Here is a 430,221-nt window from a genome sequence, read left to right as displayed (position 1 = left end):
GAGATCGATCTTTTGTCTCGCAACACCACCCACACCCTCAGCCGCGATGCGGTGGGGGGCAATGGTTTGCGCTTTGGGCCTGTGGTGTTCCACGACGGACAGGGCTTGATGGTGAATGCCGCCAGCGGAGTGCGTTCGCTGGCTGACTTAAGCGGCAAGGCTATTTGCGTGGGATCAGGCACCACAACCGAGCAAAACCTCAACGACGCCTTCGCCTCCGAGGGGCTTCCCTACACACCGATCAAATATCAAGATCTCAATCAGGTGGTGGGCGGCTACCTCCAGGGGCGCTGCGCAGCCATGACGTCTGATCGCTCGCAACTGGCGGCGGCACGCTCAGGGTTCAGTGATCCCCAGGCGCATCAGATCCTCGACGACCGGATCAGCAAGGAGCCCCTGGCTCCAGCAGTGGTGGGGGGAGATCAGCCCATGGGTGATGCGATGACCTGGGTAATCAACGCTCTGATCGAAGCCGAGGAACGGGGCATCAGCCAAGCCAATGTGGATGCGGTGGTGAAACAAGCCGCAGCCGATCCCTCCCAGACCGCTCTGCGGCGTTTCCTGGGGGTGGACCCAGGCCTGGGTCGCAAACTCGGACTCGCCGATGACTTTGTCGTTCAGGTGATCCGTGCCACAGGTAATTACGGCGAGATCTACAACCGCCATCTCGGACCGGACAGTGCCGTGGCGATACCCCGGGGGGCGAACCGCCTGGCCGGTGAAGGTGGTTTGATGATTTCCCCACCGTTCACCTGATGCGGCAGCGTCGTCTCCTGGTTCAGGTTGGTGTCGCCGCCCTTCTGATCGGCCTTCTGGCTCTGCTGGTCAACAATCTGGCGGTCAACCTGATTCGGACGGGCTTGGGACTGGGTTTTGGCTGGCTGGGCCGACCCGCTGGTTTTGCTCTGGCGGAAACCGCTCTCCCCTATGCCCCATCCGATAGTTACCTCTGGGCTCTGACCATCGGTTGGCTGAACAGCCTCAAGGTGATCACGGCTGGCCTGGTCTTGGCCACCGGCCTGGGGGTGGCTGCCGGCGCAGCCCGCGGTAGCAACAACCGTCTGCTGCGCAGCCTGGCCGGAAGCTACGTGGCCTTGATTCGTCAGATTCCTCTGCTGCTGCAGTTGCTGTTCTGGTATTTCGTGGCCTTCCTTGGCCTTCCCTCGGTGCCGATCGGTGGGTTGATCCGGCTTTCGAATCAGGGCATTCAGCTGTTGGGCCTGAACCTCAGCGTTGAATTTTGTGCGGTTCTTGTGGGACTCACGGTGTTCACGGGTGCATCGATTGCCGAGATCGTGCGCGGTGGCATCAACGCGGTGCCGCGGGGCCAGTGGGAGGCCTTCCGCAGCCTTGGGCTTGGGGAAGGGCTTGGGCTGCGGCGGATTGTGTTGCCTCAGGCCCTGCCGGCGATTCTTCCTGCGCTCACCAGCCAGTACCTCAATCTCGCCAAGAACAGCACCCTGGCCATTGCCGTGGGCTACGCCGATCTCTATGCCGTCAGTGACACCACCATCACCCAGACCGGCCGCGCCATTGAGGGCTTCCTGCTGCTGTTGCTCAGCTTTCTGCTGCTGAATTTGTTGATCAGCGGCGGCATGGCTGCCTTCAACCGTGCCGTGCTGGGTCGTCTGAGCAGGAGCCGCTGATGAACCGTTGGTTGGATCGTGGGATCACCCTGCTGCTGCTGGCTCTGCTCGGATGGGCTGGCTGGTCCATGCTGCATTGGCTGCTGGTGGCAGCCGACTGGTCTGTGGTGACCACCAATCTCCCGCTGTATGCGGTGGGCAGTTTCCCTGCAGATCAACGCTGGCGTCCGTTGCTGTGGATGGCAGCACTGATCACGCTGACGCTGCTGACCCTCACTGGTCCGAAGCGTGGCTGGGTTCGCCGTTGGTTGCCGTTGGTCTGGATCGCGATGGCACCACTGGGGCTCTGGCTGTTGGCCGGAGGTTTGGGCCTGCTGCCGGTGGGGACACGCAGTTGGGGTGGTTTGACGCTCACGCTGCTGCTCACGGGAGGCAGTGGTGCTTTGGCACTTCCGTTGGGGATCCTCCTGGCTCTCGGCCGGCGCAGTGAGCTGCCGGTGCTGCGTTGGAGCAGCGCCGCTTACATCGAGTTGATGCGGGCTGTGCCGTTGATTGCGGTTCTGTTCTTTGGGCAACTGTTGATCCCGTTGTTCCTGCCGCCAGGCCTTGAGATCAATCGGGTTCTGCGGGCGGTTGTGGCCTTCGCCTTGTTTGCAGCGGCCTACATCGCAGAGGATGTTCGCGGTGGATTGCAGGCGATTCCGCCCACCCAGCGGGAGGCTGCAGCCGTGCTGGGGCTGTCGCCACGTCAATCGCTGCAATTGGTGGTGCTGCCGCAGGCGCTGCGGATTGCACTTCCATCGCTCACCAATCAGGCGGTGGGTCTGCTGCAAAACACAAGCCTGATGGCGATTCTCGGCTTGGTGGAATTGCTCGGCATCAGCCGCAGCCTCTTGGCGAATCCGGCTTTCATCGGCCGCTATCTGGAGGTCTACCTCTGGCTTGCTGCGGTTTACTGGCTGGCGTGTACCGCCATGGCACTGCTGGCCCGCCACCTGGAAGTTCAGCTTGACCCTGCCCGCTCCGCTTCATGACTGTCGCCATTCGTGCCACTGATCTGGTCAAGAGCTATTCCCAAGGGGTTCGAGCTCTCGATGGCGTCACCCTTGAGGTGAACAGCGGCGAAGTGCTGGTGGTGATGGGGCCTTCCGGCTCCGGCAAGAGCACGCTGATTCGTACGTTCAACGGTCTGGAGTCGCTGGATGGCGGAGCCTTGGATGTGCTCGGGGTTCCCTTGGACGCCACCCATGGGGAACGTCAGGTGCGGGAGATCCGCAAGCGCGTGGGGATGGTGTTTCAGCAGTTCAATCTTTTCCCTCACCTTTCCATCCTCGACAACATCACCCTTGCCCCGATCAAGGTGCAACAGCGTGCCAAGGCGGCTGCCGAGCAGCGGGCGATGGATCTCCTTGACCAGATGGGCATTCGCGAGCAGGCCTACAAGTACCCGTCGCAGCTCAGTGGTGGTCAGCAGCAGCGGGTGGCGATCGCCCGGGCTCTGGCCCTGGATCCTGAGGTGATGCTGTTCGACGAGCCCACCAGTGCCTTGGATCCCGAGCGGGTGAAGGAGGTGTTGGATGCGATGCGCCAGTTGGCCAAAGGCGGCATGACGATGGTGGTGGTCACCCACGAACTGGGTTTTGCCCGTGAGGTGGCGGATCGGGTGATGTTTATGGATCGGGGCCAGGTGGTGGAGACATCGGATCCAGAGACGTTTTTCAGCAATGCCAGGGAGGAACGCAGCCGCAGATTCCTCAATCAGATGCAGCACTGAATGGTTTGCACAACCTCGTGCAGGACCTCAGGCTGACTGTCGTTCTCTCCAAGCCTCAGTGGGCTTTCGGCTGTGCTTGCCCTGCCAACGGAAGTAGGCCGTCACGCAGATCAGCCAAAACGCCACAAAAGCAAGGGTCAGCGCAAGTCCGTGCATCCGAAAGAAGGTCAGCACGACATGGATGGACAGGGCGACTGAGCCCCCCAACAGAAACGTATTGCTCAGGAACGAAGCGACGGTTTCCTTGAAGGATTTCAACTCTGTCGCGCTACTGCGGCTCACATTACCGAGCAACAATTGTGATGCCAGCCCCAGTGTGGTTGCCTCAGGGCCTCGGTTGCTTCGTTGCGCAAAAAAAGCCCCTCCGGGTAGGGGAGGGGCTGTAAGGAATTCAGCTTGGGGTGATGGATCGGTTGATCACTCGTCAACCTGGTCGGCAGCTTCGCTGTGCTCCGCAGCTGCACCCGTAGGGATCAGACGGATGGCTTTCTTGCCGAGCTTGATTTCGAACTCGTCGCCGGGTTCGAGGTTCAGCATGGCGGTGTAAGCCTTGCCGATCAGCAGATTGCCATTGCCCTGAACTTTGGCGATGTAGCTCAGTTTGCGACCACCTTTGCCAATCGCAGCACCACCGCTGCTCAGATTCACGCCCTTGGCCTCGAGCAGAGCCTCGTAGAACGCTGTGAAATTCAGGCGATCGCCACCATCTTTCTTGTCAGAGACGTATCCGCAAGCTCTCACCAGATCGGATTTGGAAACATCTCCAAGTTCTTTGACCTTGGCAAGCAGCTCGGAACCGGTCAGCATTTTAAATGCGTCTCAATGGATACATAGTTCATAACTGGTTGGCTGGCTGGATGTCAATCAATCGAGCCGATATTGCCAAGGATCAGTGCTTTGAAAGGTTTGTATCTAGGGATGCGTCTCTGTGGTCTGGCTTTTGAGACTGCTCTGCTGCGATGAAGCCTGACGGGCTGATATGGAGGCCTTCTCAGTGGTTACAACCTAAGGACTCTCTGAGGCTTCACAAACGATCGTGTACTCGACACGATCATCATCAGAGCAGCAAAAATCGCCGTAGTAACGCTCAAGTTCATCGTAGGCAGCGTCGTAGCTGTCGAAGCGCTGCCGTGTCAGCCCATCCTCTGATTGATCACTGCGCACGATGCGATGGCGTGAAGCTGGTTGCATCAGCTTGATCCACGCGGCCGATTGGAATTCAGATTAAGCCTGGGGCTGAGGCATCAGTCATCTCAGGTTTCTAGGGTCGATTGATCTGATGGAGGTGCCAATTCTTCGGTTTTTGCTGGAGCTTGTGCCCTCTCTTCTGATTGGGTTCTGGGCTGGTCGACGCCATGAAACCCTGTCCACTCGCTTGGCTGCACCGCTGGTGCGGTTCGGTGTGCCGATCAGTGTGATGGGCCTGCTGTTGAAGGGTGGCCTCAGCGTCGACATGTTGCAGGCAGCAGGTCTTGCGGTGCTCGCCATGGGCCTTGTTCTGGTGGGGGGCTCGCGCCTGCCGGGATTGGCTGAGTTGGCGTCTCCCACGCTGCGGCTTGGCAGTTGCACCGGAAACACGGCCTATTTCGGGGTTCCTCTCGCCCTGGCTTTCCTGCCCGACGAGGCTCTGCCCATCAGCATTGGCTACGACCTCGGGGCGACACTGCTGGTCTGGAGCCTGGGACCGCTGTTAATCGGGGGGCAGGTCGATGGATCTCAGCGGTTGCGAGGGTTGCTCAGCAGCGTTGCTGGGAGTCCGGCAACCCGAGGACTCATCGGTGCGTTGCTGGTTCAGGCGACCCCATGGTCTGCTTCGGTGGCCGATGTGCTGTGGTGGCCTTCCCGCTGCGTGATTGTGCTGGCTCTGATGGTGGTGGGCATGCGCCTGGGCAGCATTCATCGCCAGGGCATTGCGCCGGAGGCACGTCCTCTGCAGCTGATGAAGCCACTGGTGGCCAAACTCCTCTTCTATCCGTTGTTGCTTGGGGTCCTGGCGTCTCTGCTGCAGTTCAAGCCTTTGATGGTTCAGGCGGTTGCTCTGCAAGGAGCCGCGCCGACGGCAATCTCTCTTTTGCTGATCGCAGAATCTGTGGGTGCTGATCAGGAGCGGGCCGCAGGGTTGGTGTTTTGGAGCACGTTGCTGGCCTTGATCACTGCGCCTGTATGGGGCGTGCTGCTGCGCTCTCAGTTCTGAAAACGGCGAAAGGTGAGATTGATACGGGGGCTCTGCACTTTGCGCCGCTGAGGAACACTGTGCATCCATCGGCTCTGACAGCCCGGGTGCATCACCAGAAGGTCACCATCGGCCAATGGCAGAGACATTTTCAGGTGAGCAGTTGTGCGGTGGCGGAGCTGAAAATCCCGCGTCGCCCCGAGTGAAAGGGAGGCAATCGGAGCCCGCTGATCAATTTCCGGTTCGTCATCGGCGTGCCAACCCATGCGGTCATCGCCATGGCGATACCAATTGAGCAGGCATCCGTTGAAGTTGGTTTCACAGGCTTGATTCACCTGCTGCAGCAATGGCTTGAACCATGCAGGCCAGCCATCACCGGTGTGAATGGCACCGCTGTAGCGGTAGTGAATTCCTTCATTGGCAAGAAACACCGTCAGTCGGGGCACCGGGTGGCGCTTGCCATAGACCTGAACGACGGGCTGCTCCCACTGGAGCTGGTGTTCAAGTTGTGTTTGCCAGTGCCTGGCAAGTTCTGGCTTCAGCCAACCCTCATGCAGGGACCAGTCCGTTTCAGCTTCAGCTGGATGGATCGTCATTCGTGACGTCGGATGACGAGGTCGGTTCGATCCCGAGACTGTCCCATACATTCGTTGGCATGGGAGCCCGAATCACCCAAGACGAATTCCTCAAGCGTGCTGTACAGCGCTTTGGTGATCAATTCGATTACAGCTTGATCCGCTGGCGCAGTTACAAGAGCCCCGTTCAAATCCGTTGCAACGCCCATCCGGTTCAACCGATCACGATCACACCGGAAAAGCATCTTCAAACCCTGGGTGGCTGCCGTCATTGCCTTCGCGAGAGACGCATCGCCTCGCTGGAGCGGGAACTCAATCGCAAATCCGCTGAGCGTCCAGAGGCCGTCGCTCAGGAGCCTTCGGCCAATCTGGAACCCACTCCGAAACGACACAGCTAAGGGGGTGTTGCTGCAACCAAGCCTGATCAGGCTTTGAGGCTGACCCGCTGATAGCAGAACCAGAGCCACTGCTGGAACAGAAGGTTCCGGTGGGAGCGCCAGAGGGTCTGGGGTTGGGCCGCATCGAAATTTTCGGGTGGCGGAACATCTCCGCGGGCTCGGTCGCGTTCCATTTCTCCGAGGATCCGCCCCACGTTGTACTCGGGGTGGCCGAGGTGCATCAGCTGCCGCTGATCCGGTGTCTCGAAAATGGTGTACCCCACCTGTTCGCCGTGGGCGAGCAAACGAAGACGTCCGTCCCGTTCGGCGGCTTCCATCGCGGCATCAGGCAGTCCGGCATGACGGCTTTGGGGGCAGACAAAATGGTCGTCCTGGGTTCCCATCAATGGATGCCCCGGAACAAGGCTGCGCATCGGGTAGATCCCGAACAGCTTCTGCTGGAAGGCCACCTTGTCGACGCCCGCAAGGTAAGCGAGGGCGAAACCGGCCCAGCACAGTCCGAGGGTGCTGGCACAGGTGCTGCGCGCTTCCTCAATCAACTGGACCAGTTCGTTCCAGTAACTCACCTGTTCAAAGGGCAGGTGTTCCACGGGGGCACCGGTGATGATCAAGCCATCCAGAGGACCCTGGGATAACGCTTCATCCCAGCTCACATAGAGCTGGTCGAGATGGTTCTGATCCCAACTCTTGTAGGCGTGGGAGTTGAGGCGAATCCAAATCGGTTCGATCTGCAGCACCGATAGGCCCAGCGGATGCAGCAGGTTGAACTCGTACTGCTTGCCCAGCGGCATGATGTTCAAGATGCCGATACGCAAGGGCCGGATGTCCTGACGTTCAGCCTGTTCGGGCTCAATCCAGGAAATCCGGTTGCGTTCAACCTCCGCGATTTTGTGGTAACTGCCAGGAAGGATCAGCGCCATGGAAGCTGGGACGTCATTCAGCTGAGAACGGCGAGGGCCTGTTCGAAGTCGGCCTTGATGTCGTCGATGTGCTCGAGTCCGACGGAGACCCGCACCATCGTGGGGGTCACGCCAGCCGAAGCTTGTTCCGCCTCACTGAGTTGTTGGTGTGTCGTGGACGCGGGGTGAATCACAAGCGTTTTCGCATCGCCCACGTTGGCGAGATGGCTGGCCAGCTTGAGGCTGTCGATGAAGCGAACCGCATCGTCGTAGCCACCGTTGAGGGAGAACATCAGCATGCATCCCATGCCACGGCCTGTCAGGTATTTCTTCGCGGCAGCGTTGTAAGGATCACTCGCCAGACCGGGATAGCTCACATGGGCGATGGCGGGATGGTCCTGCAGCCAGGTGGCCAGCGCCATGGCGTTTTCGGTGTGGCGCTCAACGCGCAGGCTCAGGGTTTCCAGACCCTGCAGCAGCAGGAAGCTGTTGAACGGACTGACGGCCGGCCCCCAATCCCGCAGCCCCTCCACCCGGGCCCGCAGGGCGAAGGCGATGTTGCGGTCATCCGGCAGGCCCAGCATTTTGCAAACGTCACTGCCGAAGCCAAAGGCATCCCAGTGCACCAAGCCGTGATAAGCCGCGCTGGGCTGGCTCATCAACGGGAACTTGCCGTTGCCCCAGTTGAAGGTGCCGGCGTCCACGATCACGCCCCCCAGGCTGGTGCCGTGGCCCCCGATCCACTTGGTCGCACTTTCAACGACCACATCAGCGCCGTGGTCAATTGGTCGCAGCAGAGCTCCACAGGCTCCCAGGGTGTTGTCGACGATTAAGGGGATCCCTTTCTCTTTGGCAAGCGCTGAAAGACCCTCAAAGTCGGGGATGTTGAAGCGGGGGTTTCCCATCGCTTCCACGTAGAGCGCCTTGGTGTTGTCGTCGATTTGCGCTGCAAAGCTCGCGACGTCGTCGCCTTCGGCAAAGCGCACGTCGATTCCCAAGCGAGGGAACTGCACTTTGAACTGGTTGTAGGTGCCGCCGTACAGGTAAGACGTTGAAACGAAGTTGTCTCCCGCTTGCATGCAGTTGGTGATCGCCAGGAACTGAGCCGACTGGCCTGAGGCTGTCGCCAGTGCGGCCACCCCGCCTTCAAGGGCGGCGACGCGTTTTTCAAACACGTCGGTGGTGGGGTTCATCAGGCGGGTGTAGATGTTCCCGAATTCCTTCAGACCGAAGAGGTTGGCTCCGTGTTCGGCGTCATTGAAGACGTAGGAGCTGGTCTGATAAATGGGAACCGCCCGCGCGTTGGTTGCACTATCCGGGGACTGCCCGGCGTGCAGCTGCAGGGTCTCGAAGCGGTGAGACATGGTCTTCGTCGGGGCCACTGCCCCAGTTCTAGTCGTCAGAGAGCTCGGGTTTGTCGGTTTCCGCCAAAGAAGGGAATGTGTTGCGGATCACCGCCTGAATGTCGCGGTGCGCTTCGCTGCGGAATCCAGCCACGCCATCGGCGCTGAGCAGGGGATAGGTGCGATCACTGGCATCCACCTCGCGTAGATGCTTCCAGCGGTTGCTGCTGTCTTCTGCTTTCAGCGCAATCAGGGGCGCCTGAAAGTCGTAGGCCTTGGTGTTGCCGAGAGCAGCCACTTGGGCCGTTAGCTTTTCACGCACAGGGCTGAGGGCTTTGGCCTTCAACGTGTCGGGCAAGCCGAGCACGGGCTCGTAATGGTCGAGCAAACGGAGTTCAGCTTCCAGCAGCACCGGCCATGCTCCGCGTTCACCGTCGCCAAGGCCCATCCCCGCCTCGGCTTCGGTCATCGCATCGAGATGGAAGCGCAGCCAGCGGTAGTAGGTCTTGTCTTTGATTGATTTCTTGGCGGCGGCCCGTCCGGTCACAATCGCCGGCAGAGCTTTTTCAGCTTTGCGCAGGAACAGGCGATCCTCCCGTTCCAAATTCATGGCCCCCCAGCGTTGCCGGTATTCCCACAGCTCGACGTAGCGAGCCACATCCGCCTCGGACCAGCCGAGACCCTTCAGTTCATCACCGCGATGGGAGGTTTCCTTGGACACCCGCTTCCTGGATCACGCCAGGTCTCAGAGTAGGTGTCGATGCTCACCCGTTTGGTGATCTGCTGGCTGGGTTGGCCTGCAGGTGCTGCTCAATTGTGATGCGCTGCGGTTGGTCGTAACCCACCGGCAGCCAAAGATCACCGGCCGCTGCATTGAAGTGGATCTCCCAGTGATACAAGCCGGTGTAGGCCGCAGGGTCCTCCTTCATCAGTGAGGCATAGAGCAGCACGGCGCGGCCGTAGTAATCACTGTTGTTGTAGCCCCAGAGGCCGCGGCGAATGTCCTGCAGTCCGCCCCGCCTCACCAGGTAACGCGCCGCTGCCTGGATGGCGTCGTGGGGATCGCGGATGTTCCCGGCGCCAATGCCGGGTTCGGCCCAGGTGGTGGGCAGGAACTGCATCGGGCCCTGGGCATTGGCCACGGAGATGCCATCGATGCGTCCCATTCCGGTTTCCACGAGGTTCACGGCCGCCAGAACCTCCCATTCGATCCCTGTCGCTGCCTCGGCCTTGCGGTAATAGCTGAGCAGATTCGCCGCTGGTTCGGGCTGAATGATCCGCCAGGCGGGGAGCATCGTCGGTCCACGGCCGCGGCTCATGCGAACGAATTCACGCCGTGCTGCCAGGTGGCGTTCCGCCACGCTGCGCCAGCGCGGGGGTAACGCGTTAACGACCTGCTGCGATCTGGGTTGGTCCGTCGACAAGACCCGGTAGATCACCTGTTGTTGATGGCCCAGATCGGGCAGGGCCTCGGCCGCTGTGGCGGGATCCCTCAGTGCCTGTTCAACGGCCGCGAGCAGTGTTGCCAGCTCGGTTGGATCAGCGGGCACAAGGGGGTACTGCCGGCCATCTTTGGTTTTCGGTTGGCTGGCCTGGGCAGGAAGCAGCACAGGTGATTTCACCCCTGGCTCAGTCACCCCTGGCTTGGTGACATCTTGCTGGGAAACAACCGCTTCGGCTGCGGCCTGCGGCTGTTTTGGTCTCAGCCACAGCCCGCTCAGCAGGCTTGCCGTGATGGCTGAGACAACAAGCACATTGCGGCTGCGCATGGTGGGGCAGGGGCGCTGTGTTGACCCTACCGGTGCGGTTCAGGCGGCAAGAAAGGTGCTGCGGTCGTGAAAGTCGGCCTTGGGGCCGTGGCGGAGGGCCCAATGGCTCAGCCCCTCCTGTCCACGGTCAATCACGGCTGTCAGTGCCAGGTCTGGGCAGACGTCTGGTGTCCACCAGGGCTCCAATGCAATACGGGCGTCGAGCCGCAGTTGGTGCAACCCACGTTGCAGCCGCACCGTTGGGGGTGTGCTCAGTTCCTGCTGCGTTTGTCCACTGCGATAGCCATTGAAGCGATAGAGCGCCCAATCGCCATTGGCAGCCAGATTCACTTCCCAGTAACGCTGCTCCCCGGGGGCAGCGATGAAGGCTTCGAAGCAGGTGGTGGTCCAGAGCTCATCTTTGCGCTGCCCCTGTTGGGGCCCATCGTTCAGCCCTGCCGGTAGCTTCAGGACGCCAATGCCCTTGGCCGCGCGGGCCAGAACCCCGTAGCTGAGTTCCAGCCAACCCTCGCGCCTCCACACCAGTTCAGCGCTGATCTGGACCCCCGCTGGAATGGACCGTTCAAAGGGAATCAGGCGGCAGGCCTGACGCAGCATCACGGCAGAACGCGCCATCTCAGAGGTTTGGACTTGGCTGCTGCTTCAGCCGCGCAACCAGTTGCTCCAGGGCGTTGAACTGCTGCTCCACCGCTTCGGTAAGTCGGAACTGCACCAGGGCCCGTTGCAGGTTGTGCCCAGGTCGATCGCAGCGGAAATACACATCGCCCTCCAGGTGATCCGTGAGAAAGCGCAGGCCAAGCTCCAGGGGGATCAGGCGGATGCAGTGGGGCAGATAGTGCAGGTCCCAGTTACTCAGGAACCCACCAGCAACGGAGAGATAGCCCGTGAGGATCGCCTCACAGAGCTCCATGTCGAAGTTCACATCGTCGAGGCAGAGGGTTTCCTCTCCGGCTGGATTGCAGCAGGAGCGCACACAATCGCCGATGTCGTAGTGAACAAGCCCCGGTTTGACGGTGTCCAGATCGATCAGACCGATTGCCTGGCCGCTGGCCTCGTCGATCATCACGTTGTTGATCTTGGGGTCCCCATGGATGGGGCGGTGATGGAGTTCACCGCGGCTGAGCGCTGCTTCCAGCACATCGACGCCCTGACGACGTGCCTCGATGAACGCGCAGGCGTCACGTTCGGCAGGCCCAAGGCGGTCTGTGGCTTTGGCGACCGCATCGAAGTGTTGGAGGTAGGCCGGCGTGACGTGGAAATTCTCGAGGGTGTCCGCCAGTTGATCGATGGGCAGATCGCTGATCAGGTGGTGGAACATTCCCAGCCCGTAGCCCACTTCCTGGGCATGGGCAGTGTCCCGGATGACATCGCTGGTGGTTGCTGCGCCGATGTACGTGATCGAGCGCCAGAACTCTCCGTTCTGTTCGATCCAGGGGGAGGCCTCTCGCCGACAGGGAACCACCCTGGGCACTTCCCAGCGCCGCCCCTTCAATTGTGGGGGTGGAGATGCGAGACGGCGTTCCATGTGGTCGCCCAGGGCCTGCAGGTTCTGCATCACCAGGTCAGGCCGATCGAACACGTTTGTGTTCAGGCGTTGCATGACGAAGGCGCCGTCCTGTCCCTCGTGGGTCACGAGGAACGTTTCGTTGACGTTGCCCGAACCAAGGGAACGGATGGCTTTGATCCCCTCACGAGGATGGAAGCGATCGGCGATGGCTTCCAGGGCCTCGGTCATGAACGGTCGCATGGGTCTCACATGGCACCTTGCCGTTCTTCCGGTGCCTTGCCCCGTTCAGGTGTGCAGAACCACAGCCGACTCAGGCATCGAGCTGGCTTTCGATCACATCCATGAGCTCCAGGTAGGCCGGTGCCCCGGTCTCACCGTTCTCGTCCAGAGCCATCTTGCTGCCCATGGCCTGATTGGCGTTGTCGGCAATCACGGCATTCACCACCAGCTCGAGGGCTTTGGGAACATCGAGGTTCTGAAGTGCCTCGGCGTAGCGACGGCTGTGGCTGGGCCGCACGGATTCCTGGCAGTAACTGGAGAGTTCACGGCTTTCCGTCATCACCCGGTAGGCGGTCTCCTTCACGCCTGCCCGCCCGTAAATCGCCATGTACAGCAGGTTCACCATCGAGGCGTCGTTGGCTGGGATGGCGTACTTGCGGACGATCTGAGGCCAGTACCGCAGGGATTTGAGCCCCTCCAGTCCGCCTTTGCGCAGGCCCGCGGCTTCACACCACTGCTCCAATTCCTCCATGGAATGGGGGCAGCGGCCTTGATCGCGCATCGCCTCGGCCATCACTTGTCCGGCTTGGAAGTTGCGGGTAGGGCTTCCGGAGATCGGCAGCATCATGCTGCCGCGCACATCGGCCACCATCGCCGTGAGTTGGCTGAAGGTGTGGTCCCGCACCCGCTCAAAGTCGCCATCGCGCACCAGGGTGGATTCAATCCTGGGGACGGCGTAGCCCAGTTCCGTGAGCGGAAAGGGCTGCCGGTGGTACAGCCGTTGACGGTCGGGTCGTGCCATCGACACGGTGGCCGCCTGGTCCAGGCACTGGTTCAGCAGCAGGGTCAGCAGCGTTGGCAACACCCCGGGGTTGTCCTGATGGAAGCCGTAGCCGAAACCGGCGAACACCGAGGCCATGTTTTTGGCGGCCTTGATGAACTGCCCCTCCACGTTGTGAACACCGGCGGAGACCTGGATGTTCGGGGACAGTTGATCCATCAGTTGAGCCCCCAACATGGCCGTCAGGGCATTGGGATGGCAGAAATTGGCGGTGAAACTGTCGAAGGGGTTGCGCAGAGCCCCATGGCGGTGGAAGCCGGAGAAGAAGGCGAGCTCGGGTTGTTGTTCGCACAGCACATAGGCGCTGTTGCTGATCGGGTCATGGCTGAAGGATCCCGCCAGGCAGGCCAGCACCACCTGCTCCCGATGGAGCTCCTTGCGCAGGCGGCACGCTTCCTGGAGGTCTTCTTCGATGTGGTTGCTGTTGGCGCTGAGCACCACAAGCTCGCAGCGCTGGATCAGATCGCTCAGGGTGTTGGCAACCAGCTCACCTCCGATGCGCTGGCCGCCCATGTTGAGCACGGTCTCCACGTGCTCATCGTCCATCGTTGCAATGGTCTTCTCGGGGAAGGCTCCCAGGAGGTCCCGGCCAGGGCGAGGGGCCAGCAGCAGACGCCCTTTGGCGTTCTGCATGGCGCAGTTGTAGGCCAGCGAGGCTGGATAAAGCCCGACGCTGTAGAACCCCACCTTGCCGGTCGAGAGCTCCTGCACGCGCCGGCGAATTGCACCGGCGTCGAGGCTCTGATCGAAGAAGGAATTGCGCATGCCGGCAAGACTAAGCAGCGTTCCCGATGGGACTGCTCATAGCAGACAGACGCCAGTCCTTTGGGTGATGCGGAGTTGGAAGCATCGAGTAAGGCGGGAAATTAAATGAAAGAAAGACGTGAAAATTCAACGGCAATTGAATGATTCAAAGGCCCATAATTGTTCTGTAATTCGGGTTGGAGCGTGTTCGCTCATTGAGAGCCTGGATTTCGGGATAAGAGGAGAGATCTTCGTTGGGATAGAAAATAGGGAGGTAGCCGAGGTATGCATTGACTGCGCAGTCTGCTGCGGTCCAGACATCCCCCACTAAAAACTGTTTCTTGGTGTAGATGTCATTCAGGGTTGCCATCAGCCTGGGGAACTCCCGCTCCTTATTGGAGGGAACGAACAAAGCAATTGCCAGTGTGGAGTTGGCGAAAAGAATCCACTGGCTGATCGAGGCGCGTGTTGCGGCGTCATGGACTTCGTTGGCGTAATTCTCAGACAAATACTGAAGAATGGCGCCCGACTCAAACAGCACCAAACCATTACTGTCGTCTTTAAGAGCAGGCAGTTTGCCGAAAGGATTGACCTCCAGATAGCTCGCTGAAAGGTTTTGACAAGCTGCCAGGTCAATGTTGACGTATTCGTAAGAAATTCCTTTTTCTGCTAAGTACCATTTCGGCATTGAAGCTCGGGTCTTGGGGCCGCCGTAGAGATAAAGCGTCATCGCTGACTATTAACTTTCTCCATGCTATCCATTGGGATGAACCAGTGACGTTGCGTGGTGCAAGCTCTGGTGGGGTTTGATGTCTATGTTGCCCGCAATTTGGATGCCTTGTTGGATGCATTGATGGGGATCCCGTTGTGTTGGACATGTGATAAGTCAATCGTTTGCTTCGGCGTGCACGTAAAAACATCTGGTCGATAGCGGCCTGATGGGGCTGGGCGGGCGTCATCACGGGCAGGACCGGGGCAAACACGCTGTAATGCGCTCAAACCATTGCCCAGAGGCCTGTGACCAGCCGTGATCTGCTGATGGCGTACCGCTGGCCTGCGGCGGTTGTGTTGTCCAGCCTGGTTCTGGCGGCCACGGCCGCCAAGCTGTTGAGTCGGCCCATCCCCATCGCGATCAAGGGCGGATTGCAGGTCGACAAGTTGGTGCTTCCGCCCAGTGTCACCATCCGCTCCGAGACCCCTTTGCCGGTCGTGGTGCAGGAGCAGGTGACGATCGGCGGCGATGGGCCCCTGGCGATTGAAGGCCCTGTTTCCGTGAAGTCGATTGCGGGAGCTGTGACAGTGAATGCCGATGCGCGGGTCAGCGGGGTTGAGGGGCAGGTGTCGGTCACCGCTGAAGACCCGCTTGCGGTACGGGCAGACGTGTCTGTCGACAACAAAGTCACCATCGGCGGCAAGGTCGACATCCAGGGCAAGGTGAAGCCGACCTTGCTTCCTGTTCCGGGGCTCTGATCAGCGGTTGCGGGGGGCCGCGCCGCTGCCAAGGGTCAGCCCCTGCTCCCAGCGGTGGAGTTGCCGCAGTGCCAGGGCCGACAGTGCGGCAGTGACCAAGCCGGTGCTGCTCCAGCCGCTGCCCTGCTGGATGCCCACAAGCACGGCGGATCCCCAGAGCAGGGCCCAGGCCCAGGGGCGTGCCGCACGAATCCGCCTCAGCGCCGACGAGCAGCTGCGGCAATGGATGGTGTGGCTGTCATACCGATCCATCAGCGCCGTGGTGCTTTGCCGCGGAGGTAGGGGTTGTCCTGCAAAGGGCTCGCCGCCGTTGGCGTTCAACCAGCGATGCAGAGCCGCCACGTAGACGTCTGCCGTTGTGGGCATGAAAAAACTGCGTTCCACGGCGGGGCTGCCGCCGGCTCGCTCCAGCACCCGCTCCTGCCAGTGCAGGAACACCTGATCGTCTTCCAGCACCTTGTGATTGCCGATGTGTTGCAACCAGCGGGGCCTTAATCCGATCAGCAGCCGGGGGACGGCGGATTGGAACTGGAAGGGAAAGCGGGCGAAGAGGCGGCACTCGCCGCGGCGAATCGGAACGGCGTAGACCACCGTGAGAATTCGCCCGAAGCCCTTGGCGGTGAGGTCATGCCACATCAGCTGCGGGGCATGAAAGGTGGTGGATTGGGCGCCGAGTTTGCCCCGACGCGGCCCCTCCTCCCAGTGGGCCGTGAAGCCGCTGGCGTCTTCCCCCGTGATGGAAGCTTCCACCGGCGCGGCGTTCTCCCGTTTGCCGACGGTCTTGTGGTGGGTGAAGGGAACGTGGCTCACATCCAGCACGTTCTCCAGCAGGGTTACGGCATCCATCGGCAGATCACGGAAGGTGTCCTGCACCGTCCAGCTGTCGGGGTTCTCCTCCAGGGCTGGCACCAGGGGGAGCTGACTGGGGTCTGCGGCATCGGGGGCCCCCATCCAGACGAACAGCAGCCCCTGCCCCGTGGCTGTGGGAAGGCTGGCGCAGCGGGATCGACGGTTGTTCGGCTGGGTGTTCTCGAGCGCCTGCGGCACGCGCTGGCACTGGCCGCCGCCGTCGAAACTCCAGCCGTGATAGGGGCATTCAAGTAGCCCTTCCTCGTTGATCCGCCCTTCGCTGAGGGGCACCAAACGATGGGGGCAGACATCCGGGAAGACCCGCCAGCTCGATGCGGCGCGATCCCACCAGATCACCAGATCCCGTTCCAGCAGTGTGAACCGGCTCGGCTGATTGGGGTCGAGGTCCTGCACATAACTGATCGGCCACCACTGTTCGGTCCAGGTGGGGTGCATGGCAGGAGCATCAAGGCCGTCATGTTCGCTGGCCGGATGGCTTGGCTGTGGTGTTTCGCTTGTCATCCGTGCTTCTGACTGCCTCCCCCCACTGGACTTCTTACGGGTTTGGCACTAATCAGTTGCGCGATGAAAGTGCACCGCTGTTCCGTCGGCTGCAGCGACCTCCCCTGAACCTCCATGCCCCGTTTGACGCCCGACCAGTTGCTGCAGGAACTCACTGGTGCTGAGGATCTGCTGATCGTGCAGGACCTGGACGGCGTCTGCATGCAACTGGTGAAGGATCCACTGACGCGGCGCATGGACCCGTCCTATGTGGATGCGGTCGCCGCTCTGGATGGTCAATTCGCTGTGTTGACCAACGGTGAGCATGAAGGGCGGCGCGGGGTGAACCGCCTCGTGGAGCAGGCCCTGGGGAATTCCGATCTCCCTAGACATGAGGGCCGTTATCTGCCAGGCCTGGCGGCTGGAGGGGTGCAGCTGCAGGATCGCTATGGCGACTTGAGCCACCCCGGGGTCTCGCCGGCGGAAATGGCTTTTCTCGCTGCAGCCCCCACCCGAATGGAAACTCTATTGATGGAGCGTTTGCCCGGCCTGCTGCCGCAGCTGGGTGTGGATGATCTGGCCGAGGTGGCCAGAGCCGCGGTGTTGGACACCCAGGTGTCACCCACCATCAATCTCAACGGGATTTTTGAACTCGTCCCTGCTGATGTCACCACTCAGCAAGCCCTGCAGACGATGCTCTCGGAGCTGATGCATCAGCTGCTTGCTGAGGCTGCCGACCAGGGCCTGAAGGAATCGTTCTTCCTGCATGTGGCTCCCAACCTGGGCCGTGATGCGCAAGGTCAGGAACGGATCAAGCCCGCTGCTGCAGGTGATGTGGGAACCACCGACATTCAATTCATGCTCACCGGGTCCATCAAGGAGGCCGGCCTCCTAGTGCTGCTCAATCAGCACATCCAGCGCCGTTGGGGTGAATCTCCTTTGGGTGAGACGTTCAATGTGCGAACGGCTCCCCACAATCCCGAAGCGCTGTTGGCGTTGGTGCAGCAGCGCATCCCCGCGGAACGGATGCCGTTGCTGGTGGGTGTGGGAGACACGGTCACATCCACGGCATCGGCTGATGGCACGGGCTGGTTGAGGGGTGGCAGTGATCGCGGTTTCCTCAACCTGCTGCAGGACCTCGGTGCCTGGTGCGGTCGATCCAATCGCGTTGTCCTTGTTGACAGCAGCCATGGAGAGGTGGATCGCCCCAGCCATGCCGATGGGACTTTGCGAGGCATCACCGATCCGGAGGATCCCCTGCGGATTGACACCCTCATGCCCGATGGCCCGGAGCAGTACATCGCCTGGTTCCGTCAGCTCGCTGAGCGTCGCCGGTTGGGTTGAGCAGCTGCGCAGCAGCGGGAGCATCTGTTTCTTTCGGCAGGACATGTTCTGTCTGGAAGAATCAGCCTCATCCGCGTGGAGCCGGTGGCTGTTGTTGAGACCGTTTTCCCGCCCCTGAAGCGCGGACAGCTCACAACGTTGCAGGTCAATCTCGGCTACCGCTGCAACCAGAGTTGTGCCCACTGCCATGTCAATGCAGGGCCCACCCGCACCGAGATGATGAGTGCGGATCTGCTGGCAATGATTCCGCAGATCCTTGAACGGCATTCCATTTCCTGCCTCGATCTCACGGGGGGAGCACCGGAGTTGCACCCGGGTTTTCGCGCGTTGGTGCGCCAGGCACGCTCACGCGGCACCACCGTGATTGACCGCTGCAATCTCACGATCCTCAGCGAACCCGGCCAGGACGATCTGGCTGAATTCCTGGCGGAGCAGGGGGTTTGTATCACCGCCTCCTTGCCCTGTTACAGCGCCGAGAATGTTGACCAACAGAGGGGCGATGGCGTGTTTGAGCGCAGCATCAGCGGACTGCGCCAGCTCAATGCCCTGGGCTACGGAAAGGGTGATCCAAACCGGCAGTTGGATCTCGTCTACAACCCGCTGGGTCCGGTGCTGCCTCCTCCCCAGCAAGCCTTGGAGGCGGATTACAAGAAGGCCTTGGGCGGGTTGGGAATCCGTTTCGATCGTCTGCTGACGTTGGCGAACATGCCCATCCAACGTTTCGCCAAGCAACTGGAACGCAGTGGCGATCTGCAGCGTTATCAGACCCTTCTGGAGAACGCGCACAACCCGGACAATCTGGGGGCTGTGATGTGCCGTCAGCTGATCAGTGTCGATTGGCAGGGTTATCTCTACGACTGTGATTTCAATCAGCAGCTCGGCCTGCCCTGCCCCGGTGAGGTGCGTCACCTTCGTGATCTGATCCAGCTTGAGGCCGTTCCGCTGGATCAGCCCATCCACACGGCCCCGCATTGTTTTGGCTGCACCGCTGGCGCCGGCTCAAGTTGTGGCGGGGCGCTCCAGGGCTGATCAGCGCGTTATGGGCATAGTGGGTGGATCTGTGAAGAGGCCATCAGTTGCAACGCATCTGTTTTGCTGTCGCCGCGTTGATGCTCACGGCAACAACGGCCATGGCCGGATCCCACGGCAAGCCCAAGCAGGCGATGTTCAAAACGCAGGCTGAAGCTGAGGCGGCGGCCCCAGGTTTTGGCTGCACGGGTGCTCACCAGATGGGTGAGATGTGGATGGTCTGCGACAAGCACGGTGATGCGGATGACCAGGGAGCCCACTGATCCATGACTGAAGGCGGGCATTGCGGCAGCAAGCCGAAGCGGATCGCGATCGGCGTTGCTCCCCTCGGCACCATCTCCATCGGCATCGTGCCGATGGGGGTGATCTGCATCGGTGTGGTGCCGATGGGTGTGGTTTCGATTGGTGTGGTGGCGATGGGCGTGATCAATGCCGCCATCGTCGGGATGGGATTGGTGGCGGTTGGTGTCAACACCATGGGGGTGATCACCGCCGGCCCGATGAGCATGGGCTTGATTCAGATCCGCTCCACCACCAATCCCCGCTATCTGGCTTATCCCAGTCGCGAAGAGGCGGAGGAACAGGCGCGCCAATTGGGTTGTGAGGGTGTGCATCGCATGGGCGATCGCTACTGGATGCCCTGCAACGAGCATCCTAAGTAAGCAGCCCGCGCGTCTGCTTCACAAAAGCTTCGGAAGACTTCTGTTGCTCACGCCTTTTCAGGGGCTGTGCTGCTGGCTTCAGTGTGCGAAACAGGGCGCATCTGATGTCACCATCGTCGCCACGCCAACGTCTTCAAACCCTGCTCAGTGCCCGATGGTTGGAGATGGGTGAAGTGTCATTGATGCATCACCGCCAGGTTCAGATCTTGCTGAACACCTTGAGACGGGAAAAGGAACTGGTGTCCGTTCAGCTGATCGAGCTTCTGGTGGCTGATCTCTACGACAAGGAATTTCGCGCCGAATGAATGATTCAGGGGTTGCGATCTATCCCTGACATTTGGGGCAAATCGCACGCACGTTCAGGCTCGACTCAATCAACTGAAAACCAACATGGGCAGCGGCGGCAGCTCCTGCTGCCAGCACGGGCTCACTTTCGAATTCCTCGGTGCGGCCGCAGCGGATGCACACCACATGGTGATGTTGGCGGTGATCGTCAACGGCAAGCTCGAAGCGTCGACCCCCTTCACTGAGCTCCAGTTCCTGGAGCAGCCCCATGTCGGCCAGCAGGCGCAGGGTGCGATATACCGTTGCCAGAGACACCTTCATCTCCAGTGCCGCCAGCTGCTGGTGCACCTCTTCGGCACTGAGGTGGCAGCCGGACCCACAGCGCTCGAACAGCTCAAGAACCCGTTTGCGCTGCGGGGTCAGACGGCGGCCGTCCTGATGCAGCCCCTGCTGCAGGGTGGTGTCCGTTGCGGCAGGCGCGGAGGACGATGTCACAGCTTCTCCTCGCTCATTCTCAAGAGTAGGCCTTAATGAGAGTGATGTCTCGCCCTGAGGATCAGGCCCCTCGTCGGATCCCATCGGTTGCCGATGAGGACGATGAACGTTGGTGATAGCGTCCGCCGACGCTGTTGTTCTGGTCGATGGAAACCCACGTCCTCACCTTCACCATCACCAAGTCGTTTGCCGAATGGGTCGCCACCTATGACGCATCCCTGCCGCTTCAGAAAATCGCTGGCATCACCTCGCTCTACCGGGGTGTCAGCAAGGACGACCCCAGCAAGGTCTGCGCGGTGATGCAAGCCGCTCCCGGGGTGATGGAGCAATTCATCGCCGACAACACCGACATGATCGCGGCTTCGGGGCATGTGATTGAGAGCACCGTGAGTCAGGTCTTCGTCGCCAGCTGATGGCCTGGCGTCCTGCCCGGGCCTGGACCAGCCAGCGCCCGGTGGCCGGTTACCGCCATTTCGAGCTGATCACGCAAGGCGGGCGTGGTCCGCTGCGATGGGTTGAGTTGGCGGCTGTGCTGGCTCCGTCGCATCGCGAGCGGGTGCTCTGGCGTGAGCTCAAGGATCCAACCCGCTGGAGCAGCGGCTGGCAGTCCATTCCGGAGAGCGATGAGGATTCTTCAACTCAGTGATCCACACCTGGTGGCCGCTGATCAGGGGCTGGTGCGCGGTCGGCCGGCCCTGGCTCACTTCGAGCGAGCTCTCCAGGTTGGTGGGGCCTTGAACCCCGATCTGGTGCTGGTGACGGGGGACCTTTGCCAGGACGAAAGCTGGGGTGGTTATGCCCGGCTGCGGCGAGTCCTGAGCCAACACGTGCGCTGCCCGGTGGCTCTGCTGCCTGGCAACCACGATCACCCGCTGCTGCTCGATGCGGTGCTGGGGAGACGCTGGACGACGGCTCCAGCTGATCTGTTGGTGCAAGGCGTGAGAGTGCTGCTGCTGAGCAGCCATCGGGTGGGTTCAGCTGCCGGTGCCCTTGGCTCGCTTCAGCTCCAGTGGCTGGCGCAGCGCCTGCAGTGCTCGGAGCGCCGTGATCTGCCCCTGGTGGTCGCCCTGCACCATCCACCGATTGCCATCGGTGATGCCGGCATGGATGCGATCAGGCTCCTCGATCAGTCCTGTTTTGAGGAGCTGTTGCGTCCCCATCGGGCCCTGCGGGCGGTGCTGTTTGGACACATCCATCAGCATTGGCAGGGGGCCTGGGCCACGCGGCCTGATGTGCTGCTGCTCGGATGCCCCTCCACGCTCTGCAGTTTCAAAGCGGTGCAGCCCTGCCCCCTGGGTCGCGCTGATGATCCGGGGGGGAGGCTGCTCGAGCTGAGGCCTGATGGAGCCGTTCAGCACCGGGTGCTGCGCTGGAGCAGCGTCTGAATTCAGCCCATTCCCTTCTGCGACTCGCGGAAGGCCTTGAGTTTGTCGATGTCCTTTTCTTCGTCGATGGAATAGTCCGTCAGGATCAAGGCCTTGCCGATGGTCCCGAGGGCATATTCGATCCGGTCGAGATCGCGGCGTCCGTCGTCATCCAGTCGTGCTGCACGAATCACCTCAGGGCGCAGTTGGTCGGCCAGCTGCTCCAGCGCCGCTGCAATCGCTTTGGCCTGCTGAAGCGGCGCGGAATCACCCATGAATCCTGAACAGATGCAATCGGACGACTCTGACAGTTCTCCTCAGAATCCTTTGGCCGTGGGTCGCTGACTCGAGAGCGAGACGTTCCCCAGGGGTTGTTGCTGGGGGGCGGGCTGCTGCATCGCTGTGGGTGGAACACCGGGGGCCGCCACCACATTGAACGCCAGCGACCAGCGTTCCCCGTCCCCGCGGAAGGGCATCACCGAATGGGGTTGCCAGGCCGGGAACACGTAGAACTCACCGGGCACAGGCAGCACGTAGTGGGCCATGCCGGTGCGGAACGACTGAATGTGCCAGTCTTCCGGGCCGTGGAAGCAGAGCTGGCCATCAAAACTGTTGGCGGTGATCTGCGGTGGCACCTTCAGAAAGATCACTCCGGAGAAGCTGCCGCCATGGGTGTGGGTGGGGTTGTAGTCACCGGCGGTCTGGCAATTGAGCCAGAGATCAATCATCTGCAGGCGGTAGCGACCGGGAACCCAGGGGCCGCGACCCTGGGGAGGCTGACGGTCCATCACATGGCGGATCCAGCGATCACAGGCCGGCAGCAGGTGGTTGTTGCTGAGCTCCTGCACCCCGGGTTGATCAGGCCTCAATTCGCGCTGCTGACGCAATTGACCCGCCAGCTTTGCTGATGCATCGGGGCTGGACTCGGGATGGGCGAGCACGCTTTCGCTCAGCGCAGTCAGCTGTTGGAGCAGAGGATCCGGAAGGGTGCCCCGAAGGATGGAGCGGGGAAACAGATCGAGAACGTCCACCAAGGCTTGGTCTGCTGCAGGCCATCGTGGCAGCCCCAAAGTGGGTGCACCGTTCATGACGATCCTGATGCTGCGCCACGCCCTGCTGGTGCCTGTGTTGCTGGGGAGCTGCTTCGCTGCAACGGCCGCTGATCTCCCTGGGCAACAGGGGCCTACAACAGCGCTGCTGCAGGGCGGCCCACCGCAGCTCAGCACCCGTCGTACGGCCAAGCTGTTCCCGGACGGCAACCGCATCTGGAAGGTTGAACTGCATCGCGGCCCGCGTCTGCTGGCCAGCTGGCCAGCAGCCAGTGGTGTGGCCCGGCGCCAGAGTGCTGATCGCCGCTGGAGCCCCGGCAATGCAGCCCCTTTGCCCGCAGGTGAGTACAGCCTGGGGCGTCCGGAACCATGGGGGAATGATCTGTGGTTTGACCTGACTCCTCGCTTCGACACCACCCGAAGTGCACTGGGCATCCACCGCTGTTATCCCGGCACGGGTTGCATCTGCATTCCCGAGCGGGCTGATATCGATGCGCTCGCCAGTTGGGTCAAGGCCACTGGGATTCGCACTCTGAAGGTGGTGAACTGATGCGACAGCCTTGACGTGCAGCTGTCCCAAATTCGGTCTCGAACGGAATTTGTGAATGTCGAAAAATCGTCGCCGATCGTCCTGCAATCCCGTTCTTTTCGGCTCATGATGCGTGGGCCAAGCCGCTAAGGGGCTTGGAAGCCGGGCCGAGCGATGCCCGACGGGAACTGCGATTTGGCTTCGGCTGGTGCCGAGGTCAAACCCGTTCGTTCTTAAGACATTTGGGTGTGTATCCCAAAACACCGATCCATCCGTCAACTTACGTTCGTGGTCGAATCGCTCCGGTGGTGCATCACCGTCGACCACACAACATTCCTTGATCACGACACGTTTGAGTGGCCTGGAGCAACGAGGTTCCTCCTAGAGCTCCTTACAAGGAAGGAAAACCATCGGCTTGATCGGATTCATGGACGTCAGCATCTGGATGCTCGTCGGATTCCTGCTGGCGGCCTATTCCGTGGTGGCGAACGATTCGCTCCAGACCCTCGGCACTTATCTCTCCTCCAACCGGAAACGCACGCCGAAGTTCGTGCAGATGCTGTTCATCTGCACGGTCACCTGTGGAGTGCTGCTGTTGGGCTGGTTCCTCAACAACGGTGATCCCACCTGGGGCCGCCTCAGTGTGCCTGGCAAGGAGTTTCCTTGGCCTGAGCCGTTCACCTGGGTGTACGTGCTTCCACCGCTCGCTGTTGTGGCCTTGACCCAGTGGGGAGCACCGGTGAGCACCTCGTTTCTGGTGTTGTCATCGTTCATGCCGGCCAACATCGGCACGCTGCTCAGCAGCTCGCTGACGGGGTATGGCCTCGCCTTCGGCGTGGGTCTGGCGGCCTATGGCCTGGGGTTGTGGTCGCTGGAGCGCTGGGTGTTCTGTCGTTCCCAGGACGGCCAAGACCCCAGCAAGGTTTGGTACGGCCTGCAGTGGTTCTCCACCGGCTTTCTCTGGTGCATGTGGCTGGTGCAGGACCTGGCCAACATTTTCGTGTTCCTGCCGCGCCAGTTGGACCTGGTTCCGATGCTCATCTGCACGCTGGTGCTCTGCATGGGCCTCTGTGTTCTGGTGGCCACCGGGGGAGGGCCGATCCAGGCCGTGCTCCGCACCAAGACAAACAGCTCCGATTTGCGTTCGGCCACGCTGATTGATCTGTTGTTCGGTCTTTGCCTGCTCTACAAGGCCTTCCTCTCCAGCTTCCCCCTCAGCACCACTTGGGTGTTTCTGGGGCTGATCGGCGGCCGTGAGTTGGCCCTGCGGATCAAGCAACAAACATCAGATCTCCCGTTCACCAACAGGGAGGGGGGCAGTCTGGCCAAGGTCATCGGTACGGATCTCTGGAAAGCCGCCGTTGGCGTTGTGGTGAGTGTGGTGATCGCCCTCAGCATTCAGCCCCTCGCTCAGCTCACCGCAGGCTGACCCCAGTGGTCAGCGCTCCGATCCATGGCTAGGTCAGAGAGGGATGAGCCTCTCCATGGCCCGTTGTGTTGTCTTGTCGCTGTTGCTGCCCTGGTTGGTGGGCGGGTCTGCCTTGGCCAGACCTGAGCCGCAGCTCAGCGCCAGGCAAACCATCCTTGAGGCGAATCGCCACCTGATTGCCGATGGCTGGCGTCCCGCGCCGGAAAAAAAGCCAACGCCGGAGGAGCGGCGCTGGGCCTCTGTTGCGCTCGAGAGCCTTTCGGCCTGTTCCGGCACGGGCGTTGGCTTCTGTCGCTTTGATTACCGCCGAGACCTGCAGCGGCTGTCGGTGGTGACGGTGCCCAGTGAACCGGGCCGGCCGTCGGTTGGTCGCGTTGAGCGCTGGTGGTGATCAGGGGTTCAGCGGTTGCTCCTGCCAGAGCGTGTCCGCGTTCCAAAGTGTGCGTTGATGAGGGTGGGGGCCGAGGTTGAGCCGCTCAACGCTGATCACCTGCAGCCTCAGCACCACGAAATGCTCTGGCAGTGGTGCAGTTTCAGCCAGTTGATCGGGAAAGGCCGCCGTGGGGTCCAGTGGATCTGCCGGGGTGGGCCACCCCCAGACGGCTCGTCCTGTGTTGGAGAGCTTTTGCCAGCGCTGCTGACAGAGCTCAGGTTGTTCGGTGGCTTTGATCAGCTTCACCTTTCCCCGCAGGCGGTACTGCTGGCGAGCTTTGGGGAACAACCAGCACAGTTCAGCGGCTCCATCGTTGGCAAGTTCCGTCACCTTCTCGCTGCGCTGATCGCTGAACAGTTCGAGTTGGGCTGCACCGGCCCAGCCGCGGAACACCAGGGTTCGCACCCGAGGTGTGCCATCGCGTCCTGTTGTGGCCAGTTGCACCCAGCGGGCGGCAACGGAGCGCCCCTCCCGCTGCATGGCCGCGCGCAGCAGAGGTCTCCAGGGGGGGATGGTTTCAGAGATTCCCTCAGTCATGGAAGGTCGAACAAGCGAGCCTGCTCGGCAGCAGCACGCACCACGATGGCGTGGCGCTGCACCAGGGGATCGAGGGCGTCATAGCCACCACCGATCACCGTTGCGGTTGGAATCCTGCGGCGCAGGCAGGCATCGAGCACAAGTCGATCGCGCATCTTCAACCCCGCATCGCTGAGGGCGAGTCGGCCGAGCCGATCATCGTGATGGGGATCGACGCCCGCGTTGTAGAGCACCAAATCCGGCGCGATGGTGTCCAAGGCATCGGGCAACCGGTCGGCAATGGCAGCGAGATAGTCGTCGTCGCTGGTGCCGTCGGCGAGGGGGATGTCGATATCCCCGTCCACTTTGCGCAAAGGGAAATTGCTGGCGGCGTGCACCGAAAGGGTGGTCACCCTGGGGTCGTGTTGAAAGCATGCTGCCGAACCATCCCCTTGGTGCACATCGAGATCCACGATCAGAATTCGCCGCACCTCCCCTGTTCCCAGCAACACCCGCGCGGCGACAGCACAGTCGTTGAAGATGCAGAAGCCACTGCCGAAGCCGGGGTGTGCGTGGTGGGTGCCACCCGCTAGATGGGAGGCCAAGCCCCGCTGGAGAGCCAGTCGTGCCGTCAACAGGGTGCCGCCCACGGCAAGCCAGGTGCGCTGCACCAAAGGCCGCGTGGCCGGAAGCCCGATGCGACGTTGCTCCGGTCGGGTCAGGTGATCACGGCTGAAGGCTTCGTGATACCTGCGGGGATGGACGCTCTCCAGATCCCTGCGGGCGATGCTCAAGGGCCGATGCACCTCGTCGGCCTGGACGACCCCCTGCTCCAGCAGGAGTTGATGCAGCAGCCGGAACTTCGCCATCGGAAAGCGATGGGTGCTCGGCAGCGGCGCGGAGTAATGCGGGTGATAGACAACCGGGAGTGGCACTCAGTTTCTGTCCTGCACTGCGATTTGCAATAAGTCCTGGCTCCACGGTTGATCAAGATGGTTGATCAAAGGGTTGATGAATGGGTTGATCAATTCACGATGAGGACGGTTGATCAACGGTTGATCAAGGGTTGCCGGATCCTGTGTCCTGATGTCTGATGGGAGGCCTTGCATCAAGCGCGTCCAGCGTTGGCCCAGCCTAAAAACGCCCTGCCAAAAAGTGGCCTGCCCGGTCTCGTCTACAGGCGACGGGGCAACGTTGGCAGCTGGATTGTCGTGGTCTTTGTGCCCACCCACCTGCGCTCCTTGCTGGTCAACAGCAAAGGCAAAGACTTCCTGATCACAATGGCTAAAGCTTTCTCCGTGGTTGGCTTCACTCGTGCTTCGCCCTCTTCAATCTGTCAGTAAGCTTTGTCAAACATGCTGACAAGAATGCGACTGGGATCTGATGGAGCGAGGATGTTCTTCTTGTCTTTGTAAGGAGCGTCAGAGTCTGATCGACGCTTACTTACAAAGTAAGGTTCCTGGTCCTTATCGCGCCAGGCATAGACGATGTAAGAATGATTATTCACTTGCAATTCAATGTGACTGCTAAATCTATTTAGAACTCTTCACCCCAAAGCCCCTTAGATAGATACGATCACTATTTTTGTTCCCAGGTCCGTCTTGACTGACCGTTGCGTTGCCTACTTCTGCCGACTCTAAATGCCAAGTATGTGTGAATCACAATTATCGTTATTAGACCACCGACATACCACCAAAAAGCTATGTCATCGCATATGAGGCTGCTACACGACCAATTTATTACCATCCCTCCGAAATAGAGAATGGCAAGACTGAACAGCTGAAAGACGACAACAACTATGAGTTTAACAGAGGTTATGAATTTCATGGATCACTTTGTGCCTGAAGTTGATTTCATCTAGCTGCCGACAATCATTATCATCGTTGCTCCAGTACATGCCATAAACACTGAAAACAATAGCGCATGCATCACCGAGCAGGTTGCATCCCTTCTAATCTTTATCCCGCTATTAATGCTCCACATTGTAATGGTCTTTTGTCCAGTGAAGTATTCAGCGATAGGAATCATGCCCATGTGAAATACACCTAACGCTATCAACAAAACCACAAAATCAGTTGGAGTTATTGCTGTCCCATTGAAGACTGATAGAACTACCTTAAAGGCGATCAAGCAAGCGAGTAAGATGTTGGTTAAGAAATTGGTATTTATTGAGATTCGTCGTTGCACTTTTCTAAATGCTTTTCAAATGCGCTAACTGCTAAAGGGCAGCCAGGTGCTCCTTCTTCAATCATGTATGTCGCAAGCCATATTGAATCCTTGGAGCAATCAAGAACATCCATTAGTTCAGACAATTTTTGATTTAATTGCTCGTAGTATTTGGGCAAGTTCTCCCGTTTAATGTCACTTTCACTCTTGCCGATTCTTACGCCGCCTTCGCTAAAACCCGCAAGCACAACCAATGCGATCATGCTCAGTATAAATTTTAGTATGGAATACAAGATCTTTTGTGCTTTTGTTTGTTCCTCCTCTTCAGGGTCAGGAATTGGAGGCACATAAGCTTGAACCCGGCGTGACAGATCTCGAATCTCCCTAAAAGTATCTCCATGAGGATGATTCTTCAGCATATTATTCACATAGGGTCGAGAGTAAGTCATTTCTTGCCAGGTCCGTAAGTCATAAGTGCAGGAAGCGTAGCTACAGGTGTCAACGTGTACAGGAATATTTTCAGCAAGAGTGCTGGGAATCCGTCCATGTCATTTGCAGAAGTCCCTCCAACAGGAATTGATCCTACCAACATCATCCAGACACAAACGCCAAAACATATACCCAAGAAGCAACCCAAATTATTCTTGCCTAGCTTTGACTTCTTTCGTCCTAGAAAATTTACCAACGCGATGGATATAAGCAGGCCTAAACTAAAGACCCAAATGACTGGGATGAGAACGAATAATGCAAACATTTTCTGGACTAGCGGGCGTAGGTCGAAAAGCCATCATTAAGCAAGAATTCGTGCCTCCAGCCTTTGGCTCTTTCTAGCGCAGTCCGGAATAATCAGCCATCAGCCCCTTAGTCCTCAGAATCTCTTCTGCCAAGGTAAGACGTAAGAAGGATCCTGAATTCGACATGAAAAAAGGCACCCCCTAAGGAGTGCCTTCGGTTGAGTTGAAGTCGAGACTCACTCCTCTTCTTCAGCACCCCCGACAGGAACCAGGCGAATCTGCTTCCGACCAAGCTTGATTTCATACTCGTCACCGGGGTTCAGATCCAGCATGGCGGTGTATGCCTTACCGATCAGCAGGTTGCCGTTGCCTTGGACAACTGCCTTATAGGACAGCTTCCGTCCACCTTTGCCGATACCAGCAGAACCACCAGTAGAGAAGGTAAGACCTTTGGCTTCAAGTAGGGCTTCGTAGAACTGGGTGAACTTCACCTGCTCCGAACCGTCCTTCTTGGTGACGATGTATCCACAGCCCTTAGCAAGCTCTGTCTTGGGGGCATCGCCAAGTTCTTTGACCTTGGCGAGAAGGTCAGCTCCGGTAAGCATTGATTTAATTGCTGTTTCTGCATTATTCGCAAATAAAATCAGAGTTGGCAAGTTAAATCCGAATCGGATTGATCACACCGGGTTCGTTGGATCGATCGAGTGATTTCGCTCCAAGCCTCTCAACCTCTGTAAGGCAGTCATAGCCTGGGATTTGAGAGGCATCATGCGGGTCAACCCTCACAGAATCCATGTGGCCAGGCAGGGGGATGTGAAGCTTCTGGGATGCCTTAGAGGCGTAGCCCAGGGCTGAATATGCGTAGGCATCTCCACCACAAAGTGAGGCACTCCTGGACGAATAGTCAGAAATGTTTGCTGAGTGGATATGCCCACCAATCACATGGGTGACGTTGATGCCCTGCGTGGAGTACTTGCCGATGACTGACTGGATCGACTTCTGTTGGGCGATGTTCAGTTGGTGTCCGTGGAGTAGCAGGAAGGTCTGATCATGGACGGAGAACACCTGTTCGTTGCCCTGGTGGGGGTGGAAGGTCAGGCCCTTATCCCCCTGGAGGCACATCTCCAACATCCAATAGATCAAGGAGTCGTAGTTGTCGGTCACTGCCTCAGAGGCCCAGGCAATCTCGTCCTTGGCTCTGGATTCATTTCCAGCGACAGAGACAACCTCGACATAGAAGGACTGACGGAGGTCCATCAGCATCTGACGAAGGAGGTGAGTGGACAGCACGACTGCCTTGGATCGGTTGCAGGCATTGGTCAGGTACTCATCGGTTCTCTTGTCGTTCTTGAGGAAGTCCCCTCCCATAGCGACAACAAGCTTCTTGACCCCATACAGCTTCCCGTAGTCCTTGATTCGAGAAGCCAGTAGTTGCAGTCGTTTTGAGGCGATCAGGAAGTCGAACCGATTCGTGGGGGTGTCGATGACGGACTGGAGGTGAAGGTCAGAGAGGTGAACGACCATCGCTGCTTCGTTGGCTCGCTTCTTGCCAGAGAATTTCTTGAACCCCTTGAGGTGTTTACCCGAAGCCTTGAGGTCGTCCTCGATATGGGCCAGCAACTCTTCGATGGAGTTCAATCTGCGGTCTTGCTTACGGGTCTGGTTATTGATGATCCGGTTGAGGTCGCGTTCCTTCTGGACAAACCTTCGAAGGTCATCCTCTGAACAGCTTTCTGTTTCTTCGTCGTCTGCGTCATCGAGCTGATCCTCCAGGATCATCTTGATTCTTTGCTGACCAGTTCCCTCAACCAATTCCACCCAGGTAGTTCTGGGTGTAGGTCGCTCAGTTGTCTTGCTGTTTCTCTAAAACTTTGTGTGTGCTGATAAATCTCTAGAATTTCAGATCTATATGGATGTAATGCAGATGTCATTCATAACAGTAATAAAGATATGGCAAACCGCCTGGATTCAATATTTTATAGGAATATTATTTGCATGTCAATATTAGATAGGGCAGGACTGTACGAACTCAGTCCTGCCCTATGGTCTGGACACTGGGCCAGACAAAGGTATTTATCAACTACCCATCATTAATTGGTGTTTGGTCCTTGATAGACTCAGAAATGTTAAATTAAATATAGGTGTCTTCAATAGTGTTAGAACTAATGTCATACGAAATATGTGATTGTGTTCCAGGGGTCAGTAGTCTTAGCCTGCCCAGATTCAGCTGCTGCTGCTGCTGTCAAGGAGAAATTTCTTAAGATTTCTTCTGGCAATCCTTTAAGTAGTTTTCAAACATCTTGATCACTGGATAGTAAGGGCTTTCCTCGGGTGGTATTTCTCCTGTCTGAATCGGAGCGAGGAAAACTCGAATGTGGTTTTTAGTAACCCATGTGAGTGGATCTTCGAGCATATAAGTGGCGATCAATTGAGATTCCTTGCTCTTGTCAAGTTGTTTTAGTAAGACTTTAGTTCTCTTTGTAGCTTCCTCCGCGCAAAGCTTCCGGTTTTTTATGGCTTCGGGAGGCCAAGGCTTGCTTTGAGTATTAAATTCTTGCCATATTCTGTTTGCATACATGATCCACCACTGGCCATCCCATGGAATGGGTCGCTTTCTCCAAGTTAAAATCGCAGCAAGTGGTGTTTTGTGGCGCAAAATCAAATCTCTAATAATAAAAAATTCTTTACCCAGAGGATGCCTCTTTAGTATCCGATTCACATGAGGGCGTGCATAAGTCATTTGGCATTCATGCTTGTAGAGGCACACAGACCTTATTTGTCTTACTTAAGAAGAGCCCTTTAGACCTGCCCTCAGGAATGACATATTCCAGATTCATGCCCCTAGTAGATGCACTTTCAGTCACTTCTCCTGACTTCCAGCTGAGGAATGGGATTGCTTTCACTCCTGATGTTCTATCAAGCTTGTAAACGATCACTGATTCCTCTGATTCTTCAGCACCCCCGACAGGAACCAGGCGAATCTGCTTCCGACCAAGCTTGATTTCACACTCGTCACCGGGGTTCAGATCCAGCATGGCGGTGTATGCCGTACCGATCAGCAAGTTGCCGTTGCCTTGGACAACTGCCTTATAGGACAGCTTCCGTGCATTCTCAACAGTCATATCGCTTGGAAAGCGATGGGTGCTCGGCAGCGGCGCGGAGTAATGCGGGTGGTAAACGACCGGAAGCGGCAAAGGGTTGTCTCACCCGGGATGGCTCAGCCCCATTCAAGGGTCAGGCAGGCTGTTGGTGCAGCAACCAGTCGTTGAAGCCACTGGTGTTCAGTTCGCTGATGCAGCTCTGCAGTTTGCGCAAATGGCTCTGCTTGATCTGGGTGAGTCGCTGCCCTTCCTTGGTTGTTGGCCCGACGCGGATCCGCTGCTGATTGAGCAGATCCATCTCGCGGTCGAGATGTTCCATCAAGTTGAGCAGGGAGTAGCCCTGCTTGATTTCCTGCGCGCTGAGCTGCTTAGCGAAGTGACCCATCCAGCAGCCCTTAAGGATTGCTTAATCATCTCATGGCGAGGCGTGCTGGACTCATCCAGGCTCATTGAAAAGGGCCTCCAGGTTTTCTGGAAGCCCTTGGTCCGTGTGTGAGGGGTGTCTCGTCCCCCAAATCAAGTGTGCTGGCAGCGGCCCTGCGAAGGATGAGCAGGTTGTGGCAAAGGCATGTCCAGGTGTGACTCGGGTGTTCGCTGCTTCTCCAACCCGGACTGGTTAAGGTCCGCTGGATTGGGGACATGGCATGGGTGATTACACAACAGCGATCTGGGTCACCATTGGCCTGACGGTTGTCCTCACAGTCCCGGTTGTTTGGCAGTTCCTGCAGCCCAACGACGATGATTTCGGCGACCTCACCCGCAGAAAGTGAGTCAACACGACGCCGTCACCATCCGTTGCTGGCAGTTGACGGGTGAAACAGCACTCGAGGACATGGTTCTCGGGGTCGACGAACGTGCTGTCCGTGATGGGGTCAATGTGATCTCATCCGACGATTTCGATGCCTGTCTGGCCATCGTGGTCTGCCGCATCGGGCCCAATTTCTATGCGCACCTCTCGCAGGTGGCGGGGCATTACAAGGGTGACGCCAGCGGGATCTGGGACCGCAGTCGCGGTTCCGGTGCTCCCGAAGGGACGGCCTACGAGATCAAACCTCTCACGCGAATTCATCGTGTTCCCGAGGCGTTGATCGGCCCCGACTCCCCAGAAGGCATTGCTGTGTCCCATCGGGTTGCCGTCATGCACTATCTGCTCGACATGGGATAGGCGAAGAGATCCGTTGCAGAGGCTTCAAGCCATCCCGCGTTGACTTGATGGGCCTTGGAGTGGATGGGCACACGCCAGTTCATGAGTGAGAGGGTTTATTTCTTCGTCCGCTGCAGGCTTGAGGTGCCTGTCAGCTCTTGGGGCGGTGGAAGGGGGCTGCCGACGACTCGAGCTTGGCGTGGGCCTTGTCTGCCTTCTTCAAGATCTTCTGAGCTTCATCGCGGGTCAGACACTCTTCAGCGGCGAGCTGGAGGGACTCGAGGCGTGAATGGGCGGTGCTTGTCTTCATCTCTTCATAACCGATTCATAACCTTTTATCGCAAAACGCCTGCAATATCAAGCGTTTCAACCCAAAAAATAGGACCTGTTTGAGCTTGGCGACGGCCAATGGGTGAGGAACGCGTGATTTCAATGGCGCGTTCTGCCCCATTGGCCTGATCGATTCAGTTGCAGCCGAACACGCCAAAGGTGATCTGGCTCACGATCCCGTGCCCCGTCAGAGCTTCCGTCAGCACGCCCACCACGAAACCGATCATGGCGGCGCGGCCATTGAGGAGCTCTGCCCGTTCGAAACGCTCGCTGCGGATTTGAGCTGCTGCGGCGCTTTGGAACCAGTCGTCGTTGGGAGTTGAAGAAGCCATTGCTCGTAGGCAAGTTGCGAAATGTTAAGCCTCTTGTAACGGTTTGTAAATGGGTGGTGCTTCGGCTCCCTAAGAAGCATCACCAATTGCTGCCAAGCTGCTCGGTCCGTAGCCAGACCGGATTTAGGTGCAACCGCTCCAGTCATGTCAACGTCGCGAAATCGAGCCCACAGCCGCTTCTCCTCCCGTCGAATCGACCAGGAGCTGCAGGGAGCTCAAGACGCTTTGATTGCCTTTGAGGGGTATGGCTCCAATGGGCCAATGCTGCATGCCTCGGCATTGCAGCGGCCTGCTGGTCGGCGCTCAGGCACCTGGGTCGACAGGCTTGTCGAGCCGATTCATCAACTCCTGGCTGCGTTCAGCCGCCGGAATTGAATGAACGGGTGGTGCGAACACCGCGTTGTTGATTTCTTCGTTGTTGGGATCCAACGGCCAGGTGGTGAAGTTCCTCTGGATTCAATGGACGCACTGCAGACATCAGTGCGTCATCAGTCCAATAGTCGGGACTATCGAGAACTCCCAGCCGCAATGGGCAGGATGGGCCAGAAATCATGGCTTCTCCTTTAAGGATGTCTTCAGCATGAAGCATCACAATTCCGAGGGGTTTGGACCTCCTGCTCCAGATTTAGTGTCTCCTCAAGGCGGGCTCCCTTGCACTGGATGCAGTGCTGCTGTTGCGTTATCTGGCCACTTCGCGCATGTTCACCAGAGTCTTAAGTGAGTGTTGACGTCCACTACATCTGGTGTTTGGTGGGTATTATTTTTCCATTGCATCAAAGAGTGGTGCAGATCGCCGGGTGATGGGGATTGCCTTGGCTATTGAGCCGCTCCAGGGATGGAGCGGTTTTTTTGTCTGCACCAGACGATTTATACCCTCGTTGCCCTGTGGATCAAGTCCGCTGAGGCTGGATCAGGTCAGCTGTGCATCTGCACCTGAACCCCTTGCTTGGAGAGTGGCAAGGCGGAGGCCGGGCGCATTGAGCAGTTGTTCAGTGGCTTGGTTGCGGTTGAGCGTTGCCAAGAAGGATGTAGGTTCTCAAAAAGTTCAGACCAGCAGCGAGATAGAGGAGAAATTCGGCCCACTCCTGATCGATATTGATTACAAGCTCCGTTCCCGACTCTGTCGCCACGAAGTAAGACAGAAATGCCGCGCAGAAGAAGAGGGGCCAGAAGTATCGCGGAATGAAAAAATTGCTGTTGGGAATCCGAGCTTCATCAAGGATCGTTGTGCGCATCTTTCGAATTGAAGGCCGCCAGAGCACCAACACCAAAAGCACGACCGAAACTAGGAAAAGATTGAGGTCGAGGTGATTCTGGAAGAATTCAAGGTTGTGGAGCGTTGTCTGGTTTTGGGCGTTGACTGCAGCGATGTTCTCAGGTGTTTTCCAGCCGAACAGGATTTGCTCCCAGGCAATCTCTTCCAGGCCAACCAACAGCATCACGAAAGCAATGATCACGTAAACCACTGAATGCAGGCGCATGGACAAGCGCTGGCTGAAATCTTTGGAGATGAGCCACCCGATCCAAGCGGATGTAAAAAGAATCAGGGCTTGTGAATACTCCAGAATTCCTCCTTCGCCAAGGAGGCGTTTGTAGCGATAAATGTCCTGAATAGAAAGTTTCAGTAAAACAACGCAGCCGATGAGGAATGATGCAAGGGCGAGCATGAAAAGGCTCGTCTTGCGTGTGCTGAAGGATTGTTTTCCGACAGCAGTGTTGTTATGAATGCTGAGTTGCGAAAAATTCGTCCTGCTGCGACCAAGATCAAGCCAGCTGTACCAAGTTGCAACTCAGGCCAAGGCGAAGCATCAAGCCAAAAAGCGCTGATGAATTTATAAAGAGAGACCCCGAGAACAGCTAGTCCAAACCACGCAAGGGCCTGGCCGCAGATCTGCTGCACCGTTTTCTGTCTGGTCAATCTCTCGGATCGCCTCTTCCTTGGGGACGAATCAGCCTCGAAGTCTTGCGTTAGGGGGCGATTCACGGAACAGCCTTCTCATTAAGAGGAGGTTATGACGCGATCTCGTGGATTTGTGCTGGGGGAATCAGGATTCTTATCCGGTCTCGCGGGCATCTCGGAGCGGCGCAGTGGTCGAACCAGTGAGATCGATCTTGGGGGATGGGACCTCAACCAGCCAATCTGGCTTGCCGAATCGATTCAAAATCGATACCCATCACTTTGGTTAGAACGAGGTATCCGCCCCAAGCGACAACGTTGAGGCCAAGGGCCCAGAGATAAAGGGTGCGTCTGGCTTGGGTTGAGTCATCGCTCATCGGTTATTTCCGGTTCAACAGGCACCAGGCACCATAAAGGGCAAGGCCAAGCAGGATCCAGGGAAAGATTGCGCGCAGCAGTGTTAATCCAATCAGGACGACCACAAGTGTGATCGCAGATCGCTTCACCATGGCTTTGCTGCTGTCAGTCATGAACTGCCAGCGGGGAATCAAGGCCATTGCAACAACGATGCTGAACAGCGTTCTAGGAGACTTGGGCGCAAATTGCCAACCTTTCTCTCAGGCTGGTCAGTTCGCCATTCAAGGCTTTGGTTGGATGCCTGTTAAGCCGCTGTTTTTGGTTCTGATGAATCAGCTTGTGGTTTCAGCAATCGTATTCGAGATGAGATTTCTGCTCACGCTTGCCAAAATCGGCCTCTTTCATCTGTGATTCGTCATAAGCCCAGTCACTGTAAATCCTTGATTCTGAAAAGCTCTTTTTAAGACGAAGTGCAGTGATGCGTTGGCCAAGTAGTTCGAATGACCACTTTGCTGCTGAAAGAACCTTGCCCATGACACCTCTTTGCAACGCTACCCATGTGATAGCCCATGGATATCAATTGAACATTGGTGCATATGCTCATTGAGGCTCGGTTTGATTCAAGCCTCCTCGACGGAATCATTGGCGTTTTGTTTGATGCCCTGTTGGCGTCGACTTGATTCACAGTTCCGGCACTCCTGTTGATCCAACCCAAAGAAATTCAGAGGTTTGATGTCACCGCAGCTGATGCACTGACGTCCCTCTGCTGGGGGGGCTTCAAAGGCCATGGTGGTCACTCCTTGGTGTTGATCGGCATTGGTTTGATCCGTTCTGACAACGCCTGGGGAGACCATAGGCGTCTTTGTAGATGGCACTGGGGGCAGTCTCCTCTCAGGCTCGAGTGCATGTGACCACACTGCGCACAACAAATCAGTGCCATGGCTGTTGTTGCTGATGCACCACGCTGATTGTTCAGATCGCATCAGGCATCGGTGTTTGTCCCTAGTTCGATCCCAAGGTTTGGCGGTTCTCAGGATTGATCAAAGATCTTTTGCAGGGCAGTTCGCTCGTTTTGAAGCGAATTCGCCCTGATGGGTTTGCCCAGCGGCCTTGGTTGCCGTGGTCGATTCAAAAAGACCTTGCTGAGCCACCAGAGCTGAAGCCCGACAAACGCCAGGGCGAGTAGTGCCAGTTCAGTTGCCCCCTGCATCAGTAGTGCTTGCCGCGATTGTCGATCGCATCTGTTTTAAAGCACTCCAACTCTTCGGGTGTATGCAACGGAGGTTTCTCCCGTTGGCCAGCCCATTGCCGAAGCAGCTGCAGCAATCGTTTCATCCTTCAATGTTTGCTCATCAAAGCCTTGAGCCATCAGGCTATGGCAATCCCTATTTTATTTGGCATCAAATTGGTTGTTGTCATTGCCTCTAAGCTTGTCCGCAGCAGAACACTCTGTTTCTCGTGACCTTTAAAGAGCTTGTGGCCAGTTTCAAGAAACAAGGCACGAGCTGGGATGAGCTTTGTCTTGAAATCAGGTGTGAGAGCTGTTTTGCATCGGTTTTTGATGAAGTGAACGAGCAAATGGGCTTTTCAAGTGATGTGCTTGCTCGGCTGGCCGATGAATTTCCCAATCACTACAAGAGTTATGCCAAGGAGAGGGGCCTGGTTCAGCCGTGACCAATCAGCCTTGATCAAGAGGTGTGAGAGAGGCAGTAGGTCGTGACACCACCCACCAAATCAAGCAACCACGCCCGAAGAGGTCTCCCTCTCACCTTCAAACCCTAGTTGTGGCTCGGGCCTCCGTCAGCCCCGGGTTCACCGAGAGGCAGCCAAGTTCGCTTTCGCTGCCTTGAGGGCTTCCTCGCAGGCTGCTCGGTCTTCGCTGTCGATGTCGCCCTGACTGCCGTTTAAACGTGCCTCCAGGAAGGCGATCTCATCAATCCAGTAGGTCCTGTCTTTGCCTTGTTGATCAGTCATGCGTTTGGAAAGGTGCCAGTCCATCGCAACCTTCATAGAGGAACGCAGCCCTTGCAGCTGGCCACTCTTGTTCTGTTTGGGCATGGCTTTTGGCTTGTGCGCTGAGAGGACGCAGAATGGGTGGATCTGAAGCAGGAGCGCATCGCCATCGACGAGACGTCTCCAGTCACCCCCATGACCGCGCTGGTCATCGATGCCGATGGGCATCTGACCTACATGGGTGAAGACGGATGCCGCCGGCAGATTGTTGGTGATCCAGAGCTCTTGGCGCGTTTGCAAGAGTTGCAAGGGAGGGACTGCACTGATGGCGATGGCGATTGGCAGTTGTAGTTGGTCTTGCAAGATCTCCCAAGATCAGCCGAAGATTTCTTCTTTCTTCGGAGCTGAATGAGTCTTTTGACCGATGGGCTGTTTTGTTCGCTTTCCTTATGACGAGCAAAGCCATCTTGAAGTCATGGACACAATGTTTTTCGTTGGCGTGAATGCGGGGCTTCTGATCCTGCTGATTTTTGGTCTTGTATCTGCCAAAGCCAAGATCAAGGTCGGCCGTAAAGAGATCATCTGAGCCACCAACGGAGCGCGTTTCATTGCTGGTAGGGGCAAGAAAAAACTCCGGCGCGTGACGGCACCAGGAATCTCTTCATCACGAAGATCAAAGTCCTGTCAATTCGTTCAGGGCCTTTCCTCGGTGGTCGTCAGAGCTGCCAGTGCTCTTTCGATTTGTTCAATCTCCTCTTTTTGGCGTATGCCATCGCCCTTGTGTGGGGGGAAGCGGTTTGTCGTTCAGAGTCCTAAACCCAATCATCTGAATACTTTGTTTTGGTGGCGCTCAGTTCACGGATGTCTTCTGTGAGGTGCTGTGCTGCCCACATGCCTCTGACGACTTGGCAGACCCCTTCCTGGTCGCAAACCCTGTAGTACTCGAAGCCCTCTGGAGCGGTGGTGAGTCTGGTCTTGGTTCCTTTCATGCTCTTGATCTCCGCTGATCCAACAAATAGACAACAAGATGAGTCCCGACTAGGCGAATTGAGACAAAGAGTTCGCCTCGTAACAAATCCTTGGATGGCTTAACAGGGGCAATTTCAATTCAGGCCCTTGGCGCGATGTGGGTGGCCAGGTCAGCGTTGAGTCAGTTGATATGGCCGTTGTCCACGTCTGCGACCTGGACGAGGGTGGGGCATTGGGATTTCTGGCACCACCGCGCAGTGAGAAGCCCGTTCAAGCAGCTTGCTTGAGCAGGGAGAGCAAAAAAACCGCCCCTTGCGGGACGGTTTAAACACCAGCTGGGGACTGGTTTTTGATCGCATCGGGGAGACAGGATTCGAACCTGCGGCATCTTGCTCCCAAAGCAAGCGCGCTACCAAACTGCGCCACTCCCCGGCGCACATAGAGATTAGCGGTCAGCGTGCAGCTGTTCAGCCAGGTTGACGCCGCTGCTGATCGCTCCCTCTGCTCTACCGAAGCGAGTCCCTGCAATCCAGTCGCCACAGAACCCCACGGCGCTGGTGGGGCACCACTGCAGTTCTTGTGGCAAGGGGTTGTTGAGGGGCCGTGAGGCGCCCCAGCGCATCACACCCAACGGCGTCGCTTGGTTCAACGCAGCTGAAACAACCGGCAGGGCTTGCAGCAGTTCGGGCAACAGCTCCACCAGGCGCTGTTGCTCCTGAGCCAGCAGGTGCGCCTGGCTTTCGGGCGTGATTGCTTCCCCGGAATCCAGTCCATGCACCACAAGCCCCCAGCGTCCATCGCTTTGCGGCTGCAGCACGAGGCGTTCCACCTTCCAGCGCGCCTTGGCGGCGTCGTCCAACCAAATCTGAGCAGGCAGCTCTTCAGCCTTGAGCGCGAGCACGCCCAGATCCACCATCAGGTTCCAGCGCACTTCGGCTTGGCTGTGTTTCAGCAGGCTCAATGCCTTGTCGAGGTCGTCATCCACGCCTTCTGCAACGGCTGTGCGCAGGGGGACGTCATCCCAGGCCAGCATCTTCAGAGAGCGGGGATGGGCCAGCAGGGTTCCACTGAGCACAAGGTGCTTGGCCCTGAGGCTCCAGCTTCGATCCTCGTTCTCCAGCAGCCAATGGTCCCGGCGTCGCTCCAGCCAGCGCACACGGGTTTCGAATTGGCGGCTCAGTTGCACAGGGCCAGCTGTATCGAGCAGCCCTACGCAGATGCTTGCCATGCTGGGAACACCATGCCACCAGCCACCATCTGGACAGGCGTCTGGGCTGTTGGCCGGAGACAAATCCCCTTGGGCGTTGAGAGAAAGCACAGCTCGCTCGTCACGCTGAAGAACACCCGCTGAGCGCAACGGCGCAAGCAGAGCTTCCATGCCCTCGGGCATGGATTCACTCAGGCCAAATCCCGGTGCTCCATGGTTGAGCAGCCAACCGATTTGGTCGCGCCTTCTGCGTGTGGCCGTACGGCCACCTGGCCCCCGGCCAGCCTCAATCACAACGATGTTGAGATCTGACCTCAGCTGCTGGAGCCTGCCAATCAGGCTGCAGCCAGCCAGTCCTGCACCGATAACGGCGAGATCAACCTCAGCCACGTTCGCTGAAGCCCCTGCCGCCGATCACATCCAGTAGCGCTCTGCGGCCACTCGAGAAAACAAACCACCCAGCAATGCCAGAAGAATCGTGACGCCAAAGAATGCGAAATACGCCATCCGAACTGTTGGCCTGATCAGAGATTCACGGCTTTCTAACAGCCGCTCGGTCGTCGGCTCGGTTGAGTCACGAGACGACATCAAATCGTTGATATGGGTCGCCTGAGATTCGAACTCAGGACCAGCCGGTTAAAAGCCGGATGCTCTACCGCTGAGCTAGCGACCCGTGCCCGCTTGGGCATGCCATTTCGGCACCAAATGAGGTTATCACTCAGGTCGCCGGGGAGACTGGTGGCTGCTGAACGATGGTCATGACTGGCCCCAAGCCCTGGCCCGATCCTCAGATTGATGCCAACGCCTGGGTTGCAGAATCCGCTGTCGTGATTGGCAATGTGCAGATGGCAGCGGGCAGCAGCCTCTGGCCCACGGCCGTTGCGCGCGGAGATCTCGAGCAGATCAGCATCGGAGCGGGCAGCAATGTTCAAGACGGTGCCGTGCTCCATGGCGATCCCGGACAGCCGGTTCGCCTCGGTGCTGATGTCACCGTGGGTCACAGGGCTGTCATCCACGGCGCCACGCTCGAGGATGGATGCCTGGTGGGCATTGGGGCCATCGTTCTCAATGGCGTCACCGTCGGTGCAGGCGCCCTGGTGGCTGCTGGTTCTGTTGTCACCAAGGATGTGCCTCCCGGAACCCTTGTGATGGGCGCGCCAGCGGCGGTGAAGCGGGAGTTGTCGCCTGAGTCGATTGATGAACAGCGCTGCCATGCCCGGCGCTACGCGCAATTGGCGGCATCCCACGCCCGGATCAGGCCTTGAACGCACTCCTCTGATTGCTGCGAATTCGATCAGCTTTCAAGGAAGGTCGTGGGATCAACGGAGAAGTCCGTAAGATCGGCGACACAGATTTCCGTTTTCAAGAATGGTCCGAGTTGCCATCGGTCTGGTCCTCATCCTGGTGATCGTCGGTTACTCGGCCTTCAGCGTGATCACCACGGGCCAGGTTCTGGGTATCGATGCCCGCCTGTTCCTGGTGGTTGCCCCGATCTTGGCCGCCGTCAGCTGGGCTGCTTTCAACATCGGCCGTGCGGCTGTGGGTCAACTGCAGCTGATGCTCAAGCGCAGCCGCGCCTGATCCAGGCAAGCGAGCTTCGTAGGCTGAAGGCTGCTTGACGCAGCCGTTTGTCTCAATCTCCCCATGTCACCGTTCTTGGTGCCGGTCTGGCCGGTACCGAGGCGGCTTGGCAGATCGCCCGAGCAGGTGTTGCGGTCACTCTGGTGGAGATGCGTCCGATTCGACGCTCCCCTGCGCACCACAGCAGTGATTTCGCTGAATTGGTGTGCAGCAATAGCTTTGGCGCTCTGAGCAGCGACCGTGCCGCAGGCTTGCTGCAGGAAGAACTTCGCAGGCTTGGCTCTTTGGTGATCGGCACGGCCGACACCCATGCCGTGCCGGCCGGCGGAGCCTTGGCGGTTGATCGCGGTCGCTACAGCGCTGCCCTCACGGAAGCTCTCGACCAGCATCCTCTGGTCACGATTGAACGGCGTGAGCAGCAGGCTCTACCGCCGGAGGATGCGATCACCGTTTTGGCGACGGGGCCGCTCACGAGTGAACCGTTGGCGGAGGATCTGCGCCAGTTCACCGGCCGTGCCGACTGCCACTTCTTTGATGCGGCCAGTCCGATCGTGCATGGGGACAGCATCGATCTGTCGGTGGCCTTCCGCGCCAGCCGCTACGACAAGGGGGATGCCGACTACATCAACTGTCCAATGGACAAGGAGCAGTACCTGGCGTTCCGCCAGGCCCTGCTGGAGGCGGAACAGGCGGAACTCAAAGACTTCGACAAGAACGACGCCACCTTTTTTGAAGGCTGCCTGCCGATTGAGGAGTTGGCGCGTCGTGGTGAAGACACCATGCGTTATGGCCCCCTGAAGCCGATCGGGCTCTGGGATCCCCGTTGGGGCGATGTGAACGATCGCGATGTGCGCCGGGCCAAGCGCGCCTACGCGGTGGTGCAGCTACGGCAGGAAGACAAGGATGGGCGCCTCTGGAATCTGGTGGGTTTCCAGACGAATCTCAAATGGGGTGAGCAGAAGCGAGTTCTCCAGATGATCCCCGGGCTGGGCCAGGCGGAATTCGTGCGCTTCGGGGTGATGCACCGCAACACCTTCCTGGAGTCGCCGCAGCTGCTGCAGCCCACCCTGCAGTTCCGCCAGCGCTCCAACCTCCTGGCGGCAGGCCAGATCACCGGCACCGAGGGCTATGCCGCCGCCGTGGCCGGTGGCTGGTTGGCCGGCACCAATGCGGCCCGGCTGGCCCTGGGCCTGGAGCCCATTGATCTGCCGGCCACATGCATGAGTGGAGCCCTCACCCATTTCGTCAGCGAGGCACCAACGGCCAAGTTCCAGCCGATGCCCCCCAATTTCGGTTTGTTGCCGGAGCTGCCGGAACGCATTCGCGACAAGCGAGCGCGCTATGGCGCCTACCGCGATCGTGCCCTGCAGGACTTGGAGCCGATGCGGGCCCTCCAACCCCAGACCGTGACGGCATGACAACCCCTGCGGAGGCTCGCCGGATCGAACAGCGCTCCCTGCGCTTCGGTGTTGGAGCCAACGCAGTGATGGCCCTGGCTGGGTTTTCCGCCCATGTGCTCACCGGATCCTCCGCCCTGCTGTTGGACGGCCTTTATTCCGCCGTGTTGGTGGGGTCGTCCTTGATTGCCAGTCGCATCAGCCGAAACGTGGTGCGGCCACCGGATCGAGCCTGGCCCTACGGCTACGAAGGCCAGGAAGCCCTGTATGTGCTGTTTCGCTCCCTGGTGCTGCTCGGGGTGATCGGCTTTGGCGTCGGCAGCTCCTGCTCCACCTTGATCGATTGGTGGCGGGGGAACAGCATTGCGCCGCTGCATCTGGAGCCGGTGGGGCTCTACACCGCTTTGATGACGGCACTGTGTGGATTGCTGGCCTGGCGGCACCGCCGGGATTGGCGCCGCACGGGTCGGGTGTCGCTGCTGCTGCTCACAGAGGCCCGCAATGCTCGGATCGATGCGGTGATCACCCTGGCCACGGGTCTGGCCCTGCTGGCGTCGCCGCTGCTCTTGGCAACGCCTTTGTCTGCCCTTGCGCCGATCACCGATGCCCTGCTGGTGCTGGCGGTGAGCCTGGCCTTGCTGCGTGAACCGCTGGCGGCGCTGCGGGATGCCATGGCCCAGGCCGCGGGCTGTGCCGCCGACCCGGATGTGCTCCAGCGCACCCGCATGGTGTTGATGCAGGAGCTGGTGGGGCTTCAGCTGCAGATGATGGATTTCACGGTGCAGCAGCTCGGCCGCACGGCCTTTGTCGTGGTCTACATCAATCCGCTGCAGCCCCAGGAAAGTCGCGTGATTGATGGGTTGCGCCATCACATCGATGCCCGCTGCAGTGCCGAACTCGGACGTCCGGTGCGTTCCGAGGTGATCCTCACGGTGATGCCGCCGATCCACCGCCAGGATCCAAGGCCGCAGACGGCCCCTTAGCGTCACCCCCAAAGAAGCGATGCCATGAGCGAGAACCAGCAGTGGGATGCCGTTGTGATCGGTTCAGGCATCGGTGGTTTGGTCACCGCCAGTCAGTTGGCGGCCAAGGGAGCCAAGACCCTCGTCTTGGAGCGGTATCTGATCCCCGGTGGAAGTGGTGGTGCCTTCAAGCGCGAGGGCTACACCTTCGATGTGGGGGCCTCGATGATCTTCGGCTTCGGCAAGAAGGGTTTCACCAACCTGCTCACCAGGGCCCTGGCCGATGTGGGGGAGCAGTGCGACACCATCCCCGACCCCGCCCAGCTCGAGTACCACATGCCCGGTGGGCTGCGCATCGCGGTGGACCGCGACTACGAGCAGTTCATCGCCGACCTCACGGCGCGGTTTCCCCATGAGGCGAAGGGGATCCGCCGCTTCTACGACACCTGCTGGCAGGTGTTCAATTGCCTCGATGCCATGCCGCTTCTCTCGCTGGAGGATCCGGCCTACCTCACCAAGGTGTTCTTCAAGGCACCACTGGCCTGTCTGGGGCTGGCCCGCTGGCTTCCGTTCAACGTCGGTGCGGTGGCCCGCCAGCACATCAAAGACGAGCAGCTGCTCAAGTTCATCGACATCGAGTGCTTCTGCTGGTCGGTGATGCCGGCGGATCGCACGCCGATGATCAATGCCGGCATGGTGTTTTCCGATCGGCATGCGGGCGGGATCAACTACCCCAAAGGAGGCGTCGGCGTGATCGCCGAAAAGCTGGTGAAGGGATTGGAACGTCACGGCGGCGCCATTCGCTACAAGGCCCGAGTCACCGAGGTGTTGATCGAGAACGATCAGGCGGTTGGCGTGAAGCTGGCCGATGGCGAGGTCATCCGCGCCAAGCGTGTGATCTCCAATGCCACCCGCTGGGACACCTTCTCGGGAGCGGGGGATGAGCAGCGTCGCTCCGGCCAATCTCTGGTGAATGCCGCCCACACGCCGGGCAAGGAGCAGTTCTGGCGCAAGCGTTATGTGCCTTCCCCTTCGTTCCTTTCGCTGCATCTGGGGGTTCGGGCTGACCTGATTCCGGCTGGCACCCACTGCCATCACCTTCTGCTCGAAGACTGGAACCGGATGGAGGACGAGCAGGGGGTGATCTTCGTGTCGATGCCCTCGCTGCTGGATCCGGATCTGGCCCCGGCCGGGCATCACATCGTTCACACCTTCACGCCTTCATCGATGGAGGCCTGGCAGGGACTGACCCCCAGCCAGTACCGCGAGAAAAAGGAGGCGGATGCGGCACGGTTGATCCAGCGCCTGGAGGCGATCCTTCCCGGCCTCGCCGATGCCATCACCCACAAGGAGATCGGTACGCCCCGCAGCCACCGGCGTTTTCTGGGTCGCTTTCAGGGCAGTTACGGCCCGATTCCGGCGATGCAACTGCCGGGACTGCTGCCGATGCCGTTCAACCGCACGGGATTGAAAAACCTCTACTGCGTGGGTGATTCCTGTTTCCCCGGCCAGGGCCTCAACGCTGTGGCCTTCAGTGGGTTTGCCTGTGCCCATCGGGTTGGGGCCGACCTCGGCCTGAACCCCTGGGCGCTGCCGGCCTGATCTTCTGCCTAGCGTGACCTTCCGTAGGAGTTGGGATGCCGCCTGAGTTTCAGCCGTCGTCGGACGACCTGGCCCGCTACCTCGAGCAGAGGGGAGAGCTGACCAAGCCCTGGAATCTGCAGATGCTGCGGCTCAAGAAGCTCAAGGAAGCCAAGGATTCGATGGATCCTCAGCTGTACCTCGAGAAGGTGCAGGAGGCCCATGCCGATCTGATGCGGCTTGGTCAGTTCTGGAAGGGGCGTGAACAGGAGGTGTTTGGTGGCGCCTACCAACCGTCTGAACTAATTGAACCGCTGCCGGGTTCTCCAGACGACCGATGAACGGCATCGAACGCTTCGGGTTATCGCCCCTGATCCGATTCACCCTGCTCAGCCTGTATGGGGCCTTGGTGCTGCCCTTGCCATTGCTGGCCCCTGCGGAGTCGCGCTGGCTGATGGTGGCAGGGCTGTTGTTGGGCTTGGTGTTGGTGATCGGTCTGTTGAGTGAACGAGTGGAGACCGATGCCGAGGGCATTCAGGTGCGTTACCCCGCCTGGATCCGCTGGTTGCTGCGGCGCGGCTGGTCCATGCGTTGGCAGGACATTCGGGCCCTCGTTCCCGTTGGCACCAGTCAGGGGGGAACGGTGTATTACGTGAAGGCAGTCGATCTGCGCCACCAGCTCCTGCCGCAACGCATTGAGCGCTTCGATCGATTCCTGGAGCTGCTGGCCGCCAACACCCCTGTGTCGACCAAGGGCATCGGCCGACTCACGCCGCCCTGGACGTATCAGCTCTTGGCTGGATTGGCCGTGCTCATGATCGCCGGCGAACTGGTCACGTCTCTGGCGCTGGCCCAGGGCTGGATCAGTTGGCCGGCGGGTTATCCAGGCTGATCAGAGCTGTTTCTTTCACTAGAAAACCCCGCCAGTGCTGACGGGGTGGAGTGTGTGAGGTTTGGTCGGGAGATGGAGGGCGACAACATCAATGCCCCCGTGTTTCTTTAACGCCATCGTTCAGGCATCAGCAATCCACTTGCATGTGGGCGATGGTGAGCATTCGAGCTTGGTGTTCTCCTCTGTGAACACACCATCTCCGTTCCTGTCTGAGAGCAACTCCCCCGTTTGAGGGATTTGTTCACCAGCGCAGCTCCCCCATTCCAGGGACGTCATCCCACCAGCCACTCCCAATCCGGACGTAAAACGCTGTCTCGCGTCAGACCGGTATTGCCGCTTCGATCTCCCAGCCCTCGTTGAGCAGCTCTTCGGCTCGTGTGGGAGCCTCTTCAGAGGCAACATCGATGAGGAGAAATCTCTCTCCCTTGTTGCAATAGAGCCTGGTTAATCCGATCACGGCGGGGGCTCCCGGGTGTCGACAGCGCCATGTTGACCCGGCTGCGCTGATCAAGCAATGAAGACGCTCCTGCAAAAAACTCTGGATTTTGTCCAGATGTCGGGCGTTGCCATGGGTCGCTCAGACGTTGAAATCAATGCAGTTGTTCCGATCGGATGACAACCGAACTCACCAACCTCCCCTGCGGAACGGTTCAGCTCAAAGTTTGCGTGAATCACCTCTGTGAATTGGGTTGGGTGACCTCGCACCATCTGGTCCCGACCAAAGAGGCTCAACTGAAGCAGGCCCTGCGTCATCAAAAGACGGATTAAGGCTCTTCCAAGGGCTTGAGCGCCAAGGTTGCTTCGGGGTGGCGTTGATGGGTCCTGACCTCAGAATTCCAGTCGCTGACTGGAATGAATCCACTTGATTCAGCTGGCCGGCAGATTGTCGAGGCTGAAGCGATAGCCCCGCTGACGCACGGTGGTGATTCCACCGCCCTCGCCAAGACCGGCCTGCTCCAGCTTGCGGCGCAGGGTCAGTACCTGAGTGTCCACCGAACGGGGGCCACCGCTGAAGGGAGGCCAGGCCATTCGCAGCAGTTCCTGTCGGCTGCGCACCAACCCAGGCGGCATCAACAGCGCGCAAAGCAGGGCAAATTCGCGGGGGCTGAGCTCCACCGGCTGCTCCCGCAGCGTCACTTGGCGGAGGAGCAGATGCACCTCCAGCGGCCCAACGGTGACCCGCTCCTGCAGACCGCTGTGCCCCCGCTTAAGCAGGGTGCGGCAGCGGGCGGCCAGTTCCTCAAGGCCAAAGGGTTTGCGCAGCACATCGTCGGCACCGTCATCCAGCAGGCCCACCACCGGTTCGGCTCCGGCCCGTGCAGTCAGCACAATCACCGGGCAACGCAGCTGCTCCGCCAAGCGCAGGGCGGAGCTGCGCTCCAGCAGTTCTGCACTCACCAGGAGATCGGGTGACTGTTCTTGGCAAACATCCAAGGCTTCAGCGGCATTGGCCACTGCTGCGGTGAGATGACCGTCCTGACGCAGCCGCTGCACCAGCACCGTGCGCAGGGTGGGGTGTGGCTCGACCACCAACACTCGCGAAGGTTCCTGACCGGTGCTGGCGCTTGGCATCACCACCGGATCGGAGCTGGCTGCAGATGCTTCCGCCGTGAGGTCGTGGGGAGTGGAAGTCACTGGATCGGCCATGGCGCACCTACGCTAAGCCGAAATTCCTGGCAGGCTGGTAGCAGGGGCTGCTGTTGTATCTCATGACATCACTCGACGACCCTGAAGCCATCCGCCATTTCCAATCGCTCTGCGATGCCTGTCAGGAGCTGACGACGAGATATCACACTCCGTCGGAGCTGCGGCTGTACTCCGACGGCTACCTGCATGCATTGCGGAAGTCAGGATCGCTGGATCCCCGCTCTCAGCATCGCCTCGAACAATTGATCGATCGCTGGATCCTGGATCCCTCCAGCTTTATCGGCCCTGACGGGGATGTGAGCACCTTGTATATGCGCCATCCCCAGGGCTACTGACTTAACTGGCGAGGGCGATTTCCAGCTTTTCGCGAAGTTCGCCGGAGTTGTACATCTCGATCAGGATGTCGGAACCGCCGATGAATTCCCCTTTCACATACACCTGGGGAATAGTGGGCCAGCTGGAAAATTCTTTGATTCCCTGACGAATCTCTGGATCAGAGAGAACGTCGAATGTCTCGAATGCCACACCGAGGGAGTGCAGGATCTGAACCACATTGTTTGAGAATCCGCACTGGGGCATCAGCTTGGAGCCCTTCATGAACACGAAGATCGGGCTGGAAGCGACCAGAGTTTCAATGCGAGCTTTGGTGGAGGGGTCCATCGTTGAGCGTGAGTTGGCGTTAAGCGGACGCAGCGTCCGAAGGGGTTGAGGTGTTGAGGGCGAGGGCGTGAATCGCTTCGCTGGCCAATTCCTGCTGCAGCGCGCCATACACCATTTGATGCTGACGGATGCGTGAAAGGCCAGCAAAAGCGGACGACACCACCGTCACCTGGAGGTGATCACCGCCACCGGTGAGGTCTTCAACGGTGACGTTGGCGTCGGGAATGACCTGTTGGATCGCGGCTTCAACGGCATCCGGCTGCACCATGGCGGCGGTTGTGCAAAAGGGAACTGGCTCAGATGCTGACAGACCGGCTCATTGGCCGGCAGCCGATGCACCCCGGAATTCGGTTTCAACGAAGCCCAGTTCCAGCAGGCTCTGATAGGCCTTCTGACCCTGAGGCTTGGCCGGCGTCATCAGCTTGACCACCTCGACAAGAACCGGAACAGCCACTTCGGGCTGATTCTGACGGCGGAACAGGGCTGCCAGGCGGAGGTTGGTTTCCGCCAGAAGTTCCAGGGCTTCACGCCCCTTGGTGTCCATCTCGCGGGGGATCCGAGCATCAAGCCCCCGAAAGGCACCACTCAGGTCGCGGTAGAAGGCCAGGAGTTGCTTGGAGGCTTTGCGGGCTTTGTCGTAATCGGCCCGCGCCTCGGCCAGGTCCCCCCGGCTGGCGGCTGCATCGCCCTCAGCCAGCATCGAACGAACGGCCGCCGGGTTGAATCCACCCTGGCTCTGAGCCAGAACGCGGTTCTCGGCTGAGGTTTGGGCGATGCCGGGAGCTGCGCTAACGCCCAGGGTTGCCACCAGTGCAGCAGTCGTCAGCAATGCGCGACAACCCATGAGACCAGCAAGAAAACGTGGGCGGACTTTAGAAGCTCTGAAGCGGTCGGCCAACGGCAGCACGGGCCGCTTGTTCAGCCGTATGCATCGCCGCAGCGAGTTCGCTGTTGAACTGCCGCGTCGCGTCGCGATCTCCCTTGGCGGGCACGCTGAGCGGTGCCCCGAAACAGAGCGCTGCCCGGCTGAAGGGTCTGGGTGGGGCCTGGCTGTAGCCCAAGCCAACGGGAACCACAGGAACGGAAACGCCGCGGCTCTGGGCCAGTTGGGCCAGACGCACCAGGCCGGGCCGCAGCTCAATCGCCGCATCCTGCCGGTGAATCCTGCCTTCGGGGAACATCACCACTTGCTGTCCGTCGGCCAGCAGGTCGATGGCCAGACGCAGGGTGGTCATCGACGGCCGTCCTTGGTCCACCGGGAAGCAGCCGAGCCGTTGTAGGAACCAGCCCTGCAGCCCCCGCATTTCGGTGGTGGTCACCATGAAGCGGCAGTCGCGTCCACTGACCCGACGGCCAGCGGCCATGGGCAGCATCAGGGCATCCCAGCGGGCGCGGTGTGTCGGTGCCAGCAGCACCGGGCCCTGATGGGGCAGATGCTCTGGGTTGAGCACCAGACGCTCACGGAATTGAAAGCGCAGCGCCAGATCCTGGGTGGTGAACATCGCCAGGGGGGCCCAGAAGCTGTCGATGCCGACACGCAGGCTGTTTTCTCGGGTCGCCAGGGCCGCTTGCAACGGGCTGATCGAATTCGGTGCCTGAGAACCTAAATCCCCCAGGCAAAGCTGCATAGGATCCGGCCAACGACTGCCCCGTCATGGCCAGCCTCGGCGTCAATATCGACCACATCGCCAACATCCGTGAAGCGCGGCGGACCGTCGAGCCAGACCCGGTGTCAATGGCACTGCTGGCCGAACTCGGTGGGGCCGATGGGATCACCGTGCATCTGAGGGAAGACAGGCGTCACATCCAGGATCGGGATGTCGAGTTGCTGCGCCAGACCGTGCGCTCCCGCCTCAACCTGGAAATGGCCGCCACCGACGAGATGGTGGCGATTGCGCTGCGGATCAAGCCCGACATGGTCACCCTGGTGCCGGAACGGCGGGAGGAGGTCACCACTGAGGGGGGCCTGGATGTGGCCGGACAAGAGGCCTCCTTGGGGGGCATGGTGCACACCCTTCAGGCTGCCGGGATACCTGTGAGTCTGTTTGTGGATCCGGAGGCTACCCAGCTCCAGGCTTGCAAAGCCACGGGGGCCTGCTGGGTGGAATTGCACACGGGGCGCTATGCCGATGCCGAGTGGAGCACCCAGCCCAAGGAGCTGGCGCGCTTGCAGGAGGGGACGGCCATCGCCCGGCAGCTCGGTCTGCGGGTCAATGCCGGCCATGGCCTCACCTATCAGAACGTTGAGCCCATCGCGGCCATTCCTGGGATGGAAGAACTCAACATTGGCCACACGATCGTGGCCCGCTCTGTCGCCGTCGGACTGCAACAGGCTGTGCGGGATATGAAGGTCTTGGTTCAGAATCCCCGCCTTGATCCCCTTTTCGGACAGGCGCCCGGATGACCACCTACCACTTCGTTGCAGCCAGCGAGCGCTTCCTCACCGTGGAGGAGCCGTTGGAGGAAGTGCTGCGGGAGCGCCAACGCAACTACGCCGAAACCGGTAAGACCATCGATTTCTGGCTGGTGAAGCAACCGGCTTTCCTGTCTTCCCCTGAGCTGGCTGAGCTCAAGGCAACCATTCCCCAGCCCGCTGCCGCTGTGGTGTCCACCGATCCCACCTTCATCACCTTCCTCAAACTGCGCTTGGAGTACGTGGCTGTGGGGACCTTTGAAGCTCCCTCCGCGGGGATTCCCGATGCCCTTGCCGGTGCCGTCTGATGAATCCCAGTTCCCTTCCGGTTCAGCAGCGCATTGCACTCCTGGTGCAGGCCCTCGATGGTGCGGAGAAAACCAACAAGGCTTTGGCCACCTGTCCCGACGGGGACGCGATGGTGGACATCCTGCTGGGGGCTTCAGCAAAGCTGGGGTTGGGGCTGACCCGCCGTGATCTCACGGAGACGCCGCCGATTCGCGACTGGATCTGGTTCAAGAACAACGATCCTCTGGTCACCGTTGGTGATGCCAAGCCCCGCTACCGCCGGGAAACCCCCGAAAAACCCAAGCCAGACCCGAGCCAACCCAAGGAGCGCAAGCGCTTTCTCGGTTTGTTCTGATCTGCATGCCGGATTCTTGGCGCTGCCTGGCTGAGCATCAGAATTGACGCATCTCCAGGTTGTTGCTTTGAACCTGCACAGCCGCCGGCACTGGGTGATTGGAGATGTGCATGGCTGCCATCAGCCCCTATGCCAACTGCTCGCCACCCTGCCGCCGAACGACCATCTGGTCTTCTGCGGGGATGTGATCAACCGTGGTGAGGCCATTCCCGCCACGATGAATCTGGTCTGGGATCTGGTCCAGGCCGGCCGTGCCACGTGGCTGCGCGGGAACCATGAGCAAGACCTCATTGATGCCCTGGAATCCAGGGACGGCTTGAGTCAGCACGCCACCTATGCCCAGTTGGGTGACAGCAGCGCTCGCCAATGGTTGCCGCGCCTGCAACAGCTTCCGCTCGTCTATCGCGGTGACGGTTGGTGCGCCACCCATGCCGGGTTCGATGCAGCGGGTCAACCGGATCTCTCCATTCGTGATCCCTTCTGGGAGGCCTATGACGGTCGTTTTGGCCAGGTTGTTGTGGGCCATACGCCCCGCCCCCAGGTGGAACGCCTCGGCGAGATCGTTCTGATCGACACCGGTGCGGTCTACGGCGGTTGTTTATCGGCCTACTGCCCGCAAACCGATGCGGTCGTTCAGGTTGAAGGAGCGGCAACCGATGCCGTGCTGGCTGGAGTTGGCCCTTGCTGACGGTTTACCGAAGCAACAGGGCTGAATTTCTGGCTCGCTTGCTCTCCCGTCAGTTGATCGAGCAGCAGCCGGGCCCCCTGGAAACGGTGGAGGTGATGGTCAACACCTGGCCCACCAGCCGATGGTTGGGGGAACAGCTGGCCACGGCCAACGGCATCAGTTCCCTGGTGCGCTTCCCCTTCCCGGGTAGTCGCCTGCGGCAGTTGGTGCGCCAGGTGCTGCATCTCCCCGCGCAGGAGGACGATCCCTGGCGGGCGGGCCAGCTGGTGTGGGCTGTGCTCGAGCTGCTGCCGGAGCTGTTGGAGCAGCCCGTCGCCCAGCCGCTACGGACCTGGCTTACCCAGCGTGAAGGAACCGCCTCGGGGTTGACGCGGGACCGTTGGCAGCTGGCACGCACCATCGCCGATGCCATGGACGATTACGCCCTCTACCGCCCCGATCAACTGGAGCAGTGGAAACGGCCGCGGCCCGATGACGACTGGCAGCCCGTGCTCTGGCGATTGCTGGCCCAACGGCTTCCCCGGGCTCCCTTTGGCCTGCAGGTGCGTGAGGCCGTCGATCGGCTCCGGCGAGGAGACGTTGATCCAGCCCTGCTGCCAGATCGGCTGCGGCTGTTTGGCATCAGTGCTCTCGCACCGGTGCAGGTGGATCTGATTCAGGCCTTGTCCGGTCTGCTGGAGGTGGAGATCTACCTGCTCACCCCGTGTCCGGATCTGTGGCAACGCTGCGGCAGTCGGCGTGCCTCGCTCGGGGATGACTGGCTGGTTCCGCCCGATGGGGGGTGGTTGGCGGAGGCGCCGCGCCTGGAGGCCGTTCTTGGGCGGATGGGTGCCGAATTTCAGCAGTTGCTGGAGGGCTCCGGTGAAGCGCAGCTGGGGGAGCGACGCGAAGGGGATCTGTTTGCAGGTTCTCTGCAGATGGCCGCAGCGGAAGAGCGCCAGCCCACCCTGCTCGATCAGCTTCAGCAGCAGCTGGTGGATGCCGACAGCGTCGCCGCATTGGAGCGTTCCTCCGACGACCAGTCGCTGCTGTTTCAAGCGGCGCCGGGACCTTGGCGGGAGGTGCAACTGGTGCGTGATCGCATCCTGCAGTGGCTGGCGGCCGATCCCGATCTCGCGCCCCGCGATGTGCTGGTGATGACGCCGCAGATTGAGCGCTATGCACCGCTGCTCAGCTCCGTGTTCAACGACACGGCGGCCATCGGTGTCGATTTGCCCTGGCGCCTCACCGACCGCAGTCAGCAGAGCAGTCCGGGGTTGTCGATGGCGATGTTCACGCTGCTGGAGCTGGCGGCCACACGCCTCACCGCCACGGGGCTGGAACGTCTGCTGGCCAATCCGGCCCTGCAGGGCCAGCAGGGACTCACGCCGGAGGAGGCGGTGCTGATCACCCAGACGCTGCAACGCAGCGGTTTTCGCTGGGGCTTGGATGCCCGCGAGCGGGGCGGGGACGAGGTGCACAGCCTGCGTTGGTGTCTCGACCGTTGGCTGCTGGGCCTGGTGCTGCCGGTGGAGCCGGGCCTGGCTCCAGCAGGGGCGGCACCGTTTCAGCAGGAGCTGGATCCCGATCGCCTGGTGCGCTGGTGGACGCTGCTGGACCGTTTGGCGCGGATGCTCGATCGCCTCAGGCAGCCCCGGCCGTGCCATGACTGGGTGCAGCTGCTGCAGACCCTGTTGCAGGAGCTGTTCGCTGAGGGTGGGGCCTGGTCCGATGAGTCGCAGAGCTGGGCGGCGGCCCTTGAGGAGTGGCGATTGCGGGCCCAAGACTGCCCCCTGGACCTCGATGCAGCCGTGGCCTTGGAGGTGCTGCAGGAGGCCTTGTCGGTGGACAGCGGTCGCTTCGGTCACCGCAGTGGCGCCCTCACCATCAGTGCCCTGGAGCCGATGCGGGCGATTCCCCACAAGGTGGTTGTCTTGATGGGCCTCGACAGCGCCGACTTTCCGCGCCCGAGTCGCCGGCCTGGTTTTCACCTGCTCGAGCAGCAACGGCGCCTGGGGGATCCCCGGAGCAGCGACCAGGACCGCTACGTGCTGCTGGAGGCCTTGATGTCGGCACGCCGTCATCTGCTGATCAGCTGGTGCGGGCGGCTAGAGCGCACCGGTGAGCCCCAGCCGCCTGCTGCGCCGGTGGAGCAGTGGCTTGCGGTGCTGCAGGAGCAGTTGCAACGGGCCGGTGCCTCCACGGAGGGGTTGTTGATCACGCCGGCGGCGAACCCCCTCTCCCGTGAGAACTTCCGGCCCGAGGCGCCGCTCAGTTGTGATCGCCGCCAGCTGGAGGCCCGGCGCTGCCTGGATCGTGTTCCGGCCTCGGCCCAGGTCCAGGGGCTGGCTTGGGCATCGCTCTGGCAGCAAGACCTGAACGATGTCGATGTCGATGTCGATGTCGATGACGAGGCAGAGGCCGAGGGACGTGACCGAGACGACCTGGTCTTGGACCCTGAAGCCTTGCTGGCCTGGATGCAGCAGCCCCAGAAGGCCTGGTTGCAGGCACGGGGGTTGCGGCCTGGGGAAGGCATTGAGGCGGTGGAGGATCTCGAGGCGCTCGAGTTGGAGGGCCTGCAGCGCTATCTGCTGCTCAACCACGAGCTTGAGGAGCAGTTCATTCTTGGATCGGCTCCGGATTGGACGGCGTCGCTGGCTGGCCAGGGTGTGTTGCCGGCGGGGGCTGGTGCGGCCCTTGAGCAGGAGGAACTGCAGCAGCGTTGGCAGGCCCTGCAACGGCAGCTGGCATCGCTTGGTCCCTGCCGCCGGGAGGTGCCTGTGCTCGCCGGCCTGCCGATGCCCCTGCTCTACGCCGGTGACACCCAGGTGGTGGTGCAGCCCGGCATGCTCACGGCCGCGGCGGTGATGCGCGGCTGGTTGCAGCACCTGTTGCTGTGCGCTGAGGGATTGGCTCCTGCTGCCGGCTCAGCGGTGGTGGCCCGCAGCACCCGGGTTGCCGGCGCCGAGGTGCACCTGCGCTGGTCGGCGTTGCCGGTGGCTGAAGCCGAGCACCAGCTGCAGCAGCTGGCTCGGCTGGCGCATCAGGGGCTGGAGCGGTGCTGGCCGGTTCCCCCGAAGAGCGGCTGGCAGATGGTGGCCAAAGACCGGCGCAAACCGGGGGAGGGACCGCAGGACTTCCGCAAGATCTGGCAGGAGGAAGGGGCAACCCCGGTGATGCAGCTCTGCTTCGGCACGGAGATTGCTGCGGAGCAATTGATGGATCAGGCCGGATTCCAGGAGGCGTGTCGGCTGCTGTATGGCCCGCTTCTGGCCCAGCTGCGTTAGTCGAACAGCTCGTCGAGCATTTCGCGCATGCGTTCGTTGGAAATCACCATGGGCTCGCCGGCCTGACGGCGGAAGAAGTAGGCCCGATGTTCCTGGTTGATGCTTTCAACAGCGGCGGCTTTGCGCACCAGCAGCTGGGCCAATTTCTGACGACGTTCGGGGGACACAACAGGCCGGTGGCTTTCACCAACGTGTTGGCCTGATGGCCCCGCACCCGCACAAGCCCCTGTTCTCTCAAGGGTTGGGTTGCATCCGTTCACAAGCCAATAAAAAAGCGAGGGTTCTTCAGGCCCCCGCTCAGGTCGTCTTCTGTTCTGGGGTGTGACAACACCCAGTCCAGTTCGCAGCTTTCGCCGGCTGCTTCATGGAAGTTAACACTGGTTTTGAGGCCGAAGTTGAGCAGACTCCATTCATGGCCCAGCGCTTCGTTGCCAACACCTACCCCCTCGGCCCTGGGGTCCGCCTGCTTGAGGCCAGCGCTGGCACCGGCAAAACCTTTGCTCTGGCGCATCTCTGCCTGCGGCTAATCACGGAGGCCGACCACGCCCTCGAAGCGTTGTTGGTGGTGACCTTCACCGATGCGGCGGCCGAAGAGCTGCGCTCCCGCATCGGCCAGCGGCTGCAACAGGCGTTGCAGGGTCTCGAGCAGCTGGAGCAGGGGATGGAGGCTTCCGCTCCAGACCCCGTCCTGGCGGACTGGCTGGTGGGTTCCGAACCAGGGGAGGCGCGTCAGCGGTGGATTCGTCGCTTGCTGGTGGCCCTGGAGCAGTTGGACCGGGCCGACATCACCACCATCCACGGCTTCTGCCGCCGGAGTCTGCGCCGTCTGGCCCTCTGCAACGCTGCGGCCATGGAGCCTCAGCTGGACACCGACGCCACCGCGCTCCAGGCCGAGGTGGTTCAGGACCTGTGGCAACAGGAGCTGCTCAACCTGCCGCCGGATCAGTTCAAGGCGTTGCGTCAACGCGGCCTCTCGCCCCAGACCCTGCGCAGGGGCTTGGCGCAACTCGATGGCGAACAGCAGCCGCGGTTCAGGTCCATTGATGGGGTGATCGATCTCGACCAGCCCCTTGCCCCACAGCTAGAGCACTGGCTTGCGCAGCTCTGGGATGACTTCGTGCCGCTCTGGCAGCGGGACCATGCCGCCCTGGATGCGGGGTTCCGTCAGGCGGCCGAGCAGTGGAAAGCCCAGGGCTGTGGAACCACCACCCCTTATTCGGCCAAGCCCAAGAGCGATCGCTGCGCGCAGATCAACCAGTGGCTGCATGGGCAGACCGCAGTGCCGTCACTGCTGGAGATTGCCGCCCATGAGAAGCCGCTGAAGGAGTACTTCCACCCCGGCAGTTGGTGCAAGGTCGCGCGCAAGTGCGGTGAGACCGACCCCAGCCTGGTGACGCCGGCTCTGCAGGCCGCTGTTGCGGCGCTCTGGGATGCACCGATTGAGCGCACCTGGCAGTACCTGCTGGAGCGGGGTTTGCAGGAGCTGGACCGCCGCCGTCGCCGCCGCGGGGTGATCACCTTTGGCGGCTTGTTGGCTGCCATGGACCCCGGCGATGGCGACGTTGCCTGGCTTGCTCCTCTGCAACAGCGTTATCGGGCGGTGATGGTGGATGAGTTTCAGGACACAGACCCCGTGCAGTGGCGTCTGCTGCAGCGCGCCTTCGGTGGTGGTGAACGCCACCTGCTGCTGATGGTGGGGGATCCCAAGCAGGCGATCTACCGCTTCCGGGGTGGTGATCTGGCCACCTACATGGCAGCGCGGGATCAGGTGGAGCGGATCGATCACCTGCTCGACAACTTCCGCACAACGGCACCGCTGATGGAGGGGTTGAACCGCTTGATGGCTCCGGGGCTCCCCCGATCTGAACTGCCTGTGCCCGCGGTGCAGCCCCGCAGCTCCGCCACCCCACCGCAGGACGCCCCGGCGTTGCAACTGCTGCTGCTCTCCACCGAGGCGCCCTCCAGCCGCAGTGCCCTAGAAGCACAGCTGCCCCAGCGGCTCGCCGCGATGGTGCTGGAGCAACTGCAGCAACGGGACGACCTCACCCCTGCAGATCTCTGCGTGCTGGTGAGTCGTCATCAACAGGCCGAAGACCTGCGCCGCGCCCTTGGGGTCTGCGGACTCCCCACCCGCTTGGTGACTCAGGGGGATGTGCTCGACAGTGAAGCTGCCCTGCTGTTGCAGTGGTTCCTCGATGCCCTGGCGGAACCGGGCGATGACGCTCGCTTGCGTCTGCTGGCCTGCTCGGGACTGATGACCATCGCGCCCGATGCCCTGGAGCCGGCCCTGTTGGATCAGCTGGCGCTGCAGTTGCGCGGTTTGGCTGAGGCGATGCCGCGGTTGGGCCTGCTCGGGGCGCTGGCCGATCTTCTCAAGGGCGAACAGATGGCGGGGCTGTCGGAACGGGGCCGGATGCTGGGGGATCTGCAGCAGGCGGCACGTCTGGTGCAGGAGGCGATGCACCGCCAGGGGCTTGATGTGGCCACCGCTGCGGATTGGTTGCGGAGGGAGCGGTTGCACCCCAGCCAGCCGGTGCCTGAGGCTCGTCAGCCCCACAGCGATCAGGCCGACAGCGCCATCGCCGTGGTCACCGTCCACCGCAGCAAGGGTCTGGAATATCCGGTGGTGATCTGCCCCTACCTCTGGCAGTCCCCCCCAGCCGTATCCGGTCCGCTCTGGCGTGACCCCCGCTCCGGAGAGTGCCTGGTGCGGGTGGATGTCCACTGGGGGGAGGGCTGGCAGGCGGTGCAACAGGCGCAGCGGGAGGCCGCGGCCGAGGCCGAGCGGCTGGCCTATGTGGCGGTGACCCGAGCCCAATCCCAGTTGGTTCTGATCTGGGCCAGGGCCAACGGCCAGGAGGATTCCCCCTTGCCCGCTTGGTTGTTCGGAGCTGAGGCCGCTGGGGATGCGATTGACAGCCTCACCGATGAGCGGCTGAGCCAAGCCCTGGCGGAGCGACAGGTTCCGATCAGCATCGATGGCCTGGTCGAGAGCCTGCCCAGCGGCAAGCGTTGGCGGTCTCCGCTGCGGGCCGAGCCGTTGGCCCTTGGTTCCATTCCCAAGCGGATCGACCGGAGTTGGGGCCGGGCCAGTTATTCGGCCTGGATTGCCTCATCCGACGACGTTCAGCTGCATGAACAGGGTCGTGATCGCGATCCCGGCGCCGAGGAATCGACGTTGGAATCGGCGTTGGAACTGATGGCGGCGAGGGCAGAACCGGCATGGTCCGAGACGGGGCCGCTGGCGGCCTTCCCGCGCGGGGCCGGGGCCGGGGACTGTCTGCACCGGATCCTCGAACAGTTCCCCTTCTCTGCGGCGGAGGCCTCTGAACCCCGCCAACGGCTCGAGCTGATCGCCGCCGAGTTGCGCCGGGCCGGGCTTGATCCCGATCTTCAGAACGATGTGTTGACGGGGTTGGAGCAGGTGTTGCAGACGCCCCTGGGGGGACCGCTGGGTGCGTTATCGCTGGATCGGCTGGGGCCGCACCAGCGCCTGCCCGAACTCAGTTTTGATCTGCCTGTGCAGCACGTGCGCACGGCCGATCTGGTGGCCGCTTTCGGTTGTGATGCCGAGGCCCGTTTTGGCCGCACCTACAGCCCGGCGCTGGCATCGCTCTCGATCAACAGCCGCGGCTTTCTCACCGGCTCGATCGATCTGGTGTTCCAGGACCCACAGCACCAACGCTGGTGGGTCCTCGACTGGAAGAGCAACTGGATCGGTGAACGGCGCACCGGTGCTGAGCCGGGGCTTTGTGGTCCGCATCACTACTCCCAGGAGGCGATGGAGGAGCAGATGTTGCATCACCACTACCCCCTGCAGGCCCACCTCTACCTGGTGGCTCTGCATCGCCATCTGCGTTGGCGGCTGCCGGATTACGACCCGGAGCAGCATCTGGGGGGTTACGTCTACTGCTTCCTGCGGGGGATGCCCGGAGCGGTGAATGCCACCCCGGAAAATGCTGTTGGGCCGGGGCGCATCGTTGAACCCGTGCCGCTCAATCGCATCGCGGCCCTGGATCGAGCCCTGGGGGAGGTGCCGGCGTGACGGAGCTGCTGCCCCAGGGAACCAGCAACGGGCCCTCCAGCTTCACGGCCGGACTCCATGCCGCCCTGCGGCGACGGATCCCGCCCCGGGCTGATGGCCCCGCTTTGGAGGAGCTCAGCCGCGATCTGGTGCTGGCCCTGGAGCAGGGGGAGTTGACGGTGGCGCTGACGCCGGAGCGGCTGGCCGCTGCCCAAGCCAGTGGATGGCTGGAGGGGGATGCCTCCCCCCTGCTGCTTCAGGGTGATCGGCTGGGCTGGCGCCGCTGGTTGCAGGCCATGGAGCAGGTGGTGGCCGAGCTGGTGGAGCGGGCCCATGCTCCGCTTCCCAAACCCGTCGAGGCTGCCGATCCCGAGCTGTCGGATCGTCTCAACGCTGAACAGTGCGCCGCCGTGCGCGCCCTGGATCAGGCCTCGGTTGTGCTGCTCAGCGGTGGTCCGGGCACGGGCAAAACCAGCACGGTGGTGGAGATTCTGGCCCGGGCGGAAGCCCGCCATCCCGGCCTGCGCATCGGTCTGGCGGCCCCCACCGGCAAGGCGGCCCGGCGCCTGGGGGAGGCGGTGATGGCGCAGCGGGCTCCGTTGCCCTGCAGCACCCTCCACCGCTGGTTGGAGGCCGGAAGCCGTGGCTTCGGCAGGCACCGCCAGCGTCCCTTGGAGCTGGATCTGCTGGTGATCGACGAGATGTCGATGCTGGATCTGGCCTTGACCCAGGCTCTGTTGGAGGCGTTGCCCAGTGGTTGCCGGCTGCTGTTGGTGGGGGATCCAGCTCAGTTGCCGCCGGTGGGGAGTGGAGCGGTTTGGCATCGGCTGCAGCAGCCGGACGTGCGCGGTCGTTTCGGTGCCGGCGCCGTGCATTTGGAGCGCACCTACCGCAACCGCGGTGCCCTGGCCCAGGTGGCGCAACAGCTGCGCCAGGGGAATCTGGAGGCCTTTGCAGCGGATCTGGCCGCCATGCCTGAGCAGGCCAATCTTCAGGTGCATCCCTGGCCCCTGCGTCGTTTCCCTGCCTTGGTGCGCCAGCGCTGGATTCAGCGCCTCCAGCAGTTGCAGGCACTGGCGGTTGATCTCGACCGCTGCACCGAGCAGGAGCTGATGGCGGCATCCCGGCCTTTGTTTGCGTTGCTCGAGCAGGACCTGTTGCTCTGTCCACGTCGCCGGGGACCGTGGAGTCTTGATGATGTGCACCGAACGCTGCTGGGGGCCAATGCCGCCGGCAGGGTCGAGCGTTGGCCGATCGGCTTGCCGGTGATCTGCGGCAGCAACCAACCGGAACTGGGCTTGGCCAATGGTGACCTCGGGGTGGTGATCGGGGCAGGCTCTGAACGACGCTTGTTGTTCCAGGTGGTGGATCCGGACGGCCAGCTGCAGGTGCGCCGTTTGCATCCAGCCCGTTTGCGGCGTCTGGAGCCGGCGGTTGCGCTCACCATCCATCGGGCCCAGGGCAGTGAGGCGGATCGGGTGATCGTGCTCTGGCCAGATCCCCTTGAGGATGGCCCGGCTGCAGAACATCAACGCCGATTGCTGTACACAGCCATCACCCGTGCCCGTGCCAGCCTTGATCTGGTGACGCTGATCTGACGCGGGTGGACTGATGCGGGTTGAGCGTCCCTGGGGCTGGTACGAAACGCTGACCCAGGGGGACAACTATTTGGTCAAACGGCTGCTGGTTCGTGCCGGGCAGCAGTTATCCCTGCAGCGGCATCGTCATCGCAGCGAAAGTTGGACCGTTGTGTCCGGCTCGGGGGCTCTGCTCTGCGAAGACACCTGGCACACCGCCAGCGCGGGCGTCATGCTCTCGATCCCCTGCGGCGCTGTGCATCGCGCCCGTGCAGATGGGTCAGATCTGCTGATTCTGGAAGTTCAGCACGGTGATGATCTGCGGGAAGACGACATCGAACGGCTGCAGGATGATTACGGCCGGGTGATAACTTGATTGCCAACCTTTGAAGCGTAGGCAACACAACCAGAGCGCAACTCTTACGTTGCAGGGAGGTTGTGAGCCTGATTTCAGAGATCAATCAGGCGAAGCCACCTTTCATGACTGAACAGCAACAGCAGCGCGACGATTCCGCCTGCGCAGTGGATCTTTCTGCGTCCGACCTGCCGGAATCCAACACCAATGCTGAGGTGTTCACCACCACCATCACTTCGGCTGAACCGGAATCCGGTTTCGCCGGTTTTGGTTTCAGTGAGGCCCTGCTCCGCACCCTGGCGGACAAGGGATACAGCGAACCTTCCCCCATTCAGAAGGCGGCCTTCCCCGAGCTGATGCTCGGCCGCGATCTGGTGGGTCAGGCCCAGACCGGCACCGGCAAAACAGCAGCGTTTGCCCTGCCGTTGCTCGAGCGTCTCGAGAGCGGCCAGAAAACACCCCAGGCCCTCGTGCTCGCCCCCACACGGGAGCTGGCGATGCAGGTGGCCGAATCGTTCAAGGCTTATTCCGCCGGCCATCCCCATCTGAAGGTGCTGGCGGTGTACGGCGGCACCGATTTCCGCTCCCAGATCAGTGCCCTCAGGCGCGGGGTTGATGTGGTGGTGGGCACCCCCGGCCGGGTGATGGACCACATGCGTCAGGGCACGCTCGACACCAGCGGTCTGCGCAGCCTGGTGCTCGATGAAGCGGACGAAATGCTCCGCATGGGCTTCATCGACGATGTGGAGTGGATCCTCGATCAGCTGCCTGAGCAGCGTCAGGTGGTGCTGTTCTCCGCGACGATGCCCCCTGAGATCCGTCGCCTGTCCAAGCGTTATCTCAAGGATCCGGCTGAGGTCACGATCCGCACCAAGGATCAGGAAGGCAAGCGGATCCGTCAGCGTTCGATCACGGTGCCGATGCCGCACAAGCTCGAGGCCCTGCAGCGGGTTCTCGATGCCTGTGGTGGTGAGGGTGTGATCATCTTTGCCCGCACCAAGGCGATCACCCTGACCGTGGCCGAAACCCTTGAGGCCGGTGGCCATCAGGTGGCGGTGCTCAATGGCGACGTTCCCCAGAACCAAAGGGAACGCACCGTGGAGCGGCTGCGCAGTGGATCGGTCGACATCCTGGTGGCCACCGACGTTGCAGCGCGGGGTCTCGATGTGGAGCGCATCGGCCTGGTGATCAACTACGACATGCCGTTCGACAGCGAGGCCTACGTGCACCGCATCGGCCGGACGGGCCGGGCTGGACGCACCGGAGAAGCGGTTCTGTTCGTGACTCCACGGGAACGCCGTTTCATCCGCAACCTCGAGCGCGCCACGGGCCAACCGATCGAAGCGATGGAGGTGCCCGGCAACACGGCCATCAACCAGGGACGGCTGGACCGCCTGCGCAAGCGTTTGAGTGATGCGGCCCAATCCCAACGCCCTGATGCCGATGAAGCGGCCCTGCTCCAGGAGTTGATGCAGCGGGTGGCCACGGAACTTGAGCTCAGCCCCGAGCAGCTGGCCATGGCGGCGCTCAACCTGGCCATCGGCCCCGATGCCCTGCTGCGTAAGGGCGACGACGACTGGATTCAGAACACCCGTCGCAACGACCGCGACCGCGATCGCCATTCAGGCGACCGCCGTGAGCGGCGCGAGCGTCCGGCCCGGGCTCCTGAGGAGAACATGCAGCGCTACCGCGTTGAGGTGGGTCACCGCGATCGGGTCAAACCCGGAAACCTGGTAGGTGCCATCGCCGGCGAGACCGGTCTGCAGGGCCGGATGATCGGCCGCATCCAGATTTTTGACAATCACAGCCTGGTGGATCTTCCCAAGGGCATGCCGGAGGATGTGTTCAACAGCCTTCAACGCCTGCGCGTGATGAACCGCGAACTGCAAATCAGCAAGGCCTCTTGATGCGTGCGCTGCTGGCTGTTGGCCTGCTTTCGGCTCCCCTGGCTGCTTCAGCTTCGGACAACAGCCTGATCACCCAGTTCTGCAAAACGGCCGTCAAGGCCGAGCTTCATAGGGCTGGGACCGTTCCTCCGGAGGGAATGGTGGATGACACCTGCCGTTGTTTCCTCGCCGAGGTGCAGAACGGGGCGGGGATCCAGACGGCCCAGGCCACCTGCAAGGCCAAGGCTGCCGAGACCTACGGCCTCTGATCCCCGGGGATCAAAAAACCGTCAGAGATGGCTCACCTGAACGGTGGCCTCGGGCTGAAGCAGAGCCAATTTCTCCACCACCTGAATCAGCTCGATCTGCTCGCTCGGCGTGGCTTGCCGGATCAAGTTGTTGAGCAGCACAAGCTTGTCCAGCGGATCCAGTTCTCCGTCGGCGGTCCAGGCCAGGGCTTGGAAACAAAGGGTGTCGAATGTCATCTCTCTCCTGCGTCAGGGTCTTCTGACAATGGAGTGGATGGCTCGGTTGCTGGCGAGTCTTCGCAATTGCTTCTTTTTTTTGTGTTGATTCGTGCGACTGCCCTGTAACGTCATCGGGTTCAAGCTTGAGCACTGGCCCCTTCCGAGCTTTCGGAACCAGCTCAAGCGACTGAGCACGTTCAACGGTTCCACGGTCCATGACCATCTACATCGGCAATCTTTCGTTCCAGGCGGAGCAGGAGCACCTCTTCGATCTCTTTAGTGAGTACGGCGAGGTCAAGAACTGCAGCCTGCCCCTGGACCGTGAGACCGGCCGCAAACGCGGTTTCGCCTTCGTTGAAATGGTCAACGATGCCGATGAGCAGAAAGCCATCGACGATCTTCAGGACGTGGAGTGGATGGGCCGCATGATCCGCGTCAGCAAAGCCACCCCTCGGGAGCGCTCCGGCGGCCCCCGTGGTGGAGGCGGTTACCGCGGCTGAGGCTCAGGCCTCGGCCTCCATCAGGTCCAATTCCATTTCACGCAAGCTCAGCCGACGCAGCACGCCATCGCTGTTGTTGGCTGAGCTTTCCTGATGCTCACGGGCGTCCTGGAACTGCGGCAAGACAGCCCGCAGTCCGCGGCGTTTCTGCCGCGCCAGGTAGCGGTGAAAGCGGTTGAACGACCTTGATCGGCTCATGGCACCTCCTTCAGTTGTGGTTCCGTTGTAGTGCGTCTTCAGGGGTGAAAACCGTGTCGGAACGAACCCTCAGGAAAGCTTCAGCAAATCGCTCCCCCTTGATGCGGTTGTTGAGCCATCTGGCGCCGCAGCGCCGCCTGGTGGTGGCAGCGGTGACGTGCTCCCTGATCAACAAGCTGTTCGATCTGGCGCCGCCGATCTTGATCGGCCTGGCCGTTGATGTGGTGTTGCTCAAGGAGCAATCGGTGCTGGCGGGTTTCGGGCTGAGGACCGCCGGCCAGCAACTGTGGGGTCTGGCCCTGCTCACTTTTGTGATCTGGGCGGCGGAGTCGCTGTTCGAGTACCTCTACGACGTGCTCTGGCGCAACCTGGCGCAAACCACCCAGCACAGCCTCAGGCTCGAGGCCTACGACCATCTGCAGAAGCTTGAGCTGGCCTTTTTCGAGCAGGACAGCACCGGTCGCCTGATGGCGGTGCTCAATGACGACATCAACCAGCTCGAACGGTTTCTGGATCGGGGTGCCAACCAGATCCTGCAGTTGATCACCACCGTGCTGGTGGTGGGCATCGGCATGGCGATGGTGGCGCCGGAGGTGGCCCTGTTCGCCTATCTGCCGATTCCGGTGATTGTCTGGGGATCGCTGCATTTCCAACGCCAGCTGGCGCCGCGCTATCGGGAGGTGCGGGCTCGGGCGGGCGACCTCGCCTCCCGGCTTGCCAACAACCTGGGGGGGATGCTCACGATCAAGAGCTTCACCGCTGAGGCTCTGGAACTGGAGCGGCTGCGGGCGGAAAGCCTGGCCTACCGCCAGAGCAATGCCCGGGCGATTCGTCTCTCGGCGGCCTTCATCCCCTTGATTCGCTTCGCGATCCTGTTCGCCTTCCTGGCGATCCTGTTGATCGGCGGTTTCAAGGCCCTGGCCGGGGAGCTGCCGGTGGCCACCTACAGCGTTCTGGTGTTCATCACCCAGCGGCTGCTCTGGCCGCTCACCGCCATTGGCCGCACCCTCGATGAGTACCAGCGCTCGATGGCCTCCACGCAACGGGTGCTCGATCTGATTGACACGCCGGTGTTGATCCAGGGAGGAACGGTGCCGGTGGATCCGCAGCGGCTGCGGGGTGAGATTCGTTTTGAAGCGGTGGATTTCGCCTATGCCGGCCGATCAACGCTGCTGCAGGGCTTCAATCTCACCGTGCCAGCGGGATCGACCCTGGGCATCGTCGGGGCGACGGGGTCTGGCAAGAGCACCGTGGTGAAGCTGCTGTTGCGGCTGTATGAGCGCAATGGCGGGCGCATCTGTCTGGATGGGGTCCCCATCGACACCCTGCAGCTGCAGGACCTGCGCCGCTGCATCGCCTTGGTGAGTCAGGACGTCTACCTCTTCCACGGCACCGTGGCCGAGAACATCGCCTACGGGGTCGCCGATCCCGATCCGGTGGCGATTGAGCAGGCCGCTCGCCTGGCGGAGGCCGCTGGCTTCATCGACGCCTTGCCCCAGGGTTACGACACCCTGGTGGGAGAGCGCGGGCAGCGCCTCTCGGGCGGACAGCGCCAGCGCATCGCTTTGGCCCGCGCCATCCTCAAGGATGCGCCGGTGCTGGTGCTCGATGAAGCCACCGCTGCGGTGGACAACGACACCGAAGCCGCCATCCAGCGTTCCTTGGCACAGATCACCCAGCAGCGCACCACCGTGGTGATCGCCCACCGGCTCAGCACGGTGCGCCATGCCGATTGGATTGTGGTGATGGACCAGGGCCGGATTGTGGAGCAGGGCAGCCACGACAGCCTTGTGGCCCAGGGCGGGATCTACACCAACCTCTGGCAGGTGCAGGCCGGCGAAGGGCTTATCGCTTCCTGAAGCAGCTGTTGTTGCCGGCAGATCCCGCGACCATGCTGGGTCCGCAAGCCGGCGGTGCAGCCATGGCCATGCAGGCCTCGATCAGCCACGTCATGCATCACCCCCTCGGGGTGTTCTCGATGTTGGTGGCGATCAGTGCGGCGGTGCCGCCGTTGATCCGGCGGCTGGGTCTGCCCGACCTGGTGGGGTTGCTGGCGGCGGGTGTGGTGGTGGGCCCCCATGCCTTGAACTGGGTCGACAGCAGCAGCGAAACGGTGCGGCTGCTCTCCGATCTCGGGGCGGTGTATCTGCTGTTCACCATGGGTCTGGAGATTGACCTGGAGGAGTTCAACCGGGTCAAACGCCGCTCGTTCATCTATGGCCTGCTGATCCTGTTGATCGGTGTGGGCACGGGCGTCTCGATCGGCCTGATGGCGGGCTTCGCCTCGGTGTCGTGCCTGTTGCTCGGCGCCCTGATGGCCACCCACACCCCCCTGGGCTATCCGATTGTGCGCAGTTACGGCGCCCAGAAGGATGAGTCGGTGGTGGTGAGCGTGGGCAGCACGATCTTCACCGACATCGTGGCCTTGCTGCTGCTGGCGGTGGGGCTGGGGCTGGGCCAGGGCAGCCTCAGCGGCCTGGGCCTGGGCCTGCTGCTGCTCAAGATCGGCGGCTTCGCTCTGGTGGTGGTGATCGGCATCCGCTGGCTGGGCCGGCGCCTCGTGCTGCGGGGCATCAGCGATGAAAACCGGATGGTGCTCGCTGTTCTGGTGGCCCTGTTCCTGGCCTCCCTCGGGGCTGAGCTGGCCGGCGTCGAGAAGATCGTCGGCGCTTTCCTGGCTGGTCTGGCGGTGAATTCCGTGTTGCCCGAGGGCCGGGTGAAGGAGCAGGTGATCTTTGTGGGTGGCGTGTTGTTCATCCCGATCTTCTTCATCGATCTGGGCTTGCTGCTGGATCTGGGCAGCCTTGGCGAAAGCCTGGGCAACTTTCAGTTCACCGCGCTGATGCTGGTGGGCGCCATCGGCGGCAAGGGCCTCGCGTCGTGGGTCAGCGGTCGGCTGTTCGGTTATCGCCGCGCCCAGATCCTGATGATGTGGTCGCTGACGATGCCCAAGGTGGCGGCGACCCTGGCCACCGCCTTCATCGGCTATCAGGCGGGCCTGCTCAATCAGACCGTGCTGAACAGCGTGCTGGCGGTGATGGTGGTGACGGCCACCCTGGGGCCGATCCTCACCGAGCAGTCGGTGACCCGGCTCAAGGATCCCAGCCCCGATGCGGTGCCGGTCAGCTTCGGTGAGGAAGCGGCGGTGCTGGATGGCGTTAACGAGGTGGTGCAGCGTCCCCTGCGCATCGTGGTGCCGGTGGCCAACCCCAGCACCGAGAAGGGGTTGCTGAGCATGGCGGCCCGGCTGGTGCAGGGCTCATCGGGGGCTGAAGGTGTGCTGTTGCCCCTGGCGATGGTGAATCCCAGCCTCGAGGAGATGCGCGGTGGCTTGAACCGGGCCGTTGCGGCAGCGCGCGGACGCCTCAGCACGGCGGAGAGCATCGGCGCCCAGTTGGCTGTGCCCACCCGCAGCCTGCTGCGGCTGGATGAAGACATCGCCGGCGGCATGAGCCGCACAGCCTTGGAGCAGGCCGCGGATCTGTTGTTGATCGGTGCAGCCCGCAGCGATCAACTCCGGGCCTGGCTGATGGGCGACATCGTTGATGGGGTCTGCCGCACGGCCCACTGTCCGGTGGTGGTGGTGAACCTGGGCCGTGAGACCGATAGCGGTCTGGGCCGGATCCTTGTTCCGATCAAAGACCTCTCCGCCAGTGCCCGCGAGCAGTTCGAACTGGCGCTGCGGGTGATCAACTCAGCCCCGGAGGATCAGCGCGTGCGGATCACCCTGCTGCATGTGCACGACCCCCGCTTCAGTGGCCAGGACCGTCACTGGATGGAACAGCAGCTGATCCGCTGGCGCCCGCCGGGGATTCCGGAGGAGCGGTTCCACATCGTGATCGTGCGGGGGCCCGGCATCGACGGGGCCATTCATCGCCTCAGCCGCGAACACGATCTGGTGATCCTGCGCACCCAGCGCAGGCGGGTTGCCGGTCTGCCGATTCCCGGCAGTGATCGCACCAGCAAATTGATCCGTCAGCTCCCCTGTGCCTCGATGGTGATCAGCGATCCGTTGGTTTAACAGAGGCCTGCGCCCCTCTACCCGAGATGGGACGAGCGCGCCAAGATGCTGCATAACACGTGTTCCATGCCACAAGCCCCCCCTGCTAAGGCGTCATCTGAGGCCATCAATTGGCCGGTGGTTGCTGCTGTGGTGGCGGGTCTCAGCGGTGGCCTGATTCTTTCGGTTCCGCTGAGCCGGTTGATCACGTCGCCATCCAGCACGGCAGATCAACCCTTCGCGCTGCTTCAGCCCGCGCCGCTGGCCAACCCGTTTGCCGGTTGGACAGGCTTCGGGGCCAGGGAGGTGGTGGTGCTGGGCCGGGACCGCACCGGCAGCAACACCGATGTGATCTTCACGGTGCGGGTGGATGGCACCACCACATCGATCACCCAGATCCCGCGCGACAGCTACATCGATGCCGAGGGCTTCGGCGGCATCAAGCTCAATGCGCTGATGGCCTACGGCGGTGTGGAGGCGGTGGAGCGGGAGTTGTCGCGCCTGATGAACCGCCCGATCCGTCATCACATCGTGGTGCGCCTGGATGCGATCGAAACCCTGGCCAACCTGGTGGGGGGCATCGAAGTGGATGTTCCCAAGCGCCTGTACTACGTCGATCGCAGTCAGAACTTGTTGATCGACCTGCAGCCAGGACCTCAGCTGTTGAAGGGCAAGGATCTGGAGGGCTTTCTTCGTTGGCGCAACGACGGCCGCGGCGATTTCGGCCGTCTGGAACGGCAGCAGCTGGCGCTGAAGGGGCTGTTTGAGCAGATGAAACAACCGCAGAATCTGATCCGCCTGCCGGCCTTGATCACTGCGGCGGGGCAGGCGTTGGAGACGGATCTGGGGCCAATGGAACTGGGCGGGTTGGTCACCGCCATGGGCACCACCGAACTGAAGGCCTCCAGCCTGAGGGCGGTTCCGTTCGATGCCGATGGCATCAGCTATCTGGATACGGAGTGGCCGGTGCACTCGAGCACTGGCGCCGATTCAGGTGACCCCAACGGTCGGCGTTTTCGCTTCCTGTTCTGATCAGATCAGCAGCGTCAGTGAGCGCACCACCCGGCCGCAGAGGTCACCCACCTTGCCCCAGCGATCTTCGTTGACGCTTGTGGCCAGGGTGTAGAGCCGGCCGCGGTCCACCACGACGGTCGCCAACTCGTGGCGGTCGCGGTCTTCCAGGTGCACGGCGTATTCAAGGTCGTAGAAGGTGTGGCCATTCACTTCACGCTCCTGCGCTTCCACCAGCTCGGCGGTGCGGCCGCTGCCGGCGGTGGCGATCACTTCACGGCGCAGGCGCTCGCCAACGGCAACGGCGCTGCCCAGTTCACTCAGCTCGTTGTCTTCGTTCACCTTGTTGATCATCAGGCTCACGGTTTCATCGCTGTGGATGAGGTCGTGAAACACCACCCGGGGTCCGTTGCTCACCTGCACCTCAGTCCAGCCGGTGGGATAGAGGAAGGCGAAGCGGCCATCCGGGCTCTGGTACGACTGCAGCCCTGCCGTTGGTCCCGCCGCGCAGGCTCCCAGTACCAGAGCCAGAACGCCGCAAACGATCACGCGACTCAGAGACTGGAGGAGCTGCATCAGCGGGACGATCAATCCATGACCCATTCTGCCCGTGTGGCCTGATGGTCGTGGCCCCTGTTGCGGCAGATGATCTCCGCAACTCCTACATTTCCCGCATTGGCGGCAGACCCCTGAGCGGCTTCACCAAACAGTTGGCTCGACTGATTGATCAGTTCGAGCGTCTGCCCGGCATCGGCCCGCGCACGGCCCAGCGGCTCGCGTTGCATCTGCTGAACCAACCGCAGGAGCAGATTCATCAGTTCGCTGATGCTTTGCTGGCGGCCCGCACCCAGGTGGGCCAGTGCCAGACCTGTTTCCACCTCTCCGCCGATCCCGAATGTGAGATCTGCCGCAACCCCGAGCGCCGCAATGGCGTGATCTGTGTGGTGGCGGATTCCCGCGATCTGTTGGCGCTGGAGCGCACCCGCGAATTCCAGGGGCGTTACCACGTGCTCGGTGGCCTGATCTCACCCATGGATGGCATTGGTCCGGAGCTGCTGCACGTCACCGAATTGGTGCAGCGCATCACCAATGAGGATATCAGTGAGGTGATTCTGGCCCTCACCCCCAGCGTGGAAGGGGACACCACCAGCTTGTATCTGGGGCGGTTGCTCAAGCCCTTCTGCTCAGTGAGCCGAATCGCCTACGGCCTGCCGATGGGCAGTGAACTGGAATACGCCGATGAGGTCACCCTGAGCAGGGCTCTTGAAGGGCGCCGGCCGGTATGAGCAAGTACAGCGCCATCCCCCCTGGCGAGCGACTGCCGGACTGGCTGCGGCGGCCGATCGGCAACGCCTCGGAGTTGGAGCGGGTGCAGGGGCTGGTGAAGCAGAACCGGCTCCACACCATCTGTGAGGAGGGGCGCTGCCCCAACCGCGGCGAGTGCTACGCCGCCGGAACGGCGACGTTTCTCTTGGGTGGCTCGATCTGCACCCGCAGCTGTGCCTTCTGCCAGGTGGACAAGGGCCAGGCCCCGATGCCGGTGGATGCCGCCGAAGCCGAGCGGGTGGCCGATGCCGTTGAGGCGATGCAGCTCCGTTATGTGGTGCTCACGGCGGTGGCCCGCGATGATCTCGCCGACCACGGCGCCAGCCTGTTCACCAGCACCATGGCGGCGATCCGAGCCCGCAATCCGCTGATCGCCCTTGAGGTGCTCACCCCCGACTTCTGGGGGGGCGTGTCGGATCACGATCAGGCGTTGGTGGCTCAACGGGAGCGATTGGCCACGGTGCTGGCGGCCCAGCCGGTGTGCTTCAACCACAACCTGGAAACGGTGCAGCGGCTGCAGGGGGAGGTGCGCCGCGGTGCCACCTATGAACGATCCCTGGGTTTATTGGCGGCCGCCCGTGAGCTGGCGCCGGAAATCCCCACCAAGAGTGGTCTGATGCTCGGCTTGGGGGAAAGCCGCGACGAGGTGATCGCCACCCTCAAGGATCTCCGCAGCGTGGATTGCCAACGGATCACCCTGGGGCAGTACCTGCGCCCCTCGCTGGTGCACATTCCGGTGGCCCGCTATTGGACGCCCCAGGAGTTCGATGAGCTGGGGGATGTGGCCCGCGAGCTGGGCTTTGCCCAGGTGCGCAGTGGTCCGCTGGTGCGCAGCAGTTATCACGCCGCCGACTGACGCCAGCCCCGCAGGCTGCGCTCCAGCACGGTGGCCACATCACCACTCATCAGAGCCCCGGCGCCGCCCCAGACCATGCGCAGGGGCAGATCCCAGAGCGCCGCTTCCACATCGCGGGATTTGCTGAAGCCGCGTTGGCGGAAGTAACGCACCAGCCGGCGGTGCTGCTGCTCGTCGTCGCGGATGGCCAGCAACCGGGCCCGTGAGCAGGGGGTGGCCTCCTGGGCCCAGGCCATGGTGGCCGCCCAGATCAGATCACCCACGCCGGTAGGCGCCTTTGGCATCACCAGCATCGTGTCGAGCTGTAGGCCTGTGGCGGCGGAATAAGCCCATCCCTTCATTTCCCCCAGCAGCAGCAGGCTGTCGCTGGCGGTTTGCTGGGCCACCACCAGCCGCAGGCTCCACAGCCCCAGGGGGCGGCCCACCTGCAACCTCAGCAGCAGTCCCCGATCACGGGCTTCGGCTTCCAGTTGCTCAAGCATCGATTGGGATCTGGCCACGGTCATGGTCGTCCGGTCATGCTGCCGCGGGCATGGTGCCGACCGAGCGCACTGCCTTCAGGGGCAGCGGCCCGTAGAGATGGGGGAACAGTTCGCCGCTGGGGATGGCATCGGCCCGCAGGGGAGCGTTCACGGCGGCGGGATCAATCTCCAGCAGCAGCACCTCGCCGGCGTCGGCGTAGAACCGCTCAAAGGTGGCCTGCACCTGCTCCTGCCAGGAGCAGTGGATGAAGCCCACCTGCTCCAGGCTCATTCCCCGGGTGGAGATGCGGTAACTGCCGTTGGCCTGGGCGGCCTGCCAGTCGGCCTTGAGGGCCAGGTGAAACAGGGGCTGATCCAAGGGCACCGGCACAGCATCGGCGGGGAAGTGGTGTTGTTGCCCCCCGGCATTCCAGGGGTCGGCCCGCTGCATCAGCCGCTCGAAGCGGGGATCCTCGAGGAAGTGCTGGAGCCAGTGGCGAAGAGCTTCCAGGCTGTTGTCGTTGTCGAATCCCTCGGGATCGGCGATGCGCCACTGCCGCACGAACGGCCAGAGGGCGGCATCCGCCAGCGAACAGCGCTCGCCCAGCAGCCAGCCCTGATCAGCGATCCTCTGGTTCCAGTCCTTAAGGATGGCCACCCCGGCGGCGCGCTGCTCGTCTTTGTTGGTGCCGGGGTAGCGGTCGGTGTATTTGAAGCGGTCGAGATGATGTTTGAACGCACCGTCGTTCTGCTCGATCAGCGCTGAGGCATCGCCGGCGTTGCGCAGCTCGCGAGGGTCTGCTTGATCCAGGGCCCAGTGCATCACCGCCAGGCTTTCTTCGATCACGCTGCCGTCCGGCAACAACAACACGGGCACGGTGCCCTTGGGGGAGACCGCCAACATCTCCGACGGCTTGGCCTTCAGTGCGATCTCCCGCCACTGAACCAACAGTCCTGCCTCCAGCAGAGCCCAGCGGGCGCGCATGGCGTAGGGGCAGCGTCGAAAGCTGTAGAGGATCGGCAGCACGGCATCGGGGTGGTCCCTGGCAGGGATTGTCCGATGCGGACTGACTGCTCAGGCCTGCTGCTGGTGGATGTTGTGTTGGGCGATCTGACGTTGATCGATCTGACGTTGATCAATCTGGCTTTGATCAATCTGACGCTGACGCATGGCGAAGCGTTCCCGGTCGGCATCGCTGAAGCGATCCACGCAGTGCACGCACTGCACCCCTTTGATGTAGCTCGGCAGTTCGCGTTGCTGGGCTGACACCGGCTGGCCGCAGGCGTGGCAAAGGCTGTGCTCTCCAGGTTCCAGCCGGTGGTTCAACGCCACCCGTTGATCAAAAACGAAGCACTCCCCTTGCCAGCGGCTTTCGGCTTCCGGCACCTGCTCGAGGTACTTGAGGATGCCGCCCCGCAGGTGGTGCACCTCCCCGAAACCCTGTTGCTGCAGGTAGCTGCTGGCTTTTTCGCAGCGGATCCCGCCGGTGCAGAACATGGCGATGCGCTTGCTGCCCTTCTCTTCGATCAGGGGCCGCAGCGTGGACTCTGCCCAGTGCGGGAAGTCGCGGAAGCTCTCGGTGCTGGGGTCGATGGCCCCCTCGAAGCTGCCGATCGCCGTTTCGTAGCTGTTGCGGGTGTCGATCACCAGGGTGTCGGGATCATCCACCAGGGCATTCCAGTGTTCGGGTTCCACATAGGTGCCCACGCTGGCGCTGGGATCCACGCTGGCCACGCCGATGGTCACGATCTCCTTTTTGCGGCGGGCCTTGAAACGGCGGAACACCGGTTGTTCGGCCCAGCTGCGCTTCACCTCGAGCCGTGCGTAGTGGTCGTCGCCCAGATCCAACGAGGCGCGCAGGTGATCCAGCAGCGCATCAACGCCGTGCTCTGGTCCGCTGATCGTGCCATTCACCCCTTCATGGGCCACCAACACAGATCCGAGCACGCTGCCTTCGCGAGCCAGGCTCGGCAAGCGGCTCAGCAATGCCTCCCGACGCTCGTCATCCAGGGGCGTGAAGGCATAGAACGCCGCCACCAGGAGTCGGCTGTCCTTGGCCAGCACAGGCTCCAGGTTGCTTGGATCCACGCTCTTACATGTTCAACAGTCCTCCAGCCTGCATCAGGCCGGGGCGTGCCACCGCGTTGTTGGTTGTCAGGCTTTCCTGCTGATCCGCACCGAAGCCGGCTTCAGGGGACAGGCCAGGGCATGGAAGGGCTTGTGCCCTCCTTCAAAGATCAGGCTTCCCATCGGTTGAGCGTTGGCGCTGTCGATCTTCATGGCTGAGCCACAGACCAGCACGGTGTAGCTCAACCGGGATGCCACCCACAATGAGTGTTTTGTGCAGTGTTTCCTGTTGGTGACAGTCGGGATGGTTCGCGCAGAACCTGTCCGGCCCGATCTCAATAGCGGTGATGGTGGTGACGCTGCCTGTCGTCTTTGATCGCTTCCAGGATCACCGAGAGAACAAACAGACCGAGCAGCGAGGGGATGACGATGGGATCAATCACGGCGCCTCATCGAAGGGCTTTTTCCGGTCTAGCCCTGCGCCCGCTCAGCCTGTGTGCCAGTCAAGAGATCTTCACAAGAGCTGCTTTGGGATGTTGCCCATCCCTCATTTGGGGGAAAGAGGATGGTCCAGCAATCCCTCCGTTGAGGGAGGTTGGATCCGGTGGGTGGCTCCAGACCACCTGGTTTGACCATTCATTCCGATGACCCATGAACATTCCTCCCTCGACCGATTGAACGACGCTTTGGATGAAGCGGAGTGATCGCTTAGTTCACCCGAACCATGTTCGGGAGGCCTTCAACACTGGCGAAGGTCACGATCGCCTCTGCTGGTTCAGGGCCTTGGTTGGTCACGTAGTGCGGTTCATCCGGATGGCCCTCGAGAAAGCCATCACCAGGCCGCACCACGCTCACAACCTCCTTGCCGTCCACCAGGCGCACGTTGGTCATCGCGCCCTTAGTCACCACAACGATCACGGGTGATGGATGGGTGTGGAGTGGAATCGTTGCTCCCACCGGCAGGCCGACGCGAACCACCCGCATCTCCGGTGTTCCTTGCGGATAGGCCACCACCCGATCGCCAGGGGTACGACTCGCCTTGAACAACTCCTGAATCTCAGGCTGAGGAGCAGCTTGAACGCTGCTGGCCAGGAGCATCAGCCCGGCGGCCCAGCCAACTTGTTTGAGGTGCATGGTTTCGAAGCGATGCACCGTCTTAATCGATTTATTGAAGCCTGCCCTGAGCTGATCAGAGGGGCGAGCAGCTGGCCGGAGCCGCCGCGCCCTCCTGCCAGTTGGCGGTCACCCCCGCATCGGCGAGCAGTTGGCGGTCGGCCTCCACGTCCGGGTTGCCGGTGGTGAGCAGAACATCGCCGTAGAAGATCGAATCGGCCCCCGCCTGGAGGCAGAGGATCTGCGCTTCCCGGCTCATCGATTCACGGCCGGCGCTCAACCGCACCCGGGCATGGGGCATCAGGATCCTTGCGGTCGCCACCATCCGCACCAGCTCCAGCGGTTCGAAGGGAGCCTGCTCTTCCAAAGGGGTGCCTACCACCGCCACCAGCCCGTTGACCGGAACGCTTTCGGGATGGGGGTTCATGCTGGCCAGCACCTGCAGCATGGAGGCGCGATCCCGCAGGGTTTCACCCATGCCGATGATGCCGCCGCAGCAGAGGGTGACGCCGGCCTTGCGCACCCGTTGCAGGGTTTCCAGTCGCTCCTGATAGGTGCGGGTGGAGATGATCCGGTCGTAGTGCTCGGGGCTGGTGTCGAGGTTGTGGTTGTAGGCCGTGAGGCCGGCTTCGGCCAAACGTTCCGCCTGCTGGTCGGTGAGCATCCCCGCGGTCACGCAGGCCTCCATCCCCATGCCGCGAACCCCGCGCACCATCTCGAGCATCGCCTCAAAGGGAGCGCCATCGCGGATCTCGCGCCAGGCCCAGCCCATGCAGAAGCGGTCCGCACCGGCCTCCTTGGCGGCCCGGGCCCGCTGAAGCACCGGCTCCACCTGCATCTGGGCCTCAAAGGCCGTCACGTCACTGCTGTTATGGATCGATTGGGAGCAGTAGGCACAGTCTTCTTCGCAGCCCCCTGTTTTCACGCTCAGCAGCGAGGCCAGCTGCACCCTGTATCCCGGGTTGGCTTCCCGATGCACGGTTTGGGCCTGCCAGAGCAGCTCCATCAAGGGAAGTTCCAGCAGGGCCTGGATCTCCTCGATGGTCCAGTCGTGGCGGATGCTGAGGGTCATGGGCGGATCGGATCAAGACCGCCAAAGCGGCGGTGGCGGCGTTGGAAATCGAGCAGGGCGGCTTTCAGTGCATCGGCATTGAAGTCAGGCCAGAGCACATCGGTGACGTGAATTTCGGCGTAGGCCAGTTGCCAGAGCAGGAAATTGCTGATCCGGTGTTCGCCGCTGGTGCGGATCAACAGGTCGGGATCTTGTTCGCCAGCCGTGAACAGTTCGGCGGCAATGCTGTTTTCGTCGATGCTGTCGGGGTTCAGTTCCCCGGAAGCAACGCGTTGGGCCAGACGCTGAGCGGCTTGCACCAGCTCCCGTCGGCCGCCGTAGTTGGTGCAAACGTTGAAGTGAATGCCGTTGTTGCCCGCCGTCCGGGCTGTGGCATCGGCAATCAGTTCCTGCAGTTTCTGGGGCAGGGCCTTCAGATCGCCGAGAAAGCGAATCCGCACCTGTTCGGCTTCGAGGGCCTGCAGTTCTGCCTGCAACACCCGTTCGAACAGGGTCATCAGGAAGTTCACTTCCTCCCCCGGGCGCGACCAGTTCTCCGTGGAAAAGGCGTAGGCCGTGAGGGCTTGGATCCCCCAGTCGCTGCACAGTCGCAGGGTGGCTTTCAGCGCCTCAACCCCAGCCCGATGACCCATCACGCGGGGCAAGCCGCGGGATTTGGCCCAGCGACCGTTGCCATCCATGATCAGGGCCACATGCTGCGGGAGACGACCCGGGTCGAGGTCCGCAGGCAGAAGCGAACGATCGGCCGTGTCAGTGCTGGTGGCCGGAGGGCGGCTCAAGACAGCGATTCAGACGGGGCGCTACCCACCGTACGTCGTGCTGGCGGCATCGATTCGGCGGTGCTGAACAGCTCCCTGAGCAATTCCTGGAGGCGTGAACTGGTGATCGGTCGTTCCAGCTTGCCCTGGTTCGCCAGAGACAGCGTGCCGGTTTCTTCCGACACAACGATGCAGATGCAGCGATCGAAGCGTTCCGTGATCCCGAGGGCTGCCAGATGGCGGGTGCCGAAACGGCTCACGCTGTCCCTGGAGAGGGGGAGAATTACGCCCGCCGATTCGATTCGGTTGCCTCTCACCAGCACGGCACCGTCGTGAAGGGGGGTGTCAGCGGCGAACAGGTTGAGCATCAGCTCGCGACTCAGCACAGCACCAATGGGGATGCCGGGATTGAGAAAGTCCTCAGGCCTCAGGTCGCTGCCCAGGTCCACCACGATCAGGGCTCCACGCCGCAACTGCGACAGCCGGCCTGCTGCCTCGGTGATCTGGCTGACGGTGCCTGCTGAAGCGCTGAACTCTTTCTGGGGATTGCCCAGCAACACGGCCAGACGGCCGGTGCCCAGTAGTTCCATCAGGCGCCGCAGCTCCCCCTGCCAAAGGATGGCCAGGGAGAGCGAACAGGCCATGACGAGCGCGTCCACCAGCTTTGTGGTGAGGGGCAGGTTGGCGAAGCGCTGGACGAACCAGGCCATCGCCACCAGAAACAACCAACCCCGCAGCAGCCAGAGGGTGCGCTGTTCGTTGACGCGGGAAAAAAGCAGAAAGCCGATGGAAGAGGCAAAGAGAACGTCGAGCACAAGGCGCGGATCCACCACCGCCAACACGTTCACTCCGCCCTTCTCACCACTGCTGTCAACGTAACGCGTTGAATCGTTCTGGCAAAACGTCGTAGCGCAGCAGGTCATCCGGCTGCTCCCGCTTCTGCACCAGTTCAGCTGCCCCGTCGTGCACGAGAACGGCAGCGGGCCTCGGGATCCGGTTGTAGTTCGAACTCATCGAGGCGTTGTAGGCACCGGTGGCAAACACGGTGACGATGTCACCGCTCTCGGTGGTGGGCAGGGGCAGGTCCTTCAGCAGCACATCGCCGGATTCGCAGTGCTTGCCCACCAGGTTCACGCTTTCGTCTGGCTTGGCCAGGGGGCGATCGGCCAGGCAGCAGGTATAGAGCGACTGGTAGGTGATCGGGCGAGGGTTGTCGCTCATGCCACCGTCGATGGCCACGTAGGTGCGCACGTTCGGGATCGTTTTGCGCGAGCCCACCGAGTACAGGGTCACGCCGGCGGTCGCCACCAGGGAACGGCCCGGTTCGCACATCAACCGCGGAAGCTCGAGGCCCCGTTCCTGGCAAGCGGTGGTGACGGCTTCGGCTACCACCTGGATCCACTGCTCAATGCTCGGGGGGTCGTCCGACTCCACGTAGCGAATTCCCAGGCCGCCGCCCACGTTGAGGTCGCTCACGGGATGGCCCAGGTCACGGGCCAGCTTTAGCTTGTCGGCCATCACCGCCGCCAGATCCCGGTGGGGCTCGAGTTCAAAAATCTGGGATCCGATGTGGGCGTGCAGCCCGGTGAGTTGGGCCCAGGGCTGTCCCACCAGGCTGCGCAGCACGGGTTCCACCTGGTCGGGATCGAAGCCGAACTTGCTGTCCAGGTGACCGGTGCGGATGTATTCGTGCGTGTGGCACTCGATGCCTGGGGTGAAGCGCAGCATCAGGCGAGCCGGTTCGGCTCCAGCGGGCACCAGTTCGGCGAGGCGATCGAGATCGTGCTGGTTGTCCACAACGATCGTCACCTTGTTGGCGTACGCGAGCAGCAGCTCCTCGTCGGATTTGTTGTTGCCGTGCAGCACCATCCGCTCTCCGGGCATCCCACCGCGCAGTGCGGTCAGCAGTTCACCGGCTGACACCGCATCCAGACCCAGCCCCTCGGAGGCCGCCAGGCTGCTCATCACCAGAGAGCTGTTGGCCTTGGAGGCGTAGATCGGCAGGGATGGCCCGGCGTAATGCTTTTCCAGGGCCTGGCGGTAGGCCCGGCACGTGGCCCGAACGGTGGCTTCATCCAGCACATACAACGGTGTGCCGTAACGCTCGGCCAGATCGCTGAGACGACACCCGCCCACAACAAGACGGTCGGTGTCGTCGAGTTCTGTGGTGATCGGGGTCAGGTTGCGATTGGGGCTCTCCGCATCCCGGTTGGCCTCGAAGGGCCGTTGACTGGTGATGGTTTGGGTCACGGAGTGGCGGCGTCGAAGGGCAATCTAGGAATCGACCCTGCAGGGGGCGGACCGACTGCGCAGATCCTGCGCCTTGACACGTCTTGGCAGCAAGCCTGTCTGGCACTGGATCAACGGGCGCTCAACGGCCTCTGGACCGCAGAGCAATGGCTGCGTGAGCTGGACGACCCCCGGCGCCTCTGCATTGGTCTTGTGCAACCCGATGCCCTGTTGGGGGTGGCCTGCGGCTGGATGGTGGCCGATGAACTGCACATCACGGCGGTGGCTGTGGATCCCGACAGGCGTCGCAGCGGCCATGGAGGTGTGCTTTTGAAAGCACTGTTGCAATGGGCACGACAGCACGGTGCCGTGCACGCCACCCTCGAGGTGGCCAGCGACAACGTTGCCGCTCTGGCGCTTTACGCCAAAGCCGGTTTCCGCACCGCAGGCACCCGTTCCGGGTACTACTCCGATGGTCGCGACGCCCTCATTCAGTGGTGTCGCATCCCGTCAGCGCCGTCGCCCACGTCGGCGGCTTGAAGTTGTTCGGTTTCCCGTCCCTGGGAGACAAAAAAGCGGTGAATCTTGTGGGATTCATTGTTATTTTTTGTGCGCTTCAGGCCAGTCTCAGACTGGAAAGTGACCGAACAAACCGAACACTCGCAGCAGTCCCTTAACCCTGATAGCTTGGTCACATCACTGCATTGGCCCAGCGATGTTTGAACGCTTCACCGAGAGTGCCATCAAGGTGATCATGCTGGCCCAGGAAGAGGCCCGCAGACTTGGTCACAACTTCGTTGGCACTGAGCAAATCCTCCTCGGCCTTATTGGCGAGGGAACGGGGGTTGCCGCCAAGGTGCTCAAGTCCATGGGGGTCAACCTCAAGGATGCCCGGGTTGAAGTTGAGAAAATCATCGGCCGTGGATCCGGCTTTGTCGCTGTTGAGATCCCATTCACTCCCCGCGCCAAGCGCGTCCTGGAGCTGTCTCTGGAAGAGGCCCGTCAGCTCGGTCACAATTACATCGGCACCGAGCACCTGCTGCTCGGTCTGATCCGTGAGGGCGAAGGTGTTGCTGCCCGTGTGCTGGAGAACCTTGGCGTCGACCTGGCCAAGGTGCGCACCCAGGTGATCCGCATGCTCGGTGAAACCGCTGAAGTTTCCGCCGGCGGCGGTGGCGGCGGTGCCAAGGGATCCACCAAAACCCCCACCCTCGACGAGTTCGGCAACAACCTCACCCAGCTCGCCACCGAAGCCAAGCTCGACCCGGTGGTGGGTCGTCACAACGAAATCGATCGCGTTATCCAGATTTTGGGTCGCCGCACCAAGAACAATCCCGTTCTGATCGGTGAGCCCGGTGTCGGTAAGACCGCCATCGCTGAAGGTCTGGCCCAGCGCATCCAACAGGGCGACATTCCCGACATCCTTGAAGACAAGCGCGTCCTGACCCTGGATATTGGTCTGCTGGTGGCCGGCACCAAGTACCGAGGTGAGTTCGAAGAGCGCCTTAAGAAGATCATGGAGGAGATCAAGGCGGCCGGAAACGTGATCCTCGTGATTGACGAGGTGCACACCCTGATCGGTGCCGGTGCTGCTGAGGGGGCGATCGACGCCGCCAACATCCTCAAGCCGGCCCTCGCCCGCGGTGAGCTGCAGTGCATCGGTGCCACCACCCTCGACGAGTACCGCAAGCACATCGAACGGGACGCCGCTTTGGAGCGCCGTTTCCAGCCGGTGAACGTGGGTGAGCCGTCCATCGACGACACCATCGAAATTCTGCGTGGCCTGCGCGAGCGCTACGAGCAGCACCACCGCCTCAAGATCACCGACGACGCCCTTGTGGCCGCTGCAACCCTCGGCGATCGCTACATCTCGGATCGCTTCCTGCCCGACAAGGCCATCGACCTGATCGATGAAGCCGGTTCCCGCGTGCGTCTGCTCAATTCGAAGCTGCCCCCCGCGGCCAAGGAAGTGGACAAGGAACTGCGTTCCGTCCAGAAGGAAAAGGAGGATGCCGTCCGCGATCAGGACTTCACCAAGGCCGGTGAACTGCGTGAGAAGGAAGTGGAACTGCGGGAGCAGATCCGTTCTCTGCTTCAGGCCAACAAGGACGAGGTCAAGGCTGACGCCACCTCTGAACCCGGTGAAACAGCTGCAACTGAAGCGCCTGCTTCAGACAGCTCACCGATGGTGAACGAGGAGGACATCGCCCAGATCGTCGCCTCCTGGACCGGTGTTCCGGTGCAGAAGCTCACCGAGAGCGAGTCGGTCAAGCTGCTCAACATGGAGGAAACCCTCCACAAGCGCCTGATCGGTCAGGACGAAGCCGTCAAGGCGGTGTCCAAGGCCATCCGCCGTGCTCGGGTCGGTTTGAAGAACCCCAACCGCCCGATCGCCAGCTTCATTTTCTCCGGCCCCACCGGTGTGGGTAAAACCGAGCTCACCAAAGCTCTGGCCACCTACTTTTTCGGCAGCGAAGAGGCGATGATCCGCCTCGACATGTCGGAATTCATGGAGCGCCACACGGTCAGCAAGCTGATCGGCTCGCCTCCGGGCTATGTGGGCTTCAACGAAGGCGGTCAGCTCACCGAGGCGGTGCGTCGCCGGCCTTACACCGTGGTGCTCTTCGACGAAATCGAAAAGGCGCACCCCGATGTGTTCAACCTGCTGCTGCAGCTTCTGGAAGACGGCCGTCTGACCGATTCCAAGGGCCGCACGGTCGACTTCAAGAACACCCTGATCATTATGACCTCGAACATCGGTTCGAAGGTGATCGAGAAGGGTGGCGGCGGCCTCGGCTTCGAGTTCTCCGGTGAAAGCGCTGAGGAGTCTCAGTACACCCGGATCCGTTCCCTGGTGAATGAGGAGCTCAAGCAGTACTTCCGGCCTGAATTCCTCAACCGTCTCGACGAAATCATCGTCTTCCGTCAGCTCAACCGCGACGAGGTCAAGGAGATCGCCGAGATCATGCTCAAGGAGGTCTTCGGTCGCATGGGCGAGAAGGGCATCACCCTCACCGTGTCCGATGCCTTCAAGGAGCGCCTTGTGGAGGAGGGCTACAACCCTGCCTATGGCGCACGTCCGCTGCGTCGGGCCGTTATGCGTCTTCTCGAGGATTCCCTCGCCGAAGAGGTGCTGTCTGGTCGGATCAAGGACGGCGACCACGCCGAAGTTGATGTCGATGAGAACAAGAAGGTGGTGGTCCGTCACAAAGGTCAGGTGGACACGGCACCGCAACTCGCCGGTGCCAGCGTCTGATGGTTCGATCCATCTCGTCCCACTCCATTGCCCCCGCCAGTGTCTTGCGGGGGGATGGAGCCTGGGATGAGGCCTTGCCTCAGATCAAATCTCTCTGTTCACGTCCGCTGGTGCTGGGTCGCAGTGCCTCCACTGCCGATCAGCGTCAGCGTTTGGTGTCGGATCTCTTGGCCCATGGGCTCCAACCCCTTCAGGCTCAGCTTCAGTTCGACTGCTGTGAGCAGGATCTTCAGAGGGTGGCTGCTGAAGCCCAGGGCTGTGACGCCGTTCTGGCTGCCGGGGGCGGAAAAGTGCTGGACGCCGGTAAGTTGCTGGCCCATCGCCTTTCCCTGCCCTGCATCACCGTTCCACTGAGCGCCTCCACCTGTGCCGGCTGGACGGCTCTCTCCAACATCTATTCCCCTCAGGGTGCTTTCGAAGGGGATGTGGCCCTTGATCGCTGCCCCGATCTTCTTGTCTTCGATCACGGCCTGGTGCGCCAGGCCCCATCCCGCACGCTGGCCAGTGGTGTCGCTGATGCCCTGGCCAAGTGGTACGAAGCCTCGGTGAGCAGCGGCGACAGCAGCGATGGTCTGGTGCAGCAGGCCGTGCAGATGGCACGGGTGCTGCGGGATCAATTGCTGATCGACAGCCTCACGGCGCTGAAGGATCCAGACAGTGAAGCCTGGGTGCGCACCGCCGAAGCCTGTGCTCTCACTGCTGGAGTGATGGGGGGACTGGGCGGTGCCCGTTGCCGCACTGTTGCGGCCCATGCCGTTCACAACGGCCTCACCCAGCTGGAGGCCTGTCACCACGTTCTGCATGGCGAGAAGGTGGGCTTCGGAATTCTTGTTCAGCTCCGCCTGGAGGAACGTCTGGGCGGCAACCGGCTTGCAGGCCAGGCGCACCGCCAGCTGTTGCCGCTGCTGCGGCAGCTTGGTTTGCCCGTCAGCCTTGATGATCTGGGTCTGGCGCAGGCCAGCCTCCGTGAGTTGCAGGAGGTTTGCCGCTTCGCTTGCCGCGAGGGTTCCGATCTGCATCATTTGCCTTTTGCTGTGACGCCTGGTGCTTTGCTGGAGGCCCTTGTGGGCGCTGCCGAACTCAGCCCCAGCAGCCTTTGAAGACGCTTCTGGATCAATTGCGGCCGGCTCTGCTTGACCCGCAGGCCGAGTCCCTGGCCACTGAGGTGCAGTGGTGGACGTTGCCAGGTCTGGGTGTGGATGATCCGTTCCCGGTGGCTGTGCTCGGCCAAGGCGCACCGTTGTTGATGCTGCATGGTTTCGACAGCAGTTTTCTCGAATACCGGCGCCTGGCTCCCCTCCTGGCCGATCGCTTTCAGCTGTTCATCCCCGACCTGTTCGGTTTTGGTTTTTCGCCGCGTCCCCTGGGCCTGACCTATGGACCAGAAGCTGTGTTGCGGCATCTCGATGCCCTGCTGGAGCGGCTTCCCACAGACGCTCCCCTGAGCCTGATCGGGGCCTCCATGGGAGGGTCCGTAGCTGTGGAGCTGGCCCGGCGTCATCCCGAGCGTGTGGCTTCTCTGCTGCTGCTGGCTCCTGCCGGTCTCACGGGGCGTCCGATGCCTGTTCCGCCCCTGTTGGATCGTTTTGGTGCCTGGTTCCTAGGGCGTCCTGGTGTGCGGCGGGGGCTGTGTCGCCAGGCTTTCGCTGATCCCGATGCGGATGTGGGTGCTCCTGAAGAGCAAATCGCCTCGTTGCACCTGCAATGCCCCGGCTGGGCGGAGGCCTTGGCGGCCTTCGCTCGCAGCGGTGGTTTTGCCGGATGTGGGGTTCCACTCCCCTCTCAATCACTGCACGTGATCTGGGGTGACAACGATCGGATTCTGCGTGCACCGCAGAAGCAGGCGCTTCAGGCCTTGTTGGATCAGCCGGTGGAGACCTTCCCCTCCTGCGGCCATCTCCCCCATATCGATCAACCCCACAAGGTGGCTGAGCGGTGTCAGGCGCTGTTGACCCATGGCTGATCCCGTTCTCAATGTGCTGGCAGGGGCCCTGCGCCTGTGGATTCGCAGCCAATGCGACAGCATCGGCAGCCTCGAACTGGCCCTGAACGGCTCCAGCTGGTCATTGCTGCGGGGGCGTCTGGATGGTGTGACCCTCACGGCGAGGGATGCCTGTTTCCAGGGGCTGCCCTTGCAGCATGTTGAGTTGCGCAGCGGTTCGATTGCGGTGGACATGAAGCTGCCCAGTCCTGGTCAGATGTTGGCCCTGAAGCAGCCGTTCCAGGTGGCGGGCGAGGTGAGCTTCAACGGCCGTCAGCTCAACAGCGCGTTGCTGGCCGAACCCTGGCGCTGGCTCGGGGATTGGATGGCCGAACAGCTGATGGGGCTCAGCCCGTTGGGGGCGCTGCGCATTGACGTGGATCTGCTCGAGTTGCAGGTGCCCGTCGCGGCCCATCAAGACCCTGTTCGCCGTCGCTTCCGCCTCAATGCGGAGCAGGGAACCTTGTGCTTCCGGCCGGAGACCGCCGATGAACCGCGCACCTTGCTGCCGATGGACCCCGCCATTCGAATCGAGCAGGTGCAGCTGGCGGGGGGGCAGCTGGCCCTCAAAGGTCAGGCCAGCGTCACCCCATAGCGCTGCTTATGGGGCCAACAGTGGTTGGCATAAAGCGATCGCGTAAAAGACCACTGCTGGGGTGAACAGATAGCTGTCGATCCGGTCCAGGATCCCGCCATGGCCGGGCAGCACGTCACCGGAGTCCTTCACGCCTGCATCGCGTTTCATCATCGATTCCGTCAGGTCTCCCACCAGGGCGAACAGGGCGATCAGCGCCCCCAGCAGCAGGCCCGGCAGGCCATGCAGCGCCCAGCCCATCAGCTGGCCGCAGATCAGGCCGATGAGCATGGCCGAGATGAATCCCCCGATCGCCCCCTCGATGGTTTTCCCTGGGGAGATCGGTGAGAGGGGCCGACGCCCGTAACGCCGTCCCACGGCCCAGGAGCCGATGTCGGTGGCCACGATCATCAGGCAGGCCGACAGGGTGATCTCCAGACCGTTGTCCAAACCGCGCAGACTCAGCCAGTGGCTTGGCAAAAACCCCAGGTAAAACAGCCCGAAGATCGATGCCGCAATGTCGGCGATGGAACCCGTCACCGGTTGCAGCAGCAGCCAACCGCAGATGGCGGCTCCAGAGAGGGGCAGAACAGCGTGGGCCACATCAGCCGGCAGCCCTCCCTGGATCGCCCACTGGGTGGTGAACAGCAGCAGTTGGCAGGCCACAAGGGTGGTTTTGGTGGCGGGGCGAATTCCCTTGAATTGCGCCATCCGGAAGAACTCCAGCAGGCCAAGGTGCACCATTCCCCCCAGCGCGGCGGTGAACCACCAGCCCCCCAGGCTCACGACAAGCAGGCCAAAGCTCCCCACACCGAGGCCACTGATCAACCGCTTGCGCAGGGCTGCTCGGGCCGCTGGTGCTTGGCTCTGATCGAGGACAACCTCACGGATCACGCTGATTGGAGGCGTCCTGGATTCACACTATCAATCGCTGTTGGCCGTGATCTCGAGGCTTGAGGCCACCTTTGCTGTCCCAGCTCAGCCCCCACTCACCACAGTCAGTGCGTCTGGGATCTGGTCTCCCCAGAACAGTTGCTGGCGTTCAAGCCAGCGCTGCCTCTGGCGATCGAGGCGTTCGCCGGGAATCAGCAGGGGGATGCCCGGTGGGTAAGGGCACAGCAATTCAGCCGCGATGCACCCCTCCGCATCCTTCAACGCCACCTGTTGATGCTCCGCCGTCCAGGCCTGGGTCGGTGACTGGGCTGGGGAGGTGACCAGCGGAAGCGGTGGGGCTTCGAAGGCTGGCAAGGGAGTGCGATCTGGGAAGCTCCGCAGCAGGTTCTGCCAGTGGTGTCGCATCCGGCGTCCCAGCCCTCGGTGGCGTGCCAGCCCCAGGCAGAGGGTGAGGCTGGCTGGCTCCGGCAATTCGCCCACCAAACCGCGTGGCAGGAACCAATCGTCGGCATCCAGGCCGGTGATGCCCGCCTGCCCCGTGTGCAGGATCAGGCGCAGCGGATCCTGGTTGCTCAGCAGAGGCACGCCGCTGTGGCGCAGGCCATTGGCGAGCGCTTCAGCCTCCTGCAGCCGCTGCAGCAACTCACAGCGTCCCTGGGGCCGCTGCCAGTGTTGAAGGGCTTCTTCGCAGGAGGCCAGCAGCAGCGCACTGGGGCTGGTGGTTTGCAGCAGGCCCAGGCTGCGTTCCACGCGCACGGGATCCAGACGCTCCCCCTGCAGCCAGAGCACCGCTGTTTGCGCCAGTGCTGCAGCCGACTTCTGCAGGGAATGCACCACCAAGTCAGCGCCGCAGTGCAGAGCGCTGGGGGGGAGGGGATGGTCTACCCCAGCGGCGAAATGACAGCCGTGGGCTTCATCCACCAGCACGCAACAGCCCTGTTGCTGCAGCCGCTGAATGACTGCCGTTGGGTCATTGGCATAGCCCTGGTAGGTGGGATGCACCAGAACTGCAGCACGGATGGGGGCTCCATCGCGGGGTAAGGCCTGAAGCACCCGTTCGATCCAGGCCGAATCCGCCGGTGCCGGCTGGCCTCGGTCGCTTTGAAAGGGGAGATCGAACAGCACCGGCCGCAGGTCCCCAAGAACGCAGGCCTGAATCAGGCTGCGATGCACGTTGCGGGGCAGCAGCACCCGCTCTCCGGGCCGGACCATGGCCAGCAGTGCGGCCTGCAGCAACCCCGTGGCCCCGTTCACCCCGTACCAGCAGCGCGCCACCCCCATCGCTGCCGCGGCGGAGCGTTGGCTGTCTGCGATGGCGCCGTCCGCCTCCAGCGGACCGCCAAGGGCTGGCAGTTCCGGCAGGTCCCAGACGCCGGCGCGGCGTCGCAGCAATTGACGCAGTCCATCCGGAAGGGCAGCCCCCCGTCCGTGGGCCGGCAGAAACAGGGGCTGACCGAGGCGACGGGTGAGCTGGGGCAGAAGCGCCATCAAATCCCCCTGATCTCCTTAAAGTCTCTCTCTGTACTCAGCGCGATGCGATGCGTTACGACCCCGGGCGGGATCTCGGCTGGCTGCTGCTGCGTCCCTGGGTCGCCATTCCGCGCCTTGTTCAGGTGCTGTGGTCCCTGGCGGGGCTGGTGCTGGTGCTGGTGCTGCGTGGAGGCAGCAGTGACCCCGCCGTTCAGCAGGGGCTGGCGCGTCGCATTCTCAACACCCTGACGGGTCTGGGGCCCTGCTTCATCAAGCTGGGACAGGCCCTCTCCACCCGACCTGATCTGGTGCGTCGGGACTGGCTGGAGGAACTGACACGCCTGCAGGACGATCTGCCGGCCTTTCCCCATGCCACCGCCCTGGCTTGCATCCGCGAGGAACTCGGTGCGCCGGCAGAGGAATTGTTTGAGGAGTTTCCCGACACGCCGATCGCCGCCGCCAGCTTGGGCCAGGTGTACAAGGCCCGTCTGCAGGGTCAGCACTGGGTTGCGGTGAAGGTGCAGCGGCCCAATCTCACCTTCATCCTGCGGCGGGATCTGGTGTTGATCCGGGCTTTGGGGGTGATGACGGCGCCGCTGCTGCCGCTCAACCTCGGTTTCGGGCTGGGCGGAATCATTGATGAGTTCGGCCGCAGCCTGTTCGAGGAGATCGATTACGGCCTGGAAGCGGCCAATGCTGAGCGGTTTTCGGCGCTTTTCGCAGATAACGATGCGGTCTACATCCCGAAGGTGGAGCGGATGCTCAGCTCCACCCGGGTGCTGACCACCACCTGGATCGATGGCGCCAAGATGCGCGACAGCGAGGAGCTGCGTTCCCAGCGTCTTGACCCAACGGCGTTGATCCGCACTGGCGTGATCTGCGGCCTACAGCAACTCCTGGAGTTCGGCTATTTCCATGCCGACCCCCACCCCGGCAACCTCTTCGCCCTGCCGGGTCGCACCGGCGATCTCGGCCATGTGGGGTACGTCGATTTCGGGATGATGGATTCCATCAGCGACAGCGACCGGCTCACCCTCACCGGTGCTGTGGTGCACCTGATCAACCGAGACTTCTCCGGGTTGGCCAAGGACTTCCAATCCCTCGGGTTTCTCAGCCCCACGGCCGATCTCACGCCGATCATTCCTGCCCTTGAAGAGGTGTTGGGCGGCAGCCTCGGCGACTCGGTTGGATCGTTCAACTTCAAGGCGATCACCGACCGTTTCTCGGAGCTGATGTTCGATTACCCCTTCCGGGTTCCGGCGCGCTTCGCCTTGATCATCCGGGCCGTCGTCAGTCAGGAAGGCCTTGCCTTGCGGCTGGATCCGAACTTCCGAATCATTGCTGTGGCCTATCCGTACGTGGCCCGTCGACTGTTGGCGGGTGACACCAGCGAAATGCGCGAGAAGCTGCTGGAGGTGATCTTTGATGAATCAGGCCGCCTGCGCCTGGATCGGCTCGAAAGCTTGCTGGATGTGGTGGGTCAGGACGCTCCCGCTCCTGGGAAGGAATTGATTCCTGTGGCTGGGGCAGGTCTGCGGCTGCTGCTCAGCCGAGATGGTGCCGACCTGCGCAAACGTCTGCTGATGACGCTGATCCGTGACGATCGTCTGCACACCGACGACGTGCGTGCCCTTGTCGGCCTGCTGGGTCGCACCTTCGGCCCAGGGCGTCTGGCCGGCGGTCTGTTGCAGCGTCTCAACCCGTTGGCGGCCGCGTGATCCCGAGATCACGTTTTCAGCGAGATTGTGGAACTCACCGCTAAGGTCTCAGCTCTTTGAGATCGGCGTCGATGCCTGAGGAGATCAGCGCCCAGGAGCTTGAGCAGCTGCTCCAGATGATGACCCTGCCCCAGCCTCCCTACCTGCTGGCGGGCATCGGCCTGTTGATGGGTGTGCTCTGCGGCCTCACCTTCGGCCGTCAGGTGCAGAACAAGCTGGATGGCTGGAAGCAAGACCGACTACCCCTGATGCCCCTGGGGACTGCGGAGATCAACCTCAGCTACGCCGGCACCCTCATTGGGGTGACGTTGTTCATCGGCTGCTGCCTTCAGATCTTCGGATTTGCCTCAGGCGCTGCTCTGCTGGTGGCCCTGCTGCTCTCGCTGCTGACCGGTGGAGCCTTGTTTTCTCAGCTGGAGCGCCTGATGCAGCAGGTGGAAGCGGGCAAGTTCAAAGCGGTTGATTTCGACAACTTCGACGAATTCTTCTGAGCCTTTTCTTCTGAGCGTTGTTTCGCCGGGCCTGTTTCTCTGGGATCTGGGCCCTTAAGCGAAGCCGCTGTTCTGCTTCGTCGGGATGCGTTCCCGGGCAGAATGGATGCGCTTCCGCCTTATGGACGTGACAACCCTGTCTGCGGCTGTCTCCACCCGTCGTCTGCTTGTGGTGGAAGACGACGACAGCATCCGGGAAACGGTTGGAGAGGCCCTGCGCGCGGAAGGTTTCGAGGTGCAAACCTGCGCCGATGGCGCCTCAGCCCTCAATCTGATCACCGCTGAAACTTCAGATCCGGTGGATCTGATCGTGCTCGATCTGATGCTCCCCGGCTTGGGGGGGCTTGACCTTTGCCGCGAGCTCCGTCGCATCAACAACACCACCCCGATCCTGGTGATCAGCGCCCGTGATAGTGAGACCGATCGGGTGCTGGGGCTTGAGGTGGGCGCCGACGATTACCTGGTCAAACCCTTCGGGCTGCGCGAACTGGTGGCCCGCTGCAGGGCCTTACTGCGGCGATCCAGTCAATCGGAGACGTCACCCTCCCAACAGCATTCCTTCACTCACGCCAACCTGTGCCTGTATCCCAGTGAATGCAGGGTCACCCGGGATGGAACGGACCTCACACTCTCTCCCAAGGAATACAAGATCCTCGAGCTGTTCATCCAGAACCCCAAGCGCGTCTGGAGTCGCGATCAGCTGCTGGAGAAAATCTGGGGTGTCGACTTCATCGGTGACACCAAAACCGTGGATGTTCACATCCGCTGGCTGCGGGAAAAGGTTGAGCAGGAGCCCTCATCGCCTCAGTTGATCCGTACGGTTCGCGGCTTCGGGTATCGCTTCGGCTGAGGGTGCTGTGGTGATCTCCGCCGCACTCGGCTTTGCAGCTGGCATTGGGATCACGCTTCTGCTGCAGCGTCGACGCCGCGTTCTGGCGTCCAAGCGAACGTCGAAGCGAACGTTTAAGGATCGCTCCATCGTCTTGAACGCTCCCCAGCTGCTGGCCTGGATTGATGCGGCCACCCAGGGCTGGATGATCCTGGCCCCGGACCACTCCATCGCCTACATCAACGACCGGGCCGAACGCCTTCTTCATATCCCCTCCAATCGCCTGGTTCGTGGCATGAAGCTCCGGGATGTCCTCGACATTCCTGTCTTGGAGGAGTTGATCTTCAGCAGCCGCTATCAGCTGCGTTCCCAGCGTTGTGAATGGGATCAACAGGGGACCCCGCTGGAGGCGGTTGTTCTGCCGGGCAGCGACGAATGCTGGCTGGTGCTGATCCAGAGCCGTCAGTCCCTCGAAGCCCAGCAACAGCAGCAGGAACGCTGGGTGAGTGATGTGGCCCATGAGCTCAAGACCCCCCTCACCGCCCTGATGCTGGTGAGCGATCGGCTGGAACTGGCCGTCAAGGAAGACGACACGGCCCTGGTGCAACGGCTGCAGAAGGAACTCCGGCGTCTTCAGCTGCTGGTGGAAGACCTGCTGGAGCTGTCGCGGTTGGAAAACAGCCTGCCGCAGGACGACAGCGAGCATGTGCCCCTCACCCTGGAGGATCTGGTGGACAGCGCCTGGGGATCCATTGGCCCGATCGCGGAGGAACGGCGGGTGACGCTGCAGCTGGACCGCAGCGAATCCGGCCCCCTGCGTGGTGATCAGCGCCGGTTGCACCGTGCGGTGCTCAACCTTCTCGATAATGCCCTGCGCTACTCCCCTGATGAGAGCAGCATTGACGTGTCCGTCCGCCAGAGCGGCGGCTGGTGGTTGCTCAGCATTCGTGACCATGGCCCTGGCTTGAGTGAGGCCGATCTCACGCGCATGTTTCAACGCTTCTATCGGGGGGATCCCTCCCGCACCCGCTCCAACCGCAGCGGCAGTGGCCTGGGACTGGCGATCGTTCAGCAGATCGCCGTCAACCATGGCGGTCGCATCGAAGCCCGCAACCATCCCGCCGGTGGAGCCTGCATGGATCTGCTCGTGCCCCGGGAACCCCTGCAATGACGCGCCAGCGCCTGCAGAAACTGATCGCTGCTGCCGGCCTCTGCTCCAGGCGCCGGGCTGAGGAATGGCTCCAGGCCGGCCGCGTGACGGTGGATGGACAGGTCGCCCGCGTTGGCGACCAGGCCGATCCGCAGCAGCAGATGATTCATGTGGATGGTCAGCCGTTGCCGTCCCGTGGTGTGGCGCGGGTTCTGCTGATCAACAAGCCGGTGGGGGTGATCTGCAGCTGCGATGACCCGCAGGGTCGCCGCACGGTGCTGGACCTGCTTCCTCCGCAGCATCGGGCTGGTCTTCACCCCGTTGGCCGTCTGGATGCCGACAGCCATGGTGCGCTTCTGCTCACTGATCTGGGTGAGCTCACCTTGAAGCTCACCCACCCGCGTTACAGCCACGCCAAGACCTACCGGGTGTGGGTAAAGGGTGTGCCGCCGGAGCCGGTCCTCGATCGCTGGCGTCGGGGTCTGCCTCTGGATGGTCGCTTGACCCGCCCCGCTCGGGTGCGCCGGTTGCGGGCCTGGGGTGACCGCTCGCTTCTGGAGATTGAGCTGCGGGAAGGGCGCAATCGACAGATCCGCCGGATGGCGGAAGCCCTGGGCCATCCGGTGCTGGACCTGCAGCGCACGGCCATTGCCGGGTTGCCGCTCGGTGATCTGGCCGAGGGGTGCTGGATCTGGTTGAGCGAGGGAGAATGGAAGCCCTTGCTCGAGCGGGCTGACCCGATGGAGTGGCCCTACAGCCCATGCGACTGAAGCGTCCAGGACTTTGGTGGCGACGTCCGCGCAAGGGTTCCAGCCCTGATGCCGGCACGGTTGAGGCCCAGGAGCAGCAGCGTCAGGATCTGGGGCTGCTGCTGCGACGGCGCCGCGAGGAGCTGGGCCTCTCGCTGCGTGATCTGGCCAATGAGACCCGGATCACCACCCCCGTGATCGAGGCCCTGGAGCGGGGCTGGCGTGATCGCCTGCCCGAGCGGGCCTACCTCGCCTCGATGCTTCCTCAGATCGAGCGTCGCCTGGCCCTGCCCGGGGGATGCCTCGACCCCCTGCTTCCCCCGCCGGTGTTGCTCCGCCGCGGACCCGCCAAAGCGGGCCTGGGTCGCTTCACCCTGGGCAACATCGATGTGTTCACCACCTGGCAGGGAACGGTCGTTTATGCGGCGGTGATCGCCTTCAGCCTGCTGGCCATCAACCGTCAACAACAGGACCTGGCTCTGCGCAACAGCCTCAGCCTCGAACCCGTGCGTGCTGATGTGGAGGCGATCAGCCGTGGTCCGAACCCGGTGGGTTCAGACGAAGGCATCGCGGCCCTGCGCCCCCTGGAACAGGTTCAGAAACGCACGCCTCAGCAGTGGCTTGATCTGGTGCGGGATGCCCTGCCGCAGTCCCAGGGGGTGCTGGAGGTTGTTGTGGCTGAGCCAAGAGAGCTGCAGCTCTCCAGCGGTGGGGGAGATCGGGTTCAATTCGCAACGAGCGCCGGCACGCTCACCCTGCAGTTGATGGCCCCGATCGAGGTGCGCCTGGACCCTCCGGCTGGTGCTGAGGATCAGGTGCTCTGGAATGGAGAGCCTCTGCCCGTGGATCAAGAGCGGCCGGGGATCTACCGGGTCAACAAATTGCCGGCTCCGGAGAGCGACCTCCCCCAGACCGCTCCCCTGCTCCCGTAGCCGCCCAGGGCATTCCCCAGAGCTGCATCAAAGCTGCCCAGCCTCCAGCTCCAGTTGCCTTCGCAGGTGCCGGGGGTGTTGAACCTGGCCCGGTCATCGAGGTGCATCAGGTCCTGCAATGGGGCGATCACCAGGCCTGCGGTTGTGGCAAAGGCCATGTCGAGCAGATGCCAGGCCGGAGCACTGATCTCACCATTCACCCGCGTGGCGATGCGGGCGCGGCTGTCGGCATCCAGCCCGTTCCACCAGCCCAGCGTTGTGGGGTTGTCGTGGGTGCCGGTGTAGACGACCCAGCGATGCCCATCGGTGTTTTCCGGCAGATACGGGTTGTCGGATGCGCCGTCGAATGCGAACTGCAGCACTTTCATGCCCGGCAACCGGAAGGCATCGCGGAGTTGTTCCACATCCGGTGTGATCACGCCGAGATCCTCGGCAATCAAGGGGAGAGAGCCACCGGCATCCCTGCGCAGCTTGCGCAGCAGGGCGTGACCCGGCGAGGGCTGCCACTGTCCGTTCTCTGCGGTGCTGTCTCCTCCGGGTACGGCCCAGAAGGCCGCAAGGGCCCGGAAGTGATCCAGGCGCAGCAGATCCACCATCTCCCGCTGGCGCGCAATTCTTTGCCGCCACCAGCGGAAGCGCGTGATTCGATGCTGTCCCCAGCGGTACACGGGTGAGCCCCATAGCTGTCCGGTTTCCGAGAAGTAATCGGGCGGAACACCGCTCTGGGTGGTGAGCTGGCCGTTCTCCTTGACGGTGAAGAGCGAACGGTTGCTCCAGACATCGGCGCTGTCACTGCTCACATAGAAGGGCAGATCGCCAAACAGCTGGATGCCCAGGTTGGTCGCCTGGCGGCGGATCGCCTGCCACTGCCGGTCGAGCTGCCATTGGATCAGCTGTTCCCGCAGCAACGCGTCATGGTGTTGCTCCGCCCAGGACCGCAGGGCTTTGTTGTCATGCCGAGCCAGCGGCAGCGGCCACTCCCACCAAGCGGTGTTGTGTTGATCGTGCAGAACCTGGAAACGGGCATGGTCCTGCAGCCAGCTGCGCTGTCGTTGCGCCCAGCGCTCGAAGGCGGCATGTCGCGATGGATCCTGCTCAGGCCAGGCGGCAAGCAGGGCATCCCCCAGGGCACTGGCCCGTTGCTGGGCCAGGTTGAACTCCACACGCTCCGCACCCTCCAGCGCTGCATCAGCCCCTGGAGCGGCCCTGAGTGCTTCTTCGCCGATGAACCCCTCGTTGGCCAGGTCCTGGCCGTCGAGGAACCAGGGGTTTAGGGCATTGGAGGAGGGTGAGCTGTAGGGCGAGCCGGTGGGATCCGGCGGTGCCAGGGGCAGCATCTGCCAGACGCCGATGCCATGGTCGGCCAGCAGCTGGAGCCAACGGCGGCAGGGCTCACCAAAGCTGCCGCAGACGGGGCTGCCCGGCAGGGCGGTGGGATGCAGCAGCACCCCGGTGCTGCGCCCCCTTCCGGCCTTGGCCGGGTCAACGGTGGATTGATCCATGGGGGGGCCTTGGTCACCCAAGGATGGCGGCTTCAGAACAGCGCCGCATCCCCCAGGTCCTGCCCGGCCATGCCCTCCCGGGCCACGCGCTCAAAGAACTGCTCCAGCGTGTCGGTTCCATAGGACGGCGTGGCATCCGCGTCGTAGCACTGCTTCTGCTCATCCCAGACGAGCATGGATTCGCTGGCGTAGTAGCGGCCGATCCGACCAAATTCCGCTGTGTCGTTGATGCCTGGGAACACGCGAGCCAGCGCGTCCAGCACGGCGATCGGTGCATCCATCAGGGCAATCGGCACCGACAGCATCCGTTCGGGCTTGTTCAGAGCGCGGAAGAGCATCTCTCCCTGCTCCCGGGCGCTCAGCGCCGGACCCGGCCCCCCAATCGGCAGCACCTGGTTGCGTTTGGACTCGTCATGGATGCAATCCGCCATGAAGCGGGCTAGATCGGCTTCGCTGATCGGCTTGCAGCTGGCCAGGGTTCCACCTCCGAACATCACGTAGGGGCCGCCCTTGCGGCAGCTTTCCACCTGTCCGCCCAGGCTTTTGAAAAAGGCGGTGGGGCGAACGATGGAGTGGCTCATCTCCTCATCTGCCTGCAACACGGCTTCGAAGGCCAGCTTCGCCTTCTGAAATTCCAGCAGCGGCTTCTGCACGCAGATGGCCGAGAGCAGCACGTAGTGGGCCACCCCGGCCGCTCGTCCCTGCTCATACGTGTTGAGGGTGGCTGCATGGTCAATCGCCCAGGAATCCTTGCGGCCGCCGGTGCGGGACGCCAGGCAACTCACCACCACATCCGTGGGTTGATCGAAGGCCTCGGCGGCGATTGAGGCTGGATCGGTGACATCCCCGAAACGCACCTCAGCTCCCGGGAAATCGGCGATCACCTCGTCTTTGCTCTGGCGACCACCGATGCCGCTGCGCTCGCGGGCGAAGGCGATCACCTGGTAGCCCCGTTCGACCAGTTCCTTCACCACAAAGCGGCCGATGTAGCCCGTGGCTCCGAACACCACCACGCGCACCTGTTCGGGTGGTCGGCTGCGGTAGTCGTGGCGGAGGGACATCGATGACGGCTTCACGGTGCCCAGACTAGGAACTGGAGATCTGGGCGAAACTAAGCGCCATTGCGGTTCGTCCAGCGAAATGAACTGGTTGTCGCCATCCCGAGTTCGCGGTGCGCTGTGTGTCGGTGCTGCCGTGCTGGGGATTGGTGTGACCGGGTGGTTGATGGCGACCCTCTGGCCAAAGCCCGATCGCGTTGCCGCGGGCGCTCCGCTGAGTGCGGATCAACCTGAAACTTTGGCCCCCTTCCCGGAGGTCCCGGTGACGGTGTTGGTGATCGGTGTTGATGCGGATCGGCTGGGTGCCGCCTCCAATCAGGCCGCGCCCAAGGGCCCCCCCAATGCCGATGCACTGCTGCTGCTTCGCATTGCCGCCCAGGAGCCGCTTCAGGTGCTCCAGATCCCCACGGAGCTCGGAGTTCAGCTCCCTGGCGAAGAGAATCCGGGCCCCTTGGCTCAGTTGTGGCGACGGGGTGGCGTCAGTCTTCTTGGCGATGCCATCCGCGACATTGTTGGTCTTCAGCAGGGTGATCCCAAGCGCTATGTGGTGATGCCCCGTGCGGCCCTACGCCGCCTGGTGGATGGTCTGGGCGAGGTGGAGGTGGTGTTGAGCGACTCCTACAAACGCCAGGACAAGACGCAGGATTACACCGTCATGCTCCAGGCCGGACGACAGCGTCTCAACGGTGCCCAGGCGGAACAGCTGGTGCGCCATCTGCCCGATCCCAAGGCTGTCTCCCAGCGTCGCCAGCGCCAAAACATCCTTGTTGAGGGTCTGATCGAACAGGTCAAGGCCCCCAGTGGCATTGAGGTGATTCCTGGTTTGGTGAACCAAGTCAACACTGAGGTGGAGACCAACCTCAGTCGTGCGGAGCAGCTGAGCCTGGCCGCGGCGATCATCGCCAGCCCTGAACCCGCACGGATCAGCCGGCTGCCCTTGGCCGAGCGGGCCGGTGAGCAGACCTTGCGCCAGATCGACGCCGGCGCCAGCCTTCCCCTCTGGCCCCAGCCTTAAGCAGGGCTGCGGAGTTGCAGCCTCCGGGCGAGGGCGTCGACGCATTCGGTCTGTTCCGGATGCTGTTCATCGGGGATCCAGCCCAGCCAGCTGAGGCCGTCCCGGCGTCGCGCTGGGCCGTTCCAGGGGCCCTGGAGCTGCACCAGGCCGAGCAGCGGCACCTGAAGTTCCCGGCAGAGGGCGGCGTAGGCCGCGGCTGCGCCAGAGATTGAACCGTCCTGTTCAGCAGTGGTCAGCAGCAGCACCGGCTGACGCCAGTCGGCCAGGGCCTGCAGCCAGCTGGCATCACCCTGCGGGGTCGGCCGGGCTGCGTCGCCGCTGAGCCGCACCAGCCCTGTTGCCGCCGGGTTGGTCTGCAGAACCTCAGCCGGTGATGCACCACTGGCCACCGTGGTGAGAGGGCATCGGCAAGCCCGTGCCAGGGCTTCGCAGGCCTGACGCATTTTGAGTTCAGGCAGGGGGCCCGCACCCACCAACAGTGGGAAACCTGTGGACATGGGGGCACTGCTCACCTCTACCATCGGATTACAGCAGAATTCGTTCCGCGGGCGCCGTGACAAGTTTCCTGACAGCAGCCCGTTCCGAGCAGGAGCAGATCACCCCGGACAGTCGCCGTCTGCGCCTGTTCAGCGGCACCTCGAACTCTGCTCTGGCCAAGGAGATTTCCGCTTATCTCGGGGTGCCTGATGGTCCCCGCGTCTGCAAGCGTTTTGCCGACGGTGAGCTCTACGTGCAGATCCAGGAGTCGATCCGTGGCTGCGACGTGTTCTTGATCCAGCCCACCTGCGCACCGGTGAACGATCACCTGATGGAGCTGCTGATCATGGTGGATGCCTGCAGACGGGCCTCCGCACGGCAGATCACTGCGGTGGTGCCTTACTACGGCTACGCCCGAGCCGACCGCAAGACCGCTGGTCGTGAATCAATCACCGCCAAGCTCACGGCCAACCTGCTGGTGAAGTCGGGCGTTGACCGCGTGCTGGCCATGGACCTGCACTCCGCCCAGATTCAGGGCTATTTCGATATCCCCTGCGATCACATCTACGGCTCTCCGGTGTTGGTGGACTACCTCTCCACCCAGGATCTGGGAGATGTGGTGGTGGTGTCTCCTGACGTTGGGGGCGTGGCGCGGGCCAGGGCCTTCGCCAAGCAGATGAACGATGCCCCGCTGGCGATCATCGACAAGCGCCGCACCGGCCACAACATGGCCGAAAGCCTCACGGTGATTGGTGATGTGGCGGGGCGGACAGCGATCCTGATCGACGACATGATCGACACCGGCGGCACGATCTGCGCCGGTGCACGCTTGTTGCGGGAGCAAGGGGCCAAGCGGGTGCTGGCCTGCGCCACCCACGCCGTCTTCTCTCCCCCCGCCAGCGAACGCCTGTCCGTTGACGGCCTGTTTGAGCAGGTGGTGGTGACCAACAGCATCCCGATCCCGCAGGACCGGGTCTTCCCTCAGCTGAAGGTGCTCTCCGTGGCCAACATGCTTGGGGAAGCGATCTGGCGCATCCATGAAGAGAGCTCTGTGAGCTCGATGTTCCGCTGATCGTTGGCCGCGGGCCCATGGACTGTTGAACGAGCGGGCTTGGTTCGGCTTGATCACGGTTGATCCGCGCCATCCTTGAGGCCCAGTGCTTCAACGGCGTTGGCTCAGCGGTGGAAGCCTCTGTTTGGTGTTGCTCTGGCCAGCCTGATGGCGGGGCTTCCCGCACCTCTGATGGCTGAGTCCCGATTGGACCGGTTGCTCCGCAACCGCAGCACGATGGGGGTGTGGCTGACCAACAGCCCCAGCAAGCTCTATTACGACCGGACGCGCATCACCGCTGCGATGCAACAGCTGCAGGATGCGGGCTTCAATCGCGTGGTGCCCAATGTCTGGAGCCGTGGCGCCACGTTTCATCGCAGCCGCTTCGCTCCAGTGGAGCCGCCGCTGCTGAAGGCTGGGGTCGGTCTTGATCCCATCTGCACGCTGGCGGCGGAAGGTCGGCGCCGTGGCATCAAGGTGATGCCCTGGTTTGAGTACGGCTTGATGGAGCCGGCCGATTCATCCGTTGTGCGCAACAACCCCAGCTGGGTGTTGGCCAAAGCCAATGGCCAGCGTTGGATGGCGATGCATGGCAACCATCGGATGGCTTGGCTCAATCCTGCCCATCCGGGGGTTCGTGCCCGCTTCATCGGTTTGGTGGTGGAAACCCTGAAGCGCTGTCCGATGGATGGCCTTCAACTGGACGACCACTTCGCCTGGCCAGTTCAGTTCGGTTATGACCCCACCACCGTGGCGTTGTACCGGCAGGAGACGGGACGTGTACCTCCTCGGGATCACAGCAATCGGCAGTGGATGAAATGGCGGCGCAATCAACTCACCTCTCTCTTGCGTGAGTTGCGGCAACGTCTCAAGCAGGAGCGCCTTTCCACCCGAATCAGCCTGTCTCCAGGCCCCTTCCGTTCGGCCTACAACCTCTGGTTGCAGGACTGGGAGCTCTGGGCTCTGGGCGGACTGATTGAAGAGTTGGTGGTACAGAACTATGCCTATTCGGTTCGAGGATTCGCCAAAGACCTGGATCAGCCGGCGCTGCGCAAAGCCCGCAGCTGGGGTATCCCCTCGCAGATTGGCGTGTTGGCGGGATTCGGCAAACGCACCACCTCGATGGCCGTTCTGGAACAAAAAGTCCGCCTGGCGCGGCAACGCGGTCATGGCGTGATCTTCTTCTACTGGGAAGGGTTATGGGGCTCACATGTTCCCGAAAAGTATCAGGATATTCGGCGTAATGCCTTTGCACGACTAGGCTCTCAGTTCTAGTTTGAGCTAAATTGATAAAAACTCACGTCTGGTGTCTCGCAAGTGTCTCGCAAGTGTCTCGCTGTAGGGGTTATCACCCTGAACCACTGGGAACAGATTAGTTTTGTCAGGATTCTGGGTCAACTCCATGGAACCCCGATGGGGTGCGACAAAATGTTGCTATGGCTTGCCAAAAAGTCTTATGTGGTTAACCCTAAGACCCATAAAAGCATGGACCTAAAGTCTTATTCTGCAGACCATAAAATCACGTATAAAAGACACCCTTTCTCTTCCCCTCTAATGTCTTTATTGTTGTCTTTATCATGCGTGCATCTATAAAAAATCAACCATTTATCCGTCTACCACTTAAATAAGGGGGTCTGTCTTGCCTAAGTAATAAGTAACCAATAAATGCAAAAACTGGTATGGCTTACAAAGCAACCCAACACGAAGCAGTTACCTGGATTCCTCGTCCTGTTGAAAGAAAGACCGTCTCACTGAAGATGAAGCCTGAGTTCTATGAGGAAGTCATGGAATACTGCCAGTCAAATGAGATCTCTTTCTCTCAGTTTGCAAGGTTTGCCCTGGCAAGAACAATGGCAAATGCCTGATTCAAATGATTCAAAGGACAAGTGGATTAGGTATTATGAATTCAGCAAGAGAAGAAACTTGTCAAAATTAAGCCCTTGTGCCCATTCTTTAGGTTCTTGATTTGATGGATGAAGCTTTGGTGATCAGTGTATTGATGATTACAGGATGACCAGTTGAGTGATTGCCTTGCTGTCTTGGACGATTGATGACAGACAAGATTTTGGATTAATCGAAAGAGTCGATCAACTTGCGCTGTATTGGAACACGGTCTAAAATTGAGTCGATATTAGGCGCTGGACAGCTCAATGACAGCTCTAAATGTTGATCTGTGGGTCTCTGCTGCTGATTTTGAGTCTCCTTATTACCGTTTCTATGCCGACTCAAGCGGTAACCAGGAACTCACTGAGCTCACCTTCGATACAAATAAGAGCTATACCTTCTACCGCCTGAACGAGGAGACTTCACACCCCTTCTTCATTTCAGACACCGGCTATAAGCAAACCTCCTCTGACGCAATCCTGATTACGGGCGACGGAGGCCCTTCAGCTGGCATTACAGGGGATCAGTCTTTCAAGATTGAATTTACTGACTCTACTGGAGACATTGATGATCTGCTGTATTACTGCAGTTCTCATGAATTGATGCAGGGTGAAATTGATTTATTCACAAGTTCTTTGCGTAAAACAATTGCTCCTCTTCTGGGTCCACTGAAGTTAACTTTGTCCCGAGGGCAGACTATAACTTTAGATCCCGACGCTCTCTTTGATATCCCCGGCATCGTTGGCAGCGTTGTTGAGCTTCAGTTAACAGGGCCATTCGTCGGCATGCCTCCGCTTATTTTTGAGCTCTACGATCGCCCGGGAAGCGCTGAGCGAGCAACGAAAAAAACGGCGAAAAATTTCCTGAATTACGTCAACCAAGGGCTCTATAACGGTTCAATTATTCATCGCGCAGTTCCCGACTTCGTCATCCAAGGTGGTGGGTTTTCCGTCGCCGAAGGTGTCTCTCCGATTGAATCCCTGGGCCCTCTTGAGAATGAACCAGGCAACAGCAATGTTCGCGGCACAGTTGCCATGGCCAAGATTGGTGGCGACCCGAACAGCGCCACGAACCAGTGGTTCATCAACCTCAACGACAACAGCGACAATCTAGACGAACAAAACGGAGGCTTCACTGTCTTCGGCGAAGTTTTGGGATCAGGCATGGAAGTTGCTGATTTCATCAGCCAAGGTGAAATCATTCCAAGAACAGATATCAACCCTGCATTCAATGAATTACCCGTTTGGAGAGACGAAATCAATTACCCCTATTTCTTTTTAATTGCAAATGCAAGGCAGATTGAGAGAAATAGTCAGCTGATGTTTTTTGAAATACGTGGCGACGATCAAAAGTCTATTCATGCAGAGCGCAACGACGATGGAAATCTTGAATTAACCCTGCTGCAATCTCTCGAGGGCCCCACGAAGCTCACTCTTAAAGCCTTCTCACCCTTAGATGTTACTTCTGCGAAGCAGATTTACTCCCTCGAGGCCAACACCTACTCAACACGGGCCAAGGTCAAGGGCGTAAAACGTGGTGACTCACCCACAGGCTTTCAGATTTCGGGGTTTCTCAAGGCAACAGACAAGGATGGATTAACGGGTGAATCCATTTACTCAATCGAAGACAAGTTCGCCGCCCTCAATGGCACCGCCACTATCGATCCCACCAGCGGTCGCTGGTCATACACATCCAATGAAGACTATTCAGGAAAGGACGCGTTTTTAGTGACGATCACGGATGACCTAGGTGGCACGACGGTGCAGAACATTAAGGTTGTTGTGACTGAGCCTGTTAAGGGCACAAGTAATAAAGATAAGTTGGTGGGCAGCCAATTTTCGGATCTTATTAATGGGGAAGAAGGCAACGACTTCCTCTCTGGCTTGGCTGGTGATGATGAATTGCATGGTGGCACGGGTAAAGATGTTCTTGTAGGGGGGGGAGGCGCTGATCGTTTTGCTTTCGATAGGGCTAGTGGTTTTGGAAACAAGCATGTAGACAAAATAAAAGACTTTGACTCTAATGAAGGAGATTCAATCCTTCTAGATAAAGATGTCTTTAGTCTTGGCAAGGTAATTACGATTGAGACGGTTTCTAAGAAAAAGAAAGTCAAGAAGGCATCAAGGAAAGATGTGGATTTTGTGTATGACGAGAAGAAAGGACTTCTTTACTCCAATGAGAATGGCAAGCAAAAGGGATGGGGAGATGGTGGTCTATTTGCCAAACTTCAAGGTGCTCCTGAATTAGGTGCTGACGACTTCACTATTGTCTAACCAGTTGTGGTGTCGAGTATCAATAATATCTATTACTGGGAAGGCTTATGGGGCAAGCATGTGGCGGAGCGGCATCGAGATCCTCGCCGCGCAGCATTCACCAGGCTTGGATCTGATTGACCAACAGATCTGGCTCGACACGATCGTTATTGAGTTGCATGAAACAGTTCACCGAAACCAGTTCCGACCCCTATGACCGTCACCATTACCGCGTCTGGTTGCGCGATGGGTCGTTCAAGGATGTTGAGAGCTACGACGCAGCGCAACGCGTTTGGTATTCCAGCAAGACACGGCCAATAACAATTGAGGTGATGCAACCGAAGGGGCGAAGACGTGCCAAAGGCTTTTAGATTTTTTTGTTCACCCTGCTGTTCATTGATCGGCTTTGGATCAATTCAGACAGACGCATTTATCTCTCTTGTGCGAAAGGGTCACGTTGAGGCGATGGTCTCGCTAAAATACCGAATCATTCAAAAAGAGTTTCGAGGAATAAGCTCTTCAATGATGAATAGGCGGGAAAGTTTAGGGGTTTTGAGCCATGAATCAGTTTGAGCTCAACCAGATTCGTTCCAAGCTGCGGCGTCTTGACCTCGATGATCAGTTCATCGAGCGGTACATCGATAAATTGATCAGGAACAAAGAACCGTTTGTGACGGCATCGAAGGCCATCGATCGTTGGGAGAAGAAAGATTCAGGCCAATTTGTGCTTCAAGCTCTCGTTTGCGGATTGATTGCAGCCCTGGCGGGTGGCTGGTTCGCCGTTGTTCAGTAGCGGGTTGGATGGAGTCATGAGCGATGCAAGCTTGATCGCCCTATTCAGCCTGGGGATGGCCTCAACGCTGACTGTGTTGTTCCTGGCCTTTCGGCGCACCTTCCGCCTGGAGCAGGAACGCACATTGATGCGGAGAATGCGGCGCCGCCTTGATCGGATGTTCCTGAAGCAAAAGCCGTAAAGAAGGCTTCTTTTATCACCGTTGCTCTGCAGTGTTGCCCCTGTAGGTGAACAGAAGTGCCAAGCACAGTGTTCCGATCAGTGGGCCCGGGGGCAGGTCAACAGCAATCGCCAGCATCATTCCGCCACCACACAGAAGCAGCCCCGTGCTCGCGCCGCGCAGCATGAGTTCCTTCAGGCTTCGGCTGCGCTCCACGTGCATCAGCACTGGAGCGCACAGCAGGCCAATCACCAGAATCACCCCCACGGCAGTGATGGCGCTGATCACCACCAGGGCGGTGATCAGGCTGCAGATCAGCCGGATCAGGAGCACCGGTCGTTTGGCGATGGCTGCTCCCTCAGGGTCGATGCCAACGAACACCAGGTCGCGGTAGCCCCACGCCACCATCGCGATTAGGGCGCAGGTTGAAAGCGCTGTTCGCAGCAAATCTGTTGTGTTGGCGGCAAGCAGGTCGCCGAACAGAATCGTTTCCAGGTCCACCCGGGCATCCAGCAGTGGAACCAACAGCACGCCCAGGGCCGTGAAGCCCGCTAGGACGGTGTTCATGGCGCCCTCGTCCCTGCCCTTGAAGCGCCGGTTCAGGCGTTCAGCCACCAGGGCGCCCAGCAGTCCACTGATCAGACCGCCGATGCTTGGCTCGATGCCGATGGCCAGGGCGATCACCAAGCCGGGCAGAACGGAATGGGCCATCAGGTTGGCCAGCAACACCCGGCGTTGGGTGATTAGCAACGCTCCCGTGGCCGGGCAGATGGCTCCGATAAGCAGCGAGATCGTGAGTGGCAGAAGCCACCAGATGTCGGGCTCAGCCACAGCAGGAACTCCCCATCATGCAAGTCAGATCGCTCAGTTTTTCTCGGACCGTGTGGGGTGATCCGTTGGCCAGGATCTGGCCGTCCATGACCACCACCTGGTCGTAGCTGTCGAGGGCACTGCCCCAATCGTGGCTGCTCATCAGCAGCGTCTGGCCGGCTTCCGCCTGATCCCGCATCACCTTGAGCAGGTGCTCACGCGTTGGTGGATCGATGGCGCTGCAGGGTTCGTCCAGCAGCAGGATCTCGGTCTGCTGCATCAACGCTCTGGCCAGCAGGACGCGTTGTTGCTGGCCGCCGGAGAGCTGGTTGAGGCGTTGGGATCCCATGGCTCCCATGCCGACCCGCTCCAGCAGCTGATCGCAGTGGTCCGCTGCTGTGGTTTTGCCCTTTCTGGGCGCCCCCAGCTGAACCATGTCGCGGGCGGTGATCGGAAACGACCAATCAATGGCGGCCCGCTGGGGCATCAGGCCGATGGGCTTGCTGGAGTTGACCGTTCCCTGGCTGGGTTTCAGTCGCCCCTTCAGCAGGTGCAACAGCGTTGACTTGCCGGCTCCGTTGGGCCCCACCAGCGCCGTCAGTGTTCCCGCTTGGAGTTGCAGGTTGACGCGGTCGACGGTGTTGCGACCCCCGTAGCTGAAGCACAGCTCGGTTGTGCTCAGCACGCACGACGAATGGCTCATCAACTCTTCGGTGGCCGGACTTGGGCCTCTTGATGTTTTGCACACCCCATGTTGGCGAGGGATCAAGTGCTCAGCAAAATGATAATCATTCTCATCAAGACGTCCATGCGTCCTGTTTTGGCTCGATCGGCGGGGGTCAGCCTTGCTTTAGCCATTGGAGCTGCCGTAGTTCCGGCCCATGCGGCTCAACCTGTGGTGGTGGCCGTCGACGGCACGCTCTGTGATCTCACCAAGACCCTGGCTGCCGGTGCCGCGTCGGTCACGTGCCTGATCCCTCCTGGTGGTGATCCCCATTCCTATCGCTTGAAGCCCAGTGATCGCAGCCAGATCGCCAAGAGTGATCTGGTTCTGCACATCGGTTTTGGGCTGACCCCGTCCGCCAAAAAGCTCAAGTCACCAGGAACGGTGGTGGCCGTCGGTGAAGTCGCTCTGCCGTCCTATGGCGGCAGCGACCCCCACGTCTGGCACGATCCGGCCAATTCCGCAGCAATGGTGCGGGTGATCTCAAGTTCTCTGGCCCCCGTTCTTCCAGCCAGTGATCGTGCGGCATTGCAGCAACGCACGGCTCGTGCCGTTGCTGTTTTACAGGCTTTGCAGAGCTGGGAAGCCAAGCAGTTCAGTTCTTTGCCCCCGGCCCAGCGGGTCCTGGTGACCGATCACAGGACCTACAGCCATCTCGCGGATCGCTTCGGACTTGTCGAGATTGCGATGTTGGACAGTCACACCACCGGTGGCGTTTTGCGGCCCTCCAGCCTCAAAACAATCACCCAAGAGGTGAAAGCATCCGGTGCCAAAACCATCTTTTCCCCTTCGGCTTCTCCGAACAAAACCCTGAGGCGCATCAGCAAGGCCACGGGATTGCCGATCGCGTCCACACCTCTTTATGGAGAAGGCATTGCGGCCGGTCGCAATGCTGTTTCGACGGCAACCCTCAACGTCTGCACGATCGTCAAGGGCCAGGGCGGTTCCTGCGACACCGCTGGAGCCAATGCATTGAACGCGCAGTGGTCATCGATCCGGTGACGTAACGCCCTCTTCCTCTTCTCTTCCGTCTTCTTTTTTCTTCCTTCTCGTCTCATGTTCCGTTTACGCCTTGCCCTGCTGGCTCTTCTGTTGAGCCCATTCGCTCCCGTTTCGCCTGCCGAAGCCCATGGCTCCCATGGTGGATCGGGTGAAGCCCTTGAAGCCGGTGAATTCGACTTCACGCCCATCATCACCATCGAAGGCCATGGTGGATTTGACACCAACCTTGAGGGGGATCCCAAGCACTACGCCATCGATGGCATGTTTGGTGGCGTCTTTGAGTGGGGCCTCGCAAATGGGGGTTCTTTTGCGATCGAAGTTGCAATTGGGCCTGCTTTGGTTTGGGGAGAAGCAGAACACTTTTATGGCAAGGTTCACGTTGATGATCACGGCGATGACCATGAAGAAGAACATGACGATGACCATGAAGAAGAACATGACGATCATGATCATGAAGACGATCATGACCATGAAGAAGATCATGGCGATCATGATCACGAAGACGATCATGATCACGAAGACGATCATGATGAGCACGAAGGACATGATCACGGTCATGACCACAGTCACGACACCGATTACAAGCGCACCGATATCAAAGGCTTCCTTCAGGCCCGTTATGCACCGAATGACCGCTTAAGTTTTGAGCTGTCCTGGAACCCCTATTACGTCACCAAAGACCAGGGTGAGGACATTCAGGGCTTGAAGAATGAGCTTGGCGCCAAGGCGATCTGGGCTTTGGGTGATGGAGATGTGAATTTCGCCCTTGGCGATGGTATCGAAGATCTTGTGAATGGTGTTTATCTGTCAGTTGATCACCGTCAGGGTTGGGAATCCGACGGGATGTATGTGGGCAACTACACCGATCCTCGTGTGGGCCTGGGCTTCACATTTGGTGGTGATGAGATCTCGTTGATGATCGAAGCTGGCCCTCGCTTTTATGTTCCTGGCAGCTACGCAGGATTGGATCCGCGCACAGATTTGGCTGGTGAAATCGAACTTTCGGTTCCCATCGGTGATGCCACGTTGTTCCTGCACTGGCAGCAGACCTACAGCTGGGAAGATGCGCCTGGCTGGGGTGAAGGTTGGCAGCACCATGTCGGCACTGGGGTGACATTCACCTTCTAGGTTTCAACAATCGCTTGAGATTTGTTTGATCAGGAGGGCAGCTTTGCCCTCCTTTTTTATTCCTCAGTTTTTGTTGCTCAGCCTGCATTGAGCCACTGGGCTTCGCTGATGGGTGTGTTGATCACCTTAATGAGCTTCAAGCTGTCGCCATCGATCAGGCCGGCACGGGCATGGGTCTGGTTCGCTCGTGTCAGCGTCATCAGCACTTGATTCGTCACCGGGTTCCACTGGATGGGGCTGCCCGCGTTGAGCGTCCACGGCTCCAGGGCCCTGCGTTGTGTCACCTCTCCCGCGTCGCTGATCAGCACCAGTTCGTGATTGCCCCGTTGCTGTTCCCATCGCCCCAGCACAGCCCAGATCCGTTTGCCGCGGTTGTCGCAGGCCACCCCCAGCACCGCCTGATCACCGAGGTGCAGTTGCTTCGGTGCCTGTCCAGGAACCACCAGCTCGATCGAGCGCCTGTAATCCGGCCAGTGCCGGATCAGCACGGCTCGTCCTGAAGCCCCGCAGAAGGCCCCCAGTTCCCGGCTGCCCGGCAGCATCTGCGGCTTTTGCTCGGTTGCTTGGAGGGGCCGAAGGCTCAGGCCGTTGCTGGTGGGCATCACCACCCCCCCTCCCGCCGGAAGCAACTGCATCGGCCCGGAGGGTTTCAGTGCCAGAGCCTTGCGTTTGCCATCGGCCTTCAGCAACAGGGCTTGGTCACTGCCCGGCTGGAACCCACCGCTCTGCACCAGCAGATCCCCATTGAGATTGCTGCTGAGATGGGCGAAGAGCACCTCCCCTTTCAACAGGGGTTCCGTGCGGCTCAGCGTTGGTGGCCCCAAGGCCGCCAGATGGTTGCCGGTGCTGCGGGGCGTCAGTTGGTCCCACCACACCTGTTCGGTGCCGTTCTGATCGCGTCCCACCAGGGCAATGCCCCGGCCATTGCCAAGGGGGACGACGCTGGGGATGGCGGGCCAGACCCGACTGATCGGTATCCATGCTCCTGATCGCGTCTGCAGTTGAACCTGCTCACCTCCCGGCACGGGCCGTGTTGCGATCAGCCAGGGTCTCGGGTCCCACCACCATTGCTGCTGCCCCAGCTGCAGCCCGCGCTGGTCGTCCCCTGCGACCGATAGCTCGAGCGGAGCCGTGAGCACGACATCCGCATCAATCACCATCCGCAGTGCTGTCGTCTCCCCCAGCCACTGATGGGGTACGGCTGGAGTGATTCGAGTGGCCTCGCTGACCCTCGGCCGAGCCATCGGGCGACTGAACTGCAGATCCAGGGCCGCGCTGCCGCTTTGCACCTGCTGGGGCACCAGGCGCAGCAGCCGCGGAGGCTGTCGCAACAGCAGCTGTTGCTGCGCCAGAACTGCGGCGCAGGCCATCAGCATCAGCAGCAAGGGCCGCCGCGTCATGGTTCCAGGGGCCGCTCGGGCCTGGCGATCGGCGTGATGTTTTGGGGAATCACGACGGGGATGCGCCGTTCCTTCCGCGTCTGCACGCTCATCGTTCCCTCGATGGCCAACCACTGGTTTGTTTGGGGGATGAACGACTCCGGCCATTCCACGGCCAGGCCAGCGGGTGTGGCATCAGCCAGGCAACAGCGCACCGTGAGCCGGGCGATCAGCGGTGGGCCCTGGGGTTGCCTCCAGACAAAACCGCTGATGCGCACAGGATTGCCGGCCACAAGGTCGGGATCGGGCTGGCTGCGCAGCAAGCGCACCCATTCAGTGAGGCTGCGTTGTTCGGGGGGCAGAACAAAGGCCAACTCCGGTGGATCGGGCAGGCCCTGGGGGCGGTTGCTGGCCAGATCGCTGAAGGAGGGACTCGGCGGAAGGACCAGCACCAGCGCAGCCATCACGCCACTGAGCAGCCAGGGCAAGCGCCAGCGTTCGGCTTGCTTCTCTCTTTTCAGCAGAAGGGCCACGCCCAGCATCAGCAAGACCAGGCCGGTGACCCCCACCAGGCCATGGAAGACCCCGCGAAGCAGCAGATCGAGGCGTCCGCTGTGGAAGCTCCACAACAGCGTCAGGCCCCAGAGCAGCAGCAGGGTTCCGCGCTTCAGCACAACCGGCCCCTCACAGCAGCCATAGGTTGATCCACTGACCGATCAGCAGCACGCCAAGACTGGCACCGATCGCCGTGATCAGGATTGCCCTTGGCCGCATCAGCACGGTGAACAGGCCCGCGAGTTTGAGGTCCACAACGGGCCCCAGCAACAGGAAGGCCAGCAGGGCTCCGGGGGTGATCTGAGCGGCAAAGCCCAGGGCAAGAAAGGCATCCACGCTGGAGCAGACCGACACCACCACCGCCAGCAGCATCAAGGCCAGGATTGATGCCGTCGGCGCGCCCCCCACGGCCAACAGCCAACTGCGCGGCAGCCAGGTCTGCACCATGGCCGCAATCACGCATCCCAGCACCAGCAGAGCGAGCAGATCGAGAAATTCGCGGCAGCTCTGGTCCAGCACCTGCCAGGCCTTGAGGCGCCTGCCGTTCATGGATCGGGGTGGGCTGGGTGATCCGCCAATCACACCACTGCTGCGCTGCAGCAGCCCAAGGTTGCTGAGGGGCTGGCTCATGCGGCGTTCCTCCAGAAGCGCAGTGGCCAGCAGCTGCGTCTCGGGCAGTTGCACCAGTAACAAGCTCAGCAGGATCGCCAGCAGAAAGGCCCCCAATGGCCGGGCTACCAGCAGCCAGGGCTGATTGGGAAACGCGGCCCAGGTGCTGGCCAGCACGATGGGATTCAGCACCGGAGCTGCAAACAGAAAGCCGAAGGCCGTGCCCATCGGTGCCCCGCTGGCCAGCAGACGGCGGGCGACGGGGACGTTGCCGCATTCGCAGGCCGGAAGGGCAAAACCCATCAGGGCCCCGATGATCGGTGCCAGCACTGGGTTCTTGGGGAGCCGCTCGATCCAGGCACCCGGTGGCACGGCCCATCGGGCCAGGCCTGCGATGGCAACGCCGAGCAGCAGAAACGGAACGGCTTCCAGCAGTAACCCCTGAAAGATCGCCCAGGCCGTGGCGAGCTTGTCCAAGCGTTCGGGCGGCGGTTGCTTCTCAACGTTCTCAGTTCAGCTCGCCCATCGGGGGGCGTCGACATGGTTTGTTGATTGGCCTAGGCGGCAGGCTGGGACGACGTTGGCCAGGGCCTGAGATGGGGTGGTGCTTCTGGATTGATCGCGGTGGCACCTTCACCGATCTGATCGGTCGCGATCCAGAAGGCCAGCTGCACGTGCGCAAGGTGCTCTCGGAGCAGGCCGGTGCTGGAGACCCTGCGGTGTCGGCCATGGAAGCGATGTTGGCGTCGGCTTCTCCACCCGTGGAGTTGGGGGACGTCGACGACGTGCGTCTCGGCACCACCGTGGCCACCAATGCGCTGCTGGAGGGGGCTGGCGCTCCTTTGTTGTTGCTCACCAATGCCGGGCTGAGGGATCAGCTGTGGATCGGCGATCAACACCGCGATGATCTGTTCGCACTTGAGCAGCCCCGGCGACCCTTCCTGGCGCAAACGGTGCTGGAGCTGACCGGTCGGCTCGATCCCCGGGGTGAGGAGGTGGAGCCGCTGGTGCTGGATCATCCGCTGCGGCGGCGGCTTGAGGAGCTGCGCCGTTCCGGCCTGGACGTCGCCGTGGTGGCGTTGTTGCATGCCCAGCGCAACCCAGCCCATGAGCAGCGCTGTGCTGCATTGCTGCGGGAACTTGGCTTTCGCACCGTGGTCTGCTCCCACCAGGTGAGTGTGATGCCCCGCCTGGTGCCGCGGGGGCAGACGGCCCTGGTGGAGGGGGCCGTGCATCCGGTGCTGGATGGCTACCTGCAACAGGTGCAGGGGGCGTTGGGTGCCGCCACGCCCCTGCGGGTGATGACCTCCAGCGGAGCGTTGCAGGCTCCAGACAGGCTGCAGGCCAAAGACACCATCCTTTCGGGGCCGGCGGCGGGGATGGTTGGGGCGATCGCCGCGGCGCGGATGGCCGGCTTTGACGGGGTGCCGGTGCTCGGCTTCGACATGGGGGGCACGTCGACGGATGTGTTCTGTGTGGCTTGCGCCGATGTGCAGGCCCTGCGGCAAGTGAAGGAGCAGACCGAGATCGCCGGCCTGCAGTTGCTGGCCCCACGGCTGCCGATTGAAACCGTGGCGGCCGGTGGCGGATCAGTGCTGGAGCTCCAGGGGGAGCGGTTGCGGGTGGGACCTCGCTCCGCCGGAGCACAACCGGGCCCGGCCTGTTATCGCGCCGGCGGACCGCTCACCATCACCGACGCCAACCTGTTGCTGGGGCGTCTGCAGGTGGACCGCTTCCCGGCGGTGTTCGGACCGTCCGGGGATCTGCCACCGGATGTGGAGGTGGTGCGGCATCGCTTCGCCGAGCTCGCGGCAGCGCTGGGGCAGACCCCGGAGCGGGTGGCATCCGGGGCGTTGCAACTGGCGGTGGAAACCATGGCTGCTGCGATTCGCCGGGTGTCACTGCATCGCGGTGAGGACATTCGCGGCGGGGTGTTGGTGGCCTACGGGGGAGCTGGTGGTCAGCACGCCTGTCGCCTGGCGGATGAACTGGGGCTGAACACGGTGCTGTTGCATCCCATGGCCGGCGTTCTCTCCGCCTTTGGCATGGGTCAGGCCCGTCAGCGCTGCCGGCGGCAGATGCATCTCGGTGCTGCCCTCTCGCCCGAGCTGTTGGCGGGCCTGCCGGATCAGGTGGAGCGGCTGATGGCTGAAGCAAAGGAGATGTTGCACCGCCAGGGGGATGGTGCTGATGCCGAGGCGGAGGAGCCGCAGGTCTGGGTCAGCCTGGCCCTGCGTTATCCCTCTGCCGAGCAGACCCTGGTGCTCCCCTGGTCCGCTGAGCAAGGCGTTGATGCCGTGATCTCGGCCTTCCAGTCGAGCCATCAGCAACGCTACGGCTACTGCATTGATGCCGATCAGGCCCTGATCGTCGAACAGCTCAATGTTGAGGTCACAGCACCCCAACAGTTCGATGCCACAGCCACAGCCACAGCCGCAGCTACAGCAACAGCCGCAGCTGAGAAGGCCGAACCAACGCCAGAGGTGCAGCCATCGCCGCAGGTGTCGATGCACCTGGAGTCGAGCGGCTGGACGCAGGTGCCGTTGCTAAACCGCACTGCCCTGCGGCTGAATCAGCGGATTGCAGGCCCGGCCCTGATCGTCGAAGCCACGGGCTGCACGGTGCTGGAGCCGGGCTGGCAGGCCCGGGTGGCGGAGGGGGGCACGCTGTTGCTGGAGCGCTCGCATCCCGCAGACGGATCACCGGAGCTGGCCCAGGCCGGTGACCACGACCCGTTGCAGGCGGAACTGTTTCGCCACCGCTTCATGGCGATCGCTGAACAGATGGGGGAACAGCTGCGGCAGAGCAGTCGCTCCGTGAACATCCGCGAGCGCCTGGATTTCTCCTGTGCGTTGTTTGATGCCACGGGGGGCCTGGTGGCCAATGCCCCCCACATTCCGGTGCACCTCGGATCAATGGGCGACAGCGTTCGCGACCTGCTGGCCCAGGTGGCGAGTGGTGATGTCGCACCGCTGCAGCCCGGCGACACGCTGCTCAGCAACGACCCTTTCCATGGCGGCACCCACCTGCCCGACATCACCGCCATCTCGCCGGTGTTCTGCGATGGGGATCAGCCCAGCTTCTTTGTGGCCAGCCGTGGCCATCACGCCGATGTGGGTGGCATCGCTCCCGGATCAATGCCGTCCTTCAGTCGCACCATTGCCGATGAGGGCCTGCTGCTGCGCAACCAGCTGTTCGTGCGCCAGGGCCGGGTTCTCGCCGCAGATCTGAAAGCGGTGTGGGGCGGCATGGCCACGCCGCCCCGCAACCCTCCGGAACTGTTGGCCGATCTGCAGGCTCAGGTGGCGGCCAATCAGGCGGGGATTGTGGCGCTGCAATCCCTCGTGGAGCGGGAGGGGCAGACCCTGGTGCAACGGCAGATGACCCTGCTGCAGCAGGACGCAGCCCGCAGTGTTCAGCGGCTGCTGTTGCGCTTAACGGACGCCCGGCATCAGCTGGCCCTGGATGACGGCTCCTGCCTGGTGGTGCAGGTGAGCCTGGATCTCAAACGCCAACGGTTGTGTTTGGATTTCAGCGGAACATCGCCCCAACGGCTGGGCAATTTCAACGCCCCCCTGGCGGTGACGCGGGCGGCTGTGCTGTACGTGATCCGTTGTCTCCTCGACAGCGACATCCCCTTGAACGAGGGCTGTTTCGCGCCACTCGATCTGGTGGTGCCGGAGGGCTGTCTGTTGAATCCGCGGCCCCCCGCCGCTGTGGTGGCCGGCAACGTGGAGGTGTCTCAGGCCCTCTGCAATCTGCTGTTCGCGGCTTTCGGCACCCAGGCGGCCGGCCAGGGAACGATGAACAACCTCAGCTTCGGCAATGGCCGCTGCCAGTACTACGAAACGGTGGCCGGTGGTGGCGGCGCGGGTGCGGGTTTTGCCGGATCGGTGGGGCTGCAGTCGCACATGACCAACTCGCGGCTGACGGACCCCGAGGTGCTGGAGAGCCGTTATCCGGTGCGCTTGGAATCCTTCGCGGTGCGCTCCGGCAGTGGCGGCCAGGGCTTGTGGCCCGGGGGCGACGGCTTGGAGCGCACGATCCGCTTCCTCGAGCCGATGAGTGTGTCGCTGATCAGTGGCTCGCGGCAGGTGGCCCCGTTCGGTCTTAATGGTGGGGCCAGTGGTGCCTGTGGCGAGAACCTGCGGCTGGACCGTGAGGGGGTGGCCCATCCCCTGCCCGGTGCTGTGCAGCTGGAGCTCCAGGCGGGCGAGGCCATTCGCATGCTCACCCCAGGGGGAGGCGGCATGGGACGTTGAGGAGGGGATGCCTTCTGGTGGTGTGATGCCGATGCGATCACAGGGTTGGTGGTTGAGCGTGCTGCTGGGCTGCTGCCTCAACGGGGCTGTCCAGGCCAGAAGCCTTGACCAGCAGATGTTCCAGTTGCAGCTGGTGATGGATCAGATCCGTTTGGCCCGTTCCGTCGGGGATCGCGTTGGCGTTTGCGTTGAATCCCGCCGGGCCAACAATCTTGTGCTCGATCTTCTTCCGGCCCTGCAATTGCACCGTCCTGGCCTCAATCATGCTGCCTTGCAAGACAGGATCCTGGTGGGATTTGATCAGTGTTGATCGCCTGAGTTGATCGAGTCTTTGATCGATCTTTCCTGATTGGCTTTGGGGCTGCTGTTTGAAAACCAGCATGACGACCCATTGTCGATCGGCATCTGCGGATTCAATCTGAATGCAGCCAAGCTGATGGCATGGGTTTGCTTCAAACGATCCAGGGACGGTTGCTTCAGTACGACTCCCCGTCGCGGCAGATGCAACAGGCCCATTTCGACGCAGCCCGACGCCTGGCCCAGGCTCAATTTCAGCTGGCTGATGCCGAATTAAGCCAACGCCTCTGGCAGGACGTGGCTGATCGTGATCTCGATGTTGATCGGATCCTGAATCTCCTTTATGGCTGCTGGTTCCAGGACGATCCTGCGGCGCTGCGTGCTGCCGACGCTGAGTTTCAGGCGCGCCGCGAGCAGGAGTTGATCCCCGGGGTGTTCGAACACTGCTGAGGATTGTTGGCCGTGGGGATGGTTGTGCTGAACTGACGGATCTGTTGGTGACGGCGTGCTGTTGATCCCTGAGATCCAGCCATGAACATCGTTGTTCTCAACCGTTCCGATTGGCTGGATGAACGGAGGGTTCGTCTTGTGGATCGTCGGGCGAATCACATCCGTTCGGTGCTTCGGGCTGCGGTGGGCGACAGCATCCGAGTTGGTGAGCTGAATGGCGATCTGGGCCAGGGCCGCATCTGTGCCCTGGATGCAGATGCCGTGGTGCTGGAGGTGGACCTCAACCAGCCACCGCCGCCTCGCCATCGGTTTGACATTGTTCTGGCCTTGCCGAGGCCCAAGGTGCTGCGCCGTCTGTTCCGCACCGTGGCCGAATACGGCGTGGCCAACCTTCACCTGATCAACTGCGCCCGGGTTGAAAAGAGCTATTGGCAGTCGCCTTTGCTCGCACCCGACAAGGTGCACGATGCGCTGCTGGCCGGGATGGAGCGCGCCAGCGACACGGTGGCGCCCCGGGTGCATCAGCACCGGCGCTTTCGACCCTTTGTTGAAGACCAGCTCCAGGATCTCTGTGCCGGACGGCCCTGCTGGATGGCCCAGATGGGGGCCTCCCTTCCCTTGCGCGACACCCCAGCGGGGGCGGCTGTGGTGATGGTGGGGCCGGAGGGCGGTTTTGTTCCGTTTGAACTGGAGTTGGCCCAGGCGGTGATCGCGCAGCCCGTGCATCTGGGATCGCGCACCTTGAGCGTGGACACGGCCCTCACCACCGCTCTGGCCCAGGGATGATGGTGTTGCGTGTGTTGCTTCAACGGCGACGGCAATGAACGATCTGGCTGGCTTGCAAGCTCTTGTGGAGGACGTCGGGTCCGGCAACGTCATCGATGCCGAACTGCTCGATGGGTGTCCGGTGGAAGCCCACGAACTGGATGAAATGGATGCGTCTCAGGCCGCGCAGGTCGCCGCCCATTGCTTCGGCCTGCTCTTTGATCACAAGGTGGAGCAGCTTGAGGGAATCGAGGCGGATCTCGATGCGGGCCTGTGGACCGGCACCGTTGATGGTTTCGGATTTCAGATCAGCCGGGATGACGTCGGCGATCTGGTGCTCGATTTCTCGAGCCAGCCGGCGTGACGGTTGATGAGCTGCGCAGCGACCTGACGGCCCGGCTTGGTGAGCAGGTGGAGCAGGTGTTCACCCGGGATGGAGCCCCTGTTGACGACATCACCGAGCTCTACCAGCCCTCTCCGGCTGGTTTTGGCGGTCAGCTGCGACTGCAACGCAGCGGCCGCCGCCTGGCCTGGGAGCTCTGGCTGGAAGACGGTGATCGCTGGAATTTCCACACCACCGACCTTGCCGATGCACCGCCACAGGCCGAATGATTGTTGGTCAGGAGCGACGGCCAAGCGCCGGTAGGGTGGGGCGCTGGTTTCAGCGGGGAACAGCCGCTGAAGGAAACGGGGAAAGAGCAGTGAGAATCTGCCGCTGTCCCGCAGCTGTGAAACGTCGGCCCTCCGCCCACGTCAGTCAGAACGCCCGCCAGATCAAACCGACGAGGATCGACTTTTGAATTCTTTGCCACTGGCCCTGCGCAGGCCGCTGCTGATCGCCGGCCCTTCGCTTCTGGCGGTTCTTCTCCTGGCAAGTCCAGCGTTCGCCCACCACCCATTTGGCATGGGCGACAGCGCTGCTCTCACCCCCCTGCAGGGATTGCTCAGTGGCATCGGGCACCCGCTGCTGGGTCCTGACCATCTCCTGTTTCTGTTGGCCATCGCCTTCATCGGCCTGCAACGTCCCCGCGCCTGGGTGATTCCTCTGCTGGCTGCTGGCCTGGGCGGCAGTGTTCTTTCGCAGTTCATCCCCCTGCCGGATGCCGTGGCTCCCTGGGCGGAGGCCATGGTCTCCCTCAGCCTGGTGGTGGAGGGTTTGATGGCTCTCACCGTGGCCTCCACCCGTTGGTTGCTGCCGCTGGTGTCCCAGCATGGTTTTCTGCTGGGCAGCACCATCGTTGGTGCGGAACCCACCCCGCTGTTCACCTATTTCCTGGGTCTGCTGATTGGCCAAGGCGCACTGCTGTTGGTGGTGAGCAATTGGTCCAAGTCTCTGGTTGAGCGCCTGGGCTCCCAGGGGCAACGGCTTGGTGCCGGCATCTGGATGGGCATCGGCATGGCCTTTGTCTGGGTTGCCCTGATCGACTGAAACCTCTTGTTGCGTCTTGCCCAGATGGCTTGACGCTTAGAAACCGATGTTGCGTAATGGGCACATCGCTCTTGACCCATGACGCTTGTTCGGCAACTGCTGGTTGCTCCTGCTGCCCTTGGCCTGATCGCCAGTGGCGCTAATGCCGCCGAACTGAACATCAACGGCGTTTCTGATTACGCGGCTACTGCCAGTGGCAACAGCCTTGATCAGGTCACCAGCGTCACCCAGTTCTCTGACATTTACCCCACCGACTGGGCCTATCAGGCTCTGGCCAACCTGGTGGAGACCTACGGCTGCGTCGCCGGTTACCCCAACGGCAGCTTCCGTGGCAACCGTGCCATGACCCGCTACGAAGCGGCTGCCCTGCTGAACGCTTGCCTCGACCGGATCACTGAAGTGACCGACGAGCTGCGTCGTCTGCTCAAGGAATTCGAGACCGAGCTGGCCATCCTTAAGGGTCGCGTTGACGGCCTCGAGGCCCGCGTGGGCGAACTGGAAGCAACCCAGTTCACCACCACCACCAAACTCAAGGGTCAGGCCACCTGGGTGTTCGGAGCCAGCCGCTTCAAGGGGTCCGCGTCCCGGCTGCGTTCCAGAAGCGATGGTGACTATGGCGGCACAACGTTCAACCACGACCTTCAGCTGGGGTTGGCGACCTCCTTCACCGGCAAGGATCAATTGACCACGGTGTTGCGTGGCGGCAATTTCGATGGAGACGGCAACGTTTTCGGCAGTGGTGGTCCGTTGGGTCTGGCCACCCTGGAAACTGCGTTTCAGGAGGGTGATCGCCCCAATCTGGTGGCGATCGACAAGCTCTTCTATTCCTTCCCGTTGGGGGATGAGATCACCATCACCACCGGCCCGATTGTTGGCCAGGAAGACATGCTCGCGATCTGGCCGAGCGTCTATCCCAGTGATCCGATCCTCGATGTGCTCACGGTGAATGGAGCGCCGGGGGCTTACAACAAAAACAAAGGTGCGGGCGTGGGCATCAGCTGGGCTGCGGAAAGCGGAGCCCGCGCGTCGGCCAACTATGTCGCGGCCAATGGTGCATCAAGCGACACCCGTTCCGGTGGTTTCGCCACCGACGAGGCGGGAGGCACCGGCACCCTGCAGCTGGGTTGGGAGGGTGACAACTGGGGCGTTGCTGCCCTGTATTCCAAGGTTCAAAACGGTCAAGACCTGATCGTGTATGCCACGCCTTTCGTTAAGGATCGCTTCAGTGATCGGGGCGTGACTCACGCCTATGCCCTGGGTGGTTTCTGGCAGCCATTGGAGAGCGGCTGGCTTCCATCGCTGTCGCTCGGTTGGGGCATCAATCAGTCCGACACCCAGCGCGAAGGCCAGGTGAACACCAGTCAGTCCTGGAGGGCTGGGCTGCAGTGGAAAGATGTGTTGGTGGCGGGGAACAACGCCGGAGTGGCTGTGGGACAGCCTGTTTTTGCGACGGATCTTCGAGGTGGCGACACCCCTGCTGATGGCCAGTTCATCTGGGAGTGGTGGTATCAGTTCCAAGTGACCGACAACATCAGCATCACCCCGGCGCTGTTCTATCTGTCGCGACCGATGGGTGAGCTCACACCGGATGGTTCAACCTTCCAGCAACTGGGCGGCCTGATCAAAACGACATTTGTGTTCTGAGCCGTGAATCAATAGCGACGTCGCGCGGTTGCAACGGATCTACCTCCTGTTGAAGCCTCCGTTGCAGTGGTGGCAGCCCGTCACCACACCAATGCTTCGAATACAAGGAGATGCCCAGTTGCTCCGCGCCCTGCTGCTGCACGCCAACGAGCAGGTCTCGGCCGCAGTTGAGAAAAGGTCTCAATTTGGGAGCTTTATTGAGAATGACTTGCAATATCGACAAGAGATCTGTACTGTTGCGAGCAATTCTCAATCGCGATAATCCGTGACCGCGTCCGCCTACCGCTTCCTGCCGGACAATCCGATCGCTCCGTTGAGCATGCCCCGTTCGCAGACGGTGTTGATTGATCCGGCCGGGCGTGATCAGGCCACGGTGCTGGAGGTGATTGAAGGGGTATGCCGCGTGTACTGCCCCTGCGAAGAAACGGAGGGAATGACCCTGGCGTTTCTGCAGTCGGGCGATCGCCTGCGCACCGATCGTCTCTGCAGTGATGGCGTTTGCATCGAGGCCCTCACCGCCCTGAAATTTCGGCGTGATGCTGTCTCAACGGATGAGCTGGGTCTTGATGCGGTGAATGAATGGACGCTCCAGCTCCTGCGCATCCGTCATCTGGGCCAGGCCGAGCAACGGCTGCATGCCCTGATGGCGCTGCTGGTGAACCGACTCGGATTTCGTTGCCGCGATGCGTACCAACTTCCGTTTCGCCTCACCCACGACCGCTTCGGTGAACTCATCGGTGCAACACGGGTGACTACCACTCGCCTGATGTCGAAATGGCGTCAGGCGGAACTGGTGGCCATGGCGTCCGGTGACGTCACGATGCAGCTCTCACCAGAGTTGATCGCAACTTCACCGCTTCAGTTTTGACGATATGGCTCGCTGGCCTCAGCGCCAGCCAGCCTGCGCCATCACTTGAATCGCCTTCTTCTGGTTGGCACCGATCGCGCTGATGGGCACGTTGTCCGGGGTGAACCGTCCGTACTGTTTCAGCACATTTGAGGAGCCCTGACTTTTCAGCGGGTATTCGTGGGTTGGCCCAGCAAGCGCCTGGCTTCCCTGCGGAGATGAGAGGAATTCAATCAACTTCAGGGCTTCCCGTTTGTTTTGGGCTGAGGTGGCCATGCCAGCTGCGCTGATGTTCACGTGAGCTGGATTGGGCATGATCAATTTCACATTCTTTGCCAGCTCCTGATCACCCTTGCCATTGTCTCCGGCTTGCATGCGTGCCAGGTAGTAGTGATTCACAACGCCCACGCCACATTTGCCCTGGCCAACGGCCCGAATGAGGGATGTGTCTCCGGAGAAGAAGGGCTGTTTGACATTGCCCACCATTGATCTCACCCAGGCAGTTGCTCCGGTTTGACCCTTCAAGACAATTTGGTCGGCAACAAGGGATTGGTTGTAGACATTCTTTCTCTTGCGCAGGCAAAGCTTTCCTTTTAATTGCGGCTTGCCGAGATCGTCGTAGCTGTTGATCGAGGAGGGATCAACAAGCTTGGGATTGACGATGATTGAGCGCACGCGTCTTGTTAAGCCAAACCAGCGGTTGGATGGATCCCGATAGCGCGCCGGAATGTTCGCTTTCAGTGTGTTGCTCTGAACTGGCTGCAGCAATCCTGCATTGGCAGCATCATTGATGCGAGCAGCATCCACCAACAGAATTACGTCCGCCTTGGAGTTGCTTCCCTCTCGTTTGAGCCGTTCCACCAGTGAGATGCCGGTGGCTTCAATCAGGCGAACTTTGATCCCTGTTTTCTCGCTGAAACGTTTAAAAACCTGTCGGTCAGTGTTGTAGTGGCGACCGGAATAAACACGCACTTCCTGCGCACCAACAGAGGCGCATCCAACCAGTGGGACAACGAGGCAGAGTCCAGCGAGAACCTTCAACATGGCTTTACTCTTCATCCCACCATCATAGGTGTTTGATGTCTTCTCACTGAGCCAGTTTGTGCGATGTTTTCGTATCATTTGGTCGACTGCGTAGGGTGGTGCAAAGGTTTTGCACTCATTGTGGATGGATCATCTTGTGCGTCCACTGCTCTCGCAGGCTGATGTTGATTCCATCTATCAGCAACTGAGTGCTGCCGACCTGCCTTGGCTGGATGGACGACTCACGGCGGGAGAGCAAGCGGCTTCGGTTAAAAAGAATCATCAACTTGATCCTGAATCCCCTTTGGCACTTCGGGTGGCGAACTCGGTGTCGAAGGCATTGAAATCAGATCCTTTGATCAAGAGTTTCGCTTTGATCCGAAAGGTGCACAGTGTTTTGATTTCTCGCTGTGCGCCAGGCGATGGATATGGATGGCATGTGGATAATCCGTTTTCCCGTTATGGCCGGCGCGATCTATCCTTCACCGTGTTTTTAAGTGAGACTTCCTCTTATCAAGGGGGAGTTTTGCAATTGCAGGCCGGGCAAGGTGGTGAGGAATTTCGTTGCTGCGCTGGTGAGGTTGTTGTGTATCCCAGCTCCTTATTGCATTGCGTTGCGCCAGTGACGCAGGGGACGCGCTACGCCTGTGTCGGCTGGATCGAAAGCTATGTGAAATCCGCTGAGGATCGTTCCTTGTTGTTCAACCTGGATGCTGGAGCGCGCGGATTGCTGGCCAAGCATGGACGTTCGGATGAGCTTGATCTCGTTTTTCAGGCCTACTCCAATGCTGTGCGGCGGCTCTCCGATTGATGGTGTTTCAAATGATGCGTTGATCTGGCTCATTCTTGGCGGCTTGGGCGCTAGCGTTGATCACAATGATTTTTTGGCGTTGGAACATGGCCAAACCCTCTGCAGTCTCTGTGTTTTTAGCCGCTTCGTCCCTGCTGCTGGCTTCAGCTGATTTACCGGTGGTGCAGGCCCAGGATGGGGGCGGATTGAAGGAGTGGTCGACGGATCAAGCTGTCGATGACGACAGTGTGATGAATGAAGAGGCTGAGGCTCTTCTCAAAAAAGCTGAACAAGAAGATGTTTGTGTTCCCATTGGTGAGGGTGAGAACTGCTGGTGAATCTGTGATTCAGATCGTTTGAGGGGCGCTAGCCCCTCTCTTTTTTTGCAAAAAAAAGCGCCCGTAAGGGCGCTATCTTGTTTGCTGATGTTGGCAATCAGAATTTGAAGGTGGTCTTGACCAGACCACCAAATTTGTTGGCACCATCAACTTGATCTTTGCCGTTGGCATCATCAACCCAGAACACCGCAGGTGTAATGGTGATGTTGTCGGTTACGGCGAAGTCGTAGTAAGCCTCGATGGCGAAGTTCTGATCGCCACCATTGGGCCGGTCACGAATCTCGGTGGCGTAGCTGGAGTAGGAACCGAAGCCCAGCCCCAGTTTGTTGCCTTCGACAAAAGCATCCTTCCAGTTCAAGCCGACCATCCAGCCTTTTAGGGCCTCGGCATTGCCGTAGTACTCACTATCTGCCCAGCCGAAGTCCAAGCCCGCACTGATGGTGGGAATGAATCCGCTGTCGCTTGGTGACCAGTAACCACGCAGACCGACGGCATGAAGGGGGTGAGCCAGATTTTTGGCAGTTGGGGTCGAATACCCCATTGCTGCCTTGGCCTCCGTAACGCCATCGTCTTGTTGCGCATTCTTCAGCGCATAGAGCGCTGAGATGAACCACTTGCGGTTGCCATAGCCCACTTGGCTCAGCAGATAGGCATCGGTGTTTTCACCGAACATGCCTTTTTCTGAATTGCTCAGGGCACCGTCACCACCATCGGCGACGTAGTTCACTGCGATGTTGAAGGCTGCATCGCCAGGATCAGCATCCTGACGCCATTGCACACCAAAGCCCTGCCCGGTGCTTGCACCAAGAACGGCATCGTACCCGCCCAGTTTGAACGCCTTCAGGATCGGCTTATAGCGGGTGGGCGTCTCGATCATGTAGTAGTTCTCGATCAGCGCACCAACGGTGACCTTGAACTCATTGCCGATGGGGAAGCTGTACCAGAGCTTGTCCACCTTCAAGGTGTTATCACCACTCTTGGAATCAGACAGATAAGAGTCTGATTGCGTCCAGACGTTGTTCATGTTGCCCGCCCGTAGACGGGTGTACAGACGATCCTTCCCGGTAAAGGATGTGTTGAGGTTCAGGGTGGTGCGATAGGAGAAATTGAAGCCATCGTCTTCGCAGGCGCCTCCCTTCTTGTTGCACGCATCGCGATCGGCATACTTCACGGCGCCCGTGAAGAAGTCAGCCTTACCTTTCAGCTTGGTGGTGGTGGAGAACTGGGTTGCTTCCAGTTCGCCCACGCGGGCTTCGAGGCCGTCAACGCGACCCTTGAGGATGGCCAGCTCGGTTTCGAATTCCTTGAGCAGGCGACGCAGCTCGTCGGTCACTTCGGTGATCCGGTCGAGGCAAGCGTTCAGCAGGGCAGCCGCTTCGTAGCGGGTCATGGCACGGTTGCCACGGAAGCTGCCGTTGGGGTAACCGGCGACGCAGCCGTAGGTCTCCACCAGGTTGGCCAGAGCCTGATAGGCCCAGTCGGTGGGGTAAACGTCAGAGAATTGGGTGACGCTGGTGACCTGCTCGGCATCAGCGGCGTCATCAGAAATGCCGTTGATGTTCAGCTCGGCGGCTTGGGCGGCTGGGCTGTTGACAACAGCCAAAGGGGCCAGAAGGCCAAGGGCAGCAGGAGCCACCAGCAGTTGCTGGAAAAGCTTCATGGGGGTTCCTCACACAGGAATGCCCGTTAGGGCTCACTTACTTTGACAACCTGCTGGGTCGTTTGTTTTTTCTATGAGCCGAGTGCGCGTATCTTTTGATACCCGCTAGTAGGGGTTTGTTTGATCCCTTTGGGCCTTGATGCTTTGTCTAGCTCAGATGACTTGATCTTGTTGTTTCAACGTGCAGTGTTGAATGATTTGATTTCGTCGGTATTTGTTTTCTCGATTTGTCGTTTAAATTGTCCAGGTTTTTGATTGATTCGGGCTTCCACGTTGCTGGCCTGGCGTCTTGTCTGGGGTGAGAATCGTTATCAATATTTCTGCAGGAATTGTGTGTGGAAATTGTGTGTTTGCTCTGGTTTCATCTTTTTTCGGCCTAGACAACAGTGAGTTGATTGGTTGTGATGGCTCCCGCTACGCCCTGTGCCTGTCCGCGTTGCACCTGTGAGGTGAAGGCGTCCCAAGCTGTTGTTCGCGACGGGCAGAGTTTCTGTTCAGAGGCCTGTGCTACCGGCCATCCCAACCACGAGCCCTGCCATGGCAGTGGCACCTGCGGCTGCACCTGCGCGGAGTGAGGCAGTCGGGTTGATTCAACCCCCTGTTGTGCGGGCCGGCCTGAGCAGCATCGTCAGCCCAGACACGGTCACAACAATGGTGAGAGCCCCCAGCAGGATTGGGTACACGGGCTGAAGATTGAGCCAGCCGAACTGTCCTGTGTGCAGCTTGAGCAGCCAGAAGGCATCAATGTTCTGCTCCAGCAGCACGCTGTAGAGGGAGCCGGTTCCTGCGGTGATCAGCAGTGGTGCTGCGGCGATCGGCACCAGCCAGCGATGGATGCGCCGCGCCTGCCGGCTGGTTGTTTTGGAGGCTTTCATTGCTTGCGCAGCTGTTGGTGGAGTTCCCGTTCATCCGTGCAAGGCATCCAGCGTCCGTTGTTCTCATGAACGCTGCTGCAACCGATTTCAGCCGCCCGCTGCCGGGCTTCGGCTTCGGTGCCATAGAGCCCCTTGCCGTGGGCTATTCCTTGCGTTGTGTTCACCAACAGGGCCGAAACCCCGAAGCTGAGAGCCAATAACGGTTGGATGGCGTTCATCGGTTTAGAAGCCTTCGCAGTGTTCAACGGCCTTGAGGTAATTCATCTTGCCGGGATCTTCTCCTCCCTTGGGATTGATGCTGGCCCTCATGGCGACCTGTGCATCGATGCAGCGGTTGTAGCGATGGGTTTTGACGGCTTGTGGAATCAGCAGAACCGTGATGCTGAGCAGGCTAAGACTGCTAACAGCCGCAAGCACCGGGTAGGTGTGGGCTCGCACCATCTCGCGAGCTGTGAGCTTTTGATGGTTGTGGTCGACCATGTGTCGCTTGTGATTGGTTTCAACGTATGGACAGGCTTGCGCGTCGATTGGCCTTGAGCAACGTTGTTGATTTGGCGATGCAGCAGAAGAACGGGGATGTTTTGGCGAGCATGCTTCGTCAGTCCGATTTAAAAACTAAAAAATGACCGCTCTGGGTGCTGAGCAAAGGCGATTCCGTTGTCACGCGACCTACGAGAACCAGCGTCAAGACGGAACAACCACAACTCGATTTATGGCGAGGGTGCGGTGTCCTTTGACTCAATGCGCCACACAGGCTTGTAGTTGTTCCCGCAGGGTGGTGTGGTCGATGTCGCGGCCGATCAGCACCAATTGGTTCTTGCGATCACCGGTCCAGTCGGTGTCGTCAATGGAAAAGCGTTTGCCTGCCAGATGGAATACATGGCGGCGTTCGCTTTCGTTGAACCAGAGGATTCCCTTGGCCCGAAACACCTCCTGGGGCATTTGGTTGCCGAGGAAGTTCTGGAACTTGCGCAGGGCGAAAGGGCCATCACTTTGGAAGGACATGGAGGTGAATCCCTCGATGTCCTGATGGTTGTCGTGGTTGTGGCTGTGGTGATGGTGTCCGTGGTCATGACCGTCCCCATGGCTGTGGTCGTGACTGTGCTCATGCCCATGGCTGTGATCGTGCCCATGGCTGTGGTCATGCTCATGGCTGTGGTGATGGTGTCCGTGGTCATGGCTGCGACCGTCGTCGGCGGGAGAACTCACCTTGTCGGATTCGAACAGTCCGACACTGAGCAACAGGGCAAGAGGCACCTCTCCTTTCACCGACCGCAGGATCCGCGCATCGTTCTTGACGGCTCTGAGTTGCTGTTCGACGCTCTCAAGCCGCTCCTCGGAGACGAGGTCGCACTTGTTCAACAACAGAATGTCGCCGTAAATCACCTGGGCCCGGCCAACTTCCGTGTCCAGAACGACGTCGTCGAAGTTTTCTGCATCGATCAACGTGATGATCGAATCGAGGCGGGTTTGGTCCCGCAGCTCACTTCCAAGGAAGGTCATGGCCACCGGCAGGGGATCGGCCAGACCGGTGGTTTCGACGACGATGTAATCGAGCGGTTCCGGGCGTTCAATCACCCGTTCCACCGCTTCCATCAGCTCGTCGTTGATCGAGCAGCAAATGCAACCGTTGCTCAGCTCCACCATGTCTTCACCGGTGGTGACGATCAGATCGTTGTCGATGCCGATTTCACCGAACTCATTCACGAGCACCGCGGTCTTCACCCCCTGCTGATTGCTCAGGATGTGATTCAGCAACGTGGTTTTCCCCGCTCCGAGGAAGCCGCTGAGAATGGTGACGGGAACGTTGGCGGTGGCGGGTTCAGTGGTCATTGGGTTTGAAAAACAGAGGTGATCTTTGGGATCAAAGGTTGTGAAACGACGTTCTTGTGTTCAGGCGAGCAACTCACTTAGCAGTTGCTGCGACAGAACATCTCGAGACCTGGCAGTCAGCCAAAGCCCCTCCCCGATGCGTTGGAAGGCTCTCCCGCAATTCGAAACTCGATGTGATCGGTGGCGGGGTCGTAGAGGGTGTAATGCCTCCCCCCGCCAATGCCGATCACGCTTCGCTTGGGCACAGCCTGTTCGCTCTGCTGTTCACCGGCATGGTCTTTGACGTGGGATTGGATGGATCCACCGGAAAGCTCCAGTCGGAACTGACGCCGACACCGCGCCGTAAAAAGTCGGTTCACATCCAGCCGCGTCAGCCGATCCAGAAGTACCAAGGCTGAAGTGTCTTCCGTCAGCTGGTCGCCGACGTCAGCGGAGCTGCCATGAATCAGAGCGCAGTCGAGTTCGATGAAGCCGAACTGCAGCGATGCCAGCCAGTTGAGATGGTCAGCGTCCACCGCAGCGAGAAGTTCTCCGACCGCCGCCTCGCCCTGCTCGGCTCTGAGCCCTTCAGCCTTGCGTTCGCCGCGGTAACCGCACTCCGCCAGAAGCTGTTCTTCCCACCAGCCATAGATGCAGTCGGGCTGAAGATCAGCGCGCTTCGGCTGCCTCAGCCGCTCGAGCAGTGCATTGCACTTGCGTTGTGATCCGATCAGATCACCGAGAACGAAGAGATTGGCAACACCCCGCTGTTGCTTCAACTCCTTCTGAATCTGTTCGTACAGATCCAGGTCTCCTTGGAGACCACTCACCAGGGCCCAGCGTTCCATCAGCGCTCACACACGTGGCTTGCGTCTTCAGCCCGCTCGGCATATTCGAAGCCGTGGCTGAGCCTCCAGGCAAACACCTCCGGTAAGCCCGCATCAACGATCGCTCGACAGGTTTTGGCGACGTCGTAGTCGACCTCCCGAATCGTCACCTCTCCGGTGTTGTCGTTATGGATCACATAGGTGGCCTTGGTGCTGCCATGACGCGGTTCCCCCACAGAACCAGCGTTAACGATCCGCCGCATCGGCAGTTCCATCTCCTGTTCTGTTGGTGCGCCTTGATCGCGTTGTTGCACCTTCACTCGAATGGATCCCTGGCGTAGTTCGCGCACATAGGGCTGATGGGTGTGGCCGCAGAACAAGGTTTCCGCCCCTGCTGTTTCCACCCGTTCAAGGGCCGCAAAGGCATTCATGTCGGGCAACAGATATTCGTGCTGACTGTTCGGACTGCCATGCACAAACAACAGCTTGTCGCGCCGCAGTGTCATCGGAAGTTCAGCCAGAAAGGCCTTGTTCTCCTCCGTCAGCAGATCGGCTGTCCAGTGATGGGCGCGATGGCCTCGTCGTTCCGCCAGTTGGGAGGGATAGCTGCATTCACAAGCATTCAGACCGTCAATGATGTCCTCATCCCAGCACCCCTGGCAGGTGGGAATCTCGCGCTGACGCACCAGTTCCACCACCTCATTGGGCTGGGGTCCGTAGCCCACAAGATCGCCAAGGCAGGTGATGGTTTGGATGCCCTGGGAGTCGATGTCGTCGAGCACCGCCTCCACGGCGGCAAGGTTGGCGTGCAAACAGGAGATGACGGCGTGGTTCATGTCAATCAGCCTTGCGAGGTGGGTTGTTGTTGCTGGAGCTGTTGTTGCTGCATGGCGAGCACGTCATCCGCGAGCAGACAGTCGTTGATGGTGGCTTGCATGCCTTCAGGGTTGAGTGCCTTGCCCTGAACAACGAGCTCTGAGGTGCGACTGGGGCGACCCTGCGGCGGTGCCGTGGCGTCCAGGGGCAGGAACTGGGATGACTCCTGGCTCACCATCCAATTGCAGAAAAATGCCCGCCCGTCAGGAAGATTCATCAGGCCTTTGGCGCGGTACACATCGCCGTAGGCACCGTTCACGAGTTCAAACCAAAAGCTGCTCAGGCTGTTGGGATCCCAGACACAACCCGACAGAGAGGTGTGCCAGGCCTCGAGCTTGCTGAACTCCAGGGTGTCCTTTGCAGGCAATTCAGGGTCTCGCCCGAAGTGCAGGAGTTGGTCGGGGTGCAGCTGCAAGGCCTCCAGCTTGGAGCGAACGTCGTCTCCGAGCCCTTCAACTCCTTCCTTGCTGGGGGGATGGAACTGCTGCACTTCGATCAGGGTCAGCCCATCGTTGTCCTGCTTCAGATCCGTTGCGTTGGCTGTTGCCGGTTCCTCAAGCCTGGGCACCTGTCCCTTGAGCCAGGTCAGGTCGATTCCGCTGTCTTCCCCCTGTTCAAGCCCCGCTGCCTTCTCTCCCTCCAGCCGCAGGTAGGCGCAGGGGCCTTGATGCTGCTGAAGCCTTTGGAGCGCCCAGGTTGTTTTCCCGCACCCCGGGGGGCCTGAAATCAGGCACACCTTGCCCATCGCAACCTCCTCGACATCCGAGAATCATTCTCATTATGAGCCGCCACCGACGCCCTGTCCCGTTCTCTTCGTGCCTTTGTTTGCTTGGTATCGCTTGCTATGGCGCTCCCTGCTTCTCTCGCTAGTGTCATCAGAACCCGGTTTTGATCTATGCAGGCCTTGGTGTTCCTCGCCCTCGTGCTGGTGAACTTGGCTCTGACGGTTTATCTGGTTGAAAAGGGAACCAAGTTTTGGAAGGAGCAGCGCCGCCTCAAGCGCCTCGTCAACCACCACCCTGAAATGAAGGGGGTGCATCCCGATGAGGATGGCCTCTTTGTGTTCGAGAGCGATGATTCGCTCAAGGTGCTCGTGCTGGAGAACGATCAGCCCGGTTCTGATGAGCCCTTCTACGTCACAGAAGAGGATCTCGAAGAGGACTGAATCGCTTGGTGCAGGAATGGAACGATGAGTTCATCACCCAGGCTCAGCATGAGCTCAAGGGGATGGTGGCTGACTGGAAATATGACTACGGCGTGAGTGATCGCGATTGCTCGGCGATGTTGCTTTGGATGCTGATCAAGCTCAATCCCGACGCCAAGATCGATGCTGGCCTGCTTGATCGCTGATGCGAACTTCGCTAGGTGCAATCACCGATGCCGTTTAGTTCCTTGCGATACAGAATGAACTGGTAACCCCCAGCTCAGAACAGGGGGAAACTGCGTCGAACAGGGGAGGGACTAGGGAACCCTTCCTTTTTTATGGACCCCCTTTGCAGTGTTTGCACCAGCGCTACATCTGGGGTGTTGCCACAAAAAAGCCCGCCGAAGTGGGCGGGCCGGGTGATGGGGTCTCTCAACATAACCCCGATGGCCACCACATGCAGCGTTGATATGTGATCAAGGAGCCCTGCATAAGTAATCGTGCTCCCCCTAGATCTGGGGCTGGATGAGTATTATCGAGCCAACGCATCAAGATCTGGTGCTGTGAGCCGGGTGATGGGGATCGCTTCGGCTTGATGAATCGCTCCATGGCTGGAGCGATTTTTTTGTTATCGATCTGAGTGGTGGTTGTGTTCCACCTCCGGCACGTTGCGACTCAGGTAGAGGGCGTTGCTGAGCCCCATTACAACGGTGCATCCGGCTGGTCCGCAGACGCGATACAGGTGATTGCCGATCGATTCCACGGTTCCATTGCCTTGTACGGAGTAGGGCAGACGCAGGGTTTCGGCCATGGGATCACGTTTGAAACTGCAGTCGTCCTACGGATTCGTATTTGGACCGGTCTGCGACAACCGATACGGGTTTGGCTTTCTTTGCGTCTCTCAGCATTCCTTAAGAATTGGGCTCTTCGGCTCTTCATGGTTCAGGTGCCTGGGAAATGGCTGGCCTTGAGCCGAACGAGGTGATCGCGTACTTCCAGATCGGGCATGCGCATCACCCGTTGCATCAGGTTTTGCCGATGGGCATAAAGCCCTTTGCATCCCTTCAGCGGTTCGATCAGCAGATCGAGCAATTGAGCTTTGGCGGTTGTGTTGGTCATGGTTTTCGGTGCTCCTCGCCTCGTGTTCCATCAGCATCAGCAAAACCTGAGATCCACACATCACCCACTTGAGGGGTTGTGGAGTGGTGATCCAAAACGATGTCTCCCTCATCTGAGGGGACGTCGTCTGATGACTCCCCTTAACGTGACCTGTCTTCAGGGGGTCCGATGAAGGTTCTGCAATCCGTTCTGGCGTTGTTGCTGGTGCTGGTGCTCGGTTGTGCAACAACCTCAACGGTGTCTGCCGCAACGCTTGAAGAAGCGGCCAGTGGTGATCTGATTGCCACTCTGGAAAAGGCGCGCGATGTTCGCGAGCAGGCCGACATCAAGATCCGGGAAAACCTCAAATTGATGGCGTCGAGTTGTTTGTATATGAGTGATTCGTTGAAGGAGTTGATGGCTCTTGAGAATCAGTTTGAAGACCGCCAGATCGAAGATTTCACCGTGGGAATGGCAGACGCGGTTGAGTTGGAGTTGCTCGATGAGGAGTCACGTAAGATCAAAGCGCTCTACCGCAGATCCCACTGTGATGATCCGATCATCCTGCGTGAGCAACTGCGGCAGGCCGATCAAAAGCGCAAGGCCTGAATCAGCAGCAGACCCCCGGTCCCTGTGACGGAGGGGCCGGGGGTCTGTGTCTGAACGGTGGTGTTCAGGGTTGGTGTGGCCGTCCCGTTCCGGTGAACAGGCGGCCTAACTCGCTCGTTTGTGCATGACGCAATCCATCAGGTGTGGCTGAAGGAAGGTCGAAGCGTCTGGCTTATGGCGCCTGGGGCCATGTTCCAAGGGGTCGGGTGATGGGAGCTCCTTAGGGCACCTGGCACGGTGCAGATGGAGTGCCGATCGGCCTGGCCTTTCGCACAAGGCCTGTCGAAGGGCGCACCCAACAAGAGGTGTGAAAACTGTTGGAGCAGGGGCCTGAAAGTCAGCTTGCTTCTGACGTTTGCTCGGTTGGACCGTCGTCTCGCATGGACGCCTCCGATCTCGATGCACACAGTCTTGGGGCTGGGCCAGGCCCTGGCAATCAGCACGAACACGCATTGCCTTTCAGGCCAGAACCGGCTGAAAGTGGGACTGGCGTGGCTGCGATCTGATTAGCCTGAACCACCGCGCGTGGTTGATGACGATTCCCTTCGGCACGCCTGAACCTTCGGACGGTCTGCTCAACAAGTCGGTGTCGTCCACCCGACTGCGCGCTTGGTTGAACACCCGCCTCCGCCAGCTCGCGGTGGGCCAGCGGATTCAGGATGCGCGGGCTTTGCGCAGCGAATTCCTGGTGGAGTGATCGTTCAGCGATCAACCCAGCTCGAGGCAGGCCAGGCCGTAAACGTTGCGGTCGTGCCCCCTGGGGATCACGCCCTTGTACATCCGCACCGTTGACGTCATCGGTTTGAAGCCCCTGGCGCTGAGGATGGTTTTGGCGCTCGGGTTGTGGCCGGGGGTGTCGATCAGCACGACACCGTTGTGGTGGTGCAGGGCGTTGTTAAGCAACAGCGAGGCCATGCCGGGGTCTTCGGCGAGCCAGGGGCCCACCCGCCAGCCCTCGCCGATTGGCAGCAGGCAAGGGCGAATGCGCACGTAGCCATGGCATTCGCCCTCGGCATCCCTCGCCGCGAACACATCTCCGGCTCTGTGGCGGAGCCATAGCTCAAGGAAGTGGGGCCTTGGGCTGATCTCATGGCGTTCGTCGTAGCGCTGAATCGCCTCCAGCGACACCTCGTGCAAGGGCACGACGGCAACGTCGCTGCGCTGGCCGGGGCTTGCGTCCAGTGATGCCTCGCTGCGGAACAGCATCTGCCGGCGGGTGGTGATGCAGTCCTTCTGAAATCCAGCTCGTTCGTAGAAGCCCATCATCTGCACAGCGGCCTCCAGGCCAATGCACTGCACGCTGCTCAGGGTTTTCAAAGCGTGCTGCCAGAGCCGACGGCCGATCCCCTGGCCCCGATGCTCCGGCTTCACCACGAACAGCCCGATGAAGGCGTAGTCGGGGTTGTAGGTGACCGCCGCGATGCAGCCCACCGGTGCGTTGTCTTGCCAAGCGAGCCAGATCCCCTGGCGATCGGTGTTGGCGTAGATCTCGATATCGCCGATTCCTGGGGCGAAATCCTGCTCACGGGCCAGGGCCGTGACCACGTCGAGGTCGGCGGGGGTGAAGGGTCTGATCTCCAGCATCGAGCTCGGCCCATCCCGACCCTGCTGAACTCCGTCTTACCGCCTTTGACGGTTGATCTCCATCCCTGGATCAGCTCATCCTCTGCTGGTGCATGACTGTTCTTGCTGAACAGTTGCTCTCTAGGGTGCTGGTCACGACTCCTCTGCCTGCGGGCTATTGATCCCCATGACTGCTTCGAAGCTGTTCGATTTCCTCGGCAGGGTGCTGATGGCGGCGGTGTTTGTGAATGCCCTGCCAGCGAAGTTCACCAACTTCGCTGAAACCGCAGGCTTCATCGCCTCAAAGGGCATCCCCGAACCCCTGGCTTCAGTGCTGTTGGTGGCGGCAATTGTGGTGCTGATCGTTGGATCGATCCTGCTGGTGTTCGGTAGCAACACGGTGCTGGGGGCCTCGCTGCTGCTGCTGTTCCTGGTGCCCACCACCCTGATCTTCCACACCTTCCCGGTGGACAGTGGCTTTGCGATGAACCTGGCCCTGATCGGGGCGTTGATCCTTGCCATCACCCGTGCCTGGGGCAATGGCGTGCCCAGCTTCACGCACCTGCGCTCCAAGGGTTGATCGCCGGCTGGCTGGCTCAGGGCAGGGCCAGGGCCATGCCTTCTCGGCGCGGATCAGCGGCCCCCTGCCAGCCAGCGCCGATTTTTTGAATCAGAGCGGTGCCGCTGCCGATGCTCTGACGCCGTGGCCTTGTCTCGCTTGTGAGCTGCTGCAGCGGAAACGGCCAGGGCAGCGGCGGATCGTTTTCCAGCACCAACGTTGTGCCCCGGCACGAGAGATGGGGAAGGCCCACCGCCCTTGCCGGCGGTTCGTTCCAGACCAAGGATGCCAGCAGCACCCGGCTGAGTAGATGGGGGATGCTGCGGCCGCCGGGGCTGCCGAGGGCCAGCACTGGATCACCGTTGCGGAACACCAGCGTCGGCGCCATCGACGACATCGGCCGCCGTCCAGGCAGTCGGCGGTTGGCGACCGGTTTGCCGCCAAGGCTGGGCTTGAAGGCGAAATCGGTGAGCTGATTGTTCATCACCATGCCTCCTACCAGGTGCCGACTCCCGAAGATCGTCTCCACCGAGGAGGTGTAGGAGGCGATGTTGCCGCTGGCATCCACGATCGTGATCTGGCTGGTGCCTTGTTCGATGCCCCGATCCGGTCTGCCGTAGGGATAGTCCTCGATGCCTGGGGGTAGCCCCGGTGCTGGCCTTGCGCCGTTGGTGCCCTGCATGGCTCTTGCCCGGCTGGCGATGTATGTCTGATCCAGCAGGGCTGCGGTGGGAACCGCTCCATCGATGGGGTCATGCACCCAGTAGAGGCGGTCGGCATCGGCCCAGGCCTGGGTGCGGGCCAACTGCCGCCAGATTTGCGGCTCACCTGCGCTTGAGCTGGCCAGGTTGGCGGTCTGGTTCAGCAGCGCCAGGGTTTGCAGCAGCGCCAAGCCACCGCTGCTGGGGGGTGGCACCGTGCAGATCCGATGCTGCAGCTGCTGGCTGCAGAGGGGGGGGCGCCGCACCACGGCATAGCTGCTCAGATCAACGGAGCTCCAGCCGCGGAAGTTCGGTTCGCTGGCCTGCAAGGCATTGATCCCGTCCAGGATCTGCTGCGCTAGGGGCCCTTGATAAAAGGCCGGGCCCCCTTCCCTGGCCAGCAGTTTCAGGGTGCGTGCCAGGGCTGGGTTACGGAAGGGTTGATCCGCTGCTGGTGGCTGGCCACCGGGCAGGTAGAGCGCTTGAAACGCAGGGCTGTGGGCCACGCCGAAACGCTGGGCCAGGCGAATCGAGCGCAACAGCCGCGGGCTCGGCAGAAAGCCAGCGCTGGCCAGGCGGATCGCCGGTTGCAGAGTTTGGCTCCAGGGCATCTGGCCGTGGTTTTGATGGGCCTCCCAGAGCAGGGCCACGGTGCCGGGAATGCCGATGGCGTTGGCTTGGCTGGTGGCCTGTCGCCAGGGGATGGGATCCCCCGCGCCGTCGAGCAGGTCGTCGGGGCGGCTGCGTTCGGGGGCCACTTCACGGCCATCCAGCACTGAAAGCTGGCGTTTTTTGGCATCCCAGTGCAGCAGAAAACCGCCACCTGCCAGGCCGGAGCTCTGGGGTTCCACCACTGCCAGCACCGCCTGGGCTGTCACCAGAGCATCGATTGCGCTGCCGCCGTTCTTCAACGCAGCCAGCGCTGTCGTGCTGGCCAGGGGATTGGCGGTGACCACCACAGCGGATCCGCGGGTGGTGGAGATGCCCTTGCGGCCGGGGTCGGTGGATTCCGGATCGTCGCGGCTGATCGGGGCTGGCGATGCTGGGATGGTGCTCCAAAGGCTCAGCGCCAGCAGCAACGCTTTGAGCTGGTGGAGCACGGCGTTGGATCAGCTGGTTTCAGTCTTGTGGTTGGTGAGGCGGACTGCTGGCCTTTGCTGGCCTTCTGATCCAAAAAAAAGAGCCGGCCCCTCAGCCCGCTCCTGCTTGACGCATTGAAGGCACCACAGCCTTCACTCCAAGAGTGGATCAGTGGAGGGACGTTCCAGGTGCGATTGGAGCGTTTCTCAGGGAATTCTCAGGAGGTGGAATAGGCACTTCAGCTCAATGAGAATCATTCCCGCATGGCCGATGATCGTGCCGGCGCGAGCACCACTGCAAACGCTTCTGGAGGGAAAAGGGAGCAGGTTCCCTCGCCTGCTCCTCTCCCCTCGGCTGTTAGCGAGAAGCGGCCGTTCATTAGGAGGAGATGTATCCGCAGGCCCACCTACGGGATACATCACACACCTGATTGGAACATACCCAAAAAAGGTTCCCGAAGAGCCCACTCCCCGGGAACGACTCGTGCATGCGAGGAGAACTTAATGCTGCGCAATCTCCCTTAACAATGGGTAATTGTGCTCAGCCCGAGATGGCTGGGTCTCGCTTTGATTGCCCTGGCTCTGAGTCGCTTGGCGCGCCCCAGATATCCAATAAAAAACCCCTGCCTGCTGCAGGGGCTCATAACCGTTTTGTTGTGGCTGATGGGCTCAGAGGCCGAGGAATTTGGCGGGAATTCCATCCAGGCTGTTGTTGCCCATCATCTGGAAGATGACGTTGATCAGCATTCCTCCGATGTGGAAAGCTCCCACCAGAGCCAGGCCTCTCCAGAGTTTTTCGGCTGCTGCTGGGGGCTGATTGTTGGCCCAGGTGCCGGATCCGTTGGTCATCGGTTGATCGCAACTTCAACAACGTTGGCGAAATAGGTAGTAGCGGTCCAGCAGTCGTCACTGAGGTTCATCAGCGCACCGGCGGTGGACAGCGTCGCCAGCCTGTTTTGAGCATCGTGTTCCAGGCTTCGATGGCGTTGTGCCGCAGCATCCGTCGCCGGGTCTGGGGCACCGGCGGACTGGGCGGAATCCAGCTGTAGGTGCGCACCACCACCCACTGGGCATGGGCGGTGGATGCATCTGGTTTGAACTGCACCACCTTCTGCTGCTCTGCGCTCACCAGCCAGCCTTCTCCGCCGGGCTGTTCGGGTGATTCGTGGGTGGCGCGGTAACGGGGCAAGGGGTGGGGCGACGGCAAACAGAAGACAGCTCTGCAAAGCATCTGCTGCCGAAGCCTCGCCCCGACAGCACGATGGCGAATTCGCTGCTTGAACGGTGGGCCATATCGAGCAGGACGCTGTTCAGGCCTTAAGGACGCTGGCGAATCCGACGGAATATTGATGAATGCGTTGTTGTTGTGCTTGAGGAAAAGAAGCTTGTCTCAGTCAAAACGAGGCATGAGAGCAGCTCCTGGTGGCCTTGGCTTGCGACCACGGTCCAACCAAGGCAGAGCACCTTTGCATGGATCGATGTATGGATCGATGTCTTGGTGAAAAATGTTGAGCAATTTTTTGTTTCTCCAAGAAAAAATATAAAGTTTTGTCTTTGCTTGATAAGCAAGGATGCGAAGTTCAACGCATTGGTTCGAAAAGTTATTGGGGCTTCATTCTTTTCTCGCATACATTCCGGCAAATCCAGAAAGCGATGCCCTGCCGCCAGGTTGAAGATTTTTCCCAGAAAATTGCCTCAGACTTTGCTGCAGCCTGCAGGACTGATGAGGAGAGTGAGGATTGTTTTGGGACTGCTTACAACTACGGTCGCGACCATGTAACCCGTCTGACGCATGAGATCATTCGACTTCAGCGGGAGAGTGGTTTATCGAGAAAGGAAATCGTTGAATCGATCAAAGATCTGGCCAGTCATATGAATGCACTCTCCTATGTGTTTCTTGTGGCGGCCGATGTCGCTGAGAAAGCCCTGGATCATGATTGATCCTGAGGACGCGGCCGCATATAACGAGTCCAGAGAAGATGCTCCTTGCTATGCCCCGCGGGGCGATTTTCTGATCGGTCTTGCTCAGGAAGCGCTTTCCTTTACCAGGAGACGGAAGCTTGAGAAGGAGATCGCCGTGATCAAATCAGCGCTGAAGGGCCATGACGACAAACCCACAACCCGTCGCGCCTAGCAACTCAAAACGCGTCTTGACGAACTCGAGGATGAACTAAAGAGCAATCCATAGGCATGACTGCAAAAACTCGAGGGATTCTTTCCGCCAGCTTGTTCAGACCCTGCTGTATCCAAGCTTGGTTTCAAAGATCTTGAGTGGAAGTCCAAACGACTCCATCAGCTGCCGGCAGTCTTCGCCAACCGTGCCGTAAACCTCAATGCTGAAGCCATCGCCAAGCTCTGCATGCTTCTGCAGATACTCCTGAACGGGAGGGTTGGAGACATGGGCGCTGAATGCCTCGTCGTTGGCGTAGACCTCAGACCACACGAACGCTTGGGGATCGTCCGGATCCTGATCAAAGGTGTGGTGAATCATGCCTGGCTCAGATGCCTGAACGGCTTCGTCAGTGATGCGAGCCAGCTCCAGGTACTGGTCCACACAACCAGGTTTGACGTGGATTCGCGCCAGCAACATGAACGGTGTGGATGTGTCGAAGCTGGCCATCGGATCTCAGGCGGTGCCCAAGTGTTCCATGGATTCAGGCTGAAAAACCCCTGGAGGTGCACTCTCCAGGGGAACCCTGCATGTGTTTAGTCAGGAGCCGATGAAGCTGATCAGGCGGCTAGAGGCTGTTGTTTCAGCGACAAGCGACCGCCAGCCATTGAGTTGTGAACCAGGTCTTCGGCATAGCGGCGGCCTGCTTGTTGTGCTTCTCGAACGCTCTTGAAATTGCCGACAAAGTCGTATTCCTTTCCGTCAACCGTTGCTGCAACCGCATAGAGCCTGTCAGCAACTTTGCTCACAGACCAGCGCAAAAAGCAGGCCGGGGAGTTCTTCTGACTGTGCATACTGTCCTCCATGAAATAACGGGACGACTTAAGCACTTGCTTGTTTGCTGCACCTCAAAGCTTTAAATATCGCAAATAGGTAATTATTTTTATTTCATGATTTCCTCGTCAAGGTCTCATGAAATGGAATGATGCGAGCTCTGTGGTCGGCCTTTTCGAGCAGCTCCTTCTGCCGCGATGGCTGACCTTCAACCAAGCTGCGACTTAATGATGTGGAGCCACGGAACCGCGAGGAGAAGCGAGTCCTCCCCGAGCGATGCGGTATCCGCATAAACACGTTCGCTACGTCACACTGATTTGTGCCTGATGCACTGAATGTCTACAGCTTTCAGACATAAAGAGATCTCCCCATTGATCGCTCTCAACGGGGAAACCCTTCTGCCAGCCCCAGGGTCGCTCTCCCCGTGCTGCTCAGCACCACATCTGGTGTGTGGCAACTGAAGGCTCAATGATGAGGCCATTCAGCAGGCTTGTCTGGAAATTTCTGAAGATGTGCTGATCCGCCAAAAATTTCGGTAGATCCCAGCGATGGTTTCGACTGATACGGACTGCCGAAAAGCTCGATTGGCCTCGGGAGAACGACTGGATTCGCTAGACAAACGGACCCAGCAGTTGCCGCTGACATGGGTCCGCGTCCCGGGCTAGGTGCATGAGACCAGGACGCGATACAGATAAGCCATTGGAGCCAGTTGATTCAGCGAAATTCGCTACTCAAATGGCTCCACATGTCATGCGGGTGCTTTGCGGAAATTGGTTGAATAGGGGAACCGGTAGCCAAGCTCCATTTCCTCCAGCTGCTCCTCGGCGAGGTAGAGGCTGCGCGTGAAGAAGCACACGTTCTCGCTGTCGCACACCAGAAATTTGCCGGCTTCGATTTTTTGGATGGATGAGCCGCGCGGAGTCTGTGCGATCAAGTCTGCTTGAGCCATGGAGCGTGCTGGCAACTCTCCCCTGTCATGGCTTTCATCGTTTTCGTTTGGTCGTACCAACGCGCACACTTCGACAATGTCATTTCCTCAAGTTTCTTGGTAACAACAGATACTCGGGTTAAGCGATAAAAAGAATCTTTCGTGCCAGCCCAAAAATGGGCTATTCACGGTCTCGTTTGAAAATGATGCGATGAAGTGGCTGCTCTCGAAACTCGGTTTACTCAGGCAGCACAAGAAGACCCAGGATCTGCAGGACGATCTCTCGTTTTTTAAGACCTCGCTTCAGGCCAATGCCATTGCATGTCAATGGCTTCTGAGGAAGCAAACTCAGCTCTTGCTGATGCAGAGCAAGGGGTCAGCATTAATGATCAGAATCAGGGATGCATCCGGTGATGGCACGGTTGCGAGCAAGTTGGTGGAGCTCAGCCTCAAGGCAACGCAAGTACAGATAGAAGCCCCATCTGCGAGCGGCCAGATGCTTCTTGAGCTTGGTTATCGCACGATTGGTGGTGACTTCATCACGCTTGAGTATTCCTTCATTGACCTGGGCCCCAAAAAAATTGTGCCGCCAGAGTTGACCAATTGGTTCAGCAACGAAACGGACAATATTCACCAAGAGATGTACGACTTGGCCACCAAAGGGAAAGCTCTTGGTGGATCTGAAGTCATGCCCCTTGGCCGGTGAAAACGTCGACCACGGTTGTTCCGTCAAACCTCTCCGAACCAAGCGATCCCACTGATCCGTAAGGCTCTCTTCTGAGGCCGGAAAGGTGTTGAATCAAAATCCGCAGCTTCAACGCGTCGACGACTTGCATCGGCTCGGCGCCGCACCCAGCCTGTTGCTTGAGCCTCCAGATTTTGTTTCTGGCCCCTGGGATCACCCCTATGCTAGTACGGCTGTACTGTTTTTTGGGTTATGGTGGTGGTTGATCATGCGAGCGGAGTTTCGATGCCCACGTCGGATCCGGTTTTCCTGCACGTCAAGTCGGGCATGACCGTGATCGTCGCTGACACGGATGGGGCCTGGCGGATGGCCGATGTGATCTGGGTCGATGGTGGTGCCAGAAACCCCAAGACCCCGACGTTGTTTCAGGTGGCTGATGTCGACACCGGCGTCATCAACTGGGTCAACGCCGATTTCGTCACTCACATCGTTCCGAGGGTCTGAGCACCAGTTGTGGAAGGCGCGGGCGATGGAACCCGCGTTCCTGCTGCCTTCCTGCGACGCGTCGAGTGGGGGGTCGCTTCACTCTTTTAGACGTAGCGACACACTGCTTCAACTCAGCCTTCATGCCTACTTCCGATGCCGAAGCAATCTGCGCGACCTCGCGGCGCGGACGTTGAACTCAGCAGAGTGATCAGCGAAGGCGCTTCGCCTTCATTGCGTCGAGTGGGGGCAGGCTGAGGGGCCCGCCTCCTTTTTATGTGTGGCTTTCACGCGATGGTCAGCCGCACACTGTGGGCATGCCCCATACAGGCATGACACGACTCTTTTTGCTTTTGGTTGTCGCAGCATCCTTGTGGGCTGGAATTGCCCTGGACCGAGCGGGTTGGAAATACAGGAAGCAGCTCTGGCAATTTCAAGGAGCTGCAACTGGCTTCGTTGCCGGTTTTCTGCTGGGACGTTCCAGGCTGATCTGAGTGTTTAGCGCCGTCGTTGCGAGAGCCAATTCAGCACCGTGTTGATCGCCGCCAATGTGACCAGACAGGTGAGGCAAAAATCCTTGTAATCCATGGAGGTCCTGCGTGAACCCCGCAGGTTGCCAGGTCACCCCTGCCCATATCGTTCCGAGGGTCTGAGCTGGCGGTTAGGTTCTCTCTTATGAAACTCCTCAACCCCCTCCACCTCGGTGGCGCCGTGCTGATCGCGGTCATGTCCCTGACCGCTGTTGTTGGTGCTGCCAACGCCTGTCATCACAACGCCGAGACAGCCGAGCAAACTTCTACTGAGCTTCCTCAGAACGCAGACGAGAAGGCTGAGGTGGAAGCTTGAACGACTACTCGACAGCGATCATCGCTCTTGTGATCGTCACCGTTGTGATCTCGGCAGCAGTTGTCTACGTGCTGGCCCAGCCCACTGACCTGCCCAGATACAAGGAGAACGACCCGAGATCCAAAGAAGACGACAACTGAAGGTTGGGTGAGACGCGCGTGCAAAACGCGTCCATAGAGGCGGAGGTCCCGGCATCGAACACTGGGACTTTTTCTTGGGCATCACCCACGGTTCGTCCGAAAAGGTTTGAACATGGACCAGGGCGTAGGGATACCGCCCCACCGTCTTCCGCTCCACCGTCTTCCGCTCCACCGTCTTTTGCTACAACGCCTTTTGATGAGCGATCAGGCAGAGGGACAAGCCACAGGCTGTCCATAGTTTGCTTCCCCATTTCCCATCCTCTAGACACGATGAAGTTGTGAGGAATCACCTCATGGGATGGAAACAAGGTCGCATCCCAGAGATTGTCTTGAGGCCTCTGCCTTTGGCGGAGGTCTTTTTTTTTGACTGCCCAGTTGTGAAGAGAGCCGTTTTCTTGTTGTCGAGCTTCAGGTATCAGCAACTACTGCAGCCAGTGTCAGCCCTGCCATCATTGATTAACTGCACAAAGTAAGTGTCGCTTGAAGAGCAATACATCACTCTGATGGATGCGGCTGGAAGGGTTACGGATGAATGGTGTCGGGAAAAATTTATCCAGGAAGCAGACAATGTTTTATTGCACATTAATGCTCAAGTTCTGAAGAACAGGCAAGAGCTCAACGCCATGTCTGCCTAAGGCGGTTGTCGTTAAAGCAGTGAGTTGCCCCCGTCGCCAGACGGGTTGTTGATGGCTTGTGCCGATAAACCTGCCTATCGACTCGCCAGGGCTTGGAAGATCAGAGCCGCAAAAAGCGACCAAAGCACGGTGTTTGCGAAGCGGTGCTCTAAGGCCAACCGACGGGATGTGCTCCTCATCAGTAGGTCCCGCGGAAAACCGTTGCGATCACTGAAGCAAGCGAGCAGGTCAACAACGCAAGCAGTGCGAATTCCATGAAGGTTCTGTTCTGGCCTGCTTCTGTCATGCCTCGGGTTGAAGCAGGGCTGTCGTAGCGGTCGGCACCAGAGAGCCCAGATCAGCGCCTTGACCCGTGGAGGCGAGGGAATCCCGGCTTTTTCTTGGCTTGCTGACCGCACCCTTCGTTTTGTCGTGATGGCGACGACCTGTCGCTGAACCTCCCGTCATCATTTGGGTGCTTCTTCGGTGAAGGGGCGATGCGTCAAACGCGGGGGTGCTTAGGGAACACCCCCCTTTTTTGGCAGTTCGTAAACGATGCCCACGGCACCGCAGGCGGTTAAAGAAGGTTGTGAGGCTGGGACGCCAGCACCTTCGACGCATACGTCCCCTTGTTGATGGGCGGCATTCCCTGCCGCCTTTTTTTTTGCATCTGGTCGACGGAACCACGGCCGGTCTCCACGACTTTTTCTGACGGTTATCCCACTCCCTTTCACGGGTTATCTGGACGACAGTGAAGCGGTCGTCAAACGAGGGTCACGGGCCTCTGGAGGTGAGATCTCCAGGGGCCTTTTTGTGTTCCCCTCGGCTCTTGATGAGGAATCTCCCGCTCAGGGCTCCAGTCCAACCAACAGGGGCTTACGCAGACGGATAGGTTCAATTTGTCCAACGAAACGCTGCCTATGCAGCGATGTCTTGATCGATGTAGTCCAGAAAATGAATCACTCTTCTTTCCTTCTTCGCTTGCAAAGCCTCCTTGGCAAGAGTCAGCAGCTGATTCTCTCGGGCTTTGATGGCGGTTCTCCACCGTTTGGGTTTGGGATTGGTCACACGGAAGGGCCCTGAGAGAGGAGAAGTCCTTGAAGGCACAAGTCTTTTCAAGCCGCACGACGCTAGGGGTCACAAACGAAAACCGACAAGATGCTTGATGGTTGTTGATAAAGGTTCATCTGGATATCGTTTATTTGTATCAGTCTGAACTCTCAGTTTGGCTGTGACAACAAGAGAAATTGCTTCAAACGTGAAACCATTTCCAGGCACCCTTCGTGAGGAATCTCATGGGAACAGGGCTAATTGAAAAGCCTGGAGAGATTCGATGCGCAGTTGAAACCGGGAGCGGTTTGAGCCACAACTGGTTTGTCGCAGCAACTCAGATGGCTTCCAGCACTGAGCAACGCAGAACAGAAACCACGAGCTCCACTCGCATTGCAGCTGGACTCATCCTTGGGTTGGCATGTTTCGCTGCGGTGCTCACCGGAGGAATCTTTGTTGGGCAGACCATCGGTGAAGCATTGAGCACGCTCCAAACCATCGCCCCAGTGCAGGTGGACCCGCTTCGCTGAGATGTTGGAGCCGATCAGGCTTCAACGTCAGCCTTGTCATCGGCGTTGTGGTGGGCCTCAACTGAAGTGGCTTCGGCTGACTTGCTGCGAGGGCAGTCAGCGGCGTTGGCGGCGCCAATAAAAACAACCACTGCCATGATCGCGACGATCACGGAGCCGCTTACAAAAGCGAGATTCGGACCTTTCACGTCAGGTTTATGCGAGTGCTCAGGCGACCCTAGTGCTGGATTCAGATCTGCGGGGCGATGTGGGCGGAACGGTCAGTGTTCACCCACGGGGTGGCCTCTATTGATCCTTGTTTTCTTTGTATCTGGGCAGATCGGTCGGCTGAGCCAGCACATAAACGACGGCAGCAGAGATCACCACGGTGACCACGATGAGAGCGGTGATGGCTGCTGAGTAGTCGTTCACTGAGGTCTCTTCAGAGTGAAAGGTTAGGGGTGACGCTTTCCTGGCTGCGTCAATTGCCTGGAAGGGCCTGGCTGTGGATCGTGGTCATCGTGTTGTTCAGATCACCCACATCCCGAAGCCCTTCGGCACTGAACCAGGGTGCGTTCTCCCAGCTGAAGCCTTCACCAAAGGTGTTGTCGGGTGCCGTGACGTACCAGTGACAGTCCACATCCGGCGTGTCAACGGAGCACTGCGACCAGTCCGGCTCCCACTGAGGCACCTGAACCCACATCACTGCTGCAAAAACCAGGGAGAACAAGGCTTTGAGCATCAACCGAGTGCGCCTTATCGAAACTTAACACGATTTGGTCTCAGGATTGGAATCGTCGACGGCACTGACGATCACACCCTCAATGCTCGAGCAAGAACGGGTTTTGGTAGTCAGTGACTCGATTTCAAGCGGTCCAGCGGGGATACAACGCAAGTGCCGTGCTGTGCGTTCGAGGGCACACCGGTGGCGGAATCGCATTCGCTTACCGCTCGACGCGATGTGATTCCGTCTTGTGTATCCAACTTTTGAGGGTGTTTGCACCAGGCTTCGCGTCATCAACTGAAGACGTGATCCCGAAGCTGGCCTGTCGATCGAGTGCAAGCGGCCGCAGCCTCATCAAGCTGCGTGTCCTCTGTGCTCCGAGTGATGTACTGCGTTGAGCGAAGCGATGGGCCCGACCAATGGGTTCAAGAACAGTGCTTCAAAACTGAGTTCAAGGCGTTCGTCAATGCACGAGCCAAATCGCTTGCTTTGGCGAACGTGTACCGCGTCATCTATCAAAGCCCTGGGCTCTCAGGTGAAGTGGTGAGAGTTGCGAAAGGAAAGGCGCTTTTAAATTCCGATGACCGGCTCGTTGGCTGAGCCGTTCAAATCAGGACTCTTGTGCTGGTTCCTCCTGGGGAATGGCACTGGAGTTGAGACTCGATGGGTCGGCGCCTTGGCTCAACTCTTCCGCTTTGGCCAATCGCTCCACCAGGCTGAGGGTGTCGTTGGGAGACAACTCGCCGTCATCGCCCCACTTGAGACTGGCAAGGTCAAGTGGGCACATAGGGGAGCGTGATACTTCTTGGAAGCTATGGGTACAGAGATGGCTGCTGAGGCAATGCTCCCTGAAGATTCACGAAAGAAATCCTGAACTGAGTAACCACTCGATACTCATTGGTTGGTCACGCTTTCGTCCACGCACGATCCTGCCTTCATGGCAGCAGGCAATCGGGAAGGGTGGCTTACTTGCTCTGTGCCTTCCCCCCTGCCACGTTTTCACACTGCAAGCTGCTGCAAACAAGAAAACCCCGGAGTGACGGCTCCAGGGCTTCCCTTATTCACCCGAAAGAATCAGTTTCAAAACTCTCTCGGATTCGAGGAGGAAAACCCCAAGAGCATGGAGGAGCTCAGGGCATTCACTCGACGACCGCCGACAGATCGCATGAACTGCCGCCGGTGTGATCAATCAACTCCTGTGCATTCGCTTCTCGATACCCCCATTTGGGGTGGTCATCGCAACGGTCATCTCAACCAAGGCGATTGCGTCACCTCCAGGGTGTACTCCCCTGTGCGGGTGAAGCGCAGCGGGATCGAGTTGATGCGGATGTAGGTCTCGCCCTGCTCGGCAGCCAGAAAGCTGAACTCATGCTCAGGACTGTTCACCATCACGTTGCCGCCGCGCTGCATGAAGTCACAGCGAAAGGTCTCCAAGGTGGTGTTGGGGCCGTCGTAGCTGAGCAGTCGACAGGTTGAGGCAACGATCTCAGCACTTGCCGGAATGGCTGTGGCGATGGCAAGGCATGCCGCGGTGAGGCTGGTTCGAATGCAAATCATCGGAGCACCCCGCAGTGCGTTGCGTTCGATTCGTACCCTCACTCTGCAGCCTCAATCCTTTCCAAGCCGGCGGTGTTGGGTGACTCGCAAGATTCTCTTAAGCATTGCGGGGCGCGTCTGCAACTGATCTGCGCGATAGTTGATCTACGCGAAAGGGCCGAGAGACCACGACGCGAGATCTGAATAAGAGGAAACTCCAATGAGCAGGAGAGGCATTCATCCCCTTTTGATGGGGTTAGACAAAACCGAGCAAAAAACCGAGGAGCCATCAAAGCAAAGCGATCTCACCGGTAATGAATCGGCTCAACGCAAGCGGTTCATCCGTTCCGAGGAAGAAGATTCAGGCAACCAGCAGGCTGCTTGATCAATTAACGAACAACTGATCAGAGCGCGGTCGAATCCATCCTTCTGCGTGATCCATCAACCGTTCTTCCTTTGGGAAGAGCGGTTTCTTTTTGTGTAAAGGAATGGGTTAAGTACCTATTGATTCTGGAGGGGAGAGGAGTAGAGATAAGTCAGCGACAAGGAGAGAGATGGTCACGATCTGTTCAGGCTTTTTCGATCTATGCATCCCGCTCAACGCCTTTGATAAGACGCAGCCAGGCCAGGCGGATGAACCCAAACAAGCGATGAAATCTCAGCACGATCTGTACTGGGAGGAACGTTGCGACAAGTCCCCAACGGCACCGGGTTGCAAGATCTACGACGACTGAGCACCGCTCACTCGAGTTGAGACATGCGAGGCAATCCAATGAATTGCCTTCTGGTCAAACAACAACTCTTGGTTGTTCTGCTTCGGGTTGTTGTTTGCCATCCCGGAGGTCTTGCTTTGCCTCCGTGATATTTGCAAGAGAAGCGAAAAGCCCACCGTTGACGTGGCAAATCACAATGCTGTGGCTTTTTCTGCTCGCTCAGAAGTTCAGGGTTGGCATGTCAACGCCAATCAACGTTTCGGTGTGAACTCTAATGAAAGACAAAATTGTCGTTCTCGACACGAATGTGCTGCTCCACGATCCTGAGGCGCCGCACCGCTTTGGTGATCTAAGGGTTGTGATCCCCATGCAAGTGGTTGAAGAAATTGATCGCTTCAAGAAAGATCACTCTGAAAAAGGCCGAAATGCCCGGCGGATTTCAAGGCTCCTGGATTCCTACCGGGCCCGCGGAAGCCTTGCCGATGGCGTTCCGATTGAGGGGACGAACCACGGCATGCTGCAGGTGATTTTCTGTCAGGCCCAAGCCCTTCAAGACTTACCGGCAGAGTTGCAGGGTGGTGGTGGTGACAACAACATCCTCGCGGTGGCCCTCGAGCAGATGCGATGCAGCGGGCTGAAACAGGCGCCCGAGGTTGTGTTGATCAGCAAAGACATCAACCTGCGAATCAAGGCTGATGCGGTGGGCCTGCAAGCCGAGGACTACGTCAATGACAACGTTTCGATTGACGATCTCTACTCAGGCTTCCGTGAAGTCAGCACCGATGCGGAGACGATTCAGACCCTGCATGACGAGGAGCAGCTGCCGCTGGAAGCTGTCGCCGATCCCGAGGAGCAGCATCTTCAGGCCAATGAAGGTGTGGTGCTGGTGGATCAGCACAACGACAGCCACACTCTGCTGGCCCGGCATCAAGGCAACAGCAACATCATCAAGCCGCTTCAATGGCTGAATCGCGCGCATTTGGGCCGCATCAGACCAGAAACCGCGAGCAAAGCTTCGCGCTGGATCTGCTGCTTGATCCATCCGTCGCTCTGGTGACTTTGGTGGGCAAGGCCGGCACAGGCAAAACGTTGCTGGCCATCGCCGCGGGTTTGCACCAGGTGGCCGACACCCATCACTACGCCCGCCTGTTGGTGACGCGCCCACCGATCTCCCTCGGCAAAGACATTGGCTACCTGCCGGGCACGCTTGAGGAGAAACTCGGCCCCTGGATGAAGCCGATCATCGACAACATCGATTTCATCACCGGTTCCTCCCCTGGCGAGGAGGCTGAGCAGACGAAGAAGCAGCGGCACCGCGAACCACGCAATGCCTGGGCCGACCTGCAAGGCATGGGCTTGTTGGAGGTTGAGGCGATCAACACCATCCGCGGCCGATCGATTCCCCATCAGTTCCTGGTGGTGGATGAGGCACAAAACCTCACGCCCCTGGAGGTGAAAACGATCGTGACGCGGGTGGGTGAAGGAACCAAGGTTGTCTTCACCGGTGACCCTTATCAAATCGACAATCCCTATGTGGATGCCGAAAGCAACGGGCTCACCTGGTTGGTGGAAAAGCTCAAAGGTCAGCCCCTGGTAGGCCACATGACCCTCACCAAAGGAGAACGCAGTGAACTGGCTGAATTGGCGGCCAACATCCTCTGACGCAAGACGACAACGCCGATATCGCCGAGATCGCTACCACCAATGACTGTTGAACACATGACCCAATTCCCAAGTACTGCATCACCTGAGCAAGCCAACCTGGATGCAATTCTGAATTCCCCCACTTACAGAATTGCCCACGAAGATCAAGACCTTCTGAACAGCAACGACATGCGTGGTGTGCGCATGCTGCTTGAAATCACCAAGCCGGATCTGCATCTGGAAACAGCTGGGATTGAATCGACGATCATTGTTTTTGGTGGCGCCAGGATTGTCGACAACGACACCGCAGCAGCGAAGCTTGCGCAAGCCGAGCAACGGCTCAGTGAAACTCCAGGCTCACCGGCGTTGAAGCGCCAAGTCGTCCATGCGCAACAGCTCGTGGAGTTGTCTCGTTTTTACGATGCAGCTCGGGAATTCGCCTCATTGGCATCCCGGCACGGACAGTGCAACAGGGAACAACCCCACGATTGCTCATCTCACGTGATCGTGACCGGTGGTGGGCCGGGAATCATGGAAGCCGCTAACCGGGGTGCCTTTGAGGCCGGCTGCCGCTCGATTGGGCTGAACATCACCCTTCCGTTTGAGCAACATCCCAATCCCTACATCACCCCTGATCTCTGCTTCAAGTTCAACTACTTCTCACTGCGCAAATTCCATTTTGTGATGCGCTCGATTGGCGCCATCCTCTTCCCGGGCGGCTTTGGAACGCTCGATGAACTGTTTGAGCTGCTCACCCTCAGGCAGGTCGGCACCAAAGGCAGCATGCCCATTGTTCTATTTGGAACAGAGTTCTGGCGAAGGCTGGTGGACTTCGACTACCTCGCCGAGACGGGCTTAATTTCCGATGACGACCTCGATCTGATTCATTTCTCGGATTCAGCGGAAGAAGCCTGGGATTTCATCCGCAGCCGAACGGGAGCAGAGCCTGAGAGTAATTAATCAGATTATTGATCAGAACATCGACATGGCTTTGATCTTGCTCAGCTTCAGTTGATTGAGACCATTCAGATCGTCGTAGTTGATCAGCTTCTGCTTGATCATATCTGCCAAGATGAACAGGATGTTACTGAAATCAAATTCCATCCTCCCTTCATATTGATAGCGCTCCGTACTCAGATAATCGTGAAATTGCCAGATTGATTCAGGCGTGTCCAGCTTGGTGCTCAAATTCTTGAGATTGTCAATCAAGATCACGATGGATCGCTGTTTGCCCAGATCAAAAGCCTGCCGGGCAACCGCTTCTTCTTCAGAGGTCCAATCGGTTGCAGACATTGGGGTGTGAGGGGGAGGGAGCGTAGGGAAACTGGTTCTGATTCAGAACTCAGTGCACCAATCGACCAGTGCGTAGTTCCGGCAACAGGAACCAGGGAGCTTTGGGATGGTTGTGATGCTCGCGATGGTAGCCAAAATGGTAACAAGCGAGCAGTGATACAAACGGATGAAGATTCAAGCTTTTGATTGAAACTTCGTGGCCTGTTTGTTTGTGTTCTTTTCGATGGGGCAGGTAAGTGCCAACAAAGAAAAGTTGTGCGGTGCTGATCAGCAAAGGAAGCAGAAAAACCACAGAAACTGTGATCAACGGCTGGCTCTGATGCGGTTGCGCTGCAAGCAGCAGAACCGTGAGAACGAGGACCAGTCGGCTGAGTTGTGCTGCGTTGAGGTAGTTGCGCATAAAGCGAACCAACCAAGCCAGCAGCGATCGGTTGTTGGTGGGGCAGAAGTCGGGGTCAGCCTCCGATTCAGGCATGCGGTGATGCCGATGGTGGTTCCGTTTGCAGGCGTCGTAGTTGAGGCCGGCGTAGAGCCATAAACAGACCCGGCCGATTTGTTGATTGATCCCTGCATGGCCCGGCACCAGGCTGTTGTGCATGGCGTCGTGGGCAAGGATGAACAGGCCGGTGTGCAGGAAGCTGCGGACCAGAACCCAGGCGGTGATCATCAGGGGATGCAGCTGATCCAGGTCAAACTGCAGGCCGATGACCAGGGTCACCAGCCAGGAGAAGCCGATCAGGGCCCCCAGCTGGAGACCGCGCCCCGCGCTGCCCTTCAAGTTGTCACTTGGCACCAAGCTTGAGCAGTTCAGCGGGCGAGGCGAGCAGGTCGATGGCAACGAAGTAGATCTTGTCGTTTTCATCGAGCAGGAAGCGCCAGGCCACGTTCATGCCCACTTCGCGGCCGAACCAGGGGGTCTGCACTTTGCCGGTGACCTTGATCTGGTTGAAGCCACCTTCTGCCGGTTCGCCGAAGCCGCCCTGGGGCATCAGCTTCAGGTTCTGGCAATCGCGCTTGAAGAATTTGAGGATCGCTTCGCGGCCCACGATCGGACGCTGGAAGGGGGGCTGAAGCGCACCGTCGTCGAGGAAGAGATCGATCAGCTGATCGAAATCGTTGGCGTTCAACAGCTGCATGTAGCTGAGGATCGTCTGGTTGAGCACGCCGGGGATGAAGATTTCCTCGCGTTCTTCCACTGGCGTGGGGGCGACGATCGGCTCGGCAACGATTTTGTCGTCGTCAATGTTGGGGTCGAATCCCATGTCGACGACGAAGTTGCGCAGCAGGGTGATCTGCTGGCCCTGCTCCACCTTCTTCACCGCCTCGAGCACGGAGTTGGCGTTAGCGGAGAGCTTGTAGCCCTGGGGGATTGGGGCGACTTTGCCCTGGCGCATGTATTCGCCCAGCTCGTACCAGAAGCAGAGCTTCACGTTCACCGACCAGTAGGCGTAGGTGCTGGAGATCGGGCTGTTGATCTTGGCGGCCAGGTCGCACATGACCTTGGTCTGCTCGTCGAAGCTCATCGCCAGGATCTGGTCGAGGATCGGGCGAGCCAGTTCCATCCTTGCGGCGCCGGGGGCGGCAACAGTGATGGTCTGCCCCATCTCGAGGTAGGCGAACCAGATCAGGGCGAGTTGATCTTCTGCCGAGAGCAGCTTGAAGCGTGCGGTGATGGCCGGAACGGCATCAGCAGTGAGGGTGTCCGGGAAAATCTGGCGAGCTTTATCGAGCGTGAACATCCAGGACGGATCGAGGGGTTTACAGACTGTAACACTATGTTTCGTTATGTAAACAGGCCTCTCTGCCTGGTTTTTTGCTCGTTATCGAACACTCGCTGCTGCAGGGTTTTGCCTGGTGTCTCGCCTGCTGATGGGGTTCTTCTCTGTTCCTGTTTGGTCGTTTTAAGGCAGAGGCCTACGTCTGCTGACGCAGTTTCTTGAGTTGATCCTCGATCTGAAAGCGCAGCTGCCTCAGGTTTTCAACATTGATCTGGTGTTCGCCGGAACTCCAGTGCTGCGGGTTGGCGACACGGATCTCCAGCTCGCGCAGGCGGGAGCGATCAGATTGCATGGCGAACTCCACGGCCGGATCAAGTCTGTTGCCGCAGCTGCCGCCACTACATGAGTTTTTTTACTGGGTAAGGGAAAACGACTGATTTGCTTCGGAAGTGGGCTCAGATGGAACCTGATTCGAGCAGGTGGTCCATCAAAGCCGCATAGAGCTGGGTCTTCATGTTCAACAGGCAGGCCTGTTCGTTGGCATCACCACCGGGCCAATTGGCGTAAGCCTCTGATACAGCCCGGTGCAGAAGACGCAACGCATCCGTTTCCACCGAGATGGTGGTGACCATTTGGCTGTCTTCCATTGCCGTCAATCGTTAGTAAGGAAATCAGCTGACTTCAGAGGCCCTGGGACTGCTGGCGCACGATCCAGGCTGAGGCGGCTTGTTGTTGTTTCCAGGCCACCAAGAGGTCTTTGGCAATGCTTTTCAGAGCCGCAAGATCATCCGAGTTATCGATCTCGCGTGAAAATTTCTCGATTTCAAATTTCTGGCCCAGAGTCAACGCGATGGGTTCCATTGGCTTGTGGCTTTGTGAGCGGAACGTACCCGAGAACTTTTGAGGCTGCAAATGGAAAACGTAGTAGTTGCAACCGATTTGAGGAAAGAATGCTCAACTCAATGCATTGCTTGCATTACAGAACATTTCTGAATGCCGCTGATCGCTCGGATCGCAAAGGCTTATGGCCTTAGAAAGCATGTACAGGCCTGGAGCTGATGCATTTCTCCTGGGAAAAACATCTGGAATTGTCCAGGAATGTAGCTGTTGCCTCAGACGAAAATCAGGGCATGGCTCTCGCTCTGATGGGTGTTGCTCTCACCATGCTGGCCACTGATCTTTTGACCCATGAGTTGAAGGTGTCGGTCTTGCCGTCCTCCAGGGCTTGATTCAGAGAAAGTCCATCTCGTCTTCATTGTTGTCGTCTTCCCTCGATTGAATCCAGAGGGCGGAGAGCGGAAAGATGAAGCAGCCGGCAATCAGGACTTCCATGGGCTTTGGACTTGGTTGCAGCCACGATCCGGTGGATTCCAGCGAGAAGCTGTATCAACCGCTGTCGTGCTTCTTGAATTTGGTTGCCGATCAATCCGTTTGATCGTGTTGAGTGTTTGTGCCTAATCAGCCCAGGCTCACCAAGGTGACCCCGGCCACAAACAGCAGAACAGACAGCACCAGCAATCCACTGTTCATCGGTTGCTGGCGCGTTTGATCGAGTCCATCCCCAGGCGTGCCGCCCGGCGCCCCAAACCCACCGCTGCTTTGGCGGTGCTTTGGATCACATCCTTGGCGGTGCTGCGGACCCTGCGGGGGCTGCGTTGCATGGCATCGGGCCAGGATCCCTCCGGCCAGCGCGGCACCCGGCGGCCAACACGGTCACCGAGTTGAAGCAGGGATTGGCGTAGCCGGCTGGCCACAGATTTGAAGCAACAACATCAATGTGCTGGCTCCACCTCAATGCTGTTGTGCCAAATGACACGAAGGGGCTCAGGTGCCTACTTCGTTGCTCTAAATCAATCAATTGAGGGATATGGCCACACAGATGGCTCCCCCAACTGAGGGATGTGTAATCCATTGGCGTGTTGCTGAATAAGGAAGCGCGTCGCCGGTTGGTATGTCTCCTCTCTATGACCTGATTCTTCAGCGCAAGGGCGAGCTGCAGACCGAAACGGTGCAGGTGGTGGATGCCGCCCAGGCCTGGCGCCTGGGGCGGGAGCGCTATCCCCACTGCATCCGCGGTGTTGTGCGTCGCTATGCTGGGCATGATGGCTCTCGCAGCTGAGCCATCCAAACGCCGCTAAAAGAGAGGCATCCGAAAAGCCTGGGATGGAGCTGCGGCTCGAGTCGCGCGCATTGAACGAAGCCATCGAAGCGACGGCGCAGTTTTTCAAGACCCAGCGGGTGGTGGCTTGCTGCGGTGATCGCTTCACCCTGGCTTGCCTGTGCTTGGCCGAGCCGATTCGCCGTGCCGTGGTGGGTGCCGCCACCACTGAAGACGAGGGCTTTGAGCTCGTGCTGCGCCACAAGCCGAGCCTGCTGATCTGCACCTCGGATCTGGAGACCGGCTACGGCATGAACCTGCTGCGGCGGGTGAAGGCGGAGCTGCCCACCTGCCAGCTGTTGATCGTGCTGGTGCGCGAAACCCAGGCCGTGGTGCAGGAGGCGATGAAGGCCTATGCCGATGCGGTGATCTTCAAATCAAGCCTCGGCACCGGCAAGGGCGATTTCGTTCAAGCCCTTCAAACCCTTTCCGAAGGCGGGGTGTATCTCCCCGAGGAGATTCGCCAGCTCGGTGCGGCCCAGGCGCCGAACCCCAACCTGCCGCCGTTGATTGAAGAACTCACCGAACGGGAGCTGGAGGTGGTGGCCGGCGTGGCCCGCGGCCTCACCAACCAGGGCATCGGCAGCAGCCTCGGCATCTCGGTGGAAACGGTGAAGACCCACGTTGTGAATGCCAAAGACAAGTTGGGTGCAGCTGATCGCACCCAATTGGCGGTGATGGCGTTGCTTTACGGATTGATCGATCCCCTCGGCTGAGCCCTGGGGGGGGGCTGTTCGTTGATTGCCGTTTCGGTGATCGCCTGTTCGGTGATCACGGTCGTGATCGTGCTTCGGTGGCCAACGCTGGATCCATAGGGTCTCGGCGTTGCTTTGTTGTTATGTCTGAGGAAACCACCAACCAGCAGTCCTGCGGCGGCAAGAAGCGGGCGATGCTCGCCTATGGCCTGGTTCAGATCTCCGCCACCGTAGTGTCGGCCGTGTCGTTGGCGGCCATTGCTGTTGGTCTGTGCGCCGTGAAGCAGGAGAGCCGCCTGTTCAACGGCTGCGTTGAAACCGTTGTGGCTGAGGGCCGCTCCCAAGCCGAAGCCGTTCGCTACTGCAACGGCGGTTGATCGCGCAAGAACTCAGTTCAGAACTGGCTTTTTAGCCGTTTCAAGTTGTGGCGATCACGTTGCAGTCAGAGGCTTTGATTGCGCCATGTAACGCTCACTTTGAACTATTTATAAGTTCATCAGCGCGCATGAAGTCATCGCCATAACTTGAACTGAATTTCATTGGTCTTTCGGATGCCAGCTCTGAAGTACAAGCGGGATTTCACCCACGATCAACGGGTGTCCTTCGCCTTTGCGAACTCCGCGACTGCCACCAAGAGCGCCAGCTCCAACGCCGGCAAAGCTGCATCCAGCACCGCTGAATACAAGCAGAACCAATGCGCCTCGATGGGCATCGGCATGGGTCCTCGCATCCATGAGGTCTGCCCCTTCGGAGCGGTGAACCACTCCTATGCCGCCACCGGCAGCTCGGCTCTGGAAACCGCCATCGCCGCGGCCTACAAGCAGGTGTTCGGCAACATCGGCATCTCCGACAGCCAGCGCCTCACCTCCCTGGAAGCCTTCCTCTGCGATGGCCGCATCAACGTGCAGGGCTTCATGGGCGGCCTGGTCAAGTCTGACCTCTACAAACAGAAGTTCTTCCACGCCGTGTCGCCCATGCGCGGCATCGAGCTCACTACCAAGCACCTGCTGGGCCGTCCTCCGGTGAGTCAGCAGGAAATCAGCGCTGGCATCCAGCTGATTGCTGACCAGGGCTTCGATGCCTTCGTCGACAGCCTCACCCACTCCGAGGAGTACCTCGAGACCTTCGGCACCGACACGGTTCCCTACCTGCGCGGCTTCAAGTCGGAAGCCCGGGCCGCCTGCTCCACCTTCGTGGGCATGGCTGACGTCACCCCGGCCAACGCCAGCGCCGAGCACGTGATGTACACCGGCCCTCTGCTGGTGAAGCGCCTCACCAAAGACCTCAGCACCTTCACTGCCGGTAGCGGTGGCTTCGGTGGCGATGGTGCTGGCTTCTCCTACACCAACGCCGTCAAGAACGCCCGCAACAGCGCCTACCGCCGCATGTATGGCGGCAAGTTCAACTACGGCAGCTATTGATCCCCTGCCTAAAGCAGGGATCATTCGATCAATGAACGGCAGGAGGGACAACCCTCCTGCTTTTTTCATGGGTATTCCTACTTATTGAGAATGGTCCCCATTCCCGTAAGGTCGGCAGACTATTTGCTTGGGCATGCACTACTTCGGGATGTTGGTGCATGAGAGCGGCCAAGTGACGCCGTTATTTGGCACTGAAGTTCTCGAAGTTGCGGTCTCTAAATTCTTTGAATGCTGTCTGAGAGCGGGATACAAGCCCACTGATGTCCATCTGCGCTTGATCAAATCGGCGTCACCCAAATTTCCAGTGGAGATCTGTCTGGATAAAAATCTCTTGATATCGGGCTACAACCTGCAGGTCGAGAACTATCAATAATTTGCTGATCCTTTTTGGGATGCCGCTGGTTCGTGGGGATGACATCTTGGAGATTGCCCCCGCCTGATGTTTCGTGGCCAGCCCCGCCGACGCCGACGCCAACCTCAAGCGGGCCCTCGAGCAGCTCAATGAGAACGAGGCGGCCGTGGCCGAGGCGATCAATGAGGCCCGCGCCGAGCATGCCCGCAGTGCACCGCCCCTCACCGGGCTGGCCCTGCTGGAGCGCATCGATCAGCTGGCCAGCCAGCGGTCTCTCGACAGTCAGGATGCGGCGATCCTCTGCCACTGGCCCGATGCCGCCTCCATCGGTCAGGCCTGGTTCGAGCTCAAGCACCCCGGCAAGAGCGTGCCCAGCCCAATGCTCGTGCTCGACGCCTACCTCGTCGGCGCCCCGCCGTTTCTGAGCAAGGCCCAGCGGGATCTGGTGGGAGATTGGTACCGCAGCAGGGTGAGTGCCAACCCCGAGTACACCGATGCCGTCACCGGAGCAGCCAAGGCCTTTGTGCTGATCGGTGATCTCAACGCCAGTTCCGCTGGCATGGCCTGGCAGACGATCATTCCCGATCTGCTCGAGCAGGGCCACGATCTGGAGTTCAACGTCACCAAGGAACAGGTGACGGCGGCGGCGGCCCGCTGGATTGTTGCGGTGGCTGACACCTTCACGCCACCATCGCTGGATTGACGCGAGCGATCGATGGGTCTGCAGCTGGTTTCCGCCGATTACCTCCATGAGGACGGCATCACCTACCGGATCCGCCGCGACAGCCTCGAGCAGGACTTCACGATTGAGGAGAAGCGCGACGGCGCCTGGGTGGATTGCGGCCTGGATCAGGCGGTGAAGGATGTGAACTTCGCCGAGTTCAAGCGCCTCGGCCTGCTGATCAAGAAGGTGATGGATGCCGATCAGTGGCTGGCCTGAGCGGCCATGAGTCGCGGCTGCCGGCCGGCCGCGCCAGGATGTAACGAATTCGTTACACGTTTCTCATGACCGTCGGAGAAATCTTTCTGGAGAGCCTTTCCACCGGTGTGATCACCGAGCACGAGGTGAACTGGCTGGCCTCGCACCAGACCAGTTTTGATCGGCCGGAAGAAGCCGCCGCCATCCGCCTCGGACGCCTGATGGACCAAGGCCAGATCAACCTCGGCTGCCGCCTGCCGGAGCCGATGCTGCGCCACCAGGAGGTGCTGGTGGACTGGATCGAACCCCTTGGCCGTCGCCGTCACCGCGCTGCTGCCTGAACAAGCAGGCCATCTTTTGGGGTGGGGCTGGGGATCAGCTGCAGCGCCAGGTCTTGATCCGGCTGCAGCTGCAGCGCCACCGTCTGCAGCAGCCCCACCGCCATCAGGCGGATCTCCAGTTCCGCCAAAGCTTTGCCCAGGCAGACCCGCTCGCCGCCGCCGAAGGGCAGCAGCGTCTGCTTGAACGAGCCATCCAGGTGGCGTTGCGGCCGGAATGCCGTCAGTTCGTCGTCATCACTGACAGACGTCGGGCTCAGCACCACCTGAATCACGCTGCCTTCGGGAACAGTCACCCCCGCCAGCTCGATCGGCGCCAGGCTGCGCCGGAAGAACCCTCCCACCGGTGGCGTCAGCCGCATCACCTCCAGAACCGTTGCGTCCAACTTTGGTGATGCTGGATCATCATTCAGGCCGTCCCGCAACCAGCTCTCCACCTCGGGGTTGAGCAGCAGTGCCCGGAACAGGCAGCTCAGCGATGAAGCCGTTGTCTCGTAGCCGGCGAAGAGCAACAGCAGCAGCTGTTCGGCCAGGTCGTCATCGTCCAGGGGAATGCCGGCTTCATCCAAGCCGCCGCTCAGCAGATCAAGCCCGCCTTGGTTGGTGCCCCCCTGGAGCACGCCCTTGATCCGCTTCAGCAGCCGTTGGCGTGCGGCCATCGCCTTGGCGAAGGGAGTGCCGGGAATCGCCAGCGGAATTGAGAACAGAGCCCGGGTCCAGATCTCGAAGTCGGCGAACAGGGCATCACGGCTGGCGCCATCCAGCCCCAGCACTGTGGTGGCGATCACCGCAAAGGCGAAGCGCCGCATCCGTGCCGCCAGCGGCAGCGCTGTGTTGGTGGCGATCAGCTCCTGGCAGAGCTCTTCCACCAACTGCTCGATCGACGGGGTGTAGCGCGCCAGTGCTGCGCTGGAGAACAGCTGCCCCACCACCCGACGCCGGGCTTTGTGTCCTGGCCCACTGCGGTTGGCCAGCGATTGGTTGCCCAGCAGTTGCCGCACGCTTTCGGGCCACCAGCCCTGGAGGGAATCCCCCTGCCCCAGCAGGTCGCCGATGGCCCGTTCGCCGCGGATGAACACCATCCGTTGGGCCAGCAGCTTGGTTTCGAACACATCGCCGTGGGTCTCGAAGCGACGCTGGGCGAAATCCGCCTGGGTGAAGAAGGCCAGGGTTTCACCCAGTCCGCTCACGGCGCCTGTGCTGGGGAGGGGAGTGGTGGCCATCGCAGCTCGGCGTGAGCTGACGTTCTAAGGCTGACAGTGCTGCAGGCGCTGGCTATCTCAACGGGTGTGTTGTGCCTTGTCTGTGGAACTCAAGTCTTTGCTGTTTGTGCTGATCGCCCATTTGATCAGCGCTGGCCTCTCGAAAACCGTTGCAGCCCAGAAGGCGCGCAACAGCAACCGCTGGGCTCTTGCGGGTTTTCTGTTTGGCCCGTTGGGTCTGATTGCTGCGGTGGGCATGCCGGACCGTCATCAGATTGTTTATCTCCGCTATCTGGCTGAGCAGCAGGGCTACCAACCCCGCCACGCCTGTGGTGGCCAGAAGGGCGAAGCCTGAATTCAGCGGCAGTGCTGAAAACGAACAATGCTGCGGGTGAGGCCTTTCTCGGGCCAGTTGGGCATCACACGCCAGGGGGTGTGCACCGTGAGCACGTCGCCGTCGATCGCGAAAAAGCGGGTCTGTTCCGTGCCCACCCATTCCGGATTCCAGGCCACATCCACCTGGGTGATCCAACGATCACCCTCGAGCCGGTATTTGCCGGTGTAGGCGATCATGCTGCTCAGCAGGGCAGATCGCTCCTCGGCGTTGCTGCCCGGTTGGCGACCCTCCGCCGAAAGCATGAAGGAGAGACGACCCTCCGCCGTGAAGATCACATAGCCGCTGGGGTTGTCCCCCATCGGTGAGAAGGTGGTGCCGTTCGCTTGTTCTTCAACGTCGTAGCTCAACAATTGCCACGCGCCATGCACGCTGGTGGAACTGATCGCTTGGGCGGGCTGAACCGAACTGACGCTCACAACTGAATCTGTTCCTGTGCGGCAACCTATCGATCGTGGCTTCGCTTTGACAGCCTGAAGCGAGGCATTGCTGCGCAATTGATGCCATTGATTGCCGAACCAGTAGCGACGACAACGAAAGTGATCAGCGTGCTGGAGCGCGGCAGGGCCGCCAGCCCCGTTTCAACATCACACTCCAGGTATCGATCGCGTACTGATCCAGAACGCGGCGATGGCTGAGGGGTTCCGGTGGTCTGGGCGGGTCGTAGTGATACGTCCTGATTAAGACCCAGGCCGTGCCTTCTGAATTCAGATCCGGCTTGAAATGCACCACCCGCTGTTGGGTTGTGTTCACCAACCATCCCTCTCTTCCCATATCGGGCGGCGATTCGGATTGTGATTGGGAGTTGGCCATCTCAACCAATTGTCGAGGCCAACGGTTTGATGCTGAGGGCTATGTCAAACCACCAACACATGCTGATTTTTTGTTTTCACAGCAAATCAACTGAATTCAGCTCTTTTTCCCCTTGTTAACAGCACAACATTTGCTCTAATAGAGAAGTCACGACCTCACAGACCCATGCTTACCGGAGCTGAATTGCTCAACCGCGTCAAGGAACTTGGCGATTGCGCCAAAACAGACCTGGCTAGAGGCTGTGGCTACGTCGTCACCAAAAAAGACGGCTCTGAACAGGTGAAATTCACCGCCTTCTATGAAGCTCTGCTGGAAGCTAAGGGCCTGTCTTTCTCCACGGGTGGATCCGGTGTGGGCAAAGGTGGCCGCAAGCTTTCCTACAAAGCTGTGGTTCAGGGCAATGGCAATTTGTTGATCGGCAAGGCCTACACCGCTCTCCTGGAATTGCAGCCCGGAGATGAATACGAGATCAAGCTTGGACGCAAGCAGATCCGCCTGATTCCCGTTGGTGGATCCGAAGAAGAGGATTGATCTCCGGTTCAGCAGCAACACCATTCTCCCCGTGGTTCCTTTAGGTTTCACGGGGACTTTTTTGGCTCCGATGCCCTACCAACCCACCAAGGAGCATTTGGACCATCAAATTCCAGATGCGTTCAAGAGCATTAACAGCCTGATGCGCCAGCTGAAGCAGGACATCGGCATGGATGACCGCTACATCTCTCTGATGTTGGATGCTCTGTCGCGGGAGTATTCCTCCAAGCAGCCGATCCGAGAAGGTTTCGGCTTTCGTTGAACGACAAGCTGTTGCTACCAACCGGTGGAACGGCGTCTCCGTCCACCCATGAAACGACTCCTGCTCGTCCACAACCTGGTTCATGGTCAGAGCGTTGTGCATGAACTGGACGACAAGGATTTCGCCGTGGAGCTTGTGGAGGGCGACCCGGAGGATGATGATCAGGGCGAGATGGATGTGGAGAGTCGTTTTTTCATCCGCGTCGACAACGAATGAGCTCTTGTACGCAGCTCAGCACAGAGATGATTGAACCGTCTGGATCAGCGCTATCGCGGAGTCATCTGTGGGTGCAAGCTGATGGCAACGCGTTACGTGCTTCGGACGGGGGAGGTCATCCACTCCAACCGCAACCCCGAAGAGCTCGACGTCTACTGCTATCGAACCGGCGCCAACGACCACACCTGTCTGCTGCTCTCCGATCAATCCGAAGCGGATTTCCTGCTCCGCTACGGATCTGAAGAGTTGAACGTGGCCTATTGACGCTGCTCGGATCGTGGCCTGAATGGGTGGGCATCTAGGCAACGCCATGGACGACGTCAGGCTGCAACAGCTGCTTCAGGAGGCAGAAGAGCATCTCCGTGCCCGCAGCTGCCGCCAGCGCTATGAGCGTGCCGTGGTCCGTCTGCCCGACAGCCGCCGTGGTATCTGGTTCGGTGATGACAAGCGTGCGGCCTAAGACGCGCCGTTGACCAGAAGGGCTGGCTCCAGGGGGGCGTGCAGCAACTCAAAAACCGAATCGATGCGCTCGGCCTCCACCTGCGAGATCGAGAGCATCAAGGCCAGCAGATCCAGCCGTCGCCGCTCCTCGGCGGAGTAGGGACCATCCGAGCGCATCAGTTCTGAGGCCATGGCGTAGGCCGTGAGTGCTTGAGCGGCCGTGAGCGCCTTGGCGGCCTCCAGCATCAGCGCCTTGGTGCCCTTCTCCAGGCGCATGGCCAGCACCGCATCCATCAGCAGCACCACCTCGTTTTCACTCATCCGGCAGTAGGGCTCGCGGTAGTCGAGGGCATGCCGGAATGCCCTGGCCCCAGCCCGGCTGAGGGTGTCGTCCCACGACACCGCGGTGAGGCCAACGGCCGCAAAAGCAGTGACGACATTCATCGGGAATGGCGCAAGCGTTGACCAACTGTCAACGAATGGCCTGGATCCCTGTTGTTAAAAGTGCAACAGCTCTGTGCAGATGAGTCGTTGCACCTAGTCGGCCCCTCGCATCATTCCGGCAGGCGCTCCACGGCCACATGCATGAACCGCTTCACCATGGCGATCGGCCAGCCTTCCCGCTGCAGGTCTTCAGCGATCTGATCGATCTGAAAGCCGATCTCTTCGGCCACCAGCTCTTCCAGCAGCTGGTTCGAATGTTGCGTGGTGGTCATGGGCCGGTGCTCAAGCTCAGCAGCACTGCATCGGGCCTAACCCACCTCGGCTGTGTTTCGCCACCTTGATTTGATCGCGTTCGGTTGCAGGCTTGCGGCGCTGTTGCCAGCTTGAAGGCATGAAACAGGCTTCCCTGCTGCGGCGCATCGGCACCTACCTGCTCGGCTTGGTCGATGAGTACTGGGCCATGCGTCGTCCCTGGCAGTACGGCACCAAGCAACCCCAATGCGGGCTGCAGTGCGATGGCGATCACTGCGAACCCGTCGACTGAGTCAGCCCTGCGCACAATGCGCGTTTACACGGGTTGCCGCTCCTCCCTGTCCCCACAACAGTGAGGTCAGCACTGGAGATGAGATGGAGTTCAAAAGCCGCATTTTTGCCACCTCGCGTGGGTCCACCATCGATGCCATCGGCGATGGCAAGTACCTGGTGTGCAATCCGGTCTATTGCTTCATGGTGCATGGCCTGCGCCAGGCCCATGAGGCCGTGCAACGTCAGGAACAGCCCGCGCTCTGAGCCATGGCCGAATACCGGATTCACTGCAAGCACTGCGGCTATGAGGGGCAGGCCAACTCCCGTTGGATCCCCTTCGCGCAGGTAGAGAAGCGTGGGCAGGATTGCCCCCATTGCGGTCGCCCCACCCTGCTGGAGCCCTGGTGCAGGCTGCGGGCTGAGGCGTCCATGCCTGATTACTGAAAGGTCTGCCAGCTGCTGGTGAGCCACTGGGGAGCCACGCTCCACCAGATGGCCGTGGCCACAAAAATGGCGGTGAGCCCGATCAGGCTGGTGATCAGCTCCTCCTGCCGGTTGTCGGAGCGAAGTTTCCTGGCTTTGCCCACGGTTGTTGTTGGATGCTTCCCTCGGTGTAAGGCCTCGGCTCGGCCTTGGCCATCGGTCAAAACACCCGGCCGCAGCTCTGGCGATGATGGGTTCAGTGTCAGGGTCCGATGAGCATCGCCACGTTTGCTGAGTTCGCCGAACGGGCCGACTACTCCCTGCTGGAAGCCCTCACGCCTGACCCGGAGTCCACCGCGGATGGGGAGGACCACCGTCCCCGCCAGGTGCTCTCGGGCCACTACGTTCCGGTGACGCCCACCCCGATCCCCGAGCCCCAATACCTGGCGCACAGCCGCAGCTTGTTCAGCGAGCTTGGTCTCAGCGACGACCTCGCCCAGGACGATCAGTTCCGCCGCATGTTCTCCGGTGATCTCAGTGTGGCCACCGGTCCGATGCGGCCCTGGGGCTGGGCCACCGGCTACGCCCTTTCGATCTACGGCACTGAATACACGCAGCAGTGCCCCTTTGGTAATGGCAATGGCTACGGCGATGGCCGAGCCATGTCGGTGTTTGAGGGGGTGTTTGAAGGGCGCCGCTGGGAGATGCAGCTCAAAGGTGGCGGTCCGACCCCCTACTGCCGTGGTGCCGATGGCCGAGCCGTGTTGCGCTCGAGCGTGCGTGAGTTTCTGGCGCAGGAGTTCATGCACGCCCTCGGTGTGCCCACCTCCCGTTCGTTGACGCTCTACGTCTCCCACGCCGAGTCGGTGCGACGGCCCTGGTATTCCGAGAACTCACGTTCGATTGACCCGGACGTGATGGTCGACAACCCGGCCGCCATCAGCACCCGGGTGGCGCCCTCATTTCTGCGGGTGGGTCAGCTGGAGTTGTTCGCCCGCCGCGCCCGCAGTGAGGCCCATCCCCGGGCGCACCAGGAGCTGCACCTGATCGTGGCGCACTTGATCGAACGCAATTACCGCCAGGAGATCGATCCCGGCCTGCCCTTCAGCGACCAGGTTGTGCTGTTGGCGCGCTTGTTCCGTGATCGGCTTACGAGCCTCGTGGCCAACTGGATCCGTGTGGGCTACTGCCAGGGCAACTTCAACAGCGACAACTGCGCCGCCGGTGGCTTCACCCTCGACTACGGCCCGTTCGGCTTCTGCGAGCTGTTTGACCCGCGCTTTCAGCCCTGGACCGGTGGCGGTGCCCACTTCTGCTTCTTCAACCAGCCGGCGGCTGCGGAGGCCAATTACCGCATGTTCTGGAAATCCCTGCGCACGCTGATGGAGGGCCAGGCGGAGGTCCAGGCCCAACTGGATCAGTTGCTGGAGGATTTCCCTGCTGCCATGCAGCAGGCCATGCAACGGATGTGGAGCAGCAAACTCGGCCTGTCCAGTGCCGACGACGCACTGGTGCAAGAGCTGTTGAAGCTCCTCGTGGAGTCCAGTGCCGATTACGCGATGTTTTTCCGCCGCTTGTCGGATCTGCCCGAGCAGATCGATCCGCTGCGGGACTGCTTCTATCTGCCCCTTTCGGAAGCCCTCCAATCCCAGTGGAACGACTGGTTGCTGCGCTGGCGTGCCCAGTGGCCCAATGGCGTTGATCCGGCTCTGATCTCCGCTGGCATGCGGCGGGTCAATCCGGCCATCACTTGGCGCGAATGGTTGATCGCGCCGGCCTATCAGCAGGCCGGCGAAGGAGACACCTCCTTGATGGCTGAACTGCAGCAGCTGTTCAGCACGCCCTACGACACTCCTTCCGCTGAATTGCTAGCCCGCTACGACCGCTTGAAACCGCGGGAGTTCTTCAGCGCCGGTGGGGTGTCCCACTACAGCTGTTCGTCTTGAGTGCCGACGACGTTCTGGAGTTCTGGTTTCAGCAGTGCCGTCCCTGGCAGTGGTTTCGTCGCCGCGACAGCTTCGATGCCCTGGTGCGAGAGCGGTTCGGGGAGGCTGTTGAGCGCGCCCTCGCTGGAGAGTTGGACCACTGGAGCTGTGGGCCCAGCAGCGGTCTGGCCCTGGTGCTGCTGCTGGATCAATTCACCCGTCAGATCTGGCGTGGTGAAGCCAAGGCTTTTGCCGGAGATCCTCAGGCTCTGAAGCTGAGCTTGGAAGCGCTGGAACGGGGATGGATCGCAGTGGAATCGCAACGACCGCGGCGGCAGTTCTGGCTGATGCCTCTCCTGCACAGCGAAGACATCAGCGTGGTGGCCTGGGCCATCCCTTTGCTGGAGTACTTCGCGGACGCTGCCACCGCCGATGTGGCCCGCCGGCATCTCCTCGAGCTGCAGCGCTTTGGCCGCTATCCCCACCGCAATGCTGCTCTTGGACGGGTGAGTTCACCGGAGGAAATGGTTTTTACGCAGCAATCACAACCTTGAGGGTTCCTCCCCTTCATCCTGCATCAGGCGGAGCGCCGCATTCATCACGGCAGTTTTCACCTCCCGTCGTTCCAGTCCCTGGCGCTCGAAGTGACGGACGATGCGTGATAAGTCCCACCAGACGGCCACTTCCACTTCATCCATCTCATTGGCGATATGGAGTGTCATGGCTGTGCTGGGTCCTGTTTCAGCTGTAGCCCGTTGCCAGCTTTGACGAAGGCTCCTGCTGAATGACTACCGAATTCAGTTGCAATTCCGCCTCAATCGTCGTTTGTGGCTACGAAGCAAGCGTTTGCCCTCCTTCACCGTGCAGCACTACTTGATCGTTTGGACGTTCCCGACCGTCGAGGGTGCGTGGGAGTCGTGCCCTGGCTTCGCCGATTACATCAACTCGGGAGCACCGGGAGATGCTTTCGATGGTTTTGCTCTCAAATATCGCGTCTGTGAACCGATCAGTGGCAGCGGTGTCGCCATTGCCGTCGCCAGTGACATCGGCAAGGTTTGGGCGCATCTCGGCCCCTGGATCAAGGATTTCGGCATTCAGTTCGAAGTCACTGCCGTGGTTTCGGATGCTGAATTTGCTGCGATGTGGCCGATGGTGGAAGCTGCAGCAACCGTCGACTGAGACGGCTGACCACCAGACCATGGCCCGGCTTTGACCCTTGCCCTGCTTGAGCCCCTGCTGTTTCTCGCTGCGGCTGGTTCGGCCTCAGCGGGATTGCTGATCCTTCAGTTGGGGTTGCAACGGGTGTTTGCTGTTGCACCGCGCTTGAAGCCGGGCCAGGACGTTGCTGCTCCGGACACCACGCTGACCGTGGTGATCCCTGCCTTCAACGAAGCCCACAACATCGAGGCCTGTGTCGCCAGCGTTCTGGCCAACCAGCCCCCCTGCAGGGACTGGTCGGTGTTGGTGGTGGATGACGAGTCCAGCGATGCAACGGTGGACAACGCCCTCCGGGCTGGCTCTGCAGCGCCCCACTTCCGACTGATCCAGGCCGGCCCCAGGCCCGTCAACGAACGCTGGGTGGGTAAGAACTGGGCCTGCAGCAGGGCCGTTGACCAGGTCTCCAGCGAGTGGCTGTTGTTCATCGATGCCGATGTTCGGCTCAAGCCCGATGCCCTGAAACGGGCCCTGGCTCAGGCCCTTGATGAGCAGGCCGATCTGCTGAGCCTGGCGCCGCGGTTGAGTTGCGGATGCCTGGCGGAATGGATGGCGCAGCCGATCATGGCCAGTCTGCTGGGCCTCGGCTTTCCCATCCTCGAAACCAACGACCCGGCATCGCCGGTGGCGTTTGCCGCGGGGCCTTTCATGTTGTTCAAGGCCTCCACCTACAGGCAGATCGGTGGCCACAGGGCCCTGGCTGGGGAGGTGGTGGAAGATCTGGCCCTCGCCCGCGCCATCAAGGCTGGAGGCCATCGGCTTCGTTATCTGCTGGGGCTTGATGCCGTCGATCTGCGGATGTACAGCGACCTCGCGGCGCTTTGGGAGGGCTGGACCAAGAACTGGTTTCTGGGCCTGGACCGGGACCCCGTCAAAGCCCTCGGTGCAGCCTTGGTGGTGGTGTTGATGTTCAGCGTGCCCTGGCTGTTGCTGCCGGCATCGCTCGTGTTGCTCTGGCTCCAACCCCTGCTGGCTTCAGCTTGGTGGTGGTTGATGGCCCTGACGAGCTTGGCCATTCTTCAACAGCTGCTGCTGCGGCTCTGGACGCGCAGCAACTTTGATGTGCCCCTCAGCTATTGGTGGCTGATGGGAGCCGGTGGGTTGCTGGTGGGTGCGATTGGCCCTGTCTCGATCTGGCGCACCCGCACGGGACGCGGTTGGACCTGGAAAGGCAGGGCTTTGAATTAGGCGTGGTGTGCCTTTTTGCGGGCATCTTCAGCCCGTCGCCGGATTGCCGCATGCCGGAATGCTTTTTCCAGCTTGGTCAATTTGGGTTGTTTGTCTTGTAGGGCAGCTTCGCCGCGGGCTTTGGCTGCGTTGATGAAATCGTCCGATTTGGTACCGCTGAGTCCACCCATTTCCATGCCTCAACTGAATCAAGCCTGGTTCCGTTGCGGCTTCATTCGGCTCGAAGCAAAGGCTTTCTATCGAATTCAGCCTTGAACAGAATTGTTTGGTAGCCCTTGACTCCATCCTTGAGCCATTCCCTCTGAAGGCGCGGCCCCTGGCCGCTGTGTGCGAGGGTAAGAGGTCTTGATTAACTCATTTTTTTGACGATCTTTATCGGAAATCTCTCCTGGGACGCTGAGCGGGAGGATCTCATTCATCTGTTCGGTCAGTACGGCGAAGTGAGCAAGTGCTCCTTGCCCCTCGACCGGGAGACAGGCCGCAAGCGTGGTTTCGCTTTTGTGGACCTCAGCAACGAAGCCGATGAGCAGTCGGCAATCGACGACCTGCAGAACGTTGAGTGGATGGGTCGCGCCATCTCCGTTCGCAAGGCCGAACCCCGCCGCTGAGCTTCAAAACAGCTTCGCTTCACCTCACTGTCCAAAACCACGGTCGGTTGTGGATGGTGGGGTTTTGTCCTGCGTTGTGTTGGGCTGTGGCTGTTGTGAGGTCTGCTCTTGTGAGGCCTGGCTGAACCGACTGTCGAGCCAACGCGAAACGATGTAGATCCCAATGAACATCGGGATGTAGATCTGATAGGCACTTTGTTGTTCAATCTCGAGCTGATTGACGACGGTGACAGCTGCGGTGCTGAGCACGAGGTAGATCCCGACGCGCCGAAACAGGGGTGATTTGAACAACGTTGTGAGAGCTCAAGCGTTTGATCATGTTCTCCTGCCGTTGAACTCCCTCAACTGGGGGATGTGCCAAACGCGCTTTGCCTGCTGAATGGGGAGGCACTGCAACGCTCCGATGCCACCCGCCTATGACCTGATCATTGAGCGTGGAGGCTCGATCGTGGTGGAAACCATCGAGGCCTGTGACGAAGATGCTGCCTGGCGCGCTGGCCTGATGCTGCACATCGATGCCCTGATGGCCGTGGTCTGCAGGGACGAACACGACCCCGAATCGACTCGGGCTTAGGGTTTTCTTAAGAGTTGGAGCGATGTTGTGATCGGTTTGATCGCCTCAGGTTTGTTCCTGATGTTTCCCTCAATTCCCGGAGCGGATCTGTCCCTGTTCCAACAGCTGAACAGGGAACTCGGTGCCCTCTGTCAGGAGCCACCCGCTCAGGCCATCAGGGTCTGTCGCCTTCATGCCCGCCTGGTGAACGGCTGAGTCAGCGCTCGTCCGGCACCACACCACAGGCAACCCGTGCTCCACCTCCACCGAGGGGGGGCTCGTCCCTGTAGGTGTCGCCGCCTGCATGAACAATCAGGGCTTTCCCCTTCAGGTCAGCGGTGCTGAGCCGAGGCGCCACCACGCTGGTGTTGGTCTTGCCGTCGTCATCCACCACCAGCCTGCTGAGATCGCCCCGGTGACCGTTTCCGAAGGGGCCGAGGTGTTGCCCCGTTTCATCAGGGTCCCAGTGACCTCCAGCAGCCAAGCCGGCAACCGCTGTGCCTTCGGCGGTTACGCCCACGTCACAGCTCCCCGCGCTGTGGAGATGGAAGCCGTGTTCCCCGGGTGTCAGCCCCGCGAGATCGGGATATATCACCAGGCCTTGGTCGGTGTCTTGCGCGGTGACGCTGCCGATCGACTCGCCAATGCCGTTGGCATCAATGCGTTGCAGGCTCACCTCCAGGGCTCCGCACCAGCCCGGTGAGAGCGTGAGCAGACTGATGAGCAGAACGAGCTGGGCGAGCAGGCGACGCATCACAGAACAGCGGGTTCTTGAATTCTCGCCCCCGGTTGGTGCCGTCTGCGGTGAAGATGGTGCGTCGTTCAGCTGATGCTTGGTGATGCGTTGGGAGTACACCCAGTTGCGCTTCGTGCCCCGGGGGAAGTCGTGGACCGGGGAAATCGAGGAGCTCTGGCTGGATGATCGCCAGCTGATCTCCAGAAGCCATCCGCAGCGTGACGTCACCCTGGTGGGCTTGATGAATGAATTGGGAGAGCAGGGGTGGGAATTGGTGACCTACGCCCAACCCTTCACGGGCTACCACGGTGGTTGCTACACCTTCAAACGTCAGAAGTGAGCAGCTGTTTCAGAGCGGGCTGGTGCTGATGTGCTGGGCCATGCCCATAAAACCGATCACGAGAAGAGCAACGGCAACGGTTGAGGCAATGGATGCCAAGCCCATTTGTGTTTGATGGCTCAGGCTTTTCATGCATCAACCTCGTTTTTCAGATGCACGAGAATGCATTGCTCGTAACAACTGCCATCATCAAGATTGCAGAGGGTTAGGCATTCAAAATAGGCATTCACTTGTGATTCAGTGACGCAAGCTTGGGAAGCATTTGGTGACTCCAGGTTTGTATTCAGCACATCTTTCTCAATTCGCAGAGCGACACTATGCCGATTTTCTTTTTTGGGCAATGAAATTATTGCGGCGGGTAAATACCTAGATAGGAATACCTATTCGAGTTAAATCTAAGTTTCCGATTTATTCATCCCTGTCATTAATCCAGTGCTGGAGCGCTCTCAAGCCGATCTGATTGCAGGCCCAAGCTCCTTAAAGTGAGCCGATGAGCAAGGGCAACCCCGCTGAACGGCTCGAGGATGAGCTGGATCGTGCCAAGGCTCGTGGCCGCTGGCTCAGTGACGATGAGCAGGCTGACCTTGATCGCGAAGCTGATGCTGTGGCCCTTCAGCTGGAGGCCAAGCAACGGCGTGATCGCAAGCTAATGATCCTCACCGGGGTCTGCCTGTTGATTCCGCCGTTGTGGCCTCTGGCCCTGGGGCTGACCCTGTTTCTTCTCTATCCAGACACCATGGCCAGGATCGGACTGGCTGCGGCGATCACTTTCCTGGTGGGTGGATTGCTGTTGGCCGGCGTGCTCGGTTTGGCGATGGTCTGGCTGATTCAGTGGCTGTTCTGATCTGGTGCTGTTCTGATCAGCTCTGCTGAGATCAGTTGCGAGATTTCACCACCGTCATGCCGACGGGAGCCAGGGCAATCAAAGCCAGCTTGATGTGCTGAATGCCGAAGGGAATGCCGATGATCGTCACAAAACAGGCCAGGGCACTGCTGAGGTGACCCAGGGCCAGCCACCAGCCGGCCACAAGGAACCAGATCACATTGCCGAGCGCCCCCAGGGAGCCCGTCCCCAGATCACCACGTCCTCTCAGCTGACGACGGCTCACGGCTTCGGAGCCGAAGGGCCAGAGCGAGAAACAACCGACCACCCAGCACGACCGTGCCCATGGCAGGCCAACGATGGTGATGGCGCAGATCAACGCGGCCAGCCACCAGGCCAGAGCCATGGGAAGTCCGCCGAGAACAACCCAGAGCAGGTTGAGGATCATCGAGATCATGTCTCTATTGTCACGGCAGGCCCAAGGCTCGTTCGTTAAATTCTGTAAAAGGTGTTTGACCGGGCATGGCGGGCAGTTACGGGATTGTGGGTTGTGGATATGTGGGATCCGCTGTCGCCACCCACCTCAGGCGCCAGGGCCATGAGCTTGTCGGCACCACCACCAGCCCCGGACGTTTGGCTGAGCTCTGCGATCTGGTCGACCACCCCCGCCTCTACAGCGCTGGCGATCCTATGGCGGATGCCAGTTTCCTGGATCGGCTCGATGGGGTTCTGATTGCGATGGCGCCCACCACCGCCACCTTTGAAGACGATCAGTACGAGAAGGTTTACGGCCAGGCGGTACCGGCCCTTGTTGAGGCGCTGCGTCAGCGCCAGGGACGTCGACCGCTGCATGTGACCTACCTGAGCAGTGCAGGGGTGTATGGCGATCAGGCCGGCGCGATCTGCAATGAGCTGACCCCTCCGGATTGTTCCAACAACGCCAACGCCCTCCTGGCCAGCGCCGAGGCGTCTGTTCTTTCCTTGAACGACGCTTCAACCCAGGCCTGTGTGTTGCGGCTGGGTGGTATTTACGGTCCTGGCAAGGACATCCCGTCGTACATCCGCAGTGCTGCTGGGCAGCCGGTTCGCAAAAACGGCAATCACATCAATGCCTGGGTTCATCTTCACGACATCATTCGCGGTGTTGATTTCGCCTTCGGCCGGCGGCTCCAAGGCATCTACAACCTTGTGGATGATCTCCAGTTCACCCGGCGTCAGCTTTCCAACGCCTTGTGTGATGACTTCGGATTGCCCCCAGTGATCTGGGACAACCACGATCGCCCCGGCGCACGCATCTTCAATGCCCGTGTCAGCAACGCCCGGCTGCGTGAAATCGGATTCCAGCCCAGCGTCAGCTCCATGCTCGAACCTGTTGCGGCCTGAGGGTCCAGCCCCGCTTAGCGAAGCTGTTCATCATTCGCGGCAGATTTGATTTTTCGATACAGATTTCGCATCGATTTCTCATTTTTCGTTGTTGTTGTGAAGCAGGATTGCGGAATCCACGTTCAACTTGCTGCGTTGATTAGACCCATTGCATCCAACGCGGCGGCGCTGTGAAAGACGAATCGTTCTGCATCGAATTTGCGTCCTCTTTGGCCTTGATGTTGCTGGAGCTCAACGCAGAACTTCTTGAGCTTGCAGACGAAGCCTCCAACGTTGCAGCAGAGCTTTCTGTTGTTGAGCTTGAGCGTTCCTGCTGATGCTCGATCGCATTCGTGCCGTCTTTGCTGAGGCCCAAGCCGAGGGCATGGATCAGTTGTATGACGTCATCAATGCGGCGCGTGATCTTGCACCGGATTCAGATTTTCAGGCCTGCTACGACCTTGTGATGGCATCCGGCGGCCCTGAAGTGGAAACCTGGATCAACTTCACGGTGACCACAGCCACCCGTTTCGATCTTGACGATCAACCGGAGCCGGAACAGTTTCTTTCCGTTCTCGAGGAGTGTTGTGATGCCCGTCGGGAGCAGCAGCGGGCTCAGCCTTCGGAATAACGAAGTGCCTTGAGGCCCATCACTAGATGGGTGCGAAAACTTCCCAGCGCCATCACCTGCTTGGGCGATCGCGTGTCGCTCACTGCATCGCCCTGTCCTTCAATCCAGCGCAGCAACTCCTGGGTTTGGTCGGCCCATGCACTGAGTGCTGCGCGGAGCAGTTCGTCATCGCTGAGCCGCCCTTCAGGAACGGCGGATGTGTCCATCGCCGCTTTCAGCAAGGCGTTGAGTTGCTGATGGCTCAGCGCGTCGGGAACAAAGGGATCAGGATCGATGCTTAAGAAAATCTTTAGGCGTGCTTCGACCGTAGTTCAGGGGTATCGGTTACGACCACCCGTGTTTTGGCTCATTGCGTCAGCGTGATCGAGCTTGATCCGGGTCAACGCTCAGCCCGCGGGTGGCAAGGGCCAGGCGCCGGGCTGCCAACAGGGCTGGATAAGCCAGTGCTGAACGTTGGTTGTCACTGAACAACTTGGCCAGCAGTCCGAGCAGGGGATCACTGGGGTTCATGCGCCGGCTGAGTTCAGCAATGGCTTCGCTGCCATGCCACGTCTGCTCACCTTCGATCAGCACGGCCCCATTGCGCAGAGGCAGGCCGAGGGCATTGAGTTCGCGACGGATCGTGTGATCGGCGCGCCCGTCAACAATGCGCAGATTGGGAACACCCGCCTGGAGCTCACTGCGGAGGGCGAACTCTCGACAGAATGGGCATCCGCCGTCGTAGATGAGGGTCAACAACATTGCTGAATTCTGTCGCGAAGGGCCTGGGCCTGGCGTTGTTGATGCTCTGCCTGCTGCTGGCTCCCCAGCCGTCATGGGCCGATTGGATCTGCGATGGGGATCGGCTCAGTGTTGAGATCACGCGGGGAGCCGTTGATCTCACCGGCCTGGCGGAAGGCATTCCCAACACGTCGGAGGGATCCCTGCCTGGGGACGGAGTTCTGTTGCGCTGGCGTGATGTGGAGTTGCAACTACCGCGCACAAACAATGCAGGTGCCCCCAGTTACACCGATGGCCGTTGGTGGTGGCGGGTCGTTGATCAATCAGCGCCGGAATTTTGGGAACGCCGCGGCACAGTGATTCGCCACCAATGTGAACTCATCTGAGCCTTCCTCCAGCTAACGCCGTTTTCGCTTGCGGCGGTTGGCCTTGCGGGTTCCTCCATAGCGATAACCAGCTTGTTCGCGAAAGTTCGGCCAGCAGGTTTCGCACACCAGGATCCAGTCCGCGAGTCGGGCGGTGATTACCCGGAAATGCACGTCTCCCGGCTGTCTGCAGTGATCGCAACAGAATCTTTTGTTTTTCCACAGTTTTTCAACCGACTCCTCTGGCGGATCGGGGACCTGAAGCTTCTCCTGAGGATTGGTTGCTTTGTTCACAGCAGGGAGCGCTTCGTTGCCACTTGAGGCGTTTTTGAAATCACTGATGCATTTGTTGCTTGAAATCAACGGCCAGCACAGCATTTTTCACATTGAACGCCAGGATGTGCCGGGGGCTGCTGAGCATCTGAGGCTTGTTTTCCACGCCGATGGCCAAAACCACTGCGCTCGCCAGGATCAGTTGTTTTGGCCCTGTGGAAAAGCTGTGTATAACTCTACGAATCGCTTGGAACTTGGGCGTTGATGGAGGCTTTTAGGGCGGCCATCTCGTGGGCGGTGAGGTGAGCTTCAACGGCCTCAGGGGTGTTGTTCAGATAGTCGATCCATGCCTCGTAGCACTGTTCCTGCGTTGCTGATGGGTTTTGACCTTCACCAACTCCTGCGCTGAGCAGAAGCTCTTCGATCCTGGCCAGCCGAGCTTCGATCCGGCTCAAGCGGCTGCCGATGGCGTCGTCCTGTTGCGTCACCTGCGGATGGGCGGTGGTTCCCGTGATTGTTGCGGAGCGCGCTTGGGTTGACGCTGTAGTACATGCGCACTAAAACAGATGTACTGCTCCGAAACCCATGGCTGCGAGTTCTCCTTACGCCACCTTCCGCGCTGACGAGTGGATGCGGCATTCCTTGATCCGACCCCGCAAGGCGTTTCCGGCGGCAGCCTCGGCGGTGGCGATACCTCGTTCCAGGCCCACCGCTGCTGTTCGAGCCTGTGATGCCGTGCAGGGGGAGCTTTTTCTCTTTCCCGTCGTGATCTGCTGAGCCTTGGTCTCTGCGACAAACATTTGCAGGAGTCGCTGTTTGCCCCCTGTTCTGCCAGGGTTATTAGTGGTTTTTATTGCCAGACCATGCTGTTGTTCGCCTCCCAGACAGCTCCAGGTGGCCCGACTGTCATTCTCCCGGCCCTGCTGATCACCGGACTTCTCGTTGCGGCATCCCAGGCGTTCGTGCCCAAGGGCGGCGACAAGAACTGAGCGCTGCCGTTCGCTTCACCGAAGGGCTGAGAGAACATCAGCCCCGAAAGCATTGGCATCAAAACTCGGCTTCTTGGATGTCTGTCCCAGCCGCACGATCACCGCGCGCTGTGATGGAGCCACCAGAAGAAGTTGTCCCTGATAGCCCTCAGCTGAAAAGCTGTCATTGGGCAGATCGGGCCTTGATTTGTGGCTGCTGAGCCACCAGTGCGCGCCATAAGCCTGTTTTGATCCCCGCGACGCTGTCCGTGCCTGCCGAACCCAGGTTGTGGGTAGAAGTTGCTTGCCGTTCCAGCGGCCCTGATCCAGATACAACTGTCCAAACCGGGCCCAATCGCGTCCGCTGGCCCACGCCAGGGATGAGCCCACCAAGGTTCCACTGTTGTCGCTTTCGAGAACGGCAGTCGTCATCCCAAGTGGATCGAACAATGCCTGCTTTGGAAAGCTCCAGTAGCGCTGATCGTCATCGATGGCGTGCCTGAGGATCCGACTGAGGATGTTGGTGGTTCCGGATGAATAGCTCCACTTTTTTCCTGGTTTTTTGCGGAGGTGTTGGCTGGCGGCGAACCCTGCCATGTCGGCTTCCTGGGTCAGCATCCGCACCAGATCCGAGTTCAGTGTTCCCGTCGATTCCTCGAAAGCCAGCCCGCTGTTCATGCGCAGCAGCTGATCCAGGCTGATCCTTCGGCGTGGATCCTGCGGATCACTCCATTCGGGCACCTTCGGTGGCTTGGCTGGATCCAGAAGCCCTTCTCGGATGGCCCGTCCGATCAAGGCATGGGTGACGCTCTTGCTCATCGACCAGCCAATCAGTGGCATGTCGGGCTGGATGCCTTGGGCGTAGCGCTCGGCGATCACCCAGCCGTTCTGCACCACCACAACGGCGCGGGTGCGCTTTGGTGAGAGCGGCTCCTTCTCTTCAAAGGCGCGATCGAGAGCGTCCTTCAGTGCCTGCTCATCAATCTCCGGCGGTTCTGCGTCGGCTGTGGCGATCAGGGGCCAGGCGGCGCCAATGGGCTGGGAATCTGCGGAGCCAGGCTGGTTTGGCTTGGGTAGCCGGGGCGTTGGATGCCCATTGATTTGCCATGTGCAACCACGTTCGCCGTTCTGAATCGCTTCAGCACGAATCAGCCCGAACAGGGCGCTGGCTTCAACGCGTCCAGCGTTTGGTTTGATCCGGGTGTGGATCATCCCCTGGCCGGCGGCCAGGTCTTCCTTGAGCACCTGGTCTGGATCCATTCCAGCCATCAGCACGCTGCTGCAGAGCTGCTTGGCGCTGAAACTCGACCCCGCCCTGGCGAATGTGATCAGGTTCCGTAGCGGAGCTTCCAGGCCTGCTGTGGCACTGAAGGCCACGGCCGCCATGGAGATCACCACCGTCTGCCACTGCTGCTTTGTCACCCTCAACGGCCATGAAAAAAGCGGGGGTGTCCCCGCTTCAATCATGGATGGAACGTTGGCTTCAGTACACGTCGTAGCTGACGCCGCGGTAACGCAGTTCCCGCCCACCGCTCGGGTGCTGTTGTTGGTCGATTTGTTCGTAGGCGACGCCGCGATAGCGCAGCACCTTGGTTTTACTCCCCACCGGGGTGTGCACCCGGTCCGTGTGGCCCTGGTGGCGGTAGGCCCGTGCCATCTGTGTTCTGGCCGTTTCGATGGCCTGATTGCGCACAGTCCGTGCCTTGATCAGTTGAAGGGTGTTCATCTCTCTCTTGCGCGGTGCCCACGCCCCCGTTGCCTGGCGTGGATCTGACTGCGGCCTGTTGATGAGGCTCAACGTGACCACACCCTAGCCTCAATTGGTATCAACGGCTACTGTTTTTCCTGCTTCTTTTGGGGCGGCGTTGTCAGCATGGTTCTGGATGAAGGCGGCGCTTGTCTGGGGCAGTTCCTTTGGTGTGCATCTGCGGGCCGTCTGCGGCCGGCAAGACAACCCTGGCCGCCCGTCTGGCCGAGCAGCTGCGTGCCACGGGGCGTCATCCCCTGCTGATCGCCTGCGACGACTACTACCGCTGTGGTTGGTCGCCCAGCTCGCGCTATGGCTTCGACACGGTGGATGCCATTGACGCGGATCAGCTGAGGTTGCAGCTCAGCGCTGTTCGCTACCGCCAGTTGAACGCGCTGCGCAGCTACGACATGCGCAGCCGCAGGGTCAGCTCCAGGTTGTTGCAGCAGCCCTATGACTTGGTTTTGGTGGAAGGCTCCTACGGGCCGCAACATCTTTTGGAGGCTGTGCCCATCTCGCTGGTTCTGTACGTCGAAACCCCTCTTCTGCAGAGGTTGATCAAGCGTCTCTGGCGTGATGTTCGCGACAGGCAGAGGCCGGCTTCCTATGTGATTCGCCAGATGCTGCGTGAGATGCTCCCGGGTGAGCGCCGCTTCATTCACCCTTTGAAGCGTCGCGCAGATCTTGTTGTTCGGGGCTACGACTTCGATCTGGAGCCGATTCTCAGCAGAATTGGATAGCTGCTTAAGCGTTGATCAGTTTCAGTGGCTTGATTCTGCGTAGGCCTGTCTATCGAGGCTAATTCGATCAGCGAGGCTGCTTTTTAGGGCGAGACATCTTCTTTTTAGGACGAGACAACAGGCGCGAGATTTTGGTCATCCATCGACCCGGTGCAGCTTGTTGCGTCGAAACAACCGCGGCTCTTTGCTTGGCTGACGCAGGGTTAGGGCCTGAAGGTTCTGATAGCGCCCAGCGGAAATCCATCAAGGATCGAGGCTTGCCGGCCGGGGACTGAGCCAGCACCTGCTGGCGAAGCTGACGTTGAGTGCGCAACAGCCTTCAAAGGCACCTTTGTGCACCATGGCTCAAGCAGGTCCTGTTCCGCCAGCAGGGGTCTCTCGTTCATGAGATGCGCCCGACAGTGCCTCGCCCAGGGGGGGACAGGCTCAGGCCTTGTTTCCTTCGTCGTCCCAGTACTCGATTCTGTTCACTTCAAGATCGTCTTGTTTGAGTTTGGCGGCGATCTCCTTGGCCCTCGCCCTCAGATACAGCTCATCGGTCACCAGGCTTTGGTAAACGATCTCTTCCAGGGTTTCTGCGGGAGCTTCTGAGACGATCTGCTTCACGTCGTCCTTGCTCAGCTTCACGTCAGTTCGAATGCTGACGGTCTGCTCGAAGTTGAACTCGATTTCGTTGATGACCGATTCCATGGGCTCCCTGGCAGACAAAAAGAAACCCCCGCCAAAGGCAGGGGTTCCAAAACGGCTCGCAGGAGTGTGTCCTTGTTTCCACCCTGTGAGGCGTTTTTCCTCACAGGCCCAACATGCCAATCCGATGCGTTTGTTGGGATTGCTGATGGACAGCCTCGCGGTTGGCCCCAGCGACCTGTCTCAAAGTTCAACCGCGTCGCCCCAGGCCGGAGATGCAAGGCGTTTCCAGCCCTGGGTCTGCAAGGACGCCCAGAGTTGTTCTGCTTCGGCCTTTCGCAGGTGTCGGCGTTCCTTCAGCAGGGGAGGGCCGTCAGGCAGGCGCCGGCCTCTGTCGATGAAGACCTTTGGCTCATGGATCCATCCCTTCTGATCGCGATGGAATCGCCAGATCCAGCGGTCGTCGCTGTCAATCAGCCAGCCCTCTCCCATGATCATGCTGCAAGTACATCTGTACTAGCAATGGTGGGCTTGGCTGGTCAAGTGGTCTTCTGGATCAGGTCCAGGCCAAAAAAAAGGAGCAGGCCCCTCAGCCCGCCCCCTCCGTGACGCATGGAAAGCACCACTGCTTTCGTGATGCACTGTCCAAGACGATGGCGCTTTGGCGGGTATCGATCCGCACGTTTTTAGGCATTACTGCTTAGTAAGAACTGTTCTCATCCGCGTGATGATTCCGCAGGCGCGAGCATCACTGCCAACGCTTCGGGGAGTTGAACGAGCGCAGGTTCCCTCGCCTGCGCCTCCCCCAAACATTTATGGGAGCAGGGTGCGGATCCAGTTGCTTTGGCGCCGATGGGCTGATCCAGCTACCAACCCTTCAGGATCTTTCGCGTCATGGCCTCTTTCAAGATCAGCATCGAGGGTGGTGCCAGCTTTTCGTGCCCTGATGACACGTACATCCTCGATGCCGCCGAGGCGGCCGGCGTGGATCTGCCCTATTCCTGCCGGGCCGGCGCCTGTTCAACCTGCGCCGGCCGATTGGTGAGTGGTTCGGTGGATCAGACCGATCAGAGCTTTCTCGATGATGATCAGATCGGCCAGGGGTTTGCCCTCCTTTGTGTGAGCTACCCCACTGCTGATTGCGTGATCAAGGCCAACGCTGAAGAGCTGCTGTCTTGATCAGGGCTTGCGGGTGATCACAGGACGGCGCCGTTTCGGATAGAGCTCACGGCACATGGGGCAGACGGTTCCGTCGCAGCCCCGTGCTGTGCAGAACTCACGGCCCCAGAAGATGATCTGCAGGTGCAGCCGGTTCCAGTGCTCCTTGGGGAAGAGGCGCTTGAGGTCCTGTTCCGTGCGCGCCACACTGCTGCCGTCGCTCAACCCCCAGCGTTGGGCCAGCCGGTGGATGTGGGTGTCGACGGGGAAGGCGGGCACGCCGAAGGCCTGGGCCATCACCACGCTGGCTGTCTTGTGCCCAACCCCCGGTAACGCCTCGAGTTCCTCAAAGCTCTGGGGAACATCGCCGTCGTAGGCCGTCACCAGAATCTGGGCCAGGCGGCGCACGTTTCTGGCCTTGGTTTTGGCCAGCCCGAGCTGCCGGATGAACGCCAGGATCTGCTCCTCCTCGAGTGCCGCCATTGCTGCGGGTGTTGGCCCAGCGGCAAACAGCGCCGGCGTCACCTCATTCACCTTCTTGTCGGTGCATTGAGCACTCAACAGAACAGCGATCAGCAGGGTGAACGGGTCACTGTGATCCAGGGGGACCGGTGTTTCCGGGTACTGCTCGTGGAGGCGCTGCAGGATCACCTCCACCCGCTCAGACCTGCGCACAGTTTTTCAGTGGGTGGAGTGATCCTGGCGCCTCAGTGATTGCATCGCTTCGTTGCAGCCTTTCCCTGCCATCGCCGAGATTGTTTTAGGACCCAATGATGCGAACCTCGATCAGGCCACGTCGGCACGCATTGCCCCTGTTGAACTGGAACCGTTCGGCAGCAGTGCTGCTGGTTGTGGTGGCCGTGATGCTGGCCTCCTGCCGCAGCCGAGATCAGGACGTCAGCGCGGATTCACGCCCCCAGGTGCTCACCACCTTCACGGTTTTGGCCGATCTGGCCCGCAACGTGGCGGGTGATCGGTTGCAGGTGGCTTCGATCGTCAAGCCCGGTGCCGAGATCCACGGGTATCAACCCACCCCCAGTGACATCGAGCGCGCCAGCAAGGCGGATCTGATTGTTGAGAACGGGTTGGGGCTGGAGTTGTGGGCCCGGCGTTTCACGGCTGCAGCGGGGGATGTGCCCACCATCAACCTTTCGGAGGGGATGAAGCCTCTGCTGATCACGGAGGACGCCTATTCCGGCAAGCCCAATCCCCATGCCTGGATGTCCCCCCAGCGCACGATGGGCTATGTGGACCATCTGGAGCGGGCCTTCAGCCAACTTGATCCAGCCGGGGCGGAGGACTTTGCCGCTAACGCGTCGGCCTACAAAGCCAAGCTCCAGGCCCTCGATCAGGAGCTGCGCAAGGCGATTGCCGCGCTGCCGGCCCAGCAACGGCTGCTGGTGAGTTGCGAGGGAGCCTTCACCTATCTGGCAGCGGATTACGGACTCGAGGAGGCCTATCTCTGGCCGGTGAATGCCGAAAGCGAGATCACACCCAAACGCATGGCACGGTTGATCGACACGGTGCGAGAGCGCGAGGTGCCAGCCATTTTTTGTGAAAGCACCGTGAGCGATAAAGCCCAACGGGAGGTGGCAGCGGCGGCCGGAGCACGATTCGGTGGAACCTTTTACGTGGATTCCCTCTCACCTCCGGACGGTCCTGCCCCCACCTTGTTGGAACTGCAGCGGCACAATGTGGGTCTGATCCGCAAGGGCCTGGGCCTGTCCGAGAGCAACCGCTGATGCGCATTCAGGCCGACCAGCTCTGTGTGGACTACAACGGCACGGTTGCCCTGTACGACGCCAGCCTGCACCTGCCAGCCGGTTGCATCTGCGGTCTGGTGGGCATGAACGGTGCCGGAAAATCGACGTTTTTCAAGGCCCTTACTGGGTTTGTGCGACCCTCGCGCGGCAGAATCCGCATCAACGGCAGCAGCGTTGCTGAAGCTCAGCGTCATCAAGCTGTGGCCTATGTGCCCCAGAGCGAAGGGGTGGATGCCCAGTTCCCCGTGTCGGTGTGGGATGTGGTGATGATGGGCCGCTACGGCGCGATGAATGCGTTGCGGATTCCCCGCAGCTCCGATCGTGTGGCTGTGCGGGACGCCTTGACGCGGGTTGATCTGCTGGAGCTGGCCGATCGTCCCCTTGGCACCCTCTCGGGTGGTCAGCGCAAGCGCACGTTCCTGGCCCGAGCCATCGCCCAGCGCGCTGATGTGCTGCTGCTGGATGAGCCCTTCAATGGGGTTGATGTGCGCACGGAGCAGCTGATGGCCCAGCTGTTTCTTCAGTTCCGCGACGAGGGCCGCACCATCCTGATCTCCACCCACGACCTGGGCCACGTCCGTGATTTTTGCGATCTGGTGGTTCTGATCAACAAGACCGTGCTCGCCTACGGGGAAACCTCAGAGGTGTTCACCCCTGAAAACCTCGCCATGACTTTCGGTGGCGTGCCGCCCGATCTGCTGACGGGCAACAGCTCCCCGGAGGAGACATTCTAATCGATGCCCCTGCGGGTTAATCGACGCTGTCGCTGGATTCCGCAGACTTTATCGGCAGCCGTAAACCGGTTGATTGCTGCAGCTGTTTCAAGAGCGTGGCGATTGTGAGGGTGGAGCCCCCAGACTTCTCTCCCACCAGAGAGACCTCCTCCACTTCAACCGGTTGCACCGTGTCGCTAAGCATCGTCAGCAACGGTTCCAATTTCTGAAGCAAGAACAGACGTTTGGCATCATCTCCCGAGCGTTTCAGCGATTCCACGAGATCGCGCAGACCTTCCGCTTGGGAACGACCCTGCTCAATGATCGTGGCGGCCTCTCCCTTGGCCTCAGCCATCATCGTCTGACATTCCGATTCCGCCGGGGCGACGATATCGGCTTGCAGTTGCTCGGTGACCTGCTTGATCCGCTCCGTTTGCACCGGAAGCTCCGCTTCGGCGCGCGCCAGTTCGGCTCCCACGCTCGCCTCCACTTCTGCAACGAGCGCTGCCCTTCGGGTGAGGGCGTCGGTGGTGCGCTTTTCGGCGTTGGCGGTGGCGATGGCGAGGTCTTTATCCAGACGCCTCAGGTCCGTGATCCGCTGGTTTTCAGCCTGCTTCACGGCGGACTGCGATTTGGCTTCCGCCTCAGCAATGCGCGAATCCCGCTTCAACTCAACCAGTTGCTTGCGCCCGATGGAGTCGAGATAGCGCACATCGTCGGAGATGTTCTGAATCTGCAGGGTGTCCAGAACCAAACCAAGACGCTGGAGGTCGTCTTCGGCTTCCTCCAGCAGGGTGCGGGCGAAGGTGACCTTGTCCTCATTCAGCTGCTCTGGGGTCAAGCTCGACATCACGCCCCGCAGATTTCCCTCCAGGGTTTCCTTGGCGATGTGTCGGATTTCGTCTTGGCTTTTGCCGATCAACCGTTCAATGGCGTTATGAATTCCCGGCTCGTCTCCGGAGATCTTGATGTTCGCCACACCGGAAACATTCAACGGAATGCCTCCCTTGGAGTAGGCGTTCTCCACCCGTAAATCGATGATCATGTTGCTCAGATCGAGCCGCATGACCTCCTCCAGTACCGGGATGCGCAGGGCGCTTCCACCTCGGACCGTGCGGTACCCCACAGTTTGACCACTGCCTGTGCGCCGCCGAAGTCCAGCGAAGATCAAGACCTCGCTGGGCTGGCAGATGTAATACAGCTGGCGCAGCAGGATGATGAAAGCCCAAAGACCGGCAGCACCGGTGAGGCCGATAGCAACAAACATCAGAGATCTCCTGAATCACGAAGGGTTGTTGTGCTGCTCAAGGTGGCCAGCAGATCGATACCCAGAATCTGGTGCACTTGCTCGAAGAATTGCCGCACCACACGGTGGTTCAGTTCAACGAGGCTGGCCAGGCTGGACGCATCATTTCCGTCAAGCGTGGTGATGCGTTTCAGCTGGATACGGCTGGGCAGTTGCGTTGCCTTGTCCAGCACCATTTCGATCTGCTGCAGCAGAAACACCAGTTCCGATGTGCTGCCGGCCTCGTCCCACACGGTGGTGAGTAGATCATTCACAAGGGCACTGGCCTTCACATCCTCTGCCGTTGCGGCAGCCCGGCCCCGAGCCCGTAATTCCTTCGCCTGCTGTGCGGCCTGAGCTGGCAGCACCTCTTCCGCCTGCAGCCGCAGACGTTCAAGTTGTGCCCGCACCTGCTGAAGTTTCTGCTCGGCCCGAGCACGCGCTTCGAGTTCGGCTGCCGCCGTGCGTTCCTCTTCGGACCTTGCTTTTTTTTCCATCTCCGCGATCTGGGTGCGGACGGCGTTATCTTTCTCCAGCACGGTGGTTTCGGCTTCGGTGCGGACCACCTCCGCGACCTCTTCCATTTTCGCTTCCACCCGCTCGGCCTGACCGATCGCTTCCGCTTCAGCTATCTCCGCATCTCGCACGATCTGTGCAACCCTTCGACGGCTGATCGAGTTCAGATAGTCGACATCGTCCGACACACTCTGAATCTTGAGGGTGTCGAGCTGGAGGCCCAGTCGTCTCATGTCTGAGCCAACATCGTCTGCAATTTGTTCGGCGAACCGCAGGCGGTCTTCATTCACCTGCTCGGGTGTTAATTGAGCAAGCACGCTGCGCAGATTGCCTTCCAGGTTTTCCTTGGCCACCTGAACGATCTCGTTCTGGTGATGGCCGAGAAACCGTTCAATGGCGTTGTTCCGAATCTCTGGATCCGTGCTCACCTTCACATTGGCAATCGCCTGAATGTTGAGGGGCGTGCCGCCATGGGAGTAAGCATTGCTCACCTCCACAACAACCGGCAGCAGCGTCACATCCATGCGCCGTGCCGTTTCCAAGATCGGTTTCACGAAGGTCCAGCCACCATTGGCAACCACGCGATAGCCCTTGGCTCCTTGGCCCTGGTTTGACTTCGAACCGGTGACCACGAGCATTTCGTTTGGCCGGCAGATGCGGATCATCCAGCGACTGATCAGGTTCAGAGCCACAAGGCTCACCAGGACAACGCCGGCTCCCCCGATGATCAATTCACCCTGATTGCGGTTGCTGAACTGAACGGTTGGCGGTCCGGTCTGCGCCTGGACCAGTTGTTTCGGCATCCGCGTTGCTGAGATCCAGTCCTGGCATAGCAACCGTGGTGCCAATCGACCATCACACTTCAGGCAGTTGAAGGGTTTCCACACGCAGTGTGTGATCGTCGCTGGCGACCACAACCACCTTGGTGTTGGCGGCCAGTGCTCCGTTGCAACTGAGCGCAGGTCGGCGCAAAAGCGTTCCTCTAATCGACACCTCCACGAAGCCGCGTTGCTCACCATCCATCGCCAAGGTCACCACTCCCTCCAAGCCGACCAGATCGTCGCTGCGCACCAGGCTGTTTGCCTCCCGTTGGCCAAGCATGCGCAGCACGCGCATCGCCGCCAGCCCCATCCCCCCTCCGATGGTCAGGGCAATGAGGTGGGTGAGCCAACCGCCGTTGTTGCGCACCAGCAGTTGCATGAGAAGTCCAGACAAGCCGAAGCCGGTGAGTCCAAACGACCAGAACGGTGTGCTGAAAAGCAGGCTCAGCGCTCCCCCTTCACCATCACCGCCGCCGTCATCGTTCAACGAGAGGTTGATCAGCACCAGCCCGGAAAGGAGGCAGAACAGGTAAGCGTTCAGCATGGGGCGTGTTGTCAGGTGGACGTGTTTGTCATCAGCGTGTTGAGAGCCTGCTCCAGGTCCTGCATGAACACCTGTATGGCCTCTCGTCGGTTGTTGCGGTACTGACTCAGTCTGGGTCTGACTTGCAACGCCCGCCCAAGACGTAATTCCACCCGTTGTGGGCCGAGGCTGGGCTGACCCTTCCAGGGCCTGTCTTCGATCCAGCCGATCGCTTCCTCCACCAGCAGCAACATCTCGGCAAAGCGGTCAAAGTCGGGTCGATCACTGATGTAATGACCACTCACGCTGGTGAAATGCTCCACCAGTCGCATGCGGGTGAGTTGGAGGTCGGCTTCCCGTGCCTCCCAGTCCGCCAGGCTCCGCTCCAGCGGCGGCAGCTGATCAACACCCTCCCTGTAGATCCGATCCCAGGCGGCCTGCTCGATCCGGCGGCAGCGCTCCTGAAGATTGCCGACGGCACGCAGGCCGAAATGGGTCTCGGCTTTGGCCAGGCCATGCCGGCGGTAGGCATCAATCCGTTCGCTGAAGGTCTGAGCTGGGTCGGGCTTCAGCCGTTCGAGCTGCTCAAGGGCTTTGAGCAGATTCATGCCGATCTGGATCAGCCGGTCGTGGCTGGTGGTCTCGGGATTGTCCGGGCCGGCGTCGGTGCAGTTGATGCCGAGATGGCGTTCGAGGGACGCCAACCGCGCCTGCAGGGCGATCCAGTTGGGGTGCCTCCAGCTGTAGTGAATGCCGATGGGCAACACCACCAGTGGCCGCTCGTCGTTGGCTTTCTCCAGATCCTCCGCGGCCCAGAACGCCAGCTGGGCCACCCCCGGCTCCAAGGGCGCCATCTCGCCTGAGAGGTTGTTGGTGGCTCCTTCCGGTGCCACCACCAGCGGGTAGCGCCCCCGGGCTAGAGCCCCGCGGGCCTGGGCCAGCGCTGGGCGATCCAAGCGGCCGCGGTGGATGGCGATGCCGCCACTGCGTTGCAACAGCCAGCCGATCACCGGGCCAGCCCAGATCGGAATGCCGCGGTCGTAGAGAAAGCGCAGTTGGATGGGTCGTAGCAGCCGCAGCTTGAGCCGCCGTGCTGCCTGGGGAATGCCGTTCCAGAACAGATCCGCCATCACCACCGGATCACGGGTGCTGGGGTGCCGAAAGGCGATCAGCAGATTGCAGCCCCCCGACTGCTGGGCTGCAAAGGCCTCGGCCAGGGCTTCTGCTGCATCACGGTGGCTCAGCTCAAGGCCCTGACTGCGGAAGAGCAGCGGAAGCAGGCGGCTCACCACGGCCTGAACCATCCGGCTGGGACGGGTGGGCAGCCGGCGCAGTGCGGGACGAGCGTTCTGGGTGGAGGCGCGGGGCATCGAACCGACTGCAGCGCGCCCATACTGATCCGATGGAGCTTTTGCTGGAACCCCTCAGTCACGCCTTCATGGTGAAGGCGTTGATGATCAGTGCCCTGGTTGGGGGTGTTTGCGGGCTGTTGTCCTGCTTCATGACCCTGAAGGGATGGGCGTTGATGGGTGATGCCGTCTCTCATGCGGTCCTCCCTGGTGTGGTGGTTGCCTACGCCCTGGGCCTTCCCTTCTCCCTGGGGGCGTTCGTCTTCGGTGTGGGCTCCGTTGCCGCCATCGGCTTTGTGAAGCAGAAGTCGAGGGTGAAGGAAGACACCGTCATCGGGCTTGTCTTCACCGGTTTCTTCGCTCTGGGGCTCGTGCTCGTCTCCAAGACGCGCAGCAACATCGATCTCACCCACATCCTCTTCGGCAATGTTCTGGGGATCTCAGCGGGGGACGTTCAGCAGACCCTGGTGATTTCGGTGCTGGTGCTGCTGCTGCTGCTGTTGTTTCGGCGGGACCTGATGCTCTTCTGCTTCGATCCCACCCACGCCCGATCGATCGGGATCAACACCGGACTCCTGCACTACATGCTGCTGGGACTCCTGTCCCTCGCCGCCGTTGCTGGTCTGCAGACCGTGGGAATCATCCTGGTGGTGTCGATGCTCGTCACCCCCGGTGCCACGGCCTATCTGCTCACCGATCGGTTCGACCGGATGACGCTGCTGGCCGTCACCAGCAGCATTCTCTCCAGTGTGCTGGGGGTGTTCATCAGCTACTGGACCGACAGCTCCACCGCCGGTTGCATCGTGCTGGCGCAAACCGCGCAATTCGTGCTCGCCTTCCTGCTCGCCCCTGGGCAGGGGGTGCTGCGGCGTCTCTGATCAGTTGATGAGTGGATGAGTGGATCAGTGGATCAGCGCTCGTCGTCGTCCCAGTCGTAGGTGTCGTTGAAGCGCTGAACGCCGGCTTCTCGAAAGTGAAAGTCCTTGGCGGAACGACCCTGATCAGATGCCGTTCGCTTGGAACCGTCCTGGTCCCAAGGCTCGCGGTAATCAAGATCGTCCCGCATGTTCTGGAACGCCTCAGGAGGCTTCGCTGTCATCCCACTTGGCTTTGCCATCCAGCAGCTCGATCAGCTCCTGGAGCTTGCCCATGGTGACGCGCACATCGGCACCGTCGGGCAGAACACCATCAGCCACCACGTTGTAGTGGTCACGGCACTGGTTGCGCAGCTCCTGCAGGCGCTTCTTGGTGATGGTCTTTTTCTGTTCTGCCGTTGCCATGGCGATTGCGTGGTCTGGCCCTCATCCCTAGCAGAGCAGGGTTCTGCCGAAGGATCTACCCCGGAAGAACCTGGCGAAACCCATGGGCTTCCACCACGTTGAGCGGGGTGTTGAACAGTTCACTCAGCTCGGCGGGCCGCAGCATCTCCCGTGGGCTTCCATCCCCAACAAGACGTCCCTGTGCCAGAAACAGCACCCGTTCCATCTCTGGAACGATCGTGTCCACCCGATGGGTGACCTGCACCACGGTGGTTCCCGCTTGGATCAAGCGCCGCAGGATCGCTAGCAACTGATGGCAGGCCTGGAGGTCGAGGGCTCGGCTCGGCTCATCCAGCACCAGCACTTCGGGTTGGTGAACCAGGGCGCGAACGATCAACAGGCGGCGCCGCTGTCCGTCCGATAACTCTCCGCAGCAGCGTTCACGGATGCTGTGGAGGTGCAGTTGATCGAGCAGATCCCGCGCCTGCTCCCATTGCCGCGCGCTGGGCTTCTGATCCCGGCCCAGCCGGGTGGCCCCAAAAAAATTGCTCACCACCGCCTCTTCAACAGTTGTTTTGGGATGAAGCCGCTGTTCCATGTCGCTCGACACCACCCCCAGCCGGTTGCGCAGCGCCCAGAGGTTCACCGTATCGCTGCCAAACAACCGCAGATGAGCGTCGGCGCGAACGATGGGATACAGGCTGCGGTCGATCAGTTTCACCAGGCTGCTTTTGCCTGCGCCATTGGGCCCCAACACCGTTGTGGACTGCCGCAGTTTCAATTGCAGGTTGAGGTCGTGCAGCACCGGGCGATCGCCCAGCCATGCCTCCACATTGCGTAGATCCAGCCAGGTTTCAGTGGTCATGGCCCTCCTGCAGCAACCGATCGATCACGATCGAGAGGCGCGGCGCGACGGGCCGGAGCTCCTGCTGCCGCTCACTCCAGATGGCGTCACCCACCAGATCACTGAGGGGCACCAACTTCATCTCCTGGCCCTCCTTCAACTGCAGTTGGCTCAAGGGCACGCTGAGCGTTCCACGGAACACGTGGGCCACCCGGTTGCCGCTGTCATCGCTGAACCATGGTTCGAGCGGCACGCTGGGTGACCAATCGATCTCCTCCTGCAATTCGCGGTGCACGGCTTCGCTGGCTGTTTCTCCCGGATCAAGATGGCCGCCAAACAACCCCCAGTGGCCCGGATAAATGATCGAGTCGATGTCGTCGCGCAGTTGGAGCAGCCATCGGCCTTCCCGCTCGAGCATGGCCAGGGCGACGGCGGGCTTCATGACGCCTCCTTTGTCTTGCGGGACCACTGGGCCAGTCCACCGCCCCGCCCCCGCGCTGTGAGTGTTCCCTGCTGCTCGTTCAGTTCAATCAGGGCAAAGAAGGGCAAGCGTTGGGGTTCCGGTGACGGCAGGCTTCGCTGCAGCAGCACCTGATCGGACCAGCTCAGCTCCAACGACGTGAAGCTGAACATCAGCAGTGGTCTGGAACCCTTCAGCTGGGCCTGGCCGCTGAACCGCAACCGGAAACCGGCCAGGCAGACCTGATTCACGATGCTCAGGCCCTGGTCGCCGTGGCTCAAGGTCAGGCTGGCCTGCAGCCAACGCAGCAGCGTTGCGGTGCCGGGCGTCGGTGGATCCCCACTGCGCGTCCAGGTCTGCTGCAACATCCAGCAGCCCGGCAGCTGCTCGATCTGAATGCCGCTGCCCTCACGGCGGCTCTGGTCTTCCCTCGCCAGAAGAGCTGCGGCAGGAGAACCAGGCAAGGCTGAGATCATGGGGCTCTGCAACACCCCCATCTTTTCGGAGTCGGCCCATGCAGCGCGACAAGCGCCGGACACCTCCCATAACGGACCTGCTTCTACGGGGACTGCGCATCGGGGCCAGCACCGTTGCCCTGGTGGAACTGCTGCGCAGTGATTGGATCGGAGGGGGGCTCGCCAGCTTGGCCTGGCTGGTCTTCGTTCAGGTGGAGCGTCGCCGGGCGCCGCTCAAGCCTCGGTCCTGAGGATCGAATCGATGCAGTTCGGGTGTTGCCGGATATAAGCGTTGAACTCCATGGCCAGCAGACGGGCCTCAAAGGCATCGGTGGCGTAGAAGCAGGATTCCAGCTTTTCTCCGTTGGAGGTCTTGTGTCGGACGGTGTAGGCAGCCCGTCCCTGAGCAATGCTGGCCATGGACTGATGAAACAGTGGTTTCAAGCTGGCACTCCTGCCCTGAGGAATTCCATAACCATTCATTCATGTTTGCGTTTCAACGCTTCGTAAAGCTGTTTGAAGCGACCGACAGTCCGTCTCACCTCTCTGCCCGCATCCCGCTGCCCATGGCCTCCCCTGCTCTGGCCTTCAACGTTGCTCTCGCGTCATTCCTGTCCCTGATCGCAGGGCCTGTTCAGGCGGAATGGCAGCCGATGCAGGAGCCGGCGGTTTGGCAATCCCGTCGCGGCGATCTGCTGCCGGGCGACGGCTGGATCTTCATGGAAGCCCTCGACACCCCCGCGATCAAGGCGGCTGAATACATCCGGGCCCCCAAGAGCGTGGACGGTTCCGTTGAGGTGGAAGCAGGCCTGCTGATTCAGCGCGCTGGCCAGGACCGGTGGACCCAACGGGTTCTGCCGATGCGAGCCAACTGTGCCAAAGGTCGGCTGGAGCAACGCCAGGCCGATGGTGCCTGGACCGTCTACCCCGGTCGCGATGGAACCGTGGTTAAGGTCCGCTGGATCTGCGCATTGCGATGAGTCGGCCTGCTTTTCGTTACGAGGAACCGGAACGCTTCGGCGAGTCGCTCACCACAGCACGCCCCTGGAACCGGTCTGCCCTGACCGATGTGGAGCGGCTCAATGGCCGGGTGGCCATGCTCGGTTTCTTGGCTGCCGTGGTGCTTGAAAAAGCCACGGGCTTGGGAATCGCGGGTCAGCTTGGTGCAGCTCTGCGCTGGTACCTGCAGCTGGGTTGATCGATGACGGTTGTTCCTGTTCTGAAGGACTCCCAACGCTTCAAGTTGGATGCCACCGACGACGCGATCTTCTACAGCGAGCCGCGTTTCGTTCACCATCTGGATGCGGGTTTTCGTGCTCGGCTGACGGCCCTCTACCGCGAGCGCATTCCTCCCTGTGCCCAGGTGCTGGATCTGATGAGCAGTTGGGTGAGTCACCTGCCGGACGATGTCAGTTACGACAACGTCATCGGCCATGGCCTCAATACTGAGGAGCTGAGTGCCAACCCCCGCTTGGATCGGCACTGGGTTCAGAACCTCAACCGCGACCAAACCCTCCCGGTTGAGGATGCATCGATCGATGCCACCTTGATCGTGGCCGGTTGGCAGTACCTGCAACAGCCCGAGCCGATCGCCGCTGAGCTGTGGCGGATCACCCGCCCCCGGGGCCAGGTGATCGTGGCGTTTTCCAATCGAATGTTCTTCACCAAGGCTCCCCAGGTCTGGACCGACGGTGATGACGGTGATCACCTGCGTTATGTCGCTGAGGTGTTGATGGCCCAGGGCTGGCCCCAGCCGGAGATCGTTGCCGAAGACACCCGCGCCGAGGGTGTGATGGGCTTGTTCGGTGGCAAGGGAGATCCTTTCTTCGCCGTCGTGGCCGAGAAACCTCTCTACTGATTCCTCGACTTTCCTTTGCCTTGCAGGGATGGACGTTGTTCTGAATTGCGGCAGCGTGAGGCGAGAACCAGGATCTCCATGAGCTTCACCCTTCCGGGTCTTCTCCTCTGGCGCTTCAGGATCGTGTTGATCGGTCAGCAGGTGGTTCTTGAGGCTTCGTCTGAGGATCAACAGCTGAGCACGGTTCTTGAACCTGGTGGAAGCCGCATTCGGCGTGGCTACGACCTGATCAAGGCTCCGCAATGTGCGTTGATTCGGTGAGCAGCACGTCTCGCCTCAACCAGCCCGTCGTCATCTTTGGTGGCTTTCTGATCACGCAGGAGGCCTATCGCCCCCTCGCTGATTGGATTGATCAGGTCACCGGCGCTGCGGTGCACATCGTGCCTGCGTCCAAATTGGATTGGCTGGCCACCAGCTGGGGTTTCGGTTGGCGTCGCCTGCTTGATCGCGTTGATGCCGCTGTGTGTGAACTTCAAAGCCAGTCGCCTACAGGGCGCGTCACGTTGATTGGTCACAGCTCCGGCGGGGTGATGTTGCGGCCCTATCTGGCTGATCAGACCTTTCTGGGACGCCGTTACAACGGTGCAGCCCGCTGCAATCGCCTGATCACGCTCGGCAGTCCCCATCAGGCCCTGCGTGCCACACCGCTGCGGGCTCGTGTGGATCGTGAGTTTCCGGGTTGCCCTGAAGCCGATCGGGTGGACTACGTCGCGGTTGCGGGTCGGCTTGATCCGCTGGGAGCGAATGCATCCAATTTTTCGCGCCGCAGCGCTGCCCGCAGCTATCGCCAGATCATGGGCGACCCGGATCTGCAGGGGGACGGTCTGGTTCCCCTTCCATCAGCTCTGCTGCGGGATGCCCGGTCGATTGAGCTGGCTGATACGGCCCACGGCGGATTGTTCGGCCAAAGCTGGTACGGCTCCACCGATCGCATCGAGCGCTGGTGGCCGCAGCTCGGAGATTGAACCAAGCAATCAGGCATTGTGGCCTGCTTCGGCGATCAGCTTGTGCAGGAATCGAAAGGGTTTGGGGGTCAGGCCACGTCGGCCAAACGCAAATCCAGCAAGAAGCGCAAGCCGGGAACGTCAAACCATCGCCGTGATCAATGCCCGATGGGGCGCGACCCCGGCCTGGAGGCGATTCAGGCCAGACAGTGCCTCGGCCTGCCGCTCACTGGGCGGTTAACCGTTGCCCAGGTGAAGCGGGCACACAAGCTTCTGGCTGTTCAACACCATCCCGATAAAGGGGGCGACCCTGAAGTGATGACACGGTTCAACACCGCCCGCGATGTGCTGCTTGAGCCCGAGATGGAGATGCTTGCTGCCTGACGCCCTTGACGTGCGTCCAAGTGGTTCAGCTGCCGCTGCTGCGGCCCAGCACAAGCCAGGTGATCAGCATCAAGCCACTCAGGCTGACCACGGTGTAGATCCAATCGGCGTATGGCGTCCAGAACAGTCCCGCAACCGGGGCTGTCATCGGTCCCAGACCAGCAGGAGCACCACAAACAAGGCCCCGAACACGAGGAAGGGTGTGAGCAGCGTCAGCAGAGACTGTGTTTCGATCGTTCCGGTTGCAGCAAGCGGATCATCCGGCGGTCTGTTTTGATCTGTCAAATCTCCGTTCTTCACTGAGATTGAGGCCAGAGCTCGCGGCCAATCAACCTTCATCGGGATCGAGCAGTGGGATGAACAACCGTCAGCGTCAAATTCTTGTTGCTTTTTCGGCCTCGATGGGGCTTGGCTTGCTCGGCGGGTTGGCGTTCAACGTCACGTCCCAACTGACCCGGCCCGGCAAGATTGACTTGGGTCCGGCATCGCCGGGAGGGCCTGGCCAATCTCCTGCGTTGCCCGAGCAGAACACAGGCTCATCCGATCCAAGCTGTGTTGTTCCTCCTGGAGGTGGTCCGCCTGTCACGACGAATTTCCAGCCCTGTTGATTGCATCGTGAGGACGGGTTTTGTGGCCAGAGTTTCAAAAGAAAAGATAAAAAAGTGCTCCAGTGATACCCAGAATTGTTTCGGTTGTTCGCTCGGATACCGAAGTTGAAGGCCAGCTGAGGTGATTGTTTGCTTCTCTTCCAGCCCATGCATGAACAGCGATCAGCGTCTCAGTTATCTGCACTTGATGAACAAAGCAGCTGAATCGGAAGACAGACAGAGCTATTTCTATTACCTCAAGCTGGCTGAACAGACACTCCAACGCCAGGACCCCGAGGTGATCTGGAAGCCTGCGGGTTGATTCAGCGAATCATGTTGGCCTTGAAAAAACCGAATCCAAGGCCAAAGGATGAAGATTGATCGCGATGCAGCGTGACTGAAACATCGAAATCGAGAAGATCGGATTGTTCGATGTCTTCACGCTTCAAGTTGTGAGCATTCTCCGCTTCGAAGCCATCGATGATTTCATCGCGATTTCTTTCCAGGTAATCCACCACCTGCTTCAGCACATGGTCGCGCCAGGCCTCGCTGGCGTCTTTGCTGATTCGATCAGACATGGTGGAAGACGCAGTGTCTAGAGATGGAACCCGTGCCCAACATGGACGCGGCTGCCCTGGTGATGCGGGTGAACCGGAACCATCCAGGGCGTTGGGGTGACGATGACGCGCCGGGGCCTCGGTGAAACCATGAGGCCGTACAGCGGGGAATAGCTGCGGTAGTGCCTTCGGTAGTGGGGGCGGTAGCTGTTTTCGATGGCCTTTCTGTAGCCATGCTTGTAGCCCCTGTTGTAGGCCTTCTTTTTTTTGTTTTTGCGGGAGTGGTGGTGGTGATGGTGATGAGCACTATGGGCTTCCACAGCAGGACTCAGACCGATACCAGTGATGACCACCACGAACGCAGCGATGCCAAGACGTTGAACAAGCGACATGGGGCGTCGATGGACTGAGGAAAACGTATTTCGGCTCTGCCTGGTGAACGTGACAGCATCTCGGCCAGATGTGACTGGATGCGTCTTGAGGGCGTGATTCCCTACTCGGTGTCTGTGCGTTGTTCGAGCACGAAACGCAGGGCCCACAGTCCGGCGTAGGAGCCCGTCAGCACGAGGAGGATCAAGATCAGCACGACACATCCTCAACGTGGTGGTTTGTTGTAGCTGAGCCGTGTTGGTTCTGTGGTCAGATCTTCCAGTAGCCGTACCAATCGGGATGGGCTGGGCCATCGTCAACTTGGCCGTCGTCAACTTGGCCACCCGCGATCAGTTTCAAGTGCCACTGGCCATTGCCGTGAATCGGCAGCAGATCATCGAGCGCGCTGTCCATTTCGACAGGGTGAAGATCGTCCTTGTGCACCTGCTCCTGTCCGTTCAGCCAACGCTGCCGTGCCCGCGCCTTGGCGGAGGCTGAAGAACGGGCCACGATCACCCCGAAGGCATGCTGTTCTGCCATCGAGGTGGGGTCATAGGCGCCAAGGTTGACGAACCACAGCTGCGGACCGTCAACACTGGATGGATCCTGCGCTTGCTCAACAACCTCAACGCGATAGCCATCGACATGGTCGATGCAGCGGTAGCTGTCGATGTGCAAGCCGCGGCGGAGGCCGATCCATTCCTGCCGCAGCGCCGGCAGCGTTGCGTCGATGGTCTCGCCCACGACCCAGCGAACATCGTGCTGCTCCACATGGCAGCCCTTGCAACGGCCCCCCAGCACCACCAGGAACAGCTTCTTGGCGCTGCTCATCGCTGGGCCTGTGATGACGCGTCGGCATGCGCGACGACGGCACGGCAGTGGGCGATGAACTCCTCGCCGTTCCTCTCCCCTTTGGCTTCCTTGGTCTGCAGGCTGAGAATCTCAAAGGTTGCGGTGGTGCTGCTGCTCACCGGGGAGACGGTCGGACTGCGGCCTCCATCATGAAGGCGATTGTCCAGTGGCAGTCCGTCGTAGGGATCGGTGCCGTCACAACGTTGAAAGGCTGCATGGATGGCATCGATGGCCTCCCTCACCTGATACGTCGCCCCTCGCTTCCTGGCGCGCTTGGTGATCGTCACCGCCGTGCGGTTCAGCAGCCGCTTGTAGCTGTCGGGGTCGATGTCCAGCCAGCTGGGGGGCGTGACCGACAACGGATTGCGTTCCATGCACCCCTTTGGTGGCTCCAGGTGTTCAGACTTTTTCGAGCCAGGCCACAAACAACCGGCGGATTTCCTCTTCGTTGGTCACCCGTTCGCTCAGAGAGGCCGTGACTGCGCCGGGGTGCTCGCGCTGCACGATTTGCTCAGCCTCGTAGGCGTCCGCCGCTTCGACAGGCTTGAAGCCAGCATCAACGGCCGCTGGAGCGCAATAGAAGACGGGGTAACGGCTCATCGGGTTGCTGCAACCTCCAACCGATAGCAACGATTCTGCGATCGAGGGAATGGCTGTGGGGAGCTTGCACCCACATCTGTTGAGTTCAGGCATCTTTCTTAAGTCCTGAGCCTCAACAGGTGCTGATCCATACCTTTGGTGGTTCTTGCTGAGGAACCGTGGCTTTTGATTCTGGAGATAAAACGGATCGCTTCATTGCCGCGGCCAAGACACGGGCGGAAGCTGCATTGAACGAGCCGGCACCAAAACTGACGGCCTTGAAAAAGGGAATGTTGGAGTCGCTGCGACGGGGTGGAAGGCCCGTGCGTCATGGCTGAGCTCAGCGCATGAGCAGCCAAACGGCCAAAGCACCGCAACCAAACCCCTTGATGAACTGGGCCCAGGTGAGCCCGTAGGTATCGAGGGAAAGCGTTCTCATCATCAGATTCAGAACCTCTTTGTGTTTCCGAATCAAGGGTGAGCTGTTGGCCGTGTTCAGTTGCGGAATCTGTTTGAGCTTGATCTTCCCGAGCTTGGCCAACGTTGCTGGTCGCGTGTGCTGCTGGAGCATAAGGCGCGCCTGTTGGTCCGAAACGAACAAACCTTTCTTGGGTTGCTGTTCATCGGGTGACACGTTGCTAGGCAGTGGAAGCCCCTCCAATTGATTCATCTTGAAAAGAGTCGTCAGTCTGTCGACGGGATTCCTGGTGAGTGCACTGCTGGTGTCCCCCGCTTTTGCCCAAAAGGTTTCGAAAGAAAACGTCCGTGCGCTGAACACCGCCAGGATGCAAGCTGAGTCCATCAACGGTGGACTCAACAACTACAGAGCTTCGAAATGCATGTACGCCACCGGTAAGGGAGGTGGCAACTGCTTGAAGAATGCAAGCGATGGCTACCTGTTCGTGTTTGATGGTGGCTCTCCAGGCTGGCAAGAGGCTGGTGGTCAACCCACTGTTGAAACTGAAATTCTTGTCTCTCGAGATGGAGCTTCGGTTGTTGATGTTATCTACAACGGTTCACCGCGTTAATTGAAGAATCTTTCCAAGAATGTGGTTTGAATGGCCCCGCTGCTCAGGCGGGGCTTTTTTGTGGCTTGATTGAGCTCCATATCATTCGGGCATTCGAAGAACTGCAATCGGTCTAAATAATAAATCGACTGGAAGATGTGAATCCCAGGAGTGCACAAGATGCTGTGAATACAGGGGTTCATCTCATCAAATACAGCAAGAGAAAAACTCATGCAAACGATAAATATCGGTCTGAGTGTCTCGTTCTCCATCCGCGTCCATTCTGTTGTTGAGCCGTTCCTGCAGAGAGGATGGGGCCCAGCAGCTTCAACGGCCCTTGTCTTCCGGCTCATCCCTGCCTCCCCTGCGCTTGGCCGTTGTGGGTCATGTGGAATGGGTGGAATTTTTGGCGGTGGATCAGTTGCCCCGCCCCGGGGCCATTGGTCACGCCTTGCAGACTCTGCAGGAACCCGCTGGTGGTGGAGCCGTCGTTGCGGTGCAGATGGCACGGTTGCAGCAGCAACCCGTCCAGTTCTTTACGGCTTTAGGTCGCGATTCGGTCGGTGAAGCCTGCGTCAAGCGACTCGAGGATCTGGGCCTTGAGGTTCATGTCGCCTGGAGGGAGGTGCAAACCCGTCGTGGCGTGAGCATGGTTGATGGTGAGGGGGATCGGGCGATCACGGTGATCGGCGAGCGGCTCACCCCATCACTGGCTGACGACCTTCCCTGGAACGCCCTTGGCCAATGCGACGGCCTGTTCGTCACGGCAGCTGATGCTTCTCTGTTGAAAGCCTGCCGTTCTGCTGCAGTTCTGGCGGCGACCCCGCGCGTTCGTTTGCCCGTGCTTCAGCAGGCCGGGGTGCCCCTCGATGCCTTGATCGGCAGTGGCCTTGATCCGGGTGAACGGGTGGAGTTGGGGCAGTTGAATCCAGCTCCCCACACAGTGATTCGCACGGAAGGTGCCGCAGGCGGCATTAGTCATCCAGGCGGCCGCTATGACCCATCACCCCTTCCGGGGCCCTTGGTCGAGAGCTATGGCTGCGGCGACAGCTTTGCGGCGGGAGTGGTCACAGGTCTTGCGGCGCGCTGGCCCCTGGCGGAGGCCATCGCTTTGGGTGCCCAGTGTGGTGCTGCCTGTGCGACGCGATTTGGGCCCTATTGATGAGTGCTCGCCACGCGCGATGGCTCTCAAGATCGACAAAAATGCACCGAAACACCAGTTGTTATGGCGCCCACCAAAAGAGAGATCCTTGCCGCATCGGCAGGCTGGGTTGCCGTCACGTTGAACGTGGTTCCGGGCTTGGGTGCCGGCTACCTCTATCAGCGCCGCTGGAAGGCGTACTGGATCACGTCTGCTTTGGCGACGACCTGGTTCGTGCTGGGTGGAGTGCTGGGACAGGGGGCTGAGGCTGCCGAAGAAATCCAAAACCAATGGATTGGCTTGCTTGGGCTCGTTGCTCTCGCAGCTGGAACAGCAGTAGAGGCTGGGCTCGCAGTGAAGAAATCGCGTCAACAGAACTGATCCGGGTTGAGGCCAGAACACTCAGCTTCGGAACAGATTGACTTCAGGTTCCCCGGTCTCCTCGCCTGGGTATTACCGGCCTCAGCGACATCTGCCCTTGGCGGGGCTTGGAGTGATCGCTACCCCTCGCGCCTGATCGCCTCGTCCTTCATCCGCTGAACCCGCTCCAAAACGGATTCATTGCTCATCCTGTTGTTCAGCCGTTCCACCAACAGTGGAAAGGCCAATGGGCTGGGCCGCGGAGTTTCAACGTGCAGCCATTCCTGGTTTGCAGCGCGCTCTAAGGCCGCCTCCAGGCGTGAGATCTCCAACTGGTCATCGAGCACCTCCTGCTGCGCCTGCAGCAGCAAGCGGTTGTTCGGCTCATGCCGGCTGAACACATCGAACAGCAGCGATGCACTGACCTGAAGCTGACCAGTGCTTTTGCTCGATCCTGGGAATCCCCGGTTCATCAGGCCTGCGATCTGGGCGATGGCGCGGAAGCGTCGCCGTTGCAGCTCGGAAAGATTCAGTGCGTTCTTCAGATCCCGCTCCAGCTTTTGGCGATCGAGCAGCAGATCGATGTGGTCTTCCAGCAACTCCGCCATGGGGTAGCTCTTCGGCGCCAACAGCTCAAAGCCGTAGTCGTTCACCGACACCGTGATCGTGCCCCGCTCCAGACGGGTGAGCCGCGACGCCCAGAGGAAGCCGATGCCCTCATGCACGAACCGCCCTTCAAAGGGGTAGGCATACAGATGTGTGCCTTCCCGGGTGCGACAGGTCTCAATCAGCAGCTGACCCACCGTCGGCAACACCGAGATGTCCTGTTGTCGATCAAACAGGGGCTTCAGAGCCTGAAGTTCAGCGTTGTCGAGATCACCACGGCTGGCGCGGTCCACCTCAAGACGCAGGTGATGGGTCAGCAGATCGGAGAGAGCCATCTGCCCCCCAGCCCAGGCAGGCACGGTGCGCGTTTTCTTGGTGCTCACCTTCACGTAGGCGGTCATGTCGCGCAGCCGCACGAATTCCAGCTGGCGGCCGGAGAAGAAGAACACATCCTTCGGCTTCAGCTGGCTGATGAAGGTCTCCTCCACATGGCCAAGCACCGCGCCACGTACAAAGCGCACCGTGATCGCCGGTGCGGCCGTGATCGTTCCAACGTTGAGACGGTGCAGCCGGGCGATGGCCTTCTCGCGAACCCGGTAGCGCTGGCTTGTCTCCTCCCACTCGAGCTTGCGGTAGCGGGGGTAGGCCCCGAGGCACTCACCGCCCTGCTCCAGAAACAACATGCACCAGTCCCAATCCTCCTGGCTCAGCTCGGTGTAGGCCGCACAGCTGCGCACGGCCTGCAAGGTCTGCTCCGGATGGAAGCCAGGGCCGCAGGCCAAGCCCGTGAGGTGCTGCAACAGCACATCCAGAGGGGCTTTCGGCGGCTTGCGTTGTTCCACCAGCCCCTCCGCCAGTCCCCGACGCACAGCACTGAGCTCGAGTAGTTCGAGCGCATTGGTGGGCATGAACAGCACCTGGGATGTGCCGCCGGGCAAGTGCGCTGACCGCCCCGCCCGCTGCAGCAGCCGCGCCAGATTCTTCGGGCTCCCGATCTGCACCACCTGTTCCACGGGTTGGAAGTCCACCCCGAGGTCCAGGGAGCTGGTGCAGACCACCCAGCGAATGCCGCCGGCTTTCACGGAGGCTTCGATCGCTTCCCGCTCGCTGCGATCAATGGCGCTGTGGTGCAGGGCCAATCCCTCTTCCATTTCCGGGCAGGCGAAGCGCAGACACTGGTGCCAACGCTCCGACTGATTGCGGGTGTTGGTGAACAGCAAGGTGCTGATGCCGGGATTGAGACGGGCCACCAGCTCCTCGTACATCCGCAACCCGAGGTGTCCGGCCCAGGGGAAGCCATCGATCGTCTCCGGAAGGATGCTCTGAATCTCCGTGCTGCGGGCAGGAGCGCCCCCGATCAGCTGTGGCTCACTTGCCGTTCCCAGGGCATGGCGCGCTGCCTGCTCGAGGTTGCCGATGGTGGCACTGATGGCCCAGGTCTGGAGCTGGGGGCGCAGCTGGCGCAACCAGCTCAGGCACAGCTCCGTCTGGCTGCCCCGTTTGCTGCCCATCAACTCGTGCCATTCATCGAGGATCACCGTCTCGAGTTGGCCAAACAGCTCTTCGGCCTTGGCATTGCTCAGCAGCAGGGCGAGGGACTCCGGAGTCGTCACCAGAATCTGTGGTGGTGCCTTGAGCTGTTTGGTGCGTTCGCTGCTGCTGCTGTCGCCATTGCGGATGCCCACCCGAATCGGCCAGCCCATCGCCTCGATCGGTTCGCGGATCGCCAGCGATAAGTCGCGGCTGAGGGCCCGCAAGGGCGTGATGTAGAGCAGTCGTATTCCCTTCAACGGCTGCTCCTCCGCCAACATCCGCGCGATCGGTCCCATCACGGCGGCGAAGGTTTTGCCAGACCCTGTGGGCACTTGGATCAAGCCATTCCGCCCCGCCAGATAGGCGCTCCAGGTCTGCTGCTGGAACGGCAGCGGCGTCCAGTTCCTCCGCGCGAACCAGGCATGGATCGGGTCCAAGCGAGGGTCGTCAGTTGATGGTTTGGCCTTGGCCTTTGCTTTTGCCTTCTTTTCTAAAGCTGCCATCAGCGGTTCTCGATCAATGCCATCGCGGTCTGGAGTGAATCCGCTTCATCGGCGGGTTTGTCGCGTCGCCAGCGCAGGATCCGCGGGAAACGCACGGCGATGCCGGATTTATGGCGTTTTGAGGGGTGGATGCCCTCAAAGCCGATTTCAAACACCAGCTCGGTTTTCAGGGACCGTGCCGGTCCGAAGCGCTGCAGTGTGTTGCGTCGGATCCAGCGGTCCAGCTCGAGGATTTCGGCATCGTTGAGGCCGGAATAGGCCTTGGCGAAGGTCACCAACTGCGGCTCTTCAGCGTTGGTCCAGAGGCCGAAGGTGTAGTCGGTGAAGAGGTTGGCGCGACGCCCACTGCCGGCCTGGGCATAGAGGAGCACCGCATCGAGGGTCATCGGCTCCAGCTTGTGTTTCCACCAGTTGCCCCGTTTGCGGCCGCTCAGGTAGGGCGATTCCGCCTGTTTGATCATCAGCCCTTCGGCGTTGTGCTGACGGGCCTGGTTGCGCTGTGTCTCCAGGTCCTCCCAGGAGTCGATCGACCAGGACGGGCTCTGCTTCAGCCGCCACGACTCGGGATGCTCGATGCTGCCCAGCAGCGCAGCCAGCTGCTGCTGGCGCTGCCGTAATCCCTGCTGGCGGATGTCGATGCCCTGATGTTCCAGCAGGTCGTAGGCGATGAACCGCATCGGGCAATCCCGTTTCAACGTTGCTCCAACGCTTTTGCGGCCCAGCCGTCGTTGCAGCTGATCAAAGCCAAGCGGTTCGGCGGCGTCCTGTTGCCAGCAGATCAGCTCGCCGTCCAGAACGCTGCCGGATGGCAAGGCCTTGGCCACCTCCACAAGTTCAGGGAAGCTCTCGTTGACCAGCTCTTCTCCACGGCTCCAGAGGTAGACGCCGGAGCCGCGATGAATCAGCTGACCGCGGATTCCATCCCATTTCCACTCCAGTTGCCAATCGCTTGCCGATGTCTCCAGCAGTCGTTCGGGTTCCAGGGGACTGGCGAGATAGAAGGGGTAGGGGGTGCCGCTGGAACGGTGTTCATCCGCCGTTGCGCAGGCGGTGAGTTGCCTGAAGCGCTCGGCGGAGGGCTCAAAGCCGCCCATCAGCCGTTGCACCACAAGGCTTTCTTCGAGATCAAACGCTTCGGCGATGGCCCTGCTGATCAGGCCCGTCGACACGCCGACGCGGAATCCCCCCGTGAGCAACTTATTAACGATGAAGTGCTGGTCGAGCGGGGTTCGGTGCCAGAGCCAGATCACGGCATTGGCCTGATCGTCGTCGCTTCTGGTGCTGATGGCCGGCAGCAGGGTGTCCATCCACCAGCTCAGGGGCATGTCTCCATCACCGCTGGGCAGATCCGGATCGCTTGCTTCGACGCGCTCTTGCACGGCGGGCCAGAGCAGGCTGATGGTTTCAGCTGAGTCGCCCACCTGGCCGTAGCAGTCGTCGATCAGCCAATCCGGAAGACCACCGCGGTCCCGCAGGATGTCGCGGAGTCGGCGACCGGTGATCAGGCGCCTGCGGCGCTTGCCCAGCAGCAGCGTCAACGCCCAGGCCGCCTCCCCTGCTTCGACCCCCTGAAAGTGATCCACCAGCACTTGCACCTTGGCCTTGGTGCCCGTGACCTGATCCAACTGATTGAACAGGTTCTGAAAGGCACGCATGCGCGCTGGAACGGGATGGTTGGAAAGCCCCGCCATCCTGACAAGACATTTTGTGAGCAGTGCTGGAAATCCGGCGGAGACCTGTGTTGATCTGAGCCACAGATTCCTGAATCAGCCGGATGGCACTCCTCTGGGACAACCTCGCGCAACAACTCAGCAGCGTGCGCGCTACCGCCTCAGCCACGGCCGTCGTCACCCCCATAGCTGGCTCCGGCACATCGGATGATCCATCCGACCGTCGTCGTCGTCTTCAGAAGGCTCTCGAGGCCGTGAAAGACAGCGGCAACGCCATGATGATCGAATCGCTCACAGCCGCGATCGAAGGGCGCGAAGCAAACCTCAACCTCCCCGAGCTGCCGGACGGCATCGCCAAGTTCTAGTCCGACTCTCCTTCGAACAGGGTGTCCAACGGCTCTGCATCCACACCCTCCACCTCCCGCAGGTAACGGGCCAGAACGTCACTCTGTCCATGGGTGACGTACACCTTGCAGGCGCCGCTGTCGCGAACGGTCTGGATCAGTCCAGGCCAGTCGGCATGATCACTGAGCACGAATCCCCGCTCGTAGCCCCGCCGTCGACGGGCTCCGCGCACGGCCATCCAGCCGGAGGCAAAGGCGGTTTGGGGTGACTTGAAGCGGCGCATCCAGCTGGAGCGATGGGCCGACGGTGGCGCCAGGATCAGCCGCCCTTCGAGCGGATCCTTTCGGGGCAGTTCGCTGACGGGACGACTAGGGGGCATCGGAACCCCTGCCTCGCGGTAGTGGCGGGTCACGGTTTCAACAGCGCCGTGCAGCAGCACCTCCTCCTCCACGCCGATGGCCTTCAGTTCAGCCAGCAAGCGTTGGGCTTTGCCGAAGGCATAGCAGAACAGCAGGGATGGTCTGCTGCGATCACGGCTCCACCAGGCATGGATCTCCTTGGCCACCTGCTCACCGCTTTGCCAGCGATAGATCGGCATTCCGAAGGTGGCTTCGGTGATCAACACATCGCAGCGCACTGGTTGGAAGGGGTCACAGCTGGGGTCGTCATCCCGTTTGTAATCCCCACTGACCACCCACACCTCGCCCTCTGATTCCAGACGGATCTGCGCCGAACCGAGCACGTGTCCGGCGCTGTGAAACGACACCTTGCATTGCCCCAGCCAGTGTTCTTCGCCGTAGGCCACTGGGTGAAGGGTGATGTCTTTGCCGAGCCTCTGGCGCAGCACCCCTTCACTGGAGGCCACAGCCCAGTACTCACCGCATCCGGGGCGGGCGTGGTCGGCATGGGCGTGGGTGATCAGGGCCCGGGGAACCGGACGCCATGGGTCGACCCAGGCCTTCGCGGCACGGCAATACAACCCCTCCGGTGTGCGTTCGATCAAGCTCCGCCACCAATCGCTGCAAACATTCTGAAAGGCCCATACATTTAGCGCGTTCGACCCGCTTGCCATGAAGCTGCTCGCTGCCGCTCTGTTTGTTTCATCCCTGGCTGTGCCCAGTTCCGCTTTGGCTCAGAAAAAGATTCCCAAGGCCCAAGGCCACAACCAATGCCCTCTGGGTTACGTCAATACCCTGGGCACCACCTGTGTGTCTCCGATCTATTACGAGGTGAAGCCCACCAACGGTGAAGCCTGCCCCTCCGGCTGGATGAATGTTGGCGCTGGCTATTGCCGTAAAAAATGAGAACTACTAGGCTTAGTTAATCGCTTCAAGGATATTCTTGACTGTTTATTAAAAGTAAGTTTTTGATAAGCAGCCCTTTTTCATGAATTTCTTTTCTTGACTTTTGAGTTCTTCGCGTTCGACCAGCTCCTAAAGTCTGTGATAAAGCTACTCTTTGCAGGTTGTCATTCTTAGGCTTCAGATTTTAGGTTTTTCAATAAAAGTTAGGTGTTTGTTTGTTTTTAGGGAGACTGCATCTCCAACCACTATCTGCATTGCTCCCAAAACTGTGATTTATTGCCACCTTGACTTAAAAACTATGATATTTTCTACGAAATTGTAATTAGAATTTGATCCTCGACTGCGCCAGCATATAGCAAGAGTGGCGATAGAAAAGAGTAAAAATATCAATTTGTTTCGATTGAAAAACAAGATAAATATGCCTCTGTTTGGATAACAATTACTTAAGGCAGATAAACGATAGGCCAGCCTACATAGCAATAGAGTTAAAATATGTTGATCACGCTAATATTGTCAATTAAGTGTAAGATATGATTTAAACAATCGTGAAATCGTCTGCACCTAGATCTGGCTTACCTTGAAGTTTTGCCAACAAGCCACCATCTCCCCATCCCTTTTCCTTGCCATCTTCATTGAAGTAAAGCAAGCCATTTTTGTTGTCATAGATAAAATTATTATTGCTTTTTGCTGCTTTTTTTGCTTTCGACTTTCTATTTACGTTCTTGATCTTGATTTTGCCATTAATATTGAAAATATCTTGGTTGACAACAATCGAGTCTCCTTCATCAGAGTCAAAGTCTTTAATTAAATCCGCTTTTTTATTCCCAAATTCATTGGAACTAAAGAGAAATCCATCAGCACCATCTCCACCCTTCAGGACATCTTTATTTTCTAAGCCAGCAATTATTTCTCCCTCTGAAGTTCCTAATATATCGTCTTTCTGTTTTGTACCAACAATTACGGTTTCAATGGCTTTACTGTTGAATATTACAGGGTTGCTTAAATTAAAAGTTGTAATCTCTTGCCTTGCTTCAACATTATTAATTGATTCAATTGTTGGAAGTTCAGAAGGATCTATAAAAACTGACTCGGCTTCAACCACTACTGAGGTCGTGAATGATGTTGTTGTTGGTGATTCGAAGTTTTCAGAAGATAGACTATTCTCAGGTGAGCTAACCAGAAGGATATAACTTTCTCCTTGGCCAGAGGCGCTATGATTCATTTCAATGCTCCCTACACCACTATTTTCAACGATTATTGTTTCTCCGTTAGCGGAAAGTATCTTGGCCTCCAACTCAACAGAACCACCTGTTAATAGTTCTAGACTATAATTAACTTCCGTCGAAAATCTTGGAGTCTCAAATCGATAATACGCATTTTGCCCATTAGAGATTAGTCCACCGGTAATAAGACGATCTGAGGTAATCAATCCAAGTTCTTCCGCCTTGAGTAAACTGTTATTTATTACATCTGCACTTGTTACTGCTTCTGGAACATTAATCACCAATTCTGGACGAATTCCGTCAATACTGCTGTCGCTGTCGATGGATACAAGATAGGTCCCGGCATCAAGCTCATTCAATGAGATTGAATCAGTCCCTGAGACAAGACTTTTGTCGCTTCCAATTGTGCGAATTGATATTTCAGCATCAACCATGCCTATTTGTTCAATGGTTGCATTTGTTCCGGCATCACCCTCAAATCTAAACTCAAAGAATTGTTGTGTATCATCATTTGTTAGCGATAGTGGGATTCGGTTATTTGAACCACTCAGTAAGCCGAGATCTAATGGCCTTGAAGCGCTCGCATTACCCAGAATTGGATTAAAAGAACGAGACGATGCAAGTTGAGCGGTTGATCCTGACAAGCCATCAAGGGTTTCAAGAAAAGAGTACCAACCTGTTGCTGTCAAGAAATTCTCATACTCTGATTGATAAAATGACCCGATCGGATCCTGTGACTGAGATGTTTTTGGGAAATATATTGCAAGTCCGGAACTGTTTCTTGAATCTCTGGTTTTAAACTCTACTGACTCTTCGATGGATTCTAGAACGTTTCCTGCAAGATCTCTGACCTCCACCGATACAACCTGACTTCTCGAGACTTTTTTAAGCCAATCACCTAGGTCAACATAATTCTTCTCTGCATATGCAATCGATTGATTACGCAGGCTCGACATAGCCCCGCGTTCTTCCTCAGGAGCTTCACTTGCTAGATCAGTAAATGACTTAAGACTTTCAGCTACTTCTTCTAATTGGTTTGTATTGACTGCTGAAAGCGTGTCAGCATCATTTCCACCGTAAACATAAAATTCTTCAAAGCTTTGGATAAGCGACTGAGCCAATTCATCAGGACTGACATCTCCAAGCTCGCTTTCAAACGCCGAAAAAGCTGTTGTGTAATCATATCCGTCACCACCTACGACCTCCTCAGCTGCCACAAAATAATCGGTGTAGTTTCTAATTTCATAGCCAACTTCAATCATTCCCATCAGGCATGCATCAAATGCGATTAAGTCGAAATTGATTCCGTCATTTTGAGTTTTCTCCAGAGCTTCAACGAACTCAGTTGTTACTAATTTATCTCCTGGAACGTCATCGCTGTAGTCATAATTGAAGCCTCTGACTCCTCCTCCATGGTTCCACATAACCAAGCCGTAGTTTTCGGCAGGTGCTTCATCTGCAGCCCATGTGATGAATTCGTACAAAGTATCAGGATCACCAGTATTAACCTCATTTGGTTCGATTAAAAAGTCTGTCCCGACATCACCCAGATCAGAATCAGCTTGAATAAATGCTTTCCCTGCTGTAGTCCATGCAGGTTGGCTGCCATTACCTGTGGTATATGGATTAGATCGCCCATCTGCACTTTGATCCCAGTAAACAGCGACGTTAGCACCTACATTATAGTTACTAATAGCGTTTTCCATTTCATTGATATCACTATATGCAAAATAATCTAAATCATCAGCTGTAATATAAACCATCATTGTCCAGTCAGATAGAGAATCTCCATCCTCTGTATTGCCATCCTGGTTTGTCGTAATTTGGCTAGGAAGTTGAAAATTGAGTGAATAGTTCCCAAGTTCAGCTTTCTTTTTCTGGCCGCCAACTTTAATAAAATAAGTTTTGTCAGCTTCTAAGTCAGCCAAGCTCACACTGCCAGAGCCTGAATTTAATTTCTTTTTCTTTTTATTATAAACAGTGAGCATTAAGTCGCTGCCACCTTCTAAGGAAACGGAATGAGCGATCGTGGTATCTGCTAAGGTCTTAAATTTGAAAAAGTCTTTGTCTTTGGACTTGTGAATACTTCCATCAAAGTTGCTTACTCCTTCAATTGTGCGTAAATCGTAGGCTTTTTTGAATTTATTGTTGTTTTCAAAGCGATCGGCTTCAATCGTTGTGATTGGCACATCAATAGCGAGACTATATTCACTTGAGGTACCGCTGTATGCATAGACTCTCGCAGCGTATTCTCCTGCTGACAGCCCATCAAAGCCTATAAACTCTTCATCAGTTGTGCCTGCAGAAGTATTGATCAGACTAGTTTCTGAATCCGAATAAACTTCGTGCAGTTCTAGATCAAGATCTCCTTCGGAATTGTTGAATTGAATAGTTATACCGCTTGATTCTGTACTTCCTGCTGGAATTGAGAATCGAAACCAGTCAGAATCCGTTGAGTCATGGATCGTGAGATCTTCAAGCAATATCGATTTATTGTCAAGTCGAATCAATTCTGCATCTGTGCTTGAGTTATTATTCTCAAATCTGTCTGGTTGAACTATCGTACTTTCACTGTCCTGAACAATTTTAAGATCTAAATCGTAATTTGTTTGTTCACCTGAGACCTGAATGAGGTAACTCCCTTCAAGAAAATTTGATAGGTCTAATTCCGTGAATGTCTGTAATGTTTCGTCTCTATAAAGGATATCCTCTGATTCCTTGCTTTTGAAGGTAACTTTTATGCTTTCTGTTTCATCAAGGCTGTTGAATCTAATGTAAGATCCATCAATAATGTTTTCAGGAATATCTATCTCATACCAGTCGATATCATTGTTATTTGAAAGATTTAGATCATCCAAGTACAGACTTCCGCTTGATGCAATCAGCTCGGTAGCTCTGTCCTTACTATTATTAGGTTCGTATGCATCATCCTTAAGTGGTTCCTCTGTATCCTCTGGAGCATGGAAGGTAAGTCTGTAATCTGATTCTTTTCTGTTGTAGCTGTTCACACCTAATATATATGAACCACTCTCTAGGTTGTTTAGGGTTATTGTCTCGGCACTTCCCCATCCATTAGACGTTTCAATCAATACTCCTGTAGAAGTATATAGACTCATATCTAGATCGGCTTCAGAGTTGGTATCTCCGATTAGCTCGATGTAGTTGGTGTTACTCCCTTGATCGGTTATTGTGAATTTAAAGTAATCAAGATCATTGCCTTGGTTGTTTATCGTAAGATCATTAATAGAGACTACACCAGAAATTGTACCTAAATCACTTGCCTGTGCTATGTCGCCATTGTCTCCTTCGTTTTCAAAGTAATCATCCAAGAGTGATGATGTTCCTGTTGGTAGGCTAAGGGAAAGTTCGTATGCACCAGTAGCATTTAGGTAACCGCTAACAGCTAGTGTGTACGTATCCGGTGCTATATCTGTCAAGCTTATTGTTTCTGTCTGCATTGTTGATGCAGAGCTATTAACCAGAACTCCATCACTATTATATAAGTAGAGATCAAGATCACCACTACTATCTCCTAATGAAATTTGGGCATAAGACCCAGCTTCGCCGACTTTGGCAAGTTCGAATCTAAAGAAATCGATATCTTCTGCATTGTGTATTGTTAATCCTCCTTGTTCATAATTTCCTGTTCCTTCAATGCTGGTTGCATTTTCAAAAGTATTATTGCCTTCCAGGCTGTCCCCTTCCTCGTCTTTTGTTGTGTAAGGCGACTCAATACTAAGTAGATAATCAGATGCTTCACTTAGGAAGTTTCTGACCTCAAGTATGTAATTGCCTGTTTCCAGTCCATTTAGATTTATTTGTTCGTCAGAGCCATAGGATGCTGAGCTCGATATGACTGCTGCAGACGGGTCATCTTCACGATAAAGATATATGTCTAAATCGCTGTTCCAAGGGGATTCCCCAATAGTTATCTTCCAATCTCCATTATTGGTATCCCCCGCAATCTCAAAGCTAAAGAATGAGCTCTCTATAAGATTTTCTTCTGATTGGTTAATCCTGCCTTCGAGAACTCCTAAATTGATCACACTTGACTCATCCCATGGCTGATTTATATTTCCATCATTGATTGATGTATCTGTTGATGTGATATAAGTAATGCTATAGTCTGATGTGGAACCTCCGTACCCATACACGTTAATTAGGTAGGTGCCAGGTGTTATCTCGGACAGGTCCAGGTATTCTGTTTGGTTAGTTGTTTGTGCGCTAGCCAATACGCTATCTGATGAATCGACTAACGAGAGATCAAGATCTGCGTATACGTCGTTGATATCAAGAATGATGTATCTATCTGATTCATCTGCTCGCTCGTCAATGGTAATCGTATAAGTGTCAGTTTCATCTGCCTGAATCTCACCTTCATTTTCGATATTTTCTAAGAGGTTATCCATGCCATCGTTACCCCACTTATTTGCCAGTTCTCCGATCGCTGCTTCATCAAGACCGCTGGAGTTTTGCAAGCCCAATACTGACCCAAGCATTTCTCCAATCAATTTTTCAGCTTGACTTACGCTCGCACCAGCCGCAGTGTTGAGTTCTAACGCTAAAAAGCTATCGTATTCATAGGTTGACCAATCAGATTCAAACGTTCCTTCATATACATAGATGTCAATAATAGTGTTGGTATTGTCTGTATTTCGTACAAAGTTTAGGTTTGTGCCTGAGTTTATTGTTTCTATTAATGCAAGAAAAGTGGAATCCCAATTTGATTCGGTGAGGTAAAATGGAATTGTAGTTCTGTCTTCAAGCAGTTGTTCTATATAGTCCTGGCCGATTGTCATGGTTTTCGAGTCTCTTGATTTTATTCTAGACGGCTGAAGGTCTATTGGCCGTATTTTCTTTGTCGTGATTGTTGAAAATTATTGCCGCTCAGCTTGCAAGTATTAAGTCATCCTGTGATTTCATTACTGGTTTTGATTGCGGATGTAATTATTTTTGATTTCTATTTTTGTCCCCAGTTTTTGGGTTTTGGTTGAGAAGCTGCTAAGTGCTCCTTTTTTTTCGTTTTTATAAATATTTGTCGAGCACTTCACTTGCGTTTAGTTTGCCTCTGATTATTCCTAATGGTTTGCAATTGTCGATTTGAATTGATGTATTTCGCTGTATTGTTCTTGCGTTCTAATTAAGAGTTGTCTGGATTTTGGGAGCCTGGTTTTAAGTTGTTAGCGACGTTTTTTATTTGTTCGTTCTTTTTTTGCCTTTTTAAATTGGCTGTTTTATGCGTTGATTTATTGTTGAGCTGTCTGATTCAAGAGGATTTGGCTCTTTCTTTTTTGTTGTTTTAAGTCTTTTTTAGCTTTTATTTGATTATCCCTTTGAGTGTGCTAGTTCTTGATGTAAAAATTTTGTAGGGCCATTGATGATGGCCTAAGAATGTTGCTCCTTCTCTTCATCTATCGTTTTCAAACCACTCCAGCGCTCCAGGGTGTTGATCGATTGAACACCCTGGAGTCGCGTTGATCCGGGCCGTGTCCAGGTGGGGATGGATCGAATGTTTTCATCCCTGCACTGCCTGAGCTGGTCGGGGTACTTGTCGGGCAGACCGCATTCCACGTAGTTCAGGTTGGCTCCGGCCTGCTTGCCGAAGAGCTTCATCTGTTCTTTGCAGGCGGGGCACCAATGGGCTCCAAAAAACCTGGCGCCCACTTTGTTGAGTTGCTCGGCCAACTTGATCGTTTCTGCTGTGGACTCTGTTGCGGGCTCAGGAATCGGTTGATTCCAGGCTTGTGCTGCCGCTTTCACGCTTGAACCCAATGTGATGACAGCCAAAACGGCCAAGACGTCGATGCCCTTCATTTGCTCAACATGCTCACCAACACGGTGTTCTGGGTGTTGAAAATCTATTCCGATCCGATGGATCGAACCTCGCAAGCAGCATCGACCTCCCGGGCAAGTTGCTTGAGATCGCCTTCGATGAAGCTGACGCCAGTCCTTGGACCTCCAGATCGGATGATCAATTGCTTGCCCGTAAGGATGGAATAGGTGGCCCTGAGCTGATCCACATTTTTCGTGCCTCGTTCCCATTCCTCACAGAGGAACACTTTTCTCTCCAAGTCGCTCATGGTTGAACAGGCTGCGAGCACCAACGTGATGCCCACGGCACAACGCTGAAGGCTTCTGATGTTGGCCCGATCAGGCGTCATCGGCTCATTTCGAGCATGCGCTGCATGGGTTTCATGGCCTTCAGCCGCATTGATTCATCCATCTCGATTGCAGGCGTGAGGGTCTCCAGGCATGCCTTCAGTTTTTCAAGGGTGTTGAGCCGCATGTAGGGGCAGGCATTGCAGCTGCATCCATCGATCCCTGGAACGTCGAGCAGGGTTTTTTCAGGAACACGCTGCTGCATCTGATGCAGGATCCCCGGTTCCGTCAGAACGATGAAGCTGTTGCAGGAGCTTTGTTCGGCGTAAGTCAACAGCTTGCTGGTGGATCCAATGAAATCCGCCAGGTCCAGCAGATTCTGCTGGCACTCGGGGTGGGCGATCACTTCAGCCCCGGGATGTTCGTGCTTGAGGGCCAGCACAGCTTCTTCGCTGAAAGTCTCATGAACGATGCAGCGTCCCGGCCAGAGGGTCAGCTCGCGACCGCTCTGTTGCTGAACCCAGCGCCCCAGGTTCTGATCGGGGGCGAACAGAACGGGCTGGTCGGCAGGCAGTTGGTTCACCAGATCAACGGCATTGCTGCTGGTGCAGATCAGATCGCTTTGCGCCTTCACTGCGGCCGTGCAGTTGATGTAGCTCACCACGAAGTGGTCGGGGTGCTCTGCCCGAAAGCGGGCGAACTCATCGGCGGGGCAGTCGTCCGCCAGGGAGCATCCGGCTTCTAGATCCGGCAGCACCACCGTCTTTTCCGGACTGAGAATCTTGGCGGTCTCCGCCATGAAGTGCACGCCGCAGAACACGATCACGTCTGCATCGGTGCTGGCGGCCTTGCGCGACAGCTCCAGGGAGTCACCAACGAAATCGGCGATGTCCTGAATCTCCGGCTCCTGGTAGTAGTGCGCCAGGATCACGGCATTGCGGTCCTGGCGAAGCCGGTTGATCGCCGCAACAAGGGCGGTGTCAGCGCTCATCAGGACCGGTTCGGGGCAGGATGGCCACAGCCTAGGCATTCGCTCTGAAGCACCTGCGACTTGCCATTGTCGGTGATCTGCACGGCGCCTGGGGCGACGCGGATGAGCAGCTTCTGCAGCGGCTCAAGCCCGACGCTGTTCTTTTCGTTGGTGATCTTGCTGATGGGGATCTGCGTCTGACGCGCCGGATCACGCGGCTTCCTTTCCCCGTGGCCGTGATCCTGGGGAACCACGACCGCGGGCGTGATCGCAGTGGCGGCATCCTCGAGCAACAACGCGCTGTGCTCGGCGATCTCCATTGCGCCTGGCGCTCAATTCAATGGCCGGAACTCCCGTTGACGGTTGTGGGTGCGCGTCCATGCAGTGCTGGTGGAGGGTTTCACCTGTCGAAAGCGGTGGAGGCGGTGTACGGCCCGGTGTCGCTTGAGGCTTCAGCCGAGCGGATTGTGCAGGCCGCCGCTGATGTACCCGCTGATCAGCCCCTGATCGTCATGGCCCACTGCGGTCCCACAGGCTTGGGATCCGAGGCCGCCAGTCCCTGTGGACGCGACTGGAAGACGCCGGCGGTGGACTGGGGGGATCAGGATCTGGCCCTTGCCCTGGACCGCATGGCCAAAGACCGACCTGCCGATCTGGTGATCTTTGGGCACATGCACCATGCCCTCAAGCGGGGCTCTGGTTTTCGGCAGACCCTGTTGCGTCATCGCCATGGAACCGCGCTGATCAATGCCGCCTGTGTGCCCCGTTCAGGTGTGGATGGGCAAGGTCGGACGCTGCTGCATCTCTCCTGGGCTGAATTCCAGGGGGCCCGCCTCACCCAGCTCGCCCATCGCTGGTACACCCCTGATGCTGAGTTGATCCATCAGGAGCAGTTGCCGATCGATGCTCCGTTGCCGTGCTGATTTATTTCTGCAGCAGCAGCCATGGCTTCGGCCATGCGGCTCGCGATGCTGCGGTGCTCCAGCAACTGCGCCGCCTGCGTCCTGAATGGACCTTGGTGATGAGCTCGGGTCTGCCCTCCCCCGTACTCAACCTGCTGTTGGGGGATGCAGCGATTGAGCAGCGGTCCTGTCAATGGGATGTGGGCATGGTGCAGGCCGACGCGCTCGGTGTGGATTGCGCCACCACCCTCAGGGCCCTGGATGAGCTGGAGCAACGGCTGCCGGCCCTGATCGAGGCTGAGGCTGTCTGGATTGCGTCGCAGGGGCAGCCGGTGTTGATCATCGGGGACATTCCCCCGGCCGCGGCCGCCCTGGCCCAGCGCCTCGATGCACCTCTGGTGTGGATGAGCAATTTCGGGTGGGATGACATCTATCGCCCCTTGGGTTCTGTCTTCCAACGTTGGGCCGATGCTGCCGCTGAGGCCTACCGCTGCGGTGATCTGTTGCTGCGCTGCCCGTTTGACCTCGCCATGCACTGGGGGTTGCCTGAACAGAGGCTCGGTTTGGTTTGCGCCAGCCCGCGGCCCATTCCGGCGGATCTTGAGGCTTGCCTTGATGCCCAGGATGCTCCCCTGGTGTTGGTGGGTTTTGGAGGCCTGGGCTTGTCTCTTTCGCGGGATCTGTTTCAGCTCTGGCCCAACCACCATTTCCTGCTTCCAGCGTCAGCAGATGCCTCGCAAGCGCCTGAGTTGGCGGCGCTCCCCAACCTCACGTTTCTGCCGGATGGGCTGCGCCCCGTCGATGTGCTCGGCCGTTGCTCCCGTTTTCTGGGCAAGCCGGGTTTCAGCAGCTTCTGCGAGGCGATGGCCCAAGGGGTTGGGATGCACGTCGTGGAGCGCAGCGGATTTGCCGAAGCTTCGGCGCTGATGGATGGTTTGCGTCGCCACGGCCAGCATCGCTGCCTCAGCCGTCAGGAGCTGGACACCGGCGCATGGCAGCTGGACCAGCCGTTGCTGGCGCCAAGCGAAGCCCCTCTTTCTGCATCAGGGGCTGAAGAAGCCGCTCTGGCACTGGTGGGTTGGGTTGCAAGTCGTTTTTAATTTTCGGTATTTTTAAACACTTTTTGAGCTGATTTTCCTGCCTGTTAGTGGTCTGGCCGATTATTTGACTGGCATATATACCTATTGATTCGAGCCTTTAATTCGAGAAGGTCATCTTGTTTGGAAAATTTTTTCCGCTCGAGCATTTCATCCGCTTCTGATCTGCTCATCGTCCTCTTTCGAGGGCATGCTCTTTGAACGCTCTTTATGGCTATCTCTGCATTCATCGGTCGTCAGACGCTTCATGCGGCCGTGATCGTCGGAGTTCTGCCTGCCCTCAGTTCCCTTCTTCCTGCCCAGGCGAGCCTGCTTCCCCCCGCCTCTCGGGCGCAGCTGATCCATACCTCTGATTTCCAGCCCAGCCGGGCCATTCCCTACGTGATTACGCCCGAACGTCGGGCGATGCTCAACACGATCCGTTTTGCGGAAGGCACCTGGAAAGGTGGTCTGGATGTGGGCTATCGGGTGATGTTCGGCGGTGGCTTGATGCCTTCCCTCGACCGGCATCCCAACCGGGTGATCTACAGCTCCCGCTACGCCAGTGCAGCTGCGGGCGCTTACCAGTTCATGCCCTTCACCTGGAATCTGGTTCAGCGCAGCATCGGCGTGCGCGGTTTCGGCCCTGAGGCTCAGGACCAGGGCGCGTTGTTTCTGATTCAGCGGCGCAAAGCCCTGGGTCTGACCGACACCGGCGTTCTCAGCCCGCTGCTCGCCGCCATGCTTGCTCCGGAGTGGGCGTCGTTTCCAACCCTCGCCGGTCGCAGCTACTACGGCCAACCCGTCAAGAAATACGCACGACTGCGTTCTTTCTATGACGTGAACCTCGCGGAGTTGCGGCGTCTGCGTGACGTCAAGCGCCAGGCGCTCGTCACTCCCCCTCCGGCCCTTTGCACCGGGTCGCGCATTGAATGCGCCACCCGGCTCTGACGGCATTCACGTTTTTCGACGTTCCTCAGCCTTCGGCGTCGTTCTGAAGTTTCCTGCCAACGGTGGCCTGGGCGATCAGATACGCGGCGATGCCTCCCGCCAGGAAGCCGACTCCATTACGCAGCAGGGGCATCACTTCAGACGTGCGTGTGATTACAGGGGCAACGCCGAAGACACCGAACAGCATCACCCACAGCGGTGAGAGCAACAGCAACCAGGCCCAGGCGATGGTTTCGCCCTCCTTGCGGGGATAGGCCGCAAAGCCAGCAATCAAACCGCCAAAGATTGAGGTGGTCAGCGTCCAAAGCCACTGTTCCTGGGGAAGGCCAGGAACCACCTGACAGCCACCACGGTCCAGACAGATTTCCACCGCATTGAGGGCATCCAGCACGGCTCCGTCTTCGCCGTGATCCTTCACGTAGTACTGGTTGCCGTAGCGGGTCTGCAGCTCCACCCAGTACGTGCGCGGCATCATCGCGAAGTAGGCATCGCCAACGTTGAAGTTCAGCAGGTTCCCGCCGCGGGGGTCGGCCACCAGCAGCAGGCTGCTTTCATCCAGCCCCCAGAACTCGCGAATGGCCAGACCCGGCGTACGTTCGTACTGGGTCAACACCCGCATCTTCCAGCCGGTGCGTTCCTCCACATCCGCCAGGGATGCTTCCAGCTGGGCCCGCTGGGTGTCACTGAACACCTTGGCGAGGTCGATCACCGGGGTGGGGTGATCCGGCAGCAGCTCCGGGTTGTCGTAGGCCTCAGCCGGGGTCACCAGAACACCCAGGCTGACCAGAGCCACCACGACGAGGCTCCACAGATGTCGGATGTGATGTGTTCCCATGGAACTGCTGCAGCGACCGGCATTCTCTCCAATGGAACCGATGGCTGCGTCCTGTCCCGACTGGTTGGCAACGCATCTGCATCAGGCGGGGGGTGCCGTTCCGTTTTCCCGGTTCATGGATCTGGCTCTGAATGAGCCGGAGCACGGGTATTACGGCTCAGGCCGCGCACGCATCGGAGCCCAGGGTGATTTCGTCACCTCCCCCTCGCTGGGCAGTGATTTCGCAGCCCTTCTGGCTCCTCAGATCCTGGCCTGGCTGACGTCGATCTCCCGAAGTGATCCTGATCAACGCCTGTCGATCGTGGAAATCGGCCCTGGCGAAGGCCATCTGGCCCGGGATCTCGTTGCTGCGTTGCGTGGTGCTGATCCAGAGCTGTTGGCTCGGATCGAATTGGTGTTGGTGGAGGCCAATCCCGGCATGCGACGGCGGCAACAGGCTCTGCTGGAGGAGGCAGACGATCTGCCGCTGCGCTGGTGTTCCCTGGACGCGTTGGGCAGCGCTCCGGTTCATGGGGTGGTGATTGCCCATGAGTTGCTTGATGCCCTCCCGGTGGAACGCTTGATCTGGCGGCAGGGATCCCTCCAGCAGCAGTGGGTGGAGCTCGCTTCAAACGGTGGTTTGCGAACGACGCATCGGCCTCTCCCCGATGGTTTGCACCAGGAGATCAGGCGTGTGTGCAGCCAAGGCGGCATTCAGTTGCCGCCCCCCGATGCCGAAGAGGGGTGGACCACGGAGTGGAACAGTGCATTGCCCGACTGGTTCGCTGCGGCGGCGGCTGCCGTGGATGCCGGCGTGCTGCTGGTGATTGATTACGCCCTGGAGGCCCAGCGTTATTTCACAGCCCGGCGCTCCGACGGCACCTTGATGGCTGTTTGCGCTCAGCAGGCGGGCCTTTCGCCCTTGGATCAGCCCGGCGAGCAGGACCTCACGGCCCACCTCTGCATCGAGCTTGTGGATGAGGCGGCTCAGCGCAACGGTTGGATGGTGGGTGATCAGGCGAAGCAGGGAGAGGCCCTGCTGGCCTTGGGGCTTGCAGAGCATCTGCATGGACTGCAGCAGCTACCGGGCCATCAGCTGGCGGAAGCCCTGCAACGGCGTGAAGCCCTGCTTCGCCTGGTGGACCCCGCGGGGCTCGGTGCGTTCCGCTGGCTCACCTACCGGCGCGGGTTGCCGGAAGACGGCTTCAGCCTTTCAGGCGCTCAAGGCAGCTGAGGATCTCGTCCCGACTGACGTCATCGCGAATCTCTACGGTTCCGATGCTGGTGGGCATCACGAAGCGCAGGCGACCGTCGCGCACCTTTTTGTCCCCCTGCAAGCTGTCCAGAACCGCATCGGCGGCGAGATCGGGCCAGGCGGTGGGCAGTCCGGCGCTGTCGATCAGTCGGCGTTGGCGCTCAGCATCCTCGCGACTCCAGCTGCCCCGCAGCACGCCAAGTTCACCCACGGCCACCATGCCAATGGCGACCGCCTCGCCATGCAGCCAGGTGCCATAGCCGCAGAGGGTCTCCACCACATGGCCGAAGGTATGGCCGTAGTTGAGGATCGCTCGCAAGCCACCCTCCTTTTCATCGGCGGCCACAACCTGGGCCTTGGCCGCGGCCGATCGCTGCAGGATCGAGCTCAGGCGTTCCGATCCAAGCCCAGCGGGCGTGCTCGGGTCGGGGCAGGCCTCCAGTTCCTCGAACAGCGCCGTGTCACCGAGGATTCCGTATTTGATCACCTCAGCCATGCCGGCTCGGAACTCGCGTTCGGGCAGGGTGTTCAGGGTGGAGGGATCGATCAACACCAGTCGCGGCTGGTGAAAGGCGCCGATCAGGTTTTTGCCGCGGGGATGGTTGACCCCGGTTTTGCCACCGATCGACGCGTCCACCATGGCCAGCAGGGTTGTGGGCACCTGCACCACCTGGATGCCCCGCAGCCAGGTGGCTGCCGCAAAGCCGGTCATGTCCCCCACAACGCCGCCGCCGAGGGCCACCATCAAGGAGCTGCGTTCGAGCTTGGCGTTGTAAGCCGCATCGTGGATCTCCGCCACCGTGGCAGGTGTCTTCTGGGTTTCGCCGGCGTCAATCACCAACAACTCCACGCTGAAACCTGCCGCTCTGAGGCTGTTGAGGCAGGCGTCGCCATAGGGGCTGGCCACATCCGGATTGCTGACCACCAGCACACGCCGACCCGCCTGCACTCCAGCGTCCAGCATCTGCTGCCCAAGCCTGGCCAGGCCGCCGTCTCCAATCACCACGTCGTAGGGGTTGCGCTCCAGCGCAACTCGGATGTGATGCAACGGGGTGATTGTGGTCATGAAACCGTTGGAACCCACCTACTCTCGCAACAGTGTCGCTGGTCCTGTGCGCGAAAGATCAGTGCGCAACTCCCTTTCGGCCTGGGCGTTCCTGTTGCCGGCGGTGGTGCTGATCAGTTTGTCGGTGCTGGTGCCGGCCCTTATGGCTCTGGTGATGAGTTTCACTGCCACGGGGCTGGATGTCAGTGAACCCCTGCGTTTTGTTGGTTTGGCCAACCTGGAGCGCCTGCTGTCGGATCCGATGGCGCGGCAGGTGCTGGTCACCACCTTCCTTTATCTGGTTGGTGTGGTGCCTCCCATCGTTATGGGGGCCCTGGCGCTGGCGGTGCTGGTGAACCAGGGGCTGCCCGGTCGGTCTTTTCTGCGGGGCGCCTTCTACACGCCGGTGCTGGTGTCGATCGTTGTTGCAGCCATCGCCTTTCGCTGGCTGTATGCCGAGAACGGACTGATCAATGGATGGTTGAGTGCCCTGCTCGGTGATGCCTTCAGCCCGATTGGTTTTCTCACCACGCCGCAGCTGGCCCTGCCCGCCGTGATGTTGGTGACCCTCTGGAAGGGGCTTGGTTATTACATGGTGATTTTTCTGGCGGGTTTGCAGGGCATTCCCCAGGAGCTCTATGAGGCTGCGGAGCTGGATGGCAGCGAGGGCTGGAGAAAGCATCTCGACATCACCCTGCCCTTGATGAGTCCCTACGTGACCTTGGTCGCTGTGGTGTCGTCGATCGCGGCCACGAAGGTGTTCGAGGAAGTGTTCCTGATGACCCAGGGAGGTCCTGCGGATGCCACGCGAACCATCGTTTACTACGTGTACGAGCAGGCCTTTGCCGAATTGGAGATCAGCTACGCCTGCACCCTGGGCCTGGCGCTGTTCCTGTTGGTGTTGCTCTTCACCATGATCCGGTTGGCCTTTGCCGGCGATCGCCCCCTGATCTGACGCTGTCAGCGACCCTGCAGACTGGCAAGCTGCGGACATCAGCTCGGACACGATGATCGGCGTTGTTGGAGGTGGTCAGCTGGCACGGATGCTTGTGCAGGCCGCCGCGCAACGCGATGTTCCCATCGCTGTTCAAACGTCCGATGCAGCTGATCCTGCGGCTGGTTTGGCCTCGCGCCTCGTGGCAGCGGATCCCCGGGATGTGGCAGGAACCCGGGAGCTGGTGGTGGGTTGTGACGGCATCACCTTCGAGAACGAGTGGGTCAATATCGATGCCCTTCTGCCGCTGGAGCAGCAGGGGGTTCGTTTCCAGCCATCGCTGGCGGCGCTTTCGCCCCTGGTCGACAAGTTGTCCCAGCGCCAGCTGCTCGACGATCTGGCGATCCCGAGCCCGCCCTGGTGTCCGCTCAGTTTGATTTCACCGGCCCAGCCCGCGCTTCCTCAGGGCTGGACCTTTCCGGTGATGGCCAAGGCCTCCCGTGGTGGTTACGACGGCAAGGGCACGGTGGTGTTGCGCGACATCGATGGCCTGGCGCAGTTGTTGCGGGCGGTCCCTGCCGACGACTGGTTGTTGGAATCCTGGGTGGACTACGAGCTGGAGTTGGCTCTCGTGGTCAGCCGCGATCAGCGCGGCCGGATCCGTCATTTTCCGCTGGTGCAAACCCACCAACATCAACAAGTCTGCGACTGGGTTCTGGCCCCTGCTCCCGTGGATCCTTCGGTGGCTGCGCTGGCTTACAACGTGGCGGCCTCTCTGATGACGAAGCTCGGTTATGTGGGGGTGTTGGCTCTGGAGTTTTTCTATGGGCCCGCTGGCCTGCAGGTGAATGAAATTGCTCCACGCACCCACAATTCCGGGCATTACTCGATCGAGGCCTGCACCAGCAGTCAGTTCGATCAGCAGCTCTGCATCGCGGCTGGTCTTCCCGTGCCTGATCCCGAGCTCAAAAGCCGTGGTGCCTTGATGGTCAACCTGCTCGGCCTCGACCCCGAGCGTCACCCTCCTTTGGATCAGCGGCTTGAGGCCCTGGAGGCCATGCCGGGGCTTCACCTGCACTGGTACGGCAAGTCACCGGAAACACCGGGCCGCAAGTTGGGGCACGTGACGCTGCTGCTTGAGGGTGACACGCTCCTCAAGCGGCGCGATGAGGCTGAGTCAGCACTTGCCGCCATTCGTCGGATCTGGCCCCTCGAGAGCGAGAGTCAGGACTAGGGTTGGTAGCGAACTGCTGTGTTGGTGACGGCCTTTTTCTAGTGCTCTGATCTGACTCTCTTTCGACTTGGGGAGACTGTCGTGACGGTGACGTAGACCGGCCATGCAGCCGGAAACGAAACCCCACTTTGTCGCCCCTTCTGGTTCTTCCAGGTCGACCACTGGGGCTCGCACGGCATGGCGGTTCACCCCCTTCGCTTGATCAATGTGGTGGGTGGCTTGGACTTCGCCAAGCCATCACAAAACCAATATCTCCAAGTTTCTGCGTCAATATTCTGAAAGTTTGTTTTTTGGGCTTGGTTTACCGGATGACTTTTTTGTCTTCTCTCTAGGTTCTGCTTTAAAACGTCTCAGCTTTGTTAATGGGGCAGGCTTCTCATTAACCAAGACTCGGCCACAAAAAACAGAAGGAAGAATATGCCAATGCCAATCACCAGTAGTTTCCCATTCATGCTGAAATTTTTCGCTCTTATTGCACTCTAGATGCGTTCGTCTGGTTTGGAGTGGAGATTTTTGGTGGGGCTAGTTTTCGGAGTGATTGAACTCCTGGAGCGCGTACTGGGCGAGGCATTTGTTTTTATCGGTGTCGGTCAGCGAAATGGTGGTTACGCTCTGATGCCAGTTTCGACGGTTGATCAATTCGTTGAATTCGGTCAAAGCGTCTTCGAGGTCGTCGAAACCGCCCATGCTCTCCATCGTTTGTTGCCCTTGTTTAACGGCAATTTCGAGGGGCATGGATCGATCGCTGCAGCCATCAAGGCTACCCCTGTGCAGTTGTGTAGTCGATGATGCTTACGGCTGTGTGAACAAAGCTTGTCAGCGCTTTTCCTGTCCTTAGCGTTTGTTTGGTTGCAGTGCTGAGATGCGTGATCCACGCCTGGACGAACTGATCCAAATGGAAACCTGGGATTGGTGGAAAGCTCAGGTCTTTTATTTGCGCGAAAAGAAAGATTATGCTGATGCGGAAGCGCTGTTTATGGAATTCAAGATTCCTGCATCTGACTCCAAGGATTGATGCCGTTGGTTGATGTCACTTGTTGATGCCGCTTCTTGATGCAACTGTGCATGGATTGAGGGAACCCATTTTGTTCTCCCATTGAGTTGGTTGGCTGTCGGTGTTGTTGAGAATCACTTTTCCGCATCGCTTCACTGGTCATCCCTCCGTGCTGGTTTCTTTCTTCTCATCCGTTTTCGGCCTGGTGGCAAGCGCACTGCTTGTGGGTTGTTTCGGCAGCCCCGCGGCTGACGCTGTCACCTTTTTGCCGGATGATGCTGAAGTCGCATGCCGGGCCATCCTTCCCCAATGTTTCCGCCGATCCGATTGGGCTGAACTCTGCGCCCGAGATCCCAGCGTTGCCGATGGTCATCCTCAGGCCTGTCGTGCTGCCGGATTCGAGTCAGGCCAACCCCTTCAGGGGCGGTGATGCAGGACGGCCTGTTCCAGGTCTGGCCGACTCATCGAGGTCACCACAAAGACTTCCTGGGCGGATGTCCCCTTGCGAGCCACCAGCTTGTATCCGCCTGTGATCGGGGTGGACACCCTCAGCTGCAGTTCAGGACTGCGGCCACGCACCCGGCTGATCACGGCAGGGGTGATCGTCTGGATCTCCGTCTCGTGGGACAGGGCCTTCAGCCATGGGATCAAGCCGTCCACATAGGTGCTGTGGGTGATGACGACCCGGCCCAAAGCTGAACGAAAACCCGAGAACTGGTGAAAGTTAGCCACTTTGGCTATGCCAGAGAGAGCGCTCCGGGGCTGTGATGCTGAAATCAGTAGACGCTCTCCGCCACGTGATCAGCGGACCGCTGCAAGATGCCTGCGGCCCTCAGGCCCGCATGCTCACCGCTGAGGTGCACGGAACGGAGGTTCGGGGCCTGGCCTTGTGCCCTGGCCGGGTGGTGCGTTTCGTGATGGACGAGCAGCTGCAGCGTTTGCAGGTGGCTGATCTGCTGCGCCTCACCAAAGCCAGCCGAAAGCCGGCGGCCTGACTCAGCAGCGTTCCAGAGGGGCCATCGTTAAGCCCTCGGCCTGAAGCTGCTGGTGGTACAGCTCGGCCTGCTCCAGGGGACCGCACCAAACTTCAGCCGCACCCTGCCCATCAATCTTGTTGGCGAGGTTCCATGCCTTGTCCTCACTCATGCCGGGAATGATCTTGCGCAGGCAATCCACCACGTGCTGGAAGGTGTTCACATCGTCGTCCAGAACGATCACGCGAGCCTGGGGGTAGCGCTGTGTTGTTCCCTGACGCTCCAGCACTGCTGATGAACCTGGGCTGGAGCTGGTCATGACAGATGCCTTCGGGCGGACGAAAAGGTGCCGAACCCTAGGTAGGATCCCGACAGTCAAGTGGTCAAGCGCATGTTGTTCACTCTGGGTTGGGCGTCCTTGGCCGCCATGTTCAGTTTCTCCATCGCCATGGTCGTCTGGGGACGCAATGGTGACGGCACCTTGAACTTCTGATCGAATCTGTGCTTCAAGACGCACCCCTTCTCAGCCAGACCCTGGCGGTCACGGCAGCTGTGCTTCTTGTCTTCGTCAGCGTTGCCGTGATCTATCTCTCAACGATCGAATGGAGAGACCGTCGACGCCGTCAAGGTTCAACCAAGTCGTCGTCCTGATTGCGGCCGTCCGACGTCAACTTGGACTTCATCCCTGCACAGCCCTTCTCCTGGGGTTGTGCTTTTTTTTGCCCGCCCTGCTACTGGGCACCTCCAGCCTGAAGACGCCTTCCCTGAATCGCCGTGGAACAGCAGAGCTGTTTGAGATCAGTCGGCGGGCACGGTTGGTTCAGAGTTTTGAGGCGGACCCCACCGCACCGGTGCCGAAGCTCTGGCAGCAGCGGCTTGGTTCTTCGGAAGCTCCTGCTCGCTGGGCCCGTCATGGTCGCGGCACCTGGTGGCTGATCTGGCTGGACGACGGTGAACCCCTTTTGGCTCTTCCGTCAGCACCGCATTCGTCTGCTCTGGATCTGTTGTTCGCTGATGAACTGCACCGCAGCAGTTTTGATCAACTTCCGTCGCTGAAACGACGGGAGCCCTCGGCTTTGGAACAGCGCTGCTTGCGGCTGCTGACCAGCGGATCGGCCGTTCAGTGGCAACCCTCAGGCTTGGCTTCGATCAGCGGTTCCCTTTTTCCCGCCTTGGCGAGCGTGTCGCATGGCTGTCTGCGTGTTGCGCTCCGGGGCGATCGTCTGATGGCTGAAGGGCCTGTGGCCTCCAGCCCTTTCGCGGCCCTGCAGGTTCACCACCCGGAACGCCAAGCCAATGTCGTTCGCTTCGATCCGCCGTCGGCTTACCTGGAGCTCAACAGCGTTTCCCTGCAGCCGCTGCTGGGATCCTTGTTCAACAATTCACTGTTCGCCCAACAACTCGACAGCCGCTATGGATTGGCGAAGCAGTTGCGCGACGTTCTGCTCAAGACACCTGTCCTTGTGCGGTTGGATGCGCTGGAGGGTGGTCGTTTCCAGGCTGCGATTCAAGCCAGGTTGATGCTGGCTGCTGGTGAAATCGACATGACCAAGCGAAGTCTTGATGCCGTTGCCACCGCTTTGTTGAAGCGCGGGTTTCAACGGGTTGAACGTCCCCTGTTGTCTCCCGATGGTCGGCCCTCAAACCATCTGGCTGTTGTTTGGTTGGATCCCCAGGGTCATCCGCAAGGTGGTTGGTCACTGGGTCCTGCACTCCGAGGTCAGGTGGAGTTGCTGCTGGCCCTGGGGGATGCCCCGTACCTCCGCAGCAATCCGCTGAAACGGATGGGCCAACAGCAGCTTCGCCTTCGCGCACGACCGGATCAATTGGCTCGGTTGGGGTGGCTCGGACCGGGCTGGCCGCGAGTGGTTGGCAAGGCACCTCAACTGGAGATTGAGATGACGGCACTGCCGAAGCAGCAACAGCCCGGATGGCTTCGGCTTCAGCTGGACGTGCGTTGAGCCTGCTCTTCCAAGCGACGTTCCTTCTTGCGCTTCTCAGCAGCGATGGTCTCTTCCACCAGTTCAACGGCTTGATCCATCCGTTCACTGTTGGAGCCAAACAGCGTCAGATCCTTTTCGACGCGATCGGTGGGCAAACCGAGTCCCTCAGCAAGTTCCTTGCTCTGTTTGACGATGGCCTCGGTGTCTGAACCGGTGGCATCCGCTGTAGCCGCCTTGAGCAGGCTCATCAGTCCAACGGCCATCAAACGGGAGTAGTGGCTGCCCTCGTTGAGCCTGTGGGATGACAGCAAGCTTTTGAGGCTTTCGAGATCCTTCCCTTTGGCCTGGTCCACCAGAGAGGCGTTGGTTTTGCGCAGCTTTGCTGCGTCGAAGCCATTGCTGCTGCACAGGGCACTGAACAGTGCCTCGGTTTGCGCTTCAGGCCGATAGCCCTTGGTGAAGGTGTCGAACACTGTGCAGAGCCCAACGCTGAACAGCCCGTTGGCTTCAAACCGACTTTGATGGCTCAGTAGATGCAGCTCCACCAGCAGCTCATCAGCAAGGCGGCGGTACAGCGGCGCAATGACGTGGGGAAAGGCCTGATGAAACGCGCGTTTGCTGTCGGCGATGGTCTGACTTGCGGCCAACGTGCAGTCCAGGAATGAATGGCCGGAACCCTAGCGCCGCAGACATCGCCGTTAGGATTGCGCGACCCTGCTGATGCTCAGATGATCCCCATTGTGATTGAGGAGTCCGGCCGGGGAGAAAGGGCCTTTGACATTTATTCCCGGCTTCTGCGCGAGCGGATCATCTTCCTTGGTGAGGCTGTCACCAGTGACTCCGCCAACCGGATCGTGGCCCAGATGTTGTTCCTCGAAGCTGAGGATCCCGAGAAAGATATCTACCTCTACATCAACTCTCCCGGCGGTTCGGTTTACGACGGCCTCGGCATCTTCGACACGATGCAGCACATCAAGCCGGATGTGCACACGGTGTGTGTCGGCCTTGCCGCAAGCATGGGAGCTTTCCTGCTCTGTGCCGGCACCAAGGGCAAGCGCAGCAGCCTGCAGCACTCCCGGATCATGATTCACCAGCCCTTGGGTGGTGCCCAGGGTCAAGCCAGCGACATCCGCATTCAGGCGGACGAAATCCTCTTCCTGAAGGATCGCCTCAACAAGGAACTGTCCGATCGCACAGGCCAACCCCTTGATCGGATCCAGCAGGACACCGACCGTGACTTTTTCATGTCACCCACCGAAGCGGTGAACTACGGCTTGATTGATTCGGTAATCGACAAGCGTCCCGTTCAGGCTGTTGCTTGAAGAAGGGAAGCTCTAAAAACAACCGTCCCAGCAAGATCTGTCCGGTCTGCGAGCGCCCCTTTGAGTGGCGCAAAGCCTGGAGAAATTGCTGGGATGAGGTTGTGTACTGCTCCGAGCGTTGTCGACGACGCAAGAACAAATCCAATCCATAAAAAAAGCCCCCGTCGAAACAAGGCGGGGGCTTTTTATTGCTCGACCCAGAATCAGTCGAGGGTGACGACGGTGCGATCTTTCTCAGGAACAGCGGTGAATTCAGCCACAACAGCCTTGAACTCATCACCATCCATGGTTTCCTTTTCGATCAGCAGTTCCACCAGGCGATCCATGGCTTCGCGGTTGGCAGCCACGATCTCCACCGTCTCGTCATAACAGCGCTTCACCATGTTGCGCACTTGAACATCGATCTGTTGGGAGATCGATTCCGACACGTCACTGCGGGACATCAAGTCGCGGCCCAGGAACACTTCCTGGCTGCCGCCCTCGAGGGCTACAGGGCCGAGATCACTCATGCCGAGTCGGGTCACCATGTTGCGGGCCATCGACGCCACCTGCTGGATATCGCCACCGGCTCCGGTGGTGACTTCCTGGTGTCCGAAGATCACGTCCTCTGCGGCGCGACCACCCAGGGCTCCCATGATGCGTGCCTTGAGCTGGGCACGGGTGACCAGGGTTTGCTCCTCATCCGGGGAGAACCAGGTCAGGCCTTGGGCCTGGCCACGGGGAATCAAGGTGACCTTCTGAACAGGGTCGTGGTCTTTGACCAATGTGCCGATCAGGGCATGACCGACTTCGTGATAAGCAATCAGACGCTTGCTGCGACCGTCGGTGAGGGGACGACCCTCCATGCCGGCGATGATCCGATCCACAGCGTCGTCGATCTCGCTCAAGCCGATGGCTTCCTTGCGGCGGCGGGCGGTGAGGATGGCCGCCTCGTTCATCAGGTTGGCCAGGTCTGCACCGGTGAAACCAGGGGTGCGGCGGGCGATGCTTTCGAGGGACAGCTCCTCTTCGAGCTTCTTGTTGCGGCAGTGCACATCGAGGATGGCCAGGCGACCCTTGATGTCGGGGGCGTCCACAGTGACCTGACGATCAAAACGGCCGGGACGCATCAGAGCTGAGTCCAGAACGTCGGGGCGGTTGGTGGCGGCAATGATGATGATGCCGCTGTTGCCTTCGAAGCCATCCATCTCCGTCAGGAGTTGGTTGAGCGTCTGTTCGCGTTCGTCGTTGCCTCCACCGATACCGGCACCGCGCTGGCGGCCGACGGCATCAATTTCGTCGATGAAGATCAAGCAAGGGCTATTTTCCTTGGCCTTCTTGAACAGATCGCGGACGCGGCTGGCACCCACGCCAACGAACATCTCAACGAACTCAGAACCAGAAAGGGAGAAGAAGGGAACGCCCGCTTCACCGGCAATGGCCTTGGCCAGAAGGGTTTTGCCGGTGCCAGGAGGGCCGACCAGCAGAAGGCCGCGGGGAATCTGAGCACCCACTGAGGTGAATCGCTCGGGCTGTTTCAGGAAGGTGACCACTTCCTGGAGTTCCTGCTTGGCCTCGGTGACGCCGGCCACGTCATCAAACATGACGCCGGTCTCCGCTTCCATCATGAAGCGGGCTTTGCTCTTGCCGAACTGCATGGCCTGGCCAGGGCCGCCAGGCATGTTGCTGTTGCGACGGGCCAGGAAGATCAGGGCACCGATCAGCAGCAGCGGGAAGGCCAGATTGCCCAGCACGCCGAGGGCCGGAGGTGCTGTGCGGGGCGGATGAATGTCAAAGCTGATGCCTTCGGTTTTCAGCGTGTTGATCAGCTCAGGGGCCAGACCAGGAAGGTCAACGCGCAGGCGCTGAACGCGGTTGTCGAGGTCGGGATCGACGGCTTCGATCACAGCGTTGCGGCCACCGTCGTAGATATCAACGGCTGTGACGCGACCGGCCTCGACGTAATCGAGGAAGCGGCCGTAGCTCATCCGTGCCACCGCAGCATTGCGGGGAGCGACGGTGGTGCCATTGCTGTCCTGGCTGAGGCCGTTGATGCCTCCGTTGCTCACCACCTGCCAGCCGATCAGCAACACGACGCCGATTGGCAACAGCCAGAGGGCAAGAAGGCGCCAGCGCTGATTCATGAGCTGAAGAAATTCGTTAACGAGTGTAAAGGAGTTGGACTGATTTCTGAGGCCTGATCAAAGGCTTCTCAGGGCAACAATCGGGTCGAGCTTTGCGGCGCGTCGGGCTGGAACAACTCCGAAGAAGAGCCCGATGGATCCTGAGAGTCCAACGGTGACCACCACCATCGTTGCGCCGATCGTTGCTGGCAGGGGCGTGACCGCCGCCACGAGGCTCACGGTTCCAAGACCCGCCAGCGTGCCGATGGCGCCGCCAAGGCTGGCAAGCACCAGGGATTCCACCAGAAACTGCTGCAGAACATCACCGCTGCGGGCCCCCAGGGCTTTGCGCAGACCGATCTCCTCGGTGCGTTCGCTGACGGACACCAACATGATGTTCATGATCCCGATGCCTCCCACCAGCAGCGAGATCCCACCAATGGCCCCGAGCATCAGGGTGAGTCCTCCGGTGATGGTGCCCACGATGGTGAGAGCGTCCTTCTGGGATCGCACCACGAAATCGTCATCCCGGAGAATCCGGTGCCGCTGCCTCAGCAGGTTGTTGATCTGAAAGCTGGCTGCGTTGATGCTGTTTTCATCCCTGGCTTCAACACTGATGGAGTTGAGGCTGACGCCATAAATCGGATCCCGACCGGTGATCCGGTTCACCATCGTGGTGATGGGGATGTAGGTGTTTTCGTCCTGGTTGCTGCCGAACACGGCCCCTTTCGGGGCCATCACACCGACCACCTCAAAGTTTTGATTGCCGATGCGCACCTGCTGGCCAATCGCTGAGCCAGTGGGAAACAACTTGGTGCGCAGATCCGAGCCGAGCACGGCAATGGCTCTCGCACCGGAGACGTCTTTGGCGTTGATGAAACGGCCCTTGGCCACGTCGAATCCGCGCACCGGCGGGAATTCCGATGTCGCGCCGAAGACCGCACCCGTGGAGCTGCGGGCTCCGGCCTGCACCACCTGATTGGTGTTGATCACGGGTGCCACGCGCTTGACGCTGGGAACCTGGGTGGCGATGGCTTCGGCATCTTCCAGCACGAGCGTTTTCGGTCGCGTAACCCCTTGGCGTCTGGCGTTCGTGTTGCCCGGAACCACAAACAACACATTGGCGCCGAGGTTGTTCAACTGGCCTTCAGCCAGCAATTGCGCTCCCCGTCCAACCCCCACCAGGGTGATCACTGAGGCGTTGCCGATCACGATGCCCACCATCGTGAGCAGGCTGCGCAGGCGGTTGCTGCGCAGGGTGGACAGGGCCATCCGCACCGTTTCCGTTGCGGGCATGCGCCGGTTCATGGTGTGGCGTCGCTCAGATCAGTGTCGCCTGTGCTTCGTTGCCGACGATGCTCACCTTGACCAGATCTGTGGATCCGGAAACGCCGGTATGCGTGCCTGCGGACTGCACCACGAGATCACCCTCCTTCAGAAGATCGAGCTCCTTGGCTTTGACCATCGCCGCCTGGAAGGTCTGCGTGGTGCGTTCGCCCTGGGGAATCACCAGCGGTGTCACGCCCCACACCAGTTGCAGACGACAGGCAACCGTGCGATCAGGAGTGATGGCAAGGATCGGTGCCGCAGGCCGGAACTTGCTCACGTTGCGAGCTGTGGCCCCGCTTCGCGTGAGGGGAAGAATCGCGGAGGCATTGAGCTGGCTGGCGATGGTGCTGACCGCACCGCTCAAGGCATTGGGGATGGTGCTGGGCAGGTGGCTGTCGATCGATCGTTGGGGGTAGTCCTTCTCGATCCGTCGGGCAATGGTGGCCATGGTTTGAACGGCCTCCACGGGGAAATCCCCCACCGCGGTCTCGTTGGAGAGCATCACAGCGTCGGTTCCATCCAGGATGGCGTTGGCCACGTCGCTGACTTCGGCTCGGGTGGGCCGGGGGCTGGAGGCCATGGAATCCAGCATCTGGGTGGCCGTGATGATCGGGATGCCCAGGCTGTTGGCCTTGCGGATCAGTTCCTTCTGCAGCAACGGCACTTCCTCGGCCGGCATCTCCACGCCAAGGTCACCGCGGGCCACCATCACGCCGTCACAGAGCGGCAGGATCGAATCGATCTGATCGATGGCCTCAAACTTTTCGATCTTCGCCACCACAGGGGTCTCGTGGCCCTGTTCGCGGATCAGTCCGCGGATCTCCTCCATGTCGGAGGGATTGCGGACGAAGCTGAGGGCCACCCAGTCCACGCCCTGGCTTAGTCCGAATGCTAAGTCGGTCTTGTCCTTGTCTGTGAGGGCGCGGACGGACAACTGAACGTCCGGGAAGTTGACGCCCTTGTTGTTGGAGAGAACACCGCCCACGGTGACGGTGCAATGCAGGGTCTGCTGCGCTTTGTCGACGGTGTCGACCTTCATTTCAACGCGGCCGTCGTCGAGCAGGATCCGGCTTCCTGCGGTGACTTCGTCCGCCAGCTTGTCGTAGGTGACCGTTGCGATCGTCTTGTCGCAGCTCACCGGCCTTGAGGTGAGCGTGAACGGATCACCGTTGGCCAGGGTGATCGGCCCCTCGGCAAACCGCCCGAGCCGGATCTTCGGGCCCTGAAGGTCCTGGAGGATGCCGATGGTCTTCCCCAATTCCTCAGACACTTGACGAATCGTGGCGATGCGAGCGGCGTGTTCGCTGTGATCCCCGTGGGAAAAGTTCAGCCTGAAGGTGGTGGCACCAGCCTTCACCAGCTCCTTGATCCGCTCCGGGCTCTCGGTGGCAGGGCCGATGGTGGCCACGATCTTGGTCCGTCGGTTCAGGTCGAACTGGCCCATATCGCGGCTGAAAATCCTTGCGGAAACTACCATCCGGGCGTTTCCCAACCGGCCCCATGGAGATGAATTCCTATCAGGACGCCGCCCGAAAGACGGCTGCCTACCCGGATGTGGGCGGTAATCCCATCTATCCGACCCTCGGTTTGACCGGTGAAGCCGGCGAGGTGGCCGACAAGGTGAAAAAGGTGATTCGCGACCGTGGCGGTGTGTTTGATGCCGACACCCGCGAAGCGATCAAGTTGGAGCTGGGAGATGTGCTCTGGTACGTGGCTCAGCTGGCCAGCGAACTGGGCTATGACCTGAATGAGGTGGCTGACGCCAACCTGCAGAAACTGTCGAGCCGGGCTGCCCGTGGGCGCATCGGAGGCAGTGGTGACCAACGTTGATCCCCTGATGCTCCGTCGATTTGTTTCCGTCTTGTGCTGCCTGCCCCTGCTGCTTGGGCTGGCGCTCCCCTGTGACGCCGCTGAACTGCAGCTCAGTGAGGTTCGCCTGGATCCCTGCGGAGAGCTTGATGCTGGCAATCAACCTGAATTAAGCCGCCCGGTTGGTGCCAGCTGTTATGTGCTGACGGGAGACGTTGAGAACCGCAGCAAGAACAGCGTCATCGACACCGATGTGTATGCACGGATCCTGGATGCCAGTGGTGAACCGGTTCTTCCCAACAGAACCCGGGTGGGATCCATTGGGGATGTGAACCCTGGCCACTCCCCGTTCGCCCTGCGAATCTCAGTGCCGGCCGGAACCCCAGGGCCGTTTGTGATCAAAAATCCCCGTGCCCGTGGATTCAACGCTCCGGTCCGCAGCCGCGTTGATGTTGACGAGGATGACCTTCTTCCCTTGGAACGGGGCATTAAGCAGCAGTGATCACCCAGACGTGATCACCAGCTGGAACCCGACATGTAGAAGGCGCTGATCGACTGCCCCACCAGGCTCTGCAACAGGTTCAAGGCCAGGAAGGCCAGGATGGCGGAGAGGTCAATGCCCCCCAGCGGTGGGATCAAACCTCTGAAGGCGTTCAGGTAAGGGTCGGTGATCGCACTCACGCTGCTGAGCACCGGATTGCCCCAGTCCAGATTCGGGAACCAGCTCAGCAGAACCCGCACGATCAGCACCAAGGAATAGATCTGCAGGGTCTGGGACAGCACCTGCAGCAAGGTGACGGGTAGAGATTCCATGACGGGAGCTGATCTGCTCCGACTTTATGCAGCTTCCGTCAGATCGGTTGCCCCAAGATCAGGAAGCACGGAGAAGGTGCGGTGAAATTTTTCGGTGAGGGTGAGCCAGTAGGACCGCCCCTCGCTCTGACGACGCCGTTCGATGAACTCCTGCGCCAGCAGTTCCTTGATGTGGTCGTAGGCCCCCGAGCCCCGCAGATCCACAAGATCCGATTGAAGGATGCGTTTCTTCAGGGCAATGGTGGCGAGGGTTCGCAGGGTTGCCGTGGAGAGGTTCACCGGCAGCAGGTCCTTGACCAGATCGCCCATGCCGGGCCGCAGCTGCAGCCCGTAGCGACCGCTCTGTTCAACGACCTCCAGGGCACTGTCCCGCTGGGCGTAGGAGGCCGTCAGGGCGACGAGGGCTTCTTCAACGCTTCGTCGGTCGGCGTCGGCCAGCTCGGCCAGTTCGCCGATGCTGACGGGCCGACCCTTGAGATAAAGAATCGCCTCGAGACGGGTGGGCAGGGATGGAGACGTCATCACAACCCCTCGAGAGCACTCAAGTTACCGCCCTGAAACTCAGAGGAACAGGCCATAGGCCGGGTTGTTGGTTTCATCCCAGTGGCGATAGCCCAGGGCATTGAGGAATTCGGTCCAGCCCTGCATGTCCTGTTCCGGCACCAGCACGCCAACAACGATGCGCCCCACGTCAGCACCGTGGTTTCTGTAGTGGAAGATGCTGATGCTCCAGCCGGGGTGGAGAGCATCAACGAAGCTCATCAAGGCACCCGGGCGTTCGGGAAATTCGAAGCGATACAGCAGTTCTTTGCATTCCCCGGCACAGGCCGTGCGGGCTGAAGCCGGCAGACGGCCCCCCACCATGTGGCGCAAGTGAACCTTGGCAAATTCGTTGTCGCTGAGATCGAGGCAGGGGAAGCCGCCACGCTCCAGCTGGCCCAGTAGTGAGGCACGGTCGTTGTCATCGCTCACCTGCACACCGATGAAGATCTGCGCCGAGGCGCCATCAGTCATGCGGTAACTGAATTCCGTAAGGCTGCGCTCCCGCAGAAATTCGCAAAGCCGCCTCAGGCTGCCGGGTGATTCGGGAATCTCAACGGCCAGCATTGCTTCGCGCTCTTCCCCGAGTTCAGCCCGTTCGGCGATGAAGCGAAGCCGGTCGAAATTCATGTTGGCCCCGCAGGCCACCGCCACGAGATTGCGCCCCGCCAGCTGGCGCTCGGCCACGTCCTGTTTGAGTCCGGCCACTGCCAGGGCACCGGCGGGCTCCAGGATTGAACGGGTGTCTTCAAAGACGTCCTTGATCGCGGCACAGATGGCATCGGTGTCGACCCGCACCATGCGATCGACGAACTGCTGGGCCAGCGCAAAGGTGTGTTCCCCCACCTTTCTCACGGCGACACCATCGGCAAACAGCCCCACCTGTTCCAGTTCCACCCGCTGCCCTCGCTCGAGGGAGCGACTCAGGGCATCGGCATCGACCGGCTCCACGCCGATCACCTCCGTTTCCGGCCACAGCCGTTTCACGTAGGCGGCGATGCCCGCGATCAGGCCACCGCCACCCACGGCCACATAGATCGCATTGGGTGGCTGCTCGGCCTGGCGCATGATCTCCATGCCGATCGTTCCCTGGCCTGCGATCACTTCCGGATCGTCGAAGGGGTGAATGAAGGTGAGCCCCTCGGCCTTGCAGCGTCGCTGCGCTTCCGCGGAGCACTCGTCGTAGGTCTCGCCATGGAGGACCACGTCACCACCCAGGGCCCGCACGGCCCGCACTTTCACCTCGGGTGTGGTGCTTGGCATCACGATCACGGCCCGACAGCCAAGCCGCTGGGCACTCAGGGCGACGCCCTGGGCATGGTTCCCGGCACTGGAGGCAATCACACCGCGCTTGAGCTCGTCTCTGCTGAGCTGCGCCATGCGGTTGTAGGCGCCGCGCAGCTTGAACGAGAACACCGGCTGGAGATCCTCACGCTTCAGCCAGACCGTGTTGTTCAGCCGGCGGCTCAGATTGGGTGCGGGATCCAAAGGGGTTTCCCGCGCCACGTCGTAGACGCGGGCACGCAGGATCCGCTGCAGGTAGTCGGTCATCTCACCATTCTTCCAAGGGTTCGATCCAGACAGGATCCGGGTTGGTTCCCGTAGATTGCACGTATTGGAGTTGGCAGTGCATGCATCTCGGAGATCTGAAGCATCCGAATGAACTGCACGGACTCAGCCCGGCCCAGCTTGAGGACGTGGCTCGGCAGATTCGTGAGCGGCATCTGCAGGTGGTGTCCACCAGCGGTGGCCACCTGGGGCCTGGCCTGGGGGTTGTGGAGCTGACCCTGGCGCTGTACCAGACGCTGGATCTCGACCATGACCGTGTGATCTGGGATGTGGGCCATCAGGCCTACCCCCACAAATTGATCACCGGCCGGTTCAACGATTTCGACTCCCTGCGCCAGCAGCACGGGGTGGCGGGTTACCTCAAGCGCACAGAGAGCGATTTCGACCACTTCGGAGCGGGTCATGCCAGCACCTCCATCTCAGCGGCGCTGGGCATGGCCATGGCGCGGGACAACCGGGGCGAGTCGTTCAAATGCGTTGCCGTCATCGGTGATGGAGCCCTGACAGGCGGCATGGCTCTGGAGGCCATCAACCACGCCGGACACCTTCCCAACACACCGCTCCTGGTGGTGCTGAACGACAACGACATGTCGATCTCCCCGCCGGTTGGTGCGCTTTCGAACGTGCTGAACCGTGCGCGGCTCAGCCCGCCGATGCAGTTCCTCTCAGGGAGTGTTGAGGAAAGCGTTCGGCATCTGCCCTTCATGGGTGGTGAGATTCCAGCGGAACTCAACCGCCTCAAGGGCAGCATGCGTCGCCTCGCGGTTCCCAAGGTGGGTGCCGTGTTCGAGGAACTTGGCTTCACCTACATGGGGCCGATCGACGGCCACGACATCGGTGAAATGGTGCGCACCTTCCAGGCAGCTCACCGTGAGGGTGGCCCTGTGCTGGTGCATGTGGTCACCAAAAAGGGCAAGGGCTATCCGTACGCCGAGGCCGATCAGGTGGGTTATCACGCCCAATCAGCTTTTGATCTCGGCACCGGCAAGGCAATTCCGTCGTCCAAACCCAAGCCCCCCAGCTACAGCAAGGTGTTTGGGCAGACCCTGGTCAAGCTCTGTGAGCAGAACAGTCGGGTGATCGGCATCACTGCGGCCATGGCCACCGGTACCGGTCTCGATCTGCTTCAGAAGGCCGTTCCGGACCAGTACGTGGATGTGGGCATCGCTGAGCAACATGCCGTCACCCTGGCGGCAGGCATGGCCTGCGAGGGGTTGCGTCCTGTCGTTGCCATCTACAGCACCTTCCTTCAGCGCGCTTACGACCAGTTGATCCACGACGTGGGCATCCAGAAGCTGCCGGTCACCTTCGTGCTCGATCGTGCCGGCATCGTTGGTGCCGACGGGCCGACCCACCAGGGTCAGTACGACATCAGCTACATGCGGGCCATTCCCAACTTCACGGTGATGGCACCGAAGGATGAGGCTGAGCTGCAGCGCATGCTGGTGACCTGTCTGCAGCACGACGGGCCCACGGCGTTGCGGATTCCGCGGGGCTCCGGAGAAGGCGTGCCCTTGATGGAAGAGGGTTGGGAATCGCTGCCGATCGGCCGCGGTGAACTGCTGCGGGAAGGCGACGATCTGATGATCGTCGCCTACGGCTCGATGGTGGCTCCGGCCCTCGCCACAGCAACGCTTCTGGAGGAAGCCGGTCTCTCCACCACCGTGATCAACGCCCGCTTCCTGAGGCCCCTGGATCAGGCGCTGATCCATCCCCTGGCACGTCGCATCCCTCGTGTGGTCACCATGGAAGAGGGAGCCCTGCCCGGTGGTTTTGGCGCAGCGGTTCTGGAGTCGTTGATCGATCAGGACATCAACGTGTCGATGTTGCGCATCGGCATCCCCGACCAGCTGGTTGATCACGCCACGCCGCAGCAGAGCAAGGAAGCTCTTGGCCTGACTCCTGCGCAGATGGCTGAACGCATCCTTGAGCGCTTCAGCAACACCTCTGGTGATCTGCCTGCCAGCGCTTCGGTCAAGGCCCTGCAGGCCTGAAGCTGAGGCATCAGTGTCCGTTCTGATCGTTGGTGCGGGACCGTCCGGTGCCCGTCTGGCGATTCAACTGGCGCGGGCGGGTGCTGAGGTGACCCTGGTGGATCGCCTGGCTGATCCCCATCGCCATGCCTATTCCAGTGGCGCCCTGCCTCTGGAGGCTGTTCGTCGCTTGGGTCTGCCGGATGACGCCATTGCCGCCACCTGGCAGGGCTGGCAGCTGCACGATCCCTCGGGTCTGGTTCATCAGTGGTGGTCGTCCGGCGATCTGGGGGTGGTGCTCGACTTCGGCCGGCTTCGGTCCTGGCTCTGGGAGGAAGCGCGCCGCCATGGGGTCGAATTGATCCAGGGCTGCCGGGCCGCGCTGAGCACGCTCACGGCCGATCAAGCCAGCGTGCGGTTGCAAACACGTGATGGGCGTTCGTCATTTCGCTCAGCGCGCTGGTTGATTGATGCCACCGGTGCACGCCGAGATCTGCTGCAGCAGGCCGGCCTCAGCCCCAATCCCGAGGATCCTCTACTGCAGGGCATCGGCGTTGAGTGGTTGCTGCAGACCGATGACCGTCAGGCGGCTGCCTGGCGGGATCGGATCAGTTTCTTTCTGGGCACCGCCTGGATCCCCTATGGATATGGCTGGATCTTTCCCATGCAGGGGCAACGGCTGAAGGTGGGGGTCTGTCACCTTCCACCGGAGGATCGTCCGAGTCCCGGCAGCCTGGCTGGACCCCTTCAGCGCTTGATTCAACGCTGCGGCTTGAGCGCCTGCCCGGTGCTGGATCGCCATGGCGGGCCGGTGTCCAGCAGCATCGCCCGCTCCGAACCTTTGGTGGCTGGTGCCCTGCTGGCGGTGGGGGATGCGGCCAGTTCCGCCAATCTGCTTGGGGGAGAAGGGATCCGCCATGCGATGGACAGCGCGGATCAACTGGCCGAACTGCTGATCGCTGGAGGGATGTCTGGGGACTCCACGGCCATTGCCCTTCGCTACCAAGAGCAACTCAAGGCCCAGCGGAGTTGGCGTTGGTTGGTGTCGGGCCGGCTGGCGCGGCGCACCTGGTGGGGACTCGACAATCCAAGGGCGGATCGCCGTCTGGAACGTTTGATCCATGGGCTTTCTGCGACCGCAGAAGCCCCCGCTCTCTCAGAGCTGTTGTTCAGCTACAACTTCGAGCGATACGGCCTCAGGCTGCTGCCGTATCTGCTCTGAGACAGGGTTGTTTCAGGGAGGAGACTGGCTCCTCCCTCAAGACATGTGCTTCAGAGAACGCCGCGGGCGGCCAGACCCTGGATGGCGCCAATGCCGATGATGTGGCCGAGGCTGGTGGTGCCGAGCAGGGCAGCGTGACCCATGCCGCCGAAGAAGGAAGCGTTGGGGAGTTCGGCGCCAACGTTGGGGTGCTTGATCGTGGCCTTGCCGACCATGATGGCAACCACATTGCAGAGGATCATCACCAGGGCGACCTTGGGAGACCAGGACACGGAGGCGGGAGCGATCGCGAAAAGGTGGGTCAGCATTCGAGCCAATGAGCGACACCTCATCTTCCGGCGCTAGCGACGCCTTGCCTGCCTCTCTTAAGAGTTGTTCACCCTTTTTTGGGGGTTGGGTACAACAAACCGATCACCAAAACCGTGTTGCTGAGGGTGAGAAAGGCTTCTGCCCCACCGTGCAACCAGTCAATCTCCACCAGTTCCGCTGAGCAGCAGCGCAGGGCGGCAATGGCAGCACCAATCGTGACGGCCACAAACAGCAGGGTGAGCTGAAAGCCCCGCTCCGCCATCAGCGGAAGCGCCTCACTTTTCCGCAGCCAGTGCAGAAACAGGAGATAGGGGATCAGCGAGGCGGCGAACAGCGGTGCGGGATCGAAGTTCATGGAGCACTGACTCCGTCCACCTGCCGGCGTCGTTGGAGCTGCCAGGCCGCCAAGGCCAGGGTGCAGTTGCCGATCACGGTGAACAGGGCCTGAAGGGTGACAAGCCCCCGCAGCGCTTCGCTGTTGTCAAACAGATGCCAGGTGCAGGCAGCCATGGCACTGACGAGGGCCGGAAGCATGGCCCAGGCCAGGCCCTGCAGCCCACGCCGATGCATCAACACGATCGCCACGCACCACTCCACCACGGAGGCGACATGGATCCACCAGGTTCCGAGCGACAACGCGTGCATGCCCTGAATCCTAGGAATCGGTTGATAATGCCCGGAGTGAACAGGCTGCTGCCCGTGGTCCGCCCCACTGCGCCTGTATTGCTGCTTTGCGGCTACTACGGAGAGCACAACCTCGGCGACGATGCCCTGCTGCAGGTGCTGGTGTCGTCTCTTCCCGAGCCGCAGCAGCTGTTGATCACAGCCCGCGATCCAGCTCCCGTTCTGGCCTTGGCTCCGTCGGCGCACACGGTGAACCGCCGTTCTTTGCGGCGCTGTCTACGTGCGGCCCTGAGGGCTGATGTTCTGGTGCTTGGTGGCGGGAGCCTGCTGCAGGACAGCACCAGCTTCAGCAGCCTCGTTTATTACCTGCTGCTGATGACGGTTGCCCGCCTTGGTGGCGCCGAGGTGGTTCTCTGGGGGCAGGGCCTTGGACCCTTGCGGCGTCGGATCAGTCGCCTGTTGGTTCGCACGGTGTTGCCCTTCTGCAAGGCAGCAAGTTGGAGGGATCAGCGCTCCTTTGATTGGGCCCAGCGTTGGGCCCCAAAGCTGCCGATGGTTCTGGCCGCCGATCCGGTCTGGCAGATGCCGGCGCGCCCTTGGCTTGGTGGCGACGCCATCGTGCTCAGCTGGCGTCCCACACCTTTGCTGGATTCCGCGGGCTGGCGTTGCTTAACCGAAGCCCTGGATCGGCTTGGTGCCGACTTGGATGCGCCGGTGATCTGGCTGGCCTTTCATCACCATCAGGACGCACCCCTGTTGCAGCAGCTGAGTGATCAAGGTCTGCTGCCGGCGCGATTGAAGGCGCGCAGCTCAACCCTGGTGCCCCAGTCCCTGGAGGCTGTGTCCGATCTGGTGCAGCGGGCGCGCCTGGTGCTGCCGATGCGGTTACATGCCCTGATCCTGGCCCGACTGGCCAACAGCCCCATGGCTGCCCTCAGCTACGACCCGAAGGTGGAGGCTGCAGCGGCCATGGCCACGGTGCCCTGCATCCCCTTGCGCTCGCTTCCCTCTGTGGATGATCTGCTGACGCTTTGGCGGTCCGAGGTGGACCGTCCAGCCGATCCTGATCAGACCGAAGCCCTGCGCCGCCAGGCGTCAGCGCACAGCGAGCTTCTCAATCGGATGGCAGCCGATTTGACGGCAGACGACGGCCGCTGACGGCATCGAAGCGATGCTCACAAGCGCTGGGCCAACTGATGCGTGGCTCAGCCTCGATCGCTGTCTCTCCGGGGCAGACCAGCCGCAGGTCGCCGCGATCGCAGCGCACCAGCAGCATCTGGTTGGCTCCGAACCATTCACGGCTGAGGATCGTGCAGGGTGAGCCCGCGGGATCGAGCCTTAGATCGTCCGGTCGGATACCGGTGATCACTCCATCTCTGGCTGGCAGCAGATTCATCTGCGGGCGGCCGATGAACTGGGCGACGTAGGTGCTGGCCGGTTGCAGGTACAACTCGCGGGGTGTTCCGATCTGTTCAATCCTTCCCTCGCGCATCACAGCGATGCGATCCGCCAGCGCCATCGCCTCCTGCTGGTCATGGGTGACGTAAACCACAGGCTGCTCACCGCCGATCATCAGGCGGCGCAATTGAGGCCGCAGGTCCTCACGCAACTGGGCATCCAGATTGCTCATCGGCTCATCGAGCAGATAAACGAGGGGGTCCCGCAACAGGGCTCGGGCCAGGGCGACGCGCTGGCGCTGGCCGCCGGACAGTTGTGAGGGCCGTTGCCGGGCTTGCCCGCTGAGCTGCAACACCTCCAGCACGCCGCGGATTCGTTCATCGCGGGTGGCGGCGCTACCGCCCCGCATCCGCAGCCCCAGTTCGAGGTTGTCCCACACATTCAGATGCGGGAACAGGGCATAGCTTTGAAACACCATCCCCACCCGGCGATGCTCAGCGGGCACGTCGACCATCTCCGCACCATTGATGCGAATCGACCCTTCATCGGGGTGATCGAGCCCGGCGATCAGACGCAGGGCCGTGCTTTTCCCACAGCCGCTGGCCCCCAGCAGAGCGACGCATTCGCCGTTGGCCACATCGAGGTCGAGCTGGTGGAGAACCTGTCGCTCGCCGAAGCGCTTGTTGATGGCCCGAAGTTGCAGTGTCATCCCTTGATGGCTCCGTTGGTGAGTCCACTGACGATCTGGCGCTGAAACACCAGCACCAGCACCAGAAGAGGAATGGCACCGAGCACGGTGGCTGCCGCGTAGGTGCCGTAGGGGACGGAATAGGTGGATGATCCCGCAATTCGGGCCATCGCCACCGGCAATGTGAGCAGATCGCTGCGGCTCAGCCAGGTGAGCGCCACGGGGTATTCGTTCCAGGCGAACAGGAACACCAGGATTGCCGTGCTGGCGGAGGCCGGTGCAATCAAGGGGAGCAGCACCCAGCGCAGCCGCTGCCACAACGACAATCCCTCCAGCTTGGCTGCGTCTTCGAGGTCGTTGGGCAGGGCTTCAAACGCCGCCGTGAGCAGCAGCAGAGCCAGAGGCATCGACAAAGCGCTGTAGGGAATGGCGATGGCGATCAGGTTGTTGCCGAGGGCAAAGGTGCGGGCCAGTTCGAGCAGCGCCAGAAACAGCAGCACATAAGGGAACAGAGCGGCGCCCACCACGGCAGTGCGGAGGATTCCTTTCAACTGCTGAGGCAGCTTTGCCAGTCCGTAGGCGGCGGGGATGGCCAGCATCAAGGTGAGCAGTGTGGTGAGGGAAGCCACCAAGCTGCTGTTGAGCAGGTAACGCCAGAAGGGTGGATCGGTGCTGAGCAGATCCCGGTAGTTGTTCAGCGTCCAACGGCTCCAGAAGCTCAGTTGGTCATTGACCAGAGCATCTGCGGTGGTGAAGGAACTCAGCAGCTGCCACAGCATCGGAGCGAGGGACCAGACCAGCAGCAGTGCAATCCAGAGGGAACGTCGTGTCATCAGTCCACGTGTCATCGGTCCAGGGACCGCAACAGACCGAAGCTCCTCAGCAGCAACGTGCCCGCAAGAATTAGCGCGGTCAGCAATAGGAATCCCGCGAGCATCACCGTGGCGCTGTAGCCGAAATCGAGGAAGCGCATGCCGTTGAGGTAGGCATAGAGGGCGATGCTTTCGGTGCTGCCGGCGGGACCGCCACCAGTCAGCACCTGCACCAGATCAAACACCCCGAAGGCCTGGGCCAGACGGAACAGCAGGCTCAGCAGGATGTAAGGGAGCAGCAGCGGCAGGGTGACCCTGCGAAGCGCCTGAAGGGGCGTTCCCCCTTCCAGGCGAAAGGCGCTGTAGAGGTCGACGGGAATGCTCTGGAGTCCCGCCAGAAGAATCAGCGTGATGAAGGGCGTTGTTTTCCAGACATCCGCAATCACGGTCACCAGCCAGGTGATCGATGGGGTGGACAGCAGATCCAGGGAGTTGAGGCCAAGGCTTCGTGCCAGCACCTCGATCGGGCCGTAGGGGGTGTTGAAGATCCAGCGCCAGCCCAGGGCCATCATTGTTGTGGGCAGGGCCCAGGGCAGCAGGGTCAGGGCCCGAACAGCTCCCCTGCCGCGCCAGCGTTGATGCAGCAGCAGCGCAATGGCCAGGGCCAACAGCAACTCCAAACCCACTGAGATCAGGGCGAATCGCGCGGTTTGTCCGGCATCCAGCCAGAAGCGCTGATCAGCCGCCAGTCGCCACCAGTTGGCTCCGCCGTTGGCCACCGGTTCAAGGCCGGTGAGAACGGAATCAGCGTGGAAGCTCAGCCAGGCGTAGCGCAGCATCGGCCAACCGAACACCACCGCGATCAACAGCAGCGCAGGTGCAGCCAGGAGCATCGTCATGGCGTGGCTCCCGCAGCGCGCAGCAGAGTCTGGCTCCGCTGCTGACTGGTGGCCATGGCCTCATCGGCGGACCCGGCAGCGGTGAACAAGCCGTTGAGTTCTCGCTGCACCACATCGCTCAACTGGGCATACAGCGGGGTTGGCGGTCGAACCACCGCATGGTTCAAGGCCACCAGCAGGTCCGGCAGCACGGGAGAGGCCTTCAGCATCTCCGGGTCGTTGAACAGATCCGCCTGAATGGGGGTGTAGCCGTTGTTGAGAAAGCGCTGCCGCTGGGCGTTTTCGCTGGTGAGGTAGCGAATCGCTTCCACCGCTGCTTCCTTGTGCTGCGATTGGCGCATCAGGCTCAGCCCCCAGCTGCCGAGGGTGGCCCCGGGACGTTCACCCGGTTGCGCCACCATCAGGCTGATGCCGACGTTGCCCTTCACCGCGCTGTCGTCTTTCTGCAGTTCAGCCCAGGCGTAGGGCCAGTTGCGCATCAGAGCGGCATCACCGGCCTTGAAGGCCTGAAGCGACTCCGCCTCGGCGTAATTGGTCACGGCGTATGGGCTGACGCCTTCGCTGATCAGACCGTTCAACCAGGCTGCTGCGGCCGTTGCCTCAGGCGAATCGAGCTCCATGACGTTGGTGGTGGTGTCCATCCAGTCACCGCCGAAGCCCTCCAGCACTTCAAGGAAGTCGCAGCTCAATCCTTCGTACTGACGCCCCTGCCAGACAAAACCATTGGCAACGGCCTGGCTTTCAACCAGGCGTCCGGCAACCTCCACCAGCGCATCGGGCGTTGTTGGTGGCTGCTCCATCAGATCCGTGCGCCAGTAGAGCAGTCCCACATCGGCCACCAGGGGCCAGCGGTAAAGATGGCCGTCGTAGTCATTGCCCAGCCGTGCCCCTTGCACCAGCTGCTTCTGGTCGCCCTCACCAAACCAGGGATCCAGGGCTTCCAGCCAGCCGGCGGCTGCATATTTTGGCAACCAGGTGACATCCATCAACAGCGCGTCGAACGGCGCATCACCGAGCAAAAGACTGCTGATCGCCAGGTCTGAAATCGATTCCGTGTTCAACGGACCGCGAATCAAGCTGAGATTAATCCGGCCGCGATGCTCGCGGTTGAAGGCTTTCACCAGATCGGCACTGGCATCGGTGAAGGACGACGGCATCAGGATGCTCACCTCCTCCGCGCGCGAGGAGGCTGAACCAACCAGAACACCCAGGGCCATCACCAGCGCCAAGGCACCGCCCAAGAGCCAGCGGCGCAGTTTCATTGCGGGGTGGAGGGCGACAGGCCAGACATCTGTTCCTCGGCCCAGTCGCTCACCGTGTAGTTCTCCACGGCATCGGTCATGCGGCTCATGCGGTCGCGCTGCTCGTCTTCATCCATTTCCAGTGCCGATTCGATGGCCTCATCCATGCGGCGATTGGAATAGGGATTGGTGAGCACGGCGCCATCCAGCACGACCGAGGCTCCGGTGAATTCCGAGAGCACAAGAACGCCGCCACGGTTGCGTCGAGCTGCGGCGTACTCCTTGGCCACCAGATTCAGGCCATCCCGCAGCGGAGTGATCCAGCAGACATCGGCATGGCAGAACCAGGCGATCATTTCGTCGTAGGGGATCCGGCGGGTGGAAAAGCGGATGGGCACCCAATCGATCTGGCTGAAGCGGCCGTTGATGCGTCCGGCCATCTCCTCGATTGATCGTTGGGTGTCTTCGTAGATCTTCATTCCACTGGCAGCGGCCACACAGGCCAGCATCAGCACCACCTGGCCATGCAGATCCTTGCGTCGTTCCAACAGCCGTTCAAAAGCCAGCAGCAACTCTTCGTTGCCCTTGGTGTAATCCACCCGACTGGCAGAGAGGATCAGTTTTCGGCCTTTTTTGGTGTCTTGAACGATCAATTCGCCATGACTTTCAACCGACGGGCTCCAGCACAATTCCTGAATCAGATCCGGTGAGGTGCCCACCGGAGAGCTGAGCAGCTGAATGGTGCGACCGTTGTGCTCGAGGTGACTGGTGACCGTGCCTTCCGAAAGGGCGGTTCCCACCTCAATGAATTTCTTGTCCACCGGCACTTTGGGCCCTCGTTTGGCGCCCACCAGGGTTGTGGCGGCGCGGGCAAAGTTTTCGGTGTAGCGGGGAATGTGGAAGCCGACGACATCACAACAGAGCAAACTTTCCAGGATCTGCTCACGCCAGGGAAGGATGGCGAAAACATCATTCCCCGGGAAAGGAGTGTGATGAAAAAAGGCAATCTTCAGGTCTGGACGTTCGGCTCGGATGTAACCGGGAGCCAGCCAAAGGTTGTAGTCATGCACCCACACCGTTGCACCCTCGGCGGCTTCAGCGCATGCCGCCATGGCGAAACGTTTGTTGACCTCTTCAAAGATCTTCCAGTTCGCGTTGTTGACATTGAAATATGTTGGAAATGTATGAAGTATTGGCCAGAAGCATTCTTTGGATGTGATGTGATAAAAACTGGAGATCTGTTCATCTTCCAGGGGGATTCGGCACAGAGTGAACGGTGAAGGGTGTTCCATCTCAAACCGTTCTGTACCCTCATTCGACTGATCGTCGACCCGTCTCCAGGCAATCCAAGTGCCTTTTTCGCAGCTACGGAAGAGGTTGCGAAGGGTTGGAATAATTCCGTTAGGGCTTTTCTGATCGACCCATATTCTTTTCCCGTTCTTGTCTTTTGATTCGTCGAACGGCGTGCGGTGATAGAGGATTACAAATGAACTCTGACCCGCACCCATTTATTCGAACAACGCTTCGTTCGGTCCACCATTCAGCAAAAGCGCTCTTTTGTCAAACGGCGGCTTTGGTCTGAAAAGACAGCAACGAATCCAGCACCTCGCGGGCGTGACCGTTGGGTCGAACCGCCACCCAGCGTTCACGCAAGACCCCGTCCGGATCGATCAGAAAGGTGTGGCGCAGCGAGTACGGCGCCATCCACGACCCGTAGGCCTTGCTCACGGTCCCGTCGGGATCGGACAGCAGGGGGAAGCTCAATCCTTCGCTCTCACAGAAGGATTCATGGTCGTCAACGCTGTCGGCGCTGATGCCGATCACTTCCGCACCGGCCTGAAGGAAGTCGTTGTGAAGGCTTTCGAAGCCCCGGGCTTCGATCGTGCATCCGCCGGTGAAATCCCTTGGATAGAAGTAAACCGCGAGCCAGCGGCCGCGCAGATCACGGCTGCTCCATTGCTTCCGATCGGGTTCGGACTGACTGGATCCGGGCAGATCGAAATCAGGCACGGTTGTACCCGTTTCCAAAACAACACCCCCGAGGGCCGAAGCCCGCGAGGGTGTGAGCGTCAGAGCTGCAAGGAAAAGGCCGGACTTGACTAGTAATTCCCGCCGATTCACCCGTTCAAGATCTCAGATCTTGGCCAGGTTAATGCCCAGAGACTTGGCGTAGGCGCCCAGGCCTTTCTTCTGGATGGTTTTGAGGGCGCGGGTGGTCACACGCAGTTTCACCCAGCGGTTGCCTTCCGCCCACCAGAGGCGACGCTGCTGCAGGTTGGCCTGCTGCAGCTTCTTGGTGCGGATGTGGGAATGGCTCACGGCCATGCCGTTGTTGGCGCGAGTACCGGTGAGCTGACACACCCGTGACATGACGATGTCCTTCTACTGAGAGGTTGTTTGGAGCTGAAAAACCAGTTCCAAACAACCAATTTAGCAAAAGGTCTTCAGGTCAAAGTCCTCTCTGCATCAAGGCACCCATCAATTCAGCGCTGCGGGTCTGGAAACCGGCCAGCTCATTGGGCTCCAGACCCCCGACGCCCAAGCGCGCCATGTCATACAGATGGCGGGCCACATCCTCGGCCAGGCTTGCGGTCGGCGATGTTTCCGCCGCTCCCACCAGCACGCCACCGGCACGCAACTTCAGCATCCCCTCCACAAGGGGGTGGCGCCGGTTCACCAGCAGCACGTGATGCTCGGGAAGGCCCGGCAGGCGTTGTTCCATCAGGGCGCCCATGTCGTTCAGCCGGCGCATCTGTTCCGGCAGAAGAATCATGGCCGGCGGTGCCCCCTCGGCTTTCAGGGCCTGCACCTGAACGGTCACCTTGTCGTTGCCAAGGGCCGCTTTGATCAGATCACGCAGTCGGTCTGACTCCGTGGTGCCGTCTTGATCGGTGAGTTCGGCATCGTTGTCCTTCAGGCTTTCGTCCAGTTCCGAGTCGACGCGCTGGAAGGTGAGTTCCTCATGGCGATGCTCCAGCCAGGGGATGAACTGGGTGTCGATCACCGTCTCCAGTTTCAGCACTTCCGCGCCCTGGGAGGTCCAGAGGTTGAGCGCACCGGCCTGGGCAACGTCATCGGTGCTGTACAGCACACGTTTGTTTTGATCCGCGGCCAGGCGGCTGCGGTATCCCTCCAGGGTGGTGAATGCACGGCCATCGCAAGCGATCGGGTCAGCGTCGTCCCCTTCACCAGCGGCGGCGGTGGTGGCGAACAAAATCAACTCAGACACCTGCTCGGCGAACTTCTCGTCCTCCATGGCGCCGATCTTCACGAAGGGTGCCAGGGCATCCCAGGCCTCGGCATAGCCCTTGGGATCCTCCTTTTTCAGATTCCGCAGCCGGTCCGACACTTTCTTGGCGACGAAATTGCCGATGGAGCGAACGCGTCGGTCGGTCTGCAGAGCACTGCGGCTCACGTTCAGGGGGATATCGGGTGAATCGATCACCCCCCGCAGGGGCAACAGGTAGCGCGGAACGACCTCCTTGATCGAATCGCTGACGAACACCTGGTTGCAGTACAGCTTGATTTCTCCCTTCTCCCAGTCGGCACGACCGGTTTGCTTCGGGAAAAACAGGATGCCCTGGAGGTTGTAGGGGTAGTCGGTGTTGAGGTGAACCCAGAGCAGGGGATCGCCCTGGAAGGGATACAGGTAGTGGTAAAGATCGATGTAGTCCTGATCGCTGAGATCTCTGGCGCTTTTTCGCCAGGGGGCATCCATCTTGTTGATGGTTTCCCCTTCCAGCTGCACCGGTAGTGCCATGAAGTCGCAGTAGGTGTTGATCAGGGTGCGGATGCGAGCCGGCTCCAGATATTCGAGCTCGTCCTCCATCAGATGAAGGATCACGTCCGTGCCGGGCTGCTCTTTCTCGGCGGCAGTGAGGCTGAAGTTCGGAGATCCATCACAACTCCAGCGCACGGCTTCAGCCTCGGGCCGGGCTGAACGGGTCAGCAGCTCCACCCGTTCGGCCACCATGAAGCTGGAATAGAAGCCCAGGCCGAAGTGGCCAATGATGGCGTCGTTTTCCTGTTTGTACTTCTCCAGGAAATCCTCGGCGCTGGAGAAGGCCACCTGATTGATGTAGCGCTTCACCTCATCGGCGGTCATGCCGATGCCGTTGTCGCTGATGGTGACGGTCTTCGCCTCTCGATCCACCGTGATCCGGATGGCTCCGTCATCCCCTTCGCTGCAATCGCCGGCCATGGCCGCCATGCGGCGCTTGCTGATGGCATCCACGCCATTGCTCACCAGTTCCCGAAGAAACACCTCATGGCCGGAATAAACGGCCTTTTTGATGATCGGGAAAATGTTTTCGGTGTGGATCTGAATCTGACCCTGTTCCTCCAGCACCGCCATTCCTTTGCTGTGAAAAACCAGACACTAGAGACAGGTTTTACCCAGGCTCAACGGCTGTTTCAGGGGGTTCTCCGTACCTTCGTGCCTCCGTCCCTTGGCCCAGATCAGGGCGTCTTCTGCAGGTCGGGGCGCTCTTCAGCGACGATGGCCCCCTCAACGGGACACACCTGCAGGCAGATCCCGCAATCGATGCAGGTGTCGAAATTGATCCAGTAGAAGTCAGTGCCCTTCTTGTTCTTTCCTTTGCCTTGGTCGATACAGGCTACGGGGCAGGCATCAACGCAGTCAGCGATGCCCTCGCAAACGTCAGTGACGATGGAATGAGCCATGGAGGTCCTGCTGCACAGCGGGATCCTAAGGATCGACCCAATCCAGCTGCAGTCCACCCTGGGCCTTCGCCTGCTGCTCAGCCTCCTGCTTGGACGCCAGGGGTTCCAGGGCCATCACAGCGGTGCGTCCCTGCTCGTGCCAGCCGCGCTGACGCTCCATGGCGGATTCCAGATTCGAGGCCGTTGAAAAAGCAACGAGAACATCGGAATGCTCCTGTTCGGCAGCATCCAGGTCTGATATCAGTTCGCGGATCGGATCGATCGCGAGGCTGAACCCTGCGCCAAAAGCTCGGTCATCCGTTGCGCCGCAACGGCGCACCAGATCGTCGTAGCGTCCGCCGCGGGCAATCACCACCGGTGAACTACGGCCATCACAGACCAGCTGGAACACCAGGCCGGTGTAGAGCTCGAAATGGGGTTGAAAGGTTGGATCCAGCTGGATCGTCACCGCCTGAGCCTGAGCTGCCGAGGCGAGATGCGCACAGAGGCGCCGCAGCTCATCGAAGACCGGCTGTTCCCCGCAGAGACTGCCGAGCTGCCTCAGCACCTGGTCGGGGGTGCCACGGCAGTCCAACAAGGAGAGCAGCCTGGTCTTCTCAGCGTCGGCCAGATCGAAGCCCTCGATGGCCAACCGGTCGAAATCGATCAATGCCGTGCGGATTTGATCACGCAACGCACCGCTGAACGGACGAAGCACCAGATCCATCAGAGCGGTGTGACCCAGCAACAGCCTTGGTTTCTGGCTGGCCTGCAGCCCCAGGGTCTGAACGGAGGCCATCAGCAGGCTCAGCAGCTCCATCTCCGCCTCGCTGCCACTGACGCCGAACAGTTCAACGCCGCTCTGAAGGTTTTCCTCAATGCACTGACCACCCTCATCGGCGGAACGGGTGCGAAACACCGTGCCAGAGGCCCAGAGCCGCAGCGGTCTCTGGCGATCTGCAAATCGGGTGCAGGCGGCTCTGGCGATGGATGCCGTCATCTCCGGGCGCAGCCCGAGGGGGTCATCAGCCACCAGACGAACAATGTCTGAGCTGTCGATGGCACCGCCGGCCATCAGGGTGGCCAGGCGTTCCACCCGGGGTGGCGAGACCTCGTCGTAGCCCCAGAGGCGGTAGACCGACGCCAGACGTTCCGTCAGCTGTCGGTTGGTCTCCACCTGACGTGGATTCAGATCCTTTGCGCCAGCTGCAGGTTGCAGCGCCATCTCACGTCCTCTCGGCCACGCCTCAGGATCCCATGGCCGTGACCTCTGGCGCTCCGAAGGCGGCTCCAGGCAGTGGTTGCACCTGAGACAGCCCCTCGGTGATCGCCGCATGCAGGCTGGCGCCAGCGGCCACGACCCGGCCACTGGAGAGGTCGAAGGGTCGATTGCCATAGCTGGTGACGGTTCCACCGGCCAGATCCACCAACGCCACACCAGCGGCCAGATCCCAGGGAGACAGGCCCCGTTCCCAATAGCCGTCCTGGCGGCCAGCGGCCACGAAGGCCAGGTCCACCGCTGCAGCACCGCCCCGGCGCACGCCGTGGGTGCGATGGGTGAACCAGCAGAACTCGGCGTAGTTGTTGTCGAGTCGGGTGTGCCGGTCGTAGGCGAACCCGGTGACCAGCAGCGAGTCTTCGAGCCGATCACAACTGCTGACTTGCAGTGGGCTTTCGTTGCAGAACGCTCCGACCCCCGGTGCCCCCCAGTACATCTCCTTCAGAAAGGGCACAGCAATGGCCCCGAGGATGGGCTGCTGGCCCATGGTGAGCCCGATCGAGGTGGCAAAGAAGGGGTAGCCGTGGGCGAAGTTTGTGGTCCCATCGAGGGGGTCAACACACCACCTCAGGCCGTCCTGCTGACCGGCTGCCCCGCTTTCCTCGGCCAGCACAGCAATCTCAGGGGTTTGCTCCGCCAGCAGCTCCAAGACGATGCGTTCGGCAGCAAGGTCGGCATTGGTGACCAGGTCGCCGATGCGGCCTTTGCTTTCGATGGACGACAGGCGCCCGTAGTGGCGCATCAGTTCCTGGCCACCGGCATCGGCCGCTGAGCGGGCCACGCCGACAAGACGCTCCAGATCGCTTGGGTTGAGCCCGGCTTCGTGGGCGGCACGGGTGCAGATCGATTTCGGCATGTTCACTCCTCTTCGAGGGGAATGCGAGCAGTAACGCGCCCTTTGCCGAAGTGGCGACCGAACTGCAGCTCGTACACCTCATCCTCATCCTGGGTTTCAGCCTCCAGGGGCCCGATGGCGCGGGCCACGCAGAGCAGGCCGTAGCCCTTGTCCCTCAGCTCCCGCGACAGACCCATGGCTTCGCGCTGGTCGAGGTTGCCGCTCTGCACGCGAACGGCGCACTCCGTGCAGCATCCGTTTCTGCAGGAGAAAGGAAGTGGGTCACCCTGCTCTTCGAAGCTGTGAAGGATGTAGTCCCCCTCAGGCACGTCGTGGGTGATGGTGCGACCCTCCTGGCGCCAGTGAATCGTGATCCTGTGGCTGGGACGCATGAAGGTCTGCTGGCAGTGCCCTGCTACATTCTCACCTGCCCCATTTAGCCGGTGGAGAGCTGGCCGAGTGGTCGAAGGCGCAGCACTGGAAATGCTGTATAGGGGCAACTCTATCGAGGGTTCGAATCCCTCGCTCTCCGCTTCTCCGGTCCTTCAGGACCGGATTTTTTTTGCCCTTTTCTAGGCCTGAAGGCCCAATCACGGCCCTGCTCGGGCCGGCTCGGCGATCAGCCGAAACGACCGGAAACGTAGTCCTGGGTGGCCTGCTGTTGGGGGGCGTTGAAGATCTTGTCGGTCTCGTTGAATTCCACGAGGTAACCCACCTTTCCTGTTCCGCCTTCAACGGCCTCTGCGTTGTAGAAGGCGGTCATGTCGCTGACGCGAACGGCCTGCTGCATGTTGTGGGTGACGATCACGATGGTGAAGCTCTTTTTGAGCTCATGCATCGTCTCCTCGATCTTCAACGTTGAGATGGGATCAAGAGCTGAACAGGGCTCATCCATGAGGATGACCTCCGGTTGAATCGCGATCGTGCGCGCGATGCAGAGGCGCTGCTGCTGTCCGCCGGAGAGCGAATACCCGCTTTCATTCAGCTTGTCTTTGCACTCATCCCAAACCGCCGCCTGGCGGAGGGAACGCTCAACAAGCTCATCCATGTCTCCGGTGTAGCCATTGATGCGAGCGCCGAAGGCGATGTTTTCGTAGATGCTTTTCGGGAATGGGTTGGGTTGTTGGAACACCATTCCGATCCGGCGGCGCACCTCCACGGGATCAATCCTGGGCCCGTAGAGGTCTACACCTCCAAACAGGATGCTTCCCTTCAGTGAGCAGCCTTCGATCAGATCGTTCATCCGATTCAATGAACGAAGCACCGTGGACTTTCCACATCCGGATGGGCCAATGAAGGCTGTCACCTTGCCGCGGGGAATCTCGCAGTAGACGTTTTTGACGGCTTCGAAATTGCCGTAGCTGATCGTGACGTTCTGCAGTGAAAGGGCGACGTCTGCGTTGTGGGACTCGGTGGCTTGGGGCTGTTGAAGAGTCGTCATTGTTTTATGTAGAAGAAGGTTTATTTGGCAGCAAATCGCGCCAGCCAGCGAGAGAACAGGTTCAGGGCCAGGATCATCACCACGAGCACAAACGATGCGGCCCACGCCAGCTCGTTGTGAAATTCGTAGGGCATGATCGCGAAGTTGTAGATCATCACCGAGAGGGTCGCGATTGGAGCGAAGATTCCATCCGGTGTGAGCAGATCCGACCAGAACGGTGAGAACAGAGCGGTGAAGATCAAGGGAGCTGTTTCCCCTGCTGCTCGGGCGATGCCCAGCACAACCCCTGTGGCTATCGGGGTTAATGCGGCAGGCAGGGTGATTCGAACAACGGTGACGAACCGGGATGCCCCCACCCCGAGGGCACCACGCCGGAGATCGTCGGGCACCAGCTTCAGACCTTCATCAGTGGTTTTGATCACTGTGGGAAGCATCAGCACCGCCAGTGCCATGCCGCCGGCCACGGCGCTGTAGGCGTTTCCGAACAGGATTCGACTGGTGACGATCGTGCCGTAGATGAAAACGCCGGCGATGATCGATGGCACCCCGGCCAGCACATTGGTGCCGAAGCGGATGAACTGAGCGAACCATCCCGAACGGGAGTATTCAGCCAGAAAAACTCCGCCGCCGACGCCCACCGGAACGGCGATCAGTGCAGCGATGGCCGTCACCACCAGCGTTCCAACGATTGCATTGGCGATGCCGCCGTCTTCGAGGCCTGGCGGTGGTGGGAGTTGCGTCAGCAGGGCCAGGCTGATCTTGCTGCCCCCCTGCACGAGCACGTAGCCCAGCACAAGGATCAGGGGCAGAACAGCAATCGCGGCAAACAGGGCTGCCAGAAACGAGAGCGCCCTGCTGCTGATGTTTCTGCGTTGAAAGGGTTTGTAGCTGAGGTCAGATGCTGACTCGGCCTTGTTGTGGGTGAGCGTCTGTGTCATGTCAGTACTTCAGGCTCAAACGCTTCACGATCCACTGGGCAAAAATATTCACGCACAGGGTGAGAACAATCAGCACGAATGCTGCGTACATCAGTGATGACACCTGGGAGCCATCCGCCTCACCAAATTGATTGGCCAGCATCGCTGCGATGGTGTTGCCAGGGGCCAGCAGCGAAACGCTGAAGTTGTTGGAATTGCCGATGATCATGGTCACGGCCATGGTTTCGCCCATGGCGCGGCCCAAGGCCAACATCACACCACCAATGATTCCGGAAATCGCTGCCGGGAGAATCACATTGATGATGGCTCCCCAGCGGGTTGTGCCTACCCCATAGGCCGCCTGGCGTAGTTGCGGGGGAACCTGATTCAGGCAATCACGGGAGATCGCCGTGATGATCGGCAGGATCATCACCACCAGGATCAACATTGCGGGAATGGTGCCAGGACCCATAGGTGGGGTGCTGAACAGGGGGAACCAATTGAACAGCTGATAAAGAAGTTCCAGCCCAGGCCTGATGAACGGTTCCATCACAAAAATGGCCCAGAGGCCAAGCACCACCGATGGAATCGCCGCGAGCAGTTCCACCATCAGGCCGATCACGTCCCTGATCCGCTTGGGAATGATGTTTTCGGTGATGAAAATGGCTGTGCCCACACCGAGGGGCACCGCGATCATCAACGCGAGCAGTGATGTGATCAAGGTGCCGTAGATCGCGGCTCCGGCCCCGTACTGATCGTCCACGGGATTCCAGTCTGAGGTGACCAGAAATTGCCATCCGTAGCGGGCCATGGAATCCAGGCTCCCCTGGAAAACCACCACAAGGATTGAGAACAGAACGATCGCCACAACGGAGGCCATGGCGATGGCGAGGTTTCTGAAACTGATGTCCACCAGCTTTTCCGCTGGTGGACGGCTTCGGAGCAAGTAACGACTGTCCGGGTCGGACATGCATCCAATGGCGCGCCCTTACAACGTATGACCCGAACCGTTTGGGGGCATTAACAACCGCTTAAGGGAGGGACTGGAGCCGGTTTGAACCTGCCGTTAGCGTGGGGATCAAGTTTTCAGGGATATGGGGCGGATCGTCGGAATCGATCTGGGGACCACCAATTCGGTTGTCGCTGTGCTGGAGGCAGGTCGTCCCCACGTGATCGCCAATGCCGAGGGCGGCCGAACCACCCCATCCGTTGTCGGATACACCAAGGATCAGGAACTGTTGGTGGGTCAGCTGGCCCGGCGCCAGCTGGTGCTCAGCCCCCGCAACACCTTCTCGAACCTGAAGCGGTTCGTCGGCCGTGACTGGGACGAACTGGAAGACAGCAGCCTCTCTGTTCCCTACACGGTGCGTGCCAACGACCAGGGGCAGGTTCGGGTGCCCTGTCCGGTGACCGAGCGGGAATACGCGCCCGAAGAACTGGTGGCCAGCATCATTCGCAAGCTCGTCGATGACGCGTCCACTTATCTGGGTGAACCGGTGGAAGCGGCCGTGGTGACCGTGCCCGCTTACTTCAATGATGCGCAGCGCCAGGCCACCCGCGATGCTGGACGCCTGGCGGGCATCTCGGTGGAGCGCATTCTCAATGAGCCCACTGCAGCTGCTCTGGCCTATGGCTTTGACCGCAGCGCCGTTAAACGGGTTCTGGTCTTCGACCTTGGTGGCGGCACCTTTGACGTGTCGCTGCTGCGCATCGCCAACGGCGTTTTTGACGTCAAGGCGACGAACGGTGACACGCAACTCGGCGGCAATGATTTCGATCAACGCATCGTCAACTGGCTGGCCGATGCCTTTGAAGAGGAGCACAAGGTTGATCTGCGCCGCGATCGCCAGGCCCTGCAGCGGTTGACGGAAGCGGCTGAGAAGGCGAAGCAGGAACTCTCCGGTGTGCTGAGTACACCGATTTCGCTTCCTTTCATCGCCACCGGCAGCGATGGTCCGCTGCACATCGAAACCCGCCTGGACCGCTCCACTTTTGAAGGGCTCTGCCCCGATCTGCTGGATCGTCTGCTGAGTCCAGTTCAGGCGGCGCTGCGCGACTCCGGTTGGTCGGCTGATGACATCGATGACGTCGTGCTGGTGGGTGGTGCCACGCGGATGCCGATGGTTCAGCAACTGGTGCGCACCCTCGTGCCGATCGATCCCTGCCAATCGGTGAATCCCGATGAGGTGGTGGCCATCGGTGCTGCGGTTCAAGCCGGAATCCTCACCGGTGAACTCAGGGATCTGCTGCTCAACGACGTCACCCCCCTGTCGCTGGGACTGGAGACCATCGGCGGATTGATGAAGGTGCTGATTCCCCGCAACACGCCGATCCCCGTGCGTCAGTCCGATGTGTTCAGCACCTCGGAAGCCAATCAGTCGTCCGTGGAAATCCACGTCTGGCAAGGGGAGCGCCAGATGGCGACGGACAACAAATCTCTCGGTCGTTTCCGCCTCTCCGGGATTCCACCGGCCCCGCGGGGGGTGCCCCAGGTGCAGGTGGCCTTCGACATCGATGCCAATGGCCTGCTGCAGGTCAGTGCCACCGACCGCACCACCGGTCGCAAGCAGTCGGTGTCGATCCAGGGCGGCTCAAACCTCAATGAGGAGGATGTGACCGCTCTGCTGGCGGAAGCGGAAGCGAGGGCTGATGAGGACAGGCGCAAACGCAATCAGATCGAACGCCGCAACCGGGCTCAGACTTTGCTTGCCCAGGCGGAACGGCGGCTGCGGGATGCCTCGCTCGAGCTGGGGCCCTATGGCGCTGAACGGCAGCAACGGGCCGTTGAAATGGCCATGCGTGACGTGCAGGACTGCCTCGCCAATGACGACCTCCAGGAGCTTGATCTCTGCGTGAGTGGTCTCGAGGAGGCGATGTTCGGGCTGAACCGCCGGCTGTCAGCGGAACGTCAGGCCGATGGCAGCCCGCTTCAGGGGATCCGCAACACCCTGGGCTCCCTCAAGGATGAGCTGTTTGCCGATGACTGGGACGACGACCCCTGGGGTCCCCCCAGCCGTCCGGGTGACCGTGGCCGTGGTCTGAGCCGGCGTGAACCTGCACCTTGGGACGATGACATCTACCGCTGAGCCTGATTACTGGTCTCTGCTGGGGGTTGATTCCGACTGCACGGATCAGCAACTGAAACGGGCCTTTCGCCGGGAGGCGCGCCGCTGGCACCCTGATCTCAACAGCAACGATCCCGTTGCTGAAGAGCGCTTCAAGCTGGTCAATGAGGCCTATGCGGTGCTCAGCGATCCCCGCCGGCGGGAGGCCTGGCAGCGGGGGGGTGGCTCCCGTGCGGATGTTGCCGATCCCTTTGCCCAGGGCTTTCCAGATTTTGAGGACTACCTCGATGTGATCTTCGGCGGTGGAACAGGACGTTCCTCCGTTGAGGTTGAGGACGAGCCCGATCCCCCCTTCCGCGGTGATGGCGCCAGTGGTGATGACGCCAGCCGGGAAGCCAGAGGCCATGAACCTCCGGTGTCGGCACCGCCGCCGCCGCCGCCGGTGCGTGCCGTGGAAGATCTCGAGTCGGTGGTTCATCTCACCCCGGATCAGGCTCTTCAGGGAACCGTGGTGGAACTGACGCTCGATGACGGCACCGTGATCGAGCTGAACACGCCCCCCTTTGCCGGGGATGGCTGGCGTCTGCGGCTTGAAGGCGTTGCCCCCGGCGGCCGTGATCATTTCCTGCAGCTCCGCGTCGTGACCGATGACGGCCTGCGGATTGATGGTCTGCGGGTGCTCTACAAGCTGATGCTGTTCCCACCGGATGCAGCCCTCGGTTGCGCCGTTGATGTGCCGACCCTGGATGGTCCTGTGACGCTGCAGGTTCCTCCAGGCTCATCCAGTGGACGTTTGCTGCGGCTGCGGGGGCGCGGGCTGCAGCTGGATGACGAGCGGGGTGACCAGTTGGTGGAGATCGTTGTGGTGATTCCGTCGGATCTGGGTGATGCGGAACGGGCCCTCTACCGACGTCTTCAGGAACTGGCGAGTGAATCCGAGCAGGGTGGTTGACGATGGGTGAGACTCCGGTCCGGTTGATCTGACGGTTTTCCCGATGCGCGTCCATGTCCTGCTCTTTGATGCCGGTACGGATAGCGAAGGCATCCACTCGCTTGAAATCGCCGGACGAACCGTGGTTCTGCTGTTTGAGAACCCCGACGATGCCGAGCGATATGCCGGTCTTCTGGAGGCCCAGGACTTTCCGGTTCCAACGGTGGAGGCCCTGGATCGGGAAGACGTAGATCTGTTCTGCCGTGAGGCCGGTTACGAGGCCCGGCTGATCGAGTCGGGCTTTGTGCCCAGCAATGACGAGGAGCGTCTGTTCATGGCGCCGCCCCAGAGCAACCGCGATGTGAGCAACTGGAAGGACGACTTGCTTGCGAACGACCCGGTTTCGCTCGAGGCTGTTTCTGACGGCGGTGTGGCAGAGCAGCAGGGCGTGGAGCCCGCGCTCCAGGGGCTGGAGACCGAACCGGAATCGAATCCTGAACTGGATGAGCTGCGTCGGCGCCTGGAGGGTCTGCTCTGAGCCATGGCCGTGTTCGACCCTGATCTGCAGCCCTCCAGCGACCGCGGCCACCTGCTCACCGAGCAGAGCAACCGGCGCAGTTCACGCCTGGATCAGCTCGACACCCTGGCGCTGGTGGAGTTGTTTGCAGACGAGGATCGTCGCCCCCAGGAGGCTGTTGCCGCTGTGGCTCCGGCGCTAGCCCAGGCGGTTGATGCCGTTGCCGAGCGCCTCCGTGCCGGCGGCCGGCTCTTCTACCTGGGTGCTGGCACCTCCGGACGGCTGGGGGTGTTGGATGCCGCGGAATGTCCGCCCACCTTCTGCAGTGATCCCCAGCAGGTGCAAGGTGTTCTCGCCGGTGGTTCCGCTGCGTTGCTGCGCAGCTCGGAAGGGCTCGAGGACATTGAGGCCGCCGGACGTGCAGACCTCGAGGAGCGGGGCTTCTGTGCCAAGGATTGCCTGGTGGGCATCGCCGCAGGCGGCACCACCCCCTACGTGCGCGGTGGGCTGGCGTTTGCCAAAAGCATCGGTGCCCTCGCCATCGCCATGGCCTGCGTTCCAACGGAGCAGGCGCCCCTTCCCTGCGACATCGACATCCGCCTGCTCACGGGACCTGAATTGCTCACGGGATCCACCCGGATGAAGGCTGGAACCGCCACAAAACTGGCCTTGAACACCCTCTCCACCGCCGTGATGGTGAAGCTGGGCAAGGTCTACGGCAACCGCATGGTGGATGTGGCCGCCAGCAACAGCAAACTGGTGGACCGTTCCCTGCGGATCCTGCGGGATCTTGCCGGTGTGGATCGGGAGCGGGGGCTGACGCTGCTGGAGGAGGCCGGCGGATCGGTGAAACTCGCCCTGTTGATGGCCGCTGCAGCCTTGTCGGTGGACCAGGCCAAGGCTCTTCTGCAGCAGCACAACCAACAGCTGCGACCTGCCTTGGCCGCCTGCGGCGCTCAGCTGGCGGAAGCCTGATCGAACGGTCCCCAGTAGGGGGCGGTGAACAGATCAAGGTTGAACCGGGTCTGTTCCGGGACTTGATCTTTGGGGGTGATCAGGGCATTGGCGAGGGCTGTGTGGGCCGGCGAGGCGGGAGGGTCCTGTTTGAGCCGCTGCATCAATCCACTCAGGATCGGTTCGGTGGCTGAGGCATTGGCCTGAAGGTTGCCGATCACCATCTCCACCGAGACGGCGTCGTGATCCTCATGCCAGCAGTCGAAGTCGGTGACCATGCTCAGGGAGGCATAGGCCAGTTCGGCTTCCCGGGCTAGACGGGCTTCGGTGTGATTGGTCATCCCGATCACCGAACAATCCCAGGAGCGGTAGAGCTTGCTTTCGGCCCGGGTGGAGAAGGCGGGGCCCTCCATGCAGAGATAGGTGCCACCGCGGTGCAGCCGTCGACCCTCCGGCAAACCCTGTTCGGCGGCATCGGCCAACAGGGCACTCAAATTGGGGCAGAAGGGGTCCGCAAGGCTGACGTGGGCCACGCAGCCGTTGCCGAAGAAACTGGCGGGCCGGTCACGGGTGCGGTCGATGAACTGATCGGGCACGACCATGTCGCGCGGCTGCAGATGCTCCAGCAGCGACCCCACCGCCGAGAGCGAGATCAGCCAGCGCACCCCCAGGGAACGCATCGCCCAGATGTTGGCCCGGTAGGGCACTTCACTGGGAAGCAGATGGTGATGGCGGCCGTGGCGGGCCAGGAAGACGGTCTCGACCCCCTCGAGCTCTCCCAGGCGCAGTTGATCGGATGGTGCCCCGAAGGGTGTGTCGACCGTGCGTTCCTCAACCTGGCGCAAGCCGGGGATCGAATAGAGGCCGCTGCCGCCGATCACACCGACGCGGGCTTGGGAGAGGTCGGGCATGGTCGGCGTCTCTTTACACTCCAATTTTGCTCGCGCCACCATGACCAAGGCCTTGATGGACACTGAAGCAGGCCTGATCGAGCTCGAGCTGTTCGAAGCCGATGCCCCAAACACCGTCGCCAACTTCGTGAAGCTGGCCAAGGATGGCTTCTACGACGGTCTGGCCTTTCACCGCGTCATCCCCGGCTTCATGGCCCAAGGGGGATGCCCCAACAGCCGTGAAGGCGCCCGCGGCATGGCCGGTACCGGCGGCCCTGGCTACCAGATCGATTGCGAGATCAACCAGCAGAAGCACCAGGCCGGCACACTGGCTATGGCCCATGCCGGTCGCAACACCGGCGGCTCGCAGTTCTACATCTGCCATGAGGCCCAGCCTCACCTCGATGGCGTGCACACCGTGTTCGGCCACACCGGCAACATGGATGTGGTGCTGAAGCTGGCCAACGGCTCCAAGATCAACAAAGTGACGATCCAGGAAGGCTGATCAGCTCCGGGTCCAATGCAGCAGTGACGGGCCGTTTTCCAGCAGTTCGTCACTGCCCAGGTTGATCAACTCATTGAGTTGATGTTCCACCCGTTCCAGGGTCTGGGGCGGGTGCAATGCCATCCGCTCCGTGGGAACGCGCATCAGACCCACCCGCTCGGTGGCCGCCAGGGCCGCCAGGCTCTTCAGCAGGGGGGCTGCATCGGCGCCGTCGGGAATCAGTTTCCAGACGAATTGCGGTCGATCCCACAGCGCTAACAAGCGGGGTTCATGCAGGGCCTCAAGGCTGAAGCCATGGCGCTGGGCGATGGCTTCCACTTCCTGGCGAATGGTGGGCCAGCTTTCGGGGCCCACGTTCACCGCCAGGGCCAGCACCACACAGGGACTCTCGGATTCGAACAGATGCCCGAGCTTCTCCCGCTTGGCCGCCAGGTAGTCGGCGTTGTGGGCACCGGGGTCCATCACCAGAGGTATCCGCTCCTCCACCTGCAGGCCATAGCCGCCAAGGCCGGCAATCTTGCGGGGGTTATTGGTAAGCAACCGCAGCCGATGGATGCCGAGGTCGGAGAGGATCTGTGCGCCAACGCCGTAGTTGCGCAGATCCGCCGGGAAGCCAAGCCGCTCGTTGGCTTCAACGGTGTCGAGCCCGGCTTCCTGGAGGCTGTAGGCCTTCAATTTGTTGATCAGGCCGATGCCCCGCCCTTCCTGGCGCAAATAAACGACCACACCCTCGCCCTCCGCTTCGATCTGACGCAGGGCCGCCTCGAGCTGGGGCCGGCAGTCGCAGCGCAGTGAGCCGAAGGCATCGCCGGTGAGGCATTCGGAATGCATCCGCACCAGCACGGGTTCGCTCAGGGCATTGGGCTCACCCTTGATCAGGGCCACGTGTTCTGAGCCATCCAGTTCGTTGCGGTAGCCCACCGCCTGAAAGCTGCCGAAGCGGCTGGGCATCTGGGCCTGGGCCATGCGGCGAACGAAGCGCTCGTTCTCCAGCCGGTAGCGGATCAGGTCAGCAATGCTGATTAGCTTCAGCCCCCAGCGATCGGCGTAGCTGCGCAGCTCGGGCAAGCGGGCCATGGAGCCATCGCTGTTCTGGATTTCACAGATCACTCCGGAGGGGCTGAGGCCCGCCAGCTGAGCCAGATCCACGGCGGCTTCGGTGTGACCGGCCCGTTTGAGCACGCCGCCGGGACGGGCGCGCAGGGGAAAGATGTGCCCAGGGCGGCGCAGTTCCGCTGGCCGTGTGGCTGGGTTGAGGGCCACCTGAATCGTGGCGGCGCGGTCTTCGGCGGAGATGCCGGTGGTCACCCCATGTTCGATGCCGGCATCGATGCTCACGGTGAAGGCCGTTTCGTTGGCATCGGTGTTGCGGTCCACCATCAGCGGCAGATCCAGTTCGTCAAGCCTCTGCCCCTCCATGGCCAGACAGATCAGGCCCCGTGCCTCGGTGGCCATGAAGTTGATCGCTTCCGGGGTGGCGAATTGGGCCGCGCAGATCAGATCGCCTTCGTTCTCCCGTTGTTCGTCGTCCACCACGACAACGCATTCCCCATTGCGGATCGCCGCCAGGGCGTCGCTGATGGCATCAAACGCGATCGGTTCGTTCGCGGGGTCAAGGGAACTGGGGTTCAGGAGCCTGGTCGCCGGGAGATGACTTCATTATTGATCTCTGTACGATCAACCGCTGGCTGGTTGGTTCAATGGCAGGCAGGACAACGTCGGCGGTTGAAGCGATGGCATCGGTGAAGGGCGGACGGGTTGCTGTGATCGGCGCCTCCGGCTACGGCGGCCTGCAGACCATCCGTCTGCTTCAGGGCCACCCCGGCCTGTCTGTGAGTTTTCTTGGCGGTGAACGCAGTGCTGGCCAACGCTGGAGCTCCGTCTGCTCCTTCCTGCCCCTGCCGGATGACCCAACGGTGGAATCAGCGGATCCGGATCGGATTGCGGCCTGTTCCGATTTTGCTGTTCTGAGCCTCCCCAACGGCCTGGCCTGTCAGTTGGCACCGCAACTGCTGGAGCGGGGTGTGCGGGTGGTGGACCTCTCCGCCGACTTCCGCTACCGCTCCCTGGAGCAGTGGCTGCAGGTGTACGCCAAGGAGGCCGGCTCCCTCAACCGTCAGGACGCTGAACTCTGCAGCAGTGCCGTCTATGGCCTGCCGGAATGGAACGGCCCTGCCATCGCTGACGCGAAGCTTGTTGCTGCTCCGGGTTGCTTCCCCACCGCCAGCCTGCTGCCCCTGCTGCCGTTCCTCAAGCAGGGCCTGATCGAGACCAGCGGCATCATCATTGATGCCAAGACGGGCACCTCCGGCGGAGGGCGCGTGCCGAAAGAGGCGATGCTGCTTGCGGAGGCCTCGGAATCCATCGCGCCCTACGGCGTGATCGGCCATCGCCACACGTCAGAGATCGAGCAGATGGCGATGGAGGTGGCTGGCCAGGAGGTGCGGCTTCAGTTCACGCCGCATCTGGTGCCGATGGTGCGTGGTCTGCTGTCCACGGTGTATGCCCGCCTGCGCGACCCCGGTCTCACCGCCGAGGATTGCACCACGGTTCTGGAGGCGATCTACCGCCACCACCCATGTGTTCAGGTTCTGCCGGTGGGCACCTATCCCGCCACGAAGTGGGCGCGCCACACCAACCGTGCTCTGCTGTCGGTTCAGGTGGACACCCGCACCGGCCAGCTGGTGTTGATGAGTGCCATCGACAACCTGATCAAGGGTCAGGCCGGGCAGGGCGTGCAGTGCCTCAACCTGATGGCGGGCCTCGCTCAGGAGACGGGGCTGCCCCTGCAGTCGTTCTATCCCTGACGCCAGGTGGGCTTGAGCTCAGCCAGTGCCCTGGGCAGGAGCAGGTGTTCCTGCTCCTGAATTCGTTGGGCGAGCCTGGTGTGGTCATCCCCATCGAGAACGGGAACAGCGGCCTGGGCCAGGATCGGACCGGCATCCAGTTCCTCGGTGACGATGTGCACCGTGCAGCCGGTGACCTTCACCCCGGCCTCCAGGGCCTGCCCGATGGCATCCAGGCCACGGAAGCTGGGCAGCAGTGAGGGGTGGATGTTGATCAGGCGATCGGAATAGCCGCTGATCAGCACCTCGGTGACGATCCGCATCCACCCCGCCATCACCACCAGTTCCACCTGGTCGGCGCGGAACAGGCGCACCAGTTCGCCGTCCAGCTTGCGCCGGTCCTTGATCAGGCGATGGTCAAGCACCGACACCGGAATGCCGAGACGCTCCGCCCGCTGCTGGGCACCACAGCCCGGATTGTTCACCACCAGCCGCTGGATCCGCGCGTTGAGAGTCCCCGCCTGAATGGCCTGGGCCAGGGCCTCGAAGTTGCTGCCGCTTCCGGATGCCATCACCCCCAGCTGCAGCGGGGCCTGGTCAGCTCGATTGTTGTGGCTAGGGTCTGTCAAAGCGGGGTTCGGTCCATGTCCCATCTCTCCATCCTGCCGACTGTCTTCACCGACCTTGAGCGTCTGGTTCAGGCCCTGTGCGATGAGGGCTTCACGGTGGAGCGATCGACAAAATTGCAGGGTTTCGCGGACGACTCCCATACCGTTGATGTGCTCGCGTTTCAGGGCTCAGCCATGCCCCTGGGCTGGACCCAGCGGGTGGACGGAACAATCGTGATGCATGGCGACATCCAACGCATCAGCCGCCAGCCCGGGCTTGAACAGCGCCTGCAACGGGTGACCCGCCGCTACGCCCTGCTCCACGCCATGGACGAAGTGCGCCTTGGTGGCATGGGTTCCGCTGAGCTGATCCTGCAGACCAACTGACGTGTTCGAACCGGTTCAGATCCGGCTCGATCTGAGCCATCCCGAAACACAGACCATCGCGGTGTCCATCCAGTGGACACCGCAGACCCAACGCCAGACCTTCCAACTGCCGGTGTGGACACCGGGGTCGTACACGGTTCGTGATCACGCCCAGCACCTGCACAGCCTGCAGCTGCTGGCCAATGGTGAGGAGCTTCCGGTGCGTCGCATGGCGCCGCACCAGTGGCTCTGTGATCTGCCGGACCTGAGCCCGCTCACGCTCAACTATCAGCTTGAAGCCCGGGATCTCACCGTCCGCACCGGGTTGCTGGATCCTGATTTCGCATCGCTCTGCCTCGCTGCTGTGGCGATGGACATCGACGGCTGCCGCTGGTCACCGCACCACGTTGCCGTCACGGCTCCGGAGCACTGGAGTGTGCATCTGCCGCTGGAGCCCAGCTCTGAGGGCTGGGTTGCTGCCGATTTCGATGCCCTCGTGGACAGCCCGCTGCATGCGGGGCCGTTTCAGGCAGAACCCTTCATGGTGGAGGGCAAGACCCATGAGCTGTTGCTGATCGGAACGCCACCGATGGGCTGGCCGCCGAACTTCATCAGCGACATCGAAAAGGTGTGCAGTGCCACCTGTCGCTTGCTGGGAACCCCTCCCCCGGCGGGGGACCGCTACCAGCTTGTGCTGCAACTGCTTGATCAGGGTTACGGCGGCCTTGAACACGACCACAGTGCTGTGCTGCAGTTCAGCTGGTCGGCTCTGGCCAAGCCCAAGGGGTACCGGCAGCTGTTGCAGCTGATCGGCCATGAATACCTGCACCAGTGGAATGTGCGGCGGCTGCGGCCCGTTGAGCTTCGCCCCTATGACTACGGGCTGGCGGTGATCACCGAAGGCCTCTGGTTCGCCGAGGGAATCACCAGCTACTTCGACCTCAGCCTGCCCCTGCTGGCGGGATGTTCGGATCGACCGACCCTGCTCAAGGATCTGGGGGAGGAGCTGTCCAGCGTGCTGATGTCACCCGGTTGCTCGATCCAGTCGTTGGCGGCCAGTGCCCGTGAGGCGTGGATCAAGCTCTACAAAGCGACGCCAGCCTCACGGGACAGCCAGATCAGCTACTACCGCCTCGGTGCGGCGGTGGCCTTCTGCCTCGACGTGCGCCTGCGGCAGCGTGGCCACTCCATGGCCGCGATCCTGCGGGAGTTGTGGCAGGGCCTCGGCCGTCAGGCCCGTGGCTACAGCCGTGGTCACATCAAGGCGGCAGTGGCTCGACGGGATGGCGATCTTGCCTCGGATCTGGATCAATGGCTGGACCAGCCCGAAGCCCTGCCCCTGCTTGATTGCGTGAAGGCTCTGGGGCTGCGCATGGACCCTGTGCCGCTCAATCATCCCGATCATGGACTAACCCTCAAGGATGCTGAGGGCGCCGCTTTGATTCAGCGGGTGCGGCGTGACAGTCCCGGACAACAGGCAGGGCTTGTGGTGGGTGATGAGCTGTTGGCGATCAATGGCTACCGGGTGCGTCGCAGCAGTGACCTCCCAGTTCTGCTTGAGAAGCAGGAGTGTGTGCGCGTTACCTATTCACGACGCAGCCTGCTCAACGAGACCCAGCTCTTCCCTGATGCGGGTGTGGACCATTGGACGTTGGATTGGGATCCTGGGTGCACAACGGAACAACGGCAGTTGCGGGATCGATGGTTCGAGATCGTTTAAGCCGTTGCTGTAGCGGAGTGTTGAACCGCGTTGAGCAGCACCGGTCGCTCGCCATCAGCGGAGCTGCAGCGGGGGCGTTGGCTCTGGGACTGACCGGTTGGCTGTTGATGGATCAAGGGGAGCTCTCCCCTGTGGTGATCGAGCGTGGTCGCCAACGGGAGGACAACCCCTCCTCCTCGGTGCCGTTACCTCCTAAATCGCGCTCCTGGCGGTCGCCTCTGGCTCGTCAGTGTTCGGGTGTGGACACCGCTTTGCGGTCGCGGTTGAACCAGCTCGAGGCCCGCTCGGGTTCCTGGCGCTCGTTCGTCAAGATCGATCCAACCAATTTCGGAGAGCGCTACGACAAAGATGCCTACGGCCGTGTGATCGACGCCACGCCAAGGGTGGTGGTGCTTCACGAAACCGTTTACTCCCTGAGCTCCGCCTTGAACACTTTCATGACGCCCCACCCGCGGGATGAAGATCAGGTGAGTTATCACACGTTGGTGGGCCAAGACGGGCGCGTTCTGGATCTGGTGGATCCGTTGAGCCGGGCCTACGGCGCGGGGTATTCAGCCTTTCTGGGGGAGTGGGCGATCACCAACAAGAAACTCAAGGGCTCCGTCAACAACTTCGCCTTGCACCTGAGCCTGGAAACTCCGCCTTCGGGGGCGAATGCCTATGGATCCCATGCGGGCTACACCACGCAGCAATACGACGCGCTGGCCTTGGTCCTGTCCGGTTGGATTCGTTCCTTCAATCTGCCGCCGGCGGCGATCACCACCCATCGCCATGTGGATCTGGGCGGAGAACGGGGTGATCCCCGCAGTTTCGACTGGTCGAAACTTCAGACGCGGCTGGCGGCCCTCGGTGACCTCTGCGTGAGCTGAAGCGTCGTTAGCGTTCGCATCTCTGTGTACTGCGTCGGTGATAACGCTCCCCAGCGAAGATCTCGATCGAATCATCGAAATGGCCTGGGAAGACCGCACGCCCTTCGAGGCGATTGAATTTCAATTCGGACTTTCCGAGCCGCAGGTGATCGCACTGATGCGGCAAGAGATGAAAGCGTCATCGTTCAAGCTCTGGCGCAAGCGGGTCAGCGGCCGCAAAACCAAGCACGCCGTCACCAGCCGCTCCGATCGATTCCGGGCGAGCTGCCACAAGTGATTGGGGCCTGCTTTGGTTCAGCGCAACACGCCTCGCAGGATCCCTTCAACAAGGCCGGCCGGAATCATGCCCCGGCGGAAAACCGTGTGTGAGTTGCGGTAGCCCGGGCCTGAGATCAGGCCTGCAGCCACCTGCCCCATGACGCCGTCAAAAGGGGGAGTGTCATCGGAACGTCGGACCGTAGTGGTGAAGGCCCTGACGCAGCCATAGAAATCCCTGGCATCTCTGCACTGTGCTGCCACTTCGGCGTCCACCTGAGCCAGCGCTGCTGTTGGAACAATCAGGCCAAATGCCAGCAGGTGAAGGAGTTGTTTCATCGATCTGCCGTGCTGGATCGATGTTTCAACAGATAGGGGGGCGTTCACATCCTCCATATGGGGGAGAGGCAGAGCTGATGAACTCCCTCAACTGAGGGATAAGGAGACGAGGGATTGGGTTGGGCTGCTCATGCAGCCAAGTGCTCGTCATGGATCTTTAAACCGTGATGTCGGGATTCGGTTGGCGACCGCCGTAAATCAACCCGTGCAGTTCAGGGTCCTGCATGTAGCCCAACACCCGTGCTGGGTAATCCAATTTTCCGTTGTGGAGATAGGTGAGGGTGGCGATCGCCTTGGCATCCAGGTAGGAGCGACTCGCCTGCAGCATCAAGCCCTCCGGCAGACCAAGGGCCAGCTTCAGCCGTTGAAACTTGGCCGCCAGCAGGGTGATGTTCATTTCGGGGTCCAGCAATTGATTGCGGGCCCAGGTGATCTCCTCCTGCGTTGGGTTCGCCGGCAGCCGCTTCTGATGGATCAGTTCCGAAACGCTGATCTGGGCCGGTCCGTGGGTCTTCACCAGACCGGAATGGGCGATGAAGGGGAGGCTCTCCCCCGGCTTGGAGTGCTGAATTTCGTCGAAAAGAACGGCGGTGATCAGCATTGGGTTCACCTGATGTGCCGCTGCCTGGCGCAGGATCACTGGCTTCAGCTCGCGCAGGCGATCCAAGGTTGATGCGCGCAATGGTTGGAGCTGATCCATCCCGCTGGTGAACAGCTGGGCCAGCTGCGTCTGGGGGCCGTGCACCCCGAAGCGCCGTTGCAGCAGCTTCAGTTCTTCGGGTGAGAAATCTGTGGGCTCGAGCCTGTCCTCCACCACAAGTGGGGCTTGATCTCCAACCTCAACAACTGGGTGTGACCACTGACCAACCAGGAACAGGCTCGCTGCCGTCGCCAAGAGAGCTGTTGTCCATCGCAATGGCTCAGCCATGGGGGATGGAAATGGGGTCAGCGGAAGATGACATGAAACTAGCTGTGGTGTCCTTTCCCGTGGGCATCCCGTCAGATTCTGGATACGTTCGGCAGGACTGCACCGTCCGCCCGGCATGAGCTTTCCGGATTTCAACGCTTCCGACGCTCATATTCAGTGGCAGAGGTTCTGCGATCTCAGCTGGTATCACGATGATCTGGGCGTCTGGCTCGACATCAGCCGGATGCATGTGAACGCGACCGATCTGCAGCAGCTGCAGCCGCGAATGGACAAGGCGTTCGCAGCGATGCAGGAGTTGGAAGCCGGCGCCATCGCCAATCCCGATGAGCAGCGCCAGGTGGGGCATTACTGGCTTCGCACCCCTGAACTCGCTCCCTCATCAGAGCTTCAACAGCACATCTCCAGGGAAATCGATCTGATCGCGGCCTTTGGGCGCGATGTGATCAACGGAACGATCAAGGCCCCCAACGGCGAAGCCTTCACCGATGTGCTCTGGATCGGCATCGGCGGCAGTGGCCTGGGACCCGCCTTGATGATCAAGGCGCTCCAGAACCCGGGCGAGGGGCTTCCGTTTCACTTCTTCGACAACGTCGATCCCAATGGGATGAGCAACGTCCTGGCGGGGTTGGAGGGTCGTCTCGACCGCACCCTGGTGGTGACGGTGAGCAAGTCGGGGGGAACGCCTGAACCCCACCTCGGCATGGAGCAGGCTCGCCACCGCCTCGAGGCCGCTGGGGGCCAGTGGGCCGGCCAGGCCGTTGCCGTGACGATGCTCGACAGCAAGCTGGATCAGCAGGCCCAGAAGGAAGCTTGGCTCAAGCGCTTCGACATGTTCGATTGGGTGGGGGGGCGCACCAGCATCACCAGTGCCGTCGGCCTGCTGCCCGGTGCCTTGATTGGCTGCGACATCCGCGATTTCCTCACCGGCGCCTCTCAGATGGATGCCGCCACCCGCGCCGCGGATCTCCGCCGCAATCCAGCCGCCCTGATGGCCGCTTCCTGGTTCGTGGCTGGTGGTGGTCGCGGTCAGCGCGACATGGTTGTTCTGCCCTACCGCGATCGTCTGGAGGTGTTCAGCCGTTACCTCCAGCAGCTGGTGATGGAATCCCTGGGCAAGCGCCTGGATCGCAACGGTGACGTGGTGCATCAGGGCATCGCTGTTTACGGCAACAAAGGCTCCACCGACCAGCACGCCTATGTGCAGCAGCTGCGCGACGGTGTCGACAATTTCTTCGCCACCTTCATCGAGGTGCTCGAAGACGTGAGCGACATCCCCACGCTTGGCGGGGAATGCCCCGGCGACTTCCTTGATGGTTTCCTGCAGGGCACCCGCTCAGCCCTTACCGAGGGTGGCCGCCAGAGCATGACGATCAGCATGCGCCGCTTTGATGCACGCCGTCTCGGCGCCTTGATCGCTCTGTTCGAGCGTGCCGTCGGTCTCTACGGCGAACTGGTGAACATCAACGCCTACCACCAGCCCGGAGTGGAAGCCGGCAAGAAGGCAGCGGCAGCGATTCTCGACCTTCAAGGTCGTGTGGAAGCGATCCTGGCCGACGGTGTGGCCCGCTCCGCCGATGAAATCCGCCTGGCCCTCGGGGATGGCACCGATGAATCCATCTTCTGGATTCTGCGTCACCTCACCGGCAACCAGCGCGGCTTCAGTGCCCAGGGCGACTGGAGCCAGCCCGCCTCGATGCGTTTCAGCAAAGGCTGATCCCGCCTGGGATCAGGGCACCAGGTTCACCAGTTTTCCGGGGACCACGATCACCCGACGGGGGGCTGCACCCTCCAACCATTTTTCGGCCACATCACTGGCTAGGGCGAGCCGTTCCAGCTCCTCCTTGTCTGCGGAGGCCGGAACCTGCAGTTTGCCCCGCACCTTGCCCTTCACCTGGATCACCACTTCAACGCTGTCCTGTACCAGTGCCGTTGGATCCAGAACCGGCCAGCTTTGACGGTGCACGCTGCCGCTTCCCCCCAGACGGCTCCAGAACTCCTCCGCCAGATGTGGCGCGAACGGAGCCAGGAGGCGAACCAGTCCGGAAAGAGTTTCCTGCAACACAGGTGCACTCAGGGCCTCGATGCCCGTGGAGCTGATGGCATTGGAGAGCTTCATCAGCTCGGAGATGGCCGTGTTCAGCTGGATCTCGTCGCTGAGGTCCTCGCTGACGGCTTCGATGGCCAGGTGCAGCGCCCGACGTACGTCGCTGTCGGCATCGCTCAGATTGGCCGGCCGTTGCATCGGCTCGAGTGAGTCGATGCGGGCAGCACCGGCCTCAACAAGGCGCCAAAGCCGTTGCAGGAAGCGGAACTGGCCCTCCACATCGGCGTCATCCCACTCCAGATCCTTCTCAGGCGGTGCCTTGAACAGGATGAACATGCGGGCTGTGTCTGCGCCGTAGCGGTCGATCACTGCTGCGGGGTCAACGCCGTTGTATTTCGACTTCGACATCTTCTCGAACAACACCTCGAGCTTGTCGCCGGTGTTGGGATCCCGGGGGTCTTCGGGATCTGCCACGTCCGCTGGAGCGATGTACTTGCCGGTTGTCGCATTGCGGTAGGTGATTCCCTGCACCATGCCCTGGGTGAGGAGCCGTTCAAACGGTTCGTTGATGTCGACCAGGCCGCGATCCTTCAGCGCCTTGGTGAAGAAACGGGCGTAGAGCAGGTGCAGGATCGCGTGTTCGATGCCGCCCACGTATTGCTTCACCGGCAACCAGCGGTTCACCGCCTCCTTGCTGAAGGGTTTCTCGGTGTTGTGGGGATCGGCGAAGCGCAGGAAATACCAGGAGGAACACATGAAGGTGTCCATGGTGTCTGTTTCCCGCTTGGCCGGCTTGCCGCAGCAGGGGCAGGCCACATTCACCCAGTCGCTCTGCTGGCTCAGGGGCGAACCGCCCTTTCCAGAGAGATCAATGCCCCGGGGCAGCTCCACCGGAAGGTCCTCGCGGGGCACCGGAACAGCACCGCAGTCATCGCAGTGGATGACGGGAATGGGGCAGCCCCAGTAGCGCTGGCGTGAGATCAGCCAGTCGCGCAGGCGATAGGTGACCTTGCTCCGTGCCCAGCCCTGCTCTGCGCCGTGGCCGGTGATGGCGCCCTTGGCTTCGCTGGAGGCCGTGCCATCGAAGCTGCCGGAGTTGACCAGTGTTCCGGCCTCAGTCCAGGCCTGACCGGCCGCGATGGCTTCAGCAGCTCCCTCGGCGTCGATCACCTGCTGGATCGGCAGACCATTCGACCGGGCAAAGGCGATGTCGCGTTGGTCGTGGGCCGGCACGCCCATTACGGCGCCCGTGCCGTACTCGGCCAGCACGTAGTCGGCGATCCACACCGGCAGCACTGCCCCCGTCAGGGGGTTGATCACGTGACTGCCGATGGGCACCCCCCGTTTGGGACTGTCATCACTGGTGCGTTCGATCGCGCTCAGACGAGCCACCTCCTTGCGGAAGGCCTCCACCGTGCCCTTCTGTTCAGAGCTGGTGAGGCTGTCCACCAGCTCGTTTTCCGGTGCCAGCACCACGTAGCTCGCCCCAGCGAGGGTGTCGGGCCGAGTTGTGAACACCGTGATCGTCTGATCTTGTGCTCCTTCAACGCTGAAGCTGATCTCCGCCCCTTCCGAGCGGCCGATCCAGTTGGCCTGCATTGTGCGCACTCGTTCCGGCCAGCCCTTGAGGGCGTCCAGGTCGTTGAGCAGCGGCTCGGCGTAGTCGGTGATGCGCAGGAACCACTGGTTCAGTTGGCGTTGTTCCACCAGAGCTCCGGATCGCCAGGAGCGGCCGTCACCATCCACCTGCTCATTCGCCAGCACGGTTTGGTCGACGGGATCCCAGTTGACGGTGGCGTTCTTGCGATAGGCCAGCCCCCCTTCGAGCAGTTCAAGGAACAGCCACTGGGTCCAGCGGTAGTAGTCGCTGTGGCAGGTCGCCTGTTCGCGGCTCCAATCGATCGAAAGGCCAAGGCGATCCAGCTGCGCCCGCATCTGATCGATGTTGCGGTCGGTCCACTCGCCGGGGTCCACATTGCGTTCGATAGCCGCGTTTTCAGCGGGGAGTCCGAAGGCATCCCAGCCCATCGGATGCAGCACCGCATGGCCCCGCATGCGTTGCACCCGGGCGATCACATCGGTGATCACGTAGTTGCGCACATGGCCCATGTGCAGGCTTCCCGAGGGGTACGGGAACATCGACAGGGCAAAGAATCCGGGCTTCTCACCAGCTTCTTCTGTGGTATCCACCCCATCCGCCTTCCAACTCTCCTGCCAGCGCTGCTCCAGCGCGGTGGGGTCATAACGACCGGTCTGGGCACTGGCGTCGACGGCAGGGTTGGCAGCGTTCACGGAACCAGCGCTCGGCAAGGTTGCGATCGTGCCACATGCCTGGTGTTCAGCCGAGGGAGCGGATCACGCTGATCTGCCGACGGTTGATCAGCACGGGCCGGCTCGCACCCGCCCGTTCGATGGCCAGAAATTCAGGGTCCTGCCAGATCAGACGCCCCTCGATGGGCTCCTGTCCCACCACACCAATGCTTAGGGGGAGCTGTTCACGAATCCAGCTCTGCAGCAACCGAACCCCCGGAAGGCTTGGATCGAGTGGAGATGTCTCCATAGGATTCGGGGGCAATACCGGCCACGCATGCTGCAGTTCAGCAAATATCAGGGACTTGGCAACGACTTCCTGATCGTTGAAGGCCGGCAGGGACAACTGCCCGATGCCATCAGCAATCCCGATCCCGCCTGGGTACGGCGCATCTGTGATCGGCGCTTCGGCGTTGGTGGCGATGGCCTGATTCTGGCGCTGCCTCCTCAGGCGGAGGGAGAACTGCGGATGCGGATTCTCAATGCCGATGGCAGTGAGGCCGAAATGTGTGGCAACGGCATTCGCTGCCTGGCCCGCTACCTGGCCGACACCGACGGTGATCCCCCAGGCCGCCGCTGGGACATCGAAACCCTGGCGGGAATGATTCGCCCCGAACTGATGGCCGATGGCCAGTTGCGGGTGGACATGGGTCCTCCTTTCCTCACCTCCGAGGGCATCCCCACAACCCTGATGCCCGAAGACGGCCTGCCGCAAGGGGTGCTGCTGCTGGAGGGAGAACAACTGAAGGTGGCGGCCGTTGGCATGGGCAATCCCCATGTGGTGGTGCCCGTCGACGACCTGGCCAGCATTCCCTTTGATGCCTGGGGTGCTGCCCTGGAGGTCCATCCGGCCTTCCCGGCCAAGACCAACGTTCATTTTCTCCAGGTGCACAGCCGTGAGCGGCTGGAGATCCGGGTCTGGGAACGGGGTGCTGGCCCGACCCTGGCCTGCGGCACCGGTGCCTGCGCCACCCTGGTGGCGGCGGTGCTGCTGGGCCTCGCCGATGACTGCGCCGAGGTGGTGCTGCCCGGCGGTCCGCTGATGATTGAGTGGCGTGATCGCACCGGTTCCGTGCTGATGACGGGACCCGCCGAAGCGGTGTTTGACGGGGTGCTGACGCCCGATCTGGTGCCGGCAGGATCCTCGATGGCTTCGACCAGCGAAGCCCCTGCCGCTCCACCTGCGCCGACGGCCGCAACCGACTTCGATTGCTCCAAGGATTGCGCTGACCAGTGTCAGCGCCCCGACCGCTGCCTCCGCGATGAGGCGCAGCAGAAGGTGCAGGCTTTCCTCAGCAGCACGTCCCTCGACTCGATGCTGAATCTCGCCAGTGAGTCCCTGGAGCAGCGCACCAAGGCGCGGTTCGAGCGTGGCACCCCCTGAGCTCTACCTGGACGCTGCTGCCACGACACCGCCCCTGCCGGCGGTGATCGCGGTGATGCAGCAGCTCCAGCAAACGGCCTGGGCCAACCCCAGCAGCCTCCATGGGGCTGGGTTGGTAGCAGCGGAAGCTCTGGAGCGAGCGCGCTGGTGTATCGCCGAGCGCTTCGCTGTCAATCCTGACCATTTGATCGTCACCTCAGGGGCGACGGAATCCGTGCACCTTGCCTTGCTCGGCAGTGCCGCCGGTCTTGTCCCGGGCCGGTTGGTGATCTCTGCGGTGGAGCATCCGGCGGTGGTCGCTGCTGCGCACCAACTGGAAGCCCTCGGCTGGAGCATTGCCGAATGGCCCGTTGATGGGCAGGGCGTACTTCGGCTCGATCAACTCGATCGGTTGTTGTCCGCTCCAACCCGATTGGTTTCACTGATTGCAGCCCAGGGCGAGGTGGGTGCACTTCAACCGATCAGCACGATCGCTCGGGCCTGCCGCGAGCGCGGAATCGTCATCCACAGCGATGCCACCCAGCTTGTGCCCCAGGGTTGCTTCGCCTTCGAGCGACTCGGCGTTGATCTGCTGACCCTCTCCGCCCACAAGTTCCGCGGCCCCCGGGGCGTGGGCCTGTTGATTCGGGCACCGGGTGTGGACCTTTCACCGCTTCAGGGCGGCGGTGGACAGGAGCACGGCCTGCGCTCCGGTACCGAACCTGTTGCGTTGGTGGGTGGCATGGCCGAAGCCCTGATGGCCCTTCCCAGCTTTGACCCCGTCAGCCAGCACGTTCCACCGGGCAGCTCAACCCAGATCCGTCGTCAACGGGATCAACTGCTCGATCGCCTGCTGGAACTACCCCAGCTTCAGCTCTGCGGCCCTTCTCCCGATCAGCGTCTCCCCCATCACATCGCGCTGTTGGCCAAAACCGTTGGTGGACAGCCGCTGCCCGGACGCGATCTGGTGCGACGGCTGGCGGCGGCGGGGGTGGCCTGCAGCAGCGGCAGTGCCTGCAGCAGTGGCAGCAGTGCTGACAGTGCTGTGCTCACGGCCATGGGCATTCCTGGGCCTGAACGTCAGTCGGGCCTGCGGTTGACCCTTGGCTCCTGGTTGTCGGATCAGGATCTCGACGCCGTTCCCGGCCGTTTTGCATCCGTGCTCCAGGCATTTTCCTGACATGCTTTGGCGATGACTCAATCCGACGCTTCCTGTCTCGCCCTCCCCGCGGATCTGCTCGCCGCCGAGGAGGCCATGCTGCAAGCCGCACTGGCAGCCGTTGGATCCGGCGACGGTCAACGTTGGGCCGCAAGCCTTCGTTTTGAAGGGCTTCGCCTGCTGCCGGTGGCGGTGCGGCTGGCCCGAGCACTGATCGCTGCCGGGCAGGATCTGTTGATGGTTTGGCCCGATGCCGGCGCTGCCGCCCTGGCCCGGCGCGATGCGGAGGACCTCAAGGAGGTGATCCTTGATTTCAATCAGCTCAAACGGGCGGAGAGCGATGCCCCCGACACCCGCCTTCTGCTTGCGGTGAACCCCTCCCCTGCGGATTACGAGGAGTTCCAGGCCTTGTGTGAGAACCACGCAGGGGTGGTTTTGATGCTGAATGGACGTCTCGAAGACGCCGCCGTCGGCATCGGCAGCGTGGCCCGGGAGCGCCGAAAGGGTTTCGTGGCTAGCTGGCAGCAGGCCTACTGGCTCCAGCCCCTGGAGGGAGGCGCGTTGATGCGCTGCTTCCCCGATGACTGGCGTCTCTATCGACAGGATCCCGATGGTTACCGGCAACTGGAGGTGCTTCCCGAACGTCCGGATCCCGACACCACAGCAGCGCTTCTGGCCGGTGAAGATCCCGACAGCATCAAGCAACAGCTGTCGGGGGTCGACCGCTTCCTTGATGGTCTGCGCAATTGAGCCGCCTCTGGCTTGATCCAGGCTCAGACCCTCCTTAAGGTTCAAGCCCAGGCTCCCCTTCGATGGTGCTTAACAGGCTTCGATCCCTTTCACCCATCGATGCCGTGGCTGGAGTCGTCGCCCTGGCCGCTCTGGCCGGGGTTGTCTGGTCCCCCAAGCTCTCGAATGCGGTCGCCAAGGCCACCGGTGCCGTGAAGCCTGTGCAGGTGAGCGTTGATGTGGTGCGGCTGTACAGCGCCGATCCCGAGCAGCTGCTGGATTCAGTGCGGGAGGAAGCAGCCCTCAACATCGTGATTCGCAACCAACCGGCCGGAAGGGTGAGCCTGGTATCGGTGGATGACGTCACCAATTCCCTGACGGCGGTGCAGCCCGATGGTTCGGTGGTGCTCGCCGATGCTCCCGCCACGGCTCTACCCCGCCATGCCCGGTTTGTAATGGAGGCCCAGGCTGAGATCAAACCCTCCGGTGTTGTGATCGGTGGCACCAAGCTCAAGGTGGGTGTGCCCGTTGAGCTGGAGGGTCGCCTCTACCGCTTGAACGGAGTTGTGAGCGGAGTCATGCCTCTGTGATTCGCTCTGCCCTGGTCTCCCTGCTGGTGCTGGCGCCCCAGTTGCCCGTCAGGGCAGCGCCTCCACTGTTGGCACCACCTCCGGTGGTGCCACGTCAGGGCCAGGCCATGCTCAGCGGCGGTGCACTGTGCCCGGCCCTGCAGACGGCCCTGGAATCAGCGGTGGGCACGGAAGAGCGGCTATGGAGCGTCAGCGTTGTCGATCAACGGGGTCAGCTGCTGGCTGATCTCAACGGGGGGATCCCCCGGATTCCTGCATCGAACCAGAAACTGGTCACCACGGCCTTTGCCCTGGATCGCCTCGGCCCCGACTTCCGTCTGAAGACGCAGCTGTTGCGTCATCCCGATGGATCACTGGAGATCGTGGGGGAGGGCGACCCCGACCTCAGCATTGCCGAGATCCAGAAGTTCGCCATGGTGGCCCTCGGCCAGGGCGGCTCCAGCAGCACCTCCAGCTCCGCCTCTGCGCCGGTTCAGCTGATGGTGCGGGAGGAACCGCGTCAACTCTGGTGGCCTGCCGATTGGGATCCTGCGGATCGCTCCTACGCCTACGGCGCACCGATCACCCGCCTTGCTCTCACCAGCAATGCCCTGCACATGGCGGTGATGGATCCAGCGGCACGGCTGCAGCGGATCCTCAACTCCACCGTGCAGCAGCAAGGGGGACAGATTCGCCTGCAGATGGTTGATCAGCGGACCCGAGAGGCGGCCCTTGCGCGCAACTGGCGAGCGAGTGTTGTCCTGCACAGCGAGGATTCCGCGCCGATGCACGCCCTGCTCAGCCTGGCCAACACGGAGAGCCACAATTTCACCGCTGAGGTGCTGATGCGTGAGGCGGCGGACGTCTGGGATGTGAACCGTGCGTCCATCGCCACCACCCGCTGGTTGCAAGCCCAGGGCATCCCGATGACGGGACTTCGGTTGCGGGATGGCAGCGGACTCTCACGGGGCAACCGTCTCACCAGCCGTTCCCTGTCTGTGCTGCTGTGGCGCATGGCGCAACACCCCCTGGCGGCCTACTACCAGGCCTCGATGGCGATTGCAGGCCAGAGGGGAACGCTGCGCAACTACTTCTGGGGCACACCACTTGTGGGTCGCTTCTGGGGTAAGACCGGCACCCTCAGCGGAGTTCGTTCGATCTCCGGCATTCTTGAAACCACCGATGGACCGCGTTACGTGAGCATGATTGCCAACGGGTCCTATGCACCCAACTCCGTGATGGGCCAGATCCTGCTGGCCAGCCAGAGGATCAGCCGTTGCCCCGCATGGACCGCAGCCGTGACGCTGCCCGCTGAGCCCGACTGAACGGAACGGTTTTGCTGTCGTCGCCAGCGTTGGCGCCCGGGGCCGCAGAGCGGATCGTCTGAATCTTGGAGAGCTCCTGACGGCCGGCCATCACCACCTGGGCCATTTCCTTGAGGCGAACCTCCAGCTCTCCCAGGGTCTGCTCGGCGTAACGGTTGGCCCCGTCCTGAACGCCGGCTGCTTCCTGGCGGCTGCGTTGAATTAGCGACTCACACTGCTGTTGGGTCTGCTGGCGGAACTGCAGCGCGTCGTTGTGAATTCGCTCGGCCTCATCGCGGCCTTCCTTCTGCAAACGCAGGGCTTCACGGCGAATCGTCTCCAGATCCTGCAGCGCCTGCTGTCGGTTGGCTTCGTGCTGCTCAGCGTGATGGCGCTTGAGTTCCGCTGCGTTGGCCTCGATCTGTTGGATTTGCTGCTGGGCCTGTTGGCGGCTGGCGTCGAGTCGCTCAGCGTGTTGACGCTTCAGCTCAATCGCTTCTTGATCCAGCTGCTGGCGACGCTCCAGTGCTTCCTGCTCCAGCTGCTGGCGGCGTGAGGCGAACTGCTGTTCCAACTGCGCCAGCTTGCTTTGCATCTCCTGCTCCAACTTCGCCCCCTGCTCGCGCGTTTTCTGGAGCAACTGCTCACACTGCTGGCGGGCTTGCTCACGCATCTCATTCACCTGCCGTTCCGCTTCCTGGCGGATGGCAGCGTTGTTCACCAGCTGCTCGCGCTGACGCTGGGCCTGTTCAACGATCTCCTCGGCGTTCCTGCGGGCGGTGTTGATGAACTCGTCCCGGCGATCCAGCAGTTTGGCGGCCCGCTCCAGCTCCTTCGGCAATTCATCGCGAACGGCATCCAGCAGCTCGACGGCATCCGTTTCGTTGACCAGACGTCCGCCGGTGAAGGGCAGTCGACTGCCCTCCAGCACAACTTCCTCCAGCTGATCGAGTTGATCGAGAACGGAGAACCGGACGTCGTTCATCTCAGCTGGCATGGAAAGTTGAATTAAAGAGCCTGTTGAGGTCCTTCGCCACCTCTGGTGGAACCATGTGGTCGATCGATCCACCGAAGCGGGCCACTTCCTTCACCACCGAGCTGCTGAGGAAGCTGTGGCGGGCTGTGGTGGCCATGAACACCGTTTCCAGATCGTCTGCCAAGGAGCGGTTGGTGTGGGCGATCTGCAGTTCGTATTCGAAGTCACTCATTGCTCGCAGGCCCCTCAGGATCAGGTCGGCGCGATGGGTGACGGCACAGTTCACGGTGAGGCCATCGAAACTGATCACCTCAACGCCGGAGAGGTGGCGTGTCGCCGTGCGGATCTGTTCGATCCGCTCTTCGACACTGAACGCGGGCCGTTTGCTCGGATTGCTGAGCACCGCGACAACCACCTCACCAAACAGGCTCACCGCCCGCTCGATCAGGTCCATATGACCATTGGTGAGAGGGTCGAAACTGCCGGGGTAGAGCGCCCGCATCGGGAATCAGCGATGGGCGGATCCTATGCAGTGGATCGCTGTTTAGATTTCAACCAACGCATCCGTGCCATGAGCCTCGACGCCGACGCCAAGAAGGTCCTGCTTCGCAAGATCCCCCATGGGCTTTTCATCTGCGGCGTGCGCAACGGTGATGAGGTCAACGGATTCACGGCCAGCTGGGTGACCCAGGGATCGTTCGAACCGCCCTTGGTGGTGATGGGTGTTCGGGCTGACAGCAGCAGTCACGCCATCATCGAGGCCACCGGCAAGTTCTCGCTCAACGTGCTGCGGGCCGATCAGAAAGATCTGGCAGCCGTGTTCTTCAAGCCCCAGAAGGCGCTCGGTGGTCGCTTTGAAGCGGCCCCCTTCGAGGAGGGCGAACTTGGTCTTCCCCTGCTCACCGATGCCGTCGGTGGTGTGGAGTGCGAACTCGTGGGATCGATCAAGCATGGTGACCACACCGTTTTTGTGGGCGAAGTGAAAACGGCGCGCCTGATCGCCGATGGCGAGGCCCTGAACCTGGCCAGCACCGGCTGGAATTACGGCGGCTGAGCTGAGCTGGTGGATGCCGCCTCCGGTGCACCGCTGCTGACGCAGCCCGAGCGTCTTGAACGCCGCCTCAAAGAGATCCCCGCTGAGCCGGGTTGCTATCTGATGCGGGACGGCGACGACCGGATCCTCTACGTCGGCAAGTCGAAGGCGTTGCGCAGCCGCGTGCGCAGCTATTTCCGCAGTCGGCATGATCTATCGCCACGGATCCGGCTGATGACACGCCAGGTCTGTGAGATTGAGTTCATCGTCACCGACAGCGAGGCGGAGGCCCTCGTTCTCGAGTCGAACCTGATCAAGAACCATCAGCCGCACTTCAACGTGCTGCTGAAGGACGACAAGAAATATCCCTACCTCTGCATCACCTGGAGTGAGGCCTACCCGCGGATTTTCATCACCCGTCGCCGTCGCTTCCGCAGCCCCCTGGATCGCTTTTACGGGCCCTATGTCGATGTGGGTCTGCTGCGCCGCACCCTGTTCCTGGTGAAGCGGGTGTTCCCGCTGCGGCAACGCCCCCGGCCGATGTACCCCGATCGCACCTGCCTCAACTACAGCATCGGGCGCTGTCCGGGGGTCTGCCAGGAAAAAATCAGCTCGGAGGACTATCACCGCACCCTGCGCAAGGTGGCGATGGTGTTCCAGGGCCGCAGCGATGAACTGCAGCAGCTGCTTCAGGAGCAGATGGAGCGGTATGCCGAGCGAATGGACTACGAGTCGGCGGCCCGGGTCCGGGATCAACTTCAGGGGCTGGATCAGCTCACCGCTGATCAGAAAATGAGCCTGCCGGATTCCTCGGTAAGTCGCGATGTGCTGGCCCTTGCCTTCGATGAACGTTTGGCGGCCGTGCAGCTGTTTCAGATGCGCGCCGGGAAGTTGGTGGGACGTCTTGGCTACACCGCTGACGCCTCAGGTCTGGAACCTGGACTGATCCTGCAACGGGTGATTGAAGAGCACTACAGCCAGGTGGATTCCGTTGAGGTGCCCCCCGAGTTGTTGGTGCAGCACGCTCTGCCCCAGCAGAAACTGATGGAGGATTGGCTCTCGGAACAGCGCGAGCGTCGGGTGCAGATCCACTGCCCGCAGCGCCAGCAGAAAGCCGATCTAATCGAACTGGTGCAGCGCAACGCGGAGTTTGAGTTGCTCCGCGCCAAGCAAGGTCAGGAGAAGCAGTCCTTGGCCACGGAGGATCTGGCGCAACTGCTGGAGTTGCCCATCCCGCCGCGGCGGATCGAGGGCTACGACATCAGTCACATCCAGGGCAGCGATGCCGTGGCCTCCCAGGTGGTGTTTATCGACGGGCTGCCCGCCAAGCAGCACTACCGCAAGTACAAGATCCGCAGCAGCAGCATCCGCGCTGGCCACAGCGACGACTTCATGGCCATGGCGGAAATCATGCGCCGTCGTTTTCGGCGCTGGGCCCGGGCCAAGGCGGAAGGGGTGGATGTGGGTGCCCTGCGTCACAAAGGTGGCAGCGCTCTGCAGACCGACGGACTCAACGACTGGCCCGATGTGGTGATGATCGACGGCGGCAAGGGCCAGCTGTCTGCCGTGATGGAGGCCCTGCGCGAGCTTGATCTGCACGAGGATCTCAACGTCTGCTCCCTCGCCAAGCAGCGCGAGGAGGTGTTTCTCCCTGGCGAAAGCCAGCCGCTGGAGAGTGAACCGGATCAGCTCGGAGTTGTGCTCCTTCGCCGCCTTCGCGACGAAGCCCACCGTTTCGCTGTCAGCTTCCATCGCCAACAGCGTGGTGAGCGGATGAAGCGTTCACGTCTCTCGGACATCCCTGGGGTTGGGCCCAAACGGGTCAAGGATCTCTTGGCCCACTTCCATTCGATTGATGCCATCCAGCTGGCATCGGTTGAGACCCTGTCCAAGGCCCCTGGCGTCGGCCCGGCTCTGGCCCGCGACATCCACGATTTCTTCCATCCTTCCGACGACGGAGCCGACGCTGATGCCAGGGCTGCTTTAGAAGAGCAGCCTCAGGAACTCTCCGCATGATCCGTCATCTCTGCATGGCTCTGGCAGGAGTGTTTCTTCTTGCCACTCCGGTCTGGGCGTCTCCCGGGCTGTGCACGGGGCCTGTATGTGCCGACGGCATCACCCGCAGCGCCAAGAACCACTGGCAGCTGGTGCTGCGGCTCAACGATCAGCAGGGCCATCGCGAAAAAGTGGTGATGAATTGCCGGGCTGGTCAGTTGAGCCCCATGGCCGGACCCGTGGATCGCGCCTATGCCACCGCCCTGGGTCGACGCGCCTGCCGTCTTGCTGGGGAGGACAGCTGACGGTGGATCTCAGCCTCGTTTTTCCCCATCAGCTGTTTGAGCACCATCCCGCGCTTCGGGCGGGACGGGCCGTGGCCCTGATCGAAGATCCGCTGCTGTTCGGCACTGATCCCCGCTGGCCCATCCAGGTGCATCGGCAGCGCCTGCTCCTGCATCGGGCCTCGATGAATGCCTATGCCGAGATGCTTCAGGCCAAGGGCTTCACCGTGTTGCGGGTGCTGCAGGGGCAGGCGGCCAGCACCGCTGAGATCCTCGGAGATCTGCTCGATCAGGGCTATCGGTCCTTTCATCTGGCGGATCCGGTGGACGATGTTCTGAGCCAACGGATCTCCGCCTTCGCCTCCCGTCACGGCTGCGGTCTGGAGATCGTCGCCACCCCGATGCTGCTCACCCCAGAGGCCGTCATTGAGGACCATTTCGCCTCTGGCAAGAAGCCCCTGATGGGTCGCTTCTACGAGATGCAGCGCAAGCGGCTGGATCTGCTGATCGATCCTGATGGTGGTCCTGTCGGTGGCCGCTGGAGTTTTGATGCCGACAACCGCAAGAAGCTCCCCAAGGGAATCCTGGTTCCAGAGCCCCCGGCCGAACGCTCCAGCGCAGCGAACGCCATCGTTGAAACGGCCCGGCAGCAGCTCATCGGGGAGGGGGTGACCGGCATCGGCAGCTGGGACGGGTTCCATTACCCCGTCACCCATGGCGATGCAGCCCGTTGGCTGGATCAATTCCTCGAACAACGCCTGCGCCAGTTCGGGGCTTATGAGGATGCGATCAGCACCCAGCATCAGGTGATGTGGCACAGCGTGCTCACGCCGATGCTCAACATCGGTCTGCTCACGCCGCAGCAGGTGCTGGATCGAACGCTGGAGCGGGCTGAAGCCGGTGACCTCCCCCTCAATTCATTGGAGGGATTTCTGCGTCAGATCGTCGGTTGGCGGGAGTTCATGGCGGCGATGTACCGGCGCCACGGGGTGGAGATGCGCAACGGCAATTTCTGGGGCTTCAACGACCGGCCAATTCCCTCCGCGTTCTACACCGCATCCACGGGTCTGCCCCCGATTGATGACGCTATCCGCCATGCCCTGGAGACCGGCTATTGCCATCACATCGAACGCCTGATGCTCCTAGGGAATGTGATGCTCCTCTGCGGATTCCATCCAACCCGGATCTACTCCTGGTTCATGGAGCTGTTTGTGGATGCCTACGACTGGGTGATGGTTCCCAATGTCTATGGCATGAGTCAGTTCGCTGATGGTGGCATCTTCACCACCAAGCCCTATCTCTCCGGCTCGAACTACGTGCGCAAGATGTCGGATTACGGCAAAGGTGAGTGGTGTGACACATGGGATGGCCTGTTCTGGACGTTCATCCATCGCCATCAGGATTTCTTCCGGCGCCAATACCGGCTGGCGATGATGGCCCGCAACCTGGATCGCATGGCTCCCGACGTTCTGTTGGCTCATCAGCGTCGAGCTAGCGATTTTCTTGACGCGCTCACCTGAACCCTGCGTAAGGTCGCCCCAGATCAGTTGTGTTGATGACGTTTTCGCCCGAGGCCTACCTCTGGTTCAAGACCCTGCACATCGTTGGGGTCGTGGTGTGGTTTGCGGGCCTCTTCTATCTGGTGCGCCTGTTCATCTATCACGTTGAAACGGAGGAACTGGCGCCGGAACTGCAGCAGCCGTTCCGCGATCAGTACACCTTGATGGAGAAACGGCTCGCCAACATCATCACCACGCCGGGAATGGCTGTGGCGGTATCGATGGCCATCGGGTTGCTGCTGGCCCAGCCCTCCTGGCTTCAGCAGGGCTGGATGCACGCCAAGCTCGGTTTTGTGGCGGCCCTGCTGGCTTATCACGTGTTTTGTTACCGACTGATGGGCCAACTCCATGCCGGCACCTGTGCCTGGTCGGGTAAACAGCTGCGCGCCCTGAATGAGCTGCCCACGCTGCTGCTGGTGATCGTGGTGATGCTGGTGGTGTTCAAAACACAGTTCCCCACCAGCGCAGCGACCTGGTTCATCGTCGCCCTGGTGGTGTTCATGGCAGCGTCGATTCAGTTCTATGCCCGTTGGCGTCGCCTGCGGGCCGAAGCCTCCGCCAAAGCCTGAGATGAGGGTTGAGATGACCCACCCCCTCAAAGCCGTGCTCGAACAGGTGGGACCGTCGAGTTGTCCCACCACGCACAACTTCCACTGCCACACCATCTGCAGTGACGGCAGCCTCGAACCGCTCGAGCTCATCCAGCAGGCCACCGAGCGGGGGCTCAAGCACCTGGCGGTGACGGATCACCACAGCAGCCATGCCCATCGGGAGATCCAGGCATGGCTGGATCAGCAGCGAGCCAGTGGTGTTGAGGTCCCCACGGTGTGGAGCGGCATGGAAATCAGTGCACTGCTGAAGGGGTGCCTCGTTCATGTGCTCGCCCTTGGCTTCGAGCTCAACCACCCTGCGCTCCAGCCCTACAACCGTGGTGATGCCGTCGTCGGTGAACCGCTAAGGGCTGAGGCGGTGGTGAAAGCCATCCATGAAGCCGGTGGATTGGCAGTGTTGGCCCATCCCGCCCGTTACCGCCTGGGCCATGACGTGCTGATCGATGAGGCGGCCCGGCTTGGTTTCGATGGTGGTGAGGCCTGGTACGACTACGAGATGCAACCAACCTGGTCCGCCAGCCCGTTGATCTGCGAGGCCATCGATCGTCAGCTGAGCAACCTTGGCCTTTTGCGTACGTGTGGCACCGATACCCATGGAATTGACCTTTGCGGCCGCTAAGTTCATTCCATCTCAGTTCCGGTCGACATGGGCTTCTTGGATCGTCTGCTGAAAAAGGATTCCGCAGATTCCGACTCCACGATTCAGCCGCGCAAGCCGGCAAAGGAGAAGCCGGCCGAGTTCTTCCTTGATGCCGACGCTTCCTCCTCCCTCGGGGATGTGAACTACATGCGTGAGTCGAAGACGATTCGCCGCACCTTCCCCGGCACCGTCGACAGTCCCGGCACCAAGGAGCAGATCATGGAGGTGGCTGCCGAAACCGAGAAGCTCGAGAAGCGCAGCGAAGGCCTCGGTGGCGTCGTCAAGAAGGAGGAATCAGTCAGTCTCAACGCGGGCATTCCCACCCCAGTGAAGAAAACCTTCGCTGAGCAGGTGAGCACCGAGGAGATGAGCAAGCGCCTCAAGGGCACAGCCATCACGGGTGTGAACACCCCTGCTCCTGCCGGTGCTGCTCCCCTCGGCCGTAAGGAAGAGCTGAATCCCAAGGAGGAACCGGTGGCCAAGGCGGGTTCCGCTGCACCGTCCTCCAAGCCTGGATCGATCGATCCGTTCCGTCAGATGGTTCGCGACCTCAACAAATAGGGCTTCCCCGTTCAATCTGGGCTTCGCTGCTGATCACCAGCTGTTGCAGGTGAAGCAGCTGGTCTTTTGTTGCTGACGTCCAAAGGCCTCGATTCGAGGCCTCCAGCAGCCGTTCGGCCATGTCCCTCAGCACCCAGGGGTTGCTCCCCTTGAGGAAGTCGAGAATTTTCGTCTGGCTGAGCCACTGCTCACACAGCGCGCCGTAACACCAATCGGGTACGCGATCGGTGGAGGCGTCGTAGGCAAAGAGGTAGTCAAGGCTGGCCCCCATCTCGAAGGCACCCTTGTAGCCGTGCTGCATCATTCCCTCGATCCAGCGGGGGTTAAGCATCCGGCTGCGCATCACCTTGTCCAGTTCCTTTTCAAGCCGGTGCAGGCGAGGTCGTTCGGGGCGGGAATGGTCTCCGAACCACAGCTGTGGCCGTGCTCCTGACACCTCTTCCACCGCGGCACTGAGGCCCCCCTGGAACTGGTAATAGTCGTCGGAATCGAGCAGATCGTGCTCGCGGTTGTCCTGGTTGTGGAGCACCACCTGCACCCTGCCCAGGGCCTGCTCTAGCCCGGATCGATCAAGGCTGGGGGCAGCGGCACCGTCATACGACCATTGGCTCCAACTGAGAAAGGCCTGGCCCAGGTCTGCTCGGGAGTCCCAGGCGCCACTGTCGATCAGGGCTTGCAGACCGGCTCCGTAGGCACCAGGGGCGGACCCATAAATGCGGCCCTGGGGCCCGCCTTGACGGGTGAGCTCAGCCAGGGGATTCAGTTCATCCGGTTCATCAAGGGCCGCCACCATCGACTGGGCCTGATGCACCCAGCCCACCAACTGGGGGAAGGCGTCGCGAAACAGCCCGGAGATGCGCAGCACCACATCCACCCGCGGACGACCCAGCAAACGGGCTGGAATCACCTCCAGGTCCACCATCCTTCGGGTGGGGCCGTCCCAGACCGGTCGAACACCGATCAGGGCCAGCAGCTGAGCAATGTCTTCTCCGCCATTGCGCATCGTTGCTGTTCCCCAGACTGATAACGCCAGATGGCGCAGCGGTTCCCCCTGCTCCAGCAGATGGAGATCCAGCAACTGCTCCGCCGAGCGTCGCCCCAGGTCCCAGGCGGCTTCCGTGGGCAGTCCCCGCAGATCGACGGAATAAAAATTGCGGCCGGTGGGCAACACATCGGGGCGACCACGACTCGGTGCTCCTGAGGGACCCGCCGCGATGCGCTGCCCCTGAATGCCCCGCAGGAAGGCCTCTTTTTCAGCTGAGGCACAACCATTCAAGCGGGGCCAGAGGTCGTCGTGCAGGTTCTGCAAGCAGGGATCCGTTCGGCTCCAGGTCCGGAACGGTTCCGCCAGTCCGTCGCCCTGGTCCCCATGGATGAGCCATCGGATCAACAACTGGGCCTGCTGTTCCAGCCAGGCGCAACCATCCCCCACCCGTCGGCAGTTCGCGCCACCCAGCAGCCTCAGGCGGGTCTGATCCGCCTCCGAGAGCTTGTCGCCTTCGTCCTGCTGCCAGGGGTCAAAGCCCAGTTCTGCCTGCAGGGCCATGGCCTGCAGCAAGCCGGGCTGCCCCTGCCGGGGGGGACGGGCCAGGGCGACCAGCAGCTCATCGGCGGCTTCTGTCGATGGCGCCACTCCAAACCGATGCAAGCCGGTGCGGATCTGCGATTCCTTGAGCTCGCAGAGATAGGTCTCGGCCTGATCCAGGCAGGTCTCCAGCAGCTCCGGTTGGCGGCGAATCTCCGCTTGGCTGGGGATTCCGGGCCAGTTGAGGGACAGCAGGCTGGAATGAACTGCCTGTTCCAGCACCCGGGCCCGCTGGCCGCCCAGCTGCCTCACCTCCACCAGTTCATCCAGCAGGCCCTCCAACCGTTGCAGTGGTCCGTGCAATCCAGCACGCCCCAAGGGCGGTGTGAGGTGGTCCAGCACCACGGCATGACCCCGTCGCTTGGCCTGAGATCCTTCGCCGGGATCGTTGACGATGAAGGGGTAGAGGTGAGGGATCGGTCCAAGGGCCAGCTCGGGGCCGCAGGCATCGCTCAACCCCACCGACTTGCCCGGCAGCCATTCCGCACTGCCGTGCTTGCCCACATGCAGCATTACCTGGGTCTGATGCACGCAGCGCAGCCAGAGGTACTGAGCCAGATACCGGTGCGGTGGCGGCAGATCCGGTGAGTGGAGATCGGCGATCTGATCGGCGTCATAGCCGCGATCCGGCTGGATCAGCACCACCACATGGCCGAAGCGCAGGCCATGAATGGCAAACCCCCTGTTTGGATCCAGATCGCAGGCGGCTTCTGGAGGTCCCCAACGGGATTCGATCAAGCGTCGAGCCGATTCCGGAACGCCGGCCCACCACTTCTGATAAGTGGTGAGGGGCAGATGATCCAGCGCTGGGCGGTGCTGTCCGTCCGGTGCATTGGTGCGGCCGGCCAACAGCTGTTGCATCAGGTCATCGCCTGAATCCGGCAAGGCTCCCGAACCGAGGTCATGGCCGACGTCAGCCAGCCAGCGGAGCATCCGCGCCGTGCTGTCTGGCGTATCAAGGCCCACACCATTGGCCACACGACCGTCGCGAACGGGATAGTTGGCCAGCACCATCGCGATGCGCCTTTGGGCACAGGGGGTCTGTCGCAGCTCCACCCAGCGACGGCTGTGCTCGGCCAGCCACGCGAGTCCAGATGAATCCGGCTGCAGGCAGGGAATGGCCGTGGCCAGGGGGCCGGTGGTCTGCAGATGGTCACGAAAACCGCAGGGCCGCGTGGTGATTCGAGCATCCAGCTCCGGCATCACCACCTGCAACGACAGATCCATCGGATTCAGCCCCTGGCTGCTCTCCAGCCACTGGGCCCGGCTGCGGCTGCTGCTGAGCAGCTGCAACACCGGTCGATCGAGACGATCCCAGAGAGGGCTGCCAAGGCCGGCCTGTTCGGTCTGCACCGAGGCAAAGGACGTGCCCGCAATCACCAGCTGAGCGTTTTGCTGATTCAACAGGTCGTGGACGCCGGCCTGCACCGCCGGGTTTCTCAGGCTGCTGACCCAGAGCAGACAAGGCCGCAGTGCCTCCTTCCGAAGTGCGGCCGTGAGGGCATCCGCCAGGGCAAGGTCTCCAGCTTGAAACTGAGCCCGATAGAGAACAACGCCCACCGCAGCCCCGGCTTCGTCGCGCCAATCCCAGGGCATCGGATCGGGGCAAGGCACCACCGCAACGTTGTCGGGTGATGGGGGGGTGCCCTCCAGCAGAGCCTCGAGAGCTCCAAGGAACCGCCCCATGTTGTCGATGCCCCCTTCCCGCAACAGTGCCGACAGCTGATCGGCCAGTTCAGCGCTGCAGGAGCCCAACCCATGCAGCTCGTTGTTCTGATCAGCCGTTCCGGCAAGGACGATCAGTTGTCGCTGCTTCGCTTCGCTGCACCAGCGCTGCAGTTGCTCCAGGCCGTAGCTCCAGTGCCCACGGCTGCCGAGCAGGCGCACAACGATCAAGTGCGCCGCCTGGGCGGTGGTGTTGAGGTAATGGTCCAGCTGCGCTGGGTGGTCCAGGCAGCTCAGGGGCAATGCCCGAATCCGCTCGTTCCAGGCCGGGTTGCTCGGCAGGCTTGCGTCCAGGCAGCTGATGTCAGTGCCTGCACTGGTGAGGAACAGCACATCCGCGCCCGGCTGCTCCACGAGCACCACATCTTCCGGTGGGTCCAGACCCGGACAGGTGGCAAGGCGATGCATGACCCCATTCTCCGTGTTGCGGTGCGCGGTGGTGAGAAGATTCAGCGATCGGATCCATCACGGTGATGCATCAGTTCCTGTCCTATGCCTGGTTCCAGGGCCAGTGCGTCCCCTTCGAGGAGGCCAGGATCTCCATTGCCACCCATGCCCTGCACTACGGCACCGGTGCCTTCGGCGGCATGCGCGCCATTCCCGATCCCCAGAACAGCAACACCATGCTGCTGTTCCGTGCTGATCGGCACGCCCGGCGTCTCAGCCAGAGCGCCAGATTGCTGCTCACGGATCTGAGTGAGGAGACGATCCTTTCGGCTCTCACGGCAATGCTTCAGGCCAACAAGCCTGATCAGCCGATCTATCTGCGGCCCTTTGTGTACACCAGCGATCTGGGCATCGCCCCGCGCCTGCACAACATCGAGACCGACTTCCTGATTTACGGACTCCCTCTGGGGGATTACCTGTCTCCGGAAGGGGTGAGCTGCAGGATCAGCAGCTGGACCCGCCAGGAGGACCGATCCCTGCCGCTACGCGGCAAGATCTCCGGCGCCTACATCACCAGTTCCCTGGCCAAGACGGAAGCCGTGCAGAGCGGTTTCGACGAAGCCTTGCTGTTGAACAGTCGCGGCAAGATCAGTGAAGCCAGCGGCATGAACCTGTTTCTGGTGCGTGATGGCCAGCTGATCACGCCTGGAGTTGATCAGGACATCCTTGAGGGCATCACCCGCGCCAGCGTGATTGAGCTGGCCAAAGCGATGGACATCCCTGTGATTGAACGTCCGGTGGACAAAACCGAGTTGTTCATCGCCGACGAAGTGTTCCTGTCCGGCACGGCCGCCAAGGTGACGCCGATCCGTCAGATCGAATCAACGGTGCTGAACGCCAAGCGTCCTGTGATGGATGCCCTGAAGGCCAAGCTCGTGGCGATCACCGAAGGACGGGATCCCGCCTATGAGCACTGGGTGACTCGTATTCCGATCTCCTAAATCAACCGCCTGAAGTTCGCCCTGAGCTTTTCTTAAGATCGGTGCTTCTAAGAGGTTGCATCGATGGTGGTGACGCAGGCAGATCGGCAAGCCACCACCTCTGCATTCCTCGAGTACCTGCATGGGCCACAGCGTCCTGTGCTCGTGTTCGACGGTGCCACTGGCACCAGCCTTCAGGGGCTTGGGCTTACGGCGGATGATTTCGGTGGTCCTGACCTGGAGGGTTGCAACGAGAACCTGGCGGTCACCAAGCCGGATGCAGTCAAGGCAGTGCATCGCCAGTTCCTCGAGGTGGGCTGCGATGTCATCGAAACCGATACCTTCGGCGCTGCATCGATTGTGCTGGCGGAATACGGCCTGGAAGACAAGGCCTTTGAGCTGAACAAGCGGGCAGCCGAGCTGGCCCGGGAAATGGCTGATGAATTCAGCACCCCTGAGAAGCCACGTTTCGTGGCGGGCTCCATGGGGCCCACCACCAAGCTGCCCACCCTTGGCCACATCGATTTCGACACGATGCGGGATTCGTTCCGCGAGCAGGCTGAGGGACTGATCGCCGGCAACGTCGACCTGTTCATCGTCGAAACCTGTCAGGACGTGTTGCAGATCAAGGCAGCACTCCAGGGCATCGAAGAGGCCTTTGCCGCCACCGGTGAGCGGCGGGCCCTGATGGTCTCCGTCACGATGGAAACCACGGGCACCATGCTCGTCGGAACGGACATCGCCGCTGTGGTGTCGATCCTTGAGCCATTCCCGATCGACATCCTCGGCCTGAACTGCGCCACCGGTCCGGAGCAGATGAAGGAGCACATTCGCTACCTCTCTGAGCATTCCCCCTTCACCGTCAGCTGCATTCCCAACGCCGGACTGCCGGAAAACGTTGGCGGGGTGGCCCATTACCGCCTCACCCCGGTGGAGCTGAAGATGCAGCTGATGCACTTCGTTGAAGACCTCGGCGTGCAGGTGATCGGTGGATGCTGCGGCACCACTCCTGCTCACATCGGCAGCCTTGCGGAACTGGCGCAGGAGCTCAAGCCGGCTGAACGCCCCTCCCGCTGGGATCGTGCCAGCGCGGAGGATGTGCGCCCCAGCCTCAATTACGAGCCCGCAGCCTCATCGATCTATGGCGTCACGCCCTACCACCAGGACAATTCTTTCCTGATCATTGGTGAGCGGCTCAATGCCAGTGGCAGTCGCAAGGTGCGCGAACTGCTGGCGGAGGAAGACTGGGACGGGCTGGTGTCGGTGGCCCGCGGCCAGGTGAAGGAAAACGCCCACGTGCTCGACGTGAACGTCGACTACGTCGGTCGCGATGGCGAACGGGATATGCACGAGCTGGTGAGCCGTCTGGTCACCAACGTCAACCTGCCCCTGATGCTCGATTCCACCGAGTGGCAGAAGATGGAGGCGGGCCTGAAGGTGGCTGGGGGCAAATGCATTCTCAACTCCACCAACTACGAAGACGGTGACGAGCGCTTCTTCAAGGTTCTGGAGCTGGCCCGCCGCTACGGCGCCGCTGTGGTGGTCGGCACGATCGATGAAGACGGGATGGCCAGAACAGCCGAGAAGAAGTTCGCCATCGCCCAGCGGGCCTATCGCGATGCCCTCGAGTTCGGCATCCCCGCCCATGAGATCTTCTACGACCCCCTGGCCCTTCCCATCTCCACTGGCATTGAGGAAGACCGGCTGAATGGTCGCGCCACCGTGGATGCCATCCGGATGATCAGGGAGAACCTCCCCGGAGTGCACGTGGTGCTCGGGGTCAGCAATGTGAGTTTCGGCCTGTCACCGGCGGCCCGGATCACCCTCAATTCGGTTTTCCTTCACGACTGCTGTGAAGCCGGCATGGATTCAGCCATCGTCAGCCCCGCCAAGATCCTCCCGCTGATCAAGATCAGCGACGACCACCAGAAGGTGTGTCGTGATCTGATCAATGACAACCGCCGTTTCGAGGACGGCATCTGCGTCTACGACCCGCTCACCGAACTCACCAAGCTGTTTGAGGGAGTGAGCACCAAGGAAGCCCGTGCGTCAGGCCCCTCGCTGGCGGATCTGCCGATTGAGGAACGGCTCAAGCAGCACATCATTGATGGTGAGCGCATCGGCCTGGAGCCCTCCCTGGATGAGGCGTTGCAGACCTACCCCCCTCTGCAGATCATCAACACCTTCCTTCTGGATGGCATGAAGGTGGTGGGTGAATTGTTCGGCAGTGGCCAGATGCAGCTCCCCTTCGTGCTGCAAAGCGCCGAGACGATGAAATCCGCCGTGGCTCACCTTGAGCCGCATATGGAGAAAAGCGAGGGCGAGAGCACAAGCAAGGGCAAGTTCCTGATCGCCACGGTGAAGGGCGATGTCCACGACATCGGCAAGAACCTGGTGGACATCATCCTCACCAACAACGGTTATGAGGTGATCAATCTGGGCATCAAGCAGAGCTGTGAAGCCATCGTTGAGGCCCAACGTGAACATCAAGCCGATTGCATCGCGATGAGCGGTCTGCTGGTGAAGTCCACGGCCTTCATGAAGGACAACCTCCAGGCCTTCAACGATGCGGGCATTGATGTTCCTGTGATCCTCGGCGGTGCGGCACTGACCCCACGCTTCGTTCAGAAGGATTGCCGTGAGGTTTACGAAGGCAAGGTGATCTACGGCCGTGATGCCTTCGCTGATCTGCGCTTCATGGACGCTTTGATGGATGCGAAGCGCAGCGACAACTGGACCAATACCAAGGGCTTTCTGGCTGATGCTCCCCAGGGGGTTGGCCTGGATGAAGAGTCGCCAACCTCCGAGAACGCTGAGGAGACATCCAGCTCCGCATCGGATGCTCCGGCTGCGGATCTGCCGCCGGTGAGCTCAGATCGATCCGACGCCGTCCCCGCTGAAACCGCACCGGTGCCGCCCTTCCTCGGCTCTGAGGTGATCACTGAGGCCGACATCGACATTGCCGAGGTCTTCCACTACCTCGATCGCAATGCCCTCTTCGCTGGCCAGTGGATGCTCCGCAAAACCAAGGAGCAGAGTCGGGACGACTACGAGGCGATGCTTCAGGAGAAGGCAGAGCCGGTGTTGCAGGAGTGGATGCAGCGCTGCATCAACGAGTCACTGTTGACCCCCCGAGCTGTGTACGGCTACTTCCCTGCGGGACGCGATGGCAACACCCTTCGGGTGTTTGATGCCGATGGCACGCGGGAACTCGGGTGTTTTGAGCTTCCCCGTCAACGCTCTGGCAACCGCTACAGCATTGCCGATTTCTTCAACGATCTGGATGCTGAGGGACGCCCAACGGACGTGCTGCCGATGCAGGCCGTGACCATGGGCCAGAAGGCCTCTGTGGTGGCGCAGGAGCTGTTCAAGGGCGATCGCTACAGCGATTACCTGTACTTCCATGGCCTGGCGGTTCAGATGGCCGAAGCGATGGCCGAATGGGTGCACGCACGGATTCGCTCGGAACTCGGTTTCGCAGATCCAGCTGGGATGCCCCTGCGGGATGTGCTGGCGCAGCGGTACCGCGGCAGCCGGTACTCCTTCGGCTACCCCGCCTGCCCGAATGTGGCCGACTCCAGGCAGCAGCTGGACTGGCTCGGGGCTGAGCGGATCGGCTTGAGCATGGACGCCAGCGACCAGCTCGAACCGGAGCAGAGCACCACAGCATTGGTGGCGCTGCACTCGCAGGCCCGTTACTTCAGCGCCTGAGCCCTGAGGGGCGTCCCATAGCCTGAGGCGCCCTGTTTGTGTTCACCATGGCCATTGCCGGACCGGATGGTGTTGATGCCGCCATCAAAGCTGGTGTGGATCTTGATGGAAGTCCAATCCCTGAAGCGATGCTCGCCCTTTACAACCAGGTGATGGATCTGGAAAGTCAGCGCGCCCGCAGTGGTGTTCTGAAATCGATGCGCAACCGGGTGGTCAAGACCGGAGCCAAGCATTTCGACCAGGAAACGCTCAATCAAAGGCTCCTTGAGGCCGGATGGGACGGTCTGAAGGACAAGGAGATCGCTTTCTTCTACGGATGATCTCCTGCTGACGGAGAAGCACCCTCTGCCGGGCTCAGTCCTGGCAGAGCTTCTCCATCGTGTCGATCACCTCTTGCTGGAACGATTCCAGGGCACTGGACTCGCTCAGATCAAGGCCTTCACCAGCGGCGTTCTGGGCCAGGTCCTGGAAATGAAAGGCTCCCTCTCCATTGGCAAGGAACTCGATCGCCGAGCTTTCACCGCTCTCGCGAAACGCATCGCAGAGCGCCAGAAAAGCAGCGTCTTCAGTGAACTCCCAATCCATCGAGTGGACATGACTGAATGACCTTTAACCCGCTCCCCCAGGGGTTCGTCAACCGTCTGAAGTCAAAATGTGCCAGTCCTTGGGCAGACTCCCCCTCAAACGAGCGCTCAGATGTCCAGCAGCAGCCCCGAATTTCCGCCGGCCAGGAACGTTCTTGGCGACCCACTGAAGAGTTGCAGTTGTCAACCGATGACGGGTTGGTATCGCAATGGTCTCTGCCAAACCGATCCATCGGATCTCGGCCAGCACAGCATCTGCTGCGTGATGACCGAGCAATTTCTCAGTTACAGCAAGGCCCAGGGCAATGACCTGAGCACACCGATGCCCGCGTTTCAGTTCCCGGGCTTGAAACCAGGGGATCACTGGTGCGTCTGTGCACCGCGCTGGAAACAGGCCTACGACGATGGCGTCGCACCGCTGGTGCGCCTGGAGGCCACGGAAGACACAGCCCTAACGGTTGTCAGCCTCGAGCAGCTGAAGCAGCACGCTCACCAATCGATCGATTGACCGTCCCAGGCGAGAAAGGCTCCTGATTGTTCCGGGGTCTGTTGCAGCAACACCTCAACCAACTGACGCGCAGCCCGTTCTGGAGTGAAAAGTTTGTCTGGTGCCACGAAGCTCTGGAACGGACGAGACAGGGCTGTGTCGGTCGTTCCGGGATGCAACAGGCTCACGGTGGCCAATGGCCAGCGGCGGGCCCATTCAATGCTCAGGCAGCGCAGCAGCTGGTTCTGAGCCGCCTTGGCCGCCCTGTAGCCGTACCAGCCCCCAGTGCGATTGTCGCCGATGCTTCCCACGCGAGCACTGAGGCTGGCGAAATGAAAGGGTTGATCCCGCTGCAGCAAGGGCTCGATCGCCTTGGCCAGCAGGATCGGTGCCATGGCGTTGATGCCGAATTGCTGCTCCAACTGAGAACGATCGATCTGTTGAAGACGTTTTTCCGGTTGAAGCCCAGGACCATGCAGACGGCCGCTGCAGTTGAACACCAAACGCAAGGGGAGCCCCTGGGCTCGCAGGCTTGAGCTCAGACCATCCAGATCACTGTCGTTTTGGAGGTCCAGTTGCAGTGAGGAAGCCGGAGGTCCATGACGTCCAGCGGTCAGCACCTTCAGATCAGGGCAGGTGCGCTTCAGTTCTGCTGCCACCGCCGCTCCGATGCCGCCGGGGCCAACCACCAGCGCCAAGCCAGCCCAAGTGGTCGGAGCTTCTTCGACCATGTGAACTTGCTGCGAAGAGGAGACCGTCTAGCGGAAATCAGGCATCATCGGCTGGTTGCTCTGACAGCAGTTCTGGTGCCGATGCGCTGTCATTTCTGGCTCCCGGCCGCGATCGGAAGTCTTTTCATGGCGGCTTTGATCGGCTGGTTGGCTCGGCCGCTCTCACAGCGGCCTGATCAGCTCAGATCAAGCTTGGCTGATCTGCTCGATCACGATTCAACCGTTGGTTCGAGCGTGGTTCCAAAGGTGCCGCCTGGTGCTGACCATGTGCCCCTGGAGATCCGCGTCGGTTTGGTCAGCCAGAGCCCTATCACCGCCTTCCGACCCGGACCCAAGGTGCGCTGTCGCCACCAGCACGGCGATGTGATCCCTGCCCAAGAGCTGATGAAGAGGATCGCTTCCTCACCTCAGCATGAGATTCATTGCTCCGGTGGACCTGTTCAGATCAACCAGCAGTATTATCAAGGCGATGTATCACTGGTGAAAGGCCAAGGTGATTGGCTCCCGGTGGTTTCGCTAGATCTGGAGACCTACGTGGCCTCAGTGGTTGGCGCCGAAATGCCCAGCAGTTGGCATGGGGAAGCCCTCAAGGCGCAAGCCGTTGCAGCCCGCTCCTATGCGATGGCCCATCTCGCCCGACCGGCAACGACGGCGTATCACCTGGGGGACACAACCCGTTGGCAGGTTTTTGCAGGAGAGCAAAGCACCACCCCGGCCAGTCGTTCAGCAACACGGGAAACCAGCGGGATCATCCTGAGTTACAGCGGTGGCATTGTGGAAAGCCTTTATGCGTCAAATGCGCAGGTGAGTGCTGAAGCCCATGGCCATCTCGGCGCCAGCATGAGTCAATCAGGGGCACAGCAACTTGCCCATCAGGGACTCCCCTTCAATGCCATTCTCGGCAGGTACTACGCAGGGGCCTCGCTGGCACGGTTGACATGGCATGACCAGTGAACTGCTTCGAAAAGCGATGGAGGTCACGGTTGCAGCGACCGAATCCGGAGCCCTTGTTCCGCTCGACACCTCATTGAGCCACCTGGTCGGGGAAAGAGGCTGTCGCTTTGAGTTGCGCCATCTCCTCAGCGCCACACCAAAACACCTTCGAGCATCGGGTCCAAAGCCGAATCCGTTTCTTCCCTGGGACCAACGTCTGGAGGTTGACCGGATCGGTGAATCGCACGTCGTAATCCTGAACAAATATCCCGTTCAGACCTCCCACATGTTGCTCATCACCCAGGACTGGCAACCCCAGACCGGTTGGTTGTCCTTGGAGGATTGGCGCTCCCTCGCCAGGATTGATGCCACGACGACGGGGCTGTGGTTCTTCAACAGCGGGCCTGATGCCGGCGCCAGTCAGCCCCATCGACATCTGCAGTTGTTACCGCGGTCAGAAGAGGAGCGGATCTGTGCTCGGGACGATTGGTTCCGTTGCTGTGTGGCTGGCACAACCACGTCTGCTCAGGATCCTCTGTTGCGCAGTGCACGGGTCGCAGCGATCAGTTCAACCCTGACGGGTGAAATGCTTCAAGCGTTGTATCTCGCTCTGGCTGAAGACCTCGGTCTGGGGCACCCCAGCACCGATGACTGCCCGCGAGGGGCTTACAACCTGCTGATTACACGGCAGTGGATGGCCATGGTTCGCCGCAAAAGGGAGGGAATTCGCGGCTTCAGTGTTAACGCCCTCGGCTTCGCCGGATCCTTGTTGAGCACTGATGCCTCCGATCGACAGTGGATTCAGCGTTCTGGACCGGAGGCCCTGCTTCAAGCTGTTGTCGACACGCTGGACTGAAAAGTTCAGTGTTGGCACAGATGCTGTGGCTTGCTTCTCTCTGCCAAGGCTGGAGATGCAACTCACAACCATCCATTGGACAAGACCTGCCTCAAGCGTCGGAACCGTCAAATTCAGGACAACCTGCATCTGGTTCGGCCCATTGCCCGTCATTACGCCCAACAGACAGGCCTAGAAAGCGACGATCTCCTGCAAGTGGGATGTCTTGGCCTGATCAAGGCCTACAACCGCTACGACGCCCACCGAGGAGCTCCCTTTCCAAGCTTCGCCAAGCCGCACATTCGGGGAGCCATTCTCCACTTCATGCGCGACAGAGTCGGATTGATACGTCTCCCCAGGGCCGTTGAAGAACGGGCCATGCAGATGGTGCGCAGTTCGGAGGACTCTGCTTTGAGCCCAGCCGATGCCCTCGTGGTTGACCACTACCGCAGCAAACAGCACTGGGTGGAATTCAACGACGACCTTCTCGACGACACGGCGCGAGCAATGGATCTGGTCGAACGCTCGGAGACCTGGGGCAGGGTTAACAAGCTCTTCCGCAAACTTGAAAACGACGACCAATGTGCCCTGCAGATGGTCGTCATTGATGGAATGAGTCTGAGGCAGACAGCGCGACTGCTTGGGGTTTCAGCGATGACAGTTCAGAGGCGTGTGAAACGCGGCCTCAACACCATCGCGAAGCAGTTGAACGCCGCTCAGCCGGACGCCTGAGCATCGCGATCCATCTGTTCCTGAAGAGTTTTGATGGCGGCATTAAGAGCCGACAGCTGCCGTTCAGCACCATCACGCCAGAACCGCAGCATCGACAACTTCCGTTCCTGATGCTGGCGACGCAGACTTGTGTGATCGGTGCTGGGGCTGCAGCAGAACGGTGGAAGCATTTCAGCGTCGACGCTAAGCCCATGTTGACCGATTTTCAGGCACGGTGTGACTCATCAATCTGTTGGCTGTCTCAAAAGGTGGAACTACGGTGTGAATTGAGAGCATCCACATTGTGGTGTCGACGTTGCTCCGAACACCACAACAGCAAGCCGCATGAGTCTCAGGCAAATCCCAGTCTTGGTCTTGACCTGCGTCTCGCTTGCGGGTTTTGAGTGCGTGCCTCAGCGCAACGCTGAGGCGTATGTCGCCCTGATGGCAGGTCAAAAGGCACGACCTCTCAACGGCACCTTCAACAACGTTCCGGTTCTTCATTCCAATCAACCGGAAATCGTCACCGGGCCGGGAATCCTGGTGAACACTGCTGCGGGCTCAGCCATCGCTGCGGAGTCGAACCAGCCGCTTCGCAATGCCGCCCACACCTTCAACGGTGAGTTCGGCGTTCATATGCATCACAAGTATTACCCCCAAAACCAAGCCAAGTTGGGGGGGCGTCGATCCAGAGGCTTGATGACCCTGGCTCTGATCGCGACGAATCCCGGACCAAGCTCGATCACGCTCAATTTTGACCGAGGCTCCGTCAAAAATAGTTTTGAAGCGCCCTATCACCCGAATCGCTTGATGGGGGTCAAACCCCTTGGGAAGCGTCCTTGGAACACAGGGCCAGGCGATGCCACCGCCGTTCAACTGCTGCGCGGTGAACTGGACCGGAAATTACCCGAACAGGTCGTGATTCCGGCAGGAGGGCAGAGGGTTGTTGTGCGCACTGTGCTCCCTGCCCGTGGCATTGCCAACGGGCTGCTGAGAGGACGCAGCAACGGTCCTTTCACGATGGCTGTCGTTGCCGCCGAGCAATCAGCACAGGATGCCGATCTGTTCGCGGTGCTGCAGTCGGGGCGACTGGCACCGGGGCGGATTTATCTCAACCGAATTCGCGAGATCCAGCTGGGTCGTGTTTTCTCCCGGGTGGCCGGCGTTGCCCTGGGCGATGCCTACAAAGCTGAGATCAGCCATGACCTCAACCAGGGGCCACTGCACGTTCCCCTGACCAGCACGAAGCGGCATCACTTCGGCACCAGCGACGTTCAGGTCAATCCGTTGACCACACGGATGGTTGATTCCGCTCTGAACAACGTCGGCACCTATGGGGTTCGCTATGACGTGACCCTCAATGTTTCTGGTGCAGGGCCCCATCAACTGGTGCTCAGTCATCCGGTTGTGTCTGGCAAGAAGACGTTCACAGCCTTCCGTGGATCGCTGCAGATTCGTCAGGACCGGACCCTTCAAGAGGTTCACGTGGGCATGCGCTCAGGGGAGAGCCTGGCCCTGGCTGATCTCAACCTGGTTCCTGGAACGCGCAAGGCGGTGAAGGTGAGCTTGGTTTATCCGGCTGATGCCACCCCAGGCCATCTCCTCAGTGTGGTTCCCGTTCAGCAGCTGGCCATGCTTCATCGCCGCAAGCAACAACAGCGGGACGCCCAGGTCAAAATCGCGGACAGTAAATCCCGCATGGTGGGGCCGAAGACCGCTCCTCCTCCACCTGAAGCCAAGCCTGTTGTTGTGAAGCCTGCAGCTGCGAGGCCAGCATCTGTGAGGCCGGCTCCTGTGATTCCTGCTGTGGTGCCTGTCGCCCGACCCGGTTACGGCGATGTGATTCGATCTCAGCAGCAGTGGTTGCTCCAGCTTCAGGGTCGATAACCTGCCCAAAGGTGGATTGAACTTTTGAGCGGCGAGGACTCAAAACGTCAACGCATCTCTGTGGAGATGTCAGAGCCCATGGTCGCGTTGATTGACCAGCTCAAGGGTGAATACGGAGCACGTTCCCGGGGCCGGGTGCTCGAAATGCTCCTCCAGGATCTGCTCGACCCTGGGGATGCAGCATCGGATCCTGAGGTCGATCCTCTCAAGGACGATGCTGAACCAGCGGTCGCCACTGGGCCCGATGAGGTCACCAGTCTCGTTCTGATCTCAACGGGGAACCAACAGCAAGGGGGTGAAGACGCTCCAACCTCAGCCCCTGGGCTTCCCTCGGGGGGTGGCTCCTCAGGCATCGACCTGCCGGGGTTCGTCAGCAAGCGCACCAGTCAGCTGAAAGCGACGCTTCGCTCTCCGCAGCATCGCGATTCCCCTCAGAACGACCCGCTTGTCTCAACGGTCGACCTCGCCGAGCTCAGAGAGGCCAGTGCTGCCGCCGAAGAACACTGGAGGTCCCTCTATGGCCAACCACCGGGCCCAACAGTGATTGAAGCGGCCATGACCTGGCTGGCCCGAGATGTCTGGTCCAGCACCGATGCCAGTGATGGCCGTCCATTCACCTGGTCGGCTGCCAATGCAGCCGTTGAGACGCTCTGTGCCAGCTGGAAGTCAAGCGACCCATCGCTGGGTCGGGTGATGGTCGTGGCTGGCGCTCTTGAGGATCCCTTTGCAACATCCTCGTTGGCAGAACGGATGCCGACCCTGATCCGCCGCTTTGTGAACCGTTTCCGCCGCAGCAGACAGGTCACCTCCTTCGAAACCCTTGAGTCGACTATGACGGTGCATGGGGCTCTCAAGCTGTTGGGTTTATCAACCCAGGCAGGAACTTCGGTCACGCTCAGCTCCATTCGGGAGGCTTACAAGCAACGGGCGCTTGAAGAACATCCTGATGCGGGTGGTTCCACCGATGCGATGCGCCGACTCAATGAGGCCTATCGGCTGCTGCGTGAGCTGTACAGAAACCGTTGACCGCTTATCTCTGCTGAGACGCAAGACAAGTCCAAGTGCATGTCTTGATTGAGACAGCTGCGTTGTCATCATGACCAGCTCCGTGGCTTCGAACAATCAACCAAGCGCTGAGGGCCAACATGGCCACGGAGCCACACAGCGCCAACAAATCAGTGGCGTTGTTCACCTCGAAGCCGATGGTCTTTTTGAATGCCGCAACAATCAGGCCCACAACAATCACATTGGACAGATTGTTCTTCAGGCTTTGGAGGCTGTTCACCGAGAGAATGTTGGTGTGCTGCTCTTCGCCACCCTCCAGGCGTGGATCAAGGTCTGAAATCACCAGCTCGTAGATGCCATAGCCAAAGATCAGCAGGGCGATGCCGATCACGAAGTAATCAACCCCTCCCACCATCTGGGCGATGGTTTTGGCCGCAACGCTCTTGGCCGTGAAGGGAAGGCGCATGATCACAAGGAAAGCGTTGAAGACCTCAACCGCACCAATGACGAAGCAGCCAACGCTTCCGAGCAGGCTCAGCACCACCGGAACGATGCTGATCAGCCGGAATTTCCAGATCAGGCGTTCAAACCGACGTTCAATCCATCGCGCCGCCATGGTCCAATCCGATCATCCGTTCGCAGTCTGATCAACAGAATCTCAGGTCTTAGCTGCGACACATTTCAGGACCCAATAAGAGTCTTGCCTGCAATGCGCGCTAATCCTCAAGATTCAAAAAATGGTGATTTTTATTTGCCGTGCAGCCGAGATTGTCGCGGCGCCCTTCCTTCTTCAAAAACCATTGTCTTGATGGCTTTAGCTGTAGTCCACGGCCAGTCCAGAGGTGGCCTGTGACCGTCAAAATGATTTGAAGACGGGGGTTTTCAGTCCTGCGTACCTGCTGTAGACACAGGTACGCAACATTGGCTCCCTTTTTTGGGCCTCGAAACCTCGCATCCGGACCAGTGTCCGGCTGTTGATGCTGGGATCGCTTCACAGCTTCAATCACGCGCCTCTCGATTGGCTGGAAGCCAAAGGCATGTGCCAAGTGGCTCAACATAGACTTGTTATGAGTCTTGATTGATGGCTCATCTGCGACAAACGGGCATCAAGAGGCCTCGGACAGGGCTGCTCAAGAATGTCGACCTATGGACTAGGCGGAGGCCTGACGCCCTCAATCAGTCGATCGAATCAGCGAGAGGATGCCTTGCCTAGCTCCAACGGATGGCTGGCAGGGGAACAGGAAACTGATATCTGCTTCATTAATCTCCCTTGGGACACATTTCTGGTCTAGAAAGCAGTCTCAATTAAGACAAGCTAACAATAAAAAAACCGGGCTCGAGGGCCCGGCTCTTTTGAAAGGTTCAACCTTGAATCAGGTGCACGTCTGCATGCCCTGAATCAAGAAGTCGAAATAAGGAGATGTCAGCTTCACCTGCTGTTCTGACAACAACGAGAGGGACGCTTCCTTCATGCACTTCATGGCTTCGACCATGCCGGGCATCGGAACACCCAGGCTGTTGTACATCTCGCGAGCACCCACCAGGCCGATCTCCTGGATCATTTCCGTGCTGCCGGCCAGAACTCCGTAGGTGATCAGACGGAGGTACCAGCTGTAGTCGCGAAGGCACTGGGCCCGCTGGCGCTGACCGTAGGCATTGCCGCCAGGGGCGACGTACTCAGGTTTGCGACCAAACAATTGCTTGGCGGATTCGTCGACGATCTTTTTTTCGTTCTCGGTCAGAACCTTGACCACAGAAACGCGCATGGCGCCTTGGTCGAGGAAATCCACCATGGTGCGGAGTTCTCCGCTGGTGGGATACCGCAGATCGTCATCGGCCTGGAGGATGAGATCCCGGACAACGCTCATGGAACTGGGCAGGCTTCGTGGAGTTTAGTGGTCTTGACCCGTTCACCTGACCCATCACCGTCCGGGTGTTACGCCATTGCAATGGCAGGGAATCGAGAGCATGACCAAAGTCGACAGCCCGAACAGCAGTGAACCGCGGCCCGGGCTCACAATCGAGCTCGAGGCTGTTGACCTGGATCGCGACGGCAAGGGTCTGGCCCGTTGGAACAACTGGGTAATCGTCGTTCCTGATCTCTTGCCGGGGGAGCGCGCCACTGTCCAGCTGCAGCAACGCCAGAAGTCGCGCTGGTTGAGCCGTCGGGTGGATCAGATCACGTTTTCCGCAGATCGGCGCCGCCCTCCCTGCATCCTTGCCGATGACTGCGGCGGTTGCACCTTGCAACGCCTGGATGACCCGGCCCAAACCCGTTGGAAAGCCCAGCAGATTCAACAGACCATGCAGCGCATCGGGGGGATTGACGTTGCCCCTGAGCCCACGCTTGTTGATCCGGAACGCTGCTTCGGTTACCGCAACAGAGCCTTGATCCCGCTGAAGCGAGACCAGAACGGACGTTTGAAAGCCGGCTACTTCCGACCGAAGACCCACAAGATCGTCAACCTGAACCACTGCCCGGTGCTCGATCCACGCCTGGAGGCGTTGGTGGAACCTCTCAAGCAGGACCTGGATGCAGGGGGGTGGCCGGCCGACCATGACCTGCTCGAAGCCCAGGGGCTGCGCCACCTCGGGCTTCGTCTGGCCAGTGCCACCGGAGACGTTTTGATCACGCTGATCAGCAGCCATGCTCAGCTTCGAGGCCTTGAGGCCCTCGCACAGAGCTGGGTGGAGCGTTGGCCCGCGGTGAAAGGGGTTTGCCTCAACCTTCAACCCAAGGCCAACAACCTGGTGCTCGGTCGCACCACCCATTGCCTCGCCGGTGTCCCCACCATTGAGGAACAGTTCTGCGGCATCAAGCTCGCCCTCAGCAGCACCACCTTTGTTCAGGTGAATACGCCGCAGGCGGAACGGATCGTTCAGCGCCTCACAGACTGGCTTTTGACTCAGTGCGTCGGCGCACGGGTGGTCGACGCGTATTGCGGCGTCGGAACCATTGCCCTGCCCCTGGCCAAGGCCGGTTTTGATGTTCAAGGTCTGGAACTCAACCCCGATTCGGTGGAGCAGGCCCGACTGAATGCCATGCACAACGGCCTTTCCTCCCGCTGTGCCTTTGATGCCGGCGATGTGGCCGATCTGCTCGCTGCTCAGCTGGACGACTGTCAGGCGCTGGTGTTGGATCCCCCGCGCCGGGGGCTCGATCGCCGCGTGGTGGACAGCATCCTTGAGCGGCCACCTGCCGTGCTGGCTTACCTCAGCTGTGACCCCGCCACGCAAGCACGGGATCTCAAAGCACTTCTCGCCCCATCAGGCCCCTACGCGCTGGAGATGCTCCAGCCCGTGGACTTCTTCCCCCAGACAACGCACCTCGAATCGTTGGCGCTGCTGAAACGGGTCAGCTCCTGAGCTCAGCCTGAAACTGCTTGCTCAAAGCGGCACGCACCTTGTCGTGAATAGGCTGAATTTTGTCGTCGGTGAGGGTTTCGTTCTTGCCGCGGTAGCGCAGACGGAATGCCTGGCTCACTTTGTTGTCGCCCAGCTGTTCCCCCTCAAAGCGATCCACAAGTTCCACCTGCTCCAGAAGGGGTTTGCCCGCCTTGCGGATGGCTTGGATCAGATCAGCAGCTGCACTGGATCGGTCGACGATGATGGCAAGATCCCGCTCGCTGAAGGGCACGGTTGGGTAGGGCTTGAAGGCCGGCGTCCATCGGTTGCTGCGGGTAGCGGCATCCAGCAGTCGCGCAAGGTCGAGTTCGAACAGATACGTGGCTTCTGGGAGATCCAGCTCCTCAGCCATGGCTGGATGAAGCTGACCGAAACAACCCAAGGGGCGTCCTTCCAACACCAGGGTGGCGGCACGACCCGGATGCAGTCGTGCGTCGTCCGTGAGGCGACGGTCAGACAGCTCCAGCTGCAAGGCCTCCATCACCCGGGTGAGAACGCCACGGGCCTGGAAATAGTCGGGCGCCTGCGGCTTGCCGCTGGTGGCCCAGGTGGAGAGTCGTCGATCTCCGCAGATCACGCCACCCAGAACGGCGGTCTGGCTGACGGCTTCCGGTGAACCGCTGTAGGTGTTGCCGATCTCGAAAACAGAGCAACCGCGCTGCGATGCCTTCAGATTGCGAACACAGATCTGCAGGTGCTCTTCCCAGAGGTTCGTGCGCAGATGGCTTGTGTCGGCCAACAACGGATTGCTGATGGCGATGCGCTGTTCCTGCTCCGAAGCCGGAACGAGGGACAGGGTGGTGACCTCCTGCAGCCCTGTGGAACAGAACAGCTGCCGCAGGCGCCGTTCCGCCTGCTGGCGCGGTGTGAGGGCACCGGGCTCCAGCGGATCCGGCAGGTGAGCCCCAAACCGATCGAAGCCCACAAGACGAGCCACCTCCTCGATCAGATCAACTTCACGCTGAAGGTCTTGCCGTCTCGAGGGCGGTGCAATCACCTGCCATCCCTGCTCATGGGCTGAGAGCTGGCAACCGAGGGCTGTCAGGCAGGTTTCGATGCTGGTGTCATCGAGATCCTCCGGGCCATCGGCAGCATCGAGGGGGCCAAGCAGTTGATGGAGGGCACTGCGCCTCAACAGCACCGGTTCCGCTTCTGCGGGACCGTTACCGCCCACCCAACGGCCGCTCTCAGAGCAGGAAAACTCCTGACTCAACAAGGCCGAGGCACGGGCCGAACAGGGCAGGGTCATTTCCACAGGCAACCCTTTTTCGAAACGGCTGCTGGCATCCGTACGCAAGCCCAGGGCCCGGGCGGACTGGCGAACCTGCGGCGGAGCAAACAGAGCGGATTCGAGCCAGATGTTCCGGGTACTGGCAGTCACCCCACTCTCGAGACTCCCCATCACACCTGCGACGGCGACAGGCCGGTCATGGCAGGTGACGACCTGAACACGGCTGTCGAGGTTTCGCTTCTGATCATCCAGACCCACGAAGATTTCCCCATCGCGAGCGGAACGGACCGCAAAACTCTTGGCGTCCACCGGTTGCCCGGTCAGTTGTTCCAGCGCATCGGCGTCAAAGGCGTGGAGGGGCTGCCCCTGCTCCAGCATCACCAGATTGGTGACGTCAACCACCGCATTGACGCTGTTCACGCCACCACGCTCAAGGCGCTGCTGCAACCAGGTGGGTGAGGGCTTGGAGCCGTCCACACCCTCGATCTTGGTGATCGAATAGAAGCACCCGTCCAGTTCTGTGGTGAGCGGCGTGGTGCTGGGATTCAGATCCAGCTCGGGCAGGCTCAAGCTGCCACCGGTCAGGGCCGCCACCTCGCGAGCGATACCCACCATCGAGAGGCCGTCGGGGCGATTGGCGGTGATGGCCAGCTCAAGAACGGTGTCGTCCAGTCCCAGCAGAGGGGCCACAGGCGACCCGTTGGCCGGTAGCGACTCCCCAAGCTCATCCAGGATGGCGATGCCGTCGGATTGCTCCGTCAGGCCCAGCTCCGTCAGGGAGCAGATCATTCCGTTGCTGGCCACACCCCGCAATTCACCGGCTTTGATCGTCAAGCCAACGGCGGGGAGGATGGCTCCGACCATGGCCACCGGAACATGGATCCCGGCACGCACATTGCTGGCACCACACACGATCTGGATGGGGTCCTGAGCTCCCACATCCACGCTGCAGACGCTGAGCTTGTCGGCGTTGGGATGTTTCTCCCGTTCCAGCACGTGGCCAACCACCACGCCCTGGGCCCTAGCGCTGAGGTCATCGACGTCGTCCACCTCAAAGCCCGCCATCGACAGGCGCTCGGAGAGATCGTCCACGGACTCATTCACCTGGACCAGCTGCTTCAGCCAGGAGATGGATACCCGCATCGGATCTAAGCCAGACAGCGCGCGATCTTAGGAAGTCCCCTCTGAGGGAGCTGCTCTGAACCTGTCGGGTCAGGGGGTAAGCTCGATGTTTGTCAATTCGCTTCGCACCTGCGGCGCAACGTCCTTTATGGCCAAGAACAAGGGCGTCCGGATCGTGATCACTCTCGAGTGCACCGAATGCCGGTCCAATCCCGCCAAGCGTTCACCCGGCGTGTCTCGTTACACGACGGAAAAGAACCGCCGGAACACCACCGAACGGCTGGAGATCAAAAAGTTCTGTCCCCACTGCAACAAGTCCACGCTCCACAAGGAGATCAAGTGACCTTGCAGGTCCGTCTTTCCTCCATCCGTTCCTGAGTCATGTCCAGCTCCTTCTTCAAGAAGCGTCTTTCGCCGATCAAGCCCGGTGATCCCATCGATTACAAGGATGTGGATCTTCTCAAGAAGTTCATCACCGAACGCGGCAAGATCCTTCCCCGTCGCCTCACTGGCCTTACCGCCAAGCAGCAGCGCGATCTCACCAACGCCGTCAAGCGTGCCCGCATCGTTGCCCTTCTGCCGTTCGTGAACCCCGAAGGTTGATCCTCGGGCGTTGAACAATTCAATCCAACCCGGAGACACCGTCGCAGTTGTTCTCAAGGGTTCCCCTCTTTTCGGCCGTCTTCTGTCCATCAAGGGCAGTAAGGCGGTTCTTTCTTTTGGTGGTCAACGTCGCGACCAGGGCCTGCCCCTACGCGATCTGATTGCCATCGATCCCGAGCATCTATTCGATGCCAGTGAACTGCCTGCCCCTGAGCAGGTGCAGGACAGCGCTCCATCAGCGCGGGCCGTCGTGGAGGCCTGGCAGCTGCTGGAAATGGATCAACCGGGGGGCATGGCTCGACTGAGCCTCTGCGAGCTGGGGGAGCTGGTATTGACCCCGCTCAACCTCGCTGGTCTGGCAGCGCTGTGGGCCTGGCTGCATGGGGACCAACAGTTGTTCCGCTGGCGTCGTGACCGTTTGATCCAGCCACTCTCCCGCGAAGAGAGGGCAAGCCTGCGGCGGCAACGCCGAGCTGAGCGGCAGGCGCAACAACATGAACAACGGCAGCTCGCGTTGCTGCGGGCAGAGCGAGCCCTCAGCGACGCTGAACGCCTGGAGCTGGACCCGGTTTGGGACGAGCGCTTCAGCTACTGGATTCAGTTGCTGAAAGACAATCCCGCTGCGGTTGGTACGGACCTGGATCTCCAGCAGTGGTCGGCAGCGTTGTCGATTGGATCAGATGCCGCTGATCTTCGGCAGTGGTTGATCGTGCGTGGGTTGCTCGATCCCAATGAGCCCATTGGCCTGAGGGGCAGCGTCTGGTCCCGCTGTTTTCCCTCTGATCTGGTGGAGGAAGCGAATCGTCTTGTTGCTCTTTCGAATGAAGAGCGACCTGGGGATGAGCAACGCATCGACCTCACTCACCTGGCCACCTACAGCCTGGACGATGCGGGCACTCGAGAAATTGATGACGCGCTCTCGCTGGAGCGTCGTGATGGCGTCGATTGGATCTGGATCCACATCGCTGATCCCAGCCGTCTGATCGACATTGACTCCCCCCTTGATCAGGAAGCCAGACGTCGAGCCACCAGTTTGTATCTGGCGGAGGGTGTGATGCCCATGCTGCCTCTGGAGCTGGCGGCCGGTCCCCTCAGTCTTCGGGCTGGACAGCGCTGTGCAGCCCTCAGTGTGGCCGTTCGCCTCGATGAGGATGGTGCTGTGGCGGAGCAACGGATTGCGCGCAGCTGGATCCGACCCCGCTATGGCCTCACCTACACCGATGGTGATGAGCTGATCGAGTTGGCACCCCCAGGGGATGAAGCCCTCTCGGATCTCTCGGGACTTCTGATGTTGCGCATGCGCTGGCGCCGTTCCAAAGGAGCCGTGATGTTTGACCGGCCTGAAGGACGCTTCCGCCGCAGCGATGGAGCCTTGACGCTGCAGGTGATTGACCCTTCACCCTCCCGCCTGATGGTGAGTGAAGCGATGCTGCTGATGGGAGCTGTTGTGGCCGGCTTTGGGCAAGAGCACAGCCTGCCGTTGCCCTTCCGCAGTCAGCCTGCGGCGGAGCTGCCCTCCAGCGATGAACTCGATCGAATCCCCGAGGGACCAGCCCGTGATGCGGCGATCAAGCGCTGCTTGAGCCGAGGCGTGCAGGGCACGCGAGCCATGCCCCATTTCAGCCTCGGGCTTGAGGCCTATGTGCAGGCAACCTCACCGATCCGACGCTACGCCGATCTCGTCGCCCACCGGCAGATCATTGCCCAGCTCTCGGCGCTTGCACCGATGGATGAAGAGCGTCTGCGTGAAGTGATCGATGACCTCGATGATCCATTGCGCCAATCCATTCAGATCAGCCGTGAGGATCAGCGCCACTGGCAGCAGGTGTGGTTCGCCGAGCATCAGAACACCGTTTGGTCGGCCGTGTTCCTGCGCTGGCTGCGCCCGCAGGATCGCTTGGCCCTGGTTCATGTGAGCGAGCTGGCCATGGATCTGGTCGGTTGTGTGTCTGCAGCAGACCCTGCTCCTGGTGATGCTCTTGAACTCAGGGTGGGGCGGGCTGACCCGGTACGCGGTGAGCTGCAGCTTCAGTTGGCTTGATCCAGAACCCCAGTGATCCGCACCCAGGGCCCCCAGGGATTCTTAATGCCGCGGAGGTTCAGGGTTCGGCCCGAATGATCCTCGTTGGATAGCCAGCGATGGATTGCCGGTTCCAGGGTGATCAGAGGCCAGATCCTCTCAGCGGTTTCCAAGTGGTAGCCCTCATGGAGGTTGCCGGTGAGCACGCCACTGAGGCCAACCTCATGGGGCTGATTTGGCGCCTGGTTCACGCCAGGGGGAAGCAGCATGCTGGCCCTTGGGCCTGAAAGGCGGCCCATGGCGTCCAGGTGTTCAGCCTGAGCCAAGCCCTGCTCCTGTGCCTTAACCCAGTGCGGATGCCAGAGCGGCCAGTCCCAGATCGGGAGAACTGCTGCAGGGGCCTGCGGCTCGTGGATCAGGGCTGACTGGATGGCCTCAACTTGCAGATCAGCAGGGTTACAGCCCTGACGAACCGCCATGGCCGCCGCCAGACCCGCCACCTGGCCCAGATTGAGGATCAAAGGCTGCAGGCGCGTGGCCCCATTGGCCATGTGGCTGACGCTGAAGCCTTTCTCGGCCATCACAAGGTTGGGGATTGAGTCTGTGATCAGGGCATCGAAGGGGATGCAGAAGGGCGTACCGCTCCAACGTCCTCCCCAACGAACACTTTTTGGCGCGAGAGGCCAGTCCTCGCCCGGGTAGTGATGGTCATTGGCATAGGTGCCCACAGCGATGCTGGTGCAGCGTCCCTGGGCATCGATGGGGAGCGGTCCCCGCAAGGCTTGTGTGGAGACCGGCAAGAGGTCGCGTTCCGTGACCGTTGTGCGACCCATCAGCCGCCGGCTTTCTCGCCAGTACGGCATCAACGCCAGGCTGGGATCGGCTCCCGGGAAGGCGTTACCGGCAGTGATCCAACCACCGCTGCAGTCCTCCAGGGCCGCCAGGAAATCCTTGCTGTGCCGTTGCATTTCCTGGGCCAGCTCCGCACGAACCTCCCCATCAGCACTGAGGGCTCGATCGAGGCTGTGGTGCCAGTCGTTGCCCGCCAGGGGCCAATTGAGCATGACCAGGCCGCTGGGCAGACGGCCATAGGTGATGGTTTTCTCGAGGCCGAAGCTGGCGGTGCTCCGATCGAACGGAATCCGCGGGATCGCTGCGGCATGGCGCGGAGCGAGTTCCCCATGCAATTGGCCTATCACCACCCAGGTGGGTGACTGAATCGGTTGCTCTTGAAAGAATGCGTCGCTCTCAAGCCGGGACTGCTCGGGAGCGCTGGGTTCATCCCAGATCTCCTTGGCTTCCCACCCCCAGCGGAAGGGGGCGGACGACAGGGCAAGCAGATCACCCAGATCGCTGCCATCCACAAACACGTCGGCAGAAAAGCTTTCGACGCCATTGGTGCTGTGGATCTCCACAGACTGGAGGCGACCCTCCTGGCCGTGAACCTGTTCCAGCCTGCAGTGATGACGCCACTCCAGCCTGGGCTCAGCCGCCACCCAGCGTTGCAGGATCCGTTCGGCTGTTTGCGGCCTGTATCCGAAACAACTCACCCAGTTGTGGTCGAGCCCACTCGGCTCCTCCAACTCCAACTGGCGCAGAAAGGCGCCCCAGATCCCGGTTTGCCAACAGGTCAGTTCATGGCCATCCGGGGCACAGACTCCTGCTGAACTCACCATGCCCCCCAGCCAGGGGCCAGGGGTGAACAGTGTCGTGTCTGCTCCTGATCTCGCGCTCTGCAGCGCAGCAGCGACGCCCCCGCAGCCACCACCCCAAACCACCACGTCGCGGTGCGTCATGAGGAGGGCTGTTTGGCGTGGAGCGAGATGGGCATGCTCGTTAGAGTCTGTCGTCGCTGCGGTGCAGCGGAGTTCGAACTTTTCTGATGCCTTACACCCTTACGACTCCGCTCTATTACGTCAACGATCGTCCCCATCTGGGCAGCACTTACACGACCCTGGCCTGTGATGCCTTGGCTCGCTTTGAGCGGCTGCAGCTGGAGAAGGTGACCTTCGTGACCGGTGTTGATGAGCACGGCCAGAAGATTCAGCGCACGGCAGAACGTCAGCAGCTGAGCCCCCAGGACCACTGCGACAAGGTCAGCAGCCGGTACCGCGATCTCTGGAATCAGTGGGGGATTTCTGACGATCGCTTTGTGCGCACCACCAACCCGCGCCACTTGGAATTGGTGGAACAGTTCTACGAACGGGTCAAGGCATCCGGAGACATCGTTGTCGGCAAGCAGACCGGCTGGTACTGCGTCGATTGCGAGGAATACAAGGATGATCCGGCCGAAGCGGAGTCGCCCTCCTGTTCGATCCACCGCAAGCCTCTCGAGTGGCGTGATGAGGAGAACCTGTTCTTTCGGCTCTCCCGCTATCAATCCGCCATTGAGGAGTTGGTGGCGCGCGATGACTTCATCGCCCCTGCCAGCCGACGACAGGAAGTGCGCAACTTCGTCGCTCAAGGTCTGCGCGACTTCTCCATTTCGCGGGTGAATGTGTCCTGGGGACTTCCGGTCCCCGACCATCCAGGCCACACCTTCTACGTCTGGTTCGATGCCCTGCTGGGTTATCTCACAGCGCTTCTTGATGATGGAGAAGCGGTATCGCTCGATCGGCTCGGCTCCTGCGGTTGGCCCGCCTCCGTGCACGTGATCGGCAAGGACATCCTTCGCTTCCACGCTGTGTTCTGGCCTGCCATGTGCATGTCTGCAGGACTGCCGGTGCCCCAAAAGGTGTTCGGCCATGGCTTCCTCACCCGTGAGGGCCAGAAGATGGGCAAATCCCTCGGCAATGTGCTGGACCCCGAACTGTTGCTTGAGCGATGCGGCAGTGATGCCGTTCGTTGGTACCTCCTGCGCGACATCCAATTCGGAGACGACGGCGATTTCCAACAGCAACGCTTTGTTGATCTGGTCAACAACGATCTGGCCAACACCATCGGCAACCTGCTGAATCGCACCTCGTCGATGGCGCGCAAATGGTTCGATGACGGCGTTCCCCCGGCAGGAGCAGCCTCAAGTGCTGACCATCCCCTGGCCCTCAAGGCTGCGGAAACCGTCAGCACGGTGATGGAGGCGATGCCGCAGCTCGCGTTCAAGACCGCGTCCGAGTCGATCCTTCAGTTGGCGATTGCTGCGAACGGTCATCTCAATGACACGGCTCCCTGGAGTCGCATGAAGGAGCCCGGTCAAGAGCAGAGCGTGGCCGAGGATTTGTTTGCTGTGCTGGAAACCACCCGCATCGTTGGACTCCTGCTTGCCCCGCTCTTGCCCGACCTCAGCGAGCGGATCCTGTCTCAACTTGGGGAACGCTTGGATCCAGACAACTGGTCGAAACAGCTGAATTGGGGCAGGCTGTGCAGCGGTTCCGCGCTGCCGAAGCCAACACCGGTGATGCAGCGGTTGGAACTGGATGAACCGCTCTGAACAAAGCATGCTGGGTCGCTTGTCACGTTGTGGTCTGGCAGCAGCCCTTGTGGCGAGTGCATGGCTCACCGGTTGCACAACGCGGCGACAGATTGCGCTTGAACCCACGCCGTCCTTTGTCTTCCGGTCGCTGGATTTGAGCCAGCGGGCCGACGATGGCAACCGTGGCTGGGATCTCACCAGCCCCGAGGCGCGTTACGACCTGAGCAGTCGAACCATCCGTGCACGACGTCCCGAGGGCGTTCTCTATCGGAATGATCAACCGCACTACAGGATCACCGCCGATCTCGCCACGGTGTTGCGGGATGGAGAGCTCGTCGTTCTTGAAGGATCGGTGCAGCTGCGGCAGTTGAACCAACGGGGGCTGACGATTGAGGGAGACAATCTGATTTGGACGCCATCGCAGTCGCGAATGGTGATCAATCAACGGCCCAGGGCCAATGATGGCCAGACGCAAATTCGCTCACGCGAGCTGGTGTTCCAGCAGGACACCGAGGTGCTGGAGTTCAAGGGCCCAACCCAGCTGAGCCGTGTTGATGGCACCAATGCTGCTTCCACAGTGGTGCGGGGTGGACGTGGAACCTGGAATCTGAAGAGTGGTTTGTTTCAGGCGCCTGGTCCTGTGCAGGCCATCCGCAGCGATGGCCGCACGCTCAGTGCTTCAGGGCTGGATGGCAACACCCGACAGGGTTACCTCGACCTACAACAACCGGTCACGCTGGTGCTGGAAAGCGACCGCGGTCGGATCACTGCCGGCCGGACGCGTTGGCTGTTTTCGGCGGAGCAACTTGAATCCGATCAACCCATTCAGGCTGAGTTGAAAAACAGCAAGGTGCAGGGGAGGGGGTTCAAGCTTGATCAGCGCACTGGCACCGTGATCATTTCCAACTCATGTCGCGTTGAGCAGACGTTGGAAACATTGACGGCCCAACGCTGCGCTTGGAACTGGCGGAGTGAGCGGGTTGTCGCTGATGGCGATGTGGTTCTGCAGCGGACCGAACCGGAGCAGATCACGCGGGCTTCGCGCATGGAAGCCAAGATTTCGGACGATGGTGTGATCCGCTTCGGCCAAGCCGGAGCGAGGGTTGAATCGACGATCAAGCTGAGTCCGGCTGCACAGGAGAAGCCTCGCCGGCCGCAAGTGTCGTTCTGAGCCGCTGGGTCCAGCCCTCGATCCATCGTTCATCGGAGCGGGTGAAACAACGGGGCGACCATCCCCCCACGATCACGGCCCCCTCCTTCCCCATCGGGCAAACAACGATGGCGGGAAGTGACGGCAGCATCGCGTCGAATTCCGCTCGGCCCGGAAAGAGCGTTGTGTTGACCAAGGAAATGGTTTGCTCACGCACCATGGCCCGTTGGGTGATCGCTCCTGGCTTGAAAGCCTCCTGACTGATCAGGCCCCGACGCAGCACGACCTGATGGCGCCAGAACACGAGCACGGATGCCGCTGGCGTTGCCGTCAACAGCATGTGGCTGCCCCAGGCCAGCTCCTGTTGTTGGTTTTCGCTGAACTGATCCGCCATCAAAAGTCCCTGTTCCCCCTGCAACGGAACTTTCTCTGCTGACTTGGGGTTCGCCCGTGTCCACAGCACAGCCACCAGCATCAGGCCCACCGCTGCCATCCCCGCCAGAACTTCGGCCCGTTGAAATTCCGGTGTCACGGTCTGGGCTACCCCTGCATTGGTCACAGTCAGACCCAGCAACAGAAGCGCACAGATCAGAACAGCTCGGGCGGGACCTGGCATCAACAGAGGGTGCTGTCAGAACGCAATCATCCTGCTCAAATACGGACATGTGCGTCTCTGCCATGACGACTCCCGAGGCTTTTGCTGCTGTTGCCCTTGCCGCTGTTGCCTGTGATGGAAGGCTGGGGCGGGATGAGGCCCATGCCCTGCGCCGTCAGCTGGAGAACCGATCCCTCTACAGCGACAGCTCTGAAGCGGCCATGGGTGAATTGTTTGACCGCCTGCTGTTGCTGTTGCGAGAGCGGGGCGTTCAGGGCTTGATCACGTCCGCCTTGCCTCAGCTCAATCGAATTCAGCAGCAGTCCGCCCTGGCTGTGGCAGCGCATCTGGTGCATGCCGACCGCAAGATCACAGCGGAGGAAACCGATCTCCTCGACCAGCTCACCCGTCAGATGACTCTGCCCGACAACGAAGCCCGCATGGTTGTTGAGGCAATTGCAGCCTTGAACCGCGACATGCTGGACAGCTAACGGCAGACTGAGGCAGTGATGACGCTTGAAGGGATGCCCCGTTCCGCCCGACGCCTGTTGGCCAGCCTGCTCAGTTTCGGGGTCTGTCTTCTCCTCTGGGCACCAGCCAGTCTGGCGATCTCACCTGCTGCCCTGGGTGAAAGCCTGCCGGATGCGTTGGTGATCGACGATGCCGACGTGTTCAGCCGCGCCAGCCGTGGTGAATTGGAAACGAAATTACGCAGCTTTGAAGATCAACGGGTCGATGCCCGCCTGATCACGCTGCGGCGTTTGGATTACGGCATCACCTTGAACAGCTTCGGTGAGGAACTCCTCGAGACGTGGAGCTCACCCAGCGGCAATCCCTTGCTGCTGATGTTGATCGAAGCCTCGAACAAGCGTTCTGCTGTGGTGGCCAATCAGGAGCTTGAGGCACAGCTTCCTCCCAGCCTGCTGAAGAGCACCGCCCGTACAACGATGACTGTGCCCCTGCGAGAGGGCGATCGTTATCGCCAGGCATCCGTTGATGGACTCACCCGACTTTCAACCGTTCTCTCGGGTGGCGAGGATCCCGGCCCGCCGAAGGAGATCGAACGGGTCACCCTGCCCACCAACATTCCCACCAAGGCGGAAACCGCCGAAAGCGATGCCACCAAGTGGGTGATCATCCTGTTGGTGCTTGGAACCATCATTCCGATGGCCACCTGGTGGGTGTTCTCGCGCTGATGACCCCACTGCGATGAGCCGACTGCAATGAGCCGCCGTAACTGGATCAACCTGTTCAGCAAAAGCCAAGCGATCGAGCTCTCCAGTGATCTTGAGCGTGGCTACGAGGCGGCTCTTCTCATTCAAAGCCTGGAGTTGGAGTACTACGGCGACCGGCAGATTCGGCCGGAGCTCAAGCTTTCCGTGCCGCGCTCTGTTCAGGCCACGATTCTTCGCCGCTTCAAAACCGCGCTGGCCATCTGCCGCAATACAGCAGCAACTCTCTCGAAACAACGGGGCCAACTGGATTCCCAGGAGTTGCGTCAACTTCAACTGATTGAATCCGTCGTGAGCCGCTATGGATCCCGGCGATCAGGCAGTGCACCGTCGATCAGCCGCTCACCGGATGCCCTCCCCCGTTCGCTTCTGGGTGTCTTCGACAGCATTCGCCTCCAGTTGGATCCCTCAACGGAAGACAGCGTCGTGGCGGGGTATCGACGCCGGCGGGACAGCACGCTGATTTCCCTGAGGGTTCTGCTTCTTCTGGTTCTGGTTCCCTTGCTTGTTCAGCAGATTGCTGGCACCTATCTGATCTCGCCTGCGGTGAATCAGTTTTCCCCCGAACTCCCTTTCCTGAGCTACCCGAAGCCTCAGCTGGAAGAGAAGGCGGCTGAAAAACTTCGGCTCTACAAGCAAGAACTGGAATTCGATGCCTTCCTCAAGGGCGTGCAGCCCCTTGATGATGGTGCGCTGCGCGACAAGCTCACCGAAAAAGCGACTGAGCTCAAGCACGATGCCGATGAGGAAAGTCTCAAGGCGATCAAGAATGTGTTTGCGGATCTGGCGGGCCTGATCGCCTTCGCCGTGGTGTGTTTTCTGAGCCGCGATGAACTGCGTGTTCTGCGTGGATTTGTTGATGAGGCGGTTTACGGGCTGAGTGATTCCGCCAAGGCCTTCGCCATCATCCTGTTCACCGACATCTTCGTGGGTTATCACAGCCCGGAAGGTTGGTCGGTCTTGCTGGAAGGGATAGCCGAGCATTTCGGCCTTCCCTCCAGCCAAAGTTTCGTCAACCTCTTCATCGCGACATTCCCGGTGGTGTTGGCGACGATCTTCAAGTACTGGATTTTCAGGTACCTCAACCGGGTGTCTCCGTCTTCCGTCGCGACGCTGAAGGGAATGAATGGCAGTGGTTAACCCCTCCTCCTCAGTGGAGCCCCCCGTTGCCGGCCAGGCCAGCCGGCTGGTCCTCGTGAGTGGACCAACCCGCAGTGGCAAGAGCCGTTGGGCTGAGCACCTGTTGAAACACCACCCCGTTGTCACCTACATCGCCACGGCGGCCGCCCGGCCGGATGACCGTGATTGGCAAAAGCGTTTGGAGGTCCACCGGCAGCGTCGGCCCGACCATTGGAGTGTTTCTGAATGTGGGGCCGAGCTGGTGAGCGTGATCAACGGCCTGGCTCCCGGGCAATCTGTTCTGATTGATGCCCTCGGTGGCTTTGTTGCCCACCACCTGGACCTCACTGCCCAGGAGTGGGATCAGCTCTGTGAACAGCTGATCGCCTCGATCAAGGCATCGCACTGCACGTTTGTTCTGGTGATCGAAGAGACAGGATGGGGCGTCGTTCCCCCAACACGCATCGGAGGTTTGTTCCGTGATCGTCTCGGAACCCTCGCGCAAGCACTTGACCGCGTTGCTGACGCTGCCTGGCTCGTTCTCCAGGGTCGTGCACTTGATCTTCATGCCCTTGGCCAGGTGGTGCCATGACTGAGATCGCCCCCCTGCGGATTGCCCTGTTCGAACCTCAGATCCCTCCGAACACCGGCAACATCGCCCGCACCTCGGCGGCCTTCAGGGTGCCGTTGACCCTGATTCAACCCCTCGGCTTCAAGGTGGACGATCGGAGCGTTCGTCGTGCCGGACTTGATTACTGGCCCCACGTTCAGCTTTCCATCGCTTCGAACTTTGCCGAGTTCCAAGCTGAGCTTCGTCCTGAGCAGAGGTTGATCGGCTGCAGTCGTCGTGGTGGTTCATCGCTCTCCTCGTTCACGTTTCAACGGGGAGATGTTCTGCTGTTTGGCCGGGAAGACACGGGGCTACCGGAACCGGTTCGCGAAGCCTGCGACAGCATCCTCACGATTCCCATGCCTGGAGCTGCTGATGACGCAGGCCAGGGAGGTGTTCGCAGCCTCAATCTTTCCGTGGCCTGCGCCCTGGTGACCTACGTGGCTGGACAACAGTTGCGGTTGTGGTGATCCCACCACTGCTCCAAACCCCCCTTGCGCGGGGATGTTCGGCTCGTTACCTTCAACGCGTCTCAGTGGTTTCATGCGCGCAACGCTTGCTCTGGCAGCTGCTGTAACCCCTGTTCTGTCCCTGGGTCTGTGGAGTTCTCTGCCCGGGATTGCTGATAACGCCACTTTTGATCTTGCCGAGCTGCCCCCTCTGCCAGCTCTCTCCCCGAACAATCCCGTTGCTGTTGTCAGCAAAGTCGATTCCAGCAGTCAGGTCTGGTTCCAAGTTGTTCGTGCCACGTCCCTGCGGCGTTATGCCGAGCTGTTGAAGCTCGATCGTGCGGAGCTGGCCTCGTTGAACAACGTGCCAAGCTCCCACGTTTTTGAAAAAGAGAGTTGGCTTTCCCTGCCGGACTCTGCACGGGTTGTTGCCGTGACGTTGTCGTCACTCAACCGCTCCAGTGAACGTGAGACGCCTCCGTTGGTTGCCCCACCTCCGCTTCGCGCAACGGCCAAAATCAAGACCGGAGACTCTCTGGCGTCATTCCTCAAACGCCACGGCGTGACGCAACAGCAGCTGTTGAGCTGGAATCCAGGCCTTCAGCTCAGTGCTTTGACGATTGGCCAGGAATTGCAGATCGCTGAAGCCACTTCGGGTCAGTCACTCCTGGCTGTACGCCCCCTCAGCAGTGGAGGTGCTGCATGGCCTGATCGCCCCCTGTCGTCTTCAGCCGATCAGCCCGACAGCCTGAAGCCGCCGATTGTTGGTTACCAGTGGCCCACCAAGGGGGTTTTCACCTCCGGTTATGGGTGGCGCTGGGGACGCATGCACAAAGGCATTGATATCGCCAACAACACTGGCACGCCCGTTGTTGCGGCCCGTGATGGGATCGTTTCATTTTCCGGCTGGAGAGGTGCCTACGGCTATCTGGTTGAAATCGCCCACAGTGATGGCGAATTCACGCGTTATGCACACAACAGCCGTCTTTTGGTCAAAAAAGGGCAGATTGTTCCCCGTGGGTCTCGTATTTCACTGATGGGAAGCACCGGACGAAGCACCGGACCTCACCTTCACTTTGAAATCCGTCGGGCCGGTGGCGCTGCTCTCAATCCCCTGGTGAAACTACCGGCACGCAAGGCTTGAATCAGGCATGCCCGAACCCAACGAGGGTTCGAACGAGCTGATAACAGCATGAATCAATGAATGTCAGAGGGGAGACTTGAACTCCCGACCTCAGGGTTATGAATCCTGTGCTCTAACCAGCTGAGCTACTCTGACGCAGGCCCTTCAGGCCAGTGCCCATCATACATCTCAGAGGTTCAGCCTCAGCGCATGTCGATGGCATTGAGGCGATCACGGAAGGATTTCGGTTGATCGTCCTTGGTGAGTGGGGGTGCCGTCTCAACAACAGGTGTTGGAGCTGGAGCTGGGGCCGGCTCGATGCTCCGCGTTGGCGTTGAACGTCGGCTTGTGCCGCGATTCCCACCCAGACTCTTCAGCTGGCCAGTGCGCTGGTCTCGGTCCAGGGGTTTCTTGCGCAGATCTCCCTTCAGCTGGTTCAACAGACGGAAATGTCCGGTGGAACTGAACTTGCGCAGGAGCGCAGGATCCCAGCTCGTGAGTTGGTCATTCATGACCTGAGTTTATGGCGACGGATGGCTAAGGTCGTGATAGGTTCAATCCTGAAACTGGAAGTCGGATCGACTACGTGTTACGTCGTCTGCGGCCTTCAGCTCACTCATTCACCTCCCGAACATGACCGACACCGGTTGCTTGCGTGTGGGCCATCAAGCCCCCGATTTCACTGCCACTGCAGTGGTCGACCAGGAATTCAAGGAAATCTCCCTGTCCCAGTACCGCGGCAAGTATGTGGTGCTGTTCTTCTACCCCCTCGATTTCACCTTCGTCTGCCCGACGGAAATCACCGCATTCAGCGATCGTTACACCGACTTCGAGAGCAAGAACTGCGAGATCCTCGGTGTGTCCGTCGACAGCAAGTTCAGCCACTTAGCCTGGATTCAGACCCCCCGTAACCAGGGTGGCATCGGTGATATCAACTACCCCCTCGTTGCCGACCTGAACAAGGAAATCGGCAATGCTTTCAACATCCTCGATGACGAAGGCAAAGCACTGCGTGGCCTGTACTTGATCGACCCCGACGGTGTGATCGTTCATGCCACCATCAACAACCTGCCTGTCGGCCGCAACGTGGATGAAACCTTGCGCTTGCTGCAGGCCTTCCAGTACGTGCAGTCCAACCCCGACGAGGTTTGCCCCGCCAACTGGACTCCTGGCGCCGCCACCATGCTGGAAGATCCCAAGGGTTCCAAGGAGTACTTCTCCGCCATCGGCTGATCGTTCGATCATCCCTATCGGTCACTTCGTTTTGCCCTGCCCGTCAAACGGGTGGGGCTTTTTTCATGAGTTGATCCAAAGCAAGATTGAGGTCGCGGTCCATGGCAACCAATCGGCCGTCACTCACAACAATCCTGGCCAGAGACGGCAGCCCCACCTTCTTGGTGCGCAGATACACCGGTTCCACATAGAGAAGTCCGGAGCCCACGGGAAGCACAAGAAGATTTCCCTGCAGGAGTTCCAGATCCTCCTGATCCCATAGACCGAACTGCTCGCTCACATCTGGATCCTGATGGATCAGAGCCTGAACCTGTTCCGGCCCGGGAATGTATTTGTCTTTGGGAAAGTCGATCAATTTCAGTTCACCGTAGTGATCGCCATCATTCCGAGCCACCAACCACGCCGTGAGATTCGGCCTTGACAAAGGGGTCAGTGGTTGGAGCAGCAGAAATTCAGAGTTGTCGTTGCTTTGAAGCTGAGCCGTGATGTGGTACGGGGCAACATCAACTTTGCGGCCGCCGTAGATCTCGCTTGGCACCTGCCAAACATCATCACCGTTGTAGAAAATTCTGGGATTCGAAACGTGGTAACGCTTCAATTGGTTGACCTGAGCATTGAAGAAGTCCTCAGGAACTCTGCGGTGATCAAGAAAAGGCTTTGGCATTGCCTCCATCGGCTCCATCAAGCCTGGAAAAGCCTGAGCCCAGGCCATGACGATTGGATCCTCAGGCTCCGAGATGAAAAACCGAATGCTGCCGTTGTACGCATCAACGATGGCCTTCACTGAGTTTCTTAAATAGCGATCGGGATCATCTGCTGATACCGCTGCGCTGTAGGGCAGGGTTGAACTGTGGGTGTAACCCTCGACAACCCAATATTGATTCTGGCTGCGTTGTTCTGAAGTTGCCTTGGTGGTGTTAAAGCTGTCTTGCTCAGGGTTTGGAATGGAGATCAGGTAGGGCTCACCACGAAAATCAATGAAGGGAGCGATGGCCTTAACCCGACTGCGCACATCACGCCGGATCAAAAGTTTGGAATCAGCATTGATCGTTGTGGTGATCAGTAGTCGAGGCTCACGCAGATAAACAGCCGCTGCGAATCGCTGAAACCAGGATCCAATCGGTACTCCGCCAGAACCCTGATAGTGCGTCATCACATTGATGTCGCCTTCGGGGTAGTCGAATTCTTCAATCTGCGTTGGAGCGATGGCATAGGGCGAAGGAAGCATCCCGTAATAGATCGCTGCATCACCAACGGGGATAGCCTTCTGCACCTCCGATCGTTCAATACCCAGTCCAGGATTTCCCGCGATGACTGTTTCTGGGCCCAGACCTTTAATGAAATACGAGGGAAGGCCATCACTGCTTCTGTCATTCACCGGGCTGACGGTGAATCCATAGCCGTGGGTGAAGATGAAGTGACGGTTCTGCCAGGTTTTGGATTGACGCGGTAACGCGGATTGATCCAATTCGCGGGCCGAGAGGATCACTTGCTGCGATGAATCGCTGTTTTCATTCAGCGGGTAGCGATCAACAGCTGCATTGGAAAAGCGGTAGTAAACCCTCAGTTGCTGCAGTTGCCGGTTGGCTTCGAGCAGAGGGCTGCTGTCCCAGAGACGCACATTTTCGAGCGTGCTAACACCTTGCTCGCGATCAGCGGCGCTGAACCTTGTCGGGTCGACGACCTGACTCTTGATCTGATCCAACTGGAAGCCCCATTGCGTGGCCTCAATGGCGTTGTTCAGATAGCGCTCTTGCAGTGCAAATTCCCTTGGCCGCACCACCAGCCAGCGCGTTAACGGAGTTGCCACCGTTTCCAACACCACAAGAGACACCAAGACCAGTGCAAGGCCCTGACGGAGGCGTCGCCGGCACGGGACAAGCAGTGCACATGCGATCAGCACCAATAGCAGTGTTGCGAAGCCGCGCAACGGAAGGGTCATGTGGGCCTGGAGCCAGCCCGCCCCTGCCACAAGGCCGTGTTGGGTCCACAGCAGCTGATGCCTCGATAACCACACTTGCCCCGCTGCTCCGAACAGCAGAAGCGCCGAAAGCAACCTGATCAGTTGGATCTGTCGCGCACAGAAGGCTGGACTGGCCCAGTCAGAAATCGATTTTGAGCTCGCCAGCACCCGCCAGAGCTCAAAGGCGAGGGTGAACACGGCAGCCAAGAGCAGCAGGTCCAGGGCCAGATGCAATCCGGCAAAACGCCCCAAGCCGAAGCTCAGATCCGCTCCCAGCAAGGGGTCTCTCGTGGATTCATCGGGAATCCATAGCGCCAGCGACCAGATGCCCCACGCCCGGCTGACGACAGCCACCAGCGAACCCACCACGATCCGAGCCAGCCACAGCCTCAACCGCGGCCAGGCCATCGCAAGCCCTATCGCCACTGCCTGAAAGAGTCCTGCAGCTGAGATGATGCGGTGCTGGAGACCCGCAACTGGCTGCCATTCCCCAAGCTGAAACGGATCGTGGATGGCCAACGCCAACAGATCCAGCGTGAGCAAGGCACTGATCAGCACAGCACCACCACTGATCAACAGCGTGAATCCAAAGGACCATCCGTTCAGGCTGATCGCCTTGGATGAACTCGAGCTTTGTTGCCTGAATTGCCTTGACCAGGCCTGGGCTGCCAGCAGCGGCAGCATCGCCACACTCGCGAAGAGAAGCTGCAGAAGCCAGCGCTTGAGGAGAACGTCGCTCCAGGCGAACTGATCGAACCAGAGCCACTCGATCTGCATCCGGGCTGCAACAACAACCAGCGGCAGCAGAAGAAGGAGGCGTCTCATGGGAGGCCAGCGATGTCTCTGAATCGATCACCGTTGATCGTTTCCTCGGCAATCAAAACGTCCACCAGTTGATCCATCAACTCACGGCGGGGCTCAAGCAGGGCGATGGCCTGCGCCAGAGCACTCTTGGCGAGCTGGCGGATTTGAGCGTCAATGGCCTGGCCAGTGGATTCGGCGTATCCCGGCCGTTGGTTGAACCAATCGCGCCCCAGAAAAACCTCCGTACCCGGACCCTCGAGGGCCATCGGTCCGAGGCTGGAAAAGCCAAAGCGCGTCACCATCTCCCGTGCGAGTTGCGCCACCATCTGGAGATCTCCACTGGCTCCCTGGGTGATCTCGAGCGACCCGAAAACCACTTGCTCAGCTGCTCGTCCCCCCAGAGCCACCACCAGATCAGCGAGGCAGGAGGAGCGGGTGATCAACCCGGAATCAAGCACCTCCTCGTCAGGCATGAAGCGGGTGTAACCCCCGGCCCCTCCCCGGGGAAGAATCGTGACCTTGTCCACCGCGTTGGCCGCTGGAAGAAGACTGGCCACCAGGGCATGACCCACCTCGTGATAGGCGATGAGCCGTTTTTTGGCGCTGTCCTGCAAGGGACGATTGCTCAGCCCCATGGTGATCCGCTCCAAAGCCCCCTCCAGCTGGAACTGACCGATACGGAGCATGTTCTGGCGAGCCGTAAGGATGGCCGCTTCGTTGAGAAGGTTGGCGAGGTCAGCCCCGGAAAAACCCGGCGTGCGGCTCGCCCAATCCGCCAGCGAGACCGCGTCGTCGAGGGGGCGAGTTCTCGCATGAACGGCGAGAATTGCCTCACGACCTCGGCGATCGGGAAGGCCCACATCAATGCGCCGGTCGAAGCGTCCTGGACGCAACAGTGCGGCGTCGAGCACGTCGGCACGGTTTGTGGCCGCCAGCAGAATCACACCGGAGTTCTCCTCAAAGCCGTCCATCTCCGTCAGGAGTTGGTTGAGGGTCTGCTCCCGTTCATCGTTGCCGCCACCGATACCAGCACCCCGCTGGCGACCCACAGCGTCGATTTCGTCAATGAAAACGATGCAGGGGGACTTTTCCTTGGCTTGGCGGAACAGATCGCGAACCCTGCTCGCACCAACACCAACGAACAGCTCAACAAACTCAGAGGCCGCGATGGAGAAGAACGGCACGCCCGCTTCGCCTGCAATCGCTTTGGCAAGAAGCGTTTTCCCGGTTCCAGGGGGGCCAACCAGCAACACTCCCCGCGGGATCTTGGCGCCCAGGCGGATGAAGGCCTCGGGCTGCTTGAGAAAGGTGACCACCTCCTCAAGTTCCAGCCGCGCATCGTTGATGCCGGCAACATCCTCAAAACGAAGCTGCAGGTCTTCCTGGGGTTTCAACCGAGGCTGACTGCGCCCAAACCCAAGAGCTCTGTTCGCCATTTGAGCTGAACGCTTCAACAGAAACGACAAGCCGACCACCACCAGCAGAACCAACATCAGGGTTCCCGCCAGTTCGCGTCCTGCTTGTTCGCGGCGGATGTCAACAACCGTCAGGGGCGTGCCGGAGCTTTCAGCGGCCCGAAGGATTTGGTTGTCGTTGGCGAAAACAGGAACGGTGACCCGTCGGCCATCGTTGTATTGGACTCTTACCTCCCGACGACCGGGCACAAGATCCAGCTGCTTGATCTCTTTCGCATCGATATCTCTCAGCAGGGTGGAGTAACTCACCGTGTCCTGCTTCGTCCAAAAACCCTGAATCGAAGAAGGTTGACCCCTCTGAGGGGCCGCGGAACCACTGGAGTCGTCCGAACCTGGTGCCACGTCTTCATTGCGCTGCACGGAGCCTAGCGATTTGACGCAAGGGGGTTCCAAACGAGACAATCTCGGTTTGGAAATTCACCAGGCGCAATGGCCGTCCCGAAGAAGAAAACATCCAAGGCCAAGCGCAACCAGCGCAGCGCCACCTGGAAGGCCAAGGCAGCCGTTGCCGCCCAGCGCGCCATGTCCATCGGCAAGTCTGTGCTGAGTGGCCGCGCCCAAGGTTTTGTTTATCCGGTGAGTGAGTCCGAAGACGGCGAATCCTGAGTCGAACTTGGGAGGTGGATCCGCCGCAGAGTTCGATCCGGATCCACCTCCACAACAACATCCGCTCGTATGGTGTGGAAACTGCTCGATGGCAGCGAGCAGAGAATCATGCGGATAAAACGATTCAAGTCGGCATTCGACAGCGACGCACCGCGTTCCGCTTCAAGGGTGGATTCCTGTTGGCGCTTCCATCGCCAAGGCGCGTTGAAGTCGGTTGCTCGCAGTTGCCAGAGTTGATCGAAACACCTCCAGGTGGGTTCGTAGTGGGCGAGCACGGGTTGCAGCTTCAGGCGCCACTCCAACTCCTGCGCCGTTAGAGGGCTCTTGAGATGGGGCTCATCCGCAGTTGCGTCGGCATTTGGGTTGCAGCCCACAAACCAACCCTCAAAAATCAGCAAGTCGGCATCGCAACGGCGCCAACCGCTTCGATCTCCTCGACCATGGCGTTTGGCTTTGTCGAAGCAGGGCATCAGAACGTTCTCACCCTGTCGCCATGTCTGAAGGCACTCCTGCAGGAGCTCCAGGTCATGGCTGCCAGGAAGCGCGCGAGGCACACCCCAGGGGTTACCATGCATCGCCGCATCAAGCCGTTCGGCCTCGAAATAAAAGTCATCGAGCGAAACGACCTGGATCGAGAGCTGAAGTGCCCGTGCGGCAGCTTCAATCCACTGCCCCAGGGTGGTTTTCCCGCAACCCGGCAAAGCACTGAATCCGAGCAGTCGGCGTTGTCCCTGCCATTGCTGGCCCAGGTTCAGAAGCGGCAGACCAACAGACCAGAGCCAATCCGGTGTCGCCTGAGGATGCCAGTGATCGATGGCGACCCGATGCCACCCAGAGTTGCGCTGCAGTGCAGACCAACTCGAAAGGTCGCCCAACTCGAGATGCTGCAGCAACCGCTGCTGATCCTTGCTGGGGATGACGCGTTGGCCCTCAGGATCCAACTTTGAACGCCTCCAGAACAACGGCGTAAACGAATCCAAGCCGGAGGTTGTCCAGCCAGGGAAGACGACGGCGCCCAAGAACCATCAATTCACAGGCGATGAGGGCATAGAACGCTGTGTACGTCTTGAGTTCAACAGCATCCAGGATGTAGACGGGAAGGTTGCTGCCAATGAAAAATCCGAACAGCAGCAGCAGCAACGAAGCGCTGCGACGCCACCAGGGGCCAGACCAGGACCGCCGGATCCCAGCGCCCCACGCGTTTTGAAGCCCCGCCAGACGTGTGCGCTGGATTGAGCTCATCGATCCGGCACCGACAGCAGGGACTCCAGATACTTCAGCGTTACTGCCCCCTCCTGGCAAGAGGCACCGGAAAGCACGGTTGCTGGCTGTCCAGGTTCCCCCAGGTGATTCAACACCGCAGCAGCCTCGCCTCCGGACTCACGCAGAGCATCGGCATCCCAGGGGGAAGGGGTCAGCAGACAACGCAGACCTGCGGCTCTTGCCGCCGAAAGACCTGCCGCAGAATCTTCGATGGCGAGGCTGGCAGCACTGTTGGCCCCACTGCGTTCGAGAGCGAGTCGGTAGCCGTCCGGTGCTGGCTTTCCCGAAGCAACGTCATCCGATGTCACCACCCCATCGAAGCTGGGGATGTGCTGTTGGATCTGTTCCAGCAGAGCCATCACTGACGCCGATCCGCTGGAGGTGACGATCCACTGCTGCACGCCGGCCCTGCTCAACTCCTGCAAAAGCCTCTTCACTCCGGGACGGAGATGCACGTGCCCTTGGCGGACCCGTTCCAGGTAATGGACGCGTTTGCGATCACGCACCTGGTCCAGTTGGTTCTGGCTGAGATGCACCCCACAGGTTTCAGCGTGGAGTTTCACCCTGCGCAGCCCGCCAGGAATCGCCAGCAGCCTTTTGTAGAGCGCTTCATCCCAAACAAAGGGAAGATCCAGTTCCTGGAAGGCCAGGTTGAAGGCCGGTCGATGACCGTCCATTTCCGTGTCGGCCAAGGTGCCATCCACATCCCAGAAGACCGCTGAAAGCCTGTTCACCTTGAGGAGCAGCAACGGCACAATGCTGGGACATCACCGCCTGTTGCGTTCCCTTGCCGGCTGTTCCGCTGCATTGGTCCTGGTCCCTTCCAGCCGTGGTGGAACCATCGCCATTGCAAGGGCTTGATTTGCCGCTGTCGCTGCGCTGTGTGCTGCGGCGCAGGGGATTCAGCTCCACATCCGAGGCCGAGAGCTTTCTCTCCCCTGGTGATCTACCGCCCACACGTGATCATTTCCCCGATCTCGAGCAGGCCTGTACGCGCTTGGTAAAGGCCTGCCGTTCCCGTGAACGCGTCGCCATCTGTGGTGATTACGACGCCGATGGGATGACCAGCACTGCGTTGTTACTGCGGGCGTTGGCCCCGTTGGGTGCTGAGCCGGAACCCGCTATCCCCTCGCGGATGGAGGAGGGATATGGCCTCAACCCCGCCATGGTGCAGCGGCTCTACGACGATGGCGTGCGATTGCTGGTCACCGTTGATAACGGTGTTGCCGCGAGGGAAGCCCTCGAACTGGCCGCAAGTTTGTCGATGCAGGTGATCGTGACCGATCACCACACGATCCCGGCACAACGGCCGCCCATGACTGCGCTCATTCATCCGGCCACCACCCCGGAGGGCTCGCCTTACCGCGGACTCGCCGGTGTGGGGCTGGCCTATGTGCTGGCCCATGCCGTTGCCGATGTGCTGAACAAACCAGAAGCCATCCGCGTGGCCCGGGATCTGTTTTGCATCGGCACGGTGGCCGATATGGCTCCTCTGGTGGGGGCCAACCGCAGTTGGTTGCTGGAGGGGCTGAACCACCTGCATCGCTCCGAGTGCAAGGGCGTGCAAGCGCTTCAGCGCCTGGCGGGTCTCGGGGAACGTCCGCTGACGGCAGAAGACATCGGGTTTCAGCTTGCACCGCGCATCAATGCAGTGGGCCGCCTTGGGGAACCGAGGCTTGTGGTGGATCTGCTCACGGCTGAAGATCCCGATTCGGCGATGGCCCTCGCACGCCGTTGTGATGATTACAACCGCCAGCGACGGGATCTCTGCGACGCGATTGAAGCGGAGGCCGTGGCGCTGGTGGAAGCGGAGTGCAGTGACGCTCTCCCCTCATTCCTGCTTTTGGCGCAAAGCCACTGGCACCACGGGGTGATTGGCATTGTTGCTGCGCGGCTGATGGAGCGCTATCACCGCCCCACCGCTCTTCTGGCCGGAGATGGAGATGGAAGTCTGCGGGCTTCGGTACGGGGACCCATCGGTTTCGCGGTGGATCGTGCCCTCTCCAATTGCAGCGATCTACTGACCCGCTTTGGAGGCCATCCCGCTGCCGGGGGATTCACCGTTAAAGCGGAATTCGTGCATGCCCTGCATGAGCGCCTCTGCGCCGAAGCTGATGGCTGGTTGATGACCCAGGCCAAGGGGCGTCCCGTGCAACCTGACGCTCTGCTGCACCTGAAGGATGTGAACTGGGATCTGTGGCGCCACCTGCAATCCCTGGCCCCCTTCGGCATCGGTCATCCCAAACCGCTGTTCTGGTCACGGGGGGTGAGCGTTGAGGATCGGCGCGACCTCAAAGGAGGACATCTGGCCCTGACGCTGCGCCAGGGTGAAAGTGAGCGTCGCGCCATCGCCTGGCGATGGGATCCAGCGGCGCCAGTTCCCGCATGCTGTGACGTGGCTTACAGCATTGCGATCAACCGTTGGCAGGGTGAACAGCGTCTGCAGCTGGAGCTCAAGGCGATCCGTGCCCATACGGAGTTGGTGTTGATCGACCGCGGCTCACGGCAGTACACCGCCGAGTTGACGGAAACCTCAGGGCTGAAGCTCACCAATGGCGAGGGTGAGACGCTTCAGGCGAGCATTCAACAAGAACAATCCCTCACCAGCGACAACGATCTGGCGAGGGATCAGCGGGTGATTCAGTTGATCGAGGAAGCCTGCCTTGGGTTGGGGCTACGCCCTTAAAACGAGGCGATCAGAGTGCGCCGCGGCGGTAGAAGAGGATGAAGATGACAGCGGGACCGGCAATGGTGATCATCGCCAGGGCGGCAAAGTTGGCGATCAGGTGAATGTCAAAGCCCATGGCGATGCAGCGCTGTCCAAAATCGTTACGCCTCCCAGGCTACGGGGCTCTGTCCCAAGAGCGACGGATTGGTTCTGATCTCTGTGATGGCTTGTCACAGCTTCAATCATGAGCCGAGAGACACCGCAATGGACCTGCATCAAACACTGTGGAGCCTGTTGCCGACTCGCTCCGGAGGAACGGGCTGATGCCCTGGCGGCTTTGAGCGAAGAGCAACAACGCACCTATCTGGCCATGGTTGGCCCTGATGGCTGGTGCATCCACTACGACACGGGCAGTCAGCGCTGCAGGATTTATGAGGAGCGTCCTGATTTCTGTCGTGTCAGTGGTCTGGGTCGTCTTTTTGACGTTCCCGATGATCAGTTCGATGCCTTCGCCATCACCTGTTGCCAACAACAGATCCGCAGCACCTATGGCGGCCGCAGTGGCGTGATGCGTAGGTTCAAGCGCGCTCAGACCGCGGGAGGTTCTGTTGACGAGTGAGCAAACAAGCCCTGAGTCGCGCAGCTTTGCTGCCGTGCTGTTCAGCACTTTCACCACAGTGTTTGTGGCTGAACTGGGCGACAAAACCCAGTTGGCAACGCTGTTGCTCTCGGCCCAGTCCGGCTCTCCTGTTCTGGTGTTCATCGGTGCCGCGCTGGCGTTGATTTCATCCAGCCTTGTGGGCGTTCTCGTCGGTCAATGGTTGGCCAAAACCCTTCCGCCTGAGCGTCTTGAACTGATGGCTGGGGTGCTGATGGTGGCGCTCGGCATCTGGCTCGGTCTTCAGGCCGCCAGCTCCCTTTGGCTCAATGCAGCGAGCTGACGATGGATTTTCCCCTTCTGATCTCCACGTTCTTGACCGTGTTCCTGGCCGAACTCGGTGACAAGACCCAACTCGCCACCGTTGCCATCAGCGGCACGTCCAATCGCCCCCTGGCCGTGTTTCTCGGCTCATCATCGGCGTTGGTTCTGGCCAGTTTGCTGGGGGCCTTCGCCGGTGGTTCCGTTGCAACCGTGATCCCCAGCGATCTGCTTCAACTGCTGGCTTCCGTTGGTTTCCTCGTGATCGGTGGCCGCTTGCTGGTTCCTCTCGTCCGTGATGGTGAAGCCAACTCGGACGGGGATCAAACTTCTGAGTCCTAAAGTGATTTTTGAAGGGCTGACTCTGCACGGCCTGCTGAAGAGCGTCGACCACCCCTTCCCTCTCTCCCGGCCCTGATGGTCGGTTTCTGCGCACGCCACGATGAAATTTACGGTTGCCGATCTGCTGAATCAGCTCTCAACGGAGCACTCCTCTGAGCCCGACCAACTGGCCAAGATCCTCAAGCTCAGCAACAAGACGGATAGAGCGGCGCTTGAGCTTGCCGTTTCATCACTGATGAAAATCGGTGTGATCGAAAAGACCAGTGAGGGTGGTCTCACACAGCCCCAGGAGAGTGATCTGATTGATGCTCGCCTGCGTTGCAGCAGCAAAGGCTTCTGCTTCGCCATTCGCGATGACGGCGGCGAGGACATCTACATCCGTGACCATCAGCTGAACCACGCCTGGAATGGCGATCGTGTGCTGGTGCGGGTGACGCGGGAGGGCGGACGCCGCCGCTCTCCTGAAGGAGGTGTGCAATGCATCCTGGAACGGGCCACGCAATCTCTCCTGGCTCAGGTGGAGCAGCAGAGCGACCAGCTGCTCGCCTCTCCCTTGGACGACAGAGTGCTTGCCGGCATTGAGCTGCCAGCAGAGGATTCCAAGCATCTGCCCGGTGATGAGGTCTCCAGCGTTGTCGAGGTGCGCATCGATCGCTATCCCGTGGCTCAGCATCCTGCGGCCGGCCACGTTGTGCGATCTCTCCCGCTCAATGGCGGACCAGCAGCCGACCGGGACCTGCTGCTGACCAAGGTTGGTCTCCAGGACCGTCCAACGGCACCCAGGAGCTCTGGCAAAACCCCTGCGTCCAAAGGCCGGGTCGACCTCACCGCACAACCGTCGCTGCTGCTCAAAGGATGGAGTCAGGACGATGCACCGGGGTTGCCTGCCGTGCACGTTGAAGCCAGGGACGGCGGTTGTCGCCTCTGGGTCCATGCGCCCAGCGTGGGCGAGCGGATCGGTCTGGGCAACAGCCTCGATGCCTGCCTGCGCGACCGCGGTGAAGCCCTTTGCCTCGGTGAAGTCTGGCAACCTCTTCTCACTCCGGCCCTCCACAAGGCCACCAGCTTCTCGGCCGGGTCCGAGGCTGATGCCATCAGCGTTCGGCTCGACGTCTCTGCCAACGGTGAGGTGAGCGACTGGGAGTTCATGCTCAGCACGGTGCGCCCCGTCGCCGAGGTGAGCGCCGATCAGTTGGTCGCCCTGGCGGAACGCAAACCCAAGGGGCGCAGCGTCCCAACCGCCCTCAAGCCGATCAAAAACCAGCTCGGTCAGCTGGAGACCCTGCGCTTCTGCAGCACGCTGTTGTTGGAGCAGGAGCGTGCCAACGGGATTGTGCAACTCGATCTCTGCCCTCCACAGCTGGAGGCCCTTGGTGACCTCTGCAGCGCAGATCCCTCCGGGTTGCGGCATCGCTGGGTTGATGCGTTCAACCCGGTCGACCCCCATGCGTTCCTTCAGCCTCTGTTGAGGGCCGCCGACCGTGCGTGGACCGCACAACGACTCGAGCTCCAACTGCCGGGCATCACCGTTGAGGCGGATGAACCCGATGGCAGCGTGCTCACCGATGTGGCAAAGACAGCCATTGCCCTGGATCTTCCCCTTGAACTGGATGACGACGGCTGTCCATCAGCTTCGGAGCTGGTTCAGGTGTTCAAAGACAGCAGTCAGCGCCGGGTGCTGGAACAACAACTCAGTCACGCCCTGCCACCTCTGACCCTTGTGGCATCCACAGAGGCCCCCCCTGCGGCAGCAGATTCCGATGGGGACGAGGTTGCTGCGTCAAGCCGGAACAGCGCACTGACCCCATGGACCTGTGCCACCCAGCACTACGCCCACCTGGTGAATCAACAGGTGATCGTTGCGCTGCTGACCGATGCCAAGGATCGTCCAACCGTCCGTCACAAGACGCGTCTGAAGCTTGGCCTCAAGGGTGCCGGTGCTGATCTCACGTGGCCCCTGTTCACCGCATCCCAGGACGAGAAGTTGAACGGATTGGTGAACGAGCGCACCGTGCAGCGGCTCAACACGCGACGGCGTCAGGTGTTGGAACTGGAAAAGGATCTGCTGTCGATGATCCAGGCCCGTTCAGCCCAAACCCTGATCGGCGAACAGGTGGAAGGGCGCATCAGTGGTGTGCAGAGCTATGGCTTTTTCGTGGAAGTTGGTGAAAGTCGCGTTGAAGGGCTGGTGCATGTGAGCTCCCTCAACGATGACTGGTACGAATACAGATCACGCCAGAATCGCTTGGTCGGGCGCAAGAACCGTCAGACCTATCAACTTGGCGACGCCGTACAGGTGCGCGTGATCAATGTGGATGTTCTGCGCAACCAGATCGACCTTGAGGTCATCAGCCAGGGTTCCAATGGCTCCACGGAACCTGAATCCTTAGCGCCTGAATCCTCGGAGCCGCTGCCCGTTGCCCTCAGCGAGCGCTGAGTGATGCATCCCTACGTTCTGGCAGTCACCGGTGCATCCGCTCAACCCCTGGCCGAGCGTGCCCTCCAGCTGCTGCTGCAGCGCGGGCGCTCGGTGCATCTTGTGCTCAGCCATGGTGCTCATGAGGTGTTTCGTGCGGAACAGGGCCTGACGATCCCTGTTGATCCCCTGAAACAACGTGCGTTCTGGCGAGAGAGGCTGTCGGTGGAGGAAGGCGAGCTCACCTGTCATCGCTGGAATGATCAGGCTGCCTGCATTGCCAGTGGCAGCTACAGAACCCGGGCGATGGTCATCGTTCCCTGCAGCATGGGAACCGTCGGACGGATCCATGCCGGTATCGCCGCAGATCTGATCGAACGTTGTGCGGATGTGCATCTCAAGGAGCGTCGGCCCCTGGTGATTGCTCCCCGGGAGATGCCTTTCAACCTGATTCACCTCCGCAACCTCACCGGCCTCGCTGAAGCTGGAGCCACCATTGCCGCTCCCATTCCGGCTTGGTATACCCGGCCCGATTCCTTGGAGGAGATGGTGGACTTTCTGGTGGTGCGCCTGTTCGACGGCCTGGAGGAGGACCTTGCACCCCTGAAGCGCTGGCAGGGCCCCCTGGAATGAGCATGGTTCAGCGGTTGCTGCTGATTCCCTGCCTGGCGCCACTGCTGGCGTTGCTGGTTCTTTCGGCCACCAATGTCGGAGACAAGACCCGGATCCGTCTGCTGGTTTGGACAACACCTCCGCTCCCCGTTGGGGCGTGGACAGCGCTGGCTGGCGTTGGTGGTGCGGCCGCAGCCGCTGTCGCAGCGGTTTTGGTCTCCCCAGTGGAGCGTCCTCTGAGTCGCCAGAGGCGATCCCCTGTTCAACCGGAGTTTGAGGAGAGGGGCTACACCGACTACGAACCGACACCCAGATCCAGCACAACCCCAGGCCCCGAACGAGATGTGAGAGAACCGGCTCCAACGGTGTCTGTGGCCTACCGCGTGATTCAACGCCCTTCGTCAGTCCCCGCGCAGTCAGACGCTTCATCAGGCACTTCAGCCGTGGGCTCTCCTTCTCAGGAGTTCAGTGATTGGGGAGATGATCCGGAGGCGAACTGGTAAGCAGCGCACCAAGCTGCTTACAGTTGCGCCAGCAATGCTTGATCGGTGAGCGAAACCCCAGTCGAGAAGCAGTCTTCAGGTCAAGAGTCCCCTGCCAAAGCGGCGCCGAAAGCGAAGCCGCCCAAGCCGGAGGACAAGCCCTTCCCTGAATTCATCGACACGCTGTTTTTGCCGGCCGTCGCCAAACAGTTGGCCGAACATGACATCACCGCTGATCGGCTCGAGCGCGTGGATGGGCAGCGTCCCGTTGTCGGTGGTGAATGTCCAATGGTGGTTGGTGAGCTTCCAGGGGGGCGCCGCTTCTGGGTCTGCTTCTCCAAGGCCGACATCAACAGCGCCAAAGTGATTGCCCTGGCTGATGCCGGCAGCGAGCCAACGCTGCTGGAGAGCTTTCTGATCGATGAGAAGCGGATGTCTTTGGCCCTTCTCGTTTCCCGTCTCTTGCAACGGCTCAACGGCCAAAAGTGGCTGGGAGGTAACTAACCGCCCGCATCGGCCTCGGGGGTTGGGCTGACACGCCTACATTGGCAGGATCGTGAACCGCAACTGATGGTCCCTCCCACCGCCGTGGCCGAAGGCAGCGCTGTAGCCATCAAGGATCCTGTCAAGGACACAATCCTGACCCCTCGCTTCTACACCACCGATTTCGAAGCGATGGCGGCAATGGACCTTCAGCCCAATGAGGCTGAACTGGAAGCCATCTGTGAAGAGTTCAGGAAGGATTACAACCGCCACCACTTCGTTCGTAACGAGGAGTTCGAGGGTGCTGCGGACAAGCTGGATCCTGAAACCCGCAAGGTGTTCATCGAATTCCTTGAGCAGAGCTGCACATCGGAATTTTCAGGATTCCTGCTCTACAAGGAACTGAGCCGCCGCATTAAGGCGAAGAACCCTCTTCTGGCCGAGTGCTTTGCCCACATGGCTCGGGATGAAGCTCGCCACGCCGGCTTCCTCAACAAGTCGATGAGTGATTTCGGCATGCAGCTGGATCTGGGCTTCCTGACCGCGAACAAGGACTACACGTTCTTCAAGCCGAAATTCATCTTCTACGCCACCTACCTGTCTGAAAAGATCGGCTACTGGCGTTACATCGCCATTTACCGCCACCTCGAAAAGAACCCCGACAGCAAGATCTTCCCGATCTTCAACTTCTTTGAGAACTGGTGTCAGGACGAAAACCGTCATGGTGATTTCTTTGATGCCCTGATGAAGGCCCAACCGGACACGGTTCGTGGCCCCATCGCCAAACTCTGGTGCCGCTTCTTCCTGCTGGCGGTGTTCGCCACCATGTACGTGCGCGACGTGGCCCGCAAGGAGTTCTACGAGGCTCTCGGATTGGACGCTCGCACCTACGACAAGATGGTGATCGAGAAGACCAATGAAACGTCTGCGCGCGTTTTCCCCGTTGTTCTTGATGTGAACAACGACAAGTTCTGGACACGCCTCGAACGACTGGTGGCCAACAACGCCGCATTGGAAAAGGCTGATGCCAGCGATGCCATCGCTCCTCTGAAAGTGCTCCGCAAGCTGCCCTTCTGGATCGGGAATGGTGCCGAGATGGCCAAGCTGTTCCTGATGCCAGCGATCGACAGCGATCGTTTCCAGCCAGCTGTGCGCTGAGGGGACTCCCCCGGCCCAATCGAGGAGATTTCTTGACCAACGCCTTTTCGAATCAGTGGCAAGGACTCTTGGAGTCCTTGCTGCACCGTGGCAGCTCCGCAGGAGCCGACCTGGTGGAGGTGTTTCTTGAGCGCACCGACCACATCGGTTTGCTTGCCGAACAGGATCGGATCACCAGTGTGAATCCGTCGTTCGCCCGTGGAGCTGGCCTCAGGGTGTTCCGTGATGGCCGTGATGGCTTCGTCAGCACCAACGATCTCAGCGAAGCTGGCCTCAAGCGCGCCCTCGATCAGGCCCTCGCCATGCTCGGTCTCGAGGCGCAACAGCTCACGTCCCCTTCAGCTTTTGAAGGGTTGAAGCAGCTGACCGACCACGGCTTGAACAAAGCCGACTGGCTGGAACGCTGCCCTTCCCTGGATCTAGCCAGCCAGTGCCTGCTCAAGGGCACAGACCATCTCAATCGTCTTGGTCAGCACTTGCAGGTGCGCCGTGGCAGTTACGCCCGCGACTGGCAGGAAGTGCTGGTGGCTGCATCCGATGGCACCTTTGCCCGCGACATCCGCCTGCATCAGTCGACAGGTCTCTCCGTTCTTGCCGCCGACGGGGATCACCGATCCAGCATTGGCCGCCGCTATGGCAGTTCCGATCGTCCGGACGATCTTCGGGACTGGGATGCCGAAGCCAGCGCAGCTGAAGTGTGCAACAGCGCTGGAACGATGTTGCGGGCCGACTACGTGGATGCCGGACAGATGCCGGCCGTTCTCGCCAACCGGTTCGGTGGCGTGATTTTCCACGAGGCCTGCGGCCACCTCCTCGAAACAACCCAGATTGAACGGGGCACCACGCCTTTTGCTGACCGGGTTGGTGAACTGATCGCTCACCCTGCAGTCACCGCCATCGATGAAGGGCTGAGTGGTGGATCCTTCGGTTCCATCTCGATGGATGACGAAGGAATGGAACCTGAGCGCACCGTGCTGATCAAAGACGGGGTGCTCCAACGCTTCATCAGTGACCGGGCCGGTGAGCTGCGCACGGGCCACAAACGCACCGGAAGCGGCCGGCGTCAGAGCCATGCCTTTGCAGCGGCGAGTCGGATGCGAAACACCTTCATCGACGCCGGTCCGCATACCCCTGACCAGTTGATTGAATCGGTCGATCAAGGCCTGTACTGCAAGGCCATGGGTGGGGGAAGCGTCGGCCCGACAGGTCAGTTCAATTTCTCCGTTGAAGAGGGGTATCTGATTGAGAACGGCAAACTCACCAAACCGGTGAAAGGGGCGACGTTGATCGGTGATGCCAAGGAGGTGATGCCACGCATTTCCATGTGCGCCAACGATCTGGAACTGGCTGCAGGGTTCTGCGGATCCGTGAGTGGAAGTGTGTTCGTCACCGTGGGCCAACCCCACATCAAAGTTGATTCGATCACGGTGGGGGGCCGTTGATGATGAGCAGCAACAACAGCCTTAACGCCACGGATCTCAGGGATCGCCTTCAGACCCTCGCCTCGCGCGAAGGCATTCGTCGTTGGGATCTTGGTGCCGCCTGCAGTGACGATTGCTCCGTTCAGGTGGATCGTGGTGAAGCCAAACAACTCAAGGCATCGCAGCGGAGCTCCATCACCGTCCGGGTTTGGAACAGCGATGGCCTGGTAGGCATCACCAGCACCACCGACCTCTCCGATGGCGGCTTGGAACAAGCCCTGGTAGGAGCCCATACGGCCAGCCGTTTTGGCAATCCCGAGGACGTCCCTGAGTTCTCCCCCCTGGCCACGGCTCCACTCCCCGAGCTCGATCGCCCGCTTCAACCACGCCAAGGAATCCTCCCTCTGCTGGACACCCTTCGGGATGCGGAAGCCGATCTGTTGGGTCGTCACCCCGCGATCCAGACCGTCCCCTACAACGGACTGGCGGAATCCCTGTCCCAGAGCCTCTATCTCAACAGTGAGGGAGCACTGCGCCAGATGGAGCGCACCCAAGCCAGCCTGTATCTCTACGCAAGGGCTGAGGAAACAGGTCGTAAGCCCCGCAGTGGAGGTGCTGTTCGGTTGGGTCTTGGCAGCAGCGAACTGGATGTTCAAGGCTGCATCAGCGAGGCCGTTGATCGCACCGTCAGCCATCTGGATTATCGACCGATCGAAACCGGGAGTTACCGGGTTTGCTTCACCCCCGAGGCCTTTCTCTCACTGCTTGGTGCCTTCAGCAGCATGTTCAATGCGCGTTCGGTGCTCGATGGGGTGAGCTTGAGCCAGCGGGATTCGATTGGATCCGATGTGGCGGTTCCCTTCTTCAACCTCCACGATGATGGCCTCCACCCCGGACACATCAGTGCGGCAGCCTTCGATGGAGAGGGAACACCAACCCGACGTCTCTCCTTGATTGAGGGCGGAACCCTGCGGAATTTCCTTCACTCGGAAGCCACGGCCCGAGCCTTTGGTGTTCAACCCACCGGCCACGCTGGACTTGGCGCCAAGGTTTCGGTGGGTCCAGACTGGTTCGTGGTTGGTTCCAACCCGCAGGTGAGCAGCGGTAACAGCCTCAACCACCGCACCGAGTCAGGCCCCTTCGTGCTGATTGAGGATTTGTCAGCGCTTCACGCCGGTGTGAAAGCCACCCAGGGATCCTTCTCCTTGCCCTTCGATGGATGGTTGGTGAACAACGGCGAACGGGTTTCTGTTGAAGCAGCAACGGTTGCCGGTGACATCCGCTCTGTTCTCAACGGCATTGCTCATCTGGAAGCTGATTCTGAAATCACCCACCGAGGCGTTTCCCCTCATGTTTGGGTGGATGGACTCTCCATCACCGGCGAAGCCTGACGTTGAAGATTCTGTTCTGGGGGACACCGGTCTATGCGGTGCCAACCCTTAATGCACTGCATGATGCGGGCCACACCATCGTTGGGGTCGTCACGCAGCCGGATCGTCGGCGGGGTCGAGGCAAACAGCTCGTTCCATCACCGGTGAAGGCGAGGGCGGAAGAACTCGGTCTTCCTGTGTTCACCCCTGAACGAATCCGACGGGATGACGATTGCAAAGCCAAGCTCGCTGCACTCGGTGCTGATGCCTCTGTAGTCGTGGCCTTCGGACAGATCCTTCCCAAGGATGTGTTGGAGCAGCCTCCCCTGGGCTGCTGGAACGGCCACGGATCACTTCTACCGCGTTGGCGTGGTGCTGGGCCCATCCAGTGGGCCCTGCTCGAAGGGGATCAGGAAACGGGTGTGGGGATCATGGCCATGGAGGAAGGGCTCGATACTGGTCCGGTTCTGCTCGAGCAACGCACCCCGATCCAGCTGCTGGAACCTTCCGTAGCCTTGGCCGAACGACTCAGTGCTCTCACTGCAGAGCTGATGGTTCAGGCCATGCCGCTGATTGAAGCGGCGGGACCGGGTCCAGAAGACGAGAGATTGGCAAGGCTCAACGTGCGGGTTCAGGCCGAGGGGTCGACCTATGCCCGCATGCTGGAGAAGCAGGATTTCCAATTGGATTGGTCTGCCCCTGCTCTCAGCATTCATCGCAAGGTGATGGGGCTTCATCCCGGAGCGTTCACCCAGTGGCAGGGCAAACGCCTGAAGGTGTTGCGCACGGAGCCGTTGATCGAGCGCCTCCAGGATCAACTCAGTCCTGAGGGACGCAACCTCGTGGGCCAATGGCCCACCGGCGGGCATCCCCCAGGGACGATCCTTGCAGTGATCGAAGATCTGGGTCTTGTGGTGAGCAGTTCAGGCTGCCCCCTTCTGATCCGGGAGGCGCAGCTGGAAGGAAAAGCACGCAGCACAGCCCCCGTTCTGTTGCAGCAACTCAACGCCACTCCCGGAGATCGATTAGGCGAAGGTTGATTCAGGATTCCGTGTACAACATCCGCGCTTGAGACCAAACCCGATCGAGATCCTGCTCGGAGAGCTGAAGAGCTTCCAGGAACATCGTCGAGAGCCATTGTTGGCGCTTCAACAGGGTGTCGGCTTCAAAAAATGTTTGCTGCGAGGCCAGAACTCTGAATTTGAGAAATTCCAGCAACCTTGCGCGCAAGCGAACCGTATCGATGAGTTTGATCCGTTGGCCTTGATCACAGAGATAAATGGTGCCGCCTGTTTCCACTCCGCATAATCGCGGTGCAAGCAATTCCAACGTTGTCGGCGGTTGCCAATGGCGCAACTTTGTCTCGGGGTGGGGGTAATAAATCCAGCCGTTCACCACCTCACTTTGGGGCGTCTTGATCTGAACACTCCAGAACGAGAACGTTTCGGGGGGGTGGAGGTCGGTCCATCGCACCTTTTCAAACAGGTGATCTGGATTTGAAAGTGAAACCTCGAGGGGGGCAAAGTCGAGATTCAGCGTGCCGAAGAAACAGCCCGAAAGGTCCAGCCCTAAGGACTGGAACACGGGGAATTGCATTCGAATCGTGCCATCTGGATACGGAGATTCATTGCTTGATCCGGAGGCGACGCCATGGCCAGCACAGAGTCGCCCAGTGAGCCATTCCGGTTTCATCAATCAGCGAAGTTCACGGTGGCTGCAGTTCTCGCAGGGGCCTTCCGGCCACACAGCACAGCGGAGCAAAGGACTACGGGCATTAAAACGACAATTGGGATCACCAATCACCCAGCCATGTCTCCAGGGTGTTGCATCGACGGGACGCGTCTGGGGTTTCACCAACAGGGCCACTGAGGCCATCACATAGCGACCGTTGCGAAGGGCGTAACGGTGACGACGTTGCATCACGAGGAAGGATTGCTGTTCCACAACAAGCCATCGCCCCGGTTGTGGCGGATCCTCAAGATCAACGCGATGGAGCAAACGGTCTCCACTGATATGGCGAAGTTCAACAAGCATGGCCTTCGTCCTGATCGAGTTCCTTGCTGCGGATCGACATTCCCCAGGCAAACAGCAACAGCACCACCACCAAGGTGAGCCAATCGGGTTGATTGAGGCTGGGCACGACAACATGAACAATCAAGCGCAGCGCCACAAAAGCAACGGCGAGAAACCCAGCCGTTTCAAGCCGTGGATACAGATCAAGCCAGCGGATGAACAGGGCGGATGTAAAACGCAGTGCCACGATGCCGATGAAGGCACCTGTGCTGATCAACACAATCTGATCACTGATGGCCACTGCTGCGGCAACGCTATCGATGGAGAAGGCCAGATCTGTGAAGGCCAGCAGCAACACCGTGTTCAGAAACGGGCGTGACAGACCGTCGGATTCATGTCCTTCGCTGGACTCAGCGTCATCGCCAGATCGGTTGTTGAAGTGATCAACCACCAGCCACACCAGATAGGCCGCAGCGAGGAGTTGCACCCAGGCGTTTTGCAACACCCACTGGGCCACAACGATCAAAGCGATCCGTAAAACCAGTGCAATGCCAATGCCCAGGTTGAGGGCAAGAGCTTCCCGCTCCGGTTGACGGCTGCTGCGGGCGATGGCCGCGAGGGCCACAGCGTTATCAGCCGACAGGATGAGCTCCAGCAGTACCAGAACAGGCAGCAGGGCCAAAACCTCACCCCATTGATCGGCACCTTCGAAGAAATCCGACAGTGAGGGAAGCGAAGTGATGTCCATCGCGGCAGCCTAGAAAGTGCAAGCGCTGTTCCATTGCGATGCAGATCCGGGCCGAGCTGTGTCACGTCGACACCCTGAGATGCATCGTGCGGGTCGAGGCCTGGCTCGACGGTTCTCTGCAGGGCAGCGCCCTTGGTGAAGCCGCCACTGCTGAAGAGGCTGAGGAGAGAGCGTTGCGACGCCTGAACTCCAGGCTGGGGTCCACTGAGGGGCCACAGCAGCCCGTCAATTCAGCTCGCCCTGAAGCCCCCCAGGTGGATGAGCCAACTCCGAAGCAGGTGCCCGTGGAGCGGCCGAGAAGAATTGAGCAGACCCAGCCCTCGTTTGCTCCACCCACCCCTGCCACCCATCAGGTCCCAGCCACACCTGCTGACAACACCCCCTCTGAAACACCAACTGATCCTGACGACTGGAGTGATGAGCTGACCGCCATCGATATGGAAATCAGACGCATTGGTTGGTCTCGAGAGCAGGAGCAGGAGTATTTGACCCGGGCCTTCGCGCTCGGCAGCCGCCACAAGCTCACGCGCTATGCCGATCTGGTGGCCTATCTGCGTCAGTTGAAGTTGATCCAAGCCAACGACGACGCGTCCACAGCACCAGCACCCATCCGTCGTGGCGATCTGCTTCAACAAGGAGATGCCATGTTGAAGCAGCTGGGCTGGAGCTCCGAACAAGCCAGGACCTTTCTCCAACAACAACTGGGGGCGACCAGTCGTCAACAACTCAGTGATGAACAGCTTTTGCAGTTCAACATGCTGCTGGAGGAGCAGACGCTAAAAGTCTCATGAGTCGGGCCTAGATCCCTGTAAATGCAGGCCCAGTCTTTGATTTGCGCTGAAGACGCGACAAGCTTTGCGCACAAATGTCGTCACTTGTGGTTGCTTGTATCCACGTTTTTGCGCACACTAATGCGCACAGGGCAGCACCCAGGAGATGCCAAAACTTCGGTCTGGTGAGGAGTGGGCCAAAGGCCTGCGGCAAGACATCAAGACTGAAATCGGTCTGGGCTGGAATGTCTGCGGCCACAAGCGCAGCGATGGCACCTTGTCCGGCAGCTGCAAGCTGACCCACAGAACAGAAGACGGCCGTCGCAGCAGCGTGATGCTGCCGTTCCCTTGGGAGGCCTCCAGCAAGCGCCAGATCCTCAACAGGGTCATCGCCATAGCCAAGGCGCTGCAGGCTGATCCTCAAAAAGAGCTGAACGAAGTTGCCAAGATCAACGCCGACACCGTTGATGAGCAAGCGGAAGCTGAGGCCGGCCATGGCCTGACGAAGGGCAAAGGCTGGGATGCTGTCTTGGAGAAATTCCTCAAGTCGAAATCAAGCTGCCGCTGGAAAACCCTGCGGGACTACGACTACAGACTTGGGCGGGCCATGGTCCTGCTGCACCACCACAAGCCAAAGCCCAGATCAGGCTTTGGCCTGATGCAGGCCTACAAGGAAGTCCATTTCCTTGGCCCCAACGGTGAGGAACACAAGCCAGGAGCTCAGATTGAAGCAGGTGCATCCGGTCGCAAAAAGAGCCTGGATGACATCGCCAGATTTCTAAGGTTCGCCGTTGATGTTTGCGGGATGCCGAAAAGGTATCTGCCGCCGGATCCCAAGCAGATTGAAGAACTGGTGGGGTTCAAGACAGTTTCAACAACACATGCACTGACACCGGCAATCAAGCCAGAGATGTTCGTTGAACTATTGGATGATCTGCTGGAAGAGGGCAAGGTCCGTGAATATGTTGCCGTGGCGATTGTTGGATATTGCGGCCTCCGGCCAAGCGAGCTGGCAACACTGCACCAGGTTGATGGTCAGGCCAGGGTTGTCAGCACCAAGCGGAACACGAAACAGATGAAGCATCCGCCTGAGGCCAGGGACATCTTTCCCCTGGAAATCAAAGGGCGCAACCGTGAAGGGGCCAAGGTCTTGCAGCAGTTTTTTGAAGGCAAGGTGAAACTGCCAGCGGCACTGCAGGTTCAAATTGACAGGATGAACCCTGACCATCCGAACCACATCAATTCATACAGTTACGTGGGGATGGAGTTCCGGCAAATGCTCTGCGTTAGATGCAAAGCATGGAAGAACCTGAAATCCAACCCTGGAACGGAAGACATCACGCCATATAGTTTGCGGCACGGATTTGCATGGCGAGCAACCTACGGAGACACACAGATGTCGCACCGTGCTGCAGCAAAACTGATGGGCCACGATTTGGTGACGCATCAACGTTGGTATGGCCGATGGATTGATGCCGCAAGCCTTAAAGCAGAGGTTGAACGGGTCAATTCTGCAATGTGATGCACAACGGGGTTGTGCAGAACCGAATAGATGTGGTTACATTGCTTCTGAATCAATCGAGAGATCGTTGATTCATCTGGTAGGTCGGAGCCGTTTACTCGCCGTTCAGGATCTGTGGGTCTAACCCCAGTTAACGAGGTTCCCGAAAGGGATGAAAAATAGGCTCTGGAGACCATAATTGCCCGTCCAGGATTTTCCTGGGCTCCTGGTTTCAGGGATAGCGGGCCTGCCAACGCGCAGGAATCACCGCAAGGAGTTCGGCCAGAGAAACACCTCAAGTCAAAGTCACTTCAGGATTTCTCTGATGCCGGAAAGTATTCGGCAGCTGTTCAAAACTTCAGCTGCTGCTCCCATGCTCTGCCTGTCGGTAGGGCACCTTCTCAGACTCAAGGACAACCAAGACGGGCCGCTAATTGAAGGCGAGCATTGGTTTCCTGGGCCAACTGCTAACAGCCCTATCCGATGGGATGTTCCTGCAATTTTGGAGTTGCTACGCAAGCGTGGCCAACTTCGCCGTCAGGCAGACCGAACACTGGTTGAGGCTGGCATTCCTACATCCAAGCTCAGGGAAGTTGGGCATCGGAAGCCCCAAACAGCAGGCGAGAAGGCATAAAAAATGGCTGACACAATTTGCGCCAGCCAGGGTCCGCATAACCCAAGGCTAAGGCAAGACTTGCTTGATAAGCAGCAGGTTGCTGCATCAAGATGCACTGGCACTACTGATGACAACCACGGCCAGCTGGCCGTAGGTGCGCAAGGTGGTGCGCAACTGATCATTGATGCAGCCCAAGCCCACTGGCATGTGGACCTGATGGGCAGGGATGAACGTGATGTTCACATCCGTGCTATCCCGCACAAGGGCAAACCCGGCAGAGCCTTCAACGGCAACTTCGCCCACGACCTTGAAACCTTCCAGGCCTACAACAACACCGGGCATGGTCTTTACCTTCAGCCCAGCATCGGCGGAACCCTGAAGGATGAGGTCACGCTGTGCACCTCACTGTTCTGGGAATACGACGACAGGCCAAGGTCTGAACAGGTTGAGCTTTGGCAATCAACCGTTGGCCTTCAACCCACCTTCCAGATCGATACCCAGGGCAAGAGCATCCATAACTACCTGGTGCTGGATACACCCATAGATCCAGAGCCATGGACCCTGTTGATGGAACGGTTGCAGTTGGCTGCGCCTGGCTGCGACAAAAACGTCAAAGGCGCCAATCGCATGATGCGGATGGCCGGCAGCCATTACATCAACCGCAATGGTGAATCCCAGGGTCAGGTTCAGATCATCAATGCAGACGGCCCGCGTTATTCAGCTGAAGAGCTGGATGCAGTGTTGCCATCGTTGCCGGTGCCATCACAACCCAAACCCAAAAAGTTCCCCCCAAATGGCGGGAACTACAACAAAGATCGACTGCCAGACATCGCTGCCGCGTTGGATCTCATTCCACGCCGCAAGGGTGGGCATGGAACCTACGGCGACTATCGGAACATCCTCTGGGGCCTCGTTGATGCTTGCGCTGAAGCGGGTTACTCCGACCAGGTAGCTATTGACTTGATGGAGGCGCACAGCCCCAGCAAGCAATGCGATTGGAACGTTGCTCAGGTTGCCCGTTCAGGTGGTGAGCAGATCACTGCCCGAACGTTCTGGTGGCACTGCCAACAACACGGATGGAGGGGTCATGAATGAATCCCTACAGGCCGTGGTGGATCAATACCAGCGGCGTGAACTCACTGATGGTGAACTTGAGGCGCTGCAGCATCCACTCACCTATGAGGAGATCTTCCCGGCGGACATTGCCAAGGCACTGAAGCTCCTGATGGAGCCGTATCCATCTGATCCTTACGTTGCGGCGCTCATCTTCATGGCGGGCATGAGTGGGGTGTTGCCATTGGGCACAGGTGTAAACCACCGCACCAAAATCTTCCCGGCCAACATGTATGTGGCTGGTGTCGCTGCAACCGGCACAACCAAGTCATCACAGCTAGATGAGCTGGTGGATTTTCCCCTCCGTTTGGTGAGGGCAAAGGTGGCCAATGAGAACGCCCAAGAGCTTGAGGATTACCTGGCGCTGCCCAAATCAAAGCGGCCCAGCAAACCACCAACACCACTGTTGTGCGACACCGGTGATGCCACCCCTGAAGCACTGATTGCGCACCTGGTGCGTCAGTACAAGAACAAGAAGGCTCTGCTGGTTTTCAAGGATGAAGCCAGCGAGCATTTCCTAGGCATGGCCCTGGAGATGAAGAACGGCCGTGGCTCATCACTGGGCCTGTTCTTGGAATGCTTCGACGGCAAGGGGCGCACCAAAACCACTCGGGGTGATGGTGTCCTTAGCTTCCCGGCAAGCAAGCTGAGCTTCGTTGGGTGCATCCAACCTCAGGTGCTGAGTGACCTGATGCACGGCACTGATTACGCCGGGCAATGGTCACGCATCCTGTTTCCGGCCATGCCAACCAGGCTGCTGCAGCTTCAGGATTCAGATCCCACTGAGGATGAACAGAAGCGGTTCAGGGCTGCACGCGTAACGCTGGAGAACATGGCAATGGAGCTGTACAAGATGGAGCCCCACGTCTGCCATCTCACTGCTGAGGCCCGCGCCCATGTGAATGCATGGTTCCGCCACTACCAGCGCAAAGCCATTGACCCGACAACGCCTCAGATCCTGCAGTCGATGTTCAACAAGGGCATGGCTCATGCGATGCGTGCCGCCATCATCCTGCACAAGATCCACGTCAAAGGGGAGGCGTCAAAGGTGCCCATGGAGTTAATGCAGATCAGCACACGTTTGGTGGATGCCGCCTTTACCGACACCATCAGACTGCACCGTGGCAACGCTGGTGCAAGCAAGCTCTTCCAGCACATCCAGACCACCACGCTCAAGGCCAAGCGCCACATGACTTGGCAGGAAATAAAGGGCAAGGGTGACGATGACATCAGGAAAATTCCTGCCGCAGATTTCGATGCTCTGGTGCCAGTCATGGTGGAGATGGGCATTGGTGAGCAAGGGAAGCGGAAGCGGTCCATCACCTATATGGGGACCCAAGAGCTGGTTGATTAGACACGCAGACACCCATCCCTGTCTGCACGAATCGCACTCAGGGATTGGGCGCTGGGCCCGTTAGACATGCAGACACGGGTCTGAGCGCCTCCGTGAAACTGCTTCGCTCTGCCGGTGCGCAAGAATGAAAAATGTTTTTCCTGAACCCCCATGTCTTTTTTCAGGTTGGAAGTTAGCGAAAAGAAGAGCAGCAAAAATCTTTCTTTAAAAAACGCTTTCTTTGGTCTAGTCGAAGCATACCGTCAAGATCAATTCCTGCGAACAACTACTCCAATTGGAACTACCTACGGATATTCCAAGGGATATTCATCAGCATATGATGGCCCTTTGTATATGGATCTAACGGAAAAAATTAGCGAAGATCCTGACGCATATAGCATGATAAGGAGCGGCCTTAAGAGGTTATACAAGCAAGTGATTAATGGAGATAATTTTCTCCTGCTTTCGCTTGATGGTTACAGCACAAATGATGATGATGGACCTATTGAAAATGGCTCACTTGGCACATTAAAAATAAATCTAGGACAGGGTGATGACATCATTGATTACAATAAAAGAAATTATAATGGCGTACTGCCAAGTTTTAAAAAATTTAAATTACATGCAGGAGATGGCTCAGATATAGTGAATTGTGAATTGATTACTTGGAATGATACATATCAAGATTATGACACACAAAAAGCACCCAAAGCACTCTTCAAAGGAGGAAATGGTGAAGATATTTTTTATGGCGTTCCTAGGGGAATTGAAGCCGTAATTAAAGATTTCAATACTGCAGAGGATTCAATTAGCCTTAATGGTAAACGTCGCAGATATGGATTTTATGAGACAAAAAGAGGTGTTGCTATGTACGATAAAAGACATCAGGATGGACTTTTGCTACTCGAAAGAGTCTTCTCCGTTGACTCCCTTAACATAACCAACGAAAGCATATTGTAATAATGAGCGATGAATTCATTTGGGTTTTCTGTCGAATTTTGCGCATGGTGTGCCTGAATGTCTGAATCCCCCAGATCCGCTGCACTGCAGTTGATCCATGCAGACAGAACCCATGTCTGCTTCTGTCTGAATGTCTGCGTTCCAGAGGCTGATCTCCTACATCAGGAGCATGTCAGCAACTCAGACCCCAGGCTGTGACGACAGAACTGCTCCGGAGCCCCGGCGGAGTGCGCATATTGTGCGCAGAATTGACCGTTGACCCCCAGGGCCCGCTGGACCTAATACAGGCGTACTAGCAAGATAGGTATGTCGGTTGATCATGCAAGCGCCGTTGCTGCGCCCAAAACAGATCCGGCCTTCCTGCACGTCAAAGCAGGCATGACAGTGATCGTCACTGACACCGATGGTGCCTGGCGTATGGCTGACGTGATTTGGGTTGATGGTGGTGCCAGGAACCCCAAGATCCCCACGCTCTTCCAGGTTGCTGACGTTGATACCGGCATCATCAACTGGGTCAACGCTGACCTGGTGACGCACATTTGCCCCAGGGTGTGATCAGTCCTTCTGGCGCAATCCTTTGGTGTGTTGGGCGATGCCGCCAATGGCCATCAACTGAATCGCGTAGATCGTTTGCGTTGAGCCGAAGAATTCATCTGGTGCTTTCGTCGCAATAGCGTTTAAGAGCAACCAGCCGCCCATTGTGATGGCAAGTGCTCCAGTGATGCTGAACGTCCGCTCAGAGACAGCGTCCATCCAGTACTTGTCTGCCATTTGATCGGTAATGACTGCCGAAATTGTGGCCAGACGACCTTTAGTTGTCAGCGGCGGTGCGCATGGTGCGTAAAGCGCCCACGGAAGTGCGCTTCAAATTGCCGGTCAAGCTGTGGCTGCACCAGCATCACCCTCAAGGAATTGAGTGCCCCGCAGGCTGCTGCGTACTGGCCGTCCCGTTCAGCTTTGGCCGCCAGGCGTTGATATTGCGTCGCCAGCCAACCGACCATGTGCTGAATCTCAACTGAGTTCAGGGCGTTAGCCAGCTCACTTTGGGCGAGTTCTATGTCCCTCAGTGATGTTCTGCGGGAGCACCCCCACGTCTGCGACAGCTGCGTCGCTGCATCAGTTGGCGGAACACCATCACTAATGAGCTGAAGAGCCTCGTTGCGGCGTTGCTGTCGTTGCTGCTTGGTGGTGATGGCCATCAATCAGATTCCTTTGATTCATCACTTTTTTTCGCTTCGCGATAAGCAAAAACGTCGCCGTCCTTGTATGCATACTTCTGGCAAACCTTCAATCCTGCTGAGTAATAGGCTTTGCTTAGATCAACATCTTCAAATGTTTCTCCCAAGGCTGCGGCAAGCTTTGCTTTCTCCATATTTTCGACATTCGGATTAAAGCAGGTGAGAGTGACGTAACCCATTGCCTTCTTTTGGCCATTTAGATCAATAAATATTGGACGGTACTTGATCTGCAGGAACCATGGCTTCTCAGCTGCAGCAGCCTCTTTGAGGACTTTAATATATTCCTCAGAGGTTTTAATTTTTTCCCTATACGCAGGGCCCACCAAATAGATATGATCACAGTCGGCCTGACTGAGGATGGTCTCTCTTGCGCATTTTTTTGATTCAGAAGACATTCTTTGGATATAATTTTGTCGGGATTTAATGTCTTTCTCGTGATTCTTGATTGCTGACTCAATTGGCGGTTCAATTTCAGTTACAGCAGATTCCTTGACTACGTAACTTTCATCTAGATCTGTTTTAACCACGATGTCCCCGCCGCTGCAGGCTGTGAGGAGCGTGATGGCGCCCACCAATGCAGCTGTGCGAAGCATGGCATCAACTTGAAGTCTCATGAGGCTGCTACGGCAGGGGGTATCAGTCAAAGGATTTCGTGGCGCTGACAAATGGTGACCAAGTTGCTGCCTTTGCTGCTTAGTGGTGATTGCCATGGGTATGAGGTGGCGGGGGTTGCACAGGCCCTTTTGGGTGGTTATTCACTGAGACTGACTGCGCTGCAATGGATTTACCTCCAGGCCCCTGGTCGGCCGTTTTAGAGCAGTTTTTTGCAGAGATCGACTGCAGCGCAATGGATCTACCCCGGCCGTTGTGGTGGCGGGTTTGGATCAGCCCGTGGGCATGGAACATGTCAATCACATCATTGAGCTGCTCATCAGACCAATGCTCTGAAAGCTCATGGATGCAGCGTTCCACCTGACGCTTGGTGATCCCTTTGGGTCGGGGCAGCGGTGCTGACAACACAGGACCGTCATCACAGATGTCGTCCAAGAGGTTTGCCATCAGCCAGCACCAACGTTGTCGAGTTCGTTCTGCAGCCAGAGACGCTGAGCAATCAGCTCGTCACGCTGGTCAAGGAGACCACCAGCACGGTCTTCAATCTCCTTTTGCAGATTGCCGATCTTGGTGGCCAGGCCCTGGATGTGGGTTTCAGCCTGCTTACGGTAAAAACTGCGGCCAAGGTTGGAAGGCAGCCAGCTGGTCTTGCACCATTGCTCGAACTCAGGCGGCATACCGCTGAAGTTGGGATCTTCCTTCAGTGCTGCATCCCTGAAGGCAAGCTGCCGGTCAAGCAAGCGTTGGGAGTCTCCCGGCTGGCAGTAACACCAGTCGCCAAAAACAGGATGTGGACGGGCAAGCATGATCAGAAGCTCCGGTAGCCGCGCTGCCAAGGCGCAAGGTTTTGACGTTGTTGGCGCTCTGCAGCGGCAGCCTGGTTTTTGGCCCTGAGGGCTTCGGTGCGCATCTGCAGGGACTGTGCTGCCATTGCCTTGGCTTCCTTCTGCTCATCGATACGGTGGCGGATCGCAGGATCAATGCCGCAGTAATGAGCCAGCTCTGCTGAATCTTGTGCAATAAGGCTGGTAAGTGTCAGGTTTGACCTGATTTTTCCCAGATCAACGGGCTGACCATAGTTGCGCTGGGGCAGATGACGCTTGGCACCGTCAATCTTGGAGATTCTGGCTTCCAGCTGGCGAGCCATAGTCTCGACTTGTGATGCGCTTTGGTAGGAGGCTGTGATGGCCTCATCAATGGAATGAAATTCAGCTGACATGGACTGGTGTGCGGCGGCTTTGTGGATTGCTCAGGGGGTCTGTTGACGGCACATGTGGTGCATCGTCGTCAACATCAAAGGCATCACGCTGACGTTCAACCATGGCTTCACAACGAAGATGGTTGATGATCAGCTCATCCTCAATAGGTAGCTGACGTTTAGGCACTGAAAACAGGCATTTATCGTTGTAAACAGGATAGCTCTTCTGATTACACTGAAAACACCAGTTCTTACGGTGGGCTGGTGCTCAGCGCAGCAGATAGGGGCCGCTTCGGTGGCCCTTATTTGATATTTACTGTTTGGTCGGTATCATCAAAGATTGGTGCCGCCCTAGTGCTGGCTTGCGTTTGCGCACTTCACCGGATTTTGGCCTTTGCGCACCTTTATGCGCACGCTAAGTAGCAATTAACCCCAGACCCCTTGCAGCACAGGGGTTATAAGCAAAAAGCATGCTCCTGGAGGAGCAGACGCTCAACCATGCCAAATAAGCATTAACACTCAGGAATGGTCAGGGCTAGTGGCTTACAACGGGTTTGCGGCAGGGACTGATACGGCGTCCATGCCGATTGCAGCAGGGTGAATCGTCTACACACTCTGCGCAGCCAGGTCGTTCCCTCCGCTTCTTTCCTGAAGGGGGGAATGGCCCCTATGGGGCGGTAATGAGATCGGAGCTCTGTCGCGAAGGGATGCTCAGCTGATAACTCAACTGCGGAAGTTGAACTCCAGCTTCGTTTTAAATTTTTGGTACTTGATCACATTCATCACCTGAAGACCAGTATTTTCAGACTTCCTCTCCTCGGCAAGCGCTTTGAGGATCATGGAGCCCGAGGCCTGCCAGTCTTGATCGACTTCGATCAATTGCTTGGCTCGTGAGTAGTACTCCGCAGCTTTAGCCAAGTAATCAGATTTCTGACTTGATGTCTTTGAAGATATTGTCGTTGTGATGGAACTATCTTTCTCTGGAGGAATTGTACAGCATGCTTTTCAGTGCAGATAAATCATTTGAGGCCTGCAATCCCGTGAACGCGTTTTAGACCAAGGCGATTGACCAAACCGCGAGGAATCGATAACCAGCTGAGGCGGATGCTCCTAGCGAGCGTTTTTGGCCTGAATGCCACCTGATATATCAACGTTTTGAATCTTTAACCTGCCTAATTCACCAGCTGCACTTGCGATAAGGTCAGTCATGGATGACCCGACCCTTGTTGTACGGCAGCTGATCAATGAGCTTCGGGATGACATGTCCGAAGCGGGCCGTGAACTCAGAAATCGCAGCACTTGGGATCTCCAATGCCCCGTCGTCATCATTGATGCACGTACCGAACCCAACCGGGTAGTACGTACCTCAGTGCGCGGCATCACCGGTGCCATCGCCACCAGCAACGTGATCGATGATCCCTTGATGCGGTCTTTTCTGGATCGCTTCCGTGAAGTTGGTGCTGATGAAGCGTTGGACGAATTCCTGCAGGGGCCTGAGGCGGAACGTTTCTCAGAGCTCTGGGACATCTACAACGACGAAGCCCAACAGCAGGGTCTAGCGGTCTGGTCCCACAGTGACGCCGCCAAATTTGTGCTCAAGTCGAAAACTTGTTTTGACGATGGTCAGCTGGCCTGTGTTGCCATTACGTCGGGAGACCATCGTGATGCCCACGACGTGCTCACCTTTTCTGTGGATGCCTGCTGGTTGTCTTGAGCGCCGGTTCGGACTTAAACGCACCGGAATTCAGGAGCGGATCAGTTGAACAACAACAAAAAGCGCTGAAGCTGCCAGGGGCCAAAGCAACCAGGTCAACTGAGGAATGGTGAGGGCGAGCACAAGCCCGATCACGAAGAAAATCAGAAAACGGCCGAGGGTCATGAAGGCACCAATACCGACGTATTGAACCGAAAACCCCGCCTTAGGCCAGTTTTTCGCGCCTTGAGCTGGGAGCTGGTTCGGGGGTGAACAGGATGGGGACCGAGGAAGCAACCAGCACGCCGCTCACCGTCAGCAACACCAGCAGCGGAATGGGCCGGACCAGGGGCTGACGCTGCAACGGTGTCGCGCAGCTGGAGCAGAGCGGAACAACCCCCTTGGGCGGATGCAACACCAAGGCCGGGCCGCAACAGCAAGAGGGGCAGCGGAAGCGCGGCATCGACCGGTGAAACGCAGCTGCTGGCACCTTATTGCGAAGATCATGGATTGCCGAGGCCTGCTCCATGCCGCTCCGTTCCCTGGTGACCAAGTTGCAGGAAACTGCACTCACCGGTGAGCTTGATGAGCGCTCAAGCCGCGCCCAACGCTTGTTAATGCGCGGAGCAGGTCGTTGCAGCCGAGCTCTGGTGGCCAGCGCGCTCTCACAGCGGCGGGGCGCACCTCTGCTCGTGGTGGTGCCAACGCTTGAGGAAGCGGGACGCTGGACAGCGCTGTTGGAATTAATGGGATGGAGCCAGGCCAGCCTGTACCCCACCAGCGAAGGCTCTCCCTATGAACCCTTCGATCCCACAAGTGAAATCACCTGGGGGCAACTTCAGGTTCTGAGTGACCTGCTGGGGGAACCCAACGCGGCGTCCTGGGCCATCGTGGCCACGGAACGTTGTTTGCAGCCCCATCTCCCCCCGCCGGATGTTCTGAAAACAAAAACGCGCACCTTGCGCAAAGGGGATGAGGTTGATCTGGAGGCACTGGGCGAGACGCTGGCCCAACTTGGCTACGAGCGGGTCACCACCATTGAGCAGGAGGGGAGCTGGAGCCGTCGCGGCGACATCGTCGACATCTTCCCGGTGAGCAGTGAGCTGCCTGTTCGACTCGAATTCTTCGGAGAGGAGCTCGACAAACTGCGGGAATTCGATCCCGCCAGCCAACGCTCACTGGATCCCGTCGATGCGCTTCGACTCACACCAACAGGTTTTGGGCCTCTGATTGCGGACCAGCTCAGGGAGACAATGCCCGATGGACTGGAGCAATTGCTTGGTAGCGAGGGCACAGAGCAGCTTCTGAACGGCGGTACCCCGGAAGGCATGCGCCGGCTGATGGGGCTCGCTTGGGAGCAACCCGCCTCGCTTCTCGACTACCTGCCCGACACGACAACAGTGGTGATCGATGAGCGACGCCAGGGCCTAGCCCACGGACAACAGTGGCTCAGCCATGTGGAGGAACATCACCACGACATGGCTGCAGAGGCGGGTCTGGACGAGGGCGATCGTGATCGGCTCTGGCCAGCGGTTCTGCACCGTGAGATTGAAGCCGCCTATGCCCTGACGGAGGTCTTCCATGGCTTTGACATGGCAGAACTGCTCGAAGTCGACCAGCACCCCAACAGCTTTGACCTCGCCAGCCGCCCTGTTGCGGCCTACCCCAACCAATTCGGAAAACTCGGGGAACTGATCAAGGGATTTCAATCCGAACGCACGGCAGTTTGGTTGGTGTCTGCACAACCCAGCCGAGCGGTTGCGCTGCTGGAGGAGCACGACTGCATCAGTCGGTTTGTGCCGAACGCGGGAGACAGCAATGCCATTTCCCGTCTGATTGAGCAGAACACCCCCGTCGCCCTGAAGGTGAGGGGCACGGCCGAACTTGAGGGTTTGCAGCTGCCGGCTTGGCGGATTGCTCTGGTCACCGACCGTGAATTCTTTGGCCAGCAGAGCCTCAGTTCCAGTGGCTATGTGCGCCGTCGTCGCAAGGCCGCCAGCCGCACGGTAGACCCCAACAAGATGCGCCCGGGCGATTTCGTGGTGCATCGGAACCATGGCATCGGACGCTTCAAAGCCATGGAAAAACTCGCGATGTCAGGCGACATCCGCGACTACCTCGTGGTGCAGTACGCCGATGGAATCCTTCGGGTTGCCGCCGATCAACTCGGCAGCCTTGGGCGTTATCGGGCCACGAGTGAAACACCCCCGCAGCTCAACCGCATGGGTGGCACGGCCTGGAACAAGGCCAAGGAACGGGCCAAGAAGGCGGTTCGCAAGGTTGCCCTTGATCTGGTGAAGCTGTACGCAGAACGGCAACAGGCCGCAGGCTTTGCCTTCCCCTCCGATGGCCCCTGGCAGGTGGAAATGGAGGAGTCGTTCCCCTATGACCCGACGCCGGATCAACTGAAGGCCACGGCCGACGTGAAGCGGGACATGGAACGGCAGGAGCCGATGGACCGACTGGTGTGCGGGGACGTTGGCTTCGGCAAGACCGAAGTTGCGATCCGCGCCATCTTCAAAGCCATCACCGCTGGAAAACAGGTGGCGATGCTGGCCCCAACCACGGTGTTGGCTCAGCAGCACTGGCGCACGCTCTCGGAACGCTTCGCGCCATATCCGATCAAGGTGGCTCTGCTGAATCGTTTCCGGACGGCGTCGGAACGCAAATCCATTCTCGATGGCCTGAAGCAGGGAACCATCGACGCCGTGGTGGGAACCCACCAGCTGCTCAGCAAAGGAGCATCGTTCCAAGAGCTTGGTCTGTTGGTGGTGGATGAAGAACAGCGTTTCGGTGTGAACCAGAAGGAAAAGATCAAAGTGCTGCGGAAGGACGTCGACGTGCTGACCTTGTCGGCAACGCCGATTCCCAGAACGCTCTACATGAGCCTTTCGGGGGTGCGGGAGATGAGCCTGATCACCACACCACCGCCACTGCGCCGTCCGATCAAGACGCACCTGGCTTCTCTGGATCCGGAGGCGGTGCGCAGCGCCATCCGCCAGGAACTGGATCGTGGGGGCCAGGTGTTTTATGTGGTTCCCCGGGTGGAAGGAATCGAGGAGGTGGCTGCAGGCCTACGGGAAATGCTGCCAGGCCTGAAGCTTTTGGTGGCTCACGGTCAGATGGCCGAGGGCGAACTGGAGAACGCCATGGTGGCGTTCAACGCCGGTGAAGCCGACGTGATGCTCTGCACCACGATTGTGGAAAGCGGCCTGGACATTCCTCGCGTCAACACGATCCTGATCGAGGACGCCCACCGCTTTGGCCTGGCCCAGCTGTACCAATTGCGGGGACGGGTCGGCCGAAGTGGGATTCAGGCCCATGCCTGGTTGTTCTATCCGGGCAACGCATCGCTGAGCGACACCGCTCGTCAGCGGCTGCGCGCCATTCAGGAGTTCGCCCAACTGGGCAGTGGATACCAGCTCGCCATGCGGGATATGGAGATCCGTGGAGTGGGCAATCTCCTCGGCGTGCAGCAGAGCGGCCAGATGGAAACCATCGGTTTTGACCTCTACATGGAGATGCTGCAGGAATCCCTGGCGGAAATTCAGGGTCAAGACATCCCCAGCGTTGAAGACACCCAGGTGGATCTCCCCGTAACGGCCTTCGTGCCTGCGGACTGGATCACTGATCCCGACGAAAAGATCGCGGCCTACAGAGCTGCAGCCGACTGCCTCAGCGCCGAGGCCCTGGTGGAGCTGGCTGCGGGTTGGGCCGATCGCTACGGAGCGCTGCCCGCTGCCGTGGTGTCGCTCCTGCAGCTGATGGAACTCAAACTTCTGGCGAAGCGATGCGGCTTCTCCAGGATCAAGCCGGAGAAGCCCAACATCGTCCTTGAAACTCCCATGGAGGAGCCTGCGTTCCGTTTGCTGCGCCAGGGATTGCCCCAGCATCTGCATGGCCGTTTGGTGTACCAGGCCGGCAGCGGCATCCAGCACAAAGTGATGGCTCGCGGTCTTGGTGTTCTCCCCATGGAGAAGCAACTGGAACAGCTGATGGAATGGCTGCGTCTGATGGCAGCCCAGATTCCCGACGCCGACGGCAAAACCGAGGCAGAGCGGCAGGAGGAGCTTCGCGCCAAAAACGCGGAGGTGGTTCAGGTCTGAGGCCTGAAGCCAATTCTGAGAAAAACGTTACCAACCACGCAATTCTTCGTTACATTGGTTCCAACGAAATTCGTTGGACATGGGTGAATTCGTCGAAATCGGTGCTGGTGGCGTCTCTCTGGAACTGATCAGCGGCGTTTTCTGTGCCACAGCACTCGGTGTGTACGCCCTCTTCCAACCCGACGCCTCGGATGACGACGATTCCAACGGTGGCGGCGGCGGCGGTCTGATGCAGCCGATCTCCTGAGTTACTGCAGCGCGTAGCTCAGGTTGGCTCGGCCGGGTTGATAGGTCGTTCCTGCCTGAATTTTCTTCAATTGGTCCAATAAGGTCCCCTCAGCTGTTCTGTATTGGCTGTCTTTCTGGGTTCCCAGGTCTTCAACCGAGAAGTTTTTGATCTCCTTTTTCGACATCGCTGCTTCGATGTCCGGTTGGATTCCGTTCTTGTGAATATCGGTTCCCTTCGGGGTTAGATATTTGGCGATCGTGACCGTCAGACCGGATCCATCGGCCAATCCGCGAACGGCTTGGACAAGTCCCTTGCCGAAGGTCTTCTGTCCAACGAGTTGGGCACGGGAGTTGTCCTGAAGTGCCCCTGAAAGAATTTCGCTGGCACTGGCGGATCCCTGATCAATCAGCACCACCAGAGGTTTATCGGTGATTGCACTACCCGTGGCACGCCTCACATCGCGGATTCCTGCGCGGGTTCGGGTGCTGACGATGGTGCCTTCGTTGAGCCATTGGCGGGCGATGTCCACACTGGCCTCAAGCAAGCCGCCGGGATTGCTGCGCAGGTCCAGCACGTAGCCCTCAGCAGCCTGTGATTCCAGATCCTTGATGGCCGCACGCATCTCACGCGTGGCGTTGGCATTGAATTGCTTGAGACGGATGTAGCCCAGCTTGCGGCCGTTGGGCGCCGTGTTGAGCATCGCCTTCACGGCATGAATCTCAATGCGCGCCCGTTTCAGCGGCACATTCAGCACCTGACCCTGGCGCCTGAGTCCCAGCACAACATCGGTGCCCTCCGGGCCACGAATCAACTTGACGGCGTCCTCGGTGGTCATGCCTTTGGTCGAGGCACCATCGATGGAAACAATCACATCCTTGGGCTGAACGCCCGCACGGGATGCAGGGGTGCCCTCAATCGGGGAGACAACAATCAGCTCCTTCGTGTCTTTGTCGAGACTGAGCTGAATCCCCACACCCATCAACTCACCGGAGGTGTCGATCTGCATCTCCTTGAACTCCTTCGGGTCAAGAAAACGCGTGTAAGGGTCATCAAGGCTGGCCAGCATGCCTCGGATCGCTTCGTAGGACTCGGCGCTGCCCCCGTAGGACTTGCGCAGCAGATTGCTCCGCAGCTGGCGCCAGGTCGCTTCGTCATAGGAGCCCGTCGAATCCAGGTAATCGCGATAAACGATCTGCCAGACCTGATCAATCACCTCCTTGGGGCTGTCGTGAATCGATCCCCCGGAGGCCGATGGCAGGGAAAGACCTGGCGAGCTGATGCCCATGGCGGTGACCACACCACCGACACCGAGCAGCAACAGCAAGGGAGTCGAACGGACCAAAGAACGCAGGCGCTGACTCCGAACCATGGCCCTTCGGGACTGATTCCTCAGACTAACGAGATCAGGCGGGCTCCACCCAGCGACCGTCCTCTTTGATCAACTGGATCAGGGCTTCGACGCCCTCGGCTTCCGGCACCTTGCGAATTTCATCACGACCGCGGTAGAGCGAAATAACGCCCGGGGTTTTGCCAACGTATCCGTAATCAGCATCGGCCATCTCGCCAGGGCCATTGACGATGCATCCCATCACGGCGATGTCCAGACCCGTGAGGTGGGATGTGGCGTTGCGAACCTTGTGCAACACCTCCTCCAGATTGAACAGGGTGCGACCGCAGCTGGGGCAGGCGACGTACTCGACCATGGTCTTGCGCAGACCCAGGGATTGAAGAATCGAGTAGCAAACGGGGATTTCCTTTTCAGGGGCCTCCGTCAGTGAGACCCGGAGGGTGTCTCCCAATCCATCGGCCAGCAGTGTGGCGATGCCTGCGGTGCTCTTGATCCGGCCGTAATCACCATCACCGGCTTCGGTCACGCCCAGGTGGAGTGGGTAATTGAAACCTTCCTTGTCCATGGTGTCCGCCATCAGGCGGTAGGCCGCGAGCATCACCGGAGCCCGCGAGGCCTTCATCGAAATCACGATGTTGTGGAAATCAAGCTCATGGCAGATGCGCACGAATTCCATCGCTGACTCGACCATCCCCTCAGGGGTGTCGCCGTAGGTGAACAGCATCCGCTCCGCCAGGGAGCCATGGTTCACACCGATTCGAAGCGCCTTGTTCTGATCCCGCAGCAGGGTCACCAAGGGCTCGAACGTCTCACGGATGCGCTGACCGATGGCGGCAAATTCCTCGGGGCTGAACTCCTGGCGGTTCGGGTCTGGCTTATCAAAAATGAACAGGCCGGGATTGATCCGGACTTTGTCGACGTGCTGGGCGACCTCCAGGGCGATCTTGACGCCGTTGTGGTGAACATCCGCCACCAGGGGAACGGTGCAGCCGCGCTGACGAAGCTCCTGACGGATCTGTCCCATCGCCTTGGCGTGGGCCATCGAAGGGGTTGTCACCCGCACGATCTCACTGCCCGCTTCCGCCAGGCGGATGATGCCGGCTACAGCAGCCTCAATATCGAGGGTGTCCTCGTTGATCATCGACTGCACCACGATCGGGTGCTCGCTGCCCACGGGCACATCACCCACCATCACAGTGCGGGTCACACGGCGGTGGATCTGGGTGTCGTAGCGCCGATCCAGGGCAGTCATGGGGCCGGTGGTGAAGCGCGTCAACGTTCGCACAGCCTGCGCCGAACCGCGTCGAGATCCTGCCGTGTCAGATCCAGGGGCGCGCCGGCTGCTTTGGAGGGATTGCGCAGCAGATAGGAGGGGTGAAAAATCGGCATCACCGCCCGGCCATTCCAGCTCTGCCACTGACCACGAAGCTGGGTCATGCCCCCCTTGATGCCAAGAATGGCCTCCACAGCGGTGGCTCCCGTGAGCACGATCACCGTGGGATCAACGGTCTCCAGTTGCAGGTCAAGCCAGGCCCGGCATGCGGCTAACTCAGCTTTTTTCGGCCGTCGGTTGTTGGGCGGCCGGCATTTGATCGCGTTGCAGATGTAGAGGTCATGCTCGGGATCCAGATCCACATCCCGCAGCAGTTGATCGAGGGCACGTCCTGAACGCCCGACAAACGGAACGCCCTGAGCATCTTCCTGAGCTCCGGGGGCTTCACCGATCAGCATCAGATCCGCCTTGGGGTTGCCGCGGCTGATCACGACGGTGTGACGCGTGCTGGCCAGATCACAGGCAGCGCAAGAACTGCAGGCCTCCAGGCTGGAGAGAGTCATGACATCGGAGCAACAGATTTCAGAGGAGCCAGGAGCAACAGGGGATTGCCCTCCGGATCGTGGATCCAGGCCTCAGCACCAAAGGGCTCAAGCCGCGCCTCCTCGAGGAGTGATCCACCACGCTGCAGGGCGTTGCTGAGCAGCCGTTGCAGTTCAGGCAGGGGTTCCTGCGATGGGGAGAGCCGCAAACAGGGCGCCAGCGCTCGCCCTCGGGCTGGGAAAGAGCGCCGGCGTGAGGGCCTGTAAATCTCCAGCTGGGTGCCATCGCTGAACTGAACGATGCAGTGGTGCTCCGCCAGCCCAGGCTTCAACGTGGCTTGAAACAGCTCGCTGTAGAACGTCGCCAACCTGGCGCTGTCTTCCGCAGCCAAGACCCAGCTGATCTGTATCGCATTCATGGGCGCTGAGAAATCAAGGTTGTCTGCGACACCATCTGCGGCAGGATGATGACGTTTTAAACGCACCGCGGGGAGGTGCGTTACCGATGCCGCGCCCGCCAGAACTTTCCGACCGGGCTGTCGCCCTCAAACCGTCGCTGACGCTGGAGATCAGCGCCAAGGCCAAAGCACTGCGCGATAGCGGTAAGGACATCTGCAGCCTCAGTGCCGGTGAGCCGGACTTTTCGACGCCTGCATTCATCGTTGAAGCGGCTCAGCATGCTCTGGGATCCGGCTTCACCCGCTACGGCCCCGCCGCGGGGGACCCCGATCTGCGTGTTGCTCTGGCCCACAAACTGAGCGTCGAAAACGGGATTCCAACCCAGCCCGAGCAGGTGCTGGTCACCAACGGTGGCAAGCAAGCCATCTACAACCTGTTCCAGGTGCTGCTCAATCCCGGCGACGAAGTTCTGGTGCCGGCGCCCTACTGGCTGAGCTATCCCGAGATGGCCGCTCTGGCCGGGGCGAGCACCAGGATCATCCCCACCAAAGCGGAGGAAGGCTTCCGTCTCGACCTCGCTCTACTGGAGCAGCAGATCACCCCACGCAGCCGACTGCTGGTGATCAATTCCCCTGGCAACCCCAGCGGCCAGGTGATGTCACGGACCGAACTGGAGGCCCTGGCCGCGCTGGTGGCCCGTCACCCCCAGCTGATGGTGATGAGCGATGAGATCTATGAATATCTCCTGGCCGATGGTCAGCAGCACTGCAGCTTTGCGGCCATTGCCGATGGGATCCGTGAACGCTGCTTCACCGTGAACGGCTTTGCCAAAGGCTGGGCGATGACCGGCTGGCGCCTCGGTTATCTGGCTGGAGATGCTGCCGTGATCAAGGCTGCTTCAGCCCTGCAGAGCCAGAGCACCAGCAATGTGTGCAGCTTTGCTCAACGGGGCGCACTGGCGGCGATCGAAGGGCCCCGAGATTGCGTGCGCGAGATGGCCATCAGCTACAACCGCCGCCGAACTCTGCTCACTGAAGGGCTGCAGGCTCTGGAGGGCATCACCCTGACGCCCCCTCAAGGGGCCTTCTACGCCTTCCCCCGCCTGCCGGACGGCGTGCCCGATTCGATGGAGTTCTGCCGGCAAGCCTTGGAACAGGAAGGCCTGGCCGTGGTTCCGGGCCTGGCCTTCGGCGATGACCGCTGCATTCGACTCTCCTGTGCCGTAGCAGATGAGACGATCAACGATGGACTGATGCGACTGAAGCGGCTGCTTCGCTCCTTCTGATCCGATCTGATCACTTCCTCTTCTGAATGTCTGTCCGAGAACGCAGGGCCGTGGTGGCCACCGGTTTGATTGCCGGACTCGCACTCACGGCCAGTGTTTCCAGTTGCGGCGCACCCCAGAACGACGCCAAACAGGCCGTTCTGCAGATCGGTGCCATCCCCGACCAGAACCCCGAGAAACTCAATCGCCTCTACGGCACGCTCTCTGCGGAACTCAGCGAAAATCTGGATGTTCCCGTGCGGTATGCGCCGGTGAGCAATTACGCGGCGGCAGTGAGTGCCTTCCGCACCGGCAGCCTTGATCTGGTCTGGTTCGGTGGACTCACCGGTGTGCAGGCCCGGCTGCAGACGCCTGGAGCCCGGGTGCTGGCGCAACGGGACATCGATGCAGAGTTCACCAGTGTGTTCATCGCCAATGGCGCCAGTGGTTTGCGCCCCTTCACCAGTGCCGACCAACTGGTTGAGCTGAAGGGACGCCGACTGGCCTTCGGTTCGGAGAGTTCCACCTCCGGCCGCCTGATGCCCCAGTTCTTCATGGGGGAAAACGGCGTGAAGCCTGAGGATCTGGCGGGGGGCGGCCCTGGCTTCAGCGGAAGCCACGACGCCACCGTTGCTGTGGTGCAGAGCGGTGCTTACGAGGTGGGCGCCTTGAACGAGCAGGTCTGGCGCAGCAATGTGGCGGACGGCCGCGTGGATCCCGGCAAGGTGTCGGTGATCTGGAGGACACCGCCCTACGTGGATTACCACTGGGTTGTACGACCCGGTCTGGATGATCGCTTTGGCGCTGGTTTCACCGACAAGCTCCAGAACGCGTTGCTGGACCTGTCGGCAGACACAGAGAACGGCGCCACGATTCTCGAGTTGTTCGGTGCCGAACGCTTCATCCCCGCCAAGGACGAGGACTACGTGATGATCGAAACGGTGGGTCGCCAACTCGGAAAGATCCGTTGACGGCGCTGCTGGAGTTGCACCAGGCCTGCCTGGGGCAACGGCTCCAACCGATCACCCTCACCCTTCATGCGGACCAGCGTGTGGTTTTGCTCGGTGCCAGTGGCGCCGGCAAAACCACGTTGCTGAAGCTCTGCAACGGGGCCTTAAGCCCCGATGCAGGATCCGTGCACTGGTGCGGTCGCCCCCATCAGCAGTTGTCCCGCCGGCAACGGCGCCAGATCGGCACGCTCTGGCAGGACCTGCGCCTGGTGGAGGAACTGAGTGTGATCCAGAACATCAACAGCGGTGCCCTGGGACGCCATGGGCTGCTCTGGGCGATTCGAAACCTGTTGGGTCCGCTGGACCCAAACACCTGCCTGGAGCTGATGCACCAGGTGAAACTGGAGGCCGATCTGCTTGAACAGCCCGTGCGTGAGCTCTCCGGAGGGCAGCGCCAACGGGTGGCTCTGGGCCGTCTGTTGCATCAGCGGCCTGAACTCGTGCTGGCGGACGAACCCCTCTCCGCCCTTGATCCCAGCCTCGCCGAAGACGTTCTCAACACCCTGCTTCTGTTGCCGGGCTGTCTGATCAGCCTGCATCGGCCGGATCTGATTCATCGGTTTGATCGGGTTCTGGGGCTCCGTGGTGGTGCCCTGGTGATCGATGCGGCTCCAGACACCATTCATCGGGATCAGCTGGAATGGCTCTACGCATCGGCCTGAAGCCAGCCCTGCCGCTGATCCCATTGCTGCCGGGCCTCAGCCTGCTCGGCATTCTTGTGGTGCTATTGCGCGATGGTCACGGCGGCGGACTTTCAGTTCTTCAACAGTTCGCGGCTGGGGCCGTGCAGCCCTCCATCGATCCCATCGTTCTGGGCAGCTTGCTCAACGGGCTCCAGATCACCCTGGTGATCGCTGTGATGTCCTGGGGCATCAGCAGTGTTCTCGGCGTGGGTCTCGGACTGCTGAGCTCAAGCACCTTCTGGGAAATCCTGACGGACGTGCGTTGGCCTGCCGTGATCTTGCGCCGTTGGCTGGCGCCCCTGCGCGCTGTGCATGAACTGGTCTGGGGGCTGTTGCTGCTGCAGGTGTTCGGGCTGAATGGCTGGGTTGCGATCTGCGCCATCGCGATTCCCTACACGGTTCTGATGGCGCGGGTGATCGCCGATCAGGTGGATTGCCACATTTCACCGGCCATTCCCGTCCTCAAGGGAGCCGGCGCCACGCCATGGGCCGTGATGCTCACCGGGCTGGTCCCACCGCTGGCAGAGCCGATCAGCGACCACATCGGCCACCGCCTCGATTGCGCACTTCGTTCAGCCTTGATTCTGGGCGTTTTCGGCCTCGGAGGACTGGGGACAGACCTCAGCCTCAGTCTGCGCTCGCTCCAATTTCAGGAGCTGTGGAGTGGGCTTTGGATGCTGGCCATCGCCATGGTGGTGCTCGACCGACTGCTGCGAACGCTGCGCAGCTGGTCACGCATGCTGATTCTCCTGGTGGCCATGGCCAGCCCCTGGGTTGCCCTTGGCTGGGGAACACAGCTGGATCTGCAGCTGGCCTGGCCAGTGGCGGAGTGGTCGATGGTTGTCGGCAACCTCATCGACGGATCCCAGGGATTCAATGCTGCCCTTGAGATCTCCTGGCCCGGGGTGATTGGTGCCACGGTGTGGATCACCCTGATCGCCGGTTGTGTTGCCACCGGCCTTCCACCGCTGTTGCTGCTGGTTTGGCCCAGCCAAGCCAGCCTGCGGCTGCAGGGAGTGATGTGGGGCGCGTTGCGACTCATCCCGGCCCCTCTCACCGCACTCCTGCTGCTGATGCTGGCCAAACCAAGCCTGGCCCTGGCGGGGCTGGCCCTGGGGCTGCACCACGGCGGTGTGATGGGTCGGGTGCTGATCGACGACATCCGCAGCACGGGAGTGCGTTCCGCCCAGACCATGAAGGCCTGCGGCGCCCCCAACCGGGTGAGCTGGCTTTACGGCCCCCTGGCGGATGTGAGTCGCGCTTACCTCACCTATGCGACCTACCGATTGGATGTGATCCTGCGCGACACCGCGATCATCGGCATGGTGGGGGGAGCTGGTCTGGGCTGGCAGCTGATGGAAGCCCTCAGCTCGTTTCATTGGTGGTTGGTGCTCTGGATCGTGCTGATCTCCGCGGTGCTCACACTGCTGGGTGAGAGCCTGGGGGAACGACTTCAGGGGAGCTGGAACAGCCGGGCCATGGCCTTATGAGCGGTGCGAACGACGCCCCCCGTCAGCTGATCGTGCTCGGGGACAGTGGCGTGCATGGTTGGGGTGACCGTGAAGCGGGTGGCTGGTGCCAGCGACTGCGCCTGCGCTGGATGAACCTGCCCAACGCACCAGTGGTATACCCCCTGGGCATCCGCGGGGATGGCCTGGAACGCGTGGCCGCCCGCTGGCGCAGCGAATGGAGCTGCCGCGGCGAACTTCGTCGCCAAACGCCGGGCGGACTTCTGCTCAGTGTCGGGCTGAATGACACCGCCCGCGTTGGTCGGACCGACGGCAGACCCCAACTGGATGTGGAGGCCTTTTCATTCGGCCTGGGACAACTTCTCAATGAGATGACCCAGGAGCTGCAGGTGTTTGTGCTGGGCCTCACTGCGGTGGATGAACACGTGATGCCCTTTGCCGGCTGCCTCTGGTACAGCAACAGCCAGATTGCGGCCACGGAGGCCGTGATGGCCGAACAGTGCCGTGAGGCCGATGTGCCCTTCCTGTCCATGCATCAGGAGATGCAGCAGGAGCCCGACTGGTTGACCTGGATGGAACCCGATGGGATCCACCTCAATGCCGATGGCCACCGCTGGCTCGACCAGCGCTTAGGCCAATGGGCGCCTCTGCAGGAGTGGGCCGGACTCGCTGCACTTAACACATCAACACCTATCAGCATGCAAACGAGACCCGCAGCGGCGACTAATGTGTGGCTCTCCTGACATTGGTGATCGGACTTGGGACCTGACCGCTCTGCACAACGCGCTGCCGGCCACCCCCCTGCCCAGCGCAAAACCACGCTCAAGTGGGACGAAAACGGTGAACTCACAGCCCTGGATATGGCACGCATCGTTGACCGCTTGACCAAGCCGGAACTGCAGCGCTGCGATCTCGACCCCTCCTGAGGATCAGCTCGGGGCCATGGCCTGCTTGGCGGATTTGTAGAAATCCAGGTCGATGTCGGAACGTCCGTCTGATTCCGCCATCGCCTCAACCCGTTTACGAACAGCAGGCCGTACGAAAAACGGAACATCTTTCTTGAGCGCTGCCAGTGCTTCTGATTGCCAGTCCATCCATCCAAAACCGTTGCACCCATGATCCGGCACGAAAGTGCCGATCTGCGGCACCAAAGGGCCAACCGCTTCGGGGCTGAGGGTTGAACCGTTGGATCAGTTGCACTGATCCCTTGATTTCTCAACGTCACCTGCACCAGGAGTCCCGGCGTGGACTGCCGCCCTGCATTGCACGACGCAATCAGCAGGCTCTCAAGCACCTGGGCCTGGCCCACTGCGCGGCCCGTCGCCAACAGCAACGCGGGCATGAAGAGTTCGACGACCTGCTGCAGGAGTCCCGGGTTGGATTGATCCGTGGCCTTGAACGGTTTGATCAACAACGAGGCCTCCGCCCCAGCAGCTATCTGCTTTCGCGGGCCACCGGCCAAATCCTCCACTACCGCCGGGATCGATCACGCACCATTCGGATTCCCTGGCGACTGCGTGATCTTTACGCAGCCGGAATGAAGATCCAACGGGAACGCGAACAGAACCGGCAACCGCTTCTCAGCGATCAGGACCTTGCAACCGAACTCTCGGTTCGACCAGAGCGCTGGGCTGCCGCCGTTGAGAGCCATGGCGCCAGCCAGCTCGTCGCCCTGGCTGCCAGCCCTGGAGAGCCAGCAAGCCCGAGGGCAGAGGATGAACATCTGGACTGGCTGAAGAGCGTGCTTCACCAGGTGGATGGCCTGGCCGGCACGGTGCTGCAAGCCCACTTGATCGAAGGTCAGAGCCTCAAGGATCTGGCGCAGGCCATGAATTGCAGCCGTTCATCCCTGCGCCTTCATCTCCATGAGGGAGTTCAACTGCTGCAGCAATGGGCCCAGCGCGATGGTCTGATGCCCATCCAAACCAGCTGATCAGAGCACCATCAGCAGCATCGCCAGAACTGCGGCCAAGAGGGTCTGGAGAGCATTGACCAGCTCATTGCTCAACCAGGCCACGCGATCCTGCACCAGAGCACCGAGCAGGCTTTCGCCGAGGGTCGCCACCAGGCCAACCAGCATCACCAGCACTGCCACAGGCCATGAAGGAACCAGCTGCAGGGCCAGCATCACCAGGGTCATAGCGATGCTGCCGGCGGCACTGGCCAGGGTTCCCTCAAGGCTGATGGCTCCTTCGGTTCCTGGTGGAACCACCCGCAGGCTGGTGATCAACACCGTGGTGCGCCCGAATCGTTTGCCGATCTCACTACCGAAGGTGTCGGCCAACTTGGCGGCAAAACTCGCCGCAAAACCAACCAACATCAGCTCACGGGGCTCGACACCAGCACCGATGAGCAGTGCCAGGAAGGCTCCAACGGCCGCAGAACCCCAGACGTTTTCAGGGCCGCGCTGCCCACCGCGGGCTTCGGCAAGGCCCCGGCTCTGCTTGTTCTGAAAGCCGATCTTGGTGACCAGACTTCCCAGACAGAGATAGGCGACCACGGCCAACCAGCCCGACCAACCCAAACACCCCCACAAGATCGTCCCCAAAGCAGCCGCATGAACCCAACCACTGCGGGTGAGCACAGATGTCCGCTGCGCCAGGGCAATCAAAACCGTGTTCACCAGCAGGGCCTGAATCCAGAGTGCTGACATCACACCGTGTTGCAGTGCCCTAAGCATCTCCTGCCTGCGGCCATTGCAGAGGGAGAATCGGTTGCGTTCGTTCTCTGGTCGACCGGATGGTGTTCAACAGCAACAAGGGCTTTTTCCTCACCCTGGATGACGCCGCCGCTCCGGCCACCCTCGAGCTGCCTCAACAAGAGGCTCCAGCAACCGAAGAGGCACCGGTCGAGGCAGCTGTGGTCGCTGCCTCCGAGCCCTCAGAGGTTGCCAAGCCTTCAGCCCCCGAAGCTGTTGAAGAGACCGTTGCAGAAACCAGTGCTGCATCCAACGCTCAGCCCGCAGCCTCACTCACCACAGCAGAAGCGATCGCCGCTGAACTGGCTGCAGCAGAGGCATCCCGCCCGGCGGTGACCTATTCCACCTTTGCCCCCAGCAACCTCATTCCTGGTGGCGGACTGCGCCAGCGCAGCCGCCGGCCTGGAGCAGCTCTGAAATCCTTCCGGGGGATCGCTCAGGATCTGTTCAAGAGCTGATCAGCCGATCACGCCAACGAACCAGTTCCACGGCACCAGCCACCGCGGCCGTCGAACTGCGCAGGATGGTTGATCCCATCTGGACAGGCTGAATCTGGGCTTGGGTGATCTGCTTCAGTTCCTCTTCGGTCCAGCCCCCTTCCGGGCCGACCATGAGCCATGTGAGCTGAACAGGATCGGCCTGATGACGCAACCATTGATCCAAGGCCGGTGGTGCCGTCTCGCGGGTCACCCCCACCAGACGCTGGCCCCGCTCATCTCCCATCCATTGAGATAGGTCTTTGAGATCGAGCAGCTGTGGCGTCCACAACCGTTCGCACTGCTCCACCGCTTCACGAATGATCGTGGCCCAGCGCTCGGGTCGGTGGTCGGCCTGGGGAACACAGCGATCGCAGCGCAGGGGCTGAATCCGATCAATCCCGAGCTCACAGGCCATCCGGACCACCTCATCCATCCCCCGCCGCATCAAGGCCACGGCCAGACCCAGCTGAGGTTGGGCCTGGGGCTCAATCAGTTGCGCTGGCCGATCGAGCTCGAGCAGCTTGGCTTCCATCAGGGTTGCGGTGGTGAGCCGGCCGCAACCATCGATCAGATCCACCTGCTCGCCAATGCGCAGGCGCAACACTCTCCGCAGGTAGTGCTGCTCTTCGGAGTTGAGCAGAACCGATCCACCCTGCTCCAGGCGATCCGACGACAGAAGCAAGCGCCGGCGTTCAGCCACCGGCAGGGAAAACACTGTCGGGATGGTCTTCAACCGGCCAATTCTCATTGACCCCACCAACGACCAGCTCTTCGATCTGAACCACGTCGGAGTCCAGTTGACGCAGGGCATTGATCAGAACATCGATGGCAACTCCATCCGACGTACCGAGATCAACCCAGCAACGTCCCCAGTCGTTCTGGTATTCGAGCTGCCCCATGTTGTGCATCAGGGCTGGCATCGCCGACTCAGCCCCATCGTTGTCGTAGGTCATCAAACTGAGATCGGAGCCCGCGTCATGCACTTGCAGGTTTTCTGCGTTGAAGCCGCCCAAACGCCCGATCACATACCAGCTGTCGAAGACACCATCGACGTAATTCCGTTCCCCCTGGCTGGGGGGTTCCGAAAAACGGATCCACAACCAGCAATTGAAGGGATCGACTTCACGAAAACGAATGTCCATGGGGCCATCGCGACACCGTCATCATCGTTCAAGCTGAACGCATGCTCGAGCTCTCAGGAATCACCTATGCACCTGCGACTGCCGGTGCCCCCATCCTCGACGGCGTCGGTTTTCAGACGCAGAAGGGACGGCCGCTGCTGATTGCTGGCGCCAGTGGATCCGGAAAGACATCGCTGCTGGAAATCATCAGTGGCCTGGCATCAGCCACATCCGGCAGCATCCGCTGGAACGGCAGCGCAGTGAAACGACGGCAGCTGCGCTGGCTTTGCGGCATCGTTTTCCAGTTTCCTGAGCGCCATTTCCTCGGGCTGAGCGTGGCTCAGGAACTGCGGCTGGGGCATCGGCGGCTCGGTCATGAGCGCGAACAGAGCGTGCTCGAACGGGTTGGCCTCGACAGCATCGCCTCCACAACGGCGCCAGAACGGCTGAGCGGCGGACAGCAACGGCGGCTTGCCCTCGCCGTGCAAATGCTCCGCGGCGCTGAAGTGCTCCTCCTGGATGAACCCACCGCAGGTTTGGATTGGTCGGTGCGAGGGGACGTGCTTGATCTGCTCGCCGGCCTCGCCCGTGAGCAGGTGCTGATCGTGGTCACCCATGAACCCGAGCTGTTTCAGGACTGGGACTGCCAAAGACTGCGCTTGCAGGGCGGGCGGCTCGAACCGATGACTACATTGCCCTGAGCTTCCGAGGGGATATGGCCGACCGGCTGGTGCGTGCAACAGCCGCTGAGGGCGGCATCCGATTGGTCGCGGTATCAACAACCAACATCGTGCGTGAGGCCAGGGAGCGCCATGGTCTGTCGTACCTCACCAGCGTGATGCTCGGACGAGCCATGGCCGCTGGATTGATGCTGGCCAGTTCGATGAAGGTGCGGCACGGCCGGGTGAACCTGCGCCTCGGTTCCGACGGACCGATCAAGAACTTGATGGTGGATGCCGGCCGTAACGGAACCGTTCGTGGCTACGTGGGCGAGCCGGGCCTGGAACTCGACCCGATTCAGGATGAAGCAGGCCATTTCAGCTTCAACTTCAAGGAGGCCGCTGGCACCGGCTACCTCCACGTGATGCGTGATGACGGCAAGGGTGAGCCCTTCAACAGCACCGTTGAACTCGTCAGTGGAGGCATTGGTGAGGATGTGGCCTCCTATCTGCTCCACTCCGAACAGACTCCTTCAGCCGTGTTTGTGGGTGAGCAGGTGAACAGCGCCGGCATCCATGCCAGCGGTGGCCTCCTGGTTCAAATCCTTCCCAAAGCAGCGGAAGAGCCGGCCCTGGTGGAGCTGATTGAACAGCGTTGCCGCGAGATCACTGGATTCAGTCAGCGGCTGGCGGCAAGTGGAGACCAGCTGGAGGATCTGCTTCGGGACGTCTTCCCCGACCTTGATCCCAAACCCCTCGACGATGCCGAGGCCAGTCAGGAACTTCGTTTTTTCTGTCCTTGCAGCCGTGAACGCAGCAAAGCGGCACTGCTCCTGCTGGGCAGGGACGAACTCACCGACATGCGTGACAAGGACGGTGGCGCGGAACTGACCTGCCACTTCTGCAACAACCGTTATGACGTGAGCGCTGCGGAGCTGCAGGAGCTGATTGACGGCCTACCGACGGCGGCCTGATGCTCAGGCCAGGAACAGGGCTGCAGCCCACAGCAGCAGAGCTGCAGGCAGAGCCTGGATCTGCAGAGGACTGAGAGCCAGCTGTTCAACAGCAGTGGGGGAGAGCGCCAGGTTCAGCAAAGAGCCTGCCGCCAACCCCAGGATGAGCACCAGCAACGTCCAGCCCAGGGATGCAAGTGGGCGGCGACCACGGCGAACCTGACTGAGAAAAACGCCGATGGTTGCCAGGGCCAGCACCAACTGAATGCTCCCGGCCGAGATCAGCAACAGAGCAACGCCGACGATCCCTGCAATCAGGCGAACGGAACGCCCCTGCCCTTCCACCAGGGCCCAGTCGGGCTTGAGGCCGGAGAGGGTCGGGGAGGGATCGGGCAGCCTGTTGCGGAGGTTCGCCAACACGTTGCTCATCGGCGCCTGAGCTGGCGGAGAAGGCATGGATCCCGCCATGGCCTCCCGCTCCGATGCCGTCGCTGCAGCAGCACTCACCTGACCCTGTTGCCGGTCCCGCAGGCGAGCCATCAGGACAGCGTCGTAGGCCGCTTCGATCTTTGCTCGGGCCTGATCATCACCGGAAACCTCGGCGAGACAGCGTGCTTTGGCCGCCTGAACCTGATCAAAGCCCGCATCACGGCTCAGGCCGAGACGGGCAAATGGATCATCTGCGTTTGCATCGGGACCAGATTCACCCAGGGCTGCCATTGCGTCGATCGGGTTCCTTTTGATGAGCGTATCGGGGCCTGTTCAGAAGAGGGGCGCACCGTGACGAAAACCCTCGCTGCGTTCCAGCCTGCTCCGGCAGCTGAGGGCATCCACCCGGTTCATCCAGGAGCGGCGCTTGATCAACGGCATCTGCGGAGGAAGGTGGTAGCCCTCCAGCATTTCCACCGATTCGTCATCTCCACGGAAACACACGTATTCGGTGCCGCCGTCAGCACTGTTCCTCAGCAGCCAGAACGTACTCACGGAAGTTGAAGGCGCTGCACGATTCTGGCGAGAGAGCCGTGGGGGTGTGGATGGGGTGATCGGCGCAGTTCAGAGACTGATCGGCTCCACTCCACTCACCACCGGGGCAACACTGCTGAGTTCAAGGTCGGGGTGGTCTTCCCGAAGCTGGTTGAGATTCCACTCGTTCTTGAACAACAGCACAGGCCGATTCCAGGCATCACGCACGGTTTTGCAATTGAAAATCCGGCCCACCTTTTCGAGTTCAGCCCAACCGCCGTTGATCCAACGGGCAACCTGGAAACCCATTGGCTCAAGGCGGGTTTCCACGCCATATTCGTTTTCAAGCCGGTGCTGCACCACCTCAAGCTGGAGTTGTCCAACGGCCGCCAGAATTGGATCCCGCTTGCTCTCGTCGGTGTCATAAAGAATCTGCACAGCCCCCTCTTCCCGCAGCTCGTTCACCCCTTTGCGGAAGTTCTTGAAGGCTGAAGGGTTGGGGTTGCGCAGCCAACTGAAAATTTCAGGGCTGAAACAGGGAATGCCTTCGTATTCCACTTTCGAACCCACATAAAGGGTGTCGCCAATGGAAAACATGCCGGGGTTGTTGAGACCGATCACATCACCCGGATAAGCGTCTTCCACCACGGCTCGGTCCTGACCGAACAGCTTTTGAGGACGGGAGAGACGGATCGCTTTGCCCGTGCGGGCGTGCTTCACCGTCATGTCTTTTTCGAAGCGGCCGCTGCAGACACGAACGAAGGCCACCCGGTCGCGGTGCCTGGGGTCCATGTTGGCCTGAAGCTTGAACACGAAGCCGCTGAACCCTTCACGCAACGGGTCCACCAGACCTTCGCTGCTGGATCGGGCGATCGGCCGTTGCGCCATCTCAAGGAAGGCGTCGAGGAAGGGACGGACCCCGAAGTTGGTCATGGCCGAGCCGAAGAACACCGGGGTGAGCTCACCGGCATGGACCATCTCGATGTCCAGCTCGGCGCCAGCCGCCTCCAGGAACTCCATTTCTTCAATGGCCAGATCCAGCAGGTCCTCTTCCACCAACTCGCGCAGGGCAGGGTCGTCCAGCGAGAGGCGTTGCTCACTGGCCTGCTTGCCGCGTTCAGCACGGCTGAACAGAACCACCTCCTTGCTGCGGCGATCGATCACACCTCGGAATTGCTCGCCACTGCCGATCGGCCAGTTCACCGCCCAGGGGGTGAGGCCGAGTTCCGACTCGATTTCATCGAGCAGGGTGAGCGGTTCCCGCCCCGGGCGGTCCATCTTGTTGATGAAGGTGAAGATCGGGATCTGCCGCATGCGGCAGACCTCGAACAACTTCCGGGTCTGAGGCTCCAGGCCCTTGGCGGCATCCTCCAGCATTACGGCGTTGTCCGCCGCTGCCAGAGTTCGGTAGGTGTCTTCGGAAAAATCCTGGTGACCTGGCGTGTCCAGGAGGTTGATCGTGGTGGCGTCGTAATCGAACTGCAGCACCGTGGAGGTGATTGAAATGCCCCGCTGCTTTTCAAGCTCCATCCAGTCGGAGGTCACCTTGCGCTGCTCACCCCGGGCTTTCACCGCACCGGCTTGCTGAATGGCACCGCCGTAGAGCAGCAACTTCTCGGTGAGGGTTGTTTTTCCAGCGTCCGGGTGGGAAATGATCGCAAAGTTGCGACGGCGATCCACCGCCGAGGCCAAAACCTGGGCCAGATCACCATCAGTGGTCGCTTGACTGCCGCTCATTGGATTTCAGGACTTCACCAAGCCTGACACCACCAGATAACGGTCGTCCTCCGCCGACACCGTCAACTCGTCGAGATCAAGCCGGTGGAGCTCTGCGGTCACCTCCTGAGGTTCGAAGGCCGCCGCCAGCGAGGCAGCGAAATCGTGCTGCAACACCTCTGGAGCCGATGGCAGGTGTTTGAGCAGCAGCTGTTGAATCTCAGCGTCGGAGGCAGGACGCCGCAGATCCCGGTGCAAGGTGCGACAACCCTGTGCTGCCAAGTCTCTGGTGACCATCCAGAGCAGATCAGGCTGGTGCAGGTGATGCAAAAGGCTGTTGCTGACGATCAGATCAGCCTGCCCAAGCAGAGCACCTCGAAGCACCTCCTGAAGGGTCTGACAAAGGAAGGAGATCTCCAGCTGCTGCTGCTGGGCCCGCTCCCGGGCGACAGCCAGCATCGATTCGGCACCGTCAATGCCGATGATCCGAGCCTTGGGGAAGAGGCCGGCCAGCCGAAGCGTGATGTTTCCAGGGCCACAACCCAGGTCCACCACAAGTGGATTAGGCGGCAAAGGCGATGTGCGTGAGAGGAGACGCTGAATCGCTTCGATGGTGGCTTGATCGCCGGAACTGAAGTCGGCAGCGGCATAGGCCTGCACCTGCGTATCGCCGTTCATCAACTCAGGCTCCAGCCGCCGCTGCATCATTTGCTGCCGATTTGGAGCTCAGTTTGAACGGGACACTGTTGATGGTGGTAAAGAGACCTTGCTACCCCCATCTGTGGCGTTAGGGTTTCGATACTTGTCTTTCGCCCCAGCACCGCACGTGACCCTCACTCCAAATCGTGTGGAGACCTCTGCAGGAGCTGTCGCCGGGTTCGGCGACTTCCCCGCAACCGCTCCTGCTGCCAACCCGGTCTTCTATCGCACCTACAGCCGCAAAACCCCCAGCGGCCGTGAGAGCTGGAGTCAGGTGGGCGCGCGAAACCTGGAAGGCCTGCGTCAATTGGGCAACCTCAACGATGCGGAAGTTGCCCTGCTGGCTCGCATGCAGGCCGAGAAAAAAGCTCTTCCCTCCGGCCGCTGGCTTTGGATCGGTGGCACCCGCTGGATCGAGCAGCCCGAAAACTTCTCGGGTTCCTACAACTGCACATCCACCAACCTGGTGGATTGGCAAGCCTTCGGTCTGATGATGGACCTGGCGATGATGGGCTGTGGCACCGGCGCCATCATCGAGCCGCACCTGATCGACCGGCTTCCGGTGGTGCGCAACAGCTTTGAAGTTCTCAGCGTCAGCGAAATCGGCATCACTCCTGCCGCTGAGCGCCAGGACGACTGCACCCACAGTATTGATGGCAACAAGGTGACCATCAAAGTGGGTGACACCCGTCGCGGCTGGGTGGACAGCTACCAGCTGATGCTCGAGCTCAGCAGCGATGAACGGTTCAACGGAGGTCCGATTCAGATCGAGGTGGACCTCAGCGATGTGCGGCCTGTTGGGGAAACGCTGAAGGGTTTCGGCGGCATGGCCAACCCCGTCAAGCTGAAGGATCTCTACGGGCGCGTTGCGCGGCTGCTGAACAAGGCCCAGGGCCGTCGGCTCACCTCAGTCGAGTGCTGCCTGTTGATCGACGAAGCCGCCGTCACGATCGTGGCTGGAAACATCCGTCGCAGCGCCGGCATGCGCCAGTTCGCTTCGGACGATCAGGCGGCTGCGTCCTCCAAGGACAACCTCTGGCAGCAAGACGAGGAGGGCAACTGGAGGATCGACCCCGAGCGTGATGCGCTGCGGATGGCCAACCACACCCGCGTGTATCACACCCGTCCCAGCAAGGACGTTGTGCACGCAGCGGTGACCAAGCAGTTCCACTCGGGCGAAGGCGCGATCCAGTTCGCTCCCGAAGCGATCGCTCGCTCCAACGCCGATCTGCTCACCACCCCTGAGCTGCGAACGGAGTTCATTGAGATCTACTGCGATCAGGGTCGTGAGGAAGCGGGGCGTTGGCTGTCCGACAACCACGGCCCCATCGGCGCCGACGAGCTGGAGCACCGCCTCAGCCGTTACGGCTTGAATCCCTGCGGCGAGATCCTGGGTGCCGATTTCCACTGCAATCTGGCCGAGGTGCACCTCAACCAGATCGACCCCAGCGACGAGGAAGGACAGGCCGATGCCTTCCGTGCAGGTGCCCTCTCGGTTGCCTGTCTGCTCAACCATCGTTTTGAGGTGGAGCGCTACCGCCAGAGCCGTGAATGGGACCCGATCGTTGGCGTCAGCTTCACCGGTCTGTTCGACTTCTTCGTCCATGCCTTCGGTACGGAATGGCTGCGCTGGTGGGAGGCCGGCCGGCCTGAGACCGAGGAGGGTCTGCGCTTCAAGGAGCAGGAAGCCGCTTACCTGAGCCGTTGGAAGGAGATCGTCAATCAAACGGTCTGGGACTACTGCGACCGTCATGGCCTGCGGCGTCCCAACCGCTGCACAACCGTGCAGCCTGCAGGCACCAAGAGCCTGCTCACCGGTGCTGCCCCCGGCTGGCATCCGCCCAAAGCTCAGCGCTTCATCCGCCGGATCACCTTCCGCAAGAACGACCCCGTGGCCATGGCCTGCATGGACTACGGCTACACCATCGTTCCCTCCCAGTCCGACAAGGATGAGGAAGGCCGTCTGCTGAATGACCCCTTCGATCCCCGCTGCACCGAATGGCTGGTGGAGATTCCCACCGAGGTGAGCTGGGCCAACCTGCCCGGTGCTGATGCCGTTGACATCAACGGCTTCAGTGCCATGGCGCAATTCGATTTCTACATGCAGGTGCAGCGGCATTACACCGCCCACAACACCTCCGCCACCATCGAATTCCGCGAGCACGAAATCGAACCCTTGGCTGATGCGCTTCATCAAGCCATGGAGAAGGGCGAGGGCTACATCTCAGCAGCACTTCTAGCCCGCTTCGATGCCAATGCCACCTTCCCCCGCCTGCCCTTTGAGCCGATCGATGCAGCCACCTACGAGGAGCTGCAATCGGCTGTGGTGAAGCGTCGCGTCAGCAGTGATTTCTTCGAAGCACTGCAGCGTTACGACCAGGGCGAGCTGACCGAAGCAGGCCCGGCCGGATGTGATTCCGATAAGTGTCTGCTGCCTCTGGCCAAGCCGTAAAACTGAACTGGGAGCACGTCCCGATACAGTTGTCAGGTGTCCTGCGGGGCACCTGACACCCTCTGGAGAGGTGGTCGAGTGGTTTATGGCTCTGGTCTTGAAAACCACTGCCGGCTAAAGCTCCAAGAATTTGACTAAAAGATTTGAGCCCTGTCACCGCAGGGCTTTTTTGTTGCGGTGCAATGGATCTCAGGGTTTTCCTTGGAGCGTTAGAACCTGGATCTAACTCATCTACCGCTTGCCATGGGGTCTTCACCCGGTAGCTTCTAGGCAACGTTTTAGGCAACGCCTCGTTGGAGGACATCACTGACCTGCTGCAAGACGCAAACGCTGAGTTGAAGCGTGGCAGGGTTGGCGTGTCGATCCAACAGATGAGGAATCGACTGTTCTTGCGATCAGTCTTGCCATCGAAGGTTGATGGCATAGGTGCAACTCAACAACGTGTACCTACGGGTGAGTTAGCAACTAAGTCAGGTCTGAAAAGATCAGTCAATCTTGCTAAGAAACTTGCGACTGAGAAGAAGCTCGAATCATTTGACTGGAGCAACTGGCTGAACTCAGCACCCTCCGAGCAATCGAGAGCAGAGGTTCAGACCGAAAGCCAGACCGTTGAGGCATGGGTCCAACGCTTCAAGGTTGATTGGTGGGATGACAAGACGCTCGACACCACAGCTCAGAAGTCCCAGGCCAAGCGCTCTTGGTATGCGTACGAAGTTCAGTTCAACCGGATTCCGAACCAGAAAGACCTTCTGACAGTTGATCTCCTGGTAGAAGTGGCGAAGACCAACGCTCCAGGAAGCAAGCCACGGCATGAGTTCTGCCAGAAAGCCAAGGCGTTAGCGAAATTCGCTGACCTGCCAGGCATCAAGAAGCTGGAGAAGGTTCACACCAAATACGTTGCCAAGGTTCCGAAGCTCCCAACCGATGAAGAGCTGTTCGCCTTTGCTGAGAAGCATCGGCATGACGGGCGCTTCGGTTGGTGCTTCGCTGCTTTGGTCGTTTACGGATGCCGAGTCAGCGAGGTGTATTCGCTGGTTCCAACTGGTGATGGTGGAACGGCATCAGTGCTGACGTTGAAGCAGAAAGGGTTTGACCCAAAGCCAAGAACAGCGATCGCACTGCCGTTTGATTTGGTGGAACGGTTGGATCTGTTGAACGTGCAGAAACCGTTTGAGATCACTGCTGGCGAGGACTACGACAGCGATGCTGCCAAGAGCCAAACCGACATGTTCAACAAATGGCTCCAGAAGCGATGGAACGGAAGCACCAAGCTCTCGAACAAGAATGTTCGCCATAGCTGGTGCATCCGCTCGATCTTTGATCCGAAGTTCAGCGATGGACTAGCTGCAAGATCAGCAGGTCACTCGCTGGCGCTCCATACCTCCACCTACGCAACTGCGATTGAGAAGCGAGACATGGAGGAACAAGCCAAGTTGCTGAGGCGTTAGTCCTTCGATCAGAAGGATTCGACAACACGAGCAATTTCGTGTGGCTTGCGAAGGGCACCTTCGTCATCCATGACGCCGTAAACATGCTCAAGGTTCATGAGGATCGTGCAGATGTCATGCATCCACGGATCCTCAACGTCAGACATGTCTTCGTTGTCGTAGTAAGGGACCTTGAGAGTGTCTAGGACTCTGCAACCGCACTGAATCCAGTACGAGCCAGGCTCCAGATTGAGAGCCTCACAGATGTGTGATGGGGCGATCCAAGGCGTTGAGTGTGTCTCGTAGCTGCCGAGATGAATCAGCACACGAGTCATTTCATCAGCCAGATACCGACGCTTACGTCGCGACAGAGTTCCGTCGTTGATGTAATCGCTGATAACAGTGGCGGTAGACCAATCCTCTTGGCGCTCAGTTGTACCGGCACCTGGAACGCTCTTCGATTGTGCAGACATGTGGGATCTACTCCCGATTGGGAGTGACTGGTTTACGGAAAGTTCTTCATCGCCGAGGCGGAAACCAGACCCACGCCGAAGCGGGATTTCGTCCAGTGCTGAAAAAGTAGCACTGGGGTCAACCCCTTGGCGAATAGGTGAACACCAGATATGTTTTTTGCAGGTCGTCTTCGCAGCACGACCTCCAGCGGTAGTGCCGTCTGGATCACGTTTGAACAGTCCGTGACTGTGAGTGAGGCAGGGTCCGTGGCCCGGTAGATGCGTCAGAAATCGTGAGCAGTCCGTGGCTGTTTGGCGCTCTGGAGCTAACTCCTGCTTCCAAATGAATGAACCCCGAGTCGCTTATCGCGGCGCTCACTGCCGAAGTGCGGCAGATGCGTCACGACCTCAATCTGCTGATTGAGAAATCACCTGAGTCAGTAAGTCCGTGGATTCCTCCACGTGAGCTGGCACGTCTTCTTGGTGTCACCAGTCAGACCATCACCGCCTATCGAAATGATGGACGGTTCCGTTCCAGCAGCACACGTGCCATCAAACGAGGGCAAAGAACTGATTGGGAATACCACCGCCAAGACGCCATTGCTGATGTCAGGGGGTTGGTATGACCTACCGCGACTATCGAATCGGTTTCTCTGGAACGGACCTCATCAGTCCAACTCAGTTCGAGTATTACCCCGAGCTGAAGTACCGGATGCCTCAAGCGCTGGCTCATGCGTTGTATCGCCTGGAAGAAGTTCAAGGCGAGATCAACGACATGGAGCTGTCTGAGGAAGTGAGGCGTATCGCTCGAAAGCGGCGTCACATCCTCAATGGCTGGATCCGTTATTACCGGGAGCAACTCCAATGAGGTGGCTTCCTACCAACCAGGCGAGTGCTGCGCTGTTCTTGCACCGCAACACCCTTCACAAGTACAGACGAGAAGGTCTGTTCAAGGCTGGAACGCACTGGATCCGTAAAGGCCCCTGGCGTAATGCTGGGTACCTCTACGACGTTGATGCCTGCAAGGAGACGTTCCAGCAGTGGGCCATTGACCCACCACTGCGTCTTCAGCTCATTAACTGCACAAGGTTGCACAGGGCTGAACGTGATTTGCAGGGCGATGTAGTGCACACGAATGGTTTCTCATACGTTGTGAACGATGAGTAGACATTCCGAATTGGATTACTACCAGCGGGAGAAATTAGGTGCTCCACTTGCAGATCAGATGACCTTTCGAGTGCAGAAACGGCTTGCCATTTTTATTCGAACGGTTGCTCTTACTGAAGGTAGAGATCCTGCCCAGCTGATTCGTCGGATGCTGCATGAGGCGTGCCAAGAGATTGGCTACGACCCAGACGCTTTCTGACATAAAAAAGGCCCCTGAAGGGAAAGGGGCCTCCATCTGATCCAGCCACATCATGACATCTGTACACGAGGTACGTCCTCCAAAGATCGACATAACCCAGTGGGTACTCAGAACTGAAATGCTCTTGCTTTCCCACTGGGGAGACGTTGAAGCGTTTAAGCCACCAGTACTTGCTGCGCCTGTCTCTTTAGCCGAAATGATGGCTGAAGAGTTTGTGCCACCAGTGAATGAACCTGCTGGTGAGGCTTGGAACGAAGCCAGCTCACTGACAGATCAGTGGTGGTACATGGATCGCGATTCTGATGAATGGAAGGAACGGGAGTGGGAGCTTTGGGACCTCTGGCTTGCACTGCAATCCCACTACGACAACGACAACTCTCAGTACAACCAACGCTGCATTGAGAATGGTCGAGAGCAGTTTCAGCACTTAGACCCTCAAGTCATTGGAGACATTGAGGAGTTCAAGGCTCAGCTCATCTTGCGGCGTGGGAAATTCCCAGTCGTCATCAGACAACGTGTAGATGGTGTGTCATATGAAGACGCCACCAACTACAAGAAGCGGTTCAACGCTCCAGACATCAGCCGCTACTACCTCTCGGCAGTTCAAAGGCTCAAGCACTTCAGAGAAGCCAAAGGACTTCTAGATCCAGCGTTTGCAGCGCAGGATGAGCTTGAGAATGAAAGCCAGAGCAACCTCAAGAAGCTCTCTGGAGCGTGGGAAGCCATCAAGTTGATGCCTAGCCCTACGCAACGCCGCCTAGCCCATCAGAAGCTCAGAAAGGATCTGGGCATCGCTGACAAGGAGTACAAGTCATTGATGCACAGCCTGCTGGTTGAGCAGAGCGATGAAAACGTTCGGCTCGACAGCATTGATGCCGTCAAACGAGCAGCAGCAGTTTCTAAGGAACGAGCAGTGGTTGATCGTTTCTTGATGGCTGGAGCGGTGTCGATCGTTGCCGCTGAAGGCGGTTGCGGAAAGACTTCACTCCTCTATGCCATCTCAGAAGCAATCTCCAATGGCTCACCCCTGTTTGGGCAGCTTCCAACGATCAAAGGTCACGTCGTGATCATTGAGGCAGATGAAAGCTGGCGTAATTCAGCCGAGAAATGGACTCGGATGGACTACTCACCCAATAAAGACAACGTCTACACCCAGTGGGCTTGGGATCCTTCAAAGCTTCTAGAGCTTGAGCAGACGATCCAGAAGCACAACTCTGTTGCAGTGCTGATGGACAGCTTTGCAACGTTGTTCAGCGGTGGCGGTGAGTCAATGAATGACTCTGAGATTGGTCTGTACCTCTATACCCTCAACCAAATGGCTGCCCGTACTGGAACGGCCATCTTGGTGACGCACCACCTCAAGAAGGGTGCAAGCAGGGATAACAGAGGGAATCTCAGACCAATCACCCTCGCTGATCTGTTTGGCTCGTCCTACATCGTTAACGGTGCCAGTGACGTTTGGGCGCTCTGGCGTACTGATGACGATGGGCAGCACTTCCAGCTTCGGTATCTGAAAGACAGATCGATGCTGGTGGAACGGAACTTCGACTTTCAACTCACGGGCAGTGATGAGTCACTGCGCTTCAACCTCCATGGTGGGAGCTTGCATGAACTTGAACATCGGAAGACCGTTCGGGAAAAACTGCTGAGCATCCTTAGGCACTCTCCCCACCAGTGGTTCACGGTTGAACGACTTGGGGTTGAGTTGAAGGAAGCCAGCAAGTTCAGTGCCAGCTACTCAGACAGAGCTGTAAGGCGTGAGATGTCTCAGCTTTACGTGGAAGCTGCTGTCACTGGGGTTGATCGCCGCCGAATTAACGACGGCAAACCAGGTCGCCCCAAGTTTGAGTACGCCTTCGTTAGGTGAGTGGGGTGTCTGAACCGTTCCAAAAAACACCTCTGATGCCTGAGACACGTTCCAGCGCAACAGATCAGGAGATGTCCCAAACCACTCTGAATAAAGGACAGCGTCAAATGGACAGTGTCCATAAATCATGGGGGTTTAGGACTTTCCGAGATCCGTTCCAGGAGAACAGCAGTCAGGGAATAGAAGGTAATAAAGGACAAAAATCCACACCCTTACGAGAGGTGGTTTGCTCTGGAACGTCTCTTGAAAAAGAGCCCCCCAGGGTTTGCCCTTTGGAACGTGATGACAGTTCCCGCACGAGAGCGGGAATAACAGTGAGAGCAGTCCGGGCCCTTTTGGAGCGTGAACCGCTCAAACCACCTGCGACACAACGGATTTACACCCGGGCCCCTAATGACAGTGGTGTCACTAAAGCCACTAAGTGCAGACCATTGGCTACCCGGTTTTTCGACGTTCTGACGGCCCGCGTTTTTCAGGAGAAAAAACCATGAGCGTGGAACGTGAACTGGCGGCCCTTAATAGACGCTTGAACGACCTCAAGCGGAGGCAAGAAGCCATTCACCTGCGTGTATTCACTCGAAACCACGACGAGCCATACCCCGCTGATGCAAGGGATGGCGACTTAGTGGTGACGATTGAACCGCCATTGAACTGGGACTGATTCGGCCCATTCATGCACCAGCCATCACAGCGTCGTTCTTCGCCTGATCGCTGACTTCGAGGTACCTACTCAAAACACCCAGATCTGAATGACCTGAGATTGCTTGGAGCGCCCTTAATGGAACTCCATTTGCACTCGAAGCAGTCAGAAAACTCCTTCTGAATGAGTGCGTAGAAATTCCACCGAAGCCAAGTTCACTGGCTGCCTTCCTCAAAGCGTGATCGAAACCACGTCTTGTCAGATGTTCACCAGGGTTACGACCAGGGAAGACCCATTGATCTGGATCGTTCTCTGGATTCACCACTTGCTTCCAAGCTGCTAACTCGGCTGCAAGTTGTGGATGGATTGGAACGGATCTTGTCTTCTTTCCACCTTTTGTTGTTGGAGCGGTCAACAGCACATAGCCGTCAGCGACATACCTCCACTTGAGCTGCAAACCTTCTGACACCCGAGCAGCAGTGCGTCGAAGCAATGTGGCTAAGACGCGATGGTTCTCAGGTAAAGCCTCCAGAAGCAGATCAAGCTCAGCAGTCGAGAGAACACGTGCTCGACCGAAGCGATCTTTCTTCATAGATCTATTTAGTTACCGAGGTTCAGAGGCAAGTCAGAGACTGGCTTGTCCTCTTCCATAACGTAGAGGACTAGTTACCTACTTTGTACCTGGTAGACCCACAGACTATCTGATGCAAAATCGCAATCATTATGAGTAATACTAGGTTTCTGAATACTGATCGGCTGATGTGATTTAGATGAGACTATCTAATTACTACTAGACAAGTGTAGGGGGTGGAGTTGCAGTTTTTAGCTTCGCAATCCTCACGCGGGGAACTTACTGAGATAACAATACATACCCAGAGAGTAATCGTCAATATGCAATCTCTAGTTAATTCTAATGCACTACATTTAGATGGGTGCCATGGAGCAATAAAGACAGGTAAGATTTAGATGCGGTCATTTCTCCACTCGTATGAGTTCCGATTGGGATCTCACGCCAGCAGAGTGGTCAATGATGAGCAGGGCAAACAAATGTGCAAAGCAGTTGTATCCCTACTCATCTCAATCTTCTGAAGCTTGGGCTGTTCGAGCTTTCCGCAAATGGAGAACAGAGGGGGTGACACCCGAAGTTCTACGCGACAAACAAAGCCCAGGAATTCTGAATCTCATAGACAAGAGGCCACCAAAGCCATGAGCAACATCGAATCCTTCGTCAGTACGTACCAGAGCCTTTTCCCTGGAACGCCTACTCCTGCAATGCCATCCAAGCCAGAAGACTTGGGTTTGTCTGTTCAACTAGCGATCAGGGAGAACAACCCTCGCTTGTGGCAGGCGATGTTTGGTGGTCATGGAGCGCCACTGCCTGCTGACATCGCCATGCGTATGGGTAAGGGTGAGATCTATCCAGAAGACGCTTCTGCCCTACGCGCCAGTAACTACGACGAGTGGGCAGCCGTTGCAGATCAACATCGCGAGTCAATCCTGGAACGTGCCAGGGAAGCCACTCGTGAACGAGAGAAGGCAATCCACCAAGAACAGGTGAAGCGACAACAGCAATGGGCTGAGATGTCGCTCCTGGAGCGGATGTCTGCCAGTCCTGTTTCAGAGGTTGCTGCTGCTCAAGCCCGTCAGCAGTGGGGAATCACCGGTAACTGATGACTCAAGCCTTCGTACAGATGCCAGAAGGACGTAGGGGCAGACCATTCCGAGAAGAACAGGATCTGCCACCACAAATCCAACAAGCGCTTGTTTTGCGTGCTGCTGGAGCGTCTTGGATTGATTGCGCTGCTGGAGCGGGTGTCGATGTCCGCAACTTGAGGAAATGGCGAAAGCATCCACAGGCAGAACCATTCCTGAACGAGCAGATCAGAGGCAACCTCCAGCAAGCTCAGACGCTGTTTGCAGAAGCAGCGCCAAAGCTGGCTGAACGACTCATCAAGTTGGGACTGGATGAGCGTGTGAAGGGCTACACCGCTGTGAGCGCCATCTCAGAGGCGTTCAAGATCCTGCAAACCGGTGTTGTGGACCAGCAGCAACGAGAGCAGATCGAAGCGATCAAAGCGCAGCTCACTGCTCTTGAGGATGGAACGCCCAACGTGATCGACGTTTAGGTGGAGAAGCTGAAGAGACGCACAAGCACCGACTACCCACAAAATGAGATGCCGGAGTTGGCGTTCACATTAGAAATCGCAACTTCCGCTCAATCAGCCTGCGATCACACGGTTAAGGATTTCTTGTTTTAGGAGGGCACGATCTCGTTCCACCTTGATTTCCTCCATCAGCTCAGGCTTTGTCTGGGAGCGAAGGTTGACCCTGTCCAAAGGAGTCTTCAGCATCGTCAAAACTTCCTCAACGTGAGAGGTCGGATCATCTCCAAAGCTGTCGAAGCTGGACAAGGCTTTGTCGAGCTGATTGATTAGTCGTTTTGCGGCTCTCACTGGCTTGGTGCATGGAGTTGCCGACTATGGACCATCAAGCTCCATATGGCTACACGCCCAGCCGTTTCACTTTTGATTCATCGCTACCGAGATACAACTGCACCATCTGCTGCAGGCAGGGAATGACCGGTTAGAGACTTCTCTAAAAACCATTGGTTGAAACGATTCAGACCCTCGGGCAGATGTGAGTCACTAAGTCAGCGTTGACCCAGTTGATGGCACCGCTTTCAGCTCTTGCCCTAAGGGAGGCGAGAGCTCTTAGGCTTTTCCAAGATACCTCTGAATGCAAGGACCAAAAGAGCGATGGGTGCGGCTACCCACCCAATCGCCAACGGAACCAAAACAACCATTCCCAGCCAAAGCGGGGTGGTTGTACCGAATTGGGAAAACAACCCGTCCAGCAATTGCCCGACAAGCCTTGCTCCAAACAGCCCTAGGAAGCCGTAAGGCACGAGGGACACGGCAAAGAACGCCGTCACCACAACGCTTAGAAGAAATTTCCCGAGCTCTGTCATGCGCCAAGGATGGCAGCGGTTCAAACCCTTGGACAGATGTGAGTCACGAGGTCAGCGTTGATCCAGTTGATGACGCCCGTATCGACATCAGCCACTTGGAACAACGTTGGAATCTTTGGGTTTCTGGCACCGCCATCGACCCAGATCACATCAGCCATCCGCCAGGCACCTTCAGTGTCAGTGACTATCACGGTCATGCCTGCTTTGACGTGCAGAAACACTGGATCTGACTTGGGCGCTGCAACAGCGCTTGCATGATCAACCGACATACCCCTCTTGATAGTACAGCTGTATTAGTACAGGAGTAGATCAGGCGTCCAGGAACAGATCTTTAAAGACGCGTCACGTCAACCGTTAAGCGATCCAAGGTTTTGTGACGACCTGAACCTTTTGTCTCGGTTGAGCCAAACGGGACTCGATTTGCTGCCTATTGCTTAGAACAGCAGAGATGCACGCCATGAAAGCGACCAAGCTCACTACTGCTCCACAGGGCTTCGAGTACTACAGAGTTTGCGACCAAGAAGGTGTCTGCCGTGTAGTCAGAGGCATGTGGGCAGCCAAGCACCTCATAGAAGACATGCCTGAGCTAACCGCCACTAAGACAAAGCTCTACCCGGCGGAATGGTTTTAAGCCATTTAGGCAACGTTTTAGGCAACGCTGTGTTTAGGCAACGTTTGCAGCCAAGTTGTCGAGGTGCTGGAACGAGCTGTTTTAACGCTTGTTCTCTTGGCACCCTAGTCCAGGAGACCCGTTGGCAGCACTAGGTTTCGGCCACGTTGACGATTGGGTAGACTAATCAGGTCGATCCAAGGGATTGACCCGCCTGGAGAGGTGGTCGAGTGGTTTATGGCTCTGGTCTTGAAAACCAGCGTGTCTTCACGGGCACCGTGGGTTCGAATCCCACCCTCTCCGTGTAACTGAAGTCCTGAGACATCCAGGACAATCCAACAGCCCAGTCAATGACTGGGTTTTTTAGTGCCTATCGTCCAAGCAAGACTGGCGAAAACCAACAAAGTTCATTGGTTGTGTTGGTGTAAAAGGTGGTGTAATTTTCAGAGTGTTGGTGTATTGACGATTGGCCTTAACTGACGCCCAGGTCAAAGCCGCTAAACCTCAGAGCAAGCGGCGCCGAATCAGCGATGAAGGCGGGCTTCTGCTGGAGGTGGACCCTGCTGGCGGGAAGTACTGGCTTTGGCGTCACAGGTATCCGCCCACCAAAAACGGCAAGCAGCAGGACTACCGAATAGGTCCCTACCCGCGCATTGGCCTTAAGCAGGCGCGGCTAGAGCGAGATGAACAAAGACTCTTACTGCGCCAGGGCATTAACCCCTGTGAGCGCAAGAGGTTGCAAAAGCAGGAGTGGCTTGAGGAGCTCAAGCCCGAGAACAGCTTTAAGGCAGTTGCAACCACATGGCATCAGTTGAAAGCCGCCGGCACCTGGAGCACGCGGCATGCCGATGACGTGATGAAAAAGCTCAGCAAAGACGTTTTCCCTGCCATTGGCGAGGTCGGCGTGGCTCAACTGAGCAAGCAGCAATGCAATGGCGTTCTGAACCGCATCCAGAAGCGTGGATCGCTGGAGCAAGCAAAGCGGACGTTGAACGTGATTGCTCAGGTCATGGACTACGCCGTGCACCTAGATCTATGCCAATCCAATCCCGCCAGAAGTGTCTTGAAGGTGGCACCGGTTAAGCAAACGGTGGATCACTTCGTTGCCATCAATTGGTCCGAGCTGCCCGAGCTACGACAAACGCTCCTGGACAACCCGAAAAACTGCGATGCCATGACCATCCATGGGCTTTGGTTGCTCTTGCTCTGCTTCCCGCGCACGCAAGAACTTGTTGGCGCCCGCTGGGATGAGATTGATTTCGAAAAATCCATGTGGACCGTTCCTGCCGAGCGCATGAAAGGCAAGAGGGGCAACAGGAAAGAGCACCTGATCCCGCTTTCTCAGCAAGCGAAAGAGCATTTCAAGGCACTCCATGCCATCAACGGCGATGAAGGCACTGTGTTCAAGAGCATCCGCACCAAGAGCGGGATGCTCAGCAACAACACCTTCAACATGGCCTTGAAGCGCATGGGTTTCGACGGTCGGATGACTCCCCACGGTTTCCGGGCCTTTGCCATGACCAACATCCAAGAGCAACTTGGAATTGAGCTGCGCGTCGTTGATCGGCAGCTGGCTCACATCGAGAAGAGCAAGGTCACCGCGGCGTACAACCGCGCTGAATACATCGAGGAGCGCAAGTCGATGATGCAGCGATGGGCTGACCTCGTCATCCCGAAGCAGGCCTAGGCCGCGGCGTCGATCTGGGACTGAATCCAAGTTTTAACAGCGTGCTCAGACCACGCCACGACCCGTGGGCCAAGGGGAATTTGCTTTGGGAATGTCCCAGACGCAATTCGGGCATAAATGGTGGACTTCGAGAGTCCGGTCATCTGCTTGACCTCGGGCAGACGGACGAGACGGCAACGCTCTGACATAGACCTTGCTGGCTCCTAATGGAATGAATCAGGACCATTCACTGCTAGACGATTTCTTTTTGAAAAAAGCACTATGAAAGCTTTAAAAAGAAGGAAAAAGGTTCAGACGTCCAGGGAAGTCCAAGGAGATCCAGAAGACAGAAAACACACAATGAAAGTAATTTGCTTTATATCTAACTGAAATTACATCTTGGCCAAGATGTAATGGTTCATTGTGCGTTTTAGAGGCGAGGACATAACCACAATGACCAGGCTGAAACTGGCAAGCGATCCAGACCGACTGACCAGCACAAGTCCATTGCAGTCCAGTGCGCAGGAAACACACTATGAACGTAAATTGTTTTATATCTGACTTAAACGACACTTTCGCCAAAGTGTCGTTGTTCATAGTGTGTTCTCTTAACGAACGGCAAGCTCGCGACACTGGGGCACGGGAGTGTTTCTTTTTTGTTTCCACAACCCGAAGCATCAACATGGCTGGAGAAGTCCCAGGAATTTTTCTTCCCTAAGTCCTGGGATATAGGGGAAATAGACTTAAACAGTGATCTAGAGAAGCAATTACATGGATTGGAGCGACCGTCACCAGGCTCAACTTCTACAAGATGTGATCAAAAGGCTGGACAGGATCCAGGAGGATCTCAACCGCTTCCGAAGCCAACGGATCCCCGATCGGTTTCTGCCTTTAAACGAGGCGGTTCTTCAGATGCATTGCGGAAAAGACTGGATCAAAGCGAGGATTTCCGACGGATCACTTCGGCCCGGCATTGATTTCATGGATCGATCGGCCCCAGAATCAAGACGAAAGAGATACCTGATCAATCCATCGTCAGCAATAAGATGGCTTAACAGAGTTCCAAGCCATTCACATTAGTCTTCAAACTGAACTTGTTAGGAACTAAATAGCCACAAAAAGTCCTTCTTGGACCATTTCGTGGAAGTGATTTGCCACTTGATCTGCTCGCCAAGGCTGACGAACAAGCCAGCCTGCTTCGAAGTTGTGACGCTGTGCAGTTTCGCTGAAGTTGGCACTAGTAACCAACGCACTTGAGCGGTTTGTATCTGCATCTGCAACAACTACCTTGGAGTGCTGGTAACAGCGCTCAGCAGAGCCTGAGGAAAGCCGCTGATCGACATAGGCAAGTGGTTTCGTTGGCCAAGGCCAGACATCCTTGTCAAACCACTGACGAATTGTTTTGAGCGGTTCTGTCCCTAACCGATCGGCAATCTGAATCGGATGGAAGAACAATTCCACACGCTGAATCTGGCCGCTTTCAAGTCGATCCGCGATTGACTTCAACAAGTCCTGAAACTGACTGGAAAGGCCAATGTTGTAAGTCGCGATCAGCAGACTGCTCTCCGCGTGTTGGATGAGCTGATCCACGGTGGCAAAAGTGTCAGCTGTCTTTGCATGAGCTGGTTCAGGACCCGACCAGACAAAGCTCCAGGCATCGCGTTCTAGTTGCAGGGCCTCCCGTTGATCAGCCAAGTGCTCCAGCACCTTGGCGATCAACTGCGGAGTGCCACCCTCAAGCACAAGTTCATCGAAGAAGGTCTGCAACTGCTCACGGCCATCTGCATTGAGCCCAGCAAGAACGCCCTGCCAGCTAGTCGGCACATAACTGAGTTGCCTCAACTTGGCGGCTACTCCCCGCAAGGTCTGGCCTGGGAGGGTGATGGCCATCAGTGGGCCTCAGGGTTGATGAACCTCCAGAAGCTCGGGTCATCGTCGTCATCAATCACCGAAACGGTCTTGCTGACAAGGGCCCGGTCGAGGAACTCGTTGCGTTGCTCGCAGGAGGTTTCAGCGATCAGCTCACAGCCATGACACGCGGCGCCATGGGTTGGGCGGATGTCGAATTCGTGGTTGGGATCATGCTCAGAGCAGAAGGGGTCGTTGCTGCAAAGCTGACCTCGCTCGAACGCCCGTTCCAGATAGGGAACGATCCGCTTGCCCGCATCGACGAGGCCGCCAAGTGTGCCTTCAGATCCAGAGGTGCTGGTGAGCAAGAGGATGCCGTAACCGATCTCAGAGTTGGCGTAGATCCGTTCTCGAATTGAGCTGGAGCCATAGCCGCACTCCAAGGCCATCTCGGTGATCAGCAGATGGCTGAGGCTGTGCAAAAGGATGTATGGCGCTCCTGGGAACGGGAACTGATCGGTGTCGAGCCCCCGTGACTTGAGCCATTCGTTTTCGAAAGCCTTACTGAACTGCGCAGCACGGCTCATCACCGCATCACTGGACGCCCACGCCTTGATGGTGGCGGGATCGAACTCGATGAAGATCCCCTCGCCCTTGTTCTCCGAAGCGGGAAGCCAGCGCAGATCATTCGCTAAAGGAGCACGTGCATTGCTCTTGCTGGTGTCGATCGGGAGACCACCGAGGCTGCTCGTGCGAGCTGTGAAACGGGTGAAACCCACCAAGGCCTGGACTTCTCGAAGGCGTCTGACGAGCAGAACGCGTTTGATCGCCCTCTGGAACCAATCAGGTGCTTGGTCCGGCGTCCAGATCGCAGCATCAAAGGGGCTGTCCTCTGTTGACCTGGAGACCCCTTCCATGGGACCCACCAGAAGCCGCAGTTCCTCATCCTTGGGTTGCGGGACTTCACCTGTTGGCCCTCCCCTCTGCGCCTCAATCTCTTGCCATAAGGCTGCAGGCTCGACCCCCTCGAAGACACTCTTCAACCTTGGGTTGAACTTCAGAGCCATCGGAATCTCTGCTTCTGACTCGATCGCCTCAAGCTCGTCTTTCAGTTCAGTGACCCGCTTGGCTAACCCGCCTGCCTCTTCTGGGAGGGAAATCACCGAGATCGTCTCGCTGAAGTAGGCGTTCGTGGCTGAGCGAACGAGTAAGCGGTTCTTTGTTGGCTTCCCATCCGTCATGCACTTCTCTGCATCACGGCTGTATCGGCCAAGCCAAGGCGTCTTGCCTTTGCAGTCGCCCAAGGGGTTCATCTCCTGGATCAGTGCATCAGCCAACTTGCGCGTCACACCGCTTTCCGACTGCACAAAGATCTGGGTGAAGTCGTTTCCAGTTCCGGCTTCAAGCAAATAAAGACGTTCTGAGTTCTTACAGCCGAACTGGCGGAAGCAGAAGTCGCGCCATGGAACGTCGCTGAGGTGGCCATGGGGACAGGCCATCACGAAGCGCACGGGAACAAGCGGATGTTCTCCGTCTTGGTCTTGATACTTCTTCCAATCCTTGATGCAGCCGTCGTTGTAGTGCACCAACAGACGGGCCCTGCAGTTCACCCCGAAGGCCTGACGATCAGGGATCTTCTTCTGCACCACCGACCATTCGGGGAAGCGCAACGCCTTGATCGAGCCGCTGATGTTCTTGAGCGGATCCACCTCTTTGGGTGGAGTGCGCAGTTCCACTCGAGCAGCACCCGTGGCCTGTTGTGCCAGGCGCAGCAACCGAGGTTCATGGATCGGATCACAACCGCGATCGTTCCAAAAATCGAGGCCACCGATCAACACCGCATAGTCGGGTAGATCGACCATGGCCCCTGGGCCATACATCTGCAGCACTTGGCTCTGGCGGGCTTCCCCTAAGGGCGGTGGAGCTTGTTTGCGGCGGTTGCTAGCGGGCATGGTTCAACTCACTCGTCGTCTGTGGTGATCTCATCGCGGTAGTTCACCAAGCGAATCGGCACGGTGGGCTCCACATCACGCAGGCTCCAGTTGGTGGAGAACTGCTTGTAGCCATCACTGGCGTAAAGGACATCCGTATCGAGCGGGGTGTGCAGCAGCCCCGCTCCCGAGCCCTTCTCTTCATGGGTCCAGTACTGGAGCTTGGCTTCCGGTTGTTGGGTGAGCTTCCACCAAGCCTCCATCAGGTCCATCACCTGCTGACGCACTTCTGTTGGCAGCAGCTGGCTGTGATCAGCATCGGCCGCTCCAGTCGCCATGCAGCGGTTTTGCAAGACCTCAGCGATCTCGTCTTTGATCCGTTGCAAGGCATCGGCCGACATGGCTCCCGAGGGGGGTGCGAGCTGGGCTTCGCTGTGCCGCGCCATCGCCACAACGACGCCGGGGAGCCCCCGATCGATGGCCCGGCTGGCGAAAGGTGTGCAGCTGGTCGCCTCCACATGCCGGTAGAAGGTTTGGTGCCAGTAGGGGAACAGCTCGAAATGGGAGCGATCCCGCGGGCGGTTGGGGTTCAACAGAACCAAAACCAGCCCAGGTTTGTTGGCATCAGAGTTGTCGCTTAGCTGCCGACCCACGCGACTGGTGGCCTGGATGTACTCAGCAGCCGTCTTGGGCTGGTTGAGCACCACCATCAAGCCCAACCGAGCGATGTCCAGGCCCACCGAGATCATGTTCGTGGCCAAGGCCACATCCAGCTTTTGCTTGTCGACGTAGGGCTTGGACAGACGGTCCTTCGTTTCGCTGATCTTGGCGGTGTTTACCCGTGAGGTGAGTTCCTCGGGCATCTCCGGTCGCCGCCGCTTGGCAAAGGGGTTCTCAACTCCCTCAATGGCTCGGTTGTTCGCGAACTCCTCGAGCTGAGCACCGAGTTCGTCTTCCAGGATGCTGCGGGTCACCCCCAGTTCCTTGAGGTTTGAGAAGTAGCCCAACAAGGTCATGTAGGGATCCGCTGGGTTCTTCTCGCCCATGGACTTGTTGTCATCCCAAGCCTTTTGCGCTGCTGCCATCAAGCCGAGATAGCTGCGCAGCAAAACACCCTTGAGGTTGCGGCCTGCAGCTGAGAGCCCCACATAGAGCCGCGCCTGGTTGGGATCGTCGACAGTCCGCGAGAAGAAGTTGTCTTCCCGTTCAGGGCCCGGCGGCGGGAACACCCGCGCTTGTGAGCGGCCGAACAGGGCCCGAATCTGCGCCTCTGCCCGGCGCACGGTTGCAGTGGAAGCAACGATCTTGGGTGGTGGCGTCTCTGGCGTTGGTCGCATCAACCGCTCGATCACGGTCTCGTAGAGACCGGCGAGGGTTCCCAAGGGACCACTGATCAGATGCAATTCGTCCTGGATCACTAACTCCGGTGGCAAAAGCCGGCCGTGGGGAATCTTTAGGCCTGCCGCTTTTTCAGCAGGGCCCCAGAAACCTGCGACACCTGCACCCGTTGGCAACTGGTAGTGACTCACATTCCCGAAGAGGGATGAAGTCTTCCCGACCCAGGGCAGAGCAGCGAACTTGTCGATCGTGGAGATCAAGAAGCAGGGCAGACGGCGATAGATCTGCTCATCCACCGCCAGCACCGGAAGAGGTGTGGAGCGGTTGAACGGGCAAGGACCCATGTGGGCATGTTCTTGTTTGGCCTCGGGAAGCCGGGGTTCGCGGCAATAGATCTCCAAGCGATCCGGCTTCTTGGGAGGCAGGAGATGAAAGCCTTCCGGCGTTAACGGGCGGTTGCACCATGGGCAGGTCTCGATCGGAATTGGCCGGTCGCGTTTGCCCGATTTCCACTTGGTGAGCAGCGCATGGGTTGAGTTCTGATCGCTATCGCCTGATCCCCCGAGCTTGTTGGGCGTGGCTGCCTTGCCCACCCACATACCGATTTCGAAAGGCCACTCACCGAGCAAGTAGCGATCACCCGCCTTGGCGCGTTCCTGACGCTCCAACTCCAACGCACAGATCAAAGTGGCAGCTCGGCCGAGCTGATCCAGCGTGAGGAGACGCAGGGTGTAGCGCATCAACACCGTGACCCCGGCCGACTCAATGCCGGGATGGGCTAGACGCCGATACACCAAGGTGAATGCCGCTAGGCCCAGGTAGGCCTCGGTCTTGCCACCCCCGGTGGGGAAGAAGAGGAGTTCGACTGTCTCCCGGTCGATCTTTCCTTGATCGCTGAGGGGCTGGGCCAAGCCCGGTAAATTCATTAGTACGAAGGCCAGCTGGAAAAAACGCCAACCCGGTGTGCGGGTTCCATCAGCGATGCCGATCTGGTCTGGGGCGACCTTGGCGGTGAAGGCTGAACGCTGGCGTTGGGCCTTGGCCATCACCACATTTATGGTGCGGAAGGCTTCCCGGATGAGTGGATCACTCAGCAACTGGATGCCGTTCTCGATGCGCTTGGCGCATAACTCAGCTTGATCTTTGAGCTGCAGAGCTGTGTTGGCGTTCCCCTCGTCTACCTGAGGATCCTTGTGTTGATCAACAATCCAACCGCGATAGGCCTTCACCATCGGCAGCAACCTGTCGATCACCTGCTCGCTCCTAGAGAGATCAGCGAGTGCTTCCATCCCCATCGGCACGTTGCGTGCTTGATCTGGTGGTTCTGGGAGCACGCGTTTTACCTCGGCTTTTGGTAGCCAGGTGCTGGTGAGCGTGAAGGCACGATCGGGGCGCTCTTTAGTGCTGCCCTCAGCATTCACCGCCACGTTGTGACCGCTTGCGAAGCAGAAGTCACGCCGGTACTGGAGTGCAGCTAGGGCTTCGTCGTTGTCTTGGTTGGTGGCGTTTTGCAAAGGATCTCGACGAGGCGGAAAGCCTTGTGGGCAGTGCACGCTCAGCTCCGCCTGAAAAGCCGTGTGCGGGTCGCGATGGCGGGTCTGATCGCCGAGTGGTTGGCGTTTGTTGAGCAGGAACAGCGATACCGACAGCTGATCGTCGGGGTAGCCGAGTTTCTTGGGGGCTTGCCGAGCGATCCAGCGCAGGCAGAGCCCTTCTGGGTTGCCTTCTAAGGGGATGTCGTGGCTTGTATCTGGCTTTGCAATCGTGATGCTCTGCTGCTTCTTTTGAGGAGAGCGAAGCCAGAGCTTTGGGTCGTCGCCATCAGCCGGTGGGTCGTAATCCCCCCAGGTGACGGTGGCCTCGAGGGTGGATCCCCGCTCGAGGATGAAGCTCATCCCCAGCGATGAAGGGAACCAGGAACGGCGCTTATTGCCTTGATCAAGAGAGTCGTTGGCGTCTTCGTCGCGCTCTTTCTTCTCCAAACGGTTGGCGGCGTCATTGCTTTCGTCTTCGCCGGCCAGATCGGCATAACTCGCCTGGCCTTCATCTCCAGTGCGATCTGCTTCCTGTTGGAAGACATGGGGAACGAGGAAGCCGGTTGTGTACCAAACCGATGGCGGTTGGCTGAGTTGCTCATGGCGGCGATCCCTGTCATCCCAGCCCGGGCCGATCAGATCACTGCGCAGTGCAGCGACGAGTTGCTGACGGATTTCGGCCGACGTCGCCATGCGGTTAACCCTCAGCTCCCTTGATAGCGATGGAGTACCTCACAGGCCCAACCCCATCTGTTCTGAAGATTCAGAGACTGCTGCCTTGGCTGGCCTAACCCGCTTCTTCCCTGATGCTGTTGCAGCTGATTTCTTGCCCTTGCTGTGCAAGCCCTGGGCTACTTCTTCGGCATAGCGCTCGGCGTTAAGAGCTAGTAACCGCGCAAGTACATCATCACGAACATCATCGGGCCACCGATAACGCCAAGGCAGTTTTTTCTTACCCTTGATGGCTTCATATGCACGTAATTGTGATTCGAAAGCAGTTGCCTCTTCGGCCTTTAGGAAAAACACTTGACCATCGTCAACGCGCTCCTGCAGGCCATCAGGGAGCTGAACTTCGTCATCGGTATCGAGGTAGTCAAGCCCGAACCCACAGGTCATGGGCACATCGCTCCAGCCGTATGCGGACATAACGGCTTTATCCATTTCGCAGTGGAGGTAGCGCAATTCCAGAAGTCCACTGCTGCTTTCGGCCGGATCATGAAAGCGATTGTAGGTACTGGTTAATCCTTCGCCATTTTCAACCATTAAGGCAGCCCGATAACCCTCATACTTTTCGCCTAAAACATTTAGTTCGTTAAGTGTTTGCGAGTCGGCACCAGTAGTCAAGGAATTGCTTGAGATGTTTAGGGGAAATGGGTAGGTTTCAAAACAGTCAGTATTCACATAGCGAATATCGTCTTTCATTGATGAACAGCTAAATAAGGCCCATTCTTCGTGAACTCGTGATTGCAGGCATGCGAACAAGCTAAAATCGCTAAATGCAAAGATATTGTGGGGGTGCGAGCACAGAGCCTTGTCTCTAATGAAGGCAAATTGGATATACTTCGACGTAAATGAATGCATCAAATATTTTTCTAAGCCTGATATTGCTTTGCGCATCTCGGGCCTTGAGCGCTCATGCAGCCACCATGTCCTTTTTATTGGATTATTGCTGGCAGAGTCTTTAAGGGCTTCTCTCTCTGGCTTTACCTTCCTTTCAACAATCTCCATCAGCTCTGGGTAATTGCTTCTACACGCTTGCTCATCTTCGCCTCCAAAGTCAATGAGGTAGCAATCACTTTGCTGAGTAGGACTTTTATTGAGATCTTCTCCACCAATTAATTTAAAGATAACATTTTCAGACAATGGATTTTGATTGCACACCTCTTTCATCTTCTCAAGAGGCGAGGGGGTGCCAGGAGTGTGTTCACTGGTTTTGTTAGTGTTTTCAAAGCAGAAGCCTGCGCCCCTAGGCATTACTCCGGAAAAGCTTTTCTTGAGATTTGAGGCGAGTCGCATCGGGTCTTCGCTATAGACTCCAGGCAGAAGGAATGGAGATATTGATGGCACCAAGGACCCATCAAGAAAGGAATGCGTAGTCCAACCTTTTGAAATTCCAATTGTACTTACGACGACAGCAGCAACACCTGGCCACTTAACTCGCTTCTGAGCAGAATATAACTGCCCATTATTTTTGCAAATCCAGCTGAGGCTGCTGCTTCTTGTGTCACCCTGAGATATTGTATTTGTGGCAATAAAGTTCATCGATCCTTGCAGCTTCAAAAGGTTGAAACTGCGTCGAAAAAAATAGGCAACTAGGTCGCACTGACCACCAGTGCCTGGCAGGGTGTTCTTGAACCAGTCCAATACTTGGTCCGGATAACCCTTCACGAGGGTGTTATTTCCTGCAAAAGGAGGATTGCCTACAAAAACATCAAAGCCAGGCTCTCGGCGATTAAATACATCTGGGAATTCCAGTTGCCAGTGCAGCGGCAGAAGTCCTTTTTCCCCTTCTCGGAGTGCTTCCAATGGTTCGCTGAGAGCTTCCGCAAGCGCTTCAGCACTGCTGTTCTGAAGAGTTGCTTCTAAATAAAACTGCTTCTGCTCCTCACGATCCTTCGGCTTATTGCCGTTGAAAAAAGCAGCAACCAATAAGTCGCCAACACTGCGCAGATAAGCGGTGCTGGCATTCCACTCTTCGAGTGCCTTGCGCTTCTGTTCATCATCAGCATCATTGCGGCTGTCGGCATGGAAGAGCGCAAAACTCTTGGCCTCCTGTTGCTTCACCTCTTCGATGTTTTTGATCTGGAGTTCACGCTGAAGGCTGGCGCTCTTCAATGCTGCTTCGATCTCGCTTCGCTCCATCCCCACCAAGGAATCGCCGCATTTGAGTGCGTGATCCACAAAGGTGAATGGTGCGTCCTTGCTGAGGCTCACCAGCCAGAGGCTGAGGCGAGCCAGGTTCACCGCGAAGGGGTTCTTGTCCACGCCATAGAGGCAACTTTGAGCAATCAAACGGCGGGCATATATCAGTGGTTCTTCGCCAAGGGCATGCCCTCCGGGCTTGAGTGCATCTGGCAACCCTTCACGGGTCCAGGCCTGCTCCAGAAGTTCAGCCAAGTAACGGCAACTCTCAACAAGAAAAGCCCCTGATCCCATCGCTGGATCGCAGATTTTCAGATCCAAAATCTGAGCTGCTGTTGGCTTGTACTCACAACGCTCCATCCATGGGCGCAACGCCTCTTCAACGATCGGCCGCGTGAGAGAACGCGGTGTGTAGTGGCTACCGCTGCGGCGCCGTTCTTCGGTGGGCTGGAACACCAGGCTCCCTGCAGACTGCGGCCCATCGAAGAGATCTCGATTGATGCGTGGCGCCAAGGCTTCAACCAACGCATCTTCTGAATCAGCAGCCTTCAGTGCACTGGCTGACTTTGGAGGCAAGGTTGTGCCGGCTTCGTCTTCCAGCCATTTCTTGCGTTTCGCGCCTGGCATTTCCAGCAGCACATCGAGATCAACGGCAGTGGTGATCTGCTTCTTGGCGCCTTGCGGTTTGCTCTTCAAGCCGATGCAACGGCCTGGGATGCGTTGAACCGCATAGCCCATGATTCCCTCGTAGACCGAGCCGATCTGCTCCACATCCAGGGCCCGGTAGCTGATCCGTTCGCCCTGCACGATCAGAAGGTTGCGCAGCAACGCCAACACCACCCCATCGCTGACCCATGGCGACTCAAGCCAGGGGTAGACATCCGGATCGAACAGCTGGCCATGACGAGCAGGTAAGTAGTCGACTGTTGGTCCACCGCCGTCGAACACCAAGCGGCAGAGACTCATCAGCCCAGCCCAGGCACCGAAGCGTTGCTCCATCGTGTCGGGGTATTCGCTCTCGTCTTGCTGCAGCTGCTCGAAGATCGCGCTCAGCTTGTAGTTCTGCTCATACACCGCATCGCTGGGCATCAGCGCTTCGTCTTCGGCGTAAAGCAAGAAGACCAGACGCATCAGCATGGTGATCAAGCCGCCGTAGAGCTGCTGGGGATCCCGCTCGGGCAGATCTCCCAGCAGTGGGTTGTCTTGCTGTTGGCTCAGCTCATCGGCCTGCTGAAAGCCCCGCAGCAAATCCCACAACGCGGCCAACACTTGATCGGCCAGGGCATTGCTGACCACGGCCTGGAAGCTGCGGCTCTTCTTGAGCACGTCGCTAAGCCGGTAGCCATCGGGATCCAGGAACACATGGCTCTGGCCCAGGAGCAAATCGAGGCCCGAAAGCATCAACCGGCCGCTCACTTCAGCCAGTTCGCTCAGCCGAAAGGTGAGATGGCCCGAGCTTTCACCCTTGGGGGCCACTACCAACCGCAGTTGGCTGCCGTTGAACAACAAACCAGCTTCAACGCCCGTTTCCCGCAGCAATCGCTCCAACCGTTCTTGGGCTGAAGCGCGCCAGAGATGGTCGGCATCACTGCTCTTCTGATCGAAGGCAGCAACGAGCGGTAGTTCCACCACCAGCAGCTGGGCTCCCTCGCCGTTGGCTGCAGGAACCACTGCAGTCGGCGTCAGTGTGTCGCCCAGTTCCGGCAGCTCTTTGGAGTGAGCCTGGATCGCCTCGGGGCTCCGATCCAATTGATCGTCATCCCAGCCCAGGTGCTCGGTGAGCAGATCCAGCAGGGACTGAAAACCATGCTCGGTGTCGCTGTCGTCTGGATCAGCCGTGTCATCGAGTGGCTCAAGGGCAGCCCGGTAGTGCGCTTGCCGGTCGATCAACTCACTGCCGCTGCGGGTCACCACCCAGCCGGCCTCTTGCATGGCTGCCGGTGCGACCACCAAGCCAACAGGCTGCAGGTAGCCGAGCCATTCCTGATGCGCCTTCAGCTCAGGATCCATCGCGGGAGAACGTCGTGCCATGGCTATCCGCTGATCGGCCAGAGGTACACAAGCCCGGCTGGCTCCAACCGGTGGGTCACCACCCGGTAGCTCTCCACGATCCGCTGTGGCTCACTCCCGAGTTCAGCTTCGATTGTTTCCAGCCTGCGCTCCCAGTGCCGTTGATCAGATCGCAATTGGGCGTGCTCTTTCTTGGACAACTTGGAGAGATCGAGCGCTGGAACATCCACCTGATCAGCAAGGCCGGGAATCAGGCCCGTTGGCTCGGCATCAGCCGCCTTTTTCTCCAGCTTCCCCAGCTCCCTGGTGCGTTGGCGCAGGGTGGCATTGATGCGCTTGCGCTGACCGCGGAGCACATCCTTGAGAGCCTGAGCCTCCGATCCACCCCGCTGCTTCAGCAGCTCTGCCGCGGCAGCCAATGCGGTCTCCGACTCCTGCTTGAGCAAAGGCAACAGAGCCTGCACGTCCAGCTCGGCCATGGCCTGGAAGCGGCTGGTATCGACGTTGGGGAGAGCACCGCTCTCGGCCTCCTTCAAGGCGTCTTGAAGAAGTGTCCACGTGGCCTCTTTCGTGGATGTGGGCAGTGGCTGCAGCGCGATCTGCCGGTCATCGCCTGGATGCCAATCGGCTACCACCGTGATCAGCTCGTCATGCAACCGGGCAGCACCCTGGCCAAACAACGACAAGCGCCCAAGCACCACCACCTTGGGCTGCGGATCACGGCTGGGCAGAACGCAGGCCCGGCTGAGTTCGTGGTGCAGAAAGCCTTGGCTGAGGAAACGGCTGAGTAGGCGTTGGGCCAGGCGGTGCTCGAGATGGAGATGCACTGATTCGGCACTGAGCCGCCCGGGGTCGGAGAAGATCACGGGCCGCACTGGATTCTCCCGGCGCCACTCATCCAGATAGGCCTTGGCAGGTTTCACGCCCCGCAGGCTGTCGAGGGTGTTCTCCCAGCTCTTGTCACGCGTTTGAGCGGGCAACTCCTCCGGGTTGGCAAGGCGCCAGCAGGTTTGGCCGCGCTCGTCGGTGTGTTGCTCTAGCCCTGAGACGCCAAGAAGATCCAGGGAGCAATTGAGGGCCTGGCGGAAGCGGTCGTGGGCAAAGGCCAACCACTGCTTCGATTTCGACAGCAGTTGCCGCAGAGCGTCATGTTGCTGCTCGAGTTCGGCCACACGCCGGATGGCTTCCAGCTCTTCTCGAGCTTTGGTGAGCAGCACGCCGCGGTCGGTGGTGGCTGAATCCATTCCTTCGAGCTGGCCCTGCAGGTCGCTGAGGTTGTCCAGATCGATCCCGGCTTCGAAGGCCTCATCGACCTGGCGCTGCACTAGTGGAGAAAGGGATCCCAACTCCTGACGAATCACCTCGGTTTTCTTCACCAACACGTCCATCACCCGATCTTCTGGGCGGTCTTCCAACAGGAAGTAGTGACACCACACCTGCGGGGCCTGCTGCAGCTTGCGGTCGATGCGGCCGTTGCGCTGCTCCAACTTGCTGGGGTTCCAAGGGATGTCGAAGTGGATCAGGTGCTTGCAGTGGTTCTGCAGGTTCACCCCCTCCCGGGCTGCGTCGGTGGCGATGAGGATCCGCAGCGGCTCTTGATCAGGGTCGGCGTTGAACTGAGCCTTCAATCGTTCGCGGTTTTCCTCGCTCATCCCGCCACTGAAGCTGGCCACCCGTTGCTGGGCTTCTCGCTCCCCAAGTAGTGCCGCCAACTGCCGCTCCAGGTAGCGCTTGGTGTCGACGTAGTCCGTGAAGATCAACAGCCGGGTGGGCTTCCACTGCAGGTCATCAGTGCCAAGGCCTGAGCAGAGGTGTTGTTCCATCCATTCCTGCAGCATCTCGATGCGTGGATCGGGCTTGCCTCTCTGGGCAACGGCGATGGAAGCCATCTGCTCCAGCAGTTGCTGATCGCTTTGATCGGCTGCGATGGTCTGGCGCAGGGCAGCCCGGGTCTGGGCTTCCTCCAGATTCAGCACCTCATCATCGTTCAGTTCAGCCAAGTCGCTGTCGGCATCAACACCGCCTTGAAGCAGCTCAAGTTGGGCGTCCCGTTGCTGTTGTTGCTTCTCCGCCAAGGTGCGTTGGTGCACGGCCAAGGTGCGCGCGAAGGCTTCGATCGAGCTGAGCAGACGCTTCTGCAGGTTGGTGATCACCAGTCGGTCGGCGTTTAGCTGGCGCTTGGTGGCCCCTTCAGCCAGCAGCCTGAGCTCCCTTTGTTTTCGGTACTGCTGAAGCAACCGGGATAGCGCCAGCTCTGGGGTGTCGGCTGAAAGCGACCCCTTGGGCTTCTTTAAGGGCTCAACGATCCGCTCTGGGAACTCTTCGCCAATGCGGCGTAGGTCGTCTTTCAGGCGGCGGACGAGGACTGAATCCAGATCCCCCTGTGCGAACGGCACCCCACGGGTGAAGCGCGCTGGATCCAACAACTCCAACAACGCCGTGAAGCTATTGCTATGGCCGTTGTGAGGTGTCGCACTCAGGAAGATCCGGTGCTCGAAGCGTGGTGCCAGATCGCGGAGGCTGCGCGTTAGCCCTGAATCAATGGCGTAGCGAAGGCTGTTGCTGGCAGGGGCCGCGTTATGGGCCTCATCCAGGATCAGCAGGCTCTGCAGAGGGGCCTGGTCTTCTCCGCCGCGCCCTTGCTCGAGCCAAATACGAAGGGGCTCGGAGTAATCGGTGTTGCGCAGCAGCGCATGGGAAATCAGGAAGCGGTTCCCTGTGGTCCAAGGGTTGGTTCCATAGCCACGCTCCTGGCGCACCTTGGCCACATAGGACCGGTCCATCACGGTGAAGGCCAAGCCAAAGCGGCTCGCCATCTCCTCCTGCCACTGACGCAGCACCGAAGGGGGGCAACTGATCACCACCCGCCGGATGCGTTGGCGTAACAGCATTTCTCGCAGGATCAGCCCCGCCTCAATTGTCTTGCCAAGGCCAACGTCGTCAGCGATGAAAAGCCCCACGCGAGGCATCTGCAGTGCCTTGCGCAGCGGTTCAAGCTGATAAGCCTTCACATCGATCCCAGCCCGGTAGGGGGCCTGGAAAAGCTCCGCATCGGTGGCTGTGACGCAGTTCCAGCGCAGGGTGTTGAGGTACGCCGAAAACTGCTTGGGCTGATCGAAGCCCCGCTGGGCCACTACCTCCCAACTGCTCTCACCGAGCACCTCGAAATCGATCTCGCGCTCAAGGAACACCGTGAGCCGCTGGCCGATCGCCTGGTCTTCCATGCAGGCCATTGCCACCACCGTGTCGGCACCGGCCTCCATAGGAGGCTGCACCTCTTCCACGAGGTAGCGGCGGGTGCGGCAACGGACGACCGAGCCGGGCTTGAGCTTTGGGGATCGCCGAGACGGAGCAGCCGTTGCCAAATAGATGCTCTACACGTCCCTCAAACCTATTGGTATGACAAGTTCAAGGCAAGCTCGTGAACCACTTTCCAACTAAACGTGAGCCCTAAAAGGCGTCGTAAAAAGTGTTGGTGTAATTGTTGGTGCAATTAGATGGTTTCGATTTGAGATTGGCTCTATCAAGTCCAAGTGAGTCCGCCCAAAAAGGACACCCTCTCCGTTTTGCAAAACCTGAAGCAATGATCTCGACGATCGTTTGCTGTCAAATGAATCAGGGAATGTTGTGTGGCCGACGGTGATGCATCACCGGAGCGATTCGACCACTTCGCTACCTTGATGGACAAATCCGTTCGCCGGAATACACAACCAGATTTCTTAAGAAAGAAATGTATTTGACTCCTGCTTGGGCAGGAGTCAAATACCAACGCGTCGGACATCGCTCTGTCCGGCTTCCAAGCCCGGTTAGCCGCTTGGCGAACTCACTATGAGCCGAATCGTCCGGATTTTTGAAGGGGAGGTGGTCAGATTTCTCGACATCCACAAATTGCAACCAAGACTCGAAGTGATTCCTTGCAGCACCGCCTCAATCAAAGCCCCGACACGAAGGCTCGTGCCTCAGTAGGTGTAGTGACTGTCGGGTCGAAACTCGATCAACCAGCTTTGTTCGGGGCCTCGATGCTGCTGCCGTCAAAGTCGAAGATATAGGCCGCTTCCTCTGAAACAAGTTCATGTATCTCCTGGCGGGGGATATAAAGCAATTCAGTTTCACCAGCCGTGCAGGCCTCTGCATGGCGGCAGTAATAACAGGCATAGCCAAAACAAGGCTTACGAGCTCTGGGGTCTTGTTCGATCCCATGCTCATCCATCAAAGAGCGCACAAGGCGGCAACAAAAGTGTTGCTTCTGGATTTGCATTAACGCGAAATCACGAAGCACGTCTTGCATGCTCCGGTTCAACGAAGCGCAATAGGCCTTCAACAGAGTGTGCTCCGATTCAGACATTCTGACGTTGACGACCTTGTCAGCCTGAACCGAAGTTGCGCCCATCTGCTCCCAAGAATCCACGCCAACATTATATCCATGGATATGCAGATTTTGCATAAAAAAACTTCGCCTGGGTGATCAACAATCGACAACTGGAATCACCGGGGTAAGGAAAGATGGCAGCCCAGACAGGGCTGAATTGACGACATAGACGCACAACAATTGCAGCCAGATGGTTCAGGCCTGGCACCTCAACGGGGTGGCCCATGAATCAGCTACGCAAGCAGCACCCTGGCGGTCACGCCACAGGGCCGAGCAATGCCGAGGAGCAACCCCGAAGCAACCCCAAAGACACCCAACAGATACCCGCAAGTTGCTCAGCAGCGTCTCTTGAGCTACCCTGGGGATGCTCCGGCAGCAGACGGGTCATGATCAAAACCTCCACCCGAGAGACCCAGGTGAAGCTCACGGTCTCCGTTCCACCGAGCCTTCATGTGCTTCTTCGCGGCTGGGCCCTGTGCGAAGGACGTGAGCTGACCAGCGTTGTACTTCAGTGCGTGGAGCTGTCGGTGCGCCAACTCAAGAGCAATGGCTCCATTCCCAGCGCAGCCATCCGCGCCTATGAGGCTGCCTGTGATGAACGTTTGGCTGTGGGAGGGTTGTGATCGTGCAGCTTGATCAGATCGAACAAGCGCTTCAGGCTCCGGTGATGGACGCCGTGATTGCGCTGAGCGAAAGGGTGCAAACCCTCGAGAACAATCCTGAGGGGCGGATCTACACCGCCTATCGCGCTATTGATCAAACCCTCTCCTTGGGGTACTCCGAGAACATCGATGCGATCGGTGAACAGCTTCGCGAACGCGACTTCGTGCTTCTCGCGAGCCGTCGGGGTACACGCCGGGAGCAGAAGTTGCTGTTACTCACCCTCAAAGAGATCGGTATCGCCAGCAGCTACAGCGAAAACTGCTTCAGCGCATCGCCGAACACGGTGAGCCATCTCAGGCACCTGGGCTGGCCCTTGGGCAATCTCAAGCAAAACGCCAACGGCACCAAGACGCGCAAACGCTTCAACCCGGGGCGCTGATCAACGATCGACAGCGTTGCACCATCGCCGCCACAACGGCAGGATCAGCGGCGGCTCGATCGCCGCGATCCATGTCCCGGTACAAGTCGGCAACCGCCCACGCTTTGGAGGCCGGTTCATTCAGATGGCGTGGGATGAGATGGAGATGAAGGTGCTGGGCTCCCTCACCAAAGGCAATGGCATACACGCGTTCGCATCCGCTGATCTGTTTCACAAGATCACTGGCATCGCGAACAGCGCACCCCCAATCAGAAGCCTCGGCCGCCGTGAAATCCACGGGGCCGGAACAGTGCCTTCGTGAATCCAAGAGAAGCCAACCTGGTAGGGGTGCTGGGTCCGGGTGATGCCGCAAAACCCAGAGTTCAGAGCGCTGAATCTCGTACCGCTCTTGCGCGGTGGGATCGAGATGCAGCTGGCAGATGGCGCAGTTTTCCACGCGGATGATCTTCAACGACGAACAGCACCACGGCCATTACCGATCAGCCCGAAGTCGATGATCAAACCGATCAACACCACCAACAGGCCACTGAACGACGACACGCCCCCAAACGAGGCCGCAGCCCAGCAATAGCCAAGGGTTGTGGTGGGGAGAAACAACAGACCCAGGATCGGAAGCAACGGGTTGGGAACACTGGTGCCACTGAAGGGCTGCAGCACGAAACTGCTGTTGATCAACCACATCAACACCAAAACCAGGCGTGGAGCCAGCAGGCCAATCGCCGCCAGAAGACACATCGCAAGGCAAGGACGCTGGGTCATCCATAGCGACATCATCTTCCGGCGACATCGTCCTCACCGGAAGATTCAGGTTTCGAGCGAGCAATTCATCGCCAACTCGAACGGAACGGCGGCGTTGGGGATCGACAACAGGCTGCTCGAGAGAGACGCAAGATCCTCGGGTTGGGTCATCGCGGCAGGTTCAACGGCCGTCACCGCACGAGCCATACCGGTGTTGACCCAACTGGGACAGATGGCGGTCACCCGAATCCCCTTGTCCCACCCTTCATTGCGCATGCTCTGACAGAGCCCCATCAAGGCGAATTTGCTCACGGGATAACCCGCCATTCGACCTTTGACGCGTTTGCCACTCATCGACACCAGCACCTGGATTCGTCCATGGCCACTGGTGACCAGATACGGCCAGGCCGCACGGGTCAGCCACCAGGGCCCCTTCACGTTGATCGCCCACAGTTCATCAAGCTGCTGCTCTTCGCCATCCGCAAACAACAACGGGGTTCGATGCAGAATCCCCGCACAGTGGATCACGGTGTCGATGGCGCCCCAGTGACGAACGGTGCTGTCAACCCAGGCTTCAACACTGGTTGGATCGCTGGCGTCGTAGGCGTGATGCAACACCGTCTCAACGTCTAGGTCTGTTCCCCTTAGAGCCTGCGGATCCCGCAGACCAAGGCTGAGGCGGTGTCCATCCTTGAGCAACCGTCTGGCAATGGAACGTCCGATGCCACGACTGGCTCCGGTAAGCAAAACCGTGCGTTGCATCAGGACGCGTTGAGAAGTCGATCGATCAGCAATTCTGGCGTTGTTGCATCCAGGAGGAGCTGGCGATTTCGCTGCGAGAGAAAGCCCTTCGAAACGCTTTGATCCAAAAAGCTCAGCAACGCATCGAAGTAGCCATCGATGTTGAGCATGCCGATCGGCTTGGCATGAAAACGAAGCTGAGCCCAGGTCAAGGCCTCAAACAACTCGTCGAGGGTTCCCAGGCCTCCGGGCATGGCAACGGCTGCATCGGCCAGATCGAGCATTCGCGCCTTGCGCTCGTGCATCGATCCCACAACCTCGAGATGGGTCAAACCGGAGTGCACCACTTCATCCTGCGTTAACGCCTCGGGGATCACCCCGATCACCTCCCCTCCAGCCGCCAAAGCGGCATCAGCAACAGCGCCCATCAAGCCAATGCGAGCGCCGCCGTAAACCAGGGCCATGCCGTGGTTGGCGATCAGTGCACCAAGCTCAGTGGCAGCAAGCTTGAACAGGCTCGAGTCGCCGCTCGAGGAGCCGCAATACACAGCGATTCGATTCATGGCGCCTGGCCGTGATCCATTCATCCTCACCTGAGATGGCTGGCAAAAACGAGCCAAGCCTCGAGAATCACCAGGAACGGGTCCCGATGAGGATGACCTCGATGCGCCTTGAGCTGCTGAGCCGTCACAGGATTCGAGACCCAGGCCTCGGCCTGAATGAACCATCCGGACTGACGCTGAACGCAGATGGATCAGCGCTGTACACCGTCAGTGATGACACCAAGGCGATTTTTCGTCTGGATCTCAAAGGCAGGGTGTCGGTGAGTGACTCGTTCTTCATCGCCCTCGACGACTTGGAAGGCATTGCACTCCGTGGAAATGACAGCGAGCTGCTCGTGGTGCAGGAGCGGAGCAATTCTGTGGTGGTGATGGATCTGAGCAGCCGGCGCGAACGGTATCGGCGCCCGCTGTCAGCCATGACCAATTACGACACGATCGCGCACCACTTCCCAGACCCTCCGGACAACAACGGATTGGAGGGCATCACTGTGAACACCAGAAACAACCATGTGGTTGTGGTGAAAGAGCGCCAGCCCGGTTTGCTGATCGAACTGGATTCCACACTCACCACAATCCTCTCCACACGAGTGCTGCAAGCCAGCCAAGGGTTCATTCATCCCGAACTGAAGGCCGAGAAGCTGGATTTCTCGGGCCTGAGCTACGACAGCAGCAGCGACACCCTCTGGATCGTCAGCGACAAGGGGCGGTGCCTGTTCCAGTACGACTGGGCAGGCGACACTGTTCTCCAGCGCCTCGATCTCACCATCAGCACGGGAGACAAGCCAAAGCAAATCCGCAAACCTGAGGGTGTTGCCATCGATCCCGGGCGGAAAAGGATCTACGTGGTGAGCGATCGGGACGCTGATCTCTACGTGTTCAAACTCCATGACGACTGCTGAACAGCGCCGCGTTCTGATCACCGGTGCGAGCAGCGGCATTGGCCTTGAAGCGGCAAAAATCCTGCTGGCCCGTGGTGATGCACTCACTGTTGTTTGCCGCAATGCAGAACGGGCCGAACGAACCCGCACGGCTCTGTCGGGTTCCGTTGACACCTGCATTGCCGATCTGGCGGACCTTGCGTCTGTGGCCAAGGCGATCGAACAACTCCGCCATCACGAGATGCCATTCGATGCACTGGTGCTCAATGCCGGGTTGCAATACGCCGGCTACAGCTCCCCCCGTTGGAGTGCACAGGGCATTGAACTCACCATTGCGGTGAACCACCTGGCCCATCAACTCCTGGCTGAAGGATTGAAGGAGCAAACCCAAGCCATCGTGATCACCGCCTCTGAGGTGCACAATCCAGCCACCGGCGGAGGACGGGTTGGCCAGCCTGCAGGGCTGGGCTCGCTACAGGGACTGCGCCAGGGCCCCGGGGCGCCGATGGTGGATGGAGAAAGTCCGTTTATTGCAGACAAGGCCTACAAAGACAGCAAGCTGTGCAATCTGCTGATGGCCCTGCAGATCCACCAGCAGCGTCCGGACATACCAGTCGTGGCCTGGAGTCCGGGACTGGTGATTCCCCGCACGTCAGAGGGGTTTTTCAGAAACAGTCGCCAAGCCAATCCACTTGGGCAGACCTTGTTTGGGTTGGTCGCTCGGGATCTCTTGCGATTGACGGAAAGCGTTGAGCGGGCAGGGGCACTGCTGGTGCAGCTCATCGATGAACAACTTGATCAACCGGGATTCAGGTACTGGAGCAATGCCCTGTTGGGCCCTGGCCGGCATCAATTCAAACCAACGGAACCCTCCGAGGAAGCGAAGAACAGCGACACAGCGACGATGCTCTGGATGTTGTCGAACAAGCTGATCAACTCTTTTTTGACGCCATCCCGCTGATCGCCAAACCGTTCACCAACCAGCATCCATTGCATTAGTTCATTGACTGATTATCAAACTTGTACACACGATTGGGAATCACACTGATGTTGACGTCAAGGTCATCCAAGCCGAAGTCTTTGGCTCGTTTCAACATCTGCTGATTGACATCGTTCATAAAGGATTGATCCAAGATGTCTTCGGGTGCATTGAGCACAATATCCAGCCTTGCCTCGTTGTTAACAACACTCACGCTGCTGTACATCAGACGAATTTTTGACCACAACCTCTGGTTGCCTCGCGCGAGGGCTACACGTTTGAGTTGTCCTGCTTTGAAGCGACCAAATTCCGCATCCATCTGCTGCCGCACACTGAAGTCATGCAATGCCGATGACAAGGGCAGGCTCAACAGCCCGAGCAATCCCAACCAGACCAGAAGATTGCGCCAACAGCTGCGGAATGAGCCGTAACGCTGCAGCAAGAACACCACAAGGCTGGTGACGGTGATGCCGATCAGGTTCGCCAGAAAAAGCAGAAACGATCCCTCCGCGATCTGGTTGGTGAGACCCGCCACCGTTCCACGGCCAAACACAGCAACCATTTCCGAGCCGAGCGTGAGGCCAATGCCGCTGACACAGAGTGGTGGCACAAGGGCGACAGCAATCGCCACCCCAGCAATCGAATTCGACAATTGCTTGCGGGTCATCGAGAACGACCCGGCAATGGCCGCCGCGATGGCGATGCCCAGATCGATCAGGTTGGGAGACGTGCGGCCGGTGATCTCCGACTGCACATGGCTGATGCCCAGTCCCAAACTGATCAACGCCGCGGTTCCAATCACCGCCAGAACGCCGAAGCCAATGGTGACGGCGGAACGTCGGATCAATTTCCCATCGCTCACGGCCAAGCCAAAAGCCAGGCTGAGGATGGGGTCCATCAGCGGAGCGACGATCATGGCCCCGATCACAACCGCCGTGCTGTTGGAGATCAGCCCGAGGCTGGCGATCACCGCAGAGCTGATCAGAAGAATGAAAAAACCAAGCGATGGCTTGGATGAAGCGATCCGCGCTTCATAAAGCTCCGTGCGAGGAACACGACTTTCAAGATGAACCGCCCAATGCCCCGACAGGGTCTCCAGCAATTGCCCCAGCACCGTGCACGTCTCCAGGCCTCACATTCCTGAATTGTGCACAGAGTTCTCGACTGCACAGCAGACTGCACAACGATCAACACCAGACCATGACGGGTGTATTGGCGGCCCTTGGAGCAGCCATGGCCTGGACGGGAGCCAGTGCACTCTGGCGATCACTATCAGGGCGAGTCACGGCGATCCGGCTCAACGCCATGAAGAACGGCTTGGCCAGCCTGCTGTTTCTGCCGGTTCTGCTCACACTTCCGCACAACACCGAAGTGCATGCTGTTCTGCTGCTGTTAATCAGCGGCTTGATCGGCATTGCGGCCGGCGACAGCTTCTATCTCGGGGCGTTGCGGCGACTCGGCACCCGACGAACCCTCACCGTGGAGGCCAGCGGTCCGGTGCTGGCCAGCATCGCTGGGGTTCTGGTGATGGGGGACAGCCTGGCCGTGAAGAACGGTCTCGGCGCGCTTTTGGTTTCAAGCGCGGTGGTTCTCATCGCCATACACGCAAAAGAGACGAGCCAAGGGGAGCGGGGGGGCAGCGCTGCTGACTTCGGCATCGGGCTGCTGTTGGCACTCACCGCCGTGATCTGTGGCCTGAGCGGAGCCTTTCTGGCCCGTCAGGTGCTGATCAGCAGCAACCTCACCCCATTGCAGACGGCATCGATCCGGCTGCTGGGCGGATGGCTTGGTCTTCTTCCCTTCCTCAAAGGGATCTGGAGACAGACCAAGCTGAAACAACGGGAGCAATGGAAGCTTGTGATCGCCACCGTGGTTGGAACCAACGGCGGAATCCTGTTGCAACAGGTGGTGCTGCAAACGATGCCCGTTGGAGAAGGGGTGACGCTGATGGCCACGGCGCCAGTGATGGCTCTTTTTGTGGGCCGAATGGAAGGAGACCCGATTCAGCTCTCCGGCGTGGCTGCCGCGGGGCTGGCCTTGGCCGGTGTGGCCTGCACCAGCCTCTGAAGGCCGGATTCCAGGGCAGAAGCTGCAGCCTCATTCAAAGTCAGCACCACCAGATCAGCACCACAGCCCTGATCGGGACGCCAGGCATGGCTGGGAGCTGCTTCAAACCAGCTGTTCAACCGCGGACCAACCATCTGGATCTGAAGCGGAAGCGTTTTGCTGGGCAGCCAGACACGCCCCTTGAGTCGAACCACCTGGAGATTGCTCACGAGGCTGGGCAACAGCTGCTCGAGGGCCTGACGGTCCAAGGCCCCTTCAACGCGCACATTGCTGCCGACCATGTCGACATGGCTGTGGTCGTGATGGTCGTGATGGTCGTGATGGTCGTTGTGGTCGTTGTGGTCGTTGTGGTCGTGATGGGTATGGGCTTGGGGAGTGGGCTTGTGATCAAGGCCCAACACAACGGATGTCTCCACCTGTCCCTGAGACACAGGAAGCAGAGCGGTACCCGGGCGCACTTTGTCTTTGATCCGCCCCTGCACCTCAGCCATCGCTGATGCATCCAGGCAATCAGCCCGGCTGATCAAGACCAGGTCAGCGGCCTGGAGTTGATCCTCAAACAAGTCGTCGATCGCTGTGAGGTGATCGAGGCTGGGATCCTCGGCCCGTTGCCGCTCCAGCGCTTCAGCATCAGCCACTGGGCTGCCTGCAGCCAAAGCTTCGCCATCCACCAGCGTCACCACACCATTCACATGCACGCGGCTGCGGATGGCCGGCCAATCCAGGGCCTGAAGCAGAGGCCTTGGCAAAGCGAGACCGCTGGTTTCAACAACGATCCCATCCAATTGATCCGCCCGTTCCAGCAACGTCTCCATGGTCGGCAGGAAGTCGTCCTGCACCGTGCAGCAGAGGCAGCCGTTGTTCAGCTCAACCAAACGGCCGTCCACCTCCTCCTCAGGACAAAACCCGCAGCTGCGAATCAGATCACCATCAAGCCCAACGCTGCCAAATTCGTTGACCATCACAGCCAATCGCTGACCGCCACGGGTGAGCAGATGGCGGAGCACCGTGGTCTTGCCGGCCCCAAGAAACCCGGTGATCACGGTCACCGGCAGACGCTTAGCCATGACGATTAAGGGCGGCAGCCCAGGCTCTCACGGGTGGAGACACCACTGATCGGATTGGATCCATCCGCCCGAGCGCAGAGTGCCCGCTGTTGGGGGAGGTCGATCACGGCGTTGGTGAAATCAGCACCGTCGATCTGTGCGTCCGTGAAACGGCTCTGCATCATCATCGCGTTGGTGAAATTGGCCCCCCGGAGATCGGCGCCCTCGAAGTGGCTGGCAAAGCCCACAACATCGGAGAGATCGGCATCCCGGAGATCGGCCCCCTGCAGTTGCGAGGTGTTGATCACAGCGCCGCGCAGGTCTGTGCCGCTGAGATTCACCTCGCGCAAATCGGCCTTGAGGAACTCTTTTTCTTTGAGGTCAAGACCGTGCATATCAGCGCTGATCTCCTGAACTGCGAACTGACCACGCAGCTCGGGAGCGGTGATGGCCTGCACTGATTCAGCCCAAACAACAGTGCTGAACGCCAGCGTGATCACCGCCAGCAGCGAGGCCATACGTCGAAGGGCGCCCATTAGACCGGTAATTTGAGCAATCACGTTATGGCAACTGTCCGCGGAGCGAGTCGATATGGCCATGAGCTTGCGGGTGGTGGTTCCACCCCATCCCCTGATCGGCCATTGGCTGACCATGCTTCGGCATCGGGAAACCCCTGCGGCCCTCTACGCCACAGCCCTGCAGGAACTGGGCCGGTGGCTCACCTACGAAGCCCTGCGGGACTGGCTGCCCCATCGCCGGGAGATGGTGCCCGGACTCCATGGGGACACCGAAGGCACCCTCGTTGAAGCATCGGTACCGCTGATCGCCATTCCAGTGCTGCCAGCAGGCCTCGAGCTTTGGCAGGGAGGACGATCCGTCCTTCCCGATTCATCCCTCTGCCTGGGGTCGTGCCCACAGGAGATCGAAGCCAACGCCGGGGTGATTCTGTTCGTGGATCAGATCAGTGATGGTGAGGCCACCCTCAAACTTCTGCAGGAGCTCCAGAGCAAGGGTGTGGATGGTCGGCGGCTGCGGCTGATCACTGCCCTGTGCGCCAGTCCAGGACTGAAGCTGTTGGGTGAAGCGATTCCAGACCTAACGCTGCACACCGCCTGCATTGACGAAGGCGTGGGGGAGCAGGGTGAGATTCGTCCGGGAATCGGTGACCCTGTGCGACGGCTGAACCTCAGATCTTGAGGGCATGACTAACCTTCAGGCAGGTTGAACGCACCCATGGCCCAGCAGCACGACACGGGCTCAGGCACCCTGGCAACCCTGGTCACCGGAGCAGTGCTCGGTGCTGCAGGCCTGGCCTGGTGGCTCCTCAACGAAGCCGACAGGCGCAGGCGTTACGGCGCGCAGAAGTCGATGTTGCACGCACCGCGGATGCAGGACGGTTCCGAAGTGCTGGACAGCGCAGGCAACGGACACCTCGAGGAGCGGGTGGAAAAACTCAACGCGGAGATCGCCCGCGTTCGCGCCCAACTCGAGGGACTCGGTAGCGAAGGATGAGCGCTCGGTAGGTTGGCTTGATTGCCACTGGTCCGCTCCGTTCCATGCTTCGCTCCGACGCCGTCACCAAGGGGATTCAGCGGTCTCCCAACCGCGCCATGTTGCGGGCCGTGGGCTTTGGAGACAGCGATTTCGGCAAGCCCATCCTGGGCATCGCCAACGGCTACAGCACCATCACCCCCTGCAATGTGGGGCTGAACGACCTCGCCAAACGAGCTGAGGAATCGGCCCGGCAGGCCGGAGGCATGCCACAGATGTTCGGAACCATCACCGTGAGTGATGGAATCTCCATGGGCACCGAAGGGATGAAGTACTCCCTGGTGAGCCGTGAAGTGATCGCTGACGCCATCGAAACGGCCTGCAATGGCCAGAGCATGGATGGGGTGCTGGCCGTTGGTGGCTGCGACAAGAACATGCCCGGCGCCATGCTCGCGATGGCGCGGATGAACATCCCTTCGGTGTTCGTCTACGGCGGCACGATCAAGCCGGGCAAGCTGGGCGGCTGCGATCTCACGGTGGTGAGCGCTTTTGAAGCGGTCGGCCAACTGACCAGCGGCAAGATCGACGAAGAGCAGCTCACCGCAGTTGAGAAAAATGCCTGCCCTGGGGCTGGCAGTTGCGGCGGCATGTTCACCGCCAACACCATGAGTGCCGCCATCGAAACGATGGGTCTCAGCCTCCCCTACAGCTCCACGATGGCTGCCGAGGACGAGGAAAAGGCCGACAGTGCGGCTCGCTCCGCCGAGGTGTTGGTGGAGGCCGTGAAAGCCAACATCCGCCCCCTGGATCTGCTCACCAAGGAAGCCTTTGAGAACGCCATCAGCGTGATCATGGCGGTGGGTGGCTCCACCAATGCGGTGCTGCACCTGCTGGCCATTGCCCGCACCGCCGGCGTTGACCTGAGCATCGATGACTTCGAACGGATTCGTCAGCGGGTGCCGGTGATCTGTGATCTCAAGCCCAGCGGCCGCTACGTGACCGTTGATCTGCACAACGCCGGCGGCATTCCCCAGGTGATGAAGCTGCTGCTGGATGCAGGCTTGCTGCACGGCGACTGCCGAACGGTGGAGGGCAAAAGCCTGAAGGAGTTGCTCGCCGATGTGCCCTCGGAGCCGCCCTCCGGGCAGGACGTGATCCGCCCCCTGAGCAATCCGCTTTACGCCAAAGGGCACCTCGCCATCCTCAAGGGCAACCTCGCCAGCGAGGGAAGCGTGGCCAAGATCAGCGGTGTGAAGACACCTGTTCTCACCGGCCCGGCGCGGGTGTTTGAAAGCGAGGAAGACTGCCTTGCCGCCATCCTCGACAAAAAGATCCAGGCCGGGGATGTGGTGGTGGTCCGCAACGAGGGTCCCGTCGGTGGACCGGGCATGCGGGAGATGCTGGCTCCCACCTCAGCGATCGTTGGTCAGGGCCTTGGGGACAAGGTCGCCCTGATCACCGATGGCCGCTTCAGCGGCGGCACCTATGGCCTGGTGGTGGGTCACGTGGCTCCTGAAGCCACCGTTGGCGGAACGATCGGGCTGGTTCAAGAAGGCGACAGCATCACGGTTGATGCTGATCAGCTGCTGCTCCAACTCAACGTGGATGACGCGGAACTGGATCGGCGCCGGGCGGGATGGAGCAAGCCAGAACCCCGTTACCGCAACGGAATTCTCGGCAAGTACGCGCGGCTCGTCTCCAGCTCAAGCCGGGGTGCCACCACCGACCACGCCGATTGAATTCGGCGCGATCAAACAGCCGGTTGCACCAGAGCCCGTAGGCGCCGACCCAATGCTTCAAGCGGGGCGGCATCCTGCGGTGCCGCACAGCGCTGCCCCGATGCGCCATCCATCCAGACTGGATGGCGCCCGTGCCAGAGCATCGGACGTTCCGGTTGGTCCCACCAGCTCAGCATCAGATTGATCTCTTCGCCACTCCGATAGATCTCCAGTTCAAGATCCTGATCGGAGCAACGCTGGCCGTCGCCATCACGGCATTCAATCCGCACGTGCAGATCGTCGATTTGTTCTGGAGCCGAAGGATCGATCAGAACAACAGCATGGCTCCAGGGCTTGAGGCAAACGTCAGCCGCCTTGGCAATCAACAGCAGAAGGTCCATGGACTCAGGGCAAGGCGCGGATTGAACGGATCAGCACCCGGATGGAGCCAGCGCGAAACCCCGGATTGAGATCCCCAGCATCACCGAATTTCGAGTGCAACACCTGAATGCGGGTGATGCCACTGGGATCGAAGCGCAGCGGTAAGCCAACGGGCTTGGCACGCACCGTGGGTCTGAGGTCGGCGAATGGCACCACAACAGGGGTCACACCGGACGGTTTGGTCGCAACATCCACCACCCAGCGGAGACCACCGGGAATCAGTTCCGTGAGTCCCATGGCTCCATCCCGGCAACCAAGGGCAATCTTCAGGGTGCGTCCCTCACCCTCAACATCCAGCTGAAGTGCTGAATAAGGGGACAGATCGAGCGGGGGCTGCAGGCGAGGGGAGCGGCAGCTCACGAAACCACCGCCGGTCTCCACCAGCTCCCCGTCCAGCACGAGTCCGTCGGGGGTCACGCGGCAACCGGCACGGGATCGGCCGCCCATGATCGTGTCGTTCAGGCTGGCCCAGTCAGCAAAGTCGCTGCCCTGGAAAAGGATCTGTTCAGAGGCCGGCGGCTGCATCCTGATCAGCAAGGATCAGCACATCACTAGCAGGTTGAACCAGCCGAGCGGGAGTGCGATCGGAGGATTCGGAGGGATCAACCAGTCGCCGGAGGGCCTCCTGTTTACCGGCACCACTGACGAGGAAGATCACCTGACGGGCGGCACTGAGCACAGGAGCCGTCATGGTGATGCGATCCAAACCCTTGCCGCGCCCGATGGTCGTCCAGCGATCCGACACCGCTGGAGCCTCGGTGCCGGGGAACAGGGATGCGGTGTGGCCGTCATCCCCCAGGCCCAGCAGCATCACATCGAACACCGGTGGTGCTCCTGAGCACAGCTGAGACAGCTGGTCAGCAAAAGCCTGGGCACTGGCCTCAGGGCTCTCCAGTTCCACGGTGGGCACGGGATGAAAAGCGGCTGAAGCTCCAGGCCCGTGGGCGAGAAGGGTGCGGCGCAGCATGCCGGCGTTGCTGGACGCATCGTCGGCAGCCACCCAGCGCTCGTCACCCAGAACGACGTCCACCCGGTCCCAGGGCAACCGTTCCTGACCGAGCAGGGAGTAGGCGCTGGCGGGGGTGCTCCCACCGGAGAGAGCGATCTGGCAGCGGTCCCGTTGATCCAAGGCCAGATCAATTTGGGCGGCAACAGTTTCACAGACCTGACGGGCGAGGTCCTGAGGATCCTTCGCCCGCTCGATGCGGTAGTTGGTCATCGCTCAACGACTCAGCTGAGCCATTCGGTGTGGAACGTGCCCTCCTTGTCGACCCTTTGGTAGGTGTGGGAGCCGAAGCAATCCCGCATCGCCTGAACCAGGTTCTGAGGAAGGCGACCGGAGCGGTAGCTGTTGATGTAGTCGAGGGTGCTGCTGAAGCAGGGAACGGGAATACCGGCCTCGGCGGCACCGGCCACCACTTGAGCCAGTCCGGGAAGCCGTCGGTTGATCTGTTCAGCGAACCAGGGATCAACCATCAGGTTGGGCAGCTGGGGATCTGCGTGGAAAGCATCCTGAATGCGCTTCAGCAGACGGGCCCGAATGATGCAGCCACCCTTCCAGATCTGAGCGATCGACGGCATGTGGAGTTCATAGTCGAGGTCCTGGGAGGCGATTCGCAGAAGCTCCATTCCCTGGGCATAACTGGCGATGCAGCTGAGCACCGTGGCATCCATCAGCGGAGCCATGGCATCGGCAGGCGTTCCCAGGTCAAAGTCCTTGATGGTTGGTCCTTTGAGGATCGATTCGGCCGCCACGCGTTGGGGCTTCATCGAGCTCATCACCCTTGCATTGAGAGAGGCATAGATGGTGGGAACAGAGGCACCCATCTGCAGTGCCGTCACCACGGTCCAGAGACCGGTGCCCTTCTGGCCAGCCTGGTCGGTGATTTTTTCCACCAGATCAGTGCCATCGACGGGATCCTTGGTGCGCAGACACACCTCGGTGATTTCCACCAGATACGACGACAACTCTTCTGTGGCGTTCCATTGACCGAGAACGTCGGCCATCTGCACACCGGTCATTCCCTTGACCCGCTTCATCAGGTCGTAGCCCTCGGCAAGGATCTGCTCGATGCCGTATTCGATCCCGTTGTGGACGGTTTTCACCAGGTGTCCTGACCCGCCGGGACCGATGTAGGTCACGCAAGGTCCGTCTTCGACCTGAGCCGCCATCTTGTTCACAAGGCCCTCGATGGCCTCGTAGGAGGTCTTGGTTCCGCCGGGCATCATGCTCGGACCCTCCAGGGCACCTTTGGCGCCACCGGACACACCCATGCCGATGAAGCCAAAACTCTTGCTTTCGAGTTGCTTCACCCGACGTTCAGTGTCGTGGTAATCGGAGTTGCCTCCATCAATCAGCAGATCGCCTTCCTCGAGATAGGGGGAGAGCTGATCAACAACAGCATCGACGGCAGGCCCCGCCTTCACCATCATCAAAATCCGGCGGGGGCGCTCCAACTTGCCAACGAAATCTTCAAGGTCGGTGGCGCCCTGAATGTTCTTGTCCTTGCCACGCCCCTGGAGGAAGTCTTCGGTTTTGGCGTAGGTGCGGTTGTAGACAACGCTGGAGAATCCGTTGCGTTCCGCATTCAGGACGAGATTCTCGCCCATCACGCCAAGACCGATGAGGCCGAAGTGAGACTTGGACATGGCCTGAAGGACCACTAAGGAGTGATCTCAGTGTGTTGATCTCGGCTGGTCTCGACCGCAAATCAACCAATAAATGTCAGGAATGAGCCATCGGCAGAAAGACGTCGGCTCATTCCTGAAAGCGGTGCTTGCCCTCAGATCACTGTTCCATCGGCGATGGTGGCGTTTTTCTGAACCACCACAATGCCGTTGCGGATGTAGAAGCCCTGATCGGAACGGTCGGCTTCTTCCACGTTGTCCTTGTTGATGATCGAGACACCCGAACCAATGCGGGTGTTCTTGTCGAGGATGGCACGTTTCACCGTGGTGCCCTTGCCAACGCCAAGAGGAATGCCTCCACGCTCCTTCAAGACGGCACGTTCGTCGGGTGATTCAAAGAAGTCGGCTCCCATCACCAGCGTGTCTTGAAGCACGCAGTCACTTTCAATGCGGCTGCGCACACCCAGGACGCAGTGGTGGATGCTGCAGGACTTCAAGATCGAGCCTTCACCAACAATCGAATTGGTGATCTGGGCGTCGACCAGCTTGCTGGGGGGCAGATAGCGAGGACGCGTGTAGATGGGGAACTTCTCGTCGTAGAAGCTGAAGGGGGGCGTGGGTTGTTGGGTCAGCGCAAGGTTGGCTTCATAGAACGCACCGATGGTGCCAATGTCTTCCCAGTAGTCGTCGAAAACGTAGCTCTGGAGCTTGTCGCCCCTTGCGAGAGCCTCGGGAATGATTTCCTTGCCGAAATCCTTGTGGCCGGGATGCTTGTCGAGCAGATCGAACAAGGTCTCACGGCTGAACACATAGATGCCCATGGAAGCGAGATAGGGCCGCTCCTTGGCTGAATCGGCACTGAGGCCGAAGCGAGAGGTGTCGACAGCCATCTCCAGCAGCGAATCACCCTTGGGCTTCTCGCGGAACTCCTTGATCGAGCCGTTTTCATCGGTCCGCATCAAACCGAAAGCCTCTGCCTGCTTGGGATCAACGGGAAGAGCCGCAACGGTGAGATCAGCACCTGAGCGGCGGTGGTGCTCGATGAAGAGGCTGTAATCCATCCGGTAGAGCTGGTCGCCGGAAAGGATCAGGTATTCATCAACATCCCATTCCTGGAACAACCACTGGTATTTGCGTACAGCGTCTGCGGTGCCCTCAAACCAGGTGGGACTGTCGGGGGTCTGCTGAGCTGCGAGCACCTCAACAAAACCTCCACCGAAGGAGTTGCTGAGGTTGTAGGTCTGACTGAGGTGGCGGTTCAGTGATGCACTGTTGAACTGCGTCATCACGTACATCTTGTTGATGTCGGAGTTGATGCAGTTGCTAATCGGAATATCAATCAGTCGATATTTGCCTGCCAGAGGGACGGCCGGCTTGGCGCGCATTTTTGTGAGCGGATACAGGCGCGTGCCTGCACCGCCGCCCAGAATGATGGCCAAGACCCGCTTCATGCCGCTGTCCCAAATCGGCGTTGCCGCAAGAACTTACCGGAGTTTTTGGCTTCGCAACCGTCTTTGGGAAGAATCAGTCGAGATTACTGGGATTCAGATCGCGACTGAATGGCTCAAGAGCTCAAGATGCTTCCAAATCGAACAGTCTTTCGACAATTCGAAGAGCCTGTTGGCGATCCTGACGGGTCTGGGGAGCCCGCAGCTGGGTCACCGGCGTGTGGAGAATTTTGTTGACGATGCCCTTGCTCAGAGCCTCGACAACCTTGCGTTCCCGAGCTGAGAAGTCAGGGCCCATTCGGCTGAGGGCTTTCTGGAGTTCCTCAGTACGGATCGACTCCATCGAGGAACGCAGCTGGTTGATGGTCGGCACGGCCTCAAGGCTGTCCCACCACTCGAGGAACTGCTGCGCTTCCTGCTGAAGCAACTGCTCAGCCTCGCGGGCCATGGCCTGACGGGCTTCCTGGTTACGGGCAACGACCTCTTGCAGGTCGTCCACATCGTGGGATTCAACGCCGTTCACGTCGGCAGCATCGGCAGCGATGTTGCGCGGCACACCGATGTCGATCAGGCGCAGCTTGCTGCGACGGTTCAGAGGAGCCAGACGTGCAGCATCAATGATTGGATCATCAGCGGCGGTGCTGGTGAACATCAGCGAGCAGGTGCTCAGGTACTGATCCAGATCCGTGAGCGGCCTGCACTGAACAGGAAGATCGGGGAAATCGGCCGACAGCTGCTCGGCCCGCTCAACGGTGCGGTTCAGCAGAACAACACCAGAGGCACCCTTGGCCTGCAAGTGCTGAAGCAACAGACGGCTCATGCGCCCGGCACCGACAACAGCGATCTGCTCGCTTTCCAGGGTGACCAGTTGGTCCAGTCCCCGGGATTGGCCGAGCTTGAGCTGAGCAAGCTCAACGGCAGCAGAGCTGATCGACACAGCGCCTGTTCCAAGGTTGGTTTCGCTGCGGACGCGTTTGCCGGTGGTAACAGCCTGGGTGAGCAAACGATTCAGGATCGGACCCAGGGATTTGTGCTCCTGACCGAGCCGCATCATCTTCTTCACCTGGGACAAGATTTGTCCCTCCCCCAGCACAAGGCTGTCGAGACCCGCCGCCACCCGCATGAGGTGATCGACAGCGTCTTCGTGGTGGTAACTGAACAGGTGAGGCGTCAGCTCGCCCGTTTCAAGTCCGGAGTGGCTGCTGAGAAAGTCGCTGACAGCAGACACTCCGAGGTCCGGATTGCGGACCAGGGTGTAAATCTCAAGCCGGTTGCAGGTGCTGAGGATTGATGCCTCGAGCACCTGCTCATTGCCGCGCAGGGATTGAAGGGACGTCTCCATGGTCTGCTCAGGGATGCTGAGCCGTTCCCGGATCTCCACCGGTGCCGTGCGATGACTGAGGCCGACGACGGAGATATGCATGAAGACGTTCCTCTCAACCAGTGGGTGACGATCAGCTCAGAGCAATGCTCTGGGCGCCGTCTTTGATGTGCACGGTGTTGGTGAAGCGGCAGGTGTTGTCCAGGTTGCTGATCACCAGGCTGCTTGTGCGGGTGCAGTCCTTTTCGAACTTAACGCCATTGAAGAGCAGACCATCCGTGATGCCGCTGCCAGCGAAACAAACATGCTCGCCGCAGGCCAGCTCCTCGGCTTCATAGACCTTGTCGGGATCGGCGATGCCCATCTCAGCGAGACGCGCCAGGTTGCCCTCTTTGGTCATGTCAGCCCACTCGGAGGTCTGAGCAATCGCGGGGTCATACACCAGTTGGCCCTGGAAGTGGCCACCAAGAGCGCGCATGGCAGCGGCTGAAATCACACCCTCAGGGGCAGCGCCGATGCCCATCAGGCAGTGGGTTCCTGTGCCGGCGAAACCGCAGGCGATGGCGGCCTGAACGTCTCCATCAGAGATGGGCTGGATGCGAGCGCCGGTGGCACGGATCTCAGCGATCAGGTCCTTGTGACGGGCGCGATCCATCACAACGATGTTCAGCTCGTCGACGGGGAGACCCAGGCACTCGCTGAGGATCTTGATGTTTTCAGTGGCTGATTTGCGGATGTCCACCTTGCCCTTGGCTGCCGGAGGAGCAGCCAGCTTCTTCATGTAGAAGTCGGGGGCGTTGAACAGACCGCCCCGATCGGAAGCGGCGAGAACAGCCATGGAGCCGCGTTGGTTGAAGGCGCAGAGGTTGGTGCCTTCGCAGGGGTCGACAGCAAAGTCAACACCAGGGCCAGTGCCGGTGCCGACCTCTTCTCCGATGTAAAGCATCGGGGCTTCATCACGTTCCCCCTCGCCGATCACGATGCGGCCCTGCATCTGGATCTGATTCATGCGCTTGCGCATGGCATCAACGGCCAATGCATCGGCTTCATCCTTCAGGCCTTTGCCGGAGAGCGAGGCGGAAGCGATGGCGGCCTGCTCGACGATCTCGAGAATTTCCTGAATGAGGGTCTGATCCACGGGACTCCGGATGAGGTGGGACGGGTTGGCGAGATCTTCTGGACGGGCAGTTGGCCGTCGCCGCAGTGGATCTCGACGTCTGAGCGCGGCTCACTGTATCAGTGGTTGCAGGAGTCCCTAAAATCTCCCGGCACTTCGCGCTCCTCATCCATGAGCACCAAGCCCCTGGTGATCTCGCCGTCGATCCTGTCGGCTGACTTCGCACGACTCGGCGAAGAAGTGAAAGCCGTGGACGAAGCCGGTGCGGATTGGATCCATGTGGATGTGATGGACGGCCGCTTTGTTCCGAACATCACCATTGGACCGCTGATTGTTGAGGCGCTGCGGCCGGTGACCCAGAAGCCCCTGGACGTTCACCTGATGATCGTTGAGCCGGAGAAGTACGTCCCCGACTTCGCCAAAGCCGGTGCCGACATCATTTCCGTGCAGGTTGAGGCCTGCCCGCACCTGCACCGCAACCTGGCTCAGATCAAAGACCTGGGCAAAAAAGCAGGTGCAGTCCTGAATCCCTCAACTCCAATCGACACCCTCGATTACTGCCTCGAGCTCTGCGATCTGGTGCTGATCATGAGCGTGAACCCCGGTTTCGGCGGCCAAAGCTTCATCGAAAACCAGGTTCAGAAAATCCGCGACTTGCGCCGCATGTGCGATGAGAGGGGTCTCGATCCCTGGATCGAAGTGGATGGCGGCATCAAAGCCGGCAATGCCTGGAAGGTGATCGAAGCAGGTGCCAACGCGATTGTGTCCGGCTCCGGTGTGTTCAACCAACCCGATTACGCCGAAGCGATCAAAGGCATCCGCAACAGCAGCAGCAAGGAAGCCGTTCTTGCCTGATTGGTAGGCCATCACTCAACACCACCAGCCCGGCAGCCCATGCCGGGCTTTTTTTGTAATCACTTCAAGCAAGAACCAAGCGCTTGGGCAGTTTCATCATCTCCAAAGAATTGGAAGCCACAGCGACACCAACAAGCCTCCGATAATGAATAGATGAATGATGACGTCAAACTGGTTACTGCATTTCTGGCGCTTAATGCAGGCGTGATCGCATTGGCTTTTGCCGGTTATCTCAAAGGGAGCATGAATATCAGTGCCGTTCTTCAACATTTGGCTCAATAGTTCTGTTGACTTGAGGATCGAGCTTGCTCCGCTTTTACTCCCTGCCGCTGAGTTGAAATACGGATGATCCGAGCATCTGCTTTGAGCGATGCTGGGACTGTCGAAGTCGGAGGCGTCCAATGCGTGACGACAGTCCAACTGAGCAAGATCTAGAAGCTGCCTGACTGGCCTGACAAGCCATACAGCCAGACGCTTCGTTCAGCTTCAAAGAACGCCAACAAGGTGTAGGCCATCCCTTTGCAGGGGTGGCCTTCCTTTTTGCCCGTTGGCTTGATGCACGTCCTGAGAAGCCAACAACTTGGAAGGGCATCACGCCAATCAGTGACGTGGATCACAAAACAAGACTGAAGATCATGGAAATATTCAGTCACGCGATGGACCACAGGTCACGGCGCGAGATTCACGCATAACCGGGGGAACAGCATGAGCAGACGAGGCATCCATCCACTGCTTCGGGGTCTTGATCGGCCTCAGCGGGTCGCACCTTCAAGACGCGCTGTCTTGCTGTCTGGCCTGGAATCGGCGCAGCGGAAGCGTTATCTGCTCTCTGAAGCAGAAGAGAGCGAAACCTCCCAACAAACGAGCCGGCATTGCTCGTCTCAGTAAGGAATGCCCCTGCAGGCGCTGATTTGTTCGTTCCTACTGCACAGGAGAGGGTTGTGATCACAACCCAGAGTTGATTGGTGTGGGGGGGGGAGAGTCCAAGTGGACCTCGATCCCCCCTGAGTGGTGGGGAGAGTCCGTAAGGCCTCGATCCCCTGGTGGCGGCCGCTTGCGCTGCCAGACCCACATCTCCACCATGGTTTCCCTCCGCAGCTGCAGGCATGCAGCTCAAGAATCTCTTCCACTGATGGTGGGCCATCTTCACAAACTGAACTCGGGTGATACATCCCTGGAATGGGGGATCTGGACCAAAGGATCAATCCCTCATCTGGGGGATTGATTCGAAGAGAAAAAACTCATTACGATAAAACCAACAAAAAGCAATGAGTTCATGCCCAGATGCATCCTGTCATAGATCCAACTGAAGTTGACAGACCCTTTCTTGTTCGGGAGGGCAAAATGAATCACAGAGCAACCCGTTCATTGTGAAAAAATTTTTTTCCGGGCTTTTCACAGGAGTCGCATTAATGACGGTCTTGAGTGAACCAGCCCTGGCCAACAAGACATATTCAAAGGCAAAGACTTGCTACCAGAATCAATATGTTGAGACTTACCATCCCGGTACCAGAGAAAAGCCTGGCTACGTCAGCAGTCGAGAGGAGAGGGTCGAACGGCCCTGCCCCAAGACCCTGCATTTCCATGGGCGCAAAAGCCACAAACACAAGGAGGGGCATCACGCCCACAACCATTCAGCTCATCCACCGACAATGTCAGGAGGACGAAAGGTTATGGCGACTCCCGCAGAAGAGGACGACAATTCCTGTTTGGAAGGAACCCTCGCTGGCGGGGTTCTAGGGGGAGCCTTGGGAGGCGCGCTTGCCAAAAAGGACAACTGGATCTGGTCGATTCCTGCCGGGGCTGTTGGCGGTGCCCTTGTTGGATGTCAGGTCGATGGCGGTTGAGCCTCGATCGAGTTCACACAAAGTGCTGGTTAGAAAAACCAGCCGTAGCTGTGCAAACCAATGCCCAGCAGATTCACCCCGATGTAACAAACAGCGATCACCACAAGGCCAACAACAGCCACAAGAGCTGGGCGTCGGCCCTGCCAACCGCGACTGAGGCGTGTGTGCAGATAAGCGGCATACACCAGCCAGCAGATCAAGGCCCAGGTTTCCTTGGGATCCCAGCTCCAGTAGCTGCCCCAGGCTTCATTCGCCCAAACAGCACCACTCACGATGCCCACCGTAAGCATCAAGAACCCAACGGTGATGGTGCGATAACTGAGGCTGTCGAGTTGCTCGTTGGTGCTCAGCTGAACCGATTGCAGCTGAACAGAACCACCATTCGCGATCGAGGCCGCCTGACGATATCCACCACTGCCGATGGAACTGCTCCGCAGTTCCAGGGATTGGCCGCGATCGGTGACCAACACCGCCAAGGAGAGCAGGGATCCCACCAGCAGTGCGGCGTAACTCACCATGATCACGCTCACGTGCATGACCAACCAGCTTGAGCGCAGGGCGGGAACCAGAGGAGCCGCTGACTGCAATTGATCGGGCAAGGCAAAGCTGGCGAAGGCAATGCAACCAAGGCCCATGGGGGTGGCCGCAGCCGCCACGATGGGAGAAGGCCAGGCCCGTTCCACCAGCAGCTGGGTGAGGGTGCAAGCCCAGGCGAGAAAGCACAGGGATTCGTAGAGGTTGCTGATCGGGAAGTGGCCGGATTGCCACCAACGCAAAATCAGCTGAGCCGTGAACAGAAGGTTGGCGACGGCCACCAGCAGTCGCACCAAGCCAGCCCGGGACTGGCTGGACACCGCCCAGAAAGCCATGGGCATGGCCAGCAGCAGCAACACAAAGCCAGCGAAACCAAGACTGGTGACCAGCTCAAAAGGCGTGTTCAGCACACCATTTCCAGAAGACACGGGGATTCTGCCTCGGCCAATCAGCGACTGGCCTGTTTCAGCAACAGACCACCCGCCCCGAGGAACAACATCACAGGCAGCCAGGCCGCCAGAACCGGCGGCAGGGTTCCCTTCACCCCGAGGGAACTGAAGCTGAAACCAATCACGTAGTAGACAGCGATGATGCCGAGGGTGAGCACAAATGAGAAGCTTCGGCTGCTTCGGTAGCTGGGCTGAGCGCCGAGGGTCGCTCCAAACAAGCCAAACACCAGACAGGCCATCGGAACCGTGAACTTCTCCTGGATCCGCACACGGATTTTGCGGGCTTCCTTGATGCTGCCGGCCTCTTCGTAGAGCCTCTGGGCCTGCAAGGCTTCGGCAACAGTCATGTTGATGGCGTCTTTCTCAATGCGCGCCAAGCTCACCGGACCGGAACCAAGGGGATAGACGTAACGATCGAAATCGGCCTTGGTTGAGCTGCCGTTGGCGGCCAAGGTCAGAATCTGGCCATCCAGAAAGTCCCAGCTGGCTTGGGCCTCATTCCAGATGGCCCGATCCGCACGCAACATCTGGGTGAGACCGGATCGGGTGAAATCCAGAACCGTCACATCCACCATTTCACCGTTCTGAAACTTGCGCGAATAGAAGAGTTGATTCAGGCCCTTGCCGTCCTCTTCGCCGTCGGAATCGAAGCGGGTCCCGAAACGGGGATAAATGATGTCGCGTCCTGTCTCACTGGCGAGGGAACGACCCAGTGATCGCTTGAGGGTGACCTCTGCATAGCGTTGGCTGCGGGGCACCACCACGTCGTTGAGAACGAAGGTGAACAGCGTCATCACCATCGAAAGGGCGAGGGCCGCGCTGATCATCCGCACTGTGGTGATCCCAAGGCTGCGCAGGGCGGTGAGTTCACTGTTCGCCGAAAGGCGGGTGAACACGAACAGGGATGCCATCAGCGTTCCGATCGGCACAGAGAAGGCCAACCAACGCGGAATGCTGAACAGCAGCACCTGAACCGCGATCGTGATCGGCAGGTTCTTGTCGACCATCTGCCGCACCAGTTCAAACATCACGCCACCCGTGAGCAGCAACAGGGTGAACAGGGCAATGAAGAACAGAAGCGGACCAAGCAGCTCCTTGAGCAACCAACGATCCAGAAGATCCAGCCGCATCCAGGTGGCCCGTTTGAGACGATCCAAAATCACAGTTGGAATCCCTCCCCGAGGTAATAACGACGCACCTGTGGATCAGCTGCCACCTCCTCGGAACGTCCTGCGGCCAACACCGCACCCTCGTTGAGGATGTAAGCCCGATCAGTGGTGGCCAGGGTTTCGCGAACGTTGTGATCGGTGATCAGAATCCCCATGCCCCGGGAGCGCAACCCCTCGATCAGCAGCTGCAGATCCGCCACCGCAAGGGGGTCGACGCCTGCAAAGGGTTCATCCAAAAGCAGATACGTCGGTCCGTTGGCACCCGATGCCAGTGCCCTGGCCACTTCGCAACGGCGACGTTCACCCCCAGAGAGTTGGAAACCAAGACGGTTGATGAACGCGCTGAGGTGAAAGTCCTCAATCAGCTGCTGGCGCCGATCCCGACGCTGCTCGGAGCTGAGATCGGTCTGTTCAAGAGCGATATCCAGATTTTCACGCACCGTGAGATTGCGAAACACACTTGCTTCCTGGGGCAGGTAACCCACACCAAGCCGGGCTCGCTCCGGCATGGGCAGATGGGTGACCCGCTCACCGTTCACCGTCACCTCGCCCTGATCAGGGGAGAGCAAACCGATCACCAGATTGAAGGTGGTGGTTTTTCCAGCTCCATTGGGACCGAGCAGGCCGACCACCTCGCCGGGGGCAAGCTTCAGATCCAAGCCCTTCAGCAACTGGCGGCCCCCAAGGGTGATGGAGACATTCGACAGTTCCAGGGTCATGGAGTCACTGGGTTGGTCTCGGCCTGAACGTCGAGCACGGGTTGGCTGGGAGTGAGCGACCACTGACTGAACACCTGCTGGCCGGGAACAGGGCTGGCAATCGCGCGACCTTCATCCAGGAGATAAGTAAACCGGTCAGCACGGAGCTGATTGCCATCAGCCTGGATCACATCAACATCACCACTCAGAACAATCCGGTCTTCCTCCGTGAAGTACTGGGCCTGTCGGCTTGTTGCCACCAAACCACGACCGGCGTGCACCAAGCGAACGTTGCCACTGGCGGTGATCACACCCGTTCCGTTGTCGGCCGATTGCAGGTCGGACTCAATCGTGATGACGCCAGCGTCAGCTGTTTGCTGAGCCTGGGCCGAGAACAGGGGCCAAAGGGCGGCCAGAAGGGGCAGAGCTAAAAGAAGCCCCCGAGAACGGAGCATTGCTTTCACTGCCACACCACCTGCCCAAGTTCGTCGAGATTACCGGCGCTTCAGCGCATGGACTCAAGAACGGGGACAGTGCATGACTCGGGATCCCCATCCTGCTGAAGCGCCTCAAGCCGCTGTTGCGCAGCACGGCACAGAGACGCAAGATCCAAGCCAAGATCCGGGGTTCCAGGACGTTTGAGACGACCCAGAGCTTCACCGAAAAGAATCGTGGCACCGCGCCGGTTGCCCCGTTGCAGGTGCAACTGCGCTACCGCCACCTGCAGGATCCCCTGAAGGCTGCGCCGTTCCGGATCAGCTGTTTCATGCCAGAGCTCCTCAAACAGATCATGAGCGGCGTACCACTCACCTGCATTGAAGAGCTCCACACCCTGCTGAAAGCGAGGGTCCGCCTGAGGCATCAGCGCTTGGACTTGGCCGGCTTCTTGCCGGGAAGTTTGCGCAGACGGATCGACTCGGGCGTGACTTCGAGCATCTCATCGGGACCGATGTATTCCAGCGCGCGCTCCAGCGTCATCTGCACCGGTGCTTGCAGCGTGTCCAGTTCCTCAGCGCCCGCGGAACGCATGTTGGTGAGCTGCTTGGTCTTGCAGACGTTGATCTCGAGGTCCTGAGGCCGGTTGTATTCCCCGATGATCATTCCCTTGTAGACCTTGGTGCCCGGACTGATGAAGAACTGGCCGCGATCCTCGGCGTTCTTGAGGGCGTAGAACGTTGCTGTTCCTTCTTCGAAGGCGATCAGCACACCGTTCCGGCGGGTGTCGAATTCACCCATCATCGGCCGGTATTCATAGAAGGAATGGCTCATGATTCCTTCGCCGCGGGTGGCCCGGATGAATTCACCGCGGAAACCGATCAGACCGCGGGAGGGAACGATGAACTCCAGCTGGGTGCGGCCATCAGCGCTGGTTTCCATGTTCTGCATCTCGCCCTTGCGGGTGCCCAGTTTTTCGATGCAGCTGCCCACCGCAGGTTCAGGCACATCCATCACCAGGGTTTCCACCGGCTCGCAGGGGGTGCCATCGATAGTGCGGTAAATCACCTGCGGCTGGGACACCTGGAACTCATAGCCCTCACGGCGCATGGTCTCGATCAGGATGCCGAGGTGCAGCTCACCGCGACCACTCACCGCAAACCGGTCCGGTGAATCGGTGTCTTCCACACGCAGGGCAACGTTGGTGAGCAACTCACGCTGCAGGCGGTCACGCACCTGACGGCTGGTGACGAACTTGCCTTCCTTGCCCGCAAAGGGTGAATCGTTGACGACGAAGGTCATCTGCAGGGTGGGCTCATCCACCTTGATCAGCGGCAGAGCGGTGGGCTCATCGGGGCAGGCGATGGTTTCGCCAATGTTGACGTCGTCAAAGCCAGCCACGGCCACCAGATCACCGGCAGACGCCTCTTCAATCTCGACGCGCTGCAGCCCCTCGAAGCCCAGCAGCTTGCTGATGCGGCCCTTCTTGATGCTGCCGTCGTCCTTGATCAGCGCAGCGTTCTGACCCTGTTTGATTTTTCCGTTGTGAACGCGGCCAATGATGATCCGGCCGAGGAAGTCGGAGTAGTCAAGGGTGGTGATTTGCAGCTGGAGGGGCTTCTCCGGATCACCAACCGGGGGCGGAACGTGGCGCAGGATGGCATCGAACAGCGGACGCATGTTGTCGCTGTCGGTCTTCATGTCGGGCTTGGCGAAGCCTCCGAGACCGCTGCCGAACAGGTAGGGGAAATCGCACTGATCATCGTCAGCGCCGAGTTCGATGAAGAGGTCGAGCACCTTGTCGACGGCGGTCTCGGGATCCACCCGGGCCCGGTCGATCTTGTTGACGAACACGATCGGACGCAGGCCCTGCTCGAGGGCCTTCTTCAGCACAAAACGGGTCTGGGGCATCGGCCCCTCGTTGGCATCCACGATCAGCAGGCAACCATCAACCATGCCCAGCACCCGCTCCACTTCTCCACCGAAATCGGCGTGACCAGGGGTGTCAACGATGTTGATCCGGGTGTCGTTGTAGGTGACCGCCGTGTTTTTCGACAGGATCGTGATGCCCCGCTCACGCTCCAGGTCGTTGGAGTCCATCACACAGGTGGGGACGGCCTCGTTGTCGCGGAAAATTCCTGACTGCGCCAACAGCGAATCGACCAGAGTCGTCTTGCCGTGGTCAACGTGGGCGATGATCGCGATGTTGCGGATCGCCTTGTTGTTGGCGCTCATGCGGGCTGACCGTAAGTATTTGTGAAGAACGCCAAAGGCGCAGTGCGACAGGTTATCTCAACGTGAGAATCGACTGGTGCGCTCCGGACCCTTGCTGCGCAGGCTCCTGCGTAAATCTAATGCGCACACCCTGCCTAGAGTTGTGTCTGCAAGGGACTTGGTTGCCTAACCAGGCGTCTCGCATCTGAGCAACGGCAGCGATTCACCACCGCAAAAGTGCCAAAACCCAAACTGACCACCGATTTAGAGGTGCCGGTAACTGGCACAGGGCTGGCATACAGCTACGAACGCGTCTCGGACATCAATCAGGTCGACGGAGACGGGCTTGAGCGGCAGGAGACAGTCTGTTCAAGGTTCTGCGCCAAACACGGCCTCAAAGAGGCAGGCGTACTAAGGGACAAGGGTCTGAGCGCCTATCACCGGGTGCATCGGAAGAAAGGGATGCTCCGCTTCTTTATTGAGGCGAGGAAGGAACGCAAGGTCCCCGCTGGCTCAACACTGGTGGTAGAGCACTGGGACCGGTTCAGCCGCAGCAGCATCAGCCTCAGCGAGAAAGAGCTGCATGAACTGTGGGATAACGACCTCTCCCTATCGATCGTTTCTCAAGACTGGATAATCACCGAAGACAAATACAACAGCGATATATCTGTCTCGGTAACACTAAAGATGCTGCAAAAAGAAGCAAACTTTTTTAGTGAAAAACTTTCAGGAAGGATCGTAGACAAGTGGGAAAAACGAAGAAGCAGATATGAAGAGACAGGGGAGAAGTTTGCTTCTGAATCAGACTGCCCAGATTGGCTCTATGTAGAAGACGGCGACTTCACCATTAACGAAGAATTTGCAGATGTCGTGCGCAGGATTTTTGAACTAGCTAGCAGAGGGATATCAGCCTGGACCATTGCACAAATGTTCAACAAAGAAGAGATACCAACGAGCACAGGTGGACGATGGGGACATGGCAACGTCAGCCGAATCCTTAGAAACAGACAAGTAATAGGAATCAAGAAGCTTAGGAAGGATGGCGACGAAGAGATTGAAAACTATTTCCCAGCAATTATTGAGCGAACGTTATTCACCAAAGTCAGAGCCATCATCGACGAAAAGACACCCAAGAAAGGCAGCGGAAGGCGAGGTGGGCCGAATGGTAAGTGCGTCAACATTCTGAAGGGAATGACCTATTGCAGTTGCGGTGCAGCGATGAGTAGCGGCGAGAGTAACGGCAGAATCAGGCTTCGCTGCAACAGACCATCAGCAGAATGTGGTGCTAAGCACCGATCGATCCTCTATGACGAAACACTATTCCTGAGCGCATTCATGGATGCCCAGTGGGAAAAGCTTTTCAAAACTCAGCTGGATGAAAAGAAGATCAGAGTGCTGAAAAAGAAGCTAGCCAGAGAAGTTGAGGTGGCTGACAAGTTCGAGGGTGAACTGAAAAACGTTCAAAACAATCTCAATGTGCTTGGCAAATCAGCCGATGGAGTGGATCCAATAGTCATGAACAGCATGGCTGCGTTGATTACAAAGACCGAACAACAGGTCAAATCTGCCCAACGGCAAGCTGAGGCAACAAGGCAAGACATCAAGGTCTTGGAGCTACAGGCTGACAGTGAGTCGGTGGAGAAGAGGGTTAAAAAAGGGATTCAACAGTTCCTCACCGGCGACCGCTACGACATCGAAAAGCGGGAGGACTTCAATGATTGGTGCAAAACACTGGGCATCACCTTCACCTTCGTTGAAGCAGCCAACCCAGTGCCACGCATCAGACTCTCCAGCGCGACAGGTGCCGTTGAAATGCACCTCTACAGGGAAGACGGCCAAGCAGTTGGAGACACCAGCGTTGTGGATATGGAACTGTTTGACCTTGATGATGAGGTCATTGCCCAACGCATGGGCGAGATCTTGAAGGTGGCTGAGCCTCTGCGCCACGATTGCCCAGTGAAGGAAAAGAGCGCTGGAGCCTCCTGATGAAACGAATCCTCCTGCTTCTGCCGCTGCTGGCTGTTTCAGCACCCTCCGCCGCTGCAGTTGACCCGAAGATCGCTGAGTTCTGCATGAAGGCGACTGACTTCGCAGGCTGCGTTCAGACCATGACCGGTGGTCTCCCGCCCAAGCAGACAAAGGATGTTGAGGACGGGCTCAGGACCTGGACTCGCGATGACGGCAAAATCGTTCGGATGCGCGTCGAGTCGGTCAAAGCACTCAGCAAAAATGGGAGTTATGGCAGGTACCTGAAGTACCAATACGGGCTGCAGAGCAACAAGTACAACTCCATGTGGGGCGTGCAGGCCGACTGCCAGGACTACACAGCGAACTGGGATCAAGACAACGCTGGTTGGTTCAAAGTTGATGATCCAGACATGTATCTGACGCCAGGGGAAAAGAGCTACAAGTTCAACTCAACAACGGAAGCCAAGGCAGTCCTTGATGAGTTCTGCCCGCTCATCGACACCCTGCCTAAGGGCGGCGAAGTGGATTAAGGCTCCAACCCCTCAGCCTCAACCTGACTCCTGAGTTCATCCAACGTCCAGCAGAACAGTCGTAGTTGCGCTGGGTTTGGCTCCCGTGCCCAATAAAAGGGCGCACCATCGAGCACGACGCTGAGCTTGTCCTGCAACCGCTGCCAGTAGTCCGTTGAAATCTCTCGCCGAGGGTTGCCCCCGGCGAGAACTTCCGGCCGATCGGGCGTAACTCTTTGCGCTTTGCGTTGCGGTGCATCAATCCGCGGCCGTGTTGTTTGCCTGAACCTCGCCTCTAGGCCGGGGCGATGCAGCAGCCGGCGCTCGCTGTCGATGTACTCCAGCCGACCATCCCGCAGCGCCCGAGATACAGCTGAAACACTGCGATTCAGGATCGCGGCGGCCTCTTTTTGGGTGATCAGATCGCCTGTTGCCATGGTGCTGCTGTTGTTAGGCCCGGCCGGGCCTAATTGCGCTTAATCGGCCTTATTTGCGTTAGTTGCTGGGGCTGTACCTGGACACAACCTGCGGCTGCGACATCACCGCGGGTATTGACCGAAGAAGGACCCATCTTTAAGCAATTTCACAATATTGATCAAATCAGAGAAGTGTCGAATGGCTCAAGATGCCATCCTTCGAAAAAATATCGTCCGCCTCCAAGATTATTATAAAAATAACTGAAACCAGCTCCACGCTCACTGGTAGTCCAATACTTCGGCGAACCGTCTGAGGTCAAGTGTAAATCATGACCAGTCATAGAAAGATGTGCCACCTCTTTGCCCCTAGGTAGATCAAAAAATCCACCTTTCTTTTTCTTTGGAACAATTTTGTGCGAAGGAGAATAAACCTCCGCGCTTCCGTAAAACGCGTCATAATCAGACTCCCATGTCATATAGCCGCTCTTGCGATTCTTAATTACCTTTAAATTGCCTTTTTTGTTGAATTTAATTTTGCCCTTGTGGAAGGCTCTAGTCACATCGCCATCGGAATATATTTCTGTTTTCATCAGTCCTTTTTTGCTTAGCTGCACCTGAAGATACGTTTTGCCAGCCGGCGGAGCTTTGGTCGGGATTTTGCTTAACGAGCGCAGAATATTAACATCTTCCGCATCATAATCATATTCAACCATGTAAACAACGCCATCTCTGAAGCGATGCTTCACCCCGTTGGGGTAAAGAACATCAATTTTCAGACCGGTAATTTGATCTTTATCGCTCTTCTTTTTGTTTTTTCCCATAATTCACGATTAAGTCTTCAGCGATCATACGACTCAAGACAAATTCACTGCTTGATGCAATGCAATTCAAGCTCATGGTTTTGCAATCGCTGCGATTTGCTCATAACGGCTCCAGCTGTAACCAGAGCCCCAACGGTTGAGCGACTCCTGCAAATCCAACCAGTGACGCTCGGGCGGCTCAAAGCGTGATGGCCGCATGCTCTGCGA

Annotated in this window: 505 protein-coding genes, 5 tRNA genes, 1 other RNA gene, 2 pseudogenes and 1 riboswitch (2 of these 514 cut by a window edge); of the genes and pseudogenes, 264 read left to right on the top strand and 249 right to left on the bottom strand. The window is 59.7% G+C overall.

Features of this window, described 5'->3' with window-relative positions; genetic code table 11:
• The 4 genes in view from SynRS9907_RS08825 to SynRS9907_RS08810 are tightly spaced (each overlapping or abutting the next) and all read left to right on the top strand, a layout consistent with a single transcriptional unit that may run on beyond the window.
• Positions 1-756 carry the 3' portion of an amino acid ABC transporter substrate-binding protein gene (locus SynRS9907_RS08825; protein WP_188020714.1) on the top strand. Its footprint begins 306 nt before the window's first position, so only the last 756 of its 1,062 coding nucleotides appear in the window; its start codon lies beyond the left edge, outside the window; its stop codon occupies positions 754-756.
• Positions 756-1,646, top strand: coding sequence for an ABC transporter permease subunit (locus tag SynRS9907_RS08820; protein ID WP_188020713.1), 891 nt, complete (start codon positions 756-758; stop codon positions 1,644-1,646). The genes SynRS9907_RS08825 and SynRS9907_RS08820 overlap by 1 nt, the downstream gene beginning before the upstream one ends.
• A complete protein-coding gene (locus SynRS9907_RS08815; RefSeq protein WP_188020712.1) occupies positions 1,646-2,620 on the top strand; it encodes an amino acid ABC transporter permease in 975 nt (324 codons plus the stop codon). The genes SynRS9907_RS08820 and SynRS9907_RS08815 overlap by 1 nt, the downstream gene beginning before the upstream one ends.
• Positions 2,617-3,360 (top strand): amino acid ABC transporter ATP-binding protein, encoded by a 744-nt coding sequence (locus tag SynRS9907_RS08810; protein ID WP_188020711.1) that lies wholly within the window; start codon positions 2,617-2,619, stop codon positions 3,358-3,360. The genes SynRS9907_RS08815 and SynRS9907_RS08810 overlap by 4 nt, the downstream gene beginning before the upstream one ends.
• A gap of 27 nt (positions 3,361-3,387) precedes the next feature.
• Here the strand turns inward: SynRS9907_RS08810 and SynRS9907_RS08805 are convergent, their stop codons facing one another.
• The 3 genes from SynRS9907_RS08805 to SynRS9907_RS08795 all read right to left on the bottom strand — a co-directional run bounded on the left by SynRS9907_RS08805 (position 3,388) and on the right by SynRS9907_RS08795 (position 4,551).
• Positions 3,388-3,618 carry a hypothetical protein gene (locus tag SynRS9907_RS08805; protein WP_188020710.1) on the bottom strand — a complete coding sequence of 77 codons (231 nt, stop codon included), beginning with the start codon at positions 3,616-3,618 and terminating at the stop codon, positions 3,388-3,390.
• Between the two features lie 159 nt (positions 3,619-3,777).
• Positions 3,778-4,167, bottom strand: a complete 390-nt coding sequence (locus SynRS9907_RS08800) for an AbrB family transcriptional regulator (protein WP_006849603.1) — start codon at positions 4,165-4,167, stop codon at positions 3,778-3,780.
• A 198-nt stretch (positions 4,168-4,365) separates the two neighbouring features.
• Complete coding sequence (locus tag SynRS9907_RS08795; protein WP_186510225.1) at positions 4,366-4,551, bottom strand: hypothetical protein; 186 nt, start codon at positions 4,549-4,551, stop codon at positions 4,366-4,368.
• Positions 4,552-4,639: 88 nt separating this feature from the next.
• On the opposite strand from SynRS9907_RS08795, the gene SynRS9907_RS08790 reads away from it, so the two are divergent.
• The gene (locus SynRS9907_RS08790; RefSeq protein ID WP_188020709.1) at positions 4,640-5,554 is read left to right on the top strand and encodes an AEC family transporter; all 915 of its coding nucleotides are present in this window, start codon (positions 4,640-4,642) and stop codon (positions 5,552-5,554) included.
• On the opposite strand, the gene SynRS9907_RS08785 is transcribed toward SynRS9907_RS08790, so the two are convergent.
• Complete coding sequence (locus SynRS9907_RS08785; RefSeq protein WP_188020708.1) at positions 5,545-6,129, bottom strand: alpha-ketoglutarate-dependent dioxygenase AlkB; 585 nt, start codon at positions 6,127-6,129, stop codon at positions 5,545-5,547. The two genes, SynRS9907_RS08790 and SynRS9907_RS08785, sit on opposite strands and share 10 nt — an antisense overlap.
• Positions 6,130-6,188: 59 nt before the next feature.
• On the opposite strand from SynRS9907_RS08785, the gene SynRS9907_RS08780 reads away from it, so the two are divergent.
• Positions 6,189-6,506 carry a hypothetical protein gene (locus tag SynRS9907_RS08780; protein ID WP_115081774.1) on the top strand — a complete coding sequence of 106 codons (318 nt, stop codon included), beginning with the start codon at positions 6,189-6,191 and terminating at the stop codon, positions 6,504-6,506.
• Between the two features lie 26 nt (positions 6,507-6,532).
• On the opposite strand, the gene SynRS9907_RS08775 is transcribed toward SynRS9907_RS08780, so the two are convergent.
• The 8 genes from SynRS9907_RS08775 to SynRS9907_RS08740 all read right to left on the bottom strand — a co-directional run bounded on the left by SynRS9907_RS08775 (position 6,533) and on the right by SynRS9907_RS08740 (position 14,558).
• On the bottom strand, positions 6,533-7,426 hold the full coding sequence (locus SynRS9907_RS08775; RefSeq protein WP_114987876.1) for a homoserine O-succinyltransferase: 894 nt from the start codon (positions 7,424-7,426) through the stop codon (positions 6,533-6,535).
• A 17-nt stretch (positions 7,427-7,443) separates the two neighbouring features.
• Positions 7,444-8,769 carry an O-acetylhomoserine aminocarboxypropyltransferase/cysteine synthase family protein gene (locus SynRS9907_RS08770; RefSeq protein ID WP_114988009.1) on the bottom strand — a complete coding sequence of 442 codons (1,326 nt, stop codon included), beginning with the start codon at positions 8,767-8,769 and terminating at the stop codon, positions 7,444-7,446.
• A 28-nt stretch (positions 8,770-8,797) separates the two neighbouring features.
• Positions 8,798-9,469: a hypothetical protein gene (locus SynRS9907_RS08765; RefSeq protein ID WP_188020707.1), complete on the bottom strand. Its 672-nt coding sequence runs from the start codon at positions 9,467-9,469 to the stop codon at positions 8,798-8,800.
• 43 nt (positions 9,470-9,512) lie between these two features.
• A complete protein-coding gene (locus SynRS9907_RS08760; protein WP_188020706.1) occupies positions 9,513-10,517 on the bottom strand; it encodes a lytic transglycosylase domain-containing protein in 1,005 nt (334 codons plus the stop codon).
• A 39-nt stretch (positions 10,518-10,556) separates the two neighbouring features.
• Positions 10,557-11,132, bottom strand: coding sequence for a DOMON-like domain-containing protein (locus tag SynRS9907_RS08755; RefSeq protein ID WP_188020705.1), 576 nt, complete (start codon positions 11,130-11,132; stop codon positions 10,557-10,559).
• 1 nt (position 11,133) lies between these two features.
• The gene (locus tag SynRS9907_RS08750) at positions 11,134-12,264 is read right to left on the bottom strand and encodes a phosphotransferase enzyme family protein (RefSeq protein ID WP_255445845.1); all 1,131 of its coding nucleotides are present in this window, start codon (positions 12,262-12,264) and stop codon (positions 11,134-11,136) included.
• 70 nt (positions 12,265-12,334) lie between these two features.
• Positions 12,335-13,849: a hypothetical protein gene (locus SynRS9907_RS08745; RefSeq protein WP_188020704.1), complete on the bottom strand. Its 1,515-nt coding sequence runs from the start codon at positions 13,847-13,849 to the stop codon at positions 12,335-12,337.
• Positions 13,850-13,994: 145 nt separating this feature from the next.
• The gene (locus SynRS9907_RS08740) at positions 13,995-14,558 is read right to left on the bottom strand and encodes a glutathione S-transferase family protein (RefSeq protein ID WP_188020703.1); all 564 of its coding nucleotides are present in this window, start codon (positions 14,556-14,558) and stop codon (positions 13,995-13,997) included.
• Positions 14,559-14,845: 287 nt separating this feature from the next.
• Here SynRS9907_RS08740 and SynRS9907_RS08735 point away from each other — a divergent pair, with 287 nt between their 5' ends.
• Positions 14,846-15,298, top strand: a complete 453-nt coding sequence (locus SynRS9907_RS08735; RefSeq protein ID WP_255445844.1) for a hypothetical protein — start codon at positions 14,846-14,848, stop codon at positions 15,296-15,298.
• Here the strand turns inward: SynRS9907_RS08735 and SynRS9907_RS08730 are convergent, their stop codons facing one another.
• Positions 15,299-16,603 (bottom strand): Rieske 2Fe-2S domain-containing protein, encoded by a 1,305-nt coding sequence (locus tag SynRS9907_RS08730; RefSeq protein WP_188022414.1) that lies wholly within the window; start codon positions 16,601-16,603, stop codon positions 15,299-15,301. It abuts the gene before it with no gap.
• A 180-nt stretch (positions 16,604-16,783) separates the two neighbouring features.
• Between SynRS9907_RS08730 and stpA the strand changes: the two genes are divergently transcribed.
• The 5 genes from stpA (at position 16,784) to SynRS9907_RS08705 (ending at position 19,988) form a co-directional block, all read left to right on the top strand.
• The gene (gene stpA / locus SynRS9907_RS08725) at positions 16,784-17,992 is read left to right on the top strand and encodes a glucosylglycerol 3-phosphatase (protein WP_188020702.1); all 1,209 of its coding nucleotides are present in this window, start codon (positions 16,784-16,786) and stop codon (positions 17,990-17,992) included.
• 75 nt (positions 17,993-18,067) lie between these two features.
• On the top strand, positions 18,068-19,021 hold the full coding sequence (gene arsS, locus SynRS9907_RS08720) for an arsenosugar biosynthesis radical SAM (seleno)protein ArsS (protein ID WP_188020701.1): 954 nt from the start codon (positions 18,068-18,070) through the stop codon (positions 19,019-19,021).
• Between the two features lie 47 nt (positions 19,022-19,068).
• A complete protein-coding gene (locus tag SynRS9907_RS08715; protein WP_255445843.1) occupies positions 19,069-19,284 on the top strand; it encodes a DUF3721 domain-containing protein in 216 nt (71 codons plus the stop codon).
• A 3-nt stretch (positions 19,285-19,287) separates the two neighbouring features.
• Positions 19,288-19,683, top strand: coding sequence for a hypothetical protein (locus SynRS9907_RS08710; protein WP_188020700.1), 396 nt, complete (start codon positions 19,288-19,290; stop codon positions 19,681-19,683).
• A gap of 104 nt (positions 19,684-19,787) precedes the next feature.
• Positions 19,788-19,988 (top strand): hypothetical protein, encoded by a 201-nt coding sequence (locus SynRS9907_RS08705; RefSeq protein ID WP_006850862.1) that lies wholly within the window; start codon positions 19,788-19,790, stop codon positions 19,986-19,988.
• 19 nt (positions 19,989-20,007) lie between these two features.
• On the opposite strand, the gene SynRS9907_RS08700 is transcribed toward SynRS9907_RS08705, so the two are convergent.
• Complete coding sequence (locus tag SynRS9907_RS08700) at positions 20,008-20,463, bottom strand: Fur family transcriptional regulator (protein ID WP_188020699.1); 456 nt, start codon at positions 20,461-20,463, stop codon at positions 20,008-20,010.
• 146 nt (positions 20,464-20,609) lie between these two features.
• Between SynRS9907_RS08700 and SynRS9907_RS08695 the strand changes: the two genes are divergently transcribed.
• From SynRS9907_RS08695 to SynRS9907_RS08685, 3 genes are read left to right on the top strand one after another with little or no spacing between them, the layout of a single operon-like run.
• On the top strand, positions 20,610-20,876 hold the full coding sequence (locus tag SynRS9907_RS08695; RefSeq protein ID WP_114987863.1) for a DUF3764 family protein: 267 nt from the start codon (positions 20,610-20,612) through the stop codon (positions 20,874-20,876).
• Positions 20,876-21,109 carry a TIGR02450 family Trp-rich protein gene (locus SynRS9907_RS08690; RefSeq protein ID WP_188020698.1) on the top strand — a complete coding sequence of 78 codons (234 nt, stop codon included), beginning with the start codon at positions 20,876-20,878 and terminating at the stop codon, positions 21,107-21,109. Before SynRS9907_RS08695 ends, SynRS9907_RS08690 begins: the two co-directional genes overlap by 1 nt.
• Positions 21,087-21,848, top strand: coding sequence for a metallophosphoesterase (locus tag SynRS9907_RS08685; protein WP_188020697.1), 762 nt, complete (start codon positions 21,087-21,089; stop codon positions 21,846-21,848). Before SynRS9907_RS08690 ends, SynRS9907_RS08685 begins: the two co-directional genes overlap by 23 nt.
• 2 nt (positions 21,849-21,850) lie before the next feature.
• Here the strand turns inward: SynRS9907_RS08685 and SynRS9907_RS08680 are convergent, their stop codons facing one another.
• Entirely contained in the window at positions 21,851-22,102 is a 252-nt protein-coding gene (locus SynRS9907_RS08680) for a hypothetical protein (RefSeq protein ID WP_114987861.1), read from the bottom strand.
• A 42-nt stretch (positions 22,103-22,144) separates the two neighbouring features.
• Positions 22,145-22,858, bottom strand: coding sequence for a putative 2OG-Fe(II) oxygenase (locus SynRS9907_RS08675; protein WP_115081914.1), 714 nt, complete (start codon positions 22,856-22,858; stop codon positions 22,145-22,147).
• Between the two features lie 55 nt (positions 22,859-22,913).
• Here SynRS9907_RS08675 and SynRS9907_RS08670 point away from each other — a divergent pair, with 55 nt between their 5' ends.
• From SynRS9907_RS08670 to SynRS9907_RS08660, 3 genes are all read left to right on the top strand, one after another.
• On the top strand, positions 22,914-23,426 hold the full coding sequence (locus SynRS9907_RS08670) for a hypothetical protein (protein ID WP_255445842.1): 513 nt from the start codon (positions 22,914-22,916) through the stop codon (positions 23,424-23,426).
• 424 nt (positions 23,427-23,850) lie between these two features.
• Positions 23,851-24,834, top strand: coding sequence for a hypothetical protein (locus SynRS9907_RS08665; protein ID WP_255445841.1), 984 nt, complete (start codon positions 23,851-23,853; stop codon positions 24,832-24,834).
• Positions 24,835-24,877: 43 nt separating this feature from the next.
• Positions 24,878-25,225 carry a hypothetical protein gene (locus SynRS9907_RS08660; RefSeq protein WP_244275867.1) on the top strand — a complete coding sequence of 116 codons (348 nt, stop codon included), beginning with the start codon at positions 24,878-24,880 and terminating at the stop codon, positions 25,223-25,225.
• Here SynRS9907_RS08660 and SynRS9907_RS08655 read toward each other — a convergent pair whose 3' ends face one another.
• The 8 genes and pseudogenes from SynRS9907_RS08655 to SynRS9907_RS08615 all read right to left on the bottom strand — a co-directional run bounded on the left by SynRS9907_RS08655 (position 25,226) and on the right by SynRS9907_RS08615 (position 32,169).
• Entirely contained in the window at positions 25,226-25,804 is a 579-nt protein-coding gene (locus SynRS9907_RS08655; RefSeq protein ID WP_188020695.1) for a pyridoxamine 5'-phosphate oxidase family protein, read from the bottom strand.
• A complete protein-coding gene (locus SynRS9907_RS08650; protein ID WP_188020694.1) occupies positions 25,801-26,718 on the bottom strand; it encodes a histone deacetylase in 918 nt (305 codons plus the stop codon). The genes SynRS9907_RS08655 and SynRS9907_RS08650 overlap by 4 nt, the downstream gene beginning before the upstream one ends.
• Positions 26,719-27,948: 1,230 nt before the next feature.
• Positions 27,949-28,398: a hypothetical protein gene (locus SynRS9907_RS08640; RefSeq protein ID WP_188020692.1), complete on the bottom strand. Its 450-nt coding sequence runs from the start codon at positions 28,396-28,398 to the stop codon at positions 27,949-27,951.
• A 521-nt stretch (positions 28,399-28,919) separates the two neighbouring features.
• A complete protein-coding gene (locus SynRS9907_RS08635; protein ID WP_188022411.1) occupies positions 28,920-29,288 on the bottom strand; it encodes an AbrB family transcriptional regulator in 369 nt (122 codons plus the stop codon).
• 52 nt (positions 29,289-29,340) lie between these two features.
• Positions 29,341-30,501, bottom strand: coding sequence for a hypothetical protein (locus SynRS9907_RS08630; protein WP_188020691.1), 1,161 nt, complete (start codon positions 30,499-30,501; stop codon positions 29,341-29,343).
• Positions 30,502-30,940: 439 nt separating this feature from the next.
• Entirely contained in the window at positions 30,941-31,423 is a 483-nt protein-coding gene (locus SynRS9907_RS08625) for a hypothetical protein (protein WP_188020690.1), read from the bottom strand.
• Between the two features lie 199 nt (positions 31,424-31,622).
• Positions 31,623-31,796 (bottom strand): annotated as a pseudogene (locus tag SynRS9907_RS08620) (AbrB-like transcriptional regulator); the annotation flags it as partial.
• A gap of 121 nt (positions 31,797-31,917) precedes the next feature.
• Complete coding sequence (locus SynRS9907_RS08615; protein ID WP_188020689.1) at positions 31,918-32,169, bottom strand: hypothetical protein; 252 nt, start codon at positions 32,167-32,169, stop codon at positions 31,918-31,920.
• Positions 32,170-32,428: 259 nt separating this feature from the next.
• Here SynRS9907_RS08615 and SynRS9907_RS14060 point away from each other — a divergent pair, with 259 nt between their 5' ends.
• Both SynRS9907_RS14060 and SynRS9907_RS08610 read left to right on the top strand, forming a co-directional pair.
• Positions 32,429-32,554, top strand: a complete 126-nt coding sequence (locus SynRS9907_RS14060; protein ID WP_255445840.1) for a hypothetical protein — start codon at positions 32,429-32,431, stop codon at positions 32,552-32,554.
• Positions 32,551-32,949: a hypothetical protein gene (locus SynRS9907_RS08610; protein ID WP_188020688.1), complete on the top strand. Its 399-nt coding sequence runs from the start codon at positions 32,551-32,553 to the stop codon at positions 32,947-32,949. The genes SynRS9907_RS14060 and SynRS9907_RS08610 overlap by 4 nt, the downstream gene beginning before the upstream one ends.
• A 130-nt stretch (positions 32,950-33,079) precedes the next feature.
• On the opposite strand, the gene SynRS9907_RS08605 is transcribed toward SynRS9907_RS08610, so the two are convergent.
• Together SynRS9907_RS08605 and SynRS9907_RS08600 are read right to left on the bottom strand one after the other, a co-directional pair.
• Positions 33,080-33,238, bottom strand: a complete 159-nt coding sequence (locus SynRS9907_RS08605; RefSeq protein ID WP_188020687.1) for a hypothetical protein — start codon at positions 33,236-33,238, stop codon at positions 33,080-33,082.
• 154 nt (positions 33,239-33,392) lie between these two features.
• Complete coding sequence (locus SynRS9907_RS08600; protein ID WP_115010181.1) at positions 33,393-33,590, bottom strand: chlorophyll a/b-binding protein; 198 nt, start codon at positions 33,588-33,590, stop codon at positions 33,393-33,395.
• A gap of 144 nt (positions 33,591-33,734) precedes the next feature.
• Here SynRS9907_RS08600 and SynRS9907_RS08595 point away from each other — a divergent pair, with 144 nt between their 5' ends.
• Positions 33,735-33,965, top strand: coding sequence for a hypothetical protein (locus tag SynRS9907_RS08595; RefSeq protein ID WP_188020686.1), 231 nt, complete (start codon positions 33,735-33,737; stop codon positions 33,963-33,965).
• A gap of 614 nt (positions 33,966-34,579) precedes the next feature.
• Here the strand turns inward: SynRS9907_RS08595 and SynRS9907_RS08590 are convergent.
• Complete coding sequence (locus tag SynRS9907_RS08590) at positions 34,580-35,257, bottom strand: hypothetical protein (RefSeq protein WP_188022505.1); 678 nt, start codon at positions 35,255-35,257, stop codon at positions 34,580-34,582.
• A 737-nt stretch (positions 35,258-35,994) separates the two neighbouring features.
• Between SynRS9907_RS08590 and SynRS9907_RS08585 the strand changes: the two genes are divergently transcribed.
• Positions 35,995-36,255 (top strand): hypothetical protein, encoded by a 261-nt coding sequence (locus tag SynRS9907_RS08585; RefSeq protein ID WP_188020685.1) that lies wholly within the window; start codon positions 35,995-35,997, stop codon positions 36,253-36,255.
• 798 nt (positions 36,256-37,053) lie between these two features.
• On the opposite strand, the gene SynRS9907_RS14055 is transcribed toward SynRS9907_RS08585, so the two are convergent.
• Positions 37,054-37,179: a hypothetical protein gene (locus tag SynRS9907_RS14055; RefSeq protein ID WP_255445839.1), complete on the bottom strand. Its 126-nt coding sequence runs from the start codon at positions 37,177-37,179 to the stop codon at positions 37,054-37,056.
• Between the two features lie 141 nt (positions 37,180-37,320).
• Between SynRS9907_RS14055 and SynRS9907_RS08580 the strand changes: the two genes are divergently transcribed.
• Positions 37,321-37,518 (top strand): hypothetical protein, encoded by a 198-nt coding sequence (locus SynRS9907_RS08580; RefSeq protein WP_255445838.1) that lies wholly within the window; start codon positions 37,321-37,323, stop codon positions 37,516-37,518.
• A gap of 138 nt (positions 37,519-37,656) precedes the next feature.
• Here SynRS9907_RS08580 and SynRS9907_RS08575 read toward each other — a convergent pair whose 3' ends face one another.
• A complete protein-coding gene (locus SynRS9907_RS08575) occupies positions 37,657-37,902 on the bottom strand; it encodes a hypothetical protein (RefSeq protein WP_255445837.1) in 246 nt (81 codons plus the stop codon).
• Between the two features lie 36 nt (positions 37,903-37,938).
• On the opposite strand from SynRS9907_RS08575, the gene SynRS9907_RS08570 reads away from it, so the two are divergent.
• Together SynRS9907_RS08570 and SynRS9907_RS08565 are read left to right on the top strand one after the other, a co-directional pair.
• The gene (locus SynRS9907_RS08570) at positions 37,939-38,148 is read left to right on the top strand and encodes a hypothetical protein (protein WP_255445836.1); all 210 of its coding nucleotides are present in this window, start codon (positions 37,939-37,941) and stop codon (positions 38,146-38,148) included.
• Positions 38,149-38,221: 73 nt separating this feature from the next.
• Positions 38,222-38,383 (top strand): hypothetical protein, encoded by a 162-nt coding sequence (locus SynRS9907_RS08565; protein WP_188020683.1) that lies wholly within the window; start codon positions 38,222-38,224, stop codon positions 38,381-38,383.
• Between the two features lie 741 nt (positions 38,384-39,124).
• Here the strand turns inward: SynRS9907_RS08565 and SynRS9907_RS08560 are convergent.
• From SynRS9907_RS08560 to SynRS9907_RS08545, 4 genes are all read right to left on the bottom strand, one after another.
• Positions 39,125-39,198, bottom strand: a tRNA-Pro gene (locus SynRS9907_RS08560).
• A gap of 13 nt (positions 39,199-39,211) precedes the next feature.
• Entirely contained in the window at positions 39,212-40,363 is a 1,152-nt protein-coding gene (locus tag SynRS9907_RS08555) for an NAD(P)-binding protein (protein ID WP_188020682.1), read from the bottom strand.
• Between the two features lie 24 nt (positions 40,364-40,387).
• Positions 40,388-40,561, bottom strand: a complete 174-nt coding sequence (locus SynRS9907_RS08550) for a hypothetical protein (RefSeq protein ID WP_188020681.1) — start codon at positions 40,559-40,561, stop codon at positions 40,388-40,390.
• A gap of 13 nt (positions 40,562-40,574) precedes the next feature.
• Positions 40,575-40,646, bottom strand: a tRNA-Lys gene (locus tag SynRS9907_RS08545).
• Between the two features lie 85 nt (positions 40,647-40,731).
• Here SynRS9907_RS08545 and SynRS9907_RS08540 point away from each other — a divergent pair.
• The 8 genes from SynRS9907_RS08540 to SynRS9907_RS08505 all read left to right on the top strand — a co-directional run bounded on the left by SynRS9907_RS08540 (position 40,732) and on the right by SynRS9907_RS08505 (position 47,154).
• Positions 40,732-41,238, top strand: a complete 507-nt coding sequence (locus tag SynRS9907_RS08540) for a gamma carbonic anhydrase family protein (protein ID WP_255445835.1) — start codon at positions 40,732-40,734, stop codon at positions 41,236-41,238.
• A gap of 193 nt (positions 41,239-41,431) precedes the next feature.
• Positions 41,432-41,554: a photosystem II protein Y gene (locus tag SynRS9907_RS08535; protein WP_025362202.1), complete on the top strand. Its 123-nt coding sequence runs from the start codon at positions 41,432-41,434 to the stop codon at positions 41,552-41,554.
• A 47-nt stretch (positions 41,555-41,601) separates the two neighbouring features.
• Positions 41,602-42,972 (top strand): FADH(2)-oxidizing methylenetetrahydrofolate--tRNA-(uracil(54)-C(5))-methyltransferase TrmFO, encoded by a 1,371-nt coding sequence (trmFO, locus tag SynRS9907_RS08530; protein ID WP_188020679.1) that lies wholly within the window; start codon positions 41,602-41,604, stop codon positions 42,970-42,972.
• The gene (locus tag SynRS9907_RS08525) at positions 42,969-43,934 is read left to right on the top strand and encodes a cation transporter (RefSeq protein ID WP_188020678.1); all 966 of its coding nucleotides are present in this window, start codon (positions 42,969-42,971) and stop codon (positions 43,932-43,934) included. The genes trmFO and SynRS9907_RS08525 overlap by 4 nt, the downstream gene beginning before the upstream one ends.
• A gap of 24 nt (positions 43,935-43,958) precedes the next feature.
• Positions 43,959-45,515: a carotenoid isomerase gene (gene crtH, locus SynRS9907_RS08520; protein ID WP_188020677.1), complete on the top strand. Its 1,557-nt coding sequence runs from the start codon at positions 43,959-43,961 to the stop codon at positions 45,513-45,515.
• A gap of 35 nt (positions 45,516-45,550) precedes the next feature.
• On the top strand, positions 45,551-45,835 hold the full coding sequence (locus SynRS9907_RS08515) for a hypothetical protein (RefSeq protein ID WP_188020676.1): 285 nt from the start codon (positions 45,551-45,553) through the stop codon (positions 45,833-45,835).
• A complete protein-coding gene (locus tag SynRS9907_RS08510) occupies positions 45,832-46,386 on the top strand; it encodes a hypothetical protein (RefSeq protein ID WP_188020675.1) in 555 nt (184 codons plus the stop codon). Before SynRS9907_RS08515 ends, SynRS9907_RS08510 begins: the two co-directional genes overlap by 4 nt.
• 612 nt (positions 46,387-46,998) lie before the next feature.
• On the top strand, positions 46,999-47,154 hold the full coding sequence (locus tag SynRS9907_RS08505; protein ID WP_188020674.1) for a hypothetical protein: 156 nt from the start codon (positions 46,999-47,001) through the stop codon (positions 47,152-47,154).
• A gap of 99 nt (positions 47,155-47,253) precedes the next feature.
• Here SynRS9907_RS08505 and SynRS9907_RS08500 read toward each other — a convergent pair whose 3' ends face one another.
• Entirely contained in the window at positions 47,254-48,021 is a 768-nt protein-coding gene (locus tag SynRS9907_RS08500) for a response regulator transcription factor (RefSeq protein ID WP_188022408.1), read from the bottom strand.
• Positions 48,022-48,095: 74 nt separating this feature from the next.
• Here SynRS9907_RS08500 and SynRS9907_RS08495 point away from each other — a divergent pair, with 74 nt between their 5' ends.
• The gene (locus SynRS9907_RS08495) at positions 48,096-48,368 is read left to right on the top strand and encodes a DUF6761 family protein (RefSeq protein ID WP_115082587.1); all 273 of its coding nucleotides are present in this window, start codon (positions 48,096-48,098) and stop codon (positions 48,366-48,368) included.
• Position 48,369: 1 nt separating this feature from the next.
• Here the strand turns inward: SynRS9907_RS08495 and grxD are convergent, their stop codons facing one another.
• From grxD to SynRS9907_RS08475, 4 genes are read right to left on the bottom strand one after another with little or no spacing between them, the layout of a single operon-like run.
• On the bottom strand, positions 48,370-48,693 hold the full coding sequence (gene grxD / locus SynRS9907_RS08490) for a Grx4 family monothiol glutaredoxin (RefSeq protein WP_006851683.1): 324 nt from the start codon (positions 48,691-48,693) through the stop codon (positions 48,370-48,372).
• 19 nt (positions 48,694-48,712) lie between these two features.
• Positions 48,713-48,961 carry a BolA family protein gene (locus tag SynRS9907_RS08485; RefSeq protein WP_114987834.1) on the bottom strand — a complete coding sequence of 83 codons (249 nt, stop codon included), beginning with the start codon at positions 48,959-48,961 and terminating at the stop codon, positions 48,713-48,715.
• Positions 48,962-49,009: 48 nt separating this feature from the next.
• Positions 49,010-49,537: a hypothetical protein gene (locus SynRS9907_RS08480; RefSeq protein ID WP_188020673.1), complete on the bottom strand. Its 528-nt coding sequence runs from the start codon at positions 49,535-49,537 to the stop codon at positions 49,010-49,012.
• Between the two features lie 28 nt (positions 49,538-49,565).
• A complete protein-coding gene (locus SynRS9907_RS08475; protein WP_188020672.1) occupies positions 49,566-50,321 on the bottom strand; it encodes a 1-acyl-sn-glycerol-3-phosphate acyltransferase in 756 nt (251 codons plus the stop codon).
• Between the two features lie 26 nt (positions 50,322-50,347).
• On the opposite strand from SynRS9907_RS08475, the gene SynRS9907_RS08470 reads away from it, so the two are divergent.
• The 5 genes from SynRS9907_RS08470 (at position 50,348) to SynRS9907_RS08450 (ending at position 55,703) form a co-directional block, all read left to right on the top strand.
• Positions 50,348-51,097, top strand: coding sequence for a pyridoxine 5'-phosphate synthase (locus tag SynRS9907_RS08470; RefSeq protein WP_188020671.1), 750 nt, complete (start codon positions 50,348-50,350; stop codon positions 51,095-51,097).
• Positions 51,094-51,414 (top strand): MgPME-cyclase complex family protein, encoded by a 321-nt coding sequence (locus SynRS9907_RS08465; protein ID WP_114987831.1) that lies wholly within the window; start codon positions 51,094-51,096, stop codon positions 51,412-51,414. The genes SynRS9907_RS08470 and SynRS9907_RS08465 overlap by 4 nt, the downstream gene beginning before the upstream one ends.
• Complete coding sequence (locus SynRS9907_RS08460; RefSeq protein WP_114987829.1) at positions 51,414-51,749, top strand: hypothetical protein; 336 nt, start codon at positions 51,414-51,416, stop codon at positions 51,747-51,749. Before SynRS9907_RS08465 ends, SynRS9907_RS08460 begins: the two co-directional genes overlap by 1 nt.
• Before the next feature lie 67 nt (positions 51,750-51,816).
• Complete coding sequence (locus SynRS9907_RS08455; RefSeq protein WP_188022407.1) at positions 51,817-52,437, top strand: metallophosphoesterase; 621 nt, start codon at positions 51,817-51,819, stop codon at positions 52,435-52,437.
• Positions 52,431-55,703 carry an exodeoxyribonuclease V subunit gamma gene (locus tag SynRS9907_RS08450; protein ID WP_188020670.1) on the top strand — a complete coding sequence of 1,091 codons (3,273 nt, stop codon included), beginning with the start codon at positions 52,431-52,433 and terminating at the stop codon, positions 55,701-55,703. Before SynRS9907_RS08455 ends, SynRS9907_RS08450 begins: the two co-directional genes overlap by 7 nt.
• Here SynRS9907_RS08450 and SynRS9907_RS14050 read toward each other — a convergent pair.
• Positions 55,700-55,870: a hypothetical protein gene (locus SynRS9907_RS14050; protein WP_006851171.1), complete on the bottom strand. Its 171-nt coding sequence runs from the start codon at positions 55,868-55,870 to the stop codon at positions 55,700-55,702. The genes SynRS9907_RS08450 and SynRS9907_RS14050 overlap by 4 nt on opposite strands.
• A gap of 197 nt (positions 55,871-56,067) precedes the next feature.
• Here SynRS9907_RS14050 and SynRS9907_RS08440 point away from each other — a divergent pair, with 197 nt between their 5' ends.
• The 5 genes from SynRS9907_RS08440 to SynRS9907_RS08420 all read left to right on the top strand — a co-directional run bounded on the left by SynRS9907_RS08440 (position 56,068) and on the right by SynRS9907_RS08420 (position 63,814).
• The gene (locus SynRS9907_RS08440) at positions 56,068-59,748 is read left to right on the top strand and encodes a UvrD-helicase domain-containing protein (protein ID WP_255445834.1); all 3,681 of its coding nucleotides are present in this window, start codon (positions 56,068-56,070) and stop codon (positions 59,746-59,748) included.
• Positions 59,745-61,325 (top strand): ATP-dependent RecD-like DNA helicase, encoded by a 1,581-nt coding sequence (locus SynRS9907_RS08435; RefSeq protein WP_188020669.1) that lies wholly within the window; start codon positions 59,745-59,747, stop codon positions 61,323-61,325. Before SynRS9907_RS08440 ends, SynRS9907_RS08435 begins: the two co-directional genes overlap by 4 nt.
• Before the next feature lie 13 nt (positions 61,326-61,338).
• Entirely contained in the window at positions 61,339-61,680 is a 342-nt protein-coding gene (locus SynRS9907_RS08430) for a phosphomannose isomerase type II C-terminal cupin domain (protein WP_188020668.1), read from the top strand.
• A gap of 104 nt (positions 61,681-61,784) precedes the next feature.
• Positions 61,785-63,566: a DEAD/DEAH box helicase gene (locus tag SynRS9907_RS08425; RefSeq protein WP_115162210.1), complete on the top strand. Its 1,782-nt coding sequence runs from the start codon at positions 61,785-61,787 to the stop codon at positions 63,564-63,566.
• Positions 63,566-63,814 carry a hypothetical protein gene (locus SynRS9907_RS08420; protein WP_188020667.1) on the top strand — a complete coding sequence of 83 codons (249 nt, stop codon included), beginning with the start codon at positions 63,566-63,568 and terminating at the stop codon, positions 63,812-63,814. Before SynRS9907_RS08425 ends, SynRS9907_RS08420 begins: the two co-directional genes overlap by 1 nt.
• A 21-nt stretch (positions 63,815-63,835) precedes the next feature.
• Here SynRS9907_RS08420 and SynRS9907_RS08415 read toward each other — a convergent pair whose 3' ends face one another.
• Positions 63,836-64,030, bottom strand: a complete 195-nt coding sequence (locus SynRS9907_RS08415; protein WP_188020666.1) for a hypothetical protein — start codon at positions 64,028-64,030, stop codon at positions 63,836-63,838.
• Positions 64,031-64,227: 197 nt separating this feature from the next.
• Here SynRS9907_RS08415 and SynRS9907_RS08410 point away from each other — a divergent pair, with 197 nt between their 5' ends.
• Entirely contained in the window at positions 64,228-64,512 is a 285-nt protein-coding gene (locus SynRS9907_RS08410; protein ID WP_186510316.1) for an RNA-binding protein, read from the top strand.
• Positions 64,513-64,515: 3 nt separating this feature from the next.
• Here the strand turns inward: SynRS9907_RS08410 and SynRS9907_RS08405 are convergent, their stop codons facing one another.
• The gene (locus SynRS9907_RS08405; RefSeq protein ID WP_188020665.1) at positions 64,516-64,710 is read right to left on the bottom strand and encodes a hypothetical protein; all 195 of its coding nucleotides are present in this window, start codon (positions 64,708-64,710) and stop codon (positions 64,516-64,518) included.
• A gap of 101 nt (positions 64,711-64,811) precedes the next feature.
• Between SynRS9907_RS08405 and SynRS9907_RS08400 the strand changes: the two genes are divergently transcribed.
• The 3 genes from SynRS9907_RS08400 (at position 64,812) to SynRS9907_RS08390 (ending at position 69,742) form a co-directional block, all read left to right on the top strand.
• Positions 64,812-66,569, top strand: coding sequence for an ABC transporter ATP-binding protein (locus SynRS9907_RS08400; RefSeq protein WP_188020664.1), 1,758 nt, complete (start codon positions 64,812-64,814; stop codon positions 66,567-66,569).
• A gap of 62 nt (positions 66,570-66,631) precedes the next feature.
• A complete protein-coding gene (locus SynRS9907_RS08395; RefSeq protein ID WP_188022405.1) occupies positions 66,632-68,731 on the top strand; it encodes a cation:proton antiporter in 2,100 nt (699 codons plus the stop codon).
• Between the two features lie 66 nt (positions 68,732-68,797).
• Positions 68,798-69,742, top strand: coding sequence for an LCP family protein (locus tag SynRS9907_RS08390; RefSeq protein WP_188020663.1), 945 nt, complete (start codon positions 68,798-68,800; stop codon positions 69,740-69,742).
• On the opposite strand, the gene psbP is transcribed toward SynRS9907_RS08390, so the two are convergent.
• Positions 69,743-70,324 (bottom strand): photosystem II reaction center PsbP, encoded by a 582-nt coding sequence (gene psbP / locus SynRS9907_RS08385; protein WP_188020662.1) that lies wholly within the window; start codon positions 70,322-70,324, stop codon positions 69,743-69,745.
• Positions 70,325-70,431: 107 nt separating this feature from the next.
• Between psbP and recR the strand changes: the two genes are divergently transcribed.
• Together recR and lipA are read left to right on the top strand one after the other, a co-directional pair.
• Positions 70,432-71,007: a recombination mediator RecR gene (recR, locus tag SynRS9907_RS08380; protein WP_188022404.1), complete on the top strand. Its 576-nt coding sequence runs from the start codon at positions 70,432-70,434 to the stop codon at positions 71,005-71,007.
• A complete protein-coding gene (gene lipA, locus SynRS9907_RS08375; RefSeq protein WP_186497403.1) occupies positions 71,004-71,903 on the top strand; it encodes a lipoyl synthase in 900 nt (299 codons plus the stop codon). Before recR ends, lipA begins: the two co-directional genes overlap by 4 nt.
• Here lipA and SynRS9907_RS08370 read toward each other — a convergent pair.
• From SynRS9907_RS08370 to lysA, 9 genes are all read right to left on the bottom strand, one after another.
• The gene (locus tag SynRS9907_RS08370; protein ID WP_188022403.1) at positions 71,888-72,385 is read right to left on the bottom strand and encodes a hypothetical protein; all 498 of its coding nucleotides are present in this window, start codon (positions 72,383-72,385) and stop codon (positions 71,888-71,890) included. The two genes, lipA and SynRS9907_RS08370, sit on opposite strands and share 16 nt — an antisense overlap.
• Before the next feature lie 34 nt (positions 72,386-72,419).
• Positions 72,420-73,391 (bottom strand): DUF952 domain-containing protein, encoded by a 972-nt coding sequence (locus SynRS9907_RS08365; RefSeq protein WP_188020661.1) that lies wholly within the window; start codon positions 73,389-73,391, stop codon positions 72,420-72,422.
• A gap of 48 nt (positions 73,392-73,439) precedes the next feature.
• Entirely contained in the window at positions 73,440-74,453 is a 1,014-nt protein-coding gene (locus tag SynRS9907_RS08360) for a rhodanese-related sulfurtransferase (RefSeq protein WP_188020660.1), read from the bottom strand.
• 66 nt (positions 74,454-74,519) lie between these two features.
• On the bottom strand, positions 74,520-74,690 hold the full coding sequence (locus SynRS9907_RS08355) for a hypothetical protein (protein ID WP_170950638.1): 171 nt from the start codon (positions 74,688-74,690) through the stop codon (positions 74,520-74,522).
• 450 nt (positions 74,691-75,140) lie between these two features.
• Positions 75,141-75,584 carry a cupin domain-containing protein gene (locus SynRS9907_RS08350; RefSeq protein ID WP_255445833.1) on the bottom strand — a complete coding sequence of 148 codons (444 nt, stop codon included), beginning with the start codon at positions 75,582-75,584 and terminating at the stop codon, positions 75,141-75,143.
• A 37-nt stretch (positions 75,585-75,621) separates the two neighbouring features.
• Complete coding sequence (bioB, locus tag SynRS9907_RS08345; protein ID WP_188020659.1) at positions 75,622-76,617, bottom strand: biotin synthase BioB; 996 nt, start codon at positions 76,615-76,617, stop codon at positions 75,622-75,624.
• Positions 76,614-77,396: an isoprenyl transferase gene (locus SynRS9907_RS08340; RefSeq protein ID WP_188020658.1), complete on the bottom strand. Its 783-nt coding sequence runs from the start codon at positions 77,394-77,396 to the stop codon at positions 76,614-76,616. Before SynRS9907_RS08340 ends, bioB begins: the two co-directional genes overlap by 4 nt.
• On the bottom strand, positions 77,393-78,223 hold the full coding sequence (gene cdaA, locus SynRS9907_RS08335) for a diadenylate cyclase CdaA (protein WP_115131972.1): 831 nt from the start codon (positions 78,221-78,223) through the stop codon (positions 77,393-77,395). Before cdaA ends, SynRS9907_RS08340 begins: the two co-directional genes overlap by 4 nt.
• Positions 78,224-78,245: 22 nt before the next feature.
• Positions 78,246-79,625, bottom strand: coding sequence for a diaminopimelate decarboxylase (lysA, locus tag SynRS9907_RS08330; protein ID WP_186510326.1), 1,380 nt, complete (start codon positions 79,623-79,625; stop codon positions 78,246-78,248).
• Positions 79,626-79,628: 3 nt separating this feature from the next.
• On the opposite strand from lysA, the gene SynRS9907_RS08325 reads away from it, so the two are divergent.
• From SynRS9907_RS08325 to SynRS9907_RS08305, 5 genes are all read left to right on the top strand, one after another.
• On the top strand, positions 79,629-80,144 hold the full coding sequence (locus SynRS9907_RS08325; RefSeq protein ID WP_188022401.1) for a GNAT family N-acetyltransferase: 516 nt from the start codon (positions 79,629-79,631) through the stop codon (positions 80,142-80,144).
• A gap of 175 nt (positions 80,145-80,319) precedes the next feature.
• A complete protein-coding gene (locus tag SynRS9907_RS08320) occupies positions 80,320-82,860 on the top strand; it encodes an ATP-dependent Clp protease ATP-binding subunit (RefSeq protein WP_188020657.1) in 2,541 nt (846 codons plus the stop codon).
• On the top strand, positions 82,860-83,960 hold the full coding sequence (locus SynRS9907_RS08315) for an iron-containing alcohol dehydrogenase family protein (protein ID WP_188020656.1): 1,101 nt from the start codon (positions 82,860-82,862) through the stop codon (positions 83,958-83,960). The genes SynRS9907_RS08320 and SynRS9907_RS08315 overlap by 1 nt, the downstream gene beginning before the upstream one ends.
• The gene (locus SynRS9907_RS08310; RefSeq protein WP_188020655.1) at positions 83,957-84,823 is read left to right on the top strand and encodes an alpha/beta fold hydrolase; all 867 of its coding nucleotides are present in this window, start codon (positions 83,957-83,959) and stop codon (positions 84,821-84,823) included. The genes SynRS9907_RS08315 and SynRS9907_RS08310 overlap by 4 nt, the downstream gene beginning before the upstream one ends.
• Complete coding sequence (locus tag SynRS9907_RS08305) at positions 84,816-85,436, top strand: DUF2993 domain-containing protein (protein WP_188020654.1); 621 nt, start codon at positions 84,816-84,818, stop codon at positions 85,434-85,436. The genes SynRS9907_RS08310 and SynRS9907_RS08305 overlap by 8 nt, the downstream gene beginning before the upstream one ends.
• A gap of 6 nt (positions 85,437-85,442) precedes the next feature.
• On the opposite strand, the gene SynRS9907_RS08300 is transcribed toward SynRS9907_RS08305, so the two are convergent.
• The gene (locus tag SynRS9907_RS08300; protein ID WP_188020653.1) at positions 85,443-86,309 is read right to left on the bottom strand and encodes a phosphatidate cytidylyltransferase; all 867 of its coding nucleotides are present in this window, start codon (positions 86,307-86,309) and stop codon (positions 85,443-85,445) included.
• An 84-nt stretch (positions 86,310-86,393) separates the two neighbouring features.
• Complete coding sequence (locus SynRS9907_RS08295) at positions 86,394-87,797, bottom strand: aminotransferase class I/II-fold pyridoxal phosphate-dependent enzyme (RefSeq protein ID WP_188020652.1); 1,404 nt, start codon at positions 87,795-87,797, stop codon at positions 86,394-86,396.
• Positions 87,798-87,847: 50 nt separating this feature from the next.
• Here SynRS9907_RS08295 and SynRS9907_RS08290 point away from each other — a divergent pair, with 50 nt between their 5' ends.
• From SynRS9907_RS08290 to SynRS9907_RS08265, 6 genes are all read left to right on the top strand, one after another.
• On the top strand, positions 87,848-89,497 hold the full coding sequence (locus SynRS9907_RS08290; RefSeq protein WP_188020651.1) for an AarF/ABC1/UbiB kinase family protein: 1,650 nt from the start codon (positions 87,848-87,850) through the stop codon (positions 89,495-89,497).
• 71 nt (positions 89,498-89,568) lie between these two features.
• Positions 89,569-89,988: a hypothetical protein gene (locus tag SynRS9907_RS08285; protein ID WP_006850033.1), complete on the top strand. Its 420-nt coding sequence runs from the start codon at positions 89,569-89,571 to the stop codon at positions 89,986-89,988.
• 121 nt (positions 89,989-90,109) lie between these two features.
• Positions 90,110-90,838, top strand: a complete 729-nt coding sequence (locus SynRS9907_RS08280) for a response regulator transcription factor (protein WP_186542600.1) — start codon at positions 90,110-90,112, stop codon at positions 90,836-90,838.
• 7 nt (positions 90,839-90,845) lie between these two features.
• Entirely contained in the window at positions 90,846-91,988 is a 1,143-nt protein-coding gene (locus tag SynRS9907_RS08275; RefSeq protein WP_188020650.1) for a cell wall metabolism sensor histidine kinase WalK, read from the top strand.
• The gene (locus tag SynRS9907_RS08270; RefSeq protein WP_188020649.1) at positions 91,985-92,737 is read left to right on the top strand and encodes a pseudouridine synthase; all 753 of its coding nucleotides are present in this window, start codon (positions 91,985-91,987) and stop codon (positions 92,735-92,737) included. Before SynRS9907_RS08275 ends, SynRS9907_RS08270 begins: the two co-directional genes overlap by 4 nt.
• A complete protein-coding gene (locus SynRS9907_RS08265; protein WP_188020648.1) occupies positions 92,728-93,648 on the top strand; it encodes a helix-turn-helix domain-containing protein in 921 nt (306 codons plus the stop codon). Before SynRS9907_RS08270 ends, SynRS9907_RS08265 begins: the two co-directional genes overlap by 10 nt.
• Here SynRS9907_RS08265 and malQ read toward each other — a convergent pair.
• Both malQ and SynRS9907_RS08255 read right to left on the bottom strand, forming a co-directional pair.
• Complete coding sequence (gene malQ / locus SynRS9907_RS08260) at positions 93,582-95,150, bottom strand: 4-alpha-glucanotransferase (RefSeq protein ID WP_188020647.1); 1,569 nt, start codon at positions 95,148-95,150, stop codon at positions 93,582-93,584. The genes SynRS9907_RS08265 and malQ overlap by 67 nt on opposite strands.
• A gap of 32 nt (positions 95,151-95,182) precedes the next feature.
• Positions 95,183-96,211: an NAD(P)-dependent oxidoreductase gene (locus SynRS9907_RS08255; RefSeq protein ID WP_188020646.1), complete on the bottom strand. Its 1,029-nt coding sequence runs from the start codon at positions 96,209-96,211 to the stop codon at positions 95,183-95,185.
• A 79-nt stretch (positions 96,212-96,290) separates the two neighbouring features.
• Here SynRS9907_RS08255 and SynRS9907_RS08250 point away from each other — a divergent pair, with 79 nt between their 5' ends.
• A complete protein-coding gene (locus SynRS9907_RS08250) occupies positions 96,291-97,223 on the top strand; it encodes an LCP family protein (protein WP_188020645.1) in 933 nt (310 codons plus the stop codon).
• Here the strand turns inward: SynRS9907_RS08250 and SynRS9907_RS08245 are convergent.
• The gene (locus tag SynRS9907_RS08245) at positions 97,220-97,720 is read right to left on the bottom strand and encodes a hypothetical protein (protein WP_115082531.1); all 501 of its coding nucleotides are present in this window, start codon (positions 97,718-97,720) and stop codon (positions 97,220-97,222) included. The genes SynRS9907_RS08250 and SynRS9907_RS08245 overlap by 4 nt on opposite strands.
• Positions 97,721-97,776: 56 nt before the next feature.
• Between SynRS9907_RS08245 and SynRS9907_RS08240 the strand changes: the two genes are divergently transcribed.
• The 6 genes from SynRS9907_RS08240 to SynRS9907_RS13950 all read left to right on the top strand — a co-directional run bounded on the left by SynRS9907_RS08240 (position 97,777) and on the right by SynRS9907_RS13950 (position 103,861).
• The gene (locus tag SynRS9907_RS08240; RefSeq protein ID WP_188020644.1) at positions 97,777-98,772 is read left to right on the top strand and encodes a ribose-phosphate pyrophosphokinase; all 996 of its coding nucleotides are present in this window, start codon (positions 97,777-97,779) and stop codon (positions 98,770-98,772) included.
• Between the two features lie 147 nt (positions 98,773-98,919).
• Positions 98,920-100,026, top strand: coding sequence for a glycoside hydrolase family 10 protein (locus SynRS9907_RS08235; RefSeq protein WP_255446039.1), 1,107 nt, complete (start codon positions 98,920-98,922; stop codon positions 100,024-100,026).
• An 875-nt stretch (positions 100,027-100,901) separates the two neighbouring features.
• Positions 100,902-102,908, top strand: a complete 2,007-nt coding sequence (locus SynRS9907_RS08230) for a peptidylprolyl isomerase (protein ID WP_188020642.1) — start codon at positions 100,902-100,904, stop codon at positions 102,906-102,908.
• Positions 102,909-103,066: 158 nt separating this feature from the next.
• Entirely contained in the window at positions 103,067-103,258 is a 192-nt protein-coding gene (locus tag SynRS9907_RS08225; protein WP_188020641.1) for a hypothetical protein, read from the top strand.
• Positions 103,259-103,446: 188 nt separating this feature from the next.
• Positions 103,447-103,680: a hypothetical protein gene (locus tag SynRS9907_RS08220; protein ID WP_188020640.1), complete on the top strand. Its 234-nt coding sequence runs from the start codon at positions 103,447-103,449 to the stop codon at positions 103,678-103,680.
• Between the two features lie 16 nt (positions 103,681-103,696).
• Positions 103,697-103,861, top strand: coding sequence for a hypothetical protein (locus SynRS9907_RS13950; RefSeq protein WP_223157653.1), 165 nt, complete (start codon positions 103,697-103,699; stop codon positions 103,859-103,861).
• 15 nt (positions 103,862-103,876) lie between these two features.
• On the opposite strand, the gene SynRS9907_RS08215 is transcribed toward SynRS9907_RS13950, so the two are convergent.
• Together SynRS9907_RS08215 and SynRS9907_RS08210 are read right to left on the bottom strand one after the other, a co-directional pair.
• Positions 103,877-104,671 (bottom strand): metal ABC transporter permease, encoded by a 795-nt coding sequence (locus SynRS9907_RS08215; RefSeq protein WP_188020639.1) that lies wholly within the window; start codon positions 104,669-104,671, stop codon positions 103,877-103,879.
• Positions 104,664-105,353: a metal ABC transporter ATP-binding protein gene (locus tag SynRS9907_RS08210; RefSeq protein WP_188020638.1), complete on the bottom strand. Its 690-nt coding sequence runs from the start codon at positions 105,351-105,353 to the stop codon at positions 104,664-104,666. Before SynRS9907_RS08210 ends, SynRS9907_RS08215 begins: the two co-directional genes overlap by 8 nt.
• A gap of 105 nt (positions 105,354-105,458) precedes the next feature.
• Between SynRS9907_RS08210 and SynRS9907_RS08205 the strand changes: the two genes are divergently transcribed.
• The gene (locus SynRS9907_RS08205) at positions 105,459-106,376 is read left to right on the top strand and encodes a metal ABC transporter substrate-binding protein (protein ID WP_255445832.1); all 918 of its coding nucleotides are present in this window, start codon (positions 105,459-105,461) and stop codon (positions 106,374-106,376) included.
• Positions 106,377-106,430: 54 nt separating this feature from the next.
• The gene (locus tag SynRS9907_RS08200) at positions 106,431-107,504 is read left to right on the top strand and encodes a hypothetical protein (protein ID WP_188020636.1); all 1,074 of its coding nucleotides are present in this window, start codon (positions 106,431-106,433) and stop codon (positions 107,502-107,504) included.
• A 77-nt stretch (positions 107,505-107,581) separates the two neighbouring features.
• Here the strand turns inward: SynRS9907_RS08200 and SynRS9907_RS08195 are convergent, their stop codons facing one another.
• Genes SynRS9907_RS08195 through SynRS9907_RS08185 form a run of 3 tightly spaced genes read right to left on the bottom strand, consistent with a single transcriptional unit; the run spans position 107,582 to position 110,524 of the window.
• Positions 107,582-108,904: a hypothetical protein gene (locus SynRS9907_RS08195; RefSeq protein WP_188020635.1), complete on the bottom strand. Its 1,323-nt coding sequence runs from the start codon at positions 108,902-108,904 to the stop codon at positions 107,582-107,584.
• Positions 108,901-109,554 carry a TIGR03943 family protein gene (locus tag SynRS9907_RS08190; RefSeq protein WP_188022400.1) on the bottom strand — a complete coding sequence of 218 codons (654 nt, stop codon included), beginning with the start codon at positions 109,552-109,554 and terminating at the stop codon, positions 108,901-108,903. Before SynRS9907_RS08190 ends, SynRS9907_RS08195 begins: the two co-directional genes overlap by 4 nt.
• A gap of 13 nt (positions 109,555-109,567) precedes the next feature.
• Positions 109,568-110,524: a permease gene (locus SynRS9907_RS08185; protein WP_188020634.1), complete on the bottom strand. Its 957-nt coding sequence runs from the start codon at positions 110,522-110,524 to the stop codon at positions 109,568-109,570.
• A gap of 119 nt (positions 110,525-110,643) precedes the next feature.
• On the opposite strand from SynRS9907_RS08185, the gene SynRS9907_RS08180 reads away from it, so the two are divergent.
• From SynRS9907_RS08180 to SynRS9907_RS08140, 9 genes are all read left to right on the top strand, one after another.
• Positions 110,644-114,309, top strand: a complete 3,666-nt coding sequence (locus SynRS9907_RS08180; RefSeq protein WP_188020633.1) for a hydantoinase B/oxoprolinase family protein — start codon at positions 110,644-110,646, stop codon at positions 114,307-114,309.
• Between the two features lie 25 nt (positions 114,310-114,334).
• A complete protein-coding gene (locus SynRS9907_RS08175) occupies positions 114,335-114,619 on the top strand; it encodes a hypothetical protein (protein WP_255445831.1) in 285 nt (94 codons plus the stop codon).
• A gap of 131 nt (positions 114,620-114,750) precedes the next feature.
• Positions 114,751-115,056, top strand: a complete 306-nt coding sequence (locus tag SynRS9907_RS08170) for a hypothetical protein (RefSeq protein ID WP_188020631.1) — start codon at positions 114,751-114,753, stop codon at positions 115,054-115,056.
• A gap of 81 nt (positions 115,057-115,137) precedes the next feature.
• Positions 115,138-115,842 carry a 16S rRNA (uracil(1498)-N(3))-methyltransferase gene (locus tag SynRS9907_RS08165; RefSeq protein WP_188020630.1) on the top strand — a complete coding sequence of 235 codons (705 nt, stop codon included), beginning with the start codon at positions 115,138-115,140 and terminating at the stop codon, positions 115,840-115,842.
• A 34-nt stretch (positions 115,843-115,876) separates the two neighbouring features.
• Entirely contained in the window at positions 115,877-116,185 is a 309-nt protein-coding gene (locus SynRS9907_RS08160) for a hypothetical protein (protein ID WP_114987787.1), read from the top strand.
• Entirely contained in the window at positions 116,182-116,433 is a 252-nt protein-coding gene (locus SynRS9907_RS08155) for a hypothetical protein (protein WP_188020629.1), read from the top strand. Before SynRS9907_RS08160 ends, SynRS9907_RS08155 begins: the two co-directional genes overlap by 4 nt.
• 27 nt (positions 116,434-116,460) lie before the next feature.
• A riboswitch (cobalamin riboswitch) is annotated at positions 116,461-116,610 on the top strand.
• A gap of 7 nt (positions 116,611-116,617) precedes the next feature.
• Positions 116,618-117,250 (top strand): HupE/UreJ family protein, encoded by a 633-nt coding sequence (locus tag SynRS9907_RS08150; RefSeq protein ID WP_255445830.1) that lies wholly within the window; start codon positions 116,618-116,620, stop codon positions 117,248-117,250.
• Between the two features lie 78 nt (positions 117,251-117,328).
• The gene (locus tag SynRS9907_RS08145; RefSeq protein ID WP_188020628.1) at positions 117,329-118,894 is read left to right on the top strand and encodes an iron uptake porin; all 1,566 of its coding nucleotides are present in this window, start codon (positions 117,329-117,331) and stop codon (positions 118,892-118,894) included.
• 319 nt (positions 118,895-119,213) lie between these two features.
• Positions 119,214-119,762 (top strand): Crp/Fnr family transcriptional regulator, encoded by a 549-nt coding sequence (locus SynRS9907_RS08140; RefSeq protein ID WP_188022398.1) that lies wholly within the window; start codon positions 119,214-119,216, stop codon positions 119,760-119,762.
• Positions 119,763-119,780: 18 nt separating this feature from the next.
• Here SynRS9907_RS08140 and SynRS9907_RS08135 read toward each other — a convergent pair whose 3' ends face one another.
• A complete protein-coding gene (locus SynRS9907_RS08135; protein ID WP_188022397.1) occupies positions 119,781-120,785 on the bottom strand; it encodes an extracellular solute-binding protein in 1,005 nt (334 codons plus the stop codon).
• A 124-nt stretch (positions 120,786-120,909) separates the two neighbouring features.
• Here SynRS9907_RS08135 and SynRS9907_RS08130 point away from each other — a divergent pair, with 124 nt between their 5' ends.
• Both SynRS9907_RS08130 and SynRS9907_RS08125 read left to right on the top strand, forming a co-directional pair.
• Entirely contained in the window at positions 120,910-121,575 is a 666-nt protein-coding gene (locus SynRS9907_RS08130) for a Fe2+-dependent dioxygenase (RefSeq protein ID WP_188020627.1), read from the top strand.
• Positions 121,576-121,610: 35 nt separating this feature from the next.
• Positions 121,611-121,892, top strand: coding sequence for a hypothetical protein (locus SynRS9907_RS08125; RefSeq protein ID WP_370586600.1), 282 nt, complete (start codon positions 121,611-121,613; stop codon positions 121,890-121,892).
• Positions 121,893-121,989: 97 nt separating this feature from the next.
• Here SynRS9907_RS08125 and SynRS9907_RS08120 read toward each other — a convergent pair whose 3' ends face one another.
• Complete coding sequence (locus SynRS9907_RS08120) at positions 121,990-123,552, bottom strand: iron uptake porin (RefSeq protein ID WP_188020626.1); 1,563 nt, start codon at positions 123,550-123,552, stop codon at positions 121,990-121,992.
• A 404-nt stretch (positions 123,553-123,956) separates the two neighbouring features.
• On the opposite strand from SynRS9907_RS08120, the gene SynRS9907_RS08115 reads away from it, so the two are divergent.
• Positions 123,957-124,127, top strand: a complete 171-nt coding sequence (locus SynRS9907_RS08115; protein WP_188020625.1) for a conjugal transfer protein TrbI — start codon at positions 123,957-123,959, stop codon at positions 124,125-124,127.
• A 15-nt stretch (positions 124,128-124,142) separates the two neighbouring features.
• On the opposite strand, the gene SynRS9907_RS08110 is transcribed toward SynRS9907_RS08115, so the two are convergent.
• The 7 genes from SynRS9907_RS08110 to SynRS9907_RS08080 form a co-directional block, all read right to left on the bottom strand.
• Positions 124,143-124,427, bottom strand: a complete 285-nt coding sequence (locus SynRS9907_RS08110) for a hypothetical protein (RefSeq protein ID WP_188020624.1) — start codon at positions 124,425-124,427, stop codon at positions 124,143-124,145.
• Positions 124,424-124,645, bottom strand: a complete 222-nt coding sequence (locus tag SynRS9907_RS08105; protein WP_188020623.1) for a DUF3721 domain-containing protein — start codon at positions 124,643-124,645, stop codon at positions 124,424-124,426. Before SynRS9907_RS08105 ends, SynRS9907_RS08110 begins: the two co-directional genes overlap by 4 nt.
• Positions 124,646-124,649: 4 nt before the next feature.
• Positions 124,650-124,907, bottom strand: a complete 258-nt coding sequence (locus SynRS9907_RS08100; protein WP_188020622.1) for a hypothetical protein — start codon at positions 124,905-124,907, stop codon at positions 124,650-124,652.
• A 258-nt stretch (positions 124,908-125,165) separates the two neighbouring features.
• Complete coding sequence (locus SynRS9907_RS08095) at positions 125,166-126,260, bottom strand: GTP-binding protein (RefSeq protein WP_188020621.1); 1,095 nt, start codon at positions 126,258-126,260, stop codon at positions 125,166-125,168.
• A 116-nt stretch (positions 126,261-126,376) separates the two neighbouring features.
• Entirely contained in the window at positions 126,377-127,087 is a 711-nt protein-coding gene (locus tag SynRS9907_RS08090; protein WP_188020620.1) for a phosphoesterase, read from the bottom strand.
• A complete protein-coding gene (locus SynRS9907_RS08085) occupies positions 127,087-127,902 on the bottom strand; it encodes a metallophosphoesterase (RefSeq protein WP_185186059.1) in 816 nt (271 codons plus the stop codon). Before SynRS9907_RS08085 ends, SynRS9907_RS08090 begins: the two co-directional genes overlap by 1 nt.
• 5 nt (positions 127,903-127,907) lie before the next feature.
• Positions 127,908-128,687, bottom strand: a complete 780-nt coding sequence (locus tag SynRS9907_RS08080) for a GTP-binding protein (RefSeq protein ID WP_188020619.1) — start codon at positions 128,685-128,687, stop codon at positions 127,908-127,910.
• A 162-nt stretch (positions 128,688-128,849) separates the two neighbouring features.
• On the opposite strand from SynRS9907_RS08080, the gene SynRS9907_RS08075 reads away from it, so the two are divergent.
• Positions 128,850-129,107, top strand: a complete 258-nt coding sequence (locus SynRS9907_RS08075; RefSeq protein WP_255445828.1) for a hypothetical protein — start codon at positions 128,850-128,852, stop codon at positions 129,105-129,107.
• An 8-nt stretch (positions 129,108-129,115) separates the two neighbouring features.
• A complete protein-coding gene (locus SynRS9907_RS08070) occupies positions 129,116-129,292 on the top strand; it encodes a hypothetical protein (RefSeq protein WP_255441738.1) in 177 nt (58 codons plus the stop codon).
• Between the two features lie 422 nt (positions 129,293-129,714).
• Here the strand turns inward: SynRS9907_RS08070 and SynRS9907_RS08065 are convergent, their stop codons facing one another.
• Together SynRS9907_RS08065 and SynRS9907_RS08060 are read right to left on the bottom strand one after the other, a co-directional pair.
• Positions 129,715-129,897, bottom strand: a complete 183-nt coding sequence (locus SynRS9907_RS08065; RefSeq protein ID WP_188020617.1) for a hypothetical protein — start codon at positions 129,895-129,897, stop codon at positions 129,715-129,717.
• 131 nt (positions 129,898-130,028) lie between these two features.
• Entirely contained in the window at positions 130,029-130,205 is a 177-nt protein-coding gene (locus SynRS9907_RS08060; protein ID WP_188020616.1) for a hypothetical protein, read from the bottom strand.
• A gap of 204 nt (positions 130,206-130,409) precedes the next feature.
• Here SynRS9907_RS08060 and SynRS9907_RS08055 point away from each other — a divergent pair, with 204 nt between their 5' ends.
• Together SynRS9907_RS08055 and SynRS9907_RS08050 are read left to right on the top strand one after the other, a co-directional pair.
• Positions 130,410-130,793: a hypothetical protein gene (locus SynRS9907_RS08055; protein WP_255446038.1), complete on the top strand. Its 384-nt coding sequence runs from the start codon at positions 130,410-130,412 to the stop codon at positions 130,791-130,793.
• A 532-nt stretch (positions 130,794-131,325) separates the two neighbouring features.
• A complete protein-coding gene (locus SynRS9907_RS08050) occupies positions 131,326-131,490 on the top strand; it encodes a hypothetical protein (protein WP_011364523.1) in 165 nt (54 codons plus the stop codon).
• A gap of 11 nt (positions 131,491-131,501) precedes the next feature.
• Here SynRS9907_RS08050 and SynRS9907_RS08045 read toward each other — a convergent pair whose 3' ends face one another.
• Positions 131,502-132,377 carry a GNAT family N-acetyltransferase gene (locus tag SynRS9907_RS08045; protein ID WP_188020614.1) on the bottom strand — a complete coding sequence of 292 codons (876 nt, stop codon included), beginning with the start codon at positions 132,375-132,377 and terminating at the stop codon, positions 131,502-131,504.
• A gap of 166 nt (positions 132,378-132,543) precedes the next feature.
• On the opposite strand from SynRS9907_RS08045, the gene SynRS9907_RS08040 reads away from it, so the two are divergent.
• Entirely contained in the window at positions 132,544-132,936 is a 393-nt protein-coding gene (locus SynRS9907_RS08040; protein WP_188020613.1) for a DoxX family protein, read from the top strand.
• Positions 132,937-132,952: 16 nt separating this feature from the next.
• Here SynRS9907_RS08040 and SynRS9907_RS08035 read toward each other — a convergent pair whose 3' ends face one another.
• The 3 genes from SynRS9907_RS08035 to SynRS9907_RS08025 all read right to left on the bottom strand — a co-directional run bounded on the left by SynRS9907_RS08035 (position 132,953) and on the right by SynRS9907_RS08025 (position 135,902).
• A complete protein-coding gene (locus SynRS9907_RS08035) occupies positions 132,953-134,716 on the bottom strand; it encodes a gamma-glutamyltransferase family protein (RefSeq protein ID WP_188020612.1) in 1,764 nt (587 codons plus the stop codon).
• A gap of 648 nt (positions 134,717-135,364) precedes the next feature.
• The gene (locus SynRS9907_RS08030; RefSeq protein WP_115009204.1) at positions 135,365-135,544 is read right to left on the bottom strand and encodes a hypothetical protein; all 180 of its coding nucleotides are present in this window, start codon (positions 135,542-135,544) and stop codon (positions 135,365-135,367) included.
• 70 nt (positions 135,545-135,614) lie between these two features.
• A complete protein-coding gene (locus SynRS9907_RS08025) occupies positions 135,615-135,902 on the bottom strand; it encodes a DUF1651 domain-containing protein (RefSeq protein ID WP_188020611.1) in 288 nt (95 codons plus the stop codon).
• Positions 135,903-136,243: 341 nt separating this feature from the next.
• Between SynRS9907_RS08025 and SynRS9907_RS08020 the strand changes: the two genes are divergently transcribed.
• Positions 136,244-136,636 carry a hypothetical protein gene (locus tag SynRS9907_RS08020; RefSeq protein WP_255445827.1) on the top strand — a complete coding sequence of 131 codons (393 nt, stop codon included), beginning with the start codon at positions 136,244-136,246 and terminating at the stop codon, positions 136,634-136,636.
• Positions 136,629-136,829, top strand: a complete 201-nt coding sequence (locus SynRS9907_RS08015; protein ID WP_188020610.1) for a hypothetical protein — start codon at positions 136,629-136,631, stop codon at positions 136,827-136,829. Before SynRS9907_RS08020 ends, SynRS9907_RS08015 begins: the two co-directional genes overlap by 8 nt.
• A 96-nt stretch (positions 136,830-136,925) precedes the next feature.
• Here the strand turns inward: SynRS9907_RS08015 and SynRS9907_RS08010 are convergent, their stop codons facing one another.
• From SynRS9907_RS08010 to SynRS9907_RS08000, 3 genes are all read right to left on the bottom strand, one after another.
• A complete protein-coding gene (locus SynRS9907_RS08010; RefSeq protein WP_188020609.1) occupies positions 136,926-137,315 on the bottom strand; it encodes a putative quinol monooxygenase in 390 nt (129 codons plus the stop codon).
• Positions 137,316-137,425: 110 nt separating this feature from the next.
• A complete protein-coding gene (locus SynRS9907_RS08005) occupies positions 137,426-137,614 on the bottom strand; it encodes a hypothetical protein (RefSeq protein ID WP_115132832.1) in 189 nt (62 codons plus the stop codon).
• A 773-nt stretch (positions 137,615-138,387) separates the two neighbouring features.
• Entirely contained in the window at positions 138,388-138,603 is a 216-nt protein-coding gene (locus tag SynRS9907_RS08000) for a hypothetical protein (RefSeq protein ID WP_244278651.1), read from the bottom strand.
• 175 nt (positions 138,604-138,778) lie between these two features.
• On the opposite strand from SynRS9907_RS08000, the gene SynRS9907_RS07995 reads away from it, so the two are divergent.
• From SynRS9907_RS07995 to SynRS9907_RS07975, 5 genes are all read left to right on the top strand, one after another.
• Entirely contained in the window at positions 138,779-139,273 is a 495-nt protein-coding gene (locus tag SynRS9907_RS07995) for a hypothetical protein (protein WP_188020608.1), read from the top strand.
• A gap of 234 nt (positions 139,274-139,507) precedes the next feature.
• Positions 139,508-139,756 carry a DUF3104 domain-containing protein gene (locus tag SynRS9907_RS07990; protein ID WP_188022395.1) on the top strand — a complete coding sequence of 83 codons (249 nt, stop codon included), beginning with the start codon at positions 139,508-139,510 and terminating at the stop codon, positions 139,754-139,756.
• A gap of 654 nt (positions 139,757-140,410) precedes the next feature.
• A complete protein-coding gene (locus SynRS9907_RS07985; protein ID WP_188020607.1) occupies positions 140,411-140,581 on the top strand; it encodes a hypothetical protein in 171 nt (56 codons plus the stop codon).
• Positions 140,578-140,721 carry a hypothetical protein gene (locus SynRS9907_RS07980; protein WP_188020606.1) on the top strand — a complete coding sequence of 48 codons (144 nt, stop codon included), beginning with the start codon at positions 140,578-140,580 and terminating at the stop codon, positions 140,719-140,721. Before SynRS9907_RS07985 ends, SynRS9907_RS07980 begins: the two co-directional genes overlap by 4 nt.
• 2,005 nt (positions 140,722-142,726) lie before the next feature.
• Positions 142,727-142,915 carry a hypothetical protein gene (locus SynRS9907_RS07975; protein WP_188020605.1) on the top strand — a complete coding sequence of 63 codons (189 nt, stop codon included), beginning with the start codon at positions 142,727-142,729 and terminating at the stop codon, positions 142,913-142,915.
• Between the two features lie 14 nt (positions 142,916-142,929).
• On the opposite strand, the gene SynRS9907_RS07970 is transcribed toward SynRS9907_RS07975, so the two are convergent.
• The 5 genes from SynRS9907_RS07970 to SynRS9907_RS07955 all read right to left on the bottom strand — a co-directional run bounded on the left by SynRS9907_RS07970 (position 142,930) and on the right by SynRS9907_RS07955 (position 145,175).
• Positions 142,930-143,103: a hypothetical protein gene (locus SynRS9907_RS07970; RefSeq protein ID WP_188022504.1), complete on the bottom strand. Its 174-nt coding sequence runs from the start codon at positions 143,101-143,103 to the stop codon at positions 142,930-142,932.
• 97 nt (positions 143,104-143,200) lie between these two features.
• Positions 143,201-143,326, bottom strand: a complete 126-nt coding sequence (locus SynRS9907_RS14045; protein ID WP_255441732.1) for a hypothetical protein — start codon at positions 143,324-143,326, stop codon at positions 143,201-143,203.
• 49 nt (positions 143,327-143,375) lie between these two features.
• A complete protein-coding gene (locus SynRS9907_RS07965) occupies positions 143,376-143,636 on the bottom strand; it encodes a hypothetical protein (protein ID WP_188020604.1) in 261 nt (86 codons plus the stop codon).
• 592 nt (positions 143,637-144,228) lie between these two features.
• Positions 144,229-144,405: a hypothetical protein gene (locus tag SynRS9907_RS07960; RefSeq protein ID WP_188020603.1), complete on the bottom strand. Its 177-nt coding sequence runs from the start codon at positions 144,403-144,405 to the stop codon at positions 144,229-144,231.
• Positions 144,406-144,863: 458 nt separating this feature from the next.
• Positions 144,864-145,175, bottom strand: a complete 312-nt coding sequence (locus SynRS9907_RS07955; protein WP_188020602.1) for a hypothetical protein — start codon at positions 145,173-145,175, stop codon at positions 144,864-144,866.
• A 966-nt stretch (positions 145,176-146,141) separates the two neighbouring features.
• Here SynRS9907_RS07955 and SynRS9907_RS07945 point away from each other — a divergent pair.
• Positions 146,142-147,529 (top strand): annotated as a pseudogene (locus SynRS9907_RS07945) (PhoH family protein).
• 57 nt (positions 147,530-147,586) lie between these two features.
• Entirely contained in the window at positions 147,587-148,471 is an 885-nt protein-coding gene (locus tag SynRS9907_RS07940) for an LOG family protein (protein WP_255445826.1), read from the top strand.
• A 12-nt stretch (positions 148,472-148,483) separates the two neighbouring features.
• On the opposite strand, the gene SynRS9907_RS07935 is transcribed toward SynRS9907_RS07940, so the two are convergent.
• From SynRS9907_RS07935 to SynRS9907_RS07910, 6 genes are all read right to left on the bottom strand, one after another.
• Complete coding sequence (locus SynRS9907_RS07935) at positions 148,484-148,804, bottom strand: hypothetical protein (RefSeq protein ID WP_188020599.1); 321 nt, start codon at positions 148,802-148,804, stop codon at positions 148,484-148,486.
• A gap of 49 nt (positions 148,805-148,853) precedes the next feature.
• Positions 148,854-149,597: a fatty acid desaturase gene (locus SynRS9907_RS07930; RefSeq protein WP_255445825.1), complete on the bottom strand. Its 744-nt coding sequence runs from the start codon at positions 149,595-149,597 to the stop codon at positions 148,854-148,856.
• The gene (locus tag SynRS9907_RS07925) at positions 149,587-150,543 is read right to left on the bottom strand and encodes an orange carotenoid-binding protein (RefSeq protein WP_186540490.1); all 957 of its coding nucleotides are present in this window, start codon (positions 150,541-150,543) and stop codon (positions 149,587-149,589) included. Before SynRS9907_RS07925 ends, SynRS9907_RS07930 begins: the two co-directional genes overlap by 11 nt.
• Before the next feature lie 175 nt (positions 150,544-150,718).
• Positions 150,719-150,874 (bottom strand): hypothetical protein, encoded by a 156-nt coding sequence (locus tag SynRS9907_RS07920; RefSeq protein ID WP_170951393.1) that lies wholly within the window; start codon positions 150,872-150,874, stop codon positions 150,719-150,721.
• 103 nt (positions 150,875-150,977) lie between these two features.
• A complete protein-coding gene (locus SynRS9907_RS07915; RefSeq protein ID WP_188020597.1) occupies positions 150,978-151,154 on the bottom strand; it encodes a hypothetical protein in 177 nt (58 codons plus the stop codon).
• Positions 151,155-151,203: 49 nt separating this feature from the next.
• A complete protein-coding gene (locus SynRS9907_RS07910) occupies positions 151,204-151,383 on the bottom strand; it encodes a hypothetical protein (RefSeq protein ID WP_114989333.1) in 180 nt (59 codons plus the stop codon).
• A gap of 197 nt (positions 151,384-151,580) precedes the next feature.
• On the opposite strand from SynRS9907_RS07910, the gene SynRS9907_RS13945 reads away from it, so the two are divergent.
• On the top strand, positions 151,581-151,751 hold the full coding sequence (locus SynRS9907_RS13945; protein WP_223157652.1) for a hypothetical protein: 171 nt from the start codon (positions 151,581-151,583) through the stop codon (positions 151,749-151,751).
• 297 nt (positions 151,752-152,048) lie between these two features.
• On the opposite strand, the gene SynRS9907_RS07905 is transcribed toward SynRS9907_RS13945, so the two are convergent.
• Complete coding sequence (locus SynRS9907_RS07905) at positions 152,049-152,276, bottom strand: hypothetical protein (protein WP_188020596.1); 228 nt, start codon at positions 152,274-152,276, stop codon at positions 152,049-152,051.
• Positions 152,277-152,473: 197 nt separating this feature from the next.
• Here SynRS9907_RS07905 and SynRS9907_RS07900 point away from each other — a divergent pair, with 197 nt between their 5' ends.
• The 7 genes from SynRS9907_RS07900 to SynRS9907_RS07870 all read left to right on the top strand — a co-directional run bounded on the left by SynRS9907_RS07900 (position 152,474) and on the right by SynRS9907_RS07870 (position 156,408).
• Positions 152,474-152,641 carry a hypothetical protein gene (locus SynRS9907_RS07900; RefSeq protein ID WP_188020595.1) on the top strand — a complete coding sequence of 56 codons (168 nt, stop codon included), beginning with the start codon at positions 152,474-152,476 and terminating at the stop codon, positions 152,639-152,641.
• A gap of 44 nt (positions 152,642-152,685) precedes the next feature.
• Positions 152,686-153,396 (top strand): response regulator transcription factor, encoded by a 711-nt coding sequence (locus SynRS9907_RS07895; RefSeq protein WP_188020594.1) that lies wholly within the window; start codon positions 152,686-152,688, stop codon positions 153,394-153,396.
• A 122-nt stretch (positions 153,397-153,518) separates the two neighbouring features.
• Positions 153,519-153,752, top strand: coding sequence for a hypothetical protein (locus tag SynRS9907_RS07890; RefSeq protein WP_115082419.1), 234 nt, complete (start codon positions 153,519-153,521; stop codon positions 153,750-153,752).
• A 174-nt stretch (positions 153,753-153,926) separates the two neighbouring features.
• Positions 153,927-154,796, top strand: coding sequence for a phycobilisome rod-core linker polypeptide (locus SynRS9907_RS07885; RefSeq protein ID WP_188020593.1), 870 nt, complete (start codon positions 153,927-153,929; stop codon positions 154,794-154,796).
• Positions 154,797-155,242: 446 nt separating this feature from the next.
• Positions 155,243-155,851 (top strand): hypothetical protein, encoded by a 609-nt coding sequence (locus SynRS9907_RS07880; RefSeq protein ID WP_188020592.1) that lies wholly within the window; start codon positions 155,243-155,245, stop codon positions 155,849-155,851.
• Positions 155,852-155,863: 12 nt separating this feature from the next.
• Positions 155,864-156,088, top strand: a complete 225-nt coding sequence (locus tag SynRS9907_RS07875; RefSeq protein ID WP_011364493.1) for a hypothetical protein — start codon at positions 155,864-155,866, stop codon at positions 156,086-156,088.
• Positions 156,089-156,153: 65 nt separating this feature from the next.
• A complete protein-coding gene (locus SynRS9907_RS07870; protein WP_011364492.1) occupies positions 156,154-156,408 on the top strand; it encodes a hypothetical protein in 255 nt (84 codons plus the stop codon).
• Here the strand turns inward: SynRS9907_RS07870 and SynRS9907_RS07865 are convergent.
• A complete protein-coding gene (locus SynRS9907_RS07865; RefSeq protein ID WP_188020591.1) occupies positions 156,390-157,628 on the bottom strand; it encodes a cytochrome P450 in 1,239 nt (412 codons plus the stop codon). The two genes, SynRS9907_RS07870 and SynRS9907_RS07865, sit on opposite strands and share 19 nt — an antisense overlap.
• Positions 157,629-157,710: 82 nt before the next feature.
• Here SynRS9907_RS07865 and SynRS9907_RS07860 point away from each other — a divergent pair, with 82 nt between their 5' ends.
• Positions 157,711-157,962, top strand: a complete 252-nt coding sequence (locus SynRS9907_RS07860) for a hypothetical protein (RefSeq protein WP_255446037.1) — start codon at positions 157,711-157,713, stop codon at positions 157,960-157,962.
• A 2-nt stretch (positions 157,963-157,964) separates the two neighbouring features.
• Here the strand turns inward: SynRS9907_RS07860 and SynRS9907_RS07855 are convergent, their stop codons facing one another.
• On the bottom strand, positions 157,965-158,420 hold the full coding sequence (locus SynRS9907_RS07855) for a lipocalin-like domain-containing protein (protein ID WP_188020589.1): 456 nt from the start codon (positions 158,418-158,420) through the stop codon (positions 157,965-157,967).
• 124 nt (positions 158,421-158,544) lie between these two features.
• On the bottom strand, positions 158,545-158,754 hold the full coding sequence (locus tag SynRS9907_RS07850; protein ID WP_255445824.1) for a DUF1651 domain-containing protein: 210 nt from the start codon (positions 158,752-158,754) through the stop codon (positions 158,545-158,547).
• Positions 158,755-158,979: 225 nt separating this feature from the next.
• On the opposite strand from SynRS9907_RS07850, the gene SynRS9907_RS07845 reads away from it, so the two are divergent.
• From SynRS9907_RS07845 to SynRS9907_RS07825, 5 genes are all read left to right on the top strand, one after another.
• A complete protein-coding gene (locus tag SynRS9907_RS07845) occupies positions 158,980-159,345 on the top strand; it encodes an AbrB family transcriptional regulator (RefSeq protein WP_041434839.1) in 366 nt (121 codons plus the stop codon).
• A 70-nt stretch (positions 159,346-159,415) separates the two neighbouring features.
• The gene (locus SynRS9907_RS07840; RefSeq protein ID WP_186493333.1) at positions 159,416-159,607 is read left to right on the top strand and encodes a hypothetical protein; all 192 of its coding nucleotides are present in this window, start codon (positions 159,416-159,418) and stop codon (positions 159,605-159,607) included.
• 48 nt (positions 159,608-159,655) lie between these two features.
• A complete protein-coding gene (locus SynRS9907_RS07835; RefSeq protein ID WP_188020587.1) occupies positions 159,656-159,823 on the top strand; it encodes a hypothetical protein in 168 nt (55 codons plus the stop codon).
• A gap of 81 nt (positions 159,824-159,904) precedes the next feature.
• On the top strand, positions 159,905-160,087 hold the full coding sequence (locus SynRS9907_RS07830; RefSeq protein WP_156783053.1) for a hypothetical protein: 183 nt from the start codon (positions 159,905-159,907) through the stop codon (positions 160,085-160,087).
• 46 nt (positions 160,088-160,133) lie between these two features.
• Positions 160,134-160,283: a hypothetical protein gene (locus SynRS9907_RS07825; RefSeq protein WP_170950621.1), complete on the top strand. Its 150-nt coding sequence runs from the start codon at positions 160,134-160,136 to the stop codon at positions 160,281-160,283.
• Here SynRS9907_RS07825 and SynRS9907_RS07820 read toward each other — a convergent pair.
• Both SynRS9907_RS07820 and SynRS9907_RS07815 read right to left on the bottom strand, forming a co-directional pair.
• Complete coding sequence (locus tag SynRS9907_RS07820) at positions 160,280-160,708, bottom strand: hypothetical protein (RefSeq protein ID WP_188020586.1); 429 nt, start codon at positions 160,706-160,708, stop codon at positions 160,280-160,282. The genes SynRS9907_RS07825 and SynRS9907_RS07820 overlap by 4 nt on opposite strands.
• Before the next feature lie 110 nt (positions 160,709-160,818).
• Complete coding sequence (locus SynRS9907_RS07815) at positions 160,819-160,980, bottom strand: hypothetical protein (protein ID WP_170950620.1); 162 nt, start codon at positions 160,978-160,980, stop codon at positions 160,819-160,821.
• Between the two features lie 119 nt (positions 160,981-161,099).
• On the opposite strand from SynRS9907_RS07815, the gene SynRS9907_RS07810 reads away from it, so the two are divergent.
• The 3 genes from SynRS9907_RS07810 (at position 161,100) to SynRS9907_RS07800 (ending at position 161,677) form a co-directional block, all read left to right on the top strand.
• Entirely contained in the window at positions 161,100-161,252 is a 153-nt protein-coding gene (locus tag SynRS9907_RS07810) for a hypothetical protein (RefSeq protein WP_170951563.1), read from the top strand.
• 83 nt (positions 161,253-161,335) lie between these two features.
• Complete coding sequence (locus tag SynRS9907_RS07805; RefSeq protein ID WP_188020585.1) at positions 161,336-161,497, top strand: hypothetical protein; 162 nt, start codon at positions 161,336-161,338, stop codon at positions 161,495-161,497.
• 3 nt (positions 161,498-161,500) lie between these two features.
• Positions 161,501-161,677: a hypothetical protein gene (locus tag SynRS9907_RS07800; protein ID WP_188020584.1), complete on the top strand. Its 177-nt coding sequence runs from the start codon at positions 161,501-161,503 to the stop codon at positions 161,675-161,677.
• Here the strand turns inward: SynRS9907_RS07800 and SynRS9907_RS07795 are convergent.
• Complete coding sequence (locus SynRS9907_RS07795; RefSeq protein WP_170950618.1) at positions 161,671-161,820, bottom strand: hypothetical protein; 150 nt, start codon at positions 161,818-161,820, stop codon at positions 161,671-161,673. The two genes, SynRS9907_RS07800 and SynRS9907_RS07795, sit on opposite strands and share 7 nt — an antisense overlap.
• Positions 161,821-161,928: 108 nt before the next feature.
• Between SynRS9907_RS07795 and SynRS9907_RS07790 the strand changes: the two genes are divergently transcribed.
• The gene (locus SynRS9907_RS07790) at positions 161,929-163,602 is read left to right on the top strand and encodes a protein adenylyltransferase SelO family protein (RefSeq protein WP_188020583.1); all 1,674 of its coding nucleotides are present in this window, start codon (positions 161,929-161,931) and stop codon (positions 163,600-163,602) included.
• Positions 163,599-164,135 (top strand): DUF924 family protein, encoded by a 537-nt coding sequence (locus SynRS9907_RS07785; protein ID WP_188020582.1) that lies wholly within the window; start codon positions 163,599-163,601, stop codon positions 164,133-164,135. The genes SynRS9907_RS07790 and SynRS9907_RS07785 overlap by 4 nt, the downstream gene beginning before the upstream one ends.
• Here the strand turns inward: SynRS9907_RS07785 and SynRS9907_RS07780 are convergent.
• Complete coding sequence (locus tag SynRS9907_RS07780; RefSeq protein ID WP_188020581.1) at positions 164,124-164,303, bottom strand: hypothetical protein; 180 nt, start codon at positions 164,301-164,303, stop codon at positions 164,124-164,126. The genes SynRS9907_RS07785 and SynRS9907_RS07780 overlap by 12 nt on opposite strands.
• Positions 164,304-164,442: 139 nt before the next feature.
• On the opposite strand from SynRS9907_RS07780, the gene SynRS9907_RS07775 reads away from it, so the two are divergent.
• The 3 genes from SynRS9907_RS07775 to SynRS9907_RS07765 all read left to right on the top strand — a co-directional run bounded on the left by SynRS9907_RS07775 (position 164,443) and on the right by SynRS9907_RS07765 (position 166,592).
• Positions 164,443-164,760 carry a DUF3303 domain-containing protein gene (locus SynRS9907_RS07775; protein WP_011364476.1) on the top strand — a complete coding sequence of 106 codons (318 nt, stop codon included), beginning with the start codon at positions 164,443-164,445 and terminating at the stop codon, positions 164,758-164,760.
• A 30-nt stretch (positions 164,761-164,790) separates the two neighbouring features.
• Positions 164,791-165,984: a glycosyltransferase family 2 protein gene (locus SynRS9907_RS07770; RefSeq protein WP_188020580.1), complete on the top strand. Its 1,194-nt coding sequence runs from the start codon at positions 164,791-164,793 to the stop codon at positions 165,982-165,984.
• A 362-nt stretch (positions 165,985-166,346) separates the two neighbouring features.
• Complete coding sequence (locus SynRS9907_RS07765) at positions 166,347-166,592, top strand: RNA-binding protein (protein ID WP_115161927.1); 246 nt, start codon at positions 166,347-166,349, stop codon at positions 166,590-166,592.
• Between the two features lie 24 nt (positions 166,593-166,616).
• On the opposite strand, the gene SynRS9907_RS07760 is transcribed toward SynRS9907_RS07765, so the two are convergent.
• Positions 166,617-166,883: a hypothetical protein gene (locus SynRS9907_RS07760; RefSeq protein WP_188020579.1), complete on the bottom strand. Its 267-nt coding sequence runs from the start codon at positions 166,881-166,883 to the stop codon at positions 166,617-166,619.
• Positions 166,884-166,995: 112 nt separating this feature from the next.
• On the opposite strand from SynRS9907_RS07760, the gene SynRS9907_RS07755 reads away from it, so the two are divergent.
• Positions 166,996-167,166 carry a hypothetical protein gene (locus SynRS9907_RS07755; RefSeq protein WP_188020578.1) on the top strand — a complete coding sequence of 57 codons (171 nt, stop codon included), beginning with the start codon at positions 166,996-166,998 and terminating at the stop codon, positions 167,164-167,166.
• Positions 167,167-167,226: 60 nt separating this feature from the next.
• Positions 167,227-167,361 carry a hypothetical protein gene (locus tag SynRS9907_RS14040; protein ID WP_255441730.1) on the top strand — a complete coding sequence of 45 codons (135 nt, stop codon included), beginning with the start codon at positions 167,227-167,229 and terminating at the stop codon, positions 167,359-167,361.
• Between the two features lies 1 nt (position 167,362).
• On the opposite strand, the gene sodC is transcribed toward SynRS9907_RS14040, so the two are convergent.
• Entirely contained in the window at positions 167,363-167,899 is a 537-nt protein-coding gene (gene sodC / locus SynRS9907_RS07750; protein ID WP_188020577.1) for a superoxide dismutase family protein, read from the bottom strand.
• Positions 167,900-167,984: 85 nt separating this feature from the next.
• Here sodC and SynRS9907_RS07745 point away from each other — a divergent pair, with 85 nt between their 5' ends.
• Both SynRS9907_RS07745 and SynRS9907_RS07740 read left to right on the top strand, forming a co-directional pair.
• The gene (locus SynRS9907_RS07745) at positions 167,985-168,221 is read left to right on the top strand and encodes a hypothetical protein (RefSeq protein ID WP_006851383.1); all 237 of its coding nucleotides are present in this window, start codon (positions 167,985-167,987) and stop codon (positions 168,219-168,221) included.
• A gap of 490 nt (positions 168,222-168,711) precedes the next feature.
• Entirely contained in the window at positions 168,712-169,065 is a 354-nt protein-coding gene (locus SynRS9907_RS07740; protein ID WP_188020576.1) for a hypothetical protein, read from the top strand.
• 31 nt (positions 169,066-169,096) lie between these two features.
• Here SynRS9907_RS07740 and SynRS9907_RS07735 read toward each other — a convergent pair whose 3' ends face one another.
• Positions 169,097-169,501, bottom strand: coding sequence for a YccF domain-containing protein (locus SynRS9907_RS07735; protein ID WP_188020575.1), 405 nt, complete (start codon positions 169,499-169,501; stop codon positions 169,097-169,099).
• A gap of 65 nt (positions 169,502-169,566) precedes the next feature.
• Between SynRS9907_RS07735 and SynRS9907_RS07730 the strand changes: the two genes are divergently transcribed.
• Both SynRS9907_RS07730 and SynRS9907_RS07725 read left to right on the top strand, forming a co-directional pair.
• Positions 169,567-170,427 (top strand): SDR family oxidoreductase, encoded by an 861-nt coding sequence (locus SynRS9907_RS07730; protein WP_188020574.1) that lies wholly within the window; start codon positions 169,567-169,569, stop codon positions 170,425-170,427.
• Between the two features lie 316 nt (positions 170,428-170,743).
• Positions 170,744-171,037, top strand: a complete 294-nt coding sequence (locus SynRS9907_RS07725) for a hypothetical protein (protein ID WP_188020573.1) — start codon at positions 170,744-170,746, stop codon at positions 171,035-171,037.
• Here SynRS9907_RS07725 and SynRS9907_RS07720 read toward each other — a convergent pair.
• Together SynRS9907_RS07720 and SynRS9907_RS07715 are read right to left on the bottom strand one after the other, a co-directional pair.
• A complete protein-coding gene (locus tag SynRS9907_RS07720) occupies positions 171,022-171,243 on the bottom strand; it encodes a hypothetical protein (protein ID WP_244272250.1) in 222 nt (73 codons plus the stop codon). The two genes, SynRS9907_RS07725 and SynRS9907_RS07720, sit on opposite strands and share 16 nt — an antisense overlap.
• Before the next feature lie 148 nt (positions 171,244-171,391).
• Complete coding sequence (locus SynRS9907_RS07715) at positions 171,392-171,778, bottom strand: DCC1-like thiol-disulfide oxidoreductase family protein (protein WP_115009163.1); 387 nt, start codon at positions 171,776-171,778, stop codon at positions 171,392-171,394.
• Between SynRS9907_RS07715 and SynRS9907_RS07710 the strand changes: the two genes are divergently transcribed.
• Positions 171,778-172,143: a hypothetical protein gene (locus SynRS9907_RS07710; protein ID WP_255445823.1), complete on the top strand. Its 366-nt coding sequence runs from the start codon at positions 171,778-171,780 to the stop codon at positions 172,141-172,143. The two genes, SynRS9907_RS07715 and SynRS9907_RS07710, sit on opposite strands and share 1 nt — an antisense overlap.
• A 12-nt stretch (positions 172,144-172,155) precedes the next feature.
• Here the strand turns inward: SynRS9907_RS07710 and SynRS9907_RS07705 are convergent, their stop codons facing one another.
• Together SynRS9907_RS07705 and SynRS9907_RS07700 are read right to left on the bottom strand one after the other, a co-directional pair.
• On the bottom strand, positions 172,156-172,485 hold the full coding sequence (locus tag SynRS9907_RS07705) for a hypothetical protein (protein WP_188022503.1): 330 nt from the start codon (positions 172,483-172,485) through the stop codon (positions 172,156-172,158).
• Positions 172,486-172,631: 146 nt separating this feature from the next.
• Positions 172,632-172,883: a hypothetical protein gene (locus SynRS9907_RS07700; RefSeq protein WP_188020572.1), complete on the bottom strand. Its 252-nt coding sequence runs from the start codon at positions 172,881-172,883 to the stop codon at positions 172,632-172,634.
• A 97-nt stretch (positions 172,884-172,980) separates the two neighbouring features.
• On the opposite strand from SynRS9907_RS07700, the gene SynRS9907_RS07695 reads away from it, so the two are divergent.
• Positions 172,981-173,172 carry a hypothetical protein gene (locus SynRS9907_RS07695; RefSeq protein WP_188020571.1) on the top strand — a complete coding sequence of 64 codons (192 nt, stop codon included), beginning with the start codon at positions 172,981-172,983 and terminating at the stop codon, positions 173,170-173,172.
• A 227-nt stretch (positions 173,173-173,399) separates the two neighbouring features.
• Here SynRS9907_RS07695 and SynRS9907_RS07690 read toward each other — a convergent pair whose 3' ends face one another.
• Together SynRS9907_RS07690 and SynRS9907_RS07685 are read right to left on the bottom strand one after the other, a co-directional pair.
• On the bottom strand, positions 173,400-174,785 hold the full coding sequence (locus SynRS9907_RS07690; RefSeq protein WP_255445822.1) for a serine hydrolase: 1,386 nt from the start codon (positions 174,783-174,785) through the stop codon (positions 173,400-173,402).
• 61 nt (positions 174,786-174,846) lie between these two features.
• A complete protein-coding gene (locus tag SynRS9907_RS07685) occupies positions 174,847-175,089 on the bottom strand; it encodes a hypothetical protein (protein ID WP_188020569.1) in 243 nt (80 codons plus the stop codon).
• 170 nt (positions 175,090-175,259) lie between these two features.
• On the opposite strand from SynRS9907_RS07685, the gene SynRS9907_RS07680 reads away from it, so the two are divergent.
• Positions 175,260-175,850: a nucleoside kinase gene (locus SynRS9907_RS07680; protein ID WP_188020568.1), complete on the top strand. Its 591-nt coding sequence runs from the start codon at positions 175,260-175,262 to the stop codon at positions 175,848-175,850.
• A gap of 426 nt (positions 175,851-176,276) precedes the next feature.
• Here SynRS9907_RS07680 and SynRS9907_RS07675 read toward each other — a convergent pair whose 3' ends face one another.
• Positions 176,277-176,540 carry a hypothetical protein gene (locus SynRS9907_RS07675; RefSeq protein WP_115009286.1) on the bottom strand — a complete coding sequence of 88 codons (264 nt, stop codon included), beginning with the start codon at positions 176,538-176,540 and terminating at the stop codon, positions 176,277-176,279.
• Positions 176,541-176,720: 180 nt separating this feature from the next.
• Positions 176,721-176,975: a DUF1651 domain-containing protein gene (locus tag SynRS9907_RS07670; RefSeq protein WP_370586598.1), complete on the bottom strand. Its 255-nt coding sequence runs from the start codon at positions 176,973-176,975 to the stop codon at positions 176,721-176,723.
• A gap of 396 nt (positions 176,976-177,371) precedes the next feature.
• Between SynRS9907_RS07670 and SynRS9907_RS07665 the strand changes: the two genes are divergently transcribed.
• Positions 177,372-177,656, top strand: coding sequence for a 2Fe-2S iron-sulfur cluster-binding protein (locus SynRS9907_RS07665; RefSeq protein WP_188020567.1), 285 nt, complete (start codon positions 177,372-177,374; stop codon positions 177,654-177,656).
• On the opposite strand, the gene nth is transcribed toward SynRS9907_RS07665, so the two are convergent.
• Positions 177,657-178,310, bottom strand: coding sequence for an endonuclease III (nth, locus tag SynRS9907_RS07660; RefSeq protein ID WP_115082389.1), 654 nt, complete (start codon positions 178,308-178,310; stop codon positions 177,657-177,659). It lies immediately after the preceding gene.
• Between the two features lie 188 nt (positions 178,311-178,498).
• Here nth and SynRS9907_RS07655 point away from each other — a divergent pair, with 188 nt between their 5' ends.
• Both SynRS9907_RS07655 and SynRS9907_RS07650 read left to right on the top strand, forming a co-directional pair.
• Positions 178,499-179,377, top strand: a complete 879-nt coding sequence (locus tag SynRS9907_RS07655; protein ID WP_255446036.1) for a metal ABC transporter substrate-binding protein — start codon at positions 178,499-178,501, stop codon at positions 179,375-179,377.
• Positions 179,377-180,132, top strand: a complete 756-nt coding sequence (locus tag SynRS9907_RS07650; protein WP_114989297.1) for a metal ABC transporter ATP-binding protein — start codon at positions 179,377-179,379, stop codon at positions 180,130-180,132. The genes SynRS9907_RS07655 and SynRS9907_RS07650 overlap by 1 nt, the downstream gene beginning before the upstream one ends.
• 16 nt (positions 180,133-180,148) lie before the next feature.
• On the opposite strand, the gene SynRS9907_RS07645 is transcribed toward SynRS9907_RS07650, so the two are convergent.
• From SynRS9907_RS07645 to SynRS9907_RS07630, 4 genes are read right to left on the bottom strand one after another with little or no spacing between them, the layout of a single operon-like run.
• Positions 180,149-181,378, bottom strand: coding sequence for a flotillin family protein (locus tag SynRS9907_RS07645; protein ID WP_188020565.1), 1,230 nt, complete (start codon positions 181,376-181,378; stop codon positions 180,149-180,151).
• The gene (locus SynRS9907_RS07640; protein WP_188020564.1) at positions 181,378-182,715 is read right to left on the bottom strand and encodes a flotillin family protein; all 1,338 of its coding nucleotides are present in this window, start codon (positions 182,713-182,715) and stop codon (positions 181,378-181,380) included. Before SynRS9907_RS07640 ends, SynRS9907_RS07645 begins: the two co-directional genes overlap by 1 nt.
• A gap of 52 nt (positions 182,716-182,767) precedes the next feature.
• Complete coding sequence (locus SynRS9907_RS07635) at positions 182,768-183,277, bottom strand: NfeD family protein (protein ID WP_188020563.1); 510 nt, start codon at positions 183,275-183,277, stop codon at positions 182,768-182,770.
• Between the two features lie 11 nt (positions 183,278-183,288).
• Complete coding sequence (locus SynRS9907_RS07630; protein ID WP_188020562.1) at positions 183,289-184,626, bottom strand: 1-acyl-sn-glycerol-3-phosphate acyltransferase; 1,338 nt, start codon at positions 184,624-184,626, stop codon at positions 183,289-183,291.
• A 32-nt stretch (positions 184,627-184,658) separates the two neighbouring features.
• Here SynRS9907_RS07630 and SynRS9907_RS07625 point away from each other — a divergent pair, with 32 nt between their 5' ends.
• The gene (locus SynRS9907_RS07625) at positions 184,659-185,483 is read left to right on the top strand and encodes a metal ABC transporter permease (RefSeq protein ID WP_188020561.1); all 825 of its coding nucleotides are present in this window, start codon (positions 184,659-184,661) and stop codon (positions 185,481-185,483) included.
• A 32-nt stretch (positions 185,484-185,515) separates the two neighbouring features.
• Here SynRS9907_RS07625 and SynRS9907_RS07620 read toward each other — a convergent pair whose 3' ends face one another.
• The 5 genes from SynRS9907_RS07620 to SynRS9907_RS07600 are packed head-to-tail and all read right to left on the bottom strand — an operon-like array spanning position 185,516 to position 187,632.
• Positions 185,516-185,671, bottom strand: a complete 156-nt coding sequence (locus SynRS9907_RS07620; RefSeq protein ID WP_188020560.1) for a hypothetical protein — start codon at positions 185,669-185,671, stop codon at positions 185,516-185,518.
• Between the two features lie 13 nt (positions 185,672-185,684).
• A complete protein-coding gene (locus tag SynRS9907_RS07615) occupies positions 185,685-185,885 on the bottom strand; it encodes a hypothetical protein (RefSeq protein WP_006851769.1) in 201 nt (66 codons plus the stop codon).
• A 55-nt stretch (positions 185,886-185,940) separates the two neighbouring features.
• The gene (locus tag SynRS9907_RS07610; protein ID WP_188020559.1) at positions 185,941-186,729 is read right to left on the bottom strand and encodes an ABC transporter ATP-binding protein; all 789 of its coding nucleotides are present in this window, start codon (positions 186,727-186,729) and stop codon (positions 185,941-185,943) included.
• Positions 186,719-187,150, bottom strand: coding sequence for an NUDIX hydrolase (locus SynRS9907_RS07605; RefSeq protein WP_188020558.1), 432 nt, complete (start codon positions 187,148-187,150; stop codon positions 186,719-186,721). Before SynRS9907_RS07605 ends, SynRS9907_RS07610 begins: the two co-directional genes overlap by 11 nt.
• On the bottom strand, positions 187,147-187,632 hold the full coding sequence (locus tag SynRS9907_RS07600; protein ID WP_255445821.1) for a hypothetical protein: 486 nt from the start codon (positions 187,630-187,632) through the stop codon (positions 187,147-187,149). Before SynRS9907_RS07600 ends, SynRS9907_RS07605 begins: the two co-directional genes overlap by 4 nt.
• A 50-nt stretch (positions 187,633-187,682) precedes the next feature.
• Between SynRS9907_RS07600 and SynRS9907_RS07595 the strand changes: the two genes are divergently transcribed.
• Positions 187,683-187,874 (top strand): hypothetical protein, encoded by a 192-nt coding sequence (locus SynRS9907_RS07595; protein WP_188020556.1) that lies wholly within the window; start codon positions 187,683-187,685, stop codon positions 187,872-187,874.
• On the opposite strand, the gene SynRS9907_RS07590 is transcribed toward SynRS9907_RS07595, so the two are convergent.
• Positions 187,858-188,043, bottom strand: a complete 186-nt coding sequence (locus tag SynRS9907_RS07590; protein WP_114989374.1) for a hypothetical protein — start codon at positions 188,041-188,043, stop codon at positions 187,858-187,860. The two genes, SynRS9907_RS07595 and SynRS9907_RS07590, sit on opposite strands and share 17 nt — an antisense overlap.
• Before the next feature lie 146 nt (positions 188,044-188,189).
• Between SynRS9907_RS07590 and SynRS9907_RS07585 the strand changes: the two genes are divergently transcribed.
• From SynRS9907_RS07585 to SynRS9907_RS07560, 6 genes are all read left to right on the top strand, one after another.
• Positions 188,190-188,603, top strand: coding sequence for a hypothetical protein (locus tag SynRS9907_RS07585; protein WP_188022393.1), 414 nt, complete (start codon positions 188,190-188,192; stop codon positions 188,601-188,603).
• Positions 188,600-188,821 (top strand): chlorophyll a/b-binding protein, encoded by a 222-nt coding sequence (locus tag SynRS9907_RS07580; protein ID WP_115009146.1) that lies wholly within the window; start codon positions 188,600-188,602, stop codon positions 188,819-188,821. The genes SynRS9907_RS07585 and SynRS9907_RS07580 overlap by 4 nt, the downstream gene beginning before the upstream one ends.
• A 3-nt stretch (positions 188,822-188,824) precedes the next feature.
• Positions 188,825-189,481: a methyltransferase domain-containing protein gene (locus SynRS9907_RS07575; protein WP_188020555.1), complete on the top strand. Its 657-nt coding sequence runs from the start codon at positions 188,825-188,827 to the stop codon at positions 189,479-189,481.
• Between the two features lie 78 nt (positions 189,482-189,559).
• Positions 189,560-189,742 (top strand): hypothetical protein, encoded by a 183-nt coding sequence (locus SynRS9907_RS07570; protein WP_006851627.1) that lies wholly within the window; start codon positions 189,560-189,562, stop codon positions 189,740-189,742.
• On the top strand, positions 189,724-190,446 hold the full coding sequence (locus tag SynRS9907_RS07565) for an esterase (protein ID WP_188020554.1): 723 nt from the start codon (positions 189,724-189,726) through the stop codon (positions 190,444-190,446). The genes SynRS9907_RS07570 and SynRS9907_RS07565 overlap by 19 nt, the downstream gene beginning before the upstream one ends.
• 18 nt (positions 190,447-190,464) lie before the next feature.
• The gene (locus SynRS9907_RS07560) at positions 190,465-190,809 is read left to right on the top strand and encodes a molecular chaperone DnaJ (RefSeq protein ID WP_188020553.1); all 345 of its coding nucleotides are present in this window, start codon (positions 190,465-190,467) and stop codon (positions 190,807-190,809) included.
• A gap of 25 nt (positions 190,810-190,834) precedes the next feature.
• Here SynRS9907_RS07560 and SynRS9907_RS07555 read toward each other — a convergent pair whose 3' ends face one another.
• Together SynRS9907_RS07555 and SynRS9907_RS07550 are read right to left on the bottom strand one after the other, a co-directional pair.
• A complete protein-coding gene (locus SynRS9907_RS07555; RefSeq protein ID WP_006849913.1) occupies positions 190,835-190,957 on the bottom strand; it encodes a hypothetical protein in 123 nt (40 codons plus the stop codon).
• Complete coding sequence (locus tag SynRS9907_RS07550; protein ID WP_188020552.1) at positions 190,954-191,094, bottom strand: hypothetical protein; 141 nt, start codon at positions 191,092-191,094, stop codon at positions 190,954-190,956. The genes SynRS9907_RS07555 and SynRS9907_RS07550 overlap by 4 nt, the downstream gene beginning before the upstream one ends.
• A gap of 474 nt (positions 191,095-191,568) precedes the next feature.
• On the opposite strand from SynRS9907_RS07550, the gene SynRS9907_RS07545 reads away from it, so the two are divergent.
• The gene (locus SynRS9907_RS07545; protein ID WP_186510432.1) at positions 191,569-191,718 is read left to right on the top strand and encodes a hypothetical protein; all 150 of its coding nucleotides are present in this window, start codon (positions 191,569-191,571) and stop codon (positions 191,716-191,718) included.
• A 1-nt stretch (position 191,719) separates the two neighbouring features.
• Here the strand turns inward: SynRS9907_RS07545 and SynRS9907_RS07540 are convergent, their stop codons facing one another.
• The 6 genes from SynRS9907_RS07540 to SynRS9907_RS14035 all read right to left on the bottom strand — a co-directional run bounded on the left by SynRS9907_RS07540 (position 191,720) and on the right by SynRS9907_RS14035 (position 194,555).
• On the bottom strand, positions 191,720-191,974 hold the full coding sequence (locus SynRS9907_RS07540) for a hypothetical protein (RefSeq protein WP_188020551.1): 255 nt from the start codon (positions 191,972-191,974) through the stop codon (positions 191,720-191,722).
• A 17-nt stretch (positions 191,975-191,991) separates the two neighbouring features.
• Entirely contained in the window at positions 191,992-192,345 is a 354-nt protein-coding gene (locus SynRS9907_RS07535; RefSeq protein ID WP_188020550.1) for a hypothetical protein, read from the bottom strand.
• A gap of 247 nt (positions 192,346-192,592) precedes the next feature.
• The gene (locus SynRS9907_RS07530) at positions 192,593-193,153 is read right to left on the bottom strand and encodes a DUF1543 domain-containing protein (protein ID WP_188020549.1); all 561 of its coding nucleotides are present in this window, start codon (positions 193,151-193,153) and stop codon (positions 192,593-192,595) included.
• The gene (locus SynRS9907_RS07525) at positions 193,150-193,548 is read right to left on the bottom strand and encodes a hypothetical protein (RefSeq protein ID WP_188020548.1); all 399 of its coding nucleotides are present in this window, start codon (positions 193,546-193,548) and stop codon (positions 193,150-193,152) included. Before SynRS9907_RS07525 ends, SynRS9907_RS07530 begins: the two co-directional genes overlap by 4 nt.
• A gap of 25 nt (positions 193,549-193,573) precedes the next feature.
• Positions 193,574-193,774, bottom strand: a complete 201-nt coding sequence (locus tag SynRS9907_RS07520; protein ID WP_255445820.1) for a hypothetical protein — start codon at positions 193,772-193,774, stop codon at positions 193,574-193,576.
• Positions 193,775-194,093: 319 nt separating this feature from the next.
• Positions 194,094-194,555 (bottom strand): hypothetical protein, encoded by a 462-nt coding sequence (locus tag SynRS9907_RS14035; protein WP_255445819.1) that lies wholly within the window; start codon positions 194,553-194,555, stop codon positions 194,094-194,096.
• Between SynRS9907_RS14035 and SynRS9907_RS07505 the strand changes: the two genes are divergently transcribed.
• From SynRS9907_RS07505 to SynRS9907_RS07495, 3 genes are all read left to right on the top strand, one after another.
• Positions 194,539-194,781: a hypothetical protein gene (locus tag SynRS9907_RS07505; RefSeq protein WP_255445818.1), complete on the top strand. Its 243-nt coding sequence runs from the start codon at positions 194,539-194,541 to the stop codon at positions 194,779-194,781. The two genes, SynRS9907_RS14035 and SynRS9907_RS07505, sit on opposite strands and share 17 nt — an antisense overlap.
• Before the next feature lie 316 nt (positions 194,782-195,097).
• A complete protein-coding gene (locus SynRS9907_RS07500; RefSeq protein WP_188020545.1) occupies positions 195,098-195,922 on the top strand; it encodes a PfkB family carbohydrate kinase in 825 nt (274 codons plus the stop codon).
• 63 nt (positions 195,923-195,985) lie between these two features.
• The gene (locus SynRS9907_RS07495) at positions 195,986-196,282 is read left to right on the top strand and encodes a hypothetical protein (RefSeq protein ID WP_188020544.1); all 297 of its coding nucleotides are present in this window, start codon (positions 195,986-195,988) and stop codon (positions 196,280-196,282) included.
• A 119-nt stretch (positions 196,283-196,401) separates the two neighbouring features.
• Here the strand turns inward: SynRS9907_RS07495 and SynRS9907_RS07490 are convergent, their stop codons facing one another.
• Positions 196,402-198,903, bottom strand: a complete 2,502-nt coding sequence (locus SynRS9907_RS07490) for a ligase-associated DNA damage response DEXH box helicase (protein ID WP_188020543.1) — start codon at positions 198,901-198,903, stop codon at positions 196,402-196,404.
• Positions 198,903-200,558 (bottom strand): ATP-dependent DNA ligase, encoded by a 1,656-nt coding sequence (locus tag SynRS9907_RS07485; RefSeq protein ID WP_188022390.1) that lies wholly within the window; start codon positions 200,556-200,558, stop codon positions 198,903-198,905. Before SynRS9907_RS07485 ends, SynRS9907_RS07490 begins: the two co-directional genes overlap by 1 nt.
• Before the next feature lie 119 nt (positions 200,559-200,677).
• Between SynRS9907_RS07485 and SynRS9907_RS07480 the strand changes: the two genes are divergently transcribed.
• Positions 200,678-200,938 carry a hypothetical protein gene (locus tag SynRS9907_RS07480; protein WP_188020542.1) on the top strand — a complete coding sequence of 87 codons (261 nt, stop codon included), beginning with the start codon at positions 200,678-200,680 and terminating at the stop codon, positions 200,936-200,938.
• Here SynRS9907_RS07480 and SynRS9907_RS07475 read toward each other — a convergent pair.
• Positions 200,935-201,921 carry a ligase-associated DNA damage response exonuclease gene (locus SynRS9907_RS07475; RefSeq protein ID WP_188020541.1) on the bottom strand — a complete coding sequence of 329 codons (987 nt, stop codon included), beginning with the start codon at positions 201,919-201,921 and terminating at the stop codon, positions 200,935-200,937. The genes SynRS9907_RS07480 and SynRS9907_RS07475 overlap by 4 nt on opposite strands.
• A 67-nt stretch (positions 201,922-201,988) precedes the next feature.
• Between SynRS9907_RS07475 and SynRS9907_RS07470 the strand changes: the two genes are divergently transcribed.
• Positions 201,989-202,222 carry a hypothetical protein gene (locus tag SynRS9907_RS07470; RefSeq protein WP_188020540.1) on the top strand — a complete coding sequence of 78 codons (234 nt, stop codon included), beginning with the start codon at positions 201,989-201,991 and terminating at the stop codon, positions 202,220-202,222.
• 535 nt (positions 202,223-202,757) lie between these two features.
• Here the strand turns inward: SynRS9907_RS07470 and SynRS9907_RS07465 are convergent.
• The 4 genes from SynRS9907_RS07465 to nadA all read right to left on the bottom strand — a co-directional run bounded on the left by SynRS9907_RS07465 (position 202,758) and on the right by nadA (position 210,535).
• On the bottom strand, positions 202,758-208,244 hold the full coding sequence (locus SynRS9907_RS07465) for a clostripain-related cysteine peptidase (RefSeq protein WP_188020539.1): 5,487 nt from the start codon (positions 208,242-208,244) through the stop codon (positions 202,758-202,760).
• Positions 208,245-208,830: 586 nt separating this feature from the next.
• A complete protein-coding gene (locus SynRS9907_RS07460) occupies positions 208,831-209,205 on the bottom strand; it encodes a hypothetical protein (protein ID WP_255445817.1) in 375 nt (124 codons plus the stop codon).
• A 98-nt stretch (positions 209,206-209,303) separates the two neighbouring features.
• Entirely contained in the window at positions 209,304-209,606 is a 303-nt protein-coding gene (locus SynRS9907_RS07455; RefSeq protein WP_188020537.1) for a hypothetical protein, read from the bottom strand.
• The gene (gene nadA, locus SynRS9907_RS07450; protein WP_188020536.1) at positions 209,603-210,535 is read right to left on the bottom strand and encodes a quinolinate synthase NadA; all 933 of its coding nucleotides are present in this window, start codon (positions 210,533-210,535) and stop codon (positions 209,603-209,605) included. Before nadA ends, SynRS9907_RS07455 begins: the two co-directional genes overlap by 4 nt.
• A gap of 53 nt (positions 210,536-210,588) precedes the next feature.
• Here nadA and SynRS9907_RS07445 point away from each other — a divergent pair, with 53 nt between their 5' ends.
• From SynRS9907_RS07445 to SynRS9907_RS07435, 3 genes are all read left to right on the top strand, one after another.
• Complete coding sequence (locus SynRS9907_RS07445; RefSeq protein ID WP_188022389.1) at positions 210,589-211,437, top strand: TIGR04168 family protein; 849 nt, start codon at positions 210,589-210,591, stop codon at positions 211,435-211,437.
• Entirely contained in the window at positions 211,431-212,516 is a 1,086-nt protein-coding gene (locus SynRS9907_RS07440) for a hypothetical protein (RefSeq protein WP_188020535.1), read from the top strand. The genes SynRS9907_RS07445 and SynRS9907_RS07440 overlap by 7 nt, the downstream gene beginning before the upstream one ends.
• Positions 212,517-212,723: 207 nt before the next feature.
• Positions 212,724-213,443, top strand: coding sequence for a glycoside hydrolase family 104 protein (locus SynRS9907_RS07435; RefSeq protein ID WP_186497722.1), 720 nt, complete (start codon positions 212,724-212,726; stop codon positions 213,441-213,443).
• A gap of 25 nt (positions 213,444-213,468) precedes the next feature.
• Here SynRS9907_RS07435 and SynRS9907_RS07430 read toward each other — a convergent pair whose 3' ends face one another.
• On the bottom strand, positions 213,469-214,278 hold the full coding sequence (locus tag SynRS9907_RS07430; protein ID WP_115132697.1) for a TPM domain-containing protein: 810 nt from the start codon (positions 214,276-214,278) through the stop codon (positions 213,469-213,471).
• 40 nt (positions 214,279-214,318) lie between these two features.
• Between SynRS9907_RS07430 and SynRS9907_RS07425 the strand changes: the two genes are divergently transcribed.
• Entirely contained in the window at positions 214,319-215,491 is a 1,173-nt protein-coding gene (locus SynRS9907_RS07425; protein ID WP_255445816.1) for a class I SAM-dependent methyltransferase, read from the top strand.
• On the opposite strand, the gene aroB is transcribed toward SynRS9907_RS07425, so the two are convergent.
• Positions 215,463-216,578, bottom strand: a complete 1,116-nt coding sequence (gene aroB, locus SynRS9907_RS07420) for a 3-dehydroquinate synthase (RefSeq protein ID WP_188020533.1) — start codon at positions 216,576-216,578, stop codon at positions 215,463-215,465. The genes SynRS9907_RS07425 and aroB overlap by 29 nt on opposite strands.
• A gap of 61 nt (positions 216,579-216,639) precedes the next feature.
• On the opposite strand from aroB, the gene SynRS9907_RS07415 reads away from it, so the two are divergent.
• The 3 genes from SynRS9907_RS07415 (at position 216,640) to ssrS (ending at position 218,916) form a co-directional block, all read left to right on the top strand.
• A complete protein-coding gene (locus SynRS9907_RS07415; RefSeq protein WP_188020532.1) occupies positions 216,640-217,512 on the top strand; it encodes a carbohydrate ABC transporter permease in 873 nt (290 codons plus the stop codon).
• 52 nt (positions 217,513-217,564) lie between these two features.
• Positions 217,565-218,725, top strand: a complete 1,161-nt coding sequence (locus SynRS9907_RS07410; protein ID WP_186510455.1) for a 5-(carboxyamino)imidazole ribonucleotide synthase — start codon at positions 217,565-217,567, stop codon at positions 218,723-218,725.
• 7 nt (positions 218,726-218,732) lie between these two features.
• Positions 218,733-218,916: non-coding RNA, 6S RNA (gene ssrS / locus SynRS9907_RS07405), on the top strand.
• Between the two features lie 331 nt (positions 218,917-219,247).
• Here the strand turns inward: ssrS and SynRS9907_RS07400 are convergent.
• Positions 219,248-219,460: a hypothetical protein gene (locus tag SynRS9907_RS07400; protein WP_188020531.1), complete on the bottom strand. Its 213-nt coding sequence runs from the start codon at positions 219,458-219,460 to the stop codon at positions 219,248-219,250.
• Between the two features lie 127 nt (positions 219,461-219,587).
• Here SynRS9907_RS07400 and SynRS9907_RS07395 point away from each other — a divergent pair, with 127 nt between their 5' ends.
• Together SynRS9907_RS07395 and SynRS9907_RS07390 are read left to right on the top strand one after the other, a co-directional pair.
• The gene (locus tag SynRS9907_RS07395; protein WP_170951012.1) at positions 219,588-219,740 is read left to right on the top strand and encodes a hypothetical protein; all 153 of its coding nucleotides are present in this window, start codon (positions 219,588-219,590) and stop codon (positions 219,738-219,740) included.
• Positions 219,741-219,924: 184 nt separating this feature from the next.
• A complete protein-coding gene (locus SynRS9907_RS07390) occupies positions 219,925-220,149 on the top strand; it encodes a hypothetical protein (RefSeq protein WP_188020530.1) in 225 nt (74 codons plus the stop codon).
• Here SynRS9907_RS07390 and SynRS9907_RS07385 read toward each other — a convergent pair.
• Positions 220,137-220,412, bottom strand: a complete 276-nt coding sequence (locus tag SynRS9907_RS07385) for a DUF2103 domain-containing protein (protein ID WP_006851066.1) — start codon at positions 220,410-220,412, stop codon at positions 220,137-220,139. The genes SynRS9907_RS07390 and SynRS9907_RS07385 overlap by 13 nt on opposite strands.
• Before the next feature lie 74 nt (positions 220,413-220,486).
• Here SynRS9907_RS07385 and SynRS9907_RS07380 point away from each other — a divergent pair, with 74 nt between their 5' ends.
• On the top strand, positions 220,487-220,714 hold the full coding sequence (locus tag SynRS9907_RS07380) for a hypothetical protein (RefSeq protein WP_114989264.1): 228 nt from the start codon (positions 220,487-220,489) through the stop codon (positions 220,712-220,714).
• 1 nt (position 220,715) lies between these two features.
• Here SynRS9907_RS07380 and clpS read toward each other — a convergent pair whose 3' ends face one another.
• Positions 220,716-221,012 (bottom strand): ATP-dependent Clp protease adapter ClpS, encoded by a 297-nt coding sequence (gene clpS / locus SynRS9907_RS07375; protein ID WP_114989263.1) that lies wholly within the window; start codon positions 221,010-221,012, stop codon positions 220,716-220,718.
• Between the two features lie 72 nt (positions 221,013-221,084).
• On the opposite strand from clpS, the gene petN reads away from it, so the two are divergent.
• From petN to SynRS9907_RS07360, 3 genes are all read left to right on the top strand, one after another.
• Positions 221,085-221,186 carry a cytochrome b6-f complex subunit PetN gene (gene petN / locus SynRS9907_RS07370; RefSeq protein WP_011364412.1) on the top strand — a complete coding sequence of 34 codons (102 nt, stop codon included), beginning with the start codon at positions 221,085-221,087 and terminating at the stop codon, positions 221,184-221,186.
• 8 nt (positions 221,187-221,194) lie between these two features.
• Positions 221,195-221,344 (top strand): hypothetical protein, encoded by a 150-nt coding sequence (locus tag SynRS9907_RS07365; protein ID WP_006851420.1) that lies wholly within the window; start codon positions 221,195-221,197, stop codon positions 221,342-221,344.
• Between the two features lie 68 nt (positions 221,345-221,412).
• Positions 221,413-222,654, top strand: coding sequence for a hypothetical protein (locus SynRS9907_RS07360; RefSeq protein WP_188020529.1), 1,242 nt, complete (start codon positions 221,413-221,415; stop codon positions 222,652-222,654).
• Here SynRS9907_RS07360 and psb29 read toward each other — a convergent pair.
• Entirely contained in the window at positions 222,636-223,283 is a 648-nt protein-coding gene (gene psb29 / locus SynRS9907_RS07355; protein ID WP_188020528.1) for a photosystem II biogenesis protein Psp29, read from the bottom strand. The genes SynRS9907_RS07360 and psb29 overlap by 19 nt on opposite strands.
• An 81-nt stretch (positions 223,284-223,364) precedes the next feature.
• On the opposite strand from psb29, the gene clpP reads away from it, so the two are divergent.
• Entirely contained in the window at positions 223,365-223,958 is a 594-nt protein-coding gene (gene clpP / locus SynRS9907_RS07350; protein WP_114989260.1) for an ATP-dependent Clp endopeptidase proteolytic subunit ClpP, read from the top strand.
• Positions 223,955-224,110: a DUF2256 domain-containing protein gene (locus SynRS9907_RS07345; protein WP_114989259.1), complete on the top strand. Its 156-nt coding sequence runs from the start codon at positions 223,955-223,957 to the stop codon at positions 224,108-224,110. The genes clpP and SynRS9907_RS07345 overlap by 4 nt, the downstream gene beginning before the upstream one ends.
• A gap of 51 nt (positions 224,111-224,161) precedes the next feature.
• Here SynRS9907_RS07345 and ftsH (SynRS9907_RS07340) read toward each other — a convergent pair whose 3' ends face one another.
• The 3 genes from ftsH (SynRS9907_RS07340) to pyk are packed head-to-tail and all read right to left on the bottom strand — an operon-like array spanning position 224,162 to position 228,833.
• Positions 224,162-226,081, bottom strand: coding sequence for an ATP-dependent zinc metalloprotease FtsH (gene ftsH / locus SynRS9907_RS07340; protein WP_188020527.1), 1,920 nt, complete (start codon positions 226,079-226,081; stop codon positions 224,162-224,164).
• 57 nt (positions 226,082-226,138) lie between these two features.
• The gene (locus SynRS9907_RS07335) at positions 226,139-227,368 is read right to left on the bottom strand and encodes an ABC transporter permease (protein WP_188020526.1); all 1,230 of its coding nucleotides are present in this window, start codon (positions 227,366-227,368) and stop codon (positions 226,139-226,141) included.
• A 13-nt stretch (positions 227,369-227,381) separates the two neighbouring features.
• Entirely contained in the window at positions 227,382-228,833 is a 1,452-nt protein-coding gene (gene pyk, locus SynRS9907_RS07330; protein ID WP_188020525.1) for a pyruvate kinase, read from the bottom strand.
• A gap of 56 nt (positions 228,834-228,889) precedes the next feature.
• Between pyk and SynRS9907_RS07325 the strand changes: the two genes are divergently transcribed.
• Positions 228,890-229,219, top strand: coding sequence for a nucleoside triphosphate pyrophosphohydrolase family protein (locus SynRS9907_RS07325; RefSeq protein WP_188020524.1), 330 nt, complete (start codon positions 228,890-228,892; stop codon positions 229,217-229,219).
• Between the two features lie 7 nt (positions 229,220-229,226).
• Positions 229,227-229,700, top strand: a complete 474-nt coding sequence (locus SynRS9907_RS07320) for a hypothetical protein (RefSeq protein WP_188020523.1) — start codon at positions 229,227-229,229, stop codon at positions 229,698-229,700.
• A gap of 14 nt (positions 229,701-229,714) precedes the next feature.
• On the opposite strand, the gene SynRS9907_RS07315 is transcribed toward SynRS9907_RS07320, so the two are convergent.
• Genes SynRS9907_RS07315 through ilvA form a run of 3 tightly spaced genes read right to left on the bottom strand, consistent with a single transcriptional unit; the run spans position 229,715 to position 232,102 of the window.
• Entirely contained in the window at positions 229,715-230,011 is a 297-nt protein-coding gene (locus tag SynRS9907_RS07315; protein WP_114989255.1) for a YggT family protein, read from the bottom strand.
• A gap of 24 nt (positions 230,012-230,035) precedes the next feature.
• Positions 230,036-230,533: an SMC-Scp complex subunit ScpB gene (gene scpB, locus SynRS9907_RS07310; protein ID WP_188020522.1), complete on the bottom strand. Its 498-nt coding sequence runs from the start codon at positions 230,531-230,533 to the stop codon at positions 230,036-230,038.
• Positions 230,534-230,572: 39 nt separating this feature from the next.
• On the bottom strand, positions 230,573-232,102 hold the full coding sequence (gene ilvA, locus SynRS9907_RS07305) for a threonine ammonia-lyase, biosynthetic (RefSeq protein ID WP_188020521.1): 1,530 nt from the start codon (positions 232,100-232,102) through the stop codon (positions 230,573-230,575).
• An 80-nt stretch (positions 232,103-232,182) separates the two neighbouring features.
• Here ilvA and dxs point away from each other — a divergent pair, with 80 nt between their 5' ends.
• Positions 232,183-234,114, top strand: coding sequence for a 1-deoxy-D-xylulose-5-phosphate synthase (dxs, locus tag SynRS9907_RS07300; RefSeq protein ID WP_188020520.1), 1,932 nt, complete (start codon positions 232,183-232,185; stop codon positions 234,112-234,114).
• A 13-nt stretch (positions 234,115-234,127) separates the two neighbouring features.
• Complete coding sequence (locus tag SynRS9907_RS07295; protein ID WP_188020519.1) at positions 234,128-235,315, top strand: NAD(P)/FAD-dependent oxidoreductase; 1,188 nt, start codon at positions 234,128-234,130, stop codon at positions 235,313-235,315.
• A 50-nt stretch (positions 235,316-235,365) separates the two neighbouring features.
• On the opposite strand, the gene psaK is transcribed toward SynRS9907_RS07295, so the two are convergent.
• From psaK to SynRS9907_RS07280, 3 genes are all read right to left on the bottom strand, one after another.
• Complete coding sequence (gene psaK / locus SynRS9907_RS07290; protein WP_188020518.1) at positions 235,366-235,623, bottom strand: photosystem I reaction center subunit PsaK; 258 nt, start codon at positions 235,621-235,623, stop codon at positions 235,366-235,368.
• Between the two features lie 68 nt (positions 235,624-235,691).
• Complete coding sequence (locus tag SynRS9907_RS07285; protein WP_115082329.1) at positions 235,692-235,979, bottom strand: DUF3593 domain-containing protein; 288 nt, start codon at positions 235,977-235,979, stop codon at positions 235,692-235,694.
• Positions 235,976-236,269, bottom strand: coding sequence for a DUF2499 domain-containing protein (locus tag SynRS9907_RS07280; protein ID WP_115082328.1), 294 nt, complete (start codon positions 236,267-236,269; stop codon positions 235,976-235,978). Before SynRS9907_RS07280 ends, SynRS9907_RS07285 begins: the two co-directional genes overlap by 4 nt.
• Before the next feature lie 54 nt (positions 236,270-236,323).
• Here SynRS9907_RS07280 and csaB point away from each other — a divergent pair, with 54 nt between their 5' ends.
• A complete protein-coding gene (gene csaB, locus SynRS9907_RS07275; RefSeq protein ID WP_188020517.1) occupies positions 236,324-237,406 on the top strand; it encodes a polysaccharide pyruvyl transferase CsaB in 1,083 nt (360 codons plus the stop codon).
• On the opposite strand, the gene SynRS9907_RS07270 is transcribed toward csaB, so the two are convergent.
• The 12 genes from SynRS9907_RS07270 to SynRS9907_RS07215 form a co-directional block, all read right to left on the bottom strand.
• Entirely contained in the window at positions 237,363-238,355 is a 993-nt protein-coding gene (locus SynRS9907_RS07270; RefSeq protein WP_188020516.1) for an ABC transporter ATP-binding protein, read from the bottom strand. The genes csaB and SynRS9907_RS07270 overlap by 44 nt on opposite strands.
• Entirely contained in the window at positions 238,352-239,167 is an 816-nt protein-coding gene (locus SynRS9907_RS07265) for a carbohydrate ABC transporter permease (protein ID WP_188020515.1), read from the bottom strand. Before SynRS9907_RS07265 ends, SynRS9907_RS07270 begins: the two co-directional genes overlap by 4 nt.
• Positions 239,168-239,178: 11 nt before the next feature.
• The gene (locus SynRS9907_RS07260) at positions 239,179-240,045 is read right to left on the bottom strand and encodes a carbohydrate ABC transporter permease (RefSeq protein WP_188020514.1); all 867 of its coding nucleotides are present in this window, start codon (positions 240,043-240,045) and stop codon (positions 239,179-239,181) included.
• Positions 240,042-241,307 (bottom strand): ABC transporter substrate-binding protein, encoded by a 1,266-nt coding sequence (locus SynRS9907_RS07255; RefSeq protein ID WP_188020513.1) that lies wholly within the window; start codon positions 241,305-241,307, stop codon positions 240,042-240,044. Before SynRS9907_RS07255 ends, SynRS9907_RS07260 begins: the two co-directional genes overlap by 4 nt.
• On the bottom strand, positions 241,304-242,794 hold the full coding sequence (gene ggpS / locus SynRS9907_RS07250; RefSeq protein WP_115132673.1) for a glucosylglycerol-phosphate synthase: 1,491 nt from the start codon (positions 242,792-242,794) through the stop codon (positions 241,304-241,306). The genes SynRS9907_RS07255 and ggpS overlap by 4 nt, the downstream gene beginning before the upstream one ends.
• A gap of 52 nt (positions 242,795-242,846) precedes the next feature.
• Positions 242,847-243,407: a peroxiredoxin gene (locus tag SynRS9907_RS07245; RefSeq protein ID WP_188020512.1), complete on the bottom strand. Its 561-nt coding sequence runs from the start codon at positions 243,405-243,407 to the stop codon at positions 242,847-242,849.
• A gap of 12 nt (positions 243,408-243,419) precedes the next feature.
• Complete coding sequence (gene rpmB / locus SynRS9907_RS07240; RefSeq protein WP_006850205.1) at positions 243,420-243,656, bottom strand: 50S ribosomal protein L28; 237 nt, start codon at positions 243,654-243,656, stop codon at positions 243,420-243,422.
• 79 nt (positions 243,657-243,735) lie between these two features.
• Positions 243,736-245,640, bottom strand: a complete 1,905-nt coding sequence (htpG, locus tag SynRS9907_RS07235) for a molecular chaperone HtpG (protein ID WP_188020511.1) — start codon at positions 245,638-245,640, stop codon at positions 243,736-243,738.
• A gap of 104 nt (positions 245,641-245,744) precedes the next feature.
• Positions 245,745-245,969, bottom strand: a complete 225-nt coding sequence (locus SynRS9907_RS07230; RefSeq protein ID WP_006851587.1) for a ferredoxin family protein — start codon at positions 245,967-245,969, stop codon at positions 245,745-245,747.
• A gap of 25 nt (positions 245,970-245,994) precedes the next feature.
• Positions 245,995-247,173, bottom strand: a complete 1,179-nt coding sequence (locus tag SynRS9907_RS07225) for an ATP phosphoribosyltransferase regulatory subunit (protein ID WP_188020510.1) — start codon at positions 247,171-247,173, stop codon at positions 245,995-245,997.
• 22 nt (positions 247,174-247,195) lie between these two features.
• Positions 247,196-248,083, bottom strand: a complete 888-nt coding sequence (locus SynRS9907_RS07220) for an inositol monophosphatase family protein (RefSeq protein ID WP_188020509.1) — start codon at positions 248,081-248,083, stop codon at positions 247,196-247,198.
• A 2-nt stretch (positions 248,084-248,085) separates the two neighbouring features.
• On the bottom strand, positions 248,086-248,454 hold the full coding sequence (locus SynRS9907_RS07215) for a 2Fe-2S iron-sulfur cluster-binding protein (protein ID WP_114989241.1): 369 nt from the start codon (positions 248,452-248,454) through the stop codon (positions 248,086-248,088).
• A gap of 53 nt (positions 248,455-248,507) precedes the next feature.
• Here SynRS9907_RS07215 and SynRS9907_RS07210 point away from each other — a divergent pair.
• Positions 248,508-248,594, top strand: a tRNA-Ser gene (locus tag SynRS9907_RS07210).
• Positions 248,595-248,681: 87 nt separating this feature from the next.
• Here the strand turns inward: SynRS9907_RS07210 and pstB are convergent.
• The 3 genes from pstB to pstC are packed head-to-tail and all read right to left on the bottom strand — an operon-like array spanning position 248,682 to position 251,390.
• A complete protein-coding gene (gene pstB, locus SynRS9907_RS07205) occupies positions 248,682-249,503 on the bottom strand; it encodes a phosphate ABC transporter ATP-binding protein PstB (protein WP_114989240.1) in 822 nt (273 codons plus the stop codon).
• 20 nt (positions 249,504-249,523) lie between these two features.
• Positions 249,524-250,441: a phosphate ABC transporter permease PstA gene (gene pstA, locus SynRS9907_RS07200; RefSeq protein WP_188020508.1), complete on the bottom strand. Its 918-nt coding sequence runs from the start codon at positions 250,439-250,441 to the stop codon at positions 249,524-249,526.
• Position 250,442: 1 nt separating this feature from the next.
• Positions 250,443-251,390, bottom strand: coding sequence for a phosphate ABC transporter permease subunit PstC (pstC, locus tag SynRS9907_RS07195; protein ID WP_188020507.1), 948 nt, complete (start codon positions 251,388-251,390; stop codon positions 250,443-250,445).
• Positions 251,391-251,514: 124 nt separating this feature from the next.
• Between pstC and dnaK the strand changes: the two genes are divergently transcribed.
• The 4 genes from dnaK to murQ are packed head-to-tail and all read left to right on the top strand — an operon-like array spanning position 251,515 to position 255,908.
• A complete protein-coding gene (dnaK, locus tag SynRS9907_RS07190; RefSeq protein WP_188020506.1) occupies positions 251,515-253,506 on the top strand; it encodes a molecular chaperone DnaK in 1,992 nt (663 codons plus the stop codon).
• Complete coding sequence (locus SynRS9907_RS07185; protein WP_188020505.1) at positions 253,490-254,437, top strand: DnaJ domain-containing protein; 948 nt, start codon at positions 253,490-253,492, stop codon at positions 254,435-254,437. The genes dnaK and SynRS9907_RS07185 overlap by 17 nt, the downstream gene beginning before the upstream one ends.
• Before the next feature lie 43 nt (positions 254,438-254,480).
• Entirely contained in the window at positions 254,481-254,954 is a 474-nt protein-coding gene (locus tag SynRS9907_RS07180) for a DUF3110 domain-containing protein (RefSeq protein ID WP_188020504.1), read from the top strand.
• A 3-nt stretch (positions 254,955-254,957) separates the two neighbouring features.
• Positions 254,958-255,908 (top strand): N-acetylmuramic acid 6-phosphate etherase, encoded by a 951-nt coding sequence (gene murQ, locus SynRS9907_RS07175; RefSeq protein ID WP_188020503.1) that lies wholly within the window; start codon positions 254,958-254,960, stop codon positions 255,906-255,908.
• Here the strand turns inward: murQ and mtnP are convergent.
• Positions 255,890-256,840 (bottom strand): S-methyl-5'-thioadenosine phosphorylase, encoded by a 951-nt coding sequence (gene mtnP / locus SynRS9907_RS07170; RefSeq protein ID WP_370586634.1) that lies wholly within the window; start codon positions 256,838-256,840, stop codon positions 255,890-255,892. The genes murQ and mtnP overlap by 19 nt on opposite strands.
• Here mtnP and SynRS9907_RS07165 point away from each other — a divergent pair.
• Positions 256,839-257,282, top strand: coding sequence for a peptidylprolyl isomerase (locus SynRS9907_RS07165; protein WP_114989232.1), 444 nt, complete (start codon positions 256,839-256,841; stop codon positions 257,280-257,282). The genes mtnP and SynRS9907_RS07165 overlap by 2 nt on opposite strands.
• Here the strand turns inward: SynRS9907_RS07165 and ribBA are convergent, their stop codons facing one another.
• The gene (gene ribBA / locus SynRS9907_RS07160; protein ID WP_188022388.1) at positions 257,283-258,878 is read right to left on the bottom strand and encodes a bifunctional 3,4-dihydroxy-2-butanone-4-phosphate synthase/GTP cyclohydrolase II; all 1,596 of its coding nucleotides are present in this window, start codon (positions 258,876-258,878) and stop codon (positions 257,283-257,285) included. It abuts the gene before it with no gap.
• 137 nt (positions 258,879-259,015) lie between these two features.
• Here ribBA and argC point away from each other — a divergent pair, with 137 nt between their 5' ends.
• On the top strand, positions 259,016-260,089 hold the full coding sequence (argC, locus tag SynRS9907_RS07155; protein WP_188022387.1) for an N-acetyl-gamma-glutamyl-phosphate reductase: 1,074 nt from the start codon (positions 259,016-259,018) through the stop codon (positions 260,087-260,089).
• Here the strand turns inward: argC and purN are convergent.
• Positions 260,080-260,640, bottom strand: coding sequence for a phosphoribosylglycinamide formyltransferase (purN, locus tag SynRS9907_RS07150; RefSeq protein WP_223157650.1), 561 nt, complete (start codon positions 260,638-260,640; stop codon positions 260,080-260,082). The genes argC and purN overlap by 10 nt on opposite strands.
• A 72-nt stretch (positions 260,641-260,712) precedes the next feature.
• On the opposite strand from purN, the gene SynRS9907_RS07145 reads away from it, so the two are divergent.
• The 4 genes from SynRS9907_RS07145 to SynRS9907_RS07130 are packed head-to-tail and all read left to right on the top strand — an operon-like array spanning position 260,713 to position 263,908.
• Positions 260,713-261,063 carry a DUF1257 domain-containing protein gene (locus tag SynRS9907_RS07145; protein ID WP_188020500.1) on the top strand — a complete coding sequence of 117 codons (351 nt, stop codon included), beginning with the start codon at positions 260,713-260,715 and terminating at the stop codon, positions 261,061-261,063.
• A gap of 1 nt (position 261,064) precedes the next feature.
• Positions 261,065-262,762, top strand: a complete 1,698-nt coding sequence (locus SynRS9907_RS07140) for a M61 family metallopeptidase (protein WP_188020499.1) — start codon at positions 261,065-261,067, stop codon at positions 262,760-262,762.
• Positions 262,744-263,631 carry an N-acetylmuramoyl-L-alanine amidase gene (locus SynRS9907_RS07135; RefSeq protein WP_188020498.1) on the top strand — a complete coding sequence of 296 codons (888 nt, stop codon included), beginning with the start codon at positions 262,744-262,746 and terminating at the stop codon, positions 263,629-263,631. The genes SynRS9907_RS07140 and SynRS9907_RS07135 overlap by 19 nt, the downstream gene beginning before the upstream one ends.
• 37 nt (positions 263,632-263,668) lie before the next feature.
• A complete protein-coding gene (locus SynRS9907_RS07130; RefSeq protein ID WP_188020497.1) occupies positions 263,669-263,908 on the top strand; it encodes a TIGR03643 family protein in 240 nt (79 codons plus the stop codon).
• A 17-nt stretch (positions 263,909-263,925) separates the two neighbouring features.
• Here the strand turns inward: SynRS9907_RS07130 and SynRS9907_RS07125 are convergent, their stop codons facing one another.
• Positions 263,926-264,225, bottom strand: a complete 300-nt coding sequence (locus SynRS9907_RS07125; RefSeq protein ID WP_255445815.1) for a hypothetical protein — start codon at positions 264,223-264,225, stop codon at positions 263,926-263,928.
• Between the two features lie 157 nt (positions 264,226-264,382).
• Positions 264,383-265,153 carry a helicase DnaB gene (locus tag SynRS9907_RS07120; RefSeq protein WP_188020496.1) on the bottom strand — a complete coding sequence of 257 codons (771 nt, stop codon included), beginning with the start codon at positions 265,151-265,153 and terminating at the stop codon, positions 264,383-264,385.
• Positions 265,154-265,268: 115 nt separating this feature from the next.
• On the opposite strand from SynRS9907_RS07120, the gene SynRS9907_RS07115 reads away from it, so the two are divergent.
• Positions 265,269-266,867: a glucose-6-phosphate isomerase gene (locus SynRS9907_RS07115; RefSeq protein ID WP_188020495.1), complete on the top strand. Its 1,599-nt coding sequence runs from the start codon at positions 265,269-265,271 to the stop codon at positions 266,865-266,867.
• Positions 266,868-266,879: 12 nt separating this feature from the next.
• Here SynRS9907_RS07115 and leuS read toward each other — a convergent pair whose 3' ends face one another.
• A complete protein-coding gene (leuS, locus tag SynRS9907_RS07110; RefSeq protein ID WP_188020494.1) occupies positions 266,880-269,489 on the bottom strand; it encodes a leucine--tRNA ligase in 2,610 nt (869 codons plus the stop codon).
• A 46-nt stretch (positions 269,490-269,535) separates the two neighbouring features.
• A complete protein-coding gene (locus SynRS9907_RS07105; protein ID WP_114989222.1) occupies positions 269,536-269,757 on the bottom strand; it encodes a hypothetical protein in 222 nt (73 codons plus the stop codon).
• 27 nt (positions 269,758-269,784) lie between these two features.
• Here SynRS9907_RS07105 and dapF point away from each other — a divergent pair, with 27 nt between their 5' ends.
• From dapF to dacB, 5 genes are all read left to right on the top strand, one after another.
• A complete protein-coding gene (dapF, locus tag SynRS9907_RS07100) occupies positions 269,785-270,891 on the top strand; it encodes a diaminopimelate epimerase (protein ID WP_188020493.1) in 1,107 nt (368 codons plus the stop codon).
• The gene (locus tag SynRS9907_RS07095; RefSeq protein WP_188022385.1) at positions 270,878-272,050 is read left to right on the top strand and encodes a cysteine desulfurase family protein; all 1,173 of its coding nucleotides are present in this window, start codon (positions 270,878-270,880) and stop codon (positions 272,048-272,050) included. Before dapF ends, SynRS9907_RS07095 begins: the two co-directional genes overlap by 14 nt.
• A 12-nt stretch (positions 272,051-272,062) precedes the next feature.
• Positions 272,063-272,779 carry a DUF1995 family protein gene (locus tag SynRS9907_RS07090; protein WP_188020492.1) on the top strand — a complete coding sequence of 239 codons (717 nt, stop codon included), beginning with the start codon at positions 272,063-272,065 and terminating at the stop codon, positions 272,777-272,779.
• Positions 272,780-272,841: 62 nt separating this feature from the next.
• Complete coding sequence (locus SynRS9907_RS07085; protein ID WP_188020491.1) at positions 272,842-273,348, top strand: DUF4330 domain-containing protein; 507 nt, start codon at positions 272,842-272,844, stop codon at positions 273,346-273,348.
• Positions 273,345-274,652, top strand: a complete 1,308-nt coding sequence (gene dacB / locus SynRS9907_RS07080; protein WP_188020490.1) for a D-alanyl-D-alanine carboxypeptidase/D-alanyl-D-alanine-endopeptidase — start codon at positions 273,345-273,347, stop codon at positions 274,650-274,652. The genes SynRS9907_RS07085 and dacB overlap by 4 nt, the downstream gene beginning before the upstream one ends.
• On the opposite strand, the gene SynRS9907_RS07075 is transcribed toward dacB, so the two are convergent.
• Positions 274,597-275,616, bottom strand: coding sequence for a hypothetical protein (locus SynRS9907_RS07075; RefSeq protein ID WP_115162011.1), 1,020 nt, complete (start codon positions 275,614-275,616; stop codon positions 274,597-274,599). The two genes, dacB and SynRS9907_RS07075, sit on opposite strands and share 56 nt — an antisense overlap.
• Before the next feature lies 1 nt (position 275,617).
• Positions 275,618-276,109: a pantetheine-phosphate adenylyltransferase gene (coaD, locus tag SynRS9907_RS07070; RefSeq protein ID WP_114989170.1), complete on the bottom strand. Its 492-nt coding sequence runs from the start codon at positions 276,107-276,109 to the stop codon at positions 275,618-275,620.
• Positions 276,110-276,178: 69 nt separating this feature from the next.
• Between coaD and SynRS9907_RS07065 the strand changes: the two genes are divergently transcribed.
• Genes SynRS9907_RS07065 through SynRS9907_RS07035 form a run of 7 tightly spaced genes read left to right on the top strand, consistent with a single transcriptional unit; the run spans position 276,179 to position 282,290 of the window.
• Complete coding sequence (locus tag SynRS9907_RS07065) at positions 276,179-276,661, top strand: flavin reductase family protein (RefSeq protein ID WP_115009275.1); 483 nt, start codon at positions 276,179-276,181, stop codon at positions 276,659-276,661.
• 9 nt (positions 276,662-276,670) lie between these two features.
• Positions 276,671-278,656: an excinuclease ABC subunit UvrC gene (gene uvrC / locus SynRS9907_RS07060; protein ID WP_188020489.1), complete on the top strand. Its 1,986-nt coding sequence runs from the start codon at positions 276,671-276,673 to the stop codon at positions 278,654-278,656.
• Positions 278,653-278,940: a hypothetical protein gene (locus SynRS9907_RS07055; protein WP_114989168.1), complete on the top strand. Its 288-nt coding sequence runs from the start codon at positions 278,653-278,655 to the stop codon at positions 278,938-278,940. Before uvrC ends, SynRS9907_RS07055 begins: the two co-directional genes overlap by 4 nt.
• 2 nt (positions 278,941-278,942) lie before the next feature.
• A complete protein-coding gene (locus tag SynRS9907_RS07050; RefSeq protein WP_188020488.1) occupies positions 278,943-280,439 on the top strand; it encodes a cryptochrome/photolyase family protein in 1,497 nt (498 codons plus the stop codon).
• A gap of 35 nt (positions 280,440-280,474) precedes the next feature.
• Positions 280,475-281,047, top strand: a complete 573-nt coding sequence (hemJ, locus tag SynRS9907_RS07045; protein ID WP_115132641.1) for a protoporphyrinogen oxidase HemJ — start codon at positions 280,475-280,477, stop codon at positions 281,045-281,047.
• Between the two features lie 13 nt (positions 281,048-281,060).
• Positions 281,061-281,708: a PHP domain-containing protein gene (locus tag SynRS9907_RS07040; protein WP_188020487.1), complete on the top strand. Its 648-nt coding sequence runs from the start codon at positions 281,061-281,063 to the stop codon at positions 281,706-281,708.
• Positions 281,709-281,735: 27 nt separating this feature from the next.
• Entirely contained in the window at positions 281,736-282,290 is a 555-nt protein-coding gene (locus SynRS9907_RS07035; protein ID WP_188020486.1) for a hypothetical protein, read from the top strand.
• Here SynRS9907_RS07035 and cobN read toward each other — a convergent pair.
• Positions 282,280-286,008, bottom strand: coding sequence for a cobaltochelatase subunit CobN (cobN, locus tag SynRS9907_RS07030; protein ID WP_188020485.1), 3,729 nt, complete (start codon positions 286,006-286,008; stop codon positions 282,280-282,282). The genes SynRS9907_RS07035 and cobN overlap by 11 nt on opposite strands.
• A gap of 65 nt (positions 286,009-286,073) precedes the next feature.
• Here cobN and SynRS9907_RS07025 point away from each other — a divergent pair, with 65 nt between their 5' ends.
• From SynRS9907_RS07025 to SynRS9907_RS07015, 3 genes are all read left to right on the top strand, one after another.
• Positions 286,074-286,988 (top strand): branched-chain amino acid transaminase, encoded by a 915-nt coding sequence (locus SynRS9907_RS07025; protein WP_188020484.1) that lies wholly within the window; start codon positions 286,074-286,076, stop codon positions 286,986-286,988.
• A gap of 63 nt (positions 286,989-287,051) precedes the next feature.
• Complete coding sequence (gene metH, locus SynRS9907_RS07020) at positions 287,052-290,678, top strand: methionine synthase (protein ID WP_188020483.1); 3,627 nt, start codon at positions 287,052-287,054, stop codon at positions 290,676-290,678.
• A gap of 47 nt (positions 290,679-290,725) precedes the next feature.
• Complete coding sequence (locus SynRS9907_RS07015) at positions 290,726-290,998, top strand: DUF4090 family protein (protein ID WP_114989215.1); 273 nt, start codon at positions 290,726-290,728, stop codon at positions 290,996-290,998.
• 34 nt (positions 290,999-291,032) lie between these two features.
• On the opposite strand, the gene SynRS9907_RS07010 is transcribed toward SynRS9907_RS07015, so the two are convergent.
• Positions 291,033-291,263, bottom strand: a complete 231-nt coding sequence (locus SynRS9907_RS07010) for a hypothetical protein (protein ID WP_006851429.1) — start codon at positions 291,261-291,263, stop codon at positions 291,033-291,035.
• 111 nt (positions 291,264-291,374) lie between these two features.
• Between SynRS9907_RS07010 and SynRS9907_RS07005 the strand changes: the two genes are divergently transcribed.
• The gene (locus tag SynRS9907_RS07005) at positions 291,375-291,770 is read left to right on the top strand and encodes a DUF2237 family protein (protein WP_188020482.1); all 396 of its coding nucleotides are present in this window, start codon (positions 291,375-291,377) and stop codon (positions 291,768-291,770) included.
• On the opposite strand, the gene SynRS9907_RS07000 is transcribed toward SynRS9907_RS07005, so the two are convergent.
• Positions 291,752-292,480, bottom strand: coding sequence for an SDR family NAD(P)-dependent oxidoreductase (locus SynRS9907_RS07000; RefSeq protein WP_188020481.1), 729 nt, complete (start codon positions 292,478-292,480; stop codon positions 291,752-291,754). The two genes, SynRS9907_RS07005 and SynRS9907_RS07000, sit on opposite strands and share 19 nt — an antisense overlap.
• A gap of 81 nt (positions 292,481-292,561) precedes the next feature.
• Here SynRS9907_RS07000 and SynRS9907_RS06995 point away from each other — a divergent pair, with 81 nt between their 5' ends.
• Genes SynRS9907_RS06995 through SynRS9907_RS06985 form a run of 3 tightly spaced genes read left to right on the top strand, consistent with a single transcriptional unit; the run spans position 292,562 to position 294,980 of the window.
• Complete coding sequence (locus SynRS9907_RS06995) at positions 292,562-293,434, top strand: SpoIID/LytB domain-containing protein (RefSeq protein ID WP_255446034.1); 873 nt, start codon at positions 292,562-292,564, stop codon at positions 293,432-293,434.
• The gene (locus SynRS9907_RS06990) at positions 293,424-294,269 is read left to right on the top strand and encodes a DUF4922 domain-containing protein (protein ID WP_188020479.1); all 846 of its coding nucleotides are present in this window, start codon (positions 293,424-293,426) and stop codon (positions 294,267-294,269) included. Before SynRS9907_RS06995 ends, SynRS9907_RS06990 begins: the two co-directional genes overlap by 11 nt.
• A 30-nt stretch (positions 294,270-294,299) precedes the next feature.
• Positions 294,300-294,980, top strand: a complete 681-nt coding sequence (locus SynRS9907_RS06985; protein WP_188020478.1) for a sigma-70 family RNA polymerase sigma factor — start codon at positions 294,300-294,302, stop codon at positions 294,978-294,980.
• Here the strand turns inward: SynRS9907_RS06985 and SynRS9907_RS06980 are convergent.
• Positions 294,965-295,150, bottom strand: a complete 186-nt coding sequence (locus SynRS9907_RS06980) for a hypothetical protein (RefSeq protein ID WP_114989156.1) — start codon at positions 295,148-295,150, stop codon at positions 294,965-294,967. The two genes, SynRS9907_RS06985 and SynRS9907_RS06980, sit on opposite strands and share 16 nt — an antisense overlap.
• A gap of 154 nt (positions 295,151-295,304) precedes the next feature.
• Between SynRS9907_RS06980 and SynRS9907_RS06975 the strand changes: the two genes are divergently transcribed.
• Both SynRS9907_RS06975 and SynRS9907_RS06970 read left to right on the top strand, forming a co-directional pair.
• The gene (locus SynRS9907_RS06975) at positions 295,305-296,846 is read left to right on the top strand and encodes a DUF3370 family protein (protein WP_188020477.1); all 1,542 of its coding nucleotides are present in this window, start codon (positions 295,305-295,307) and stop codon (positions 296,844-296,846) included.
• 78 nt (positions 296,847-296,924) lie between these two features.
• Positions 296,925-297,872, top strand: coding sequence for a molecular chaperone DnaJ (locus SynRS9907_RS06970; protein WP_188020476.1), 948 nt, complete (start codon positions 296,925-296,927; stop codon positions 297,870-297,872).
• Positions 297,873-297,876: 4 nt separating this feature from the next.
• Here the strand turns inward: SynRS9907_RS06970 and SynRS9907_RS06965 are convergent, their stop codons facing one another.
• The gene (locus SynRS9907_RS06965; protein ID WP_255445814.1) at positions 297,877-298,467 is read right to left on the bottom strand and encodes a YqhA family protein; all 591 of its coding nucleotides are present in this window, start codon (positions 298,465-298,467) and stop codon (positions 297,877-297,879) included.
• 757 nt (positions 298,468-299,224) lie between these two features.
• On the bottom strand, positions 299,225-299,719 hold the full coding sequence (locus SynRS9907_RS06960) for an allophycocyanin subunit alpha-B (protein WP_188020475.1): 495 nt from the start codon (positions 299,717-299,719) through the stop codon (positions 299,225-299,227).
• A 100-nt stretch (positions 299,720-299,819) separates the two neighbouring features.
• Here SynRS9907_RS06960 and rlmD point away from each other — a divergent pair, with 100 nt between their 5' ends.
• On the top strand, positions 299,820-301,217 hold the full coding sequence (gene rlmD, locus SynRS9907_RS06955; protein ID WP_188020474.1) for a 23S rRNA (uracil(1939)-C(5))-methyltransferase RlmD: 1,398 nt from the start codon (positions 299,820-299,822) through the stop codon (positions 301,215-301,217).
• Here rlmD and pheT read toward each other — a convergent pair.
• The gene (pheT, locus tag SynRS9907_RS06950; protein WP_188022289.1) at positions 301,207-303,630 is read right to left on the bottom strand and encodes a phenylalanine--tRNA ligase subunit beta; all 2,424 of its coding nucleotides are present in this window, start codon (positions 303,628-303,630) and stop codon (positions 301,207-301,209) included. The two genes, rlmD and pheT, sit on opposite strands and share 11 nt — an antisense overlap.
• A 127-nt stretch (positions 303,631-303,757) precedes the next feature.
• Between pheT and rpmG the strand changes: the two genes are divergently transcribed.
• The 3 genes from rpmG to SynRS9907_RS06935 are packed head-to-tail and all read left to right on the top strand — an operon-like array spanning position 303,758 to position 306,253.
• Entirely contained in the window at positions 303,758-303,952 is a 195-nt protein-coding gene (gene rpmG / locus SynRS9907_RS06945) for a 50S ribosomal protein L33 (protein ID WP_006851071.1), read from the top strand.
• Positions 303,953-303,990: 38 nt separating this feature from the next.
• On the top strand, positions 303,991-304,212 hold the full coding sequence (gene rpsR, locus SynRS9907_RS06940) for a 30S ribosomal protein S18 (RefSeq protein ID WP_006041316.1): 222 nt from the start codon (positions 303,991-303,993) through the stop codon (positions 304,210-304,212).
• 10 nt (positions 304,213-304,222) lie between these two features.
• Positions 304,223-306,253, top strand: coding sequence for a ribonuclease catalytic domain-containing protein (locus SynRS9907_RS06935; protein ID WP_188022288.1), 2,031 nt, complete (start codon positions 304,223-304,225; stop codon positions 306,251-306,253).
• On the opposite strand, the gene SynRS9907_RS06930 is transcribed toward SynRS9907_RS06935, so the two are convergent.
• Positions 306,241-308,028 (bottom strand): FAD-dependent oxidoreductase, encoded by a 1,788-nt coding sequence (locus SynRS9907_RS06930; RefSeq protein ID WP_188022287.1) that lies wholly within the window; start codon positions 308,026-308,028, stop codon positions 306,241-306,243. The genes SynRS9907_RS06935 and SynRS9907_RS06930 overlap by 13 nt on opposite strands.
• Positions 308,029-308,114: 86 nt before the next feature.
• On the opposite strand from SynRS9907_RS06930, the gene metG reads away from it, so the two are divergent.
• Both metG and lptC read left to right on the top strand, forming a co-directional pair.
• Positions 308,115-309,659 carry a methionine--tRNA ligase gene (gene metG, locus SynRS9907_RS06925; protein ID WP_188022286.1) on the top strand — a complete coding sequence of 515 codons (1,545 nt, stop codon included), beginning with the start codon at positions 308,115-308,117 and terminating at the stop codon, positions 309,657-309,659.
• Positions 309,646-310,812, top strand: coding sequence for an LPS export ABC transporter periplasmic protein LptC (lptC, locus tag SynRS9907_RS06920; RefSeq protein ID WP_188022285.1), 1,167 nt, complete (start codon positions 309,646-309,648; stop codon positions 310,810-310,812). Before metG ends, lptC begins: the two co-directional genes overlap by 14 nt.
• Here lptC and SynRS9907_RS06915 read toward each other — a convergent pair.
• Positions 310,757-311,407 carry a cofactor assembly of complex C subunit B gene (locus SynRS9907_RS06915; RefSeq protein ID WP_188022284.1) on the bottom strand — a complete coding sequence of 217 codons (651 nt, stop codon included), beginning with the start codon at positions 311,405-311,407 and terminating at the stop codon, positions 310,757-310,759. The two genes, lptC and SynRS9907_RS06915, sit on opposite strands and share 56 nt — an antisense overlap.
• Before the next feature lie 62 nt (positions 311,408-311,469).
• Here SynRS9907_RS06915 and SynRS9907_RS06910 point away from each other — a divergent pair, with 62 nt between their 5' ends.
• The 6 genes from SynRS9907_RS06910 (at position 311,470) to SynRS9907_RS06885 (ending at position 315,940) form a co-directional block, all read left to right on the top strand.
• On the top strand, positions 311,470-311,877 hold the full coding sequence (locus SynRS9907_RS06910; protein ID WP_188022384.1) for a hypothetical protein: 408 nt from the start codon (positions 311,470-311,472) through the stop codon (positions 311,875-311,877).
• Between the two features lie 33 nt (positions 311,878-311,910).
• Positions 311,911-312,582, top strand: coding sequence for a photosystem II repair protein Psb32 (psb32, locus tag SynRS9907_RS06905; RefSeq protein ID WP_188022283.1), 672 nt, complete (start codon positions 311,911-311,913; stop codon positions 312,580-312,582).
• 27 nt (positions 312,583-312,609) lie between these two features.
• The gene (gene pxcA / locus SynRS9907_RS06900) at positions 312,610-313,758 is read left to right on the top strand and encodes a proton extrusion protein PcxA (RefSeq protein WP_188022282.1); all 1,149 of its coding nucleotides are present in this window, start codon (positions 312,610-312,612) and stop codon (positions 313,756-313,758) included.
• Complete coding sequence (gene cobU / locus SynRS9907_RS06895) at positions 313,745-314,329, top strand: bifunctional adenosylcobinamide kinase/adenosylcobinamide-phosphate guanylyltransferase (RefSeq protein WP_188022281.1); 585 nt, start codon at positions 313,745-313,747, stop codon at positions 314,327-314,329. Before pxcA ends, cobU begins: the two co-directional genes overlap by 14 nt.
• The gene (locus SynRS9907_RS06890; RefSeq protein ID WP_188022280.1) at positions 314,326-314,817 is read left to right on the top strand and encodes a tRNA (cytidine(34)-2'-O)-methyltransferase; all 492 of its coding nucleotides are present in this window, start codon (positions 314,326-314,328) and stop codon (positions 314,815-314,817) included. The genes cobU and SynRS9907_RS06890 overlap by 4 nt, the downstream gene beginning before the upstream one ends.
• A gap of 73 nt (positions 314,818-314,890) precedes the next feature.
• The gene (locus tag SynRS9907_RS06885; RefSeq protein ID WP_188022279.1) at positions 314,891-315,940 is read left to right on the top strand and encodes a M23 family metallopeptidase; all 1,050 of its coding nucleotides are present in this window, start codon (positions 314,891-314,893) and stop codon (positions 315,938-315,940) included.
• A 61-nt stretch (positions 315,941-316,001) separates the two neighbouring features.
• Here SynRS9907_RS06885 and SynRS9907_RS06880 read toward each other — a convergent pair.
• Both SynRS9907_RS06880 and SynRS9907_RS06875 read right to left on the bottom strand, forming a co-directional pair.
• Positions 316,002-316,075, bottom strand: a tRNA-Met gene (locus SynRS9907_RS06880).
• A gap of 47 nt (positions 316,076-316,122) precedes the next feature.
• Positions 316,123-316,431 carry a hypothetical protein gene (locus SynRS9907_RS06875; RefSeq protein WP_188022278.1) on the bottom strand — a complete coding sequence of 103 codons (309 nt, stop codon included), beginning with the start codon at positions 316,429-316,431 and terminating at the stop codon, positions 316,123-316,125.
• A gap of 121 nt (positions 316,432-316,552) precedes the next feature.
• Between SynRS9907_RS06875 and SynRS9907_RS06870 the strand changes: the two genes are divergently transcribed.
• Positions 316,553-317,152: a peroxiredoxin gene (locus SynRS9907_RS06870; protein WP_188022277.1), complete on the top strand. Its 600-nt coding sequence runs from the start codon at positions 316,553-316,555 to the stop codon at positions 317,150-317,152.
• A 43-nt stretch (positions 317,153-317,195) separates the two neighbouring features.
• Here SynRS9907_RS06870 and SynRS9907_RS06865 read toward each other — a convergent pair whose 3' ends face one another.
• A complete protein-coding gene (locus tag SynRS9907_RS06865; protein WP_188022276.1) occupies positions 317,196-319,940 on the bottom strand; it encodes a UPF0182 family protein in 2,745 nt (914 codons plus the stop codon).
• Positions 319,937-321,736 carry an ATP-dependent zinc metalloprotease FtsH gene (ftsH, locus tag SynRS9907_RS06860; RefSeq protein WP_188022275.1) on the bottom strand — a complete coding sequence of 600 codons (1,800 nt, stop codon included), beginning with the start codon at positions 321,734-321,736 and terminating at the stop codon, positions 319,937-319,939. Before ftsH (SynRS9907_RS06860) ends, SynRS9907_RS06865 begins: the two co-directional genes overlap by 4 nt.
• Positions 321,737-321,823: 87 nt before the next feature.
• Here ftsH (SynRS9907_RS06860) and rpmF point away from each other — a divergent pair, with 87 nt between their 5' ends.
• Complete coding sequence (gene rpmF, locus SynRS9907_RS06855) at positions 321,824-322,000, top strand: 50S ribosomal protein L32 (RefSeq protein ID WP_006851068.1); 177 nt, start codon at positions 321,824-321,826, stop codon at positions 321,998-322,000.
• Here rpmF and SynRS9907_RS06850 read toward each other — a convergent pair.
• The 3 genes from SynRS9907_RS06850 to SynRS9907_RS06840 are packed head-to-tail and all read right to left on the bottom strand — an operon-like array spanning position 321,964 to position 324,018.
• Positions 321,964-322,941, bottom strand: a complete 978-nt coding sequence (locus tag SynRS9907_RS06850; RefSeq protein WP_188022274.1) for a phosphoribulokinase — start codon at positions 322,939-322,941, stop codon at positions 321,964-321,966. The genes rpmF and SynRS9907_RS06850 overlap by 37 nt on opposite strands.
• Complete coding sequence (locus SynRS9907_RS06845; RefSeq protein ID WP_188022273.1) at positions 322,931-323,242, bottom strand: DUF565 domain-containing protein; 312 nt, start codon at positions 323,240-323,242, stop codon at positions 322,931-322,933. The genes SynRS9907_RS06850 and SynRS9907_RS06845 overlap by 11 nt, the downstream gene beginning before the upstream one ends.
• The gene (locus SynRS9907_RS06840) at positions 323,239-324,018 is read right to left on the bottom strand and encodes an HAD-IA family hydrolase (protein WP_188022272.1); all 780 of its coding nucleotides are present in this window, start codon (positions 324,016-324,018) and stop codon (positions 323,239-323,241) included. The genes SynRS9907_RS06845 and SynRS9907_RS06840 overlap by 4 nt, the downstream gene beginning before the upstream one ends.
• Before the next feature lie 32 nt (positions 324,019-324,050).
• Here SynRS9907_RS06840 and recJ point away from each other — a divergent pair, with 32 nt between their 5' ends.
• A complete protein-coding gene (gene recJ / locus SynRS9907_RS06835) occupies positions 324,051-325,949 on the top strand; it encodes a single-stranded-DNA-specific exonuclease RecJ (RefSeq protein ID WP_188022271.1) in 1,899 nt (632 codons plus the stop codon).
• 10 nt (positions 325,950-325,959) lie between these two features.
• Here the strand turns inward: recJ and psb30 are convergent, their stop codons facing one another.
• Positions 325,960-326,067 carry a photosystem II reaction center protein Ycf12/Psb30 gene (psb30, locus tag SynRS9907_RS06830; protein ID WP_025362280.1) on the bottom strand — a complete coding sequence of 36 codons (108 nt, stop codon included), beginning with the start codon at positions 326,065-326,067 and terminating at the stop codon, positions 325,960-325,962.
• A gap of 108 nt (positions 326,068-326,175) precedes the next feature.
• On the opposite strand from psb30, the gene SynRS9907_RS06825 reads away from it, so the two are divergent.
• The 11 genes from SynRS9907_RS06825 to fmt all read left to right on the top strand — a co-directional run bounded on the left by SynRS9907_RS06825 (position 326,176) and on the right by fmt (position 336,174).
• Positions 326,176-326,550 (top strand): YkgJ family cysteine cluster protein, encoded by a 375-nt coding sequence (locus SynRS9907_RS06825; RefSeq protein ID WP_188022270.1) that lies wholly within the window; start codon positions 326,176-326,178, stop codon positions 326,548-326,550.
• Positions 326,540-326,872 carry a TMEM165/GDT1 family protein gene (locus tag SynRS9907_RS06820; RefSeq protein WP_115009029.1) on the top strand — a complete coding sequence of 111 codons (333 nt, stop codon included), beginning with the start codon at positions 326,540-326,542 and terminating at the stop codon, positions 326,870-326,872. Before SynRS9907_RS06825 ends, SynRS9907_RS06820 begins: the two co-directional genes overlap by 11 nt.
• Before the next feature lie 2 nt (positions 326,873-326,874).
• The gene (locus SynRS9907_RS06815) at positions 326,875-327,192 is read left to right on the top strand and encodes a TMEM165/GDT1 family protein (protein ID WP_115132611.1); all 318 of its coding nucleotides are present in this window, start codon (positions 326,875-326,877) and stop codon (positions 327,190-327,192) included.
• A 100-nt stretch (positions 327,193-327,292) separates the two neighbouring features.
• The gene (locus SynRS9907_RS06810) at positions 327,293-329,629 is read left to right on the top strand and encodes an RNB domain-containing ribonuclease (RefSeq protein ID WP_188022269.1); all 2,337 of its coding nucleotides are present in this window, start codon (positions 327,293-327,295) and stop codon (positions 329,627-329,629) included.
• Between the two features lie 3 nt (positions 329,630-329,632).
• Positions 329,633-330,241 carry a flavin prenyltransferase UbiX gene (locus tag SynRS9907_RS06805; RefSeq protein ID WP_188022268.1) on the top strand — a complete coding sequence of 203 codons (609 nt, stop codon included), beginning with the start codon at positions 329,633-329,635 and terminating at the stop codon, positions 330,239-330,241.
• Entirely contained in the window at positions 330,238-330,723 is a 486-nt protein-coding gene (locus tag SynRS9907_RS06800) for a hypothetical protein (RefSeq protein ID WP_188022267.1), read from the top strand. Before SynRS9907_RS06805 ends, SynRS9907_RS06800 begins: the two co-directional genes overlap by 4 nt.
• 45 nt (positions 330,724-330,768) lie before the next feature.
• Positions 330,769-331,206 (top strand): DUF2996 domain-containing protein, encoded by a 438-nt coding sequence (locus SynRS9907_RS06795; RefSeq protein ID WP_188022266.1) that lies wholly within the window; start codon positions 330,769-330,771, stop codon positions 331,204-331,206.
• Between the two features lie 66 nt (positions 331,207-331,272).
• Complete coding sequence (gene acsF / locus SynRS9907_RS06790) at positions 331,273-332,343, top strand: magnesium-protoporphyrin IX monomethyl ester (oxidative) cyclase (protein WP_114989126.1); 1,071 nt, start codon at positions 331,273-331,275, stop codon at positions 332,341-332,343.
• Positions 332,344-332,375: 32 nt separating this feature from the next.
• Positions 332,376-333,785 (top strand): TldD/PmbA family protein, encoded by a 1,410-nt coding sequence (locus SynRS9907_RS06785; protein ID WP_188022265.1) that lies wholly within the window; start codon positions 332,376-332,378, stop codon positions 333,783-333,785.
• Positions 333,785-335,155, top strand: coding sequence for a TldD/PmbA family protein (locus SynRS9907_RS06780; protein ID WP_188022264.1), 1,371 nt, complete (start codon positions 333,785-333,787; stop codon positions 335,153-335,155). Before SynRS9907_RS06785 ends, SynRS9907_RS06780 begins: the two co-directional genes overlap by 1 nt.
• 2 nt (positions 335,156-335,157) lie before the next feature.
• Entirely contained in the window at positions 335,158-336,174 is a 1,017-nt protein-coding gene (gene fmt / locus SynRS9907_RS06775; RefSeq protein WP_188022263.1) for a methionyl-tRNA formyltransferase, read from the top strand.
• A gap of 1 nt (position 336,175) precedes the next feature.
• Here fmt and SynRS9907_RS06770 read toward each other — a convergent pair whose 3' ends face one another.
• The 3 genes from SynRS9907_RS06770 to SynRS9907_RS06760 form a co-directional block, all read right to left on the bottom strand.
• Complete coding sequence (locus SynRS9907_RS06770) at positions 336,176-336,730, bottom strand: hypothetical protein (RefSeq protein WP_370586628.1); 555 nt, start codon at positions 336,728-336,730, stop codon at positions 336,176-336,178.
• A 99-nt stretch (positions 336,731-336,829) separates the two neighbouring features.
• Complete coding sequence (locus SynRS9907_RS06765) at positions 336,830-337,168, bottom strand: DUF6464 family protein (protein WP_188022261.1); 339 nt, start codon at positions 337,166-337,168, stop codon at positions 336,830-336,832.
• Positions 337,158-337,895: a DUF475 domain-containing protein gene (locus tag SynRS9907_RS06760; protein ID WP_188022260.1), complete on the bottom strand. Its 738-nt coding sequence runs from the start codon at positions 337,893-337,895 to the stop codon at positions 337,158-337,160. The genes SynRS9907_RS06765 and SynRS9907_RS06760 overlap by 11 nt, the downstream gene beginning before the upstream one ends.
• Before the next feature lie 38 nt (positions 337,896-337,933).
• Between SynRS9907_RS06760 and SynRS9907_RS06755 the strand changes: the two genes are divergently transcribed.
• The 6 genes from SynRS9907_RS06755 to SynRS9907_RS06730 all read left to right on the top strand — a co-directional run bounded on the left by SynRS9907_RS06755 (position 337,934) and on the right by SynRS9907_RS06730 (position 344,743).
• Positions 337,934-338,686 (top strand): hypothetical protein, encoded by a 753-nt coding sequence (locus tag SynRS9907_RS06755; RefSeq protein WP_188022259.1) that lies wholly within the window; start codon positions 337,934-337,936, stop codon positions 338,684-338,686.
• Between the two features lie 313 nt (positions 338,687-338,999).
• Positions 339,000-340,187, top strand: a complete 1,188-nt coding sequence (locus SynRS9907_RS06750; protein WP_188022258.1) for a site-specific integrase — start codon at positions 339,000-339,002, stop codon at positions 340,185-340,187.
• 811 nt (positions 340,188-340,998) lie between these two features.
• Positions 340,999-341,877, top strand: a complete 879-nt coding sequence (locus SynRS9907_RS06745) for a hypothetical protein (protein WP_188022257.1) — start codon at positions 340,999-341,001, stop codon at positions 341,875-341,877.
• Positions 341,870-343,249, top strand: a complete 1,380-nt coding sequence (locus SynRS9907_RS06740; RefSeq protein WP_188022256.1) for a DUF3987 domain-containing protein — start codon at positions 341,870-341,872, stop codon at positions 343,247-343,249. The genes SynRS9907_RS06745 and SynRS9907_RS06740 overlap by 8 nt, the downstream gene beginning before the upstream one ends.
• Before the next feature lie 150 nt (positions 343,250-343,399).
• Positions 343,400-344,188 carry a hypothetical protein gene (locus SynRS9907_RS06735; RefSeq protein WP_188022255.1) on the top strand — a complete coding sequence of 263 codons (789 nt, stop codon included), beginning with the start codon at positions 343,400-343,402 and terminating at the stop codon, positions 344,186-344,188.
• 306 nt (positions 344,189-344,494) lie between these two features.
• On the top strand, positions 344,495-344,743 hold the full coding sequence (locus SynRS9907_RS06730) for a DUF3104 domain-containing protein (RefSeq protein ID WP_188022254.1): 249 nt from the start codon (positions 344,495-344,497) through the stop codon (positions 344,741-344,743).
• On the opposite strand, the gene SynRS9907_RS06725 is transcribed toward SynRS9907_RS06730, so the two are convergent.
• From SynRS9907_RS06725 to SynRS9907_RS06695, 7 genes are all read right to left on the bottom strand, one after another.
• Complete coding sequence (locus tag SynRS9907_RS06725) at positions 344,744-344,959, bottom strand: hypothetical protein (protein WP_188022253.1); 216 nt, start codon at positions 344,957-344,959, stop codon at positions 344,744-344,746.
• Positions 344,960-345,006: 47 nt separating this feature from the next.
• A complete protein-coding gene (locus SynRS9907_RS06720; protein WP_188022252.1) occupies positions 345,007-345,387 on the bottom strand; it encodes a hypothetical protein in 381 nt (126 codons plus the stop codon).
• The gene (locus SynRS9907_RS06715) at positions 345,387-346,136 is read right to left on the bottom strand and encodes a hypothetical protein (protein WP_188022251.1); all 750 of its coding nucleotides are present in this window, start codon (positions 346,134-346,136) and stop codon (positions 345,387-345,389) included. The genes SynRS9907_RS06720 and SynRS9907_RS06715 overlap by 1 nt, the downstream gene beginning before the upstream one ends.
• Positions 346,120-346,485: a hypothetical protein gene (locus tag SynRS9907_RS06710; protein ID WP_188022250.1), complete on the bottom strand. Its 366-nt coding sequence runs from the start codon at positions 346,483-346,485 to the stop codon at positions 346,120-346,122. The genes SynRS9907_RS06715 and SynRS9907_RS06710 overlap by 17 nt, the downstream gene beginning before the upstream one ends.
• Positions 346,485-346,844 (bottom strand): hypothetical protein, encoded by a 360-nt coding sequence (locus tag SynRS9907_RS06705; RefSeq protein ID WP_188022249.1) that lies wholly within the window; start codon positions 346,842-346,844, stop codon positions 346,485-346,487. The genes SynRS9907_RS06710 and SynRS9907_RS06705 overlap by 1 nt, the downstream gene beginning before the upstream one ends.
• Before the next feature lie 2 nt (positions 346,845-346,846).
• Positions 346,847-347,257, bottom strand: coding sequence for a hypothetical protein (locus SynRS9907_RS06700; protein WP_188022248.1), 411 nt, complete (start codon positions 347,255-347,257; stop codon positions 346,847-346,849).
• 702 nt (positions 347,258-347,959) lie between these two features.
• Positions 347,960-348,154: a hypothetical protein gene (locus tag SynRS9907_RS06695; RefSeq protein ID WP_188022512.1), complete on the bottom strand. Its 195-nt coding sequence runs from the start codon at positions 348,152-348,154 to the stop codon at positions 347,960-347,962.
• Between the two features lie 289 nt (positions 348,155-348,443).
• On the opposite strand from SynRS9907_RS06695, the gene SynRS9907_RS06690 reads away from it, so the two are divergent.
• Positions 348,444-348,950, top strand: coding sequence for a hypothetical protein (locus SynRS9907_RS06690; protein WP_188022247.1), 507 nt, complete (start codon positions 348,444-348,446; stop codon positions 348,948-348,950).
• A gap of 30 nt (positions 348,951-348,980) precedes the next feature.
• Here SynRS9907_RS06690 and SynRS9907_RS14030 read toward each other — a convergent pair whose 3' ends face one another.
• Entirely contained in the window at positions 348,981-349,115 is a 135-nt protein-coding gene (locus SynRS9907_RS14030) for a hypothetical protein (RefSeq protein WP_006851938.1), read from the bottom strand.
• A gap of 40 nt (positions 349,116-349,155) precedes the next feature.
• Positions 349,156-349,392 carry a hypothetical protein gene (locus SynRS9907_RS06685; RefSeq protein WP_188022246.1) on the bottom strand — a complete coding sequence of 79 codons (237 nt, stop codon included), beginning with the start codon at positions 349,390-349,392 and terminating at the stop codon, positions 349,156-349,158.
• Positions 349,393-349,456: 64 nt separating this feature from the next.
• Here SynRS9907_RS06685 and mfd point away from each other — a divergent pair, with 64 nt between their 5' ends.
• Positions 349,457-353,035 carry a transcription-repair coupling factor gene (mfd, locus tag SynRS9907_RS06680; protein WP_188022245.1) on the top strand — a complete coding sequence of 1,193 codons (3,579 nt, stop codon included), beginning with the start codon at positions 349,457-349,459 and terminating at the stop codon, positions 353,033-353,035.
• Between the two features lie 79 nt (positions 353,036-353,114).
• Positions 353,115-353,282: a hypothetical protein gene (locus SynRS9907_RS06675; protein WP_188022244.1), complete on the top strand. Its 168-nt coding sequence runs from the start codon at positions 353,115-353,117 to the stop codon at positions 353,280-353,282.
• Position 353,283: 1 nt separating this feature from the next.
• On the opposite strand, the gene SynRS9907_RS06670 is transcribed toward SynRS9907_RS06675, so the two are convergent.
• From SynRS9907_RS06670 to SynRS9907_RS06655, 4 genes are read right to left on the bottom strand one after another with little or no spacing between them, the layout of a single operon-like run.
• Complete coding sequence (locus SynRS9907_RS06670; RefSeq protein ID WP_188022243.1) at positions 353,284-354,633, bottom strand: S41 family peptidase; 1,350 nt, start codon at positions 354,631-354,633, stop codon at positions 353,284-353,286.
• A gap of 34 nt (positions 354,634-354,667) precedes the next feature.
• Complete coding sequence (ispG, locus tag SynRS9907_RS06665) at positions 354,668-355,864, bottom strand: (E)-4-hydroxy-3-methylbut-2-enyl-diphosphate synthase (RefSeq protein WP_115162065.1); 1,197 nt, start codon at positions 355,862-355,864, stop codon at positions 354,668-354,670.
• A 20-nt stretch (positions 355,865-355,884) separates the two neighbouring features.
• Positions 355,885-356,448 (bottom strand): uracil-DNA glycosylase, encoded by a 564-nt coding sequence (locus SynRS9907_RS06660; protein ID WP_188022242.1) that lies wholly within the window; start codon positions 356,446-356,448, stop codon positions 355,885-355,887.
• Entirely contained in the window at positions 356,445-356,846 is a 402-nt protein-coding gene (locus tag SynRS9907_RS06655; protein ID WP_188022241.1) for a VOC family protein, read from the bottom strand. Before SynRS9907_RS06655 ends, SynRS9907_RS06660 begins: the two co-directional genes overlap by 4 nt.
• Positions 356,847-356,932: 86 nt before the next feature.
• On the opposite strand from SynRS9907_RS06655, the gene SynRS9907_RS06650 reads away from it, so the two are divergent.
• From SynRS9907_RS06650 to SynRS9907_RS06625, 6 genes are read left to right on the top strand one after another with little or no spacing between them, the layout of a single operon-like run.
• Positions 356,933-358,111 carry a pyridoxal phosphate-dependent aminotransferase gene (locus SynRS9907_RS06650; RefSeq protein WP_188022240.1) on the top strand — a complete coding sequence of 393 codons (1,179 nt, stop codon included), beginning with the start codon at positions 356,933-356,935 and terminating at the stop codon, positions 358,109-358,111.
• 26 nt (positions 358,112-358,137) lie between these two features.
• Positions 358,138-359,061: a putative selenate ABC transporter substrate-binding protein gene (locus SynRS9907_RS06645; RefSeq protein ID WP_188022239.1), complete on the top strand. Its 924-nt coding sequence runs from the start codon at positions 358,138-358,140 to the stop codon at positions 359,059-359,061.
• Complete coding sequence (locus SynRS9907_RS06640) at positions 359,058-359,762, top strand: ATP-binding cassette domain-containing protein (RefSeq protein ID WP_188022238.1); 705 nt, start codon at positions 359,058-359,060, stop codon at positions 359,760-359,762. The genes SynRS9907_RS06645 and SynRS9907_RS06640 overlap by 4 nt, the downstream gene beginning before the upstream one ends.
• Positions 359,741-361,273, top strand: a complete 1,533-nt coding sequence (locus tag SynRS9907_RS06635; protein ID WP_188022237.1) for a phosphonate ABC transporter — start codon at positions 359,741-359,743, stop codon at positions 361,271-361,273. The genes SynRS9907_RS06640 and SynRS9907_RS06635 overlap by 22 nt, the downstream gene beginning before the upstream one ends.
• The gene (locus SynRS9907_RS06630) at positions 361,270-361,995 is read left to right on the top strand and encodes a GDSL-type esterase/lipase family protein (protein WP_188022236.1); all 726 of its coding nucleotides are present in this window, start codon (positions 361,270-361,272) and stop codon (positions 361,993-361,995) included. Before SynRS9907_RS06635 ends, SynRS9907_RS06630 begins: the two co-directional genes overlap by 4 nt.
• A 15-nt stretch (positions 361,996-362,010) precedes the next feature.
• Positions 362,011-362,178 carry a hypothetical protein gene (locus SynRS9907_RS06625; RefSeq protein WP_188022235.1) on the top strand — a complete coding sequence of 56 codons (168 nt, stop codon included), beginning with the start codon at positions 362,011-362,013 and terminating at the stop codon, positions 362,176-362,178.
• A 3-nt stretch (positions 362,179-362,181) separates the two neighbouring features.
• Here SynRS9907_RS06625 and SynRS9907_RS06620 read toward each other — a convergent pair whose 3' ends face one another.
• Complete coding sequence (locus tag SynRS9907_RS06620) at positions 362,182-362,400, bottom strand: PCP reductase family protein (RefSeq protein ID WP_370586627.1); 219 nt, start codon at positions 362,398-362,400, stop codon at positions 362,182-362,184.
• A gap of 59 nt (positions 362,401-362,459) precedes the next feature.
• Here SynRS9907_RS06620 and SynRS9907_RS06615 point away from each other — a divergent pair, with 59 nt between their 5' ends.
• Positions 362,460-363,185, top strand: coding sequence for a sigma-70 family RNA polymerase sigma factor (locus tag SynRS9907_RS06615; protein ID WP_188022234.1), 726 nt, complete (start codon positions 362,460-362,462; stop codon positions 363,183-363,185).
• Here SynRS9907_RS06615 and SynRS9907_RS06610 read toward each other — a convergent pair whose 3' ends face one another.
• Positions 363,186-363,905: a TIGR00297 family protein gene (locus SynRS9907_RS06610; protein WP_255446021.1), complete on the bottom strand. Its 720-nt coding sequence runs from the start codon at positions 363,903-363,905 to the stop codon at positions 363,186-363,188.
• Between the two features lie 86 nt (positions 363,906-363,991).
• Between SynRS9907_RS06610 and SynRS9907_RS06605 the strand changes: the two genes are divergently transcribed.
• The gene (locus SynRS9907_RS06605) at positions 363,992-364,408 is read left to right on the top strand and encodes a hypothetical protein (RefSeq protein ID WP_188022232.1); all 417 of its coding nucleotides are present in this window, start codon (positions 363,992-363,994) and stop codon (positions 364,406-364,408) included.
• On the opposite strand, the gene SynRS9907_RS06600 is transcribed toward SynRS9907_RS06605, so the two are convergent.
• Both SynRS9907_RS06600 and SynRS9907_RS06595 read right to left on the bottom strand, forming a co-directional pair.
• Complete coding sequence (locus SynRS9907_RS06600) at positions 364,398-365,162, bottom strand: 16S rRNA (uracil(1498)-N(3))-methyltransferase (protein ID WP_255446020.1); 765 nt, start codon at positions 365,160-365,162, stop codon at positions 364,398-364,400. The genes SynRS9907_RS06605 and SynRS9907_RS06600 overlap by 11 nt on opposite strands.
• Positions 365,122-365,571 (bottom strand): DUF3531 family protein, encoded by a 450-nt coding sequence (locus tag SynRS9907_RS06595; RefSeq protein WP_188022231.1) that lies wholly within the window; start codon positions 365,569-365,571, stop codon positions 365,122-365,124. Before SynRS9907_RS06595 ends, SynRS9907_RS06600 begins: the two co-directional genes overlap by 41 nt.
• A gap of 41 nt (positions 365,572-365,612) precedes the next feature.
• On the opposite strand from SynRS9907_RS06595, the gene SynRS9907_RS06590 reads away from it, so the two are divergent.
• Together SynRS9907_RS06590 and hslO are read left to right on the top strand one after the other, a co-directional pair.
• A complete protein-coding gene (locus SynRS9907_RS06590; RefSeq protein WP_188022230.1) occupies positions 365,613-366,251 on the top strand; it encodes an ABC transporter ATP-binding protein in 639 nt (212 codons plus the stop codon).
• A 14-nt stretch (positions 366,252-366,265) separates the two neighbouring features.
• Positions 366,266-367,183: an Hsp33 family molecular chaperone HslO gene (hslO, locus tag SynRS9907_RS06585; protein WP_188022229.1), complete on the top strand. Its 918-nt coding sequence runs from the start codon at positions 366,266-366,268 to the stop codon at positions 367,181-367,183.
• A 3-nt stretch (positions 367,184-367,186) separates the two neighbouring features.
• Here hslO and SynRS9907_RS06580 read toward each other — a convergent pair whose 3' ends face one another.
• From SynRS9907_RS06580 to SynRS9907_RS06565, 4 genes are all read right to left on the bottom strand, one after another.
• Positions 367,187-367,882 (bottom strand): CPP1-like family protein, encoded by a 696-nt coding sequence (locus SynRS9907_RS06580; protein WP_188022228.1) that lies wholly within the window; start codon positions 367,880-367,882, stop codon positions 367,187-367,189.
• Positions 367,883-367,924: 42 nt separating this feature from the next.
• A complete protein-coding gene (locus SynRS9907_RS06575) occupies positions 367,925-368,146 on the bottom strand; it encodes a hypothetical protein (protein WP_025362298.1) in 222 nt (73 codons plus the stop codon).
• Positions 368,147-368,215: 69 nt separating this feature from the next.
• Positions 368,216-369,862 carry a peptide chain release factor 3 gene (locus tag SynRS9907_RS06570; protein WP_115008995.1) on the bottom strand — a complete coding sequence of 549 codons (1,647 nt, stop codon included), beginning with the start codon at positions 369,860-369,862 and terminating at the stop codon, positions 368,216-368,218.
• A 6-nt stretch (positions 369,863-369,868) separates the two neighbouring features.
• Positions 369,869-370,519: a trans-aconitate 2-methyltransferase gene (locus tag SynRS9907_RS06565; protein WP_370586626.1), complete on the bottom strand. Its 651-nt coding sequence runs from the start codon at positions 370,517-370,519 to the stop codon at positions 369,869-369,871.
• Positions 370,520-370,667: 148 nt separating this feature from the next.
• On the opposite strand from SynRS9907_RS06565, the gene nrdJ reads away from it, so the two are divergent.
• A complete protein-coding gene (gene nrdJ / locus SynRS9907_RS06560; RefSeq protein ID WP_188022226.1) occupies positions 370,668-372,992 on the top strand; it encodes a ribonucleoside-triphosphate reductase, adenosylcobalamin-dependent in 2,325 nt (774 codons plus the stop codon).
• Positions 372,993-373,285: 293 nt separating this feature from the next.
• Positions 373,286-374,440: a site-specific integrase gene (locus tag SynRS9907_RS06555; RefSeq protein WP_188022225.1), complete on the top strand. Its 1,155-nt coding sequence runs from the start codon at positions 373,286-373,288 to the stop codon at positions 374,438-374,440.
• Between the two features lie 8 nt (positions 374,441-374,448).
• On the opposite strand, the gene SynRS9907_RS06550 is transcribed toward SynRS9907_RS06555, so the two are convergent.
• Positions 374,449-374,892 carry a hypothetical protein gene (locus SynRS9907_RS06550; RefSeq protein WP_188022224.1) on the bottom strand — a complete coding sequence of 148 codons (444 nt, stop codon included), beginning with the start codon at positions 374,890-374,892 and terminating at the stop codon, positions 374,449-374,451.
• Positions 374,893-375,218: 326 nt separating this feature from the next.
• On the opposite strand from SynRS9907_RS06550, the gene SynRS9907_RS06545 reads away from it, so the two are divergent.
• The 3 genes from SynRS9907_RS06545 to SynRS9907_RS06535 all read left to right on the top strand — a co-directional run bounded on the left by SynRS9907_RS06545 (position 375,219) and on the right by SynRS9907_RS06535 (position 378,104).
• Complete coding sequence (locus SynRS9907_RS06545; protein WP_188022223.1) at positions 375,219-375,497, top strand: hypothetical protein; 279 nt, start codon at positions 375,219-375,221, stop codon at positions 375,495-375,497.
• On the top strand, positions 375,494-375,739 hold the full coding sequence (locus SynRS9907_RS06540) for a hypothetical protein (RefSeq protein ID WP_188022222.1): 246 nt from the start codon (positions 375,494-375,496) through the stop codon (positions 375,737-375,739). The genes SynRS9907_RS06545 and SynRS9907_RS06540 overlap by 4 nt, the downstream gene beginning before the upstream one ends.
• A 616-nt stretch (positions 375,740-376,355) precedes the next feature.
• Positions 376,356-378,104, top strand: a complete 1,749-nt coding sequence (locus SynRS9907_RS06535) for an AAA family ATPase (protein ID WP_223157688.1) — start codon at positions 376,356-376,358, stop codon at positions 378,102-378,104.
• A gap of 671 nt (positions 378,105-378,775) precedes the next feature.
• Here SynRS9907_RS06535 and SynRS9907_RS06530 read toward each other — a convergent pair.
• Positions 378,776-379,336 carry a site-specific integrase gene (locus SynRS9907_RS06530; RefSeq protein ID WP_188022220.1) on the bottom strand — a complete coding sequence of 187 codons (561 nt, stop codon included), beginning with the start codon at positions 379,334-379,336 and terminating at the stop codon, positions 378,776-378,778.
• A gap of 680 nt (positions 379,337-380,016) precedes the next feature.
• On the opposite strand from SynRS9907_RS06530, the gene SynRS9907_RS06525 reads away from it, so the two are divergent.
• Both SynRS9907_RS06525 and SynRS9907_RS06520 read left to right on the top strand, forming a co-directional pair.
• A complete protein-coding gene (locus SynRS9907_RS06525; protein ID WP_223157687.1) occupies positions 380,017-380,415 on the top strand; it encodes a hypothetical protein in 399 nt (132 codons plus the stop codon).
• Positions 380,415-380,870: a hypothetical protein gene (locus tag SynRS9907_RS06520; RefSeq protein ID WP_188022218.1), complete on the top strand. Its 456-nt coding sequence runs from the start codon at positions 380,415-380,417 to the stop codon at positions 380,868-380,870. The genes SynRS9907_RS06525 and SynRS9907_RS06520 overlap by 1 nt, the downstream gene beginning before the upstream one ends.
• 93 nt (positions 380,871-380,963) lie before the next feature.
• On the opposite strand, the gene SynRS9907_RS06515 is transcribed toward SynRS9907_RS06520, so the two are convergent.
• Together SynRS9907_RS06515 and SynRS9907_RS06510 are read right to left on the bottom strand one after the other, a co-directional pair.
• On the bottom strand, positions 380,964-381,155 hold the full coding sequence (locus SynRS9907_RS06515; protein ID WP_255446019.1) for a hypothetical protein: 192 nt from the start codon (positions 381,153-381,155) through the stop codon (positions 380,964-380,966).
• A 577-nt stretch (positions 381,156-381,732) separates the two neighbouring features.
• Positions 381,733-381,981, bottom strand: a complete 249-nt coding sequence (locus SynRS9907_RS06510; protein WP_188022216.1) for a DUF3104 domain-containing protein — start codon at positions 381,979-381,981, stop codon at positions 381,733-381,735.
• A 557-nt stretch (positions 381,982-382,538) separates the two neighbouring features.
• Here SynRS9907_RS06510 and SynRS9907_RS06505 point away from each other — a divergent pair.
• Together SynRS9907_RS06505 and SynRS9907_RS06500 are read left to right on the top strand one after the other, a co-directional pair.
• Positions 382,539-382,625, top strand: a tRNA-Ser gene (locus SynRS9907_RS06505).
• Between the two features lie 163 nt (positions 382,626-382,788).
• The gene (locus tag SynRS9907_RS06500; protein ID WP_188022215.1) at positions 382,789-384,009 is read left to right on the top strand and encodes an integrase arm-type DNA-binding domain-containing protein; all 1,221 of its coding nucleotides are present in this window, start codon (positions 382,789-382,791) and stop codon (positions 384,007-384,009) included.
• Here the strand turns inward: SynRS9907_RS06500 and SynRS9907_RS06495 are convergent.
• From SynRS9907_RS06495 to SynRS9907_RS06465, 7 genes are all read right to left on the bottom strand, one after another.
• Positions 384,006-384,197, bottom strand: coding sequence for an AlpA family transcriptional regulator (locus SynRS9907_RS06495; protein WP_188022214.1), 192 nt, complete (start codon positions 384,195-384,197; stop codon positions 384,006-384,008). The genes SynRS9907_RS06500 and SynRS9907_RS06495 overlap by 4 nt on opposite strands.
• A gap of 895 nt (positions 384,198-385,092) precedes the next feature.
• Positions 385,093-385,878, bottom strand: coding sequence for a DISARM system phospholipase D-like protein DrmC (gene drmC / locus SynRS9907_RS06490; RefSeq protein ID WP_223157686.1), 786 nt, complete (start codon positions 385,876-385,878; stop codon positions 385,093-385,095).
• Positions 385,878-387,788 carry a DUF1998 domain-containing protein gene (drmB, locus tag SynRS9907_RS06485; RefSeq protein WP_188022213.1) on the bottom strand — a complete coding sequence of 637 codons (1,911 nt, stop codon included), beginning with the start codon at positions 387,786-387,788 and terminating at the stop codon, positions 385,878-385,880. Before drmB ends, drmC begins: the two co-directional genes overlap by 1 nt.
• Positions 387,789-387,796: 8 nt before the next feature.
• Entirely contained in the window at positions 387,797-391,333 is a 3,537-nt protein-coding gene (gene drmA / locus SynRS9907_RS06480; RefSeq protein WP_188022212.1) for a DISARM system helicase DrmA, read from the bottom strand.
• Between the two features lie 39 nt (positions 391,334-391,372).
• Positions 391,373-395,512, bottom strand: a complete 4,140-nt coding sequence (locus SynRS9907_RS06475) for a DNA methyltransferase (protein ID WP_188022380.1) — start codon at positions 395,510-395,512, stop codon at positions 391,373-391,375.
• 23 nt (positions 395,513-395,535) lie between these two features.
• On the bottom strand, positions 395,536-398,877 hold the full coding sequence (gene drmD, locus SynRS9907_RS06470) for a DISARM system SNF2-like helicase DrmD (protein WP_188022211.1): 3,342 nt from the start codon (positions 398,875-398,877) through the stop codon (positions 395,536-395,538).
• Positions 398,878-399,506: 629 nt separating this feature from the next.
• Positions 399,507-399,902: a hypothetical protein gene (locus tag SynRS9907_RS06465; protein ID WP_188022210.1), complete on the bottom strand. Its 396-nt coding sequence runs from the start codon at positions 399,900-399,902 to the stop codon at positions 399,507-399,509.
• 365 nt (positions 399,903-400,267) lie between these two features.
• On the opposite strand from SynRS9907_RS06465, the gene SynRS9907_RS06460 reads away from it, so the two are divergent.
• Together SynRS9907_RS06460 and SynRS9907_RS06455 are read left to right on the top strand one after the other, a co-directional pair.
• Positions 400,268-400,504 (top strand): hypothetical protein, encoded by a 237-nt coding sequence (locus tag SynRS9907_RS06460; RefSeq protein WP_006850194.1) that lies wholly within the window; start codon positions 400,268-400,270, stop codon positions 400,502-400,504.
• Between the two features lie 2 nt (positions 400,505-400,506).
• Positions 400,507-400,923 (top strand): hypothetical protein, encoded by a 417-nt coding sequence (locus SynRS9907_RS06455; RefSeq protein WP_370586625.1) that lies wholly within the window; start codon positions 400,507-400,509, stop codon positions 400,921-400,923.
• Here SynRS9907_RS06455 and SynRS9907_RS06450 read toward each other — a convergent pair.
• The 4 genes from SynRS9907_RS06450 to SynRS9907_RS06435 form a co-directional block, all read right to left on the bottom strand.
• Entirely contained in the window at positions 400,907-401,374 is a 468-nt protein-coding gene (locus SynRS9907_RS06450; protein ID WP_188022208.1) for an HIT family protein, read from the bottom strand. The genes SynRS9907_RS06455 and SynRS9907_RS06450 overlap by 17 nt on opposite strands.
• A complete protein-coding gene (locus SynRS9907_RS06445; protein ID WP_115009267.1) occupies positions 401,371-401,658 on the bottom strand; it encodes a hypothetical protein in 288 nt (95 codons plus the stop codon). Before SynRS9907_RS06445 ends, SynRS9907_RS06450 begins: the two co-directional genes overlap by 4 nt.
• 69 nt (positions 401,659-401,727) lie before the next feature.
• Positions 401,728-402,423 (bottom strand): SDR family NAD(P)-dependent oxidoreductase, encoded by a 696-nt coding sequence (locus SynRS9907_RS06440; protein WP_188022207.1) that lies wholly within the window; start codon positions 402,421-402,423, stop codon positions 401,728-401,730.
• Positions 402,423-402,965 (bottom strand): TIGR00730 family Rossman fold protein, encoded by a 543-nt coding sequence (locus SynRS9907_RS06435; protein ID WP_255446018.1) that lies wholly within the window; start codon positions 402,963-402,965, stop codon positions 402,423-402,425. Before SynRS9907_RS06435 ends, SynRS9907_RS06440 begins: the two co-directional genes overlap by 1 nt.
• A 35-nt stretch (positions 402,966-403,000) precedes the next feature.
• Between SynRS9907_RS06435 and SynRS9907_RS06430 the strand changes: the two genes are divergently transcribed.
• Together SynRS9907_RS06430 and SynRS9907_RS06425 are read left to right on the top strand one after the other, a co-directional pair.
• Positions 403,001-403,864, top strand: a complete 864-nt coding sequence (locus tag SynRS9907_RS06430) for an SdiA-regulated domain-containing protein (RefSeq protein ID WP_255446017.1) — start codon at positions 403,001-403,003, stop codon at positions 403,862-403,864.
• Positions 403,851-404,804, top strand: coding sequence for an SDR family NAD(P)-dependent oxidoreductase (locus tag SynRS9907_RS06425; RefSeq protein WP_188022204.1), 954 nt, complete (start codon positions 403,851-403,853; stop codon positions 404,802-404,804). The genes SynRS9907_RS06430 and SynRS9907_RS06425 overlap by 14 nt, the downstream gene beginning before the upstream one ends.
• Before the next feature lie 34 nt (positions 404,805-404,838).
• Here the strand turns inward: SynRS9907_RS06425 and SynRS9907_RS06420 are convergent, their stop codons facing one another.
• Positions 404,839-405,924, bottom strand: coding sequence for a DUF389 domain-containing protein (locus SynRS9907_RS06420; RefSeq protein WP_255446016.1), 1,086 nt, complete (start codon positions 405,922-405,924; stop codon positions 404,839-404,841).
• Between the two features lie 98 nt (positions 405,925-406,022).
• Between SynRS9907_RS06420 and SynRS9907_RS06415 the strand changes: the two genes are divergently transcribed.
• The gene (locus SynRS9907_RS06415; protein ID WP_188022203.1) at positions 406,023-406,889 is read left to right on the top strand and encodes an EamA family transporter; all 867 of its coding nucleotides are present in this window, start codon (positions 406,023-406,025) and stop codon (positions 406,887-406,889) included.
• On the opposite strand, the gene cobW is transcribed toward SynRS9907_RS06415, so the two are convergent.
• Positions 406,826-407,956, bottom strand: a complete 1,131-nt coding sequence (cobW, locus tag SynRS9907_RS06410) for a cobalamin biosynthesis protein CobW (protein ID WP_188022202.1) — start codon at positions 407,954-407,956, stop codon at positions 406,826-406,828. The genes SynRS9907_RS06415 and cobW overlap by 64 nt on opposite strands.
• Positions 407,957-407,961: 5 nt before the next feature.
• The gene (locus SynRS9907_RS06405; RefSeq protein WP_244273103.1) at positions 407,962-408,453 is read right to left on the bottom strand and encodes a pentapeptide repeat-containing protein; all 492 of its coding nucleotides are present in this window, start codon (positions 408,451-408,453) and stop codon (positions 407,962-407,964) included.
• Positions 408,454-408,526: 73 nt separating this feature from the next.
• Here SynRS9907_RS06405 and SynRS9907_RS06400 point away from each other — a divergent pair, with 73 nt between their 5' ends.
• Genes SynRS9907_RS06400 through ilvD form a run of 3 tightly spaced genes read left to right on the top strand, consistent with a single transcriptional unit; the run spans position 408,527 to position 411,165 of the window.
• Entirely contained in the window at positions 408,527-409,132 is a 606-nt protein-coding gene (locus SynRS9907_RS06400; protein WP_188022201.1) for a uracil phosphoribosyltransferase, read from the top strand.
• A 36-nt stretch (positions 409,133-409,168) separates the two neighbouring features.
• Entirely contained in the window at positions 409,169-409,447 is a 279-nt protein-coding gene (locus SynRS9907_RS06395; protein WP_114989086.1) for a hypothetical protein, read from the top strand.
• A gap of 44 nt (positions 409,448-409,491) precedes the next feature.
• Complete coding sequence (gene ilvD / locus SynRS9907_RS06390; RefSeq protein WP_188022200.1) at positions 409,492-411,165, top strand: dihydroxy-acid dehydratase; 1,674 nt, start codon at positions 409,492-409,494, stop codon at positions 411,163-411,165.
• Between the two features lie 11 nt (positions 411,166-411,176).
• Here the strand turns inward: ilvD and SynRS9907_RS06385 are convergent, their stop codons facing one another.
• The 7 genes from SynRS9907_RS06385 to glpX all read right to left on the bottom strand — a co-directional run bounded on the left by SynRS9907_RS06385 (position 411,177) and on the right by glpX (position 418,120).
• Entirely contained in the window at positions 411,177-411,545 is a 369-nt protein-coding gene (locus tag SynRS9907_RS06385) for a hypothetical protein (RefSeq protein ID WP_188022199.1), read from the bottom strand.
• Between the two features lie 4 nt (positions 411,546-411,549).
• A complete protein-coding gene (locus tag SynRS9907_RS06380) occupies positions 411,550-412,110 on the bottom strand; it encodes a CIA30 family protein (protein ID WP_186508713.1) in 561 nt (186 codons plus the stop codon).
• A complete protein-coding gene (gene pgl / locus SynRS9907_RS06375) occupies positions 412,091-412,804 on the bottom strand; it encodes a 6-phosphogluconolactonase (RefSeq protein ID WP_188022198.1) in 714 nt (237 codons plus the stop codon). The genes SynRS9907_RS06380 and pgl overlap by 20 nt, the downstream gene beginning before the upstream one ends.
• 11 nt (positions 412,805-412,815) lie before the next feature.
• Complete coding sequence (gene gndA / locus SynRS9907_RS06370; RefSeq protein ID WP_188022197.1) at positions 412,816-414,234, bottom strand: NADP-dependent phosphogluconate dehydrogenase; 1,419 nt, start codon at positions 414,232-414,234, stop codon at positions 412,816-412,818.
• Between the two features lie 134 nt (positions 414,235-414,368).
• A complete protein-coding gene (locus SynRS9907_RS06365) occupies positions 414,369-415,664 on the bottom strand; it encodes a glucose-1-phosphate adenylyltransferase (protein ID WP_188022196.1) in 1,296 nt (431 codons plus the stop codon).
• A 121-nt stretch (positions 415,665-415,785) separates the two neighbouring features.
• Positions 415,786-417,084 carry a glutamyl-tRNA reductase gene (locus SynRS9907_RS06360; protein ID WP_186495157.1) on the bottom strand — a complete coding sequence of 433 codons (1,299 nt, stop codon included), beginning with the start codon at positions 417,082-417,084 and terminating at the stop codon, positions 415,786-415,788.
• A gap of 31 nt (positions 417,085-417,115) precedes the next feature.
• A complete protein-coding gene (gene glpX / locus SynRS9907_RS06355) occupies positions 417,116-418,120 on the bottom strand; it encodes a class II fructose-bisphosphatase (RefSeq protein WP_007097794.1) in 1,005 nt (334 codons plus the stop codon).
• Between the two features lie 150 nt (positions 418,121-418,270).
• Here glpX and rpe point away from each other — a divergent pair, with 150 nt between their 5' ends.
• The 3 genes from rpe (at position 418,271) to SynRS9907_RS06345 (ending at position 420,801) form a co-directional block, all read left to right on the top strand.
• Entirely contained in the window at positions 418,271-418,954 is a 684-nt protein-coding gene (rpe, locus tag SynRS9907_RS06350) for a ribulose-phosphate 3-epimerase (protein WP_188022195.1), read from the top strand.
• A 153-nt stretch (positions 418,955-419,107) separates the two neighbouring features.
• On the top strand, positions 419,108-419,236 hold the full coding sequence (locus SynRS9907_RS14025; protein ID WP_255446015.1) for a hypothetical protein: 129 nt from the start codon (positions 419,108-419,110) through the stop codon (positions 419,234-419,236).
• A 1,088-nt stretch (positions 419,237-420,324) separates the two neighbouring features.
• Positions 420,325-420,801: a glycine zipper 2TM domain-containing protein gene (locus SynRS9907_RS06345; RefSeq protein ID WP_188022194.1), complete on the top strand. Its 477-nt coding sequence runs from the start codon at positions 420,325-420,327 to the stop codon at positions 420,799-420,801.
• A gap of 29 nt (positions 420,802-420,830) precedes the next feature.
• Here the strand turns inward: SynRS9907_RS06345 and ccsB are convergent, their stop codons facing one another.
• From ccsB to typA, 6 genes are read right to left on the bottom strand one after another with little or no spacing between them, the layout of a single operon-like run.
• The gene (gene ccsB / locus SynRS9907_RS06340; protein ID WP_114989075.1) at positions 420,831-421,745 is read right to left on the bottom strand and encodes a c-type cytochrome biogenesis protein CcsB; all 915 of its coding nucleotides are present in this window, start codon (positions 421,743-421,745) and stop codon (positions 420,831-420,833) included.
• A 38-nt stretch (positions 421,746-421,783) separates the two neighbouring features.
• Entirely contained in the window at positions 421,784-422,944 is a 1,161-nt protein-coding gene (locus tag SynRS9907_RS06335; protein WP_255446033.1) for an LptF/LptG family permease, read from the bottom strand.
• The gene (lptB, locus tag SynRS9907_RS06330; protein ID WP_188022193.1) at positions 422,944-423,672 is read right to left on the bottom strand and encodes an LPS export ABC transporter ATP-binding protein; all 729 of its coding nucleotides are present in this window, start codon (positions 423,670-423,672) and stop codon (positions 422,944-422,946) included. The genes SynRS9907_RS06335 and lptB overlap by 1 nt, the downstream gene beginning before the upstream one ends.
• A complete protein-coding gene (locus tag SynRS9907_RS06325) occupies positions 423,669-424,106 on the bottom strand; it encodes an LptA/OstA family protein (protein ID WP_188022192.1) in 438 nt (145 codons plus the stop codon). The genes lptB and SynRS9907_RS06325 overlap by 4 nt, the downstream gene beginning before the upstream one ends.
• Positions 424,107-424,156: 50 nt before the next feature.
• Entirely contained in the window at positions 424,157-424,513 is a 357-nt protein-coding gene (locus tag SynRS9907_RS06320) for a DUF309 domain-containing protein (RefSeq protein WP_115008966.1), read from the bottom strand.
• Positions 424,513-426,321 (bottom strand): translational GTPase TypA, encoded by a 1,809-nt coding sequence (gene typA, locus SynRS9907_RS06315; RefSeq protein WP_114989070.1) that lies wholly within the window; start codon positions 426,319-426,321, stop codon positions 424,513-424,515. The genes SynRS9907_RS06320 and typA overlap by 1 nt, the downstream gene beginning before the upstream one ends.
• A 216-nt stretch (positions 426,322-426,537) precedes the next feature.
• On the opposite strand from typA, the gene SynRS9907_RS06310 reads away from it, so the two are divergent.
• Positions 426,538-428,286, top strand: a complete 1,749-nt coding sequence (locus tag SynRS9907_RS06310; protein WP_188022191.1) for a recombinase family protein — start codon at positions 426,538-426,540, stop codon at positions 428,284-428,286.
• Positions 428,286-428,798, top strand: coding sequence for a hypothetical protein (locus SynRS9907_RS06305; protein WP_188022190.1), 513 nt, complete (start codon positions 428,286-428,288; stop codon positions 428,796-428,798). The genes SynRS9907_RS06310 and SynRS9907_RS06305 overlap by 1 nt, the downstream gene beginning before the upstream one ends.
• Here the strand turns inward: SynRS9907_RS06305 and SynRS9907_RS06300 are convergent.
• The 3 genes from SynRS9907_RS06300 to SynRS9907_RS06290 form a co-directional block, all read right to left on the bottom strand.
• Positions 428,795-429,214: a hypothetical protein gene (locus SynRS9907_RS06300; RefSeq protein WP_188022189.1), complete on the bottom strand. Its 420-nt coding sequence runs from the start codon at positions 429,212-429,214 to the stop codon at positions 428,795-428,797. The two genes, SynRS9907_RS06305 and SynRS9907_RS06300, sit on opposite strands and share 4 nt — an antisense overlap.
• Before the next feature lie 158 nt (positions 429,215-429,372).
• Complete coding sequence (locus SynRS9907_RS06295) at positions 429,373-430,014, bottom strand: hypothetical protein (protein WP_188022188.1); 642 nt, start codon at positions 430,012-430,014, stop codon at positions 429,373-429,375.
• 72 nt (positions 430,015-430,086) lie between these two features.
• A protein-coding gene (locus SynRS9907_RS06290; RefSeq protein ID WP_188022187.1) for a hypothetical protein crosses the window boundary here: on the bottom strand, positions 430,087-430,221 show its 3' portion. 33 nt of this gene lie beyond the right edge of the window; only the last 135 of its 168 coding nucleotides appear in the window; its start codon lies beyond the right edge, outside the window; its stop codon occupies positions 430,087-430,089.

Origin of the sequence: Synechococcus sp. RS9907, assembly GCF_014279615.1 — a bacterium.
GTDB lineage: Bacteria > Cyanobacteriota > Cyanobacteriia > PCC-6307 > Cyanobiaceae > Parasynechococcus.
Note: the sequence above shows the minus strand (reverse complement) of the source record. Positions and strands in the feature narration are given on the sequence as shown.

What these genes read in the sequence shown, in the direction of transcription:
- SynRS9907_RS07815 (WP_170950620.1), bottom strand. Translation starts at nt 160,980, where the DNA reads ATGACCACCACGCAACATTCGAACCAGCTGCTGGAAGAGCTGGTGGCC.
- SynRS9907_RS07525 (WP_188020548.1), bottom strand. Translation starts at nt 193,548, where the DNA reads ATGGAACGCAATCCGTTGTCGGTCACGCCCCCCAGCTGGCTGGACATC.
- gndA (WP_188022197.1), bottom strand. Translation starts at nt 414,234, where the DNA reads ATGTCCAAGTCTCACTTCGGCCTCATCGGTCTTGGCGTGATGGGCGAG.
- SynRS9907_RS06995 (WP_255446034.1), top strand. Translation starts at nt 292,562, where the DNA reads ATGCGCTGTCATTTCTGGCTCCCGGCCGCGATCGGAAGTCTTTTCATG.
- SynRS9907_RS07725 (WP_188020573.1), top strand. Translation starts at nt 170,744, where the DNA reads ATGCTCGATCGCATTCGTGCCGTCTTTGCTGAGGCCCAAGCCGAGGGC.
- SynRS9907_RS08395 (WP_188022405.1), top strand. Translation starts at nt 66,632, where the DNA reads ATGGCCATGCAGGCCTCGATCAGCCACGTCATGCATCACCCCCTCGGG.
- SynRS9907_RS08140 (WP_188022398.1), top strand. Translation starts at nt 119,214, where the DNA reads ATGCCCCGTTCGCAGACGGTGTTGATTGATCCGGCCGGGCGTGATCAG.
- SynRS9907_RS07470 (WP_188020540.1), top strand. Translation starts at nt 201,989, where the DNA reads ATGAAGCTGCTCGCTGCCGCTCTGTTTGTTTCATCCCTGGCTGTGCCC.
- SynRS9907_RS14025 (WP_255446015.1), top strand. Translation starts at nt 419,108, where the DNA reads ATGAATGATGACGTCAAACTGGTTACTGCATTTCTGGCGCTTAATGCA.
- SynRS9907_RS08785 (WP_188020708.1), bottom strand. Translation starts at nt 6,129, where the DNA reads ATGACGATCCATCCAGCTGAAGCTGAAACGGACTGGTCCCTGCATGAG.
- SynRS9907_RS08390 (WP_188020663.1), top strand. Translation starts at nt 68,798, where the DNA reads ATGCCACAAGCCCCCCCTGCTAAGGCGTCATCTGAGGCCATCAATTGG.
- SynRS9907_RS08605 (WP_188020687.1), bottom strand. Translation starts at nt 33,238, where the DNA reads ATGAAGACAAGCACCGCCCATTCACGCCTCGAGTCCCTCCAGCTCGCC.
- pheT (WP_188022289.1), bottom strand. Translation starts at nt 303,630, where the DNA reads ATGCGGGTATCCATCTCCTGGCTGAAGCAGCTGGTCCAGGTGAATGAG.
- SynRS9907_RS08810 (WP_188020711.1), top strand. Translation starts at nt 2,617, where the DNA reads ATGACTGTCGCCATTCGTGCCACTGATCTGGTCAAGAGCTATTCCCAA.
- SynRS9907_RS08420 (WP_188020667.1), top strand. Translation starts at nt 63,566, where the DNA reads ATGCGTGCGCTGCTGGCTGTTGGCCTGCTTTCGGCTCCCCTGGCTGCT.
- SynRS9907_RS08820 (WP_188020713.1), top strand. Translation starts at nt 756, where the DNA reads ATGCGGCAGCGTCGTCTCCTGGTTCAGGTTGGTGTCGCCGCCCTTCTG.
- SynRS9907_RS07695 (WP_188020571.1), top strand. Translation starts at nt 172,981, where the DNA reads ATGGCTGCGAGTTCTCCTTACGCCACCTTCCGCGCTGACGAGTGGATG.
- SynRS9907_RS08230 (WP_188020642.1), top strand. Translation starts at nt 100,902, where the DNA reads ATGACAGCTCTAAATGTTGATCTGTGGGTCTCTGCTGCTGATTTTGAG.
- SynRS9907_RS08585 (WP_188020685.1), top strand. Translation starts at nt 35,995, where the DNA reads ATGGCTTTGCTGCTGTCAGTCATGAACTGCCAGCGGGGAATCAAGGCC.
- SynRS9907_RS07675 (WP_115009286.1), bottom strand. Translation starts at nt 176,540, where the DNA reads ATGGAATCGGTCATCAACGAAATCGAGTTCAACTTCGAGCAGACCGTC.
- SynRS9907_RS07315 (WP_114989255.1), bottom strand. Translation starts at nt 230,011, where the DNA reads ATGGAATCTCTACCCGTCACCTTGCTGCAGGTGCTGTCCCAGACCCTG.
- sodC (WP_188020577.1), bottom strand. Translation starts at nt 167,899, where the DNA reads ATGCGTCGCCTGCTCGCCCAGCTCGTTCTGCTCATCAGTCTGCTCACG.
- mfd (WP_188022245.1), top strand. Translation starts at nt 349,457, where the DNA reads ATGCCGCTCCGTTCCCTGGTGACCAAGTTGCAGGAAACTGCACTCACC.
- SynRS9907_RS07645 (WP_188020565.1), bottom strand. Translation starts at nt 181,378, where the DNA reads ATGTTTGTTGCTATCGGCCTCACCGGTGCTGCCGGTCTTTGGGCTTTC.
- SynRS9907_RS06805 (WP_188022268.1), top strand. Translation starts at nt 329,633, where the DNA reads ATGCATCCCTACGTTCTGGCAGTCACCGGTGCATCCGCTCAACCCCTG.
- SynRS9907_RS08290 (WP_188020651.1), top strand. Translation starts at nt 87,848, where the DNA reads ATGCGTTACGACCCCGGGCGGGATCTCGGCTGGCTGCTGCTGCGTCCC.
- SynRS9907_RS06660 (WP_188022242.1), bottom strand. Translation starts at nt 356,448, where the DNA reads ATGACTCTCTCCAGCCTGGAGGCCTGCAGTTCTTGCGCTGCCTGTGAT.
- pstC (WP_188020507.1), bottom strand. Translation starts at nt 251,390, where the DNA reads ATGTCCGACCCGGACAGTCGTTACTTGCTCCGAAGCCGTCCACCAGCG.
- SynRS9907_RS06440 (WP_188022207.1), bottom strand. Translation starts at nt 402,423, where the DNA reads ATGCAACGCACGGTTTTGCTTACCGGAGCCAGTCGTGGCATCGGACGT.
- petN (WP_011364412.1), top strand. Translation starts at nt 221,085, where the DNA reads ATGTTGTTCACTCTGGGTTGGGCGTCCTTGGCCGCCATGTTCAGTTTC.
- SynRS9907_RS07220 (WP_188020509.1), bottom strand. Translation starts at nt 248,083, where the DNA reads ATGCCGAAATCGATCTGCACCCGTGCCGCCCACGAAGCCGGGCTCAAC.
- SynRS9907_RS07595 (WP_188020556.1), top strand. Translation starts at nt 187,683, where the DNA reads ATGCAGCGCGACAAGCGCCGGACACCTCCCATAACGGACCTGCTTCTA.
- cobW (WP_188022202.1), bottom strand. Translation starts at nt 407,956, where the DNA reads ATGGCTAAGCGTCTGCCGGTGACCGTGATCACCGGGTTTCTTGGGGCC.
- SynRS9907_RS07485 (WP_188022390.1), bottom strand. Translation starts at nt 200,558, where the DNA reads ATGCGTGCCTTTCAGAACCTGTTCAATCAGTTGGATCAGGTCACGGGC.
- SynRS9907_RS08550 (WP_188020681.1), bottom strand. Translation starts at nt 40,561, where the DNA reads ATGTCGTCTCGTGACTCAACCGAGCCGACGACCGAGCGGCTGTTAGAA.
- SynRS9907_RS07075 (WP_115162011.1), bottom strand. Translation starts at nt 275,616, where the DNA reads ATGAACGACGTCCGGTTCTCCGTTCTCGATCAACTCGATCAGCTGGAG.
- SynRS9907_RS07885 (WP_188020593.1), top strand. Translation starts at nt 153,927, where the DNA reads ATGCCAGCTCTGAAGTACAAGCGGGATTTCACCCACGATCAACGGGTG.
- SynRS9907_RS07335 (WP_188020526.1), bottom strand. Translation starts at nt 227,368, where the DNA reads ATGAACCGGCGCATGCCCGCAACGGAAACGGTGCGGATGGCCCTGTCC.
- SynRS9907_RS08770 (WP_114988009.1), bottom strand. Translation starts at nt 8,769, where the DNA reads ATGTCTCACCGCTTCGAGACCCTGCAGCTGCACGCCGGGCAGTCCCCG.
- SynRS9907_RS07230 (WP_006851587.1), bottom strand. Translation starts at nt 245,969, where the DNA reads ATGGCTCATTCCATCGTCACTGACGTTTGCGAGGGCATCGCTGACTGC.
- SynRS9907_RS07255 (WP_188020513.1), bottom strand. Translation starts at nt 241,307, where the DNA reads ATGAAACTGCGCCGCTGGCTCTTGGGCGGTGCCTTGGCGCTGGTGATG.
- SynRS9907_RS06565 (WP_370586626.1), bottom strand. Translation starts at nt 370,519, where the DNA reads ATGAACGGCGATACGCAGGTGCAGGCCTATGCCGCTGCCGACTTCAGT.
- SynRS9907_RS07715 (WP_115009163.1), bottom strand. Translation starts at nt 171,778, where the DNA reads ATGTTGTTGACCCTCATCTACGACGGCGGATGCCCATTCTGTCGAGAG.
- SynRS9907_RS07260 (WP_188020514.1), bottom strand. Translation starts at nt 240,045, where the DNA reads ATGACGATGCTCCTGGCTGCACCTGCGCTGCTGTTGATCGCGGTGGTG.
- SynRS9907_RS07615 (WP_006851769.1), bottom strand. Translation starts at nt 185,885, where the DNA reads ATGGCAACGGCAGAACAGAAAAAGACCATCACCAAGAAGCGCCTGCAG.
- SynRS9907_RS06325 (WP_188022192.1), bottom strand. Translation starts at nt 424,106, where the DNA reads ATGCTCCGTTCTCGGGGGCTTCTTTTAGCTCTGCCCCTTCTGGCCGCC.
- SynRS9907_RS08565 (WP_188020683.1), top strand. Translation starts at nt 38,222, where the DNA reads ATGGGCTGTTTTGTTCGCTTTCCTTATGACGAGCAAAGCCATCTTGAA.
- SynRS9907_RS08740 (WP_188020703.1), bottom strand. Translation starts at nt 14,558, where the DNA reads ATGACGCTTTATCTCTACGGCGGCCCCAAGACCCGAGCTTCAATGCCG.
- ispG (WP_115162065.1), bottom strand. Translation starts at nt 355,864, where the DNA reads ATGACTGCCCTGGATCGGCGCTACGACACCCAGATCCACCGCCGTGTG.
- metH (WP_188020483.1), top strand. Translation starts at nt 287,052, where the DNA reads ATGGTGGTGACGCAGGCAGATCGGCAAGCCACCACCTCTGCATTCCTC.
- SynRS9907_RS07605 (WP_188020558.1), bottom strand. Translation starts at nt 187,150, where the DNA reads ATGAAGCCCGCCGTCGCCCTGGCCATGCTCGAGCGGGAAGGCCGATGG.
- SynRS9907_RS06870 (WP_188022277.1), top strand. Translation starts at nt 316,553, where the DNA reads ATGACCGACACCGGTTGCTTGCGTGTGGGCCATCAAGCCCCCGATTTC.
- SynRS9907_RS08305 (WP_188020654.1), top strand. Translation starts at nt 84,816, where the DNA reads ATGGCTGATCCCGTTCTCAATGTGCTGGCAGGGGCCCTGCGCCTGTGG.
- SynRS9907_RS08470 (WP_188020671.1), top strand. Translation starts at nt 50,348, where the DNA reads ATGGCCAGCCTCGGCGTCAATATCGACCACATCGCCAACATCCGTGAA.
- SynRS9907_RS06745 (WP_188022257.1), top strand. Translation starts at nt 340,999, where the DNA reads ATGGGCAGGGATGAACGTGATGTTCACATCCGTGCTATCCCGCACAAG.
- SynRS9907_RS06990 (WP_188020479.1), top strand. Translation starts at nt 293,424, where the DNA reads ATGACCAGTGAACTGCTTCGAAAAGCGATGGAGGTCACGGTTGCAGCG.
- SynRS9907_RS07845 (WP_041434839.1), top strand. Translation starts at nt 158,980, where the DNA reads ATGCTTACCGGAGCTGAATTGCTCAACCGCGTCAAGGAACTTGGCGAT.
- SynRS9907_RS08680 (WP_114987861.1), bottom strand. Translation starts at nt 22,102, where the DNA reads ATGGGTGATTCCGCGCCGCTTCAGCAGGCCAAAGCGATTGCAGCGGCG.
- SynRS9907_RS08105 (WP_188020623.1), bottom strand. Translation starts at nt 124,645, where the DNA reads ATGAACGCCATCCAACCGTTATTGGCTCTCAGCTTCGGGGTTTCGGCC.
- pgl (WP_188022198.1), bottom strand. Translation starts at nt 412,804, where the DNA reads ATGACCAACTACCGCATCGAGCGGGCGAAGGATCCTCAGGACCTCGCC.
- SynRS9907_RS07010 (WP_006851429.1), bottom strand. Translation starts at nt 291,263, where the DNA reads ATGGATTGGGAGTTCACTGAAGACGCTGCTTTTCTGGCGCTCTGCGAT.
- lptB (WP_188022193.1), bottom strand. Translation starts at nt 423,672, where the DNA reads ATGACCCTGGAACTGTCGAATGTCTCCATCACCCTTGGGGGCCGCCAG.
- SynRS9907_RS07025 (WP_188020484.1), top strand. Translation starts at nt 286,074, where the DNA reads ATGCATCAGTTCCTGTCCTATGCCTGGTTCCAGGGCCAGTGCGTCCCC.
- SynRS9907_RS06750 (WP_188022258.1), top strand. Translation starts at nt 339,000, where the DNA reads ATGCTGCCGTTCCCTTGGGAGGCCTCCAGCAAGCGCCAGATCCTCAAC.
- SynRS9907_RS07610 (WP_188020559.1), bottom strand. Translation starts at nt 186,729, where the DNA reads ATGACCACTGAAACCTGGCTGGATCTACGCAATGTGGAGGCATGGCTG.
- aroB (WP_188020533.1), bottom strand. Translation starts at nt 216,578, where the DNA reads ATGACCACAATCACCCCGTTGCATCACATCCGAGTTGCGCTGGAGCGC.
- SynRS9907_RS08525 (WP_188020678.1), top strand. Translation starts at nt 42,969, where the DNA reads ATGACAACCCCTGCGGAGGCTCGCCGGATCGAACAGCGCTCCCTGCGC.
- SynRS9907_RS07480 (WP_188020542.1), top strand. Translation starts at nt 200,678, where the DNA reads ATGGCACTCCTCTGGGACAACCTCGCGCAACAACTCAGCAGCGTGCGC.
- SynRS9907_RS08080 (WP_188020619.1), bottom strand. Translation starts at nt 128,687, where the DNA reads ATGGGCAAGGTGTGCCTGATTTCAGGCCCCCCGGGGTGCGGGAAAACA.
- SynRS9907_RS08045 (WP_188020614.1), bottom strand. Translation starts at nt 132,377, where the DNA reads ATGCTGGAGATCAGACCCTTCACCCCCGCCGACCTCGACGTGGTCACG.
- SynRS9907_RS07015 (WP_114989215.1), top strand. Translation starts at nt 290,726, where the DNA reads ATGGCCATTGCCGGACCGGATGGTGTTGATGCCGCCATCAAAGCTGGT.
- SynRS9907_RS06320 (WP_115008966.1), bottom strand. Translation starts at nt 424,513, where the DNA reads ATGCCTCAGGCGGACCCTCGCTTTCAGCAGGGTGTGGAGCTCTTCAAT.
- SynRS9907_RS06465 (WP_188022210.1), bottom strand. Translation starts at nt 399,902, where the DNA reads ATGGGCGCAACTTCGGTTCAGGCTGACAAGGTCGTCAACGTCAGAATG.
- SynRS9907_RS07985 (WP_188020607.1), top strand. Translation starts at nt 140,411, where the DNA reads ATGAAACTCCTCAACCCCCTCCACCTCGGTGGCGCCGTGCTGATCGCG.
- SynRS9907_RS07995 (WP_188020608.1), top strand. Translation starts at nt 138,779, where the DNA reads ATGAAGTGGCTGCTCTCGAAACTCGGTTTACTCAGGCAGCACAAGAAG.
- SynRS9907_RS08180 (WP_188020633.1), top strand. Translation starts at nt 110,644, where the DNA reads ATGGGGTGGTGCTTCTGGATTGATCGCGGTGGCACCTTCACCGATCTG.
- SynRS9907_RS08760 (WP_188020706.1), bottom strand. Translation starts at nt 10,517, where the DNA reads ATGCGCAGCCGCAATGTGCTTGTTGTCTCAGCCATCACGGCAAGCCTG.
- grxD (WP_006851683.1), bottom strand. Translation starts at nt 48,693, where the DNA reads ATGGACCCCTCCACCAAAGCTCGCATTGAAACTCTGGTCGCTTCCAGC.
- SynRS9907_RS07215 (WP_114989241.1), bottom strand. Translation starts at nt 248,454, where the DNA reads ATGCGTCCCAGCCACAGGATCACGATTCACTGGCGCCAGGAGGGTCGC.
- SynRS9907_RS07960 (WP_188020603.1), bottom strand. Translation starts at nt 144,405, where the DNA reads ATGTGCCCACTTGACCTTGCCAGTCTCAAGTGGGGCGATGACGGCGAG.
- SynRS9907_RS06590 (WP_188022230.1), top strand. Translation starts at nt 365,613, where the DNA reads ATGCTCGAGCTCTCAGGAATCACCTATGCACCTGCGACTGCCGGTGCC.
- SynRS9907_RS07810 (WP_170951563.1), top strand. Translation starts at nt 161,100, where the DNA reads ATGAAACAGGCTTCCCTGCTGCGGCGCATCGGCACCTACCTGCTCGGC.
- SynRS9907_RS07380 (WP_114989264.1), top strand. Translation starts at nt 220,487, where the DNA reads ATGCTGAAATCAGTAGACGCTCTCCGCCACGTGATCAGCGGACCGCTG.
- SynRS9907_RS07820 (WP_188020586.1), bottom strand. Translation starts at nt 160,708, where the DNA reads ATGAATGTCGTCACTGCTTTTGCGGCCGTTGGCCTCACCGCGGTGTCG.
- bioB (WP_188020659.1), bottom strand. Translation starts at nt 76,617, where the DNA reads ATGACCCTCAGCATCCGCCACGACTGGACCATCGAGGAGATCCAGGCC.
- SynRS9907_RS06380 (WP_186508713.1), bottom strand. Translation starts at nt 412,110, where the DNA reads ATGCAGCCGCCGGCCTCTGAACAGATCCTTTTCCAGGGCAGCGACTTT.
- SynRS9907_RS06715 (WP_188022251.1), bottom strand. Translation starts at nt 346,136, where the DNA reads ATGGCAATCACCACTAAGCAGCAAAGGCAGCAACTTGGTCACCATTTG.
- SynRS9907_RS14060 (WP_255445840.1), top strand. Translation starts at nt 32,429, where the DNA reads ATGGGTGATTACACAACAGCGATCTGGGTCACCATTGGCCTGACGGTT.
- SynRS9907_RS06655 (WP_188022241.1), bottom strand. Translation starts at nt 356,846, where the DNA reads ATGAATGCGATACAGATCAGCTGGGTCTTGGCTGCGGAAGACAGCGCC.
- SynRS9907_RS06525 (WP_223157687.1), top strand. Translation starts at nt 380,017, where the DNA reads ATGCCATCCAAGCCAGAAGACTTGGGTTTGTCTGTTCAACTAGCGATC.
- SynRS9907_RS08085 (WP_185186059.1), bottom strand. Translation starts at nt 127,902, where the DNA reads ATGAACCACGCCGTCATCTCCTGTTTGCACGCCAACCTTGCCGCCGTG.
- SynRS9907_RS06495 (WP_188022214.1), bottom strand. Translation starts at nt 384,197, where the DNA reads ATGTCAGAGCGTTGCCGTCTCGTCCGTCTGCCCGAGGTCAAGCAGATG.
- ilvA (WP_188020521.1), bottom strand. Translation starts at nt 232,102, where the DNA reads ATGACCGACTACCTGCAGCGGATCCTGCGTGCCCGCGTCTACGACGTG.
- SynRS9907_RS08170 (WP_188020631.1), top strand. Translation starts at nt 114,751, where the DNA reads ATGGGTTTGCTTCAAACGATCCAGGGACGGTTGCTTCAGTACGACTCC.
- SynRS9907_RS08505 (WP_188020674.1), top strand. Translation starts at nt 46,999, where the DNA reads ATGACAACCGAACTCACCAACCTCCCCTGCGGAACGGTTCAGCTCAAA.
- drmC (WP_223157686.1), bottom strand. Translation starts at nt 385,878, where the DNA reads ATGGCCATCACCCTCCCAGGCCAGACCTTGCGGGGAGTAGCCGCCAAG.
- SynRS9907_RS07505 (WP_255445818.1), top strand. Translation starts at nt 194,539, where the DNA reads ATGCAAGCTGAGTCCATCAACGGTGGACTCAACAACTACAGAGCTTCG.
- SynRS9907_RS06815 (WP_115132611.1), top strand. Translation starts at nt 326,875, where the DNA reads ATGGATTTTCCCCTTCTGATCTCCACGTTCTTGACCGTGTTCCTGGCC.
- SynRS9907_RS07790 (WP_188020583.1), top strand. Translation starts at nt 161,929, where the DNA reads ATGAGCATCGCCACGTTTGCTGAGTTCGCCGAACGGGCCGACTACTCC.
- SynRS9907_RS14055 (WP_255445839.1), bottom strand. Translation starts at nt 37,179, where the DNA reads ATGAAACGATTGCTGCAGCTGCTTCGGCAATGGGCTGGCCAACGGGAG.
- SynRS9907_RS06965 (WP_255445814.1), bottom strand. Translation starts at nt 298,467, where the DNA reads ATGGCGGCGCGATGGATTGAACGTCGGTTTGAACGCCTGATCTGGAAA.
- SynRS9907_RS07840 (WP_186493333.1), top strand. Translation starts at nt 159,416, where the DNA reads ATGCCCTACCAACCCACCAAGGAGCATTTGGACCATCAAATTCCAGAT.
- SynRS9907_RS07745 (WP_006851383.1), top strand. Translation starts at nt 167,985, where the DNA reads ATGCGTTGGGAGTACACCCAGTTGCGCTTCGTGCCCCGGGGGAAGTCG.
- SynRS9907_RS07720 (WP_244272250.1), bottom strand. Translation starts at nt 171,243, where the DNA reads ATGGACACATCCGCCGTTCCTGAAGGGCGGCTCAGCGATGACGAACTG.
- SynRS9907_RS07895 (WP_188020594.1), top strand. Translation starts at nt 152,686, where the DNA reads ATGGAGCTGCGGCTCGAGTCGCGCGCATTGAACGAAGCCATCGAAGCG.
- SynRS9907_RS08200 (WP_188020636.1), top strand. Translation starts at nt 106,431, where the DNA reads ATGTTCCGTTTACGCCTTGCCCTGCTGGCTCTTCTGTTGAGCCCATTC.
- hslO (WP_188022229.1), top strand. Translation starts at nt 366,266, where the DNA reads ATGGCCGACCGGCTGGTGCGTGCAACAGCCGCTGAGGGCGGCATCCGA.
- SynRS9907_RS07005 (WP_188020482.1), top strand. Translation starts at nt 291,375, where the DNA reads ATGTCCAGCAGCAGCCCCGAATTTCCGCCGGCCAGGAACGTTCTTGGC.
- SynRS9907_RS07085 (WP_188020491.1), top strand. Translation starts at nt 272,842, where the DNA reads ATGGTGCTTAACAGGCTTCGATCCCTTTCACCCATCGATGCCGTGGCT.
- SynRS9907_RS07430 (WP_115132697.1), bottom strand. Translation starts at nt 214,278, where the DNA reads ATGGGAACACATCACATCCGACATCTGTGGAGCCTCGTCGTGGTGGCT.
- SynRS9907_RS07870 (WP_011364492.1), top strand. Translation starts at nt 156,154, where the DNA reads ATGACCGTCGGAGAAATCTTTCTGGAGAGCCTTTCCACCGGTGTGATC.
- SynRS9907_RS08235 (WP_255446039.1), top strand. Translation starts at nt 98,920, where the DNA reads ATGGCGGGGCTTCCCGCACCTCTGATGGCTGAGTCCCGATTGGACCGG.
- SynRS9907_RS08695 (WP_114987863.1), top strand. Translation starts at nt 20,610, where the DNA reads ATGGAAACCCACGTCCTCACCTTCACCATCACCAAGTCGTTTGCCGAA.
- nadA (WP_188020536.1), bottom strand. Translation starts at nt 210,535, where the DNA reads ATGAGCGCTGACACCGCCCTTGTTGCGGCGATCAACCGGCTTCGCCAG.
- SynRS9907_RS06425 (WP_188022204.1), top strand. Translation starts at nt 403,851, where the DNA reads ATGACGACTGCTGAACAGCGCCGCGTTCTGATCACCGGTGCGAGCAGC.
- hemJ (WP_115132641.1), top strand. Translation starts at nt 280,475, where the DNA reads ATGACGTTTTCGCCCGAGGCCTACCTCTGGTTCAAGACCCTGCACATC.
- rpsR (WP_006041316.1), top strand. Translation starts at nt 303,991, where the DNA reads ATGTCCAGCTCCTTCTTCAAGAAGCGTCTTTCGCCGATCAAGCCCGGT.
- SynRS9907_RS08225 (WP_188020641.1), top strand. Translation starts at nt 103,067, where the DNA reads ATGAAACAGTTCACCGAAACCAGTTCCGACCCCTATGACCGTCACCAT.
- SynRS9907_RS07825 (WP_170950621.1), top strand. Translation starts at nt 160,134, where the DNA reads ATGGACGACGTCAGGCTGCAACAGCTGCTTCAGGAGGCAGAAGAGCAT.
- SynRS9907_RS07920 (WP_170951393.1), bottom strand. Translation starts at nt 150,874, where the DNA reads ATGCAATCTGATCGCTCCCGCCTGCGCGAGCTGGAGATCCGTGTCGCC.
- SynRS9907_RS07180 (WP_188020504.1), top strand. Translation starts at nt 254,481, where the DNA reads ATGCGCGTCCATGTCCTGCTCTTTGATGCCGGTACGGATAGCGAAGGC.
- drmB (WP_188022213.1), bottom strand. Translation starts at nt 387,788, where the DNA reads ATGCCCGCTAGCAACCGCCGCAAACAAGCTCCACCGCCCTTAGGGGAA.
- SynRS9907_RS08295 (WP_188020652.1), bottom strand. Translation starts at nt 87,797, where the DNA reads ATGGCGCTTCTGCCCCAGCTCACCCGTCGCCTCGGTCAGCCCCTGTTT.
- SynRS9907_RS07530 (WP_188020549.1), bottom strand. Translation starts at nt 193,153, where the DNA reads ATGAGCAGCGCCAAGAAGCTGTTCCTGGTGGTGCTGGGGGGCCGTTGC.
- SynRS9907_RS07570 (WP_006851627.1), top strand. Translation starts at nt 189,560, where the DNA reads ATGAGCTTCACCCTTCCGGGTCTTCTCCTCTGGCGCTTCAGGATCGTG.
- SynRS9907_RS08265 (WP_188020648.1), top strand. Translation starts at nt 92,728, where the DNA reads ATGCGACTGAAGCGTCCAGGACTTTGGTGGCGACGTCCGCGCAAGGGT.
- SynRS9907_RS06720 (WP_188022252.1), bottom strand. Translation starts at nt 345,387, where the DNA reads ATGGCCATCACCACCAAGCAGCAACGACAGCAACGCCGCAACGAGGCT.
- SynRS9907_RS08220 (WP_188020640.1), top strand. Translation starts at nt 103,447, where the DNA reads ATGAATCAGTTTGAGCTCAACCAGATTCGTTCCAAGCTGCGGCGTCTT.
- rpmB (WP_006850205.1), bottom strand. Translation starts at nt 243,656, where the DNA reads ATGTCACGGGTGTGTCAGCTCACCGGTACTCGCGCCAACAACGGCATG.
- lipA (WP_186497403.1), top strand. Translation starts at nt 71,004, where the DNA reads ATGAGCAAGTACAGCGCCATCCCCCCTGGCGAGCGACTGCCGGACTGG.
- SynRS9907_RS07940 (WP_255445826.1), top strand. Translation starts at nt 147,587, where the DNA reads ATGACCCAATTCCCAAGTACTGCATCACCTGAGCAAGCCAACCTGGAT.
- SynRS9907_RS08250 (WP_188020645.1), top strand. Translation starts at nt 96,291, where the DNA reads ATGAACTGGTTGTCGCCATCCCGAGTTCGCGGTGCGCTGTGTGTCGGT.
- SynRS9907_RS08165 (WP_188020630.1), top strand. Translation starts at nt 115,138, where the DNA reads ATGAACATCGTTGTTCTCAACCGTTCCGATTGGCTGGATGAACGGAGG.
- SynRS9907_RS06580 (WP_188022228.1), bottom strand. Translation starts at nt 367,882, where the DNA reads ATGGCAGCCCTGGGTGAATCTGGTCCCGATGCAAACGCAGATGATCCA.
- SynRS9907_RS08060 (WP_188020616.1), bottom strand. Translation starts at nt 130,205, where the DNA reads ATGACCAACACAACCGCCAAAGCTCAATTGCTCGATCTGCTGATCGAA.
- SynRS9907_RS08730 (WP_188022414.1), bottom strand. Translation starts at nt 16,603, where the DNA reads ATGCACCCCACCTGGACCGAACAGTGGTGGCCGATCAGTTATGTGCAG.
- SynRS9907_RS07910 (WP_114989333.1), bottom strand. Translation starts at nt 151,383, where the DNA reads ATGGAACCCATCGCGTTGACTCTGGGCCAGAAATTTGAAATCGAGAAA.
- dxs (WP_188020520.1), top strand. Translation starts at nt 232,183, where the DNA reads ATGCATCTCGGAGATCTGAAGCATCCGAATGAACTGCACGGACTCAGC.
- crtH (WP_188020677.1), top strand. Translation starts at nt 43,959, where the DNA reads ATGAGCGAGAACCAGCAGTGGGATGCCGTTGTGATCGGTTCAGGCATC.
- SynRS9907_RS07730 (WP_188020574.1), top strand. Translation starts at nt 169,567, where the DNA reads ATGGCGGGCAGTTACGGGATTGTGGGTTGTGGATATGTGGGATCCGCT.
- SynRS9907_RS08750 (WP_255445845.1), bottom strand. Translation starts at nt 12,264, where the DNA reads ATGCGACCGTTCATGACCGAGGCCCTGGAAGCCATCGCCGATCGCTTC.
- SynRS9907_RS08790 (WP_188020709.1), top strand. Translation starts at nt 4,640, where the DNA reads ATGGAGGTGCCAATTCTTCGGTTTTTGCTGGAGCTTGTGCCCTCTCTT.
- SynRS9907_RS06975 (WP_188020477.1), top strand. Translation starts at nt 295,305, where the DNA reads ATGAGTCTCAGGCAAATCCCAGTCTTGGTCTTGACCTGCGTCTCGCTT.
- SynRS9907_RS08100 (WP_188020622.1), bottom strand. Translation starts at nt 124,907, where the DNA reads ATGGTCGACCACAACCATCAAAAGCTCACAGCTCGCGAGATGGTGCGA.
- clpS (WP_114989263.1), bottom strand. Translation starts at nt 221,012, where the DNA reads ATGACCAGCTCCAGCCCAGGTTCATCAGCAGTGCTGGAGCGTCAGGGA.
- SynRS9907_RS08485 (WP_114987834.1), bottom strand. Translation starts at nt 48,961, where the DNA reads ATGGTGCAGCCGGATGCCGTTGAAGCCGCGATCCAACAGGTCATTCCC.
- malQ (WP_188020647.1), bottom strand. Translation starts at nt 95,150, where the DNA reads ATGGATCAATCCACCGTTGACCCGGCCAAGGCCGGAAGGGGGCGCAGC.
- cobN (WP_188020485.1), bottom strand. Translation starts at nt 286,008, where the DNA reads ATGCATCGCCTTGCCACCTGTCCGGGTCTGGACCCACCGGAAGATGTG.
- SynRS9907_RS07665 (WP_188020567.1), top strand. Translation starts at nt 177,372, where the DNA reads ATGGCCTCTTTCAAGATCAGCATCGAGGGTGGTGCCAGCTTTTCGTGC.
- SynRS9907_RS06760 (WP_188022260.1), bottom strand. Translation starts at nt 337,895, where the DNA reads ATGGACATCACTTCGCTTCCCTCACTGTCGGATTTCTTCGAAGGTGCC.
- SynRS9907_RS08755 (WP_188020705.1), bottom strand. Translation starts at nt 11,132, where the DNA reads ATGGCGCGTTCTGCCGTGATGCTGCGTCAGGCCTGCCGCCTGATTCCC.
- typA (WP_114989070.1), bottom strand. Translation starts at nt 426,321, where the DNA reads ATGAGCGCCAACAACAAGGCGATCCGCAACATCGCGATCATCGCCCAC.
- SynRS9907_RS07555 (WP_006849913.1), bottom strand. Translation starts at nt 190,957, where the DNA reads ATGACAGCCCCGGTTGCGGGACTGTTCTGGACGCCATACGCCGATTGG.
- SynRS9907_RS06430 (WP_255446017.1), top strand. Translation starts at nt 403,001, where the DNA reads ATGGCTGGCAAAAACGAGCCAAGCCTCGAGAATCACCAGGAACGGGTC.
- SynRS9907_RS07585 (WP_188022393.1), top strand. Translation starts at nt 188,190, where the DNA reads ATGGCCTCCCCTGCTCTGGCCTTCAACGTTGCTCTCGCGTCATTCCTG.
- SynRS9907_RS08540 (WP_255445835.1), top strand. Translation starts at nt 40,732, where the DNA reads ATGACTGGCCCCAAGCCCTGGCCCGATCCTCAGATTGATGCCAACGCC.
- psaK (WP_188020518.1), bottom strand. Translation starts at nt 235,623, where the DNA reads ATGCTGACCCACCTTTTCGCGATCGCTCCCGCCTCCGTGTCCTGGTCT.
- SynRS9907_RS07835 (WP_188020587.1), top strand. Translation starts at nt 159,656, where the DNA reads ATGAAACGACTCCTGCTCGTCCACAACCTGGTTCATGGTCAGAGCGTT.
- psbP (WP_188020662.1), bottom strand. Translation starts at nt 70,324, where the DNA reads ATGGGTCATGGATTGATCGTCCCGCTGATGCAGCTCCTCCAGTCTCTG.
- stpA (WP_188020702.1), top strand. Translation starts at nt 16,784, where the DNA reads ATGCCCCGTTTGACGCCCGACCAGTTGCTGCAGGAACTCACTGGTGCT.
- SynRS9907_RS06535 (WP_223157688.1), top strand. Translation starts at nt 376,356, where the DNA reads ATGCTCTTGCTTTCCCACTGGGGAGACGTTGAAGCGTTTAAGCCACCA.
- SynRS9907_RS06365 (WP_188022196.1), bottom strand. Translation starts at nt 415,664, where the DNA reads ATGAAGCGGGTCTTGGCCATCATTCTGGGCGGCGGTGCAGGCACGCGC.
- SynRS9907_RS06980 (WP_114989156.1), bottom strand. Translation starts at nt 295,150, where the DNA reads ATGCTTCCACCGTTCTGCTGCAGCCCCAGCACCGATCACACAAGTCTG.
- purN (WP_223157650.1), bottom strand. Translation starts at nt 260,640, where the DNA reads ATGGCATCCGGAAGCGGCAGCAACTTCGAGGCCCTGGCCCAGGCCATT.
- SynRS9907_RS06460 (WP_006850194.1), top strand. Translation starts at nt 400,268, where the DNA reads ATGATCAAAACCTCCACCCGAGAGACCCAGGTGAAGCTCACGGTCTCC.
- SynRS9907_RS07575 (WP_188020555.1), top strand. Translation starts at nt 188,825, where the DNA reads ATGACGGTTGTTCCTGTTCTGAAGGACTCCCAACGCTTCAAGTTGGAT.
- SynRS9907_RS08815 (WP_188020712.1), top strand. Translation starts at nt 1,646, where the DNA reads ATGAACCGTTGGTTGGATCGTGGGATCACCCTGCTGCTGCTGGCTCTG.
- SynRS9907_RS07000 (WP_188020481.1), bottom strand. Translation starts at nt 292,480, where the DNA reads ATGGTCGAAGAAGCTCCGACCACTTGGGCTGGCTTGGCGCTGGTGGTT.
- SynRS9907_RS07545 (WP_186510432.1), top strand. Translation starts at nt 191,569, where the DNA reads ATGAACAGCGATCAGCGTCTCAGTTATCTGCACTTGATGAACAAAGCA.
- SynRS9907_RS08795 (WP_186510225.1), bottom strand. Translation starts at nt 4,551, where the DNA reads ATGCAACCAGCTTCACGCCATCGCATCGTGCGCAGTGATCAATCAGAG.
- dnaK (WP_188020506.1), top strand. Translation starts at nt 251,515, where the DNA reads ATGGGGCGGATCGTCGGAATCGATCTGGGGACCACCAATTCGGTTGTC.
- SynRS9907_RS08515 (WP_188020676.1), top strand. Translation starts at nt 45,551, where the DNA reads ATGCCGCCTGAGTTTCAGCCGTCGTCGGACGACCTGGCCCGCTACCTC.
- SynRS9907_RS08440 (WP_255445834.1), top strand. Translation starts at nt 56,068, where the DNA reads ATGGAAGTTAACACTGGTTTTGAGGCCGAAGTTGAGCAGACTCCATTC.
- SynRS9907_RS06770 (WP_370586628.1), bottom strand. Translation starts at nt 336,730, where the DNA reads ATGCAATTCCCCGTGTTCCAGTCCTTAGGGCTGGACCTTTCGGGCTGT.
- SynRS9907_RS06395 (WP_114989086.1), top strand. Translation starts at nt 409,169, where the DNA reads ATGGCCCAGCAGCACGACACGGGCTCAGGCACCCTGGCAACCCTGGTC.
- SynRS9907_RS07185 (WP_188020505.1), top strand. Translation starts at nt 253,490, where the DNA reads ATGACATCTACCGCTGAGCCTGATTACTGGTCTCTGCTGGGGGTTGAT.
- SynRS9907_RS06305 (WP_188022190.1), top strand. Translation starts at nt 428,286, where the DNA reads ATGAAACGAATCCTCCTGCTTCTGCCGCTGCTGGCTGTTTCAGCACCC.
- SynRS9907_RS08670 (WP_255445842.1), top strand. Translation starts at nt 22,914, where the DNA reads ATGACGATCCTGATGCTGCGCCACGCCCTGCTGGTGCCTGTGTTGCTG.
- SynRS9907_RS08665 (WP_255445841.1), top strand. Translation starts at nt 23,851, where the DNA reads ATGCTCGTCGGATTCCTGCTGGCGGCCTATTCCGTGGTGGCGAACGAT.
- SynRS9907_RS06595 (WP_188022231.1), bottom strand. Translation starts at nt 365,571, where the DNA reads ATGGACATTCGTTTTCGTGAAGTCGATCCCTTCAATTGCTGGTTGTGG.
- SynRS9907_RS07055 (WP_114989168.1), top strand. Translation starts at nt 278,653, where the DNA reads ATGATCCGTCATCTCTGCATGGCTCTGGCAGGAGTGTTTCTTCTTGCC.
- psb30 (WP_025362280.1), bottom strand. Translation starts at nt 326,067, where the DNA reads ATGGGCTTTGACATTCACCTGATCGCCAACTTTGCCGCCCTGGCGATG.
- SynRS9907_RS06710 (WP_188022250.1), bottom strand. Translation starts at nt 346,485, where the DNA reads ATGGCAAACCTCTTGGACGACATCTGTGATGACGGTCCTGTGTTGTCA.
- SynRS9907_RS06705 (WP_188022249.1), bottom strand. Translation starts at nt 346,844, where the DNA reads ATGCTTGCCCGTCCACATCCTGTTTTTGGCGACTGGTGTTACTGCCAG.
- SynRS9907_RS06825 (WP_188022270.1), top strand. Translation starts at nt 326,176, where the DNA reads ATGAGCCGAGAGACACCGCAATGGACCTGCATCAAACACTGTGGAGCC.
- SynRS9907_RS06530 (WP_188022220.1), bottom strand. Translation starts at nt 379,336, where the DNA reads ATGAAGAAAGATCGCTTCGGTCGAGCACGTGTTCTCTCGACTGCTGAG.
- drmA (WP_188022212.1), bottom strand. Translation starts at nt 391,333, where the DNA reads ATGGCGACGTCGGCCGAAATCCGTCAGCAACTCGTCGCTGCACTGCGC.
- SynRS9907_RS07455 (WP_188020537.1), bottom strand. Translation starts at nt 209,606, where the DNA reads ATGACGCCTGATCGGGCCAACATCAGAAGCCTTCAGCGTTGTGCCGTG.
- pstB (WP_114989240.1), bottom strand. Translation starts at nt 249,503, where the DNA reads ATGACGACTCTTCAACAGCCCCAAGCCACCGAGTCCCACAACGCAGAC.
- SynRS9907_RS08405 (WP_188020665.1), bottom strand. Translation starts at nt 64,710, where the DNA reads ATGAGCCGATCAAGGTCGTTCAACCGCTTTCACCGCTACCTGGCGCGG.
- SynRS9907_RS06510 (WP_188022216.1), bottom strand. Translation starts at nt 381,981, where the DNA reads ATGTCGGTTGATCATGCAAGCGCTGTTGCAGCGCCCAAGTCAGATCCA.
- SynRS9907_RS08595 (WP_188020686.1), top strand. Translation starts at nt 33,735, where the DNA reads ATGTCAACGTCGCGAAATCGAGCCCACAGCCGCTTCTCCTCCCGTCGA.
- SynRS9907_RS07755 (WP_188020578.1), top strand. Translation starts at nt 166,996, where the DNA reads ATGCCACCCGCCTATGACCTGATCATTGAGCGTGGAGGCTCGATCGTG.
- pxcA (WP_188022282.1), top strand. Translation starts at nt 312,610, where the DNA reads ATGAGCCGCCGTAACTGGATCAACCTGTTCAGCAAAAGCCAAGCGATC.
- SynRS9907_RS08120 (WP_188020626.1), bottom strand. Translation starts at nt 123,552, where the DNA reads ATGAAGCTTTTCCAGCAACTGCTGGTGGCTCCTGCTGCCCTTGGCCTT.
- SynRS9907_RS08640 (WP_188020692.1), bottom strand. Translation starts at nt 28,398, where the DNA reads ATGACTTACTCTCGACCCTATGTGAATAATATGCTGAAGAATCATCCT.
- SynRS9907_RS07265 (WP_188020515.1), bottom strand. Translation starts at nt 239,167, where the DNA reads ATGACACGACGTTCCCTCTGGATTGCACTGCTGCTGGTCTGGTCCCTC.
- SynRS9907_RS06915 (WP_188022284.1), bottom strand. Translation starts at nt 311,407, where the DNA reads ATGCCAGGTCCCGCCCGAGCTGTTCTGATCTGTGCGCTTCTGTTGCTG.
- SynRS9907_RS07490 (WP_188020543.1), bottom strand. Translation starts at nt 198,903, where the DNA reads ATGGCAGCTTTAGAAAAGAAGGCAAAAGCAAAGGCCAAGGCCAAACCA.
- clpP (WP_114989260.1), top strand. Translation starts at nt 223,365, where the DNA reads ATGATCCCCATTGTGATTGAGGAGTCCGGCCGGGGAGAAAGGGCCTTT.
- SynRS9907_RS07965 (WP_188020604.1), bottom strand. Translation starts at nt 143,636, where the DNA reads ATGCTCAAAGCCTTGTTCTCCCTGGTTTTTGCAGCAGTGATGTGGGTT.
- ftsH (WP_188020527.1), bottom strand. Translation starts at nt 226,081, where the DNA reads ATGAATCAGCGCTGGCGCCTTCTTGCCCTCTGGCTGTTGCCAATCGGC.
- SynRS9907_RS07805 (WP_188020585.1), top strand. Translation starts at nt 161,336, where the DNA reads ATGGAGTTCAAAAGCCGCATTTTTGCCACCTCGCGTGGGTCCACCATC.
- rpmG (WP_006851071.1), top strand. Translation starts at nt 303,758, where the DNA reads ATGGCCAAGAACAAGGGCGTCCGGATCGTGATCACTCTCGAGTGCACC.
- SynRS9907_RS07225 (WP_188020510.1), bottom strand. Translation starts at nt 247,173, where the DNA reads ATGGCGCTGCAACCTGCAGCTGGCGCAAAGGATCTGAATCCACGTCAG.
- SynRS9907_RS06300 (WP_188022189.1), bottom strand. Translation starts at nt 429,214, where the DNA reads ATGGCAACAGGCGATCTGATCACCCAAAAAGAGGCCGCCGCGATCCTG.
- SynRS9907_RS14030 (WP_006851938.1), bottom strand. Translation starts at nt 349,115, where the DNA reads ATGACCCTCGGCCGTTTTCTGATTTTCTTCGTGATCGGGCTTGTGCTC.
- SynRS9907_RS08625 (WP_188020690.1), bottom strand. Translation starts at nt 31,423, where the DNA reads ATGACTTATGCACGCCCTCATGTGAATCGGATACTAAAGAGGCATCCT.
- SynRS9907_RS06740 (WP_188022256.1), top strand. Translation starts at nt 341,870, where the DNA reads ATGAATGAATCCCTACAGGCCGTGGTGGATCAATACCAGCGGCGTGAA.
- SynRS9907_RS07410 (WP_186510455.1), top strand. Translation starts at nt 217,565, where the DNA reads ATGATCGGCGTTGTTGGAGGTGGTCAGCTGGCACGGATGCTTGTGCAG.
- SynRS9907_RS08320 (WP_188020657.1), top strand. Translation starts at nt 80,320, where the DNA reads ATGTTTGAACGCTTCACCGAGAGTGCCATCAAGGTGATCATGCTGGCC.
- SynRS9907_RS06725 (WP_188022253.1), bottom strand. Translation starts at nt 344,959, where the DNA reads ATGGCAGACAAGTACTGGATGGACGCTGTCTCTGAGCGGACGTTCAGC.
- SynRS9907_RS06800 (WP_188022267.1), top strand. Translation starts at nt 330,238, where the DNA reads ATGAGCATGGTTCAGCGGTTGCTGCTGATTCCCTGCCTGGCGCCACTG.
- SynRS9907_RS07740 (WP_188020576.1), top strand. Translation starts at nt 168,712, where the DNA reads ATGAGCAAGGGCAACCCCGCTGAACGGCTCGAGGATGAGCTGGATCGT.
- SynRS9907_RS07580 (WP_115009146.1), top strand. Translation starts at nt 188,600, where the DNA reads ATGAGTCGGCCTGCTTTTCGTTACGAGGAACCGGAACGCTTCGGCGAG.
- SynRS9907_RS08040 (WP_188020613.1), top strand. Translation starts at nt 132,544, where the DNA reads ATGACTGCTTCGAAGCTGTTCGATTTCCTCGGCAGGGTGCTGATGGCG.
- SynRS9907_RS07975 (WP_188020605.1), top strand. Translation starts at nt 142,727, where the DNA reads ATGGCTTCCAGCACTGAGCAACGCAGAACAGAAACCACGAGCTCCACT.
- SynRS9907_RS07830 (WP_156783053.1), top strand. Translation starts at nt 159,905, where the DNA reads ATGGCAACGCGTTACGTGCTTCGGACGGGGGAGGTCATCCACTCCAAC.
- SynRS9907_RS07640 (WP_188020564.1), bottom strand. Translation starts at nt 182,715, where the DNA reads ATGCCGAAACAACTGGTCCAGGCGCAGACCGGACCGCCAACCGTTCAG.
- SynRS9907_RS07165 (WP_114989232.1), top strand. Translation starts at nt 256,839, where the DNA reads ATGACCAAGGCCTTGATGGACACTGAAGCAGGCCTGATCGAGCTCGAG.
- SynRS9907_RS08655 (WP_188020695.1), bottom strand. Translation starts at nt 25,804, where the DNA reads ATGACTGAGGGAATCTCTGAAACCATCCCCCCCTGGAGACCTCTGCTG.
- SynRS9907_RS08110 (WP_188020624.1), bottom strand. Translation starts at nt 124,427, where the DNA reads ATGAAAGCCTCCAAAACAACCAGCCGGCAGGCGCGGCGCATCCATCGC.
- SynRS9907_RS14035 (WP_255445819.1), bottom strand. Translation starts at nt 194,555, where the DNA reads ATGGACTCAGCTTGCATCCTGGCGGTGTTCAGCGCACGGACGTTTTCT.
- SynRS9907_RS08090 (WP_188020620.1), bottom strand. Translation starts at nt 127,087, where the DNA reads ATGGAACGCTGGGCCCTGGTGAGTGGTCTCCAAGGAGACCTGGATCTG.
- SynRS9907_RS08205 (WP_255445832.1), top strand. Translation starts at nt 105,459, where the DNA reads ATGCGTCCTGTTTTGGCTCGATCGGCGGGGGTCAGCCTTGCTTTAGCC.
- SynRS9907_RS07655 (WP_255446036.1), top strand. Translation starts at nt 178,499, where the DNA reads ATGCTGGCCTCCTGCCGCAGCCGAGATCAGGACGTCAGCGCGGATTCA.
- SynRS9907_RS06405 (WP_244273103.1), bottom strand. Translation starts at nt 408,453, where the DNA reads ATGGCCTCGCTGCTGGCGGTGATCACGCTGGCGTTCAGCACTGTTGTT.
- SynRS9907_RS08315 (WP_188020656.1), top strand. Translation starts at nt 82,860, where the DNA reads ATGGTTCGATCCATCTCGTCCCACTCCATTGCCCCCGCCAGTGTCTTG.
- SynRS9907_RS08210 (WP_188020638.1), bottom strand. Translation starts at nt 105,353, where the DNA reads ATGAGCCATTCGTCGTGCGTGCTGAGCACAACCGAGCTGTGCTTCAGC.
- SynRS9907_RS06520 (WP_188022218.1), top strand. Translation starts at nt 380,415, where the DNA reads ATGACTCAAGCCTTCGTACAGATGCCAGAAGGACGTAGGGGCAGACCA.
- pstA (WP_188020508.1), bottom strand. Translation starts at nt 250,441, where the DNA reads ATGACACAGACGCTCACCCACAACAAGGCCGAGTCAGCATCTGACCTC.
- SynRS9907_RS07900 (WP_188020595.1), top strand. Translation starts at nt 152,474, where the DNA reads ATGTCTCCTCTCTATGACCTGATTCTTCAGCGCAAGGGCGAGCTGCAG.
- ilvD (WP_188022200.1), top strand. Translation starts at nt 409,492, where the DNA reads ATGCTTCGCTCCGACGCCGTCACCAAGGGGATTCAGCGGTCTCCCAAC.
- pyk (WP_188020525.1), bottom strand. Translation starts at nt 228,833, where the DNA reads ATGGGCCAGTTCGACCTGAACCGACGGACCAAGATCGTGGCCACCATC.
- SynRS9907_RS07065 (WP_115009275.1), top strand. Translation starts at nt 276,179, where the DNA reads ATGAGCCTCGACGCCGACGCCAAGAAGGTCCTGCTTCGCAAGATCCCC.
- SynRS9907_RS07925 (WP_186540490.1), bottom strand. Translation starts at nt 150,543, where the DNA reads ATGTTCACGCTCGATAAAGCTCGCCAGATTTTCCCGGACACCCTCACT.
- SynRS9907_RS08400 (WP_188020664.1), top strand. Translation starts at nt 64,812, where the DNA reads ATGCGGTTGTTGAGCCATCTGGCGCCGCAGCGCCGCCTGGTGGTGGCA.
- htpG (WP_188020511.1), bottom strand. Translation starts at nt 245,640, where the DNA reads ATGGCGGTGCTGGAGGAACAGGGTCAGATTCAGATCCACACCGAAAAC.
- SynRS9907_RS07425 (WP_255445816.1), top strand. Translation starts at nt 214,319, where the DNA reads ATGGCTGCGTCCTGTCCCGACTGGTTGGCAACGCATCTGCATCAGGCG.
- SynRS9907_RS08370 (WP_188022403.1), bottom strand. Translation starts at nt 72,385, where the DNA reads ATGCTTGAGCAACTGGAAGCCGAAGCCCGTGATCGGGGACTGCTGCTG.
- SynRS9907_RS07115 (WP_188020495.1), top strand. Translation starts at nt 265,269, where the DNA reads ATGAGCTTTCCGGATTTCAACGCTTCCGACGCTCATATTCAGTGGCAG.
- SynRS9907_RS08175 (WP_255445831.1), top strand. Translation starts at nt 114,335, where the DNA reads ATGCCGATGCGATCACAGGGTTGGTGGTTGAGCGTGCTGCTGGGCTGC.
- SynRS9907_RS08685 (WP_188020697.1), top strand. Translation starts at nt 21,087, where the DNA reads ATGAGGATTCTTCAACTCAGTGATCCACACCTGGTGGCCGCTGATCAG.
- SynRS9907_RS07565 (WP_188020554.1), top strand. Translation starts at nt 189,724, where the DNA reads ATGTGCGTTGATTCGGTGAGCAGCACGTCTCGCCTCAACCAGCCCGTC.
- SynRS9907_RS08145 (WP_188020628.1), top strand. Translation starts at nt 117,329, where the DNA reads ATGACGCTTGTTCGGCAACTGCTGGTTGCTCCTGCTGCCCTTGGCCTG.
- lptC (WP_188022285.1), top strand. Translation starts at nt 309,646, where the DNA reads ATGAACCGCTCTGAACAAAGCATGCTGGGTCGCTTGTCACGTTGTGGT.
- SynRS9907_RS07650 (WP_114989297.1), top strand. Translation starts at nt 179,377, where the DNA reads ATGCGCATTCAGGCCGACCAGCTCTGTGTGGACTACAACGGCACGGTT.
- SynRS9907_RS07400 (WP_188020531.1), bottom strand. Translation starts at nt 219,460, where the DNA reads ATGCCCCTCGAAATTGCCGTTAAACAAGGGCAACAAACGATGGAGAGC.
- acsF (WP_114989126.1), top strand. Translation starts at nt 331,273, where the DNA reads ATGGTCCCTCCCACCGCCGTGGCCGAAGGCAGCGCTGTAGCCATCAAG.
- SynRS9907_RS08415 (WP_188020666.1), bottom strand. Translation starts at nt 64,030, where the DNA reads ATGACATTCGACACCCTTTGTTTCCAAGCCCTGGCCTGGACCGCCGAC.
- SynRS9907_RS06295 (WP_188022188.1), bottom strand. Translation starts at nt 430,014, where the DNA reads ATGGGAAAAAACAAAAAGAAGAGCGATAAAGATCAAATTACCGGTCTG.
- SynRS9907_RS07865 (WP_188020591.1), bottom strand. Translation starts at nt 157,628, where the DNA reads ATGGCCACCACTCCCCTCCCCAGCACAGGCGCCGTGAGCGGACTGGGT.
- SynRS9907_RS06550 (WP_188022224.1), bottom strand. Translation starts at nt 374,892, where the DNA reads ATGTCTGCACAATCGAAGAGCGTTCCAGGTGCCGGTACAACTGAGCGC.
- metG (WP_188022286.1), top strand. Translation starts at nt 308,115, where the DNA reads ATGCCTTACACCCTTACGACTCCGCTCTATTACGTCAACGATCGTCCC.
- SynRS9907_RS06890 (WP_188022280.1), top strand. Translation starts at nt 314,326, where the DNA reads ATGACTGAGATCGCCCCCCTGCGGATTGCCCTGTTCGAACCTCAGATC.
- rlmD (WP_188020474.1), top strand. Translation starts at nt 299,820, where the DNA reads ATGACCAAAGTCGACAGCCCGAACAGCAGTGAACCGCGGCCCGGGCTC.
- SynRS9907_RS06675 (WP_188022244.1), top strand. Translation starts at nt 353,115, where the DNA reads ATGGGTGAATTCGTCGAAATCGGTGCTGGTGGCGTCTCTCTGGAACTG.
- SynRS9907_RS08475 (WP_188020672.1), bottom strand. Translation starts at nt 50,321, where the DNA reads ATGCAGCTTTGCCTGGGGGATTTAGGTTCTCAGGCACCGAATTCGATC.
- SynRS9907_RS08775 (WP_114987876.1), bottom strand. Translation starts at nt 7,426, where the DNA reads ATGGCGCTGATCCTTCCTGGCAGTTACCACAAAATCGCGGAGGTTGAA.
- SynRS9907_RS06960 (WP_188020475.1), bottom strand. Translation starts at nt 299,719, where the DNA reads ATGAGCGTTGTCCGGGATCTCATCCTCCAGGCCGATGACGATCTGCGG.
- SynRS9907_RS06605 (WP_188022232.1), top strand. Translation starts at nt 363,992, where the DNA reads ATGGTGTTCAACAGCAACAAGGGCTTTTTCCTCACCCTGGATGACGCC.
- SynRS9907_RS08270 (WP_188020649.1), top strand. Translation starts at nt 91,985, where the DNA reads ATGACGCGCCAGCGCCTGCAGAAACTGATCGCTGCTGCCGGCCTCTGC.
- SynRS9907_RS08130 (WP_188020627.1), top strand. Translation starts at nt 120,910, where the DNA reads ATGGATCATCTTGTGCGTCCACTGCTCTCGCAGGCTGATGTTGATTCC.
- SynRS9907_RS07915 (WP_188020597.1), bottom strand. Translation starts at nt 151,154, where the DNA reads ATGGTCACCACCATCTCGGTGGAAACGGATGCGTTGCGTCTTCTGCAC.
- SynRS9907_RS06910 (WP_188022384.1), top strand. Translation starts at nt 311,470, where the DNA reads ATGACGACTCCCGAGGCTTTTGCTGCTGTTGCCCTTGCCGCTGTTGCC.
- SynRS9907_RS07135 (WP_188020498.1), top strand. Translation starts at nt 262,744, where the DNA reads ATGGTTCGAGATCGTTTAAGCCGTTGCTGTAGCGGAGTGTTGAACCGC.
- SynRS9907_RS07495 (WP_188020544.1), top strand. Translation starts at nt 195,986, where the DNA reads ATGGCGCCCACCAAAAGAGAGATCCTTGCCGCATCGGCAGGCTGGGTT.
- SynRS9907_RS06810 (WP_188022269.1), top strand. Translation starts at nt 327,293, where the DNA reads ATGAAATTTACGGTTGCCGATCTGCTGAATCAGCTCTCAACGGAGCAC.
- SynRS9907_RS07125 (WP_255445815.1), bottom strand. Translation starts at nt 264,225, where the DNA reads ATGAAACAACTCCTTCACCTGCTGGCATTTGGCCTGATTGTTCCAACA.
- rpe (WP_188022195.1), top strand. Translation starts at nt 418,271, where the DNA reads ATGAGCACCAAGCCCCTGGTGATCTCGCCGTCGATCCTGTCGGCTGAC.
- SynRS9907_RS08710 (WP_188020700.1), top strand. Translation starts at nt 19,288, where the DNA reads ATGACTGAAGGCGGGCATTGCGGCAGCAAGCCGAAGCGGATCGCGATC.
- SynRS9907_RS06570 (WP_115008995.1), bottom strand. Translation starts at nt 369,862, where the DNA reads ATGAGCGGCAGTCAAGCGACCACTGATGGTGATCTGGCCCAGGTTTTG.
- SynRS9907_RS08065 (WP_188020617.1), bottom strand. Translation starts at nt 129,897, where the DNA reads ATGGCCGAAACCCTGCGTCTGCCCTACTCCGTACAAGGCAATGGAACC.
- SynRS9907_RS07270 (WP_188020516.1), bottom strand. Translation starts at nt 238,355, where the DNA reads ATGACACTGCAACTTCGGGCCATCAACAAGCGCTTCGGCGAGCGACAG.
- mtnP (WP_370586634.1), bottom strand. Translation starts at nt 256,840, where the DNA reads ATGGTGGCGCGAGCAAAATTGGAGTGTAAAGAGACGCCGACCATGCCC.
- SynRS9907_RS08510 (WP_188020675.1), top strand. Translation starts at nt 45,832, where the DNA reads ATGAACGGCATCGAACGCTTCGGGTTATCGCCCCTGATCCGATTCACC.
- SynRS9907_RS08430 (WP_188020668.1), top strand. Translation starts at nt 61,339, where the DNA reads ATGCGGGTTGAGCGTCCCTGGGGCTGGTACGAAACGCTGACCCAGGGG.
- SynRS9907_RS08600 (WP_115010181.1), bottom strand. Translation starts at nt 33,590, where the DNA reads ATGGCTTCTTCAACTCCCAACGACGACTGGTTCCAAAGCGCCGCAGCA.
- SynRS9907_RS13950 (WP_223157653.1), top strand. Translation starts at nt 103,697, where the DNA reads ATGAGCGATGCAAGCTTGATCGCCCTATTCAGCCTGGGGATGGCCTCA.
- SynRS9907_RS06400 (WP_188022201.1), top strand. Translation starts at nt 408,527, where the DNA reads ATGGCCATGAGCTTGCGGGTGGTGGTTCCACCCCATCCCCTGATCGGC.
- SynRS9907_RS08095 (WP_188020621.1), bottom strand. Translation starts at nt 126,260, where the DNA reads ATGACCACTGAACCCGCCACCGCCAACGTTCCCGTCACCATTCTCAGC.
- SynRS9907_RS08425 (WP_115162210.1), top strand. Translation starts at nt 61,785, where the DNA reads ATGACTGAACAGCAACAGCAGCGCGACGATTCCGCCTGCGCAGTGGAT.
- dapF (WP_188020493.1), top strand. Translation starts at nt 269,785, where the DNA reads ATGCTGCAGTTCAGCAAATATCAGGGACTTGGCAACGACTTCCTGATC.
- SynRS9907_RS07535 (WP_188020550.1), bottom strand. Translation starts at nt 192,345, where the DNA reads ATGTCGCTTGTTCAACGTCTTGGCATCGCTGCGTTCGTGGTGGTCATC.
- SynRS9907_RS08705 (WP_006850862.1), top strand. Translation starts at nt 19,788, where the DNA reads ATGTCACCATCGTCGCCACGCCAACGTCTTCAAACCCTGCTCAGTGCC.
- SynRS9907_RS07435 (WP_186497722.1), top strand. Translation starts at nt 212,724, where the DNA reads ATGGCTATCTCTGCATTCATCGGTCGTCAGACGCTTCATGCGGCCGTG.
- SynRS9907_RS06435 (WP_255446018.1), bottom strand. Translation starts at nt 402,965, where the DNA reads ATGAATCGAATCGCTGTGTATTGCGGCTCCTCGAGCGGCGACTCGAGC.
- SynRS9907_RS06685 (WP_188022246.1), bottom strand. Translation starts at nt 349,392, where the DNA reads ATGCCGCGCTTCCGCTGCCCCTCTTGCTGTTGCGGCCCGGCCTTGGTG.
- SynRS9907_RS08495 (WP_115082587.1), top strand. Translation starts at nt 48,096, where the DNA reads ATGACATCACTCGACGACCCTGAAGCCATCCGCCATTTCCAATCGCTC.
- cobU (WP_188022281.1), top strand. Translation starts at nt 313,745, where the DNA reads ATGGCAGTGGTTAACCCCTCCTCCTCAGTGGAGCCCCCCGTTGCCGGC.
- SynRS9907_RS07540 (WP_188020551.1), bottom strand. Translation starts at nt 191,974, where the DNA reads ATGTCTGATCGAATCAGCAAAGACGCCAGCGAGGCCTGGCGCGACCAT.
- SynRS9907_RS06755 (WP_188022259.1), top strand. Translation starts at nt 337,934, where the DNA reads ATGCAGATCCGGGCCGAGCTGTGTCACGTCGACACCCTGAGATGCATC.
- SynRS9907_RS08285 (WP_006850033.1), top strand. Translation starts at nt 89,569, where the DNA reads ATGCCTGAGGAGATCAGCGCCCAGGAGCTTGAGCAGCTGCTCCAGATG.
- coaD (WP_114989170.1), bottom strand. Translation starts at nt 276,109, where the DNA reads ATGCGGGCGCTCTACCCCGGCAGTTTCGACCCTCTCACCAATGGTCAT.
- SynRS9907_RS07590 (WP_114989374.1), bottom strand. Translation starts at nt 188,043, where the DNA reads ATGGCCAGCATTGCTCAGGGACGGGCTGCCTACACCGTCCGACACAAG.
- SynRS9907_RS06735 (WP_188022255.1), top strand. Translation starts at nt 343,400, where the DNA reads ATGTCTTTTTTCAGGTTGGAAGTTAGCGAAAAGAAGAGCAGCAAAAAT.
- SynRS9907_RS08465 (WP_114987831.1), top strand. Translation starts at nt 51,094, where the DNA reads ATGACCACCTACCACTTCGTTGCAGCCAGCGAGCGCTTCCTCACCGTG.
- SynRS9907_RS06845 (WP_188022273.1), bottom strand. Translation starts at nt 323,242, where the DNA reads ATGAGCTCAATCCAGCGCACACGTCTGGCGGGGCTTCAAAACGCGTGG.
- SynRS9907_RS07955 (WP_188020602.1), bottom strand. Translation starts at nt 145,175, where the DNA reads ATGATTTGCATTCGAACCAGCCTCACCGCGGCATGCCTTGCCATCGCC.
- SynRS9907_RS06445 (WP_115009267.1), bottom strand. Translation starts at nt 401,658, where the DNA reads ATGTGTCTTCTGGCGGCGATTGGCCTGCTGGCTCCACGCCTGGTTTTG.
- SynRS9907_RS08480 (WP_188020673.1), bottom strand. Translation starts at nt 49,537, where the DNA reads ATGGGTTGTCGCGCATTGCTGACGACTGCTGCACTGGTGGCAACCCTG.
- SynRS9907_RS07325 (WP_188020524.1), top strand. Translation starts at nt 228,890, where the DNA reads ATGGAGATGAATTCCTATCAGGACGCCGCCCGAAAGACGGCTGCCTAC.
- SynRS9907_RS07040 (WP_188020487.1), top strand. Translation starts at nt 281,061, where the DNA reads ATGACCCACCCCCTCAAAGCCGTGCTCGAACAGGTGGGACCGTCGAGT.
- SynRS9907_RS06610 (WP_255446021.1), bottom strand. Translation starts at nt 363,905, where the DNA reads ATGTCAGCACTCTGGATTCAGGCCCTGCTGGTGAACACGGTTTTGATT.
- SynRS9907_RS08050 (WP_011364523.1), top strand. Translation starts at nt 131,326, where the DNA reads ATGACGATTCCCTTCGGCACGCCTGAACCTTCGGACGGTCTGCTCAAC.
- SynRS9907_RS07320 (WP_188020523.1), top strand. Translation starts at nt 229,227, where the DNA reads ATGCTCCGTCGATTTGTTTCCGTCTTGTGCTGCCTGCCCCTGCTGCTT.
- SynRS9907_RS07620 (WP_188020560.1), bottom strand. Translation starts at nt 185,671, where the DNA reads ATGCGGGACGATCTTGATTACCGCGAGCCTTGGGACCAGGACGGTTCC.
- SynRS9907_RS06970 (WP_188020476.1), top strand. Translation starts at nt 296,925, where the DNA reads ATGGTCGCGTTGATTGACCAGCTCAAGGGTGAATACGGAGCACGTTCC.
- ggpS (WP_115132673.1), bottom strand. Translation starts at nt 242,794, where the DNA reads ATGGGTGCGGGTCAGAGTTCATTTGTAATCCTCTATCACCGCACGCCG.
- SynRS9907_RS06865 (WP_188022276.1), bottom strand. Translation starts at nt 319,940, where the DNA reads ATGAGACGCCTCCTTCTTCTGCTGCCGCTGGTTGTTGTTGCAGCCCGG.
- SynRS9907_RS07875 (WP_011364493.1), top strand. Translation starts at nt 155,864, where the DNA reads ATGGGTCTGCAGCTGGTTTCCGCCGATTACCTCCATGAGGACGGCATC.
- SynRS9907_RS06730 (WP_188022254.1), top strand. Translation starts at nt 344,495, where the DNA reads ATGTCGGTTGATCATGCAAGCGCCGTTGCTGCGCCCAAAACAGATCCG.
- SynRS9907_RS06765 (WP_188022261.1), bottom strand. Translation starts at nt 337,168, where the DNA reads ATGCTTGTTGAACTTCGCCATATCAGTGGAGACCGTTTGCTCCATCGC.
- SynRS9907_RS08615 (WP_188020689.1), bottom strand. Translation starts at nt 32,169, where the DNA reads ATGGGTCACTTCGCTAAGCAGCTCAGCGCGCAGGAAATCAAGCAGGGC.
- SynRS9907_RS07280 (WP_115082328.1), bottom strand. Translation starts at nt 236,269, where the DNA reads ATGCACGCGTTGTCGCTCGGAACCTGGTGGATCCATGTCGCCTCCGTG.
- SynRS9907_RS08255 (WP_188020646.1), bottom strand. Translation starts at nt 96,211, where the DNA reads ATGTCCCTCCGCCACGACTACCGCAGCCGACCACCCGAACAGGTGCGC.
- SynRS9907_RS08015 (WP_188020610.1), top strand. Translation starts at nt 136,629, where the DNA reads ATGATTGATCCTGAGGACGCGGCCGCATATAACGAGTCCAGAGAAGAT.
- SynRS9907_RS07105 (WP_114989222.1), bottom strand. Translation starts at nt 269,757, where the DNA reads ATGGAGACATCTCCACTCGATCCAAGCCTTCCGGGGGTTCGGTTGCTG.
- SynRS9907_RS06650 (WP_188022240.1), top strand. Translation starts at nt 356,933, where the DNA reads ATGCCGCGCCCGCCAGAACTTTCCGACCGGGCTGTCGCCCTCAAACCG.
- SynRS9907_RS06385 (WP_188022199.1), bottom strand. Translation starts at nt 411,545, where the DNA reads ATGGACCTTCTGCTGTTGATTGCCAAGGCGGCTGACGTTTGCCTCAAG.
- scpB (WP_188020522.1), bottom strand. Translation starts at nt 230,533, where the DNA reads ATGACGTCTCCATCCCTGCCCACCCGTCTCGAGGCGATTCTTTATCTC.
- SynRS9907_RS08280 (WP_186542600.1), top strand. Translation starts at nt 90,110, where the DNA reads ATGGACGTGACAACCCTGTCTGCGGCTGTCTCCACCCGTCGTCTGCTT.
- SynRS9907_RS08245 (WP_115082531.1), bottom strand. Translation starts at nt 97,720, where the DNA reads ATGTCCACAGGTTTCCCACTGTTGGTGGGTGCGGGCCCCCTGCCTGAA.
- SynRS9907_RS07090 (WP_188020492.1), top strand. Translation starts at nt 272,063, where the DNA reads ATGACTCAATCCGACGCTTCCTGTCTCGCCCTCCCCGCGGATCTGCTC.
- SynRS9907_RS06875 (WP_188022278.1), bottom strand. Translation starts at nt 316,431, where the DNA reads ATGAATGACCAACTCACGAGCTGGGATCCTGCGCTCCTGCGCAAGTTC.
- SynRS9907_RS08780 (WP_115081774.1), top strand. Translation starts at nt 6,189, where the DNA reads ATGGGAGCCCGAATCACCCAAGACGAATTCCTCAAGCGTGCTGTACAG.
- SynRS9907_RS06540 (WP_188022222.1), top strand. Translation starts at nt 375,494, where the DNA reads ATGACCTACCGCGACTATCGAATCGGTTTCTCTGGAACGGACCTCATC.
- SynRS9907_RS07935 (WP_188020599.1), bottom strand. Translation starts at nt 148,804, where the DNA reads ATGTCTGCAACCGATTGGACCTCTGAAGAAGAAGCGGTTGCCCGGCAG.
- SynRS9907_RS06360 (WP_186495157.1), bottom strand. Translation starts at nt 417,084, where the DNA reads ATGCATATCTCCGTCGTCGGCCTCAGTCATCGCACGGCACCGGTGGAG.
- SynRS9907_RS07035 (WP_188020486.1), top strand. Translation starts at nt 281,736, where the DNA reads ATGGGCTTCTTGGATCGTCTGCTGAAAAAGGATTCCGCAGATTCCGAC.
- SynRS9907_RS06630 (WP_188022236.1), top strand. Translation starts at nt 361,270, where the DNA reads ATGAGCGGTGCGAACGACGCCCCCCGTCAGCTGATCGTGCTCGGGGAC.
- SynRS9907_RS06690 (WP_188022247.1), top strand. Translation starts at nt 348,444, where the DNA reads ATGGATGACCCGACCCTTGTTGTACGGCAGCTGATCAATGAGCTTCGG.
- SynRS9907_RS07670 (WP_370586598.1), bottom strand. Translation starts at nt 176,975, where the DNA reads ATGATCATGGGAGAGGGCTGGCTGATTGACAGCGACGACCGCTGGATC.
- SynRS9907_RS07735 (WP_188020575.1), bottom strand. Translation starts at nt 169,501, where the DNA reads ATGATCTCGATGATCCTCAACCTGCTCTGGGTTGTTCTCGGCGGACTT.
- SynRS9907_RS07145 (WP_188020500.1), top strand. Translation starts at nt 260,713, where the DNA reads ATGTCCCATCTCTCCATCCTGCCGACTGTCTTCACCGACCTTGAGCGT.
- SynRS9907_RS07625 (WP_188020561.1), top strand. Translation starts at nt 184,659, where the DNA reads ATGGAGCTTTTGCTGGAACCCCTCAGTCACGCCTTCATGGTGAAGGCG.
- SynRS9907_RS08135 (WP_188022397.1), bottom strand. Translation starts at nt 120,785, where the DNA reads ATGTTGAAGGTTCTCGCTGGACTCTGCCTCGTTGTCCCACTGGTTGGA.
- SynRS9907_RS07120 (WP_188020496.1), bottom strand. Translation starts at nt 265,153, where the DNA reads ATGGCTGAGCCATTGCGATGGACAACAGCTCTCTTGGCGACGGCAGCG.
- SynRS9907_RS06700 (WP_188022248.1), bottom strand. Translation starts at nt 347,257, where the DNA reads ATGTCAGCTGAATTTCATTCCATTGATGAGGCCATCACAGCCTCCTAC.
- rpmF (WP_006851068.1), top strand. Translation starts at nt 321,824, where the DNA reads ATGGCCGTCCCGAAGAAGAAAACATCCAAGGCCAAGCGCAACCAGCGC.
- SynRS9907_RS13945 (WP_223157652.1), top strand. Translation starts at nt 151,581, where the DNA reads ATGCATTTCTCCTGGGAAAAACATCTGGAATTGTCCAGGAATGTAGCT.
- SynRS9907_RS07800 (WP_188020584.1), top strand. Translation starts at nt 161,501, where the DNA reads ATGGCCGAATACCGGATTCACTGCAAGCACTGCGGCTATGAGGGGCAG.
- SynRS9907_RS06475 (WP_188022380.1), bottom strand. Translation starts at nt 395,512, where the DNA reads ATGGATCCTGAGCTGAAGGCGCATCAGGAATGGCTCGGCTACCTGCAG.
- SynRS9907_RS06780 (WP_188022264.1), top strand. Translation starts at nt 333,785, where the DNA reads ATGATGAGCAGCAACAACAGCCTTAACGCCACGGATCTCAGGGATCGC.
- murQ (WP_188020503.1), top strand. Translation starts at nt 254,958, where the DNA reads ATGGCCGTGTTCGACCCTGATCTGCAGCCCTCCAGCGACCGCGGCCAC.
- SynRS9907_RS07685 (WP_188020569.1), bottom strand. Translation starts at nt 175,089, where the DNA reads ATGAACACCCTTCAACTGATCAAGGCACGGACTGTGCGCAATCAGGCC.
- SynRS9907_RS07285 (WP_115082329.1), bottom strand. Translation starts at nt 235,979, where the DNA reads ATGAACTTCGATCCCGCACCGCTGTTCGCCGCCTCGCTGATCCCCTAT.
- SynRS9907_RS08635 (WP_188022411.1), bottom strand. Translation starts at nt 29,288, where the DNA reads ATGCTTACCGGAGCTGACCTTCTCGCCAAGGTCAAAGAACTTGGCGAT.
- SynRS9907_RS08800 (WP_006849603.1), bottom strand. Translation starts at nt 4,167, where the DNA reads ATGCTGACCGGTTCCGAGCTGCTTGCCAAGGTCAAAGAACTTGGAGAT.
- SynRS9907_RS07890 (WP_115082419.1), top strand. Translation starts at nt 153,519, where the DNA reads ATGTCTGAGGAAACCACCAACCAGCAGTCCTGCGGCGGCAAGAAGCGG.
- SynRS9907_RS07630 (WP_188020562.1), bottom strand. Translation starts at nt 184,626, where the DNA reads ATGCCCCGCGCCTCCACCCAGAACGCTCGTCCCGCACTGCGCCGGCTG.
- SynRS9907_RS07635 (WP_188020563.1), bottom strand. Translation starts at nt 183,277, where the DNA reads ATGCTGAACGCTTACCTGTTCTGCCTCCTTTCCGGGCTGGTGCTGATC.
- SynRS9907_RS06415 (WP_188022203.1), top strand. Translation starts at nt 406,023, where the DNA reads ATGACGGGTGTATTGGCGGCCCTTGGAGCAGCCATGGCCTGGACGGGA.
- SynRS9907_RS06645 (WP_188022239.1), top strand. Translation starts at nt 358,138, where the DNA reads ATGTCTGTCCGAGAACGCAGGGCCGTGGTGGCCACCGGTTTGATTGCC.
- SynRS9907_RS07780 (WP_188020581.1), bottom strand. Translation starts at nt 164,303, where the DNA reads ATGACACTCCATATCGCCAATGAGATGGATGAAGTGGAAGTGGCCGTC.
- SynRS9907_RS06670 (WP_188022243.1), bottom strand. Translation starts at nt 354,633, where the DNA reads ATGGTTCGGAGTCAGCGCCTGCGTTCTTTGGTCCGTTCGACTCCCTTG.
- SynRS9907_RS08195 (WP_188020635.1), bottom strand. Translation starts at nt 108,904, where the DNA reads ATGACGCGGCGGCCCTTGCTGCTGATGCTGATGGCCTGCGCCGCAGTT.
- psb32 (WP_188022283.1), top strand. Translation starts at nt 311,911, where the DNA reads ATGCCCCGTTCCGCCCGACGCCTGTTGGCCAGCCTGCTCAGTTTCGGG.
- SynRS9907_RS08160 (WP_114987787.1), top strand. Translation starts at nt 115,877, where the DNA reads ATGAACGATCTGGCTGGCTTGCAAGCTCTTGTGGAGGACGTCGGGTCC.
- SynRS9907_RS08575 (WP_255445837.1), bottom strand. Translation starts at nt 37,902, where the DNA reads ATGCCCAAACAGAACAAGAGTGGCCAGCTGCAAGGGCTGCGTTCCTCT.
- SynRS9907_RS06930 (WP_188022287.1), bottom strand. Translation starts at nt 308,028, where the DNA reads ATGACGCACCGCGACGTGGTGGTTTGGGGTGGTGGCTGCGGGGGCGTC.
- SynRS9907_RS08745 (WP_188020704.1), bottom strand. Translation starts at nt 13,849, where the DNA reads ATGCGCAATTCCTTCTTCGATCAGAGCCTCGACGCCGGTGCAATTCGC.
- SynRS9907_RS06545 (WP_188022223.1), top strand. Translation starts at nt 375,219, where the DNA reads ATGAACCCCGAGTCGCTTATCGCGGCGCTCACTGCCGAAGTGCGGCAG.
- SynRS9907_RS08115 (WP_188020625.1), top strand. Translation starts at nt 123,957, where the DNA reads ATGGCTCCCGCTACGCCCTGTGCCTGTCCGCGTTGCACCTGTGAGGTG.
- SynRS9907_RS07395 (WP_170951012.1), top strand. Translation starts at nt 219,588, where the DNA reads ATGCGTGATCCACGCCTGGACGAACTGATCCAAATGGAAACCTGGGAT.
- argC (WP_188022387.1), top strand. Translation starts at nt 259,016, where the DNA reads ATGGCATCGGTGAAGGGCGGACGGGTTGCTGTGATCGGCGCCTCCGGC.
- SynRS9907_RS06635 (WP_188022237.1), top strand. Translation starts at nt 359,741, where the DNA reads ATGGCTCTACGCATCGGCCTGAAGCCAGCCCTGCCGCTGATCCCATTG.
- SynRS9907_RS08660 (WP_244275867.1), top strand. Translation starts at nt 24,878, where the DNA reads ATGAGCCTCTCCATGGCCCGTTGTGTTGTCTTGTCGCTGTTGCTGCCC.
- SynRS9907_RS08460 (WP_114987829.1), top strand. Translation starts at nt 51,414, where the DNA reads ATGAATCCCAGTTCCCTTCCGGTTCAGCAGCGCATTGCACTCCTGGTG.
- SynRS9907_RS06885 (WP_188022279.1), top strand. Translation starts at nt 314,891, where the DNA reads ATGCGCGCAACGCTTGCTCTGGCAGCTGCTGTAACCCCTGTTCTGTCC.
- SynRS9907_RS08010 (WP_188020609.1), bottom strand. Translation starts at nt 137,315, where the DNA reads ATGGCCAGCTTCGACACATCCACACCGTTCATGTTGCTGGCGCGAATC.
- SynRS9907_RS08590 (WP_188022505.1), bottom strand. Translation starts at nt 35,257, where the DNA reads ATGCTCGCCCTTGCATCATTCCTCATCGGCTGCGTTGTTTTACTGAAA.
- SynRS9907_RS08410 (WP_186510316.1), top strand. Translation starts at nt 64,228, where the DNA reads ATGACCATCTACATCGGCAATCTTTCGTTCCAGGCGGAGCAGGAGCAC.
- SynRS9907_RS07520 (WP_255445820.1), bottom strand. Translation starts at nt 193,774, where the DNA reads ATGAGCCGTTACCCCGTCTTCTATTGCGCTCCAGCGGCCGTTGATGCT.
- SynRS9907_RS14040 (WP_255441730.1), top strand. Translation starts at nt 167,227, where the DNA reads ATGTTTCCCTCAATTCCCGGAGCGGATCTGTCCCTGTTCCAACAGCTG.
- SynRS9907_RS08690 (WP_188020698.1), top strand. Translation starts at nt 20,876, where the DNA reads ATGGCCTGGCGTCCTGCCCGGGCCTGGACCAGCCAGCGCCCGGTGGCC.
- SynRS9907_RS07465 (WP_188020539.1), bottom strand. Translation starts at nt 208,244, where the DNA reads ATGACAATCGGCCAGGACTATATAGAACAACTGCTTGAAGACAGAACT.
- SynRS9907_RS08030 (WP_115009204.1), bottom strand. Translation starts at nt 135,544, where the DNA reads ATGACCAACGGATCCGGCACCTGGGCCAACAATCAGCCCCCAGCAGCA.